General features: G+C 71.1%; 427 protein-coding genes, 4 tRNA genes and 16 pseudogenes (1 of these 447 cut by a window edge). 202 read left to right on the top strand and 245 right to left on the bottom strand.

Annotated features, from left to right (window positions below):
• The 4 genes from O7621_RS17000 to O7621_RS16985 form a co-directional block, all read right to left on the bottom strand.
• On the bottom strand, nt 1-171 hold the 5' portion of the coding sequence (locus tag O7621_RS17000) for a hypothetical protein (RefSeq protein WP_282230163.1). 306 nt of this gene lie to the left of the window's left edge; 171 of the gene's 477 nt are visible here — the first part of the coding sequence; it begins with the start codon at nt 169-171; its stop codon lies off the left edge, out of view.
• A gap of 153 nt (nt 172-324) precedes the next feature.
• Nucleotides 325-954 carry a helix-turn-helix transcriptional regulator gene (locus O7621_RS16995; protein ID WP_282230162.1) on the bottom strand — a complete coding sequence of 210 codons (630 nt, stop codon included), beginning with the start codon at nt 952-954 and terminating at the stop codon, nt 325-327.
• The gene (locus tag O7621_RS16990) at nt 951-1,130 is read right to left on the bottom strand and encodes a hypothetical protein (protein ID WP_282230161.1); all 180 of its coding nucleotides are present in this window, start codon (nt 1,128-1,130) and stop codon (nt 951-953) included. Before O7621_RS16990 ends, O7621_RS16995 begins: the two co-directional genes overlap by 4 nt.
• A 609-nt stretch (nt 1,131-1,739) precedes the next feature.
• Nucleotides 1,740-2,966: a helix-turn-helix transcriptional regulator gene (locus O7621_RS16985; protein ID WP_282230160.1), complete on the bottom strand. Its 1,227-nt coding sequence runs from the start codon at nt 2,964-2,966 to the stop codon at nt 1,740-1,742.
• A 392-nt stretch (nt 2,967-3,358) separates the two neighbouring features.
• Between O7621_RS16985 and O7621_RS16980 the strand changes: the two genes are divergently transcribed.
• Nucleotides 3,359-5,479 (top strand): DEAD/DEAH box helicase, encoded by a 2,121-nt coding sequence (locus O7621_RS16980; RefSeq protein WP_282230159.1) that lies wholly within the window; start codon nt 3,359-3,361, stop codon nt 5,477-5,479.
• Nucleotides 5,480-5,556: 77 nt separating this feature from the next.
• The gene (locus tag O7621_RS16975) at nt 5,557-6,228 is read left to right on the top strand and encodes a hypothetical protein (protein ID WP_282230158.1); all 672 of its coding nucleotides are present in this window, start codon (nt 5,557-5,559) and stop codon (nt 6,226-6,228) included.
• A gap of 67 nt (nt 6,229-6,295) precedes the next feature.
• On the opposite strand, the gene O7621_RS16970 is transcribed toward O7621_RS16975, so the two are convergent.
• Nucleotides 6,296-6,430 (bottom strand): hypothetical protein, encoded by a 135-nt coding sequence (locus O7621_RS16970; RefSeq protein ID WP_282230157.1) that lies wholly within the window; start codon nt 6,428-6,430, stop codon nt 6,296-6,298.
• Between the two features lie 264 nt (nt 6,431-6,694).
• Here O7621_RS16970 and O7621_RS16965 point away from each other — a divergent pair, with 264 nt between their 5' ends.
• Nucleotides 6,695-7,066, top strand: a complete 372-nt coding sequence (locus tag O7621_RS16965; protein WP_281554221.1) for a DUF805 domain-containing protein — start codon at nt 6,695-6,697, stop codon at nt 7,064-7,066.
• An 83-nt stretch (nt 7,067-7,149) separates the two neighbouring features.
• Here O7621_RS16965 and O7621_RS16960 read toward each other — a convergent pair whose 3' ends face one another.
• Genes O7621_RS16960 through O7621_RS16920 form a run of 9 tightly spaced genes read right to left on the bottom strand, consistent with a single transcriptional unit; the run spans nt 7,150 to nt 17,790 of the window.
• The gene (locus O7621_RS16960) at nt 7,150-8,373 is read right to left on the bottom strand and encodes an MFS transporter (RefSeq protein WP_282230156.1); all 1,224 of its coding nucleotides are present in this window, start codon (nt 8,371-8,373) and stop codon (nt 7,150-7,152) included.
• A 44-nt stretch (nt 8,374-8,417) separates the two neighbouring features.
• Complete coding sequence (locus O7621_RS16955; protein ID WP_282230155.1) at nt 8,418-9,551, bottom strand: sugar kinase; 1,134 nt, start codon at nt 9,549-9,551, stop codon at nt 8,418-8,420.
• Nucleotides 9,548-10,309, bottom strand: coding sequence for a hypothetical protein (locus tag O7621_RS16950; RefSeq protein ID WP_282230154.1), 762 nt, complete (start codon nt 10,307-10,309; stop codon nt 9,548-9,550). Before O7621_RS16950 ends, O7621_RS16955 begins: the two co-directional genes overlap by 4 nt.
• Complete coding sequence (locus O7621_RS16945) at nt 10,297-12,348, bottom strand: heparinase II/III family protein (protein WP_282230153.1); 2,052 nt, start codon at nt 12,346-12,348, stop codon at nt 10,297-10,299. The genes O7621_RS16950 and O7621_RS16945 overlap by 13 nt, the downstream gene beginning before the upstream one ends.
• A complete protein-coding gene (locus O7621_RS16940) occupies nt 12,348-13,922 on the bottom strand; it encodes a heparinase II/III family protein (protein ID WP_282230152.1) in 1,575 nt (524 codons plus the stop codon). The genes O7621_RS16945 and O7621_RS16940 overlap by 1 nt, the downstream gene beginning before the upstream one ends.
• Nucleotides 13,919-14,686: an SDR family oxidoreductase gene (locus O7621_RS16935; protein ID WP_282230151.1), complete on the bottom strand. Its 768-nt coding sequence runs from the start codon at nt 14,684-14,686 to the stop codon at nt 13,919-13,921. The genes O7621_RS16940 and O7621_RS16935 overlap by 4 nt, the downstream gene beginning before the upstream one ends.
• 12 nt (nt 14,687-14,698) lie before the next feature.
• Nucleotides 14,699-15,562 carry a carbohydrate ABC transporter permease gene (locus O7621_RS16930; RefSeq protein ID WP_281554214.1) on the bottom strand — a complete coding sequence of 288 codons (864 nt, stop codon included), beginning with the start codon at nt 15,560-15,562 and terminating at the stop codon, nt 14,699-14,701.
• Nucleotides 15,552-16,481, bottom strand: a complete 930-nt coding sequence (locus tag O7621_RS16925) for a sugar ABC transporter permease (RefSeq protein WP_282230150.1) — start codon at nt 16,479-16,481, stop codon at nt 15,552-15,554. The genes O7621_RS16930 and O7621_RS16925 overlap by 11 nt, the downstream gene beginning before the upstream one ends.
• A 22-nt stretch (nt 16,482-16,503) precedes the next feature.
• Nucleotides 16,504-17,790, bottom strand: coding sequence for an ABC transporter substrate-binding protein (locus tag O7621_RS16920; RefSeq protein WP_282230149.1), 1,287 nt, complete (start codon nt 17,788-17,790; stop codon nt 16,504-16,506).
• Nucleotides 17,791-18,045: 255 nt separating this feature from the next.
• Here O7621_RS16920 and O7621_RS16915 point away from each other — a divergent pair, with 255 nt between their 5' ends.
• The 3 genes from O7621_RS16915 to O7621_RS16905 all read left to right on the top strand — a co-directional run bounded on the left by O7621_RS16915 (nt 18,046) and on the right by O7621_RS16905 (nt 21,130).
• Nucleotides 18,046-19,107, top strand: coding sequence for a LacI family DNA-binding transcriptional regulator (locus O7621_RS16915; RefSeq protein ID WP_282230148.1), 1,062 nt, complete (start codon nt 18,046-18,048; stop codon nt 19,105-19,107).
• Nucleotides 19,108-19,117: 10 nt separating this feature from the next.
• Entirely contained in the window at nt 19,118-19,870 is a 753-nt protein-coding gene (locus O7621_RS16910) for a helix-turn-helix domain-containing protein (RefSeq protein WP_282230147.1), read from the top strand.
• A 141-nt stretch (nt 19,871-20,011) separates the two neighbouring features.
• A complete protein-coding gene (locus tag O7621_RS16905) occupies nt 20,012-21,130 on the top strand; it encodes a polysaccharide lyase family 7 protein (protein WP_282230146.1) in 1,119 nt (372 codons plus the stop codon).
• Nucleotides 21,131-21,269: 139 nt separating this feature from the next.
• Here the strand turns inward: O7621_RS16905 and O7621_RS16900 are convergent, their stop codons facing one another.
• The 3 genes from O7621_RS16900 to O7621_RS16890 all read right to left on the bottom strand — a co-directional run bounded on the left by O7621_RS16900 (nt 21,270) and on the right by O7621_RS16890 (nt 23,019).
• Nucleotides 21,270-22,121, bottom strand: coding sequence for a fumarylacetoacetate hydrolase family protein (locus tag O7621_RS16900; protein WP_282230145.1), 852 nt, complete (start codon nt 22,119-22,121; stop codon nt 21,270-21,272).
• Between the two features lie 364 nt (nt 22,122-22,485).
• Nucleotides 22,486-22,560 (bottom strand) — tRNA-Val (locus O7621_RS16895).
• Between the two features lie 60 nt (nt 22,561-22,620).
• Nucleotides 22,621-23,019 carry a TIGR02611 family protein gene (locus O7621_RS16890; RefSeq protein WP_282234630.1) on the bottom strand — a complete coding sequence of 133 codons (399 nt, stop codon included), beginning with the start codon at nt 23,017-23,019 and terminating at the stop codon, nt 22,621-22,623.
• A gap of 471 nt (nt 23,020-23,490) precedes the next feature.
• On the opposite strand from O7621_RS16890, the gene O7621_RS16885 reads away from it, so the two are divergent.
• The 5 genes from O7621_RS16885 to O7621_RS16865 all read left to right on the top strand — a co-directional run bounded on the left by O7621_RS16885 (nt 23,491) and on the right by O7621_RS16865 (nt 26,410).
• Nucleotides 23,491-23,922, top strand: coding sequence for an SsgA family sporulation/cell division regulator (locus O7621_RS16885; protein ID WP_282230144.1), 432 nt, complete (start codon nt 23,491-23,493; stop codon nt 23,920-23,922).
• A gap of 191 nt (nt 23,923-24,113) precedes the next feature.
• Nucleotides 24,114-25,100: an AraC family transcriptional regulator gene (locus O7621_RS16880; RefSeq protein WP_282230143.1), complete on the top strand. Its 987-nt coding sequence runs from the start codon at nt 24,114-24,116 to the stop codon at nt 25,098-25,100.
• Nucleotides 25,055-25,510: an Rrf2 family transcriptional regulator gene (locus tag O7621_RS16875; RefSeq protein ID WP_123600883.1), complete on the top strand. Its 456-nt coding sequence runs from the start codon at nt 25,055-25,057 to the stop codon at nt 25,508-25,510. The genes O7621_RS16880 and O7621_RS16875 overlap by 46 nt, the downstream gene beginning before the upstream one ends.
• Nucleotides 25,511-25,599: 89 nt before the next feature.
• The gene (locus tag O7621_RS16870) at nt 25,600-25,779 is read left to right on the top strand and encodes a DUF4236 domain-containing protein (RefSeq protein WP_278168316.1); all 180 of its coding nucleotides are present in this window, start codon (nt 25,600-25,602) and stop codon (nt 25,777-25,779) included.
• 79 nt (nt 25,780-25,858) lie between these two features.
• Nucleotides 25,859-26,410, top strand: a complete 552-nt coding sequence (locus O7621_RS16865; protein ID WP_282230142.1) for a potassium channel family protein — start codon at nt 25,859-25,861, stop codon at nt 26,408-26,410.
• Here O7621_RS16865 and O7621_RS16860 read toward each other — a convergent pair.
• Both O7621_RS16860 and O7621_RS16855 read right to left on the bottom strand, forming a co-directional pair.
• Nucleotides 26,361-27,326, bottom strand: coding sequence for a hypothetical protein (locus tag O7621_RS16860; RefSeq protein WP_282230141.1), 966 nt, complete (start codon nt 27,324-27,326; stop codon nt 26,361-26,363). The two genes, O7621_RS16865 and O7621_RS16860, sit on opposite strands and share 50 nt — an antisense overlap.
• 92 nt (nt 27,327-27,418) lie before the next feature.
• Nucleotides 27,419-27,940: a VOC family protein gene (locus O7621_RS16855; RefSeq protein WP_282230140.1), complete on the bottom strand. Its 522-nt coding sequence runs from the start codon at nt 27,938-27,940 to the stop codon at nt 27,419-27,421.
• Between the two features lie 59 nt (nt 27,941-27,999).
• Here O7621_RS16855 and O7621_RS16850 point away from each other — a divergent pair, with 59 nt between their 5' ends.
• Both O7621_RS16850 and O7621_RS16845 read left to right on the top strand, forming a co-directional pair.
• A complete protein-coding gene (locus tag O7621_RS16850; protein WP_282230139.1) occupies nt 28,000-28,464 on the top strand; it encodes a MarR family transcriptional regulator in 465 nt (154 codons plus the stop codon).
• Between the two features lie 58 nt (nt 28,465-28,522).
• Nucleotides 28,523-29,215, top strand: a pseudogene (locus O7621_RS16845) (tetratricopeptide repeat protein); the annotation flags it as partial.
• Between the two features lie 1,876 nt (nt 29,216-31,091).
• Here O7621_RS16845 and O7621_RS16840 read toward each other — a convergent pair.
• Together O7621_RS16840 and O7621_RS16835 are read right to left on the bottom strand one after the other, a co-directional pair.
• A complete protein-coding gene (locus tag O7621_RS16840) occupies nt 31,092-32,507 on the bottom strand; it encodes an ATP-binding protein (RefSeq protein WP_282234629.1) in 1,416 nt (471 codons plus the stop codon).
• Between the two features lie 47 nt (nt 32,508-32,554).
• The gene (locus O7621_RS16835; protein WP_282230138.1) at nt 32,555-33,211 is read right to left on the bottom strand and encodes a response regulator transcription factor; all 657 of its coding nucleotides are present in this window, start codon (nt 33,209-33,211) and stop codon (nt 32,555-32,557) included.
• A 136-nt stretch (nt 33,212-33,347) separates the two neighbouring features.
• On the opposite strand from O7621_RS16835, the gene O7621_RS16830 reads away from it, so the two are divergent.
• The 3 genes from O7621_RS16830 (at nt 33,348) to O7621_RS16820 (ending at nt 36,772) form a co-directional block, all read left to right on the top strand.
• Complete coding sequence (locus O7621_RS16830; RefSeq protein ID WP_282230137.1) at nt 33,348-34,559, top strand: hypothetical protein; 1,212 nt, start codon at nt 33,348-33,350, stop codon at nt 34,557-34,559.
• A 257-nt stretch (nt 34,560-34,816) separates the two neighbouring features.
• Complete coding sequence (locus tag O7621_RS16825; RefSeq protein ID WP_282230136.1) at nt 34,817-36,196, top strand: cellulase family glycosylhydrolase; 1,380 nt, start codon at nt 34,817-34,819, stop codon at nt 36,194-36,196.
• A gap of 135 nt (nt 36,197-36,331) precedes the next feature.
• Nucleotides 36,332-36,772, top strand: a complete 441-nt coding sequence (locus O7621_RS16820; protein ID WP_281554199.1) for an NUDIX domain-containing protein — start codon at nt 36,332-36,334, stop codon at nt 36,770-36,772.
• A 31-nt stretch (nt 36,773-36,803) separates the two neighbouring features.
• Here the strand turns inward: O7621_RS16820 and O7621_RS16815 are convergent, their stop codons facing one another.
• From O7621_RS16815 to O7621_RS16800, 4 genes are all read right to left on the bottom strand, one after another.
• Nucleotides 36,804-37,502 carry a DedA family protein gene (locus tag O7621_RS16815; RefSeq protein WP_282230135.1) on the bottom strand — a complete coding sequence of 233 codons (699 nt, stop codon included), beginning with the start codon at nt 37,500-37,502 and terminating at the stop codon, nt 36,804-36,806.
• Nucleotides 37,503-37,643: 141 nt separating this feature from the next.
• On the bottom strand, nt 37,644-39,182 hold the full coding sequence (locus tag O7621_RS16810) for an alpha-N-arabinofuranosidase (RefSeq protein WP_282230134.1): 1,539 nt from the start codon (nt 39,180-39,182) through the stop codon (nt 37,644-37,646).
• An 18-nt stretch (nt 39,183-39,200) separates the two neighbouring features.
• Entirely contained in the window at nt 39,201-40,028 is an 828-nt protein-coding gene (locus O7621_RS16805) for an SAM-dependent methyltransferase (protein WP_282230133.1), read from the bottom strand.
• 297 nt (nt 40,029-40,325) lie between these two features.
• Nucleotides 40,326-40,538, bottom strand: coding sequence for a hypothetical protein (locus O7621_RS16800; RefSeq protein WP_282230132.1), 213 nt, complete (start codon nt 40,536-40,538; stop codon nt 40,326-40,328).
• Between the two features lie 238 nt (nt 40,539-40,776).
• On the opposite strand from O7621_RS16800, the gene O7621_RS16795 reads away from it, so the two are divergent.
• From O7621_RS16795 to O7621_RS16785, 3 genes and pseudogenes are all read left to right on the top strand, one after another.
• Entirely contained in the window at nt 40,777-41,538 is a 762-nt protein-coding gene (locus O7621_RS16795; protein ID WP_282230131.1) for a Clp protease N-terminal domain-containing protein, read from the top strand.
• A gap of 200 nt (nt 41,539-41,738) precedes the next feature.
• Nucleotides 41,739-42,266 (top strand): annotated as a pseudogene (locus O7621_RS16790) (asparaginase domain-containing protein); the annotation flags it as partial.
• Nucleotides 42,266-42,547 carry a hypothetical protein gene (locus O7621_RS16785; RefSeq protein ID WP_282230130.1) on the top strand — a complete coding sequence of 94 codons (282 nt, stop codon included), beginning with the start codon at nt 42,266-42,268 and terminating at the stop codon, nt 42,545-42,547. The pseudogene O7621_RS16790 and the gene O7621_RS16785, both read left to right, overlap by 1 nt.
• Before the next feature lie 116 nt (nt 42,548-42,663).
• Here O7621_RS16785 and O7621_RS16780 read toward each other — a convergent pair whose 3' ends face one another.
• The gene (locus O7621_RS16780; protein WP_282230129.1) at nt 42,664-43,329 is read right to left on the bottom strand and encodes an HAD family phosphatase; all 666 of its coding nucleotides are present in this window, start codon (nt 43,327-43,329) and stop codon (nt 42,664-42,666) included.
• Nucleotides 43,330-43,472: 143 nt separating this feature from the next.
• Here O7621_RS16780 and O7621_RS16775 point away from each other — a divergent pair, with 143 nt between their 5' ends.
• From O7621_RS16775 to O7621_RS16745, 7 genes and pseudogenes are all read left to right on the top strand, one after another.
• The gene (locus tag O7621_RS16775) at nt 43,473-44,333 is read left to right on the top strand and encodes a universal stress protein (RefSeq protein ID WP_282230128.1); all 861 of its coding nucleotides are present in this window, start codon (nt 43,473-43,475) and stop codon (nt 44,331-44,333) included.
• A 315-nt stretch (nt 44,334-44,648) separates the two neighbouring features.
• Nucleotides 44,649-44,939, top strand: a pseudogene (locus tag O7621_RS16770) (winged helix-turn-helix domain-containing protein); the annotation flags it as partial.
• 200 nt (nt 44,940-45,139) lie between these two features.
• Nucleotides 45,140-45,589, top strand: a complete 450-nt coding sequence (locus O7621_RS16765) for a universal stress protein (RefSeq protein ID WP_282230127.1) — start codon at nt 45,140-45,142, stop codon at nt 45,587-45,589.
• A 203-nt stretch (nt 45,590-45,792) separates the two neighbouring features.
• Nucleotides 45,793-46,074: a hypothetical protein gene (locus tag O7621_RS29215; protein WP_348775245.1), complete on the top strand. Its 282-nt coding sequence runs from the start codon at nt 45,793-45,795 to the stop codon at nt 46,072-46,074.
• A 2-nt stretch (nt 46,075-46,076) separates the two neighbouring features.
• Nucleotides 46,077-46,661: pseudogene (locus tag O7621_RS16755) on the top strand (pyruvate formate lyase family protein); the annotation flags it as partial.
• 140 nt (nt 46,662-46,801) lie between these two features.
• Nucleotides 46,802-46,897, top strand: a pseudogene (locus O7621_RS29210) (glycine radical domain-containing protein); the annotation flags it as partial.
• Between the two features lie 62 nt (nt 46,898-46,959).
• Nucleotides 46,960-47,718: a radical SAM protein gene (locus tag O7621_RS16745; protein WP_348775244.1), complete on the top strand. Its 759-nt coding sequence runs from the start codon at nt 46,960-46,962 to the stop codon at nt 47,716-47,718.
• Here the strand turns inward: O7621_RS16745 and O7621_RS16740 are convergent.
• A complete protein-coding gene (locus O7621_RS16740) occupies nt 47,600-48,910 on the bottom strand; it encodes an FAD-dependent oxidoreductase (protein ID WP_282230126.1) in 1,311 nt (436 codons plus the stop codon). The two genes, O7621_RS16745 and O7621_RS16740, sit on opposite strands and share 119 nt — an antisense overlap.
• 597 nt (nt 48,911-49,507) lie before the next feature.
• Here O7621_RS16740 and O7621_RS16735 point away from each other — a divergent pair.
• The 4 genes from O7621_RS16735 (at nt 49,508) to O7621_RS16720 (ending at nt 54,816) form a co-directional block, all read left to right on the top strand.
• Nucleotides 49,508-50,902, top strand: a complete 1,395-nt coding sequence (locus tag O7621_RS16735) for a hypothetical protein (RefSeq protein WP_282230125.1) — start codon at nt 49,508-49,510, stop codon at nt 50,900-50,902.
• Between the two features lie 153 nt (nt 50,903-51,055).
• Nucleotides 51,056-52,144 (top strand): nitroreductase, encoded by a 1,089-nt coding sequence (locus O7621_RS16730; RefSeq protein WP_282230124.1) that lies wholly within the window; start codon nt 51,056-51,058, stop codon nt 52,142-52,144.
• Complete coding sequence (locus O7621_RS16725) at nt 52,141-53,019, top strand: universal stress protein (protein ID WP_282230123.1); 879 nt, start codon at nt 52,141-52,143, stop codon at nt 53,017-53,019. The genes O7621_RS16730 and O7621_RS16725 overlap by 4 nt, the downstream gene beginning before the upstream one ends.
• A 165-nt stretch (nt 53,020-53,184) precedes the next feature.
• Nucleotides 53,185-54,816 (top strand): GAF domain-containing protein, encoded by a 1,632-nt coding sequence (locus tag O7621_RS16720; protein ID WP_282234627.1) that lies wholly within the window; start codon nt 53,185-53,187, stop codon nt 54,814-54,816.
• A 74-nt stretch (nt 54,817-54,890) separates the two neighbouring features.
• Here the strand turns inward: O7621_RS16720 and O7621_RS16715 are convergent, their stop codons facing one another.
• Nucleotides 54,891-55,529 (bottom strand): response regulator transcription factor, encoded by a 639-nt coding sequence (locus tag O7621_RS16715; RefSeq protein ID WP_123600861.1) that lies wholly within the window; start codon nt 55,527-55,529, stop codon nt 54,891-54,893.
• A gap of 189 nt (nt 55,530-55,718) precedes the next feature.
• Between O7621_RS16715 and O7621_RS16710 the strand changes: the two genes are divergently transcribed.
• Both O7621_RS16710 and O7621_RS16705 read left to right on the top strand, forming a co-directional pair.
• Nucleotides 55,719-56,693 (top strand): nitroreductase family protein, encoded by a 975-nt coding sequence (locus tag O7621_RS16710; protein ID WP_282234626.1) that lies wholly within the window; start codon nt 55,719-55,721, stop codon nt 56,691-56,693.
• Nucleotides 56,690-57,565, top strand: a complete 876-nt coding sequence (locus O7621_RS16705) for a universal stress protein (protein ID WP_282230122.1) — start codon at nt 56,690-56,692, stop codon at nt 57,563-57,565. Before O7621_RS16710 ends, O7621_RS16705 begins: the two co-directional genes overlap by 4 nt.
• Before the next feature lie 38 nt (nt 57,566-57,603).
• On the opposite strand, the gene O7621_RS16700 is transcribed toward O7621_RS16705, so the two are convergent.
• The 3 genes from O7621_RS16700 to O7621_RS16690 form a co-directional block, all read right to left on the bottom strand.
• Nucleotides 57,604-58,695 (bottom strand): Vms1/Ankzf1 family peptidyl-tRNA hydrolase, encoded by a 1,092-nt coding sequence (locus O7621_RS16700; RefSeq protein ID WP_282230121.1) that lies wholly within the window; start codon nt 58,693-58,695, stop codon nt 57,604-57,606.
• A gap of 140 nt (nt 58,696-58,835) precedes the next feature.
• The gene (locus O7621_RS16695; protein ID WP_282234625.1) at nt 58,836-60,833 is read right to left on the bottom strand and encodes a glycogen debranching N-terminal domain-containing protein; all 1,998 of its coding nucleotides are present in this window, start codon (nt 60,831-60,833) and stop codon (nt 58,836-58,838) included.
• A gap of 32 nt (nt 60,834-60,865) precedes the next feature.
• Nucleotides 60,866-61,240, bottom strand: coding sequence for an SCP2 sterol-binding domain-containing protein (locus O7621_RS16690; RefSeq protein WP_282230120.1), 375 nt, complete (start codon nt 61,238-61,240; stop codon nt 60,866-60,868).
• Nucleotides 61,241-61,528: 288 nt separating this feature from the next.
• Here O7621_RS16690 and O7621_RS16685 point away from each other — a divergent pair, with 288 nt between their 5' ends.
• From O7621_RS16685 to O7621_RS16645, 9 genes are all read left to right on the top strand, one after another.
• Nucleotides 61,529-62,923, top strand: coding sequence for an RICIN domain-containing protein (locus O7621_RS16685; RefSeq protein ID WP_282234624.1), 1,395 nt, complete (start codon nt 61,529-61,531; stop codon nt 62,921-62,923).
• Between the two features lie 294 nt (nt 62,924-63,217).
• Nucleotides 63,218-64,303 (top strand): lytic polysaccharide monooxygenase, encoded by a 1,086-nt coding sequence (locus O7621_RS16680; RefSeq protein ID WP_282230119.1) that lies wholly within the window; start codon nt 63,218-63,220, stop codon nt 64,301-64,303.
• Between the two features lie 286 nt (nt 64,304-64,589).
• The gene (locus O7621_RS16675) at nt 64,590-65,432 is read left to right on the top strand and encodes a nitrilase-related carbon-nitrogen hydrolase (RefSeq protein WP_278168285.1); all 843 of its coding nucleotides are present in this window, start codon (nt 64,590-64,592) and stop codon (nt 65,430-65,432) included.
• Nucleotides 65,433-65,464: 32 nt separating this feature from the next.
• Nucleotides 65,465-66,871: a dihydropyrimidinase gene (gene hydA / locus O7621_RS16670; protein WP_282230118.1), complete on the top strand. Its 1,407-nt coding sequence runs from the start codon at nt 65,465-65,467 to the stop codon at nt 66,869-66,871.
• 14 nt (nt 66,872-66,885) lie between these two features.
• Nucleotides 66,886-67,899, top strand: coding sequence for a TIGR03842 family LLM class F420-dependent oxidoreductase (locus tag O7621_RS16665; protein ID WP_282230117.1), 1,014 nt, complete (start codon nt 66,886-66,888; stop codon nt 67,897-67,899).
• Nucleotides 67,896-68,789: an ABC transporter permease subunit gene (locus O7621_RS16660; RefSeq protein ID WP_282230116.1), complete on the top strand. Its 894-nt coding sequence runs from the start codon at nt 67,896-67,898 to the stop codon at nt 68,787-68,789. Before O7621_RS16665 ends, O7621_RS16660 begins: the two co-directional genes overlap by 4 nt.
• Complete coding sequence (locus tag O7621_RS16655) at nt 68,786-69,586, top strand: ABC transporter ATP-binding protein (RefSeq protein ID WP_282230115.1); 801 nt, start codon at nt 68,786-68,788, stop codon at nt 69,584-69,586. Before O7621_RS16660 ends, O7621_RS16655 begins: the two co-directional genes overlap by 4 nt.
• Nucleotides 69,583-70,347, top strand: a complete 765-nt coding sequence (locus O7621_RS16650) for an ABC transporter permease (protein ID WP_282230114.1) — start codon at nt 69,583-69,585, stop codon at nt 70,345-70,347. The genes O7621_RS16655 and O7621_RS16650 overlap by 4 nt, the downstream gene beginning before the upstream one ends.
• 76 nt (nt 70,348-70,423) lie before the next feature.
• Nucleotides 70,424-71,563 (top strand): ABC transporter substrate-binding protein, encoded by a 1,140-nt coding sequence (locus O7621_RS16645; protein ID WP_282230113.1) that lies wholly within the window; start codon nt 70,424-70,426, stop codon nt 71,561-71,563.
• Between the two features lie 144 nt (nt 71,564-71,707).
• Here O7621_RS16645 and O7621_RS16640 read toward each other — a convergent pair whose 3' ends face one another.
• Both O7621_RS16640 and O7621_RS16635 read right to left on the bottom strand, forming a co-directional pair.
• Nucleotides 71,708-72,037, bottom strand: coding sequence for a helix-turn-helix transcriptional regulator (locus tag O7621_RS16640; protein ID WP_282230112.1), 330 nt, complete (start codon nt 72,035-72,037; stop codon nt 71,708-71,710).
• Nucleotides 72,034-72,261, bottom strand: coding sequence for a type II toxin-antitoxin system RelE/ParE family toxin (locus O7621_RS16635; RefSeq protein WP_282230111.1), 228 nt, complete (start codon nt 72,259-72,261; stop codon nt 72,034-72,036). The genes O7621_RS16640 and O7621_RS16635 overlap by 4 nt, the downstream gene beginning before the upstream one ends.
• A gap of 161 nt (nt 72,262-72,422) precedes the next feature.
• On the opposite strand from O7621_RS16635, the gene O7621_RS16630 reads away from it, so the two are divergent.
• Nucleotides 72,423-72,854, top strand: coding sequence for a hypothetical protein (locus O7621_RS16630; RefSeq protein WP_282230110.1), 432 nt, complete (start codon nt 72,423-72,425; stop codon nt 72,852-72,854).
• Between the two features lie 355 nt (nt 72,855-73,209).
• Here the strand turns inward: O7621_RS16630 and O7621_RS16625 are convergent, their stop codons facing one another.
• Complete coding sequence (locus O7621_RS16625; protein WP_282230109.1) at nt 73,210-73,494, bottom strand: hypothetical protein; 285 nt, start codon at nt 73,492-73,494, stop codon at nt 73,210-73,212.
• Nucleotides 73,494-73,808 carry a hypothetical protein gene (locus O7621_RS16620; protein ID WP_282230108.1) on the bottom strand — a complete coding sequence of 105 codons (315 nt, stop codon included), beginning with the start codon at nt 73,806-73,808 and terminating at the stop codon, nt 73,494-73,496. The genes O7621_RS16625 and O7621_RS16620 overlap by 1 nt, the downstream gene beginning before the upstream one ends.
• 285 nt (nt 73,809-74,093) lie before the next feature.
• On the opposite strand from O7621_RS16620, the gene O7621_RS16615 reads away from it, so the two are divergent.
• The 3 genes from O7621_RS16615 (at nt 74,094) to O7621_RS16605 (ending at nt 76,045) form a co-directional block, all read left to right on the top strand.
• Nucleotides 74,094-74,816 (top strand): XRE family transcriptional regulator, encoded by a 723-nt coding sequence (locus O7621_RS16615; RefSeq protein ID WP_282230107.1) that lies wholly within the window; start codon nt 74,094-74,096, stop codon nt 74,814-74,816.
• Nucleotides 74,817-75,215: 399 nt separating this feature from the next.
• Nucleotides 75,216-75,506 (top strand): hypothetical protein, encoded by a 291-nt coding sequence (locus O7621_RS16610; RefSeq protein ID WP_282230106.1) that lies wholly within the window; start codon nt 75,216-75,218, stop codon nt 75,504-75,506.
• Nucleotides 75,503-76,045, top strand: coding sequence for a UTRA domain-containing protein (locus O7621_RS16605; RefSeq protein WP_282230105.1), 543 nt, complete (start codon nt 75,503-75,505; stop codon nt 76,043-76,045). The genes O7621_RS16610 and O7621_RS16605 overlap by 4 nt, the downstream gene beginning before the upstream one ends.
• Before the next feature lie 80 nt (nt 76,046-76,125).
• On the opposite strand, the gene O7621_RS16600 is transcribed toward O7621_RS16605, so the two are convergent.
• Nucleotides 76,126-76,638, bottom strand: a complete 513-nt coding sequence (locus tag O7621_RS16600; RefSeq protein ID WP_282230104.1) for a GNAT family N-acetyltransferase — start codon at nt 76,636-76,638, stop codon at nt 76,126-76,128.
• A gap of 55 nt (nt 76,639-76,693) precedes the next feature.
• Between O7621_RS16600 and cpt the strand changes: the two genes are divergently transcribed.
• Nucleotides 76,694-77,224, top strand: a complete 531-nt coding sequence (gene cpt, locus O7621_RS16595) for a chloramphenicol phosphotransferase CPT (protein ID WP_282230103.1) — start codon at nt 76,694-76,696, stop codon at nt 77,222-77,224.
• Between the two features lie 5 nt (nt 77,225-77,229).
• Here cpt and O7621_RS16590 read toward each other — a convergent pair whose 3' ends face one another.
• Nucleotides 77,230-78,474 carry an erythromycin esterase family protein gene (locus tag O7621_RS16590; protein WP_282230102.1) on the bottom strand — a complete coding sequence of 415 codons (1,245 nt, stop codon included), beginning with the start codon at nt 78,472-78,474 and terminating at the stop codon, nt 77,230-77,232.
• Complete coding sequence (locus O7621_RS16585) at nt 78,471-79,067, bottom strand: NAD(P)H-dependent oxidoreductase (RefSeq protein ID WP_282230101.1); 597 nt, start codon at nt 79,065-79,067, stop codon at nt 78,471-78,473. Before O7621_RS16585 ends, O7621_RS16590 begins: the two co-directional genes overlap by 4 nt.
• A 53-nt stretch (nt 79,068-79,120) precedes the next feature.
• On the opposite strand from O7621_RS16585, the gene O7621_RS16580 reads away from it, so the two are divergent.
• Complete coding sequence (locus O7621_RS16580) at nt 79,121-79,510, top strand: MerR family DNA-binding transcriptional regulator (RefSeq protein ID WP_282230100.1); 390 nt, start codon at nt 79,121-79,123, stop codon at nt 79,508-79,510.
• A gap of 13 nt (nt 79,511-79,523) precedes the next feature.
• Here O7621_RS16580 and O7621_RS16575 read toward each other — a convergent pair whose 3' ends face one another.
• Complete coding sequence (locus tag O7621_RS16575; protein ID WP_282230099.1) at nt 79,524-80,039, bottom strand: winged helix-turn-helix domain-containing protein; 516 nt, start codon at nt 80,037-80,039, stop codon at nt 79,524-79,526.
• 201 nt (nt 80,040-80,240) lie between these two features.
• Between O7621_RS16575 and O7621_RS16570 the strand changes: the two genes are divergently transcribed.
• Both O7621_RS16570 and O7621_RS16565 read left to right on the top strand, forming a co-directional pair.
• Nucleotides 80,241-84,242, top strand: coding sequence for a S8 family serine peptidase (locus O7621_RS16570; protein WP_282230098.1), 4,002 nt, complete (start codon nt 80,241-80,243; stop codon nt 84,240-84,242).
• 176 nt (nt 84,243-84,418) lie between these two features.
• Nucleotides 84,419-85,351: pseudogene (locus O7621_RS16565) on the top strand (acyltransferase); the annotation flags it as partial.
• Here O7621_RS16565 and O7621_RS16560 read toward each other — a convergent pair.
• The gene (locus tag O7621_RS16560; RefSeq protein ID WP_348775243.1) at nt 85,351-86,451 is read right to left on the bottom strand and encodes a helix-turn-helix domain-containing protein; all 1,101 of its coding nucleotides are present in this window, start codon (nt 86,449-86,451) and stop codon (nt 85,351-85,353) included. The pseudogene O7621_RS16565 and the gene O7621_RS16560 overlap by 1 nt on opposite strands.
• Before the next feature lie 93 nt (nt 86,452-86,544).
• Between O7621_RS16560 and O7621_RS16555 the strand changes: the two genes are divergently transcribed.
• Together O7621_RS16555 and O7621_RS16550 are read left to right on the top strand one after the other, a co-directional pair.
• On the top strand, nt 86,545-87,066 hold the full coding sequence (locus O7621_RS16555; protein ID WP_282230096.1) for a hypothetical protein: 522 nt from the start codon (nt 86,545-86,547) through the stop codon (nt 87,064-87,066).
• 2 nt (nt 87,067-87,068) lie between these two features.
• The gene (locus tag O7621_RS16550; RefSeq protein WP_282230095.1) at nt 87,069-87,356 is read left to right on the top strand and encodes a DUF3817 domain-containing protein; all 288 of its coding nucleotides are present in this window, start codon (nt 87,069-87,071) and stop codon (nt 87,354-87,356) included.
• A gap of 15 nt (nt 87,357-87,371) precedes the next feature.
• On the opposite strand, the gene O7621_RS16545 is transcribed toward O7621_RS16550, so the two are convergent.
• Together O7621_RS16545 and O7621_RS16540 are read right to left on the bottom strand one after the other, a co-directional pair.
• Nucleotides 87,372-88,298 (bottom strand): acetamidase/formamidase family protein, encoded by a 927-nt coding sequence (locus O7621_RS16545; protein WP_282230094.1) that lies wholly within the window; start codon nt 88,296-88,298, stop codon nt 87,372-87,374.
• A 9-nt stretch (nt 88,299-88,307) separates the two neighbouring features.
• Entirely contained in the window at nt 88,308-89,027 is a 720-nt protein-coding gene (locus O7621_RS16540; RefSeq protein ID WP_282230093.1) for a hypothetical protein, read from the bottom strand.
• 125 nt (nt 89,028-89,152) lie between these two features.
• Here O7621_RS16540 and O7621_RS16535 point away from each other — a divergent pair, with 125 nt between their 5' ends.
• A complete protein-coding gene (locus O7621_RS16535) occupies nt 89,153-89,692 on the top strand; it encodes an NUDIX domain-containing protein (protein ID WP_282230092.1) in 540 nt (179 codons plus the stop codon).
• Nucleotides 89,689-90,288: a DUF1707 domain-containing protein gene (locus O7621_RS16530; protein WP_282230091.1), complete on the top strand. Its 600-nt coding sequence runs from the start codon at nt 89,689-89,691 to the stop codon at nt 90,286-90,288. The genes O7621_RS16535 and O7621_RS16530 overlap by 4 nt, the downstream gene beginning before the upstream one ends.
• Here the strand turns inward: O7621_RS16530 and O7621_RS16525 are convergent.
• The 3 genes from O7621_RS16525 to O7621_RS16515 are packed head-to-tail and all read right to left on the bottom strand — an operon-like array spanning nt 90,260 to nt 93,028.
• Nucleotides 90,260-90,949, bottom strand: a complete 690-nt coding sequence (locus tag O7621_RS16525; protein WP_282230090.1) for a 4'-phosphopantetheinyl transferase superfamily protein — start codon at nt 90,947-90,949, stop codon at nt 90,260-90,262. The two genes, O7621_RS16530 and O7621_RS16525, sit on opposite strands and share 29 nt — an antisense overlap.
• A gap of 42 nt (nt 90,950-90,991) precedes the next feature.
• Nucleotides 90,992-91,459 carry a DUF4878 domain-containing protein gene (locus O7621_RS16520; RefSeq protein ID WP_282230089.1) on the bottom strand — a complete coding sequence of 156 codons (468 nt, stop codon included), beginning with the start codon at nt 91,457-91,459 and terminating at the stop codon, nt 90,992-90,994.
• 45 nt (nt 91,460-91,504) lie between these two features.
• Complete coding sequence (locus O7621_RS16515) at nt 91,505-93,028, bottom strand: hypothetical protein (RefSeq protein WP_282230088.1); 1,524 nt, start codon at nt 93,026-93,028, stop codon at nt 91,505-91,507.
• A 226-nt stretch (nt 93,029-93,254) separates the two neighbouring features.
• Between O7621_RS16515 and O7621_RS16510 the strand changes: the two genes are divergently transcribed.
• The gene (locus tag O7621_RS16510) at nt 93,255-98,054 is read left to right on the top strand and encodes a family 43 glycosylhydrolase (protein ID WP_282230087.1); all 4,800 of its coding nucleotides are present in this window, start codon (nt 93,255-93,257) and stop codon (nt 98,052-98,054) included.
• 54 nt (nt 98,055-98,108) lie between these two features.
• Here O7621_RS16510 and O7621_RS16505 read toward each other — a convergent pair whose 3' ends face one another.
• Entirely contained in the window at nt 98,109-98,342 is a 234-nt protein-coding gene (locus tag O7621_RS16505) for a TM2 domain-containing protein (protein WP_281554144.1), read from the bottom strand.
• Between the two features lie 336 nt (nt 98,343-98,678).
• Between O7621_RS16505 and O7621_RS16500 the strand changes: the two genes are divergently transcribed.
• The 5 genes from O7621_RS16500 (at nt 98,679) to O7621_RS16480 (ending at nt 103,166) form a co-directional block, all read left to right on the top strand.
• Complete coding sequence (locus tag O7621_RS16500) at nt 98,679-99,662, top strand: zinc-binding alcohol dehydrogenase (RefSeq protein ID WP_282230086.1); 984 nt, start codon at nt 98,679-98,681, stop codon at nt 99,660-99,662.
• 3 nt (nt 99,663-99,665) lie between these two features.
• A complete protein-coding gene (locus O7621_RS16495; protein WP_282230085.1) occupies nt 99,666-100,064 on the top strand; it encodes a 6-carboxytetrahydropterin synthase in 399 nt (132 codons plus the stop codon).
• A 5-nt stretch (nt 100,065-100,069) separates the two neighbouring features.
• Nucleotides 100,070-101,137 carry a glycosyltransferase family 4 protein gene (locus O7621_RS16490; RefSeq protein WP_282230084.1) on the top strand — a complete coding sequence of 356 codons (1,068 nt, stop codon included), beginning with the start codon at nt 100,070-100,072 and terminating at the stop codon, nt 101,135-101,137.
• 47 nt (nt 101,138-101,184) lie between these two features.
• Nucleotides 101,185-102,012 (top strand): class I SAM-dependent methyltransferase, encoded by an 828-nt coding sequence (locus O7621_RS16485; protein WP_282230083.1) that lies wholly within the window; start codon nt 101,185-101,187, stop codon nt 102,010-102,012.
• Between the two features lie 146 nt (nt 102,013-102,158).
• A complete protein-coding gene (locus O7621_RS16480) occupies nt 102,159-103,166 on the top strand; it encodes a lysylphosphatidylglycerol synthase transmembrane domain-containing protein (RefSeq protein WP_282230082.1) in 1,008 nt (335 codons plus the stop codon).
• 35 nt (nt 103,167-103,201) lie between these two features.
• Here O7621_RS16480 and O7621_RS16475 read toward each other — a convergent pair whose 3' ends face one another.
• Entirely contained in the window at nt 103,202-103,894 is a 693-nt protein-coding gene (locus tag O7621_RS16475; RefSeq protein ID WP_282230081.1) for a dihydrofolate reductase family protein, read from the bottom strand.
• Between the two features lie 134 nt (nt 103,895-104,028).
• Here O7621_RS16475 and ribA point away from each other — a divergent pair, with 134 nt between their 5' ends.
• On the top strand, nt 104,029-104,736 hold the full coding sequence (ribA, locus tag O7621_RS16470) for a GTP cyclohydrolase II (protein WP_282230080.1): 708 nt from the start codon (nt 104,029-104,031) through the stop codon (nt 104,734-104,736).
• Nucleotides 104,737-104,787: 51 nt separating this feature from the next.
• Here ribA and O7621_RS16465 read toward each other — a convergent pair whose 3' ends face one another.
• Nucleotides 104,788-106,317 (bottom strand): family 43 glycosylhydrolase, encoded by a 1,530-nt coding sequence (locus tag O7621_RS16465; protein ID WP_282230079.1) that lies wholly within the window; start codon nt 106,315-106,317, stop codon nt 104,788-104,790.
• Between the two features lie 88 nt (nt 106,318-106,405).
• Nucleotides 106,406-107,959: a family 43 glycosylhydrolase gene (locus O7621_RS16460; protein ID WP_282230078.1), complete on the bottom strand. Its 1,554-nt coding sequence runs from the start codon at nt 107,957-107,959 to the stop codon at nt 106,406-106,408.
• A 521-nt stretch (nt 107,960-108,480) separates the two neighbouring features.
• Between O7621_RS16460 and O7621_RS16455 the strand changes: the two genes are divergently transcribed.
• Both O7621_RS16455 and O7621_RS16450 read left to right on the top strand, forming a co-directional pair.
• Nucleotides 108,481-108,765: a hypothetical protein gene (locus O7621_RS16455; protein ID WP_282230077.1), complete on the top strand. Its 285-nt coding sequence runs from the start codon at nt 108,481-108,483 to the stop codon at nt 108,763-108,765.
• Nucleotides 108,719-109,063: an AbfB domain-containing protein gene (locus O7621_RS16450; protein WP_348775320.1), complete on the top strand. Its 345-nt coding sequence runs from the start codon at nt 108,719-108,721 to the stop codon at nt 109,061-109,063. Before O7621_RS16455 ends, O7621_RS16450 begins: the two co-directional genes overlap by 47 nt.
• Before the next feature lie 65 nt (nt 109,064-109,128).
• Here the strand turns inward: O7621_RS16450 and O7621_RS16445 are convergent, their stop codons facing one another.
• Nucleotides 109,129-110,664: a PQQ-dependent sugar dehydrogenase gene (locus tag O7621_RS16445; protein WP_282230076.1), complete on the bottom strand. Its 1,536-nt coding sequence runs from the start codon at nt 110,662-110,664 to the stop codon at nt 109,129-109,131.
• A 106-nt stretch (nt 110,665-110,770) separates the two neighbouring features.
• Between O7621_RS16445 and O7621_RS16440 the strand changes: the two genes are divergently transcribed.
• Complete coding sequence (locus O7621_RS16440) at nt 110,771-110,950, top strand: hypothetical protein (protein ID WP_282230075.1); 180 nt, start codon at nt 110,771-110,773, stop codon at nt 110,948-110,950.
• A 7-nt stretch (nt 110,951-110,957) separates the two neighbouring features.
• On the opposite strand, the gene O7621_RS16435 is transcribed toward O7621_RS16440, so the two are convergent.
• The 6 genes from O7621_RS16435 to O7621_RS16410 form a co-directional block, all read right to left on the bottom strand.
• Nucleotides 110,958-112,157 (bottom strand): endonuclease/exonuclease/phosphatase family protein, encoded by a 1,200-nt coding sequence (locus tag O7621_RS16435; protein WP_282230074.1) that lies wholly within the window; start codon nt 112,155-112,157, stop codon nt 110,958-110,960.
• Entirely contained in the window at nt 112,154-113,200 is a 1,047-nt protein-coding gene (locus O7621_RS16430) for a glycosyltransferase family 2 protein (protein WP_282230073.1), read from the bottom strand. The genes O7621_RS16435 and O7621_RS16430 overlap by 4 nt, the downstream gene beginning before the upstream one ends.
• A 56-nt stretch (nt 113,201-113,256) precedes the next feature.
• Nucleotides 113,257-114,246: a decaprenyl-phosphate phosphoribosyltransferase gene (locus O7621_RS16425; RefSeq protein WP_282230072.1), complete on the bottom strand. Its 990-nt coding sequence runs from the start codon at nt 114,244-114,246 to the stop codon at nt 113,257-113,259.
• A 47-nt stretch (nt 114,247-114,293) separates the two neighbouring features.
• The gene (locus O7621_RS16420) at nt 114,294-115,352 is read right to left on the bottom strand and encodes an NAD-dependent epimerase/dehydratase family protein (protein ID WP_282230071.1); all 1,059 of its coding nucleotides are present in this window, start codon (nt 115,350-115,352) and stop codon (nt 114,294-114,296) included.
• On the bottom strand, nt 115,349-116,677 hold the full coding sequence (locus O7621_RS16415) for an aminotransferase class III-fold pyridoxal phosphate-dependent enzyme (RefSeq protein WP_282234622.1): 1,329 nt from the start codon (nt 116,675-116,677) through the stop codon (nt 115,349-115,351). Before O7621_RS16415 ends, O7621_RS16420 begins: the two co-directional genes overlap by 4 nt.
• A gap of 173 nt (nt 116,678-116,850) precedes the next feature.
• On the bottom strand, nt 116,851-117,885 hold the full coding sequence (locus O7621_RS16410) for a lysylphosphatidylglycerol synthase domain-containing protein (RefSeq protein WP_282230070.1): 1,035 nt from the start codon (nt 117,883-117,885) through the stop codon (nt 116,851-116,853).
• 552 nt (nt 117,886-118,437) lie between these two features.
• Here O7621_RS16410 and O7621_RS16405 point away from each other — a divergent pair.
• From O7621_RS16405 to O7621_RS16395, 3 genes are all read left to right on the top strand, one after another.
• Complete coding sequence (locus tag O7621_RS16405; protein WP_282230069.1) at nt 118,438-119,520, top strand: sensor histidine kinase; 1,083 nt, start codon at nt 118,438-118,440, stop codon at nt 119,518-119,520.
• Complete coding sequence (locus tag O7621_RS16400) at nt 119,517-120,194, top strand: response regulator transcription factor (protein ID WP_281554129.1); 678 nt, start codon at nt 119,517-119,519, stop codon at nt 120,192-120,194. Before O7621_RS16405 ends, O7621_RS16400 begins: the two co-directional genes overlap by 4 nt.
• 372 nt (nt 120,195-120,566) lie before the next feature.
• Complete coding sequence (locus O7621_RS16395) at nt 120,567-121,481, top strand: HNH endonuclease (protein WP_282230068.1); 915 nt, start codon at nt 120,567-120,569, stop codon at nt 121,479-121,481.
• A gap of 256 nt (nt 121,482-121,737) precedes the next feature.
• Here O7621_RS16395 and O7621_RS16390 read toward each other — a convergent pair whose 3' ends face one another.
• The 6 genes from O7621_RS16390 to O7621_RS16365 all read right to left on the bottom strand — a co-directional run bounded on the left by O7621_RS16390 (nt 121,738) and on the right by O7621_RS16365 (nt 124,294).
• Nucleotides 121,738-122,373 carry a PIG-L deacetylase family protein gene (locus tag O7621_RS16390; protein WP_282230067.1) on the bottom strand — a complete coding sequence of 212 codons (636 nt, stop codon included), beginning with the start codon at nt 122,371-122,373 and terminating at the stop codon, nt 121,738-121,740.
• Nucleotides 122,367-123,263, bottom strand: coding sequence for a 5'-3' exonuclease H3TH domain-containing protein (locus O7621_RS16385; protein WP_282230066.1), 897 nt, complete (start codon nt 123,261-123,263; stop codon nt 122,367-122,369). The genes O7621_RS16390 and O7621_RS16385 overlap by 7 nt, the downstream gene beginning before the upstream one ends.
• A complete protein-coding gene (locus O7621_RS16380; protein ID WP_282234621.1) occupies nt 123,263-123,772 on the bottom strand; it encodes a glycosyltransferase family 4 protein in 510 nt (169 codons plus the stop codon). Before O7621_RS16380 ends, O7621_RS16385 begins: the two co-directional genes overlap by 1 nt.
• A gap of 257 nt (nt 123,773-124,029) precedes the next feature.
• Nucleotides 124,030-124,104: transfer RNA gene (locus O7621_RS16375), tRNA-Val, on the bottom strand.
• An 11-nt stretch (nt 124,105-124,115) separates the two neighbouring features.
• Nucleotides 124,116-124,186 (bottom strand) — tRNA-Cys (locus tag O7621_RS16370).
• Between the two features lie 35 nt (nt 124,187-124,221).
• A tRNA-Gly gene (locus tag O7621_RS16365) sits at nt 124,222-124,294 on the bottom strand.
• Between the two features lie 256 nt (nt 124,295-124,550).
• Between O7621_RS16365 and O7621_RS16360 the strand changes: the two genes are divergently transcribed.
• The 6 genes from O7621_RS16360 to O7621_RS16335 all read left to right on the top strand — a co-directional run bounded on the left by O7621_RS16360 (nt 124,551) and on the right by O7621_RS16335 (nt 131,680).
• Complete coding sequence (locus tag O7621_RS16360; RefSeq protein ID WP_278168229.1) at nt 124,551-125,153, top strand: TetR/AcrR family transcriptional regulator; 603 nt, start codon at nt 124,551-124,553, stop codon at nt 125,151-125,153.
• Nucleotides 125,154-125,355: 202 nt separating this feature from the next.
• Complete coding sequence (locus O7621_RS16355) at nt 125,356-126,399, top strand: substrate-binding domain-containing protein (protein ID WP_282230065.1); 1,044 nt, start codon at nt 125,356-125,358, stop codon at nt 126,397-126,399.
• Nucleotides 126,400-126,449: 50 nt separating this feature from the next.
• The gene (locus O7621_RS16350) at nt 126,450-126,926 is read left to right on the top strand and encodes an L-rhamnose mutarotase (protein WP_282230064.1); all 477 of its coding nucleotides are present in this window, start codon (nt 126,450-126,452) and stop codon (nt 126,924-126,926) included.
• Complete coding sequence (gene rhaI / locus O7621_RS16345) at nt 126,923-128,083, top strand: L-rhamnose isomerase (protein WP_282230063.1); 1,161 nt, start codon at nt 126,923-126,925, stop codon at nt 128,081-128,083. Before O7621_RS16350 ends, rhaI begins: the two co-directional genes overlap by 4 nt.
• A gap of 1 nt (nt 128,084) precedes the next feature.
• Nucleotides 128,085-130,202: a bifunctional aldolase/short-chain dehydrogenase gene (locus tag O7621_RS16340; protein WP_282230062.1), complete on the top strand. Its 2,118-nt coding sequence runs from the start codon at nt 128,085-128,087 to the stop codon at nt 130,200-130,202.
• On the top strand, nt 130,199-131,680 hold the full coding sequence (locus tag O7621_RS16335) for a rhamnulokinase family protein (RefSeq protein ID WP_282230061.1): 1,482 nt from the start codon (nt 130,199-130,201) through the stop codon (nt 131,678-131,680). Before O7621_RS16340 ends, O7621_RS16335 begins: the two co-directional genes overlap by 4 nt.
• Here the strand turns inward: O7621_RS16335 and O7621_RS16330 are convergent.
• Nucleotides 131,603-132,556 (bottom strand): hypothetical protein, encoded by a 954-nt coding sequence (locus O7621_RS16330; RefSeq protein ID WP_282230060.1) that lies wholly within the window; start codon nt 132,554-132,556, stop codon nt 131,603-131,605. The genes O7621_RS16335 and O7621_RS16330 overlap by 78 nt on opposite strands.
• Nucleotides 132,557-132,722: 166 nt before the next feature.
• Between O7621_RS16330 and O7621_RS16325 the strand changes: the two genes are divergently transcribed.
• Both O7621_RS16325 and O7621_RS16320 read left to right on the top strand, forming a co-directional pair.
• Complete coding sequence (locus O7621_RS16325; RefSeq protein WP_282230059.1) at nt 132,723-133,415, top strand: 50S ribosomal protein L11 methyltransferase; 693 nt, start codon at nt 132,723-132,725, stop codon at nt 133,413-133,415.
• Nucleotides 133,416-133,419: 4 nt separating this feature from the next.
• Nucleotides 133,420-134,604: a cytochrome P450 gene (locus tag O7621_RS16320; RefSeq protein ID WP_282230058.1), complete on the top strand. Its 1,185-nt coding sequence runs from the start codon at nt 133,420-133,422 to the stop codon at nt 134,602-134,604.
• A gap of 54 nt (nt 134,605-134,658) precedes the next feature.
• Here O7621_RS16320 and bioD read toward each other — a convergent pair whose 3' ends face one another.
• The gene (bioD, locus tag O7621_RS16315) at nt 134,659-135,393 is read right to left on the bottom strand and encodes a dethiobiotin synthase (protein WP_282230057.1); all 735 of its coding nucleotides are present in this window, start codon (nt 135,391-135,393) and stop codon (nt 134,659-134,661) included.
• Nucleotides 135,381-136,520: an 8-amino-7-oxononanoate synthase gene (locus O7621_RS16310; RefSeq protein WP_282230056.1), complete on the bottom strand. Its 1,140-nt coding sequence runs from the start codon at nt 136,518-136,520 to the stop codon at nt 135,381-135,383. Before O7621_RS16310 ends, bioD begins: the two co-directional genes overlap by 13 nt.
• Before the next feature lie 41 nt (nt 136,521-136,561).
• Between O7621_RS16310 and bioB the strand changes: the two genes are divergently transcribed.
• Nucleotides 136,562-137,557, top strand: coding sequence for a biotin synthase BioB (bioB, locus tag O7621_RS16305; protein WP_282230055.1), 996 nt, complete (start codon nt 136,562-136,564; stop codon nt 137,555-137,557).
• A gap of 10 nt (nt 137,558-137,567) precedes the next feature.
• Nucleotides 137,568-137,756: a hypothetical protein gene (locus O7621_RS16300; RefSeq protein ID WP_282230054.1), complete on the top strand. Its 189-nt coding sequence runs from the start codon at nt 137,568-137,570 to the stop codon at nt 137,754-137,756.
• 61 nt (nt 137,757-137,817) lie between these two features.
• On the opposite strand, the gene O7621_RS16295 is transcribed toward O7621_RS16300, so the two are convergent.
• Nucleotides 137,818-141,993 (bottom strand): AAA family ATPase, encoded by a 4,176-nt coding sequence (locus O7621_RS16295; RefSeq protein ID WP_282230053.1) that lies wholly within the window; start codon nt 141,991-141,993, stop codon nt 137,818-137,820.
• A 305-nt stretch (nt 141,994-142,298) separates the two neighbouring features.
• On the opposite strand from O7621_RS16295, the gene O7621_RS16290 reads away from it, so the two are divergent.
• Both O7621_RS16290 and O7621_RS16285 read left to right on the top strand, forming a co-directional pair.
• Nucleotides 142,299-143,438: a S8 family peptidase gene (locus O7621_RS16290; RefSeq protein WP_348775319.1), complete on the top strand. Its 1,140-nt coding sequence runs from the start codon at nt 142,299-142,301 to the stop codon at nt 143,436-143,438.
• Nucleotides 143,439-143,468: 30 nt separating this feature from the next.
• On the top strand, nt 143,469-144,263 hold the full coding sequence (locus O7621_RS16285) for a lysozyme (RefSeq protein WP_282230051.1): 795 nt from the start codon (nt 143,469-143,471) through the stop codon (nt 144,261-144,263).
• A 389-nt stretch (nt 144,264-144,652) separates the two neighbouring features.
• Here the strand turns inward: O7621_RS16285 and O7621_RS16280 are convergent, their stop codons facing one another.
• From O7621_RS16280 to O7621_RS16240, 9 genes are all read right to left on the bottom strand, one after another.
• Nucleotides 144,653-147,019 (bottom strand): glycoside hydrolase family 9 protein, encoded by a 2,367-nt coding sequence (locus O7621_RS16280; protein ID WP_282234620.1) that lies wholly within the window; start codon nt 147,017-147,019, stop codon nt 144,653-144,655.
• Nucleotides 147,020-147,517: 498 nt separating this feature from the next.
• Nucleotides 147,518-148,585 (bottom strand): GNAT family N-acetyltransferase, encoded by a 1,068-nt coding sequence (locus O7621_RS16275; RefSeq protein WP_282230050.1) that lies wholly within the window; start codon nt 148,583-148,585, stop codon nt 147,518-147,520.
• A gap of 135 nt (nt 148,586-148,720) precedes the next feature.
• Nucleotides 148,721-149,575 (bottom strand): amino acid-binding protein, encoded by an 855-nt coding sequence (locus O7621_RS16270; RefSeq protein WP_278168208.1) that lies wholly within the window; start codon nt 149,573-149,575, stop codon nt 148,721-148,723.
• Between the two features lie 208 nt (nt 149,576-149,783).
• Entirely contained in the window at nt 149,784-150,830 is a 1,047-nt protein-coding gene (locus O7621_RS16265; protein ID WP_123600762.1) for a LacI family DNA-binding transcriptional regulator, read from the bottom strand.
• Between the two features lie 84 nt (nt 150,831-150,914).
• Complete coding sequence (locus O7621_RS16260) at nt 150,915-152,336, bottom strand: GH1 family beta-glucosidase (RefSeq protein ID WP_282230049.1); 1,422 nt, start codon at nt 152,334-152,336, stop codon at nt 150,915-150,917.
• Complete coding sequence (locus O7621_RS16255) at nt 152,333-153,232, bottom strand: carbohydrate ABC transporter permease (protein WP_278168206.1); 900 nt, start codon at nt 153,230-153,232, stop codon at nt 152,333-152,335. The genes O7621_RS16260 and O7621_RS16255 overlap by 4 nt, the downstream gene beginning before the upstream one ends.
• A 6-nt stretch (nt 153,233-153,238) precedes the next feature.
• The gene (locus O7621_RS16250; RefSeq protein ID WP_282230048.1) at nt 153,239-154,225 is read right to left on the bottom strand and encodes a sugar ABC transporter permease; all 987 of its coding nucleotides are present in this window, start codon (nt 154,223-154,225) and stop codon (nt 153,239-153,241) included.
• Between the two features lie 140 nt (nt 154,226-154,365).
• Nucleotides 154,366-155,667 carry an extracellular solute-binding protein gene (locus O7621_RS16245; protein ID WP_282230047.1) on the bottom strand — a complete coding sequence of 434 codons (1,302 nt, stop codon included), beginning with the start codon at nt 155,665-155,667 and terminating at the stop codon, nt 154,366-154,368.
• A 298-nt stretch (nt 155,668-155,965) separates the two neighbouring features.
• The gene (locus O7621_RS16240) at nt 155,966-156,511 is read right to left on the bottom strand and encodes a plasmid pRiA4b ORF-3 family protein (protein ID WP_282230046.1); all 546 of its coding nucleotides are present in this window, start codon (nt 156,509-156,511) and stop codon (nt 155,966-155,968) included.
• Between the two features lie 88 nt (nt 156,512-156,599).
• Between O7621_RS16240 and O7621_RS16235 the strand changes: the two genes are divergently transcribed.
• From O7621_RS16235 to O7621_RS16185, 11 genes are all read left to right on the top strand, one after another.
• Nucleotides 156,600-157,460, top strand: a complete 861-nt coding sequence (locus O7621_RS16235) for a pyrimidine reductase family protein (RefSeq protein WP_282230045.1) — start codon at nt 156,600-156,602, stop codon at nt 157,458-157,460.
• 167 nt (nt 157,461-157,627) lie between these two features.
• On the top strand, nt 157,628-159,379 hold the full coding sequence (locus O7621_RS16230; RefSeq protein WP_282234619.1) for an ATP-binding protein: 1,752 nt from the start codon (nt 157,628-157,630) through the stop codon (nt 159,377-159,379).
• A 43-nt stretch (nt 159,380-159,422) separates the two neighbouring features.
• A complete protein-coding gene (locus O7621_RS16225) occupies nt 159,423-160,580 on the top strand; it encodes an exonuclease SbcCD subunit D (RefSeq protein WP_282230044.1) in 1,158 nt (385 codons plus the stop codon).
• The gene (locus O7621_RS16220; RefSeq protein WP_282230043.1) at nt 160,577-163,066 is read left to right on the top strand and encodes an SMC family ATPase; all 2,490 of its coding nucleotides are present in this window, start codon (nt 160,577-160,579) and stop codon (nt 163,064-163,066) included. Before O7621_RS16225 ends, O7621_RS16220 begins: the two co-directional genes overlap by 4 nt.
• On the top strand, nt 163,063-164,082 hold the full coding sequence (locus O7621_RS16215) for a hypothetical protein (RefSeq protein ID WP_282230042.1): 1,020 nt from the start codon (nt 163,063-163,065) through the stop codon (nt 164,080-164,082). Before O7621_RS16220 ends, O7621_RS16215 begins: the two co-directional genes overlap by 4 nt.
• 16 nt (nt 164,083-164,098) lie before the next feature.
• Nucleotides 164,099-164,956 carry a fused MFS/spermidine synthase gene (locus tag O7621_RS16210; RefSeq protein WP_282230041.1) on the top strand — a complete coding sequence of 286 codons (858 nt, stop codon included), beginning with the start codon at nt 164,099-164,101 and terminating at the stop codon, nt 164,954-164,956.
• A 78-nt stretch (nt 164,957-165,034) separates the two neighbouring features.
• Nucleotides 165,035-165,730 (top strand): sigma-70 family RNA polymerase sigma factor, encoded by a 696-nt coding sequence (locus O7621_RS16205; RefSeq protein ID WP_282230040.1) that lies wholly within the window; start codon nt 165,035-165,037, stop codon nt 165,728-165,730.
• Nucleotides 165,727-166,596, top strand: coding sequence for a zf-HC2 domain-containing protein (locus tag O7621_RS16200; RefSeq protein WP_282230039.1), 870 nt, complete (start codon nt 165,727-165,729; stop codon nt 166,594-166,596). Before O7621_RS16205 ends, O7621_RS16200 begins: the two co-directional genes overlap by 4 nt.
• A 346-nt stretch (nt 166,597-166,942) precedes the next feature.
• A complete protein-coding gene (locus O7621_RS16195) occupies nt 166,943-167,638 on the top strand; it encodes a hypothetical protein (RefSeq protein ID WP_282230038.1) in 696 nt (231 codons plus the stop codon).
• A gap of 277 nt (nt 167,639-167,915) precedes the next feature.
• Nucleotides 167,916-168,818 carry a hypothetical protein gene (locus O7621_RS16190; RefSeq protein WP_282230037.1) on the top strand — a complete coding sequence of 301 codons (903 nt, stop codon included), beginning with the start codon at nt 167,916-167,918 and terminating at the stop codon, nt 168,816-168,818.
• Between the two features lie 118 nt (nt 168,819-168,936).
• The gene (locus O7621_RS16185; protein WP_282234618.1) at nt 168,937-169,896 is read left to right on the top strand and encodes a DNA-3-methyladenine glycosylase 2 family protein; all 960 of its coding nucleotides are present in this window, start codon (nt 168,937-168,939) and stop codon (nt 169,894-169,896) included.
• Between the two features lie 41 nt (nt 169,897-169,937).
• On the opposite strand, the gene O7621_RS16180 is transcribed toward O7621_RS16185, so the two are convergent.
• Nucleotides 169,938-170,468: a DUF1990 domain-containing protein gene (locus tag O7621_RS16180; RefSeq protein WP_282230036.1), complete on the bottom strand. Its 531-nt coding sequence runs from the start codon at nt 170,466-170,468 to the stop codon at nt 169,938-169,940.
• Nucleotides 170,469-170,610: 142 nt separating this feature from the next.
• On the opposite strand from O7621_RS16180, the gene O7621_RS16175 reads away from it, so the two are divergent.
• The 3 genes from O7621_RS16175 to O7621_RS16165 are packed head-to-tail and all read left to right on the top strand — an operon-like array spanning nt 170,611 to nt 174,322.
• A complete protein-coding gene (locus tag O7621_RS16175) occupies nt 170,611-171,624 on the top strand; it encodes a class I SAM-dependent methyltransferase (protein WP_282230035.1) in 1,014 nt (337 codons plus the stop codon).
• 59 nt (nt 171,625-171,683) lie between these two features.
• Nucleotides 171,684-172,769 (top strand): ATP-dependent DNA ligase, encoded by a 1,086-nt coding sequence (locus O7621_RS16170; protein ID WP_282230034.1) that lies wholly within the window; start codon nt 171,684-171,686, stop codon nt 172,767-172,769.
• Nucleotides 172,766-174,322, top strand: coding sequence for an alpha/beta hydrolase (locus tag O7621_RS16165; protein WP_282230033.1), 1,557 nt, complete (start codon nt 172,766-172,768; stop codon nt 174,320-174,322). The genes O7621_RS16170 and O7621_RS16165 overlap by 4 nt, the downstream gene beginning before the upstream one ends.
• Before the next feature lie 36 nt (nt 174,323-174,358).
• Here the strand turns inward: O7621_RS16165 and ligD are convergent, their stop codons facing one another.
• On the bottom strand, nt 174,359-175,396 hold the full coding sequence (gene ligD, locus O7621_RS16160; protein WP_282230032.1) for a non-homologous end-joining DNA ligase: 1,038 nt from the start codon (nt 175,394-175,396) through the stop codon (nt 174,359-174,361).
• Between the two features lie 69 nt (nt 175,397-175,465).
• Between ligD and msrB the strand changes: the two genes are divergently transcribed.
• The 3 genes from msrB (at nt 175,466) to O7621_RS16145 (ending at nt 176,780) form a co-directional block, all read left to right on the top strand.
• Nucleotides 175,466-175,888 carry a peptide-methionine (R)-S-oxide reductase MsrB gene (gene msrB, locus O7621_RS16155; protein ID WP_278168183.1) on the top strand — a complete coding sequence of 141 codons (423 nt, stop codon included), beginning with the start codon at nt 175,466-175,468 and terminating at the stop codon, nt 175,886-175,888.
• A gap of 122 nt (nt 175,889-176,010) precedes the next feature.
• Entirely contained in the window at nt 176,011-176,271 is a 261-nt protein-coding gene (locus O7621_RS16150) for a Prokaryotic metallothionein (protein WP_278168181.1), read from the top strand.
• A 38-nt stretch (nt 176,272-176,309) separates the two neighbouring features.
• Entirely contained in the window at nt 176,310-176,780 is a 471-nt protein-coding gene (locus tag O7621_RS16145) for a GNAT family N-acetyltransferase (RefSeq protein WP_282234617.1), read from the top strand.
• Nucleotides 176,781-176,886: 106 nt separating this feature from the next.
• Here the strand turns inward: O7621_RS16145 and O7621_RS16140 are convergent, their stop codons facing one another.
• From O7621_RS16140 to O7621_RS16120, 5 genes are all read right to left on the bottom strand, one after another.
• Nucleotides 176,887-177,267, bottom strand: coding sequence for a hypothetical protein (locus tag O7621_RS16140; protein ID WP_233605716.1), 381 nt, complete (start codon nt 177,265-177,267; stop codon nt 176,887-176,889).
• A gap of 117 nt (nt 177,268-177,384) precedes the next feature.
• Nucleotides 177,385-178,092: a hydrogen peroxide-dependent heme synthase gene (gene hemQ, locus O7621_RS16135; RefSeq protein ID WP_282230031.1), complete on the bottom strand. Its 708-nt coding sequence runs from the start codon at nt 178,090-178,092 to the stop codon at nt 177,385-177,387.
• Nucleotides 178,089-179,519, bottom strand: a complete 1,431-nt coding sequence (hemG, locus tag O7621_RS16130) for a protoporphyrinogen oxidase (protein WP_282230030.1) — start codon at nt 179,517-179,519, stop codon at nt 178,089-178,091. Before hemG ends, hemQ begins: the two co-directional genes overlap by 4 nt.
• A 63-nt stretch (nt 179,520-179,582) precedes the next feature.
• Entirely contained in the window at nt 179,583-180,689 is a 1,107-nt protein-coding gene (gene hemE, locus O7621_RS16125) for a uroporphyrinogen decarboxylase (protein WP_282230029.1), read from the bottom strand.
• On the bottom strand, nt 180,655-180,849 hold the full coding sequence (locus O7621_RS16120) for a hypothetical protein (RefSeq protein WP_282230028.1): 195 nt from the start codon (nt 180,847-180,849) through the stop codon (nt 180,655-180,657). The genes hemE and O7621_RS16120 overlap by 35 nt, the downstream gene beginning before the upstream one ends.
• 30 nt (nt 180,850-180,879) lie before the next feature.
• Between O7621_RS16120 and O7621_RS16115 the strand changes: the two genes are divergently transcribed.
• The gene (locus O7621_RS16115) at nt 180,880-181,455 is read left to right on the top strand and encodes a DUF3000 domain-containing protein (protein WP_282230027.1); all 576 of its coding nucleotides are present in this window, start codon (nt 180,880-180,882) and stop codon (nt 181,453-181,455) included.
• Between the two features lie 5 nt (nt 181,456-181,460).
• On the opposite strand, the gene O7621_RS16110 is transcribed toward O7621_RS16115, so the two are convergent.
• Nucleotides 181,461-182,519 carry a S1C family serine protease gene (locus O7621_RS16110; protein ID WP_282230026.1) on the bottom strand — a complete coding sequence of 353 codons (1,059 nt, stop codon included), beginning with the start codon at nt 182,517-182,519 and terminating at the stop codon, nt 181,461-181,463.
• A 230-nt stretch (nt 182,520-182,749) separates the two neighbouring features.
• Here O7621_RS16110 and O7621_RS16105 point away from each other — a divergent pair, with 230 nt between their 5' ends.
• A complete protein-coding gene (locus O7621_RS16105) occupies nt 182,750-184,072 on the top strand; it encodes an HRDC domain-containing protein (protein ID WP_282230025.1) in 1,323 nt (440 codons plus the stop codon).
• A gap of 66 nt (nt 184,073-184,138) precedes the next feature.
• On the opposite strand, the gene galE is transcribed toward O7621_RS16105, so the two are convergent.
• Nucleotides 184,139-185,140: a UDP-glucose 4-epimerase GalE gene (galE, locus tag O7621_RS16100; protein ID WP_282230024.1), complete on the bottom strand. Its 1,002-nt coding sequence runs from the start codon at nt 185,138-185,140 to the stop codon at nt 184,139-184,141.
• Nucleotides 185,141-185,402: 262 nt separating this feature from the next.
• On the opposite strand from galE, the gene O7621_RS16095 reads away from it, so the two are divergent.
• Both O7621_RS16095 and O7621_RS16090 read left to right on the top strand, forming a co-directional pair.
• Nucleotides 185,403-186,614 carry a thiolase family protein gene (locus O7621_RS16095; protein ID WP_282230023.1) on the top strand — a complete coding sequence of 404 codons (1,212 nt, stop codon included), beginning with the start codon at nt 185,403-185,405 and terminating at the stop codon, nt 186,612-186,614.
• Nucleotides 186,611-188,680 (top strand): 3-hydroxyacyl-CoA dehydrogenase NAD-binding domain-containing protein, encoded by a 2,070-nt coding sequence (locus O7621_RS16090; protein WP_282234616.1) that lies wholly within the window; start codon nt 186,611-186,613, stop codon nt 188,678-188,680. Before O7621_RS16095 ends, O7621_RS16090 begins: the two co-directional genes overlap by 4 nt.
• Nucleotides 188,681-188,776: 96 nt before the next feature.
• Here the strand turns inward: O7621_RS16090 and O7621_RS16085 are convergent, their stop codons facing one another.
• From O7621_RS16085 to O7621_RS16065, 5 genes and pseudogenes are all read right to left on the bottom strand, one after another.
• On the bottom strand, nt 188,777-189,079 hold the full coding sequence (locus tag O7621_RS16085; protein WP_282230022.1) for a DUF6342 family protein: 303 nt from the start codon (nt 189,077-189,079) through the stop codon (nt 188,777-188,779).
• A gap of 413 nt (nt 189,080-189,492) precedes the next feature.
• On the bottom strand, nt 189,493-190,671 hold the full coding sequence (locus tag O7621_RS16080) for a HAMP domain-containing sensor histidine kinase (RefSeq protein ID WP_282234615.1): 1,179 nt from the start codon (nt 190,669-190,671) through the stop codon (nt 189,493-189,495).
• A gap of 68 nt (nt 190,672-190,739) precedes the next feature.
• Nucleotides 190,740-191,426 (bottom strand): response regulator transcription factor, encoded by a 687-nt coding sequence (locus O7621_RS16075; RefSeq protein WP_282230021.1) that lies wholly within the window; start codon nt 191,424-191,426, stop codon nt 190,740-190,742.
• Nucleotides 191,344-191,775 (bottom strand): annotated as a pseudogene (locus O7621_RS16070) (substrate-binding domain-containing protein); the annotation flags it as partial. The gene O7621_RS16075 and the pseudogene O7621_RS16070, both read right to left, overlap by 83 nt.
• 214 nt (nt 191,776-191,989) lie before the next feature.
• Nucleotides 191,990-192,316 carry a LacI family DNA-binding transcriptional regulator gene (locus O7621_RS16065; RefSeq protein WP_282230020.1) on the bottom strand — a complete coding sequence of 109 codons (327 nt, stop codon included), beginning with the start codon at nt 192,314-192,316 and terminating at the stop codon, nt 191,990-191,992.
• Between the two features lie 1,055 nt (nt 192,317-193,371).
• Between O7621_RS16065 and O7621_RS16060 the strand changes: the two genes are divergently transcribed.
• Entirely contained in the window at nt 193,372-195,786 is a 2,415-nt protein-coding gene (locus O7621_RS16060; RefSeq protein ID WP_282230019.1) for a non-reducing end alpha-L-arabinofuranosidase family hydrolase, read from the top strand.
• A gap of 294 nt (nt 195,787-196,080) precedes the next feature.
• Here O7621_RS16060 and dxs read toward each other — a convergent pair whose 3' ends face one another.
• From dxs to O7621_RS16045, 3 genes are all read right to left on the bottom strand, one after another.
• On the bottom strand, nt 196,081-198,072 hold the full coding sequence (gene dxs / locus O7621_RS16055) for a 1-deoxy-D-xylulose-5-phosphate synthase (RefSeq protein WP_282230018.1): 1,992 nt from the start codon (nt 198,070-198,072) through the stop codon (nt 196,081-196,083).
• 205 nt (nt 198,073-198,277) lie between these two features.
• Nucleotides 198,278-199,591: a TRAM domain-containing protein gene (locus O7621_RS16050; protein WP_282230017.1), complete on the bottom strand. Its 1,314-nt coding sequence runs from the start codon at nt 199,589-199,591 to the stop codon at nt 198,278-198,280.
• 22 nt (nt 199,592-199,613) lie between these two features.
• The gene (locus tag O7621_RS16045; protein ID WP_282230016.1) at nt 199,614-201,740 is read right to left on the bottom strand and encodes an APC family permease; all 2,127 of its coding nucleotides are present in this window, start codon (nt 201,738-201,740) and stop codon (nt 199,614-199,616) included.
• Between the two features lie 175 nt (nt 201,741-201,915).
• Between O7621_RS16045 and O7621_RS16040 the strand changes: the two genes are divergently transcribed.
• Both O7621_RS16040 and O7621_RS16035 read left to right on the top strand, forming a co-directional pair.
• Nucleotides 201,916-202,581 carry a TrkA family potassium uptake protein gene (locus O7621_RS16040; RefSeq protein ID WP_278168158.1) on the top strand — a complete coding sequence of 222 codons (666 nt, stop codon included), beginning with the start codon at nt 201,916-201,918 and terminating at the stop codon, nt 202,579-202,581.
• On the top strand, nt 202,581-203,315 hold the full coding sequence (locus tag O7621_RS16035; RefSeq protein ID WP_282230015.1) for a TrkA family potassium uptake protein: 735 nt from the start codon (nt 202,581-202,583) through the stop codon (nt 203,313-203,315). Before O7621_RS16040 ends, O7621_RS16035 begins: the two co-directional genes overlap by 1 nt.
• A 29-nt stretch (nt 203,316-203,344) precedes the next feature.
• Here the strand turns inward: O7621_RS16035 and O7621_RS16030 are convergent, their stop codons facing one another.
• The 4 genes from O7621_RS16030 to dut all read right to left on the bottom strand — a co-directional run bounded on the left by O7621_RS16030 (nt 203,345) and on the right by dut (nt 205,797).
• Nucleotides 203,345-204,028: a DUF3159 domain-containing protein gene (locus O7621_RS16030; RefSeq protein ID WP_282230014.1), complete on the bottom strand. Its 684-nt coding sequence runs from the start codon at nt 204,026-204,028 to the stop codon at nt 203,345-203,347.
• A 49-nt stretch (nt 204,029-204,077) separates the two neighbouring features.
• Nucleotides 204,078-204,458: an OB-fold nucleic acid binding domain-containing protein gene (locus O7621_RS16025; RefSeq protein ID WP_278168155.1), complete on the bottom strand. Its 381-nt coding sequence runs from the start codon at nt 204,456-204,458 to the stop codon at nt 204,078-204,080.
• A gap of 171 nt (nt 204,459-204,629) precedes the next feature.
• On the bottom strand, nt 204,630-205,268 hold the full coding sequence (locus O7621_RS16020; protein ID WP_282230013.1) for a DUF3710 domain-containing protein: 639 nt from the start codon (nt 205,266-205,268) through the stop codon (nt 204,630-204,632).
• Between the two features lie 31 nt (nt 205,269-205,299).
• The gene (gene dut / locus O7621_RS16015; protein ID WP_278168153.1) at nt 205,300-205,797 is read right to left on the bottom strand and encodes a dUTP diphosphatase; all 498 of its coding nucleotides are present in this window, start codon (nt 205,795-205,797) and stop codon (nt 205,300-205,302) included.
• Between the two features lie 100 nt (nt 205,798-205,897).
• Here dut and O7621_RS16010 point away from each other — a divergent pair, with 100 nt between their 5' ends.
• The gene (locus tag O7621_RS16010; RefSeq protein WP_282230012.1) at nt 205,898-206,455 is read left to right on the top strand and encodes a DUF3093 domain-containing protein; all 558 of its coding nucleotides are present in this window, start codon (nt 205,898-205,900) and stop codon (nt 206,453-206,455) included.
• A 7-nt stretch (nt 206,456-206,462) separates the two neighbouring features.
• On the opposite strand, the gene O7621_RS16005 is transcribed toward O7621_RS16010, so the two are convergent.
• The gene (locus tag O7621_RS16005; protein ID WP_282230011.1) at nt 206,463-207,287 is read right to left on the bottom strand and encodes a hypothetical protein; all 825 of its coding nucleotides are present in this window, start codon (nt 207,285-207,287) and stop codon (nt 206,463-206,465) included.
• 95 nt (nt 207,288-207,382) lie between these two features.
• The gene (locus tag O7621_RS16000; protein ID WP_123600728.1) at nt 207,383-207,679 is read right to left on the bottom strand and encodes a DUF4193 domain-containing protein; all 297 of its coding nucleotides are present in this window, start codon (nt 207,677-207,679) and stop codon (nt 207,383-207,385) included.
• Nucleotides 207,680-208,099: 420 nt separating this feature from the next.
• Here O7621_RS16000 and O7621_RS15995 point away from each other — a divergent pair, with 420 nt between their 5' ends.
• Nucleotides 208,100-208,633 (top strand): LytR C-terminal domain-containing protein, encoded by a 534-nt coding sequence (locus O7621_RS15995; RefSeq protein WP_123604460.1) that lies wholly within the window; start codon nt 208,100-208,102, stop codon nt 208,631-208,633.
• A gap of 11 nt (nt 208,634-208,644) precedes the next feature.
• On the opposite strand, the gene O7621_RS15990 is transcribed toward O7621_RS15995, so the two are convergent.
• A complete protein-coding gene (locus tag O7621_RS15990; protein WP_282230010.1) occupies nt 208,645-209,457 on the bottom strand; it encodes an inositol monophosphatase family protein in 813 nt (270 codons plus the stop codon).
• A 362-nt stretch (nt 209,458-209,819) separates the two neighbouring features.
• On the opposite strand from O7621_RS15990, the gene O7621_RS15985 reads away from it, so the two are divergent.
• The 4 genes from O7621_RS15985 to O7621_RS15970 all read left to right on the top strand — a co-directional run bounded on the left by O7621_RS15985 (nt 209,820) and on the right by O7621_RS15970 (nt 213,035).
• Nucleotides 209,820-211,508 carry an RNA polymerase sigma factor gene (locus O7621_RS15985; protein WP_282230009.1) on the top strand — a complete coding sequence of 563 codons (1,689 nt, stop codon included), beginning with the start codon at nt 209,820-209,822 and terminating at the stop codon, nt 211,506-211,508.
• Between the two features lie 242 nt (nt 211,509-211,750).
• Nucleotides 211,751-211,981, top strand: a complete 231-nt coding sequence (locus O7621_RS15980; protein WP_123604458.1) for a hypothetical protein — start codon at nt 211,751-211,753, stop codon at nt 211,979-211,981.
• Nucleotides 211,982-212,148: 167 nt separating this feature from the next.
• Nucleotides 212,149-212,535: a metalloregulator ArsR/SmtB family transcription factor gene (locus tag O7621_RS15975; protein ID WP_282230008.1), complete on the top strand. Its 387-nt coding sequence runs from the start codon at nt 212,149-212,151 to the stop codon at nt 212,533-212,535.
• Nucleotides 212,532-213,035: an SRPBCC family protein gene (locus O7621_RS15970; protein WP_282230007.1), complete on the top strand. Its 504-nt coding sequence runs from the start codon at nt 212,532-212,534 to the stop codon at nt 213,033-213,035. The genes O7621_RS15975 and O7621_RS15970 overlap by 4 nt, the downstream gene beginning before the upstream one ends.
• Before the next feature lie 15 nt (nt 213,036-213,050).
• Here the strand turns inward: O7621_RS15970 and O7621_RS15965 are convergent, their stop codons facing one another.
• Both O7621_RS15965 and O7621_RS15960 read right to left on the bottom strand, forming a co-directional pair.
• Nucleotides 213,051-214,763 carry a DEAD/DEAH box helicase family protein gene (locus tag O7621_RS15965; RefSeq protein WP_282234613.1) on the bottom strand — a complete coding sequence of 571 codons (1,713 nt, stop codon included), beginning with the start codon at nt 214,761-214,763 and terminating at the stop codon, nt 213,051-213,053.
• A 163-nt stretch (nt 214,764-214,926) separates the two neighbouring features.
• A complete protein-coding gene (locus O7621_RS15960) occupies nt 214,927-215,151 on the bottom strand; it encodes a DUF3039 domain-containing protein (RefSeq protein ID WP_123600724.1) in 225 nt (74 codons plus the stop codon).
• A 90-nt stretch (nt 215,152-215,241) separates the two neighbouring features.
• On the opposite strand from O7621_RS15960, the gene O7621_RS15955 reads away from it, so the two are divergent.
• Nucleotides 215,242-216,243 (top strand): pseudouridine-5'-phosphate glycosidase, encoded by a 1,002-nt coding sequence (locus O7621_RS15955; protein WP_282230006.1) that lies wholly within the window; start codon nt 215,242-215,244, stop codon nt 216,241-216,243.
• Complete coding sequence (locus O7621_RS15950) at nt 216,240-217,202, top strand: carbohydrate kinase family protein (protein ID WP_282230005.1); 963 nt, start codon at nt 216,240-216,242, stop codon at nt 217,200-217,202. Before O7621_RS15955 ends, O7621_RS15950 begins: the two co-directional genes overlap by 4 nt.
• Here the strand turns inward: O7621_RS15950 and O7621_RS15945 are convergent.
• Both O7621_RS15945 and O7621_RS15940 read right to left on the bottom strand, forming a co-directional pair.
• Nucleotides 217,170-217,532, bottom strand: coding sequence for a DUF3099 domain-containing protein (locus O7621_RS15945; RefSeq protein WP_281554068.1), 363 nt, complete (start codon nt 217,530-217,532; stop codon nt 217,170-217,172). The genes O7621_RS15950 and O7621_RS15945 overlap by 33 nt on opposite strands.
• Before the next feature lie 94 nt (nt 217,533-217,626).
• The gene (locus O7621_RS15940) at nt 217,627-218,202 is read right to left on the bottom strand and encodes an HhH-GPD-type base excision DNA repair protein (RefSeq protein ID WP_282230004.1); all 576 of its coding nucleotides are present in this window, start codon (nt 218,200-218,202) and stop codon (nt 217,627-217,629) included.
• Between the two features lie 99 nt (nt 218,203-218,301).
• Here O7621_RS15940 and O7621_RS15935 point away from each other — a divergent pair, with 99 nt between their 5' ends.
• The 3 genes from O7621_RS15935 (at nt 218,302) to sigB (ending at nt 221,508) form a co-directional block, all read left to right on the top strand.
• A complete protein-coding gene (locus O7621_RS15935; protein ID WP_282230003.1) occupies nt 218,302-219,798 on the top strand; it encodes a methyltransferase in 1,497 nt (498 codons plus the stop codon).
• A 90-nt stretch (nt 219,799-219,888) separates the two neighbouring features.
• A complete protein-coding gene (dtd, locus tag O7621_RS15930) occupies nt 219,889-220,335 on the top strand; it encodes a D-aminoacyl-tRNA deacylase (RefSeq protein WP_282230002.1) in 447 nt (148 codons plus the stop codon).
• 195 nt (nt 220,336-220,530) lie between these two features.
• Nucleotides 220,531-221,508, top strand: a complete 978-nt coding sequence (sigB, locus tag O7621_RS15925) for an RNA polymerase sigma factor SigB (protein ID WP_282234612.1) — start codon at nt 220,531-220,533, stop codon at nt 221,506-221,508.
• Between the two features lie 132 nt (nt 221,509-221,640).
• Here the strand turns inward: sigB and O7621_RS15920 are convergent, their stop codons facing one another.
• Genes O7621_RS15920 through O7621_RS15910 form a run of 3 tightly spaced genes read right to left on the bottom strand, consistent with a single transcriptional unit; the run spans nt 221,641 to nt 226,341 of the window.
• A complete protein-coding gene (locus tag O7621_RS15920; protein ID WP_282230001.1) occupies nt 221,641-224,187 on the bottom strand; it encodes a bifunctional GNAT family N-acetyltransferase/acetate--CoA ligase family protein in 2,547 nt (848 codons plus the stop codon).
• 2 nt (nt 224,188-224,189) lie between these two features.
• Nucleotides 224,190-225,428 (bottom strand): acetoin utilization protein AcuC, encoded by a 1,239-nt coding sequence (locus O7621_RS15915; RefSeq protein ID WP_282230000.1) that lies wholly within the window; start codon nt 225,426-225,428, stop codon nt 224,190-224,192.
• A 55-nt stretch (nt 225,429-225,483) separates the two neighbouring features.
• Nucleotides 225,484-226,341 (bottom strand): sulfurtransferase, encoded by an 858-nt coding sequence (locus tag O7621_RS15910; protein WP_282229999.1) that lies wholly within the window; start codon nt 226,339-226,341, stop codon nt 225,484-225,486.
• Nucleotides 226,342-226,439: 98 nt separating this feature from the next.
• Between O7621_RS15910 and O7621_RS15905 the strand changes: the two genes are divergently transcribed.
• Nucleotides 226,440-227,171 (top strand): metal-dependent transcriptional regulator, encoded by a 732-nt coding sequence (locus O7621_RS15905; protein WP_282234611.1) that lies wholly within the window; start codon nt 226,440-226,442, stop codon nt 227,169-227,171.
• Between the two features lie 76 nt (nt 227,172-227,247).
• Here the strand turns inward: O7621_RS15905 and O7621_RS15900 are convergent, their stop codons facing one another.
• Together O7621_RS15900 and O7621_RS15895 are read right to left on the bottom strand one after the other, a co-directional pair.
• The gene (locus O7621_RS15900) at nt 227,248-227,859 is read right to left on the bottom strand and encodes a hypothetical protein (protein WP_282229998.1); all 612 of its coding nucleotides are present in this window, start codon (nt 227,857-227,859) and stop codon (nt 227,248-227,250) included.
• 124 nt (nt 227,860-227,983) lie between these two features.
• Nucleotides 227,984-228,232, bottom strand: a complete 249-nt coding sequence (locus O7621_RS15895; RefSeq protein WP_282229997.1) for a DUF5522 domain-containing protein — start codon at nt 228,230-228,232, stop codon at nt 227,984-227,986.
• A 92-nt stretch (nt 228,233-228,324) separates the two neighbouring features.
• Here O7621_RS15895 and O7621_RS15890 point away from each other — a divergent pair, with 92 nt between their 5' ends.
• From O7621_RS15890 to helR, 8 genes are all read left to right on the top strand, one after another.
• Nucleotides 228,325-229,422 carry an SAM-dependent methyltransferase gene (locus O7621_RS15890; protein ID WP_282229996.1) on the top strand — a complete coding sequence of 366 codons (1,098 nt, stop codon included), beginning with the start codon at nt 228,325-228,327 and terminating at the stop codon, nt 229,420-229,422.
• Nucleotides 229,423-229,690: 268 nt separating this feature from the next.
• Nucleotides 229,691-230,359: a class I SAM-dependent methyltransferase gene (locus tag O7621_RS15885; protein WP_282229995.1), complete on the top strand. Its 669-nt coding sequence runs from the start codon at nt 229,691-229,693 to the stop codon at nt 230,357-230,359.
• Nucleotides 230,344-231,846, top strand: a complete 1,503-nt coding sequence (locus O7621_RS15880; protein WP_282229994.1) for an AMP-binding protein — start codon at nt 230,344-230,346, stop codon at nt 231,844-231,846. The genes O7621_RS15885 and O7621_RS15880 overlap by 16 nt, the downstream gene beginning before the upstream one ends.
• Nucleotides 231,843-232,667, top strand: a complete 825-nt coding sequence (locus tag O7621_RS15875; protein ID WP_282229993.1) for an alpha/beta hydrolase — start codon at nt 231,843-231,845, stop codon at nt 232,665-232,667. Before O7621_RS15880 ends, O7621_RS15875 begins: the two co-directional genes overlap by 4 nt.
• 73 nt (nt 232,668-232,740) lie before the next feature.
• Nucleotides 232,741-233,766 carry a hypothetical protein gene (locus O7621_RS15870; protein ID WP_282229992.1) on the top strand — a complete coding sequence of 342 codons (1,026 nt, stop codon included), beginning with the start codon at nt 232,741-232,743 and terminating at the stop codon, nt 233,764-233,766.
• Complete coding sequence (locus O7621_RS15865) at nt 233,763-234,923, top strand: AMP-binding protein (RefSeq protein ID WP_282229991.1); 1,161 nt, start codon at nt 233,763-233,765, stop codon at nt 234,921-234,923. Before O7621_RS15870 ends, O7621_RS15865 begins: the two co-directional genes overlap by 4 nt.
• Nucleotides 234,924-234,928: 5 nt before the next feature.
• Nucleotides 234,929-236,332 carry a DHA2 family efflux MFS transporter permease subunit gene (locus O7621_RS15860; RefSeq protein ID WP_282229990.1) on the top strand — a complete coding sequence of 468 codons (1,404 nt, stop codon included), beginning with the start codon at nt 234,929-234,931 and terminating at the stop codon, nt 236,330-236,332.
• A 282-nt stretch (nt 236,333-236,614) separates the two neighbouring features.
• Nucleotides 236,615-238,873 carry an RNA polymerase recycling motor ATPase HelR gene (gene helR, locus O7621_RS15855; protein ID WP_282229989.1) on the top strand — a complete coding sequence of 753 codons (2,259 nt, stop codon included), beginning with the start codon at nt 236,615-236,617 and terminating at the stop codon, nt 238,871-238,873.
• 12 nt (nt 238,874-238,885) lie between these two features.
• On the opposite strand, the gene O7621_RS15850 is transcribed toward helR, so the two are convergent.
• On the bottom strand, nt 238,886-239,458 hold the full coding sequence (locus tag O7621_RS15850; RefSeq protein ID WP_282229988.1) for a TetR/AcrR family transcriptional regulator: 573 nt from the start codon (nt 239,456-239,458) through the stop codon (nt 238,886-238,888).
• 145 nt (nt 239,459-239,603) lie between these two features.
• Here O7621_RS15850 and O7621_RS15845 point away from each other — a divergent pair, with 145 nt between their 5' ends.
• Together O7621_RS15845 and O7621_RS15840 are read left to right on the top strand one after the other, a co-directional pair.
• Nucleotides 239,604-240,272, top strand: coding sequence for an NAD(P)-binding domain-containing protein (locus O7621_RS15845; protein ID WP_282229987.1), 669 nt, complete (start codon nt 239,604-239,606; stop codon nt 240,270-240,272).
• A 42-nt stretch (nt 240,273-240,314) separates the two neighbouring features.
• A complete protein-coding gene (locus O7621_RS15840; RefSeq protein WP_282229986.1) occupies nt 240,315-241,028 on the top strand; it encodes a DNA alkylation repair protein in 714 nt (237 codons plus the stop codon).
• 176 nt (nt 241,029-241,204) lie between these two features.
• Here the strand turns inward: O7621_RS15840 and O7621_RS15835 are convergent, their stop codons facing one another.
• The 5 genes and pseudogenes from O7621_RS15835 to O7621_RS15815 form a co-directional block, all read right to left on the bottom strand.
• Nucleotides 241,205-241,636, bottom strand: coding sequence for a hypothetical protein (locus O7621_RS15835; protein WP_282229985.1), 432 nt, complete (start codon nt 241,634-241,636; stop codon nt 241,205-241,207).
• Between the two features lie 20 nt (nt 241,637-241,656).
• The gene (locus O7621_RS15830) at nt 241,657-241,917 is read right to left on the bottom strand and encodes a hypothetical protein (RefSeq protein WP_282229984.1); all 261 of its coding nucleotides are present in this window, start codon (nt 241,915-241,917) and stop codon (nt 241,657-241,659) included.
• Nucleotides 241,914-242,294, bottom strand: coding sequence for a DUF2089 domain-containing protein (locus O7621_RS15825; RefSeq protein WP_282229983.1), 381 nt, complete (start codon nt 242,292-242,294; stop codon nt 241,914-241,916). Before O7621_RS15825 ends, O7621_RS15830 begins: the two co-directional genes overlap by 4 nt.
• A gap of 230 nt (nt 242,295-242,524) precedes the next feature.
• The gene (locus tag O7621_RS15820) at nt 242,525-242,851 is read right to left on the bottom strand and encodes a cellulose binding domain-containing protein (protein ID WP_282229982.1); all 327 of its coding nucleotides are present in this window, start codon (nt 242,849-242,851) and stop codon (nt 242,525-242,527) included.
• A gap of 215 nt (nt 242,852-243,066) precedes the next feature.
• Nucleotides 243,067-244,412 (bottom strand): annotated as a pseudogene (locus O7621_RS15815) (alpha-galactosidase); the annotation flags it as partial.
• A 254-nt stretch (nt 244,413-244,666) separates the two neighbouring features.
• Between O7621_RS15815 and O7621_RS15810 the strand changes: the two are divergent.
• Nucleotides 244,667-245,014, top strand: coding sequence for a hypothetical protein (locus tag O7621_RS15810; RefSeq protein WP_282229981.1), 348 nt, complete (start codon nt 244,667-244,669; stop codon nt 245,012-245,014).
• Here the strand turns inward: O7621_RS15810 and O7621_RS15805 are convergent.
• Together O7621_RS15805 and O7621_RS15800 are read right to left on the bottom strand one after the other, a co-directional pair.
• Nucleotides 245,011-245,343: a GPP34 family phosphoprotein gene (locus O7621_RS15805; protein WP_282229980.1), complete on the bottom strand. Its 333-nt coding sequence runs from the start codon at nt 245,341-245,343 to the stop codon at nt 245,011-245,013. The two genes, O7621_RS15810 and O7621_RS15805, sit on opposite strands and share 4 nt — an antisense overlap.
• Entirely contained in the window at nt 245,340-245,723 is a 384-nt protein-coding gene (locus O7621_RS15800; RefSeq protein WP_282229979.1) for a hypothetical protein, read from the bottom strand. The genes O7621_RS15805 and O7621_RS15800 overlap by 4 nt, the downstream gene beginning before the upstream one ends.
• Nucleotides 245,724-246,135: 412 nt before the next feature.
• Here O7621_RS15800 and O7621_RS15795 point away from each other — a divergent pair, with 412 nt between their 5' ends.
• Both O7621_RS15795 and O7621_RS15790 read left to right on the top strand, forming a co-directional pair.
• Nucleotides 246,136-247,410: a helix-turn-helix transcriptional regulator gene (locus O7621_RS15795; protein ID WP_282229978.1), complete on the top strand. Its 1,275-nt coding sequence runs from the start codon at nt 246,136-246,138 to the stop codon at nt 247,408-247,410.
• Nucleotides 247,411-247,412: 2 nt separating this feature from the next.
• A complete protein-coding gene (locus O7621_RS15790) occupies nt 247,413-247,937 on the top strand; it encodes a flavoprotein (RefSeq protein WP_282229977.1) in 525 nt (174 codons plus the stop codon).
• 306 nt (nt 247,938-248,243) lie between these two features.
• Here O7621_RS15790 and O7621_RS15785 read toward each other — a convergent pair whose 3' ends face one another.
• Nucleotides 248,244-249,089 (bottom strand): helix-turn-helix domain-containing protein, encoded by an 846-nt coding sequence (locus O7621_RS15785; RefSeq protein ID WP_282229976.1) that lies wholly within the window; start codon nt 249,087-249,089, stop codon nt 248,244-248,246.
• A 183-nt stretch (nt 249,090-249,272) separates the two neighbouring features.
• Here O7621_RS15785 and O7621_RS15780 point away from each other — a divergent pair, with 183 nt between their 5' ends.
• Nucleotides 249,273-250,124 (top strand): NAD(P)H-binding protein, encoded by an 852-nt coding sequence (locus O7621_RS15780; RefSeq protein WP_282229975.1) that lies wholly within the window; start codon nt 249,273-249,275, stop codon nt 250,122-250,124.
• 731 nt (nt 250,125-250,855) lie between these two features.
• A complete protein-coding gene (locus tag O7621_RS15775; protein WP_282229974.1) occupies nt 250,856-252,085 on the top strand; it encodes an MFS transporter in 1,230 nt (409 codons plus the stop codon).
• A 28-nt stretch (nt 252,086-252,113) separates the two neighbouring features.
• On the opposite strand, the gene O7621_RS15770 is transcribed toward O7621_RS15775, so the two are convergent.
• Nucleotides 252,114-252,617 carry a CGNR zinc finger domain-containing protein gene (locus O7621_RS15770; protein WP_282229973.1) on the bottom strand — a complete coding sequence of 168 codons (504 nt, stop codon included), beginning with the start codon at nt 252,615-252,617 and terminating at the stop codon, nt 252,114-252,116.
• A gap of 110 nt (nt 252,618-252,727) precedes the next feature.
• Between O7621_RS15770 and O7621_RS15765 the strand changes: the two genes are divergently transcribed.
• A complete protein-coding gene (locus O7621_RS15765; protein ID WP_282229972.1) occupies nt 252,728-253,642 on the top strand; it encodes an alpha/beta hydrolase in 915 nt (304 codons plus the stop codon).
• A gap of 24 nt (nt 253,643-253,666) precedes the next feature.
• Here O7621_RS15765 and O7621_RS15760 read toward each other — a convergent pair whose 3' ends face one another.
• The 7 genes and pseudogenes from O7621_RS15760 to nrdR form a co-directional block, all read right to left on the bottom strand.
• Nucleotides 253,667-254,605 carry a DUF2332 domain-containing protein gene (locus O7621_RS15760; RefSeq protein ID WP_282229971.1) on the bottom strand — a complete coding sequence of 313 codons (939 nt, stop codon included), beginning with the start codon at nt 254,603-254,605 and terminating at the stop codon, nt 253,667-253,669.
• A gap of 94 nt (nt 254,606-254,699) precedes the next feature.
• Nucleotides 254,700-255,953, bottom strand: a pseudogene (locus O7621_RS29205) (vitamin B12-dependent ribonucleotide reductase); the annotation flags it as partial.
• 351 nt (nt 255,954-256,304) lie between these two features.
• Nucleotides 256,305-256,805 (bottom strand): annotated as a pseudogene (locus O7621_RS29200) (LAGLIDADG family homing endonuclease); the annotation flags it as partial.
• Nucleotides 256,806-257,240: 435 nt separating this feature from the next.
• Nucleotides 257,241-258,419, bottom strand: a pseudogene (locus O7621_RS29195) (adenosylcobalamin-dependent ribonucleoside-diphosphate reductase); the annotation flags it as partial.
• Nucleotides 258,420-258,608: 189 nt separating this feature from the next.
• Nucleotides 258,609-258,884: pseudogene (locus O7621_RS29190) on the bottom strand (LAGLIDADG family homing endonuclease); the annotation flags it as partial.
• Nucleotides 258,885-259,490: 606 nt separating this feature from the next.
• A pseudogene (locus tag O7621_RS29185) lies at nt 259,491-259,904 on the bottom strand (vitamin B12-dependent ribonucleotide reductase); the annotation flags it as partial.
• Between the two features lie 276 nt (nt 259,905-260,180).
• Nucleotides 260,181-260,678, bottom strand: coding sequence for a transcriptional regulator NrdR (nrdR, locus tag O7621_RS15750; protein ID WP_282229970.1), 498 nt, complete (start codon nt 260,676-260,678; stop codon nt 260,181-260,183).
• 548 nt (nt 260,679-261,226) lie between these two features.
• On the opposite strand from nrdR, the gene lexA reads away from it, so the two are divergent.
• Nucleotides 261,227-261,904, top strand: a complete 678-nt coding sequence (gene lexA, locus O7621_RS15745) for a transcriptional repressor LexA (protein WP_282234609.1) — start codon at nt 261,227-261,229, stop codon at nt 261,902-261,904.
• A gap of 63 nt (nt 261,905-261,967) precedes the next feature.
• Here the strand turns inward: lexA and O7621_RS15740 are convergent, their stop codons facing one another.
• Together O7621_RS15740 and hflX are read right to left on the bottom strand one after the other, a co-directional pair.
• On the bottom strand, nt 261,968-263,791 hold the full coding sequence (locus O7621_RS15740; RefSeq protein WP_282229969.1) for a hypothetical protein: 1,824 nt from the start codon (nt 263,789-263,791) through the stop codon (nt 261,968-261,970).
• A 94-nt stretch (nt 263,792-263,885) separates the two neighbouring features.
• Entirely contained in the window at nt 263,886-265,289 is a 1,404-nt protein-coding gene (gene hflX, locus O7621_RS15735) for a GTPase HflX (RefSeq protein ID WP_282234608.1), read from the bottom strand.
• A gap of 403 nt (nt 265,290-265,692) precedes the next feature.
• Here hflX and O7621_RS15730 point away from each other — a divergent pair.
• Nucleotides 265,693-267,078: pseudogene (locus O7621_RS15730) on the top strand (NAD-dependent malic enzyme); the annotation flags it as partial.
• Nucleotides 267,079-267,259: 181 nt separating this feature from the next.
• Here the strand turns inward: O7621_RS15730 and miaA are convergent.
• The gene (miaA, locus tag O7621_RS15725) at nt 267,260-268,174 is read right to left on the bottom strand and encodes a tRNA (adenosine(37)-N6)-dimethylallyltransferase MiaA (protein WP_282234607.1); all 915 of its coding nucleotides are present in this window, start codon (nt 268,172-268,174) and stop codon (nt 267,260-267,262) included.
• Between the two features lie 47 nt (nt 268,175-268,221).
• Complete coding sequence (locus O7621_RS15720; protein ID WP_282229968.1) at nt 268,222-269,088, bottom strand: class III extradiol dioxygenase subunit B-like domain-containing protein; 867 nt, start codon at nt 269,086-269,088, stop codon at nt 268,222-268,224.
• A 265-nt stretch (nt 269,089-269,353) separates the two neighbouring features.
• Between O7621_RS15720 and O7621_RS15715 the strand changes: the two genes are divergently transcribed.
• Together O7621_RS15715 and O7621_RS15710 are read left to right on the top strand one after the other, a co-directional pair.
• Nucleotides 269,354-270,562, top strand: a complete 1,209-nt coding sequence (locus O7621_RS15715) for a DUF349 domain-containing protein (protein WP_282229967.1) — start codon at nt 269,354-269,356, stop codon at nt 270,560-270,562.
• A 381-nt stretch (nt 270,563-270,943) separates the two neighbouring features.
• Entirely contained in the window at nt 270,944-272,296 is a 1,353-nt protein-coding gene (locus O7621_RS15710; protein ID WP_282229966.1) for a cellulose binding domain-containing protein, read from the top strand.
• Nucleotides 272,297-272,396: 100 nt separating this feature from the next.
• On the opposite strand, the gene miaB is transcribed toward O7621_RS15710, so the two are convergent.
• Entirely contained in the window at nt 272,397-273,896 is a 1,500-nt protein-coding gene (gene miaB / locus O7621_RS15705; RefSeq protein ID WP_281554027.1) for a tRNA (N6-isopentenyl adenosine(37)-C2)-methylthiotransferase MiaB, read from the bottom strand.
• 37 nt (nt 273,897-273,933) lie between these two features.
• Entirely contained in the window at nt 273,934-274,431 is a 498-nt protein-coding gene (locus tag O7621_RS15700; RefSeq protein WP_281554026.1) for a hypothetical protein, read from the bottom strand.
• Nucleotides 274,432-274,594: 163 nt separating this feature from the next.
• On the opposite strand from O7621_RS15700, the gene O7621_RS15695 reads away from it, so the two are divergent.
• The 4 genes from O7621_RS15695 to O7621_RS15680 all read left to right on the top strand — a co-directional run bounded on the left by O7621_RS15695 (nt 274,595) and on the right by O7621_RS15680 (nt 278,210).
• Nucleotides 274,595-275,347 (top strand): amino acid ABC transporter ATP-binding protein, encoded by a 753-nt coding sequence (locus tag O7621_RS15695; protein WP_281554025.1) that lies wholly within the window; start codon nt 274,595-274,597, stop codon nt 275,345-275,347.
• An 84-nt stretch (nt 275,348-275,431) separates the two neighbouring features.
• The gene (locus tag O7621_RS15690) at nt 275,432-276,322 is read left to right on the top strand and encodes a glutamate ABC transporter substrate-binding protein (protein ID WP_282229965.1); all 891 of its coding nucleotides are present in this window, start codon (nt 275,432-275,434) and stop codon (nt 276,320-276,322) included.
• A gap of 99 nt (nt 276,323-276,421) precedes the next feature.
• Entirely contained in the window at nt 276,422-277,129 is a 708-nt protein-coding gene (locus O7621_RS15685; protein ID WP_282229964.1) for an amino acid ABC transporter permease, read from the top strand.
• 49 nt (nt 277,130-277,178) lie between these two features.
• Nucleotides 277,179-278,210, top strand: coding sequence for an amino acid ABC transporter permease (locus O7621_RS15680; RefSeq protein ID WP_281554022.1), 1,032 nt, complete (start codon nt 277,179-277,181; stop codon nt 278,208-278,210).
• Nucleotides 278,211-278,246: 36 nt separating this feature from the next.
• On the opposite strand, the gene rny is transcribed toward O7621_RS15680, so the two are convergent.
• The 7 genes from rny to O7621_RS15645 form a co-directional block, all read right to left on the bottom strand.
• Entirely contained in the window at nt 278,247-280,025 is a 1,779-nt protein-coding gene (rny, locus tag O7621_RS15675) for a ribonuclease Y (RefSeq protein WP_282229963.1), read from the bottom strand.
• Between the two features lie 499 nt (nt 280,026-280,524).
• Nucleotides 280,525-281,259, bottom strand: a complete 735-nt coding sequence (locus O7621_RS15670; RefSeq protein ID WP_282229962.1) for a regulatory protein RecX — start codon at nt 281,257-281,259, stop codon at nt 280,525-280,527.
• A 5-nt stretch (nt 281,260-281,264) separates the two neighbouring features.
• On the bottom strand, nt 281,265-282,311 hold the full coding sequence (gene recA / locus O7621_RS15665; RefSeq protein WP_278168039.1) for a recombinase RecA: 1,047 nt from the start codon (nt 282,309-282,311) through the stop codon (nt 281,265-281,267).
• A 482-nt stretch (nt 282,312-282,793) separates the two neighbouring features.
• Entirely contained in the window at nt 282,794-282,994 is a 201-nt protein-coding gene (locus tag O7621_RS15660) for a DUF3046 domain-containing protein (protein WP_281554019.1), read from the bottom strand.
• A 10-nt stretch (nt 282,995-283,004) separates the two neighbouring features.
• Nucleotides 283,005-284,321 carry an MFS transporter gene (locus O7621_RS15655; protein WP_282229961.1) on the bottom strand — a complete coding sequence of 439 codons (1,317 nt, stop codon included), beginning with the start codon at nt 284,319-284,321 and terminating at the stop codon, nt 283,005-283,007.
• Entirely contained in the window at nt 284,318-285,013 is a 696-nt protein-coding gene (locus O7621_RS15650) for a UdgX family uracil-DNA binding protein (protein WP_282229960.1), read from the bottom strand. Before O7621_RS15650 ends, O7621_RS15655 begins: the two co-directional genes overlap by 4 nt.
• Before the next feature lie 71 nt (nt 285,014-285,084).
• The gene (locus O7621_RS15645; protein WP_282229959.1) at nt 285,085-286,434 is read right to left on the bottom strand and encodes an aminotransferase class I/II-fold pyridoxal phosphate-dependent enzyme; all 1,350 of its coding nucleotides are present in this window, start codon (nt 286,432-286,434) and stop codon (nt 285,085-285,087) included.
• A 38-nt stretch (nt 286,435-286,472) separates the two neighbouring features.
• On the opposite strand from O7621_RS15645, the gene O7621_RS15640 reads away from it, so the two are divergent.
• Entirely contained in the window at nt 286,473-287,144 is a 672-nt protein-coding gene (locus O7621_RS15640) for a pyridoxamine 5'-phosphate oxidase family protein (protein ID WP_348775242.1), read from the top strand.
• Between the two features lie 2 nt (nt 287,145-287,146).
• Nucleotides 287,147-287,821 (top strand): leucine efflux protein LeuE, encoded by a 675-nt coding sequence (leuE, locus tag O7621_RS15635; RefSeq protein WP_282229958.1) that lies wholly within the window; start codon nt 287,147-287,149, stop codon nt 287,819-287,821.
• A gap of 67 nt (nt 287,822-287,888) precedes the next feature.
• Here leuE and O7621_RS15630 read toward each other — a convergent pair whose 3' ends face one another.
• The 10 genes from O7621_RS15630 to O7621_RS15585 all read right to left on the bottom strand — a co-directional run bounded on the left by O7621_RS15630 (nt 287,889) and on the right by O7621_RS15585 (nt 297,821).
• Nucleotides 287,889-288,953: a hemolysin family protein gene (locus O7621_RS15630; RefSeq protein WP_282229957.1), complete on the bottom strand. Its 1,065-nt coding sequence runs from the start codon at nt 288,951-288,953 to the stop codon at nt 287,889-287,891.
• The gene (locus O7621_RS15625) at nt 288,950-290,287 is read right to left on the bottom strand and encodes a hemolysin family protein (RefSeq protein ID WP_282229956.1); all 1,338 of its coding nucleotides are present in this window, start codon (nt 290,285-290,287) and stop codon (nt 288,950-288,952) included. Before O7621_RS15625 ends, O7621_RS15630 begins: the two co-directional genes overlap by 4 nt.
• Before the next feature lie 105 nt (nt 290,288-290,392).
• Complete coding sequence (mnhG, locus tag O7621_RS15620; RefSeq protein ID WP_282229955.1) at nt 290,393-290,776, bottom strand: monovalent cation/H(+) antiporter subunit G; 384 nt, start codon at nt 290,774-290,776, stop codon at nt 290,393-290,395.
• Nucleotides 290,773-291,063, bottom strand: coding sequence for a monovalent cation/H+ antiporter complex subunit F (locus O7621_RS15615; protein ID WP_123600656.1), 291 nt, complete (start codon nt 291,061-291,063; stop codon nt 290,773-290,775). The genes mnhG and O7621_RS15615 overlap by 4 nt, the downstream gene beginning before the upstream one ends.
• A complete protein-coding gene (locus O7621_RS15610) occupies nt 291,060-291,662 on the bottom strand; it encodes a Na+/H+ antiporter subunit E (protein WP_282229954.1) in 603 nt (200 codons plus the stop codon). The genes O7621_RS15615 and O7621_RS15610 overlap by 4 nt, the downstream gene beginning before the upstream one ends.
• The gene (locus tag O7621_RS15605; RefSeq protein ID WP_282229953.1) at nt 291,659-293,305 is read right to left on the bottom strand and encodes a Na+/H+ antiporter subunit D; all 1,647 of its coding nucleotides are present in this window, start codon (nt 293,303-293,305) and stop codon (nt 291,659-291,661) included. Before O7621_RS15605 ends, O7621_RS15610 begins: the two co-directional genes overlap by 4 nt.
• Nucleotides 293,302-293,787 carry a Na(+)/H(+) antiporter subunit C gene (locus O7621_RS15600; protein ID WP_282229952.1) on the bottom strand — a complete coding sequence of 162 codons (486 nt, stop codon included), beginning with the start codon at nt 293,785-293,787 and terminating at the stop codon, nt 293,302-293,304. The genes O7621_RS15605 and O7621_RS15600 overlap by 4 nt, the downstream gene beginning before the upstream one ends.
• A 1-nt stretch (nt 293,788) precedes the next feature.
• The gene (locus tag O7621_RS15595) at nt 293,789-296,686 is read right to left on the bottom strand and encodes a Na+/H+ antiporter subunit A (RefSeq protein ID WP_282229951.1); all 2,898 of its coding nucleotides are present in this window, start codon (nt 296,684-296,686) and stop codon (nt 293,789-293,791) included.
• A gap of 182 nt (nt 296,687-296,868) precedes the next feature.
• The gene (locus tag O7621_RS15590; protein WP_282229950.1) at nt 296,869-297,315 is read right to left on the bottom strand and encodes a hypothetical protein; all 447 of its coding nucleotides are present in this window, start codon (nt 297,313-297,315) and stop codon (nt 296,869-296,871) included.
• A gap of 164 nt (nt 297,316-297,479) precedes the next feature.
• Complete coding sequence (locus O7621_RS15585; RefSeq protein WP_282229949.1) at nt 297,480-297,821, bottom strand: hypothetical protein; 342 nt, start codon at nt 297,819-297,821, stop codon at nt 297,480-297,482.
• Nucleotides 297,822-298,008: 187 nt separating this feature from the next.
• On the opposite strand from O7621_RS15585, the gene O7621_RS15580 reads away from it, so the two are divergent.
• The 4 genes from O7621_RS15580 to O7621_RS15565 all read left to right on the top strand — a co-directional run bounded on the left by O7621_RS15580 (nt 298,009) and on the right by O7621_RS15565 (nt 305,036).
• A complete protein-coding gene (locus O7621_RS15580) occupies nt 298,009-302,622 on the top strand; it encodes an ATP-dependent helicase (protein ID WP_282229948.1) in 4,614 nt (1,537 codons plus the stop codon).
• Between the two features lie 137 nt (nt 302,623-302,759).
• A complete protein-coding gene (locus tag O7621_RS15575) occupies nt 302,760-302,999 on the top strand; it encodes a CPCC family cysteine-rich protein (RefSeq protein WP_282229947.1) in 240 nt (79 codons plus the stop codon).
• A 336-nt stretch (nt 303,000-303,335) separates the two neighbouring features.
• On the top strand, nt 303,336-304,067 hold the full coding sequence (locus O7621_RS15570) for a DUF4142 domain-containing protein (RefSeq protein ID WP_282229946.1): 732 nt from the start codon (nt 303,336-303,338) through the stop codon (nt 304,065-304,067).
• A gap of 123 nt (nt 304,068-304,190) precedes the next feature.
• Complete coding sequence (locus tag O7621_RS15565; protein ID WP_282229945.1) at nt 304,191-305,036, top strand: DNA-formamidopyrimidine glycosylase family protein; 846 nt, start codon at nt 304,191-304,193, stop codon at nt 305,034-305,036.
• Here the strand turns inward: O7621_RS15565 and O7621_RS15560 are convergent.
• The 7 genes from O7621_RS15560 to O7621_RS15530 all read right to left on the bottom strand — a co-directional run bounded on the left by O7621_RS15560 (nt 304,939) and on the right by O7621_RS15530 (nt 312,851).
• Nucleotides 304,939-305,724, bottom strand: coding sequence for a hypothetical protein (locus tag O7621_RS15560; protein ID WP_282229944.1), 786 nt, complete (start codon nt 305,722-305,724; stop codon nt 304,939-304,941). The two genes, O7621_RS15565 and O7621_RS15560, sit on opposite strands and share 98 nt — an antisense overlap.
• Nucleotides 305,725-305,756: 32 nt before the next feature.
• Nucleotides 305,757-306,638, bottom strand: a complete 882-nt coding sequence (locus tag O7621_RS15555; RefSeq protein ID WP_282229943.1) for a PspA/IM30 family protein — start codon at nt 306,636-306,638, stop codon at nt 305,757-305,759.
• A 232-nt stretch (nt 306,639-306,870) separates the two neighbouring features.
• On the bottom strand, nt 306,871-307,383 hold the full coding sequence (locus O7621_RS15550; protein ID WP_282229942.1) for a helix-turn-helix transcriptional regulator: 513 nt from the start codon (nt 307,381-307,383) through the stop codon (nt 306,871-306,873).
• A gap of 166 nt (nt 307,384-307,549) precedes the next feature.
• Entirely contained in the window at nt 307,550-308,047 is a 498-nt protein-coding gene (locus O7621_RS15545) for a CinA family protein (protein ID WP_278174422.1), read from the bottom strand.
• Nucleotides 308,048-308,127: 80 nt separating this feature from the next.
• Entirely contained in the window at nt 308,128-308,730 is a 603-nt protein-coding gene (pgsA, locus tag O7621_RS15540; RefSeq protein WP_282229941.1) for a CDP-diacylglycerol--glycerol-3-phosphate 3-phosphatidyltransferase, read from the bottom strand.
• Between the two features lie 4 nt (nt 308,731-308,734).
• Nucleotides 308,735-310,255, bottom strand: coding sequence for a 30S ribosomal protein S12 methylthiotransferase RimO (gene rimO, locus O7621_RS15535; protein ID WP_282229940.1), 1,521 nt, complete (start codon nt 310,253-310,255; stop codon nt 308,735-308,737).
• Between the two features lie 88 nt (nt 310,256-310,343).
• A complete protein-coding gene (locus O7621_RS15530; RefSeq protein ID WP_282229939.1) occupies nt 310,344-312,851 on the bottom strand; it encodes a DNA translocase FtsK in 2,508 nt (835 codons plus the stop codon).
• 236 nt (nt 312,852-313,087) lie between these two features.
• Here O7621_RS15530 and O7621_RS15525 point away from each other — a divergent pair, with 236 nt between their 5' ends.
• From O7621_RS15525 to O7621_RS15515, 3 genes are read left to right on the top strand one after another with little or no spacing between them, the layout of a single operon-like run.
• On the top strand, nt 313,088-313,558 hold the full coding sequence (locus O7621_RS15525) for a YbjN domain-containing protein (protein WP_282229938.1): 471 nt from the start codon (nt 313,088-313,090) through the stop codon (nt 313,556-313,558).
• 5 nt (nt 313,559-313,563) lie between these two features.
• On the top strand, nt 313,564-315,390 hold the full coding sequence (locus O7621_RS15520) for an HSP90 family protein (RefSeq protein WP_282229937.1): 1,827 nt from the start codon (nt 313,564-313,566) through the stop codon (nt 315,388-315,390).
• Nucleotides 315,387-316,961, top strand: coding sequence for a YbjN domain-containing protein (locus O7621_RS15515; protein WP_282229936.1), 1,575 nt, complete (start codon nt 315,387-315,389; stop codon nt 316,959-316,961). Before O7621_RS15520 ends, O7621_RS15515 begins: the two co-directional genes overlap by 4 nt.
• On the opposite strand, the gene O7621_RS15510 is transcribed toward O7621_RS15515, so the two are convergent.
• The 9 genes from O7621_RS15510 to O7621_RS15470 form a co-directional block, all read right to left on the bottom strand.
• Complete coding sequence (locus O7621_RS15510; protein ID WP_282229935.1) at nt 316,918-317,292, bottom strand: DUF2784 domain-containing protein; 375 nt, start codon at nt 317,290-317,292, stop codon at nt 316,918-316,920. The genes O7621_RS15515 and O7621_RS15510 overlap by 44 nt on opposite strands.
• Before the next feature lie 88 nt (nt 317,293-317,380).
• Nucleotides 317,381-318,964 carry a S1 family peptidase gene (locus O7621_RS15505; protein ID WP_282229934.1) on the bottom strand — a complete coding sequence of 528 codons (1,584 nt, stop codon included), beginning with the start codon at nt 318,962-318,964 and terminating at the stop codon, nt 317,381-317,383.
• A gap of 177 nt (nt 318,965-319,141) precedes the next feature.
• Nucleotides 319,142-319,339 carry a DUF397 domain-containing protein gene (locus O7621_RS15500; protein WP_282229933.1) on the bottom strand — a complete coding sequence of 66 codons (198 nt, stop codon included), beginning with the start codon at nt 319,337-319,339 and terminating at the stop codon, nt 319,142-319,144.
• A gap of 90 nt (nt 319,340-319,429) precedes the next feature.
• Nucleotides 319,430-320,347, bottom strand: a complete 918-nt coding sequence (locus O7621_RS15495) for a helix-turn-helix transcriptional regulator (RefSeq protein WP_282229932.1) — start codon at nt 320,345-320,347, stop codon at nt 319,430-319,432.
• Nucleotides 320,348-320,439: 92 nt separating this feature from the next.
• Nucleotides 320,440-322,128, bottom strand: coding sequence for a ribonuclease J (locus tag O7621_RS15490; protein ID WP_278168003.1), 1,689 nt, complete (start codon nt 322,126-322,128; stop codon nt 320,440-320,442).
• Nucleotides 322,125-323,048 (bottom strand): 4-hydroxy-tetrahydrodipicolinate synthase, encoded by a 924-nt coding sequence (gene dapA / locus O7621_RS15485; protein ID WP_282229931.1) that lies wholly within the window; start codon nt 323,046-323,048, stop codon nt 322,125-322,127. Before dapA ends, O7621_RS15490 begins: the two co-directional genes overlap by 4 nt.
• A 60-nt stretch (nt 323,049-323,108) precedes the next feature.
• Nucleotides 323,109-323,864, bottom strand: a complete 756-nt coding sequence (gene thyX / locus O7621_RS15480; protein ID WP_282229930.1) for an FAD-dependent thymidylate synthase — start codon at nt 323,862-323,864, stop codon at nt 323,109-323,111.
• A gap of 93 nt (nt 323,865-323,957) precedes the next feature.
• The gene (locus O7621_RS15475) at nt 323,958-324,536 is read right to left on the bottom strand and encodes a DUF2752 domain-containing protein (RefSeq protein ID WP_282229929.1); all 579 of its coding nucleotides are present in this window, start codon (nt 324,534-324,536) and stop codon (nt 323,958-323,960) included.
• An 89-nt stretch (nt 324,537-324,625) separates the two neighbouring features.
• Nucleotides 324,626-325,873: a crosslink repair DNA glycosylase YcaQ family protein gene (locus O7621_RS15470; RefSeq protein WP_282229928.1), complete on the bottom strand. Its 1,248-nt coding sequence runs from the start codon at nt 325,871-325,873 to the stop codon at nt 324,626-324,628.
• A gap of 173 nt (nt 325,874-326,046) precedes the next feature.
• Here O7621_RS15470 and O7621_RS15465 point away from each other — a divergent pair, with 173 nt between their 5' ends.
• A complete protein-coding gene (locus tag O7621_RS15465; RefSeq protein WP_282229927.1) occupies nt 326,047-326,325 on the top strand; it encodes a YggT family protein in 279 nt (92 codons plus the stop codon).
• A 7-nt stretch (nt 326,326-326,332) separates the two neighbouring features.
• Here the strand turns inward: O7621_RS15465 and O7621_RS15460 are convergent, their stop codons facing one another.
• Entirely contained in the window at nt 326,333-326,797 is a 465-nt protein-coding gene (locus tag O7621_RS15460; protein ID WP_282229926.1) for a MaoC family dehydratase, read from the bottom strand.
• A gap of 117 nt (nt 326,798-326,914) precedes the next feature.
• On the opposite strand from O7621_RS15460, the gene O7621_RS15455 reads away from it, so the two are divergent.
• Nucleotides 326,915-327,490 (top strand): GNAT family N-acetyltransferase, encoded by a 576-nt coding sequence (locus O7621_RS15455; RefSeq protein WP_282229925.1) that lies wholly within the window; start codon nt 326,915-326,917, stop codon nt 327,488-327,490.
• 25 nt (nt 327,491-327,515) lie between these two features.
• Here the strand turns inward: O7621_RS15455 and O7621_RS15450 are convergent, their stop codons facing one another.
• Nucleotides 327,516-328,763, bottom strand: coding sequence for a helix-turn-helix transcriptional regulator (locus tag O7621_RS15450; RefSeq protein ID WP_282229924.1), 1,248 nt, complete (start codon nt 328,761-328,763; stop codon nt 327,516-327,518).
• A 304-nt stretch (nt 328,764-329,067) separates the two neighbouring features.
• On the opposite strand from O7621_RS15450, the gene O7621_RS15445 reads away from it, so the two are divergent.
• Genes O7621_RS15445 through O7621_RS15435 form a run of 3 tightly spaced genes read left to right on the top strand, consistent with a single transcriptional unit; the run spans nt 329,068 to nt 330,871 of the window.
• A complete protein-coding gene (locus O7621_RS15445) occupies nt 329,068-329,454 on the top strand; it encodes a hypothetical protein (protein ID WP_282229923.1) in 387 nt (128 codons plus the stop codon).
• Entirely contained in the window at nt 329,451-330,227 is a 777-nt protein-coding gene (locus O7621_RS15440) for a GPP34 family phosphoprotein (protein WP_282229922.1), read from the top strand. The genes O7621_RS15445 and O7621_RS15440 overlap by 4 nt, the downstream gene beginning before the upstream one ends.
• Nucleotides 330,224-330,871, top strand: coding sequence for a GNAT family N-acetyltransferase (locus tag O7621_RS15435; protein WP_282229921.1), 648 nt, complete (start codon nt 330,224-330,226; stop codon nt 330,869-330,871). Before O7621_RS15440 ends, O7621_RS15435 begins: the two co-directional genes overlap by 4 nt.
• Nucleotides 330,872-330,935: 64 nt before the next feature.
• On the opposite strand, the gene O7621_RS15430 is transcribed toward O7621_RS15435, so the two are convergent.
• Entirely contained in the window at nt 330,936-332,180 is a 1,245-nt protein-coding gene (locus O7621_RS15430; RefSeq protein WP_348775318.1) for a glycosyltransferase 87 family protein, read from the bottom strand.
• Nucleotides 332,181-332,211: 31 nt separating this feature from the next.
• Here O7621_RS15430 and O7621_RS15425 point away from each other — a divergent pair, with 31 nt between their 5' ends.
• On the top strand, nt 332,212-332,790 hold the full coding sequence (locus tag O7621_RS15425; protein ID WP_282229920.1) for a GNAT family N-acetyltransferase: 579 nt from the start codon (nt 332,212-332,214) through the stop codon (nt 332,788-332,790).
• Nucleotides 332,791-332,839: 49 nt separating this feature from the next.
• Here the strand turns inward: O7621_RS15425 and dapB are convergent, their stop codons facing one another.
• The 16 genes and pseudogenes from dapB to rimP form a co-directional block, all read right to left on the bottom strand.
• Nucleotides 332,840-333,604, bottom strand: coding sequence for a 4-hydroxy-tetrahydrodipicolinate reductase (gene dapB, locus O7621_RS15420; RefSeq protein WP_282234606.1), 765 nt, complete (start codon nt 333,602-333,604; stop codon nt 332,840-332,842).
• 93 nt (nt 333,605-333,697) lie between these two features.
• On the bottom strand, nt 333,698-335,065 hold the full coding sequence (locus O7621_RS15415) for a pitrilysin family protein (protein WP_282229919.1): 1,368 nt from the start codon (nt 335,063-335,065) through the stop codon (nt 333,698-333,700).
• 11 nt (nt 335,066-335,076) lie between these two features.
• On the bottom strand, nt 335,077-337,407 hold the full coding sequence (locus O7621_RS15410; RefSeq protein WP_282229918.1) for a polyribonucleotide nucleotidyltransferase: 2,331 nt from the start codon (nt 337,405-337,407) through the stop codon (nt 335,077-335,079).
• Between the two features lie 240 nt (nt 337,408-337,647).
• Nucleotides 337,648-337,917, bottom strand: a complete 270-nt coding sequence (gene rpsO / locus O7621_RS15405) for a 30S ribosomal protein S15 (protein WP_123600601.1) — start codon at nt 337,915-337,917, stop codon at nt 337,648-337,650.
• A 228-nt stretch (nt 337,918-338,145) separates the two neighbouring features.
• The gene (locus O7621_RS15400; RefSeq protein ID WP_282229917.1) at nt 338,146-339,108 is read right to left on the bottom strand and encodes a bifunctional riboflavin kinase/FAD synthetase; all 963 of its coding nucleotides are present in this window, start codon (nt 339,106-339,108) and stop codon (nt 338,146-338,148) included.
• 62 nt (nt 339,109-339,170) lie between these two features.
• Complete coding sequence (gene truB / locus O7621_RS15395) at nt 339,171-340,055, bottom strand: tRNA pseudouridine(55) synthase TruB (RefSeq protein ID WP_282229916.1); 885 nt, start codon at nt 340,053-340,055, stop codon at nt 339,171-339,173.
• Nucleotides 340,056-340,123: 68 nt separating this feature from the next.
• A pseudogene (locus O7621_RS15390) lies at nt 340,124-341,488 on the bottom strand (MATE family efflux transporter).
• A gap of 434 nt (nt 341,489-341,922) precedes the next feature.
• Nucleotides 341,923-342,141, bottom strand: a complete 219-nt coding sequence (locus O7621_RS15385; RefSeq protein ID WP_282229915.1) for a DUF6186 family protein — start codon at nt 342,139-342,141, stop codon at nt 341,923-341,925.
• Nucleotides 342,138-342,545, bottom strand: coding sequence for a hypothetical protein (locus O7621_RS15380; protein ID WP_282229914.1), 408 nt, complete (start codon nt 342,543-342,545; stop codon nt 342,138-342,140). Before O7621_RS15380 ends, O7621_RS15385 begins: the two co-directional genes overlap by 4 nt.
• A 119-nt stretch (nt 342,546-342,664) precedes the next feature.
• The gene (locus O7621_RS15375; protein WP_282229913.1) at nt 342,665-343,699 is read right to left on the bottom strand and encodes a bifunctional oligoribonuclease/PAP phosphatase NrnA; all 1,035 of its coding nucleotides are present in this window, start codon (nt 343,697-343,699) and stop codon (nt 342,665-342,667) included.
• Nucleotides 343,696-344,229 (bottom strand): 30S ribosome-binding factor RbfA, encoded by a 534-nt coding sequence (gene rbfA / locus O7621_RS15370; RefSeq protein WP_282229912.1) that lies wholly within the window; start codon nt 344,227-344,229, stop codon nt 343,696-343,698. Before rbfA ends, O7621_RS15375 begins: the two co-directional genes overlap by 4 nt.
• A 100-nt stretch (nt 344,230-344,329) precedes the next feature.
• A complete protein-coding gene (locus O7621_RS15365) occupies nt 344,330-344,623 on the bottom strand; it encodes a DUF503 domain-containing protein (RefSeq protein WP_278167956.1) in 294 nt (97 codons plus the stop codon).
• Between the two features lie 151 nt (nt 344,624-344,774).
• Nucleotides 344,775-347,738 (bottom strand): translation initiation factor IF-2, encoded by a 2,964-nt coding sequence (gene infB / locus O7621_RS15360; protein ID WP_282229911.1) that lies wholly within the window; start codon nt 347,736-347,738, stop codon nt 344,775-344,777.
• A gap of 93 nt (nt 347,739-347,831) precedes the next feature.
• Nucleotides 347,832-348,131, bottom strand: a complete 300-nt coding sequence (locus O7621_RS15355) for a YlxR family protein (protein ID WP_278174420.1) — start codon at nt 348,129-348,131, stop codon at nt 347,832-347,834.
• Between the two features lie 42 nt (nt 348,132-348,173).
• Nucleotides 348,174-349,211 carry a transcription termination factor NusA gene (nusA, locus tag O7621_RS15350; RefSeq protein WP_282229910.1) on the bottom strand — a complete coding sequence of 346 codons (1,038 nt, stop codon included), beginning with the start codon at nt 349,209-349,211 and terminating at the stop codon, nt 348,174-348,176.
• Nucleotides 349,208-349,855, bottom strand: a complete 648-nt coding sequence (rimP, locus tag O7621_RS15345; RefSeq protein ID WP_282229909.1) for a ribosome maturation factor RimP — start codon at nt 349,853-349,855, stop codon at nt 349,208-349,210. Before rimP ends, nusA begins: the two co-directional genes overlap by 4 nt.
• Before the next feature lie 307 nt (nt 349,856-350,162).
• Here rimP and O7621_RS15340 point away from each other — a divergent pair, with 307 nt between their 5' ends.
• The 3 genes from O7621_RS15340 (at nt 350,163) to O7621_RS15330 (ending at nt 351,876) form a co-directional block, all read left to right on the top strand.
• A complete protein-coding gene (locus O7621_RS15340) occupies nt 350,163-350,771 on the top strand; it encodes a hypothetical protein (RefSeq protein ID WP_282229908.1) in 609 nt (202 codons plus the stop codon).
• Between the two features lie 33 nt (nt 350,772-350,804).
• Nucleotides 350,805-351,218 carry a ferritin-like domain-containing protein gene (locus O7621_RS15335; protein ID WP_282229907.1) on the top strand — a complete coding sequence of 138 codons (414 nt, stop codon included), beginning with the start codon at nt 350,805-350,807 and terminating at the stop codon, nt 351,216-351,218.
• Between the two features lie 130 nt (nt 351,219-351,348).
• Nucleotides 351,349-351,876 carry a PadR family transcriptional regulator gene (locus O7621_RS15330; protein ID WP_282229906.1) on the top strand — a complete coding sequence of 176 codons (528 nt, stop codon included), beginning with the start codon at nt 351,349-351,351 and terminating at the stop codon, nt 351,874-351,876.
• Here the strand turns inward: O7621_RS15330 and map are convergent.
• On the bottom strand, nt 351,863-352,723 hold the full coding sequence (map, locus tag O7621_RS15325) for a type I methionyl aminopeptidase (RefSeq protein WP_282229905.1): 861 nt from the start codon (nt 352,721-352,723) through the stop codon (nt 351,863-351,865). The two genes, O7621_RS15330 and map, sit on opposite strands and share 14 nt — an antisense overlap.
• A gap of 128 nt (nt 352,724-352,851) precedes the next feature.
• On the opposite strand from map, the gene O7621_RS15320 reads away from it, so the two are divergent.
• Nucleotides 352,852-353,238 carry an STAS domain-containing protein gene (locus O7621_RS15320; RefSeq protein ID WP_282229904.1) on the top strand — a complete coding sequence of 129 codons (387 nt, stop codon included), beginning with the start codon at nt 352,852-352,854 and terminating at the stop codon, nt 353,236-353,238.
• Here O7621_RS15320 and O7621_RS15315 read toward each other — a convergent pair.
• Nucleotides 353,195-356,899, bottom strand: a complete 3,705-nt coding sequence (locus O7621_RS15315; protein ID WP_282229903.1) for a SpoIIE family protein phosphatase — start codon at nt 356,897-356,899, stop codon at nt 353,195-353,197. The two genes, O7621_RS15320 and O7621_RS15315, sit on opposite strands and share 44 nt — an antisense overlap.
• A 161-nt stretch (nt 356,900-357,060) precedes the next feature.
• Nucleotides 357,061-357,387: a pyridoxamine 5'-phosphate oxidase family protein gene (locus tag O7621_RS15310; protein WP_282229902.1), complete on the bottom strand. Its 327-nt coding sequence runs from the start codon at nt 357,385-357,387 to the stop codon at nt 357,061-357,063.
• A 202-nt stretch (nt 357,388-357,589) separates the two neighbouring features.
• Between O7621_RS15310 and O7621_RS15305 the strand changes: the two genes are divergently transcribed.
• Together O7621_RS15305 and O7621_RS15300 are read left to right on the top strand one after the other, a co-directional pair.
• Nucleotides 357,590-358,558 carry a hypothetical protein gene (locus tag O7621_RS15305; RefSeq protein ID WP_282229901.1) on the top strand — a complete coding sequence of 323 codons (969 nt, stop codon included), beginning with the start codon at nt 357,590-357,592 and terminating at the stop codon, nt 358,556-358,558.
• Nucleotides 358,559-358,593: 35 nt separating this feature from the next.
• Complete coding sequence (locus O7621_RS15300) at nt 358,594-359,112, top strand: DUF309 domain-containing protein (protein ID WP_282229900.1); 519 nt, start codon at nt 358,594-358,596, stop codon at nt 359,110-359,112.
• On the opposite strand, the gene O7621_RS15295 is transcribed toward O7621_RS15300, so the two are convergent.
• The 7 genes from O7621_RS15295 to O7621_RS15265 all read right to left on the bottom strand — a co-directional run bounded on the left by O7621_RS15295 (nt 359,063) and on the right by O7621_RS15265 (nt 366,937).
• The gene (locus tag O7621_RS15295; protein ID WP_282229899.1) at nt 359,063-361,225 is read right to left on the bottom strand and encodes an EAL domain-containing protein; all 2,163 of its coding nucleotides are present in this window, start codon (nt 361,223-361,225) and stop codon (nt 359,063-359,065) included. The genes O7621_RS15300 and O7621_RS15295 overlap by 50 nt on opposite strands.
• 2 nt (nt 361,226-361,227) lie before the next feature.
• A complete protein-coding gene (locus O7621_RS15290; RefSeq protein WP_282229898.1) occupies nt 361,228-362,049 on the bottom strand; it encodes an SAM-dependent methyltransferase in 822 nt (273 codons plus the stop codon).
• Between the two features lie 186 nt (nt 362,050-362,235).
• Nucleotides 362,236-363,441, bottom strand: coding sequence for a 3-oxoadipyl-CoA thiolase (gene pcaF / locus O7621_RS15285; RefSeq protein ID WP_282229897.1), 1,206 nt, complete (start codon nt 363,439-363,441; stop codon nt 362,236-362,238).
• Nucleotides 363,442-363,469: 28 nt separating this feature from the next.
• Nucleotides 363,470-364,267: an ABC transporter ATP-binding protein gene (locus O7621_RS15280; protein WP_282229896.1), complete on the bottom strand. Its 798-nt coding sequence runs from the start codon at nt 364,265-364,267 to the stop codon at nt 363,470-363,472.
• A 62-nt stretch (nt 364,268-364,329) separates the two neighbouring features.
• Nucleotides 364,330-365,112, bottom strand: a complete 783-nt coding sequence (locus O7621_RS15275) for an ABC transporter permease (protein ID WP_282229895.1) — start codon at nt 365,110-365,112, stop codon at nt 364,330-364,332.
• Nucleotides 365,109-365,978 (bottom strand): ABC transporter permease, encoded by an 870-nt coding sequence (locus O7621_RS15270; protein ID WP_282229894.1) that lies wholly within the window; start codon nt 365,976-365,978, stop codon nt 365,109-365,111. Before O7621_RS15270 ends, O7621_RS15275 begins: the two co-directional genes overlap by 4 nt.
• On the bottom strand, nt 365,975-366,937 hold the full coding sequence (locus tag O7621_RS15265) for an ABC transporter substrate-binding protein (RefSeq protein ID WP_282229893.1): 963 nt from the start codon (nt 366,935-366,937) through the stop codon (nt 365,975-365,977). Before O7621_RS15265 ends, O7621_RS15270 begins: the two co-directional genes overlap by 4 nt.
• Nucleotides 366,938-367,091: 154 nt before the next feature.
• On the opposite strand from O7621_RS15265, the gene O7621_RS15260 reads away from it, so the two are divergent.
• From O7621_RS15260 to O7621_RS15210, 11 genes are read left to right on the top strand one after another with little or no spacing between them, the layout of a single operon-like run.
• Nucleotides 367,092-368,315: a 4-hydroxybenzoate 3-monooxygenase gene (locus tag O7621_RS15260; protein WP_282229892.1), complete on the top strand. Its 1,224-nt coding sequence runs from the start codon at nt 367,092-367,094 to the stop codon at nt 368,313-368,315.
• Nucleotides 368,316-368,351: 36 nt separating this feature from the next.
• Nucleotides 368,352-369,191 carry a CoA transferase subunit A gene (locus tag O7621_RS15255; RefSeq protein ID WP_282229891.1) on the top strand — a complete coding sequence of 280 codons (840 nt, stop codon included), beginning with the start codon at nt 368,352-368,354 and terminating at the stop codon, nt 369,189-369,191.
• Nucleotides 369,188-369,955: a CoA-transferase gene (locus O7621_RS15250; RefSeq protein ID WP_282229890.1), complete on the top strand. Its 768-nt coding sequence runs from the start codon at nt 369,188-369,190 to the stop codon at nt 369,953-369,955. The genes O7621_RS15255 and O7621_RS15250 overlap by 4 nt, the downstream gene beginning before the upstream one ends.
• Nucleotides 369,956-369,990: 35 nt before the next feature.
• Nucleotides 369,991-370,737 carry a protocatechuate 3,4-dioxygenase subunit beta gene (pcaH, locus tag O7621_RS15245; RefSeq protein ID WP_282229889.1) on the top strand — a complete coding sequence of 249 codons (747 nt, stop codon included), beginning with the start codon at nt 369,991-369,993 and terminating at the stop codon, nt 370,735-370,737.
• Nucleotides 370,734-371,321 carry a protocatechuate 3,4-dioxygenase subunit alpha gene (gene pcaG / locus O7621_RS15240; protein WP_282229888.1) on the top strand — a complete coding sequence of 196 codons (588 nt, stop codon included), beginning with the start codon at nt 370,734-370,736 and terminating at the stop codon, nt 371,319-371,321. The genes pcaH and pcaG overlap by 4 nt, the downstream gene beginning before the upstream one ends.
• Nucleotides 371,296-372,687 carry a 3-carboxy-cis,cis-muconate cycloisomerase gene (pcaB, locus tag O7621_RS15235; RefSeq protein WP_282229887.1) on the top strand — a complete coding sequence of 464 codons (1,392 nt, stop codon included), beginning with the start codon at nt 371,296-371,298 and terminating at the stop codon, nt 372,685-372,687. The genes pcaG and pcaB overlap by 26 nt, the downstream gene beginning before the upstream one ends.
• Nucleotides 372,687-373,505, top strand: coding sequence for a 3-oxoadipate enol-lactonase (gene pcaD / locus O7621_RS15230; protein WP_282229886.1), 819 nt, complete (start codon nt 372,687-372,689; stop codon nt 373,503-373,505). The genes pcaB and pcaD overlap by 1 nt, the downstream gene beginning before the upstream one ends.
• Nucleotides 373,483-373,989: a 4-carboxymuconolactone decarboxylase gene (gene pcaC / locus O7621_RS15225; protein WP_282229885.1), complete on the top strand. Its 507-nt coding sequence runs from the start codon at nt 373,483-373,485 to the stop codon at nt 373,987-373,989. The genes pcaD and pcaC overlap by 23 nt, the downstream gene beginning before the upstream one ends.
• 29 nt (nt 373,990-374,018) lie before the next feature.
• Complete coding sequence (locus tag O7621_RS15220) at nt 374,019-374,825, top strand: IclR family transcriptional regulator C-terminal domain-containing protein (RefSeq protein WP_282229884.1); 807 nt, start codon at nt 374,019-374,021, stop codon at nt 374,823-374,825.
• 54 nt (nt 374,826-374,879) lie between these two features.
• Nucleotides 374,880-375,377 carry a ribonuclease HI gene (gene rnhA / locus O7621_RS15215; RefSeq protein WP_282229883.1) on the top strand — a complete coding sequence of 166 codons (498 nt, stop codon included), beginning with the start codon at nt 374,880-374,882 and terminating at the stop codon, nt 375,375-375,377.
• Nucleotides 375,378-375,384: 7 nt separating this feature from the next.
• Complete coding sequence (locus O7621_RS15210; protein ID WP_282229882.1) at nt 375,385-375,987, top strand: GNAT family N-acetyltransferase; 603 nt, start codon at nt 375,385-375,387, stop codon at nt 375,985-375,987.
• A gap of 128 nt (nt 375,988-376,115) precedes the next feature.
• Here the strand turns inward: O7621_RS15210 and O7621_RS15205 are convergent, their stop codons facing one another.
• Entirely contained in the window at nt 376,116-377,534 is a 1,419-nt protein-coding gene (locus O7621_RS15205; RefSeq protein WP_282229881.1) for an MFS transporter, read from the bottom strand.
• An 80-nt stretch (nt 377,535-377,614) separates the two neighbouring features.
• On the opposite strand from O7621_RS15205, the gene O7621_RS15200 reads away from it, so the two are divergent.
• Nucleotides 377,615-378,277: a TetR/AcrR family transcriptional regulator gene (locus O7621_RS15200; protein WP_282229880.1), complete on the top strand. Its 663-nt coding sequence runs from the start codon at nt 377,615-377,617 to the stop codon at nt 378,275-378,277.
• A gap of 40 nt (nt 378,278-378,317) precedes the next feature.
• On the opposite strand, the gene O7621_RS15195 is transcribed toward O7621_RS15200, so the two are convergent.
• The 4 genes from O7621_RS15195 to O7621_RS15180 form a co-directional block, all read right to left on the bottom strand.
• Nucleotides 378,318-378,701, bottom strand: coding sequence for a PIN domain-containing protein (locus O7621_RS15195; protein WP_282229879.1), 384 nt, complete (start codon nt 378,699-378,701; stop codon nt 378,318-378,320).
• A complete protein-coding gene (locus O7621_RS15190) occupies nt 378,698-378,946 on the bottom strand; it encodes a type II toxin-antitoxin system prevent-host-death family antitoxin (protein WP_282229878.1) in 249 nt (82 codons plus the stop codon). The genes O7621_RS15195 and O7621_RS15190 overlap by 4 nt, the downstream gene beginning before the upstream one ends.
• A 344-nt stretch (nt 378,947-379,290) precedes the next feature.
• Nucleotides 379,291-379,473, bottom strand: a complete 183-nt coding sequence (locus O7621_RS15185) for a DUF397 domain-containing protein (protein WP_282229877.1) — start codon at nt 379,471-379,473, stop codon at nt 379,291-379,293.
• The gene (locus O7621_RS15180) at nt 379,470-380,273 is read right to left on the bottom strand and encodes a Scr1 family TA system antitoxin-like transcriptional regulator (RefSeq protein WP_282229876.1); all 804 of its coding nucleotides are present in this window, start codon (nt 380,271-380,273) and stop codon (nt 379,470-379,472) included. The genes O7621_RS15185 and O7621_RS15180 overlap by 4 nt, the downstream gene beginning before the upstream one ends.
• 141 nt (nt 380,274-380,414) lie before the next feature.
• On the opposite strand from O7621_RS15180, the gene O7621_RS15175 reads away from it, so the two are divergent.
• Genes O7621_RS15175 through O7621_RS15165 form a run of 3 tightly spaced genes read left to right on the top strand, consistent with a single transcriptional unit; the run spans nt 380,415 to nt 381,766 of the window.
• Entirely contained in the window at nt 380,415-380,732 is a 318-nt protein-coding gene (locus tag O7621_RS15175) for a hypothetical protein (protein ID WP_281553933.1), read from the top strand.
• Nucleotides 380,719-381,036 (top strand): hypothetical protein, encoded by a 318-nt coding sequence (locus O7621_RS15170; protein ID WP_282229875.1) that lies wholly within the window; start codon nt 380,719-380,721, stop codon nt 381,034-381,036. The genes O7621_RS15175 and O7621_RS15170 overlap by 14 nt, the downstream gene beginning before the upstream one ends.
• A 43-nt stretch (nt 381,037-381,079) precedes the next feature.
• Nucleotides 381,080-381,766, top strand: a complete 687-nt coding sequence (locus O7621_RS15165) for a DUF998 domain-containing protein (protein WP_282229874.1) — start codon at nt 381,080-381,082, stop codon at nt 381,764-381,766.
• Here O7621_RS15165 and O7621_RS15160 read toward each other — a convergent pair.
• From O7621_RS15160 to O7621_RS15150, 3 genes are read right to left on the bottom strand one after another with little or no spacing between them, the layout of a single operon-like run.
• The gene (locus tag O7621_RS15160; protein ID WP_282229873.1) at nt 381,663-382,538 is read right to left on the bottom strand and encodes a glycosyltransferase family 2 protein; all 876 of its coding nucleotides are present in this window, start codon (nt 382,536-382,538) and stop codon (nt 381,663-381,665) included. The two genes, O7621_RS15165 and O7621_RS15160, sit on opposite strands and share 104 nt — an antisense overlap.
• On the bottom strand, nt 382,535-383,362 hold the full coding sequence (locus O7621_RS15155) for a sugar phosphate isomerase/epimerase family protein (RefSeq protein ID WP_282229872.1): 828 nt from the start codon (nt 383,360-383,362) through the stop codon (nt 382,535-382,537). Before O7621_RS15155 ends, O7621_RS15160 begins: the two co-directional genes overlap by 4 nt.
• On the bottom strand, nt 383,362-384,180 hold the full coding sequence (locus O7621_RS15150; RefSeq protein ID WP_282229871.1) for a hypothetical protein: 819 nt from the start codon (nt 384,178-384,180) through the stop codon (nt 383,362-383,364). Before O7621_RS15150 ends, O7621_RS15155 begins: the two co-directional genes overlap by 1 nt.
• A 55-nt stretch (nt 384,181-384,235) precedes the next feature.
• Here O7621_RS15150 and O7621_RS15145 point away from each other — a divergent pair, with 55 nt between their 5' ends.
• The 3 genes from O7621_RS15145 to O7621_RS15135 are packed head-to-tail and all read left to right on the top strand — an operon-like array spanning nt 384,236 to nt 388,076.
• Nucleotides 384,236-385,381 carry an FAD-dependent oxidoreductase gene (locus O7621_RS15145; protein ID WP_282229870.1) on the top strand — a complete coding sequence of 382 codons (1,146 nt, stop codon included), beginning with the start codon at nt 384,236-384,238 and terminating at the stop codon, nt 385,379-385,381.
• Nucleotides 385,360-386,427, top strand: a complete 1,068-nt coding sequence (locus O7621_RS15140) for a glycosyltransferase (RefSeq protein ID WP_282229869.1) — start codon at nt 385,360-385,362, stop codon at nt 386,425-386,427. Before O7621_RS15145 ends, O7621_RS15140 begins: the two co-directional genes overlap by 22 nt.
• Nucleotides 386,424-388,076 (top strand): hypothetical protein, encoded by a 1,653-nt coding sequence (locus O7621_RS15135; protein WP_282229868.1) that lies wholly within the window; start codon nt 386,424-386,426, stop codon nt 388,074-388,076. Before O7621_RS15140 ends, O7621_RS15135 begins: the two co-directional genes overlap by 4 nt.
• Here O7621_RS15135 and O7621_RS15130 read toward each other — a convergent pair.
• From O7621_RS15130 to O7621_RS15105, 6 genes are all read right to left on the bottom strand, one after another.
• Nucleotides 388,065-388,844: an alpha/beta hydrolase gene (locus O7621_RS15130; protein ID WP_282234605.1), complete on the bottom strand. Its 780-nt coding sequence runs from the start codon at nt 388,842-388,844 to the stop codon at nt 388,065-388,067. The two genes, O7621_RS15135 and O7621_RS15130, sit on opposite strands and share 12 nt — an antisense overlap.
• 60 nt (nt 388,845-388,904) lie before the next feature.
• Nucleotides 388,905-389,744 carry a DUF4081 domain-containing GNAT family N-acetyltransferase gene (locus O7621_RS15125; protein ID WP_282229867.1) on the bottom strand — a complete coding sequence of 280 codons (840 nt, stop codon included), beginning with the start codon at nt 389,742-389,744 and terminating at the stop codon, nt 388,905-388,907.
• Between the two features lie 81 nt (nt 389,745-389,825).
• Nucleotides 389,826-390,854, bottom strand: coding sequence for a LacI family DNA-binding transcriptional regulator (locus O7621_RS15120; RefSeq protein WP_282229866.1), 1,029 nt, complete (start codon nt 390,852-390,854; stop codon nt 389,826-389,828).
• A 16-nt stretch (nt 390,855-390,870) separates the two neighbouring features.
• Complete coding sequence (locus O7621_RS15115; protein ID WP_282229865.1) at nt 390,871-391,755, bottom strand: carbohydrate ABC transporter permease; 885 nt, start codon at nt 391,753-391,755, stop codon at nt 390,871-390,873.
• Complete coding sequence (locus O7621_RS15110; RefSeq protein ID WP_282229864.1) at nt 391,755-392,726, bottom strand: sugar ABC transporter permease; 972 nt, start codon at nt 392,724-392,726, stop codon at nt 391,755-391,757. Before O7621_RS15110 ends, O7621_RS15115 begins: the two co-directional genes overlap by 1 nt.
• A 7-nt stretch (nt 392,727-392,733) precedes the next feature.
• Nucleotides 392,734-394,032, bottom strand: a complete 1,299-nt coding sequence (locus O7621_RS15105; protein WP_282229863.1) for an extracellular solute-binding protein — start codon at nt 394,030-394,032, stop codon at nt 392,734-392,736.
• A gap of 181 nt (nt 394,033-394,213) precedes the next feature.
• On the opposite strand from O7621_RS15105, the gene O7621_RS15100 reads away from it, so the two are divergent.
• The 3 genes from O7621_RS15100 to O7621_RS15090 all read left to right on the top strand — a co-directional run bounded on the left by O7621_RS15100 (nt 394,214) and on the right by O7621_RS15090 (nt 399,661).
• Nucleotides 394,214-396,298, top strand: a complete 2,085-nt coding sequence (locus O7621_RS15100; protein ID WP_282229862.1) for a beta-galactosidase — start codon at nt 394,214-394,216, stop codon at nt 396,296-396,298.
• A gap of 157 nt (nt 396,299-396,455) precedes the next feature.
• The gene (locus O7621_RS15095) at nt 396,456-398,054 is read left to right on the top strand and encodes a glycosyl hydrolase 53 family protein (protein WP_282229861.1); all 1,599 of its coding nucleotides are present in this window, start codon (nt 396,456-396,458) and stop codon (nt 398,052-398,054) included.
• Complete coding sequence (locus tag O7621_RS15090) at nt 398,051-399,661, top strand: glycosyl hydrolase 53 family protein (protein WP_282229860.1); 1,611 nt, start codon at nt 398,051-398,053, stop codon at nt 399,659-399,661. The genes O7621_RS15095 and O7621_RS15090 overlap by 4 nt, the downstream gene beginning before the upstream one ends.
• Before the next feature lie 101 nt (nt 399,662-399,762).
• On the opposite strand, the gene O7621_RS15085 is transcribed toward O7621_RS15090, so the two are convergent.
• The gene (locus O7621_RS15085; RefSeq protein WP_282229859.1) at nt 399,763-400,647 is read right to left on the bottom strand and encodes a PaaX family transcriptional regulator C-terminal domain-containing protein; all 885 of its coding nucleotides are present in this window, start codon (nt 400,645-400,647) and stop codon (nt 399,763-399,765) included.
• 206 nt (nt 400,648-400,853) lie between these two features.
• Between O7621_RS15085 and O7621_RS15080 the strand changes: the two genes are divergently transcribed.
• On the top strand, nt 400,854-401,900 hold the full coding sequence (locus O7621_RS15080) for a cellulose binding domain-containing protein (protein WP_282229858.1): 1,047 nt from the start codon (nt 400,854-400,856) through the stop codon (nt 401,898-401,900).
• Between the two features lie 391 nt (nt 401,901-402,291).
• Nucleotides 402,292-402,726, top strand: coding sequence for a hypothetical protein (locus O7621_RS15075; protein ID WP_282229857.1), 435 nt, complete (start codon nt 402,292-402,294; stop codon nt 402,724-402,726).
• Here O7621_RS15075 and tnpB read toward each other — a convergent pair.
• Nucleotides 402,710-404,083, bottom strand: a complete 1,374-nt coding sequence (gene tnpB / locus O7621_RS15070) for an IS607 family element RNA-guided endonuclease TnpB (RefSeq protein WP_282229856.1) — start codon at nt 404,081-404,083, stop codon at nt 402,710-402,712. The genes O7621_RS15075 and tnpB overlap by 17 nt on opposite strands.
• Nucleotides 404,080-404,661 (bottom strand): IS607 family transposase, encoded by a 582-nt coding sequence (locus O7621_RS15065; protein ID WP_282229855.1) that lies wholly within the window; start codon nt 404,659-404,661, stop codon nt 404,080-404,082. Before O7621_RS15065 ends, tnpB begins: the two co-directional genes overlap by 4 nt.
• A 33-nt stretch (nt 404,662-404,694) precedes the next feature.
• On the opposite strand from O7621_RS15065, the gene O7621_RS15060 reads away from it, so the two are divergent.
• A complete protein-coding gene (locus O7621_RS15060; protein WP_282229854.1) occupies nt 404,695-405,435 on the top strand; it encodes a hypothetical protein in 741 nt (246 codons plus the stop codon).
• A gap of 97 nt (nt 405,436-405,532) precedes the next feature.
• On the opposite strand, the gene O7621_RS15055 is transcribed toward O7621_RS15060, so the two are convergent.
• Nucleotides 405,533-405,886, bottom strand: coding sequence for a beta/gamma crystallin domain-containing protein (locus O7621_RS15055; RefSeq protein ID WP_282229853.1), 354 nt, complete (start codon nt 405,884-405,886; stop codon nt 405,533-405,535).
• Between the two features lie 388 nt (nt 405,887-406,274).
• Here O7621_RS15055 and O7621_RS15050 point away from each other — a divergent pair, with 388 nt between their 5' ends.
• Together O7621_RS15050 and O7621_RS15045 are read left to right on the top strand one after the other, a co-directional pair.
• Complete coding sequence (locus O7621_RS15050; protein ID WP_282229852.1) at nt 406,275-406,646, top strand: hypothetical protein; 372 nt, start codon at nt 406,275-406,277, stop codon at nt 406,644-406,646.
• Nucleotides 406,643-408,118 carry a hypothetical protein gene (locus tag O7621_RS15045; RefSeq protein ID WP_282229851.1) on the top strand — a complete coding sequence of 492 codons (1,476 nt, stop codon included), beginning with the start codon at nt 406,643-406,645 and terminating at the stop codon, nt 408,116-408,118. Before O7621_RS15050 ends, O7621_RS15045 begins: the two co-directional genes overlap by 4 nt.
• On the opposite strand, the gene O7621_RS15040 is transcribed toward O7621_RS15045, so the two are convergent.
• Entirely contained in the window at nt 408,097-409,566 is a 1,470-nt protein-coding gene (locus O7621_RS15040; RefSeq protein WP_282229850.1) for an SDR family NAD(P)-dependent oxidoreductase, read from the bottom strand. The genes O7621_RS15045 and O7621_RS15040 overlap by 22 nt on opposite strands.
• Nucleotides 409,567-409,761: 195 nt before the next feature.
• Here O7621_RS15040 and O7621_RS15035 point away from each other — a divergent pair, with 195 nt between their 5' ends.
• The 5 genes from O7621_RS15035 (at nt 409,762) to O7621_RS15015 (ending at nt 414,033) form a co-directional block, all read left to right on the top strand.
• On the top strand, nt 409,762-410,313 hold the full coding sequence (locus tag O7621_RS15035) for an RNA polymerase sigma factor (protein ID WP_282229849.1): 552 nt from the start codon (nt 409,762-409,764) through the stop codon (nt 410,311-410,313).
• Entirely contained in the window at nt 410,310-411,119 is an 810-nt protein-coding gene (locus O7621_RS15030) for a zf-HC2 domain-containing protein (RefSeq protein ID WP_282229848.1), read from the top strand. The genes O7621_RS15035 and O7621_RS15030 overlap by 4 nt, the downstream gene beginning before the upstream one ends.
• A gap of 108 nt (nt 411,120-411,227) precedes the next feature.
• On the top strand, nt 411,228-412,028 hold the full coding sequence (locus O7621_RS15025) for an ABC transporter ATP-binding protein (protein WP_282234604.1): 801 nt from the start codon (nt 411,228-411,230) through the stop codon (nt 412,026-412,028).
• A complete protein-coding gene (locus O7621_RS15020; RefSeq protein WP_282229847.1) occupies nt 412,025-413,422 on the top strand; it encodes a hypothetical protein in 1,398 nt (465 codons plus the stop codon). The genes O7621_RS15025 and O7621_RS15020 overlap by 4 nt, the downstream gene beginning before the upstream one ends.
• Complete coding sequence (locus tag O7621_RS15015; protein WP_282229846.1) at nt 413,419-414,033, top strand: hypothetical protein; 615 nt, start codon at nt 413,419-413,421, stop codon at nt 414,031-414,033. The genes O7621_RS15020 and O7621_RS15015 overlap by 4 nt, the downstream gene beginning before the upstream one ends.
• Nucleotides 414,034-414,068: 35 nt before the next feature.
• On the opposite strand, the gene O7621_RS15010 is transcribed toward O7621_RS15015, so the two are convergent.
• Both O7621_RS15010 and O7621_RS15005 read right to left on the bottom strand, forming a co-directional pair.
• The gene (locus O7621_RS15010; protein WP_282229845.1) at nt 414,069-414,470 is read right to left on the bottom strand and encodes a hypothetical protein; all 402 of its coding nucleotides are present in this window, start codon (nt 414,468-414,470) and stop codon (nt 414,069-414,071) included.
• 108 nt (nt 414,471-414,578) lie between these two features.
• Nucleotides 414,579-414,992, bottom strand: a complete 414-nt coding sequence (locus tag O7621_RS15005; protein ID WP_278167820.1) for a hypothetical protein — start codon at nt 414,990-414,992, stop codon at nt 414,579-414,581.
• Between the two features lie 390 nt (nt 414,993-415,382).
• Here O7621_RS15005 and O7621_RS15000 point away from each other — a divergent pair, with 390 nt between their 5' ends.
• From O7621_RS15000 to O7621_RS14990, 3 genes are all read left to right on the top strand, one after another.
• Nucleotides 415,383-415,724 carry a DUF4212 domain-containing protein gene (locus O7621_RS15000; RefSeq protein ID WP_282229844.1) on the top strand — a complete coding sequence of 114 codons (342 nt, stop codon included), beginning with the start codon at nt 415,383-415,385 and terminating at the stop codon, nt 415,722-415,724.
• Entirely contained in the window at nt 415,721-417,406 is a 1,686-nt protein-coding gene (locus O7621_RS14995; protein WP_282229843.1) for a sodium:solute symporter family protein, read from the top strand. The genes O7621_RS15000 and O7621_RS14995 overlap by 4 nt, the downstream gene beginning before the upstream one ends.
• A 194-nt stretch (nt 417,407-417,600) precedes the next feature.
• Nucleotides 417,601-420,072 carry a low temperature requirement protein A gene (locus O7621_RS14990; RefSeq protein ID WP_282229842.1) on the top strand — a complete coding sequence of 824 codons (2,472 nt, stop codon included), beginning with the start codon at nt 417,601-417,603 and terminating at the stop codon, nt 420,070-420,072.
• A gap of 48 nt (nt 420,073-420,120) precedes the next feature.
• On the opposite strand, the gene O7621_RS14985 is transcribed toward O7621_RS14990, so the two are convergent.
• Nucleotides 420,121-420,657 carry a DinB family protein gene (locus tag O7621_RS14985; RefSeq protein ID WP_282229841.1) on the bottom strand — a complete coding sequence of 179 codons (537 nt, stop codon included), beginning with the start codon at nt 420,655-420,657 and terminating at the stop codon, nt 420,121-420,123.
• Nucleotides 420,658-420,744: 87 nt separating this feature from the next.
• Between O7621_RS14985 and O7621_RS14980 the strand changes: the two genes are divergently transcribed.
• Complete coding sequence (locus tag O7621_RS14980) at nt 420,745-421,266, top strand: MerR family transcriptional regulator (protein ID WP_282229840.1); 522 nt, start codon at nt 420,745-420,747, stop codon at nt 421,264-421,266.
• Between the two features lie 155 nt (nt 421,267-421,421).
• Here O7621_RS14980 and O7621_RS14975 read toward each other — a convergent pair whose 3' ends face one another.
• From O7621_RS14975 to O7621_RS14955, 5 genes are all read right to left on the bottom strand, one after another.
• Complete coding sequence (locus tag O7621_RS14975) at nt 421,422-423,566, bottom strand: cellulase family glycosylhydrolase (protein WP_282229839.1); 2,145 nt, start codon at nt 423,564-423,566, stop codon at nt 421,422-421,424.
• A 285-nt stretch (nt 423,567-423,851) separates the two neighbouring features.
• On the bottom strand, nt 423,852-425,024 hold the full coding sequence (gene ispG, locus O7621_RS14970) for a flavodoxin-dependent (E)-4-hydroxy-3-methylbut-2-enyl-diphosphate synthase (protein ID WP_282229838.1): 1,173 nt from the start codon (nt 425,022-425,024) through the stop codon (nt 423,852-423,854).
• Nucleotides 425,025-425,031: 7 nt separating this feature from the next.
• On the bottom strand, nt 425,032-426,279 hold the full coding sequence (locus O7621_RS14965) for a site-2 protease family protein (RefSeq protein WP_282229837.1): 1,248 nt from the start codon (nt 426,277-426,279) through the stop codon (nt 425,032-425,034).
• On the bottom strand, nt 426,279-427,472 hold the full coding sequence (gene dxr / locus O7621_RS14960; RefSeq protein WP_282234603.1) for a 1-deoxy-D-xylulose-5-phosphate reductoisomerase: 1,194 nt from the start codon (nt 427,470-427,472) through the stop codon (nt 426,279-426,281). Before dxr ends, O7621_RS14965 begins: the two co-directional genes overlap by 1 nt.
• A gap of 91 nt (nt 427,473-427,563) precedes the next feature.
• Nucleotides 427,564-428,199 carry a Uma2 family endonuclease gene (locus O7621_RS14955; RefSeq protein ID WP_282229836.1) on the bottom strand — a complete coding sequence of 212 codons (636 nt, stop codon included), beginning with the start codon at nt 428,197-428,199 and terminating at the stop codon, nt 427,564-427,566.
• A gap of 171 nt (nt 428,200-428,370) precedes the next feature.
• Here O7621_RS14955 and O7621_RS14950 point away from each other — a divergent pair.
• Nucleotides 428,371-429,177, top strand: a pseudogene (locus O7621_RS14950) (YhjD/YihY/BrkB family envelope integrity protein); the annotation flags it as partial.
• Here the strand turns inward: O7621_RS14950 and O7621_RS14945 are convergent.
• Nucleotides 429,164-431,359: an MMPL family transporter gene (locus O7621_RS14945; RefSeq protein WP_282229835.1), complete on the bottom strand. Its 2,196-nt coding sequence runs from the start codon at nt 431,357-431,359 to the stop codon at nt 429,164-429,166. The pseudogene O7621_RS14950 and the gene O7621_RS14945 overlap by 14 nt on opposite strands.
• Nucleotides 431,360-431,413: 54 nt before the next feature.
• Here O7621_RS14945 and O7621_RS14940 point away from each other — a divergent pair, with 54 nt between their 5' ends.
• Nucleotides 431,414-433,024 carry an NAD(P)/FAD-dependent oxidoreductase gene (locus tag O7621_RS14940; protein ID WP_282229834.1) on the top strand — a complete coding sequence of 537 codons (1,611 nt, stop codon included), beginning with the start codon at nt 431,414-431,416 and terminating at the stop codon, nt 433,022-433,024.
• A gap of 37 nt (nt 433,025-433,061) precedes the next feature.
• On the opposite strand, the gene O7621_RS14935 is transcribed toward O7621_RS14940, so the two are convergent.
• Complete coding sequence (locus tag O7621_RS14935; protein WP_282229833.1) at nt 433,062-434,654, bottom strand: Rieske 2Fe-2S domain-containing protein; 1,593 nt, start codon at nt 434,652-434,654, stop codon at nt 433,062-433,064.
• Nucleotides 434,655-434,904: 250 nt separating this feature from the next.
• On the opposite strand from O7621_RS14935, the gene O7621_RS14930 reads away from it, so the two are divergent.
• Nucleotides 434,905-435,126 carry a DUF2631 domain-containing protein gene (locus O7621_RS14930; protein ID WP_282229832.1) on the top strand — a complete coding sequence of 74 codons (222 nt, stop codon included), beginning with the start codon at nt 434,905-434,907 and terminating at the stop codon, nt 435,124-435,126.
• A 56-nt stretch (nt 435,127-435,182) separates the two neighbouring features.
• Here the strand turns inward: O7621_RS14930 and O7621_RS14925 are convergent, their stop codons facing one another.
• From O7621_RS14925 to O7621_RS14890, 8 genes are all read right to left on the bottom strand, one after another.
• Nucleotides 435,183-436,322, bottom strand: a complete 1,140-nt coding sequence (locus tag O7621_RS14925) for a DivIVA domain-containing protein (protein WP_282229831.1) — start codon at nt 436,320-436,322, stop codon at nt 435,183-435,185.
• A gap of 37 nt (nt 436,323-436,359) precedes the next feature.
• Complete coding sequence (gene rlmN, locus O7621_RS14920) at nt 436,360-437,487, bottom strand: 23S rRNA (adenine(2503)-C(2))-methyltransferase RlmN (protein WP_282229830.1); 1,128 nt, start codon at nt 437,485-437,487, stop codon at nt 436,360-436,362.
• Between the two features lie 83 nt (nt 437,488-437,570).
• Nucleotides 437,571-438,962, bottom strand: a complete 1,392-nt coding sequence (locus O7621_RS14915) for a phosphatidate cytidylyltransferase (RefSeq protein WP_282229829.1) — start codon at nt 438,960-438,962, stop codon at nt 437,571-437,573.
• A complete protein-coding gene (gene frr / locus O7621_RS14910) occupies nt 438,962-439,519 on the bottom strand; it encodes a ribosome recycling factor (protein ID WP_123604413.1) in 558 nt (185 codons plus the stop codon). The genes O7621_RS14915 and frr overlap by 1 nt, the downstream gene beginning before the upstream one ends.
• 79 nt (nt 439,520-439,598) lie before the next feature.
• Nucleotides 439,599-440,354 (bottom strand): UMP kinase, encoded by a 756-nt coding sequence (pyrH, locus tag O7621_RS14905; RefSeq protein ID WP_123600510.1) that lies wholly within the window; start codon nt 440,352-440,354, stop codon nt 439,599-439,601.
• A 207-nt stretch (nt 440,355-440,561) separates the two neighbouring features.
• Complete coding sequence (gene tsf / locus O7621_RS14900; protein ID WP_282229828.1) at nt 440,562-441,392, bottom strand: translation elongation factor Ts; 831 nt, start codon at nt 441,390-441,392, stop codon at nt 440,562-440,564.
• 39 nt (nt 441,393-441,431) lie between these two features.
• The gene (gene rpsB, locus O7621_RS14895) at nt 441,432-442,280 is read right to left on the bottom strand and encodes a 30S ribosomal protein S2 (protein WP_281553893.1); all 849 of its coding nucleotides are present in this window, start codon (nt 442,278-442,280) and stop codon (nt 441,432-441,434) included.
• Between the two features lie 223 nt (nt 442,281-442,503).
• Nucleotides 442,504-443,397, bottom strand: a complete 894-nt coding sequence (locus tag O7621_RS14890; RefSeq protein WP_282229827.1) for a hypothetical protein — start codon at nt 443,395-443,397, stop codon at nt 442,504-442,506.
• Between the two features lie 205 nt (nt 443,398-443,602).
• On the opposite strand from O7621_RS14890, the gene O7621_RS14885 reads away from it, so the two are divergent.
• The 5 genes from O7621_RS14885 to O7621_RS14865 all read left to right on the top strand — a co-directional run bounded on the left by O7621_RS14885 (nt 443,603) and on the right by O7621_RS14865 (nt 449,262).
• Nucleotides 443,603-443,965, top strand: coding sequence for a YraN family protein (locus tag O7621_RS14885; RefSeq protein ID WP_282229826.1), 363 nt, complete (start codon nt 443,603-443,605; stop codon nt 443,963-443,965).
• 235 nt (nt 443,966-444,200) lie between these two features.
• The gene (locus O7621_RS14880) at nt 444,201-445,718 is read left to right on the top strand and encodes a YifB family Mg chelatase-like AAA ATPase (protein ID WP_282229825.1); all 1,518 of its coding nucleotides are present in this window, start codon (nt 444,201-444,203) and stop codon (nt 445,716-445,718) included.
• Nucleotides 445,718-446,974 carry a DNA-processing protein DprA gene (dprA, locus tag O7621_RS14875; protein ID WP_282229824.1) on the top strand — a complete coding sequence of 419 codons (1,257 nt, stop codon included), beginning with the start codon at nt 445,718-445,720 and terminating at the stop codon, nt 446,972-446,974. The genes O7621_RS14880 and dprA overlap by 1 nt, the downstream gene beginning before the upstream one ends.
• A complete protein-coding gene (locus O7621_RS14870) occupies nt 446,971-447,972 on the top strand; it encodes a tyrosine recombinase XerC (protein WP_282229823.1) in 1,002 nt (333 codons plus the stop codon). Before dprA ends, O7621_RS14870 begins: the two co-directional genes overlap by 4 nt.
• Before the next feature lie 87 nt (nt 447,973-448,059).
• The gene (locus O7621_RS14865; protein ID WP_282229822.1) at nt 448,060-449,262 is read left to right on the top strand and encodes an aminotransferase class V-fold PLP-dependent enzyme; all 1,203 of its coding nucleotides are present in this window, start codon (nt 448,060-448,062) and stop codon (nt 449,260-449,262) included.
• On the opposite strand, the gene O7621_RS14860 is transcribed toward O7621_RS14865, so the two are convergent.
• From O7621_RS14860 to ffh, 15 genes are all read right to left on the bottom strand, one after another.
• Complete coding sequence (locus tag O7621_RS14860; RefSeq protein WP_282229821.1) at nt 449,245-449,802, bottom strand: M23 family metallopeptidase; 558 nt, start codon at nt 449,800-449,802, stop codon at nt 449,245-449,247. The two genes, O7621_RS14865 and O7621_RS14860, sit on opposite strands and share 18 nt — an antisense overlap.
• Nucleotides 449,803-449,927: 125 nt before the next feature.
• Nucleotides 449,928-450,251 (bottom strand): DUF2469 domain-containing protein, encoded by a 324-nt coding sequence (locus tag O7621_RS14855; RefSeq protein ID WP_123604412.1) that lies wholly within the window; start codon nt 450,249-450,251, stop codon nt 449,928-449,930.
• Nucleotides 450,248-451,120: a ribonuclease HII gene (locus O7621_RS14850; RefSeq protein WP_282229820.1), complete on the bottom strand. Its 873-nt coding sequence runs from the start codon at nt 451,118-451,120 to the stop codon at nt 450,248-450,250. Before O7621_RS14850 ends, O7621_RS14855 begins: the two co-directional genes overlap by 4 nt.
• Nucleotides 451,114-451,614: an NUDIX domain-containing protein gene (locus O7621_RS14845; RefSeq protein ID WP_282229819.1), complete on the bottom strand. Its 501-nt coding sequence runs from the start codon at nt 451,612-451,614 to the stop codon at nt 451,114-451,116. Before O7621_RS14845 ends, O7621_RS14850 begins: the two co-directional genes overlap by 7 nt.
• 91 nt (nt 451,615-451,705) lie before the next feature.
• Nucleotides 451,706-452,344 (bottom strand): signal peptidase I, encoded by a 639-nt coding sequence (lepB, locus tag O7621_RS14840; protein WP_282229818.1) that lies wholly within the window; start codon nt 452,342-452,344, stop codon nt 451,706-451,708.
• A complete protein-coding gene (gene lepB / locus O7621_RS14835) occupies nt 452,341-453,189 on the bottom strand; it encodes a signal peptidase I (RefSeq protein WP_282234602.1) in 849 nt (282 codons plus the stop codon). Before lepB (O7621_RS14835) ends, lepB (O7621_RS14840) begins: the two co-directional genes overlap by 4 nt.
• Before the next feature lie 320 nt (nt 453,190-453,509).
• Complete coding sequence (gene rplS / locus O7621_RS14830) at nt 453,510-453,866, bottom strand: 50S ribosomal protein L19 (RefSeq protein WP_278167775.1); 357 nt, start codon at nt 453,864-453,866, stop codon at nt 453,510-453,512.
• Between the two features lie 170 nt (nt 453,867-454,036).
• Entirely contained in the window at nt 454,037-454,810 is a 774-nt protein-coding gene (gene trmD, locus O7621_RS14825) for a tRNA (guanosine(37)-N1)-methyltransferase TrmD (protein WP_282234601.1), read from the bottom strand.
• A 29-nt stretch (nt 454,811-454,839) separates the two neighbouring features.
• On the bottom strand, nt 454,840-455,406 hold the full coding sequence (rimM, locus tag O7621_RS14820) for a ribosome maturation factor RimM (protein WP_282234600.1): 567 nt from the start codon (nt 455,404-455,406) through the stop codon (nt 454,840-454,842).
• Nucleotides 455,407-455,408: 2 nt separating this feature from the next.
• Nucleotides 455,409-455,669 carry an RNA-binding protein gene (locus O7621_RS14815; protein WP_199757474.1) on the bottom strand — a complete coding sequence of 87 codons (261 nt, stop codon included), beginning with the start codon at nt 455,667-455,669 and terminating at the stop codon, nt 455,409-455,411.
• Entirely contained in the window at nt 455,644-456,141 is a 498-nt protein-coding gene (gene rpsP / locus O7621_RS14810) for a 30S ribosomal protein S16 (RefSeq protein ID WP_282229817.1), read from the bottom strand. Before rpsP ends, O7621_RS14815 begins: the two co-directional genes overlap by 26 nt.
• A 230-nt stretch (nt 456,142-456,371) precedes the next feature.
• Nucleotides 456,372-457,022, bottom strand: a complete 651-nt coding sequence (locus tag O7621_RS14805; protein ID WP_282229816.1) for a DUF402 domain-containing protein — start codon at nt 457,020-457,022, stop codon at nt 456,372-456,374.
• A 112-nt stretch (nt 457,023-457,134) separates the two neighbouring features.
• Entirely contained in the window at nt 457,135-458,541 is a 1,407-nt protein-coding gene (proS, locus tag O7621_RS14800; RefSeq protein WP_282229815.1) for a proline--tRNA ligase, read from the bottom strand.
• Nucleotides 458,542-458,646: 105 nt separating this feature from the next.
• Nucleotides 458,647-459,726 (bottom strand): amidohydrolase family protein, encoded by a 1,080-nt coding sequence (locus tag O7621_RS14795; RefSeq protein ID WP_282229814.1) that lies wholly within the window; start codon nt 459,724-459,726, stop codon nt 458,647-458,649.
• Nucleotides 459,727-459,746: 20 nt separating this feature from the next.
• Nucleotides 459,747-461,306, bottom strand: coding sequence for a signal recognition particle protein (ffh, locus tag O7621_RS14790; protein ID WP_282229813.1), 1,560 nt, complete (start codon nt 461,304-461,306; stop codon nt 459,747-459,749).
• Nucleotides 461,307-461,373 lie beyond the last annotated feature (67 nt).

Below are 461,373 nucleotides of genomic sequence, written 5' to 3'. Positions count from 1 at the left end.
CACCACCCGAGCCAGCTCGACCGCCGTCGACCCGAAACCGCTCCGCTGGTGGTCGTGGCCGTCGCCGACCCGGTCAGCGACGTCTCCGGCCTGGCCGGTCAGCTCCCGCACGGCGGCGCCGCCGCATTCGGCGGCGGCCAACGCGGCCTGCAGCAGCAGCGTGCCGTACACCGTCAGCCGGACCGACAGGGTCGAGTCGGTGCGCGGCGGCGGCCGTCGTCGACATCGCCAACCTGCCCTGGCCCACCGCCCGCAGCGTCTGCCCCAGCGGCACCGCCGCCGTCGCCGCCGCCAGCAGCGGATCACCGGCGGTCGACGCGACCGTCATCGCCCGGTCGGCCGCCAACCAGGCCAGATCGGTTCGTCGAGCTTGACCAGCACCGACGACGCGACCCGGTACACCTGCACCAGCGGCGGCGCGCCGCCGGCAGGGTCGGCCGCGTGCAGTCGCCGCGCGGCGGTGAGCAGGTTGGGCAGCATCCGCAGCAGCTGCGGGTAGTGGGCGTGCCGGTACGCCAGCCAGGCGTGCTCGGCCTGCCGGGTCACCGCCTCTCTGGCCGGCGGCACGATGCCCGCGTCGGCGCCCGCGTCGACGCCCGCGTCGACGCCCGCGTCGGTCTCGGCGCATCCGTCGAGGATGTCGAAGCAGGCGAGGGCAGCGCGTACCGCCGACACGCCGGGCACCGCCGGACCGGTCCCCACCGGAGTGGTCGACCCGGCCGCGCCGACCAGCTCGGCCGGGTCGACCCGCAGCACCTGAGCGATCTGGTGGATCACCGAGAACCTGTCCAGCCTGCGGACACCGCGTTCGACCTTGTCGACCCAGCTCTTCGACTTGCCGATCCGGTCGGCGAGCACCTGCTGGGTCATCCGCCGCCGGGCCCGCCACTGCGCCACCCGGCGACCGATCGGCAGGTCGGCGCGGAACCGAACGGCACCACCGTCGACCGTCATTGCCGCTTCACCTCGGGTGCCGGTGCGGCCGCGCCGACGAACGTCCACGAGACGAACCGTTCGTGCAGCTCCGCCGGGTCGACGATGCCGGTCTCGTCGGCAACGCGCGGGAGCATCGCCGCCAGGTCGGCCGCCAGACCGATCGGATCAACGGCGTACGCCTCGGTCAACTGCACCCGCGCCGGGGAACACGGCCACGGCGTGCCGTCCGGGCACACCGTGCAGGTCCATGCGGGCCGGCACGGTTCGTGCGCCGGCTCACCCGACCCGAGTGGTCGCGGTGGCTCCGACTGTCGGGAAGCCTCCGGCCCGGTCACGGCAGGTAGTGCCGGCCAGCGTTACCACCCCGCCGCGACGCCCGATCAGTACGGGTCGCCGGCCGCCGATCCACCGGCGGCACCGTACAGTCGGCGAAACGCCGTCGGCCCGGCACCGGATACACCACATCCACCGGCGCGTCCGCACGCTGAAACCACTTCCCGAACACGATGCCCCCTCGGCGAGAGTTGGAAGGGCGGCGACCCCGAGGTGGCTCTCCACGACAACCCCGAAGCCGCCGCCGCAGGCGGGCCCGACGCACGGAAAGGGCGATCACGGGATGCGACGCCGGGCCCAGATGAAGCGGACGGCGGGCCGGGCGGTGTTCCGCGTGTGTGATGGTGCGGGACCCGGCACCGCCGTCCTACATAGAAGGATGCCGAGTTGATCACCGAGAGTGAATGCAAGGGTGGTGCCCGTTGTGCGGCAGACCCCGAAACCGGTACTTCCGGTGCTGGTTGTGCAGGTCAGGCCGCCTGGCCGTCCATCAGTGCGGCGAGCTTCGCCAGCTCCTGGCCCATCGCCCGCCGCCGACTGGTTGTGATCATGCGGACGGTGTCGCGGGCGTAGCGTTGATGCCGCAGCCACACTGGAGCGTCAGCGGCCAGCTCACTGAGCACCGCTGTCGCCTCCGACCAATCCCGCAGCTCGGCGTGCGCGCGGGCGACGTCGAGCCGGTGCCGCCGCCAGGAGGTGATCGGCGCACCGCCCCGGCGGACGTTGGCCGCCAGATCGAGCGCGCGACGCGGCTCGCCAGCGACTACCGCCGCCTCGACCCGCGTCATGTCGACCCTGCTCGACCGCATCCCACCGACGACGAGCAGATGGTCGGGACTGACTGGTCGGGTGCCCAGCCGGGCCGTCGCGGCCGCCGCCACGTCGAGCTGGGCGGCCGCGTCGTCCGGCCGGTTGTCCCGGGCGGAAGCGGCGGCTGCACTCACCATCAGCCAGCCCCACACCGCCAGCTCATCCGGAGTGGCCCGGGAGATCCGGGGCTCGACGCTGTCAGCGGTGGCGATCGCCAGCCGCTCCGCGTCGGTCAGCCGGCCCTGGCGTAGCAATAGCCAGGTCATGCGCTTGACCGTCACCGCGCTGAGCAGCTCGTCCCCGGCGGACGCGGCAGCGTCCAACGCCGAAGTCACCGCCTGGTAGGCGAGGTCGACCGCCCGTACCTGGATCAACAGGCTGCCGGCCACCTCGTAGGCGCGGGCCAAGGTCCGGTAGGCGGCCGGCCTGTTGGCGTCGTCGGCGTGCTCGGCGGCGTGTCGGGCTCCGGCGATCAGCGGCGGCAGCACGGCCAACGCGGCGGCGTAGTCGCCCCGGTGGTAGGCACGGTCCGCCTCGGCCAGCCGACCCGGCACGCCCGCCGCCGGCAACGCCGGCACCTCGTCAGCAACGTACCCGGCCGGCCCTCGCGCCGGGATCAACACCCGACGCAGATCGAGCAACGCCAACGGACGATGACCGGGCTCCCGGCGCGCCGCACCCGTGCTCACATCCCCGAGCAAGGTCGTCGTCGGTACGCCCAACGCCCGCGCGATCGCATGCAGTGTCGCGATCCGGGGCGTCGTGCGCTGATTCGTCTCCAGCTTGCGGATCGTCTCCGTGCTGACCCCGGCGGCCGCCGCGAGCTGCTCCTGAGTGATCGACTGCCGGCGTCTGACCTGCGCGATGTTGTCGCCGATGGTGGCCATGGAGAATCCTCCCCGCTGCAACGGTTACCGGGCAGCAGCATGCCGTGCGCAGAGCCAGGCATGCCGCCAGATAAGACGGTACTCGCTTACCTGTCCGGTACCGGAACCTGTGGATGGCTGCGGCTTGGCCCTCTCAGGCCCTGGACTCATCGTCCTTGTGGGATATTCTCCAGATCCTGCGGTGCTCCGTCGTGGGGGAGCCGGCATGGGGTGATTGGATCATCTCCGTCGGTCACCGGGTGGAGTCCGAAATGGCGAGGCTTCACGGCTCGGTCATCGAGGCGCAGCGGGTCGCAGCCGAAGCGCTATCGGTGCTACCCGAAGAGGACCAGTTGTGGGGAGTAACCAGATCGACATGACAAACCAATCCCTATCGATGCAAGGCGTTCTGCATGCGTGAACTCACCGCCACGGAGCGGCTCACGCTGCATCAACTGCGGCTGCGGGACTTCTGGACGGCCCGCCTGCCGGTTGCCGAACCCGACGTGACGGCAGAGCCCACTGTGCCAGTGGCCGACCTGCCCCACCACTGGAATCTGACCCAGCAGATCACGCTCGCGCCCTGGCAGCTCGAGGCCGTAGATGCTTGGTTCACCGCAGGCCGGCGGGGAACGGTCAAGGTTGTCACCGGGGCTGGGAAGACCATCCTCGCGCTCGCCATAGCGGAAAAACTCCAGCGAGAGGAACCGGACCTTCGAGTCGTCGTCATCGTCCCGACGATCGTCCTGATGCAGCAGTGGTACGACGTGCTCGCACAGCGCTCGAACCTGCCAACGGCGGCGATCGGCCGGCTGGGCGGCGGCTACTCCGACGAGTTCGACGGTCAGCGACGGGTGCTGGTAGCAGTCCTGGCGTCGGCACGCAAGACGTTGCCGGACATGGTGCGCAAGTCCGGAGTCGGCGACCGGTTGCTGTTCATCGCCGACGAGTGTCACCGGCTCCGAGCCCGGGAGATGTCGGCGGTTCTGGAGACTCCACGACGCCATAGCCTCGGCTTGTCCGCCACGCCCGAACGCGACGATGACCAGGACCTGCCGGAAGCAGTTGACAACGCGGCAGCTGACCGGGAGATCGGCCGCGTGGTTTACGAGATGACGTTTGCGCAGGCAATCGAGTCCGGTGTGCTGCCGCCGTTCGAGGTACATCACTTCGGCCTGTCGCTGAACCCGGACGAGGCCCAGCAGTACCAGGCGCTGACTCGCTCCATCAACGAAGCGCGCCGTGAGCTGTCTGTCGCGGCACCGCCCGCACAACGGCAGAGCTTGCTGTCGTGGGCCCGGCGGGCCTCCCAGAAGCGGTCTGGGAGCATCGCAGAGGTCGCGGCGCGGTTTGTCGCCGAAACCCGCCGCCGCAAGCAGCTCATCTACCGGACGGGCAGCCGGCTCGACGTGGCCCAGGCTCTCGTGGTCAATGCGTTGGCGGAGCGGCCGGACACTCGGATCGTCCTGTTCCACGAGAGCATTGACGAGGTCGCCGCCCTGTTTGACCGTCTGGAATCTGCCGGCGTACCGGTCGTCATGGAGAACAGCGAACTTGCACCCGAACTGCGCGATCGGAGTCTGGAGCTGTTCCGGCGAGGCGATGCCAAAGTCATCGTTTCCGCCCGATCGCTGATCGAGGGCTTCAACGTCCCCGAAGCCGACCTGGGGATCATCGTCGCCTCGTCCAGTTCACCTCGCCAGCGAATCCAGAGCATCGGCCGAGTGCTGCGACGACACCGCGACGACAGCGGCTCCGAGAAGGCGTCGCGGGTCTGCGTCCTGTTCGTGCGCGATTCGGTCGACGAAACCATCTACGAGCGGGAGGACTGGGGAAAGCTCATCGGGGTCGAGCGCAATCGCTACTTCAGGTGGGATTTCCCAACTTCGCCGGTCGAACTGCCCGGTCCCCCACGCTCGCCATTGCCCGACGACACCGAGATCGACCTCGGCCAGCTCAACATCGGCGACGTCTATCCCGGACGTTACGAAGGTGACGAATATTCAGTGGACTCAGCCGGCAACGTGAGCGACGCCGACGGGCGGATCGTGACCAATCCGCAGGGTGTGCCCGCGGCCGTGTCCCGGCTCAAGGGCCAGCCGGGCCGGTTTCGGGTAACGCGCAACGCCCGCGCGGTTCTGGTCCTGTCCCGAGATGACGGCGACTGGGTTACCCTTTACGGAGGCATCCTCGCCTCGCCATTCCGTCCGCGCACGCCGTTACAGCACGACGCCGAAGTGGACGCTTCCCTGCTGAAACCAGGGGATGTCTACCCGGGACCGGTCGAGCCGGCGGTCGAGTTCCGGTTCCGGCAACGCGGCGGCGGCGTCATCGCCAAACGCGTTTCCCGTGGCGAGCTGTTCGCTAACGGACCCGCCGCCGAGCACCTGACCGCCCAGATCCGGCGACTGTCCCGGGCAGGTGGTTCCGTCACCCGGATCCTCGTCAACGAACTACGGCACGCCTTCTGGTTCGAGGGCGGTCAGCCCAGATTCATCACCGAGTTGCCGGGGGACCTCACCTTTCCCGCGTAGCAGCTCAGCCCGTACGAAGTTTCGCCGCACCGCCCCCGCATCACCCCCGTAGCCGTACCCGAGGAGGACGCCCCGCCATGAGCATCGCATTCGCGCCGTTCCACGGCAATTGCCCGAAGAACGTCTCCAAAGATGCCAAGTACGCAATCCGGACTGGAGCGCGCGGACCGGTGGTCGCCCTGACCTACCACAGTTCCAACCAGGAGCGGTGGCTGGCAACCACCGAAGACCACCCGGACCTCGTAAAGATGGTCAACGCCGTTAAGGTCAACGTAGGCGCCGCCCCAAATGGACCCTTCTACATCAATGAATACAGTCAGGTCATCGTACCGGTCGGCCCGAACGCCACCTACTACCTGGCGGGCGACTACGACCTTGCCTTGGAGTTCGAGTTCGAGGGTACGATCCTAAGCGGGGTGGCGAACGAGTCGCTAAAGCCGCGCGATCCGTGGACCGGACCCCACCCAGGAATTCCATACGTTCTCAAGGCCGGGGATCTGGACATCTACTACACCGCGCAACCCCGCCCGAACGTGGAACGGAAGGTGTTCCTGAGCGAACATGTCGGCAAGGACCGTGCGCGCCCCGTCGCCGACCGCGTCCGCGCTCTCAAGGGCTGGAACGGTGGCCGATTCTACATCAACGAGTGGCGCGAGATGTTCGCGCCTGTAAGTAGCGCCAACGGCCTGCAGTACGAGTACATCGGCTACCTCGACGAAGGCGATCCATGGTTTCCCAAGCCGATCTGAGCTTGTGACTCAACCGCGTCTCCCCTGCCGGCCACAGTACGCATCACCCGGTGGATGCAGTGTCACATCACCGGGTCAGCCTGAGCGTCGCGGCCATCCCGGCAGCCGGCGGTGCGCACCGGGCGACCTCGGCGACCACCGTACGGGCGGACGGGCGTAGCCGGACCTCGGCGGACGCGACCCGGGCGGTGTCGACCAGCAAACGGCCCGCCGCGCAAGAACGTTTGGTACAGCGGAGTACGGAGAAGGTGGACAAGCTATCAGCACCAGCAGACGGCGAGGCGGTGTTCCCAGCATCCAGGTGAACACCTTCGAGATCGACGCTGCGACCGAAGGGACCGAGGGCTCGATGTGCGGGGAGATCATCCCGGACAGGGTTTGACGGATCAGACGCCAGAGCGCGGCGGACGCTCGCGTACCCTGATGCCGCACCGCTGCTCATATGTCCACAATGCTGGAGCATCGTATGTCGTTCACCGAAGCTGTCCGTTCGGCCCTGACCCGGTACGTAGGGTTCAGCGGCCGGGCTCGCCGCGCCGAGTACTGGTGGTTCGTCCTGTTCTCGACCGCCGTCGCCATCGTGGGGTCGATCCTCGACCTCCTGCTGGGGACCGGTCTGGACGGAGGCAACCTCGGCATTCTCTATGTGGTTGCCCTCCTGGCGCTCGCACTGCCCTCGCTGGCGGTCGCCGTCCGCCGCCTGCACGACACCGAACGATCCGGCTGGTGGGTGCTGATCTCGCCGATCCCGCTGATCGGCCCCCTCGTGATGCTGATCTTCACCGTGCAGGACGGCACCCCCGGCCCGAACCGCTTCGGTCCCAGCCCGAAGTACTAGTCGGCGTACGGCTGCACCCGGTCCGGACCGTCGGGGTGCAGGAGCGTCGGTGCGGCCGGCCAGGTGGGCCGCCGCATCGACGCTCAATCGCTCCTGACTGGTGTCGACGGTCGGAGCACCAACAGGTAAGCGACCGCAGCCGCCGCGCCCCAGCCGGCGAACACCGTCCACGGTAGCCAACTCCCGGTGTCGTCGCCGAGGTCGAGCAGCCACCCGCCGCCCAGGTTGCCGATCAGTCCACCGAGGGACAGCACCAGTCCGTTCGCACCGAAGTACGACGCGACCGCGCCCGGCGGGGCCAGCCGCGAAACGGTGCCGTTGACCGTCGGTAGCAGCAGGACCTGCCCGAGCGTGAAGACGACGACACCGGTGACCACTCCAGCCGGTCCCGGCAGCACACCCAGCAGCAACAGACCGACGGAGAGCATGACCGTGGCCACGGCGAGCGTCCGGCCGGTCGTCAGATACCGCTCGGCAAGACGGGTCGACGGGACGGTCGCCACGACCATGACGACCGCCGCGACGGTGTAGACCAGGCCCAGCGACGTCGCTCCCGGCAGAACCTGACCGACCCGCACCGGCACGGCGAGGTAGAGCTGACTGAACAGCGCCCATGCGAAAGCACTGACCACAACGAACCGTCGAAACCCGCGATCTCGGGCAACGGTCCGCAACCGGTGCAGGGAGGACATCCGTACCGACGTTTCGGCGGTAGGAGGGTCGGGTCGCAGTCCGATCCAGGTGATCGCACCGGCGAGCAGAAACAGGCTGGACGCGACGATGCACAGTGCCGGGAAGTTGGTGGCCGCGAGGAGGCCACCGAGTGCGGGCCCGAGGACGAAGGACGCGTTACTGGCCATCTCCCGCACGGCGTAGGCACGGGTACGCAACGGCGCCGGTGTCAGCTCGGCGTACAGGGCATAGCTGGCCGGGTGAAAGAGGGATCCGCCCAGGCCGGCCAGGACCGAGGCGACCGCAAGTCCCGGTACGGCGTCCACGACACCGAACGCGGCGAAGCCGGCGGCACGCAGCAGCACACCCACGCAGATCGCCCGACGGTGACCGAACCGGTCGGCCAGCATCCCCGACCAGAGCATCATGCCCTGCTGACTGGCCGACCGTACCCCGGCGAGCAACCCGGTGAGCGCGATGGTGAGCCCCAGGTCGTTCAGGAGGTGGTACGCCAGCAGCGGGACCAGGGCGTAGAAGCCGAGCCCCATGAGGAACGTGTCGGCGACCATGATCCGCAGGCCGGACGACCACCGCATGCGCCGGCGGCCGGCCGGCGCGTCCCCCGAGGAGGACACCGGCTGCCCTCGCCCCGGGACGACACTCGTACGACGGGTGGTACTCAGCGGAGTGCCCGGGCGTTGGATCCGGCGGCCAATGCCTCGACCTCCGCCAGAGCGGCCATCGATGCGTCCCCCGGCGTGGTCATCGCCAACGCGCCGTACGCCGCACCGAGCTCGACACCGATGCGCAGGTCGCCGAGCCGCAGCAGGCCGTAGACAAGGCCAGCGGCGAAGCCGTCGCCGCCGCCGACCCGGTCCAGAAGCTCCAGACCCGGTCGGTACCGGGCTGCGACGGGGCCGGCGTCAGCGGACCAGGCGACGGCCCCCCAGTCGTTGACCGAGGCGGACCGCACGGTGCGCAACGTCGCCGCCACGATCGACAGACCGGGGTAGCTCCGGGCTACCTGCTCCAGCGACGTCTGGACATCGCCCAGGTCGGGACGGACCCGGTCGCCGGGCACCTCCCACCGGCCTTCGCAATGGTCCACGCCGGAGTCCGATCGGCCGGCGCCGAGAACGGTACGGAAGTGTTCGTCGTTGCCGATCAGCACGTCGACCGTCCGGGCGATGCGGTGGTTGACGAGTCGGGCCCGGTCCTGGCCGCCGATGTCGCGCCACAGGCTCGACCGGTAGTTCAGGTCGTACGAGACAACTGTGCCGTGCCGGCGGGCGGCGGCGGTGGCGGTGGATGCGGTCTCAGCGGCGGCATCGGACAGGCCCGCGTAAATGCCACCGGTGTGCAGCCAACGGACCCCGAGGGTGCCGAACAGGTGGTCCCAGTCGATCTGGTCGGAGCCGAGTTGACTGACCGCGGTGTGGCCGCGGTCCGAGGTGCCAACCGCGGCGCGCACACCCTCGCCACGTTCGGTGAAGTTGAGCCCGTTACGGACGGTACGGCCGACTCCGTCGTAGGGCACCCACCGGATCAACGAGGTGTCCACTCCCCCTTGACGTACCAGGTCCTCGACGAGCCGGCCGATCTCGTTGTCGGCCAGAGCAGTGACGACGGCGGTTCGCAGGCCGAAGGCCCGGCGTAGCCCACGTGCGACGTTGTACTCGCCACCGCCCTCCGAGACGGCGAAGGTGCGTGCGGTCCGTACCCGGCCCGCACCGGGATCGAGACGAAGCATCACCTCACCGAGAGAGACCAGATCGAACTGACACTCGGCGGCGGGACGGATCGTCAGGGTCATCGAACCCGCTCCCTGGGTCTACCGTTACGCTCCGTCGCCCTCGCGGCAGCCGCATCGGACCGGTCGCCGGTCGTACCGACCCACGCCGTGACGGTGCCTCGTCGTCGTGTGCTGTCCGCGAGCCGCAGGCCGAGTAGCAGCGGCAGAGTGGCACCGAGCAGCAACGGCCCGAAGGCGAGCGGCGCGGTGACGAGCGGCACCGCGACAGCAGCCGCGAGCAGGGCCAACCCACGTCGGGGAGCGGCGAAGGCGAACAGCAGCGCGGCACGTCCCCAGCGACCGGCTTCCCCGTCGGGGTCACCGGCGGCGGTGACGGCCAGTGCCAGGTGGTACGGCACCAGTGCCAGGATCAGCCCGATCTGCAGGGCCAGCAGGGCTGCGGCGTAGGCACCTGAACGGGTGGCCAGGAAGACGATGTTGGCGGCCAACAGCGCAGCGGCGACCGTGGACAGGATCGAGTGCCGCCACAGCCGCCGCCAGTAGTGCCCGAACATGGCCAGCGCACCGACGAACGGCCGGGCCCGTCCATCCGTACGCCACTGCTGCAGCGCGTGTGCCGTGGCGGCCAGCGCCGCAAGCCAGGTGACGACGCCCAGACTCAACAGGAGCAGGGCACAGCCCGCCAGCGCCGGGTAGGCGACGAACTCCAGCACCCGCAACGTGGTGGCCGCCCAGCCGCCTTGGGCGGCCGCCACCTCGCTTCGACGCCGGGCCGTCCCCCGTCCGGTGGCGGACGGCGCGGCGCTCAGGCCGGCCACGGCAGCACCCCGGTCACCGGCTCGTCGCTGCGTACCAGATCGCGACCAGCGACGTCCACGTGGGTCGCCGCGACCACCCCCACCTGTGCCGGGCGGTCGGCGGAGCCAGGCAGCAGGATCACCGCGGCGGCGGCGGCCCGCACGTCGGCGCCGTCGATCCGACGGTCGGCCGGCGCCAGCAGCACCGTCTCGCCGTCGGTCCCGAACCGCACCCCGACTCCTTCGGCACAGCCCACCGGCTCGGCGACGGCCGCGCGCGGGGCCAGCGCGCAGGTCGGTTCGACGCTGGTGAGGATCCGGGTACGGACGACCGGCGCCACCTGGACCCGAACGGTGTGCAGGGTGCGGACGATCCGCAGACTCGGCGTACTGCCGGTGGGGTTGGCCTCGATCTCCGTCGTCGCCTGACTGACGGTGGCGGCGTCCGGGACGACCTGGCGGACGTACGCCTGCGCCGGTCCGGACCGGAGCACGATGTCGCCGCCGACGAGCTCGGCCGGCCAGTCCGAATGCAGCAGAAAGGTCCACTCGCGTGGCTGGTCGGCGGCGAGGAGGTCGAGCACGACCAGCCGGCCGGCCGGGGTGAAGACAAGTGTCCGGTCGACGCGCCGGACGCCGAGCGCCGGATCGAACATCGCGGCAGACTCGGCCGTCGCGTGCACCAGCCCGTCCCCGGTGAGCACGTCCCGCAGGCGGGCCTGGCGCTCGTGGGGCAGGTCCTGGTAGACCTGGTAGCGGTCCTCGCCGGCCCAACCCTGCCCGTCGACCAGGACGAGGTTGTGGTAGGCGGCCCGCTTACGGTTGCAGTACCCGTCGTCGACGGCGAGGAACTCGCCGTGCGCGCCGAACACGAACGCCCCGGCGTCGGGGTGGTGGTGACCGGCGTTGAGGGTCTGCCAGCCCTTGTCCCGGCGGAACCGCTCGGCGGTGTCCCATGCGGTGTGTCCCCCGCCGGGGGCCGCCTTGAAGCTGACGAAGGCCGCGCCCGACTGCCAGCTGGTACGGGCGGTCACCTGTCCGAGGTCGGGAAAATGAGCGGAGGTCGGCACCGTGTCGGCGGGATCCACGGCCGGCACCTGCGGGTCGTACCAGAGCAGTTCGTAGCCGGCCTCCGGCATCACGCCCGGTCTGACGCCGGAGGCGTACGCCTCCCGCCAGAAGTGCCGATCGGCGACGTGGTCGGCGAGCCAGCGGGCGCGGCCGTCGCGGTACGCGGCGGCGAGCTTGTAGTAGAGCGCGACGCTGTGCCCGGACCGGCGGTCGTGGCAGTCCCCGTGGTCGATGTTCTCCTCGAAGCCGGGAGCGCACTGGTGCAGCCGCCATTCGAAGGTGCGACTCAGAAAGTCGCCGCGCCGCCACCAGTCGATGCCTTCAGCGTGTTGCAGCAGGTCGAGGTGGATGGCCAGCCAGGGCACGCCGTACCGCCAGTAGACGACACCCTCGGAGTCCGATCCGTCGCCCGGCATCAGGTCCAGCACCGTCGCGAGGTTCTCCCGTGCCCGGTCGCTCCACCGTGGTTCGTCGAGGACGTATCCGGCGGCGGCCAGGCCGGCGTAGCAGATCCAGTTGTGGTTCTGCCAGTAGCTCGACGACCACCAGGAGCCTTCGGTCTCGACGGCGAAGGCGTACAGGCGCTCACCCTGCAGGGCGAGCTTCGCCCGCAGCGCCGCCGCCTCGTCGTCGGGCAGGTCGTCGCGCAGCCAGGAGTACGCCAGGGACAGCCCGTGCAGCAGCCAACCCGCGTCGAGGTCGTGGTCGGGCATCTTCGCCTTGCCCCAGCGCGGGTAGGACACGGCGGTACCGATCCAGCGGCGGGCTTCGAGCAGGTAGCCGGGCTGGCCGGTGAGGCGGTAGGCGAGGGCCAGGTTCATCGCGGCCGGGCCGAGGTAGGTGATGCTCGCGGTCGGATGCTCGGCGGGCGGACTCTGTCCGCGGTACCAGGCACATTGCTCGTACAGCCGCCGCCACTGGGCGGCGTGGGTGGTGGTGAGCGCCGCGCGCAGTTGCCCGAGGCGGTCACCGATGAGCAGGGGTTGCATCAGCTCTCCATCCGGTAGATCGATCGGAACGTCACTGTGGTCGCGTCGCTCGCGGTCCAGTCGACCCAGCGGCGGACACGCTGCGGGTCGTCCGCCGGTCCGGGTCCGGGACGGCAGACGACGTCGGCGTCGACCGAGACGGTGTGCCGGCCGTGCAGGGTCTGCCGGCCGGGCCAGACCGTTTCCAGGGTGCGGTCGGCGGTAGCCCGAATTGCCAGGTCGACATCCGGTCTGAGCTGCGCGCTGATCCGGCGGGGCCGGTCGGTCTCCACCCGCAGCTCGTCGACCAGCACACCGCCGCGCAGGGTCAGGTGGCGCCGGGCGGTCACCCCGGGATACGCGGTGTCACAGCCGATGGCGACCGAGCTGCTGTCGTACCCGATCAGATGCCCGGTGCACTCCGCCTGCTCGAGCCCGTCGACTGCGAAGGTGGGATGGGCGGCGGTCGAGGCGTAGTGGTGCCGCCAGCCACGGTGGCCGTACGGCACCTGACCCGGGTCGGGCTGCCAGGGAGTGTCGGCACCGTACAGGTACAGGGCCAGCTTGTCGCGGTGCCCGTGCGGGCCACCGTGCGGGCCGAAGTCGGCGACAGCGTGCAGCCCCGATCCACGCAGCACCACATAGCCCCCGTCGGGAAAGATCGTCACCGGCTGCGGCTCCGTCGGCCCCCGGTCCAGCAGGGGCAGCAGTTCCCGGAGTTCGTCCAGCTCGTACCGGGCCGGTGGCCGGTCGTACGGGCCGTCGTGCAGGGCTGGTAGCAGACCTCCGTCGGTGGCCAGGGTCTCGAGCACCGTGGCCATGGCGGCGAGTCGGCTCTGCGTCTGCGGTGGCACCGGAGTCTGCGGCAGTGACTGCAGCGTCAACAGGTACGCCCGCAGGACGAAGCCGTGGTAGTAGGTGGCTGCCTCCCACTCCCACCCGTCCGGACGAATCGCCGTCGAGACGTGGTCACACAGCCCGTGCCGACCGGTCAGCCAGTCGGGGCGGCCCGAGCAGACCGCGCCGGCGGCAATCAGCCACGCGGTGTAGTTGGACTCGAACTTGCCGGCGTCGACCAGCGCCTGGCGGGCCTGCCCGGCCGCCTCGACGAGGGCTTGGAGCAACTCGTTCACCTCCTTGGGCAGTGGTTCACCGCCCGCCCGCAGCGCTGCGGCGGCCTGGCCGATGGTCACCGCCCAGATCGCCTCGGTCAGCGCCTGATGGAACAGCCGACCACGCAGCATCCAGCCGGCGGCTCCGTCGTGCGGTGCCGCGCCGAGTGCCGCGTACTGGCGGGCGTACGCGGTCAGCAGGTCGACAGCCGTGCGGCGGTCGTCGTCCCGGGGTGACCGGGCGAGCAACCGGATGCGCCGGGCACTCGCCTGATGCGCCAGGACGGTCCAACCACCCCGCACCGACGGATCGTCGATCCGGCAGCCGTGGCGGCACCGCGCGCCGGCGTCCGGGAACTCACCGTCGAGCAGCCGGTCGTGATCGAGTTCCACGCCGTGCGCGGGGCAGACGTACGCGTGCCACCAACCGCCCCGCTCGGGCGGGAGTACCGGCGGACGCAGGGTCGGCGTCGGCACGGTCACCGGAACCAGGCTCCACCGTCGATGTCGATCGTCGCCCCGGTGACGTAGGAGGCCGCCTCGGAGGCGAGCCACACGACTGCGCCGGCGACGTCCTCGGACCGGCCGCCACGACCGAGCGGCACCCCGGCGATGATCGTTTCCTGGGTCTGTGCCGGGGTGAACGTCTCGTGGAAGGCGGTGCCGCCGATGAATCCCGGGGCGACGGCGTTCACCGTGGTCCCGGTCGTCGCCAACTCCTTGGCGAGCCCCTTGGTCAGGCCCCGCACCCCCGCCTTCGCCGCCGCGTAGACCGCTGATCCGGCACCGCCACCGTTGTGCGCAGCCAACGACGACATGGTGATCACCCGCCCCGCCGTACCGGCGGCCCGCAGGTGCGGGATCGCGGCCCGCACCGTTCGGAAGGTGGCGCCCAGGTTGAGATCAACGACCTGGGCGTAGTGCTCGTCGGTCATCTCCGCCACCGGGCTGCGGCCGACCATTCCACCCGCGTTGCAGACCAGGATCTCCAGGCCGCCGAGAAAGCTGGTGGCCTCCCCGACAAGATCGGCCACCTCGCTGGTCCGGGTGAGGTCGGCCTGCCGGACGACGGTCTTGCGACCCAGCGTCTCGATGGCCGAGGCCACTTCGGCGGCCGGACCGGCGGAGTGTCCGTGGTGGACGGCCACGTCCGCCCCGGCCCGGGCGAGTGCTACGGCGATAGCGGCTCCGATACCGTGGCCGGCACCCGTGACCAGGGCCCGACGCCCAGCTAGATCGATTTTCATCGAGATACCCCTTTACTTGATTCCGGCGGTGGCAAAGCCCTGCACGAAGTACCGCTGGGCGAACAGGAACAGCACGATCATCGGTACGGTGGCCAGCGTCGATCCGGCCATCAGGTAGGACCATTCGGTCCGCTCGGCCTGTTGAAAGGCCGCCAGACCGACCTGGATCACCCGCAGGTCGTCACGGGTGGTGACCAGCAGCGGCCAGAGGAAGTTGTTCCAGCTGTTCTCGAAGGTGACCAGGGCGACCGTCGCGACGGCTGGTTTCACCAACGGGGTCATCACCCGGGCGAAGATCCCGAACTCCCCCATTCCATCTATTCGGGCGGCCTCCTCCAGCTCACGGGGCAGAGAGAGGTAGAACTGCCGGAACAGAAAGATCGCGAACGGGGTGAGCGCGCCCGGAACGATCAGGACCCACCACGAGTCGAGCCAGCCGTAGCCGCCCCGGCCGAGGTGGTCGTTGCCGCCGAAGAACGGCATCCCCTTGGCGATCAGATACTGCGGGACGATCTTCGTGTAGGTCGGGATCATCATCATCGCGAGGATGGCCATGAACAGCACGGTCCGACCCCGGAACGAAACCCGGGCCAGCGCGTAGCCAGCCATCGTTGCCAGCATCAGGTTGATCACCGTGTGCCCGATGGCGATCAGCAGGCTGTTGCGGAAGTACGTCCCGAACGGGGCGTAGTCCAGTGCTGCCTGGTAGTTGCTCCACACCCATTCGGTCGGCAGCAGTTGGGGCGGGTAGGCGGCGATGTCGGCGCGGCTCTTGAGCGACGTCAGGATCATCCAGACGAACGGAACGACCATGATGAGTCCGCCGAGGCCAAGCAGTAGGTGCAGCACCCAGCGGGCGTCGAACTTACGCTTCATCGCCGTCCTTCCCGGTCAGTCGGCGCCCGATCACCGTCAGGACGAGCAGGAAGGCGAAGAGCACCACGCTCTGCGCACAGGCCGCCGAGATGTCGAACTCGCCGAACGCCGTCCGGTAGATCTCGTACGTCATGACGGTCGTCGAGTTCGCCGGGCCGCCGTCTGGAGTCAGCACGTACACCTGGTCGAAGACCTGGAACGCGTCGATCATGGAGACGATGAAGACGAAGAACGTGGCGGGTTTCAGCAACGGCAGGGTGATCGCGAAGAACTTGCGGGGGCCGGAGGCACCGTCGAGATTCGCCGCCTCGTACAGGTCGTGCGGAATGTTCTGCAGCGCTGCCAGGTAGATGAGCATCTTCAGGCCGATGCCTTTCCAGATGCTGACGAGGATGACCGCCGGCATCGCCCAGTCAGGGTCCGACAGCCAGGCCGGCCCGTTGACCCCGATCCAGCCCAGCAGCAGATTGAACAGTCCCAGGTTGGGCTCGAACATCCACATCCAGACCAGTGCGATCGCGACGGTGGCGGTGATGTGCGGCATGAAGAACGCCGCGCGGTACCAGGCCAGCGCCTTGATCCGCTGGTTGAGCAGCACCGCGATGACCACCGCGATCGCCATCGCCACCGGAACGGTGAAGAAGGTGAAGACGACGGTGTGCCAGATCGACAGGTTCCAGATGTCGTCGGCGAAGATCTGGCGGAAGTTGTCCAGGCCGGCCCACTCGACGGTGCCGGCGATGATGTCGTAGTCGGTGAAGGCCAGGCCGAACGTGGCCACCACGGGTAGGCCGATCCACCAGACCAGGTGGATGACCGACGGGGCCAGCATCAGGTACGCCGCGCGACGACGTTCGGCACCCAGCCTTCGGCGACGGCGGGGCGGGCGTGGCGCCCGACTCGCGGACGCCACGCTCACGGTCTCGAGGGTGCTGGTCATGTCAGCCCTTGGCGATCGCTGCCTGGGCCTTGGCCACCAGCTCGTCGAGTGCCTGCTGCGGGTCCTTCTGGCCCAGCAGGACGGACTCGATGGCCGCTTTGAAGTCGCCCCGGATCTCCAACCAGGCCGGCACACCGCCTTCGGAGTAGGCGGCGTCGAGGTTCGCCATGGCGAACTGCGCGGCCGGGTTGCCCTGTACGTAATCGGAGTCGGACAGGCTGTTGAGGGCCGGCACGTTACCCCGCTGCTCGTTCGCGGCGAGCGACGCCTGTTCGTCGGTGAGGAAGCTGACCAGCGCCTTGGCCGCCGCCGGACGCTGCGACTTGGCCGAGACCGTTGCCAGCGTCCCACCCTGGAACATCGCGGGACGCTCGTTGCTGATCATGAAGAAGCCGATCTTGTCTTCCTCGATCAGCTCCGGTGCCTGTTCCTCGATCGCCAGCAGGTGGTTGTTGTGCCCCACCATCATCGCCGCCCGCCCCTGGGCCAGCGGCAGGCCGGTGGCACCGGGCTGAGTGAAACCGAAGTCCTCGCTCTTGTCGGTGAGGATGATGTCGGCCATCAGTTGCAACGCCCCGACCGCCTCCGGGCTGTTGAAGGCCGGTTGCCCATCCGAGGTCCACAGCTCGCCGCCGTTGGCCCACATCAGCGGGAGGAACGTCTGGCGCAGATCGTTGGAGAGGATGTCCACGCCGGCGCGGGTGAGCTTGCCGCTTGCGTCTCGCACGGTCAGCTGGCGCCCGATCTCCCGCAGCTCGGCGAAGTTGCTCGGCGGGGCGGCGATGCCCGCCTCGGCGAAGATGTCCTTGCGGTACAGACCGAACCGGGTGTCCAACATGATCGGCAGGCCGTACACCTTGCCCTGGTAGATGCCAGGCTCGACGACCCGCTCGTTGTACCGTTCGGCGAGCTCCTGCTGGTTCTCGTCCAACTCGGCCAGGGCGCCCTTGGCTGCGAACGGCGGGATCCAACCGACCCCCATGAGCATCACGTCGTACGGCCGACCGCCTGCGATCGACGTGGTGAGCTTCTCGTTCAGCTTGCCGTACGAGGTGTAGTCGACCTCGACGGTGATGTCCGGGTACTCCTCCTTGAACGCGTCGAGCTGCTCCTCCAGCACGGTCTTGCCGTCGGCGCCCTCAAAGATCGGCGTCAACAGCCGGATCGTGCCGCTGGTCTGGTCGTCGCCCTCCGTTGTGCCCGCCGGTCCGCCGCACGCGGTGGCGAGCAGCGCGGCGACGAGCACCATCGTCACCGCACGGGTCCGACTCCCCCGGGTTCTGGTCATCCTGGCCTTCTCTCCCGCGGCGCGCTCCGCCGCTTCTGGGTAGCTGCGACACCACGATCTAGCTCGTGGCAGGAAGGACTTTGCATCGATTTACTGGTGGATCGTTGCAGCAAGGCTAGGAGCGAGGTACAGACATGTCAATGGCTAGACACGGCACCGAAACACCGGCTTTACTGGTAGGCCCAAGGGCGGTCACGAGCTGGTAAACCTCTACACTCAGCTGGTTCAGATCGCCAACAAGGGGGAGCACGCGACGTGAGCGGTGTGACGATCTACCAGGTAGCCCGCGAGGCGGGCGTCTCGCCCAGCACCGTGTCGAACTTCCTCAATGGACGCCCCGGCCGCATGCTCCCCCAGACCCGCATCCGGGTGGCCGCCGCGATCGACCGGCTCGGCTACCGGCCAAACCGGGCGGCCCGGCAACTGCGCACCGGCCGGATCCAGGTGATCGGGCTTGTCGTACCGTCGGTCGCCAATCCGTTCTGGGGCAGCTTCGCCCGCTACCTCGAACGGGCCGCGTTGAGCGACGGCTACCACGTCCTGCTCTGCAACAGCGAACGGGAACCCGACCGGGAACGGCGCTACCTCGAAGAGCTCTGGGCCGACGGCATCCGGGGCGTCGTCCTCTGCTCCTCGCTGCCCTCGCTGGATCACGTACTGCCACTCGTCGAGACCGGGCTCAGCCTGGTCGCGTTCGACCGTACCGCTCAGGCCGGTGACCCGGGGACCTTGGTCAACATCAGCGTCGACAACGTGGTGGGCGCCCACCTGGCCACCGCCCACCTGCTACAGCTCGGCCACCGACGCATCGCCTTCGTCTCGGGGTCGCTGCGCAGCGTGAACCGCCGGGAACGGTTCCGGGGTTTCACCGACGCACTCGAGCAGGCCGGCCTGAACCCGGCCGATACGATCGTCTGGTCCGGTGGCGCAGAGCAGGAGCCCTACGGAGATCTCGACGCCGCCGGGCTCGGTCGCACCGCCGCGAACGCGCTGCTGCGGACCTCGGACCGCCCCACCGCCATCGTCGCCATCAACGACATGTGCGCCCTCGGAATCAGCGCCGGCATCCGGGACGCCGGGCTCCGGGTAGGCCAGGACATCTCAGTCGTCGGCTTCGACGACATCGTGCTCGCCGACCTCGCCGCACCACCACTGACGACCGTACGTCAGCCGGTCGCGGAGATGGCGGCAGCCGCGTTCCGGCACCTGCGGGACCGGATCGACAACACCGAATCCGGCCCGAGCCAGTCGCTGCTGCTCCGCCCAGAGCTGGTGGTCCGCACCTCGACGGGCCCGGTACCGGAAGTGAGGAAGTAGGGGTACCACGATGACGACAGGCGGCGTCCCCCGGGTCAAATCGGCAGACCGCACCGTCGAGCTGCTGGAGCTACTCGCCGCCACCGCGGACCGGCGCACCCTCGTGGAACTCGCCCGCGCCCTGGGTATCCCCAAGAGCAGCATGCACGGACTGCTCCACACCCTCGTGCAGCGCGGCTGGGTCGAGACTGACACCGCAGGGTCCCGCTACGGGCTGGGCGTCCAAGCACTGCGGACCGGTGCAGCTTACCTGCGTACCGACCGCGCGGTCCGCCGGCTCACCCCGGTCGTGGACCTGTTGCACCGCCGGCTCAAGACCACCGTGCAACTGGGCCGGCTGGTCGGTGGCCACATGGTCGCCCTGCTGACGCGGGAAGAGGTCGACGTGGCACCGATGCTTCGGACGGGCTGGCCGGCCCCGGCGTACGCCACGGCGATCGGCCGCGTCGTACTGGCCCGAGTGGCCGACGACGACGAGTCACTGACACGGATGCTGTCCGCCTCACCAACCCTGCCTCCCGACGCTCTCGCAGCGCTCCGCGAAGAGCTCCGGCGGGTGATCGAGCGTGGACATGCTGTCGACCAGGTGCCGGCCAACCCGAACGGCGGCCGCGGCGTGGCGGTCGCCGCCCCGGCCAAGCTCGGCCCGCACGACGCGATCGGCGTCTGCGTCACCGACGGCGAGCTGACCGAGGCGCACGCCAGTGAACTCGCGGACGCAATCCGGGCAGCGACCACCGCCGGCCTGACGGGTCGGATCTGACAACTTCGAAATACGCCGTTGACCATCCAGTCATTTTCTTCTATGGTCACTCGGCACTAGTGCGATGTAGTTCACATATAGGAACTCTCACTACTGAGGACCCTAATGAGACGTATCGCAATCCTCGCGCTGCCCTTAGCCGTGGTCGTCGCCAGCTCCGCACTGACCACACTGTCCGTGCACGCCACGACCGGCCTGCCCGTTACGGCAGCGACTGCCAGCTCCCACGACGGCAACGTGCCAGCCAACGCCATTGACGGAAGCCTCTCCACTCGCTGGTCCGCCCAGGGCGACGGCTCCTGGCTCCGACTCGACCTCGGTGTCAACCAGCAGATCGGATCGGTCGGCATCGCCTGGTACAAAGGCGACCAACGCCGGGCCACCTACACCGTTCAGACCTCAACCGACGCCAGTTCGTGGATCACTGTCGTCCCCCAGCGACAGAGCAGCGGCAGCACCTTACAGGTCGAGGACCACGACTTCACCGACCGGTCGGCCCGGTACGTACGCGTCGTTGGCTACGGCAACACGGCCAACAGCTGGAACAGCATCACCGAGATACAGGTCTACGGCGCCGACGGTGGCGGTGGCGACTGCACCGTCCCGGCAGACGTGCTCGACCTGACCAATTGGAAGATCACGCTGCCGACCGGCTCCTCCGGCAGCCCGACCGAGATCAAGCAACCCGCCCTGAACGACTTTCAGATCTCCCCCTATTTCGTCGCTGCGGACTCGTGCCAGTCGGTCCAGTTCCGCTCCCCCGTCAACGGAGTGACCACAGGCGGCTCCAGCTACGCTCGGTCGGAGCTGCGTGAGATGGCGAACAACGGAGCCGCCCACGCGAGCTGGTCGTCGACCTCCGGCACACACACGATGGTCGTGGACGCCGCGTTCGACAGGCTTCCATCGACGAAGCCACATGTGGTCGTGGCCCAGATCCACGATTCGGACGACGACGTCACGGTCTTCCGATTGGAGGGCACCAGCCTTTACGTCACCAATGACAATGACACCCATCACAAGCTGGTTACCAGCAACTACCAGCTGGGCACCCGCTTCGAGGCCAAGTTCGTGGTCAGTGGCGGGCAGGTGAGGGCGTACTACAACGGCGTCCTGCAGACCACCATCGCCAGAAACTTCTCCGGCGCCTACTTCAAAGCCGGCGCCTACACTCAGGCCAACTGCTCAAACTCTTCGCCGTGCAGCGGCGACAACTACGGGCAAACCCGAATTTTCGATATCACCGTTACCCACTCCTGAAGCCGGCCGCCGCCCGGGGGCTCACACCCCGGGCGGCGCGGCGTCCTCGCGTCGCTTCCAACCCCGGCGCCGCAGGTCAGAGCGGGCGTATTTGCAGAGCGCCCAGCGTCGGCTCCGATAACCGGCACCGACGGCGGAGTCAATCGGCGGCGCGACAGACTTGGCGCTGCTCGCCCAGTCCTTCGATGCCGACCCGCACCACATCCCCCACGCGCAGATAGGGAAACTGGCCAGACAACGCGACACCCTCCGGCGTACCGGTGTTGACGACGTCACCTGGCTCAAGCACCAGATACTGGCTCAGATACCAGATCAGGTGACGCACATCAAAAATCATGTCCTGTGTGGTGGAATGCTGACGAGGCTGGTCGTTCACGAAACTGCGCAGGGTGAGGCGTTGCGGATCATCAAGTTCATCGGCAGTGACCAGCCATGGTCCCAGCGGGTTGAACGACTCGCAACTCTTGCCCCTGACCCACTGGCCACCGGCATCACCCATCTGGTAGTCCCGCTCGGACAGATCATTGGACACGGCGTACCCCGCTATGACGTCGCCCGCCTCGGTGGGTGACGCGAGGTAACGTGCCCGCCGGCCGATGACGACCGCCAACTCCACCTCCCAGTCGGTCTTCACCGCACCCCTCGGGATCACGATGTCATCGTAGGGCCCGACCACGGTGTTCGAAGCCTTGAGGAAGACGACCGGCTCGGCCGGCGGAGCGGTGCCGGACTCCGCAGCATGCCGGGAGTAGTTCAGCCCGATGCAGGCCACCGTGCCCGGCCTGGCGATCGGCGCACCGACGCGGGCACCCCGGACATCGACCTCCGGAAGACCCCCGGCGGCCATGGCAGCGCGTACCCGGTTCATGCCGTCACCGCCGAGAAAGGCCGAGTCGATGTCGGCGGTGACGCTGGTCAGGTCGAAGTGACGGCCCCCGACGAGGAGTACCGGTCGCTCGCTGCCCTCTGGGCCGACCCGCATGAGCTTCATCATCAATTCCCTTCGGAGAAGGACAAGTCGCCGCAGACCGGGACGGCGTCATCGGCATCAGCCAGGCCCGTGCGTAGTAAATCGATACACTCGACAGTGTCGTCAACGCCCGCGTGGTCTGTCAATCGACGACGCACACCCTCGAAGCAGCCTGTGACTGATCAGCCGGGCGGGCAGGGTGGTCGCCACCCGTGCGACACTGTGCCGCTGGCCCGTCAGTCAGCGCGGATGGGCCGGGACACCGGTCCGGCGGCGGAGCACCGCCGGACCGGGAACCGGCTCGCCATACGTCGAATCGAGCGGACCGCCCGTACGCGGATTTTGCATGACAAGGCCGCCACTGCGGGCCCGCTCGCTTTGCATGTGGTGGGCGATACTGGGATCGAACCAGTGACCTCTTCGGTGTGAACGAAGCGCTCTCCCGCTGAGCTAATCGCCCTCAGCGCGGATGACTGTACCCGATCGTCCCGCCCGGGCGCACATCCGGGTGGCGGTCGGCTCAGGTGGTGGCGAGGTAGCGCAGGAAGCTGGCGATCACGTCGACGCCGAGGCCGACCTTCAGCGAGAAGATCACCACGACCGCGACGAAGACGAGGCCCACCCCGGCAATGCCGAGCCGCACCGGCCAGCTCTGCCGGGTGACCCACCGGGTCCATCCCTGTACGTGCCGTCGAGCGAAGGCGAGCAGCCGCTTGGCCCAATGGAACTCCACGCCCCAGACCGCCAGTCCGCCGAAGACGATCAGCCAGCCGGGCCCGGGTAGCGGGATCAGCACCAGGCCGAGGACCACGATCACGGCACCGAGCAGGCCGACGCCGACTTTCAAGGCGATCCGGCCAGTGGGATTGGAGCGGATCAGGGCGAGGGTCACCCGAATCCGTTGGCGCAGCCCGGACAACGTTCGCGGTGCCTCCGGTTCGGGACGATCGGTGACGGCGACCGGAGCGCCGCGCCCACCCTGACGTCCGATCGGGTCACTGCCCACCTGGTCTCCCCCCGACTCGGCGTGTCCGACAGTCTCATCCGCCGGGTCGTACGGCGCATGACCCGGTGTTGAATTCTCGGTCATCCGCTTGGCGGAGGAGGGTTTTATGGCCATTTTGCCCCTCATTGTCGCCCGCCCCGTCACCCCAGGGCACCACTGGACGTTACCGGAGTGAGTCGACGTCTGAACCACCCGACGCCGGGCACGTCCCAGCACCCAAGCAGATCCGGACAAGCCACCTAAAAAGGACTTTTTCAGTGCATGCCGGAACCGCTTCCCTCTACTGGGTGAGATCAGTGATAGACGGAGCGTAGTCAAATGCAAGGCCGGAGTATGGGGAAAGCGGGGCGGGCGTCCCGCAGCGGTGCCGGGGGGAGAACGTCCATGAGTGTCATCCGACCAACGACCGTCGAGGTCGAGACGTCACTACGGCTCATCGCGCCTGACGCTACCGCGCTGCCGGTACGAGCCAGCCTGCGTTACGAACCAACTGATCCGTACGCGGTCCACGTGCTCTTCCACGCGGAGTCGGCCGGCGGTGAAGCGGTCAGCTGGTCGTTCGCCCGAGAGCTTCTGGTGACCGGTCTCGACGAACCGGCCGGGATCGGGGACGTCCGGGTCTGGCCCTGGGCGACCCCCCGGGGCGATTTCGTGGCGCTCGCGCTGAGCTCCCCGGACGGCAACGCACTGTTCGAGGTACCGCGCAGCGTGCTGGTCCGCTTTCTGCGCCGCACTTACGTGGTGGTGCCCCGCGGCCGCGAATCCGACCACCTGGACGTGGACACCGCGGTGAACCGGCTGCTGGCCGGGCGCTGATCGGAACGGCCCGACTCCGCCCGACCCGGCGGAGACTGCGGCTGTTTCGCGTGACGGGAGTACGGCGATGCGCCGTACTCCCGCCGCTGGTGCCGCCGCCGGTGCGCCCCGGCACCTCCACTGGGACGACGCGACGATCCGCCCGTTGGTCGGGATGCGGTTGCGGCGCGCTGCGGTTACCGTCGAGAACGATGGTTCAGCCCGATCAGCTCGCTCGCCGGATGTCCGACCCGGATCCCCTCGGGCCAGCGATCAGCGCGACTACTCTCAGTGACATCCTGACTGCTGATGCATCACCCCGGCCACGGCTGCTCCCCCACGACGAACTGCTACTGGTCACCGCCGGTCACGGCAGCCACGAGATCGACTTTGTCGCGTACCCGTGCCGACCCGGCACGCTGCTGTGGGCCCGCACCGGGCAGGTGGTCCGAGCCGGCGGGCAGCACGGTCTGGACGCGATCCTGGTGAGGTGGACCGCGGCACCAGGCATGCCGGACCGGCCCACCTCCCGCGCCCACTGGCAGCTCACCGGTGAGGACGCCGACGCCATCATCAACGAGATCAGTCAACTCGTCGTGGACAGCCAGCGGCCCCGGCGGACGGCGCTCGTCGACGAACTCCTCCGCCATGAACTGCGGGTCCTGCTGCTGCGGATCGCCCTGCTGCCGTACGACTCCCCGCCGGCGCTCGACGCCGCCACCGAAGATGACCGTCCCGGTAGCGATCCCGCATCGGCGGACGAGGCCACCGGGGCCGGTTCGTCGAGGTGGGACACCTTCCGGCGGTTCCGGGCCGAGGTGGAGCGGGACCACGCGCGTAGCCGACGGGTCGAGGAGTACGCCGAACGGCTGTCCTGCGCGGTCCGGACCCTTACCCGGGCCAGTCTGACCGTGGCCGGGCGGACCGCCAAACAGGTGATCGACGACCGGGTGGCCCTGCAGGCCAAGCGGTTACTCGCGGCGACCGACCTGCCGGTGGCCCAGATCGGTGCGCGGCTCGGCTTCCCCGAGCCGACGAACTTCGGCCGGTTCTTCCAACGCGAGGTGGGGTGCAGCCCGGGTAGCTTCCGCGCCGACCTGCGGGAACGCCCACCGGTGACCGGCCGGGTCGCGGCAACCGGCATGATGGTGACGTGCAGATCTCCGCGCGCGGCGACTACGCGGTACGAGCAGCGCTGATCCTGGCTGCCGCGTACCCGACGCTGATGTCCACCCAGGCGATCGCCGCCGAGCAGGACATGCCGCGCAAATTCCTCGAGGCGGTGCTGGCCGACCTGCGCCGCGGCGGGGTGGTCCGGGCGCAGCGCGGCGCGGAGGGTGGCTACACGCTGAGCCAGCCGCCCGGGGACGTCACCATCGGCATGATCCTGCGCGCGGTGGACGGGCCGCTGGCCGGGGTGCGCGGGCTGCGTCCGGAGGAGACCCGGTACGCCGGTGCCGCGGAGAACCTGCCCCGGCTCTGGATCGCGGTACGCGCCGCGTTGCGCGAGGTGGTCGACGAGGTCAGCCTCGCCGAGGTACTCACCGGCCGGATGCCGGCGCACGTACGCAAATTGACGCTGAAGCCGGATGCCTGGGAGTCCCGCTAGTCAGGCATGTGGACAGTGGGGTTTGCCGATCGATGTGACAGGGAACTGACCAGCCCACCTGCTGACGGCCGATGGAGGGAGCGCAAGCGATGGGCGTCATGTTCCGCAAGCGGAAGCGGTTCGGCCCGCTCCAGTTGAACTTTACCGAGAACGGGTTCTCGTCCTGGACCATCCGGATCGGCCGATGGTCGTGGAACTCGCGCGCCAGGAGGCACCGGTACGACCTGCCTGGCCCGTTCTCGTGGAAGCAGGACAAGTCGCGTAGCTGAGCGGCGCAGGCGCAGGCGAACGATCGAAGGCTCGGCAGGATCACCCGCCGGGCCTTCGATCTGTAGGAATAATGACCCTATGTCCGATATAGCTGGAGATGATGCTCTGTCCCGTACTCGGAATCCCCGCCGGGCCGAGGTACGGCGCACCACTGCCATCTGCCTGCTGATGATCCTGCTCTACTACCTGGTCCCGGTGGAGCCGGGGGTGACGGGGGTGCATCTCGCGGTCCGCGCCGTGGTCACCGTCGTCGGCGTGGCTCTGGTGGCTGCGCTGGTGCTACAGCAGATCCGCGACCAGATCACCGCCGATCCGTCCGACGTACGCCTCACCCGACTAGCGATCACGCTGGTCGGCGGAGTGGTCGTGTTCGCGCTGGCCGACCTGGTCATCTCGTTCAGCGACCCGGACCAGTTCGTCGACATGACGACGAAGACCGACGCGCTCTACTTCGCGATCGGCACGCTCACCACTGTCGGGTACGGCGACGTGCACGCCGAGGGCCAACTCGCCCGCGCGGCGGTCTGCGTCCAGATGGTGTTCAGCGTCGGAGTGCTCGCCACCGGAGCGTCGCTGCTGGTCAGGCAGTGGACGGAGTACGCCCGCCGGCAGCCGGGGCGGTCGGGGTAATCTCCACGTCGCCGGCCAACCGTCCGTCCGCCGGCCAGCGCCGCACCTGGTCGGCGGCGAGCAGACCGGCCAGCGCCCGGTTGGCGTCGGCGGCCCGGTGGACCGTCCCGGTCACCGTGAAACTGCGCAGCTCGGCGACGGTCCGAGAGCCGCACTCGACGAGGTGGGCGTACAGCCGGTCGCACAGCGCGGCGAGCCCGTGGTCCGGCTCCTGCCCGGGGACGGCCGTGTCCGGCTCAGCACCGGCGATGGCCGTCGCCTGCGGATCGGCGGCGGCACGCAGCCCCCACCCCGCCGGGCCGACCTCCCAGAGCGCCTCCTTGAACGCCTCGATGCGTTTGCCGGACCCGGTGGCGAAGGCGACCGGGTACGACGTACCACCGTCGACCTGCCCGGCCGCCCCGGCCGGCACCAGCTCGACGACGCTGACCAGCGGAAAACCGGCTGCGGTCAACGCCGGGCGCAGTTCAGCTGATGAAACCGCTCCGACCACCAGCAACTCGGCCGGGCGGCCGGCCGTCGACGCACGCCACACGGCGGGTCCGGGCAACGCCCCACCGGCCAGGTCGAGGTGGCACAACAGCGGCGCGTTGGCAGCTGCGGCGGCGGTCACGGCCACCGGGAGCAGCTCCGGACCGCCGGGAAGCAGATGGGCCGTCACCGCCGCCGGCAACCCGGTCGGGTCCGCCTGGGCACCGGAGGACGTGACGGTGACGACCGTCAGATGCCGGCCGGTGACCAGTTCCGGGTGGTCGGCGACGGCACGCAGCGCAGCGTCCGCGGTGGCCCCCGGCGGGCCCTGGTACGCCTGAACGAAGGTGGCGCGCCGGGCGTGGCGCAGCGCGGCGGGAACCCAGGTGCTCAGGTGGCGGAGCAACAGGTCACGCGGGACCCGGCCCGCCGGCTCGGCTGTCATGGCGTCCGTTCTACCGGCCCGGGTCACGGCCCGCACGGGCGGGGCCGACCGACCCGTTGGCGGGCCGCCGTCGGCCCGGCGGGGCCACGGGGTCAGCCCGGCACCGAGACGCCGACGCCCCCGCGGGTCCGGGCGCCGTACCGCTGCTTCTCGCGGGCCAGGTCGAGCGGCAGGATCCGCTTGCGGGCGACGAGCGTCTGCTCGTCGAGGCGGTCGGCGGGAACCAGCCAGACAACCTCGAACTCCAGCCCGTCCGGGTCCCGGCCGTACAAACTCTTGGTGGTCCCGTGGTCGGAGGTCCCGACCAGGGCGCCAGCGGCGGCGAGCCGGGTGGCGAGCACCTCGAGCTCGTCGAGCGTGTCCACCTCCCAGGCCAGGTGGTAGAGCCCGACGGCGCCGCGACCGGCGCCGGACGGCGCGGCGTGCCCACCGATCTCGAACAGGCCGAGGTCGTGATCGTTGGTGGAGCCGGGGGCCTGCAGGAAGGCGACGCCGGAGAAGCCGTCGGGGGTCATCGGCACGACGGAGAACCCGAGCACGTCCCGGTAGAAGGTCAGGCTCCGGTCGAGGCTCGAGATGTACAGCACGGCGTGGTTGAGACGGTGGATTCCCATGTCGTGAAGGTTAGCGCGAGTTAGTTGAACGCTCAACAACTGCCGGTATGGTGGTGGTCATGACCCGCTGGCTCGACGACGACGAACAGCGCACCTGGCGCGCGTACCTCTACGCCACCAGGACGCTGGCCGCGACCCTGGACCGTGAACTGCAGGCGAGCGCTGGGATACCGCACGCGTACTACGAGATCCTGGTCCGGCTCTCCGAGGCCCCCCAGCGCACCCTGCGGATGAGCGAGCTCGCCGGCGCCACCGACTCCTCCCGCAGCCGGTTGTCGCACGCCGTGTCCCGGTTGGAACAGATCGGCTGGGTCCGCCGCGAGGAGTGTCCGACCGACCGGCGCGGGCAGTTCGCGGTGCTCACCGAGCCCGGCTTCACTGCCCTCACCGCCGCCGCGCCCGGCCACGTCGACGCGGTTCGGCGACACCTGTTCGACCAGCTGACCCCGGAACAGGTCAATCAACTACGGATCATCAGCGAAGCGTTAGTCAAGCATCTGGCCGGTAACAATCCGCCATCATGAGCGAACTGTCCCACATCAGACCCTTGTACAGACCGTCGTCGGACACGCACGATGGGACGTGTCTCTCGGCCTGGGCGAAATCACCACGCAGGCGCACGGCCTGATCAGCGTCGGCGACCTGCCGGGCGCGCGCGATTTGCTGGCCACGGCGTTGGCCGACACCGACCCGCGTCCCGCACATGCCAGCACCGAGCAGGCGGAGGCCGCCGGACTACTCGCCCGGGTGACGGTCGCGCTCGGCGAGGCACCGGCGGCGCGGGCGTGGGCGGCGTACGCGTACTCGGCGAACCAGCGGCTGCATGGAACGGCGGACGAGCGGACCATCGGGGCCGCCGCCACCCTCGCCGCCGTACTGCACCGGGTGGGCAGCGACGCCCGCGCCGCGCACCTGTACCGCGAGGTGATCGACGAGCTCTGCGCCATCGACGGCCCCGAGTCGCTCCGGGTCCTGGCCGCCCACGCGGACCTCGCCACCGTCGAATTCGCTCGCGGCGAATGCGACGTCGCCCGGGACCGTCTGGAGGATGCCTGGGAACTGCACCGCGAGGTGTACGGCGAGGGGCATCCGGCCGGGATCAAGATGCTGGCCCGGCTCGGCGCGATGCAGCGCGACTGCGGCCGGCTCACCGAGTCCGACGTCAGCCTGTCGCTCGCCATCGACCTGTGCCGCACCCGCCTGCCGGCCGACCATCCGCTGGTCAGGCAGGTCGCCGCGCTGGCCGAGGCGTCCGCTGATCCGGCGCACCGCTGTGGTGGGCAGGGGCCGGTCGACGACGGGCCGGACGACACCGGCGGCCCGGATCCCGACCGCAGTCCGGACGACACCGGCGACCCAGGCCCGAATCTTCGGCCGGACGACAACGGCGGCCCAGACCACGACGGCGGCTTGGACCACGGCGGCTGGCCGCCCGGCACCAGGCCGGCCAGTGGGCCAGCGGCTCCGGCTGCTCCGGCGGGCGATCCCGCCGGGCGCGACCGGCTCCCCGGTCCGGCCTGGGCCGAGCCCGGCTGGATCGAGCCGGAACCACCGGTCACAGAGGTAGCCGACCCCCGCTGGTCGGCGGCGTTCTGGACGGAACCGAACGCGCCGTCGGCGACGCCGACCACCGGTCGGTCAAGCGACGACGAGACGGACGGCCATCGGGACGGACGGCACCGGGCCGACCCGCCCTGGCTCGACCCGCTGGACCAGCCGGTGGACCAATCGGTGCCCGACCCGGCGGCTGAGCTGGAAAGCGACCGGCCGTGGGCCCAGCACGGCTGGATCGAACGGGAACCGGCGAGCAGCGACGCCGACGACCCGCTCTGGTCGCCCAGCGGTTGGCTGACCGACGACCCCACCCCTGCCCGGCGGAACACGAACGGGCAGGAGCAGGGAGGCGACCAGTATCAACCGGACGAACCCGATCCGACCGACGGCCGGCCGGCAACCATCCCACCGCCCCGGGTGCCGGTCGATCTGCCGCCGTCCGGCTCCACCAACCATGACGGGTCACCCGGCATCTGGCTCTTCGACGAACCGTGGTGGCCGCCCGAGCAGTCCGGTGCCGGCGACGGCTCCGATCCGGCCGCTGCGGATCGCCTGGACGGACCGGATCGCCCGGACGCACGAGAGCACCCGGACGCACCAGAGCGGCCGGACGTCTCGGACGCCGCCGGCCCGGTCAGCCCGTTCGGGCCGGTCCGGTTCCGGCAGGCGACCGGCCCGTCAGCGGCCGACACTCCGACGGCCGGCAGTTCCATGAGCGACCCGGCGGCCGTGCCCGGCGAGCCGGTGCCGCCGGAGACCCCTGCCTTCGTACCCAACCCACGGGTGCCCGACAGGGCAGGCGCTCGACCGGAACCGGCGCCACCGGTGAGCGACGAAGATCTCGCGGGCCCGGACGCCTCGGTCGATGCCGACTCCGCCGTCCGCCACGCCGAGGTCACGGACGGGCCGGGTACCGGAGCCACGGACGGACCGGCCGCGAGCGTCGCAGCCGGTGGAGCCGGCGCGACCGTCGGAACCGGCGCCACCGGCACGGGCCGGAGCACCGGGACGCTGTCCCGACTGCCACGACGTGAACTCAGCCGGATACCCGACCGCCGCAGGAATCTTCCGGTCCGGCGGCAGCGAGGACAGTTGGTGCCGGTATCCAAGCCGGCGGCGACCGCTGCCCGCCCACGCGGGCCGATGCTGGTGTTCACCGGCGTGGTGGTGGTGCTGCTCGGCGCTGCGGCGGTGGTGGCCGGCGTCAGCCTGGTCGACGATACGCCCTCCGGGCCGACCGGGGCACCAGCCGAGGTCACCCCCCCGACCAGGACGCCGACCAGCGCTGCGCCGCCGGCCGCACCGGGTACCGCGCCGGGCGGCGTGGGTCTGCGCGACAACCGGGACAGCGTGACGTTGACCTGGACCTATCCGGCGGGTGCCGAGGGACAGGTGCTGATCTCCGGAGGAAGCAGCGATCAGCAGCCCCGGGCCTTCATGACGTTGCCGGCGGGTGCGGACAGCTTCGTCGCGTACGGGCTGGACGAGTCGATCGACTACTGCTTCACGGTCGCCGTAATCTACTCGGCCGACGTGGTCGGGCAGGCCGACCCGGTCTGCACGGACCGGGCAGCGAACGCCCGGTGACCTGTCCGAGCTATGCCGGGCCGGGCTCGTCGTCCACCGGGTCCGCCGGGAGCCGGACCCGGACCTGAAGTCCGGTACGGGCACCGTCGGGCCCTGCCGCATCGGCCAGCTCGACAGTGCCGCCGTGCCGACGGACCAGCTGCGCGACGATGGCCAGTCCGAGCCCGGCGCCCCCGGCGTCGCGGGCCCGGGCGTCGTCGAGCCGGGTGAACCGGTCGAAGACCCGTTGCCGGTCGGCTGGTGGGACGCCCGGACCGTCATCGGTGACCAGGAGCTCATGCCAGTCCGGCCCGTCCGGTCGGGCGGTCACCAGCACCTCGGATCGGGCGTGTCGGACCGCGTTGTCCAGCAGGTTGGCCAACACCCGGACCAGCGCGTCCGGGTCGCCGGCGATCCACAGCGGCTGGTCCGGCGGCACCACCCGCACCGGCGGCCGTGGATACCGGGCGGCCACCGTGGCGGCCAGCTCGCCCAGTTCCACCGGACCGACCGGGCCGAGCACCACACCGGACTGGCCAGCCTGCTGGTCGGCGCGGGCCAGCAGCAGCAGGTCGTCGACCAGTCGGCTGAGCCGTTGACTGTCCGCCAGCAGGTCGTCGGCGACCGCCAGCCAGTCCGTGCGGCTACCGAATCGCTGCGCCACCTCAAGCTGCGTACGCAGACTGGTCAGCGGACTGCGCAGCTCGTGGGCGGCGTCGGCGACGAACGCGCGTTGCCGGGCCCGCGCGGCCTCCAACCGGTCGAGCATGTCGTTGAGAGTGACCGCCAGCCGGTGAATCTCGTCGCCACCACCCGGTACCGGCAGGTGGCCTGCCTGGTCGCCACCGGTGATCTCCGCCGCGCCGGCCCGCAGTTTCTCCACCGGCCGCAGCGTCGCCCCGACGGCCCGCCAGACGATAACCGTGACCGCTGCCACCAACAGTGGGAACGTCATCAGCAGAATCACCCGGACCAGCGCGAGGCTGCGGTTGATGTCGGCCATCGACCGGGCGACCAGCACGGTACGCGGCTGCGCCGGCCCGCCGGCCGGTTGGGCGATCACCCGAACCGGGCCGCGCAGACCGAGCCGGGCACCCGGTACGGTGACCGCTCCGGTCGGTTCGGCGGCGAGCTGTTCCCGCTCGCCCGCGTAGAGCATCGGGACGAGTCGGTCGGCGCCAATGGACGCGGCGCGTATCCGTCCCCGCTCGTCGACGATCTGCACCCGTACGTCGTTGCCGGCCACCGGCAACGGGTCAGGCACCGCGTCGGCGGCCACCAGCTGGGCGATCGCGTCGGCGGTGGTCCGGGCATCGGCGTCGGCGCTGCGTTCCAACGCCAGCGCAAGGACGACGGTGAGCCCGATCGCCCCAGCGGCCAGGCCGGTGGCGAGACCCAGCACGCTGATCGCGGTCAGCCGGGTGCGCAGGCTGAGCCGGACCCGCAGGTACGCCCGCCACCGACCGGGATGAGCCACCGAAGACCGTCGGCCGGTCACGGGACCAGCCGGTAGCCGGCACCCCGGACGGTCTCCAGCCGATCCCGGCCGACCTTGCGGCGCAGGTAGCCGATGTACACCTCGACGGCGTTCGGCGCAGTGTCGACGCTGGCGTCCCAGACGTGGTCGAGCAGTTCGATCTTGGAGACCACCTCGCCGGCGCGCCGCATCAGGTACTCCAGCAGGGCGTACTCACGGGCGGTGAGCGCCACCTCGGCGTCGGCCCGGGTGACCCGCCGCCGGGCCGGGTCGAGGCTCAGATCACCGGCGGTGAGCACGGCCGGCCGCTGCGGCGCGCCGCGCCGCAGCAGCGCGCGCAGCCGGGCCAGCAGCACCACGTACGAGAAGGGCTTGGTCAGGTAGTCGTCGGCACCGCAGTCGAGGCCGTCCGCCTGGTCGTACTCGCCGTCCTTCGCGGACAGGATCAGCACCGGAAGCCAGTTCTGCTCGGCGCGCAGCTGGCGCACCACCCGGTAGCCGGACAGGCCGGGCAGCATCACGTCGAGGATCATCGCGTCGTACCCGCCGTGCCGGGCCAGTTCCAGCCCGGCCGGCCCGCTCGCGGCGACGTCCACGACGAAGCCTTCCTCCTGCAGGCCGCGCCGCAGGGCGTCGGCCAACCGGACCTCGTCCTCCACCACCAGCACCCGCACCGGTCAAGGGTGCCATCATGGGTGGGCAACCGGGTCACCCGTGACCGTCGTCGCTGAGCGTGTTCTCAGCTTGGCCACCGGCTCTCAGCAACGTCTCAGTACACCCGACGCACGATGGGTGGCAGGAGGTACGAAGATGTCGGTTTTCACATCCCGGCCGGCGATGCGCTGGCTGGTCCCCGCCGCATCGGCGGCGGTGCTCGTCGGCGGCGGCGTTGCCGTGGGGGCGCTCGCCGCCTCCGCAGACCCGGTCCTGCCGCCGCGCAGCGCCGAGCAGTTGCTGGTCGATCTGCAGACCGCCGAGGTCGACGGCATGTCCGGAACTGTCGTGCACCGCGCCGAGCTGGGCCTGCCGGCGGCGCTCAACCTGGCCGGTCAGATCGGTGCCGGCAACGGGCTCGGCTCGCTGATCAACGGTACGCAGACCTTGCGCGTCTGGTACGCCGGTCCGGACCAGGCCCGGTTGGCGATGGTCCGCACGCTGGGCGAGACCGACGTCATCCGCAACGGACGGGACGTCTGGATCTGGTCCAGCCAGCAGCAGCAGGCCACCCACTTCGAGTTGCCGGCCGAGGGCGATCACGCCGACGCGGCGGGCGAGCGGGCCGGAACCGATCCAACACCGGAGCTGCCCATCACCCCGCAGGCGGCAGCCGACGAGGTGCTGGAGGCAATTGACCCGAGCACCGAGGTGTCGGTGGGCCGCTCGGCGGAGCTCGCTGGGCGGACCGCGTACGAGCTGGTGCTCACCCCGCGCGACGAGGACTCGCTGGTCGAGGAGATCCGGATCGCGATCGACTCGGTGGAGTACGTGCCGCTGCGGTTCGCGGTCTATCCGGTCGGCGCCGACCGGGCCGCCATCGAGACGGCGTTCACCCAGGTCAGCTTCGACACACCGGATGAGGAGCAGTTCGTCTTCAACCCGCCGCCGGGCACCGAGGTGATCGAGGCGGGCGAGGACGGTATCGCGGTGCCGGGTGACGGTTCCCGGGGTCCGGACCAGTTGCCGGGCGACGCCGAGACCGACGGCATGCTGGAGGAGCTGGCGCGGGGTTGGGCGGACAGCGAGGACGCGGTCCGCACGGTCGGCAGCGGCTGGGGCACCGTCCTGGTAGTCACGCCGCCGGCCGAGGCGGCGACTGCGGCCGAGGAGCACGCCGGTGAGTCCGCCGAGGGCGCCCAGGTCATGCAGATGCTGGGTGATCTGCCGGCGGTCGACGGGCCGTGGGGCAGCGGCCGGCTGTTCTCCAGTGCGCTGTTCACCGCGTTGATCGCCGACGACGGCCGGCTGTTCGCCGGCGCGGTGACGCCGGAGCGGCTGTACGAGGTGGCTACCGAGACCCGCTGACTTGACCGGTCCACTACCGGCGTCGACCCCGGATCACCGGGCGTCGACGCCGGTAGCGGCGTTTGCAGGGCTCGATCAGCCAACAGTGCAGACCGACACCAGGGGCGGACCAACTTAACCGGTTGCGTAGCGGGATCGCGCCGGTCTACTCTGATGCCTGCGCGAAGGGCCGGGTAGTCGCCGACACCGAGCTGGCCAGGTCAGCCGGTGTCTTCCGTCCCCGTGGGTCACCCACGGGTCGCTACCCGAGGTAGGTCATGAAGACACGTCTGAGCGTCGCGGCCGCGGCGCTGCTCGCCCTGGTCACCTCCGTCGTGGTGCTGGCCCAGCCCGCGCACGCCGCCGTCGGCCTGCACGTCAGCGGCGGCCAGTTGGTGGAGGCAAACGGCACTCCGTTCGTCCTGCGCGGGGTCAACCACGCACACACCTGGTACACCAGCCAGACCAGTTCCTTCGCCAACATCAAGTCCCTGGGCGCGAACGCTGTGCGGGTGGTGCTCAGCAACGGCCACCGGTGGACCCGCAACGATGCCAGCGACGTCGCCAACGTCATCTCGCTGTGCAAGGCCAACCGGCTGATCTGCGTCCTGGAGGTGCACGACACCACCGGGTACGGCGAGGAGGGCGCCGCAGCCACCCTGGCGTCCGCCGCCGACTACTGGATCGGCCTGGCCAGCGTGCTGCGCGGCCAGGAGAACTACGTCATCATCAACATCGGCAACGAGCCGTTCGGCAACAGCGGATACCAGAACTGGGCCAGTCACACCACGAGCGCCGTGCAGCGGCTGCGCGCCGCCGGTTTCGAGCACGCGATCATGGTCGACGCACCGAACTGGGGACAGGACTGGACCTTCACGATGCGCGACAACGCGCAGTCGGTGTGGAACGCCGACCCGGCCCGCAACCTGATCTTCTCGATCCACATGTACGGCGTGTTCGACACCGCCGCCGAGATCAGCGACTACCTCGGGCGGTTCCGCTCGGCCGGGCTGCCGATCGCGGTCGGCGAGTTCGGGCACGACCATTCCGACGGCAACCCGGACGAGGATTCGATCCTGTCCTACACCCGGCAGCACGGCATCGGCTGGCTCGGATGGTCGTGGAGCGGCAACAGCGGCGGCGTCGAATACCTCGACATGGTGAACAACTTCAACGTCAACAGCCTCACCTCGTGGGGCCAACGGCTGTTCAACGGCACCAACGGGATTCGGGAGACCGCACGGGAGGCGACCGTCTACAGCGGCGGGACGCCACCGCCGACCACCGCGCCCCCGACCACCGCGCCGCCCACCACCGCGCCCCCGACCACCCCGCCCCCGACCACCGCGCCGCCGGCAGGGGCGTGCACTGCGGCATACGCGGTGATCGGTCAGTGGCAGGGCGGTTTCCAGGGTGAGGTACGGGTGACCGCCGGCGGTTCGGCGCTCAGCGGCTGGCGGGTGAGCTGGACGTTCGCCAGCGGTCAGTCGGTCAACCAGGCGTGGAACGCCACCGTCACCAGCACCGGGGCGAGTGTCTCGGCGACCAACGTCAGCTACAACGGCAACCTCGGCGCCGGGCAGAGCACGACCTTCGGCTTCATCGGTAGTTGGACCGGCAGCAACCCGGTGCCGACGCTGTCCTGCGCCGCGCGGTAGCCGCAGCCGCCACCACAGGTGTGACCGGTGGCCGGGCGGGTATCCGTCCGGCCACCGGCACACCCGGCGTCGTTCACCTCAGACGGCCGGCGGCTGGTGTGGCACTGGCAAGTCGCTACGAGCTGGAGGTTTACGGTGAGCGAAGGTCCTCGTATACGGGTGGGCGCGTACGCGGTGATCGTCCGGGACTCGGCGGTGCTGCTGAGCCGGTTGTCCGAGGCGTCCCCGGTGTTCGAGCCGGGTGCCTGGCATCTGCCGGGAGGTGGTCTCGATCCGGGCGAGCAGCCCGGCGAGGCGCTCACCCGAGAGTTGCAGGAGGAGGCCGGCCTGGAGGTGATGTCGTCGCGGTTGCTGGACGTGCGGTCGTACCTGGCGCACCGCAACGGCACCGACTGGCACGTGGTCGGGCTGCTGCACAGCGCACGGGTGGGGCCGGGCGAGCCGGTGGTCACCGAGGTCGGCGGCAGTGCGGACGCCATCCGGTGGGTGCCGATCGACGAGATCGACCGGTTGCCGCTGTCGCCGCCCACCGCGGACGGGCTGCGGATGGCGGAGCTGCTGCCGGTGCCGGCGTAGGAGTTCGTCGCCGGGCGTGGCTGGTTGGTCGTCAGGCATGGTCACCGGACCGGTCGCAGCCGCCTCGGCCTCGGCCGGGCCGGTGACGACCGGATGTCGGCTGGCCGGTCGCCGCGTCGGGTGCACATTCGCGGCGGGCGGCCCGTAGCCGCCAGACGACAAGCGCCCCGAGCGCCAGCACCGCGACCACGACGGCGGCCGCCCGGCCGGCGACCTCCTCGATCGCGGCGTACGAGCTGCCGGCCAGGTAGCCGATCAGCACCGTGCCGATCCCCCAGACCAACGCACCCGCGACGTTGTAGAGGAAGAACCGCCGGTACGGCATGTGTGCCGCGCCGGCCAGGGCGGGCATCACCGCGTGGAAGAAGGTCACGAACCGGCCGACGAAGACCGCGGTGCCGCCCCGTACCGCCAACTGGTGCTGCGCCCGCCGCACCCAGGACTGCCGCTTGCGCAGGAAGCGCATCCGCAGCAGCCGGGGCCCCAGGGCCCGGCCGATCAGATAGCTGGTGGTATCGCCGGCCACGGCAGCACTGACCACGACCGCGGTGATTCCGGGCAGCGAGATGGTGCCGAGGCTGGCGGCGACACCGCCGAGCACCGCAGCGGTCTCGCCGGGGAACACGAAGCCGACGAACAGCGCGTCCTCGGCGAACACCAACAGCCCGACCAGCAGGTAGATCAACGCACTGTCCATCGACAGCAACGGCTGCAGCCAGTCGCTCAGCACAGCACCCCCCGCTCGCGGGGGGCTGCGGAGCCGACGTTAGCAGTTGCGGGACGGTGCCCGTGACGGTCCGACGGATGCCGCGCCGAGGCGTCACGGGCGTACTCCCCACCACAGAGGTGTCACCCGGACCCAGTCGGCGGATCAGTCTGACGTCGCCAGACGCACCATCGTCCAGGAGACCGACGGCAGCATCACCGACAGCCGCCCCTGGTCGACCGCCGGGCCGGGAAGGGTCTGGGGACGGACCCGGTCCGGCTGCGCCGACGTGTTGGCGGCCCGCACGTCCGGGTCGGTCAGCACGCACTGCTCGACGACCCGGTAGCCGGGGAATGCCCGCAGGTCGATGTCGAGCACGAGGGGCTCTCGCTGCCCACGGTTGACAGCGAAGATCACCAACTGATCCGCGTCGTCGTCGTGGGTGGCCACGACATCCAGCAGCGGCACCTCGCCGTACCGCGCAGTCTCCACGACCGGCCCGCTGCCACACTCGACCCGCAGCACCGTCCCTCGGGCGTGGCGGGCGGTGTACGCGAACGGGTAGAAGATCGTCTGCCGCCAGGCCGGACCGCCCGGCTCCGCCCGGATGGCGGCGATCGTGTTGACCAGCTGGGCCTGGCAGGCGGCGGTCACCCGGTCGCTGTTGCGCAACAGGGTGATCAGCGAGGAGCCCACCACCACGGCGTCGGCGACGGTGTAGTCGTCCTCGCTGAGCGACGGCGCCCGCACCCACTCGGTTGGCACCCCCTCGGCAAGGAACCGGCGCATGTACCAGACGTTCCACTCGTCGAACGAGATCTGCATCCGCTTGCTGCTCCGGGTCCTGGCCCGGACGTGGTCACAGGTGGCCACGATGTCCCCGATGAATCGGTCCATCTCCACCGACGACGCCAGGAAACTGGCCAGGTCCCCGTCCTGCTCCTCGAAGTAGAGGTGGGCGGAGACGTAGTCGACCTGGTCGTAGGTGTGTTCCAGGACGGTCGCCTCCCAGGCCGCGAAGGTCGGCATGGCGGGACCGGAGCTGCCACAGACGACCAGCTCCAGATCGGGGTCAATCATCCGCATCCCCCGGGCCGTCTCGGCGGCCCTTCGCCCGTACTCCTCGGCGGTCTGATGACCCAGCTGCCACGGCCCGTCCATCTCGTTGCCGAGACACCACATCCGGATGTCGTACGGGGCCTGCCGGCCGTGCACCCGGCGCAGATCGGACAACTGCGTGCCGCCCGGATGGTTGGCGTACTCCAGCAGGTCCATCGCCTCGCGGGGACCCCGGGTGCCAAGGTTGACGGCCAACATCGGCTCGACACCGGCGGACCGCGCCCAGCTGACGAACTCGTCCAGCCCGAAATCGTTGGTCTCGATGCTGTGCCAGGCCGGGTCGAGCCGGGTGGGACGCTGGTCCCTGGGCCCCACCCCGTCCTCCCAGCGGTAGCCCGAGACGAAGTTGCCACCGGGGTAGCGGACCACCGAAACGCCCTGTTCCCGGACCAGGTCGAGCACGTCACGGCGCAGTCCACGCTCGTCGGCGGTCGGATGGTCAGGCTCGTAGAGCCCGGTGTACACGCACCGGCCCATGTGTTCGACGAAGGATCCGAAGGTACGGCGCCGGACCGGTGCGACCACGAACGCCGGATCGATGTGCACCGTCACCGGGCGGGGCGCTGCCGGGTCGACCATCGTCATCGGGGCGTACGCGGCGGGTCAGGGTTTGCGGGCGACGCCGCCGACGAAGGTGTAGTAGGTGTCGGTCTGCTCCGACGGCTCGTCGTCAGGGTCCGGACGCCACTGCGCAAGGGGCACCAGGCCCGGTTCGAGCATCTCGAAGTCGCCGAAGTACCCAAGGATCTCGTCGCGCTGGCGCCACCGACCGGTACCCAACGTCTGGTTGAAGATCTTCTCGACCACGAACGCCTTGCGGGCGGCCTCCGGCTGGCTGTCACCTGGGTTGTGGAAGTGGGACAGGGCCAGGTAGCTCCCACTCGGGACCGCGTCCCGATAGACCGTCGCCACCCCGGCTGGATCCTCGTCGTCACCGAGGTGATGCAGGATGCCGAGCATAAGCAGACCGACCGGCTGATCCATGTCGATCATCGACTGTACGTCTGGGTTGGCGAGAATCTGCCCCGGGTCGCGGGTGTCCGCCTGGACCACAGTGGTCATCGGAGAGCTGTCGAGCAGCGCCCGACCATGTGCCAGCACCATCGGATCACTGTCCACGTACACCACCCGCACCTGCGGGTCGACCTGGTGGGCGATCTCGTGCACGTTGCCCTGCGTCGGCAGACCCGAGCCGATGTCGAGGAACTGCCGCACGCCGGCCTCGGCGACCAGGTGCCGCACCGCGCGGCGTAGGAAGCCGCGGTTGGCCCGGGCGGCCAGCGGACCGTCGGGGGTGACCTGCAGCGCCATCTGGCCGGCCTGGCGGTCCACCGCGAAGTTGTCCTTGCCGCCGAGCATGTAGTCGTACACTCGGGCGACGCTGGGACGGGTGGTGTCGACCCCGACCGGGGCTCGTTCCTCAGTGCTCACGGCGGAGACCTCCGGGGGTGCGGCCGACCAGGAGTCCGTGATCGGCTGGGAGCGCTGCCTTGGTGGAGTCTAGAGGATGCCGACCACCTCCTACGGTTGACGCACTGTCGACGGTTAGCCGCCGGCCGGCCGTGGGTTCTCAGCGCAGCTGATTCGTTCTCACTGAACCTGATCCGTACCTGATCCGTTCTCACGGAACTTGATCCGCCCGTGTCCTGACTTGCGCGACCCGGCCCGCCGTCGACCTGAACAGCGTTGCGGACTCCACCGCGTTGGGCTCGACGGACCCCGGCCGCGCTACCCCTGACACGCCGAGCTGAACAAGGCCGCCCGCCAACACCGGTCGAACTCCCACGCCACCAGCTCCGCCACGAAGTACGCCTCGCTGCTGGGGCCGCCGCGAACGAGGACCACTTCGTTGACCGGATCCGCGCGTCCGGCCTGCTCCTTCGGCAACGCCTCGGTCGCCTCGACGAGGTCACCGGATACGCGGTCGGGATGCCCGACCACCACGCCGCCGCTGGCGGCACGATCTGGTACGGCGGTGGCCGACTCGCACCCGACCTGGCCCTACCCAAGCTGCGTCATCGCTGGAGGGCAGCGCACCCCGCAAATCGTCGAACCAGGACCGCGGCCTGGACTCCATCCACGACCCCGTACGCCGGAAACACATCCTAGACGGATAACCCCACCGGGGGTATACAAGGGTTATGCTGTTCCGGGTGGCGTGCGCGAGGGGGTTCCAGTGATGCCGAAGATCAACGTCTACCTGCCCGACGAGCTGGCCGAAGCGGTTAAGGAGGCCGGCGTGCCCGTCTCCGCCATCTGCCAGCGGGCGCTGGAACAGGCGGTGCGACGGGTCACCGCGATCCGGGAAACGACTCTGGGTGATCTGGACGACGCGGACCTGGCCGCGAGGCTGCCGCACTTCACGGCGCGGACCCGTGCGGCGCTCAAGCTCGGCATCGAGCAAGCGCAAGCGGCAGAGGCGCCGACGGTGGGCAGTGGGCATCTGCTCGGTGGCCTGCTGACCGAAGGCGGCAACCTGGCCCTACACGTCCTACGGGCGGTGGAGATCGAACCCGACCGAGTCGGCCGTGAGCTTGCCCGCCAGCCGTTGACAGAAGCTGGCGTCGCCGCGGAAGACGCGTCGCGGCGCTTCAGCGGTCCGGCGTCCAACGCGCTGGAGTTGGCCGTCACGGAGGCGACCGCGTTCGGACACAACTATGTCGGTTGCGAACACCTGCTGCTGGGGCTGATCGCCGAGCCCGACGGCACCGGCGGGCAGGTCCTGCGGTCGTTGGGTGCGGAACTGCGATTGACCCGCCGCGCGGTGGCGGCAGCCCTCGCTGGCTACGTGCACCTGCGGGCCCAGACCCCGCAAGCCGCCGCCAGCGGGACGACGGAGACGGCGGCGGCGTTGGCCGCCGTGGTCCGCAAGGAACTGCAGCCCATCGTGCAACGAATCGAACGGCTGGAGGAGCGGGCCGGTGTGGTCACCGAGAGCTGAAACCGGCCTCGACCACCCACCCGGCTCGTCGCGGGGCCGGCCCGGTAACCAGCCGGCCGCCGGCCCGAACCGCACGACTGGAAGGCGCCCAGACGCGCGTGCCGCCCTGGCCGCAATCGCCGCGACGGCAATGTTCCTGCTGCTTCTGCTGCCGTTGCTAGCCGCAACCCCGTAACGCCCCGACCGGACAGGACGTACTCGCCGAACCGAGCTGGGACATATCACCAGCCACGATGCTGACACTGGCCCGCCGGGCCCGCGCCGCCATCCTCGACGACAGCTTCGACGGCGTCGTGATCACCCACGGCACCGACACCCTGCAGGACACTGCCTTCCTCATCGACATACAAGCCGGACCGGCCGCCCTACGCGGCGGGATCGTTCTGACCGGAGCGATGCGCCACCTGGACGACCTGTCCACCGACGGCCCACGCGACCTCGCCTCAGCCATCACCGCCGCGGCAGACCGCTCCCTCGCCGGAGTTGGCGTCGTGGCCTGCCTCAACGACGAACTGCACGCCGCCCGCTGGGTCACCAAGGTCGACGCCACCAGCGTGGCCGCAATCTCCTCGCGCCACATCCGCCGGTGGGCCGTGTGGTCGGCACCGGGGTCGAGAAGCTGGCAACCCCGCCACCGAGGCCACCCGAGTCGCAGGGCGAGCCGGAATCCGACGTCGCCCTCATCAAGACCTACCCCGGCATCGATCCAGTTCTACTCACCGCAGTAGTGGACGACGGTGCGCGCGGGATCGTGCTGGTGGGCACCGGCATGTTCAACGTCCCGGTCAGTCTCCTTACCACCATCAGCGACCTGACCGAATGGGACATCCCCGTGGTCATTGCCTCCCGATGCCGGACCCGCGACATCGACCTGGCGGAACTGCCCCTGGGCAGCGGCCTCGCCGCCAGAGTCGGTGCGATCGGAGCCCGCAGCCTCGCCCCCCGGCAAGGCACGCAGCGCCCTGATGGTCGCCCTCGGCCCAGACGGCGGAGTCAAAGGCGCACGTGACTGGTTCCACGCGGTCAGCCTCGGACCACTTCGTTGAGACAGGACAGCCCGACTGCGTGCCGCGTCCGGGGCCGTCGCTAGGGGCCTGACGCACCCCGCACGTAATGCCACGCGACCTAACGCACCTCGTCGTCGAGGGCGAGCACGCGGTCGACCGTGAGCTCGTCGAGGCGGTCGACGACCAGCGTCGCGCCGGCCAGGGCGTCGGCCGCCGGCGGATACGCGGGGTGCGGCACCGCGACCGCCACCAGACCGGCGGCCACGGCGGACCGCAGCCCGTTGCTCGAATCCTCCACCGCCAGGCACCGCCCCGGCGGTACGCCGAGCAGCCGCGCCGCCACCTGGTAGACCTCGGGGTCCGGCTTGCCGGCCGCGCACTCCTCGGTCGACACGGTCGCCCGGAACGCCTCGGTGAGCCCGGCCGTGGCCAGCACCTGTTCGATCAGGCGGCGGGGGGAGGAGCTGGCCAGCGCGAGCGGGAACCGCCCGGCAAGGTCGCGGACCACCTCGATCGCGCCCGGGATCAGCGGCAGCTCGGCCCGGTACCGCGCCGCCATGGCGTCGATCACCTCGTCGGCGACCCGGTCGGCGCCGCGCCCGACGCCGAGGTCCGCGTCCAGGTAGCCGGCCCACTCCGGGGTACTCATCCCCATCAGCCGCTGCTGGGCGTCCGGCAGCCACCGACCGCCGGCGCCGGCCACGTAGTCGCGCCGGACCTGCTCCCAGACCGGCTCGGTGTCGATGAGTACGCCGTCCATGTCGAACACCACTGCCGAGATCATGACCCCATCCTGCCCGGTCGACCGGAATCGACCCGGAGCGGGGTCACTGAGCGCTATCCTCGCAGGTGAGCTCCCCTTTCTCGATCCGAGCCGGGTCGCTGCAGCGGCCCACGCACCGGACAGAAGCGGTGAAAGGAGTTGCGATGTCGGAGCACGCCGCACCGGCCCGCGACCGGATCGTGGCCGGCCTCCACGACTCGGCATCCAGCTGGGCCGCCGTCGCCCTGGCCGCTCGGGAAGCCGCCACAGCGCACCGGCCGCTGCGACTGGTGCACGCACTCAACTGGATCCCGGACGACCTGTCCGGCGGCGACGAACCCCAGCCGGACGCCTACCACCTCGTCGAACGTGCTGTGGAGGTCGCCACCCGGACGGCCCCCGGAATCGACGTCACCACCGAGGTGTCCGAGAACGCTCCGGCCACCGCGCTGCTCCGGGAGTCCCGGATGGCGTCGTTGATCGTGATCGGCGACGGGGACCTGGCCCGGTGGACCTGCCTGCCGCTGGACGCACTCGCCGTACAGATCGCCGCCCGCGCCGACTGCTCGGTGCTGGTCGCCCGGGCCGGCTCCGAGCCGGCCCCCGAACCGGCCGCGCCGGTGCTGGTCGGCGTGGACGGCTCAGCCGGCTCGGAACGGGCGCTCGGCTTCGCCTTCGACGCCGCCGCGCAACGGGGCGGCGACTTGATCGTCGTGCGCAGTTGGGAGAGCGAGTCGAGCTGGGCTGACGCCTCGGCGGCGACCGCCGACGAACTCGCCGCAGCGGTGACCCCGTGGCAGGAGAAGCATCCCGACGTCGCGGTCCACCAGCAGGTGGTGAACGGCCCGCCGGCCCGGGTGCTGATCGAGCGTTCCACCCATGCCGGGCTGGTGGTCGTCGGAGCCCGTGGCGACCATCCGCTGCGGGTTCCGCTCGGCGCGGTCAGCCAGGCGGTGCTGCACCATGCCGGGTGCGCGACGGCGATCGTCCGCGAAGGTGGTCCCCGGCCGCCCGCCGGCGACTGACCAGCGGGCGGGTCACCGTCGACCGGTAACTGATCCGATGCCCAGGCCACCTCCCGGGACCTATGTCCCGGGAGGTGGCCCGCCCGACCCTGCCCCGCCTGTACCCGCCGCTGCTACCAGGCGATCGGGTCAGCTTCAAAGGGTTGCCCGATCCGGCGCCCACGGGTCGTCACCGACAACCGTCGTCCCCTGGTGGGCCCGGCTGCTGGGGGCCCGAAGGTTGAGTCGGTGAGCCGGCCCGCGCGGTCGGGACACGGTCAGGACACGGCAGCCATGTGGACGATGTTCACGTATTGGTACTCATATGATTACGCTGTGACAACCCCCGACACGTGGCGCCTTCCGCCCTGGACCCTGCTCAGCAACCACGGACACGTCCTGCTCGCCATCGCCCGCGACCCACGGGCCCGGCTGCGGGACGTGGCGGCGCGGGTCGGGATAACCGAACGCGCGGCGCACACCATCGTCGCCGACCTGGAGGAAGCCGGATACCTCGCCCGGCACCGGGTCGGCCGGCGCAACGAGTACACGGTCAATCCGCACGTGCCGTTCCGGCATCCGGCCGAATGCGACCACCTGGTCGGCGAACTGCTCGCGCTGTTCACCGGCGGCCAGCCGGCATCGGCCGGACCGCCGACGCCGCCCGTACCGCCGCCGCCCGGGCCACATCCAACGCCGGCCGGGCCGCCGACGTCGGCCGGTCGACCGACGGGACCCCAGTCCCGCAACGGCGGGTCCTTCGCACCTGTCCCCCAGCCGTCGACGGAGGTGGACTGTAGTCAGATGCAACTGAAGGAGTGAGGACCATGAGCGCCAGTCACCTGATCGTCGTCGGTGTCGACGGCTCCCAGGGCAGCCGCCGGTCTCTCGACTGGGCCGCCAGGGAAGCCGCCGAGCGGGGCGGCGCGCTGCGCGCCGTCGTCGCCTGGCGGTGGGACGGTGGAACCACGGTCAGCCCCACCGAGGAGCGGCAACGCGCCAGCGAACTGCTGGACCAGGAGATCACCGCCCTGACCACCCGGGTCGGATCGGCGTCGCCGGTCGTCGGCGAGGTGGTCGAGGGCCGCGCCGCCGACGTGCTGACCACCGCCGCCCGCAGCGCGGACCTGTTGGTCCTGGGCAGCCACGGGCACGGCCGCCTGCAGCACACCGTGCTCGGCTCGGTCAGCGAGGAGTGCATCCGCAAGGCCACCTGCCCGGTCGTGGTGATCCCCGTTCCCGCGCTGGTCTCCTCGGCCGCCGACCCCACGAGCTGAGCCGGAGGTGATCGCCGTGATCAGGCCGATCGTCGTCGGGTACGACGGCTCGTCCAGCGCCGACGCCAAGGTCAGCTGGGCGGTCGCCGAAGCCGTCCGGACCGCCACCCCGGTGGTTCTCGCGTACGCGTTCGAGTCACCGACCGGGACCGGGCGGATCATCAGTGACTATCGGCGGGTCGCCCGGTACGGGGTGGACCGGTTTGATCGCCGACCGCCGGGCGCAGCGCGAGGCGCTGGACCTGGGCCCGTCCACCGACGACGTGATCCGCGACCGGGCAGAGCTGGCCGAGCAGATCCGGGCACTCGGTGAGCTGGTCGAGATGGCCGCCGCGTACGGCTACGACGTGAGCCGGCCCGCCGCCAACGGTGACCGAGTCCCTCGGCGGGACCGGCACCGACGGACGGACCCTGGTCACCCGGACCACGTTCCGCTACCTGCAGACGCTCTACAACCTGGGACCGGAGCCGGAGCCGAACCCTGACCGTGCTCTGGTCGCCCGCGCTGCCCGACGGGTTCAAGAAGTTCTGCGCCCAGGTGTCGCTGGACACCAGCGCCATCCAGTACGAGAACGACGACACGCTGCGGTCCTGGTGCGACGACGACACCGCGATCGCCTGCTGTGTGTCGGCGATGCGCCTCGGCCGGGACATGCAGCTTCTTGGGGCTAGGGCGAACCTGGCCAAGGCTCTGCTGTACGCGATCAACGGCGGCCGCGACGAGGTCACCGGCGAGCAGATCGCCCCGGTGAGTCAGCCGGTCGGCGGGGAGATCCTCGACTACGACGAGGTCCTCGCGGCGTTCGACCGGACGTTGGACTGGCTGGCCGCCACCTACGTCGCCGCGCTCAACATCGTCCACCACCTGCACGACCGGTACGCGTACGAACGGTTGCAGATGGCTCCGCACAACTACCCGGTGCACCGGTTCCCGGCCTGCGGGATCGCCGGCCTGTCGGTGGCCGCCGACAGCCTGTCGGCGATCCGGTACGCCCGGGTCGAGGTGCTGCGTGACGAGACCGGACTGGCGGTCGACTACGTGGTCGACGGCGACTACCCGGCCTTCGGCAACAGCGACGACCGGGTGGACGGAATTGCGGTCTGGCTGGTGGAGACGTCCATGGCGAAGCTGCCGTACGACTGCGCCCGCTACGGCATCTCGCTGACCACCACCGTGACCCTGCGGGCCTGGGGCGCACCCCGGCGGAACGGGTGGCGAACCTGGTCGGTGTGCTCGACGGCTACACCGACGCCGGCGGCTTCCACCTCAACGTCAACGTGTTGGACCGGGCCATGCTGGAGGACGCGATGGCGTACCCGGAGCGGTACCCGCAGCTGACCATCCGGGTCAGCGGGTACGCGGTGACTTCGTGCGGCTCTCACTGCCGAGCAGCAGCGCGACGTCATCTCCCGGACGTTCCACGGAGGGCTGTGGGGTTATCATCGGGGCGGTCCACTCGTACGACGTGTCGATCGGGGTGGACGGCCCCGGTACGCGGTTCGTCGCCTTCCTCGCCGGCTGTCCGTTGCGCTGCCAGTTCTGCCACAGCCCGGACACCTGGTTCCGGCGGGCCGGCACCCCGACCGCCGACGACGCACTGGTCGCGCAGGTACTGCGCTACCAGCGGTTCATCTCGGTCGCCGGTGGCGGGGTGACGCTCAGCGGCGGGGAGCCGCTGACGCAGCCGGACTTCGTCCGCGCGGTGCTGCGCCGGTGCCACGACACCGGACTGCACACCGCGCTGGACACCTCCGGGTTCCCCGGCGCCCGCGCTGACGACGCGCTGCTGGACGCCACGGACCTGGTGCTGCTGGACATCAAGTCGTCCGATCCGCTGACCTACCGCCGGGTGACCCGCACCGGGCGGCTCGACCCTACGCTGCGGTTCGCCCGGCGGCTGGCCGGGCACAAGTACGCCGAGCTGGATGTGGAGTTTCCGCTGGCGGCGACGGCACCGCTGGACGACGCACTGCTGGACCGGGTCCGGGGGCAGTTCCGCGACCACGGGCTCACCGGCTACCGACCTGGTCGCCGTAGGCCGCGGCGACCGGGCGGTCGGCCCGCCACGCCGGCGACCAGCGGAACCGGTGGGTGCCGCCACGCCAGCCGCCGCCGGCCACCGACCTGACTGGTGCGGCGGCCAGTTCGGCGGCGATCTGCCGGACCTGGCGGTACCCGGTAGCCATCAGGAAGGCCGACGCCCGGCCGTAGCTCTTGATGCCGACGACGAAGTAGCCCGGCTCGGGATGGCGCAGCTCGTCGATTCCGGGTGCCGGCGCTGACCAACCCCGGGCCGGCCCGGGGTCGAGCAGGGTGGCCAGGCCACGGCTGGTACCGAGCACCGGGTCCAGGTCGAGGCGGAGCTCGCTGGCGAGCCGGTGGTCGGCACGGAACCCGGTGGCGACCACCACCCGGTCGGCGACGACGGTCCGCCCGTCGCGGCTGGACAGCCGGACCGGGCCGAGGTCGGACAGCTGCTCCACCCGGTGCGTGACGAATCCGGTCTCCAGGGCGATCCGACCGACGTCGACCAGTTGGCGCAGCCGGGTGCCGATCGCCCCGCGTGCCGGCAACGCGTCGGCGGCACCCGGGGCGAAGATCGGATCGGCGGTGACCCGACGGACCGCCCAGGTGATCCGGGTGCCAGGCTGCTGGTCGGCCAGCTCGATCAGGTCGAGCAGGGTGTTGGCCGCCGAGTGTCCGGCGCCCACCACGACGGTGTGCCGGCCGGCATGTGCCGCCCGGTCGACGCCGAGCACATCGGGCAGGGCAAAGTCGAGATGTGCGGCTGCGGCCGGCTCGCCGAGCGCCGGCAGGCCCTCGCCACCCAGATGGTTGGGGGTGTCCCAGGTCCCCGACGCGTCAACGACGGCGCGGGCGAGCTGTTCGGTGCCATCGGCCAGGCGGGCCACGAACGGCGCGTCGACGCGTCCGGGGCCGCGCAGCCGGTCGACGCCGAGCCGGGTGATCCCGGTGACCCGGGTGCCGTAGCGGATCCGGTCGGCCAGCACTGGCAGCTTCGCCAGCGGCAGCAGGTACTCCTCGATCAGTTCGGCCCCGGTCGGGTGGTGCCCGGGTTCGGGTACCGACCAGCCGGCGGCGTCGAGCAGTCGGCCGGCAACCGGGTCGATGTTGTCCCGCCAGCTGCTGAACAGCCGTACGTGCTGCCAGTTGCGGATCGCGGCACCGGCGGCGGCGCCCGCTTCCAGCACCAGCGACGGGACCCGGTGCCCGGCGAGGTGGGCGGCGGCGGCCAGTCCCACCGGGCCGGCGCCGATCACGACCACGGGCAGTTGCCGGGCGGCGTACTCGATGCTCATCTGTCTCCTGTCGACGTGGTGGCGGCCAGCCGCGACGGCAGCACGCAGCGGGGACGTCCGTGAGCCGGCCCGTCACCCATCAGCTGAATCGATGCCTGTCGAGACAACGCATCATGCTGTACCGCGCCCCGAGCTCCGGCTAGGCGGACACGCTTCCAACGACCACCCCACCGCAGGCGTTCGCACACCGGGTCCGATTACCGACCGGTCACTTCGTCGCGACCATCACCCGTCGCGGTCAGCACAGCCACGACCAGCCCAGCCCGCTCCCGGCCGCAACCGTCTCGATGTCGATCTCGCCACGGCCCGGCACCGGGAAAGTTCAACGCCACCTGCCCGCTGTGCCGGACCCGGGGCGCCTGGTACGACAGCCGCTCCAGCCAGGGCCGGGGTAGGTCGGCCAGCAACGGGTGGGCGTCGAGCAGATCGATGGTCCGCCCTGGGCGACAGGGTCGGAGGTCCCGCCCGGGCGGGACGCAGGGCCCGTCGGGGTGCGGCGCAACGCCCCTGCCCAGGCGGACCGATCCGGACGAGAGTGGAACCGGGCGAGAGTGCAACCGAGTAAGGCACGACGTGCGGAAAGGGTGGTGGGCGACGATGAACGCCGGATGGGTCGGGAACGGGCGGCCCGGTCCGCTGATGGCGGCCTGTCTGGAGGCCGCCACCGCGGCACCATCGGTGCACGACACCCAGCCGTGGCGGTTCCGACCGCACCCGACCGGCGTCGAGGTCCTCGCCGACCGGCGCCGACAGGTCGGCCTGGTTGACCCGGCCGGCCGGGAGTTGACCATCAGCGTCGGCGCCGCCGTGCTCAACCTGCGGGTGGCGATGCTGGCCCACGGTCGGGTACCGGTGATGCGGTTGCTGCCCGAACCCGACGACCCGGACCTGCTTGCCCGGATCGCGGTCGGACCGCCGATCGAGACGGACAAGACGGTGCGGCTGCTCGCCCGGGCGGTAGCGCACCGGCGCACCAACCGACGCCCGTTCGCCGACCTGGCGGTACCCGGCGAGGTGCTCGGCGAACTCGTCGCCGCCGCCGGGACCGAGCACGGTCGGCTGGCCGTCGTCGACCCGACGATGCGCTCGTCGGTTCTGACGCTGATCGGCACCGCCGAGGACCGCCGCCGGGTCGACCCGGCGTACTGGGCGGAGCTGGAACGGTGGACCCGGGACCGACCGGGCCGGCTCGACGGCGTACCGCCGCAGGCCTTCGGGCCCTGGCCGGTCCCCCGCACCGTGCCGGTGCGCGACTTCGGACTGGTCTGGCCGGCCCCACGACGGCGGGTCGCCGCGTTCGAGGAGGACCCGGTCCTCGCCGTGCTGTACACCGTCGGCGACAGTCCGCAGGACCGGTTGCGGGCCGGGCAGGCGCTGCAGCGGGTGCTGCTCACCGCGACGGTACGCGGCCTGGCGCCCAGGCGGTCGACGCGGTGGGGGTGGCCGGTGCCGGTTGACACGCGACCGATTGTCACCACGGTCGCCGAGTACACCGTGGACGGGGTCGGCTACCGGCCGACCGGGGCGGATCGTCCACCACAGCGCCGACGGTGTGCCGGTCCGTGTCGCCCCGGACGACCTTCGGCAGCTGGCCCGGGCCGGGCTGCTGCGCAACGACGCGGAGCTGACCGCGCCGGACCGGGACGGCGACGCCGCAGACCGCGGCACGCGGCACGCCGGCCTGCTCACCGAGGTGCTCACCACCGGCGCCTTGATCACAGCGGTCACCCTGGCGACCGGTGTCGCCGCATACCACGCGGGTCGGCCTGGCAGGCGATGGTGTTTCGTCACCCTCGGGCCGACCAGTTGGGCGTCGCGCTCGCGGTCCGGGCCCACCCGGGGCACGGCGACGGAAGGCATCCAACGGGGTGCGGCGGCGGCCGGCGGACCCGGCGTTGGTTATCGCGGTGGCCGGGGCGGGTCTGCTGCAACTCGCCGGGGTCTACCTCGGCCCGCTGCGCACGCTGCTCGGCACCGAGCCGCTGGCGCTGACCGAGTTGGCGGCATGTGCCGCTGTCGCCTGCGCTGCCCGCACTGGTGTTACATCTGTCCCGGAGCGGGAACGGACGTGGTTCGGGTCCGGATTCCCCGCGTCCCGTCGGTCGTGATCCGGCGGCGTAGCAGACCCTGACCAGGAGGCAGCAGATGGACGAGGCGACCACCAAGGGGACCAGCACCGGGACCGGCGTCGACACGGCGGTGACCGACGCCGCGACCGTCGCCCGGCCGTTGGCCGCCGTACTGGCCGAGGCCGCGGCAGCCGCCGGCTACGCGCCGTCGGTGCACAACACCCAGCCCTGGCACTGGCGGGTTCGGCCGGACAGTCTGGAGTTGCGCGCTGCCCGGGATCGGCAGTTGCCGGCCACCGATCCGGACCGCCGGTTGCTGATCCTCAGCTGCGGTGCCGCGCTGCACCACGCGAGGATCGCACTCGCCGCCCAGGGTTGGACGGCCCAGGTGCAGCGGTTGCCGGACCCGGCCGAGGAGGATCTGCTGGCGGTACTGCGACCCACCGAACGGATCGCGATCCAGCCCGACAGCGTCCGGATGTTCCAGGCGATGCGGGTGCGCCACACCGACCGCCGGCCGGTCAGCGACGAGCCGCTGCCCGTCGCGGCGGTCACCGCGATCACCGCCGCCGCCGGAGCCGGCGTCCAACTGCAGATCCTCTCCTCCGACCAGGTGATGCTGCTCGCCGCAGCGGCCAGCCGGGCAGAGGAGGTCGAGTCGGAGGATCCGCAGATCCGCAGCGAGCTCGACTACTGGACCGGGCTGGGCACCCCGCCCGGCACCGGACTGCCCGACGAGGTCCTGCCGGAACGCGCCGCGCAGACCACGGTGCCCGGACGCGACTTCGGCCGGTCCGGCACCCTGCCGGTCGGCGGCGGGCACGACCGGGCTGCCGTCTACGCCCTGCTCTTCGGTGCCGACGACGAACCGACGTCCTGGCTGGCCGCCGGTGAGGCGCTCTCGTCGGCCTGGCTGACCGCGACCGAGCTGGGCATTTCGATGGTGCCGCTGAGCGGGGCGGTCGAGGTGGCCGCCACCCGGCAGACCTTGCGGCACATCCTCGCCGGGCTCGGCTACCCGTACCTGGTGCTCCGGCTCGGCATCGCCAGCCCGGACCACGCCGGCCCACCGCACCCGCCGAGGATGCCGGCGGCTCAGCTGGTGGACACCAGTGCGGTGGACACCGCGAGACCCGACGCCACCGACCCCGAGGAGGGCCGATGAATCCCGACGGACCCGTACTGGTCGGTGTCGACGGTTCCGAGGCCGCAGCGCAGGCCGCCCGGCTGGCCGCCCGGGAGGCCGCGATGCGACGGCGCCCGCTGCGGATCGTGCATGCCTTCGTCTGGCCGGCGCTGCAGGCACCGATGGCGTTGGCACCAGCGGTGCCGCCGGAGGGCGAAGTCGAACGGTACACCCGGGAGATCGTTGACGAGGCCGCCCGGGCGGCGGCCGACGAAGCGCCGCAGCTCGAGATCGCCACCCAGGTGGTCGACGGGGCCGCCACCGTGGTCCTGCTCGCCGAGGCCCGCTCCGCCGCGCTGGTCGTCCTCGGCGACCACGGGTTCGGACCGATCTCCGGTGCGCTGATCGGCTCGGTCGCCTCCCAGGTTGCGACCCACGCCGACGGTCCGGTGCTGGTGGCCCGGGGCGACGGTGACCGCAACGGTCCGGTGATCGTCGGGGTGGACGGCTCCGAGCTGTCCGCACAGGCCGTCGAGTTCGCCGCCGAGGCGGCCGACCTGCGCGGGACGGAGCTGCTCGCGGTCCACACCTGGACCCATCCGCCGTCGATCGGACCGGGTGACATGCAACCGCTGGTCTACGACGCGGCGGCCCTGCAGGCAGAGGAGGAGGCGCTGCTCGCCGAGTCGATGGCCGGGGTCCGCGAGCGGCATCCCGACCTGACCGTACGGCAGTTGTCGGTCCAGGGCCGGGCGACCAAGGTGCTGACCGAGGAGTCGGCCCGGGGTCAGCTGCTGGTGGTCGGCGCCCGTGGGCGGGGCGGCTTCACCGGGCTGCTGCTCGGCTCGGTGAGCAACGCCCTGCTGTACCGCAGTCAGTGTCCGCTGGTCGTGGTCAGGCCGGCCCGGCATTGAGTGTGGGCCGGCCCGGCGGACGGCGAGCCGAGCCGGGCCGGCGACGGGCCGGTTAGCATCGTCGCTGTGAGCGCCGCGAACCCCCCGCCGGACGAGCATCGCGACGCGCCGTCGCTCGGGCTGACCCCACTGTCCCGGGTCCGACTGGACCAGCTGCTACACGAGATGCTCGACCGGGTCGGCGAGGTCGTCACCAGTCGGGAGCGGCTCCGTGCGTTGCTCGACGCGGTGGTCGGCATCGGCACCGACCTGGAGCTGCACAGCACCCTGCGGCGCATCGTCGAGGCGGCGTGCGGGTTGGCCGGAGCCCGGTACGGCGCCCTCGGGGTGATCGGCCCGGACCGCCAGCTGATCGACTTCGTCACCCACGGCATCGACCCGCAAACGCACGCGGCGATCGGTGACCTGCCGCACGGTCGGGGCGTTCTCGGCCTGCTCATCGACGATCCGGCACCGGTGCGGATGCCGGACATCACCAGGCACCCCCGGTCGTACGGGTTTCCGCCGCACCATCCACCGATGCACAGCTTCCTCGGGGTGCCGCTGCGCATCCGTGACCAGGTGTTCGGCAACCTGTACCTGGCCGAGAAGCAGGGTGCGGCCGAGTTCACCGAGGACGACGAGGAGATCGTGACGGCGCTGGCCGCCGCCGCCGGCGTGGCGATCGAGAACGCCCGGCTGTACGAGTTGGCCAACCGACGCGAACGTTGGCTGGCCGCCACCGCGGAGATCACCGGCGTACTGCTCGGCACGGTGCGCCGCACCGACGCGCTGACCCTGGTCGCCCGGCGGGCGCGTGAAGTGGCCGAGGCGGAGATGGTTCTGGTCCTGGTCAACGACGACGAGGCGGCACAGTTCACGGTCGAGGTGGTGGACGTACCGCAGGGGTCGACCTCCGGGCTGGTCGGCGCGGTGCTGCCGGCTGGTGAGACCAGCTTCGCCGGCGCGATCACCAGCGGTGAGCCGATCATGGTGGAGAGCCTGGCGAAGGCGGCACCGTGGCCGGTGCCGGTCACCGCCGGGCCGGCGGTGATCTCTCCGCTGACGGTCGCGGAGACACTGCACGGCGTGCTGGTGGTGGCGCACCGCGCGGACGCTGCCGGGCCGACAGACGGGGACGCGCCGCTGCTGGCCAGCTTCGCCGGCCAGGCGGCGCTGGCCATCGAGCGGGCCCGGGCGCAGGAGGAACGCGAGCTGCTGGTGGTGCTGGAGGACCGGGAACGGATCGCCCGCGACCTGCATGACGTGGTGATCCAGCGGCTGTTCGCCACCGGGCTGCAGTTGCAGAGCGCGATGCCGCTGTGCAGTGGCCGGCCGGAGATCGAAAAACGGATCAACACCGCCGTCGACGATCTGGACTCCACCATCCGGGACATCCGCCGGGCGATCTTCGAGCTGCGTACCCCGATGAGCGCGGCACTGCGTACCGAGTTGCGCGAGGCTGTCGACCTGGCCGCCGACGGGTTGGGCTTCCGGCCCGCCCTGCAGCTGGACGGGCCGGTGGACAGCGCCGTGCCGGACCAGGTCCGTCCGGACCTGCTGGCGGTGCTGCGAGAGGCGCTGTCCAACGTGGTACGGCATGCCCGGGCGAGTCAGGTGGCGGTACGGGTGTCGGCACTCGAAGGTGAACTCGCGCTGACGGTGACCGATGACGGGATCGGGGTGGACCCGGCCGCCGCCCGGGGTGGGCTGGTCAACATGCGAGAACGTGCCGAGCAGCGCGGCGGAGCCTTCTCGGTGGCCGCCGGGGATCCCCGCGGCACCATCCTTGCCTGGAAGGTCCCGTTGCGGGACTGATCTGACTCGGCATGGTCCGTTGCGGGACTGATCTGACTCGGCATGGTCCGTTGCGGGACTGATCTGACCGAGGGTCAGTGACGCGGGCCGAGCAGCCGGGTGGCCAGCACCGCCGCCTGGGTCCGCCGTTCCAGGCCGAGCTTGGCGAGCAGGCTGGAGACGTAGTTCTTGACGGTCTTCTCGGCGAGGAACATCTTGCCGGCGATCTCCCGGTTGGTCAGCCCTTCGGCGACGTACTCCAGGATCCGGCGTTCCTGCTCGGTGAGCGACTTCAGCTCGTGCGGCTCCTCGACGCCGCTGCGGATCCGCTCCAGCACCCGGCGAGTCACCGCCGGGTCGAGCAGCGACTGGCCGGCCGCCACCCGGCGCACCGCATCGACCAGGTCGGTGCCCCGGATCTGTTTGAGCACGTAGCCTGCGGCACCGGCCATGATCGCCGCGAAGAGCGCTTCGTCGTCCTCGTACGAGGTGAGGATGAGCCCGTTGATGGACGAGTCGACGGCCCGCACGTCGCGGCAGACGTCGATGCCGTTGCCGTCCGGCAGCCGAGCGTCGAGAATCGCCACGTCCGGTCGCAGCGCCGGGATGCGCCGGGCCGCCTCCTGCGCGGACCCGGACTCGCCGATCACCTCGATGTCGCCGCTGCTCTGCAGCAGGTCGGCGAGGCCACGGCGGACGACCTCATGGTCGTCGAGCAGGAAGACGCGGATCATCCCCTGTTTTTACCCTGTCGCGGGACGCGACGGCCAGGGACCAAAGTCCCGGGCACCGGGGCCGGCCGGGCCGGCCGGACCGGGTGCCGGTGGGGCGCGGCGGGCGGGACGGACGGGCCCGGTGCCCGGGAGGATCCGTGACGTACGACCCTGCCGGTGCCGGCCCGGACCGGGCACCGTGTAATCATGCTGACCACCACGTTCACCATGGCCCAGCTGCGTACCGCAGTGACCGCGGCGGTCCGCGCCCCGTCGCTGCACAACAGCCAGCCGTGGCGATTCCGGCTGGTCGAGGGCGCGATCGAGCTCCGGCTCGACCCGGACCGGCTGCTCACCTCCTGCGATCCGACCGGCTGGGCCGCCCGGATCGGCTGCGGGGCCGCCCTGTTCAACCTGCGGCTCGCCCTGGTCGCCGCCGGTACACCGGCCGAGGTCCGGCTCCGCCCCGAGCCGGCCGACCCGTGGCTGCTGGCCCGGCTGGTGCCCGGACCGCCGCGGCCGGTCACGCCGGCCGAGTCCCGGCTGTACGCCGCGGTACCACGCCGGCACAGCAACCGGCTGCCGTTGCGGCCGGACCCGGTGCCGCCGCCGGTGCGGCGGCGGCTGATCGAGGCGGCCCAGGCCGAGGGCGGCTGGCTGGAGCTGGTGGTCGGCTCAACCGCCGTCACCGCCGTCGCGGAGATCGCCACCAGCGCCAACCGGGTGCTCGACCGGGATCCCGGGTACCGGGCGGAAGTAGCGCGGTGGACCCGGCACTTCCCGGCACCGGACGGGGTGCCGGCGGCCGCCGGTGGACCGGTCGCGGAGCCGCACGACCTGCTTCCCCGGCGACCGTTCGGCGGTGCCCGTCGCACCCCTGGCCGCGATTTCGAGTCCGAACCGCTGGTGGCGGTGCTCGGCGCGACCGGCAACACGCCGAGCGACCAGCTGACCGCCGGGCAGGCGCTGCAGCGGGTGCTGTTGGCAGCCACCGACGCTGGCCTGGCGGCATCGATGCTGTCCCAGCCGATCGAGGTCGCCCAGGCCCGCGAGCAGCTCCGGCTGGCGCTCGGGCGGTTCGGAACACCACAAATGGTCATCAGGATCGGATACGGTCAGCCCGGCCGACCGACGCCACGTCGGAATCCGGCCGACGTGATCGACACGGTCCGGGAGGAACGATGAGTGACCCGATCGTCGCAGGGGTGGACGGATCACCGGCCAGCCTGTGCGCCGCCCGACACGCCGCCGAGGCCGCGGTCCGGCACGGCGCGCCGTTGGTGCTGGTCCACGGCTATCTGCACGCCTTCGGGTACGGCATCCCGATCAATCCGTACGACGGCGAACTGCCCGGGCCGAACGAGGAAGGTGAGCGGATGCTCGCCGAGACCGCCGCGCAGTTGCGCGCCGAGCGGCCCGGCATCACGGTGCAGACCCGGCAGGTGGCGGCCGGCGGGGCACCGACGTTGATTGAGGAGTCCCGGCACGCGGAGCTCGTGGTGGTCGGCAGTCGGGGCCTCGGCGGTTTCACCGGACTACTGCTCGGCTCGGTCAGTTCACAGGTGGCCGGGCACGCGCACTCCCCGGTGCTGGTGGTCCGACCACCGGACGCGCCGGTCGAGGCGGACGGTCCGGTGCTGGTCGGCGTCGACGGGTCGGCGCACGCGGAGCAGGCCCTGCACGCCGCAGCCGACGAAGCCGCCGCGCGCCAGGTCGGGCTGGCTGTACTCCACGTGTGGTGGCCGAGTCCGATGCGGGACAGCACCGAAGTCGCGGCGCCGGCCGACAGTGCCCGCCGGGAGGCCGACGAACTGCTCGACGCCGCGGTCGCCGCCGTCCGTCAACGCCATCCGGACCTGCCCATCGAGCAGCGGCCGTTGGAAGGGGTCGAGGCGGACGCGGTGATGGTCGAGGCGAGCCGCAAGGCAGGTCTGGTGGTGGTCGGTTCCCGCGGTCGGGGTGGCTTCACCGGGCTGCTGCTCGGCTCGGTCAGCCAGACGCTGGTGCACCACGCGCACTGCCCGGTGCTGGTGGCCCGCCCGCATTCGCACCGCTGACCGGCCCGCCAACCGGGGCGGATGTCCCGGGCGCCCGGTCACACGGTGTAACGCAGGATCGCACCGATGCCGTCGGGCACCTGGTCGGCGAGCTTGTCCGGCACCACCACCAGCCGGGCGCCGCCGGCGAGGGCGGCCCGCACGGCGGCGTCACCCAGCGGCACCTCGACGGGGTCCGTCACTCCGAAGACGGCCACCGCGCCGGCCGTGGCACCCACCTGGTCGGGCTGCGGACCGGCGTACGCCGAACGGGTCGTCAGCTGCGGACCGTCGACCAGCAGCAGCGTGTCGACCTGGCGGCGGGCCAGCGTCGCGAGGGTGTCCGACGCCCCACCGGCGGCCCGGTCGGCCTGGCCGATCTCCCGCCGGTACGCCGCCACGGCGGCGGCCACGTCCGCGTCGGCAAGGTCTTCCACCACGTCGACGGCCTGCTCGACCGCCGCGTCGGTGGTGTCGTAGGCGCCCTGCACCTCGTGCAGCAGTTCGGCGACCCGGGTCGGTGACTTGTCCCGCAGGAACTGCACCGCCCGGACGTCCCCGGTGACCACGACCGCCCGGGGGCGGACCTCGTCGACCAGTTCGGTGAGCCGCTCGGCCACCAGCGTCGCGTTGGCCTCCCACCGGTCCTCGGCCCGCTGCTGGTACCGCCGCTGGGACCAGCCACCCGGATGCGACCGGGTGATGTGCAACGTCTCCCCGGCGACCGACTCGGTCACCTCCACACCGTCCGGCTGCAGGGCGACGATCTCGGCGCCGACCCGGTCGGTCGCCACCACCAGCACGGGCAACTGCCGCTGCTCCCAGCGCAGCAGCGGCAGCAGGTGCGCGACCGGACCGTAGCTGGCGATTTCCCGCTCCGGTGGTTCCGGCAGTTGGCGTACCAGCCGCACCCGGTCGGCGTCGGCGACCACCACCAGGGTGTCGCCGTCGGGATGGGCCCGCCCGGTCAGCCCACCGATCACGTCGAGCAGGTGGTCGGGCGCGCCTGCCTCGGCCAACCGCCGACGGGCCGCCCGCCACCGCAGTTGCACCTGCTCGGGGGTGTCTGGGGCCCGGCCGCTGGTGTCCAGGTAGAGCGACACGAACGGGCCGGGGGCGGTGGCCAGGTCGGCAAGGGCGGTATGGGTCATGGTCGAAGTCACCGTTGGTCCTTCCCTTCGTCGTACGGGTCGGTCAGGTCGTGACTTCGCGGTACCCGGTCGCCGGCCCGGCTACTCCCCCGCCGCGCCGCCGGCGACCGTGAGTGACCGACGGGTCAGTGCCCGCGGGGTCAGTGCCCGCGGCCGAACACATCGACCAGACCCCAGCGGCCGGAAATGTCCAGCACCTCGATCCGGCCGATGTCGCGCGGTAGGTGCGGGCGGACGATCAGGTGTTCACCCTTGGGGTCCAGGCCGAGCATCGAGCGCAGGAACATCAGTACCGCCCCGGCCGACCAGGCGTGCGGGCTGCAGGCAGCTGGAAACTGCACCGGGTACTTGGTCAACGCCCGGTCGTATCCGGTGAACGCGCCGGGCAGCCGGCCGTCGAAGAACTGTGCGGCCTCGATCATGGCTCCGGCGACCTTGGCCGCCTCCTCGTCGAAGCCGTAGCGACGCATCCCGCATGCGATGAGCGCGTTGTCGAACGGCCAGATCGTGCCGTTGTGGTAGCCGACCGGGCTGTACCGCCCGTCGCCCTCGGCGAGGGTACGAATGCCCCAACCGGAGAACAATCGCCGGCTCATCAGGTGGTCGACGACGTGCCGGGCCTTGTCCCGATCGGCGATGCCGCTCCACAGCAGGTGCCCCATGTTCGAGGCGCAGGCGTCGATCAGGTTGCCGTCGGCGTCCATGCCGAGCGCGTAGTACCTGCCGTCGGGAATCCAGAATTCCTGGTTGAATCGACGCTTGAGCTCGGCTGCCTCGCGTTCCAGTCGGTCGGCGTACGCCGCGTCGCCCCAGAACCGGCGGGCCAGCCGGGCGCCGCGCCGTTTCGCGTCGTAGGCGTAGCCCTGCAGTTCGCAGGTTGCCCGGGGGCCGACCGGCAGCCGGCCGTCGCTGTAGGAGATGGCGTCGGCAGAGTCCTTCCACCCCTGGTTCTGCACCCCGAGGCGTTCGTTGCGGCAGGCGTACCAGATGTATCCGTCGCCCATGATGTCGCCGTACGCGTCGATCCAGTCCAGGGCGAGCCGGGTGTGGAACTCGAGTTCCCGGACCAGGTCCGTGTCGCCGGTCCACCGTTCGTACTCGTCGAGCAGGACCACGAACAGCGGGGTGGTGTCGGCGCCGCCGTAGTAGGGGCAGGCGGCGATTTCCTCGTAGCCGGCGCGTTCGCCGTACCGGAACTCCTGCAGAATCTTGCCTGGTTCCTCCTCGGCGAAGTCGTCGAGCCGGCTGCCCTGCGCGTCGGCGAGGGTGTGCAGCACACCGGGAGTGAGCTGCGGGGCGAAGGGCAGTGCCTGCAGACAGGTGATCAGCCCGTCCCGGCCGAAGTTGCCCATCAGCCAGGGCAGCCCGGCGGCGAAGATCATCTCGCCACGGGTGTTGCCCCGGAACCGCAGTGCGGCAAGGTCGGTGAGGCTACGGCGGTACGCCTGGTCGAGGCTCGCCGAGTCGCAGGTGAGGGTCGGCGCGTCGGCCAGCCATTCGTCGAGCGCCTTGCCCAGCTCCACCTTGGCAGGGGTGTCATAGGTGGGCACCGCCTCCCGGATGTCCCGTCCTTCGGCTCCCCGGCTCCAGAGCACCACCTGGAAGGTGGTGTTCCAGGCGTCGTGCGGCCCCACCTGGATGTCGAAGGTCATGCCGTGATCGTCGATGGCGGCGTCGGCGCTGCTGGAGATCACGACCTCACGTCGCTGGTTGTCCCGCTGGTAGAGCAGACGCAGCGTGCCTTCCTCGACCGCGGCCGAGATCTTGCCCTTCTTCCGGACGTCGGCGATCTCGGTGATGTCTGCGAAGTCGGTGCCGATGTCGAGACGAATCCGTAGGTCTACCGGCACTTCCTGGTGGTTGAGGACGGTGAGCTGTTCCAGGAACAGGCCGCCGCCGACCGACCGCTGTCGGATCACCGAAAGGTTGGCGTCCACGTAGTGGGTCGGTTCGCCGGGTACCAGGAAGTACCGCGACTCGAAGTACTGCAGGTCGTCGACCGACAGGGCGGTCAGCCCTTCGCCGTTGACGGTGAGGTCCCAGGTGGAGAGGACCCGCGTGTCGAACGCGAAGAGTCCGGTCGGCAGTTCAGCCGACGGCAGGATGTCCCCCCGACCGTCGCTGATCATGAACATCATGCCGTCGAGGATGCTGGTGTAGCTCAGGTTCCTCACCGCGCTCTCCCCCAGCCCTCGGCCAACTGCCGGGGGTGACGGGCGCCGACCGTGTCGGGCAGCAGCCACTCGAAGGCCGGCACCTTGGTGAAATCGCCTTCGATGATGAACGCGAACCGGACGAACGCCGCAGCGAGCCGGTCCTCGCCGCGCAGCAGCCGCTCGAACAGTGCGCCGTCGATGACGGCGACGCAGTCCGCGTCGGCACCGGACTGTTCGGCCTGTACGCCGCCGGCGGCGAAGCGCAGCAGCCACTGCTCGGTGTGGTCGCGGTACCGCACGTCGAACCGCAGCGTGCCGTCGATAGTCGGCGGTATCCGGGGAGCGCGTTCGTCGAGACCGGCGAAGAAGGCCTCCGTGGTCGCTGACAATCCGCCACCTCCGTCGTCCGCTACTAAGCGAGCTTCCCGGCTGGGCCGCCGGGGTGCAGGCGGTTGCGCTGGGATTCACCCGGCCGGGTGCCGGACCGAGATCACCGCAGTCTGTTCGGGTCCGGGTTCCGGCCGGCGGACATGTTGACTTGATCGGCGCATATCAATATCCTGCGAGGAAAGCGCTTTCTCCTGCCACGGCAGACCTGCCGTGGTCCGTCCCCGGAGGTATCGCACAAGATGACCAGAAGCACCGCCGCCCCCGGCGGTATCCGCCAACGCCGACGGATGGCGATCCTCGCCGGCGCCACCGCCGCGATCACCGCCGCCGCCATCGGCGCGATCGGCGTCACCACCGCGTCGGCGGCCACCGTCGACACCAACGCCACCTACGTCTTCGTCAACCGGCACAGCAACAAGGCGATGGACGTCTACAACTGGGCCACCAACGACGGCGCCGAGATCCGCCAGTGGACCCGCAACGACCTTGCCGTCCAACAATGGCGGTTCGTCGACGCCGGCAGCGGTTACTACAAGATCCGCTCCGTGCACAGCGGCAAGTACCTCGAACTACCCGACGCCAACGACGGCACCCGGCTGGTGCAGAACTCCGACAACGGCACCACCCGCCAGCACTTCCGTCTCGCAGACTCCGACAGCGGATACGTCCGCTTCGTCAACCGGCACAGCAACAAGGTGATCGACGTCTGGGAGTGGTCCACCGCCGACGGCGGCTACCTCGCCGGGTACAGCGACCTCAACGGCTGGAACCAGCAGTGGCAGCTGAACACCGTCGGCGGCGGCAACCCGCCGCCCGGACCGGCGCCGACCGGCATGATCGGTTGGGCCACCCAGAACGGCGGCACCACCGGCGGCGGCAGCGCCAGCCCAGTCACCGTCACCAGTTCCTCGGCGTTGTCGTCGGCGATCAGCGGATCCGGTTCGGCCGTCATCCGGGTGTCCGGGACGATCAGTTGCTCCGGCATGCTCACCGTCGGTTCCAACAAGAGCATCCTCGGGGTCGGTTCCTCGGCCACCATCTCCGGCTGCGGCTTCAACCTGAACGGAAGCGACAACGTCATCATCCGCAACATCAACTTCCGCAACTGGAACGATGACGCGATCAACGTCCAGGAATCCGCCACCAACATCTGGGTCGACCACAACAGCTTCACCAACGGCTACGACGGTGCCGTCGACATCAAGCGCGGCTCCGACTTCATCACCGTCTCCTGGAACCGTATCTTTGGCCACGACAAGTCCATGCTGCTCGGCCACTCGGACAGCAACGCCGGGCAGGACGTCGGCCACCTGCGGGTCACGTACCACAACAACTGGTTTGACGGCTCGGGTACCCGGCACCCGCGAGTCCGGTTCGGCAACCCGGTACATGTGTTCAACAACTACTACTACAACAACGAGTACGGCGTCGCCTCCACCATGAACGCCGGTGTCCTCGTCGAGGGCAACTACTTTGAGAACGTCGACGGCCCCACGTACGTCGGCTACGCAGCCTCCGACCCGGGCACGCTGGTCCAGCGCAACAACTACTTCGTCAACTCTGGAACCCCGGAGTCGGCCGGTAGCGTGGCGAGTATCCCCTACTCCTACTCGCTGACCACCGCCAGCCAGGTCAAGTCAGTCGTCACCAACGGCGCCGGCACCGGCCGGATCGGCCTCTGACCGTTCGGCGGCAGGGACAGGCGGTCCGCACCACCGCCCGCCCCTGCCGCCGACGGCGACCATCCGGCACCCGGACGTCCGGTACACCAACAAGAACCCATGCCATTGACAGAAGTCGATCACGATGGCAGTCTCGAGACATCGCTTCGGAGCCTGACGTGCGCGCGGGGAGCAGGGCAACTCTCCATGGACGCGGCACGCGACGAGGGCCACGCGCACCTTCCGGGCAACACGTGCACGCAACCCCAGGTCACGCCGTCCACCGGCGCGTACCAACCACAGTTGGAGTTCGTCATGTCCCTATCCACCACCGCCGGTCGCCGACCGCTGGGGCTGTACGCCCTGGTCGTCGCCGTCGCCGCCGGGCTGCTGCTGACCACCGCACTGGCCAATGTCGCCTCGGCCCATGGATCAGTGCTCGATCCGGCCTCCCGCAACTACGGATGTCTCGACCGCTGGGGCGGGAACCACATGGCACCGGAGATGGCCACCGAGGATCCCATGTGCTATCAGGCATGGCAGGCCAACGCTGCCGCCATGTGGAACTGGAACGGCCTCTACCGCGAAGGCGTCGGCGGCAACCACCAGGGCGCCATCCCGAACGGCCAGCTCTGCAGCGGTGGACGCACCGAGGGCGGCCGCTACAACGCCATGGACGCCGTCGGCAACTGGCGGGCCAAGTCAATCAGCAACTCGTTCAGCGTCCGGCTGTTCGATCAAGCCAGCCACGGTGCCGACTACATCCGGGTGTACGTGACCCGGCAGGGCTTCAACCCGATCACCCAGGCACTGGGCTGGGGCAATCTGGAGCTCGTCGCCCAGATTGGCAACACGCCGGCGTCGCAGTGGCAGAGCGTGCCCAGCGGGGTGCAGATCGACATCCCGGCGACCGCGCCGGGGCGCACCGGCCGGCACATGGTTTACACCATCTGGCAGGCCAGCCATATGGACCAGTCCTACTACTTCTGCAGCGACGTGAACTTCGGCGGCACCAACCCGCCGCCGACCACCGCACCTCCGACCACGCCGCCGACGACCACCGCCCCGCCGACGAGCCCACCGCCGACCACGCCGCCGCCCAGTTCGGCCGGCTGCACCGCCACCTACAGCGTCGCCTCGACCTGGTCCGGTGGCTTCCAGGGCGACGTACGGGTGACCGCCGGCTCGTCGGCGATCAGTGGCTGGACGGTGACGCTGAACTACCCCAGTGGGCAGACCGTGCAGCAGGCGTGGAACGCCACCGTCTCGGCCAGCGGCTCGACGGTGACCGCCCGCAACGTCAGCTACAACGGCAGCCTCGCCGCCGGAGCCAGCACCAACTTCGGCTTCATCGGCTCGACCGCCGGCGGCACCCCGTCGGTGACCTGCGCGGCCTCCTGACCTGACGGTCAAACTGGCGACGGCGGTGTGGTGTCGCGGATCCGCGACACCACACCGCCGTCGCCGCATTCCCGGCAAGATCGACATCGGTCGAGGGAGGTTGACCACATTACACGTTGGAAACAGTAGGTAACACGGGCATGATTGTCTGCGACCGTCGGCGTCGATACAGTCGTAGCTTCCCGAGGCCGGGAAGCACCAGGTCACCGCCGGTCATCCGGACCAGCCATGTGCTCCGGAGTGGACCCGACCGCGCCGGAAGCCGGTAGCGCAGGGAGGATCAGCCATGCCAGGAGTCGTCCGCGCCGCCATCGTCCAGACCACCTGGACAGGCGACAAGGAATCCATGATCAAAGCGCACGAGGAGTACGTCCGGCAGGCCGCCGCCCAGGGCGCGAAGGTGATCTGCTTCCAGGAGTTGTTCTACGGGCCGTACTTCTGCCAGGTGCAGGAGAGCGAGTACTACGCCTACGCCGAGTCGATCCCCGGGCCGACCACCGAACGGTTCGCCGCCCTCGCCGCCGAGCACAACATGGTGATGGTGCTGCCGATGTACGAACGCGAGCAGGCCGGGCTCCTCTACAACACCGCCGCTGTGATCGATGCTGACGGCAGCTACCTGGGCAAGTTCCGCAAGACCCACATCCCCAACGTCAAGGGCTTCTGGGAGAAGTTCTACTTCCGCCCCGGCAACCTCGGCTACCCGGTCTTCGACACCGCCGTCGGGCGCATCGGCGTCTACATCTGCTACGACCGGCACTTCCCGGAAGGCTGGCGGGCGCTGGGCCTGGCCGGCGCGCAGATCGTGTTCAACCCGTCTGCGACCAGCCGCAGCCTGTCGTCGTACCTGTGGAAGCTGGAGCAGCCGGCGGCGGCCGTGGCCAACGAGTACTTCATCGCCGCGATCAACCGGGTCGGCGTCGAGGCCGACTACGGCGACAACGACTTCTACGGCACCTCCTACTTCGTCGACCCGGAAGGCAAGTTCGTCGGCGACACCGGGGACCCGTACCAGCCGGAGCTGATCGTCCGCGACCTCGACCTCGACCTGATCGAGACGGTCCGCAACCGGTGGGCCTTCTACCGCGACCGCCGCCCGGACGCCTACGGCGACCTGGTCCAGCCCTGACCGGCCCTGATCCGGCGGAAGGAACCACTCAGATGGCACTGCTGATCACCGGCGGCACCGTCGTCGGACCCACCGGTCCGTACGCCGCCGACGTGCTCGTCGACGGCGAGACGATCGCCGCGATCTTCGCCCCCGGCACCGGGCCGGCCGACGGCGTCGACGTCCTCGACGCCGGTGGCAAGTACGTCATCCCCGGCGGCGTCGATGTGCACACGCACATGGAACTGCCGTTCGGCGGCACGTTCGCCAGTGACACCTTCGACACCGGTACGAAGGCCGCCGCCTTCGGCGGCACCACCACGATCATCGACTTCGCGGTGCAGCGCGCCGGTGAGGTGGTCGGCGACGGACTGGCCGCCTGGCACGCCAAGGCGCAGGGCAACTGCCACATCGACTACGGCTTCCACATGATCATCGGCGGGGTGGACGACGAGTCACTCAAGGCGATGGACTCCCTGGTCGCCACCGAGGGGATCACCAGCTTCAAGCTGTTCATGGCGTACCCGGGGGTGTTCTACAGCGACGACGGGCAGATCCTGCGCGCGATGCAGAAGGCCCGCGACAACGGCGCCATGATCATGATGCACGCGGAGAACGGCATCGCGATCGACGTGCTGATCGGGCAGGCCCTGGCCCGGGGTGAGACCGACCCGATCCACCACGGGCTGACCCGCCCGGCCGCGTTGGAAGCCGAGGCGACCAGCCGGGCCATCGCGCTGGCCGGGGTCGCCGCCGACTGCCCGCTCTACATCGTGCACCTGTCCGCCAGCGAAGCCCTCGCCGCCGTCGCGTCCGCCCGCGACGCCGGCCGCAACGTCTTCGCCGAGACCTGCCCGCAGTACCTCTACCTGACCCTGGAGGACCAGCTCGGCGCGCCCGGCTTCGAAGGCGCCAAGTGGGTCTGCTCCACGCCGCTGCGCAGCAAGCACGAACCCCACCGCGCCGACCTGTGGCGTGGCCTGCGCACCAACGACCTGGCGGTGGTCTCCACCGACCACTGCCCGTTCTGCTTCAAGGACCAGAAGGAGCTCGGCCTCGGCGACTTCTCCAAGATCCCTAACGGGATCGGCGGCGTCGAACACCGGGTCGACCTGGTCTACCAGGGCGTCGTCGACGGCAAGCTGTCCCTGGCCCGCTGGGTGGAGACGATCGCCACCACCCCGGCCCGGATGTTCGGTCTCTACCCGCGCAAGGGCGTCATCGCCCCCGGATCCGACGCCGACATCGTCGTCTACGACCCGGCCGGGCGGACCACCATCTCGGCGGCCACCCACCACATGAACATGGACCACTCGGCGTACGAAGGGTTCGAGATCACCGGCAAGGTCGACACCGTGCTGTCGCGCGGCACCGTCCTGGTCAGCGGCGACGGCGCCTACCACGGCCGGGCCGGCCACGGCCGCTACCTGCGCCGCGGCCTGTCGGACTACCTGATCTGAAGGGGGTACGCCAGATGGACTTCGGCGTCGTGTTCCAGTGTGACCCGCCCGGCCGGGAGCTGGTGTCGCTGGCCCAGCAGGCCGAGCAGGCCGGCTTCAGCCATGTGTGGACGTTCGACTCACACGTGCTGTGGCAGGAGCCGTTCGTCATCTACAGCCAGATCCTCGCCGCCACCTCGTCGGTGACGGTCGGGCCGATGGTGACCAACCCCAGCACCCGGGACTGGACCGTCACCGCGTCGACGTTCGCCACCCTCAACGAGATGTACGGCAACCGTACGGTCTGCGGCATCGGCCGGGGCGACTCGGCGGTCCGGGTCCTCGGTGCCCGCCCCACCACGCTCGGCGAACTGCGCGAATGCGTCACCGTCATCCGTGACCTGGCCGCCGGGCGGACCGTACGCTACCGCGACCGGGACATCACCCTGCCGTGGGTCGACGACGGTGTGCTGGAGGTGTGGGTCGCCGCGTACGGGCCGAAGGCGCTCGCCCTGGCCGGCGAGGTCGGCGACGGCTACATCCTGCAGCTCGCCGACCCGGACATCGCCGCCTGGATGATCGGCGCGGTCCGGGCCGCCGCGCAACGCGCCGGCCGCGACCCGGACGCGGTCACCTTCTGCGTCGCCGCCCCCGCCTACGTCGGCGACGACCTGGCCCACCAGCGGGAGCAGACCCGCTGGTTCGGCGGCATGGTCGGCAACCACATCGCCGACATCGTCGCCCGCTACGGCGGCGACGGCAGCGCGGTGCCGAAGGTGCTCACCGACTACATCGCCGGCCGGCAGGGCTACGACTACGCCGAACACGGCCGGGCCGGCAACACCCACACCGACTTCGTACCCGACGAGATCGTCGACCGGTTCTGCCTGCTCGGCCCGGCCGACGAGCACCTGCGGCGGCTCGCCGAGCTGCGGGAGCTCGGCGTCAACCAGTTCGCCGTCTACCTGCAACACGACGCCAAGCAGGAGACCCTGGCCGCGTACGGCGAGCAGATCATCCCCGCGTACCGCCGGGTGGTCGCGTCTTGACCAGCGGTCCGACCAGCGGCTGGGCCCGCCGGGCCGGCGTCGCCGGGGCCGCGCTGGGCGCGCTCGCCCTGGCCGCCGCAGTCTGGGAGGGCTACAAACTGGTCGGCGACCCCGACGGTACGGACCTGTTCGGCGTACCGCTGCTGCCGCGCGCCGACGACGCCGCCATGCCGCACCTGGCCGACGTGGTCGCCGGCCTCGGCGACGTCGACATCGCCGCCGGGCAGCCGGTGTGGCGGGTCGTCGTCGACGCCTGCCTGTTCACCCTCGGGGTGACCGGCGTCGGGTTCGCCGCCGGCACCCTGGTCGGGCTGATCCTGGCGGTGGCGATGCAGCGGCTGCGGATCGTCGAGCGGGGACTGCTGCCGTACGTGGTGCTGTCGCAGACCGTACCGCTGGTCGCCCTCGCCCCGGTGATCGCCGGCTGGGGCGGGCGGCTGTCGATCGGCACCTACCCGTGGCAGCCGTGGATGTCGGTCGCGGTGATCGCCGCGTACCTGGCGTTCTTCCCGGTCGCCGTCGGCATGCTGCGCGGCCTGCAGTCGCCGCCGGCCGCCGGGGTGGAGCTGATGCGCAGCTACGCGGCCGGCTGGTGGCGCACCCTGTGGAAGCTGCGGGCCCCGGCGGCGCTGCCGTACCTGTTCCCGGCGTTGCGGCTGGCCGGGGCGGCGGCCGTGGTCGGCGCGGTCGTCGGGGAGATCTCCACCGGCACCCGGGGCGGCATCGGCCGGCTGATCCTGGAATATTCGCGGCAGGCGACCAGCGCCCCGGCGAAGGTGTACGCGGCGATCCTCGGTGCCGCCGCGCTCGGCCTGGTCGTGGCCGCCACGGTGACCCTGCTGGAGGTCGGGCTGACCCGGCATCAGCGACGGGTGGCGGTGACCGGATGAGCAAGGAATCCGCTGTCGAGATCACCGGGGTCGACAAGGTCTTCAACGCCGGCCGAGCCGACGCGGTCACCGCGTTGACCGGGGTGGAGCTGACCATCGGCCGGGGCGAGTTCGTGTCGCTGATCGGGCCGTCCGGCTGCGGCAAGAGCACCCTGCTGCGGCTGATCGCCGACCTGATCACGCCGACCGCCGGCACGGTCACCGTCAACGGCAAACCCGCCCGGCAGGCCAGACTGGACCAGGAGTACGGCATCGCCTTCCAGCAGGCCGGGCTCTTCGACTGGCGGACCGTGCGGCGCAACGTGGAGCTGCCGTTGGAGCTGCGCGGGGTGCGGCGGGTACAGCGGCGGAACCGGGTCGACGAGATGCTGGCCCTGGTCGGGCTGGCCGACTTCGCCGGCCACTACCCGGCCCAGCTGTCCGGCGGCATGCAGCAGCGGGTGGCGATCGCGCGGGCGCTCGCCGTACACCCGCCGTTGCTGTTGATGGACGAACCGTTCGGTGCCCTCGACGAGATGACCCGCGAACGCCTGCAGGACGAACTGCTCGGCATCTGCGCCCGCACCGCGACCAGCACCGTCTTCGTCACCCATTCGATCTCTGAGGCGGTGTACCTGTCCGACCGGGTGGTGGTGATGTCGGCCCGGCCGGGTCGGATCACCGCCATCGTCGACGTCGCCCTCGGCGAGCGCACCGAGCAAACCCGGCAGTCGGCGGAGTTCTTCGCCGCCGTCACCGAGGTCCGCCGGGCGCTGCGCGGCACCGGCGCGCCGGCTGCGGATGCGGCGGTGTCGTGACGGTGTTGCGGGCGGCCGGGCCGCCGGTCGCCGTCGGGCTCGCCGGGCTGGCGCTGTGGGAGGCGACGGTACGGCTGGGCCGGGTCGCCTCGTACGTGCTGCCGTCGCCGTCGGCGATCGCCGAACAGTTCTGGGTCAACCGTACGGTGGTGCTGACCGCCGGGTTGGCCAGCGGCACCAACGCTCTGATCGGCCTGCTCGCCGGGGCGACGCTCGGGGTGCTGGTGGCGTTGGCGGTGAGCCGGCTGCGGCTGCTCAGCGAGGTGTCGGTGCCGCTGGCGGCGCTGGTCAACGCGCTGCCGATCATCGCGCTCGCCCCGGTGCTGAACAACATGTTCGACGCGGCCAGCAGCGTGCCCCGGCGGATCGTCGTCGGCCTGGTCGCGTTCTTCCCGGTCTTCGTCAACACGCTGCGCGGGCTGCGCCAGGTGCAGCCGATCCACCGGGAGCTGATGGACAGCTACGCCGCCAGCGGATGGACGTTCGCCCGGGTGGTCCGGCTGCCCGGCGCGCTGCCGTTCGTCTTCACCGGGCTGCGGCAGGCGTCGTCGCTGGCGGTGATCGCGGCCGTGGTCGCCGAGTACTTCGGCGGGCTGCAGGACGGGCTGGGGGCGCGGATCACCTCGGCGGCGTCACTCACCGCGTACCCCCGGGCCTGGGCCTTCGTGGTCGGCGCCTGCCTGCTCGGCCTGGTCTTCTACCTGGCGACCCTGCTGCTGGAACGCCTCGCGATGCCATGGCGCACCGGCCAGACCCCGTGACCTCTGCCTCCCCTGGCGCTCCCGTCCGCGCGCCGCAGTCCCCCGCTCCATCATCGCGACCAGGAGGAACACGAAGATGAGAAGACTGTTGGCCGCCGCGGCGGCGTTGACGGGTGCCGCGCTGCTGATCAGCGCCTGCGGTACGGCGGACGAGGAATTGGATGCCGGTGGTGGTGCCACCGACGGCACCACCACGGTGAAGGTGCAGTTGCAGTGGTTCTTCCAGGCCCAGTTCGCCGGCTACATCGCGGCCGTCGAAAAGGGCTTCTATGCGGAGGAAGGGCTCGACGTCGAGCTGCTCGAAGGCGGGGTGGACATCGTCCCGCAGACGGTGCTCGCTCAGGGGCAGGCCGACTACGCGATCGCCTGGGTGCCGAAGGCGCTCGCGTCGCGGGAACAGGGTGCTGAGATCACCGACGTGGGGCAGATCTTCGCCCGCTCCGGCACCTACCAGGTGGCGTTCGCCGACTCCGGCATCAGCGTGCCGGCGGATCTGCGCGGCAAGAAGGTCGGCAACTGGGGCTTCGGCAACGAGTTCGAACTGTTCGCCGCGATGACCCAGGCCGGGCTGGACCCGGGGTCGGATGTGACCCTGGTGCAGCAGCAGTTCGACATGCAGGCGCTGCTGCGCGGCGACATCGACGCCGCCCAGGCGATGAGCTACAACGAGTACGCGCAGTTGCTGGAGGCGGAGAACCCGGACACCGGTGAGCTGTACACGCCGGACGACTTCACCGTGCTCGACTGGAACGAGGTCGGGACCGCGATGCTGCAGGATGCCATCTGGGCCGACACCACCAAGCTCGACGAGCCGGCGTACCAGGAGCAGACGGTCAAGTTTCTCACCGGCACCATCAAGGGCTGGGCGTTCTGCCGGGACAACCCGGAGGAGTGCCGGGATCTCTCCGTCGCGGCCGGGTCGACGCTGGGCGCCAGCCACCAGTTGTGGCAGGTCAACGAGGTCAACAAGCTGATCTGGCCGTCGACCGGCGGGATCGGGCTGATCGACGAGGCGGACTGGGCCCGTACGGTCGAGTTGTCGCTGGCCACGAAGAACCAGGACGGCCAGACGGTGCTGACCGCCGAGCCGGAGGGGTTGGCCTACACCAACGACTACATCGAACAGGCGCTCGAAGCGGCGAAGGCCGACGGCGTCGACGTCACCGGGGCCGACTTCACCCCGCTGACCGTGACCCTCAACCCCGGCGGCGCCTGAGCGCCCACGACCTGCGGAGTTGACGAGAACGTAGGCGCCCATCAGTACGGTGAACGGGCCGGTGGCGACCGCCATCGGCCCGGCCGTCGATCCCGTAGGCGTCCTCCGTCGAGGCAGGGTGGTGGTGCCACCCGGGTTTCTGGACTACGCGACGTCCAAGCGGACGTTCCCGATTCGCGCAACTATGTCGAGGTGCCCGCCAAGGCCCGTGACGTAGGCTCTCAGTGACTCGAGGTTCGTGGCCTCACCGTTCTCGATCTGGCTGATGCGCGCTTGCGACAGACCCGCAGCCTCGGCCAGCTGCACCTGGGTGAGGCCCAGCTGCTTTCGGATCTCGGCGAGCTGGGCACCGCTCACGGAAGCCAGCATCTGCTGACGCATCGCGGCGCGTTGGGCAACGCGGTCAGGGCTGTCCCACTCAGGGTCGGCCGCCCGCGCCTTGGCTTTGACGTCTCGCCAGTTCGTCGGACTCACTCGTCCTCCTTGAGTAGCCTCAGGTGCTCGTCGAACCTCGCATCGGCCAGCGGGATCGCCGTCTCGTACCAGTCCTGCCACCGGCCAGATTTATCGCCCGCGACGAGAAACACCGCCTCCCGAAACGGATCGAAAGCGAAGATCATCCGGATCTCCGAACCGCCAGTCGATCCCGGTCGAAGCTCCTTCATGTTGTGGAACAGGCTGCCTTTGAGGCGATCCACAAGCGGTCTCCCAGAGCCGGACCGTGCTCGGCCAACAGGTCCACGGCTTCCGCCACCCGGTCGGCGGTGACCGGGTCGGTCCGGCAGAGTTCGATGAACCATGCTCAACTTCGGGATGTAACGACACCTCCCACACGACGTGATTATAAGCCAAGCTTATTGTGACACGTCCGCCGAGTCCGGCCGCCCGGGCGGCCGCGATGGCGACGTTCGGGTTGTGCTGCGGCATCGCAGTGGTAGTGCCCTGGCTGGCCGGCCAGGCTCGGGTCGTGACCCCGATCGCTGCCATGGCGATCGGGCTGGTCACGGTCTTCGACAGCCTCACCAATCGGATGGGCGCGGCGGACGCCACCTTCAACACCGCGGTGCTGGTGATGGCGGTGACCGTCGCAGCCGGCCGCTTCCACGACCTGAGCCCGGACACCGGTCCGACACCGCCCCCGGAATGGAGCTTGCTCCTCACCGGCACCGCCCTTGTGGTGATCGCCATCTGGGGCGCCCGGTACGCCGTGTCACCGGCGATACGTTGGACGCAGGCCCTCACCGGACTCGCCGGCGCACTGGCCGGCCTCGGCGCATTCGCCGGCCTCTGAGCACGACGACCGAGCGCCGATCGCTTGCCCGCCAACGCCCCATGATCAGTTGACGAGAAACCAGGCGACACGCCGGCCCCGTCCTGGTTATTCATCAACTGATCTTGCTAGCCAAGCTCTGGCCAGCACCGGTTCAGTGGGGCAGTTGAGTGGTGGTCAGTTCGCCGCAGCGGGGGCACCAGCGACTCTTCACCTTGAACGAGAACAGCCCGGCGAGGTAGCCAAGCAATACGGCACTGGTCAGGGCACAATAGTCCACGGTCAGCTACTTTCCACTGGGGTTTGGAATGGGGTCGGGCTGGTGGTTGCCGCCACCGGCCCGACTCCGGCTCGCAGAAACGGCGGACGGGTCTCTTTACGGATGCGCGGCCGGGCAGGGGTTGGCACCGTTGGGCGGCCGGTGGCGTTGCAGCACACCGGGGCGGGTCAACGCCGACTTGTAGACGCCGATCGCAACCATCCGCCCGTCCCGACCCGCCAACATGATCGTCGCGAGGATGCCGACCACTGGTGATTCGGCGTCGTCCAGGCCGTACCGGATGTCCGAGACCCGGACCGTCATCGACCGATCGCCGAACACCCAGTCGGCCTTGCCAAGATGCAGCGTGTCACCGACCCGCAGAAGATCACCGTCGGCCATCAGTCGTCCCGCCCGTCCTCTACGTACCCGTCCGGCCACAACCCGGCGTACTGCAACACCGCCCGCACCCGACGCGCCTTGACCTGATCCCACCGGTCCAGCACGGCCAACGCGCTCGTGAACGGCGGGCAGAACGCCGCCACATCACACACCCGGCACTCAGCCAACCGACTCGGCATGTGCTCGGCCACCGTTTCCCGAGCACGGTCCAACACGTCCGCGCCTGGCCGGTTCCGCATCGCCGCCGCCACCTCATCCAGCACCGCCTGCTCGGCGTCAACAGCCGGCCGCTCGGCATCCGGCGCAGACGCCACCCCACGCGCGGCCAGCAGCCGGAAACGCGGATGACTCCCAATGTCCGTCTGCCCCGGCGTCCGGCGCGGCAACGGCGGCCGGTTCAGCGTCGGACCTTCATTGCGAACGACGTACGGCAACCCGCCATACCTACTGCGAGGGCTCTGGTTCCTGGTCAAGAGCTTCTCCTTCGTGGGGAGGACTGTTGAAGGATCTGTTGTGGACTCTTCCTGTGTGGAGGGGATGCCGGGACCTCTGCGTCAGGTAACTAGGGACGTTCATAAACGTCCCAGGAGTGATCAACCATGAACACAGCGCTGCACGTGGCGATGAGCCGGACCGGCATGACACCGGCGACCCTGGCCGGCAAGGTCGGCGTCGACCCCAAGACCGTCGCCCGGTGGATCGGCGGTCGCGTCCCTCACCCCCGCCACCGGTCGCAGGTCGCCCAAGTGTTGAGAGAAGATGAAGACGTGATCTGGTCTGGCTTGGTCAAACGCGGATACGACCGGGAGATCCGCGCCGCATGGCCGACACGCTCAGCCGTCCCCCGGGAACTGTGGAACGATCTCGTCCACCGCGCCACGTCCCGCATCTGGTGCGCCGGCTACACCTCCTACTTCCTCTGGACCGAGGTCCCCGGCATCACACCCACCCTGCGCAACAAGGCCGTATCCGGGCTCGACCTGCGCTTCCTCCTCGGCCGCAAGGACTCACCCGTCACCCGAGACCGCGAACGCGTCGAGGACGCCGCCCTGTCGATCTCCACCCGCATCGACATCACCACCGCCGAACTGGCCAAGATCGAACCCACCCCACAGGTACGCCACACCGACCGCCACATCAGCCTGTCCGTCTGGATCTTCGACGACGAAGCCCTCGTCAGCACCCACCTCGCCGACCAACTCGGACACGCCTCCCCCACTCTGCACATCCGCCGCCGCAGCCCAGGCGGCCTCTTCGACCAGTACGCCAACCACGTCGAACACCTCTGGGAAGCCGCGACCTCACCGGCGACGACCGCCTGACGGCAGGGGTGAGCGAGCCACATGAGCTTCAGCGCCTACGCCCGGCACGTACGCGATCCAGCACTACCCCATCGACGCCGCGTCTCAGCGCTCCGATCCTGCGTACAGCTGTACCGACCGATCGGCTTCCACGCGACCCTGGGCTTCCTCCGACTCGCGGCCGGGCCATACGAGCAGGACGAAGCGGCTCTGCTCCGCGCCCTTGACCTACTCAGCGCCAGCCGAGCGGGCTGGCATGCCGAGCTCCGCGAGTACGCCACCCAGCGTCGCGCTGCCAAGATGAAGGGGCAGCGGAGCCCGAAGCCAAAAGATCCGAATCCGAACCACGGCTCCCGACACTGGTACGGCGCACCACAGCAAGCAGCCCTACACGCCTTGACGTTCTGGAAACGCAGGCACATGCCCACACTGCTGGCCTGGCAAGATCCGATCGCCGCAGAAGTCGACTCCGCCGTCACCGCCTGCCTCGCAGCAGAAGGAACACTCACACCTGCCGAACACCAGCGGCTCATCAGCGCCATCGATGCGCTTCAACAACGCGTTGCGACACACCAGTGGCATGACGACCCTGTTGCCTACTTCCGGACACGAAACCTGCTCACGGTCGCACAGTTCGTCGAGACAGCCGCCTATCCGTCTCAGCGTCAATCAGCACCAGAATCGGAGGAAGCGACCGGGAGGCAACCATGACAGAACCAGGCTGGACCAGCAGCTCAGACCCGTACCTCGTCGCGCAGCAGCACGACGCGTGGTCCGTCGAGGCCGCCGGCCGGGGACGGGTCGGCACCCAACAGCTACTCGGCGTCGAGACCGTCAACGCGGACACACAGGTCAGACGCGCACTCGGACTCGCCGCCGGCGAACGAGCCGTCGTCCGCCGCCGACTCATCCTCGAAGACGACCGGCCCGTCGAACTCGCCGACTCCTACTACCCGGAACCCATCGCCGCCGGCACCCCACTCGCCGACAACCGCAAGATCAAAGGCGGCGCGGTACAGGTCCTCGCCGGCCTCGGACTCACACCCCACCAGGTCAGCGAACACGTCACCGCACGACGGCCGACCGATCACGAACAGGAACTACTCGACATCGCCGCCGACGAACCGGTCCTGGTCCTCACCCGCATCAGCCGCGCCGCCACCGGCCAACCCGTCGAGTACGCCGTCATGCGCACGGTGACCAGCCGCTCCACCGGCCACACCTACCAGATGCAGGTCCCCACCGCATGACCGACGAACCCGACAACCCTGCCGTTGCAGGGCAGCAAGAGTCAGCACCATGATCGAGGGCGGTCCGGCGCGTCCAACAGTCAGTCGACCAGGTCGGCGCGGGGGTCGATCACCCAGTGGTGCGACCGGATGACACGGTCGGCGAACGGCACGCTGGTCTCGCCGAGCAGGGTAAAACCGAGGCTACGGCAGACGCCGTTCGACGCGGCGTTGGTCACCGCCGGATAGGCGTGCACGGTGCCCCAACGGCCGTCTGCGGCAGCCCGGCGCAGCAGCGCACGCGCCGCCCACCTGGCCAGCCCTCGGCCCTGGAACTCGGGCAGCACCATCCACCCGATCTCGGACACCGGCCCGTCGTCGAGGTCATGGGTCCACAGAGCCACCGAACCGGCGACCATGGCCGGGTCGGCCGCGTCCGGCACGATCATCTTGATCCACTGGGTGTCGGCGGCCGCCGACTGGACATCCCGCTTGACCTTGGCCGCGATGCCGTCGACCGGCAGCGGCCCGCCGAGGTCGGCCATCATCACCGGGTCACAGCGCATCCGGACGTACGCGTCGACGTCGTCTGGCCGTACGTCGCGCAGTAGCACGCTGACTCCCCTACTTGTCGAGCACCGCCTTCAGGCTCGCACACCGTACGCAATCATGGCGACGCAGGTCATCGTGCTCAACGGCGGGTCCAGCGCCGGCAAGTCCGGGATCGTCCGATGTCTCAAACACCTGTTGCCTGACCCGTGGATCAGCTTCGGCATCGACGACCTGATCGATCGGCTGCCGCCGACCATGGTGACGTTCGGCGCACAGGGCGAGGTCATCCTCGGCGACGGCTTCGACGAGCTGCAGCACGCCTGGCGGGTGGGCGTCGCGGCGATGGCGAAAGCCGGGGCGCACATCATCATCGACGAGGTCTTCCTCGGCGGCGGTGCCTCCCAGGAGCAGGCCCGTCAGTATCTGGACGGTCTGTCCGTGCTGTGGGTCGGGGTGCGGTGCGCTGCGGACATCGCGGCGGCGCGGGAGATCGCCCGTGGTGACCGGGTCATCGGGATGGCTTCAGCACAGGCCGAGATCGTCCATCAGGGAGTCGAGTACGACATCGAGGTGGACACCAGCCACCTGGAGTCGCTGGACTGTGCCCAGATGATCGCCGCGCGGGTGATCGCCACGCCGGATGGCTGACCGGCTCAGCCCTTCGGCTCTGGAGGTTCGACGTACCTGACCTGGCTGATCTGCGGCAGGTGCAGGAGGACGTCAACGGATCGACCGAGGTCGTCGAGCGCGAAGTAGTGCCGCTCGTCCTCGTCGGGGCGGTACATGCCGGAGATGACCCGTACGGCGTGCCGGCCGGCCAGCCATCGCCCGACCGCGTCGGGTTTCGGCGCTACGGTCAGGTTGACCGCGTACCCCGCGCCCAGCCTGGCCGCGACGTGGTCGAGGGTCTGGTCCAGGCTGCCGTAGCGGGGTGTCGGCAGGTGGATGTCCCGGATGCGGCCGGAGCCGAAGGTGGTCAGCACGCAGCGGTAACCCGTCCCGAGGCGCTCGCGGAGTCGGGAGCCGAAGCTGGTCCCCCGGGCGGCCAGGTGACCGATCCCGTCCCAGACGACGGCTCGCCGTCCGGTGGCCCGCAGGTGTTCGACGAGCTGGTCTGCGGCGGCCGTCTCTTCGTCGTCGCCGCTGCGGCCTCGGCTGAGTGGGGCGGCATGGAATCGCACGATGCGGTCCAGCGCCGCGAGTGCACGGGTCGCGGCGTCGGAGCCGGGGTCGAGCACGGCCGCCGTCGCGGTACGGGCCTGCCGGGCCAGGTCGACGAAGGGCTCGCCGGTCCACCTGCCATGGGCGCGTTCGACGTGTTCGCCGCCGTCGTGCGCGACCCGGATCGTCGCCAGCAGCGCCGATATCCGCTCGTGGTCGCGGGTGCCCGCCGTCAGAGCGAGGACCCGGTCGTAGTCGGCGAGCTCCGCCGTGGGACGGGTGATGCCGCGGATCTCCACCTGGTCTGCCGGGTGGGTGGCGTTGTGGGCACGCAACCAGATCAGTGCGCGGCGCAGCGACTCGGTGCGCCACGGCCCCCAGGCGTCGGCGAGGATCGCCTCGGGGCCGTTCGTCGACCGGTCTCTGGCCCTGGCCCAGTGATCGAGCCGCTCGCCGATCTCGGTGGTGTCCTGCAGGACGACGGTACGCACGCCCCGGGTCACCAACGCCTGGAGCAGGTCGACCTGCAGCTCGCTGACCTCGACGCTTTCGCGGGTCGTCGGCGCGAGTCCGATGACCGTCGGCGTATCGGCCGCCTCGTGGTCTGCCCGGTGCGGCAGCAGGCCGTCGGCGATGTCGGTCACGACGTCCCGCCACGGGGTGTCGCCGTACGGCCGCATTGGTCGGACCTGTGCGGACAGCCAGTCGACGACCGCCGCCAGTGCCCCGACGCTCATCGGAGGCTCCCCTCGGCGGCGGGGGTGCGCCCGACGCTGAGTGCCCCGGCCAACTCGGCCAGCATCCGGGCGCGGGACTCGACATCGCCAGCCCTGGCCGCGTACCGGCCGTCAGCGACCTGCTGCGGGGAGAGGTGCAGCGACGTTCCCACTGGCCGCATTCGCAGCTCCTCGGTTACCTGGCGCAGCTGCGCCACGGCGCGGCCGCCGCCGGACATCCCGTAGCCGACGAAGGCCACCGGCTTGTCGGCCCACTCGGCGTACAGGTGGTCGAGGGCGTTCTTCAGCACGCCGGGGAAGGAGGCGTTGTACTCGGGGACAACCATGACGTACGCGTGGTAGCTGGCGATCGCGGCGGCCCAGCGGCGGGTGGTCTCGTGTTCGTAGCTGCCGAAGACGGCGGCGAGCGGCTCGCCCAGCATTGGCAGGTCGAAGCCGGCCAGGTCGACCACCTCCAGGCGGAGCTCCGGCTGGCTGCGGTCCGATGCCACCCATTGGGCGATGGCGGGCGACCGCCGGGTGGGGCGGGTGCTGCCGGCGATCACGCCGACCCGCAGCGGTCCGCTCGGCACGGTGACGTTGTCCGTTTCCATGCCATCGACGCTAAAACTTGAACATTGGTTGAAGTCAAGCGACGATGCGTCCCATGTCCAACGCCATCACTTCCCCTGCGACGCTGACCGTGGGTGAGGTCGCGGCTGCCAGCGGAGTCGCCACCTCGGCCATCCGGTTCTACGAACGCCAGGGACTGCTCACCTCGGTCCGCACCAGCGGCAACCAGCGCCGTTACGACGAGTTCGCCCCTTGCCTGGTGCGGATCTGCCGGGTGGCCCAACGGGTCGGGCTCAGCGTGCAGGAGATCGTCGCCCTGTTCGCCGCCCTGCCGGCCAGCCCGACCGACGCCGACTGGCAGCAGCTCACGCGGGCGCTCGTCGCCGAGGCGGAGCGACGCATCGCCGAACTGCACGACGCGCTCGACGACATCGCCTCCGGCGAACCGCTCTGCAAGCTACCGGCGGGCGGACGCGCGCGCTGAATCCACGAGCCGGTTACCCGGGCACCAGGTGGTAGCCGACGCCTCGGACGGTGCGAACCCGTGGCCCGTTCGGCAGCGCTGCGAGCTTGCGCCGCAGTCGCTTCACCGTGGCATGCAGCGCGGCCCGGTCGCCCAGATAGGCCCCGCCCCAGACCGCCTCGAACAGCTGCCGGTACGTCCACAGCCGCAGCGGTGGACCGGCCAGCCGTAGCAGCGTCTCCCGCTCCAACGGGGTGAGCGCCAGTGCCTCGCCGCGCCAGGTGACCTCGGTGGAGACCGGGTCGAGCAGCAGGTCACCGAGACGGGTCAGCCCGGTCCGCGACGGACCGACAGCAGACGGACCGGCCGCCGCCGGCAACCCGTCGGCCGCTGGAGACGCATCAGCCGCTGACAGCAGCATGGTCCGCAGCTCGGTCAGAGTGTTGACGACCAGCACCGCACCGAGGTCGTCGACGCGGGACACCAGCCGCTCGCGTACCGCCGGGTCCGTCGACACGCACACCACCAACGGCACCTCGCCACCCGTCACCGCGTCTCCCCCAGTGTGTCCCCGCAGGTCAGCCAACCGGGTGGACCGGCCCACGTCAACGTCCCCGTGGGAGCCCTCCCAGCGGCGGGCGCTGTCCCGGTATTGCCCGACGATTGCCCATCTTGGTGCTTTCACCTGGTCATCGGCGCACCGAGCATGGCCGGCAGGCGAGATCCGCCTGTCACCACTGTGAGGAGAACGATGATCCATCCACCTGGACGGACCGGCCCGCCACCAGCGGGTACTCGGTACGCCACCGCGATGCTGGCGATCGTGCTCGCCGTCACCACGGCAGCCGCCCCTGCCGCGTCGGCGGCCCCGATCGGCGGCAACGGCGACGCCCCGGCGGCGGTCAGTGCCGAACTGCTGGCCGACCTGGCCGCCGACGGCACCACCAGCTTCATGGTCTACCTGCGGGAGACTGCCACCCTGGACGCCGCAGCCCGGATCAGCGACCGGACCCGGCGCTCCACTGTCGCGTACGAGCAGTTGACCGAGGTTGCCGAGCGCAGCCAACAGGGGCTGACCGCCGACCTGACCCGGCGCAAGGTGCCGCACACCAGCTTCTGGATCGCCAACGCGGTGCAGGTCACCGGGGACCGGGCGCTGGTCGACGCGATCGCCGCCCGGCCGGAGGTGGCGCGGGTGGAGCCGGTGCGCAGCCATGAGCTGATCGAGCCGGTCACGCAGCCGGCCGCCGCCGACGATCCGCAGACCCCGTGGGGGGTGGAGCAGATCGGTGCGCCCCGGGTCTGGTCGGAGTTCGGCGTACGCGGCGAGACCGTGGTGATCGCCAGCATCGACACCGGAGTCCAGTTCGACCATCCGGCGCTGGCCGCCAGCTACCGGGGGAACCTCGGTGACGGCGCATTCGACCACGACTACAACTGGTTCGACCCGTCCGGGGTGTGCCCGGACGCGACGCCCTGCGACAACCAGGGGCACGGCAGCCACACCGTGGGCACGATGGTCGGTGACGACGGCGCCGGCGCCCGGATCGGGGTGGCGCCGGGGGCACGGTGGATCGCGGCGAAGGGCTGCGAGTCCCGCAACTGCTCCGACCCGGCGCTGCTGGCCGCCGGCCAGTGGGTGCTGGCGCCGACCGACCGCAACGGCGAGAACCCGCGCCCCGACCTGCGGCCGGACATCGTGAACAACTCGTGGGGCGGCGGCCAGGCCGACCCCTGGTACGAGCAGGTGATCACCGCGTGGCGGGCGGCCGGGATCTTCCCGGTCTTCTCCGCCGGCAACGAGGGTCCGGCGTGCAACACCGCCAGCTCCCCCGGCGACTATCCGAGCGTCTACACCGTCGGCGCGCACGACGTCGACGACACGATCGCCGGCTTCTCCAGCCGGGGCGCGTCCGGGGTGGATGGCCACATCACGCCGGACATCGCCGCTCCCGGCGTCGGCACCGTTTCGGCGCTGCCGGGCAGCCAGTACGGCACCGCCGACGGCACGTCGATGGCGGCGCCGCACGTCGCCGGCACGATCGCGTTGCTGTGGTCGGCCGCGCCGGCGCTGCGCAACGACTACGACGCGACGGTCGCGTCGCTGGACCGTACCGCGATCGACGTCGACGCTACCGAATGCGGTGGCACCGTGGCGGACAACAACCTGGCCGGCGAGGGTCGGCTGGACGCGTACCAGGTGGTGGCGCAGTCACCGCGCGCGCAGACCGGCCGGCTGACCGGCACGGTGACCGACGCGGCGGACGGCTCCCCGGTCGCCGGGGCGACCGTGACGGTCGCCGGGCGCAGTGTGCAGACCGGACCGACCGGCGGGTACGCGACGTACCTGGCGGCCGGCACCCATACCGTGACCGTCTCCGGGTTCGGCTGGGCCACCCGGACGCTGACGGTGACCGTCGGCACCGTACCGGTGGTCCTGGATGTCGCCCTCGACGCGGTGCCGCTGGTCACCCTCTCCGGTCGGGTCACCGACGGCTCCGGGCAGGGCTGGCCGCTGTACGCGCGGATCGAGATCGCCGGCCGGCCGGGCCACCCGGTCTTCACCGACCCGACCAGCGGCCGGTACGCCGTCCAGGTGCCCCGGCACGGCACGTACCAGTTGACGGTGACCGCGCTGTACCCCGGCTACCGGACGGTGACCACCGAGGTGGCGGTCGGCGGCCAGGCCCGGAGGGCGAACCTGGTGGTGGCGGCGCACATCGCCTGCACCGCCCCCGGCTACACGGCCGACACCGGCGCCACGGTCTTCGCCACCGACTTCGCCACCGAGCCGGCCGGCTGGACGGTCGTGGACCGCACCGACGGCGGCGGCTGGACCTTCACCGACCTCCACCAGCGGGGCAACCTGACCGGTGGTGCCGGCGGGTTCGCCATCGTCGACAGCGACGGCCACGGCGTCGGCCGCAGCCAGGACACCCTGCTGCACACGCCGATGATCGACATCTCGCAGATCGCGGCACCGGTGCTGCGGTTCCGCACCGACGCGTGGATCGCCGGCAACGGCGACGTCGCCGCGGTCGACGTCTCCACCAACGGCACCGAATGGGTCAACGTCTCCCAGGTGACCGAGAGCGTACGCGGGCCGCGTCTGGTGGAGATCCCGCTGGCACCGGTGGCCGGTGCCGACCAGGTGCAGGTCCGGTTCCGCTACCGGGGCGGGTACAGCTGGTGGTGGCAGGTCGACGACGTGGCGATCGTCGACCGCACCTGCACGCCGGTCGACGGCGGGCTGATCGCCGGGTTCACCAGCGATGCGAACACCGGGACGCCGGTGGTCGGGGCGCGGGTCGCCGACCCGCAGCGCCCGGACGAGTACGGGACGTCGGTGGCCACCCCGGCCGATGAATCGGTGCCGGACGGGTTCTACTGGTTCTTCGCCGGCGGGGCCGGGCAGCAGCGGTCGTTCGTCGCCGAGGCCGCCCCGTACCAGCAGCGGAAGCGGACCGCGTCGGTGATCGCCGGCGGTGCCCGGCGGGTCGACTTCGACCTGCGCAGCGGGCAGTTGGCGGTCTCCGGCACACCGGTCGCGGCGGAACTGACAGCCGGCGGCAGCGGCAGCGCCGAGTTCACCGTCCGTAACACCGGGACCGCGCCGGTGACGGTGCAGGTGCTGGATCGGCCCGCGCTGGCGGCCACGCCGCCGCTGTCCGGGCAGCCGCCGTGGCAGCGGTTGGCCGACGCCCCGGCCGGGCTGTCCGACAACGCCGCCGTGGTGCTCGACGGCACGGTCTACTCGATCGGCGGCGGCACCCACCTGGGCACCACCCGGCAGGCGTGGGCCTACGACCTGGTTGCCGACAGCTGGCAGCGGCTGCCGGACCTGCCCCGGGACCGGGGCAAACCGGCGGTGGCGGCGGTCGACGGCAAGGTGTACGTGTTCGGCGGCTGGGACACCGAGTTCCGGCCACAGTCGGCGGTCGACGTGTTCGACCCGGCGACCGGGGCGTGGCAGACCCTCGCTGGGGTGACCAACCCGGTGCCCCGGGCGGCGGCCGCGGCGGTGGTCGTCGAAGGGCTGATCTACCTGATCGGCGGCTGCCGCGACGACCTGTGCCGGGCGTCGGCCGACGTGCTGGCGTTCGACCCGACGACCGGCACGTTCCGGGCCCGCGCCGACTACCCGCACGAGGTGGCGTGGCATGCCTGCGGGGCGATCAACCTGCGGATCTACTGCGCGGGCGGGTACAGCCACGACGGCGACTACGCCGACACCCTCGCCTACGACCCGGACACCGACCGCTGGTCGGCCCGCGCGGCCATGCCGGAGCACGTGACCAGCATGGCGTACTCGGTGGCCGCCGGCCGCCTGGTGCTGGCCGGCGGCATGCTCTCCGGCGGGGAGATCACCGATCACACCATCGGGTACGACCCGGTGGCCGACGTCTGGCAGGAGCTGGCCCCGACCGGGCAGGCCGCGTCCCGGGGTGCCGGGGCCTGCGGTGGGCTGGCGATCGGCGGCATGTCGCCGCAGTGGGCGGCCCTGCCGTCGATCTCCCGATGGTCCGCGGCGGACGGTTGCGCGCCGCCGGCCGAGGTGCCCTGGCTGCGGGTACGCCCGGCCAGCTTCACGCTGGCGCCGGGTGCGTCGAAGGCCGTCACGGTGCGGTTCACCGCTGACGCCGCGACCGGGGTCGACGGGCCCGGCCGGTACACCGCCACGCTGGCGCTGCGGGCGCAGACCCCGTACCCGGTGTTGACGGTGCCCGTGGGCTTGACGGTGCGGCAGCGGTAGGTCGTACCCGGTGAGTTGTCCGGGGTAGCTGGTGCGGGGCGGCGATCCATCGACGCCGCCCCGCACCGCCGGTTGTCGGTACGGCACGAGACGCCACCGGCCATTAACCAGCTCGTTGCTGCACCGCAACCGTACGTTGCGGGAACACCCAGCTACCCCGGATAGTTTCGGCCTCCATGCGTGTCAGCCCGCCCCTGCGTAACAGCGAGCAGGAGGCGCCTACCCAGGCGGCCTCGCCGCGCCCGACACGCGAGCGCAGCCCGTACATCGATGCGCTGCGGGCGTTGGCGATCGTGCGGGTCTACCTGCTGCACACCCTGTGGCTGACCTGGCTGCCGCTGGCGTTCCCGGCGATGCCGGTGATGTTCGCGCTGGCCGGCTACCTCACGGCCGTGTCGCTGGACCGAGGTACGCCGCTGCGGGTGGTCGGCTCGCGGCTGCGCCGGCTGCTGCCACCGCTGTGGGCGCTCGCCGCGGTCGCCGTACCGCTGATGGTCCTGGTTGGTTGGCGGCCCAGCCTGCTGGACGTCACCTGGTGGGTGGCGCCGCTGCGCAACCCGCCGTCCAGCGAGTGGGGCGGGCCGTTCTCCCTCGGGCTGTGGTACATCCGCGCCTACCTGTGGCTGGTGCTGTTCTCCCCGCTGTTGTGGTGGGCGTTCCGCCGGTGGCCGGTCGGCACACTACTGACCCTGCCCGCACTCGCCGTACTGCTCTCCTCCCCGCTGGTCGACCTGCAGATGAACCCGGTCACCGACGTGTTCTGGTCCACCGCCGCTTACGGCACCTGCTGGCTGATCGGCTACGCCCGGCACACCGGACTGCTGGACCGGGTCCCGCTGCGGTGGTACGCGCTCGGCGTCGGCGCGCTGGCGCTCGTCGCGATGATGTGGCTGGCCGAGCGGGGCGAGGACGACCGGCTCGGCGCGCTGGTGTGGGGCTGGGCAGCGGTGCTGTTGCTGATGCGGGCCCGGCCCCGGTTGGACTGGCTGGCGCAGGTGCCGTGGCTGGCCCGGCTGTTCCGCATGATCAACGCCCGCGCGGTGACCGTCTACGTCTGGCATCTGCCGGTGCTGTACGCCGCCAGCGGGCTCCTCACTCTGACCGGTCTCTACGCCGGTAAGGCGGCCATCCTCGGCGTCGGCACCGTGCTGCTGGTCGGCGTGGTGCTGGCTTTCGGCTGGGTCGAGGACCTGGCCGCCCGCCGCCGCCCGTCACTGCTACCACCCAGTTGACGCCGCGCACCAGTCGGCTGACTCCGTTCGTCGCCGGGCCGGCGGAATGCGCCCCGGTAGGCGTACGGGCTGGTGCCGACGATCCGTTTGAAGCTGTCCCGGAACGCCGTCGGTGAGCCGAAGCCGACCCGACGGCTGATCTGTTCGACCCCGTCGTCGGTGGCTTCCAGCAGGTGCTGGGCCTGCCGGATCCGGGCCTCCTGCAGCCAGCGCAGCGGCGCGACTCCGGTGTGTTCGCGGAAGCGTCGGTGCAGGGTCCGTGGGCTCATCCCGGCCCGGTCGGCGATCCGGGCCAGCGTCAACGGTTCGGCCGCCTGCTCACGCAGCCAGTTCAGTAGCGGCTCGATCGCCGGCTCGGGCGGGCCCGGTGGTGACTGGGCGGGGATGAACTGGGCCTGCCCGCCGCTGCGTTCCAACGGCATCACCGACAGCCGGGCGGCGTCGGCGGCCGCCGCTGAGCCGTGGTCGCGCCGGACCAGATGCAGACACAGGTCGAGGCCGGCGGCGGCCCCGGCGGAGGTGAGGATCTGCCCGTCGTCGACGTAGAGCACGTCCGGGTCGACCCGTACGGCCGGGTAGCGGACGGCCAGGTCGGCGGCGGCACGCCAGTGGGTGGTGGCCGGTCGGCCGTCGAGCAGTCCGGCGGCGGCCAGGACGAACGCGCCGGAGCAGATCGAGGCGATCCGGGTGCCGGCGTCGGCGGTGGCACGCAGCGCGGCCTGCACCGGCTGCGGCACCGGGGCCGACAAATCGGCGCAGCCGGGGACAATCACCGTGTCGGCGGTGGCCAGCGCGGTCAGGTCGGCGGCGGGTCGCAGGGTGAACGCGCCGGCGTCCACCTCGGCGGTGGCCGCGCAGACCACCACCTGGTACGCGGCCCGGCCGTCGGGCAGCCGCAGCCGGCCGAACACCTCGATCGGGGTGGACAGGTCGAACGGGATGACCCCGTCGAGGGCGAGGATCGCGATCCGGTGCACGTCGACGACGGTACGCCGACTGTGGCGAGAATCCGTTGACCTGTGTCCTTCCTGCCACTCCTCGCGTCACGAAACCACCCATACCGTCGCGTCGTGACGAAATTTCTGCTCTCCGTACATGTGCTCGCAGCGATCGTGGCGATCGGCCCGGTGACCGTCGCAGCCAGCATGTTCCCGGCCGCCGCCCGGCGGGCGATCGCCGACCCGCGCGACGCCGCCGCCCACACGACCCTGCGCACGCTGCACCGGATCTGCCGGGTGTACGCCGCCGTCGGGATCGTCGTGCCGGTCTTCGGCCTGGCCACCGCCACCAGCCTCGGGGTGCTCACCGACACCTGGCTGCTCGTGTCGATCGCGCTCACCGCGATCGCCGCCGCGCTGCTGGTGCTACGGGTCCTGCCCCGCCAGCAGATGCTGCTGACCGGGATCGACGCTCCCGGCACCCAGCCGGAGCCGACGGCGACCGCAACAGGGGCAGCGACAGGGGCAGCGACCGCGAGTACACCGACCACCGCGCCACAGCGGCTGGCGGCGTACACCGGGGTGTTCAACCTGCTCTGGGCGACGGTCACGGTGCTGATGATCGTCCGTCCCGGCTCGACGACCGGGGTGTGAGGATGTCGGGCAGTCTGCGGCTGTTGCGGATCGCCGCCGGAGTCGAGATCACCACTCTGATCGTGATGCTGGCCAACCTGGCCACGGTGCACTGGTCGGCCGTGTCGTCGCTGCTCGGCCCGACCCACGGGGCGGCGTACCTGCTGGTGGTCGTCGCCACCGCGCAGCAGCCGGCCGCGCCGGCATCGACCCGGCTACTCAGCCTGCTGCCCGGCGTCGGCGGCCTGCTGACGCTGCGGGCACTGGCCGCGCACCGTCGACCGGCACCGGACGCACCGGCGCGGAGTTGAACGGCACCGGCCCCGTCAGCGGAGTGCGTCGTCGGCGAGCCGGGCGTGCACGCCGACGACGCCGTTGACGATCTGCGTCACCCGCACGTCGACGACGACGCTGGCCAGGGCGACCGCGTCGCCCCGGGACAGCCCGTGCCGGCGGGACAACAGGGTTATCATCGCGTCGAGCGCGTCGGCCGCCGCAGCGTCGAGGGTGTCGCCCAGGCCGAGGGTCAGCCAGGCGCCGTCGACCCGGGCCACCGGTCCGGTCAGCGGCTGGTCGTCGATCAGATCGAAGGTGAGCTGGACCCGGTCCATCGGGCATTCGATCGCCGTACCGCAGATCTCGCCGTCGCCCTGGGCAGCGTGGCCGTCGCCGACGGAGAACAGCGCACCGTCGACGGTGACCGGCAGCAGCAGGGTGCTGCCGGCGACCAGGTCCTTGCAGTCCAGGTTGCCGCCGCAGCGCCGGGGCGGGATCGTCGAATGCTCGCCGGGCTGCGCGGGCGGCATGCCGAGCACCCCGAGGAACGGCCGCAACGTCACGGTGTGACCGAGCTGGTTACGGCCGGTGCCGGCGGCCGGATCCAGCTGCCAGGTGTGCACCGTCTCGGTGCCGGCGATGCCGTACCGCTCACTGTGTGGGGTCAACGCGCTGCCGGCCAGGGTGGTGCCCCACTCGGCCGGCAGTACCTCGTCGATCCGTACCGACAGGGTCGTCCCGGGCCGGGCGCCGCGCACCGCGATCGGCCCGACCAGCGCATGACCGAACCCCGGCCGGTACGCCGCGTGCCGGGGCCGCTGGTCGTGCGGCCCGCCGGCGTACGGACCGGCCGACCACCAGCAGTCCAGGGTACGGAGGGTGACCGTGTCGCCGGGGTCGATGGTGAGCACCGGCGGAAAGTCGGGTGAGAAGTAGCCGTGCAGGGTCCGGGTGTTCGGCTCCAGGGTGTGCCGCATCGCCGCAGGTTACCGTCGCCGGTCCAGGTAACGCAGCGACCAGCGCAGGTAGCTGCGCGGGTTGGTGTCCAGATGCCGGGCCCAGCGGGGCGGCAGGTCGTCGCGCAGCCAGGCGTACCGGCCCAGCGCGTAGCCGTACATCGGCTCGGTGAGATAGCCGAGCCGGCTCGACTGCCAGCCGCCGGCTCGGCCCCGGTAGTCGACGGCGGCGTTGGCGGTGAAGATGCCGAGTCCGAAAAAGACAGTGGTGAGGTCGGTGAGCGGCTCGTGGTCGGCGGCGTCGGGGCGGTGCCGACCCTCGCCGATCAGGCGTTCGTGGGCCAGCTCGTGGGCGATGGTGGCGACCAGCGCCATCGGCTGGCGGGCCTGCGCCCCGGCGATGGTGATCACGCCCCGGCCGCCCCGACGTACGTAGTGCCCGGCCTCGCCGGAAGCGGCCTGCGCGTACGCCGGCAGGCTGGCCAGGAGCGCGGCTTCGGTGTCGTCGGCCGGCTCGAAGACCAGTTCGACCCGGTCCGGGTCGACGGCCATGTGTCGCGCGACGCGGTGCAGCACCGCCGCCACGTCGGCCCGGCTGCCGTGGTAGGCACCGGGGAAGAACTTGTCGGTGGGCAGTACCACCGGTTCGCGCAGCGCCGGCTCGCCGAACTCGCGGATCAGCCAGGACAGTGACTCGTCGATCCAGTCCCGCTCGGTCTCCCGGACCGGGCACGCCGCGCTGAACAGCATCGGCCCACCTCCCCGTACGGTTCGCTGCCGTCAGAATCCCCGACCAGGTGCGGCGGCGGGTGCCCGGCACCGGTCGGATAGGCGACAGCGGGCGGGGCCCGGTGACCGGCGTATCGTCGGGCGCTGTGACTGGCGTGCCCTACTCGTTCTGCTCGTCCTGCGGTACCCGCTACCCGGCCGACGCCGGCTGGCCCCGGTCCTGTGGCCACTGTGGGCAGCAGATCTGGCGTAATCCGACGCCGGTGGCGGTCGCCGTGGTGCCGGTGACGACTCCACAGGGGATCGGCGTGGTGGTGCAGCGCCGCGGCATCGAGCCGGCCCGTGGCGAGCTGGCGTTGCCGGGCGGTTTCATCGAGTACGGCGAGGACTGGCGCACCGCGGTGGTCCGCGAGCTGCGCGAGGAGACCGGGCTGGCCGGGCAGGCCGACCAGGTGCGACTGTACGCCGTACGCAGCGTGCCCACCGGCGCGAGCCTGCTGATCTTCGGGTTGCTGCCGCCCCGACCGGCGCAGGCGCTGCCGGTGTCGGTGGCGACCGAGGAAGCCACCGAGTGGCTGGTGGTGACCGAGCCGGTCACGCTCGCGTTCCCGTTGCACACCGAGGTGCTGGCCCACTACCTGACCGATCCGACGGACCCGGCGACGCTCGGTACCCTGTGGGCGTGAGCGACCTTCCTGACCGGCTGCCACCTGACGGGCTGCGGGCCTCCGACGCCGACCGCGAGCAGGTGGCGGAGGTGCTGCGGGCCGCGGCCGCCGAGGGCCGGATCGATCTGCCCGAGTTGGACGAACGACTCGGCCGGGTGTACGCCGCCCGGACGTACGCGGAGTTGGAGCCGCTGACCCGGGACATTCCCCGTGCGGTGTCCGACGCGGTGGCCCGGCGCGGCGAGCACGGTCTGGCGCCGTCGCGGCCGTCGCGGTGGGCGGTCGCGGTGATGAGCGGTTTCGACCGGCGTGGCCGGTGGGTGGCACCGGGCGTTCTGCGGGCGATCGCCTTCTGGGGCGGCGGCCGGATCGATTTGCGGGAGGCGCGGCTCGACGCGGACGCGATCCGGATCCGGGCCTGGGCGATCATGGGCGGGATCGAGATCGTGGTGCCGGACGATGCCGAGGTGTCGATCTCCGGTATCGGCCTGATGGGCGACTTCGGTCAGCGGGCCGCCGGGCTGGGCAGCCCCGGTGGGCCAAGGATCCACATCAACGGGCTGGCGTTCTGGGGCGGTGTGTCGGTCAGACGTCGGGGCCGGCCGGGACGCTGATCGCGGCGACGATCAGGCCGTTGCGGGCCAGCCACCGGCCGGTGAACCCGGTCAGCGGCGTGCCGTCGGGCAGCGCCGGGCCGGGCACCAGCAGCCGGGCGGTGAAGTCCCCGTCGGTGGCAGCGCCACCGGGGCCGGGGGTCGCCTCGACGTACGCCTGCTCGAAGCCGAGCCAGCGTTCCGCCAGCGGATACCACGCCTTGTAGACGGCCTCCTTGGCGCAGAACAGCAGCCGGTCCCAGTGCACCTGCGGGTGGGTGTCCCGACGGGCGGCCAGCCAGGTGAGTTCGTCGGGCACGGTGATGCTGTTCAACACCCCGGAGGGCAGCGGCTCGTGCGGTTCGGCGTCGATGCCGACCGTGGTGAGGTCGACCGACCGGGCCACCACCGCCGCGCGGTAGCCGGCGCAGTGGGTGATGCTGCCGACCACCCCGTCCGGCCAGCGAGGTTCGCGGCGCGGGCCGGAGGGCACCGGTACGCCGGGGAAGCCCAGCTCGGCGAGGGCTTCGTGGGCGCAGCGGCGGGCGGTGCCGAACTCGCGGCGGCGCTTGTCCACCGCGTTGCCGACCACGGCTGTCTCCTCGGGGAACAGGGTGACCGGGATGCTGTCGTCGAACGCCTCGCGGGCGACCGCCGTGGCCGGCAGCAGTGCCTCAATCATCCCGGTCCGCCCTCCGTCACGGTCGTGGCAGGTGGTCGGGTGTCACTGGCAGACCCGCCATCCGCCGTCTTCCTGAACCAGTGTGACGATCTCCTGGCGCTGCCCGCCACCGTCGTAGGTGACCTCGACGGTGACGACGCCGGAGGTACGCCCGTTGGCGGTGGACACGTTGACGCCGACGATGTCGTACCCGGCGATCTGTTCGGCGGCGGTTTCCCGCTCGACGTACTCCGCCTCGGACAGGGTGTCCCGCCGGTCCTGGCACAGCCGCTGGTAGGCGGTGACGTAATCGCCCGAGATGAGGGCGTCGAAGTGAACGGTGGTGGCGTCGCGGGCCGGCCCGGTGGCCGCAGCAACGGTCCGGTACAGCCAGAAGCCACCCCCGGCGACGCCGACGCAGCAGAGCAGGACGACGGCGAGCACGACCGCGACGATGATCACGGTGGTCCGCCGACCACGACTGGGCCCGCCGGCGGGCGGTGGCGGTGTCCCGGGCGGTTGGTAACTCATGACCGGGATGCTAGAGGCCGCCCGCCACCTGCCGGACGGGGACGGCTACCCCGCATGGGACCGGGCGAGACGCCGGTGCGACGGGTCGTCGGTACGCCGGGCGAGCGCCCGCAGCTCGGCGGGACCGCTCTGCGGCTGGTGGGCGCACCAGGCGGTCAGCAGCCGGTCGGCGCTGTCCGGATCGCTGTCGGCGGCGACCGCCACCACCACCTCGGCGGTCTCGTCCAGCAGGTCCGCGACGGTCGGCACCACCACGCCCTGTTCGCGCAGGCGGTGCCCGACCAGCACGGCACCGAGCGGCGTCAGACTGATCCTGTCGTCGTCGGTGAGCCGGGCGGCGCCGAGGTCGGCCAGCTGCGCGAAGAGCCGGTCGGCGTCGTTGTGGGCGGACTGGCGCCAGGCCAGCTGCTGCTCCTCGGTGCCGCCGTACGGCACCAGCATCGACTCCTCCAGCGCATGGTGCAGCAGCTCGCGCAGGGCCGGGACCGGCAGCGGTTCGGCGGACGAGTAGATGGTCAGTGCCGTGATGACGACGGCGTCGTCGAACCGCCAACGCATCAACGACTCACGCCAGCCGCTGCCGCACACCGCCGCCCCGATCTCGGGCAGCGTCGCGTACAGCCGGTGGGCCAGGGCGAGCGGGTCGGTCAGCAGCTTCGCCGCGCTCTTGACCGGCACGAGCCGTCCCTTGACCATCCGGACCACGCGAGCGGCCCGGGCCCAGGCGACGACCACCGAGAGTCCGTACAGCTCCTCGCTGCTGCGGGTCTTGAACACCCGGTCACCGATGGCCGGGTCGATCACGTCTGCGGTGTCGAGCAGCGGGACCAGTTCCCGGGCGTCGGCCAGCCGCAGGTTGCCGTTCGGGGTCAGGGTTCGGCCCGGTCCCACCCAGGCCACGAACTGCCGGACCCGGTGCAGGATCGTCGACGCTTCGGCTGCCGGGCGCAGCTCGGCGTCGTCCGGGACGGCCACCAGCGGCAGGGTCGGTGGACGTTGCGCATTGTCGGATGCCGCCCGGTTGTTGGCCATGATCTGGTTGAGCAGGTCCTGGTCGACGGAGATCCGGCCGGCGTGCACGTCGGCAATGAACGCCTGGGCGGCCGCGTTGTCGGTCGGATCGACGCCTTCGCGCATCATCCGGGTCGTCCAGTATTTTGCCGGACCGTAGCGCCGCTCGTCGGCCAGCGCCTCGGCGACCGGTCCGGCCAGCTCGTCGAGCGTGGTGTGCAGCAGGTCCCGGTCGGCGCAGTGCCGGTCGGCGATCCCTTCGTCGAACAGGAAGTCGACGAATCCCCGTACGCTCGGCACGACGGCGTCCCAGTCATCCGGATGCATGGTGACGTGCCTGGGGAACCCCTCGAGCAGCGCGGCAGTGAGGTCGTCAGGGTGCCACCGGCCGAGCAGACCGTCACCGTGACTCCACCGGTACTCCAGCAGTGTCTCGATCACGAACGGGTCGAGCCCGGTGCGCCGCTGCCGACGCGCCCACTTGCCGACCCGGCCGACCAGCCGTTGCCGGGCGGGGTGGAAGGTGTCGGGGTCCGCCGACGTGTAGACCGTCCTCATGCGGCGCGACCCTACCGTCCGCCGCTGCCCCGAGGCGGAGGGCCAAGCCGATGGGCATCTTGACGGCGGGGTACGAGCCGGTTAACACTCTCGCAACCGCCGTGTCACGGCGGCGAATCGGGCGAACTCTGACCCGGTCACCGTACACCACGTGTTGTTAACGCTAACAACTGCTGATACCGACCTCAGACCCACAGATCCGGACGCCTCCCAGGAGGAGACACTCATGCCGCAGCGGGATCGACCGCGTACCGCCGGACCTCGACGAACAACCCTGGCCTCGCTCGCCGCCCTCGCCCTCACCACCGGTCTGCTGGCCGCCGGGCCGACCACCGCCACCGCGGCCGGGCCGACCGACGGCCTCGTCCTCTGGTACGAACTGGACGCCACCGCCGGAACCGTCGCCACCGACACATCCGGCAACGACCGGCACGGCACCGTGCACGGTGCCGCCGACTGGTCCGGCACCGGAGGGCTCGGCCTCAACGGCAGTGACACGTACGTGGACCTGCCCGACGACGTGCTGCGCGACCTCGACTCGGTCACCGTTGCGCTGGACGTGTTCATCGACCCGGCCCAGGTCACCCCATACTTCATCTTCGGAATGGGCAACACCAGCGGCGGCACCGGCGACGGATACCTGTTCGCCACCGGCGACCAGTTCCGCGCCGCCATCGCCAGCGGCAACTGGTCCACCGAGCAGAACACCCGACCAAACCCGTCCCGCAACCTCGCCCGGGGCGTCTGGAAACACCTCACCTACACCCAGACCGACAACACCGCAGTGCTCTACGAAGACGGCGTCGAGGTCGGCCGCAACACCGCGGTCACCATCACCCCGGCGTCGATCGGAGACGGCACCACCACCGCCAACTACATCGGACGCTCGGTCTACACCGGCGACCGCCACCTCACCGGCCGGGTGCGTGACTTCCGCATCTACGACCGGGCGGTCACCGCCGACGAGGCCGCCCAGCTCGGTGAACGCGCGGCCGCCGCGGTCGTCGCCCACGACGCGGCCGCGTTGGACCTCGGCGACACCAGCCGGATCACCGCCGACCTCACCCTGCCGGCCACCGGGCCGGGCGGCTCGGGCATCGACTGGACCTCCAGCGACCCGTCGGTGGTCACCACCGACGGTACGGTGACCCGACCGGCCGTCGGCGAACCAGACGCCCAGGCCACGCTCACCGCCACCCTGCGCCGGGGCACCGTCACCGACACCAGGAGCTTCGAGGTGACCGTACTGGCTGAATTCGACGACGCGCGGATCGTCGCCGACGCTGCCGCGGCGCTGACCGTGCACGACGTCGACGACGTACGCGGAAACCTGACCCTGCCCACAACGGGCACCGACGGCACCACAGTGGTCTGGGCGTCGGACGACCCGGCGGTGATCGCCACCGACGGCGTGGTCAACCGACCAGCACCCGGCGCCGCCGGCACCACCGTGACCCTGACCGCCACCGTCACCCGCAACGCGGCCAGCGCCACCCGCGAGTTCACCGCCACCGTGCCGGCGCTGCCGGCACCGGCCGACCGCACCGGCTACCTGTTCAGCTACTTCACCGGCGAGGGCACCGCCACCGGCGAGCAGGTCTACTTCGCCCTCAGCCAGGGCAACGACCCGCTGCGCTGGCAGCCGCTCAACGACGGCCGCCCGGTGCTCACCTCGACGCTCGGCGAGCAGGGCCTGCGGGACCCGTTCATCATCCGTTCCCCCGAGGGCGACAAGTTCTACCAGATCGCCACCGACCTGCGGATCCACGGCAATGGCGACTGGGACGGCGCGCAGCGCCACGGCAGCAAGTCGGTCATGGTGTGGGAGTCCACCGACCTGGTCAACTGGACCGACCAGCGCCTCGTCCAGGTCGCCCCGGACACCGCCGGCAACACGTGGGCGCCGGAGGCGTACTACGACCCGACGATCGGCGCGTACGTCGTCTTCTGGGCCTCGAAGCTCTACGCGGCCGACGACCCGGACCACACCGGGAACACGTACAACAAGATGCTGTACGCCACCACCCGCGACTTCCACACCTTCTCCGAACCGCAGGTGTGGGTCGACCCCGGCTACTCGGTCATCGACTCGACGGTAATCGACCACGACGGCGTCTACTACCGGTTCACCAAGGACGAACGCAACAACTCGTCGTCGACGCCGTGCAGCAAGTTCATCCTCGCCGAGACATCGACGTCACTGCGCGACACCAGCTGGGGCTTCCTGGCCGACTGCATCGGCCGGGGCGCGATGTCCCAGGGTGAAGGACCCACCATCTTCAAATCGAACACCGAGGAGAAGTGGTACCTGTTCATCGACGAGTTCGGCGGGCGCGGCTACCTACCGTTCGAGACCACCGACCTCGCCTCCGGGGTGTGGACGCCGTCGAGCGACTACGCGCTGCCGACCAGCCCCCGGCACGGCACCGTACTGCCGGTCACCCAGACCGAGTACGACGCGCTGCTCGCCGCCTACGGCCCGGATCCCGGGCCGGAGCCGCCGGCCGACGGGCTGCTGCTGCACTACCAGTTCGACGAGACCGGCGGCAGCGTCGCCACCGACTCGTCCGGGCAGGGCCGGCACGGCCGCTACGAGCGGACCCCCGCGTTCGGCACCGGCGTCGACGGCGGCTCGTTCAAGATGAGCGGCGGCGGCAGCGGCTCGACCACCGCGCCGTACGTGACGATCCCCAACGGGGTGTACGCCGGCGTCTCCAGCACCACCGTGGCGACCTGGGTCAAGTGGGACGCCTCCAGCACCGTCAACCAGTGGATCTACGGGCTCGGCCCGGACAGCAACCGCTACCTGTTCGCCAGCCCGCGCAACGGCGGCGGGGTGCTGTTCTCGGCGATCACCACCGGCAGTTGGCAGGCCGAGAAGCAGCTGCGGGCGTCGTCGGCGCTGACCGGCGGTGGGTGGAGACACCTCGCGGTGACCGTCGACTCGACCACCCGTACCGCCGTGATGTATCTCGACGGGGTCGAGATCGCCCGGGCCACCGACGTAGCGGTCCGCCCGTCGGACCTGCACGACCCGACCCGCGACCACGCTGGCTACATCGGACGCTCGCTGTACGGCGCGGACCCGTACTTCGCAGGGGAGGTGGACGACTTCCGGATCTACAACCGGGCGTTGACCGCCGACGAGGTGTACGCCCTGGGCGGCGACCCGGCGGCGATCACCAGCGCCACCGTGGCGCAGCTCAAGGTGGACGCCATCATCGACGCCGACACCCGACGGATCATCCTGCCGGTCCACCCGGACGCCGACCTGACCGCCCTGGCACCGGAGTTCACCCTGGCCACCGGCGCCACCGTCGCGCCGGAGTCGGGCACCGTCCGGGACCTGAGCACACCGGTGACGTACACGGTCACCGGAGCCGACGGTGCCACCGCGACCTGGACCGTCGAGGCCCGGCTGATGCGCTCGCCGGTGCTGCCCGGCCTGTACGCCGACCCGAACATCGCGGTCTTCGGCGACCGGTTCTACCTCTACGCCACCACCGACGGGTTCGCCGGCTGGAGCGGCACGCAATTCTCCGTGTTCTCCTCGGCGGACCTGGTGAACTGGACCGACCACGGGGTCATCCTGGACCTGGCTACCGACGTCGACTGGGCGGACAACAGCGCCTGGGCGCCGACCGTCGCCGAACGCGACGGCAAGTGGTACTTCTACTTCAGCGGCGGGAAGGCCACCGGCGACACCGGTAAGCACCTCGGGGTCGCCGTCGCCGACTCGCCGACCGGGCCGTTCCGCGACGCGCTCGGCGAGCCGCTGGTGCCGGCCGGGACGTACCCCGGCCAGATGATCGACCCAGCGGTGTTCACCGACGACGACGGCCGGTCCTATCTGTACTGGGGCAACGGCTACGCCTACCAGGTCGAACTCAACGACGACATGGTGTCGTTCGACCCGGCGGAGGTGACCTCTCACCGGCCGGCCGGATACAACGAGGGTGCCTTCGTGATCAAGCGCGACGGTCGCTACTACTTCATGTGGTCGGAGAACGACACCCGCAGCGAGGACTACCAGGTGGCGTACGCCGTCGGTGACTCGCCGCTCGGGCCGTGGAGCGAGCGGCGCGGCACCATCCTGCGTAAGGACCTGTCGTTGGGGATCAAGGGCACCGGCCACCACTCGGTGGTGCGTGTCCCCGGCACCGACGACTGGTACGTGGCGTACCACCGGTTCGCCGTCCCGGACGGCGACGGCACCCACCGGGAGACGACCATCGACCGACTGGAGTTCGCCGACGACGGCTCCATCGTCCCGGTGGTGCCGACCTTGGAAAGCGTCGCGCCGATCCGGCCGGTCAACACCGCTCCGGTGGTGATCGCGGTCACCGGTCCGGCCGGTCCGGTCGCGGCCGGCACCGAGGTCAGCGTCACCGCGACCTTCACCGACTCCGGCACGGACGACACGCACCGCTGCGTGGTGGTCTGGGGCGACGACACCGTGGACGCCGGCACGATCGACGGGTCCGCCTGCGTCGCGGCGCACACCTACGCCGAACCGGGGGTGTACCGACCGACGGTCACGGTGATCGACGACCGGGCTGCCGCGCACACCCTGACCGGTGGCTATCTGGCGGTACACCGGGCCGGCGGCGGGTACGTCGCCGGCTCCGGCTGGGTCATCTCACCGGCCGGGGCGTACGTTGCCGACGAGGAGCAGGCCGGGCGGGCCGAGTTCGGGTTCGTCGCGGCCACCGGGCCGGAAACGACCGGGCCGGGACCGGCGGCACTGCGGCTACGCCTCGGCGAGTGGGAGTTCGCCGCCACCAGCCACCGCGGGTACGTCGTCGACGGCCCACAGGTACGGTTCAACGGCCGGGGCACGGTCAACGGCACCGGCGACTACGAGTACCTGGTCGGGTTGAACGACGAGGCGCTGCGGGAGCAGGGCAAGGACCGGTTCTGGATCCGGATCCGGGAGGCGGGCACCGAGACCGTGGTCTACGACAGCCGGATCAACGCCGACACCACCGCGCTCGGCGGCGGAGCGGTCGTCGTCGACGTCTCGTGACGCGGCTGGGGCGCTACCCGTCCGGGTAGCGCCCCAGCCTGCGCGTTTCGCCGATCACTTGGCCAGCGGCTGGCCCTGCTTGTCGGTGAACTTGCCGATCAGGATGACGATGAAGTCGATCAGCGCCCAGAGGCCCAGTCCACCGAAGGTGACCAGCATCAGAACGCCGGTCCCGATCTTGCCAACGTAGAACCGGTGCGCTCCGAACCCGCCGAGGAAGAAGCTGAGCAGCAGCGCGACGAGCCAGGACTTCTGCTCGGTGGCCGGTACGGCCGTGGTCTGCGACATCGTATACCTTCCGAAATAGACGATCGGCACGCGGTCCCCCGTGGCCGATGTGGTGGTTCGTCGTCCAGGACCGGTCGGTCTGAACAGCGACACGGCACATTACCGCAGAACGGGACGCGGGGGTGACCGGTCCACCAGCGCTCAGCGTCGATTCGGTGGTACACCCTAGCCGCAGTGCGGGCCAATCGACCGGCCCGGCAGTTCTACCCCGGCTACGGACCACCGGCGCGCGGACTCACCAGGGCGGCCGGTCACCAGCTGTCATGATCCGCACCCGGCTATCGTTACCCAGGCCAGCAAGGCGAGGCACCGACGAGAGACGAGGGGAGCGGATAGATGACGCTGCGCGATCATGCGTTCTGGCTGCGTACCCCGGGCACCGGCGAGATCCGGCCGGTCGAGGTCGAGCCGCCCGGCCCCGGCGAGGTCCTGGTGCGGACCCGGTTCACCGGGCTCAGCCGGGGCACCGAGACGCTGGTATTCCGGGGCGAGGTGCCGCCCAGCCAGTACGCCGAGATGCGCGCCCCGTACCAGGACGGCGACTTCCCCGCCCCGGTCAAGTACGGCTACCTCAACGTCGGACAGGTCGAGCAGGGCCCGGCCGAGCTCGTCGGGCGTACCGTCTTCTGTCTCTACCCGCACCAGACCCGCTACGTCGTGCCGGCCGACGCGGTCACCGTGGTCCCGAACACCGTGCCGCCCCGCCGCGCCGTGCTCGCCGGCACGGTGGAGACCGCGGTCAACGCCCTGTGGGACGCCGCTCCCCTGCTCGGCGACCGGATCGCCGTTGTCGGCGCCGGCATGGTCGGCGCCACCGTCGCCGCGCTCGCCGCCCGGTTCCCCGGCGTACGGGTCGAACTGGTCGACATCGACCCCGCACGGGCCGTGACCGCCGCCGCGCTGGGCGTCGACTTCGCCCACCCGGACACCGCCACCGACGGGTGCGACCTGGTGTTCCACGCCAGCGCCACGTCGGCCGGGCTGGCCCGGTCGCTGGAGTTGCTCGCCGTCGAGGGCACGGTGGTCGACCTCAGCTGGTACGGCGACCGCCCGGTCACCGTGCCGCTCGGCGAACACTTCCACTCCCGCCGGTTGACCGTGCGCAGCAGCCAGGTCGGCCGGGTCGCCCCGGCCCGGCGCGACCGGCACGGGTACGCCGGACGGCTGGCTCTCGCCCTGGAGCTGCTCGCCGACGAGAGGTTCGACGCGCTGCTGACCGGTGAGAGCGACTTCACCGACCTGCCCGAGATGCTGCCCCGGCTCGCGGCCGGCGCATTGCCGGCGTTGTGCCACGTGATCCGTTACCCGACTGGAGGATGAGAAATGTTCAGCGTCACCGTCCGTGACCACATCATGGTCGCCCACAGCTTCACCGGTGACGTCTTCGGACCGGCGCAGCGGCTGCACGGTGCCACCTTCGTCGTCGACGCCACCTTCAAGCGCACCGACCTCGACAGCGACAACATCGTCGTCGACATCGGCCTGGCCAGCGGGCAGCTCAAGGCCGTACTGGCCGAGTTGAACTACCGCAACCTCGACAACGAGCCGGCGTTCGCCGGCGTCAACACCTCCACTGAATGGCTGGCCAGGTTGATCGCCGACCGGCTGGCCGACCGGGTGCACGCGGGCGATCTCGGTGCCGGTGCCCGTGGTCTGACCGGAATCGGCGTCACCCTGCACGAGTCGCACATCGCCTGGGCGAGCTACGAGCGGGCGCTCTGACGTCGATGGTCGTCGTGGTGCTGCCCGGCAACGTGGACGATCCGACCGCCCCCAGCGGCGGCAACGCCTACGACCGGCAGGTCTGCACCGGTCTGGCCGCGACCGGACGACCGGTACGCGAAATCGCTGTCCCCGGTGCCTGGCCGCGCCCGGACCGGACCAGCCGGGCCACGCTCGCTGACCTGCTCGCCGCCCTGGCCGACGGCACGGTGGTGCTGATCGACGGTCTGGTCGCCTGCGGGGTGCCCGAGGTGGTCGGACCGCACGCCGACCGGCTACGGCTGGCCGTGCTGGTCCACCTGCCACTGGCCGACGAGACCGGGCTGGACCCGGCCGAGGCGGCCGCCCTGGACCTGGCCGAACGCACGGTACTCGGCGCGGCGGCGGCGGTGATCGCCACCAGCGACGCGACGGCCGGCCAACTCGCCACCCGCCACGGTCTGGCCGCCGACCGGATCCGGGTGGCGGTCCCCGGTGTCGCACCGGCGCCCCTGGCGAACCGGGACCCGACCGGCCGACGGCTGCTCTGCGTCGCGTCGGTCACCCCCCGTAAGGGCCACGACGTACTCGTCGAGGCGCTCGCCACCGTCACCGACCTGGACTGGGAATGTCTCTGCGTGGGAGCGCTCAACGCCGCCGCGTACGTCGACCGGGTCCGGCAGCGGATCGCGTACCACCGGATCGGGGACCGTGTCACGCTGGCCGGGCCCCGCGCGGCGGCGACGTTGGCCGGCACGTACGCCGACGCCGATCTGCTGATCCTGCCGTCGCACGCCGAGACGTACGGCATGGTCATCACCGAGGCGCTGGCCTGCGGCATCCCGGTGCTGGCCAGCGACGTCGGCGGGGTGCCGCAGGCACTGGGTCGCACCGACGCTGGTGAGCGACCGGGCCGGCTGGTGCCGCCCGCCGACCCGGAGGCGCTCGGTGCGGCGGTACGTCGCTGGCTGACCGACGGCGGCGAGCGGGAGCGGTTGCGGGCGGCCGCCGTCGCGCGCCGGGCCGGGCTGCCCGACTGGGCGGACACGGCCGCCGCAGTTGGTGCGGTACTACACGAACTGCGTCGGCGCTGACGGCGGCGCGCCGGATCGGCGTCGCCGGCGAGCGGAGGGAGACTTTCATGGAGACGATCGAGTCGGCCGGGTACAGCCCGGCGTGGTTGGGACTACGGGAGCCCGCAGACGCGCAGGCGCGCTCGGCGGAACTGGTCGCCGAGGTACGCCGGCTGCTGACCGGGGCCGCCCGCACCGAGATACACGACCTCGGCTGCGGCACCGGTTCGATGGGCCGGTGGCTGGCCCCGCAGCTGCCCGGTGCCCAGCACTGGGTGCTGCACGACCGCGACCACGAACTGCTGCGCCATGCCGAGGCCCGGATGGCCCCGGCGGCGTCCGACGGCGCACCGGTCACCGCGACGGTACGCCGCGACGATGTCACCGCGCTCACCGTCGACGACCTCGTCGGCGCCGACCTGGTCACCGCCTCGGCGCTGCTGGACCTGCTCACCGCCGACGAGGTGGACCGGCTGGCGGCGACCGTTCGGGCGGTCGCCTGTCCGGCGTTGCTGACCCTGACCGTGGTCGGTGACGTACGGTTCGATCCCGCCGACCCGCTCGACGGTGAGCTGACGGCCGCGTTCAACGACCACCAGCGGCGGCACACCGCGGGTCGTCCGCTACTCGGCCCGTCCGCGGTGGAGGCGGCGACCGAGGCGTTCACCCGGCACGGGGCCACCGTGCTGGTGCGGCCCAGTCCGTGGCTGCTCGGCCCCGATCGGGCCGAGCTGACCGAACGGTGGCTGGACGGCTGGATCGCGGCGGCGTACGAGCAGCGGCCGGAGCTGGCCGCCCAACCGGGGGGCTACCGGCGCCGCCGGCTCGCCGCTGCCGCCGCCGGTGAACTGGGGGTCACCGTTGAACACCGGGACATCTTGGTCGTGCCCGGCTGAGCTCTGCACAGCGTATTTCCGGTGCCGGGCAGGTGAACCGGAGGCGGCACCGCCGCGTATCTGTCGGCGGAGGCTCATCGAGGGGGGCACGTAATGCACAGGGCGAAGAGCCCGTTGCGCACGGCCGGCACCGGCCGTGACGCACAGTGAAGGGCAAGGTCTGGGGCTGGCTGCGACTGACCGGTGGGGTGACCATCCTGGGGCTGCTGGTCTGGCGGCTCGGCACCAACGCGTTCCTGGACGGGATACGGGTGATCGACGCGCGGGTGCTGCTGCTGGCGGTCGGGATCGGGCTGTTGACCACGGTCTGCAGCGCTTGGCGGTGGTGTCTGGTCGCCCGGGGGATGGGGCTGGCGCTGCCGCTGGCCGGGGCGGTCGCTGACTACTACCGGGCGATTTTCCTCAACGCCGCGCTGCCCGGTGGGGTGCTGGGTGACGTGCACCGCGCGGTCCGGCACGGCCGTGAGGTGGCCGACGTGGGCCGGGGGGTACGCGCGGTGGTGCTGGAGCGGACCGCCGGTCAGCTGGTGCTGTTCGCGGTCGCCGCAGGGGTGCTGCTGACGCTGCCGGTGCCGGCACCCGCGCGGCTGGTCACCGCGGCTCAGGTCGCGGCGGCCATGGTCGCGGCGGCGGCGCTGGTGGTGACGCTGTTCGTGGCGGTACGCCGCCGTCGGCCACGGGTCCGTCGAACGGCAGCCGCCGGGTCCGGCGGGTCCTGGTGGACCCGCGCGGTCGGGCGGACCGTTGCCGACCTGCGCAGCGGTCTGCTGGCCCGACGGACCTGGCCGGGGGTGGCATTGCTGTCGGTAGCCGCGCTGGCCGGTCACCTCGCCACCTTCCTGGTCGCGGCCCGCGCCGCCGGGTCGACGGCGCCGCTACACCAGCTGGCACCGTTGATGGTGCTGGCGTTGTTGGCGATGGCGGTGCCGTTGAATGTCGGCGGCTGGGGACCGCGGGAAGGGGTGACCGCGTGGGCGTTCGGTGCGGCCGGGCTCGGCGCGGGCCTCGGGTTGACCGTCGCGGTGGTGTACGGCCTGCTGGCGTTGACGGCGAGCCTGCCGGGTGCCGGTGTGCTGGCGGTCCGCTGGGTACGTCGGCTGCCGGCGGTCCGGCAGCGGCCGCCGTTGCGGCTGCGACCACGTCCGGCGACGTGACGGCCAGCAACGTGACGGCGGGACGGGCTGGTCGGCTACTGCTCGCCGAACCGGGACGACAGGGCGTAGCGCAGCAGGGCCACGTCGCCGATCTGGCGGACCTCGACCAGCGTCGCCCGCCGGTCGGCGTGCCACGGGAAGCTGCCGTCGCCGACGAACCGGGGTGCCCGGGAGTCGCCGACGAAGATCGGGGCGACCACCAGGTGCAGTTCGTCGGCCAGGCCGGCGGTGAGGAACTGGGTGTGCACCCGTCCGCCGCCTTCGACCATCAACCGGCCGACGCCCCGGACGTGCAGGTCACCGACGACCCGTCGCAGGTCGACCGGGTCACCGCAGTCGACGACGGTGGCGAGCCCGGCGAGCCGGCTGCGGGCGCTGTCCAGGCTCCCCGTGGCGCAGTACACGACCTTGTCGACGTCGCCGACGGTGAAGAACCGCGCCTGCGGGTCGAGGTCGGCGCTGCCGGTGACGGTGACCTTCATCGGGGTGGGTGGGTGGCCGGCGGCCACCCGCCGACGCCGGCGGTCCGCCGACCGGACCAGCAACCGAGGGTCGTCGCGGCGCACCGTGCCGGCCCCGACCAGGATCGCGTCGCAGTCGGCGCGTACCGCGTCGACCCGGTCGAAGTCGGCGTCGTTGGACAGCAGCAGACGCCGCCCGCTCGCGTTGTCCAGATACCCGTCGATCGACATGCCGCAGCTGAGCAGGACGTACGGTCGCTCAACCACTGATGGCACCTCCTCGACGACCGAAAGATAGCCTGCATGCGAGGCCGGCACACATTCTCCCGTACGGCTCATGTGTCGGTGCCGGCCGGACCGGTGCCGACGCTCTGTGCAGCACATCACCGATAGGACGTACGATGCTTGAACCGCCGCCCCACGCTCCGGTCAACGGTAAGCTCGCCGCCACCAACGGGACGGGTCCCGCGCCGACGGCGACGGTCCGCCGACAGGTCACGGTGCCGCTGCGGTTCCCCGACGGCTACACCGCCAGCGCCCGGGTCTTCACCTTCGACGGTCTGGCCGACCGCCGCGAGCACGTGGCGCTGGGCCTGGGCGACTGGGACCGGGCACTGGAACCGGCCGACGACGGCGGTGACCCACCGCTGGTACGCCCGCACAGTGAGTGCCTGACCGGCGACGTGTTCGGCAGCCAACGGTGCGATTGCGGCCCGCAGCTGCGCGAGGCGGTGGAGCGGATCGCCGCCCGCGGCGGCTTCCTGCTCTACCTGCGGCAGGAAGGGCGGGGCATCGGGCTGTACGCCAAGCTCGACGCCTACGCGCTGCAGGACGCCGGGTTGGACACGTTCGAGGCGAACGTGGCGCTGGGCCGGGGTGAGGACGAACGCGACTACACGGTCGCGGCGCAGATGTTGCTCGCGCTCGGCGTGCACCGGGTGGCCCTGCTCAGCAACAATCCGGACAAGGCGGCGCAGCTCACCGGGCTCGGGGTCACGGTGACCGAACAGATCCGCACCGGTGTGCACGTCTCGGCGGCGAACATGCGCTACCTGGCCGCCAAGGCGAACCACGCCGCACACACCATCGATCTGTCGGTGACCGACTGACGGAGCCGGTCACCGGCAGATCGACAGCTCATCGGCCCGGTGCGGCGGCGGTCACTCGCCCGACGGAGCGGGCAGGGTGACGCCGAGCCGGACCGGGGTGCCGAAGTTCGGCGTACCGTCGGCGTTCCAGGTGAACTTCTGGGCCCGGGTGGACCGGTTCATGTCGCAGCCGCCGGACGCCGAGTCGTTGCCGTGGTAGACGATCCAGTCCTCGGTGCCGTCCGGTGAGGTGAAGAAGCCGTTGTGGCCCGGCGCGTAGACGCCGTTGGCGTCGCTGCGCTGGAACACCGGGGTGGGATGCTTGGTCCACGACGACGCACTCAGCGGGTTGCTCCCGGTCAGAGTGAGCATGCCGAGCTTGTAGTCGGGGCCCCAGCAGGCGCTCGCCGAATAGATGATCATTGTACGGCCGTTGTGGTAGAGCGGCTCCGGGCCCTCGGTCACCGGATGGGTCTGCCGCTCCCAGCTCAAGGTGGGCGAGGTGAGCCGGACCCGGGAGCCGCTGAGCGTCCAGGGGTTGCTCATCGGGGTGATGAACAGGCTCTGCCCGTTGCTGCCAGCGTTGTAGGTGCCGAGCAGGTAGAGGTTGTTGTTGACCCGCAGCACACTGGCGTCGAGTTGCCAGTCGCTGCCGAGATCGGCCTTGAAGGTGTACGGCCCCATCGGGTCGGTGCCGGCGCTCTCCAGTACGTGCAGCCGCTGGGTCGGGTTGAAGTCGGCGACATTCTGCCCGGCCACGTAGTACAGATACCAGCGCGGCCCGTTGGGCCCGTCGATCAGGTGGAACTCCGGCGCCCACATGTTGCAGCAGCCGTTGGGCCGCCCGGCGAGGTTGAACACCACCTGGTCCGGTGCGCTGGACAGCCCGGCGAGCGTGGCCGAGCGACGCATGGTGATCGTCGAGTTCCAGGTGGTGGTGGCCAGGTAGTAGTACCCGGCGTGGTACTGCAGCCAGGGGTCCGGGCCGTTGCGCTTGATCGGGTTGGTGAAGGTCCCGGCCGGCGGCGTGCCGGCCGTGTCGACCGGAACCATCTGCCACTGCTGGTTGTAGCCGTCGAGGTCCTGGTACTGCGACACCATCGCGCCATCCGCTGTGGACCACTCCCACACGTCGACGGCCTTGGCGGAGTGCCGGTTGATCAGTCGCACGTAGCCGCCGGCCGAGTCGGCCAGCCGGAAGTGCTGCCGGGTGTCGCCCCGGTCGGCGTTCTGAATCAGCTGGATGCCGTCGTTGGCGTTGGGCAGTTCGAGGACCTTGCCGCTGTGCCGCGACTGCACCCGGTAGTAGCCGTTGCCGGCGTCGAGGAACCGCCACTGCTGCCAGGCGCCGTCGTTGCGGGCGTACTGGTTGATTGCCGCGCCGTCGTGGGTGGCCAGGTCGTACACATCGAGTGCCTTGCCGCTGTGCCGGTTGACCAGCACGTAGTAGATGTTCGGGTCGGCGGTCGCCGCCACGGCGGCGGGTGCGGCCACCGCCGTCACCGCGGCGGCCACCGCCAGTACGACGGCGCCGGCGGTACCGGCCCGCCAGGGCCGGCGGCGCCGGCTCCGGACAGGCCACGGTTGGGGGATGGGTCTCATCGGTACTCCTTCGCGTGGTCGGGGTCGGCACCGGTGCGTGCGCCGACAGCGAACGCCCGCAGGTCGGGGCGGCGGTAGGCGTGGGCGGTCAGTACAGGTAGGGCCAGCCGGCCGCGTCGTAGCCGATCCGGTTGATGCCGAGCAACGCGGCACCGTTGTTCGCGTAGTAGTGGTAGACGAGGTAGTCGCCGTCGGCGTCGGCGAGCACCGCCTGGTGGCCCGGTCCGTTGACACCGCCGTGGCCAGCCAGGATCTGGGTGCCGCCGCCCGCAGTGAGCAGGTTGCCGGACCGGTCGGTGAAGGGACCGGTCACGCTGGTCGACCGGCCGACCATCACGCGGTACGTGCTGGCCGCCCCCTGGCAGCACCGGTCGAAGGAGACGTACAGGTAGTAGTAGCTGCCGCGCTTGACCAGCGTCGGTGCCTCGATCGCGCCGCCGCCGCGACCCGCGAGGTTGTGCATGGCCGAACCGGACCGCCGGCCGGTACCGGGGTCGATGGCGATCATCTTGATGCCGGACCAGAACGACCCGAAGCTCAGCCACCAACGGCCCTGGTCGTCGACGATCAGGTTCGGGTCGATGGCGTTGAAGTTGTCCGAGCTCTGTGACTCGACGATCAGCCCCTGGTCGGTCCAGCTGCCGGAGGTGCCGGTGGAGCTGGTGGCCAGGAAGATAGCGGACCGGTTCGAACCGAATGTCGACGCCGAGTAGTACAGGTAGTACCGGTTGTTGTGGAACGACAGGTCCGGTGCCCACAGGTTGCGGCTGCCACCGGTGTACGGGGTGGTCCACGGCGCGCCACCGGGGAAGACCGACCCGGCGTTGCGGAAGCTGATCCGATCGGTGGACGTCTTCAGCGCCACGTCGTTGCCGGTGTGGGCCATCAGGTAGCCGCCGGTGGGCCGGCGGATCATGCTCGGATCGTGCACCCCGGTGTCCCCGGTGACCCGCATGGGGTCCGGGTAGGAGCCGGGTGGGTTGCCGGGGGTGGGGGTCGGCGCCGAGGTGGGCGGATTGGTCGTCGGTGTGCCGGGGGCGTTGACGCGGACCAGCTGCCACTGCTGGTTGGCGCCGTTCCAGTCGGTCCACTGGCTGATCCGGGCACCGTCGGCGGTCGAGCGTTCCCACACATCGAGAGCCTTGCCACTGTTGCGGTTGATCAGGCGTACGTAACCGGCGTCGGAGTCGGCGAGCCGCCACTGCTGGCTGGTCCGGCCGACATCGGTCCACTGGACCACGTCCGCGCCGTCGGCGGTCGACGAGTCGCGAAGGTCGAGGACCTTGCCGCTGTGCCGGGACCTGAGCCGGTAGTAGCCGTTGCCGGCGTCGACGAACTGCCACTGCTGCCAGGCGCCGTCGTTGCGCGACCACTGCACGATCTGCGCGCCGTCGCCGGTGGCCCGCTCGTACACGTCGAGGGCCTTGCCGCTGTGCCGGGCCACGAGCACGTACCAGGCGGTGGTGTCGACGGTGGCGGCGGAGGCGACCGGCGGCGCGGCGGCGATCGCGCCGCCGGCCAGCAGGACGCCGGCGACCAGCCCGACGGCGAGCAGCGGGGGCCGCCTGCGCCGGATGGACGTGCGACGTCGCCGGGCTGTGGTCGGCACCGGAGCTGCCGGGGGTGCGGGAAGTGTGGACATGACCAGGTTCCTTCCGTCGGGCCGTCGCGACCCCGACAGGCTCGACGAGGTCGCGACAGGCCGCGCGACCGGAGGACGGACCGGTCGCGCGCGCGAGGGGTGCCACCCGCGCCGACCGGCTGGACCGCTGGCGGCCCCGGCGACGGGTGTGGCGTCTTGCCCGGACGTATCGATGATGTTTGCGATAACAACCATGGATGTCAAGAGATCCGGCAGAGCAACCACCACCAGATCAAGGAAGCTTTACCAAGCTCTTATGCAAATTCTCTGCAACACCAGCCACGAGAAGCTCTTGACCGATGTCAATGTTAACGACAACATTCGGCAACGCACCCTGCTAGTACCGGCCAATGTAGAGCGTGTCGGCCCCACCGCTGGGACGCACGGCCTGCGAGACCCGTTCGTCATGCGCAGGCAGGACGGCACGTTCGCGGTGATCGCGACCGACCTCAACGGCAAGGACTTCACCCAGCAGCCTCTGGGACTCGGCCGACCTGCGCAGCTTCACCGGGTACCGACGGGTGCGCATGCACTCCATGACCACCCACACCTGGGCACCCGAGGCGTTCCGGGATGCCGGCCGCGACCAGTACGGCATCGTCTACTCGGCCCGCAGCGGCAACCGGGACTCGTTCTTCGTGAACTACACCAGCAGAGTAGTCAACGGCGGACCGTACACCTGGCGCAGCGGCAACGTCGGCAGCAACAGCTGGTCGGCGCCGAACAAGGCCCAGTACATCCAGCCGTTGAACGCCGAACATCTCACCATCGCCCCGATCACCGCACGGATCAGACCAATCTGCTAGCCCGCTGGGTGCACCCGGCTGGAACCGGATCAAGTCCTACAACTTAGCCGACAGGTACCTACGACACGCCGACTACGAGCTGGTGCTGGCCGTCGACGACGGCTCGTCGCTGTTCGCCGCGGACGCGACCTTCCACCGTACGCCCGGTCTGGCCGACGGGGCCTGGACCTCGTTCCGGTCCCACAACCTGCCCGACCGCTACGTCCGGCACGCCAACTACGTCCTGCGCCTCGACCCGATCTCCAGCGGCTCGTCGGCCGTCGACCGCCAAGACGCGACGTTCCACGTCGGCCACTGAGCCGGCCGGCGCCGGCCGGGGTGGGCGGGAACCCCACCACGGCCGGACGCCGGTCCCGAACCTGTTCAGCCGACCTGACACGCGGTCCCGTCGAGCCGGAAGTCGGTCGGGCTGGGGTTGCTGCCGCTGTAGGTGGCCTGGAAGCCGAAACTGACCGTGCCGTTGGTCGGCAGATTGCCGTTCCACGCCGCGTTGCGGGCGGTCACCGCCTGACCGGACTGGCTGATCTGGCTGTTCCATCCGTTGGTGATCTGCTGGTTGCCGGCGAAGGTCCAGGTCAGTGTCCAGCCGTTGCGCGACGCGCCGCGGTTGGTGATCCGTACGTCCGCAGTGAACCCGCTCCCCCACTGGTTGACCTGGTAGGAGACCTGGCAGCTACCGCTCGGCGGCGGGGTGGTCGGCGGGGCCGTGGTCGGCGGCGGTGGCGTGGTCGGAGGTGCGGTCGTAGGGGGTGCGGTCGTCGGAGGGGCGGTGGTGGGTGGCGGGGTCACGGCGTCGAGGGGCGGGAAGCGCAGAATCCGGTCGTCGTCGGCGGCTGGCTGCCCCCGACCGTCCCGGTTGCTGGTGGTCACCCAGAGCCAGCCGTCCGGTCCGTACTCCACGGTACGTAGCCGCCCGTAACTGCCGAGCAGTTCGGCGCTCGGGGTGCCGACGCCGCCGGACCCGTCGAGCGGCACGTTCCACAGCCGGTTGCCGCGCAGCGTGGCGACGTACAGCCGGTTCCCCACGATCGCGGCGCCGCTCGGCGAGGCCTCGGCGGGGGTCCAGACCAGCAGCGGGTCGCGGAACCGGGGATCGTTGGCCCGACCTTCGACGATCGGCCAGCCGTAGTTGCCACCGGCGACGATCAGGTTGATCTCGTCCCAGGCGTTCTGTCCGAACTCGGTGGCGTAGAGCCGGCCCTGTGCGTCCCAGGCCAGCCCTTGGACGTGCCGATGGCCGAGGCTGTAGACGAGCGACCCCGGGAAGGGGTTGTCGGCCGGAGCGCCGCCGTCCGGGCGCATCCGCAGGATCTTGCCGTTGCGGCTCTGCTGGTTCTGCGCGTGCGAGGTCTGCCCGGCGTCACCGACACCAGCGTAGAGCATGCCATCGGGGCCGAACGCGATCCGGCCGCCGTTGTGGATGGCCGACCGGGCCAGCCCGGTGAGGATCGGCTGCCGGTTCTGCGGTGCGGTGAGCCGGAACCGGGCGATCCGGTTGTCGGTCGTGGTGGTGTAGTAGACGTAGACGTAGTCGTCCTGCGCGAACGTCGGCGAGACCGCGAGCCCGAGCAGACCGCCCTCACTGACCGGGGTCGCGTCGGGGATCGTGACCACCGGCTGCGGCTGCTGGCCGGGCCGCACCCGGACCACCTGGCCGGTGCCGCGCTGGGCTATCAGCGCGCTGCCGTCGGGCAGGAAGTCCATCCCCCACGGCACCTGGAGTCCGGTCGCGGCCACCGAAGGGCGGGAGAAGTCGAAGTCGCCGAGGGCGTTCGCGCCGATCGGGTCGGCTGCCCGGTCACCGGCGGCCGGAGCGGCGCCGGCCGCCGCGGCGACGCCGACACCTGTCACGGCGAGGCCGGCGGCGAGTACGGCCCCCAGCACGGTTCTGAGCTTCATGGGCACACACACCTCTCAATTGATCGATGCATGCGAATATACCAATCAGTTCGCCCTCACCGCCTGCCCTCACCGCCTGCCCTCACCGCCGGACTTCACCCGGTCCTTGGTCCGGTCGACGATCCGGACGTACGCCCTGGGTCGTGCCGAGCTCGCACGCGGGGACCGGGACGCGGCCGGCAGGCTGCTCGGCGAAGCTCGCCGGTTGTTGGAGCGGTGCGGCATGGTCGCCCGGACACCCGAGGTGGACAGCCAGCTGGCGGCAGCCGGCATCGCGGCCAGCTGACATCCGCTCAGCTCACCGAGACGGTGACGAGCTGTCCCCGGTGGTCGCTCATCCCCCGGCCCGGCACCATCCGATAGTCGTGGACCCGGACCGGACCGGCGGTGAACGCCCAGTCCAACCGCCACAGCGGGATGTTCCCGTCCGGCCAGGAGACCGGGTGGATCTGCTGGCTGGCGGGGAGCGCGTCCCGCAGCCGGCGGCCGAGGGCACGCAACTCGCCCATCGCCGCTGTCGCGTTGAAGTCGCCGGCCAGCAGCACCGGTGCCGGGTTGCCGGCGAGGTCGGCCACCACCGCCCGGTGATGGGCCTGCCGACGGATCTCCTGCGCCCGCATGAAGGCGGTGAACTCGGGCCGTCGCGGGTCCATCGAGACGTCCAGCTGCACCGGGACGTGCACGTTGTACGCTGAGAACACGGTCCCACCCACCAGCAGGTCGGTCCGCAGGATCTTGTGCCGGTAGTAGTCGGCGAAATCGGAGCCGGGCGGCGGACCGCCCAGCCGTCGGTCGGTCAGGTAAGGCGTGGCGTCCAGCGCGTGGTGACGTACCACCGGGTACCGGGACATCGTCAGCAGCTCGCCGACCGCGACGATCTGGTAGTCGGGGAACCGTTCGCGCAGTTCGGCGCGGTGGTCGACGCGGACCGGACGGTGCCCGGCGAGATCCCAGCCGACGTGCTCGCTGAGCAGGTAGACGTCGGCCCGCTGATCGGCCAGGTAGGCGTAGAACCGCTCCGGGTCGTCGCCGTCGTGCCAGTACTCGGTGTTCCAGGCGAACACCCGAACCGCGTCGGCGGGGACGGGCGCAGCGGTGTCGCGTCCGCCCGGCAGGGCGTGCACGTTCAGCCCGGCCAGGTCGGCGCCGAGCACCAGACAACCGACGAGAACCAGGGCGAGCCGGGCGCGGACCGGGCGGGCCAGCAGCGTCAGCGGTGCCAGCAGCAGCGGCACCGCGACGAACAGCAGCGGCGGCATCAGCTCGAACGGACGCCACCACCACTGCGTACCGGTGAGGGTCAGGAACACCGCGAGGAACAGGCTCCAGCCAGCGACGGTGGCGAACACCAGCCGGGTACGCGGTGGCCAACGTCGACGCCGGTGGCCGCCGGGACCGCGGCCCGCCGTACCGCCCGCCGGTCCGTCCCCTGGGGCCGCTGGCGGCGCGGCGGTCCGGGCCGCGCCGCCAGCGGCGGCGAGCAGGTGGCTCATGCCGGTGTCCCGGTCGCCGTCGGAGCGGCCGGCACGGCGGTGGACGGCCACTGTGCGTCGTACAACCGGCGGAACCGGCCCGACACCAGCCACTGCAGGACGCCGACCGCGATGCCGGTGGAGATGGCCACGTTGGTCGCGAACGCGACGGCGGTGAAAACCGTCAGGAAGCCCGCGCCGCGCCGGCGCAGCACGTAGCGGTACATCGCGGCGTCACCGGCGAGCATCCCCGCGAGCAGCGCCCCGGTGGCCAGCAACGCCCACGGGCTCAGCACGACCAGTGGCAGACTGGCCAGCACACCGAGCGCGGCGAGCGCGGCGAGCGAACGTGAGGCGCTCTCGAAGCCCTTGGCGAAGCGCCGACGCCGGGCGAACAGCGGCACCCGCAGCCGCGCCCGGCGGAACAGCTTGCGCATCAGCGGCAGCAGCTTGTCGTCGTCGTCGTGCCAGCCCCGGACCGCGTCGGTGACCCGGATCTGGTAGCGGGTGGACATCCGCTGCCCGTAGTCGACCTCCTCGGTCTGGCGCAGCCGGGGATTGAACGGGCCGACTTCGTCGAACACCCGCCGGGGGATCGCGGTCAGCGACGAGAACAGGAAACTGACCTCGCCGAGCGATGCCATCCGCCAGCAGTACGCCTGCAGCACCCGGCACTGCTCCACCACGCTGTCGCGGATCAGCGGCTCATCTTCGTAGATGCCGCAGACCGCACCGTACTCGGGATGCGCACGCAGTTCGGCGACCGCCGTCTCGATAGCGTCCGGCCGCAGCGCCACGTCCGAGTCGACGAAGAACAGGATCTCGCCACGGGCCGCGGCGGCCCCCATGTTGCGGGCCACCGCGACGCCGCTGTTGCGGGCGGTCCGCAACACCGTGACGGCCCGCTGCCGGGCGATCGCCAGTGAGTCGTCGGTGCTGTGGTCGTCGACAACGATGACCTCGATCGGACGGTACGTCTGGTCCAGCGCCGCGTCGACGCACCGGCCGATGGAGTTGCCGTAGTTGTAGTTCGGGATGATGACGGACACGAGCGGGTCGGCCATTGCTGCTCCTTGTCGGGTTGGGGCGGTAGTCGGCTGAGGGTGGGCCCGCCCGTCGGTCAGCGCAGCCGGGCGGTGAGATCGAGCGGCACGGCGTAGTGCGCGGCGAGCAGCGTGCCGGCCAGCAGCACGCCCCACAGCAGGGCGTTGACGACCATGACCCGGTCGCGCAGCAGAATCCGGGTCGGTTCCCCGCCGTCCCCGTCGACCACCAGGACCTGCAGGTACCGGGCGACAGCGAAGAACGCGAACGGGACCGAGCCGAGCAGGGCCAGACCGGTGTACGGGTCGGCCACCGTCTCCTGCAGGGAGTACAGGAAGGCGACCACGGTCAGCACCGCGCAGAAGACGATGAGGTGATCGAGGTACTGGACCGAGTACCCGCGCAGCGACGGCCGGTGGTCACTGCCGGAGACGGTCACCTCGTGCCGCCGCTTGCCGAGGATGAACAGCAGGCACAGGGCGAAGACCGCGACCAGCAACCACCGGCCGACCGGTGCGCCGACGGCCAGCTGACCCTGGACGACCCGCAGCACGAAGCCGACCGCGACCACGCACACGTCGACCAGTGGCAGGTGCTTCAGGCCACAGCTGTAGGCCAGGTTGAGTACCAGGTAGCCGGCGATCGGCCACCAGGCGATGGTCGGCCCGAGCAGCACCGCGGCGGCCAGCAGCAGCGCCAGGGCAAGACCGACGGCGTACGCCACCGCGACACTGATCCGACCGGCGGCGATCGGCCGGTGGCGTTTGGTGGGATGGGCCCGGTCCCGGTGCCGGTCGTAGACGTCGTTGCCGACGTACACCAGGGACGAGGCGAGGGTGAACAGTACGACCGCCCAGCCGATCCGGGCCAGCGGTCCCGGCCCCAACGCCGGTGCGTCGATCAGGGCGAGCGGAACTACCAGCAGATTCTTCGCCCACTGGTGCGGACGGATCAGACTGATCAGGTCGGTCAGCAGGCCGGGCCGGCGGGCGCCGGCCGGCGGTGGGGTCGGGTTGGGCCCGGCGGTGGGACCGGTGCCGATGGGCTGGTCGATGGCGATGGTCACGACGAGCTCCGGTGGGTGTGGAGGCGTGGGGTGAGCTACCGGACGGTTCAGAAGACGGCCTTGGCCAGGCTCAGGACGCCCTGTTTCCACGGATCCCGGCTGGTCCGACCGGCCGACGGGCCGCCAGCGGGTGCGGCGGCGCGGTTGGTTCGCCACCAGTGGTACGTACGCAGGATCGCGTCGCGGTTGGAGTACTGCGGCCGCCAGCCGAGGACCTCGCCGGCCTTGTCGATGCTGACGTACGAGTCGTTGCACAGCTTGTGGACGAGCCGCCCGTACACCGGCGACAGCCGCAGCCGTTCGAGCAGTCGCAGAACGGCGACGGCGGGGCGCGCCGGGATCGACACCACCCGCCCGCCGTGCCCGGCCGCGTCGAGCACCGCCTGGAAGTCCTCGCGCAGTGTGCCGAATTCGGCCGCGCCCAGGTTGAACGTGTCGTTGGCGTGGTCGGCGGGAGCGTGCAGGACGACCCGGACCGCGTCGACCAGGTCTTCCACGGCGAACATCTGGATCCGCACGTCGCCCCGGCCGAGCACCGGAAAGCTCCGGCCCTCCTCGGCCCATTCGAACAGCATCGCGAACAGGCCCATCCGGCCAGGGCCGAGGAAGGTCTTCGGTCGCAGCATCGGCACGCACATCCCGCTGGCCCGCGAGCGCTCACCGACCTCCTCGGCGGCGGCCTTCGCCCGGCTGTACGGATCGACCGGGCAGCGCGGGTGGTCCTCGGTGGTCGGTACCTGCCTGGGCAGCCCGTACACGGCGGTGGTCGAGATGTGCACGACCCGGTCGGCGCCGACCGCCCGGGCGGCGTCGAGCACGTTGCGGGTGCCGTCCACGATGATCGAACGGATCTCGGGTTCCGGGTAGCTGGGCAGCGCTGCGGCGGTGTGCACCACCACGTCCGTACCGCGCAGCGCCGCGTGGACCCGGGCTGCGTCCCGGACGTCGGCGGTCAGGTAGTCGACGCCGGGCACCGGTTCGGCGGGTGGCCGCAGGTCGACGCTGCGTACCTGCCATCCGTCGCCGGCCAGGGACCGCACCAGGTTGCCACCGAGCATGCCGCTGCCGCCGGTCACGGTCACCGTCCCGGCCGCAGCCCCACTCACCACAGCGACGACACCTTCTCGGCCACGAAGCGGGCCAGCAGCCGGGTCATGCCGAGTGAGAGAGTTCGGTCCAGGCAGTCGAGGAAGTGCTCGACCTCGGCGGTTTCGACGACCAGTGGTGGCCCCACCACCAGCGGGTTTCTGCCGTTGAGTGTGTAGTAGCTGTAGATGTCGTGGTCGCGGTAGAGGGCGTTGATCACCGCACAGGTGACGAGCTTGGTGCCGAACTGCGGATCCTTGGCGAGCCCGCCCGGTGCGACCCTGGCCGCCAGGTCCAGCGAGCGGGCGCTGTTCAGGAAGACGCCCCAGAGCGCACCGGCACCCCGTACCTCGGTCACCACGTCGGGATGTTCCTTGGCGATCCTGGCGAGTCCCGGCGCGAGCACCCGCTCGATGGCCCGTGCCCGGGCCGGGAAGTCCTCGTCGACCGCCACGTTGATCGCCTCGATCGCGGTCGCGGTCTCCTCACCGAAGCCGTAGTAGGTGGTGCTGGTGCTCTGCAACAGCGCGTCGTTGAGGCTGCCGTACGCCTTGGTGAAGATCCGCCGCCGGGCCACGTACGCCGAGATCGACGACTTTCCCCCGCCGAAGGACTTCGAGGTGGTCACCACGTCGGGGATGAGCCCGGGGTAGCGCATGAAGTGGAACATGGTCCCGGTCTTGCCCCATCCGGTGTAGATCTCGTCGAAGATCAACACGATGTCCTCGCGGGTGCACAGCTCACGCAGGCCACGCAGGAACTCCTCCGAGCACCACCGCATCGTCGAGGCGCTGAACGGCTCGATGAGGATGGCGTACACGTCGCTGCGGCCCTTGCGGTCGCGGCTGGCCTCCACCGCCGCCCGTACGGCGGCCAGGTCGTCGTAGTCGAACGACACCACCCCGGGGATGCCGGGGAAGGCGAAGTGGTTCTGGGTGCTGCCGGTGAGGCTGCCGGAGCCGAGCAGCTTGCCGTGGAAGCTGATGTCGCTGCGCAGGATCGTGTTGCGCCGCCCGCCGTGGTACTTGTACGCCAGCTTCACCGCGCCCTCGACGGCCTCCGCGCCGGAGTTCGGCAGGAACGACATGTCGAGGTCGCCGGGCAGGACGGCGGCCAGGTTGTGTGACAGCGCGGCGAGGTACGGCGAGAAGTAGGTCTTGTGCACCTCCATCCGCTGCCGCTCGGCGAACCGGCGTCGGGCAGCCACGATGCGCGGATGGTTGTGGCCGTGGTTGAGCACCCCGACGCCGCCGGTGAAGTCGAGGATCCGCCGGCCGTCGCGGGTGTGGATGTAGGCGCCTTCGGCCCGGTCGGCGAGTTCCCGGCCGAACCCGAACGAGGTCATCAGGCTGACCTGGCCCTTGTTCACGTGCCGGCGGTACAGGTCGTGCACCTGATCGACGCTGAGATGTTCAGCATCGTCGATGGACAACAGTGGTGGCATCTCGCTGGGTCCTTCTTTCTCCGATCGCGGCGAGCAGGTGCCCGCCGTGGTGGACGGTGGCGTGCGGTAGCGGGTCAGAACGAAGCCTGTGCCGGGGACCGTTCCGCCGAGGTGTCCGCCGACGTGGCGGCCGCCCGCGCGGCACGCCGGTCGCGCAGCGCGGTCACGAGCAGGGCGGCCCCGGCGGTGAGGACCTCGGCGAGCGTGCAGAGCACCCGGCTGGCGATGGCGGTGGTGACCGCCGCCGGCAGCGCTAGCACGACGGTGAGGGCGGCGATCAGCAGGACGTCGCGCACCCCGACGCCGTCCGGGACGAACAGGGCCAGGGTGCCGGCCACGCTGGCGATCGCGAAGGAGCCCAGGGCCACTGGCAGCGCCTCGACCGGTGCGGCGCCCAGCAGGGTGGCGACCAGCCAGACGTGCACCCCGAACAGCACCCACGAGGCCGTCTGCCAGCCGATCGACCGCCGCAGGTGCTCCGGCCGGGCCAGCCGGGCCGGCTGCGGGCGACGAGCCAGCCGGGCCGCCACGGCCACCACCCGGTCGACCAGCGCAGGCCGGACGAGCAGCAGCCCGAGCAGCGCGCCGAGGGCCGGGAAGAGCCAGAGGGCGTGGGCGCCGAGCAGGACCGGCGCGACCAGCAGACTGACGGCCCCACCGCTGAGCAGCACCACCACCACGTTCACCAGGTAGATTCCGGCCATTCTGGAATGGCTCACCCCGGCCCGCTCGCCGAGCTTGAGCAGGGCGAGTAGTCCCCAGACCCGGCCGGGCAGGAACTTGCCGAGGAAGCCGACGAAGAACATCCGGACACCGGCGGTGCCCGGCACCGGCGCGCCGGTCGCCGAGATCGTCAGCAGCCAGGCGCGGGCGGCGCAGAGCAGGCCGCCCGAGGTGACCGCGAGCGCCGCGGCCAGCGCCGGTACCGTCTGCGGGCGAGTCAGCTGGCCGAGCGTCGACCAGTCCTGGCCACGTAGTGCGAGCGCGATGGCGACGCAGACGCCGACCACGAACGCCCCGACGACCAGCCGCCCGACGAGCCGGCGACCACGCCGGAGAGGGCCGGGTGCCGGCTCTCGGCCGGCGGGTGCCGGCGCGTCTGTGGCCATGTCGGCCTGCTCCCTTCGTCGTGTCGGATGGTTTGTCGGCGGGCCGCCCGCGCAGGGCCGGTCGTGGGCCGATCAGGCTCACCACCACGACATTCGTCAATGGACTGACGGTAGGGGCCGGCCCTTGGGCCGGCCAAGGTGGCAGAGCCCCATTCGCCGACAAACTCCATGAAGGTGGCGACACCGGCTACGACGAAGGACGCGCGACGCCTCGACCAACGACGCGTACGGATGCAGCCGGGACGCACGTGCACCGCCGGTCGGACGACGCGCGAACAGGCGGAACGCAGGCTGTCGGACGAGGTTTCGCCACCCACCCCGGAAGCACGACAAACAGGCCGGCAAAGTCCGACCGGTTAGGATTCCAGTTGATTTATATCGGTAAATTACCGAAGCAACACTTATGGCCTGCATGAATCGCAACCAGAGGCTACATACAAGCGGCCCGGGCAGGGATAATCCAATCCCGACACTCAGACCCTGCAAGGGGTGGATGTTCCAGTCGGGAGCGCTATCATAAGTCTCCGTGACAGGAGTCGACGGGGAGGCCTCTTGACAACTGGGCGTGACGCGGACGCGGCCCGAAGCCCGGACACCACGGGGATCCTCGACGAGATCCTCAGCGCGTTCACCAGGGCCCTGCGGCGGCAGGGCAGCCAGTTGATCAGCCGGCCCGAGGTCGTCGACCAGCTCGCCGGCCAGGTCGCGTCGGTCCTCGACGACGTGGCGGCTCAGCTCGAACTGCCGGACGCACCCCGGGTAGCGCTGACCGGCGAGGCTCGACTGTCTAGTGTCGAAATAGGTGTGCAGCGGGCCGAGCACGGCATCCATCCGGTGGAGTCGCTACGCGCCGCCATCACGTTGTTCGAGGTAGGCCTGCCGATCATCAATCGCGAGTTCGCGCCCTCCGACAACATCAGCGCGACCCGGATCAGCAGACTGTTCCATAAGGCGATCATGGCGCGGGTCGCCGTCGGATCCCTGTCCTACGTGACGTTCCTGATGACAAAGCTGCAGGAGTCCCGGCAGGAGGAACGGCGACGGATAGCTCGGGAGTTGCACGACCGGGTGCTGCACGGCATGAGCTTGACGCTGCACCGACTGGATCTGAACCGGCACTACGCCGATCACGACCAGGCGCGTGCGCGGGCCCATCTCGACAGCGCGGTCGAATACCTCGGCGAGGCGGTGCGCACCGTGCAGCAGCTCTCCGCTGAGCTGCGCCGTTGTGTCGGCGAGGAGGGCCTGGCGAGCGCGCTGCGCGACCACCTGAAGGTGACGACACCACCATCGGTACGGGCCTCGCTGCGCGTCGCCGGCGATGTCAAGGCCCTGCCGCCGGACACCACCGAGGAGCTCTACCTGATCCTGCGCGAGGCGGTCCGCAACGCGCTACGCCACGCCGCACCACGCCGACTGGACGTCACCGTCGACGTAGCTGCCACCGAGGTGCGCGCCGTGGTCTCCGACGACGGGCAGGGCTTCGACCCGGGTGGCCCGGACCGGGTCGGCGGCGGACTACCGTCGATGCGGGAGCGGGCAGTGCTGCTACGGGGCCGACTCGCCATCGCCAGCGAGCCAGGTGAGGGCACCCGCGTCGAGGTACGGGTCCCGCTGATGGAGAGCGGGCTTTGACCGCCCCGGACCGGCCGCAGATCCGGGTCTGTCTCGCCGACGACCACACGCTGATGCGCGACGGCATCCGCGAGATGCTCTGCACCGATGCCGGATTCACGGTCGTCGGCGAGGCGTCGACCGGGCCGGAGGCGGTAGCGGTGTGCGTCCGGTTACGACCAGACGTCCTGCTGCTGGACGTGGAGATGCCGGGCCTCGGCGCCGCCGCCGTCGTCCGTCAGGTCGGCCGGGCCGCTCCACAGACCCGGGTCGTCGTGGTGACCATGCACGACGACCCCGACCTCGTGTCCGAACTGCTGGCGGCCGGCGCGGTCGCGTACCTGCTCAAGACGATCCTGCGGGACGAACTCGTCGCTGCTGTCCGGTCGGTGGTGCGCCGGCCCATGCAGAACGTCCTGCTGGCGGTGTCCCGCGCGACCGTGGAACGGCTCGACCGGCAGCGACCGCGCACCACGACGCCGTTGACCGAACGCGAGTTGGAGGTGCTGCGGTTGACCGCCGAGGCGCTGAGCAACGCCCAGATCGCCGGGCGGCTGTGCATCACGGAGGCCACCGTGAAACGGCATCTGACAAACATCTACGCGAAGCTGCGCGCGGTGTCGCGAGTCGACGCGGTCCGCAAGGCCACCGCGGCGCGGCTGATCAAGCCGGTGCCGCAGGCACCGGTCAGCTGACCGGGCTCGCCCGCCTCGCCGGGTTTCGGCGCTCGGCGACGCCGGGCCGATCGGACGCCCGGCGATCGGGACAGTTTCCGTACTGACTCAGCCGGGCTTCAACGACGGACCGGGGCGGCCGTTCACAGCTCGTCAGCCCGATGGGGCCAGATGTAGACATCGGCCGGGGCAACCGAACTGAGGCCGCGACGCGGGCAGAGATCCAGCCGTTGGCGCTGAACCACCGCTCGGCCTCCTGGGCCGTAAACCAGTGCTTCGACCACTCCCCTGCCGACGCTCTGGCGTATCGGATCCGCACCCTTCGCGGCGAGAGACCCGTGCGCGCGGTTATCCTGGTTGCCGGCCAGCCCGCAAAGGCGCACCATGACTGACGTGGACAAACGCCTGCGCTGGTTCAACGAAGGCGCTCCCATGCTGCGGCTGGTCCTCGATCGCCTCAGCCATGGCGACAAGCTCCCCGTCGGCGAGGACTACTACGCCTGCCCGTGCTGCCTGACGGCCTACTCCCGTGAAGCCATCGCCGCCGGCGTCCTCACCGTGGAGCACGTACCTCCTCAAGGGCTCGGCGGACGCGGTCTGCTGCTGACGTGCAGCAAGTGCAACAACAGCTCCGGCACCCACTTCGACTCCCACGCCATCCGCCGAGCCGATGCCGAGGACTTCATGCGGGGCAAAGTCACCGGCCGTACTCTGCCAGCGACCTTCCGCATCGATGGCATACCCCTGCGCGGTACGGCCCAGTGGACTGAGGAGGGCATCCAGATCTTCGGCGTTCCCAAGCGGAACGACAGAAGAGTCCAGGACGCCCACTTCGCGGCGCTCGACGCCTACGCCGAAAGCGGCAACACCAGCCCCAACGCCTCGTTCACCGTCCACGCCCGCTTCGACGAAGCCCGCGCCCGGCTGTCGTGGATACGCGCCGCCTACCTGGCTGCCTTCGCCGCCATCGGGTACGTCTACATCTGGCGGGAAGTCATGTACCCCGTCCGGGAGCAGCTCAAGAACCCGGACGCCCGCATCCTCCCCACGTACATGTTCCGGCGGCCGGAGGCTGCACCGGACGAACGGCGCATCTTGCTGGTCGACGAACCGGACGAGCTGCGCTGCGTCGCCGTCTCCATGGGCGAGCACACCGTCTTCCTGCCGGGCCTTTGGCGCACGCAGACATGGGACCAGTTGGGCGAGGCGTTCGGCCGACATCGGACGGAAGGGGACCGACTCAGCCTGAACCTGAACGGCAAGGAGATGCCGTGGCCGAGGTGGCCGACGTATTTCTTGGACAGGTAGGCATCGATTCCGACGCCCAGATCTGCACGGCAGCCACGCAGCGACGAGGAGGGGAAGCGGCGCGGTGGGAATCTTGAAGTCGCGGTATCTCGCGCACGGGTCAATGTCTCGTACGGCGCAGATCGAGCCGCCGCCATTTCGGGGAGACAAACCCCCTCGCCGCTTGGCACAACCCATAGGGACACCCCCAGAGCCGGCTCGTTCGTGTCGCTCGGGTTGGCATAGTCCCTGTCGCCGATGAGGCTGGGGTAAGGGGTTAGGTACCTAATAGGGCGAGTGGGGTGGTGGGGAGCCTGCCGAGCACGGGTACGGGTGCGAAGGCTTCGGCGTACCGGACACCGACGCGTCCGCCGTGGAGGCGGGCCAGGGTTACGGCCATTGGCCCGAAGTGTTCGGTGATGGGTTGGGACTGGTGCACGGCGAGCGCGGTGGTCTTGGTGCGCCAGCCGTGGGTGATGTCGATGATGGTGGGCAGATGGAGTGGGTGTCCGTTCCGGTCGAGGTTGTGGTAGCTGTCGCAGGTGTAGACGGCGTGGGGTCTGCCGGTGCTGATCACAACATCGGGTAGCGCGGTGAGCAGCGTCTGCGCTGCGTGTTGATGGTCGGGGTGGATGTCGTCGGGGTTGTGAGTGATGACGACCTCGGGCTGAATGCCGACGAGAAGTTCCCGCACCGCGTCTACGGTGATGGCGTCCAGCAGGTGCGGTGTCGCACCGAGGATTCGAGCGCCAGCGACGGCTTCCCGACGCCGTGTCACGTTGATGCTGGGGACCGCGATAGTGACGGGTACGCCGGTGGCGGCGTGTACGGCGAGGGTTCCGCCGGCCCAGAGTTCGGCGTCGTCGGGGTGGGCCATGACGGTGAGGATTCCGCCGGTGGGGGTGGCTACCACAGCCCGAGTTCCTCAACGATGTCGGCTGGTCGGGGCAGGGCAGGACTGGGTGTGCCGGTCGGGTGGTGGGGCAGGTCGAGGGTGGTGGTGAGTCGGATGAGGTCGCGCCATTTGAGGGCGAGGTCGTACTGCTCGGCGACGGTTCGGCCGCGGCCGTTGGCGAGCCGGCCAGAGCCGGGAAGGTCTTCCAGGTGAAGTCCGCCGTCGAGGAGCCGCACGGCGGTCTTGGCACCGATGCCGTGAACGCCAGGTATCTCGTCGGCGGGGTCGCCGGCCAGGGCGCGGAAGTCGGTCCACTGGTCGGGGGTGACCTGGTGGCGGGCGTACACCTCGCCGGGGGTGACGAGCCGGTGGCCGGCGCGGAAGCGGGTGTTGAGGACGTGTACGCGGTCGGTGACGAGTTGGTAGTAGTCCCGGTCACGGGACATGACGATCACGGATCGCGGCGCAGGCGTGGCGTGGACGAGGGTGGCGATGACGTCGTCGGCTTCGGCGTGTTCGAGCTCGATCCAAGGTATGCCACAGCTGTCGAGGCCCCGCTTGACGTCGGGCAGGAACCGCAGCGGCAGGAGGGCTTCGTCGTCGGTGGGCCGGCTGGCCTTGTACCCGTCGTGTTCCTGCTGGCGTGCCCGCGAGCCGTGTTCGCCGTCCCAGACGACGATGACTTCAGGGCTGCTGCCGGGGATCTCGTTGCGGATCGCGACCCGTAGCAGGGCGAAGAAGGCGAACAGCCCGGTGAGCAGACGGGTCTTGTCGCGGGAGTAGATCGGTGCGGGGAAGCCGAAGGTGGCTCCCCACAGGAGGTTGTGTCCGTCGACGAGCAGCAGCGGCGGGACGGCTGCGGTGTCGGCGGGGATTGGGAGCGTTGGCTGCATGGGGCGACCGCCCATCAGCTCACCACCTTCAGGAGTTGGCCAGCGATGTGGGCGGGTCGATAGTCCCGCGCGCGGTAGTAGCCGACCCTGGAGATGCGTTCGTAGCGTACCGGGTCGTGCAGGAGCTGGTCGGCGGCGCGCCACAGCCCGGCGTGGCCGCTGGCCTGCTCGACGATGACTCCTCCGTCGCCGATGAGCGTCGGGAGGTGGTCGACGTCGAGGGCGATGACGGGGGTGCCGACGGACATTGCTTCGAGGGCGACCAGGCCGAATGTCTCGGCCAGGGAAGGCACGATGCAGACGCTGGCGGCGGCGAGCCAGGCGGGCACCTCGGCCCATCGCAGACCTGGCCGGAGCTGCACTCCGGCTCCGACGGCGAGACGCCGCGATTCACCAAGTAGCTGATCTTGGCCCCCGGTGGAGGTCTCGAACCCGGCCGCGGCCAGGGCGATCTCGACGGCGTACCCGGACGGGCGATCACTCGCAAGAGCGAGCAACCGCGTGACACCCTTCTCCGGCCCCAGGCGGGCCGCGTCCAGTCCGGGACCCGAGGTCAGCCGTACTCAAGACCAGTAGCCTGCTGTGGGCGGCGCGGGACCATGTCGATCTCCCGCAAGAGTCGACCGCGCCGCCCATCACCCGAGCAGGACACCGGTCATCGGAAGCTGTGACTCCCGGAGGGCGGTCCCGCTCCCCCTGTGGACCGACCCAGGTAAGGGCCGGGACAGCAGCATGCCCGTTACCGGAATCCGGTAACGGGCATGTGATGTGCTCGTACAGCTGGTGGGCGATACTGGGTTTGAACCAGTGACCTCTTCCGTGTCAAGGAAGCGCGCTCCCACTGCGCCAATCGCCCTCGTTGTGACGAGGTGGAGACGGGATTTGAACCCGTGTACACGGCTTTGCAGGCCGTTGCCTCGCCTCTCGGCCACTCCACCGAGGTTGCCCCCGACGTGCTGTGGTGGCATCTCCGAGCGGACGACGGGACTCGAACCCGCGACCCTCACCTTGGCAAGGTGATGCGCTACCAACTGCGCTACGTCCGCTTGTCTCAGCTGGCCTTCCCGCCCTCGGGCGTTCCTGCCAACGGATGGAAACTTTAGCCCAGCCGTCGCGAGAGTGCCAACTCGGGGGGGTGGCCGGGCGCGCCCGAGGCACGACACCCGACAAAGTTCACATATCCCGCCACCAGCCTCCTGGCTCCGTGAAATCGATTCGCCTTACCTGATCCCGGCCTCTTCCTGAGTCAGGAAATTGACTGGTAACTCATCGTATCGATGATAGTGCGTTACCGTGTTCGCCGTGACAAGACGTTCGGCCGAAGTACGCCTTGACTCGCTGCTGCGCACTGCCTGTGAGGTGATCGTGGAGCGTGGCCTGGCCAACACCCGCACCGCAGACGTGGCGGAAGCCGCCGGGGTGAGTCAGGCGCTGGTCTTCTACCATTTCTCCACCAAGGACCGGCTGCTCGCCGAGGCGTTCGCGTACGCCGCCGAGCAGGACCTGGCCCGACTCGACACAGTCGTCCGGTCGTCCGCCGAGCCGCTGGAGAAACTGAAGAAGATCATTCGGCTGTACGCCCCGACTGGCAAGTCCAAGGCGTGGACGCTATGGATTGACGGTTGGTCGGAGTCGCTGCGTACCCCTGCCTTGAACCGGGTGTGCCGCAACCTCGACCTGCGCTGGAAAGAGGCACTGATCAAGGTGATCGCCACCGGGTGTGCCGACGGCACCTTCCAGTGCCCGGACCCGAAGGGCGCGGCTTGGCGGATCAACGCACTGATCGACGGTCTGGCGGTGCAGGCCGCGATGCACGACCGGGTGGTTTCCCGCCGGCAGCTCACCGAGTGGATCCGGTTGGCCGTGGCGCGCGAGATCGGCCGCAAGCCGGAGGAGCTGGCCTGATCGTCGCCGCGTCGAAACGGTTCAAACCGCCGCTTGACCCGCTGGGCGGGCGACTCGGCCTGCTCGGGAGCGGTGGTTACGGCAACCGGCGTCCGGCCGACCTGCCACTGTCCGGCGACGACCGGTAGGCGGATAATCGCCCCGGGAGCGGCCCGGAGCTACCACCGGTGACCGCGCGCCGCCCGCGGAGAAGGAGGCCTGGGTGCCGGGAGCAGGGATCAGCATCCGGGACGTCGCCTCGCGGGCCGGCGTCTCCGTCGGCACCGTGTCGAACGTGCTCAACCGGCCGGACATCGTCGCGGCCGGTACCCGGTCCCGGGTGCTCGCCGCGATCAACGAACTCGGCTTCGTCCCCAACGACGCGGCCCGACAACTACGCCGGGGCCGGGGCCGCACGTTGGGCCTGGTGGTACTGGACGTGGCCAACCCGTTCTTCACCGACGTGGCCCGGGGCGTCGAGGACGCCACCAGCGGCGCCGGCATGCCGGTGATCTTCTGCAACAGCGACGGCGACGCCGGCAAGGAGAGCGCCTACCTGGACCTGCTGGAGGAGCAGCGGGTGCAGGGGGTGCTGATCACCCCGGTCGACGACGCCAACGACCGGCTGCTGCGGCTGCGCGATCGCGGCGTACTGGTGATTCTGCTGGACCGGCGGTCCCGCCGGCCGGACCTCTGTTCGGTCTCGGTCGACGACCGGCTCGGCGGCGAGCTGGCGCTGCGCCATCTGATCGACGCCGGGCACCGACGGATCGCGTACGTCGGCGGGCCCGGGCATCTGGAACAGGTCCGGGACCGGTACGCCGGGGCGGTCCGGGCGCTTACCGAGGCCGGACTCGACGAACGGCAGCTGCGCCGGTTCGACACGCCGAGCCTGACGGTGGCCGCCGGTCGGGACGCCGCCGCACGGATGCTCGGTGTGCCCCGCACCTCCCGGGTGAGCGCCGTTTTCTGCGCCAACGACCTGCTGGCCCTCGGGGTCCTGCAGGGACTGACTCGTCAGCAGGTACGGGTACCCGAGGACATCGCGCTGGTCGGCTACGACGACATCGAGTTCGCGGCCGCGGCGGCGGTGCCGCTGTCCTCGGTGCGCCAGCCTCGGCAGCGGCTCGGGCAGACCGCAGCGGCGCTGCTGCTGGAGGAGGCGACCAGCCCGGACTCGCACCGCCACCGGCAGGTGGTCTTCGAGCCGGAGCTGGTGGTCCGCGAGTCCAGTCAGGATACTCGCGGCACCCGGTTGGACGGCTGATCCACGACCTTGACAGCCCGGTTTGGTCGCTCGTATGTTTGGGTCGGCTGTTGAAACGGTTCATCCGGGAGGTGCCGGTGCGGCGGTACTGCTTCGTGCTGCGGGTCCGACCGGATCGACTGGCTGAGTACCGGGCCCGGCACGCGGCCGTCTGGCCGGAGATGCTGCGTGCGCTGCGTGCCGCCGGCTGGCATGACTACGCGCTCTTCCTGCACCCCGATGGCCTGCTGGTCGGCCATGTCCGGGCTGACGATCTGGCCGCCGCACAGGCGGCGATGGCCCGCACCGAGGTCAACGCCCGATGGCAGGCCGAGATGGCACCGTTCTTCACCGAACTGGACGGCCGGCTCCCCGACGAGGGTTTCGTCCTGCTCGAGGAGATCTTCGACCTCGACGAGCAACTCGCCGCGCTCGACGACCCGCACCCCGGCGATGCCTGGTCGTGGCGGCTGGACCGGCCGCCGCTGCCGGCCCAGCCGCCACGACCGGCAGAAAACCCGACTTCGTACCAGAAACGAGTGCTATGACCCGCCGGATCAAGGACGCGCTTCGGGAACAGCGAATCGAGGTCCCGTCCTGGGCGTACGGCAACTCGGGCACCCGGTTCAAGGTGTTCGGCCAGCCCGGGGTCCCCCGTACCCCCGAGGAGAAGATCGCCGACGCGGCCCAGGTGCACGCGGTCACCGGCATCGCCCCCACGGTCTCACTGCACATCCCGTGGGACCGGGTCGACGACTACGCCCAGCTCGCCCGGCACGCCGCCGACCTGGGGGTACGGATCGGCACCATCAACGCCAACGTCTTCTCCGACGACGACTACCGCCTCGGCAGCGTCACCAATCCCGACCCCCGGATCCGGCGCAAGGCCGTCGCTCACCTGCTCGACTGTGTCGACGTGATGGATGCCACCGGGTCGACCGACCTGAAGCTGTGGTTCGCCGACGGCACCAACTACCCCGGCCAGGACAACATTCGTGTCCGGCAGGACCGGCTCGCCGAGGCGCTCGACGTCACCTACGCCCGGCTCGGCGAGCATCAGCGGCTGCTGCTGGAGTACAAGCTGTTCGAACCGGCCTTCTACACCACCGACGTGCCGGACTGGGGCACCGCGTACGCGCACTGCCTGCGACTCGGCGAGCGGGCCCAGGTGGTGATAGACACCGGCCACCACGCCCCGGGCACCAACATCGAGTTCATCGTGGCGTTCCTGCTACGGGCCGGGCGGCTCGGCGCCTTCGACTTCAACTCCCGGTTCTACGCCGACGACGACCTGATGGTCGGTGCCGCCGACCCGTTCCAGCTCTTCCGGATCATGTTCGAGATCGTCTCGGCGGACGCGCTGCAGCAGGCCAGCGGCATCAACTTCATGCTCGACCAGTGCCACAACATCGAGCCGAAGATCCCCGGCCAGATCCGGTCCGTCCTCAACGTCCAGGAGGCCACCGCCAAGGCGCTGCTGGTCGACACGGCGGCACTGGCCGCCGCGCAGTCCACCGGGGACGTGCTGGGCGCCAACGCCGTGCTGATGGACGCCTATCACACCGACGTACGTCCGTTGCTCCGCGAGCTGCGCGCCGAGCAGGGCCTGGACCCGGATCCGATGGCTGCCTATGCCCGCAGCGGGTACGCCGAACGGATCGTCGTCGAGCGGGCCGACGGCCAGCCGGCTGGTTGGGGTGCCTGACATGGCCGGAAAGCCGCAGACCGACCGACAGCCACAAACCGACCGACACCCGCAGACCGCCGGGCATCCCGAGGTCGCCGCGCTGCTGGCCCGCGGCCATCGGCTGGGCGCTGACCGGCGGACCACGAACTACGGTGGCGGCAACATCTCCGTCAAGGCCACCGCCGACGACCCGGTCACCGGCGACCCGGTCGAGCTGATGTGGGTGAAGGGTTCCGGCGGCGACATCGGTACGTTGACCGACGCCGGGCTGGCGGTACTGCGGGTCGACCGCCTACACGAGCTGGCCGGACGCTACCTGGGCCGGCGACGCGGCGAACCGGTCGGGCCGCGACGTGAGGACGAGATGGTGCCGGCGCTCGACTACTGCCTGCACGGTCGGGGCGGCGCGGCCCCGTCGATCGACACCGCGATGCACGGCCTGATCGGCGCCGCCCACGTCGACCATCTGCACCCGGAGGCCGGGCTGGCCTTCGCCACGGCGGCCGACGGGCCCGAGCTGACCCGGCGCTGCTTCGGCGACCGGGTGCTGTGGGTGCCGTGGCGAAGGCCCGGCTTCCAGTTGGGCGTCGACATCGCCGCACTGGCCCAAGACAATCCGCAGGCGATCGGCGTGATCCTCGGCGGGCACGGGATCACCGCGTGGGGGGCGACCAGCGACGAGTGCGAAGCCCGGTCAATGGAGATCATCTCCGGCATCAACCGGTTCCTGGCCGAACACGGCCGTCCGGAGCCGTTCGGGCCGGTCCGGGACGGGTACGCGGCGCTCGCCGCCGACCAGCGGGCCGCCCGCGCCGCCGCGCTCGCCCCGCTGATCCGTGGCCTGGTCAGCACCGACGGCCGGCAGGTCGGCCAGTTCAGCGACGATTCGGCGGTGCTGGACTTCCTGTCCCGTACGGCGCTCCCCCGGCTGGCCGAGCTCGGCACCTCCTGCCCCGACCACTTCCTGCGGACCCGGGTCCGGCCCCTGCTGCTGGACCTGCCGGCGGACACCCCGCTGGCCGAGGTCCGCGACCGGCTCGGTGAGCTGCACCAGTGGTACAGGGACGCGTACCGGGCCTACTACCAGCGGCACGCCGGACCGGACTCGCCGCCGATGCGCGGCGCCGATCCGACGATCGTGCTGGTGCCGGGGGTCGGCATGTTCAGCTACGGGCGGGACGCCGCGACGGCCCGGATTGCCGGCGAGTACTACCGCAACGCGATCGAGGCGATGCGCGGCGCCGAGGCGGTATCGACGTACACGCCGATTGACGAGGCGGAGAAGTTCCGCATCGAATACTGGGCGTTGGAAGAGGCGAAGCTGCGCCGGCTGCCGCCACCTCGACCGTTGGCCGGACGGGTCGCGCTGATCACCGGCGGCGGGTCGGGCATCGGTGCGGCCACCGCCCGTCGGTTGGCCGGCGAGGGCGCCAGCGTGGTCGTCGCCGACCGCGACGGCGCGGCCGCCGCCGAGGTGGCCGGCGGGATCGGCGGGCCGGACCGGGCGGTCGCGGTCACCGTGGACGTCACCGACGCCAATGCGGTCGAGGCGGCACTGGCCCGTGCCGCGCTGGCCTTCGGCGGGGTCGACCTGGTCGTGAACAACGCCGGGTTGTCGCTGTCCCGGCCGCTGCTGGAAACCACCGACGACGACTGGGACCGGCAGCACCGGGTGATGGCACGCGGGTCGTTCCTGGTGTCCCGGGCCGCCGCCGGGATCATGGTCGACCAGGGTCTCGGCGGCGACATCATCTACGTGGTCAGCAAGAACTCGGTGTTCGCCGGGCCGGAGAACGTCGCGTACGGCGCGGCAAAGGCGGATCAGGCGCACCAGGTGCGGCTGCTCGCCGCCGAGCTGGGCGCACACGGCATCCGGGTGAACGGCGTCAACCCGGACGGCGTGGTCCGCGGCTCGGGGATCTTCGCCGCCGGCTGGGGTGCCCAGCGGGCCGCCGTGTACGGCGTACCCGAGGCGGAGCTGGGCGCGTTCTACGCCCGCCGCACGCTGTTGAAGCGTGAGGTGCTGCCGGAGCACGTGGCGAACGCCGTCTTCGTGCTGGCCACCGACGACCTCTCCCACACCACCGGCACCCACCTGCCGGTCGACGCCGGCGTACCCGCGGCCTTCCTCCGGTGACCACCGACCGGGCGGCGCTGGCCGCCGTCGATCTCGGCGCGGCCAGCGGCCGGGTGATGCTCGGCGAGGTCGACCCGGACGGTGTCAAGCTGACCGAGGTGCACCGGTTCGACAACGACGCGGTGCAGGTGGCCGGCACCCTGTACTGGGACGTACTGCGGCTGTACTCGCAGACCGTGACCGGGTTGCGGGCGGCGGTGGCCCACCGGGCCGATCTGATGAGTATCGGCGTCGACTCGTGGGCGGTCGACTACGGGCTGTTGGACAGCGGGGGTGATCTGCTCGCCAACCCGGTGCACTACCGCGACCGGCGCACCGACGGGGTCGCCGACCGGGTGGTCGCCCGGCTCGGCGCCGACCGGCTCTACCGGACCACCGGCGTGCAGCAACTGCCGTTCAACACGCTGTTCCAGCTGGTCGCGGCCGCTGACACGCCGACGCTGGCGGCCGCCGACCGACTGCTGATGATCCCCGACCTGCTCGCCTACTGGCTGACCGGGCTGGCCGGCACCGAGGTCACCAACGCCTCCACCACCCAGCTGCTCGACGTGCACACCCACCGCTGGGCGACAGACGTGATCGCCGACGCCGGCATCCCGCAGCGGCTCTTCGGCCCGCTACGCCGGCCGGGTGAGCCGGCCGGCGAACTGCGTCGTCAGGTACGGTCCGCGATCGGCGCCGACCGGCCGGTGCCGGTGACCACGGTCGGCTCGCACGACACCGCGTCGGCGGTGGTCGCCGTACCGGCGGTGGACGGATCGTTCGCGTTCATCTCGTGCGGCACCTGGTCGCTGGTCGGGCTCGAACTGGCCGCACCGGTGCTGTCGACGGCCAGCCGGGCGGCGAACTTCAGCAACGAGGCCGGCGTCGACGGCACCGTACGGTATCTGCGTAACGTGATGGGTCTCTGGCTGCTGCAGGAATGCCTACGGCACTGGCGGGAGCGGGGCCGGCCGGTGGAACTGGCGGCGGTACTCACACAGGCCGCCCGCCAGCCGCCGCTCGCCGCGGTGGTCAACCCGGACGACCCGGTGTTCCTGCCCCCCGGTGACATGCCGGCCCGGCTGGCCCGGGCGTGCGCGGACACCGGTCAGCCGGTGCCGGACTCGCCCGCCGCCGTGGTCCGCTGCGTCGTCGACAGCCTCGCCCTCGCCCACCGGTCGGCGGTACGTCAGGCGGCCGAACTCGCCGACCACGAGGTGACCGTGGTGCATCTGGTCGGCGGCGGGACCCGCAACGAACTGCTCTGCCAGCTCACCGCAGACGCCTGCCGGCTGCCGGTGGTCGCCGGCCCGGTCGAGGCGACCGCGCTCGGCAACGTCGTGGTGCAGGCCCGAGCCGCCGGCACCGTACGGGGCGGGCTCGCCGAGCTGCGGGCGGTGATTCGACGCGGTCGCCGGTTACGGACGTATCTGCCCACGGCGGCCGGCGCCGAAGCTTGGTCGGCGGCGGCCGCCCGGGTCGGCCTGCGGCCCTGAGCCGAAGCGACCGGTCCGGTCGGCCCGACTCGACGGGCTCCAGCCGCCGAACGGCGGTACACGGGCACCGGCACCGGCACCGGCCGGCACCGCGTCGTCGGGGTCGGCGAGGCCGCGCATCAGCCGGGCCCGGACCCGCAGCAGCAGACCGAAGCCGACGAAGACCATCGCGCCGCCGGCGACGAACCAGGCGACCGGGATACCGGAGGCGTCACCGGCCGGGATCGCGTCCACCGGCTGCGGGCCACCACCACCGGACCCGGCCGGTGCGTCGCCGTCCGGCACCGCAGCCTCGGGCTGGCTGTCCACCGGCTCCTCGGACGGCTCGGGATCCGAGCCACCAGGCTCGCCGACCACCGGCAGGGTCGCCGCAGTGTCGGCCAGCAACTGCGTGTTCTCGTCGTACGCCTCGACGGTAAAGGTCACCTTGCCCTCGGCGTCGTCGGCGAAGCTGAACTGGTACTGCGCGGTGACCGTACGGTCGGCGCAGAGGATGCCGGGATCGAGCTGCACGTCGGTCAGCCGCGCGTCGTCACCGTCGGTCTGCACGTCGACCGCGAACGCCGCGCCCTGCTCGACCCGGGCCGCCCGGATCTCGTCGAGACCGACACCGTCCGAGCGCAGCACCAACGACCAGCGGACCTTTTCGCACTCGCCGCCGAGGCTCCGACTGACCACCACGGTCATCTCGACCGGCCCGGCACCGGCGACCGCCTCGTCCGGCAACTCGGTGACCTGCGCCCGGTAGCCGCCCTGGGCGAACGCCGGTGTCGCCGCGGTCAGCACCAGTCCGGCCGCTGCGGCCAGCCCGACCCCGACCCGGGCCGCGATTCGCCCCACCCAGCTCACCACCTTCTCCGGGTTGCCACCCGGCATCCGTCGCCGTGTCCACTGGCCACGGTACGGCCGTACCCGTGGACCGGACAGGGTCCGTTCTTCTCACCCAGTGCGAACTGAAACGGGTTAATTCACCACCTGTGGTGAACCGGTAACCGCTGGCCGCGACCGGCACTCGCTGGGCCGGCCGGGCACAATCCGGATGGTGACCACTGATCTGTCGAGCGCCGAACTGTCGACCTTCGTCCGCGCCCATGCCCGGCTCGCCCCGGTGGCCCATGTGCCGGAGCTGCGGCTATACCAGGCGGCCGAGCCGATCGGCCTGTGGGAGCTGACCGAGGGTGAGTTCCGCAGCGAACAACCGCCGCCGTTCTGGGCGTTCCCCTGGGCCGGCGGTCAGGCGTTGGCCCGGTTCCTGCTGGACCACCCGCAGACCGTCGCCGGTCTGCGGGTGCTGGATCTGGCCTGCGGCTCCGGATTGGTCGCGATCGCGGCGGCCAGGGCCGCGGCGGCGACGGTACGCGCGGTCGACGTGGATCCGGTGGCCGGCGCCGCCGCCGGGCTCAACGCCGCCGCGAACCGGGTACGGCTGGACGTCACCGTCGCCGACCTGCTCGACGGCGACCACGGCGACGCGCAGGTGGTGCTGGCCGGTGACGTGTTCTACAGCGAGGCGATGGCCGCGCGGATGCTGCGCTTCCTGCTGGGCGCCGCCGCCGACGGGGCCCGGGTGCTGGTCGGTGACCCGGACCGGGCGTACCTGCCCCGGGAGCGGTTCACCGAGCTGGCCGACTACCAGGTGCCGGTGCCGCCGGCGTTGGAGAGCGTGCGGGTCCGGCGTACCCGGGTCTGGCAGCTGCGCCCGCCGGTGCGCCGGCCGGCGCGGGCGCTAGCGTGACCGGGTGCTGTTCCGCAACTGGGAGAGGGTCGACGACCGGTGGCCGCCGGTGGTCCGGGTCGCCGACCACACCGGTGCCCCGCATCTGCTGGTGACCCGGCACGGCCTGGTCCGTCAGGTGCTCGCCGATCCGGTGACCTTCCGGCCGGACAACGCCCTGGACGCGGTCACGCCGGTGCCGGTCGCCGCGTTGCGGGTGCTGGCCTCGTACGGGTTCCGGCTGCCGCCGACGCTGGCGAACAACGGTACCGCGAGTCACCCGGCGATCCGGGCGGTGGTCGCCGAGGCGCTGCACCCGACCCGGGTCGCCGCCCAGCGGGACTGGCTGGCCGGGCTGGTCCGCGAGCGGGTGGCAGGGCTGGCGGCGACGCTGGCCGGCGGCGGCCGGGTCGACCTGTACGCCGGGCTGGCCGCCGACCTGCCGCTGCTGGTGCTGGCCCGGCTGGTGCAGTTGCCGCCGGCCGCGACCGACACGGTGAAGCGGTTCGCCCGCGCCGCGCTGGAGCTGTTCTGGGCCCCGGTCGACGCCGGCCGGCAGCACGAGCTGGCCCACACGGTGGGCCGGTTCCATACCGTGCTGCGCGACTTCGCGGCGACCGGCGGCGGGCTGGCGAAGTCGCTGCGCGACGCCGGGCAGTCCGCCGACTCGGTGGTCGGGGCGCTGTTCTTCCTGCTGGTCGCCGGGCAGGAGACCACCTCGCAGTTCCTGACGCTGCTGCTGCACCGGCTGGCCGGCGAGCCGGCGGTGCTCGCCGGGCTCGCCGACGGTTCGGTCGACGTCGATGACGTGGTCGAGGAAGGGCTGCGTCTGGTGCCGCCGATCGTCACCTGGCGGCGGCGGGCGGCGCTCGACACGGCGGTGGCTGACGAGCCGGTGCCCGCCGGGTCCAGCATCGTGCTCTGGCTGGCCGCAGCCGGCCGGGATCCGGCCGTGGTGGCGCAGACCGACCAGTTCGTCCCCGGTCAGCGGGGTTCCCGTCGGCATCTGGCCTTCGGTGCGGGGGCGCACCGCTGCGTGGGGGCGCAGCTGGCCAGGATGGAGACGGCGGTGGTGGTCGAGCAGGCGGTGCCGCTGCTCACCGGCGCAGAGGTGGTCCGGGCGCCGTGGTCACCGGACAACCTGTCGTTCCGGATGCCGGACGCGCTGGTGATCCGACGACCGCCGTCGGACACCGCCCCGGCCGGCTGACGCTGACCTGCCCCGGCCGGCTGACGGCTGACCATCCGGCCCTGGCCCGGGTGGTCAGCTGGTCTCGTCGGCCCACGCCCGCCAGTCGTCCAGTACGCCGTACAGCGCCGGGGTCAGCCAGCCGGGCGCGGAACGGCGGAACACCCCCGGTTCGAGGGTGCCGGCGCCGTCGGGCACCGCGCCGACCATGGTCGGCACCAGTTCGCTCAGGTTCGCCCAGTGCACCAGTTCGGGCTCGGCCGGCCAGGCGCCGAGCATCACGCCGGCGGGAACCGCCCGGCGCTCCAGCGCCTCCAGGGTCAACGCGGTGTGGTTGAGGGTGCCCAGCCCGGCCCGGGACACCACCACCGCCGGCGCGCCGAGCGACACCGCCAGGTCGGCGATGGTCCACGGCTCGCCGGACGGTCGCAGCCCCATCGGCACCAGCAACCCGCCGGCCCCTTCGACGAGCACCAGGTCGTGCTTGTCCGCCTCCTCGCGTACCGCGTCGACGGCTGCGTACAGCTCCAGCGGCTCGGCCGCGGCGACCCGGGCGGCGGCCAGCGGGGCCAGCGGTTCGGGATAGCTGGCGATGGTGCGTACGGTGGCGGGATCGGCCAGCCGGGTCACCACGTCGGCGTCCGACGGCTCGCCGGTCGCCGTGCCGGTCTGACCTGGTTTGACCATCGCCACCCGCAGGCCGGCGGCCTGGGCGGCGGCGGCGATCGCCGCGGTCACCACGGTCTTGCCGACACCGGTGTCGGTGCCGGTGACGACCACCGCGCCGTGCCAGCCGGTCACGGCGCGCACTCCACGATCACGTCGAGCGCCCGGTCGAAGTCGGCCCGGGGGATCCCGGCGTTGACGGTGATCCGCAGCCGGGCCCGCTGGTCGGGGGTGGACGGTGGCCGGAAGCAGCCGACCGCGACCCCCCGGTCGCGGCAGTCCCGGGCCCAGGCGAGCGCGGTCTCCGGCCCGGGAGCGCCGATCGAGACCACCCCGCCGGCCGGTGGCCCGCCGACGTCGAGGCCGGCACCGGTGAACCGGCCCACGGCGGCGGCGACCCGGGCGGTCAGCTCGGCCCGCAGCCGCGTGCCGTCGCGGGCCAGCGTCAGCGCGGCGTGCGCCCCGGCGGCGACCGCCGGGGCGAGCGCGGTGTCGAAGATGAAGGTACGCCCGGTGTCGATCACGTGCCGGATCAGCGGCTGCGGCCCGGCCAGCACTCCCCCGGCCCCGCCGAGCGCCTTGGACAGGGTGGCGGTGACCACCACGTCGGGTTGGCCGGCGAGTCGGGCGGCGGCGACGCCGCCGGCACCGGCCGGCCCGATGACACCGAGCGCGTGCGCGTCGTCGACCAGCAGCAGCGCACCGTGCCGGCGGACGACCGCGTGCAGCGCGGCCAGCGGCGCCAGGTCGCCGTCGACGGAGAAGACCGACTCGGTGACGACCAACGCCGGCTGTCCGGGGTGGGCGGTCAGCACCGCGTCCACCGCGGCCGGGTCAGCGTGCGCGACGACCTCGGTCTGCGCGCCGGCGAGCCGGCCGCCATCGATCAGCGAGGCGTGGTTGTGCGCGTCGCAGACCAGCAGGGTACGGGGCCGGACCAGCGCTCGAACCGCGCCGAGGTTGGCCAGGTAGCCGGAGGAGAAGACCAACGCCCGGTCGGCGCCGAGCCAGTCGGCCAGGTCGGTCTCCAGAGCGGCGTGCGCGTCGGTGGAGCCCCGGACCAGCCGTGAGCCGGTGGCGCCGAGGCCGTAGCGCCGCAGGGCGTCCGCCGCCGCCGCGACCACCTCGACGCGGGTGGCCAGCCCGAGGTAGTCGTTGCCGGCCAGGTCGGTCAGCGGGTCGTCGGCGGTACGGGGGCGCAGCTCGCGGGTCAGCCCGGCTTTGGCCCGCAGCTCGGCCCGCCGCCGTAGGCCGTCCAACCAGTCCGCCACGGGTCCCCCTCGTCGTCTACGCCGCCTTGTAGGGTACGACCATGTCCGACATCCTCGATCTAGCCCGCGCCCAAGTCCTGGAGCGTGGCGTCGGCCTGGACGAGGCCGGGGTCCTCGCCGTGCTACGGCTGCCCGACGAGCAGGTTCCGGCTGCGCTGCAACTCGCCCACGAGGTGCGGATGCGCTGGTGCGGGCCGGAGGTCGAGGTGGAGGGCATCGTCTCGCTCAAGACCGGCGGCTGTCCGGAGGACTGCCACTTCTGCTCCCAGTCCGGCCTGTTCGCTTCACCGGTACGGGCGGTGTGGCTGGACATCCCGTCACTGGTCGAGGCGGCGAAGCAGACGGCGGCGACCGGGGCCACCGAGTTCTGTATCGTGGCGGCGGTGCGGGGGCCGGACGCCCGGCTGATGCGGCAGATGCGCGAGGGTGTCGCCGCGATCCGGGCCGAGGTGGACATCCAGGTCGCTGCATCACTCGGGATGCTGACCCAGGAGCAGGTCGACGAACTGGTCGACATGGGGGTGCACCGGTACAACCACAACCTGGAGACCTGCCGCTCCTACTTTCCGAACGTGGTGACGACGCACAGTTTCGAGGAGCGGTGGGAGACGCTGCGGATGGTGCGCGACTCCGGCATGGAGGTGTGTTGTGGCGGCATCCTCGGGCTGGGTGAGACGATCGAGCAGCGGGCCGAGTTCGCCGCGCAACTGGCCGCCCTCGACCCGCACGAGGTGCCGCTCAACTTCCTCAACCCACGGCCCGGCACGCCGCTGGGCGACCGTCCGGTGGTCGAGGCCCGTGACGCGTTACGCGCCATCGCCGGCTTCCGGCTGGCGATGCCACGAACGATTCTGCGGTACGCCGGCGGCCGGGAAATCACTCTCGGTGATCTGGGCACCCGGGACGGGCTGCTCGGCGGCATCAACGCGGTGATCGTCGGCAACTATCTGACCACTCTGGGGCGCCCGGCGACGGAGGACCTGGCGCTGCTGGACGACCTGAAGATGCCGGTCAAGGCGCTGTCGGCGACGATCTGAGGGGCCGGGCGTGGAGGCGATCTGGTGCGACCGGTGCGGTGCGGGGACCAGCGCCGGCAACCACGACGGCTGCGCTGCGGCGCGGGCCTGGGAGCCGCCCCGCTTCTGTACCAGGTGCCGACGGCGGATGAAGGTGCAGGTGCTGCCGGCCGGTTGGTCAGCGTGCTGCGTCGAGCACGGCGAGGTCCGGCCGAGCTGACCCGCCCGGCTGTGCCAGTGCCACCCGGCCGGCCTGGCCGGCGGCGGCCTGGCCGCACCTGTCAACGGCACCGATGCGGCGGCTCGTCGCCGACCGCCCGGGCGGCTGGCGTCGCCACGTCGCAGAGCCGGGCCACGACCCGGTCCGGGTCGAGGTCCCACACCTGGGCCGAGGTGTCGGTCGAACCGCTGACCAGCAGCCCGTCGCGGGTGAACGCGATCGCGTTGACGTTGTCGACGTGTCCGACGAGCACCGCCGTCAACTCGCCGCTGTCGACTTTCCACACCCGCACCAGGTCGTCGCTGACGGCGGTGGTGACCAGCCGCTCGCCGTCCGGACTGAAGGACACCGCGGACAGTCTGGTGGTGGGTGTGGCCACTGTGCCGACCAGGTCCAGTCCGGCGACGGTGCGCAGCTCGACCTGACCGTTGCTGCGGGCGACCGCGACCAGGTTTCCGTCCGGGCTGACCGCGACATCGGTGAGTTGACGGTCCGCGATGACTGCCCGGTCCCTGCCGGACAGGTCGGCGGTGCGCCATGACCTGACCTCGGCCCGCACCACCGTCTCCGCGCCGCTCACCACACCCTGGTTGGCGGTCGCCAACAGCGTGGTCCCGTCGGTGCCGAAGCCCAGTGCGCTCACCACGCCACCCGTCGGCAGGAAGGTCGGTTCCGCGTCCCGGTCGAGCCGCCAGACCAGCACCCCGTCGTCCTCGCCGGCCGGGTCGAGCACGGCGACGGCAAGCAGCCCGCCGTCCGGGGAGTACGCCGGGTGTCTGGTCGTCCAGCCGTCCCGCCCGGCGGCGGTGTCGTGCGAGACCAGCTCGCCGGCGACGGTGTAGCGCAGTACGCCGCTGCCGGTGGTGCTGACGGCGAAGGTGCCGTCACCGGCGACCGCGACCCCGGTGACGGTGTCCGACGCATGGACGGTGGCCCGCACCGCGCGGGCGGCCAGATCCCAGATCCGCACCACGTCGTCGCCGGCAGCGGTGACGACCCGGTCCGCCGCCGGGTCGACCGCGACGAACTGGACCGACTGCGGATGCCGCAGCAGCACGCCGGTGCGCCGGAACAGCACGGTCGGGGCGTCCGGTCCGGTGACCGCGACGGTCCGGCCGTCGGCGGCCACCGCCACGTCGGCGACGACCCGGCCGACGTAGCCGGTGTGGGCCGAGGAAACCACCCCGGTGGTCAACGCCCAGCTGTCGATCCGACCGGTACGCCACCCGCCGGTGGTCAGCAGCGAGCCGTCCGGGGTGACGGCGAGCGGCACCGCAGCGCGAAACGGCCCGGCCGGCAGGGCGGTGCGCTCGCCGGTGGACACCGACCAGCTGTGCAACGTCCCGTCGGTTCCGCTGGTCACCAGCACGTCGTCCGGGCCGAAGGCCACCTGTTGGGCGGCGGGCAGGCTGCGGAGCAGGGTCTGGTCGGTCAACTGCCAGACCTGGACGTCACCGTCGGTGGGGTTGGCGACGGCCAGCAGCGTACCGTCGGCATTGACATCCAGGTCGTAACCGAGCATCCCGGTCGGCAGCGACCACTGCAGGTCGCCAGTGATCGCCGACCAGCCGCCGACCTGCAGCTCGGGCGACAGGTCGGCGCCGAGTCGACCGGCGACGACCGTGGCGCCGGTGGGCAGCCAGCCGAGCGCGCCGACCGCCGGCAGGGTGTGCCGCAGCTGACCGGTCGACACGTCCCAGATCCGGACACCGTCCCGGCTGAACGAGCCGGAGGCAAGGAAGCGGCCGTCCGGTGAGAACGCCAGCGTCACCACGCCGGCGTCGGTGGCGTGCCGCAGCTCGACGTCGCGCTGGCGCAGGGTGGCGACGTCCCAGAGCCGGACCAGACCGTCCTGGTGTCCCACCGCCACCGCCGTGCCGTCCGGGCTGACGGCGGCGGACAGCCCGCCGGGCGCGGTGCCCAGCGGCCCGATCGTTCCCGCCGCCTGCGCCGACAGCAGCGCACCGTACGCCTCGACGGTAGGCGCCTGGTCCCAGGCGTCCAGCGCCCGGCCGACGGCGAGCAGGTCGTCGTCGGCGGCCGCGGCGATCTGCGACTCGGCGGCCAGCTGTCGGGAAATCGCCTGCCGGCGTTGGTCCTCGGCGGCCGCCTGCTGGTACACCGCGACCAGCCCGCCGGCGACGGCGAGCAGCAGCGCCGCCGCGAGGCCCACGGTCAGCCGGCGCAGCCGCCGTACGCCGCGCAGCCGGGCCAGTTCGGCGGCTTCGGCGGCGGCCACGCTCGCGGACAGGAAGTCCACCTCCGTCGCGGACAGGTCGTTTCGGTCCACCTGGTCACGCACCAGCGCCAGCCGGGTGCCGCGCAACAGCAGGTCGGGGTCGCGGCCGGCGGTCTGCCAGTCCCCGGCGGCGACGGTCAGCCGCTGCCGCCGGATCAGCTCGTCCCGTGCCTCGGCGAGCCAGCTGTCCAGGCGCGGCCAGTTGGTCAGCAGCGCCTCGTGGCTGATCTCGACGGTGTCGGCGGCGACGGTGACCAGCCGGGCCCGGACCAGCCGGGACAGCAGGTCGGCGTCGAACAGCCGGCTGGCACCGCGACGGCGGGCCACCGCCCCGGTGTCGGTGACGGTGACCAGTCGCAGCATCGCGGTCCGCAGCGCGACGCGGCCGGCGGGGTCCAGGGCGAGGTGGATCCGCTCGGCCGACTCGGCGACGGCGCGACGGATCCCGCCGGTGTCCCGGTAGCCGGCCACGGTCAGCCGCCGCCCGTCGCGCCGCTGCCAGGTCGCCCGCAGGGCGTGCCCGAGCAGCGGCAGCGCCCCTGGGTCGTAGCCGGCGGGTGCCGTCGCGTTCAGGTCGGCGAGCAGCAACTCGACCAGCCCGGGTTCGATCTCCAGACCGGCCCGCGCCGCCGGCTCGGTCACCGCGCGACGCAGTTGGTCGGTGTCCATCCGACCGAGGACCAGATGCCCGGCGGCCAGCGCATGCGCCAGCGGCGGCAGTTCGGCGCAGTCGGCGTAGAAGTCGGCGCGGACCGCGATCACCACGACGGCCGGCGCAGCGGCGGCCAGCGCGGTCACGAAGGCCAGCCGGTGGGCCGGGTCGGCGCACTCGGTGAACAGCTCCTCGAACTGGTCCACCACGATCACCAGCCGACCGTCGGCGGGCGCGGCCCGGGCGGCGAGCGCACCGAACAGCTCCGGGGCCGCGTGCACCCGCGCCGCCGGCAAATCCGCGGCGTCCGCTCCGGCGGCGACGAGCGTACGGTCGACGAGCTCGTCCAGCGGCCGGGCGCCCGGGGTCATCAGCAGCCACGGCCACCGGTCCGCCGGGCCGAGCGCACCGGCGGCGATCGCTGGCAGCACCCCGGCGCGCAGTACCGACGACTTGCCGACCCCGGAGACCCCGGTGACGATCAGCGGTGGACCGCCCACCGCCTGCTCGGCGAGGCGGCTGAGCACCTGCGCGGTCTGCTTCTGCCGGCCGTGGAACCAGGGCGCGTCCTCCGGTTCGAAGGCGGCCAGGCCGGGAAACGGGCACACCGGGTCGTCGGTCGCGGCCGAGCCGGGCTCTGGCCGGTCCGGGTCGACCTGCGGTTCGGCGGGTGCCTGCACCCGGCTGCTCAGCTGGGTGATGGTGAGCAGTTGCCGGCGTACCCGGTCCATCTCGACGCGCTGCTCATGGCTGCGTATCGCCAGTTCGCGGCGGACCTCCCCGAGCACGCGGTGGACGTCGGTCAGCATCCACCGCAGCGCGCCGACGTCGTGGCCGAGGGCCTGGAACGTGGCGGCGAGGTCGTCGCGCAGCCGCGCGTCGGTCTCGGCCGCGGCGGCCAGCGCCACCTCGACCGCGTCGATGCCCCGCAGCAGCTCACCGAGTTCGGCGCGGATCGCCTGGGACTGTTCCCCTTCGTCGACAAGTCGGGCCAGCAGTTCCTCGGCCAGCGCGTCCCGCCACTGTGCCTCGGTTGCCCGCCGGCCGCGCATCCGGTCGGCGGTGTCGACCAGCGCGTCGGTCAGGTAACCGCCGCCGATCTGGCCGAGTTGTTCGACCGCGGCGGTGAGCAGCCCGCCGGAGCCGATCCCGGCGGCGATCGGGGCCAGCGCCGAGGCGGTGAGGAAGGCGAGGATGCCGTACGGGGTGGCGTCGCTCAGTCGTGCCCCGGAACGCCGTGCGGCGGCGCGGACCCAGTCGCGGACTCCCCGCCGGGCCCGCGCGGTGGTGTCGCCGTCCCGTCCGACATCGGCGGAGCCCGCAGCGGCACCGTCCTGATCGGCCATGCCCGCCCTCCTCGCCCGATGCGTCGCTACACAGTGAACAGCAGCCGGACCGGCGGACGGCGAAGACGCGCCGCAGCGCGGCTGCCGCCGGCCCGGCCCGCCGCGCCACGCACCCGGACGGCACCATAACGTCAACTAGATATCCATGATAATGGGTATCTAGACGGCTACTCCTAGCAAGAGAGTAGGGGGTGAAGCTCGGCCCACCCGACGTCGACGCGGGTGGGGCGGGCCAGACCTGTCGAAGGGGACGTCCTGTGACCATTTCCGCAACCCGGAAAACTCTCACCGCCGGGCTGACCGCGCTGCTGGCGCTGGTCAGTTGGCCGGCGGCGGCCCAGGCCGCCGGACCACTCGGCGAGATCCGCCGGGCCGGTGGCACCACCGCCATCCCGGACAGCTACATCGTGGTGCTGGACGACGACGCGGCCACCGCGTCGACGACCCGGCGGCTCGCCGGCCGGTACGGCGCCACAGTGCAGCACGTGTTCGACACCGCCATCGAGGGCTTCACCGCCCGGATGAGCGCCACCGCCGCCCGCCGGCTGGCTGCCCACCCGGCCGTCGCCTACGTCGAGCAGGACCACACCGTCACGCCGTTGACCGCCGGCGTACAGCTGAACCCGCCGTCCTGGGGACTGGACCGGATCGACCAGCGCAACCTGCCGCTGGACAACCGCTACGCCTACCCCACCACTGCGCCCAACGTCCACGCCTACGTCATCGACACCGGGATCCACCGGACGCACAGCGACTTCTCCGGTCGGGTCAGTACCGGTTTCGACGTGATCGACGGTGGCCCGGCCGACGACTGCAACGGCCACGGCACGCACGTCGCGGGAACGATCGGCGGCAGGGCTTACGGCGTCGCGAAGGCGGTCCAGCTGGTGCCGGTACGGGTACTCAGCTGCAGCGGCTCGGGGTCGATCTCCGGGGTGATCGCCGGAATCGACTGGGTGACCGCCAACGCGATCAAGCCCGCCGTCGCCAACATGTCGATCGGCGGCGGTGCCAGCAGCACGCTGGACGCCGCGGTCGTCAACTCGATCCGGTCCGGCGTCACCTACGCGGTGGCCGCCGGCGGCTCCAACACCAGTGCCTGCAACACCTCACCGGCCCGGGTGCCGGAGGCACTGACCGTCGCCGGCACGACGATCACCGACGCCAGGATGAGTTCGGCCAGCTACGGCCCCTGCCTGGACCTGTTCGCGCCCGGGATGAGCATCACCTCGACCTGGCACACCGACAACTCCGCGGTCCGGGTGCTCAGCGGCAGCTCGATGGCGACCGCCCACGTCACCGGCTGTGCGGCCCTGGTCGCCGCCAGGAACCCGTCGTGGAGTGCGGCGCAGGTCGGTAACTACCTGATCCGCAACGCCACCACCGGCGTCGTCACCAACCCCGGGGCGGGCAGCCCGAACCGCCTCGTCTACTGCGCCGGCTGACCGCCGGCCCGACCGCCGAGGAGTTCAACGATGGCAACGACCGTCAGCGCGCACCCGCCCACCCGTACCGGCAACGCCACCGGCCGCGGCGGCACCCCCCGCCGGCTGCTGGCCACCGGCCTGACGCTGATCCTGACCACCGCCGCACTGGTCGCCGGCACCGCGGCGCCGGCGCAGGCGGCAACCACCCCGGGCATCGACGTCTCGCACTGGCAGGGCTCGATCAACTGGACCAGCGTGCGCAACAGCGGCATCGAGTTCGCCTACATCAAGGCCACCGAGGGCACCAGCTACAAGGATCCCCGGTTCAACACCAACTACGTCGCCGCGTACAACGCCGGGGTGATCCGGGGTGCGTACCACTTCGCGTTGCCGGACCGGTCCTCCGGCTCGGTCCAGGCCAACTACCTGGCCAGCAACGGCGGCGCCTGGTCGGCGGACAGCCGGACCCTGCCGGCCGCGCTGGACATCGAGCACAACCCGTACGGCGCGATGTGCTACGGGCTGAGCCAGTCGGCGATGCGCAACTGGATCAGCAGCTTCCTGAACACCTACCGGTCGCGCACCGGACGGTACGCCGTCATCTACACCACCACCAGTTGGTGGAGCAGCTGCACCGGCAACTGGACCGGACCGTGGAGCAACCACCCGTTGTGGCTGGCCAGGTGGGCGAGCAGCCCTGGCACCCTGCCGGCCGGCGCACCGTACTGGTCGTTCTGGCAGTACACGGCCAGCGGCAGCGTCCCCGGCGTCTCCGGCGCGGTCGACCGCAACCACTGGAACGGCACCCGCGCCCGGCTGGTGGCGCTGGCCAACAACACCTGACCCTGGTCGCTCGGCGCCCCGGCCGGACCATGCGGGCCGGCCGGGGCCGGCGACACGCCCTGCTGGTAGCGCCGCCGTCATCAGCAGCACGCCGAACATGATCGCGACCGTGACCATCCTGATGGACCGACTCTGCGGGTTGTAGAGATCGGTGACCAGGGTGGTCACCACCCGTACCCACCAGATGGCGAGCAGCAGGATCGCCGCCTCGACAACGCCCAGCACACTCAGCCGCCGGGCGAGGGTCTCCGACAGCAGGGCGAGTGCGACCACGAAGGCCAGGTCGACGACAGCTCAAGGTGGCGCGCCGTGGTGCCAGCTCGCCACGGAGTAGGCCGCGCGGGTCGGCGGCCGCCGTCACGACCTCACCGCAGGTCAATCAGCCGAAATCAACCGGCCGTACAGGCCAGGCCGTTCACCGTGAACGAGGTCGGCCGGGGGTTGCTGCCGGAGTGGGTGCCGTTGAAGCCGATGCTGGTGCTCGCGCCGGGCGCCAGCCTGCCGTTCCAGGCGGCGTTGCCGGCGCTGACCTGGTTGCCGCTCTGCGACCAACTGGCCGACCAGCCCTGGGTCACCTGCTGGCTGCCCGGGAACGTGAACCGCAGCGTCCACCCGTCGATCGTCGACGCACCGGTGTTGGTGATCGTCACCGATCCGGTGAACCCGGTGGACCAGTCGTTGGTGGTGTAGTCGACCCGGCAGCCCAGCACCGGCGGGCCGCCGGTCGGAGTCGGCGACGGTGACCCGGTCGGGGGCGGAGTCGGTGTTGGTGTCGGTGTCGGGGAGACTGACGGCGACGGGGTGGGCGATACCGACGGCGACGGGGTCGGGGTGGGGGTGGGCGAGACCGACGGCGTGGGGGTGGGCGACGGTGGTGGGCCATCCGGCTCCTGTCCCCAGATGAGGGTGCCCGCCTCGTAGAGCGGGACCGCTCGGTTCGGCCCGGCGGCCGCCTGGTAGGACGGGTCATTCGCCGGATTCCAGCTGCCGCCCTCAGCGACCCCGATCTTCAACTGCACCTCCATCCGGTGCGCCGACTGACCGGCCGGCGCGATCGTGTGGCCGGAGCAGTCGACCTCGACGTACCACAGGTCGCCCGAATGCTGCCGGGCCTCGGTGGGTTTCGGACACCCCTGGCTGTACGGGCTGCTCACCTGCAGCGCACCCGCACCGTCGCGGACGAAGTAGTACCGGAACGTCGCGGCGGTCAACGCCCGGGCGGGGAAGGCCGACTTGTTGTAGATCATCACCTTGACCCCGGTCGACCGGGTCTCGTTCTGCATGACGGTCGTCTCGATGGAGATCTCGTCGATGTCCGGCGTCTCCGGTTGCGGGAAGTCGGGCAGCGGCGTACCGCCGTACTCCTGATGCAGCCGGACCAGCGCGGAGGTGAAGCCGGCGTTGTAGTCGGTGGCGACTTCGTTCATCACGTAGTCGTCGCGGCGGTCGGTGTACGCGTCGTCCGGCGCGGACGGACCGCCGACCAACGCCCCGTACAGCACGTGCCGGGTCTCCTCGGGCACCTGCATGCTGTCCCACCAGGAGCCGTGCGCGGTGCGGTGGTGCGGGTTGCGCGGCGAATTCGCCCCGAACCCGATGACGTAGCTGGAGTTGCGCGGATTGTCGCCGAGCGCGTAGTCGATCTGCCGGACGGCGAAGTCGTGGTAGCGGGTCCGGCGGGTCGGGTCGGTGACGTTGTCGCTGTAGACGAGCGCGGCGAAGGCGGTGTTGGCGGCGTAGCGCAGCGCCCCCCAGGTGTCGAGGACCGCCATCCCGCCCGGTGAGGTACGCACCTTCTCTCCGTTGACGCCGACGGTCCAGTAGTCCAGCCACCGGTTGGCGTCGTCGACGTACTTCTGCTTGCCGGTCAGGTTGGCCAGCAGCACGTACGCGCCGAACTGCTTGTTGTCCCAGGCGAGGGTCCACTTGTAGGCCCGGGTGTCGGTCTGCGGTTCGGTGCCCAGGTCGTCGTACTCGGCTTCGGCCTTGGCCAGGTAGGACGCCTCCCCGGTGGCCCGGTGCAGCCAGATGGCGCCCCAGACCAGTTCATCCTGGTATCCGCTCCATGACCGGTAGAAGCTGGTCGCGTCGGTGATGCACTCGTGGTACGCCCTGCGCACGGTGTCGGCGAAGGTATAGAGCTGCCGGGCGTGGCTGACCAGGGTGTCGGCGTACGCCGGGTCGGTCGACCGGAAGACCATCGACGACGCGGCCATCGCGGCCGCCGTCTCGGCCGCCAGGTCCGAGCCACCGCAGGTCGCGTCGATGCGGTACGCCGGACGCGCCATCGGCATCACCTCGGCCGGACCCCACCACTTGTGGTCGTCGTCGCCCCTGCCGACCTGGCCGTAGAGCACGTTGGGCGACGGATGCGCCTTGATGAAGTAGTCGTTGACGAACCGCAGGTTGTTCAACAGGTGCGGCAGCTGCCCGGAGCTGGCGTAGCCGGCCCGGTACTCGACCGCACCCCAGGCCAGCATGGTGGTGGTGAAGGCCATCGGGAATCCGAACTTGACATGGTCCCCGGCGTCGTACCAGCCGCCGGTGAGGTCGAGGCCGACGTCCGCCCCGTCGTCGAGTGCCGAGTCCGCCCGCCAGGAGACCCGGTTCCACTGCGGCAGCGGGCCGGACTGCTGCGCCTCGTAGAACAGCAGTGACTTCTGCAGCGCCTCCCCGTAGTTGAACGGTGGCGCCGCTGCGGCACCTGGTCGCGGGACCGCGGCTGTCGCGGCTGCGGCGGTGAGCAGGATGGCCATGCCGGTGGCCGCCAGCCTGCGCCGCCAACGGGTCCGGCCGGCCAGCCGATCGTCTGCGCGCACTACACTCGCTCCTGTCCGTGGAGCCGCGCGCGGCAACGCGTCGTGGAGGACACCGAGGGGCGGATGTGGGCGCATCCGCCCCTCGCCTCATGCCGGTCGCGCTGTCGCGGCGGTCAGCGGCCGGCCCGTCTGTGGGGTGCGGGGCCAGCCGGTAGATGGCGGTTGATGGTTCTCGGCTGTTGGCTCACGGAGTCACGGTGCCAGCCGGCACCGACGCATGGGAGCGCTCCCATCGACAGGGGGCGATCGTCACGCGTACCGATGATTTAACCGCCTCGGCCCGGCTTTGGGAAGCCCGTAACCGCGACCAACCTGCCAGGCAAAGGGGCGGGGTCTCCTCCTGCCGTCCTACAGGAGGAGACCCCGCCGTGCCACCCGGGACCTCGCGTCCAACGCACCGGACCCGCACCAGGACCGGGACGTCGGGGCAACCGCCTAGGTCGTGGTGGCGGGAGTCGGTGCCGAGATGTCGACCGGCCGATCGACCAACGGCACCGTGACGCTCATCATTTCCCCGTCGCGCTCGACCGGACCCGGCCGCTGCAGCCGGGCCAGGGTACGCAGCATGCCAAGATCGTCCGCGGCGACGTGTGCCACCAACGCCGCCTGCCCGGTCCGACCGGCGTGGCCGGCCAGCCTGCGCAGCAGCGCCGTACCGACCCCACGTCGGCGCCACCCGTCCTCGACCAGCAGTCCGACCTCGCCGAGGGCACCCTCGACGATCAACTGCCCGGCACCGACGATCCGGTCCGCCGCCGCGCTGGAGTCGACCGCGACAAGCAGCACCCCTCGGGGCTGTTCCAGCATCCGCCGCAGCCGGGCGGCGATGACCTCGGACGGTCGGCCGAGAAGACCGGGCGTGCGGCTCTCCGGCGAGCACCGGACCACCATCGCGTGCAGCGCGTTGAGATCGTCGGAGACCGCCGGCCGCAGTAGCAACTCGGCACCGTCCGGCATCATTAGCGTCACCTGATCGCCGGTCCGTCGGTTGACCGCCGCCGCCAACTCGACCAGGGCCTGCGCTCGGGCGAACTCGGCAGGGGTGAAGGTCGGCTCCCGCCGGACGACGTCGTAGCAGCCGCCAGCCGGATCCGGTAGCCGCATCGTGTCCGTCGACCGGGCAGCCACCTGCGAAGCTGGTGCCGGCCGCCAGGTCACCGAGCCGGCACCGAGCAGGGTTCGCAGCACGTCACCGAGCGCCTCCGGATCGCGGACCAGCCGGTTGGCCAGGGCAAGCGCCCGGGTGGGCTGGTCGGCCAGCCCTCGGGCCTCGGCCCGAGTGGCCCAGGCGTCCCGGCCCCGGCCACGCTCCACTGCCGCGACGAGATCCTTTTCGGTCATCGAGTCGGGCGCGTCAACGAGAAAGTCGTCGACCGCCCCGGCCTCGGTGGTGTGCACCTGGACGGCGAGGATGTTGACCGCGCGCAAGGCCAGGCTGGCGGTCAGCACGGCCAGGTAGCCCGGCCGGTCGTCGACCGTCGCTCTGATCCGCCACAGCGCCATGGCTGCTCCTCTCCCCAGGTGCTCGGTGCCCGCTTGGTCAGCGCCGCACTGCGCCCGCTTCCTACCTTGCCGCCGCGCTGTTTCCCTCAGGTTGCCCGGCGGTGACTTCTCGCGGTGCCGTCTGCGACCTGCGTCTCACCGCCTGGCGGCGACCGGATCGGCGGTCACCAGATCCAACCGGTCGCCCAGGATCACCGTCGCCGCCCGGACCAGCTGCGCTATCCGGTCCACCTCGGTGACGTGGAACGCGGCTGCCGGCAAACCGTCCCCGTCGACCCGGGACACGATCAGCACCAGGCCGGCCCGGCCGAACGGCACCGAGGCGTACCGCACCCCGTCCGGGCCGTCCATCGGCCGGGCGCGCAGCGGCGTGACCTCAGGCAGTCGCAGCGGCACCGGCGCGCGCCAACTCGCGTAGGCGACGGCCGGTTCGCCGCCCGTAGGAGATTCGTCCACCGGCACGGTCAGGCCGGTCATGAAGTCGTCGTCGGGCAGTTGACCTCCGTCGAACCGCGACTCCGCGCCGGGCGTCGGAGCCGGCCCGGCCAGCCCGGCGGACTGCGCCGTGGCGGCACCGGCCGGCGGCCGGGACGCGCTGCGGATCGCCCAGTCGGCCGGCACCACGGCTGCGGCCGCCCAGTCGGCTGCCAGCAGCCCCGGCACCGCGTCGACCAGCGTGGCCAGGCCGTCGACCGGGTTGGCGGCGACCTGGGCGAGCAGTTCGGCGTCCTGACCTCCGGTCACCGGAGTGCCGATCGCCCGCCAGACGCCGTCGACCTGGACACCGGGAATCGCGGCCAGTCCAGCGAGCAGCCGGTCGACCCGGGCGGCACCCGGCCACACCACGGTGAAGTCGTCCACCGCCCGACCGCCCAGCCGTTCCAGGACGGTCACCTGGACGATGTCGGCGCCCGCGACGCCGAGTGTGCGGGCCACCTGGCCGAGTGCACCGGGCCGGTCCGGCAGGGTCACGCGAACCCTCAGCAACATGTCAGTCCTCCCGTAACGCAGGCCGGCCCCTCCCCCGGTCGACAACCAGCCTGCCCGATGACCATTTCATCCCTGTTGCGATGACATGACTCGGCAGGAAAACCCCTGGAGAACAGGGTTGGACATGCTGCGCCATCACCCGTTTGGATGATCTTCACCGGCCGGCCGACACACGGTCAGGCCGACACACGGTCAGGCCGACACACGGTCAGGCCGAGTCGCGGGCGACCATGTGGGTCTCCAGCAGGACGTACGGGACCTGCAGCTCATCGTGCCGGATCCGGGACAGCAGCAGTCGGGCCATCTGCCGTCCCATCTCCTCCACCGGCTGGAAGACGGTGGTCAACGGCGGATCGGACTGCCGGGCGATCGGGGCGTCCTCGAACCCGACCACGGCCACGTCGTCGGGCACCCGGCGGCCTGCCTCGCGCAACGCCCGCAGGGCGCCGCAGGCCATCAGGTCGGACGCGACGAACACCGCGTCCAGGTCGGGATGACGCTCCAGCAGCTGGCGCATTGCCGCAGTGCCGCTGCCCTCGCTGAAGTCGCCGTACGCCACCAGGGATTCGCCACCCGGCGGGCCGCTGTGCCGAATCGCCTCGTGGTAGCCGGTCAACCGGGCGACGCCGACCCCCATGTCCTGCGGGCCGGCGATGGTGGCGACTCGCCGCCGGCCGCCGGCTAGCAGGTACTCGACCGCCAGCCGGGCGCCCCCGGCGTTGTCGACGTCGACGAAGTAGGCCGGACGCGCGTCCGGATGCAGCATCCGGGCCGGCCGCCCGCCCAGGACGCTGGGCAGGCCGCGCTGTTCGAGCAGGGTCGGCAGCGGGTCCGCGTCGTGCAGCGACAACAGCAGTACGCCGTCGACATGCTGGTTGGTCAGATGGTGCTCGACCCGCTCCCGTTCGGCGGGTGACTGGGCCATCGCCAGCCAGAGCTGCATCGGGGTGTCGAGCAGCCCGGAGCTGATGCCCCGGACGATCCCGGCGAAGAAGGGTTCGCCGAAGACCCGCTCCTCCGATTCGGAGACGACCAGCGCGACCGAGTCGGTCCGTTGGGTGACCAGCGCCCGGGCTGCCCGGTTCGGCACGTACCCTAGCTCGGCGATCGCCTGCTGGACCGCTGCCCGCGCCTCGGGGCTGACCTGTGGCGACCCGTTGACGACACGGGAGACCGTGCCCCGGCCGACCCCGGCACGCGCGGCAACCGCGTCGAGGGTGGGCCGCCCGAGTGACCGGGTGCGCTGGGTTGTCATCGTCTGTTCCTCCGACCCTTGGGCCGCCGGCGCCGGTTGCAGGGAACCGGCGCCGCACGGCCCGTTATTGCTGGCTGACCACGCCTATTGTGCGGCCAGACCGTTACGTCGGATCACATCGGCGTACCACCTGGCGCTCGACTTGGGGATCCGAAGCTGGGTGTCGTAGTCGATGTGGATCATGCCGAAGCGCTTCGAATAGCCCCAGGCCCATTCGAAATTATCCATCAAAGACCATGCGAAGTAGCCCCGTACCGGCACTCCATGCGAGATTGCCTCGTGACAGGCGCGCAGGTGAGCGTCGAAATAGGCCAACCTGTCCGGATCATCGACTTTGTCGTTGACGACGTCGTCGACGTAGGCCGAGCCGTTCTCGGTGATGTAGATCGGCACCTCGGGGTACTCGTCGTTGACCCGGCGCAGCACCTCCACCAGGCCGGGGGCGTCGACCTCCCACCCCATGTCGGTCACCGGGAGCCCGCGGGTGACAAATCGGATCCGCTCGCTACCCGGCCAGCAGGACGGTTCGTCCGCCGCGTCCGGAGCCGGCGCGCCGCTGACCACGTGCCGGCTGTAGTAGTTGATGCCGAGCATGTTCAGCGGAGTGGCGATGACGTCCAGGTCACCCTCACGGACGTGGGCCAGATCGGTCACCGGCTGCAGGTCCGCCACCACGTCCTGCGGGTACCGCCCGAGCAGGATCGGGTCCAGGAAGATCCGGTTGGCCAGACCGTCGATGCGCCGGGCCGCGTCGACGTCGACCGCCGAGTCCGTCTCCGGCGACACCGCGTACAGGTTGAGCGTGACGCCGAAGTCGTGGTCCGGCCGGGCCGCACGCATCGCCTGCACCGCCAGGCCGTGGCCGAGCATCAGGTGATGCGCGGCCCGGACCGAGTCGGCGCCGTCGGTGATCCCGGGGGCGTGCACGCCCGAGCCGTAGCCCAGGAAGGACGAGCACCAGGGCTCGTTGAGCGTGGTCCAGTACCGCACCCGGTCACCCAGCGCCCCGTGCACCAGCTCCGCGTAGTCGGCGAACCGGGCCGCGGTGTCCCGGGCCGGCCACCCGCCGGCGTCCTCCAGCGGCTGCGGCAGATCCCAGTGGTAAAGGGTCAGCCACGGCTCGATGCCCTGGGCCAGCAGCTCGTCCACCAGCCGACGGTAGAAGTCCAGCCCGGCCTGGTTGGCCCCGCCGGATCCGTCGGGCTGCACCCGCGGCCAGGACACCGAGAACCGGTACGACTTGAGGCCGAGCTCGGCCATCAACCCGACGTCCTCGCGGTAACGGTGGTAGTGGTCGCAGGCCACGTCCCCACTGTCCCCGCCGAGCACCTTGCCCGGAGTGTGACTGAAGGTGTCCCAGATGGACGGCTTGCGGCCGTCGATGTTCGCTGCGCCCTCGATCTGGTACGCCGCGGTGGCGGCACCCCAGAGGAACCCGGGTGGGAAGAGTAGCTGCCCGGAGCCTTCGCGGAACTCGGCGGTCTGCGGAGTTGCTGCTTTGGTCACGACTTGACGGCGCCTTCCATGATGCCACCGATGATCTGGCGGCCGAAGAGGATGAAAACAACGAATAGCGGGAGCGTCGCGATCAGCGTTCCCGCGAAAATCTGGGAATTGTCGGCGAAGTACGCCGAGTTCAGGCTGCGCAGGGAGATCTGCACCGTCGGGTTGGTCGGGTCGGCGAGGACCACGAACGGCCAGAAGAACTGGTTCCACTGCTCCATGAAGGTCAGCAAACCGAGCACCGCCGCCGCCGGGCGCAGCGCCGGCACGACCACGTGCCAGAAGATCCGCCAGGTGGAGCAGCCGTCCACCCGGGCTGCCTCGATCAACTCGTTGGGCACCGCCTGTTCGGCGTACTGCCGCATCATGAAGATCCCGAAACCGCCGATCAGGAACGGCACGATCACCGACGGCATGCGGTTCAGCCAGCCGAGCTCGGACATCAGAATGTAGAGCGGGAGCACGCCAAGCTGGATCGGGATCATCATCGAGGCGAGCACGATGAGCAGCAGCGCGTTCTTGCCCCGGAAACGCAGTTTGGCGAAGGCGAAGCCGGCGAGTGAGCCGAAGAAGACCGTCGCCACGGTGATGGTGCCGGACACCAGGACCGAGTTCATCAGCCCCTTGAGAATGTTGGCATCCTGGTTGGCCAGCACTCGGCCGATGTTCTCACCAAGGTTGCCGCCGGGCAGGAACGGCGGCGGCCAGGCGTTGGCGGCGTCGTTGGTCCGCGACGCGATGACGATCATCCAGTAGAACGGGAAGAACGACAGGAGCACGCCCAGGATCAGGCCGAACCAGGTCAACGGGCTTGCCTTGAACAGCCGCTCCGAGGTCGACGACGGGCCCTTGCCGCGCTTGGGCTTGTTGGCCACGGGTTGCAGGGTTGCGGTGGTCATCGCGCCTCACTTGTCCGAGCTGATCCGGCGGGCCAGCAGATAGTTGACCAGCGACATGAACGCGATGAGCAGGAAGAGCAGCAGCGACACGGCGCCTGCGTAGCCCCACTGGAACCGCTGGTTCATGACGTCGAGCAGGTACATGGTGATTGTCTGGAACTGACCCTGGGAACCGCCGGAAATGCCGCCGGGTCCGCTGGTGAACAGCAGCGGCTCGGTGAACAGCTGCAGTCCGCCGATCGTCGAGATGATCAGGGTGAAGATGATGGTGGGTCGCAGCTGCGGCACGGTGATCGACCAGAACTGGCGGGTCCGCGACGCACCGTCGAGGGCGGCGGCCTCGTACATGTCCTTTGAGATCGCCTGCATCGCGGCCAGGTAGATCAGCGCGTTGTAGCCGATCCACCGCCAGTCGACCATGGTGGAGATGGCGAACCAGGACCCGAGCTTGCTTGCCCGAAAGTCGATCGGCTCGACGCCGAACAGCGACAGCAGCCAGTTGACCAGGCCGAAGTCCCGCGCGTAGATCATCGAGAAGATCAAGGCGACGACCGCGGTCGAGGTGATGATCGGCATGGCGATGGCCAGCCGGAAAAACGTCTGTCCCTTGATCCGCCGGTTCAGCGCGTTGGCCAGCATCAGCGCGATCAGCAGCTGCGGGACGGTGGACATCAGGAATATGCCGAACGTGTTGTAGACGGCGTTCCAGAACTGCGGGTCTTCGGTGATCAGCCGGACGAAGTTGTCCAGGCCGACGAAGCTGATCTCGGCGTTGAGCGGCGACCGGTCGGTCAGCGCAATCCAGACGGTGTAGACGATCGGATAGACGCCGAAGATCGCGAAGATCACGAAGAACGGCAGGACGTAGAGGTAGGGGGAGAGTTTGAGGTCCAGTCGGGTCAGCGAGCGGCGCCGGGCCGCCCCACCGCCGGCCGGACCCGCCCGGTGGCCGCGTGGCTGCGCCGACGCGGGGGTGTCTAGCTCCAGGCTCATCGGGAAAGTCCTTCAGTTGTACGGCGGCCGGCCGACGTCGGCCAGGGAGGTCAACGCGCCGCTGGCACCGCGACGCGGCGGGAGAGATGGCGCCGGCAGGTCCTGCCGGCGCCATCTCTCACCCGGGTTGTGACACCGCGTTACCGGCCGGCGGCCGTGCCGTTCGTGATGGCGTCCTGCCACCCCTCTTGCGGCGACTGGCCCTGCTCGACCGCCCGCAGCGCGTTCTCCACCGCGGTACGGACCGCCTGGTTCTTGGGGCCGAGGTAGACCGGCTTGAGCTCACTGGCACCGGCGGCGAAGATCTCGCCGGTCGGGGCGTCGGAGAAGTACTCGTTGACCGCCTCGGCGACCTTCGGGTCGGCCAGCGCCTGCGGCGACGACGGCAGGTTGCCGACCGCCTCGAAGGCTGCGACGTGGCCCTCCGGGCTGGTCAGGTACTTGACCAACTCGGCGGCGGCGGCCTGGTACTTGCTGGAGGTCGGCACCGCCAGGAACGAACCGCCCCAGTTCCCGCCGTTGCCCGGCGCCTTGGCGATGTCCCACTTGCCGGCGGCCTCCGGGCCGGCCTGGCCCTCGATGACACCGGTCATCCAGGCCGGGCAGGCGATGGTGGCGAAGGTGGCGTTCTTGAAGCCGGCGTTCCACTCGTTGGAGAACGACTGCAGGTTGTTCGACAGCCCGGCCTCGATCATGTCGGTGGTGAGGTCGAAGGCGGCCTTCACGTCCGGGTTGCTCTCCATGACGAACTGGTTCTCAGTGTCGTAGTAGGTGTACCCGGTGCCCTCGCCAGCGATCTGGCTCAGCACCAGGTTGTAGAAGCTGGTCGCCGAGTCGACGAACGCCTTGTCCGGCGTGGCCTCCTTGAACTCCTGGCCGACCGCGATGAAGTCGTCCCAGCTCGACCAGAGCGCGCCGACCTCATCCCGGTCGGTCGGCAGACCCGCCGCCTCGAACAGGTCCGAGCGGTAGCACAGGGCCATCCCGCCGACGTCGGTGCCGAGCCCGAGCACCTTGCCGTCGGGCAGCACGCCGGCTTCCCACTTCCACGGCAGGAAGTTGCCCTCGAGTTCGTTGGCGCCGTGCTCACCGAGGTCGACGAACTTGTCGGCCTGGGCGAAGAACTGCGACATCGTGCCCTCTTCGATCGCCACCACGTCCCCGGCACCGGAGCCGGCGGTGATCTGCTGGGTGAGTCGGGTGTTGTAGTCGCCGAGGCCGAGGCCGATGCCTCGCTGCTGAACGGTGACGTTTGGGTTGTCGGCCTCGTACTGCTCGATCAACTCGTCGTATCCGAAGCCTGCGTCGCCGAAGATGTCGACGACCAGGGTGATCGGGCCGTCCGGATCTGAATCGGCGTCGTCGGAGCCGCAGGCCGTGGCCGTCAACATGACAGCGGAGGCGAGTGCGACCGCGGCGTACCGCCGGAGCGTGACGCTCATCCTGACCCCTCTCAAGGTCGCTTTCTGTGGTGGGGGGTAACCGTGTGGTGTCCGCCGCGACAACGGGAACTGCGTTGGCGAAAGGGGTCCGTCGCCGGGAGCGGGCACTGCACGACCGCACTCCGCGGTTGGTCAAGCAAGTGACGTGGATCTCACTCACCCCGGCCGGGAGCGCTCCCATGAGATTGCCGGGAGGTTTCGGAGGTGTCAAGAGGCCGATGGGAGCGTTCCCATTTCGTTACTGCCAAATTCCGGGTGCTCCCGGGTCAGATTCAGGTCGGCCCGGCCAGCCGGGTGGTCAGGTCAGCCGACGCAGCAAGGTGGTGACCCGCGCCGGGTCGAACCCGAACCGATCGAACGTCGCGCTCACCAAGTCGGCCATCTCGGCGTGACGCGGATGCGCCGGATCGGCGATCGCGGCCTGGAACTCGGTGTACCCGAAGGCACCACCGACGTCCTCTGGAGGACACGCCTGGTCCCCGTCGGCACAGAGCGGATAGCGCACGTCCGGCTCGGGCGCGGTGACGTCCTCGACGACGACGTCGTGCTCCCACCAGTCACCGAAGTCGTAGGTGTAGCGGAACCGGGCCCCCTTGGTGGCCACGGCGTCCAACCGGGTGTCCAGTTCGTCACGCAGCAGCAGTTCCCCGGCCGGATCCGGCTCGCCGTACTGCGCTCCGTTGATCTCGAACGAGTGCAGGTGGCAGTCGCGCCAGCCCATCGCGTGCTGAATCACCCGGTGCAGCCGGTCGAGCGTGTACCCACCCGGCACCTGGACGCGGCGCCACACCGGCGGCGCGATGTCGGACAGAGTGACCAGCAGGTGGAAGATCTGACGGGGCATGGCCGCCCTTTCTCTGACCTAGGCTCGAACCCATGATCTGCACTGCGTGCCGGAGAGGCCAGCACGATGGGTGTCGGGGTGGTAACTGGTGCGACTGTCAGCACCGTACCCCCGCTCCGGCTCCACCGGTCACCGGTCCGGCCGGCGAATGACCGACCATGCACCGGCCCCGGACAGGCCGGCCCCGGACCCACCGGTCCGCCGGTTCGGGCCGCAGCCGGCCGGGTCCGTGCTGGACGACCCGGCCCTGATCGAGGCGTATGCCGTCGCGCCTCACGACCAGCTCAGGGTGAACTTCGTGACCAGCGTGGACGGGGCGGTCGCGGTGGCCGGCCGGTCCGCCGGACTGTCCGGGCACGCGGACAAACGGGTCTTCGGCGTCCTGCGGATGCTCTGCGACGCGCTGCTGGTCGGCGCCGGCACCCTGCGCCAGGAGCAGTACCGGGCGTTGCGGCTGGACGACCGGCGCCGCCGCTGGCGTCGGCAGCACGGCCTACCCACCCATCCGACCCTGGTCGTCGTCTCCGCCTCGCTCGATCTCGACCCGGACCAACCGGCCCTGGCCGACGCACCGACGCGGCCGATCGTGCTCACCACGACCGACGCGCCGGCCGAACGTCGACGTCGACTGGCCCGGGTCGCGGAGATCGTCCCGGCCGGCGAGCGCACCCTCGATTTGACCGCCGGGCTGAGCCAGCTGCGCGCCCGTGGTCACCGTCGACTGCTCTGCGAGGGTGGTCCGATGCTGCTCGGTTCGCTGACCGCCGCCGACCTGGTCGACGAACTCTGCCTGACGGTCTCTCCACTGCTCGCCGGTGCCGGTGCCGGCCGGATCAGCGCGGGTCCGGCCAGCCCGGTGCGGCAGCTACGGCTGGGCCAGGTGCTGGCCGCCGACGACGGCACGCTGCTGCTGCGCTACACCCGGCCCGACCCGACGCACACAGGGTAGTTACTTTTAGTCAAGTAATGATTACCTGACGGCAACGGGTCGGGTGGACCGAAACCCACCGTCGGCGAATTCGGCCGGCCGCGCCGAGTCGGATGCCGCACTCGTCGTACAGGTGGGGCAGGATGCAACCCGTGGGCACGACGCAACCGGACTTCAGCAACCAGTCCATCACCACGAGTGACACAACACCGGAGGGTGCGCCGGTGGGCCGGGTGCTGGGTACCGCCGACGCCACCCCACTGCAGTTCTGGACCGCGGTCGGCCCCGGCAGCTATCTGCAACTGGACGACGTCGTGGTGACCCGCCGCGAGCTGCCGGGCACCGAGCCGGTGACCATCGCCGGGGTGGTCACCCAGGTCCGGGCCCGCCACGAAGGGGCGCAGTTCGACTCCGACGTGTTCGCCATCGCCGACGGCACCCTGCCCGCCCAGGTGCAGGAGGCTGCCGAGATCACCGCCACCCGGGTCGATCCGGAGATCTACGTACCGCCGGAGCCGGGCGCCCCGGTGTGGCGGGCCGAAGGCGACGCCCGCGCCCGCGCCCTGCACTTCGACCGGATGGAGCGCCGGATCCCGATGGGCACCGGCCGCGACGGGGTGCCGGTCTACCTGAACGCCGACTTCCTCGACGGCCAGCGCGGCGCACACGTGTCCATCTCCGGCATCTCCGGCGTCGCGACCAAGACCAGCTTCGCGACGTTTCTGCTCTACTCGGTGTTCCGCTCCGGCACTCTCGGCGGCGACGCGGTCAACGCCAAGGCGCTGATCTTCAACGTCAAGGGCGAGGACCTGCTCTTCCTCGACCATCCCAACGTCCGGCTCGACGAGGCGACGACCGCCGCGTACGCCAAGCTCGGCCTGCCCGCCGGCGCCTTCCCGGATGTGCGGGTGCACGCCCCGCCGCGCGCCGGCGACGCCTCCGGCACCCCTGACGTGACAAGCCGGCTCACCGGCGTGGACAGCTTCTACTGGACGGTCGCCGAGTTCTGCGACCAGCGGCTGCTGCCGTACGTGTTCGCCGACGCCGACGACGAACGTCAGCAGTACACGATGGTGGTGCACGCGGTCACCGCGTACCTGCATCGGCACGCGCAGCCGGCCGACGGGGGCATCAGCATCGACGGCCGACGGATCGGCTCGTACGGGGATCTGGTCGACCACATCGTCGACCAGCTCGGCGACGAGGAGACCCGGGCGGCGTGGGCCGGCTCGGCGGTCGGCATGGGTACGGTGAACGCATTCGCCCGCCGGCTGATCAGTAGCAAACGCGACCTGGCCCGGCTGATTCGCGGCGATCTGGCCGCCCGCCGCCCGCACCAGATCAACACCGCCGAGAGCGCCCAGGTCACCGTCGTCGACCTGCACAACCTGCCGGACCGGGCACAGCGCTTCGTGGTCGGCGTGACCCTCAAGGGCGAGTTCGAGCGCAAGGAGCGGGCCGGCACCGCCAAGCCGCTGCTGTTCGTCGTGCTCGACGAGCTCAACAAGTACGCACCCCGGGACGGGTCGTCACCGATCAAGGAGGTGCTGCTCGACATCGCCGAGCGGGGCCGCTCGCTCGGGGTGATCCTGATCGGTGCCCAGCAGACCGCCAGCGAGGTGGAGCGGCGGATCGTCACCAACTCGGCGGTCCGGGTGGTCGGTCGGCTCGACCCGGCCGAGGCGTCCCGGCCGGAGTACGGCTTCCTGCCGGCGGTGCAGCGACAGCGGGTGCTGCTGGCCAAGCCGGGCACGATGTTCGTCAACCAGCCGGACATCCCGGTCCCACTGTGTCTGGAGTTCCCGTTCCCGGCCTGGGCCACCCGCTCGTCGGAGGCCGGTGGTGCGCCGTCGGGCACACTGCGCTCAATCGTGCAGGCCGCCGATCCGTTCGCGGTGGTCGGCGGTCGGTCCACCGCCGACGACGACATCCCGTTCTAACCGTTCTGCCCGTTCTGACCCTGAGGTCGAGGAGGTTCCCCGGATGCGGGTCCTGCACACCTCCGACTGGCACGTCGGCAAGGTCCTCAAGGGACAGGCCCGGTTGCCCGAGCAGATCCAGGTACTCGCCCGGGTGGTCGAGATCGCCCGTGCCGAACGCCCGGACCTGGTGATCGTCGCCGGTGACCTGTACGACACCTCCGCTCCCGGACCGGACGCCACCCGGGTGGTCACCCGGGCGTTGACCGCGTTGCGCGGCACCGGCGCCGACGTGGTGGCGATCGGCGGCAACCACGACAACGGGGCCGCGCTGGACGCGCTGCGGCCGTGGGCCGACGCCGCCGGGATCACCCTGCGCGGCGCCGTCCGGGACGACCCGGACGAGCACGTAATCACCGGCACCACCGGCGACGGCGAACGGTGGCGGCTGGTCGCGCTGCCGTTCCTGTCCCAGCGGTACGCCGTCCGGGCCACCGAGATGTACCAACTGACCGCGGCCGAGGCCAACCAGACGTACGCCGACCACATCGGGCGGGTGCTGGCCCGGCTCACCGCAGGGTTCGGTGAGCCAGGTGTGGTCGATCTGATCACCGCTCACCTGACCGTGGTCGGTGGGCGGTCCGGCGGCGGCGAGCGGGAGGTGCACACCGTCCTCGGGTACGCCGTACCGGCCACCGTCTTCCCGACCGGGGCGCACTACGTGGCGCTCGGTCACCTGCACCGCGCCCAGCAGCTCGAGGCGCCCTGCCCGGTGCGCTACAGCGGCAGTCCGCTGCCCATCGACTTCGGCGAGGAGGACAACGTCGGGTCGGTCAGCATCGTCGACGTCACCACCGGCACCGCCGCCCGGGTACGCGAGGTGCCGGTGGACGCCGCGACCCCGCTGCGTACCGTCCGCGGCACCCTCGACGAACTGGCCGCCGGCGAGTACGGCGACGCCTGGCTACGGGTGTTCATCCGGGAGACACCCCGGGCCGGGCTGCGCGAAGAGGTGCAGGCGCTGCTGCCCCGGGCGTTGGACGTGCGCATCGACCCGGAGTTCACCCGGTCCGCGTCCGCCGCCGGTACGACGCGCACCCCGCAGCGGGCCGGCCGGGCACCCGGGCAACTGTTCGCCGACTACCTGGACGCGCGCGGGCACGGCGATGACGACGTACGGACCCTGTTCGACACGCTGTACGAGGAGGTGACCTCGTCGTGAGGCCGCTGCGGCTGGACCTGGCCGGATTCACCGTGTTCCGGGAGGAGACCACGGTCGACTTCACCGACGCCGACTTCTTCGCCCTCGTCGGGCCGACCGGGTCGGGCAAGTCCAGCATCCTCGACGCGATCTGTTTCGCCCTGTACGGCGTGGTGCCGCGCTGGGGCAGCAGCCGGGGGATCGCCTCCGCGCTGGCACCGTCGGCCACCGAGGCCCGGGTGCGGCTGGTGTTCGAGAGCGCCGGCAGCCGCTACGTCGCCACCCGGGTGATCCGCCGCGACTCGCGGGGCGCGGTCAAGACCGGCAACGCCGGCCTGCAGTTGATGCCGCCCGGGTTCGACGTGACCCGGCTGGACACCGGGATGAGCCCGGACGACCTCGGCGAGGTGCTGGCCGGCACGCCTGCCGAGATGGAGCAGGCCGTGCTGGACGCGGTCGGGCTGCCGTACGAGCAGTTCACCACCTGCGTGCTGCTGCCGCAGGGCCGGTTCGCCGACTTCCTGCACGCCAAGCCGGCCACCCGCCAGCAGATCCTGGTCAACCTGCTCGGGCTGCACGTCTACGAACGGGTCCGGGAGCGGGCCACTGCCCGGGCGGGGGCCGCCGAGGCCGCGGTCGCGGCGGTCGACCAGTTGCTCGGTGGTCTCGCCGACGCCGATGAGGCGGCGGTGGCGGCTGCGGCGCGTCAGGTCGACGCGATGCGGGCGTTGGCGACCGCGGTCGACGCGGCGCTGCCTCGGTTGACGCAGGCCCAGCAGGCGGTGGCGAGCGCGGCCGACCAGGTGACGGCCCTGGACGACGAGGTCGGGCTGCTGGCCGGCGTCGCCGCACCGGCGGCCGCCGCCCGGCTGGCTGATCAGGCGGCGGCCGCCCGAGTCGCCGCCACCGACGCGGACCGGGCCGTCGCCGACGCCGAGGAACGGGAGGAGAAGGTCCGCGCCGAACTGGCCGCCATCGGTGACCCGGCCGACCGGCGGCTGCTGCTGCAGACACACGCCGAACGGGACCGGGTCGCCGCCGAAGCGGCCGAGCTGGCTCCGGCGCTCGCCGCCGCGCAGGCCGAACAGGTCGCCAGCCAGGCGGCACTGCGGTCGGCCCGGTCCGCCGCCGAGGCGGCGGACCACGAGTTGGACCGCGCCCGGCAGACGTACCAGGAGGCGCAGTCCGCCGACCTGGCCGCCGCGTTACGCCACGAGCTCGTCGCCGGGGCGGACTGTCCGGTCTGCGCGCAGCCGGTGAGCACGGTGCCGCCGGTGCCGGCCGGGTCCCGGGTCGCCGAGGCGAAGTCCGCCGGTCAGGCAGCGCGGGCCGCCGCCGACCAGGCCCGCCAGGCGGTCACCGAGGCCGAGCAGTCGCTGCGCGCGGTGGAGCGGGCCGTCGACCGGGCCAGGGTACGGGCAGAGCAGCTGACCGCCCGGCTGGCGCAACTCGACGCCCGGTTGTCCGACTCGCCCGGCGCCGACGCGTTGCGCACCGATCTGTCCACGGTCGACCGGTTACAGCGCGCCCTCGACGACGCCGGTGGCCAGGTCCGCCGGGCCCGGGAGGCGGCCCGTCAGGCGCAGCGCGCCGCCGTGACCGGCGAACAGCGGCTGCAGGCCGGCTGGCGGGAGTTCGACGCCGGCCGGGACGCCGTCGCCCGGCTGGCGCCGCCGGCCGCCGACCGCAGCGATCTGGCCGCAGCGTGGACGCTACTGACCGACTGGGCGCACCAGTTGCTCGCCGAACGCCGCACGGCGCGGGCGGAGGCGGACGCTCGACTGGCTTCGGCCCGGTCAGCGGCCAGCGGCGTCGCCGCCGACATCGACGCACTGTTCGTCGCTGCCGAGCTGGCACCGCCGGCCGGTGCCGATCCGGCCGGCTACCGGCAGGCGGCCGCGCTGGCGGTCCAGCGGGCGCAGACCGACCACGAACGGATCACCGAACGGTTCGCCCAGGCAGGTGAGCTGCGTGGCCGGCGGGCCGACCAGGAGCGGCAGGCCCAGCTGGCCCGGACGTTGGCCGGCCACCTGCGGGCCAACAACTTCGAGCGGTGGCTGCTGGTCGAGGCGCTGGACCTGCTGGTCGACGGCGCGTCGCGGATCCTGCGGGAGCTCTCCAGCGGTCAGTACGAGCTGGTGCACGACGCCGGTGAGTTCTTCGTCGTCGACCACCACGACGCCGGACTGCGGCGCGGGGTACGCACCCTGTCCGGCGGGGAGACCTTCCAGGCGTCGCTGGCGCTCGCCCTGTCGTTGTCGGAACAACTGGCCGGGATGTCGGCCAGCGCCGCCAGTCTGGAGTCGATCGTGCTGGACGAGGGCTTCGGCTCACTGGACGCGGCCACCTTGGACACCGTCGCCGCGACCCTGGAAGGGCTCGCCGCCCGAGGTGACCGGATGGTCGGCCTGGTGACTCACGTCCCGGCGCTGGCCGAGCGGGTACCGGTCCGGTTCGAGGTCAGCAAGGACGCCCGTACGGCCCGGGTCCGGCGGAGCGGGCTGTGACCGCGACCGTGACGGGCCGGCCGGTTACCGGGGTCCGCTGGTTCGTCGAGGGCTGGCAACCCGGCTACGGCACGTCGTTCGAGGCCGCCGACCCGGGTGGCCCCGGCGCCGCCGACGACGGTCAGGACGCCGCCGATCTCGCCGTGGAGCTGGATTCGGCGGCGTGGCGACCGTTGCGCCAGCCGGCCGATGTACGCGCACCGGACGTGGTGCTGCTGGTCGACGGGGTGCGTCGGATCGACGCCTCGTTGTGGAGCGAGGAGCCAGACGGAGTCTCGTACCCGGCGCTGGCCGCCTCGTACGCCGCCGGTGTGGTGCGCTGTGACCTGCGGCGCGGGGCCGCCCGGTTGGCCGGAGCCCGAACCGAGCGGGGCCTGTTCACGCCGAGCACCGCCGCCACCGACCTGGTCGTCGGGCGGGTGCGCTATCCGGCGCGGCGGGTCGACGACGCCGATCCGGCCGTACTGCCGCAGGCGGTGCAGCCGGCGCTGGCCGCGCTGGAGATCGCCGTCTCCGAGCAGGCCCGCGTCGACGGCGCGGACGACCCGGCGGATCTGCTGGTGGTGGATGGTCCACTGCGCGGGCGCCGGCTGCCGAACACGGTCGGCTACGTCAAGTCGCAGCGCCAGCCGTACCTGCCGGCGAGTCTGATCCCGGTGGTGACCGCGCTGCAACCGGCGGAACGCAGCCCGGTGTTCCTGCGCGGCACCCGGTGGCGCAGCTACTCGTGGTATCTGCGGCTGCCCGGGCCGCGGGGCGCGCCGTGGGCGGGCATCGTCCGGGTGGAGTGCCGGCCAGACCTGACGCCGCAGGCGGCGATCGCGCTGGCCGACCTCTCGCTGGCGACGCTGCCCCGGTTCGCCTCGGCTCCGTACAAGGACCCCCGGGCACCGCAGAACCTGGTGCCGATCGCCGGGCTGGAGCGACGGCTGCGGGCGATGCTCGGCGATGCCCGGCTGCTGCACCGGGCGCTCAGTCTCTCGGCGGCCGGGCAGGAGAGTCCGGCGTGGCGGTGACCGGCATACTGTGCCGATGGGCCGTACCCGCAGGACAGCGCCGCCCGCGGTCCAGGTAGACACGGGCACCGCGCGGCTCGTCCGGGACCCGGACCGGCGGCGGGCGTACACCCTGCTGTTGGACGGCACCCAGCAGTCCCACGTCGATCTCGACGATCCGACACACCTGGAGTTCGAGTACGTCCGCCGGATCGCCGCGGCGATCGACCTGGCCGCCCCGGCCGGTGCCCCACTGCGGGTGCTGCACCTGGGCGGCGGTGGGCTGACCCTGCCTCGCTACCTGGCCGCCACCCGTCCCGGGTCGAGCCAGCGGGTGGTGGAAATCGACGCCGCGTTGACCGAGCTGGTCCGCCGCGAACTGCCCTGGCCGGCCGACCGCAATCTGCGGGTCCGGGTCGGTGACGCACGGTCCGCCGTCGAGCAGGCTCGCACGGACAGCTACGACCTGGTGATCGCGGACGTGTTCGCCGGTGCCCGCACTCCGGCACGGCTGAGCTCGGTCGAGTTCGTCACCGAGGTCGCCCGGGTACTCGCACCCGGCGGCCAGCTGCTGTCCAACGTGGCGGACGGCCCGCCGCTGGGCTGGGCCCGCCAGCATCTGGCGTCGGTACGGCAGGTGCTGCCCGGCATCTGCCTGATCGCCGACGCGGCGGTGCTGCGTCAGCGCCGGTACGGCAATCTGGTGGTGGTCGCCGGACGCGCCGAGCCGGACGTCGGAGAGCTGACCCGGCGGGCCGCCGGTGACTGGTTTCCCAGCCGGGTGCTGCACGCTGCGGCGCTGGACCGGTTGATCGGGACGGCGTCGCCGATCGCCGACGCGAGCGCGCAGCCGTCGCCGCCCCCACCGGACGGAATTTTTCCGGGCGGACGTTGATCCATCCGCCGGGCGGCTCCGTACCTCGGGGTGGGCCCCCAGCCGCGGGCCATGTCGACGTCGGATGGAGGTCCTGCGATGTACGCGGTCGCCAGCGGCTGGCAGGCGGAGAGGATCCGGCCGGGCGTGACCGGCAACGGTTCGGCCACGGCCCGCAGCACGCAACGTTGGCAGAGCATCGACGGGAGGGCGGCCGAGCGCGATGATGAGCCGGTGACGCCACGGACCGCAGGGAGCCGGCAGCAGGCCGGGACAGCGGAATCCAGCCACGGGGACGATCTCGTCCGCACACTGTACGCAGAGCACGCCCGGCCGCTGCTGGGATTCGTGTTACGGCTCACCGGGGGGGACCGGCAACGGGCCGAGGACATCGTCCAGGAGACACTGCTGCGGGCGTGGCGCAACGCCCACCGGCTCGGCGCGCAGGGCCAGGCGTCGCTGCGACCGTGGCTGGTGACCGTCGCCCGACGCATCGCGATCGACGACCACCGCAGCGAGAAGGCTCGCCCGACCGAGGAGTACGACCGGGATCTGGAGAGCTTCGCCGAGTCCGACGGTACCGATCAGGTGCTGCGACAGATGACCGTCGCCGACGCGTTGCGCACGCTCAGCCAGCCGCACCGGGAGATCCTGGTCGAGACGTACTTCCGCGGCCGAACGGTCCCGGAGGCGGCCGCGGAGCTGGGGCTGCCACTGGGTACCGCCAAGTCGCGGGTCTACTACGCGCTACGAGCGCTGCGGACGGCGCTGCAACAGCGGGGGGTTACAGAATGACACGGTCCGCCCACTGGGATGTCGGAGCGTACGCGCTCGGCGCACTCGATGCCGACGACGTCGAGCGGTTCGAGGAGCATCTCGCCGGCTGCTGGGCCTGCGCGGCAGAGTTGGAGTCACTCATTCCGATCGTCGGGTTGATGTCCACCGTAGACATCGACCAGTTGGAGGACAGCCCCGTCCTCCCTCAGTCCGGCCCCACCGGTGTGAACCGGGCTGGTGGGGCGGACGGCGGCGACGGCGGCGCGCCGGTGCCGATCCGGCCGACCTTGCGGCCCGACGCCGACCAGCGTCGCGACCACGGTCAGGTCCGGCCGCTCGGCCACGCCGGTAGGCCCCGACGGCTGTTCGCGGGCCGCCCGCTACAGATCGCCGCCGGGTTCGTGCTGCTGGCGACGCTCACCGGTTTCTCGTTCTTCGCCGGGTCGGTCTGGTCAGATGGTTCGGCGACACCGCAGGCCGTGCCGCAGACGTCGGTCTCGGCCAGCCCGTCACCGGTCGATCCGCAGTCCGGGGTCGGTGGTCCGGAGGTCACCGGCGAAAAGTTCAACGCGGTCGACCCCACCACCGGGGTGGAGGCGGACGTGGTGCTGGAGGAAGCCGCGTGGGGCACCCAGGTGTCGTTCGCGCTACGCCGGGTGCCGGGTCCGATGCAGTGCCGGATCGTGGTGCTGCGGGCTTCCGGGACCGCCGAGGTGCTCTCCACCTGGACGGTGCCCGAGGCCGGGTACGGCACCGCAGAGCAACCCGCGCCGTTGCTGCTGAGCACATCGACGGCCGCACCCCGGGACGATATCGAACGGATTCAGTTCCAGGCGGTCGACCAGTCCGGGGTCGCCACCGCGATCGTTACCGTACCGGTCTGAACAGTACCGGTCTGAACGGAGGGTCGACGTCCATTCCTGACGTACGCCGCGAACGGGCGTCGCGATATCTGCGCCAGCAGATCCGACGTACGTGCAGCCCGTGGGTGTCCGAATTAACGGATACCCACGGGCTGTTCTGTCTCTGGTCGTCGTCACGCGTTTGGCGCCAACCCGTGACCGGCGCATTCTGCTCCTGATCGGCATGACGGCGGCCGGCTGCACGTAGGACACGACGACCCGGTTCAACGACGGGCTGTGAAATTGTGCACTCGGCATTACCGATCCAAACCGGGATGCGCTGCGTACTCCTTGATGAAGCCCGATGTGGACGAATGAGGGAGGGCACGTGGCACTGGGAAAGCGGACCGTCATAGTCGCAGGCGCGCTGGCGGCACTCGTGTTGCCGGGTTGCGCCCCGGCAGGTTACAACCCGGACGACTTTGGCGGCGCTCAGGCCCAGCCAGTCGTCAACGCGGCAAACGCGGCATCGGCCGCGCCCGAGCCGGTGGAAACCGAGGACATCGCGGTCGAGGTCGCCGACGAGGACCTCACCAAGGAGCTGGTCGGCAAGGCCGTCGACAAGATGGGTGACGTCGTCACCGACGAGGACGGCTGGCTGCTCTACCGCTTCGAGGAGGACTCCAACGACCCGGCGACCTCGAACTGTGAGGGTGACTGTGCCAAGATCTGGCCGCCGGCGCTGACCGACGGCGACCCCATTTTGTCCGGGGTGGACGAGGATCTGGTCGGCACGGTCAACCGGCCGGACGGCACCCGGCAACTGACCATCGACGGCTGGCCGATCTACTACTACGCCGGTGACGAGAAGCCCGGTGACTGGAAGGGCCAGGGTGTCGGCGGCACCTGGTACGTCGTGCAGCCGGACGGCACGAAGAACCTGGAGTGCCTGCCGGAGGGCACCCCGAAGCCGATTGCGGTGCCGGACGGTGACGGCCGAGACAACATCAAGGGCCTCGACGACAGCAAGGACTCGGACAGCTTCGACAGTGACTCTGAGGACTCGGGCGACTACGACTACTGACTCTTCCAAGGCGCCCCGTGAATCGCGGCGGCCGGTCGTTGCCAGGGAGGGCGCGGCCGGCCGTCGCCACGTTATACGGTGGATCCGCCACCGGCACCTCGAGCCGGTTCTTGAAGCCCGCATTAAGTGCCTCCTAAGTGTTTCGTAGTTGCTCCAAGGATTGTTGACTGTTGTGGAGTGACATCCATACGGTCGACGGCAGTGGCGAACCACAGCCATCACCAACTGCGTTGCACCCGGACGACCAATTGGCGTTCGACGAAAGAGGTGGCACCACGTGAACAGCTCACAGCGCCGCAGGCGTACCGGCGACCAGCCAACACGCCGGGGCAGATCGGCGGGCAGCACCCGCAACCGCGTCATCGCGGTGACGACGATGTTGGCGGTCTTCGGCGGCGTGGTGGCGGTGACCCAGATCTCGTCTGCCGGAACCCGCAGCGACCGGGACCGAGACCGTGGTCGCGACCGGGCCGCCGCGGTCTGTGTAAGCCCGAGCGCGTCGGTCGATCCGGCGGACACCGGGACCACCGTGGACAGCAACGGCGTACGGCACCACTGGGGTGACGGCCAGCGCGGCCCGGACCAGTGCCAGGACTCCCCCGCACCCGGCGATCCGACCGACGCGCCGGCCGGGTTGGAGATTCTCGGCGACGACTGCACCGACAGTTCGCTGGCCCCGCACGAGGGTTTCCAGGACGGTGAGCGGTGTGTCAGTACGGCGTTCGGCGAGGTCGGCGACGCGGACACCAACCCGCAGCTGATGATCATCTCGTCGCCGAGGCGGGTACGCGCGAACCAACCGTTCACCCTGCGGATCAGCACCCGAAACCTGGTACGCGACCGGTTCCTGCCGGCCGGGCAGGGCGGCTACTACCTGGAGAGCTCGTTCCTGACCGAGGACGGCCTGACCCGCGGGCACTTCCACACCGCGTGCCGGATGCTGACCAGCAACCGCACCGCTCCCGAACCTGGCCCGGTACCGGCGTTCTTCGTAGCGACAGAGGACGGTCAGGGTGGCGCCGGCGCCGACGAGGTGACCGTCGAGGTGCCCGGCCTGCCCGGCCCCGGTATCGCCCAGTGCGCGTCGTGGGCCGGCGACGGCTCGCACCGGGTGCCGATGATGCAGCGGGCCAATCAGATTCCCGCCTTCGACGTGGTCCGGGTTGTCGTCACCCGATGAGGTCGGCCGGCACCGGCGGTGACCGCCGGTGACCCGGGTCCAGCGAACCGACGCCGGGACGAGCCTGCTGCTCGTCCCGGCGTCGATGCTGTCCGCCGCTGCTGGCACAGTGGCCGGCATGGTCGTGGAAAGACGGACGTCCGGGGGCACGCCGGAGCCGGCTGGGGCCGATCCGGCGCGGGTCCGGGTGCTGCGGCCGCCGGACGGCTACCAGCTGGCCGGCTCGGTACGGACGCTGGTGATGGGCCGACACGACCCGTGCGCCCGATGGCTGGCGGGCACCTTCTGGTGGACCGCCCGTACCCCGGCCGGGCCGGCGACCCTGGCGCTGCACCGACACGGCGGCGACCTCGTCGCCGCCGGCTACGGACCCGGCGCCAGCCAGATCTGCGACATCGCCGATGCGGTCTCCGGGCTCCGCGACGACGTGTCCGATTTCCTGCCCATGGCCCGCCGGCATCCGGTCGTCGCGGCGGTGGTCCGCCGCTACGCCGGCGTCCGGCTCCCGGCCACCGGGCAGGTGTTCCCCCGGTTGCTGCGGGCCGTGCTGGAGCAGAAGGTCACCGGTGCGGAGGCGTACCGCGGGTACGCGGCGGCGGTCCGCCAATTCGGCGCACCAGCTCCCGGCCCGATCGCTGGCCTCTGGGTCGCGCCAGAGCCGGCGACCCTCGCCGCCGCGCCGTACTGGGCGCTGCATCCGCTGGGCATCGAGCAACGACGGGCGCAGGCCCTGTGCGGCGCGGCGGCGGTCGCCGACCGGCTGTCGGACAGCGCCGACCCGCAGACGGCCATCCGGCGGTTGACCGCGCTGCCCGGGATCGGCCCGTGGACCGCCGCCGAGGTGGTCCGGGTGGCGTTCGGCGCGGCCGACGCGGTGAGCGTCGGCGACTACCACCTGCCGAACACGGTGGCCTGGGCGCTGGCCGGCGAGGCCCGCGCGACCGACACCCGGATGCTCGAACTACTGGAACCGTTCCGGGGACACCGCGGTCGGGTCTGTCTGCTGCTGGAGCTGGCCGGGGTACGGGCGCCCCGGTTCGGGCCCCGGGCCCCGGTCCGCTCCTTTGCCGCCTACTGACCCGCTCTCACCGGGCTGGCTCCGAACCGGGTTGCCGGCGGTCAGCGGGTGAGCCGGCGCAGCGCGGTGCCCAGCCGGTGGGCGTAGGCCCGCTGCGCCAGCGCACCCAGTGGTCCGGCCAGCCGCATGAGCGGCGCCACCGGCCGGCTGAACGCCACCACCGACAGCCACACCCGGTCGCCGTCGCGGTGCACCAGGAACGCCTCCTCGCCACTGGCCGGGTGGCCGGGCAGAGTGCCGTACGCGAATCCGGCAAGGTCCGGCTCGTCAACCGCCCACACCACCGCGCATGGCGCGGCGATCCGCAGCGGCCCCACGCCGAGACCGACCGTCACCAGCACACCGGCCTCGGCCCGGGGAGCCGACGCCGTGACCCGGGCACCGGCGGCCCGGTGCATCCGCCAGGTGAGCACCGCCTCGGCCGCCGCCGGGAAGCTGCCGGGCCGTAGCCGGCTACGGGACCGCAGATGGCGGTAGCCCGCCGGCAGCGGCGGTACGGCCTGCCGGACCGATCCGGCCTGGTGGCGCAGCACGGCGGTGGCGCCGGTCTGCGGGTAGGTGAAGCTGGGCATGCGATCCGCCTTTCCCTTACGGTCGCCGGGACGGCGCCGACGAGCGGAGCAGGACACCGGCCAGGACAGCCGGTCCGGTCACCTGGATTGTCCTCCGATCGACCGTTTGTCGCTGCGGTAATCAGCGGTATGGTCGGCCACCATGACAGCGTTCACACCAGTCCTGCCCGAGCGGACCGCCGGCTACCTGCGGGCCGGTCTGCACCAGGTCAAGGGCTGGCTGAACGTCTCAACCGCCGTGTACCTCAGTGGCGTGGAGGCCGCCCAGCGCGGGGCGGGGGTGAGCGGCGACGTGGCCGAGATCGGCATTCACCACGGCAAGTCGTTCCTGTGCCTCGCCCTGGATCTGCCAGCGGATCAGCGGGCGGTCGCCATCGACGTCTTCGACGACCAGACTGCCAACCTCGACCAGTCCGGACGCGGTGACCGGGACATTTTCGAGCAGAACCTCGCGACCTACGGCGCCGGCGACAACGTCGACATCGTGCAGTCGTCGAGTCTCGACCTGGAGCAGGCCGGCTTCGTCGCCGCCGGGCGCCGCTTCCGGATCTTCTCCATCGACGGTGGCCACACCGACCAGATCACGGTGAACGACCTGCGAATCGCCGAGCGGACCGTAGTCGACCACGGGCTGGTGGTACTCGACGACGTACTCAACCGGCACTGGCTCGGCGTGATCACCGGCCTGTTCAGCTACCTCGGCGACGGCGGCAGCCTGGTGCCCGCCGTGTTGGTGCCCAACAAGCTGATCCTGGCCACCTCGGCCGACCAGGCGAAACACTGCCGGGCGATGTTCGCCGAGCAGTTCCCGGACGGGCTGGAGAAGGCCGACGTACCGCTGGCCGGCCATCAGATCGACGTCTACGGCGACCGCCCCTGGCTGGTACGCGGCGAGGACGGCCGCAGCGAACCGGTCACCGGTCACGAGTTGATGGCGACGATCACCGCAGCCCGGCTCGGCGAGCTTGAACAGCAATTGCGCTCCGCCCGGGCGGAGCTCGACACGACACGCCGCCAGCTCGACGCGACCCGCCAGCAGCTGCGGACGGCGGCCCAGCCGTTGTACCGGCGCGCGGCACGCCGGCTGCCGTGGCTGGTCCGCCCGGTCCGGCCGGTGTTGCGCCGGGTCCGTGCCGTGGTCCGGCGGCCCCGTTAGTCGTCTTCCGCCGGCCGGCGGTCCGGCGGATCGTCGGACCGGGATGGTTCACTGGGTGGGTGACTTTCCCGATCGCCCTACCGATCGAGCCGATGCTGGCGAAACCGGTCGCGACGCTGCCGGTCGCCGCCGGGATGAGCTACGAGCCCAAGTGGGACGGCTACCGCTGTGTCATCTTCCGTGACGGTGATCAGGTCGAGCTGGCCAGTCGCGGCGGAAAGACGCTGACCAGGTATTTTCCCGAGGTCATCGAGCAGGCCCGGCAGCAGTTGCCGCCCCGGATCGTGGTGGACGGCGAGTTGGTGGTGATCCGGCCGGAGACCGGGCGGTCCCGGCTCGACTTCGACCTGCTCGGCCAGCGGATCCATCCGGCGGCCTCCCGGGTGCGGCTGCTCGCCGAGCAGACCCCGGCCTCCTTCGTCGCCTTCGACCTGCTGGCGCTGGGCGACGAGGTGCTGCTCGACGAGCCGTTCACCACCCGCCGGGCCCGGCTGACCGACACGCTGGCGGCAGTCACCGCACCGGTGCATCTGACCCCGGTGACCACCGACCCGGACACCGCCCGCCGCTGGTTCGAGCTCTTCGAAGGCGCCGGCCTCGACGGCGTCATCGCCAAGCCGGCCGAGCTGCGCTACGAGCCCGGGAAGAGGACGATGTTCAAGGTCAAGCACGGGCGGACCGCCGACGTGGTCGTCGCCGGCTTCCGCTGGCACAAGTCCGGCCCGGTGGTCGGGTCACTGCTACTCGGGCTCTTCGACGACGCCGGGGTGCTGCACCACGTCGGCGTGTGTGCGTCGTTCACCGCCGCCCGGCGCGCGGAGCTCGTCGACGAGCTGGCGCCGTTGCGCGCCACTGCCGCGGACCACCCGTGGGGGTCGGGTGACGACGGCTCCGGCCAGCGGATCCCGGGCGCGCCGAGCCGGTGGAGCGGCGGCAAGAACCTCGAGTGGCAGCCGCTGCGGCCCGAACTGGTCGCCGAGGTCGCCTACGACGCGATGGAGGGCGACCGGTTCCGGCACACCGCACGGTTCAAACGCTGGCGTACCGACCGGGAGCCGGCCTCCTGCCGGTACGACCAGCTGGACCGGCCGGTCCGGTTCGACGTGGACCGGGTGCTGGCCGGCGACCCGACCAGCCAGCAGTGAGCCGGCGCCGCTGGCTGCCCACGAGCCGGCGCCGCTGGCTGCCTGCCGTCGCGGCCGTCGTGGTCGGTTCGCTGGTCGGCCTGACCGGGTGCACGGCGGCGCGGCCCGACCCCGGGGCGGCCGGCGGGCCCGACCCACCGCCGCACTGGCAGCCCTGCCCGGAGTCGACCACGCATCGGTACGGCCCACCACCCGACGGGCTGCGCTATGCCTGCGCCACGATCGACGTACCGGTCGACTGGGCCGCCGGTCCCACCGCCGGCACCCTTTCGGTCGCGCTGATCCGGGCCCGGTCGGCCCGGCAGCAGGACCGCATCGGCACGTTGGTGGTCAACCCGGGCGGGCCCGGTGTCTCCGGGGTGGACGCCGCCGCCCGGTTGGCGCTGGGCGAACGGTTCGGCGGCCTACCGGAGACGGTGCTGCGCCGGTTCGACCTGGTCGGCTTCGACCCGCGCGGGGCCGGCCGCTCCGACCCTGTCGACTGCGTCGACGACAGCGACTGGGACGCCACCTTCGGGGCGGACCCGGACCCCCGTGAGCCGGCCGCCTTCGCCGAGGCCGCCGCGCTCGGTCAACGGATCGCGGCCGGCTGCGCGGCACGCTACGGCGAGCGCCTCACCGCGTACTCCACCCAGCAGACTGCCCGGGACCTGGACGCCGTGCGAGCGGCGGTCGGCGACGAGCAGCTGACCTTCCTCGGCTACTCGTACGGGAGCCTGCTGGGAGCCACCTACGCGCACCTGTTCCCGCACCGGGTCCGCGCGCTGGTGCTCGACGGCGCGGTCGACCCGGGGCAGGACCCGGTCGCCGGGTCGCTGGGTCAGGCCGCCGGCTTCGAACGGGCGTTCGCCGCCTTCGGGCGGTGGTGTTCCGGCGCACCGGCGGCCTGCCCGATCAGCGCCGACCCGGCCGGCACGCTGGCCGAGGCGATGGACCGGGCCCGGCAGGGCCCGGTCACCGGGGCGGACGGCCGGGCGGCCACTGCGGGCTGGATCTTCTACGCCGTGGTTGCCTCGCTGTACGACCGCAGCGGCTGGCCACGGCTGGGCCGGGCGCTGGCCGAGCTGGGCGACGGCGACCCGGGCCCGGTTTTCGACCTCGCCGACGGCTACACCGGTCGCGGCGACGACGGCCGGTACGGCAACCTGTTCGCCGCCAACCTGGCGGTCAACTGCGCCGACGCCGAGGTGCCGCTGGGCGTCGACGAGATTCGGCAGCTGCAGCAGCAGTGGCGCCGGCAGCATCCGACGTTCGGTCCGCCGCTCGCCGTCGGCCTGCTGGCCTGCGTCAACTGGCCGGTCGCGACCGACCCGTACCCGGTCGGGCCGGCGGTCGGTGCCGCGCCGATCCTCGTGGTCGGCACCACCGGTGATCCGGCCACCCCGTACGAGCAGGCACCACGGCTGGCCGAGTCGCTCGGCACCGGCGTGCTGGTGATCCACGAGGGCGACGGGCACACGGCGTACCCGCACGTGGCTTGCGTGGCCGACGTGGTGGACGCGTACCTGATCGATCTGACGGTGCCCGATGACGGCCTGACCTGCTCGTCCTGACCTCGGACCCGGGCGGACGGCGCCGGGCCTGGGCGGTCAGTCGCCGGGCACCGGGCGGGCCCGGGACGGCTGCACCCGCATCGGTTCTCCGGGCATCTTCGGATGGTCCGGTGGGTACGGCATGTCACCGGCGCCGTCGCGGTCGTCTCGGTCGGCCCACTCCAGCAGCGGGGTGATGTCCCACGGCGTGTCGTCGATCCCGGCGTGCGGGTCGCCGACGGCGGCCAGCCGGGGCGGTACGGTGCGCAGGTCGAAGTCGTCCGGCTCGACCCGGGTCAACTCGTCCCAGGTGACCGGGGTGGAGACGGTGGCGCGGGCGTTCGCCCGCAGCGAGTATGCACAGGCGATGGTCCGGTCCCGGGCCATCTGGTTGTAGTCGATGAAGACCTTCCGCCCCCGCTCCTCCTTCCACCAGGATGTGGTGACCAGGTCGGGCCGGCGGCGCTGCACCTCGCGGGCGATCGCGATCACCGCCCGACGGACCTCGGTGAACAGCCAGCGCGGCTGGATCCGCAGGTAGATGTGCACCCCGCGGCCGCCAGAAGTCTTCGGGTAACCGATGGCGCCGAGCTCGTCGAGGATCGCCCGGACCTCGCCCGCCGCCGCCACCGCGTCGGCGAAGTCGGTGCCCGGCTGCGGGTCCAGGTCGATCCGCAGCTCGTCCGGTCGGTCCACGTCAGCGGCCCGCACCGGCCAGGGATGGAACACCACGGTGCCCATCTGCGCGGCCCAGGCGACGTGGGCCAGGTCCGCCGGGCAGAGTTCGTCGGCGGTACGACCACTGGGAAACTTGATCTCGGCGGTACGCAGCCACGGCGGCACGCCCCGGGCCGGCACGCGCTTCTGGAAGAACATCTCGCCGTCGACGCCGTCCGGGAACCGCTGCAGCGTGGTGGGGCGGTCGCGCAGCGCGCGCAGGATGCCGTCGCCGACGGCCAGGTAGTAGTCGAACACGTCCCGCTTGGTGTAACCCGGCACGGGGAAGCACACCCGGTCCGGGCTGCTCAGCCGCACCTGGTGGCCGGCCACTTCGACGGTGGTCGCGGCCCGGGAACTCCGGCTCTGCCCTGTCACCCCTCGACCTTAGGCCAGCCGGCCGGTGATCGGCGGCCGGCGCTGCCATACCGCCGTACCGTAGTGACCATGACAGACGAGATGACGTCCCTGCCCCGTACCGACGAGCAGTGGCGGGCGCGGCTCAACCCCGAGGAGTTCCGGGTGCTGCGTCAGTCCGGCACCGAGGCGCCCTGGTCCGGCGAGTACGTCGAGACCACGACGGTCGGCACGTACCACTGCCGGGCCTGCGACACGCCGCTGTTCACCAGTGACACCAAGTTCGACTCGCACTGTGGCTGGCCGAGCTTCGACGAGGCGCTACCCGGGTCGGTGCGCTACATCGAGGACCGTTCACACGGCATGGTCCGCACCGAGGTGCGCTGCGCCACCTGCGACTCGCACCTCGGGCACCGGTTCGACGGTGAGCGGTACACCCCCCGCAACGCCCGCTACTGCATGAACTCGGTAGCGCTGCGGCTGGAGCCGGCAACTGACGCCACCCGGAGCTGACCGCCCACCCCCGCTTCTCGCGCATTTCCCAGCAGTTCGGTCCCAGCATTTCAGCGATTCGCCGGTTCCGGGCCTCCCCGATGCCGCACCCTGCGAATGAGGCTGACGTTGGGAGAAGCACGATGGCGACCTGTGAGGTCTGCGGCAACGACTACTGGCTGGCGTTCGACATCCGGACGGTCAGCGGGGACACCTACACCTTCGACTCGTTCGAGTGCGCGATCCAACTGCTCGCGCCGATCTGCGAGCACTGCCAGTGCAAGATCGTCGGGCACGGGGTCGAGGTGTCCGGACGGTTCTTCTGCTGCGCACACTGTGCCCGGGCAGTCGACCAGGAGCAGGGTGCCGAGGTCCGCGACGCGGTCGGCAGCCGGCCGGGCTGAGCCGCGTATCATCCGTCGGCGTGCCTCCCCAGACTGGCCTGACGCAGCACGTCGCACACACCGCCGAACTGCCGCCGTTGGTGCTGTACCAGCTGCTCAAACTACGGGTCGACGTGTTCGTGGTGGAGCAGCGATGCGCGTACCCGGAGCTGGACGGCCGCGACGTCGAGCCGGACGCCCGCCAACTGTGGCTGTCCCGGGGTGACACGGTGGTGGCCTGCCTACGGCTGCTTGACGAACCGGGCGGCGGCGCGGAGTCCACGGCCAGGATCGGCCGGGTGGCCGTCGCCGCGACCGAACGCGGCCGGGGTCACGCCGGCCGGCTCGTCGAGGCGGCGCTGCGACTCGCCGCGGGACGGCCCTGCGTGCTCGACGCCCAGGCCCACCTGACCGGGCTGTACGCACGGTACGGGTTCGTCGTCGTCGGACCGGAGTACCTCGAGGACGGCATCTGGCACGCGCCGATGCGCCGTCCGGCAGATCCGGTAGGTGCATCCGGCGGAACCTGACCGACCGGGCGGTCCGCGCGAGAGACCGGCGACCGGATGGACGTGTCCATCGCGGCCGCCGGCCCGGTCCGCCGTACCCGTCACCGGGTCGGCGGCGCTTCGCAGGTCAGCGCTGTCGCTCACCCGAGTTCCGCCAGGCGCTGCCGGCCTTGGCCAGTCCTCGGCTGACCACGTAACCGATGGTCAGCAGCGCGACGTACAACCATGCGGTGCTGGCCGGGAAGGGGTCCCCGCCACCAGCGGTACCCTGTACGCCGTCGATGTCCGGGTTGATCACCTGGGAGGCCAGCAGGACGCCGGCGACCGCGATCAGGTAGACGTAGAACTCGGTGCTGCGGAACGCCGACTTCGTCTCGGTGCCCGGGGTGATCGCCGGGCGCATCCCGGCGTTCATGTCCATCTGGTGTGCCTGGCCGTCGGCCATCGGCTGTCCGGCCATCGGCCGGTTCACGGCGGTGGTGTTGCGGGTCGGAGCTTGCGTACTCATCACACCCTCCTCCGGATCAGATGAGTGGTCCTTCTCCGGTCCGGTCGATCCGGTCGGGCTGACCGGTCAACCTCGGGGGGCAGTGGGTGGGTACCCGGGCCGGCACCTGCGGAAACGTCAGGGCAGATTTGCGACCAGGTCGGCGACGGTGCGATTCCGTCCGGTGAAGAACGGCACCTCCGCACGGACGTGCCGCCGCGCCGACGAGGCCCGCAGGTCGCGCATCAAATCGACGATCCGGTGCAGTTCGTCGGCTTCGAAGGCGAGCATCCACTCGTAGTCGCCGAGTGCGAAGGATGCGACGGTGTTCGCCCGGACGTCCGGATACGGCCGGGCCATCTGCCCGTGCTCGGCCAACATCGCCCGCCGCTCCGTCTCCGGCAGCAGGTACCACTCGTACGAGCGGACGAACGGGTACACGCAGATGTACGCCCGGGCCGGCTCACCAGCCAGGAACGCCGGCACATGGCTCTTGTTGAACTCGGCCGGGCGGTGCAGCGCCAGCTGGGACCAGACCGGGGCGAGGTGACGGCCCAACGCCGTACGGCGCAACCGCCCGTACGCGTCCTGCAGCTCGTCGCTGTCCGCCGCGTGCCACCAGATCATGATGTCGGCGTCAGCCCGCAGTCCGGCGACGTCGTAGGTGCCCCGGACCGTGACGTCCTTGGTGGCCAGCTCGCCGATCAGCGACTCGACCTCACCGATCATGTCGTCACGCAGCGCCGGCAGCCGCTCGGCGACCCGGAAAACCGACCACATGGTGTACCGGATCGTCGAGTTCAGCTCACGCAACCGTGCCGCGTTGGTCTGCTCGTCGCCGCTCATCGGCGTACCCCTTCCAGTTTTGTCAGGATCTCATCGGCGGCGTTCTCGCCGGAGCGCACGCACACCGGGATGCCGATACCGTCGTAGGCCGCGCCGGCCAACGCCAGCCGCCGCCCGGCGGCCCGCAGCGACCGACGGGCCGCCGCCACCCGGCTCAGGTGCCCCGGCGGGTACTGCGGCAGCGCGCCACCCCACCGCTGCACGTGCGACTGCACGGCGGCCGGTTGTCGGACACCGGTGAGCCGGGTCAGCTCCGCACGCACGGCGTCGATCAGTTCGTCGTCGGAGCGTTGCAGTAGCCGCTCGTCGCCGTGACGGCCGACCGAGGCACGGACCACGGCCAGCCCGTCCGACCGTCGCAGCTGGGCCCACTTGGTGCTGAACAGGGTGACAGCCTTGGTCATGGTCCGCTCGGTCGCCGGCACCAGGAAGCCGGAGATCTCCGGTAGCTGCGGCTGCGGCACCGCCAGGGTGACCAGGGCGATGCTGGCGTACTCGAGCGCGCCGACCCGGACCGCCGCAGCGGCGTCCACCGCGGCGAGCAGCCGGGCTGCCGGTCTGGCCGGCACCGCCAGCACCACCGCGTCGACGTCCACCCGCTCGGCGCCGCGGGTCGGACCGACCGTCAACCGCCAGCCGGCTGCCGAGGCGGCCAACTCCCGCACCACCGCCGAGGTCCGCAACCGGACCTCGGCTGCCCCGTCGGCGGCCGACAACGCGGCCCGGACCGCCGCCACCAGCCGGCTCAGCCCGCCGTCGACGGTGGCGAACACCGGCACGCCGGCGGCCGGCGGCCGCGCGGCCAGCGCCGCCCGGACCGCCGCGACCAGGGTGTGTTCCGTGCGGGCCGCCGTCGCCAGCCCTGGGATGGTGGTGGCCAACGACAAGGTGTCGGCCCGACCCGCGTACACCCCGCCGAGCATCGGGTCGACCAGTTGCTCGACGACCTCGTCACCCAGCCGCCGACGAACCAGCTCACCGACGGCGACGTCCTCGTCCGGCTGCAGCAACGGCCGGCCCTGGTCGGCGTCGCGCTCCGGTTCGGCGCGGGCCACCCGGGCCACCGCCGCGAGGTCGCCGGGCACGCCGATCAGCGTCCCGGCGGGTAGCGGGACGAACTGTCCGTCCCGGGCCAGCGCCGCCTGGCCGACCGCCGGGTGCCGCAAAAGGTCGCCGAGGCCGACTCGACGGGCCAGCGCAACCGCCGCGGAGTCGCCGCCGGCCGGATCCCGCATCAGGAACGCCTCGGCGCCGCGTTCCACCGGCAGCCCGGCGAATTCCCTGGTACGCAGCTTGCCGCCCAGTTCGTCGGACTGCTCGTAGACCGTGATCCGGGTCCCTGCGGGTGCCCGGTCGCGCAGCCGCAACGCCGCGGCCAGCCCGGCGATCCCGCCACCCACCACGGCGATCCGCCACGGTTGCTGCATACCGTCACCTTGCCACCCGGGCGGTCGGGCCGGCCGGCCGGGCCTACCCGGTTGTGACGCGGGTCAGCGCTGCGACGTCTCGTGCACCAGGTCGACGACCCTGGTCAGCACGTCGGGGTCGGTCTCCGGCAGCACCCCGTGACCGAGGTTGAACACGTGTCCGGGGGCGGCGAGCCCGTCGGCCAGTACCCGCCGGACCTCGGTGCGCACCACCGGCCACGGCGCGAGCAGCAGACACGGGTCTAGGTTGCCCTGCACGGCACGGTCCGGACCGATCCGCGCGGTCGCGGCATCCAGCGGAGTACGCCAGTCCACCCCGACGACGTCCGCGCCGGCCTCGCCCATCGCTTCGAGCAGTTCGGCGGTCCCCACTCCGAAATGGATCCGGGGTACTCCGGCGTCGGCCAGGCCGTGCAGCACCGCCGCGGAGTGCGGCAGGACGTGCCGACGGTAGTCGGCCTCGGAGAGCGTCCCGGCCCAGGAGTCGAACAGCTGGACCGCAGCGACGCCCGCCGCGACCTGCACCCGGAGAAACTCCAGGGTGATCTCGGCGAGCCGGGCGCAGAGCGCGTGCCAGGTCTGCGGATCGCCGTACATCAGGGCCTTGGTCCGCCCGTGGGTACGTGACGGTCCGCCTTCGACCAGGTAGCTGGCCAGCGTGAACGGCGCACCCGCGAACCCGATCAGCGGAGTCGCACCGAGCGCGGCGACGAGCAGCCGAACCGCCTCGTCGACGAAGCCGACGTCGTCCGGGGTGATCCGACGAAGCCGACCGACGTCGGCAGCGCTGCGGACCGGTTCGGCGATGACCGGCCCGGTGCCGGCGACGATGTCCAACTCGACGCCGGCCGCCGCCACCGGGACGACGATGTCGCTGAACAGGATCGCGGCGTCCACGCCGTGCCGCCGTACTGGCTGCATGGTGATCTCGGCGACCAGGTCCGGTCGCCGGCAGGACTCCAGCATGCCGATGCCGCTGCGCAGCTGGCGGTACTCGGGCAGCGAACGACCGGCCTGGCGCATGAACCACACCGGCGTGTGCGGCACCGGTTCCCGCCGGCAGGCCCGGACGAAGGCGGAGGTGGCCAGCGGTCCCACCGGGGCCGTGGCCCGCGCGGGTGTGTCGGGTGTCGCGTCATGGGCGGCGTTGCCCGGCGTCGTAGTGGTCATCGGCGCCCATGGTGTCACGGCTGCCCGGCTGGTCGGCAGCCGCCGCTCCGATCCGGTCCGGCTGCCCCGGTCGGTACCGGGCCGCCCCGGTCCGGTCCTTGGCCGGCGAAGCGCCGTCGCCGCGGTCACCGCCACTGGGCCCCGGCGCGCCGATCCCCATCCGGTGGGAGTGCGGCCTAGGCTTCTGGCCATGGCCCCCCTTACCGCGTTGCCCGAGGCGTTCCACCGCGCCGTCGCCGGACTGCGCGCGGTGACCCCCCGGGAGGAGATCCAGATCGAGGAGGTCGGCGCCCCCCAGCGGCTGGCCCCCTACGCGTTCGCGTTGAGCGCCACGGTGCTGCGTGGCTCGGACGAGGTGGCCACCGGGCGGTTGGTCCTGCTGCACGACCCGGACGGACACGACGCCTGGCAGGGCACCCTGCGCCTGGTGACCTACGTCACCGCCGACCTGGAGGTTGACCTGGTCGCGGATCCGCTGCTGCCGACCGTCGGCTGGACCTGGTTGACCGATGCGTTGGAGGTGCACGGGGCCGCCTACGGCGCGCTGGGCGGCACGGTGACCCAGACCTGCTCCACCCGGTTCGGCGAGCTGGCCGGCCCGCCCGCGGGTGGCGACATCGAGATCCGCGCCTCGTGGACGCCGTCGACCACCGGGCTCGACGCCCATCTGAGGGCCTGGTGTGACCTACTGTCGTCGACCGCCGGTCTGCCGCCGCCGGGGGTGACGGTGCTGCCGGGCCGGCGGCGGTCGACCGGCACGGCCTGACCCGGTCAGCAGATCTCGAACACGTCGCAGGCGGTACGGATCGGCACAGCCAGCCCGATCCCCTCGGCGTCGCGGGCCTTCGCGGTGGCGATGCCCACCACCTGCTTGCCGCTGTTGATCACCGGCCCGCCCGAGTTGCCGGGATTGATCGGAGCGTCGAACTGGATGACCGGGCCGGTGCTGTCGTCGGCGTCCCGCAACGCGCTGACCACCCCGGTGGTCACCGAGTCGACGAGCCCGAGCGGGGCCCCGACGACCACGACCTGCTGACCGGACTTGACCTCGTCGGGAGCTGGCGGCAGGCCGGGGAAGAATCGGTCGGCCCGCAGCTGCGCCACGTCGCTGTCCTCGTCCACCGCGACGACCGCGGCCTCGATCCGTTCACCGTCGCGCTCCAGGAAGACGCGCCGGTTGCCGGCCAGATAACTGGGCTCGACGACGTGGTAGTTGGTCAGCAGATTGGTGCCGCCGTCGGCTGACTCGCCCACCGCGAAGGCCGTGCCGGTGAACCGCCCGGCACTGACCCGGAAGACGCTGGGCAGCACCGCCGCGGCGATCTCCTCAGGGTCGAAGGCCGCGCCGACCTGCCGTTCCAGCTCGGCGGCGCGCGCCTCGACCAACTCGAAGCGGTCGGCGTCGGCTCCCTGCGCCCGGGCCAGCCGCTGGTCGACCTCGGCGAGTCGGGTGGTCAACTGACGGATCTGGTGCGTCTGGTAACCCGCCAGGCCGGCCAGGAGCAGGACCAGCAGCAGCGCGGTCACCCCTGGCCATCCCCGCCGGACCGGGGTGACCCGGCGGAGCTGGTCGGCCGGCGGCGCCAACGAGCCTGGGCGGTCCGAGGTCGCGCCGGCCGGCGACCAAGACGTGGACGCCTCGGGAGCAGCGGGCGGCTCGCCGGCGGCATGAGCCTTCTCGGCGGCGTAGGCATCCTCGACAGTGTGCGCCGCCGGCAGCGTATGCGCCTCTGGCGCGGCATGTCGCGGGCCCGCGATGTCGGGTACAGCGACGGAGCGTGGATCGTCGTACCCATTGGTGGAGCAGGGATCGTCGTACCCACTGGTCATATCGTGGCAGCCTCTCCTTCAACGCGGCAGCCGGCCCACCTGCCGCTGAGCGGCGATACGACCGTACCGGGCAGTACGGTGTTTGTCGTCACCTCTCGCCCGGTGATCACACGATCGCCACCCGTTGGACACATCACCGGGGTGTCGCCGGTCAACTCGGCCCGGCTCGGAGCCGACGCGCCGGTGACACCTCGTGCGGCCGGCGGCAGGCCGGGCACTAGGGTTGCCAGGTGACCGACGAATCCCCCCTGCGCCGTCGGACCGCGCAACGCCCAGCAGGGAGCGAGCCGCACCACCCGCTGGCGCAGCCGTCGGCGTCCGATGTCGTGGGGTCCGGCTCCTCGCCCGGCGGGCCCGTTGCGCTGACCGCTCCCCGCGACGGCACCCCTGCACCGGTGGCCGACGACGACGCTCTCGCCGAGGCCGTTGCCCGGTTCGCTGCCGGCTCCGGTCCGGTCGCCATCGACGCCGAACGCGCCTCCGGATATCGCTACACCCAACGTGCCTATCTGGTGCAGCTACGCCGGGCGGGTGCAGGTACGGCGCTGATCGACCCGCTGCCGCTGCCTGACCTGGGCGCGCTCGACGCCGCGATCGCCGATGCCGAATGGGTGCTGCACGCCGCCAGCCAGGATCTGCCCTGCCTGGCCGATGTCGGGCTGCGCCCACGCCGGTTGTTCGACACCGAGTTGGCCGCCCGGCTGGCCGGCTACGAGCGGGTGGGGCTGGCCGCGCTGACCGAGGCGCTGCTCGGCTTCTCGCTGGAGAAGCATCACTCCGCCGCCGACTGGTCGACCCGCCCGCTACCGGAGTCGTGGCTGACCTACGCGGCGCTCGACGTCGAACTGCTGGTCGAGCTACGGGACGTGCTTGCCCTGGAGTTGGAACGCCAGGGCAAGCAGCAGTGGGCGGCCGAGGAGTTCGCCGCTCTGGTCGCCTGGGGCAGCCAGCCGACCCGGGTGCGGCCGGAGCCGTGGCGGCGGACCTCCGGCATCCACCGGGTACGCGGAGCGCGGGCCCAGGCCCGGGTACGCGCGTTGTGGCAGGCCCGGGACGACGTCGCCGCCCGCCGCGATTCGGCACCGGGCCGGGTGCTGCCGGATTCGGCGATCATCGCGGCGGCCGAACTCGACCCCCGGGACGAGCGGGCCCTGCTGGCGTTGCCTGGTTTCAACGGCCGCTCGGTCCGGCGGCTGGCGCGGATCTGGCTGGACGCGCTGGACGTCGCCCGCGCCCTGCCCAACGACGCCCTGCCGACCACGCCTGCGGTCGACGGCCCTCCCCCGCCGCACCGCTGGGCGGAACGGGATCCGGCGGCCGCGGCACGGCTGGCCCGTTGCCGGGAGGTGGTGATCCGGATGGCCGCGGCGAACCTGCTACCGCCGGAGAACCTGATCGCGCCGGACTCGGTCCGCCGGCTCGCCTGGACTCCGCCGGAGGAGATCAGCGACGAGTCGGTGGCGGCGACGTTGCAGGGGCTCGGTGCCCGCAACTGGCAGGTGTCGCTGATCGTGACGGAGCTGAGCGCCGCGCTGCGCGACCCGCCGCAGTAGGCCGCCGCGGCGGGTCGCCAGGAACGTCACGATGAAGGTCACCGTCGACGCGGCCGGACGCCGCGCTCAGTCGTCGAGCACCTGGTCCCGCCGCGCCGACCAGGCCAGCGAATGCCGGATGCCGTCGGCGATGGACAGCTCGGGCTTCCAGTCGAGCAGCCGACGCGCCCGCACGCTGCGGGTGTACGAGCCGGCGGCGTCGCCGGGGCGGGGCCCGGTCTCCCGGACCCGCAGCGGCTGGTCGACCACTGAGCGGAAGGCCTCGACGAACTCACGCACCGTGGTGCCGTCGCCGGTGCCGAGGTTGAGCACCTCGTAGCGGCGGTCGGCGCCGACCGGCAGAATCTCGTCGAAGTGGCGCAGCGCCTGCACGTGCGCCCGGGCCAAGTCCCAGACGTGGATGTAGTCGCGGATTCCCGAGCCGTCGCGGGTGGGCCAGTCGACCCCGGTGATGGTGAACTCGGCCCCGGTCTGCGCGGCGGTGATCAGCTTGCCGAGGACGTGGGTGGGCTGGCGGATCTGCAGGCCGGTGCGCAGCTGCGGGTCGGCGCCGATCGGGTTGAAGTAGCGCAGCGACAGCGCCCGCAGCGGCATGGCGGCGGCGCAGTCGGCGAGCAGCATCTCCATCACCGCCTTGGTCCGCGCGTACGGACTGGTCGGCTCGAGCGGCGAGGACTCGTCGACGGAGAAGTCCTCACCCGGCCGGTAGATCGACGCCGAGGAGCTGAACAGGTACCGCTCGGCTCCGTTGCGGGCCACATGGTCGATGAAGTCGATCGACTTCGCGACGTTCTCCCGGTAGTAGCGCAGCGGTTCGGCGACCGATTCGGGCACCACGATCAGCGCCGCGGCGTGCACCACCGCGCTGATGTCCGGGTGTTCGGCGAAGATCCGGTCGATCAGGGCACCGTCGGCGATGTCGCCCTGGTAGAAGATCCGGTCGCGGGTGAACTCGATTCGCCCGGTGACCAGATTGTCCAGCACCACCGGCTCGATGCCGTCGTCGAGGCATGCGGAGGCGATCGTACTGCCGATGAAGCCCGCGCCTCCGGCGATCAGAACCTTCACCGTGTCTCCTCTGTTGGATTGTCGTCCGTCTGGGGTTGGTCGTCGGTCGCCCGTCCGGCGGGTCGCGAATGTCCGGTGCGGGCGGTGGCGCACGATTGACATCACGGTACCGGAGCCGGGTCGAGCGCTCCGCCGGAGGCGACCCCCGACCGGTGGCCCGGGTGTGGCCCGGGCCACACCCGGGCCACCGGTCGACGATTGTTACCGACAAGTAGCATGAAGGTCTGCCCCCGCGTACCCAGGCCGGCAAGGAGGCCCCATCGTGCCGCGTGAAGTCCGGGACGTCGTCTTCGTCGACGGCGTCCGTACCCCGTTCGGCAAGGCCGGCGGGATGTACGCCCACACCCGCGCCGACGACCTCGTCATCCGCTGCATCCGCGAACTGCTGCGGCGCAACCCGCAACTACCCCCCGACCGGGTCGAGGAGGTAGCCATCGCGGCAACCACCCAGACCGGCGACCAGGGGCTGACCATCGGTCGCACCGCCGCACTGCTGGCCGGGCTGCCCAAGACGGTGCCCGGCTTCGCCATCGACCGGATGTGCGCCGGCGCGATGACCGCGGTCACCTCGGTGGCCGGCGGCATCGCGATGGGCGCCTACGACGTGGCGATCGCCGGCGGCGTCGAACACATGGGCCGGCATCCGATGGGCGAAGGCGTCGACCCCAACCCGCGCATCCTCGCCGAGAAGCTGGTCGACCCGTCCGCGCTGATCATGGGCGCGACCGCAGAGAACCTGCACGACCGGCTGCCCGGCGTCACCAAGGCGCGCGCCGACGCCTTTGCCCTCGCCTCCCAGGTCAAGACCGCCAAGGCGTACGCCAACGGCAAGCTGCAGCCGGACCTGGTCCCGGTGGCGGTCCGCGACCCGGAGGCCGGCTGGGGGCTGGCAGTCGTCGACGAGGCACCCCGGGAGACGTCGCTGGAGAAGCTGGCCACCCTCAAGACCCCGTTCCGGCCGCACGGCCGGGTCACCGCCGGCAACGCCGCCGGGCTCAACGACGGTGCGACCGCCAGCGTGATCGCCGCCGAGGACGTGGCCCGCGAGCTGGGGCTACCGGTGGCGATGCGGCTGGTCTCGTACGGCTTCGTCGGCGTCGAACCGGAGGTGATGGGTGTCGGCCCGATCCCGGCGACCGAAAAGGCTCTGCGGCTTGCCGGGCTGGGCATCGACGACATCGGCCTGTTCGAGCTGAACGAGGCCTTCGCCGTCCAGGTGCTGGCCTTCCTCGACCACTTCGGCGTCGACGCCGACGACCCGCGGGTCAACCCGTGGGGTGGCGCCATCGCCATCGGGCACCCGCTGGCCTCCTCCGGCGTACGACTGATGACCCAGCTGGCCCGGCAGTTCGCCGAACATCCCGAGGTGCGCTACGGGCTGACCGCGATGTGTATCGGCATCGGCATGGGCGGCTCGGTCATCTGGGAGAACCCGGCCTGGACCGGCCCGGCACAGCAGGGAGACGAGAACTGATGCTGCACAACCCCGACGAGGTGGTCACCCGGGCGCTGGTCCGGCAGGTGAACGTACCCGGACTGGACCGGCCCGCCGCGCTGATCACCCTGGACAACGGCCTGGACCACCGCAAACCGAACACCCTCGGGCCGGCCGGGCTGGCCGGCCTGGACGCGGCGATCACCGAGGCGCTGGCCGGCGAGCCGGCCTTCGTGGCGGTCACCGGCAAGCCGTACGTCTTCTGCGTCGGCGCCGACCTCACCGCGATGCCGCAGCTCGTCGACCGTGAGCAGGCGCTGGAAATCGGCCGGACGGGCCACCGGATCTTCGCCCGGCTACGCGACAGCGCGGTGCCGACCTTCGCGTTCGTAAACGGTGCCGCGATGGGTGGCGGGCTGGAACTCGCCCTGCACTGCCACTACCGGACACTGTCCGGCGGAGCCGGTCCGCTGGCCCTGCCGGAGGTGTCCCTCGGTCTGGTGCCGGGCTGGGGAGGCACCCAGTTGCTGCCGAACCTGATCGGCATCCCGGCCGCCGCGCAGGTGATCATCCAAAACCCGTTGACCCAGAACAAGATGCTCAAGCCAAAACAGGCCGCGGAGATGGGCATCACCGACATCCTGCTCGAACCGGCCGATTTCCTGGAGCGGTCCCTGCAGTGGGCGGCTGGCGTGGTCACCGGCGAGGTCACCGTCGACCGCCCGGAGGTCGACCGGGACATGTGGGACGGGGTGCTCTACTTCGCCCGCCAGCTGCTCGACCAGCGGCTGCACGGCGCGGTACCGGCCGCCTACCGGGCCCTCGACCTGCTCGCGCTGGCCAAGGACACCCCGTTCACCGACGGCACGGCCGCCGAGGACGAGGCCCTCGCCGACCTGATCCTGTCCGAGGAGCTGCGCAGCGGGCTGTACGCGTTCGACCTGGTCCAGCGACGCGCCAAGCGGCCCGCCGGCGCCCCCTCGGCGGACCTGGCCCGGCCGGTCACCAAAGTCGGCGTCGTCGGGGCCGGGCTGATGGCTTCCCAGCTGGCGCTGCTGTTCGCCCGCCGACTGCAGGTGCCGGTGGTGCTCACCGATCTGGACCAGGCCCGGGTGGACGCCGGTCTGAGCTACGTGCACTCCGAGATCGAGAAGCAGGTCGGCAAGGGCCGGATGGACACCGGTACGGCGGCGAAGCTGCTGGCGCAGGTGACCGGGTCGGTCGACAAGAGCGCCTTCGCCGACGCCGATTTCGTCATCGAGGCCGTCTTCGAGGACCTCAAGGTCAAGAAGCAGGTGTGGGCCGAGATCGAGGCGATCGTCGGCCCCGAGACGATCCTGGCCACCAACACCTCGTCGCTGTCCGTCTCCGACATGGCCGCCGACCTGGCTCACCCCGAACGGGTGGTCGGCTTCCACTTCTTCAACCCGGTCGCCGTCCTGCCCCTGCTGGAGATCGTCCGCGGGGAGCGGACCGACGACGCGACCCTGGCCACCGCGTTCGCCGTCGGCAAGCAGCTGCGCAAGTCCTGCGTGCTGGTGTCGGACGCCCCGGCGTTCGTGGTCAATCGGCTGCTCACCCGGTTCCTCGGCGAGATCTTCGCGGCAGTGGACGCCGGCACCCCGCCGGAGGTCGCCGACGCCGCGCTGGACCCGCTCGGCCTGCCGATGCGGCCGCTGGCCCTGCTGCAACTGGTCGGCCCGCCGGTGGCCCACCATGTCGGCGGTACGTTGCACGCCGCGTACCCGGACCGGTTCGCGGTCAGCGACAATCTGCGGCGGATCGCCGAGTCCGGGCTGCCACTGATGGTGGACGACGAGTTCAACCCCGAGATCGGCAAGCTGCTGGAAGTCGGGTCGCACCCGTTGACCGCCGAGCAGGTCCGGCAACGGGCCCTCGACGCGTTGGCGCAGGAGGCCCGGCTGATGCTCGACGAGGGCGTGGTCGCCGAACCACAGGACATCGACCTGTGCATGATCCTCGGCGCGGGGTGGCCGTTCCACCTCGGCGGGATCACTCCGTACCTGGACCGGACCGGCACCGCGCAGCGGGTAACCGGCCGGCGGTTCCTACCCGCCGGGGTGGCCAGCAGTCCGGCCGATTGACCGGACGAAACGGAACGGGATGTCGAGGCCGCTACCTCAGCCTCGACATCCCGTTTTGCCGTCTGAGCTGGCCTACCTGCAGGACAAATTCCAGACCTACCTGTAGGACAAGTTTGTCTGACCCTCGATCACCCGGCCGGCGATGTACAGATCACCATTCGAGTCGAGAACCGCAATGATCTTTTTTTGGCTCCCGTAATGGGTCGTGAAGTAGATCTTGTCCGCTTCCTGCGAGGTCGAGTAGTTCGTGTTGACCGAAAGCTCGATACTGACCGGCGAACTGATCAGGACGTCCTTCTTGGGCGAGCTCTCGTAGACCTGGTTCTGCCGGAGCCGGATGCGTCCGTGAGTGTCACCCTCGTCCCAGTCCGTTGCGAGTCCAAGATCGACGTCGGGCATCGGATCTCCTTTCGTTTGCCCGGAATCCCTCCGGTAGGTCGACTCCCCTGGACGACCGAATCGGAGTCGATGCACCTCAACCATCGACACGGCCTATTTCTCCCACCCGATCCGGCGCCAATTCAATGGTAGGACAGCCCCAACCACCTTGGCTAGCCACAAAATCTGTCAGCAAAGCTGACCAAATCTTCACCTCGATGCAATTTCCACGACGCCCGACCCCACCAACCGACCATTTCGCCCCAAATGACTGACCGGCACCGCAACACCTGTTAATTCGAGAAGATGATTCACATAGCCGGTTCCGACAAAACATATTCATCGAACCCAAAGTCAAACCGATGGAGTGAAGTGAAACATTGCTGACACCGGTCCTCGGCAAGCGGGCCGCAGGGTCAGGGCGCGGTGGCAGGTCAGTTCCGACGTACCGGCGAGGCAGCCACGGGCAGTGGCGTGTCAGCAGCCGGCAACATCAAGGTGACTTCAAGGCCGCCCCCGGGCTGGGCCACCGCGGACACCGTGCCGCCGTGCGCGTCGGCCACTGCCCGCACAATCGACAGACCCAGGCCGGACCCGCGCGCTCCGGTCCGTTCCCGGCCGCCCCGGCGGAACGGCTCGAACAGGCCCGGCACGTCGGCCTGGTCCACCTCGAAGCCGGTGTTGCCGACCAGCAGGTAGACGACGTGCGAGCCGTGGCTACCGGTACGCACCCACAGCCGGCCGTGCAGGTGGTTGTAGCGCACCGCGTTCTCGATCAGGTTGCCGGCCAACCGGTCCAGCAGGCTCGGGTCACCCACCACCACTGCCGGATCCAGGGCGGTACGCACGTCCAACTTCAACCGGCGGGTCTCAGCCTGGACGGCCGACAACGCCGCGCAGACCCCCTCGGCCAAGTCCCGAGGCACTTTACGGACCAGCCGCCGGCCGGACTGCGCCTCGCTGCTGGCCAGCACCAGCAACGCGTCGAACAGCCCGTTGGCCCGCTCCGATGCGTCCCGGACCACCGTCGCCATCCGCTTGTACTCGGCAAGGTCAGCGGTGTCGTCGGCCATCGTCACATCGATCTCGGTGCGCATCACCGCCAGTGGGGTACGCAGCTCGTGGGAGGCGTTGGCGACGAACCGCTTCTGGGCCTCGAACGACGCGCTGAGCCGGTCCAGCATGTCGTCGAAGGTCGCGGCAAGCTCGGCCACCTCGTCACCGGTGCCGGAGTAGCCGATCCGTTGGTCCAGAGTCTGTTCGCCGAGCCGCCGGGCGGTCGACGTCACTTGCTGCAGTGGACGCAGCGCCCGACCGACGACGGCGTACGCACCTACTACCCCGACCACGCTGATCGCCAGCAGCGCGACCAACGCCTTGACCAGCAGCTCACGGGACGCCTGCTCGACGACCCCGTCCTGCCAGGCGGCCGCGTCCAGCTCGCGACCGTCGGCGAGCACCACGGTGGTCCCGGGGACGAGCTGGTCCGCCGGGCGCAGCGCGTCGGTGACCAGCAGCCAGGCGAGCAGCACGAAGACGGCCAACGAACCGACCAGCAGGACGGCGTTGAACAGGGTGAGCCGTAGCCGCAGGGTCGGCCGGGGGGTGCGCAGCGTCGGCCAGCGTCGACCCGGCGAACCCGCCGTTGACGCCGCCGGGGCGGCGGATCCGGGCAGCCGGTTCACTGGTACGCCTCGTCGGGCAGCTCCGGTCCGGCGACCCGGTACCCGGCACCGACCACGGTCTCGATCAGCGGAGGTTCCCCGAGCTTGCGGCGCAGCGTCATAACCGTCACCCGTACGGTGGTGGTGAACGGATCAGTGTTGGCGTCCCAGACCCGCTCCAGCAGCTCCTCGCTGGAGACCACCGCGCCGCGCGCCTTGACCAGCTCCTCCAACACGCCGAACTCCTTGCGGGTGAGGTCGACCGGCTGGCCGTCCCGGGTGGCCACCCGGCGGGCGGGGTCGACGGTCAGGTCTGCGATGGTCAGCACCGGCGGGGCCGCCGGGGTGGCCCGCCGGCCGAGGGCCTGCACCCGAGCGACGAGCTCGGTGAACGCGAACGGCTTCGGCAGGTAGTCGTCGGCGCCCAACTGCAGACCTTCGACTCGGTCGGCGACGGTGCCGCTGGCGGTCAGCATCAGCACCCGGGTGAGAGCGCCGGAGCTGACCAGGTCCGCGCAGATCTGGTCACCGTGCACGCCGGGCAGGTCGCGGTCGAGCACCACCACGTCGTATCGGGTCACGAAGGCCATCTCGTGACCGGCGGAGCCGTCGTACGCCACATCAACCGCCATGCCCTGCCGACGCAGCCCACGGACGATCGCGTCGGCGAGGTTCCGCTCGTCCTCGACCACCAGTACCCGCACCGCGACCTCCTGTACCCGTCCGGTCCCACCCTGCGCAGGCCGACGTTAAGCCTGTGTGAAGCAGCTGGGATGAATCACAAACTAGTCGAATCGTGCCCGTCAACAGTGGGCACCCGTGGCGGACGCATGGACAGCACCGGTGCCGGCGGTGCGGTACTCTGCCGTACCGGCAGGGTCGTCGCCAGCTCCAACCCAATTTGCCCGGTCTTCTCGCGAGAGCCAACTCGGTGGCGGTGGTGGCCATCTCGACCAGCGGTTGGTGGATGGTGGTCAGCGGAGGATCCACCAGCTCAGCCAATGGTAGATCGTCGAAACCCACCACGCTGCGGTCCGATGGGATGCGCAGGCCGGGCAGACCGCCGGCCCAGTTCGTCGCTGCGACGAACGGTACGTCGTCGGGCAGCGCGGTGGTGGGGTCGAGCACCACGAACGGAACTCCCGGGCCCGTAGCTGGCTGCGCTGTCCCTCGTCCAGTTGGGCCAGCCTGACCAGGCAGTCCCGGCGGCGAGCGAGAGTGCCGTCGATCCAGTATCGGATCGCGTTGCGCTCCGGGCCGAACCCGGTCAGGACGACACCGACGCGCTGTTGCCGGGCCGCCCGTTCGACGCCGCGCGGATGATCTGCAGCCCTGACTCGTCCTCGATCTGATCGGAGACGAGTTCCATCGTGTTGCTCCGGGTGACCGGCGATGGCCGGCGGTATCCGTACTGGCTGTTCAATGCCTCGACCCGGTTCCGGGGGTCCGCCGCGACGCTGGACCGACCATTGATGACCTTGCAGACGGTCAGGATCGACACCCCCGCCGCCTCGGCGATCGTCACCGGTCGCGCTGGGTAGCCGAGCAGTTGGCCCAGTTCGGTGACCGGTTCGCCCGACTCGACGTCTGCCAATCTGGCCCCTCCTGCCAACCCGGGCGGTCACCGCCCGAGCCATCGAGGCCGTCGGACACCACGCTCGGATCAGGAACCTCACCACCATGTTGTGGGACGCGGGTTCCTTCCTGCACCGTCCCGAGCCGCAGGACGCTCACCCTCAACCGCAACGGGCTCTCGTCCGGCTGGTTGGACTCGGTCGCCAAGTGGCAGATCAGCATCATCTCGCAATTCCCATTGAGTTCCACAGTGACCAACTCACCACGATGGAGGCCGAGTATGCCGACGCAGTCTCGCCGGGCCGGCCAACGGCCCAGCACCCACGGCTGACCGGTCGCTACGGGCACACTGTCCGCAACATTTCCGGTAACTCAAGCCGTTTCCGAGGTCCGACGGGGTCGCACGGCGAAGGCCGCCGGCAACGTGCCCACGAGAAGGCAGAGCCGCGCGGCACCTCGGCTGCCTCCGCCGGCACCCTCAACAACCACTTGTATCCACTGTGGTCGATAAAAAAGGTCCAGCTCAGGAGGAAGCACACCCAGGCCACCGATCCGATCCAGGAGGCCCCGGGAGGGCACCATGGGCCGACAGGCCGGGCAACGCGGTCAACACCCACGAGCCGTCATGGCCGAAATCTACCGCTTGCCAACTCCGGAAGTTTCTGAAAATCTAGATACATCGATCAGCATGTTAACGCTAACATCGAGCCGGCTTTGGAGGACATGTTCGAAACAGCAGATTTGACCGAGTCACCCGCATGGTGCTTCAGCACCGAGGCACCCGAACACCCACCACCGGCTCCCCCAACTTGCCCAGGTGCCCGACGCCGGCGGCAGTCGGCACTCTCCGCGCCACCTGTGTGGTTGGCCGCCCGCTTAGCGTCACCAACCGTCCCCCGCCGGCCACGGACACGCATCGCCGCTGGCCAGCCCTCACCTGAAGAGTGACACATCGTCCTACTTCGCTGTCGGAGGATCCGCATGATCTCCCAGACCCGTCCTGCCCGGCGTCGGTTCCGAACGCTTTGGGCATCCACCATCGCCACGCTTGTCATGGTCCTGACCGTGTCGTTGATGCCGAATCTCGCCAGCGCGGCCGAAAGCACTTTGGGGGCGGCCGCTGCCCAGTCCGGCCGCTACTTCGGCACCGCCGTCGCCGCCAACAAGCTCAGCGACTCGACCTACGTGAACATCCTCAACCGGGAGTTCAACAGCGTCACCGCCGAGAACGAGATGAAGCTCGACGCCACCGAGCCGCAACAGAACCAGTTCAACTTCACCAACGGCGACCGCATCGTCAACCACGCCATCTCCCGCGGCATGACCGTCCGCGGCCACACCCTCGCCTGGCACTCCCAGCAACCCGGCTGGATGCAACAGATGGAAGGCAACCCCCTCCGCCAGGCCATGCTCAACCACGTCACCCGCGTCGCCTCCTACTACCGAGGCAAGATCCACACCTGGGACGTCGTCAACGAAGCCTTCGAAGACGGCAACTCCGGCGCCCGCCGCAACTCCAACCTCCAACGCACCGGCAACGACTGGATCGAAGCCGCCTTCCGCGCCGCCCGCGCCGCCGACCCCGACGCCAAACTCTGCTACAACGACTACAACATCGACAACTGGTCCTGGGCCAAGACCCAGGCCGCCTACAACCTCGTCCGCGACTTCAAACAACGCGGCGTACCCATCGACTGCGTCGGCCTGCAGTCACACTTCAACTCCCAGTCCCCCTACCCCTCGAACTACCGCACCACCCTGTCCAGCTTCGCCGCCCTCGGCGTCGACGTACAGATCACCGAACTCGACATCGAAGGCTCCGGCAGCAGCCAGGCCAACGCCTTCCGCGGCGTCGTCAACGACTGCCTCGCCATCACCCGCTGCACCGGCATCACCGTCTGGGGCATCCGCGACAGCGACTCCTGGCGCAGCTACGGCACCCCACTACTGTTCGACAACAACGGCAACAAAAAGCAGGCGTACGACGCGACCCTCGCCGCGCTCAACGCCGGCGGCACCCCGGCGCCCACCACCGCACCGCCGACCACCGCACCGCCGACCACGCCACCACCGAACGGACCGATCGACCCGAGTGCGTACTACGAGGTGGTGAACCGCAACAGCGGCAAGGCGCTGGACGTCTGTGGGGTGTCTACCGCTGACAACGCCTGTATCCAGCAGTACGCCAGGTCGGGTGGGAACAACCAGCAGTGGCAGTTCGTCGACTCCGGCGGCGGCTACTACCGGCTACGTGCCCGGCATTCGGGCAAGGTGCTCGACGTCTACAACTGGTCCACCGCCAACGGCGGGGCCATCGTGCAGTGGAGCGACCTCAACGGCACCAACCAGCAGTGGCGGGTGGCCGACTCCGATGGCGGCTACATCCGGCTGATCAGCCGGCACAGCAACAAGGCCCTCGAAGTCCAGGGCGCGTCGACCGCCGACGGTGGCGCCGTCGTGCAGTACGACGACTGGGGCGGCGCCAACCAGCAGTGGCAGTTGATCCGGGTCGGCGGCAATCCGAACCCCAACCCGACCACCGCGCCGCCGACGACCGCGCCGCCGACCACCGCACCACCGACCTGCAACCTGCCGTCGACGTACCGCTGGACCTCCACCGGCGCACTCGCCCAACCCCGCTCCGGCTGGGTGTCGTTGAAGGACTTCACCCACGCCCCCTACAACGGCCAACACCTCGTCTACGCCACCAACCACGACCACGGCACCAGCTGGGGCTCAATGAACTTCGGCCTGTTCAACAACTGGAACCAGATGGGCTCCGCCAGCCAGAACGCCATGCCCTTCGCCGCCGTCGCACCCAGCCTGTTCTACTTCGCCCCCCGCAACATCTGGATCCTCGCCTACCAATGGGGCGGCCCCGCCTTCTCCTACCGCACCTCCACCAACCCCACCAACGTCAACAGCTGGTCCGCCCACCAAACCCTCTTCACCGGCAACATCAGCAACTCCGGCACCGGACCCATCGACCAGGCACTCATCGGCGACGACCAGAACATGTACCTCTTCTTCGCCGGCGACAACGGCCGCATCTACCGCGCCAGCATGCCCATCGGCAACTTCCCCGGCAACTTCGGCTCCAACTACACCACCATCATGACCGACACCACCAACAACCTCTTCGAAGGCGTCCAGGTCTACAAACTCCAAGGCCAACAGCGCTACCTCATGATCGTCGAAGCCATCGGCTCCCAGGGCCGCTACTTCCGCTCCTTCACCACCACCAACCTCAGCGGCACCTGGACCCCGAACGCCACCAGCGAGAACAACCCCTTCGCCGGCAAAGCCAACAGCGGCGCCACCTGGACCAACGACATCAGCCACGGCGAACTCATCCGCACCAACGCCGACCAGACCATGACCATCGACCCCTGCAACCTCCAAATGCTCTACCAAGGACGCGACCCCAACTCCGGCGGCGACTACGGCCTCCTGCCCTACCGCCCCGGCGTCCTCACCCTGCAACGCTGACCCACCCCCACAGCACGACGGCGGGCCCGGCACCACGCCGGGCCCGCCCGTCATGCCGCACGGTGAGGCGTGATCGGATGCGGCCCAGCCGACTCAGTGTCGGCGTGTCGAGTCGATGAGGCGAAGTGGATCAACCCCGAACGACAGCCGTTCGCTGGGATCCCCAGGCGCGGCTGTCCAGCGAACCCGCATGACCGTCATACCGGCCGGGTGAGGGTCATGCGGGTTCCCACGCCGTCAGGCTTCGTCAGACTGAGCTTGCGGGAACCGGCGCGCGAGCGACTGACTCGACGCTCAGCTGCGCCGGCCGGCACCACGTCGGGTGGTGGACCGTTCGCCGGAAACGTCACCGACAAATCCCGTGCCTGCCGGCGGGTCGTTGTCCGGGTCGTCCAGCCCGGAGATCCAGCCGGTCACGTCGCGCGCCACGTCCTGCGCGGTCAGCCGCAGATCGGCGAGGATCTGCGTCCGGCTGCCGTGCGGATGCCAGTCGGCCGGTACGCCGAGATCACGCAGCGGCACCGGCACGTCGGCATCGCGCAGCGCCTTGGCAACGGCGTCCCCGACACCGCCGGTACGTACCCCGTCCTCGACGGTGACCACCAGCCGGTGCGCGGCGGCGAGCTCGACCAGCTCGGCGGCGACCGGACGGACCCAGCGCGGGTCGACCACGGTCACCCCGTAGCCCTGCTCGGCGACCCGGGCCGCCACGTCGACGCCGAGGTGTCCGAACGCGCCGACGGCGACCAGCAGCACGTCGCGCCGGTCGGACTCGGCCAGCACGTCGACCCCGCCAACCCGACGTAGCGCCGGCAGGTCGGCGGCGACCGAACCGGTCGGGAAGCGCACCAGGGTCGGGCCGTCGTCGACCGCCACCGCCTCGCGTAGCTCCTCACGCAGGGTCGCCGCGTCCCGAGGAGCGGCGATCCGCAGCCCTGGCACCACCCCGAAGACCGACATGTCCCAGATGCCGTAGTGGCTGGGCCCGTCCGGACCGGTCACTCCGGCCCGGTCCAGCACGAAGGTCACCGGCAGCTTGTGCATCGCCACGTCCAGCAGGACCTGGTCGAAGGCCCGGTTGAGGAACGTCGCGTAGACCGCGACGACCGGGTGCAGCCCGCCCATCGCCAGCCCGGCGGCCGAGGTGGTGGCGTGCTGCTCGGCGATACCGACGTCGTACACCCGGTGCGGGTACTTGCGGGCCAGCGACGCGATGCCGGTCGGTTCGGCCATCGCCGCGGTGATCCCGACGACGTCGGGCCGCTCGTCGGCGACCGCCACCAACTCGTCGGCGAAGACGTGGGTCCACTTCACCGCCGGCGCGGCCAGCAGCTTGCCGGTCTCCACGTCGAAAGCGCTGCTCGGACCATGCAGGCAGTCGGCCTCGTCCTCCTCGGCCGGCCGGTAGCCGTACCCCTTGCGGGTCACCACGTGCACGATGACCGGCCCGCCGAAACCCTTGGCCCGCTGCAACGCCGACTCGACGGCGGCCAGCTCGTGCCCGTCGATCGGGCCGACGTACTTGATACCGAGATCCTCGAACATGGTCTGCGGCGCGACCGCGTCCTTGATGCCCTTCTTGACCGCGTGCAGCACCTCGTACATCGGCCGGCCGACCATCGGGGTGGCGCCGAGGGTGTCCTTGACCAGGTCGAGGACCTTCTCGTAGCCGGGGTTCAGCCGCAGCGCCGCCAGATGGTCGGCCAGACCGCCGATGGTCGGCGCGTACGAGCGGCCGTTGTCGTTGACCACGATGACCAGCGGATTGCGGGCACCGGCGATGTTGTTCAGCGCCTCCCAGCACATGCCGCCGGTCAGCGCCCCGTCACCGACGACGGCGACCACGCTGCGCGCCTCGCCGCGCAACGCGTACGCCTTGGCCAGACCATCCGCATAGGACAATGCGGTGGAGGCGTGCGAGTTCTCGATCAGGTCGTGCTCGCTCTCGGCCTGGCTCGGATAGCCGGACAGGCCACCGCGCTGGCGGAGCTGGTCGAAGGCGGCCTGCCGGCCGGTCAGGATCTTGTGCACGTACGCCTGGTGACCGGTGTCGAACAGGAACCGGTCCCGGGGTGAGTCGAAGACCCGGTGCATGGCGATGGTCAGCTCCACCACACCGAGGTTGGGTCCCAGGTGCCCGCCGGTGCGGGACACCTTGGCGACCAGGAAGTCACGGATCTCGGCGGACAGCACCGCCAACTCGTCGGCGGAGAGCCGCTTGACGTCCTGAGGTGTGCGGACGGTGGCCAGCAAGCGGCCGTCGGATCCTGCCTCTACCTGGCTCAATTTCGCTCCCAACTGCCCGGCGCACGCCGATGTGCGGCGCTGGGCGGCTACCCGGCGGCGGCGTACGCTCCGGCCCGCGTACGGCGTCCGCCCATGACCGCAGAGTCTATCGGGATCGCGCCGCTGCGCAGCGCCGCCGACCAGTCGACGTGCGGCCCGCCGACGGGCCGATGCGTGGCCTGCCGGCGGAGCCGTCCGACCGGGGTCATCGACCGGCGGCCGGAGTGAGCAGGGCGACACACTCGACGTGCCGGGTCATCGGGAAGCAGTCGTAGCCGTGCAACGCCGTCAGCGACCAGCCGAGGTCGCGGAAGGTGCGCACGTCCCGGGCGAGCGCGGCCGGGTCGCAGGCAACGTAGGCGATGGCCCGCCGGGTGGCCGCTGCGATCCCGGCGACCACCCGGGCGCCCGCACCGGCCCGGGGTGGATCGAGCACCACCAGGTCGACCGGTCCGGTGATCCGGCGGCGGGTCAGCGCCGTCTCCACCCGGGCCCCGACCACCTCGATCCGGGGCAGGTCGGCCAGGTTGAGCCGGGCCGCAGCCACCCCGGCGGCCGACGATTCGACCATCGTGACCCGCCCGTGCGGCCCCGTCCGGCCGGCCACCGCGGCGGCGAACAGACCGGCACCGCCGAACAGGTCCCACGCCGACTCACCGGGACGGGGACGCAGCAGGTCCAGCACCGAGGTGACCAGGGTATCGGCGGCCGCCGGGTGCACCTGCCAGAACGCCCCGGCCGGCAACTGCCAGCGGCGGCCGGCGGCGGATTCGGTGATCTGCGTCACCGGACCGGACAGCGTGTGGGACGCCGCACCGGGCAGCTCCGACTGCGCACCGGACCCAGCGCCGGACGTCCCCGCCGACCGGGACGCCTGTGCCGACCCGCCGACCGGGGTGACGACGACCTCGCCGGCGGCCGAGGCGACCACCTCGACCGCGTCGACACCCGGCCACCGACGTCCGCTGGCCGGCACCACGGGTGCCGCCTGCACGGTCGGGTGGGCGATCAGGCAGCGGTCCACCGGTACCACCTCGTGTGACCGGTGCTTGAGCAGGCCGGCCCGGTCCGCGGCGTCGACGGTGTAGCGCACCCGGGTCCGCCAGCCGAGCGGTCCGCCCGGCAGCGGCCGGACCTGCGGCGCCAACCTGTCGACCTCGGCCTCGGTCAGCCCACCGAGCCGTCGCAGCTGCTCCCGGACCACCGCCTCCTTCCAGGCCAGCTGACCGGCCACGGTGACATGCTGCAGGTCGCAGCCCCCGCAGCGGCCGGGGCCGGCGTACCGGCAGGGCGGCTCGACCCGGTCCGGGGCCGGTTCGTGCACGGTCACCGCGTCACCGCGCAGGTAGCCCCGGTGCGTCTCGGTGATCTCGATGGTGACCAGTTCGCCCGGCAGGGCGTGCCGGACGAATACCACCTGGCCGTCGACCCGGGCGACGCAGTGCCCGCCGTGTGCCACAGCGCCCACCCGTACCGTCGTCCGATCGCCTTCCGCCAGGTCGGCCCGTGCTGAGCTCACGGCCTCTGCTGAACTCACCACGTCACCGGTCACCGCGCACCTGCCCCTCCGATGCCGGCCGCTGGCCGCCCGACGCGGTGGGATTCGCCGGCACCGTCGGCCCGGCCGGATCGGACGCGACAGCCAGATCGTCCGGGTCGACCGGGTCGACCGGATCAGTGGGCATCGGGCGCGGACCGCGCGCCGGGCCGCGACTGAGCGACTCGTCGTACCGGCTCAGGTCCCGGCCGACGCTCGACGCCAACTGCCATGGGACGCTGGTCACCATCACCCCCGGTTCGAACAGCAGCCGGCCCTTGAGCCGCAGCGCGCTCTGGTTGTGCAGCAGGTTCTCCCACCAGTGGCCGACCACGTACTCGGGGATGAACACGGTGACCACGTCGCGCGGTGCGTCGCGACGCACCGACTTGACGTAGTCGATGATCGGCCGGGTGATCTCCCGGTACGGCGAGTCGACCACGGTCAGCGGCACCGGCAGCTCACGGCGGTCCCACTCGGCCTGCACCGCGCGGGTGTCCGCGTCGTCGACCCGTACGGTGAGCGCGGCCAGCGAGTCCGGGCGGGTGGCCTGGGCGTACGCGACCGCCCGCAGCGTCGGCAGGTGGACCTTGCTGACCAGCACCACGGCGTGGTTGCGGGCGGGCAGCACCGGCCGACCCTCGGCCGGGGTGAGTTCCCGGGCCACCGTGTCGTAGTGCCGGCGGATGCCCAGCATCAGCGCGTACACGCCGGCCATCGCGGCGATCGCGATCCACGCGCCGAGGGCGAACTTGGTGACCAGCACGACGACCAGGACGGCGCCGGTCAGCGTCATGCCGAACCCGTTGATCGCCCGCGCCCGGTGCATCCGACGACGTACCGCCGGGTCCCGCTCGGTACGCAGTCGCCGGTTCCAGTGCCGCAGCATGCCGGCCTGGGACAGGGTGAACGAGACGAACACTCCGACGATGTAGAGCTGAATCAGCCGGGTCACCTCGGCCTGAAGCACCACGGTCAGCACGATCGCGAAGCCGGCGAGGAACAGGATGCCGTTGCTGAACGCCAGCCGGTCGCCCCGGGTGTGCAGCTGGCGGGGCAGGTACCGGTCCTGGGCGAGGATCGAGCCGAGCACCGGGAATCCGCTGAACGCGGTGTTCGCGGCGAGGAACAGGATCAGCGCGGTCACCCCGGCGGCGACGAAGAGCAGCACACCGGAGCCGAAGACGGTCTCGGCCAGCTGGGCCACCACCGTCTTCTGCACGTAGCCGTCCGGGCCGGACTCGATCTGCAGCGCCGGGTTCTCCACGAACTGCAGCCCGGTGAGCTGGGCCAGCCAGATGATCCCGGCGATCATGGCCACCGACAGCGCGCCGAGCAGCACCAGGGTGGTGGCCGCGTTGCGGCTCTTCGGTGGGCGAAACGCCGGCACGCCGTTGGAGATCGCCTCCACCCCGGTCAACGCCGCGCAGCCCGACGAGAAGGCCCGCAGCAGCAGGAACGCCATCGCGAAGCCGGTCAGGTCGACCCACTCGGCGGCGATGACCAGGTCCGCGCTGGGCGCGCGCAGGTCGTGTCCGAGGATGAAGATCCGGATCAGGCCGGTGGCGATCACCGCGGTGATCACGATGACGAAGCCGTACGTCGGTACGGCGAACATCCGCCCGGATTCCCGCACCCCGCGCAGGTTGAGGGCGGTGAGCGCCACGATGGCCGCCACCGCCACCGGCACCTTGTGCTCGGCCACGAACGGCAACACCGAGCCGAGGTTGGCCACCCCGGAGGCGACCGAGACGGCGACAGTGAGTACGTAGTCGATCAGCAGGGCGCTGGCCACCCCGACGCCGAACCGAGGACCGAGGTTGACGCTGGCCACCTCGTAGTCGCCGCCGCCCGACGGGTAGGCGTGCACGTTCTGCCGGTAGCTGGCGACCACGGTGACCATCACCACCGCCACCGCCAGAGTGACCCACGGCGAGTAGACGAACGCGGCCGCCCCGGCGATGGACAGGGTCAGCAGGATCTCGTCCGGCGCGTACGCCACCGAGGAGAGCGCGTCGGACGAGAAGACCGGCAGCGCCACCCGCTTGGGCAGCAGGGTGTGCTGGAGCCGGTCGGACCGGAACGGCCGGCCCAGCAGCAGCCGTTTGATCAGGGAGGTCGGACTGGCCACAAGCGCTAAGGGTACGGCCGTCCGGCTCCCGACGAATCCGGGTGGCTGATCACGCGGCCGGCCCGCCGGCACGGTACGGTCGGCGCGTCATCCGGCCGCCGCGTGGCAGGCTGGCAGGTGAGCGTGGCGACCGTACCGGCACGCGTCCGACGGATCGCCCAGCGGGAGGGCTCAGGTGCACGTGGTGATCATGGGTTGCGGCCGGGTCGGCTCGACCCTGGCACACAACCTGGAGGACCGCGGCCACTCGGTCGCGGTGATCGACAAGGACGCCAACGCGTTCCGTCGGCTGCCCAACGACTTCGCCGGCACCCGGGTCACCGGCTCCGGCTACGACCGCGACGTGCTGCAGTCCGCCGGGATCGAGCAGGCCGACGCGTTCGCGGCGGTCTCCAGCGGCGACAACTCCAACATCATCTCGGCCCGGCTGGCCCGCGAGACGTTCGGCGTGTCCCGGGTCGCCGCCCGCATCTACGACCAGCGGCGGGCCGAGGTCTACGAACGGCTCGGCATCCCGACGGTGGCGACCGTACGGTGGACCGCCGACCGGATGCTGCGGCACCTGGTACCCGAAGGACACGTGGAGATCTTCCGGGACCCGACCAGCACGGTGTCGATCGTCGAGGTGCCGCTGCACCGGGAGTGGATCGGGCGGCCGCTGCAGGCGCTGGAGCGGGCGGCCGGCACCCGGGCGGCGTACCTGATGCGGTTCGGAATCGGCACGCTGCCGACCCCGTCCACCGTGCTGCAGGAGGGTGACCAGGTCTTCATGCTGGTCACCGACGACATCGCCGACGCCGTCACGTTGACCGCCAGCAGCCTGCCGGAAGGAGCACGGTGATGCGGGTGGCCATCGCGGGTGCCGGCAACGTCGGCCGGTCCATCGCCCAGGAGTTGATCGGCAACGGCCATCAGGTGACCCTCGTCGAACGTAATCCCGCACTGTTCCTGCCGGACCGGGTGCCGGAGGCCGACTGGGTGTTGGCCGACGCGTGCGAGGTGGCCAGCTTGGAGGACGTCGAGCTGAGCACGTACGACGTGGTCGTCGCGGCCACCGGCGACGACAAGGTGAACCTGGTGGTCTCGCTGCTGGCCAAGACGGAGTTCAGCGTCCCCCGGGTGGTGGCACGGGTGAACCGGGCCGAGAACGAATGGCTGTTCACCGAGCAGTGGGGCGTCGACGTGGCGGTCAGCAAGCCACGGGTGATGGCGGCGCTGGTCGAGGAGGCGGTGACGGTTGGCGACCTGGTTCGGCTGATGACCTTCCGACAGGGTGAGGCGAACCTGGTGGAGATCACCCTGCCGACCGACGCCCCGTACGTCGGACATGCCGTCCGCACCGTGCCGCTGCCCCGCGACTCCGCCCTGGTGGCGATCGTCCGTGGCAAGCGGGTACTGACCCCCGGCCCGGACGACCCGCTCGAACCCGGTGACGAACTCGTCTTCGTCTGCACCGCTGAGGTGGAGGACGACGTCCGGGCGGTGGTCCTCGGGGCGGACAGCGTGGCCCGCACCCGGCGCGGCGAGCAGCCGCCAGCGCCGGTCCGCGACGAGCAACCCCCACCGCAGGACTGAACCCCGGCCAGCCAGCGGACGGGCGGCCGTCAGTTCGAGGCGGCCAGCACCGGTCCGGAGTCGTGGCGCTCACGGTTGACCCGACGGACCACCCAGATGGTGATCGCCAGCAGCACCGCGTACGGCGGATAGCCGAGCAGCAGCCGGGAGACGCCCAGCGCGGTCTCCATCGACGCGACGTAGAAGCCGGCCTGTACACCGACTTTGAGCAGCCAGACGACGCCCCAGAGCACGGTCAGCCGGTTGAAGGTGCGGATCAGCACGGGGTCGGCGCGCCACTCGGCGCGGCCACCTGCCGCGAGCACCGACCAGATCCAGCCGACCAGCGGTTGGCGGATCACCACCGAGCCGAGCAGAGCCAGTCCGTAGCCGATGCCGTACAGGATGCCGGGCAGGTAGAAGTCGCGTTCCTCGCCGGTCCGCCAGGCGAGCAGGGCACCGATGCCGATGCCGAACAGCCCGTTGACCGCGTGCCGGATCGGACGGCGCTGCAGCAGCCGGACCACCGCGATACCGACCGCGACACTCACCGCGGCGATCAGCGCCACCGACAGGTCCCAGATGACGTTGCAGACCACGAAGACGGCGATCGGCACGCTCGACTCGACGAGCCCACGCCAGCCGCCGAGCTGCTCGGCCATCTGCTCGGTGATGCTCGGCAGGCGTTCCTCGTCGTCATTGCCGGCTGCCGGGGGGTGCTGTCCAGAGGTCATTGGCACCGCCTTCCTTCGTTGGTGGCGGCGCCGGACGTGACCGGCCGGCTCACCGGGGGGATTCCAACTCGTAGTGCGGGTTGTAAATCACCTTACGGTCGTCGCGAACCGCGACCCGACCGCGGGCGGTGAGCTGGCGGCCTGGTTCGATACCGGCGATCCGTCGCCGGCCCAGCCAGACCAGGGTGACGACGTCGCTACCATCGTAGAGGTCGGCCTCCAGGCTCGGCAGGTTGGTCCGAGGGCAGTAGACCACGGTACGGAGCCGACCGGAGACCGAGACAACCTCGCCGCGGTGGCACTGCCCGGCGGGGGTAGCTCCGCACTCGGCGCTCTCCCGCTGTAGCTGTTCGGCGTCCAGCTCGGCTTCGGTGGCGGCGAGCCGGCGCAGGAACCGGCGCAGCGACGGACGGCGTTCATCGATCGCCATGACCGTCTGCCTCTCCTCGACGTCGCCGGTGCGGCGCGGACCCACGTCGGGTGCGGACCGCCCCACCAGGGTACGCCGCGACCGGCACCGGCCAACTGACCGGTGCGCCCGGCCGATCGGTGGGCCCGGCCCGCCGGTGCCGCCACGGCGGGCGGCGGGGGCGGCGGCGCGCTACGGCGTGGCCGGCGGCGACTGCCGCGCCTGCTCGGCGAGCTCGCGGGGCAGTCGCAGCGGCAACGGTTCGCGTACCGGCTTGGCCTCCTGGCCGCGGTTGACGACCAGACCGTGCAGCACCTCGGTCAGCGTCGCGGCGGCCGCCGGGTCGACGGCGGCCGGGCCCTGGAACAGCGCCCGTACCATCCAGCGTGGTCCGTCGATGCCAACGAACCGCAAATCAGTGCCGCCGTCGGGGGTACGCACCTGGGCCAGCAGCTCAGGTCCGTACTCGCCGACGGCCTCCCGGACAGTCGCCCCGTCGCGGCGCAGCGATTCGGTGATCTCGACGCGCACCTCGTCCCAGATGCCCTCGGTACGCGGTGCGGCGAAGACCCCGAGCTGCAGGGCGCTGCCCCGGTTGGCGAGGACCACCTGCTGGATCGCCCCGTCCGGGTTGGCCTGGACCCGGACCTCGACCCCTTCGATCGCGGGGACCTGCAGGCTGCCCAGATCGAGCCGGCGGACGCCGGTCGGGGCCTCAGTCACGTCGTACGGGCCCTGCGTCGGGTTGCCGGGCGCCAGGTCGTCGGTCTCGGGACCGACGGGTCCGTCCTGGGCGTGCCGGCCGCGCCCGCGGCCGCGGGAGAAGACCACGATGCCAACCTTCCGTATGTGCTGTCGTCGGTCAGCGGGCTGCCGGTTCGGCCGGGGTCGGCTGGGCCACGACGGACAGGCCGGCATGGCCGCCGGTCGAGCCGTGCCCGGCGGAACCTCGCGCCGAGTCGGGCAACTCGTCAACGACAGAGAACTCTGCTGTTTCGACGCGTTGTATCACAAGTTGCGCTATCCGGTCACCTCGACAGATCCGTGCCGGCCGGGAGAGATCGTGGTTGATCAGGTTCACCAGGATCTCACCGCGGTAGCCCGCGTCGACCGTACCGGGGGCGTTCAGCACGGTGACGCCCAGCCGCGCGGCGAGGCCGGAGCGAGGGTGGACCAGCCCGACATACCCGGCCGGCAACGCGACCGCCACCCCGGTACGCACCAGCGCCCGCGCGCCGGGCGCCAACTCGGCGTCCTCGGCGGCGTACAGATCGGCTCCGGCGTCGCCGGGATGGGCGTAGCCCGGCACCGGCAGACCCGGATCGAGTCGGCGTACCGCCACCCGCACCGTGTCAGACATGAACCCCCACCCTCTCCGCCGCCACCACCGACCGGGACGACTCCTGCGGACCACAGGCCGCCGAACACACCCCGCTGCCGGGCCCGTACCCTCGGATGACGTGGCATCCGCTTCCGCCGAACCCGACACACCGTACCGGGCCGTCGTGCACTACCGGGAGCGACTCCGCCTGCCGTGGTGGCTCTGGGTGGGCGGGTCGACGCTCGCCGCCTTCCTGGCGGCCGAGATCTGGATGGGTACCTCCGGGGTCCGGGCCTGGCTGCCGTTCAGCGTGCTGCTGCCGTCGACCGTCGCCGGTTTGTGGTGGCTGGGGCGAATCCCGATCCGGGTCACCTCGGACGAGCTCCAGGTCGACGACGCCCGACTTCCCCTGCGGTACGTGGCCGAGGTCGTCGCCCTGGACGGGGATGGGCGCCGGGAACTGCTCGGAGTAGGCGCCGACCCGCTGGCGTTCGTCATCCAACGGCCGTGGATCGCCGGCGCCGTACAGGTCGTGCTGAACGATCCGGCGGACCCCACGCCGTACTGGGTGGTGAGCACCCGGGATCCGGTCCGGTTGGCCGACGAGATCCGCGCCGCCCGGCAGAGCCAGGCAGCCGACGCGACCGGAGACCGCCCGACGGCTGGCGGCGCCACCGGCGAGCCGCCGGCACGCTGAGGCCGGATCATTCGGGCTGTGGGCGCACCCCCCCGATCGCCGGTGGAGCCGGCGGATGCATCAGACCGAGCGCCCGCCGCTGGCTACGCAGGTCGGCGCGGACGCGGTCGGCGAGTGCCCGGGTCGCCCGACGGTTGAGGTAGCTGGCCACCGCCGCGCCGGTCAGGAACGGCCCGAGGGTGGTGAGGTTGCGGCCGAACCGGCGAAGCAGCAGCTCACCCAGCTCGCGACGGGCCGCGGTGCCGAGCACCGCGCCCACTCCGACACCGGGCACCATCGGGTTGACGCCCCGTTGGTTGGCCCAGGCGTGGATCATGTTGACGGCGCGCTCCGCGCCGACGCCGGGCACCGGTACGCCGTACACCTGGTGCAGCTCGCCGACCAGTTTGAGCTCCACGGCCACGACGGCGACAGTCTCGGCCGCCAGCAGTACCGGCGCGGACAGCAGGGTCGGGGTGACGGTCCACTGGACCGCCGAGACACCGCCACCCGCCGCGCCGATCCCGGCGCTGACCCGGCTGGCGTTGCGGATCAACCGCTCGGCCAGCTCCTCGTCGTCGAGGTCCGGATGGTGCCGGCGCAACGTGGCCAGGTCGCGGACCGGAAGGTACGGGGCGACGTCGGCCACCGCCTGGACCAGCCACCGGCCCGCCGCCGCCGGCTTGAACAGCTCAGTCACGCCGCGCCGACGCAGTTGTTCCACGAGCCGTCCGAGCAGGCGTCGCCGGTCGACCGGCGGAGTCGCGTCCCCGGTCAGTTCCGCCACTGTGGCGGCGAGCCGGTCGGTCCCGGCCCGGTCGCCGTCCGGCGCGGAACGGTCAGGATCGGTCATGCTGCCTCCAGAGCCGACGGCCGGACGCGGTCACGGCGACTGCGGCGACCTCGTGTCGAGGTCGCCGCGTGTCCCCCTCTTCCCCCCGTTTGCCGTCAGGTGCACTCGCGACAGATCAGCTCGTTGTTGCGCTCGACGGCGAGTTGGCTGCGGTGGTGGACCAGGAAGCAGCGCGCGCAGCGGAACTCGTCCGACTGCATCGGCAGCACCTTCACCGTCAGTTCCTCGTCCGCCAGGTCGGCACCGGGCAGCTCGAAGCTCTCGGCCACCTCGGCTTCGTCCACATCGACGGCGCCCGACTGTGAGTCGACGCGCCGTGCCTTGAGCTCCTCCAGGCTGTCCTCGCCGAGGTCGACCTCGTCGCGACGCGGAGCGTCGTAGTCGGTGGCCATCGGTTCACTCTCCCGTATCGTTCAGTCGCTTCCGGTGATAACGCCGGACGACGGTATTTCGGTTCCCATGCGAGCCTTGGTGGGACCACGTCCCGGCGAAACGTCCCGTTTTGCGCCGTTTTGCGGTTGCCGCAGGAAACTCCCCCCGCGAGCGCGGTACCTTACCCCTCTCTGGCCGACGCATGTATACCGCCCTTGTGGGACTGATGTACGCCCAGACACCGGAAGTTGTTCCCAGTGTGACTCAGGCGACACGAAGATAGGGGTACCCGCCGGCCGATCGGCGCCGGCACGCCGGCCGGACGGCGAGCTGTTTACCGTGCCGTCCGGACAACCGCTAACCTCGGCGGGCATACTCGGTACTCGCCAGTGCGGCGGGCCGACACCCGGCACCGTCACACCTCGCAGGGGGCCAGATCCATGAGCTTTGCGCGCGTACGAGCGCTCGTCGTCATCGGCGGACTTGTCGTGTTCGCCCTGGTCTTCGTCATCGTCGCGATGGTCCGCGACAGCCAGGGTGGCGAGGCTACCGCGACCACCTGCCCGGACGGCTGGGCCCTGGCCGACGTCCAGCTACGGGAGGCCAAGGACGTCCGACTCAATGTCTACAATGCGACCGACACCAGCGGGCTCGCCACCAACATCGCCGACGATCTGAGCAACCGCAACTTCCAGATCGAGGAGGCGGCCAACGACCCGGAGGGCCGGCGGATCGACGACGTGGCCGTTCTGCGGTACGGCCCCGAGGCGGTCGGCTCCGCCCACCTGATGCGCGCGTACTTCCTCGACCAGGCCAGGACCGAGTACGACCCGGCCCGCGAGGACGACATCGTGGACGTGGTCATCGGCAACGCGTTCCGGCAACTGGCGACCACCACCGAGGTGAACCAGTCACTGGCGGCACTGGGCAAGCCGGTGCTGCCGCCGCAGACCTGCGCCGCGCCCGAGGACTGACCGCCCGGCCCTCACGGCCCGCCGGCGGCGTCCAGCCGGATCAGGTGCCCCTGCAGCGCCGGGAACAGCACCGGTGGGGCGGCCACCACCATCTGTGGGCCGACCGGAGCCCCGGCCAGTCCAGCGACCAGCAGACCCGCCTCCGCCGCCACCAGACCCCCCGCCGCGTGGTCCCAGAGGTTGAGCCCCTTTTCGAAGTACGCGTCGACCTGGCCCTCGGCGGCCAGGCACAGGTCGATCGCCGCCGCGCCGAACCGGCGGATGTCCCGCACGTGCGGTATCAGGCCGACGAGCACCTGCGCCTGGTGTACCCGACGCGCCGAGTCGTAGCCGAATCCGGTGGCGACCAGCGCCTGAGCCAACTCCGACTGATCGGAGCCGGTCAGCCGCCGCCCGTCGCGGTAGGCACCGCCGCCCCGCACGGCGGTCCACTCGGCCCCGGTGGCGGCGTTGTGGACCACTCCGGCGACCACTTCGCCGTCCACCTCAGCGGCGAGCGACACGGCGTAGTTCGGTAGCCCGTACAGGTAGTTCACCGTGCCGTCGATCGGGTCGAGGATCCACCGCACCCGCCCCCCGGCCGGAGCGGAGTCTCCGTACTCCTCGCCCAGCACGGAGTCGGTCGGGCGCCGCTCGCGCAGCGCCGCGACGGCCTGCCGTTCGACCGCCCGGTCCGCGGCGGTGACCACGTCGGTCGCGGTGCTCTTGGTGGCCAGCCCGGATACCCCGGCCCGGCGCATCTCGGCCGCGGTACGCGCCGCCGCCCGCGCGACGTCGACCGCGATCTCCAACAGGTGGTCCGGTTCGGGTGTCCGCTCCGCCATCGTCTCCCCTCCTCCGCCGTACGCCCGGTCGCCGACCCCGCTGACGGACCCGCGAAGGGCCAGCCGGGGACCGGGTGGCCGCCTCGGCCGGGTGGTCAGCGACAATCACCCGTACGGCAGGGGTAACATCCTGTCAAAGTCCACGTTCGTTCCATGTCGGTGGCCCCCGACCGGCGGCTGGCTCGCGCGTGGCGGGATGATCCCCACAAACGGCGTTACAATTCACGCCTGCCCTCGTGTCACGGTCAGCCGGTCCGGCCGGTGGAGCGGTCGCGGGGGGGACACAATCACAACCGGCACGTCGCTCCGCGCTGCGGTGGCCGGTCCGGCCGTGCTCGTTCATCGCCTCCGGAAGGTCATTCGTGACAGAACTCCGCCACACCGGCGCCGACGTACGCTCGCTAACCGACACCCTGATCGCCCATGCCGAACAGGCCGGTGGTCAGCTAACGTCGGCCGAGGTCGCACGGACGGTTGAGTCCGCCGAAGTGACTCCGGCCCAAGCCAAGAAGATTCTCCGCGCGCTCGCCGACGCCGGCGTCACGGTCGTGGTGGACGGCTCGGCCAGCACTCGGCGCCGGGTCGCCGCGGCCCGGTCCGCCACCCCGGCGTCCAAGGCCACCACGGCCAAGACCACCCGTCGGGCCCCGACCGCCCCGAAACAGGCGCCGGGTCCCGACGAGCCGGCCCCGGCCGTGGCCGTACCGGCGAAGAAGGCCACCACCCGCAAGGCCACCACGGCTGCGGTGCCGGCCGCGGCGCAGAACGGCACCCCGGCCGAGGAGCCGGCCGCCAAGCCAGCCGCGAAGCCCGCGCCGAAGGGCACCCGGACCCGGGCCGCCAAGGCAGCCGGTGGTGCCGCCCCGGCCAAGGCCGCCGGTGCCACGCCGGCCGGCAAGGCCCCGGCCAAGGCGGGCAAGGCCACCGCAAAGGACGGCAGCAAACCGGACACGCCGGACGAGGAGATCGATCCGGAGACACTGGCGGCAGAGATCGAGGACGTCGTGGTGGAGGAGCCGGCCGAGCTCGCCCAGGCTGCCGAGGCCGACGCCACCCGGGACAACGACTTCGAGTGGGACGACGAGGAGTCCGAGGCGCTCAAGCAGGCCCGCCGGGACGCCGAGCTGACCGCCTCGGCCGACTCGGTCCGGGCGTACCTGAAGCAGATCGGCAAGGTGCCGCTGCTCAACGCCGAGCAGGAAGTCGAGCTGGCCAAGCGGATCGAGGCCGGGCTGTACGCGGCGGAGCGGCTGCGGGCCGCCGACGAGAGCGACCAGAAGATGCCCACCCAGCTGACCCGGGACCTGGGCTGGATCTCCCGGGACGGGGAGCGGGCCAAGAACCACCTGCTGGAGGCGAACCTGCGGCTGGTGGTCTCGCTGGCCAAGCGGTACACCGGTCGGGGGATGGCCTTCCTCGACCTGATCCAGGAGGGCAACCTCGGCCTGATCCGGGCCGTCGAGAAGTTCGACTACACCAAGGGCTACAAGTTCTCCACCTACGCCACCTGGTGGATCCGCCAGGCCATCACCCGTGCCATGGCCGACCAGGCCCGCACCATCCGCATCCCGGTGCACATGGTCGAGGTGATCAACAAGCTGGGTCGTATCCAACGCGAGCTGCTGCAGGACCTGGGCCGTGAGCCCACGCCGGAGGAGCTGGCCAAGGAGATGGACATCACACCGGAGAAGGTGCTGGAGATTCAGCAGTACGCCCGGGAGCCCATCTCGCTGGACCAGACCATCGGCGACGAGGGCGACAGCCAGCTCGGTGACTTCATCGAGGACTCCGAAGCCGTGGTGGCGGTGGACGCGGTCTCCTTCTCGTTGCTGCAGGACCAGCTGCAGCAGGTGCTGCAGACCCTGTCGGAACGCGAGGCCGGGGTGGTCAGGTTGCGGTTCGGTCTCACCGACGGGCAGCCGCGGACGCTGGACGAGATCGGACAGGTCTACGGGGTCACCCGGGAACGGATCCGCCAGATCGAGTCCAAGACGATGTCCAAGTTGCGACACCCGTCACGTTCACAGGTGCTCCGGGACTACTTGGACTGACCGATTCAGGACAACCCAATGTGTAACTTTGGTCACTTGGTGTCTATCAAGCCCAGGTCATCACGACGTTACCCGGCGGTGATCGTTGACGTGGCACCCTTGGTTCACGGCACACTGTGCCTACCAGGTGTGAGCCCGGTCCCCCGGGGGCACATCGGGAAGGCGGGGACCCCCGCCGGTGTTGGACGATGGGTGACAGACCGAAGAGTGTGTTCATCGGTGACGACCAGAGGAGGAAGGCGATGACCCCGACTCTCACGCCTCCGGAGACGGTGGATGCCCTAGGCGCCGATGAACGGTGCGACCGGTGCAACGCGGCCGGCAAACTACGGGTGACCCTGGCGGGCGGCAGCGAGTTGGTGTTCTGCGGACACCACGCCAACAAGTACGCCGACGATCTCGTCAAGATCGCGGTGCAGTTCAAGGCCGACCCTGAGTTCACTTGGCGTGGCGCCGATCTGATGGCCAACTGACACGACGAGACCACCTGGACAGCGACGACGGCTGGGCCCCACCGGATGGTGGGGCCCAGCCCTTTTCGACCGCGCCCAGCTGCTTATTCAACCAAGTTGTTGCGAAGCTGCCTGGGATCAGCATAACCTCTTGTTCAACCAAAAGGTTGAACAAGAGGGAGGTGCCGGTGAGCGAGGACCGGTTGTCACTGGTGTTCGCGGCGCTGGCCGATCCGACCCGCCGGGACATCGTCACCCGGCTGACCGACGGCGACGCCACCGTCAACCAACTGGCCGCGCCCTACGACATCTCCGTGCAGGCGGTCTCCCGGCACATCAAGGTGCTTGAGGACGCCGGCCTGGTCAGTCGCAGCCAGGACGCCCAGCGGCGGCCCTGCCACCTGGAAGCCGAGGTCTTCGACCTGGTGTCCCGGTGGCTCGACCGGTACCGCCAACGCGCGGAGGAGCGGTTCAGCCGGCTGGACGCCGTACTGGCCGCGCTGGACGACGACCAGCCGACCACCGACCGGCACAGCACCCACGGGATCGACCCCGAACAGCAAGGAGCAGCGTGAGAGCCACGACCACAACCGACGACCCGACCGCCCGTACCCGCATCGAGGCGCACCCCGACCTGCCCTGGATCCGGATCATCCGCGACTTCGCCGCGCCCCGGGCCCGGGTGTTCCGCGCCTGGATCGACCCCGACCTGGTCACCCAGTGGCTCGGCCCGAAGGACCTGGAACTGCGGATCGAACACTGGGACGGCCGCACCGGCGGCAGCTACCGCTACACGAACTGGCGCGACGGCGAACAGATCGCCGGATTCTACGGCTCCTTCCACGAGGTACGCCCCGACGACCGGCTGGTGCAGACCTTCACCTACGACGGGGTGCCCGACGGGGTCAGCCTGGACACCGCCACCTTCGAGGACCTGCCGCACGGCGGCACCCGGGTCACCGTACTGTCGCTGGTCGAGAACCTGGTCGCCCGCGACCAGATGCTGGCCAGCGGGATGGAGCACGGCGTCCGCGAGGGGTACGAGAAGCTCGATCACCTGCTGCTGACCGGCTGACCGGCACCTGCCCGGTCACAGCGTCTGCACCATCGCGATCCGCTCCTCCAGCTGCTCGATGGTGGCCTGCGCGCTCGGCGGACCGCCGCACCGCCGCCGCAACTCGGCGTGGATCTTGCCGTGCGGCAGCCCGGTGCGATGGTGGTGCGCGGCGACCAGGGCGTTCAGCTGACGGCGCAGGGTGATCCGCCGCTCCCCGGCGGTCGGTGGCCGTTCCGCCGGCCGGACGGCAGGTACCGGTTGCTCCGTCGACCGGGCCCGCCGCTGCGCCGCGACCTGCTCGGCCTGCCTACGGTTCAGCAGCACCGTGACCTGATCGGGGGTGAGCAGGCCGGGCAGGCCGAGGTACTCCTCCTCCTCGAGGGTGCCGGCCTGGGCCCCGGTGCCGAACGAGGCGCCGTCGAAGATCACCTGGTCCAGCTCGGCGGTGGCCGACAACGCCTCGAACCGCTTCTCCAACTCCCCGCTGGCCTGCTCGTTGCGCTGGGCACGCTCCAGCAGGTCGTCGTCGAAGCCCTCCCGTTTCTTGGCCGCCCCGATCACATGGTCCCGCTCGGCCTCCATCTCACTGGCCAGCCCGAGCAGGTGCGGGACGCTCGGCAGGAACACCGTCGCCGACTCCCCCGGCCGGCGGGCCCGGACGAACCGGCCGATCGCCTGGGCGAAGTACAGCGGCGTCGAGGCGCTGGTCGCGTACACGCCAACAGCCAGCCGGGGGATGTCCACCCCTTCGGAGACCATCCGGACCGCCACCATCCAGCGCTGCTCGGACCGGGCGAACGTGGCGATCCGGGCCGACGCGCCGGCGTCGTCGGAGAGCACCACCGCAGCCTTCTCCCCGGTCAGTCGCTCCAGCAGGCGGGCGTACGAGCGGGCCGCCGCCTGATCGCTGGCGATGACCAGACCACCGGCGTCGGACATGCCGCCGTCTCGCAGGAAGGTGAGCCGGGCGTCGGCCGCGCGCAGCACCGCCGGCATCCAGTCGCCAGCCGGATCCAGCGCGGTCCGCCAGGCCTGGGCGATGAGGTCCTGGGTCATCGGCTCGCCCAGCCGGGCGGCGAGTTCGTCCCCGGCGCTGGTCCGCCACCGGGTCTCCCCCGAATAGGCCAGGAACAGCACCGGCCGGACCACCCCGTCGCGTAGCGCGTCGGAGTAGCCGTAGATGCTGTCCGCCCGGGACCTCGGCAGGCCGTCGCCGCCCGCTTCGTAACGCACGAACGGGATCGGGTTGTCGTCCGAGCGGAACGGCGTACCGGTGAGCATCAGCCGGCGGACGGCCGGCTCGAACGCGGCCTTGACTCCGTCGCCCCAGGACCGGGAATCACCGGCGTGGTGAATCTCGTCGAGGATGACCAGCGTCCGCCGGGTCATCGTGCGCCGCCGATGCACCTGGGGAGCCATCCCGACCTGGGCATAGGTGACCACCGCGCCGTGAAAGTCGGCGGCCGAGTGCAGGTCGGCGTTGCGGAACGCGGCGTCGAGCTGAATGCCGACCCGGCCGGCCGCCGCCGCCCACTGGGTCTTCAGGTGCTCGGTCGGTGCGACCACGGTGACCGCATCGACGGTGCCGTCGGCCAGCAACTCGGCCGCGATCCGCAGCGCGAACGTGGTCTTACCGGCACCCGGCGTGGCGACGGCGAGGAAGTCCTCGCTGCGCCGGCGCAGATACTCCACCAGTGCCCGGCGCTGCCAACCGCGCAGCGCCGGGAACGTGTCGACCGTCGGCATGGTGGTCGGCACGCGAACCCCTTTCCCCCGTGATCGGGTCCGGACCAGCCGGCGATCACGGAACCGTCTACCCGCTCGTCCGGCGGCCGTGACCGGAAGTGCGGTCGACGGCCACGAAAAGGCCCTCGCGGCCGGTGGACGCGAAGGCCGATCGGAGTCCGGCTCAGCCGGTCATCGACTCGTAGATCTCCTTGCACCGGGGACAGACGGGTGATCCGGGTTTCGGCGTACGGGTCACCGGGAAGCGTTCGCCGCACAGTGCGATCACGAAGGTGCCCATGACGGCGCTCTCGGCGATCTTGTCCTTGCGGACGTAGTGGAACATCTCCGGGCCGTTGTCGGCGTCGGCATCCTTGACCTCGGGACGCTCAAGAACCTCGGTAGTCACGTCGTCTCCCACCTCCAGGCTGAGAGTTTGGCAGTTTGTGGCGTACGGGTCCAACGTCCGGCGCGACCCCCGCCCCGTACCGTGGTGATCATGGCAGAATCCGCAGGCCGCACCGGGCCGTTGCACTACGACATCCAGTACGGCGCCGAGGTGGCCGACGCCCGCCGGGACGGGCGGGCCATCGTCGCCCTGGAAAGCACCATCATCGCACACGGCCTGCCCCGACCCGACAATCTGCGGGTCGCCCGCGAGATCGAGGCCGCGGTACGGGCCACCGGCGCGGTGCCGGCCACCATCGGCATGCTCGGCGGGCGGCTGGTGGTCGGGCTGGACGACGCCGAGCTCACCCGGCTGGCCGGCTCCGACACCGTCGCCAAGCTCTCCGCCCGGGACCTGGCGCTGGCTGCGGCGAGCGGCGTGGACGGGGCGACGACGGTCGCCGCCACCAGCGTGGTAGCGGCGGCGGCCGGGATCGGCGTGTTCGCCACCGGCGGGCTCGGCGGGGTGCACCGGGAGGCGGCGCAGACCTTCGACGAGTCGGCAGACCTGGTCACCCTGGCCGGTACGCCGATCACCGTGGTCTGCGCCGGGGTGAAATCGATCCTGGACGTGGCGGCCACCCTGGAGCGGCTGGAGACCCTCGGCGTGGCGGTCGCCGGCTACCGCAGCCGGCGGTTCCCCGGCTTCTTCGTCACCGACAGCGGCCACGACCTGCACTGGTCGCTCGACTCACCGGAGCACGTCGCCGAGGTGATCCGCGCCCGGCGCCGGCACGGCTTCGGCGGGGGCGCGCTGGTGGTGGCGAATCCACTGCCGCCGCAGGAGCAACTGGATCCGGGCCTGCACGACACCACCCTGGCCACCGGGCTGGCCCGGATGGCCGAGGCGGGCGTCACCGGCAAGGAGGTCACCCCGTTCCTACTGGCGCACTTCCACTCGGCCACCGCGGGCGCCAGCCTGGCGGTGAACATCCGGATCATCCTGCGCAACGCCGAGCTCGCCGGGCGGATCGCCGTGGCGGTGGCGGAGGCGGAGGCCGCCCACGCGGCGGAGTTCGCCGGCACCGCAGAGCCGACCGGCACGGCGGAGTGACCGGCCGCAGGCTGACCGGCGACGGCCCGGCCACTGGTCGGCCGCGCCCCGGCCGGGTCCTGGTCGTCGGCGACCTGGTCACCGACGTGGTGGCCGTGCTCACCGCTCCGTTGGCGGCCGGCACGGACACGGCGGGCGGGATCCGGTTCACCGGCGGCGGCCAGGCCGCCAACACCGCGGCCTGGCTGGCCGCGCAGGGCGTACCGGTGACGTTGGTGGCGGCGGCGGGCGACGACGACCTCGGGGACATCCGGCTGGCCGAGCTGGCCGCAGCCGGGGTCGACCTGGCGGTACGGCGCTGCCCGGGCACGGCAACCGGCACGGTGATCGTGCTGGCCCACGGTGAGCAGCGGTCGATGGTCGCCGACCGAGGTGCCAACCTGTCGCTGCGGGCCGGTGACGTCGACGACGCCGTGGCGCTGTTTCCCGACACGACACACCTGCACCTGTCCGGCTACCCACTGCTGCACCCGGGCAGCCGGGAGGCGGGCCGCCACGCGCTGGTGGCCGCCCGGTCGCGCGGCATGTCGACCAGCGTCGACGCGGCGTCGGCGGCTCCGCTGCTGGCCGCCGGACCGGCGAGGTTCCTCGACTGGGTACGCGGGACCGACCTGCTGCTGGCCAACCTCGACGAGGCCACGGCCCTGGGGCTGGCCGACGGACTGCCGACCCCGGCGCCGGTCCGGCGGCTGGTGGTCAAGCGGGGCTCCGACGGAGCCGTCTGGCACGAGCCGGCGACGGTGGTGTCGGCGGCGGCTGCGACCGTGCCGGTGGTCGACCCGACCGGCGCCGGTGACGCCTTCGCCGCAGGGCTACTCGCCGCCTGGCTAGCCGGCGATGACCCGGTGACCGCGCTGGCCGCCGGCGGGCGGGCGGGCGCGACGGCGGTCGGGGTGGTCGGTGCCCGGCCGGTTCGCCGCGTCGGGTCAGGGCTCGACGTCGATGACGCGGGCCGGTGACGGCGTGGTCGGCACCGCGCCGACCTGCGCCGGGCCGCCCCGTGGAGTGGGTTGGCGCCGCTGGTTGCGCATCCGGTGCCGGTCCTTCGGCGGCCGGTCGTTGGCAAGCAGCACGGCCAGCCACGGCACCAGGATCATACCGACCGCGCAGATCGGCAGCCACAGCCAGAGCAGCGGCGCCTCGCTGGTCACCAGGACCGCGCCGACGATCAGACAGATGCCCCGGATCGACATCATCAGCACGTACCGACGCTGCCGGCCGCGCAGTTGGTCTCCCGGGCTCGGTTCGGCGTCGGTGATCACGGTCGGTTGCCCAGCGGTCCGTCGCACCGTGCCTCCTCGTGTCGCGTACCGCCATCGTCGCACCTGCCGGCGCACGTCGCCGAACGCCCAGCTGCGGACGTGACCGGCGAGACGCGGCTGCTCAGCCCTTGGCCGCCTTCGCCGCCGCCTTCATCTGCTGCTTGTGTTCGCGTACCCGGACCAGGGAGTCCTCGTCGACGATGTCGGCCACCGAGACGTGCACCCCGTCCCGGCCGAACTCGCCGGCAGCCTCCCGCCAGCCCGCCGGCTGTACGCCGTACCGTTTGCCGAGCAGCGCCAGGAAGATCTGCGCCTTCTGCTTGCCGAAGCCGGGCAGCTCGCTGATCCGGGCCAACGCGGTCGCCCCGTCCGGGGCGTCGGTCCAGATCCGGGCCGGGTCGTTGTCGTACCGGTCGACGACGATCCGGCAGACCTGCTGCACCCGGGCGGCCATTGCCTTCGGGAACCGGTGCAGCGCCGGCCGCTGGGCGAAGACCGCGATCAGCTCCTCGGGGTCGTACTCGGCGAGTTCGCGGGCGTCCGGCTGGTGCCCCAGCCGCAGACCCAGGTCGTACGGCGCGGAGAAGGCGCGCTCCAGCGGCACCTGCTGATCCAGGACCATCGCGACGACCAGCGCCAGTGGGCTGCGCCGCAGCAACTCGTTGGCGTCCGCGTCGATGGGCAGCGAAAGGCTCATCCGCGTATCCTGCCGGATCGGAGCAGATCGCCCGGCGACGACCCGCCCCGCCGGGCAGGATGGGCCAGGATTAGTCAGGCGACCGGGCAGGATGACAACGTGACCGACGACACGACCGACTATCCCGCGCTGCTCGACGCGGCCGGGATCGACCAGTTGCGGACCGCACTGACCGCGGCCCGGTTCACCTCGACCGGGATCGCCGAACGGCTGGGGCCGCAGGCCACCTCCGCCGTGGCCCGCAACGACCACCGGGAAGCGCTGCGGCGCACCGCCGACAGTGATCCGCTCGCCACCCTGATCCGCCTGTTCGTCTGCGCCCAGACCGAGCCGGCCGACACGGTCGCCGCCGCACTGGCGCCGCTGTCGCTGGCCGACGCGCTCGCCGCCGGACTGGTGGAGCAGTCACCGGACGGACCCGGGCTGCGGCAGGGCGTCGACCTGGAACCGTACGGCGACGCCTGGTGGGTGATCTCGGACGTGCCGTCGCACCTGCGGGCGGGCCAGCCACTCGCCGCCGATCACGTCCTCGGCATCGGGGGCTCGTCGACCACCCTGGCCGGTGCGGTGCACCGGCGGCCGGTCGGCACGGCGCTGGATCTCGGCACCGGCTGCGGCGTACAGGCGCTGCACCTGGCCGGCCACGCCGACCGCGTCACCGCGACCGACCTGTCGGCCCGGGCGCTGCGGTTCGCCGCCACCACCGCCGCGCTCAACGGCCAACGGTGGGAGCTGCTGCACGGTGACCTGACCGCGCCGGTCGCCGGTCGCCGGTTCGACCTCGTGGTCAGCAACCCGCCGTTCGTGGTGGGGCCGGGCACCGCCACCCACACCTACCGTGACTCGGGCCGGATCGGCGACGGAATCTGTGCCGAGCTCGCGGCCGCCGCCCCGGATCTGCTCACCGACGGCGGTACGATGCACTACCTGGCGAACTGGATGCACGTCGCCGGGGAGGACTGGATCGAACGGGTTGCGGGCTGGCTGGCCGGCACCGGGCTGGACGGCTGGGTGATCCAGCGGGAGGTGGCCGACCCGGTCTCCTACGTCAATCTCTGGCTGGCCGACGCCAGCGAGGGCCCGGACGCGCACCGGGCCGCCGCCTGGCTCGACTGGTTCGACGCGCAGAAGGTCGAGGCGGTCGGCTTCGGCCTGGTCACCCTGCGCCGCAGCGGACACGCCGACCCGGTGGTCCGGGTCGAGGAGCTGCGCCAGCAGGTGGCACCGCCGCTGGGCGACCGGGTCGACGAGTGGTTCACCCGGCAGGACTGGCTGCGCGCCCGTGACGCCGCCGGTCTGCTCGACGCCCGCTACCGGGCTGCCGACGGGCTGCGGCTGCAGCAGGAGGCCGGCATCGGCGACGACGGCTGGGCGGTCGACCGGCAGACCGTCACGTTGACCGATGGGCTGCGCTGGACCGAGGAGATCGATCCGCTGGTGCTGGCGGTGGTCGGCGGGTGCGACGGCCGGTTGCCGATGCGCGAGCAGTTGTCGCTGCTGGCACTCGCGCACGACGTGCCCGAGCACGAGCTTGCCGAGGCCGCCGTGCCGGTCCTGGCCCGGCTGGTCGAACGCGGCATCCTGCTGCCGGGGTGACCGGCGGCGGTGTGACCGGCTGACCAGCCGGCTGACGCGGCGGGCTGACGCGGCCGGCTGACAACCGGCCGGTGTGGCAGGCTGGCCGGTATGCGGGCGGTGGTGCAGACGGTCGGTCGGGCCTCGGTGACGGTCGACGGCGAAGTGGTCGCGGCGATCGGCCCCGGTCTGCTGGTGCTGCTCGGGGTGACCCACACCGACACGGTCACGACCGCCGCCGAGCTGGCCCGCAAGGTCTACGAGCTGCGGATCTTCCCGCCGGATCCGGCCGGCGAGGACTCCGCCGAGCGTTCCGCCGCGCAGCTGGCCGCGCCGATCCTGGTGGTCAGCCAGTTCACCCTGTACGGCGACGTGCGCCGGGGGCGACGGCCGAGCTGGTCCGCCGCCGCCCCGGCGGAACTGGCCGAGCCGCTGGTGACGGCAGTGGTCGAGGCGCTGGCCGCGCGCGGCGCGACGGTACGCACCGGACGGTTCCGGACGCACATGCAGGTGGAAAGCGTCAACATCGGACCGCAGACCATCCTTCTGGAACTGTAACGTCACTGTCAGCAACCGCCATGCGGTGTGCGGCAACGGTCAGGTCCCGAATTCATGCCACCTGGCCCCCGGCTAACCGTGACTTCACGCCCTACCCGGCAAGCTGGTTGTCACCAGCGGCACTCCGCTGCTGGCTTACCACTTGTCGACGCGGGGAGGCGACTGAGAGTGGTCACGCGTACCATCGAAGACGACATCGACACCACCGTCCAGGTCACCACCGACGGTCAGCACGACCTTGACGCCACCGACGACCGCGGCGCTTCGGCCGATCTGGTCCGCGCATACCTGAACGGGATCGGACGCACCAAGTTGCTCACCGCCGTCCAGGAGGTGCTGCTGGCCAAGCGGATCGAGGCCGGGCTGTTCGCCGAGGAGAAGCTCGCCGGGCCCGACCGGCTGTCCGCGCAGCTGCGCGCCGACCTGGCCGTCGTCGCCGCCGAGGGCCGCGCCGCCAAGGACCACCTGCTGGAGGCGAACCTGCGGCTGGTGGTCAGCATCGCGAAGCGGTACACCGGTCGGGGGATGGCCTTCCTCGACCTGATCCAGGAGGGCAACCTCGGCCTGATCCGGGCCGTCGAGAAGTTCGACTACGCCAAGGGCTACAAGTTCTCCACCTACGCCACCTGGTGGATCCGCCAGGCCATCACCCGTGCCATGGCCGACCAGGCCCGCACCATCCGGATCCCGGTGCACATGGTCGAGCAGGTCAACCGGATGGTCCGGGCCCGCCGTGACCTGTCGGCGACGCTGGGGCGGGAGCCGACGATCGGCGAGATCGCCGCCGCCATGTCGGTGCCCGAGTTCCAGGTGATCGAGCTCATCTCCTACGACCGGGAGCCGGTCAGCTTGGACCAGACCGTCGGCGAGGACGGCGAGAGCGCCCTCGGCGACTTCGTCGCCGCTGTCGACCCGCGCGAACAGGGCGGGGAATCCGCGTCCGAGGGCAAGCTGCGCAACGAGGTGGAGATCGTCCTGTCCACCCTGTCCCAGCGGGAGCAGGCGGTGATCCGGCTGCGGTTCGGGCTGGACGACGGCCGGCAGCGCACCCTCGACGAGGTGGGCCGGGAGTTCGGCCTGTCCCGGGAGCGGATCCGACAGATCGAGAAGGTCACGCTGCTCAAGCTGCGGCATCCGTCGCGGGCGCAGCGGCTGGAGACGTACGCCGGCTGACCGGGGGGACAGCCGGCGCATCGGGGGCGGCGGCCGGTCGGAGCAGTGGCTCCGACCGGCCGCGCGACGTCAAGACGGTCACCGCCGGCGCGGCCGTTAGATACGGTCACCGCCGGCAGCCGTCTGGTGCGGTCACAACCGGCGCGGGCCGGTGTCCGGGCGGGCGTCCGGCGGACCGACCACGACGCTGGCGTGCAGTACCGCCAGCCCGTCCGGCCGGGCCAGCACCGGGTTGAGCCGTAACCGGTGGACCTGCGGCTGCTCGTCGGCGAGCCGCCCCACCCGCAGCAGCAGATCGACCAGGGCAGCCCGGTCCACCGGGCTGGCTCCCCGATAGCCGGACAGCAGCGGTGCCGCCCGGGGTTCGTCGACCAGCCCGGCCGCGTCCCGGTCGGTCAGCGGCGCGGCCCGCCAGGCCCGGTCACCCAGCAGATCGGTCGCTACGCCGCCCAGCCCGAAACCGACCACCGGGCCGAAGGTGGGGTCGGTGGTCGACTCGACCACGCAGGCAACGCCGGGTGACACCATCCGTTGGATCAGCACCTGCGCGCCGAACTGGGCCGCGACGTCACGGTACGCCCGTTGCACCGCGTCCACGCTGGCCAGATCGAGTCGTACCGCGCCGAGGTCCAACCGGTGTCGCAGTCCGTCCGCGGCGGCCTTGAGCACGACCGGCAGGCCCAGCCGCCGCGCGGCGGCCGCCGCCTGGTCGACCGAGGCGGCCGGGATCGAGTCGACCACCTCGATGCCGTACCCGGCGAGCAGCCCGACCGGGTCGACCGGGTCGACGGTCAGCGCGGCACCGGCCGCAGCCGGGTCGATCCCGGCCAGGTCCGGCACCGTACCGGGCGGCTCGCGCAGCCAGTCGGCGTAGTCGGCGACCCGGGCCAGCGCCCGGACCGACTCCTCCACTGACGGGTAGGTCGGCACCCCGGCCGGCGGCTGGCCGACCAGCAGTGTCGCGACCGTCGGCTTGTCGCCGGCGAGTGCGACGCTGGCCAACGCCGAGGTGAAGTCGGCGTCCTCGTCCGCCAACTGGTTGGGCAGCGGCGGTGCGAACACCACCACCAGGGCGTCCACGGCGGCATCGACGGCGGCATCGGCGAGCGCGTCGGCGAACTCGTGCGCGCCGGCTTCGGGCGCGACGGTACGCGGGTAGTCGGCCGCCACGGCGAGCCGCTGTGCCCGGCAGGCCGCCGCGGCTAGCATGGTCAACGCCGACGAGTTGCCGACCACGGCCACCCGCCGGCCGACCGGCAGCGGCTGGTTGGCCAGCAGGGTACCGACGTCGAACATCTCCGCGACCGTGTCGACCCGGATCACCCCGGACCGGGCGAACAGCCGGGTCACCGCGGCGGCGTCCGGGCCCTGCTCGACGGGTGCCGCCGGGCCGGCGCCGGAGGCCAACGCCACCACCGGCTTGGTGCGCCCGATCCGGCGGGTCAGCCGGGCGAACTTGCGGGGATTGCCGAACGTCTCCAGGTACAGCAGGATCACGTCGGTGCCGGGGTCGTCCTGCCAGTACTGCAGCAGGTCGTTGCCGGAGACGTCGGCCCGGTTGCCGGCCGACACGAACGTCGACAACCCGAGCCCACGGCGGTCCGCCTCGGCGAGTAACGCCACGCCGAACGCACCGGACTGGCTGAAGAAGCCGACCCGGCCGGCCGGCGGAAGCTGCGGCGCCAGCGTCGCATTGAGCCGGATCCGAGGGTCGGTGTTGGCCACGCCGAGACAGTTCGGTCCGACCACCCGCAGCCCGGCCACGTGCGCCGTACGGATCAGTTCCCGCTGGGCGGCGGCGCCGGCCGGGCCGGACTCGGCGAACCCGGCCGAGATGACCACGACGCCGTGGGCGCCGGCGGCGGCGGCGTCGGCGACCACGGCCGGCACCGCGTCCGGCGCCACCGCGACGACCGCCAGGTCGACCGGGTGGCCGGCGTCGGCCGCCCGACGGTGGGCGGGCAGCCCGCCGATGCGGTCCACCGCCGGATGCACCGGGACCACGTCCCCGGTGAACCCGCCGTCGCGCAGGTGACCGAGGACGGCCGCGCCGATCCCCTGGCCGGTGGCGCTGGCACCGTAGACGGCGACTCCCCGTGGGGTCAGCAGCCGGGCGATCGACCGGGCCTCGGCGCTGTGTTCCCGGCTCCACTGCACCTGCAGGGACGCCTCCGTCGGGGCGATCGGAAAGCTCAGGTGGACCACGCCGTCGGCGTACCGGCGGCGGACCTGGAAGCCGGCGTCGGCGAAGACCCGCAGCATCGGCGCGTTGACCGGCAGCACCTCGGCGACGAACGAGGTGACGCCTTCGGATCGGGCGGCGGCGGCGAGATGTTCCAACAGCACCGAACCGACGCCCCGGCCCTGGTGGGCGTCCTCGACGACGAAGGCGACCTCGGCTTCGGGCGAGCCCGGGCCCATCCGGTCGTAGCGGCCGACCGCGAAGATCCGGTCACCGGAGACCACCACGAACGCCTCCCGGTCGTGGTGGTCGACGTTGACGAAGCGCGCCAGGTCGCGGTCGGGAATCCGCGGGTACGGGGAGAAGTACCGCAGGTAGCGGGTGCGGTCGGAGAACCGGGCGTGCATCGCGACGATCGCGTCGGCGTCGTCCGGGCGGATCTGCCGCAGATGGACGGTGGTGCCGTCGCGCAGCAGCACGTCAGCCGATCGGTCCATGGTCAGTCCCGGGGGTCGTGCGGATCGAGTCCGTGCAGGGGGAAGACCGCCCGGCGGGTCGCCATGATCGCCCGGTCGACCGGGTCCGGGTCACCGGCCGGCTGCCACGGCTGAAAGTCCAGGTCGGCCCCGTCGGTCATCCGCAGCGGGACCTGTCGGCCCGGGCAGCGGGCGGCGGCCATCTCCCGCCACCGGGACGGGGTCAGCGTGGCCGGGTCGATCGGCGCGCCGGTGGCGATCGCCAGCAGATGGGTCCAGGCCCGGGGCACCACCTCGACCAGGGCGTACCCGCCGCCGCCGGTGGCGACCCAGCGGCCACCGCAGTGCTCGTCGGCGAGGGCCCGCAGCGCCAGGTACGCGGCCCGCTGGCCATCGACGCTCAGCCCCAGGTCGGCCAGCGGGTCGAGCCGGTGCGCGTCCGCCCCGCACTGGGTGACGAGCAGCTGCGGCCGGAAGGCGCGCAGCAGCGACGGCACCACGGCGTGGAACGCGCGCAGCCAGCCCCGGTCGGCGGTGCCGGACGGCAACGCGACGTTCACCGCGCTGCCCTGCGCCCCGGGGCCACCCACCTCGTCGGGGAAACCGGTGCCGGGGAACAGCGCCAGCGGCGTCTCGTGCAGGCTGACGGTGAGCACCTGCGGGTCGTCGTAGAACATCTCCTGCACCCCGTCGCCGTGGTGCACGTCGATGTCGACGTACGCGATCCGTTCGGCACCGAGGTCGAGCAGCCGGGCGATCGCCACCGCCGGGTCGTTGTAGACGCAGAACCCGGCGGCCCGACCGGGCATCGCGTGGTGCAGCCCGCCGGAGACGTTGACCGCCCGCCGTACGTCGCCGCGCCAGACCGCCTCGGCGGCGGCCATCGTGGCGCCGGCTACCAGCGCGCTGGCGTCGTGCATCCCGGCGAACGTCGGATTGTCCGGGGTGCCGAGGCCGTACCCGGAAAAGAACGGATCGTCGTGGGCGACCCGGACGGCGTCGAGGTAGTCGGCCCGGTGCACCCGGGTGAGCGCCACGTCGTCGGCCGGCTCCGGGGCGAGCAGCCGCACCCCGGGGCGGTCCAGCAGGCCGTACTCGCGGGCCAACGCGATGGTCAGCTCGACCCGTACCGGGTCCAGCGGATGGTCACCGAGGTCGTACGCCAGCAGGTGTTCGTCCCAGACCACCAGCGTCGCGTCGGTACCGCCCGCCGCCCGTGTCTGGTTCGTCCCGTCCGGCAGCTGACTCGTCCCGTCCGACATCTGGCCATCGTCGCACGCACCTGCCGACCCCGTGCCCGGCCGGCAGCAGACCGGGTCAGCCGGGGTCCGCGCCGGTGGCGACCGGTCGGGCCGGGTCGGTGATCCACTCGCTCCACGATCCGGGATACAGTGCCGCGTCGGTGCGGCCGACGCGGTGCAGGGCGAGCACCGTGTGCGCGGCGGTCACCCCCGACCCGCAGTACGCCCCGACCGGGGCCTGCGGGCGCAGTCCGGCACCGGTGAACCGGTCCCGCAGCGTCCCGGCGTCACGCAGCAGCCCGGCGTCGTCGAGGTGCAGCGTGGTCGGCAGGTTGACCGCGCCGGGGATGTGCCCGGCCACCGGGTCGACCGGCTCATGCTCGCCCCGGTACCGGGCGTCGGCGCGGACGTCGATCAGCAGCCCACCCTGCCGGGGTAGCCGGCCGGCGGCGGCGGCGTCGAGCACCGGCATACCTCCCGGGCGTACGGTCACGTTACCGGGCGGCGGTGCCGGCACGTCGGCGGTAACCGGTCGGCCGGCTGCCAGCCAGGCGGGGTAGCCGCCGTCGAGCACCCAGGTCGGCCGGTGCCCGGCCCAGCGCAGCGTCCACCAGGCGCGGGCGGCGGCGAGACCGTCGCCACCGTCGTAGACGACGACCGGCCACCCGGTGCGCACCCCGGCCCGGCGCAACGTCCGCTGCAGCGGTGCCGGGTCGGGCAGCGGGTGCCGGCCGCCGGCGCCCGGTGTGCCGCACAGGTCGGCGTCCAGGTCGACGAAGACCGCGCCGGGCAGGTGGGCTGCGACGTAGTCGTCGCGGCCCGGCGGGCCGACGAGCCGCCAGCGCACGTCCAGCAGGGTCGGCGGTCGCCCACCGGCCAGCGCGGCGGCGAGCCCGGTGACGGCGACGGTAGGGTCTGCGGTATCGAACACCATCCCAGTCAACACCATGCGGGGCTACGCCTGTCCCTTGCCGATCGTCCGTTCCGGCTGGTTATCGGTGCTGCAAGGTAGGATTGAACACTGGAGGGCAGCTGACCGTGAATGATCTTGTCGATACCACAGAGATGTATCTGCGCACCATACTTGAGCTCGAGGAAGAGTCGGTGCCACCGCTGCGTGCCAGGATCGCCGAGCGGCTGCACCAGAGCGGCCCCACCGTCAGCCAGACGGTCGCCCGGATGGAGCGCGACGGGCTGCTCACCATCGAGGACGACCGTAACCTGCGACTCACCGAGCTGGGCCGGGCCCAAGCGGTCTCGGTGATGCGCAAGCACCGGCTCGCCGAGCTGCTGCTGGTCAACGTCATCGGCATGCCCTACGAGGAGGCCCACGAGGAGGCCTGCCGTTGGGAGCACGTGATGAGCGACGCGGTCGAGAAGAAGGTCTACGACCTGCTCAACCGGCCGACCCGGTCGCCGTACGGCAACCCGATCCCCGGCCTGGAAGCGCTGGGTGACGGACCGGCGGAGCTGGCGAATCCGGACATCAGCCCGGACACCGAGCGCAACCTGGCGTTCCCCGGCCTGACCGGCACGGTCGTGGTCCGTCGGATCTGCGAGAGCGTGCAGACCAACGCCGACGTGCTCCGCCAGTTGCACGCCGCCGGGGTGGACCCGGGGGCGACGGTCACCGTCGCGCAGGAACGCGACGGGGTGACCATCGACCGGTCCGGCGACAAGATCCACCTGCCGCGCGAGGTCGCGTCCCGGGTGTTCGTCGCGGCCGCCGACCACGGACGGTCGCTGGCCGGCGCGGCCGCCTGAGTCACCGGCGCTCCGCCGGTCGGCGCGACCGCCCTGGACGCGACCCGGCCGGCGGTGCCCCGGCAGGGCCGGCCGGTCACTTCTTGCGGTTGTCGTGCACCACCCGGGCCAGCTCGACCATCTTGGGCGCCAGCTCCACGGCGGACAGTTCGTCGTCACCGGGGGCGAACGTCCAGCGCAGGCTGATCAGCTTCGGGTCCCCGGTGATCCAGTTGACCTCCAGCGCCGCCCCGTACCCAGTGTCCGGGTCCGGCTTGACCGGAATCCAGTAGGCGGCCTTGCCGAGATCCTTGATCTCCTTGGCACCGACCGGGGCGACGTCGTCGGCGAAGACCGACGCGCTCGCCTTGGTGTCCGAGATGGAGACCATCAGGTCGGGCAGTGGCTCCTCGGCCGGCCGCAGCACACACGACTGCGTCTTGTCGTGCTTGTTGGCCGCCGCCACCTCGAACCGGAACCCGACGGTCTGCTCGACCACGTCGAAGTCGAACACCCGGCATGCCCCACCGGACTCGGCGGCCGGCGGACGGGGCACCTCCGGGTACGGCTCAACCGGGCTCGGCGACGGACTGGCCTGGACCGGGTCGTCCGGGGCGGGGTTCTCGGTGGCCACCGCCCGGTCGGAGCAGCCGGCGGCGAACAGCAGCAGGATCAGCCCGGCGCCGGACAGGCGCAACCGAACGCCCACAGTGACCTCCCACGGTCAGGCCGGCCGAAAAAGGCGGATTGTTCGTCGCACACCGTACGGGTTCCGCCGCCGCCGCGAAAGCCCGCCACCCGCACCGACCGCGCCGCGTAGGAAATCCCCGGAATCACCCCAGATACGGGCAGTGCCGGCAACCCTGGTCACAGCAGGTACCCCGGTGGGCAAGGAACGCCGCGGTCAGCACGAACAGCCCGGTGCCCGGGTCCAGGTAGCCGGCCTCGCCGGCGTCGAGCGCCGCCGCGTGCGCGGCCAGCACCGCCGCCCGGTGCGGGTGGTCGGCCGGCAGCCGCGCCGGATGCGGTTCGGTGAGCGGGCGGTCCGCCAGCGGCAGACGCCGCCCCCGCTGCCGTGCCATGCCGGTGACCTTACGCAGGCCGCCGGTGTGGTAACACTCGTGGGTCCCACCGCGCCGCGACGGCGCGACCCACCGACCCGAACGGACCGCCGATGACCGCGTACGCCCTGCTGATCCACCCGTCGGCGAACCGGGTGTACGCCGAGTCGGCGGTCGGGCTGGCCGCCGCCGAGCTGGCTGTCTTCGCCGACCGGGCCCTCGGCGGCCGGGTGGACGACGTCGCGGTCACCACGATCGGCGGGCTGCCGTACGTCACCTTCACCGGTGTCGATCTGACCGACCGGGAGCTGTCCGTGCTGGCGAACCTCTCCGCGCGGTACGCGTTCTTCGCCCGCGACGGCGACCTGCTACGGCCACTGGAGGTGACCGGCCGGGACCGTTTCGACAGCGATCTGATCACCATCCCGAAGTACGCCGGCAAGACCAACGAGCAGTTCACCAAACTGCTGTTGAACGTGACCGCGCTGGCCACGACCGGCCGGGCCGGTGGCGCTGGCGCTGGGACCAGCGGGACCGCCGTTACCGTCGGAGCGGCGGCCGGCCCGTTCGGCCCGGACTCGCCGCCGCTGCGGGTCCTCGACCCGATGTGCGGCCGCGGCACCACGCTCAACCAGGCGACGATGTACGGCTGGCACGCCGCCGGGGTGGAGATCGACGGCAAGGACTTCGAGGTGTACGCCAACTTTATCCGTACCTGGTTGAAGCACAAGCGGCTCAAGCACTCGGCCGAGATCGCCCCGGTGCGGCGCAACCGGGCCGTGCTGGGCCGGCGGCTGGCGGTCACCCTGGCGGCCAGCAAGGACGACCACCGGGCCGGGCGGATCGTCGACCTGACGATGGTGCACGCCGACACCCGCCGCAGCCGGGAGGTGTTCCGGGCCGGCAGCTTCGACGCGATCGTCACCGACGCGCCGTACGGGGTGCAGCACGGCACCCGCGGTCAGGCGGACCGGTTGACCCGCGATCCGTTGGGCCTGCTGGCTGAGGCGTTACCGGGGTGGGTGGCGCTGCTGCGCCCCGGCGGGGCGCTCGGTATCTCCTGGAACACCCTGGTCGCCGCCCGCGACGATCTGGCCGCGCTGCTGGTCGAGGCGGGCCTGGAAGTGGCCGACGGTCCGGGGTACGGCGGCTTCGTCCACCGGGTCGACCAGGCGATCGTCCGGGACCTGATCGTGGCCCAAAGAGTCTGACAATCGCCAATTACTGACACGATCGACAGTTCGTCAAAAACGGACAACACGATCGGCAATGTGACCAGCATCACACTCCGATATTGACCGCTCTCTTCATTGCCCTGCCGCTGCTTGATACTTTCTGAATAGCGCATGCCGGCAAGCAGATGCGTGCACCACAGTAATCACCATCCGACAATGCGTCGACTCGGCAAGACCACCGTTTGTCCAGCATCCGACGCCAGTGCAACAAAAGCGCAGACTGGTGACCCACGGGGGGATTATCGTGACCTTCGAGCTGTGGAATCCCGCTACCTACGATGCACTGCGGCGTCAACTCATTCCGTCGTTCGACCTGTTGTACGGCAGCGCGTCCAGCGCGGTGCAGATGTCGGTGCCGAGCCACCCACGGATCCTGGATCTGGGCGCAGGGACCGGGCTGCTCAGCGCTGCGCTGATCGCCCGCATCCCCGAAGCAACGATCACTCTAGTCGACCATTCCGAACGGATGCTTGCCCAGGCAAAGCAACGGTTCGACAGTGCCCATCGGGTTAGTTTTGCCGTTCAGGGACTGATGGATCCGTTGCCGGCGGGGCCGTACGACGCAGTTGTTTCCGGCCTAGCTATCCACCACCTTGAGCATCACGAGAAACAAACGCTGTTCGGTCGCCTACCCGAGATTCTGCGGCCGGGTGGGATCTTCGTCAACGTCGAGCAGGTCCTCGCGCCCACACCGCGGCTGGAGGAGATGTACGACCGGCAGCACGAAGGCCACGTACACGCCGCCGGAACGCCTGCCGACGAATGGGCGGCCGGCCGCGAACGGATGAAGCACGACATCTGCGTCGACGTCGAAACTCAACTCGGCTGGCTCCGCGCCGCCGGCTTCGACACCGTGGACTGCCTGGCCAAGGACTGGCGGTTCGCCACCTACGCCGGGTGGCTGGCGTCGTGACCGCTGCCGGGCTCTACCAGGCCGTCCGCGAGGTGGCCGGCCGTCGACCCGACGCCGTGGCGGTACGCACGACCGACGGTGCGTCAGTGACGTACCGCGAACTCGTCGACACGACCGACCGGGTCGCCGCCGGCCTCCCCGCGCACGGCGTCATGGCTGGCGACACCGTCGCCGTGGTGCTGCGCAACAGCATCGGGTACGTCTGCCTGATCCTGGCGGTGGCCCGGCTCGGTGCCCGCTACGTACCGCTGATGGCGAACTTCGACGACGCCGGGGTGCGGACCGCTCTCGACCGGGCACGCCCCACCCTGCTGGTCACCGACGGGCACCGCCGGATCCCCGCCGACGGCCCGGCCGCTGTCGGCCTCGACACGCTGACCGCTTCGACGCCCCGGTCAGAGCCCACCGCGCAGCGCACCGCGGACTCCACCGCCTCGACGGCCACTGCCATCTTCCGGCTCCTGTGGACCTCCGGTTCGACCGGCTTTCCGAAGATGATGGCCTGGCGGCAGGACCGCTTCGTCACCGAACGACGCCGCTGGCTGGCCGACACCGGGATCCGCCCCGACGACGTCTTCTTCTGCCGCCACACCCTCGACGTGGCACACGCCACCGACCTGCACGTGTTCGCGGCACTGCTGTCCGGCGCGCAACTGGTGCTCGCCGACCCGCACACGCCGGCCGGCACGCTGCTGACCCAACTAGCCGCCCACCAGGCGACCGTGACCAGCGCCCTGCCACAGCACTACGCCGACCTGGTCGCCGCCGCCCGGCGCCAGGGCCGGTTCCCGCTGCCGGCGCTGCGCCGCCCGCTGTGCGGTGGCGCCTATCTCAGCCCGACGATCATCCGGGACGCCGCCGACGTGCTCGGCGTACACATCCGGCAGATCTACGGCTCGACCGAGTTCGGCCTGGCGCTGGGCAACATGGACGACGTACCGCAGACCGACACCGCCATGGTCCCGGTCCGTGGCGTCGGCACCCGGCTGGAAGCCTTCGTGCCCGGCCACCCCGACGTCGGGGAACTGGTCCTCTACTCGGACTGCACCAGCGAGGGGTACGTCGACGCACCGCAAGCCAACGCCCGTACCTTCCGCCGGCCCGAGTTCTGGACCGGGGACGTTGCCGAACGCAACCCACAGGGCGGCTACCGGATCCTGGGCCGGGTGTCCGAGACGCTGGCCACCCCCGCCGGGCCGCTGCCGGCGCCAGTGCTCGACACCGAACTCGGCGCGGCCGAGGCAGTGGCACAGGCCGTCAGTCTGGCCGTGCACCCCGGCGACTACCGCGACGCGGTCGCCGTGGCCGTCGCCCCGGCAGACGGGCACTCCGACGACGAGGCCGTCAAGGCTGTCGAGGAACTGCTCGCCCGGCACGGGCTGACCGGTTCAGTGCACCTCGTCGCCGCGATGCCCCGTACCCCGGTCGGCAAGATCGACAAACCGTTGCTCCGCACGCGACTCGGGTTGGCCGGGGGCAGCCAATGACCCGGCACCCGGACCGCGATCACGGACCGGCCCTGGTCACGCGCGGTCACGGACCGGCCCTGGTCATTGTGCCCGGGCTGGCCGCCACCGCCGCGTTCTTCGCCGAGGCGGTGGCCCGGCTCGCCACCCGGCACCGGGTGGTCGTCGTCGAACTGCCCGGACACGGCGACAACGCCACAGCCGACCGGCCGGCCAGCCTCACCCGCGCCGCCGAGGACCTGCACACCACCATCGAAGAGCTTGACCTGACCGAGGTCACCCTGCTGGGCTGGTCGCTCGGCGCGACCGTGGCCTACGGCTACCTGGAGCAGTTCGGGGCTGCCCGGATCCGGGCCCTGGTGTCGGTCGAGCAGACCCCACGGCTGCTGCGCGACCATGACTGGCCGTACGCCGCCTTCGGCAACCTCGACGCCGCCGGGGCCGACGCCGTCCTGGCCAGCGTGACCGACGACTACCCCGCCTTCGCAGCCGGGCTGGTCCGCGGCTCGTTCGCCGCCGGCACCGACCCCGACCCGACGACGCTGGCCGGCCTCATCGACGAGACCCGCCGGTGCGGCCCGGACGCCGTACGGGCGCTGCTCGCCGAGGCACTCACCGTGGACTGGCGTGACCGGCTGCGCCGGATCAGCGTACCGACGCTGCTCGTCCACGGAGCGCACAGCCAGGTCTACCCCGGCGACGTCGGCGGGTGGCTGCGCTCGGCGATACCGGCGTCCCGGCTGGAGGTGTTCACCGGCAGCGGCCATCTGCCGTTCGTCGAGGAACCTGACCGGTTCGCGGAACTCGTGTCGACCTTCGTCGACCACCCGGTGGCCACCTGAGCCATCCGCCCGGGACCCAGCCGACGCGGACCCACCGGCCGAGGACCCGCACCACACCGCAAGGGAGAGGGCATTGACCGATCGCACGGCCGCGCCCAGTACGGCGCGGCGCCTCAGCTGGATCTACCCCGACCGGGGCACCGCCTGGCTACGGCAGGCCGAGCAGGACGCGGTCTGGGGGCCGTACCAGGAAATCGCCGCCGACCTGGGCCTGGAGTTCACGGTGAACAAGCCCGAGGAGGTCGCGGTCGACGCGACCGACCCGGGCCAGCCCAGAGTCTGGCTCAACGGTGAGCCGGTCACCCCGGCCGACACCATCTTCGTCACCTCGCTTTACTCCCTGCCGCACCAGACCCAGGACGTGTGCAACCAGGTGTTCCTGTTCACCATCCTGGAACGGCTCGGCTTCTACCTGCCGATCCCACCAGCACTGTCCTACATCGGCGAGGACAAGCTGGCCAGCGTGGTGCACCTGGCCGGCAGTCCGATCCCGCTGCTGCCGACGATCCGGGTGGGCAGTGGTCGAGAGGCGATGGTCGGCCGCAGCGACGCCGCGCTCGCCGCGCTGCCGTTCCCGTTGATCGTCAAACCCGCCTACTGGGGCATGGGCCTGGGCATCTCGGTAGTACACAACATGAACGACCTGAAAGGTCTTATCGGACTCGCCGGTGGCTCGGACACCGCGTTGGTCGCCCAGCCCTACCTCAAGGTGGTACGCGAACAGCGGGTGTATGTCGTCGACGGGCAGGCACACACCGTGCTGTACGGCTACAAGGACGGCTACTGCCTGGCCGTCACCAAGGCCAGCGGCGGCCGGCACGAACGCGGCTACTCGGCTCTGCCGCCGGAGCTCGCCGGCACCGTCGCCTACGTCGCCGGACGGCTACCCACGCCGTACTTCACTCTGGACTTTCTCTTCGACGGCGAGCGGCACTGGGTGTCGGAGATCGAACTCGACGGCGCGGTCGCGTTCAACGGCATTCCCGAGCAGGACGCCGCCGCCCGGGCGATCGTGCGGGCCCGGTTCGAGGCGTACCTGGCCGGATTCGCCCGGTGGCACGCCGCTGGTGACGACCAGCCGCGTCGGCGGCCGGGATGATCGGCGCGGTGCCCTGGGACGCGCTGCGCGACCAGGCCCGACGTAACGCCGCCGCCGGTGCCCCGGCCGTGCCGGACACCGCCGCCGGACTCGCCGACCTACCGGTCACCGGACCGGACGAGATCTTCGCCGTCTCGCACGCGGTGACCCGGCGGACCGGTGCGCTACTGCTGTCCAGCGGCGGCACCACCGGGCAGCCCAAGCTCACCTACGTGGCGTACCACCAGGCCATCGACCGGCTGCTGCAGCAGTGGCGACCGCTGGTCGGCGGTGACCTCCTGCTCAACCTGTTCACCCCCGGCCGGCTGTGGGCGTCGCACTACTACATGCAGGAGCTGGCCGGACGGTGCGGCGCCGACGTGGCACCGTTCGGTCCGATCACCCCCGAGGAGGTCGACGGCTGGCTGCCGACCCTGCGTCGGCTCGGCGTCAACGCGGTCGCCGGCACCCCGACGGCCCTGGCCGACCTGGCCCGGGGCGTACTCGACGCGGGCGCGGCCACCCCGATCGCAAAAATCATCTGGATGGCCGAGCCGTGGACCGAGGAGAAGGCGACCATCGTGCGGAAGGCGTTCCCGCAGGTCCAGCTATGGGGCAACTACGGCTCGGTCGAAACGTACGTCATCGCCACGAACACCCCGGCCTGCGACCCCTCGGTGCTGCACCTGATGCCCGACCAGGTGCTCGAGCTCGACGACGCCGGCGCCCTGCTGTCCAGAGTGGGTGGCGGCTGGACGGTGCCGACCGTGCGGTACCGGCTCGGCGACCGGGTCGCGGCGGCGGCCTGCGGCTGCGGCCGGCCGGACGCGCTGCGGGTGCTGGGCCGCGCCGACGACGCCATCAAGCTGCACGGCGCGCTGGTCGGCATCGGTACGGTGCTGGACATCGTCCGCGCCGCACCAGGGGTACGCGACGCACAGCTGCTGCTGCGGCGGGCCGTCGGCGAGCGCCACTCGGTCAGCGCGGTGACCGTGCACTACACCGGAGACGCCGACCCGGCGGCGGTACGCACCCGGCTGCTGCACCAGTTCTACGATCTGGGCGTCGTCGCCCGGCACCATCCCACAGCGGTCGCTGTCGAGCAGGTGCCGCGGCTGCGCCGGGTGGACCGCACCAACAAGATCCCCCCGATGATCTGGCTGGAGCCGACCGGATGACGACCGTGAGCGAGCCAAAGCTGCTGGCCAGACTGCGCGGCAACCCGTGGGCGGTGCTGGCCGTCCTGTCGTTGGCGTACTTCCTCACCCAGCTCGACGTGGCGGTGCTCGCCGTCGCGGTGCCGAGCATCATGGCCGATCTCGACGCGTCGGCCGACCAGGTGGTGTGGTCGCTGAGCGCCTACATCTTCCTGCTGGCGATGGCCCTGATCACCGCCGGCCGGCTCGGTGACCTCTACGGTCGGCGGCGGATCTTCCTGCTCGGGGTCGCCGTCTTCACCGTCGCCAGTGTCGCGGCGGGCCTGGCCCAGGGGCCCGGCCAGCTGATCGCTGCCCGTGCGGTGCAGGGCCTCGGCGCGGCGCTACTCACCCCGCAGACCCTCGCCCTGCTGATGGAGGCGTTTCCCCCGGACCGCCGGGGCACGGCGTTCGGCATCCGGGGGGCGGTCGGCGGGATCGCCGCGATCAGCGGACCGGCCGCCGGCGGGGTGCTGGTCAGCACCCTCGACTGGCGGTGGATCTTCTGGCTGAATCTGCCGCTCGGGTTGCTGATGCTCGTGGTCGGCCGGCTCGTGCTGCCCGAGGTCGCGCAACGCGTCCGCCGCCGGCTCGACGTGCCCGGGGTGGTGCTGGCCTCGGCGGCGTTGTTCTGCCTGGCGTTCGGCATCAGCCAGGGCGAACGGTACGGCTGGAACGCCGGCATCTGGACGACGCTCGGCGTGTCCGGGCTGTTCGTGGTGGCCTTCCTCGCCCAGCAGCGCCGCCGCCAGGACCGGGAGCCGCTGGTGCCGTTCGCGCTGTTCCGGCGGCGCAACTTCCCGCTGATGAACGGCTTCTCGCTGACCACCTCCGGCACCGTCATCGGCCTGGTGCTGGTGCTGTCGCTGTACTTCCAGCAGGTGCTCGGCCTCGACGCGTGGGCCGCCGGGCTGATGATCGTGCCGGCGTCACTGTTCTCCACCCTGCTCGACCCGGTGGCCGGCAAACTCGCCGACCGGGTCCAGGGCCGCTACCTGCTGCTGGTCGGGGCGGCGGCCACTGTCGCCGGCATGGCGTGGGCGGCGATCGAGATGCGCGACGGTGCGACGTGGACGGCGTTCGTCGCCCCGATGTGCGTCATCGGTGTCGGCAACGCGTTCCTGTTCACCCCGCTGGCGGTCGTCGCGTTGTCCGACGTCGAACAGCAGCAGGCCGGCGCCGCGTCCGGGGTGCTGATCACCTCGTTGCAGATCGGTTCGATGCTGGGTGCCGCAGCCGTCGGCACCCTGCTGCACAGTCAGATCGGCGAGGTCGTCACCGTCGGGGCGGCCCGCGCGGCGATGCTGCTGCTGGCCGGGGTGGCCGTGCTGGGCGGCATCGCCTGCCTGGTCGCCGGCCCGAACCTGACCAGGACGACATCGCAACCGTGACGGCGGTCGCCCCCCGACGTTGGCGGTTCGACCCGCTGGCCGGCCAGCGGCGGGGATCAGCTCGAGGGAACCGTCATTGTCGTCATATCGGCCCCGAGACAACCATGTGGGTTCCCTCGGCAGCGAAACACTGACTGGCGCCCCCCATCTCCCGCCACTATCAACATATAGCGCATAGGGGGTCTTGCGGCAAGACCCGGGTCGTCGCGCACAATCGCGTTCCTACGCCAGTTCTCCGGCATTCGCCAATCGCTGGGCGCTGCGCTTTCCGCCGACCCGAGAATGGAGTTGATCGAGGTGCGCCCGCTGACCACCAGCGCGTTCGATCTCCCCGACCGGCTGCACGCCAAGGCCGACCCGAAACTGATTGCCGACGACGAGCGGCATTTCTCGGCCGTCGCGCACCGCCTCGACCAACTGGCCACCGACCTTTCGGAGCGGCTAGACGCGGCCCGTAAGGCACCGGCCGGCGGGGGCCGGCGGGCGGTGGACCGCGACCAGGAGGTCCGTCGGCTCACCGTACGGCTGGGGGCGCTGCGCCGGTTCGGCCTCGACCTGTGCCTCGGCCGGATGGTCCCCGACGCCGGTGGCGGCACCGACGGCGGCGACAGCGACAGCGGCGGGCCGGTGTACGTCGGACGGCAGGGCCTGACCGACGACGCCGGCCGCCAACTGCTGCTCGACTGGCGCTCCCCCGCCGCCGAACCGTTCTTCGGCGCCACCCACGCCGACCCGATGGGCCTGGTCAGCCGCCGCCGCTACCGGTGGACGATGGGCCGGGTCAGCGACTACTGGGACGAGGTGTTCGTCGCCGACGCGCTCGACGGACACGCCGCCCTCGACGACCAGTCCGCCTTCATCGCCAGCCTCGGCGGGCACCGGTCGGACCGGATGCGCGACGTGCTGGCCACCATCGCCGCCGACCAGGACGCCATCATCCGCGCCGGCTCGTCGGGTGCCCTCGTCGTCGACGGCGGACCCGGCACCGGCAAGACCGTCGTCGCCCTGCACCGCACCGCGTACCTGCGCTACCACGACCCCCGACTCGGCCAGCGTCGCGGCGGGGTGCTGTTCGTCGGACCGCACCAGCCCTATCTGGCGTACGTCGCCGACGTGCTGCCCAACCTCGGCGAGGACGACGTGCAGACCTGCACCCTGACCGACCTGGTCGCCGAGGGTGCAGGCGCAGCGGCCGAACCGGATCCCGAGGTGGCCCGGATCAAGTCGTCGGCACGGTGGGAGGCGGCGGTCGAGGCGGCCGTCCGGTTCTACGAAGAGCCACCGCCCACCGCGACGACGGTGGCCACCGGTTGGACCGAGCTGACCCTCACCCCCGGAGACTGGGCGGACGCGTTCGCCGCACCCGGGCCGGGTGTGCCGCACAACGAGGCCCGCGAGCAGATCATGGACGAACTGCTGACCATCCTGGTCGGCCGCTACGACGGCGACGAACTGGACGACCAGGTGCGCGCCGCACTGGAACAGAACCGGTCGCTGCGTACGGCGGTCAACCGGGCCTGGCCGCTGCTCGACCCGGCCGACATCGTCGCCGACCTGTGGTCGGTCCCGGCCTACCTGCGCCGGTGCACGCCGTGGCTCGACCCGGCCGAGATCCGTACGCTGCAACGCGCCGACCCTCGGGCCTGGACGGTCGAAGACCTGCCGCTGCTGGACGCGGCCCGGCTGCGTCTCGGCGACGCGCGGGCGTCCGACCGCGAGCGGCGGCACCGGGCGGCGGTGGCCGTCGAACGGGTCCACCGGGCCCGGGTGATCGACGACCTGCTCGACGCGCACAGCTACGACGACGGCGAAGGTGTCCTGGCGATGCTGCGCCACCAGGATCTGCAGGAGACGCTGATCGACGAGACGGGTGGGCCGGACGCCGACCCGGACGCGTTGGCCGGCCCGTTCGCGCACATCGTGGTCGACGAGGCGCAGGAGTTGACCGACGCGCAGTGGCAGATGCTGTTGCGCCGCTGCCCGTCGCGCAGTTTCACCATCGTCGGTGACCGCGCCCAGGCCCGGCACGGCTTCACCGAGTCGTGGCCGGACCGGCTCGCCCGGGTCGGCCTGGACCGGGTCGACGTCGCCACGTTGACGGTCAACTACCGGACGCCGGCCGAGATCATGGCGTACGCCGAACCGGTGATCCGCGCCGCGCTGCCGGATGCCAACGTGCCGACCTCGGTCCGGCACGGTGGCGTCCCGGTCATGCAGCGGGCGGTCGCCGACCTGCGGCAGATCCTGGACGGCTGGCTGGCCGACCACGTCGACGGCACGGTCTGCGTGATCGGCGTACCGCCGGTCGATGTCGCCGCCCTGCCGGCGACGCCCCGGGTCCGGTCGCTGACTCCGGAGCTGGCCAAGGGGCTCGAGTTCGACCTGGTGATGGTGGTCGATCCGGCATCGTTCGGCGACGGCGTCACCGGCGCGGTCGACCGGTATGTGGCGATGACCCGCGCCACCGGTCAGCTGGTCGTGCTGGCCGACCAGGGACCGGATGCTCCCGGCCGCCCGGCGGTGGCGGTGCGCCGGAAGTGAGCGCGCCGGAGGTCAGGTCCGGGCTCTGATGCCGTCCAGGGCCATGGTCAGGACCCGGTCGCGCTGGGCCTCCTGCACGAAGTTGGCTCCGCTGACGCCGTTGACCAGGAACAGCACATCGTCGAAGGTGACGTCGGCGCGGGCCGCTCCGGCGCGCTGCGCGCGTTCGAGCAGCGGACGCCCGGCGGCGTGGATGAGCTCCCGACCGGCGACGAACATCGCCTCGTTGTGGGCGATCGCGTCGTACACAGCCTTCTTGGTCGTGGCGTAGCTGACGAACTGGCGCAGCCAGCTTTCCAGCGCCGCCCAGGGGTCGAGGTGGTCGAGATCGGCGGCGATCCGGGCCAGGGTCTGCACCTCGTCGAGGTACGCGGCCTCGAACAGGTGCCGGCGGGTCGGGAAGTTGCGGTAGAGGGTGGCGATGTTGACGCCGGCACGCCGGGCGATGCCCTCCAGCGAGGCCCCGGAGCCGTCGGCGGCGAACGCCTCGCGGGCGGCCACCAGGAGGGCGTCGAAGTTGCGACGTGCGTCGGCCCGCTGCGGCCGGCGCACGGTCATGCGCGGCTCGGACCCGGTGGCGGCCATCACAGTCCTTTCGGCGGTAAGCGCTTGCTAAGCGCAGGCACTCCTGCACTAAAGTCAAGGAGCCCCTTCGGTACATGGGGCCGTTCCCACTCTAGCCAGCGGTGGTCACCCGACCCCGCTGCTGCCCGACACGTCAGGAGCCACGATGGGCACGATCGGTTTCATCGGCAGCGGCAAGATCGGCGGCACGCTCGCCCGGCTCGCCGTGGACGCCGGGCACGACGTCGTCCTCAGCAACAGCCGGGGACCGGACACCCTGCGGGACCTGGTCGCCCAGCTCGGACCGCAGGCGCGCGCCGCGACGCCCGGCGAGGCCGCCCGAGCGGGCGACGTCGTCATGGTGACGATCCCACTCAAGGCCTACCGCAACGTCCCCGTCACGCCACTACGCGGCACGGTCGTCATCGACACCATGAACTACTACCCGCAGCGCGACGGCAGCTTCGCCGAGCTCGACGCCGACCGCACCACCGTCGGCGAACTACTCCAGGCGCACCTGCCCGAGTCGTTCGTGGTGAAGGCGTTCAGCAACATCTTCTTCAAACACCTGGCCACGCTCGGCCGGCCCGCCGGCGCCGCCGACCGCAGCGCCATCGCGATCGCCGGTGACGACCCCACCGCGAAGGCCACCGTCGCCGCCCTCATCGACACCCTCGGCTACGACGTCCACGACGCGGGCGCCCTCGCCGACAGCCGCCGGTTCGGCCCCGGTACGCCGGCCCACCACGCCTACCTCGACCCGGACGGCAAGTTCGCCGCCCCCGGCCGGGCGGCCAGCGCGGCCCGGCTCGCCGAACTCCTCGGCAGCGACTGATCGGCCGCACCCGTACCGAACGCATCGGTACATTGTCGGTCGATGGCCACCTGTGACGATGTTCGCCGGACACTCGCCGACCTCGCCGACCCGCGTCGAGCCGAGCAGGCACACCGGTTCCTGCAGATGCAACCCGGCGGGTACGGCGAGGGCGACCGGGCGCTCGGCGTACCGGTGCCGGACCAGCGTCGGGTGGCCGGTCGATACTGGCGTGACCTGTCACTGGCCGAGACGACGCGGCTGCTGACCGGCGAGGTGCACGAGGAACGGCTGACCGCGATCTTCATCCTGGTGCGCAGGTTCACCAGGGGCGACGAGCGGGAACGGGCCGCCATCTTCGACACCGTGCTGGCCCACACCGGCCGGATCGACAACTGGGACCTGGTCGATTCGTGCGCCCCGTACATCGTCGGCCCGTGGCTGCTCGACACCGACGACCGGACGGTGCTGGACCGGCTGGCCGCCTCGGAGCTGGTGTGGGACCGGCGGATAGCGATCATGGCGACGTTCGCCTTCATCCGGGCCGGGGACTTCGACTGGACGTTGCGGCTGGCCGAGCGGCTGCTGCACGACCCGCACGACCTGATCCACAAGGCGGTCGGCTGGATGCTGCGCGAGGTCGGCAACCGCGACCGTACGGTCGCCGAGGCGTTCCTGACCCGGCACCAACGCGACATGCCGAGGGTGATGCTGCGGTACGCCATTGAGAAGTTCGAGCCGCAGCGCCGCGCGGCGTACCTCGCCGGCACGGCCTGACCGGTCGCGTCCGCCTCCCTGCCCGACGGAGCGTCCGATCGCGCCGAGGTGAGGCGCACGCACCTCACACCGCAGGGATGACGTGCGTAGCCCTCACCTCGACGCGGTTCACACCGATCATGGCTGCCCGCCCGGCCCCGTGGTCCGGGCGGGCAGCCGACGCGGTCGCAGCGACGTCATTCGCAGAAGACCTTCACCTTGGCGTCGGGCTGGTCGACGTCGACGGTGAGGTCGTCGAGCTGCTCGACGAGATCCTCGATGTGCTGCGGCTTGAGCTGGGTGAGGTCGATCGGCACCCCCGACTTGCCCAGCTCGGCGTTGACGTGGGCGAGCGCCTGCGGCGGGATCAGGCTGGTCAGCCGGACGCCGGCACGCAGCAGCTGCAACGGGACCCGGACGTTGATCCGGGCCGGTCCCTCACCACCGGAGCCGTCGGCCGAGTCTACGACGACCCGCAGGTACTTCGGTCGGGCCTTCGGGCGGGGTGGGCCGCTGGCTGCCGGCTCGGGCTGCTCCCAGTCGAGGGCGTCCATCAGCTGCTCGGCCTCGGCCGCGGTAAGTTTCCCTTCGGCCAGCATCTCCAGGATCTGGCGGCGTTGTTCGTTCATCTCAGGCTTCTCCTTCGCTGTCATCTGACAATCACGAGCAGGGCCGTGCGGCCCTGCGCGAGCTCGACGCGGGCGCCGGGCAGCGCCCACAGCAGACATCCGGCGGCGCGCAGCGCACCGGTCGGGCTGATCCGGTAGACCAGGCAGGCGACCAGGCCGCCAGCCAGGGCGATCGCCAGCAGTGGCGACAGCATCAGCAGCACCGGCAGGACCGGGATCCACAGCCGCCGTCGGCGACCGTCGCCTTGACGCCAGCGCACCGTCACCAGCTGCGGGATCATCGGGGACCGTCCAGCTCGGCCAGCGCCTGCCGGACGGTGATCTCGCCCCGGCGCAGCCGGTCGACGACCTCGGCGCTGGCCGGTGTCGGGCCGGTGTCGGCGATGTCGAGCTGCTCGACGAAATCGAGCTGCTCGACGATCCGGTTGAGCCGGGACTTGACCGTCGGGTAGCTCACCCCGAAGATCCGCTCCATTTCCTTGATCGACCCGTGCGACCGGACGAACGCGGCGACGAAGACCTGGTCGTCGGCGCTGAGCTGCGCCAGCTGCGGCGGCTCGAACTGGCCCTCGACGGCGACGCCGCTGTCGGCCAGCCGCACCCGCTCGACCACGAACGGCTGTCCGCGCGTCAGGTCGGTCAACTCCTGCCAGTCCACTGCTCGGCTCCCCTGCTCTCGGCGATGTGCCCGCCACTCATTTGTACCTCACTTTTGCCATCCGTACCACATCTTGATCTTGATTTTCCTGATGTTGATCTTGAATTTTCTTATTCTCCCAGCTGGGCAGCCCACACATGCCACTGGCGGCGGATCCACCCGCCCGTCGGACGCGCGGGACGCGTCGACAGGTGAGGGATCCGCCGCCAGTCGCGGGCAGCGGGTTGCGGTTACGGGCTGACGCAGCTCACCGTCGGGCTCGACGGTGAGTCGGTGCCGAGGAACCCGGAGGTCGCCGTACCGCCGGCCGGCAGTTGGCCGTTGTAGTCGACGTTCCGGACGGTGACGGTCGACCCGCTGACGCTCAGCGCACCGTTCCAACTCTGGCTGATGCCCTGACCACCGGCGAGGGTCCACCAGGTGGTCCAGCCATTGATCGCCGAGCTGCCGGCCCGGACGGGTGACCTCACCCTGGAACCCGCCGGCCGGGAACCGATGGTCTGGTACGTCGCGGTGCACGCACCGGTCGCGGGCGGCGGAGTCGTCGGGCTTGGCATCGGACGCGGCGGTGTCGGCCGTGCTCGTGCCGACCGGCCTCATGCGTCGGCGGCGAATGCGGTCCTGCCGAGCGCGGCGCCCACCGTGGTGGCGGTGAGCGCCGCGACCAGCAGCGCCGCGACCCCGATCGATCGGGAAGTAGGTCTGGGTTTACGCATCACGGATCTCCCCGTGACGCGGTGAGTGGACACGGACGCGTCGGCTACGCACGGGCCCATCGCTGGCTGGGGTTGCCGTGGCAGTCCCAGATCAGCGCGCCGGTGCCGTTGGCGGTGTCGGAGTTGTCGAGGGGTCGAGGCAGCGGCCGGACGACTCGCTGCGCAGCCCGAACGTGGTAGAGGTCGGCGGGTCGACGGTGCCGCCGCCACTGACCCGGTAGACCACCGTGCCGTGCGCCGGGACACTCGCCGAGATGTTGCCGGAGGTGGTCGAGGTGCCGTTGGTCCAGGCGTCGAGCAGGGTGAACGAGGAGCCGGTCTTGCCGATCGCCGCCGCCGTGGTGGAGACCGTCGTGGTCGAGTTGCCCTGGTTGAACAGGGCGACCGCGACGTCGCCGTTGGCCAGGCGCTTGGCCAGCACCCGGCGGGTGCCGTCGTGGGAGATCTGGACCGCCTGCAGCCCGAGGGAGTCCTGGTTGATGGCGATCAGATTCTGGTTACGCAGGATGTTCAGTGTCGCCGTGCTGGCTGAGCGCAGGTCGTTGCCCATCATCAGCGGCGCGGCCATGATCGCCCAGAGCGCGAAGTGGCTGCGCATCTCGGTATCGGTCATGCCGCCGTTACCGATCTCCATCATGTCCGGGTCGTTGAACCCGCCGGGTCCGGCGTAGCCGGCCAGTGGCACGTTGACGTCAACGATGTTCTTGACGCCCATCGGGTAGCCGTTCGCCTGGCCGCTGTCCCACGTGTTGGTGATGTCCTCGGTGGTACGCCAGAGGTTGGCGACGTCGCTCCAGTTGCGCTGCGGCCCGGTCTTCTCGTGGATGCTGTTCGAGTTGATGCTGTAGACGATCGGCCGGCCGGTGGACGCGAGGGCGTCGCGCATGATGCTGAACCGGGCCACCTGGTCGGTGACGGTGCCGGTCGGCGAGCACCAGTCGTACTTCAGGTAGTCGACGCCCCAGGCTGCGAACTGCCGGGCGTCCTGATACTCGTGGTTGAGGCTGCCGGTGGCCCCGGGGAACGAGCCGAAGTACTGGGCGCAGGTCCGGTCCAACGGCACCTGGTAAATGCCGAACAGCAGGCCACGGGAGTGCAGGTAGTCGCCGAGAGCCTTCATGCCGCTGGGGAACCGCTCCGGGTGGGCCTGCAGGTTGCCCTGCGCGTCCCGGTTCGGGTTGAACCAGCAGTCATCGACAACGACATACTTGTAGCCGAGGTCGCGCAGCCCGTGGTTGACGATGGCGTCGGCCATCTGGCGGATCAGCGTCTCGTTGATGTTGCAGCCGAAGGTGTTCCAGGTGTTCCACCCCATCGGCGGCGTACGGGCGACCCCGTTGTCCAGCGCCTGTGCCGGCGTGGGGGCCATGCCTTCACTCGCCACGGCCGTCGCGAGCGTCATCGCGAGCACGCCCAGGACCGCAGTCAGCCACTTTATTGGGTTTCCACACGTATGTCTCCTTGTCTACCGGCGTTCGGCCGGTGGTGCCGCCGGTGACCTGCAGGCCGTCCCGTCGGGGCGGGTCCGGTCGGCTCCCGTGGTACGGATGCCGGGCGACGTCACGAAGGTGTCAGCAATGCTAACGCTTACATCGGTACAAGTAAATGAATTGTCGCCGCCGACGTTGTTCCGAACCGATTCGCGCCTTTGCCACGATGACCGATGATCAGGCGGTGATGAACCCCACCGCGTCGTCGGCGAGCCCGACGCCGTACATGTTGACCACCCCACCGCTGTTCGCCGCGCTGTCCCCGGCCCGCAACGTCCTGATCGCCGGTGCCGGCGGCGGTTTCGACGTGTACGCCGGACTACCGCTGGCCTTCGCGCTGTGGCGGTCTACTTCACCGTCGGCCTCGACGAGGTTGCCACCCGCATCCCTCGCGCGTACCCGCACTGAACGCGCTGCCCGCGCCGCCCGCGCGGACCAGGTGCGGGCGTCGGTCTGGCTGGTCGGTGGCACCGGTCGGGCAAGAAGTCTTGGCTGGTGCCGAACAGCGAGTTAGTGCGGCGCGTCGGTGTCGATCCAGCGCAGCACCGTGCGGCCCCACGGGTCGACGGCACCCGGCGCGGCCGTGCCGGTGACGACCATGCCGGTCGCGGCGACCGTGACCGCGCCGACGTAGGCCAGGTCGGCGAGGATCGCGGCGGCCAGCCCACGCCCGACAACCCTGGTCGGCACGCGCGGCTTGCCGGTGACGTCGTCGTGGGCGATGAGGAACAGTTCGTCGGCGAGCCGACCGGTCGGCGGCAGTGGTACGGCCGGCTCCGCCAACGGTGCCGCTGCGGGTGTCGTGGTGGACCAGTCGCGGGTGCAGGTGCGGTAGACGGTCACCGGCCGGCCCGCCTCGTCCAGGCCAGGAACCGGGTGAACAGCTCTCCCGGCGTCGCCTCCTCGGGCAGGTCGGCGATCGCCTCGACCATCCGCTCGGCCGCGTACATGCTGCGGGAGATCGGGTCCAGGTTCGCGGTCAACTCGGCCCGCGCGTACCCGCAGGGCCAGTCGACCTGCGGCCCGCACCCCGAGCAGGACCAGACCGGCCGTACGGGCACATGCAGCACGTCGTCCAGCCCGGTCACCGGTGCTGCACCCCGGCCTGATTGCGCCACCGCCGCCCGCCCGGGCCCGACTGCGGCGGAGCCGGTGGCGGCCTGGTGCCCCAGGTCCGGTCGATCGGGGCGGCGCAGTCCCGGCAGGTCAACGTCTGCCCGCACACCGGGCACCACCGGTGCCGACACCGACACGACACGAACCCACCAACCAGGCCAACGAGCCCGACCAGCACGCCGACCACTGTTGTGAGGAGGAGGCACAAGACGTTCTCCAATCTCCGTACGGGTTTGGGGCTTGCCGCCGCCAGCGACGGGGACACCGACGGCGGCAAGCGGTTCGTGGCGCTGGGCGGACGCCGATCGAACCGTAAATACAGTGGACGTCGCGGTTGTCCCGGCAGAAGCGGTAAGGGAGGGGAACTGATACGCGTTCCCGGGAAGAGAATTGGGAAGAGGGATTCCCACCCGGGTCATGAGCCTCGGTCAGGTCGAAGTGCGCTCGGCTGGCCGTGACGGATCGAGTCAATGCCTCTACGCTGGGCCGTGGGCCGATCGTCCGGACGGGGGTACTCCGATGAACGAGTTGTTCCGCGCCGCGAGGGAACGGCAAGGGCTGTCGCGCCGGGAGCTTGCCGATGCCGTCAACGTTGTTCGGCACGGCGATCCTGAGCGGGCCGCTCGGGCGGCCTTCAACGCCGACCATGTGGGAAAGATCGAGACCGGCAAGGTGCGTTACCCGGACGACGACCTGAGACGCGCTTTGCGGAGCGTACTCAAGGTCAACAGTGACGAGGAGCTGGGCTTTCGCCCGCACCGCCGATTGCAGAACAGTGACAGCACATCGGCAGGGCGATCGCGTGGCCCGGCAGCGTCCTCCACATCCATCAGCCAGCTGGCAGCTGAGCTGCGACGGCGACAGATGTTCACCCCCGCTGAAGCGGCGGGTAGCGGCGGAGTTGATCTTGTGCAGTTGCGGAACGCTGTCGGTGCGGCGCACCTGGCCTATCAACGGGCAGAGTATGCCGACCTGGTGAGACTGCTGCCTGATCTCGTTTACCGGACGGACGGTGCCGCCCGGCGTGGTGCGGAGCAGCACCGCGCACTCGGCATCCTCGGGGCAGCCCATCTGGCGGTGTCCAAGCTGGCCCTCAAGCTCGGTGATCCCGCCCTCGCCTGGGTAGCGGCCGACCGGGCGCTACGCAGTGCGCAACAGGCCGGTGCCGACAACCTCGCAGCAGCCGCCGCCTATTCGGTGGCGTGCGCTCTGCTGGCCTCCCCCGGGCACGTCGCGGACGCAGCAGACGCAGCGGCTGAGGGACTCGCCCGGATACCTGAGCAGTCCAGTCCTGCCGCCCTGTCGGTCAGCGGATCATTGACGTTACTACTGGCGCTCATCGCCGCACGGCGCGGCAAGGCGAAGATCGCGCTCGGTCACCTGGACGACGCAGCAGTTCTGGCCGACCGACTCGGGAAGGACCGCAACTACTTCTGGACCGGTTTTGGCCCGACGAACGTGCTGATCCACCGGGTCACCACCGCCGTCAACGTTCGCCAGTTCAACACTGCGGTCGAGCTCGGTGAACGCATCGACACGTCGACCCTGCCGCCATCACTGGTGAGCCGGCGAGCTCAGGTCCAGCTGGACCTGGCTGCGGCGTTCACCGCGCAGCCGGGCGGCGACCCGTCAGCGCTGCTGCACCTTCTGGCGGCCGAGCGCACCGCACCTCAGATCTTCCAGGTGCACGATCAGACCCGCACGCTGGTCACCGCCATGCTGGCCCGGGAACGTCGCGCCGCCACACCCGGCCTGCGCGCCTTGGCGGTGCGCGCCAGGATCAATGCCAACTGATCATGACTGGCACCGGCAAACCGACGCTGTACCTGGTTTCCTCCGCCGCTCCGCCGATTCGCAACATCGACGAGTGCGTCGCCCTGTTGCAGGCCGACGGATGGTCGGTGTGCCTGATCGTCACGCCTACTGCGGCGACCTGGATCGACACGGACAGGCTCGCATCCCAGACCGGGTTTCCGGTCGCGTCCCGACTTCGCGCCCCTGACGAGCCCGGAACACTGCCGCGCGCCGACGCCGTCGTGGTGGCACCGGCGTCCTTCAACACGATCAACAAGTGGGCCAGCGGAATCAGCGACAACCTGGCGCTGGGTGTACTCAACGAGGCCCTTGGCACCGGGCTTCCGATAGTCGTCTCACCGTACGCAAAGCCGGCCCTCACCCAGCATCCCGCCTACCGAGCATCCGTCCGGACCCTGTCATACGTCGGCGTCCAGTTCACCGAGGACGAAGCTCTCAAACCCACGCTTGGAAGCGACAGATTTCGATGGGGTGTAGTTGCCGAAGCGTTCCGCGCCACCGATTGATCACGCCTCCGCTGAACAGCCACCAGGACAACGCCTCCGCATTCAACAGTTGATCAACGGACCGCCGCCCACGTCGACCGGACGTGTTCCAACCCGCCAACCGATCCAGCGGTAGAGAGACTGTGGCCGCACACCTAACCGAAGTTCAAGAGCAGATGACGTAAATACTGGCGTGCACCGGCGTGTCGTACGGTTCTACGTCATCTGATCTTGAGTCGGCTTCCCGTCTGCATAGGCTGGTCCAGAATCCGTCGATCAGCACGATGGTGTCGGGTGCCACGCCAGATGTCCTGTAGTGGGAGCACATCAGTGGCGACGGGTCATGGTCTCGGTGCCGAGGACGGTCAGCAGTCGCAGCTTGTCGGCCGCTTCGCTGCCAGGTGCCGCCGTGTAGACGACGATGCGCAGGTCGGCACCGTGCGCCGACAGCACATCGCAGTCGAGTTCGACTTCGCCGACGTGCGGATTGTCGACGGTCTTTCGTTCGCTCCTGCGGTGCGCGACGGCGGAGCCTTCCCACAGTCGCGCGAATTCGGGGCTCGATGCCCGCAGCGTGCCGATCATGTCCTTCAGTTCGCGGTCGGCAGGGTAACGCGTCGCCACGTCGCGCAGGTCGGCCACGAGCGACGCCTTGTGCGCCTGCGGATCCGGATGCCGCACGCGTCCCGTGTCATCGTGGAAGGTTCGCCACACGATGTTCGCCGACCGGAGGTCGCGGCCGTGCCAGTCGTCGCCGGTCAGCGCGGCCCACACATCGTTGTGCTGGATGAGGGTCCAGGCCGCGTCGAAGACGGCGATCGGGGTGTCGGCGAGACGGTCGAGCACGCGCTGCACGCTGGGGCCGATGTGCCGGGGCACCAGTCCGCCCGGTTGGGGCGCGTGCCCCGCCAGGCGGCAGGCCAGTTCGTACTCGGCGTCGGACAGGCGCAGCGTGCGTGCTAGCGCGCGCACGATGGCGACGCTGGGATGCGCGCGGCCCTGTTCGAGGCGTTTGACGTAGTCCGGTGAGATGCCAGCAAGCCAGGCGACCTCCTCGCGGCGCAATCCTGCCGTCCTGCGCGTGCCTGACCTGAAGGGCAGGCCCACGTCTGCCGGCTGCAGGCGGGTGCGCCAGGAGCGGAGCACCGCCGCGAAGTTGGGTACGTCGTGCATCACTCCATTGTCGGCCTTCTGCCCGGCCTTCGATCGATGCGTGGGTGGCCCGAAGTGGGCCAGGCTGCCGCCCGGAACCGGTGCCAAGGTCGATTCCTGGCACACCTGACGGCCCCAGCGGCACCTTCGCCGATCGCGACGGCGAACTGCCCTGGTGATCACACCACCACGGAAGGAGCGGACATGTATCTCATCACCGGAGCGACAGGCAACGTCGGCAACCCGCTTGCACGGCAGCTGCACGAACAGGGTCACCCGGTCCGAGTCCTGGTGCGCGACCCTGCCCGGGCAGCCGACCTGCCGGCCGAGATCGAGCGCGCCGTCGGCGATCTCGACAACCCCGACGACGTGGCCAACGCCGTCAAGGGCGTGGACGCCGTCTTCCTCATGCAGGTGGGCAGCGGAACCGACCAGACCAAGGTCATGATCGATGCCGTACGCAACGCCGGCAACACCAGGATTGTCCTGCTGTCCTCGGTCGGTGCACGGCTGATGCCGATCAGCGACAACCCCGTCATCGGCGGAGCCCTCGCGGCGCGCGAGGACCTGATGCGCGAGTCCGGGCTGGGCGTCACCTACCTGCGCCCCAACGGCTTCGCATCCAATGCCCTGTGGTGGCTGGACGGCATCCGCGCTGGCAAGGTCGTCGACCCCACCGGAGAGGGCCGTCTGGCGGTCATCGACCCCGAGGACGTGGCCCGCTGCGCCGCCATCGTGCTCACCGAAGACGGGCACGTCGGCAAGGGCTACACCCTGACCGGGCCAGAAGCACTGACTTCTCGTGAGCAGGTGGCGACAATCGCCGCGGTGACCGGTCAGATGATCGACTTCCAGGAAGTCACTCCTCGCGAGTTTGCCCGGGCGCAGATCGCCAAGGGTGTGCCCGCCGAGCAGGCGCAGGCATTGGAATATCTGAACACGGTGTTCCGTAAGGGTCGCGCCGCCTACGTGACCGACGATGTGCGGAACCTCACGGGCCGGGCGCCAGGGACGTTCCGCGAGTGGTGCGAACGCAGCGCCGACGCATTGCGCTGATGCAAGACCCAGTGCGACCGGGCTCCCGGACACCACTCAGCATTCTTCCCGACGCCACCAGGCCCGCAGGAACGTCAGCCGCGACTCCACACCTATCAGGTCATCGCTCCGCTCGTCGTGGCCCGTCGCAGGTATGACGGGGTACGGACACGAAAACTCATCATCAGGGAGCCGACCGCGGCCGCAAGATCAGCTGACGAGATCGCGGGAGTTCCTCGGCGTGTCACCCGAGTTTACGTCATCTGATCCTGGCGGTCCGCTGGCATCGGCACCGGAGCAACCGTGTGCGCGTAGCGCTTGCCCGGCCAGCGCGACGGGCGGTCAGATCGGTTTCTGCGGACAGGCGGCGGTGCCCCGGCGGGACTGGGGCGTCTGATAGTCCCGGCAGGCGCGCTGGCGGCTTCGTCCTGACCTGCGACGGCGACGTCGTCGGTCTGTCCAACCTGTTCGCCGCTGACAGCGGCGAACAGTCCGATGTCCGGGCGACCGCCATCACCGAGGCAGCCGTCCACATTCCAGGGCTGCCGCTGGTCGGCTATGAGCAGGGCGACGACCTCGCGCGCGCCCGAGCACACGGCTTCGCCCCGGTCGGCGCCCTGCGGGTCTGGCTGCACCAGCCCGGCCAGCCATGATCACTTGATGAAAAACCGGCCGACACGCCGACACGATCCCAGCAGAGCATCAAATGATCTTGGTTGTGCCTAACCTCAGCCGGTTGCCAGACTGGCCCGGTGCCGGTCTCCCTCTGGCGAAACCGTGACTTCCTCCTACTGTGGAGCGGCCAGGTCGTATCGACGCTCGGCACCCGGATCAGCGGCCTCGCGTACCCGCTGCTCGTGCTGGCTGTCACCGGCTCACCGGCGCAGGCCGGTCTGGTGGCGGCCACACAGGCGGCCCCGTTCCTGATCTGGTTCCTGCCGGCGGGTGCCCTGGTCGACCGCTGGCCCCGCAAGCGGATCATGCTCGTCGCCGACGCAGGTCGAGCGGTGGCCCTGGCATCGGTCGCGGTGGCCGTCGCGCTCGGACGGATCACGATCGGACACCTCATGGTCGTGGCCTTCGTCGAGGGGACGCTGTACGTCTTCTTCCTGCTCGCCGAGACCGCCGCCCTGCCACACGTGGTGCCCAAACCCCAACTACCGACGGCGATCGCCCAGAACCAGGCTCGCGACCAGGGTGCCGACCTGGCCGGCCAGCCGTTGGGCGGCCTGCTGTTCGGGCTGGGCCACGCGGTGCCGTTCGCCGCCGACGCCGTGTCGTACGTGGTGGGCGTCGCTCTGGTCGCCCCGATCCGGCAGGACCTGGAGGAGAAGCGGGTGGCGCAGCGTCGCCCCCTGCTGGCCGAGATCGCCGAGGGTGTCCGCTGGCTGTGGCGTCAGCATCTCCTGCGCGCCCTCGTGGCGATCGCGTCGGCTGGCAACCTGGCCTTCAGCGCCCTCAGCCTGGCCGTCATCGTGCGCGCCACTGACCTCGGCGCGTCCCCGACCCGCGTTGGTGTGCTGCTCGGGCTCTTCGGCGTGGGCGCGATCGCCGGTGCCCTGGTGGCCCCGCCGGTACAACGCCTCGTCTCCCCGAACGTGATCCTGATCGGCGCGCTCTGGTGGTGGGTCGCGCAGATGGCGGCGTTGGCCCTGGCCCCGACCGTGTTCACGCTGGGGGCGGTCTACACGGTCGGCGCACTGATGGGCCCGATCTTCAACACCACCACCGCCGCCTACCGGTACGCCCTGACCCCCGACCGCCTCCAGGGCCGGGTCAACGGCGCCTCCCGAATGATCGGCTGGGGTGCCCGCCCCGTGGGCGCCCTCCTCGGCGGCATAGCGCTGGAGACCCTGGGCGCGGTGCCGACCTTCGCCGCCCTGGCGGCGTGGCTGGCCGTCGTCGCGACGGCATCGACGACGAGCCGCCAGATCAGGTGCGCCCCCAGGCTGGAAACGCTGGGCGAACGAACCGGATCCTGAGTTCGTGCGGTGGACCGTGCTGCCCTGTTCAGGGTGCCGGCTCCCGGCGGGTGCGTTGTTGGTGTCGGCGCGCCTTCAGCCGGTTGCCGCAGGTCTTCATCGAGCACCAGCGGGCGGTGTTGGCACGGCTGCGGTCCAGGTGGAACAGGCGGCACTCGGTGTTGTCGCAGGGCCGCAGTCGGCCGGGTAACCGGGCCTGTACGTCGAACCAGGCGAGCACCAACTGCACGGCGAGCATCCGGTCGGGGGGCCCACACAGGCGCCAGCGCAGGCCCGACGCGTCGACCTCGGGCAGTTGCTGGACGCCGGCGAGGATCCGCCGCAGGTCCGCTTCGGGCACGGCACCGCGGGTGGCGGCCTGCAGCGCGTCTCTGGCGGTCCGCAGCCAGGTGGTCGTTGCCGGGTCGCCGGAGCCTCCGTGCCGGTGTGCCCACTGCCGCAGTGCGGTGTCGTCGGCCCACCGGTCCTGTGGCCGGCCGTCCACCACGGGTGTGCTGTTCAGCGCCTCGATCAGCGCCTGCTCGTCGAGCACGGTGACCTCACCACCCTCGCCACTAACCCTCTCGCCGCGCTTGACAGGTTATCGCAGATCGGGTCCACTTGAATCCAGATAACCACCACGAAGTTCCGAGAGGGTTAGAGATGGTCGAAGTTCACCACCGGTACGCCACCGTGCGAGGGCACCGCGTCTTCTACCGACAGGCCGGCCCCCACGACGCGCCGACGCTGCTGCTCCTGCACGGATACCCCACCAGCTCACGTATGTTCCGCCGGCTGATCCCGCGACTCGCCGACCGGTTCCACGTCATCGCCCCCGACCACATCGGCTTCGGCCACTCCGACGCCCCGCCCGCCGACGCGTTCCCGTACACGTTCGACGCGCTCACCGACGTCACCGAAGCGTTCCTGGCCGAGCTCGGCGTCACCCGCTGCGCCATCTACGTGCAGGACTACGGCGCTCCGATCGGATGGCGACTCGCCCTCCGCGCCCCCGAGATGATCACTGCGGTCATCAGCCAGAACGGCAACGGGTACGACGACGGCTTCGTCCCCGACTTCTGGACACCCGTGTGGGCGTACGCCGACGATCCGGGACCGGACACGGAGCCTGCGGTGCGCACCGCCCTCGCTCTGGACGCCATCCGCTGGCAGTACGTGCACGGCGTGGACCGCCCCGACCTGGTCGACCCCGACACCTGGACGTACGACCACCGCGACATCAGCCGCCCCGGCAACGACCTGGCACAGCTGGCGCTTTTCCGCGACTACGCCACCAACCCTCCGCTGTACCCGAAGCTGCACGCGTATTTTCGGCGCAGTCAGGTGCCGCTACTGGCCGTTTGGGGGGCCGAGGATCTGATCTTCGGGCCGGACGGGGCGCGTGCCTTCGCGCGGGACCTCCCGGACGCCGAGATCCACCTGGTGCCCGGCGGCGGTCACTTCCTGCTGGAAAGTCACCTGGACACCGTGGTCGGCCACATCCGGGACTTCCTGTCCCGCGCGCTGCCGACAACCCCGCCTGCGACAGCCCGCGACGCGCGAACCACCCACCTGTGAAACGGCCGCCGCCCGGGTCGGCGGTCAACCGAACCAGGTCATCCCCTGGCCGTGTGGTCGGGTCCAGGCCAGTGGCCGGCCGTCCAGGGCGAGCACGTTGTGCAGGGTGTCGTCCGGTGGCGGCGGCAGCGCGCCGTGGCGCAGGATGTCCGGCCCCTCGTTCGCCACCCAGTGACCCGGCAGGCCGCGTACCAGGTCGACGAAGACCGACCGGCGCGGAGCCGGCACGTGGTAGAGCACTGCGGTGTGGAACACCACCAGCGTCGCCTCCGGCGGCGCCGACGCGGCCAGCGCCGGCAGGTCGTCGACCAGATCACCCCGGACCAGCAGCGGCGGATCGGCCGCCGCGACGCCCGCCGCAGCCGCCAGCCGGGCCCGCCGATGCTCCTGCTCGGGCCAGACCAACGCGTCCAGCCAGGCGACGTCGTCGGCGTCGGTGACGTCCAGCGGAGTCAGGTCCAGCCCGGCCCGCCACACCACCTCCGGCCGGGTACGCGGCGGCGTCAACCCTGCTGTCGCGCAGTCGAGCACCGGCTCGCCCTGCCCCACGATCGGGCCGCCGTCGTAGCGGTAGGCGTACCGGTCCGGGTAGAGACACAGGCCCGCCGACGCGCCGACTTCCAGAAGCGCCAGCGGCTGCGGCAACGCCGCCAGCACCGGCAGCAGTACGGCGCACCGTCCGGCCTCGTTGGTCTGGGTGAGCCGGCGACGCATCTGCGCCTCGACCGCTGGCCAGTACGCCATGGTGAAGTCGTGGAATGCGGCCGGGTCGTCGACCGGCCCGCCGAGCAGCCGGACCACCCCGAACAGCAGATTCGGCTGCCGGGTCGGCGGCGGCAGCGAGTCGAGCAGCGCCAAGAGATCGTCGTCGCGGGCAACCGCGTACGCCAGCTGTTCGTAGCTGGGCGACACCCCGGACGCCTGCCGGCGGGCGAAGTCGGCGTACACCTCAGCGGTGGTCATCGCTAGATGATCACCCTGCCCGGGCGGTGCCGTCATCAGCCCAACCGCGAACGGGGAGCCGGATCACATCCGGCTCCCCGTGGCACGTGTTCGATCAGCTGCAGCCGGAGGTGGAACCGCAGCCCTCACAGACGTAGCAGCTGCCGGCCGGGCGCATCTTCGTGCCGCAGGTGAAGCAGAGCGGCGCGTCGGCCGCCTTGCCGATCACCGCCTCCAGCAGCTCCGTCGACGAGTGCACCGACGAAGGTGCCGGCGTGCTCGCGGCGGCCGGCTCGGTCGCCGTACCGCTGCCGGAGTCGGCCGACGACGGTGCCTTCGCCTCCGGAAGCTTCGGCTCGACCGGCGCGGACACCGCCATATCCGACAGCTCCGACGCCGCGTTCTCCGCCTCCGCCTCGGCCCGCATCTGCGCGGTCCGCTCGGCGGCGGTGAAGATGCCCAGCTCGGCCCGGCGGTCGTACGGCAGGAAGTCCAACGCCAGACGACGGAAGATGTAGTCCATCACCGACGCGGCCATCCGCACGTCCGGGTCGTCGGTCATGCCGGCCGGTTCGAAGCGCATGTTGGTGAACTTCGCGACGAACGTCTCCAGCGGTACGCCGTACTGCAGGCCGATCGAGATCGCCACCGAGAAGGCGTCCATCACCCCGGCGAGCGTCGAGCCCTGCTTCGACATCTTGAGAAAGACCTCGCCGAGGCCGTCGTCCGGGTACGACGAGGCGGTCAGGTAGCCCTCGGCACCGCCGACCGAGAACGACACCGTCTCCGACGGGCGCTTCTTCGGCAGCCGCTTACGCACCGGGCGGTACTCGACGACCTTTTCGACGACCTTCTCGATCACTTTGGCCTGCTCGGCGGCGGCGGTCTCCTTGGCCTTGTCCGACTTGGCCGCCGACAGCGGCTGGCCCACCTTGCAGTTGTCCCGGTAGATCGCCAGCGCCTTGAGGCCCAGTTTCCAGCCCTCGAAGTAGATCCGCTCGACGTCGGCGACGGTCGCCGCCTCCGGCATGTTGACCGTCTTGGAGATCGCCCCGGAGATGAACGGCTGCACCGCCGCCATCATCCGCACGTGCCCCATCGGCGCGATCGACCGCTCCCCCATCGCGCAGTCGAACACCGGGTAGTGCTCAGTGCGCAGGCTCGGCGCGTCGACCACGTGCCCGTGGTCGGCGATGTGCTCGACGATCGCCTCGACCTGCTCCTCCGGGTAGCCGAGGCTGCGCAGCGCGCGCGGCACCGTCTGGTTGACGATCTGCATCGAGCCACCGCCGACCAGTTTCTTGAATTTGACCAGCGCCAGATCGGGCTCCACCCCGGTGGTGTCGCAGTCCATCATCAGACCGATGGTGTTGTGACTGACGAACCCGCCGGCGACGTAGGTGACGTTGGCCGGCACCGACAGGTCGTACGTCGGCTGCACGCCACCGTCCTCGTTCGCCGCCACTGTCTCGTAGAGGTAGCCGAGCGCGTGCCCGAGGCGGTCGTCCAGCACCTCGCCGTAGATCTCGCCGGCCAGCGTCCGCGACACGCCGCCGGTCTTCGCCAGCGACTGCACGACCGCACCGCGCATCGGGTGTCCGGCCGGCACCAGCAGATCCCACAGCTCACGCGGCAGGTGGATTCGGTCCCGGTTGCCGGTCTGCTGCGGCGCGGCGACGATCTGCTCCGCCTTGCGGGCGCCGATGAAGCCGATCGTCTCCTCGTACCGGATCGCGTGGTCGGTATTGCGCAGCCGCACCTGCCAGATGTCGCTGCCCATGCCGCTGCGGGTCCGCCGGGTGGTGGTCGCCATCCCGAGGGTCAGCAGCAGGGTACGGATCTCCGTGGCGAACGACTCGGCGGACGTCGACACGGACGGCACTCCCTCGATCACCGTCCCGTCGGCCTCGAACAGGCCGCGCAGGAACGCGATGTAGACGGTGACGTCGTTGGTCTCCAGGATCGCCGACGGCACCCGGGGCGACCAGCCCTTGCCGGTGTGTTCCGGGTGCGGCAGCGTCTTGGCGAACCCGGCTGCCTGCCACCAGCGGGCCAGCCGCACCGAGGAGAAGACGACCTCCTGGTAGCCGGTGCGCGCCGCGACCTCCGGTTCCAGCCCGAACAGGCCCTTGCCGAGCACCCGCAACCGTTCCACCACGTCGAGGTCGGTGTCGGCTACGGCGAACCGCAGCCCCTTGGCGTGCAGGCTGCCGTCACCCATGAAGTAGCCGACCAGTTCGGCCAGCTCGGCGTCGACCGCGTCCGGCACGTACAGTCGCCGGTCGCCGGCGTAGTATGCCTGGTCGAGCACCGGCAGCGGCACCCGACGTGGCTCGCCGACCAGGGTGCCGAGCTGCACCGGTACCAGGTCGCCGGGGGCAACCTCGGCCATCCGCTTCCAGACCCATTCGCCGGTCGCCGGTTCCACCACCTTGACCCGGTGGGCCAGGGTGCCCTGGATCTGGTAGCCGCCGTTGGTGACCACCCGGCGAGTGGGCTCCTCACCGTTGACGAAGAACTTCGTCGCCTGGCGGGCTCCCTCGTCGGTCGACACCATCATGTCGAGGTCCTGCCAGCGGTCGCCGTAGACATCGCCGATCTCACCGAGTCGCATCAGCCCGCGGTCGGTGGTCACCATTGTGTCCGCGGTGAGGCAACCAGTGGGCGCGAGTACACTTGCCTGAGAATTGCGCCAGCCGTTTTTTTCGCCGATCTTGTTGCCGATTTCCCATTGCCGGGCGGCTTCCCGGGCCAGGGCGGTGGCGGTCGGGCCGGTCGGGCGGATCTCATCGCTGGCAGCGGCGTGCTTGCGCATCACCCGCTTGTGGCCCTCGGCGTTGCGGGCGTAGCCGTCGTAGGCGCCGACCACGCCGGCCAGTTCCGCCGAACGGCGGTACGCCGTACCGGTCATCACCGAGGTGATGGCGGCGGCGTAGGACCGGCCGGCTTCCGAGTCGTACGGCAGGCCGGACGCCATCAGCAGCGCACCGAGGTTGGCGTAGCCGATGCCAAGCTGCCGGTACGCCCGGGTGGTCTCGCCGATCTTCTGCGTCGGGAAGTCGGCGAAGCAGATGGAGATGTCCATCGCGGTGATAATGAACTCGACGGAGTGGACGAACTTTTCCAGCTCGAAGCCGCCGTCGGCCCGCAGGAATTTCATCAGATTGAGCGACGCAAGATTGCACGACGAATTATCTAGATGGACATATTCACTGCATGGGTTAGATGCGGTGATACGTCCGGTTTCCGGGCAGGTGTGCCAGTCGTTGATCGTGTCGTCGTACTGCAGACCCGGGTCGGCGCATTCCCAGGCGGCCTGTGCGATGGTGCCGAACAGCTTCTTGGCGTCGACGGTGTCGATCACCGAGCCGTCGAGCCGGGCCCGCAGGTCGAAGTTGCCCCCGTCCTCGTACGCCCGCATGAACTCGTCGGAGACCCGGACCGAGTTGTTGGCGTTCTGGTACTGGACACTGACGATGTCGGCACCGCCGAGGTCCATGTCGAACCCGGCGTCGCGCAGCGCCCGGATCTTGTCCTCCTCGCGGGCCTTGGTCTGCACGAACTCCTCGATGTCGGGGTGGTCCACGTCGAGGATGACCATCTTGGCGGCCCGGCGGGTGGCGCCGCCGGACTTGATGGTGCCGGCCGAGGCGTCGGCGCCGCGCATGAAGCTGACCGGGCCGGAGGCGGTGCCACCGCTGGACAGCAGCTCCTTGGAGGAGCGGATCCGGGACAGGTTCACCCCGGACCCGGAGCCGCCCTTGAAGATCAGCCCTTCCTCTTTGTACCAATCGAGGATGGAATCCATCGAGTCGTCGACGGCGAGGATGAAGCAGTTGTGCACTCGCAGGTTGTCGGAGAGGTACTCCCCCGACTCGGTCTGGATGTCGTAGACCTCCATCGCCCCGAGCGGTTCGACCCGGTCGATGACGAGGCGTTTCGTCGCCTTGGCGGACCGGCCCACCTTGGCGAAGCTCTCCTCCAGCTTGCCGGACTTGCGGGCGTCGACGAACCCGATTTCTGCGGCGAAGGTGTCCCGGTCGCCGTGGTTCTGGATGCGCAACGACCAGGTGCCGTGCCGGTTCGGTCGCGGGTCGGCCGTGAACCCGACCCGGGCGAAGATCCCGAAGCGCAGCAGCAGCCGCTGCAGCCCGCGAATCAACCGCTCACCGATCATGTCCACGCCGACCAAGGTGGACGCCTCACGCTCCGAGACATAGCCCTCTGCCTGGAAGATGCTCTTCAGATAGGCGGCGACGACCGGCAGCGGCGCGGTGAACAGCGTTGCCGGCACCTCCATCTCGGTGCCCCGGGCAAGCAGGCCCCACTTGTCGATGAACGGGCGCAGATTCTCCCCGTACAACCGGGTCCGCCGGCAGTCGAGGGTGACGTCCTTAGTGACGACGCGGCGTTCATGGCGGTGCGCGCCAGGGAAGACCTGGTCGATCGCGGCGACGACCCAGCTGAGTTCGTCGTCGTTGACGGTCATCGCCTCGATTGTCAGCGACCGGTTGGTGCCCTGATCGTACTGGCCGACGAAGCCGTCTGACTGCAGCCAACCGGCCAGCGCGGCCTCGTGGACGTCGCCGGGGTGGAACTCCGCCTCGCCGTCGCTACCCCGCCGGTGCCATTCGAGAGTGTCGCCAGCGACCAAGGTGCCGGCTTCGACGAACCGACCGGTGCCCTCGCCGGTCGATTTCCAGACCAGGTGGTCCGCGGTTACGTCCAGGGTGTAGCCGGCTTTGGTGTGCAGGCGCAATACGTCCTTGATGCCGTTGGCCTGGACCGCGAGAATTCGGGTCAGCCCGTGTGCGTCGTAGACCTTGGCTCCGACGGCGTCCTCCTCGACCAGCTTGCCGATCGGGACGAGGCCGGCCGGCGTGCTCACGAGCGAGTGGTACGGCTGGCACGCTGATACCTGCTGTGGGGAGGCGGTGCCGACGTTGAACCAGACCGGCGAGTTGAAGCTGAACACCTGGTGCAGCAGCATCCAGGTCAGCTCGTGCTCGAAGATCTCGGCGTCGGCGCCGGTGGCGAAGTAGCCGTGCTGCTCCCCCGCCGCCCGGTAGGTCTTCACCACCCGGTCGATCAGCTGCTTGAGCGACCATTCCCGCTGCGGGGTCCCCACCGCCCCACGGAAGTACTTGGTGGTGACGATGTTGGCCGCGTTGACGCTCCACGACTCCGGGAACTCCACGCCGCGCTGCTCGAAGTTGACCGTGCCGTCGCGCCAGTTGGTCATCACCACGTCGCGGCGCTGCCAGGTCACCTCGTCGTACGGGTGCACACCCTCGCTGGTCCACACCCGCTCGACGGTCAGGCCGCCCGCGCCGGCCTTGGCCCGTACCCGCGCGTTGGAGCCCGCGGCCGATCCGGCCTTGCCGTTGGCCTTGGCCGTGCCGCCGCTACCGCTACCGCCTGTCTTCGCGGTCACACCTTCCCCCGCCATCTGATCGCCCCCTCAGGCTCTCGCGCAGCGTCGTGCCACGCGGTCGTTTCCGTCTTTGCCGTTCAGCTTTTTTCTCGGCCGTACCCGCCCCGCCGGGACCGGCGGTCGGCCGTACGCCTTGCTGTTCCAGGTTTGCTGCGGGGCCGGTCAGCCGGGCCCGGGCCCGGCCGCCACCGGGGTCGTCGCGGCCTCCCGCGCCCCGGCGGCGGCCCGCAGCGTCTCGATCTCGCGTTCGAAGTCGTCCAGCGAGTCAAAGGACCGGTAGACGCTGGCGAACCGCAGGTACGCCACCTCGTCCAACTCGCGCAGCGGCCCGAGGATCGCCAGCCCGACATCGTGACTGGGGATCTCGGCCGCGCCCTTGGCCCGTACGGTCTCCTCGACCTTCTGGGCCAGCAGGGCGATGGCGTCGTCGTCCACCGGTCGGCCCTGGCAGGCCTTGCGCACCCCGCCCATGATCTTGGATCGGCTGAACGGCTCGGTGACGCCGCTGCGTTTGACCACGGCGAGCACCGCCTCCTCGACGGTGGTGAACCGCTTGCCGCATTCCGGGCAGGACCGGCGGCGGCGGATGAGCTGGCCGTCGTCGGCTTCCCGCGAGTCGACCACGCGCGAGTCGGCGTGCCGGCAGTACGGGCAGCGCATGCCGATGTCCCTTCCGTCGAGCCGCGGGGTCGAAATGGGCGCGCAGTGGTCACCGCAGGGTCACGCGGGTACGCGGGGCCGGCCTGCTGGAGACGTTGCTCTCAGTCAGGAGACCCAACCTGTGGACAACTTACGCCCTTGTAACTACTAGATGTTGGGGTCGACGGTAGGCCGCAACCGGGGTCCGGTCAAGTTGACCGGCGCACTTCGGCGCGTCGTCACTCTGCCAACACCGATCCCTGTCCGAGGGTTACCGCCCATGCCGCCCCCAGATTCAGTCGAACGTGCGTACGATAAACTACTGCCAGGACGACACGCACCGACATCTCGTACAGATGTTTGAACCTGACCGGATCTCTGGTTACCGTCTTGGTCGACACCGATGGTGCCGATCAGGACGCGATCTGACGGCCGGGGAGAGGACGGATGTGTCGAGCGACGACAGAGCGGGCCCACCCCAGCAGGGTGGAGGCAACGGCGGCGCGACGACGGTCAACGTCGGCGCGTCGGTACGTGGACGGCGGGGCAGCCGTTCCGGCGAATCCCGGTTGCGCGCCGTGACACCGGTGGTGAGCGCCTTCCCCGAGCCGGTCAACAACGGCGAGCTGACCGCCCGGCAGCGCCGGATCCTGGAGTTCATCCGCTCCTGGGTGGACCGGCATGGCTACCCGCCGAGCGTGCGGGAGATCGGCGAGGCGGTCGGCCTGGTCTCCCCGTCCAGCGTCGCCTACCAGCTCAAGGAACTGGAGCGCAAGGGCTTCCTCCGCCGGGATCCGAACCGCCCCCGGGCGGTCGACGTGCGTCCGCCGCACGACGCCGCCGACGACGAGGCCGAGCGGGCGCTGCGGCCAGCTCCGGCGTACGTGCCGATGCTGGGTCGGATCGCCGCCGGTGGGCCGATCCTGGCTGAGCAGGCGGTGGAGGACGTCTTCCCGCTGCCCCGCGAGCTGGTCGGCGAGGGTGAGGTGTTCATGCTGCAGGTCAAGGGCGATTCGATGATCGACGCGGCGATCTGCGACGGCGACTGGGTGGTGGTACGTCAGCAGCCGACCGCCGACTCCGGGGAGATCGTCGCCGCGATGATCGACGGCGAGGCCACGGTGAAGACCTACCGGCGGCGCGACGGGCACGTCTGGTTGATGCCGCACAACGCCGCGTTTGACCCGATCCCCGGTGACGAGGCCACCATCATGGGCCGGGTGGTGGCGGTACTGCGCCGGGTGTGACCCGGTACGGGTGCCCGGCCTCGGCGGGCGGGGTGTCAGTCGCAGCGGGTCAGCTGCAGGGTCTCAGCCGCGCCATTCGTCCGGGTGCTCGGAGGCGGACCGGCCGTAGACGCCGGGTTCCCGCTCGACGTGCCCGGCCGGTGGCCGCGGCCCGCCGGCTCGTGGCTGGTCGTAGCGGTCGGCCGGGTAGCCGTCGCCCGGATAGTCGCCGCCGAGGTCCCAGGATCCGCCGGAGTCGCGTGCGTCCCCGGGGTTGCGCGACCGACCGGAGTGCCCGGCGCCGCCGTAGACGCCGCCGCCGCTGGGCCGGGCCGGAGGAGCCGGCTTCGCCGCCCCGTACACCGCTCCGGAGTCGACGCCGCCGGCCGGACGGTAGCCGCCGGTGTCCGGCCGTGGCGCGGCAGCGCCGTACACGCCGGCCCGGCCACCGGTGGCGGGCTTGGCTGCGCCGTAGGTCCCGCCGCCGGCGGGCGGTCGTGCCGCTGCCCCGCCGTAGACGCCACCACCGCCTGGACCGGTCGGGGCGGCCGGGGCAGCCGACCCGGCGGCGGGTTTCGCCGCGCCGTAGACACCGCCGGCCTTACGGCCGGCCGGGGCCGGTCCGCCACCGGGCAACGCGCCGCTGCCCAGCGCCCCGCTGGCGTAGGCACCGCTGCCCAGCGAATCGCTCGCGTAGGCCGCAGCGCGGTCGCGGTCCCCCGGCTCGCGGTCGGACCGGTCCGGGTCGCGGTCGGCCCGGCCCCCGCCGCGTCCACCGATCGCCGCCGACCGTGCCGTCCGCCGGGCCCGGACGATACCGAAGATGCCGAGCCCGACCAGCAGCGCGCCGAGCACACCGACCGCCGCGATCAGCAGGTTGATCTCCTGCAGGCTGATCCGGTTGAGCCAGGACGGTCCGTCCCGGTCGCCCCCGCCGCCGGTGTCGTCGGCCTCGGCCGCGACCTCGGTGCTCGGGGTGTAACGCAGGATCTCCACCGGGGTTTCCTCGTCGAGGGTGGCGACGTCGGAGACGGTGAGGAAGGCGGCGCCGTCCGGGGAGTAGGCGATCGACTCGCCGAACGGGTCGGTGAGCGGGGTGGCCCGGGGGCGTTCGGTGGTGAGCGTCTTGACGATGTCGCCGTCGGCCGGCAGGTCCCACTCGAAGGCGTCGGCGTAGGTGCGCAGGGCGATCCGGCTGCCGTCCGGGGACCGGGCCGCGCCGGTGACGGTGAGCCGGCCGGCGGCGGCGAACAGGTTCGGGGTGCTGGTGGTGGGCAGTTCGAGTTCACCGACCCGCTCCATCGGCACCGGGTCGTCGTTGTCGCTGCGAAGTTGTTCGACCGGGCGGTACAGGCCGGACGGGCCGGTCTCCTTGGTGATGATCAGCGGGGTGCCGTCGTTGGCGATCAGCAACGCCTCGGCGTCGTGCGGGCCGTCCGGGTAGCTCACCCGGTGGATGACCGGTTGGGCGGAGCCGTCAGCCGGCAGGGACCACAGCGCGATTCGTTCGCGACGCTCGTCGGCGGTCGGATTGTCCCCCACGTCGGCGATCCAGAGCGTCTGCCCGTCCGGGGAAATCGCCAGGTCCTCGGGGTCCAGCGGCGGCGTCGGGTACTGGACAGCGTTGGCGACCTCGCAGGACGAGTCGAGGAAGAACACCCGCTCGTTACTGTCGATCTCGGTGCTGTCGTTGACCACGACGTAGCCGTCAGCGGTGGCGACGAGACCGGAGACCTCCCGCAGCCGCTCGTCGGTGATCTCGCAGACCGGCTCGCCCGGTGTCACCTGCTGGGCAGCTGGCGGGGAGGGGTCCTGGGCGGGCAGGGCCATGGCCGGGCCGGCCGGAGCCAGGAGGTGAATCGTGAATAGTCCGACGGCGATCGCGGCCGGGGTCAGGAGCCGACGCATCCGACGAGTGTCGCACGCCGGCCTGAGTCCGACTGTTACACCGTGATCAATCACGTGAAGTCTTCGGCGGATCACTGAGTCTGCGGAAAGAATGTCACTCGCCCGGAGTCAGGAACGGTTGGAGTTCGGCGGCGAGTGCCTCGTCGACACGCGCCTGCAGCAGGGTACCGGCGGCGGTGTGCCGGGTGCCGAGGACCTCACCCCGGTGGTGCACCCGGGACACCAGGTCACCCCGGTGGTACGGCAGCATCACGCTGACCTGGATGGCCGGTCGTGGCAGGCGTTGCTCGATCGCGGCGCGCAGGTCGTCGATGCCCCGGGCCTGCCGGGCGGAGACGAAGACAGCGTCGGGCCAGAGCCGCTTGAGCCGCAGCAGGTCCTCCTCGCTGGCCGCGTCGATCTTGTTGACGACCAGCAACTCGGGGCGACGGTCGGCACCTACCTCGGCGAGCACCTCGCGGACCGCGCGAACCTGTTCCTCCGGATCAGGATGGGCACCGTCGACCACATGCACCACCAGGTCGGCCTCGGCGACCTCCTCCAGAGTAGAGCGGAACGCTTCGACGATCTGGTGCGGCAGGTGCCGGACGAAACCGACGGTGTCCGACAGGGTGTAGACCCGGCCGTCGGCGGCATGCGCCCGGCGGGTGGTCGGGTCGAGGGTGGCGAACAACGCGTCCTCGACCAGCACCCCGGCACCGGTGATCCGGTTCAGCAGGCTGGACTTGCCGGCGTTGGTGTAGCCGGCGATCGCCACCGCCGGCACCGCGTTGCGGGTACGGCGGGCGCGTTTCGTCTCGCGTACCGTCCGCATGCCTTTGATCTCCCGCCGCAGGCGGGCGATCCGGGTACGGATCCGGCGCCGGTCGGTTTCCAGTTTGGTCTCACCGGGTCCGCGCAGGCCGACGCCGCCCCCGGCGCCGCCACCACGGCCGCTGCCGCCGGTCTGCCGGGACAGCGTTTCGCCCCAGCCGCGCAGCCGGGGCAGCAGGTACTCCAGCTGGGCCAACTCGACCTGGGCCTTGCCCTCTTTGCTCTTGGCGTGCTGGGCGAAGATGTCAAGGATCAGCGCGGTCCGGTCGATGACCTTGACCTTGACCTTCTGCTCCAGGTTGCGCAGCTGCGACGGGGAGAGCTCGCCGTCACAGATCACCGTGTCCGCGCCGGAAGCGAGCACCACGTCGCCGAGCTCGCCGACCTTGCCCCGGCCGACGTAGGTGGCCGGGTCGGGCCGGTCGCGGCGTTGGATCAGGCCCTCCAGCACCTGGGACCCGGCGGTCTCGGCGAGCGCAGCGAGCTCGGTGAGCGAGTTCTCCGCGTCAATCACCGTCCCGCTCTCCCACACTCCCACCAGCACCACGCGCTCCAGCCGCAGCTGGCGGTACTCGACCTCGGTGATGTCGGCGAGTTCGGTGGAGAGCCCGGCGACGCGGCGCAGCGCGTGCCGGTCGGCCAGCTCCAGGTCGCCGACGGTGGTGTCGTCGTCCGTCGGCTCGATCGGACCGTCCGGCCCGGTTTGACCATGGGTCCCGGTTTGACCATGGGGTCCGGTTGGGCCGTCCGGGTCGGCGGCGGTCGACAGGTGGAACGGCGGGTGAACCGTCTCCTCGGTACGATAGGTACGCAAAAGCTGCCTCCTCAGGATTCGATCGTGACACGCCGACGGCCGCGCCGCACCTACATATCAGGACGCGGGCTGCCCGCACGGCCGGTACCCGGTCGGGTCGCCGCCGCGCGCCGGTCCGTTCGCAGCCGACGCCGAGTCGGGTGGCCGCGCCGCGACCTGCGGCTGAACGGCTACGGCACGCCGTACGCGGGGCGGATCGGGCACGGTGCGGATCACGCGCAAGAATGGTGCAGCGGCCCGGTCCGGCCGCCCCCACCAACGACGGAGGGATCCCGTGGCGACCACCCGCCTGCCCAGTGCCGGCTTCTCCATCACCATCCGGATCAGTATTCCCGCCGACGCGTCCGCGATCGGCCGGTTGACCACCTGTGTCGGCGATGCTGGTGCCATCGTCACCGCGCTCGACGTGGTCGACTCCGACCCGGTCAGCGTGGTGGTCGACCTGACGTGCGACACGGCCGACGCGGCGCACGCCGACGACGTGGTCAAGGAGCTCGAGGCGCTCGACGGCGTCGAGGTCCGCAAGGTGTCGGACCGGACGTTCCTGCTGCATCTGGGCGGCAAGATCGAGGTGGCCCCGAAGGTGTCGCTACGGAACCGGGACGAACTGTCCCGGGCGTACACGCCGGGGGTGGCGCGGGTGTGCCTGGCGATCGCCGACAATCCGGCCGACGCGCGCCGGCTGACCATAAAGCGCAACACCGTGGCGGTGGTGACCGACGGTTCGGCAGTGCTCGGGCTGGGCAATCTCGGTCCGGCGGCCGCGCTGCCGGTGATGGAGGGCAAGGCGGCGCTGTTCAAGCGGTTCGGCGACGTCGACGCCTGGCCGGTGGTGCTGGACACCCAGGATCCGGACGACATCGTGTCGATCGTACGGGCGATCGCGCCCGGCTACGGCGGGATCAACCTGGAGGACATCGCCGCGCCGCGCTGCTTCGAGATCGAGTCGAAGCTGCGGGAGCTGCTCGACATCCCGGTCTTCCACGACGACCAGCACGGCACGGCGATCTGCGTGCTGGCCGCGCTGACCAACGCGCTGCGGGTGGTCGGCAAGCAGCTCAGCGACGTACGGGTGGTGGTCTCCGGGGCAGGCGCGGCCGGCACCGCCATCATCAAGCTGCTGCTGCGCCAGGGCGTCGGCGACGTCATCGCCTACGACCGACCAGGGGCGCTGCACCGAGGGCTGAGCGGGTTGAACCCCACCTGGCGATGGCTGGCCGAGCACACCAACTCGACCGGGTACGCCGGGAATCTGCCCGGCGCGCTGCGCGGCGCGGACGTGTTCATCGGGGTGAGCGCGCCGAACCTGCTGACCGGCGACGACATCGCCGCCATGGCGCCGGATTCGATCGTGTTCGCGTTGGCGAACCCGGACCCCGAGGTGGATCCGCGCGAGGCCCGCCGGCACGCGGCGGTGGTCGCGACGGGGCGTTCCGACCAGCCGAACCAGATCAACAACGTACTGGCGTTTCCGGGCGTGTTCCGGGGCATGCTCGACGCCCACGCGGAGTCGTTCACCGACGACATGGCGTTGGCGGCGGCGCGGGCCATCGCCGATGTGGTGGGCGAGGATCGGATCAACCCGACGGTGATCGTGCCGAGCGTGTTCGATCCCCGGGTGGCACCGGCGGTGGCCGCTGCGGTCCGAGCCGCTGCGCAGGCCTCGGACGTGGCCGCGCAGCCGACCGTCGTCGCGCAGCCGGCCGTGGCCACCGCCCCGGCCGGTGTGCCCGCCATCCAGCAACGGTCAGCGGCAGCCGACACCTGACCCCGGGCGGCTGGCGGTACCCGGACCGGGTTTCGGCGCGGTCCCCGGACCGGGTCGGCACCAGCCGCGCCGCTCAGCGCCGCAGAGCGCGCAACGCGGCGTGCGCCGACCGGACCAGGTCGGGGTCGGCGCCGTCGAGCCAGCACACCCGGGCGTCGCGGCGGAACCAGGAACGTTGCCGGCGGACGAACCGGCGGGTCGCCCGTACTGTTTCCGCTCGGGCCTGTTCGTCGTCGTACTCGCCGTCGAGCATCCGCAGCACCTGCTGGTAGCCGAGCGCCCGACTGGCGGTACGGCCGTCCCGCAGGCCCTGCCCGAGCAGCGCGCGGACCTCGTCCACCAGGCCCTGCTCCCACATCCGGTCCACCCGGCGGGCGATCCGCTCGTCGAGTGGACCGGTGGGCAGATCGATTCCCAGTTGTACGGCGTCGTAGTACGGCACCGGTTCCGGCAACGCGGCGGTGAACGGCCGCCCGGTCAGCTCGATCACCTCCAGCGCCCGGACGATCCGCCGCCCGTTGCCGGGCAGGATCGCGGCGGCGGCCGCCGGGTCGACGGCGGACAGCCGGGCGTGCAGCGGACCCGGGCCGGTCTCGGCGAGTTCGGCTTCGAGCCGGTCGCGCAGCGCCGGGTCGGTGCCGGGAAAGTCGAATTTCTCCAGCACCGCCCGCACATACAGGCCGGAGCCGCCGACCAGCAGCGGCAGTCGCCCCCGGCGCAGGATGTCGTCGATGGCGGCGCGGGCCAGCCGCTGGTACTCCGCGACGCTGGCTGGCGCGGTGACCGGCCAGATGTCGAGCAGGTGGTGCGGTACGCCGGCCCGTTCGTCGACGGTGAGCTTGGCGGTGCCGATGTCCAGCCCTTGGTACAGCTGCATCGAGTCGGCGTTGACCACCTCGGCGCCGAGTTGCTGGGCGAGCGTGATGCTCAGCGCGGACTTGCCGGCCGCGGTCGGGCCGATCACCGCCACCACGCGGTCCGGGCGGATCGGGCGGATCGGCGCGGGTCGGCGCGGCCCGGTGCCGCGGCCGTTGGTCAGTTCCGGTGCCACGAGGCGACAAAGTACGCGACGCCGTACGGTGCGGCGTAGTAGGTGAGCCGGCCGGTCCAGTCGGTCACGTCGCCGGCCGCCGCACCGGCGGCATCAGCGTCAGCGGCCGCCGCACCGGCACCAGCAGTCGCCGCACTGGCGGCCACCTGCCAGGCGGCCCGGCCGGCGACCCGCAGCGCGCCGGCCAGACCCGGGTCCAGGCGGGCGAGTCTCCGGTGGTCGGCGGTAGCGAGGGCGGCGGCGACCTCGTCGTCGAAGGGTTCCGCCCGGTCGTCCTGGTAGCCGGGTGAGGAGAGACCCCGGCAGGCGGAGCCGTCCCCCATCACCAGGGCCGCCCACGGTCGGGCGGCGGTCCGGAGTCCCGCCGCTGCGGACCCGGCGAGCACCCGCCCGCGCCGTAGGCACTGGTCGGGTGGCGTACCGGCGGGGACCGCGACCATCTCGACCGCCGTACGAGCGGGGTCGACGTCGGCGCGGGCGAGCAACCACGCCGCGACGGTCAGGCTCAGCGGCAGGCGGCGGCCGGCACCGGTCGACGTGGTGCCGGGGGCCGGTGTGGCGTCCGGTGCGGCACCGGGCAGCGCCGCGCCCAAGGGTACGTCGACCGCCACCCCCCAGGGCCGGAAGCTGGCGGACAACGGTGGCCGCCAGACCCGCTCCGTCGGATCGGGATCGGTGGACGGATCGTCGGTGCCGATGACCACGATTCGTTCGGCGGGGCAGTCGACCAGTGACCGGACGGCGTCGGTGGCGGCGCGCCGCAGTTCGTCGAGCTCGGCGGCGGCCCCGCCGGCCAGTTCGGGAACGATCACCGGCGGGTGTGGGCAGAAGGCGACGCGCAGCGGGGGCACGGCTTCCACGGTAACCCGTAGCCCTGTTGCGCCACGCAGTCAACCAATCACCTTCAGTGTAGAAATCTGGCCCCTTTGGCACCGACTCGTGGGCCAACCACCGACAAGGACACCGTATGGTCACGGTCGGCGACAGGCGCTCGACGCCGGCAGGGTTGGACCTGTGACAATGCGCGGGGGAAACTTACCCGCAACCTAACTGCGCCGTGGCGGCGTCCATCGGGACATCTCGATCCTGCGACGCCGGGAGAACGAGGATGGGCACATGAGCGACTGGACTTCCTTCGGACGGGTTGATGCGGACGGCACGGTCTACGTCAAGACTGCCGAAGGAGAGCGCGCGGTCGGGTCCTGGCAGGCTGGAGCGCCGGAGGAAGGCCTGGCACACTTCGCCCGCCGGTTCGCCGACCTGGTCACCGAGGTCGATCTGACGGAGGCCCGGTTGCAGTCCGGTGCCGCCGACGCGACGCATTCGCTCAATACGATCCGACGACTGCGCGGGTCACTGGCCGAGGCCCATGTGGTCGGCGATCTCGATTCGCTGGCCGACCGGCTGGACAAGCTGGCGGCCCTCGCCGAGGAGAAAGCGGCGCAGGCCAGAGCGGCCCGCGACGCTGCCCGCGCCGCCGCACTGGCCCGCAAGACCGAGCTGGTGGTCGAGGCCGAGCAGCTCGCGGCCGAGTCCACCGGGTGGAAGAGCACCGGCGACCGGTTCCGGGAGATTCTCGACGAGTGGAAGACGATCCGCGGCGTCGACAAGAAGACCGACGGGGAGCTGTGGAAGCGGTTCGCCGCCGCCCGGGACGGCTTCACCCGCCGACGGGGCGCGCACTTCGCCACCCTCGACGCGCAGCGCAAGCAGGCTCAGTCGGCCAAGAACGAGCTGGTCGCCGAGGCCGAGGCGCTGGCCGAGTCGACCGACTGGGCCAGCACCGCGAGCCGGCTCAAGGAGCTGATGGCCGAGTGGAAGGCTGCCCCACGCGCCTCGAAGGAGGCGGAGCAGAAGCTGTGGGAACGGTTCCGTTCGGCGCAGGACACCTTCTTCACCCGCCGCAGCGAGGTCTTTTCGGCCCGCGACGCCGAGCAGCGCGCCAATCTGGAGCGCAAGCAGGCGCTGCTGACCGAGCTGGAGGCCGTCGACATCGACGCGGATCCGCGTACCGCGCAGGCGAAGCTGCGTGAGGTGCAGGGCCAGTGGCATGACATCGGCCGGGTGCCACGCGAGTCGGCGACGGGGCTGGACCGTCGACTGCGAGCGGTCGAGGACCGGGTACGGGAAACGATGGACTCGGCGTGGCGGCGCACCGAGCCGTCGGCCAATCCCCTGTTGACTCAGATGCGCGAGCAGGTCGCCGAGGCCGAGCAGCGGCTGGAGCGGGCGCGGGCGGCCGGTGACGCCAAACGGATCCGCGAGGCGGAGAAGGCGCTCGCCGGCAAGCGGCAGTTCCTGGCACTCGCGGAGCAGGCCAAGTAGCGCCAACCGGGTAGCCGACCGAAGAGCACTGACAAGACACCGGCGGCATCCGACCGCGAACTCGACGGCGGATGCCCCTAAGTCCCGCCGGCCGCCAGCAACTGTCAGCGGCCGGCGGCCCGATGCCGCCTGCGAGCTCTGGCGGGTCCGGCAACCCGGTCGCTCTCGTGGCTGAGAGGCGCCCTACGACCTGCTCATGACACACCTTTTGACATCGCCATCCTTCTATGTTTTGCTAAGGAAAGCGCTTCCCCGCCCGTCCAGCGGGATCCGTCCTGTCATACCTGCGGCGTGGTGCACCGCCAGCACTCCGCACCTGCGAGCCAACCGGGCTGGCTCTCCCACCGGCGACGCACCCCGCCATGCCGTAAGGAGATCTCAATGCACGCAGCACGGCGCCGCACGGCGCTGGCCACCACTGCGGTCGCTGCCGTCGCCCTGACCGGTGCCACGGTCGTCAGCGCAAGCACCGCCCACGCCGCTACCGGCTGCCGAGTCGACTACTCGGTCGCCTCCCAGTGGCCGGGCGGTTTCACCGGCAACGTCGTCCTCACCAACCTCGGCGACGCGATGTCGTCCTGGTCCCTGCAGTGGACCTTTGGCGCCGGCCAAGAGGTCGTTCAGGCGTGGAACGCCGACATCTCGCAGAGCGGGAGCTCCGTCACCGCTCGCAATGTGAGCTACAACGGCAACCTCGGTTCGAACGCGAGCGTCTCGTTCGGCTTCAACGGGTCGTGGAACAACTCGTCCAACCCGGCACCGAGCAGTTTCAGCCTGAACGGCGTGGCCTGCACCGGTGGCACCAACCCGACCACACCGCCACCGAACCCGACCACACCACCACCCAACCCGACCACACCGCCACCCGGCCAGACGCCGACCGGCCTGGTCGGCTGGGCCACCCAGAACGGCGGCACCACCGGTGGCGGCAACGCCTCCCCGACCACCGTCAGCAACTCCTCGGCGCTGTCCTCGGCGATCAGCGGATCCGGCTCCGCCGTCATCCGGGTGTCCGGGACCATCTCCTGCTCAGGCATGCTGAACGTCGGTAGCAACAAGACGATCGTCGGCATCGGCTCCTCGGCCACGATCTCCGGCTGCGGATTCAACATCAGCAACCAGCGAAACGTGATCATCCGCAACATCAACTTCCGCAACTGGAATGACGACGCCATCAACGTCCAGACCGAGTCCACCAACGTCTGGGTCGACCACAACAGCTTCACCAACGGGTACGACGGAGCCGTGGACATCAAGCGCGGTTCCGACTACATCACGGTGTCGTGGAACCGCGTCTTCAACCACAGCAAGTCGATGCTGCTCGGCCACTCGGACAACAACGCCAGCCAGGACCGCGGTCACCTACGGGTCACCTACCACCACAACTGGTTCGACGGCTCCGGTTCCCGGCATCCGCGGGTCCGGTTCGGCAACCCGGTGCATGTGTTCAACAACTACTACTACGACAACGACTACGGTGTCGCCTCCACCATGGACGCCGGCGTTCTCGTCGAGGGCAACTACTTCGAGAACGTCGACGACCCGACGCACGTCGGCTACGCCGCGTCGGACCCGGGCACCCTCGTCGCCCGCAACAACCACTTCGTGAACTCCGGCACTCCGGAAACCGCCGGCGGGGTCGCGAGCATCCCGTACTCCTACTCGTTGACCACCGCCAGCCAGGTGAAGTCCGTCGTCACGAACGGCGCCGGCACCGGCAAGATCGGCCTCTGACCCGATGACGTCCGTCTCCCGGCCGCGCGGTGCGGCCGGGAGACGGCGCGGTGCCGGATCAGCAGCTGACGGCACCCGGGTCAGACGCGGCTGACAGGGTTCAGCGGTCGCAGGCCGAGGTGGCCAGTGTCGCCGGGGGTGGTGCACCCACCGTCGGCAGCCCCAGCAGCACCCCGCCGGTACGCGGTGTCCGCCCTGCCTCGTACGCGTCGCCGGCCCGGGTCCGACGGTGGGCGACCGGCTCGCCGTCGGCGTTGAGGTGGTGCGGAGCCGCGTAGCTGACCACCACCTCGACGAGGTCACCGGGACGGATGCGCCCGGCGAGCGGGCCGGCGTCGAAGTGCACCAGCCGGCCGTCCCGGGCCCGGCCGGACAGCCGCCCGGTCCGCCCGTCCTTGCGGCCCTCGCCGACCGCGACCAGCACCTCGACCGTCCGGCCGAGCAGCCGACGGTTCTCCGCCCAGGTGATCTCCTCCAGACAGGCGATCAGCCGGTCGTAGCGCTCCTGCACCACCGGCTTCGGCAACTGGCCGGGCATCTCGGCGGCCGGGGTGCCGGGGCGTTTCGAGTACTGGAAGGTGAACGCCGAGGAGAACCGGGCGGCCCGTACCACGTCGAGGGTGCGTTCGAAGTCGGCGTCGGTCTCACCGGGGAAACCGACGATGATGTCGGTGGTGATCGCCGCGTCCGGCATCGCCGCCCGCACCTTGTCGATGATGCCGAGGTAGCGGTCGGCGCGGTAGGAGCGGCGCATCGCCCGCAGCACGGCGTCCGAACCGGACTGCAGCGGCATGTGCAGCGAGTGGCAGACGTTGTCGGTCTCGGCCATCGCGGCGATCACGTCGTCGGTGAAGTCCTTCGGGTGCGGGCTGGTGAACCGGACCCGTTCCAGCCCGTCGATCCCGCCGCAGGCGCGTAGCAGTTTGCCGAACGCGAACCGGTCACCGAACTCGACACCGTAGGAGTTGACGTTCTGGCCGAGCAGGGTCACCTCCAGCACACCCTCGTCGACCAGTGCCCGTACCTCGGCGAGGACGTCGCCGGGCCGACGGTCCTTCTCCCGGCCGCGCAGCGACGGCACGATGCAGAAGGTGCAGGTGTTGTTGCAGCCGACGGAGATCGACACCCAGCCGGCGTAGGTCGACTCCCGCCGGGTCGGCAGAGTGGAGGGGAAGACCTCCAGCGACTCGAGGATCTCCACCTCGGCGGCGGAGTTGTGCCGGGCCCGGTCCAGCAGGGTCGGCAGCGCACCGATGTTGTGCGTGCCGAAGACGACGTCGACCCAGGGGGCCCGGCGGACGATCTCGCCCCGGTCCTTCTGCGCCAGGCAGCCGCCGACCGCGATCTGCATCTGCGGCCGCTTCTCCTTGACCGGTCGCAGGTGACCGAGGTTGCCGTACAGCCGGTTGTCGGCGTTCTCCCGCACCGCGCAGGTGTTGAAGACGACGACGTCCGGATCGTCGGACTCCCCCGCCCGGACGTAGCCTGCCGATTCCAGCAGGCCGGAGATCCGTTCGGAGTCGTGCACGTTCATCTGGCAGCCGTAGGTGCGCACCTGGTAGGTACGTGGGTGGCGGGCGTGTGCTGCGCTGGTAGTCATGACATCAGACAGCGTAGCCGGCCGCCCGCCGCCGGGATCACGCGGCGAGTGTCGGAGCCACCGAGTCGGGCCCCCACCGCGAGCCGCCGCAGAACAACCCGGCCCGGCAGCCGGGGTCGGTCAGGCTGCACAGCCGCAGGTTGGTACGGCGGTCACCGACGCTGGTCGGTTCGATGTCCAGGTGCACCGGACGGACCGTGCCATCCGGGGACACCAGCAGGTGGCGGGTCGCGTCCAGCGTGTCGTCGGCGAGTACGCAGCGACGTCCGGTCCGGCGGGCGAAGGCGGCGAGGACCCGGTGCTCGGGCGGGTCGACCGGTGCGGCGTAGCAGTCGACGTTCACCGGGAAGTCCCCGGCCCCGTCCCAGACGTCGCAGAGCACCACGCCGTCGGGGAACCGCTCCGCCGAAGCCCCACCCAGCGACACCACCGGGCGACCGATGATGGCCGCGAGGGTGGCTCGGATCTGACCTGGGGCGAGCGGTCCGTCGACGGACCAGTTCCACAGCGTGGTGCAGAACGGTGCAATCGCCATACGATCATGTTGCCCGGACAGCAGCCGGCACGTGGGCTGTGTTACCGCTCCGTGACCATTTGAGTTGCCTTCCGACACATCACGCCGCCTAAAGTGGCGGGACCACGTGAGGTGACCTCGACCGATCGTGACGACGAGGACGGTGCATGGACAGGGACGGTGCATGACGGTGACAACCAGTGAGCCGCTGATCGTGCTGAGCGGAGTCAACAAGTGGTTCGGTCCACTGCACGTGCTCCAGGATGTCGACCTCTCGGTCGACCGTGGTGAAGTGGTGGTGGTGATCGGGCCGTCCGGCTCCGGCAAGTCCACTCTGTGCCGCGCGATCAACCGTCTGGAGCCGATCAGCTCCGGGACCATCCTGTTCGACGGCCGACCACTGCCGGCGGAGGGCCGGGCCCTGGCCCGGCTGCGCAGCGAGGTCGGCATGGTGTTCCAGTCGTTCAACCTGTTCGCGCACCGGACGATCCTGGACAACGTCACGCTCGGCCCGATGAAGGTACGCCGGGAGAAGGCGTCGGTGGTCCGCGAGCGGGCACTGCAACTGCTCGACCGGGTCGGCATCGCCAACCAGGCGGACAAGTTCCCGGCCCAGCTCTCCGGCGGTCAGCAGCAGCGGGCGGCGATCGCCCGGGCGTTGGCGATGCAGCCCAAGGCGATGCTGTTCGACGAGCCGACCAGCGCGCTCGACCCGGAAATGGTCGGCGAGGTGCTGGACGTGATGACCTCGCTGGCAGCCGAGGGGATGACGATGGTCGTCGTCACCCATGAGATGGGCTTCGCCCGGCACGCCGCGAACCGGGTCATCTTCATGGCCGACGGGCAGCTGGTCGAGGACGCCCCGCCCACCGAGTTCTTCACCAACCCGCGCAGCGACCGGGCGAAGGACTTCCTGTCCAAGATCCTCACCCACTGACATCCCGCTCGAGGACGAGTTTCATCCAACGTGGAGTCGGCCGCGACCCGGCGGGCTTCCCATCGTGAAGGAGAGAACTGAGCAATGCGTATGTCACGTATGGCGGCGGTAGCCGCAACGGCCGCGTTGGCGGTGTCCATGGCGGCCTGCGGCGACAGCGGCGGGGACGACTCCGGCAGTGAGAACCCCGACGTGGCGACGCCGAGCTTCGAGGCCGGTACCACGATGGCCGAGCTGAGCGAGGCCGGCACCATGACCGTCGGCACCAAGTTCGACCAGCCCGGCTTCGGCTTGCTGGGCCTCGACGGCGAGCCGGCCGGCTTCGACGTCGAGATCGCCAAGCTGATCGCGGCCGAGCTGGGCATCGCCGCCGACGACATCGAGTACGTCGAGGCGCCGTCCGCGGTCCGCGAGGAGCTGCTGGAGCAGGACCGGGTCGACATCGTGGTGGCCACCTACACGATCAACGACGCCCGCAAGGAGCGGATCGACTTCGCCGGCCCGTACTACGTCGCCGGCCAGCACATCATGGTCCGCGCCGACGACGAGTCGATCACCGGGCCGGAGTCGTTCGAGGCCGGGGACAAGAAGGTCTGCTCGGTGCAGGGTTCGACGCCGGCGGAGAACATCCAGGAGTACCTGGCGGACGCCGGCGAGCAGCTGGTGCTGTTCGACGTCTACGAGAAGTGTGTGGACGCGCTGCGCGGCGGTCAGGTCGACGCGGTCACCACGGACAACGTGATCCTGCTCGGCTTCATCGCCGAGAACGAGGGCGACTTCAAGCTGGCTGGTGAGCAGTTCACCGAGGAGCCGTACGGCATCGGGGTGAAGAAGGGCGACGACGCGTTCCGCGACTTCATCAACGACACCCTGGAGAAGATCTACGACGACGGCTCGTACGCCGCGGCGTGGGAGTCCACCGCAGGTACCTTCGACGACAACACCCCGACCGGTCCCGCGGTCGACCGCTACTGACCGTCGAAGGTCGCCCCTGATCGATCCCGGCCGGCCCGGCGCAGTCAGCTCCGGGCCGGCCGGTCGCCCAGGTGGACGGTTCGCAGAAGGGTCTTTCGTGTGAGAGTGCTCGTCGACCACTTCGACGTCTTCGTCGGAGGTTTCTGGCTCACCCTGCAGCTGTGTCTGCTGTCCGCGACCGGCGCGCTGCTGATCGGCACGCTCGTCGCGATCCTGCGGATCTCACCGGTGCCGCCGCTACGCTGGCTCGGCGGGGCGTACGTGACGGTGCTGCGCAACGTGCCGCTGACCGTCGTGATGTTCTTCTCGGCCTTCGGGTTGCCCGCACTCGGGTCCAACGCCGACTTCCTGCGGATCCCCGGGCTGAGCATCGTGTTCAGCCGGCTCGGCATCGACCTGCCGTACTTCCGGTTCGCGATCATCGCGCTGAGCGTCTACACCGGTGCGTTCGTCTGCGAGGCGATCCGCAGCGGGATCAACGCGGTGCCGCCCGGTCAGGCGGAGGCCGCCCGCGCGATCGGCCTGACCTTCACCCAGAACCTGCGGCACGTGGTACTCCCCCAGGCGTGGAAGGCCGCGATCGTCCCGCTGGGCAGCGTCATCATCGCCATGATCAAGAATTCGGCGCTGGCCGGCTTCTTCGGGGTGGTCGGTGACCTGTCCAACTCGGCGCAGAACCTGACCAGCGCCCTCGGCGAGCCGATCATCCCGGTCTTCGTCGGCATCTCGATCGGCTTCCTGATCATGACCGTGCCGCTCGGGCTGCTGCTCGACCGGGTCGAGGCCCGCCGGGCGGTGGCCAGATGACCGCCCCGTCCCCCGCGAGCGCCGCAGCCGTCACCGGAGGAACCACGCCATGAGCCAGCAGCAGAGCGTGTTGTACGACGCCCCCGGACCACGGGCCCGACGGGTCACGCTGATCGTCAGCGTGCTGTCGGCCCTCGCCGCCGTCACCGCCGGGTACTTCCTGGTCTACCGGCCGCTGGCCGAACGCGAACAGTTCACCATGGAGAAGTGGGGTCCACTGATCGACCCCGGCAACGAGGTGTTCGGTCAGGTCTGGACACTGCTCGGCGAGGGGGTCACCGCCACGCTGACCGCCGCCGGCCTGGCGATCGCGCTGTCGTTGCTGTTCGGCACCGCGCTGGCGGTGCTGCGGATCCAGCTGAAGGCGCTGCTGCGCCGCCGGTTCACCGGGCTCGCCACCTCGTTCGCGCTGGCGTTGCGGGCGCTGAGCTGGCTGTTGAACCTGGTGACCCGGTTCTGCGTCGAGGTGTTCCGCGGCCTGCCGGTGGTGATCACCATCTTCTTCGTCGCCCGGGGCCTGCCGGACCTCGGCCTGGAGATCGTCCTCCCGTTCGGCCACGAGATGCTGCCGTACCTGGTGCTGGGCCTGACCATCTACAACGGCGTGGTGATCGCCGAGATCCTGCGCTCCGGGATGGAGGGTCTGCCGTCGGGGCAGCGCGAGTCGGCCGCCGCGATCGGGCTGACGTCGTTCCAGACCACCCGGATGATCCTGCTGCCGCAGGCGTTCCGGATCATGCTGCCGGCTCTGATCAGCCAGCTGATCGTGGTGCTCAAGGACACCTCGTTGGGCTTCATCATCGGCTACCAGGAGACGCTGCTGGTCGGCCGGACGATCATCCAGAACCTGCGTAACCCGATCCAGGTGTATCTGGTGATCGGGGTGCTGTTCATCGCGGTCAACTACGCGCTGTCCAAGCTCGCCGAGTCGGTGCAGCGGCGGCTGGCTCAGGGCCGGCGGACCAGCGCCACACCCCAGCCGCCGGCGGCACCGGCGTCGACGGTGGCCGGCCAACAGACTGCGGCCGGCACCGGCGGCAGCGCCACCACCGGCGGCACGGCTACGTCAGGCAGCAGCTGACCGGACGGCCCGCCCGTTGACCGGCCGTCCGGCCGGTCAACGGGCGATCTCGGTGACCCGGGACTCGCGGACCACGGTCACCCGGATCTGCCCCGGGTAAGTCAGCTCCTCCTCGATCTGCTTGGCCACGTCGCGGGCCAGCACCGCGGCGCCGATGTCGTCCACGTCGTCCGGCTTGACCATCACCCGGATCTCCCGGCCGGCCTGCATGGCGAAGACCTTCTCCACGCCGATCTTGCCGGCGGCGATCTCCTCGATGCGCTCCAGCCGCTTGACGTACGCCTCCAGGCTTTCTCGCCGCGCGCCGGGACGACCACCGGAGCACGCGTCGGAGGCCTGGGTGAGCACCGCCTCGACGGTCTGCGGCGGCACCTCGTTGTGGTGCGCCTCGATGGCGTGCACCACCTCCTCGGATTCGCCGTACTTGCGGGCCAGGTCGGCGCCGATCAGCGCATGACTGCCCTCGACCTCGTGGGTGAGCGCCTTGCCGATGTCGTGCAGGAACGCGCACCGCTTGATCAGCGGGACGTCCAGACGCAGCTCGGCGGCCATCACCCCGGCGATGTGCGCGGTCTCCACCAGATGCTTGAGCACGTTCTGGCCGTACGAGGTCCGGTAGCGCAGCCGGCCCAGCAGGGTGGCCAGCTCAGGGTGGATCTCGGTGATGCCGACGTCGACGAGCGCCTCCTCGGCAGCCCGGTGGCACAGCTGCTCCACCTCCTGCCGGGCGGTCTCGAAGACCTCCTCGATCCGGTGCGGATGAATCCGACCGTCGAGCACCAGTTTCTCCAGGGTGAGCCGTCCGGTCTCCCGGCGTACCGGGTCGAAGCAGGACAGCAGGACCGCCTCGGGTGTGTCGTCGATGATCAGGTTGACCCCGGTGACGGACTCGAACGCCCGGATGTTGCGGCCTTCGCGCCCGATGATCCGGCCCTTCATCTCGTCGCCGGGCAGATGCAGGACGCTGACCACGCTCTCCGCGGTCTGTTCGCTGGCGACCCGCTGGATGGCGTCCACCACGATGTGCCGGGCCCGCTGGTCGGCGGTGTTGCGGGCGTCGGCCTCGATGTCGCGGACCAGGATCGCCGCCTCCCGTTTGGCCTGGCCCTCGATCGCTTCGACGAGCTCACCGCGGGCCGCCTCGGCGGTCAGCCCGGCGACCCGTTCCAGCTCGCGCTGCCAGCGCTCCTCGGCGGCCGCCAGGTCCGCCTCCCGGGCGGCCAGGGCTGCCTTGCGCTCGGCGAGTTCGGCGGCGGTGGCGGTCAACCGGCGGTCCCGCTCGGCGACCCGGTCGGCTTCCTCGGCGTGCTGACGTTCCCGCTCGTCCATCCGCTGGCCGCGCCGGTCCAGCTCGGCGGACTGCTCCTTGACGGTCCGGGAGAGCATCGCGATCTCCCGCTCGCCGCTGCGCCGGGCCGCTGCCCGAACCTGCTCGGCTTCGGTCTCGGCCTGCCGGTGGGCCCGCTCCAGGATGGTGTCCGCCTCGGCCCGGGCGGCGTCGAGCACCCGACGGGCCTCGGCCCGGGCGGCGGTCGCTTCGGCCTTGGCGGCGGCAGCGTCGGTACGGGCCGCAGCGGCGGCCGCCTTGGCCTGCTCGACGGCGGAGGATGCCTCGTCGGCCGCGGTACGCAGCGCGGCGAGGGAGCGTTCCTGCCGGTCGCGGGCGGCGACGAAAGCCGGGTCCTCCTCGACCGGCGTCGCGGCCGCCGGTGTGGTGAGCCGGCGCAGCGCGTGGGTGCCGAGCGCGAGGCCGGCGAGCACCAGACCGGCGAGTACGACGACCGCGGCGAAGAGCATCCACTCCAGCCCGGTCATGCCGACCCTCCGGGCCTACCGACACTCGCGTGTCCCGCCGGCTTCCTGCGCTGCGCCACGACCGCCTCCAGTCCGCCGTCGGCATTCCCGGAGGCTTCTCGCTCCGGGCGGCCACGGCTATGGGAACGCCCGACCGTGGCGGCTGACCAACGACCAGACAGCACCCACGTGGGTGCGGACACGACCACGGCGAAACGGCCGTTGTGCGTGCTGTCGCCACCGGACCGGCCTGTCCGGTTGCGGCATGTCTGGCTACTGAACTGCTGCTGCGAAGTGATGCCGTACTGTTATGCGATCTATGTTGTGCGGTTAGCCTGCGACGGGTCGGTTGTTCGTCTGTAACGCGAGGCTAGGTCGCGAGGGGCCGTTCGGTCAAGAAGTCATGATCAGACCGACAACGGAACGTAGGGCATCGGCGCGCTCACAGGAAGCTTATCGCGCTCAGGACGCGTCGGGATGAGTCGGAAATTTGGCACATCCCGCAGGGGATGGCGTCCCGTCAGGTGGACCAGGGCTGCTCAGCATCCGGGTCGGGAACCTCGCCGATCAGTGCCTCGGCATCCACCGTGTCGGTGAACTCGGCCGCCTCGGCGGACCGGGCGGCCAACGCCTCCCGGACCACCGGCACGGCCACCCCCGCCGAGTAACCCTTGCGGGCAAGCATCGCGACCAGCCGCCGGAACACCACGTCCGGAGCACCCCGGGCGGTACGCAGCTTGCGCTCGACGAGCTCCGCCGCGGTGGCCCGCTCGGTCGACTCGTCCAGCCCGTCCAGCGCGGCCCGGGCGGTCTGCGGATCCACGCCGCGCTGACGCAACTCGGCGGCGAGGTTACGCCGGGCCAACCCTCGGCCGTGGTGCCGGCTGGTCACCCATGCCTGGGCGAACGCCGCGTCGTCGATCATCCCGACCTCGTCGTACCGGTCGAGGACCGAATCGGCCGTGGCCTCGGAAATGCCTCGTCGCCGCAGCACGGCGGCGAGCTCCGCCCGGGTCCGAGGACGGACGGCGAGCTGTCGCAGACAGATGTCGCGTGCCTGCTGCGCCTCGTCCACCGGCTGCCCACCGCCGACCGCGGCGGACCCGGTGGTGCGGCCGTCGCGCTCAGCGGTGGGGTCGGCGAACCCGGCGGTGGGGTCGGCCGGCCGGCTGCGGCCGGCACGGGAGGCTCGGGGACGGGGCGGAGCCGCATCCCAGCCCCGGCCCGTCCGTGCGCCGCGTCGTCGCCCAGCCATCCGGATCAGAAGTCGACCGGCGGCAGCTCAGGCCCGCCGGCCTCGTCGGCACCGAGCGCACCGACGCCGAGCTTCTCCAGGATCTTCTTCTCGATCTCAGCCGCCACGTCCGGGTTCTCCCGGAGGAACTCCCGAGCCTTCTCCTTGCCCTGACCGAGCTGGTCGCCCTCGTAGGTGTACCAGGCGCCGGACTTGCGGATGATCGACTGCTCGACGCCGACGTCGATCAGCGAACCCTCCCGGGAAATGCCCTTGCCGTACATGATGTCGAACTCGGCCTGCTTGAACGGCGCAGAGACCTTGTTCTTGACGACCTTGACCCGGGTCCGGTTGCCGACCACGTCGGTGCCGTCCTTGAGGCTCTCGATCCGCCGCACGTCGAGCCGCACCGAGGCGTAGAACTTCAGCGCCCGACCACCGGTGGTGGTCTCCGGCGAGCCGAACATCACGCCGATCTTCTCCCGCAGCTGGTTGATGAAGATCGCGGTGGTGCCGGTGCTGTTCAGCACACCGGTGATCTTGCGCAGCGCCTGGCTCATCAGCCGGGCCTGCAGACCGACGTGGCTGTCCCCCATCTCGCCCTCGATCTCGGCACGGGGCACCAGGGCCGCGACCGAGTCGATCACGATGATGTCCAGCGCGCCGGAGCGGATCAGCATGTCGGCGATCTCCAGCGCCTGCTCACCGGTGTCCGGCTGGGAGACCAGCATGGCGTCGGTGTCCACGCCGAGCGCCCTGGCGTAGTCCGGGTCGAGCGCGTGCTCGGCGTCGATGAACGCCGCGATGCCGCCGGAACGCTGGGCGTTGGCCACCGCGTGCAGGGCGACCGTGGTCTTACCGCTGCTCTCCGGGCCGTAGACCTCGACCACCCGACCCCGGGGCAGGCCGCCGACGCCGAGTGCCACGTCGAGTGCGATGGAGCCGGTGGGGATCACCGCGGTCTGGATCACCGGCCGCTCGCCCAGCCGCATCACCGAGCCCTTGCCGAACTGTTTGTCGATCTGAGCCAGCGCCAGATCGAGCGCCTTTTCCTTGTCAGGCACTGCCGCCATTGCTGCCACCCCTACGTTCGCCGACTTCCCAGGCGTCCTGGCCGAGCTTCTCGTCACCCGGGTCACGCTAGGCGCTGGGTCCGACAGAAAACAGCCGACGGGCCGCAACCTGTGGATGAGCACCTAGCTGTGGACAATAGCCGAACAGATGTACGAGTGGAAAACCAGACACGCCCACGAGTTTCACCACTCAAAGCAGCCATTCGACCGCACAGAGTAGATGCAGCTACGCGGACCCACGCCCGTCGAGCGGAGGTACGACCGCAAGTAGAGGTACGACCAAGCGGAGGTACGACCGGCCGGCAAGCGACGCACTCAGGCCGACTCCCGGACACCCGAGATGCTTTCCAGGTTTGATGCCACAGACGCATCTTGATGCACCTGTGGCATCAAACCGAACCAGCGCCCGGAACCAGTACGGTTACACGATGCACATCGACTGAGGCTTTCCGTAATCGACAGATCGAGGATCCCAGCGGGAGTCAGCGCAACCGGCCGGGAACCCGGTCGGGGTACGCGGCGCAGACCGCCCGCCAGACCACCGCCGTCTCCTCACCGGCCGCGAGCGCCTGCGCGATGGTGCGCCCACCCAGCTGGGCCAGCACCTGATCGGTGGCGATGCTGCGGGCGTACGCCGGCCCGAACGCCTCATCCAACCGGCCCCAGAAGTCCGTCAACCGCATCCCTGCCTCCTTACTGCCTTGACCGGGCCGGCACCGGGCGCAGCACCAACCCCAGCAGCGGCACCGTGGCCAGCGCCGACAGCAACGTCAGGACGCCGTAACCGGACAGCCCGACGATGATTCCGCTGACCGCACCGGCGGACGCGCCGGCCAGACCCATCACCAGGTCCGACAGGCCCTGGACCGACGGACGGACGTCAACCGGCACCGACTCCGACAGCAGGGTCGAGCCGGCGACCATGGTGCCCGACCAGCCGAGCCCGAGCAGCACCAGCCCGATCACCAGGCGTACCGGATCGTGGCCGGCGGTGCCCGCCACGGCGCACGCGGCCAGCAGCAGCCCGACCCCACCGAGGATCACCGGCCGGCGACCGGCCCGGTCGGTGAGCCAACCTACCACCGGCGACAGCGCGTACATCCCGGCGATGTGCAGGCTCAGCACCAGCCCGACGGTGCGCAGCAGGTCACCACCGGAGTGCCCCATCCCGATGTGGACCGGCGTCATCGCCATCACCCCCACCATCACCAGGTGGCCGACGGCGACGGCGCAGACCCCGAGCCGCGCGGCGGGTCGGGCCATGACCACCGCGAACGCCGCACGCAGGCCTCGGCCGGACCCGGCCCGCAGACCCCGGCCGGACCGCACCGGGGCGGTCGCCGCAGCGGGGCCGGCGATCCGCCGGGCGGTCAGCAACGGATCCGGTCGCAGCAACACCAGCACCAGCAGCGCGGCCAGCAGGAACGCCAGCGTGCTGACGGCGAACGGACCGGCCAGCGGCGGCAGCCCGACTCCGCTGGCCGACCGGTCGGCCAGCCCGGCGAGGTTGGGGGCGGTCACCGCGCCGACCGTGGTCGCCCAGACCACCAGCGACAGTTGCCGGCCCCGACGACGCGGCTCGGCGAGGTCGACCGCCGCGTACCGGGCCTGGAGCCCAGCGGTCGTCGCGCCGCCGAACAGGACCATGCCGACGAACAGCAGCGGCACCCAGCGCACCGCTGCGGCGGCCACCACCAGCACCGCCCCGCTCGCACCCGTCAGGTACGCGAAGACCAGGCCGGGTCGGCGGCCGTGCCCGTTCATGATCCGGACCACGGGTACGGCGAGCAGCGCCCCGCCGACCACCGCGGCGCTCTGCGCCAGGCCGGAGACGGTCACCCCGCCAAGCTCGGCGGCGAGCAGGCCACCGACCGAGATCCCGATGGTGACGCCTACGCCGCCGATCATCTGAGTACCGGCGAGCAGCCGCAGCGTACGGCGTTGGATGCGGGTGACGTCACCAGGTAGCGGCGGATCGGTCACCGACGGCGGTGTGGTGAGTGCGGTCATCGGCGTACCGCCGGGGTCGGGCTGCCCCGACCGGCGAGCAGTCCGCGGACTACGCCGAGGTCGGTGACCAGCCCTCGGTAGGCGATCTGCTGGTCGTCGGCGCGCAGCACCGCCGAGGGATGGATGGTGGCCACCAGCTGCGCCGGGCCCACCGGGAACTCCTCGGGCCGCTCGGCCGAGGCCGGCCACGGCAGCGGTACGCCCCGCGATCGGGTCACCCGGAACGCCGGGCCGAGCAGCGCCCGGGCCGCGGTCGCGCCGAGCACCACGACGACGTCCGGGCGCAGCGTCGCGAACTCGGCGACCAGCCAGGGCCGGCAGGCCACGATGTGCACCCGGTCCGGGGTCTGGTGGATCCGTCGACCGCCGCGCGACACGAAGCGGAAGTGCTTCACCGCGTTGGTCAGATAGATCTGATCGACCGGGATCCCGGCGTCGTCCACCGCCCGGCGCAGCAGCCGGCCGGCCGGGCCGACGAACGGCAGACCCTGGCGGTCCTCGACGTCCCCGGGCTGCTCGCCGACCATCACCACCCGGGCATCGGGGTCGCCCCGACCGAAGACCACCTGGCTGGCAGGCTGATGCAGCTCACATCCCTGGCAACCGGGGGCGGCAGCGCGCAGGTCGGCGAGGCTACGGGCACCGGTGGGGACGTACCCATCGGCTCCGACGGTGGTTTCGTGCGCGGTCACGGCTCCTTCCTACCCGGTTGCGAGTTGACCGGTGCGCCTGGGGCGACCGGTCCGGGTACGGCCCGCGTACCTCACCTGCCGACGCCGGCAGGTCCCGCTGGACGCAGCGCGTCGCGTACCGCCGCAGCGAGCTCGCCGGCCCGGTCCTCGTCGAGACCGCTGACGGTGATCCTGATACCCGGCGCGCTGCGTAGCCGGTGGCGGGCTCCGGCCGAGACGGTGAATCCGGCTCTCTGCAGCGCGGTCACTACGTGGGTCTCGTCCGTCACCGGCACCCAGACGTTGAGCCCGCTGCCGCCGTGGCTGGCCACGCCGTGGCCGGCGAGCGCGGTCCGCAGCGCCTCGCGGCGGCGCTGGTAGACCTGGCCGGCCTCGGTCACCGAGGCAGTGACCGAGGGGTCGCGCCACAACTCTCCGAGCAGCCGCTGCAGGACCGTGGAGACCCAGCCGGAACCGATACGCATTCGACCGGCAACCCGGCTCAATGTGATCTCGTCGCCGGTCAACAGCGCTATCCGCAGGTCCGGGCCGTACGGCTTGCTGGCGGAGCGGACGAACGCCCATCGGGATGTCGTGCCGGCCAGCACGTGCGGTGGGCCGTTGGAGAGCTCGGCAGCGTGGTCGTCCTCGATGAGCAGCACGTCGTCGGTCTCGCGCAGCAGCCGTCGCAGCCGGTCGGCCCGGTCAGCGCCCAGGGCGGCGCCGGTCGGGTTCTGCGCCCGGGTGGTGACCACGATGGCGGACACACCGGCCGACAGCGCCGCCCGCAGGCCGGGTTCGGTAGGGCCACGGCCGTCCACCGGCATCGGCACCGGGGTGAGGCCCAGTGCCGCGATCAGGTCCAGCAGGTTGGCCCAGCCGGGGTCCTCCACCGCGACCCGGTCACCAGGGCGCAGATTGCTGGTGAGCAGACGTTCGATCCCGTCCAGCGCGCCACTGGTGACGGTCAGACCGGCAGCCGGCAGGCCGTCGTCGGCCAATCGGACCGCAGCGAGCGCGGCGAGGTCGGGCAGCAGGCCGTCGTCGGCGTAACCCTGCCCGGACGAGGTGTCGGCCAACTGCCGGGCGACCGCAGCGAGATGTGTCGCCAGCGGCGGCAGCAGCCGTGGATCCGGCTCGCCGGTGGACAGGTCCAGGGTGCCTGGCGGGGCCGGCGCGGACGGACCGGGCCGGGTCACGGCGACCGGTGGGCGGGCGCGGACCCGGGTGCCCCGCCGACCGTCGGTGTCGACAATTCCCCGCTGGCGCAGCGCCTGGTACGCCTTGGCGACGGTGGCCGGGCTGACCTCGAGTGCGTCGGCGAGCGCACGCACCGCCGGCAGCAGGGCGCCAGGTGCCAACGCACCGGTGCGGACACCGGTCTCGACGCTGGCCGAGATCTCGGTCGCGGTCGCACCGGTCGGCTGATATTGTTCTGACACAATAAACGAATTGTACTAGCACAATCTCGGGAGATCAAATGTACCCCGCCACCGCCCGCACCACCGCCGCACGACGCCTCAGCCGAGTCACCTACCAGCGCACCGAGGCACACCGCATCCTCGACGAGGCGTACCACTGCTGCCTGGCGTTCGTCGCCGACGGCGCGCCCCGGGCACTGCCCACCCTGCATGTACGCGTCGACGAAACCCTGTACCTGCACGGCTCCACCGCGAGCACCCCCCTGTTGGCCGCCCGCGACCGGGAAGGGCTCGCCGTCTGTGTGGCCGTCACCCTGCTCGACGGCCTGGTCTACGCCCGCGCCCAGGCGCACCACAGCGCCAACTACCGGTCAGTCGTCGTGCACGGCACCGCCCGGCTGGTCAGCGACCCGGCCGACAAGCGGCGGGCACTCGACGCCCTGATCGACAAGGCGGCACCGGGCCGGGCCGCGGACAGCCGGCCACCGACGAGCCGGGAACTCGCGCAGACAGCGGTGCTCGCCGTCGCTCTCGACGAGGTGTCGGTCAAGGCCCGCGCCGGTGAGCCTGTCGACGAGCAGGCCGACCTCACGCTGCCGTACTGGGCCGGGGTGCTGCCGTTGCGCACCGTCGCCGACCCGCCGCAATCCGCTGCCGGAGTCACCCGGGCGGTGCCGAGCTACCTCACCACCAGCGAAATTTCTCTCGCCAGCGGACCGGCGGACAGGTGAGGATGTCCCCCATGCTGGGCATCACCGACATCTGGACGTACGTCCTGGGCACCGTGGCGATCGTCCTGCTGCCCGGGCCGAACTCGTTGTTCGTCCTGTCCACCGCCGCCCGACGCGGCGTGCGGCACGGCTACCGGGCCGCCGGCGGCGTCTTCCTCGGCGACACGGTGCTGATGGTGCTCTCCGCAGCCGGGGTCGCCTCCCTGCTCAAGACCCATCCGGCGATGTTCACCGTGATCAAGTACGCCGGGGCGGTGTACCTCGGCTATGTCGGTGTCACCATGTTCCGTGGTGCCTGGCGGCGCTGGCGGCGGCGCGACGACCCGGCCGCGCCCCGGTTGGTGGACGCCGCCGAGCCGGCGGCGGTGCGCCACCCGTTCCGGCGGGCGACGGTGATCAGCCTGCTGAACCCGAAGGCGATCCTGTTCTTCGTGTCGTTCTTCATCCAGTTCGTCGACCCGGCGTACCCGTACCCGGCGCTGTCGTTCCTGCTGCTCGGCGCGATCGCTCAGCTGTTCAGCGTCATCTACCTGACCGTGCTGATCTTCACCGGGACGTACCTGGCGATGCAGTTCCGGCAGCGGCGCCGGCTCGCCGCGACGGTCACCAGCGGGGTGGGCGCTCTGTTCCTCGGCTTCGGAGTCAAGCTCGCCACCGCCAGCGCCGGAGCAGCCTGACCGCCGGAGCATGACCGTAGGAACAGCCTGGCCGCCGGGCGGCCAACCGCCACCGTCGGCACGCAGGTCAGCGCATCCGCCGTCCCCTCGGTACGGTGTCCGTCTCGTCGTCGAACTCGCCGATGACCTCCTCCAGCAGGTCCTCCAACGCCACGAAACCGATCGGCTGGTCGGCCCCGGAACCGTTGGTGACCAGCGCCAGCTGGACCTGGTCGGCGCGCATCGCCGCCACCGCCTCGGTGACGGTGGCCGTCGCCGGCAGCAGGAACGGCCGGCTCATCAGCGATTCTGCAGTCGGAGCGCCGTCGCAGGTGTTTGCCCGCACCGCGTCGCGTACGTGCACGATGCCGATCAGATCGCCGGCCTCCCCGCAGACCACCAGACGGGACCGGCCGCTGCCCCGGGACAGCTCCTCCACCCGCTCGGCGGTGTCCGTCCGGGCCACCGCGACGACCTGGTCCACCGGCTGCATCACGTCCCGGACGGTGGTGCGCTCCAGCTGGAGCATCTTGGCCAGCAGCTCGTGCTGGTCCGGCGGCAGCAGGCCGTGCTCCCGCGACTGTTCCAGCAGGATGCGCAGCTCGTCCGGGCCGTGCACCTGGGCCAGCTGGTCCTGCGGTTCGACCCGGAACGCCCGCAGCACGGCATTGGCGATCGCGTTCAACCCGGACAGGACCGGCCGGGAAACCCGGGCGAACGCCCGGAACGGCAACGCCAGCAGCAGCGCCGACCGCTCCGGGTGGGTGATCGCCCACGACTTCGGTGCCATCTCGCCGACCACCAGGTGCAGGAAGACCACCAGGGCGAGGGCGAACAGGAACGCGACCAGATGACTGGCCGCGTACGGCAGACCGGCCCGTTCCAACAGTGGCGCCATCAGCCGCTCCACCGCGGGCTCGGCCAACGCGCCCAGGCCGAGGGTGCAGACGGTGATGCCCAACTGCGCCCCGGCGAGCATCAGCGACAGCTCGCGGGAGCCGTCCAGCGCCGCCCGGGCCGCACGCGAGCCGCCCGCCGCGGCCTGTTCCAGGCGGTACCGCTTGCTCGCCACCAGGGCGAACTCCGCAGCCACGAAGAACCCGTTCAGAGCGAGCAGCACCAGTGAGGTCAGCAACGCCCACCCGGTGCTCACCCGATCACCTCCAGCCGTACCGAGTCGGGCACGTGCCGGTCGACGGAGATCACGTGCAGTACGGCCTGCCGGGCCGGATGGTGGCCGTTGCCGGCGGTCATCTCGTCCAGGCTGATCGAGATCTGGTCGCCGACCTCGGGCACCCGGCCCAGTTCCCGCATGACCAGGCCGGAGAGGGTGTCGTACTCGGGGGCGGTCGGCAGCTCGACACCGGTGGTGTCGGCGACCTCGTCGATTCGCCAGCGGGCCGGCACCAGCCAGGAGCCGTCCGGCTGGCGGGCCGGGGCTGGCTCCGGCGGGTCGTCCTCGTCCCGGATCGGGCCGACCAGCTCCTCGGCGATGTCCTCCAGGGTGATCACCCCGGCGAAGCCCCCGTACTCGTCGACCACGCAGGCCAGCTGCCGGTGCCCCTTACGCAGCCGGTCCAGCACCGCCGGCAGCGGCAGGGTCTCCGGCACCAGCAGCGGGGGGACCATCACCGCCGCGACCGTCGTCACCGCCCGTCGCGACGGCGGTACGGTGAGCACGTCTGCGATGCTGGCGATGCCGACCAGGTCGTCGACGCCGTCCGAGCCGTGCACCGGGAACCGGGAGTGCCCGGTGTCCAGCAGCTCCACCAGCCCGGTCAGCGGCGCGTCGACCCGTACCGTGTGCACGTCGACCCGCGGCACCATCGCCTCGCCGGCGGTCAGCTGCCGGAAGTGCAGCCCTCGGTCGAGCAGCGTGGACATCGCCGAGTCGAGGTGCCCCTCCTGGCGGGACTCGGCGATGATCTGGCCGAGGTCCTCGGCGGTGGCGCCGCTGGGCAGCTCCTCGATCGGCTCGATGCCGACCCGCCGCAGCAACCGGTTCGCCGCGATGTCGAACATCCGGATCAGCGGCCCGGCGACGGCCAGGTAGATCAGGGTCGACCGGCTGAGCGCCCGGGCCAGCACCTCGGCCCGGGCGAGGGCGAGGTTCTTGGGGGCCAGCTCACCGAGGACCATCTGCACCACGGTCGAGATGATCAGCGCCAGCCCGACCGAGATGGTCAGACTGGCGGCCGGCGGAACCCCGACCCCGCCGAGCAGCTCGGACAGTCCGGCGCCGAGGTACGGCTCGGCGACGTAGCCGACCAGCAACGCGGTGACCGTGATCCCCAGCTGGGCGCCGGAGAGCATGAACGACAGCCGGCTGGTCACCCGCAGCGCGCGGGCGGCAGCCGGGTCACCCCGGTCGGCCAGGGTCCGCAGCCGACCCCGGTCGACGGCGACGTAGCCGAACTCCTGGGCGACGAAGTACCCGGTCGCGACCGTCAACACGGTGATCAGAAACAGACCGAAGACGATCAGCACCGGGGGCTCAGCGCTCCGGCGACCGGCGGCCGGAATGTCGGCAGCCGGGTGCTACCCGGCTGGCTACTGCTGCCCTCCTGGGCAGGAGCGTCGGTCATGGCCGGATTATATAGTGACCCGCCGCTGCCCACCGGTTCCGTCGCCGCCGGTGCCGTCGACCGCCATCGCGTCCGCCTCGTCGGTGACCAGCAGGTCGCGTCGGACCAGATCGGCCCGGTAGGCGGCCCGGCCGATGATGTGGGCCGCGACCGGCGCGGTCGCCATCTGGAAGACCGCCACCATCAGCAGAGTGGCCAGTTCGGTGCCGCTCTGTAGCCGCAGCGCCAGCCCACTGAGGACCAGTAGCAGGCCGAGAACCTGCGGCTTGGTCGCCGCGTGTATCCGGGCGGCGACGTCGGGGAAGCGCAGCAGACCGATGCTGGCCGCCAGGCTGAGCAGCGCGCCGCCGATCAGCAGCGTGCCGGACAGTACGGTCAGCACCCCGGTCACCGTTGCTCCCGTTCGGCGGCGGCTACCGCGGGCGGGCGGGCGGCGACGAACCGGACGATGCTGACCGAGCCCACGAACCCGAGCAGGGACAGCACCACGAGCACCGGCAGGGTGGTGGCGTGCCGGTTGACCGCCGCCTCGGCGGCGAGCCCACCGACGATGATGGCGATCAGCACCTCGGCGGCCACCACCCGGTCGAGCAGTGTCGGACCACGGATGATCCGCCCGACGGTCAGCAGGGCCGCCACGGCCAGCAGTACGGTCACCACAACGGCTACGAAGGTCATCGATTCTCTCCGTTCCCTGGGCGGGGATCGTTTCCAGAAAGGGGATGGTCGGCCGGGCGAGGATCGTCGAGATGCCGTACGTCGTCCGCCGAGCCGACGGCGCGGACGATCCGCTCCTCCAACGCCAGCACCTTCCGCCGGGCCCGCTCGACGTCACGGTGATCGACGACGTCGAGCACGTGAACGTAGAGGGTGCCGCTGGCCGGGTCGGCCTCGACGATGAGGCTGCCCGGGATCAACGACAACGCCTCCGCGGTGAGGGTCAGGTTCAGGTCCGTCCGGACCCGTAGCCGCACCGCGATGACCGCGCTGCGCGGCGTGTGCCCGAACCGGACGGCGGTCCAGGCCACCTGCGCACTCGCGGTGAACAGGTCGACGACGAACCGGGCGAGGAAGCGCAGCACAGCCAGCGGCCGGATCCGGCCCTCGAAGGCGACCGGCGGCAGTGGGAAGACGGTGACCACCACCAGCGCGACGACCGTCCCGCCGAGCAGGTTACCGACGGAGAACCGCCCGTAGAACAGGTTCCACAGCACCACCAGAGCGGCGACCGCGACGATCTGGGTACGCCAGTGCGCGGCCCTGGACACCGGACTCATCGGGCTGCTCCCGGCGGGAAGACCGCGTCGACGTACGGCGTCCGGCTCACCAGGTTGGCCGCCGCCTCGGTGCCGATCTGGAACAACGGTCCGGCCAGCACGGTCAGTGCCAGTCCGAGCAGCACCAGTGCGGTGGTCGCGCCGACCAGCAGGGGCGGCATCGGTTCCACCGAACCCGGGCCGTCGGCGGCGAGCGGGGTGGATGCCGAGTCGGTGGACGGTACCCGCACACCGGAAACCGCCCGGGTCGCGGACGGCGTCGTCGCCGGCTGGGTGGCCGAGGCAGTCGCCGGTACCGTCGCCGGACCGCCCGCTGTGGCCTGCGGGGCGGTCTTGCGCCAGAAGGCGAGATTCCACACCCGGGTCACCGTGTACAGGGTGAGCAGGCTGGTCAGCACGGCACCGGCGACGACCGCCCGGGCCAGCGGGCCGCCGTCGGCGACTCCGGCCTGCAGCAACCCGAGCTTGCCGAGGAATCCGGAGAACGGTGGTATGCCGGCCAGGTTCAACGCCGGCAGAAAGAACAGCGCGGCGAGCAGCGGCGCGGCCCGGGCCAACCCGCCGAGACGCTCCAGGTTGGTGCTGCCGCCCCGGCGCTCCACCAGTCCGGTCGCCAGGAACAGCGTGGTCTGGACGGTGATGTGGTGCACCACGTAGAAGATCGCCGCCGCCAGTCCGGCAGCGGTGCCGAGCGCGATCCCGAACAGCATGTAGCCGATGTGACTGACCAGGGTGAACGAGAGCAGCCGCTTGATGTCCGACTGCGCGACCGCACCGAGGATGCCGACCACCATGGTCAGCAACGCGACCACCAGCAGCAGGTCGCGGGTGCGTCCGCCGGGGAACAGCAACGTCTCGGTACGGATGATCGCGTAGACGCCGACCTTGGTCAGCAGACCGGCGAAGACGGCGGTGACCGGAGCCGGCGCGGTCGGGTAGCTGTCCGGCAGCCAGGCCGACAGCGGGAAGACGGCGGCCTTGATGCCGAACGCGAGAAGCAGCATCAGCTGCAGTACCAGCCGCAGGTCGTCGGGGAGTCCATCGAGCCGGTCGGCCAGCTGCGCCAGGTTCACCGTGCCGGTGGCGGCGTAGATCAGCCCGATGGCGGTGAGGAAGATGACCGAGGAGAGGATGCTGACCACGACGTAGGTCGTGCCGGCCCGGATCCGTACCTCGGTGCCGCCCAGGGTGAGCAGCACGTAGCTGGCGCCGAGCAGGATCTCGAACCCGACGTACAGGTTGAACAGGTCCCCGGAGAGGAACGCGTTGGTCACTCCAGCGGTGAGAATCAGGTACGTCGGGTGGTAGATCGCCACCGGTGTGCTCTCCCGGCCGTCAGCGCGGCCTTCACCGATCGAATACAGCAGTACGCATAGCGTCACCGCGGTGGAGACCACCAGCATCAGGGTGGCGAGTTGGTCGGCGACCAGCACGATGCCCAGCGGCACCGGCCAGCCGCCCACCCGTACCACCTGGGGTCCCTCGATGTGGGCGGTGATCAACAGGGCGAGCGCGACGCCGAAGGTGACGGTGAGGGCGGCGACGCTGGTGGTCCGCTGGGCACGCGGATGCCGGGCCAGCACCAGGGTGATCCCCGCGCCGAGCAGCGGCACGATCACCGGCAACGGCACCAGGAAACTCACGGGTCGCTCCGATCGAGATCGCCAGCGCGGGCCGGGGCGGTACGGGGGGCGCCGATCGCGTCGATCGGGTCGGTGTCGTGGTCGTCGCTGTCCTCGGCGTCGTCCTCGGCGTCAGGTCCCTGGTCGGCGAGGGCGCGCTGCACGATGAGCCGGTCCTCCAGGTCGTCCTGGACCTCGTCGTGACCAAAGAGCAGCCAGCTGCGGTACGCCATGGCGAGCAGGAACGCGGTGAGCCCGAGCGTGATGACGATCGCGGTGAGGATGAGCGCCTGCGGCAGCGGGTCGCTCATCTCCTCGGCGGCGGTCACCTCGGCGATGGGTGCCCCGCCGGGCCGCCCACCGAGCAGGATCAGCAGGTTCGCCCCGTTGCCGAGCAGGACCACCCCGAGCACCACCCGGGTGAGACTGCGTTCCAGCAACAGGGTGACGCCGGCGGCGAAGAGCACCCCGACGGTCAGGACGAGCACGACGTTGGGCGGCATGTCAGCTCCTTTCTCCGGCGACCCGGTCGAGCCTGCCCTGCGGGGTGTCGTCCACCTCGACGTCCGGCTCGGCGGACCGCGCGATCTGCCGGTCGACCTCGGCACCGAGGCTGCGCAGGATGTCCAGGACCAGACCCACCACGATCAGGTAGACGCCCACGTCGAAGAAGAGCGAGGTGACCAGGTGGACGTCACCGATCACCGGCAGGTGCAGGTCAACGATGGCGCTCTGCAGCACGTCGGCGCCGACCAGGATCGGACTCAGCCCGGCCCCGATCGCCAGGAACAGACCAACGCCGAGCACCAGCCCGGCGTCCACCGGTGCCGCCTCGTTGAGTTCGTGGCGGCCACCGGCGAGATAGCGCACCGCCAGCGCCAGCCCGGCCACCAGCCCGCCGGCGAACCCGCCACCGGGCGCGTTGTGGCCGGAGAAGAGCAGGAATATCGAGTAGACCAGGATGGCGTGGAACAGCAGCCGGGTGACGACCTCGAAGATGATCGACCGGCCCCGCGGGGTCTGGGTCGCGCCGCCCCGTAGCCAGATCCGCTGGCGCCGGGACCGGGCCGGCGGGAACGGGCCGCCCGGCCGACCACCGTGGCCGGCTGCGGTCGCGGCGCCGACCCGGCGTGGACCCGGACCGGTACGCGGCCGCAGGAACACCAGGCTGGCCACGCCGGTCGCTGTGACGACCAGCACCGAAATCTCCCCCATGGTGTCCCAGGCCCGGATGTCGACCAGCGTCACGTTCACCACGTTGCGCCCGCCGCCGTACTCCACCGCCTGTTCGGGGTAGGCCGCTGAGACGGGTGCCGCGTCCCGGTTGCCGACCGCCGCCATCGCCATGCCGGACATCACCACGCCGACAACGACACCGAGGGCGATCCGCGCGTATCTGCTGGAACGCAGTGGACGTTCCGAAAAGTAGATCGGTAGCCGACGAACCACCAGGACGAACACCACGATGGTGATCGTCTCGACGAGGAACTGGGTGAGCGCCAGGTCGGGTGCACCGTGCAGGACGAACAACAACGCGGTGCAGTACCCGGTCACTCCGGCCAGGATGACTGCCTTCAGTCGGCGTTGCGCCCGGACCGTGGCGATCGCGGCGACCACCAGGACCGCTGCCACCGCGATCTGCACCGGCGTGTCGTACCAGCGCCACTGCCCGGTCCACGGCCGGGTCACCAGCAGCGCTCCACCCGGCACGGTGACCAGCACCAGCAGGATGATGCCGAGATACTGCGGCAGCGATCCGCGCTGGGTGGCGCCGGTGACCTCCACCGAGATCCGGTCCAGCAGGTGGGTCGCCTGGGCGTAACTGGTCGCCCCGTCGGTCGGGGCCCGCAGCCGCCGCTGCACGGCGGCCACCCGTTCCCGGGCCAGGAACAGCACGGCGCCGCCGACGAGCGCGACCAGGGACAGCACCAGCGCGGGGGTGAACCCGTGCCACAGCGCCAGGTGGTAGTCACCCGGACCGAACAGCCCGGCGTACGGGGTGAGCACCGTGTCGACGACGCCGGCCGCCGGCCCGAGCAGCAGACCGAGCAGCGCCAGTACGCCGACCGGCAGCACGAACACCGGGCCGACCGGCGCGGCGGCGGTCGGCTCCCGACCGGGCTTGCCGGCGAACGCGCCCCAGATGAACCGGGCGCTGTACGCGGTGGTGAGCACCGAGCCGAGGACGATCAGCGCCAACACGACCGGGTCCGGCGCGAACGCCTCCAGCACCGCCTCCTTGCCGACGAAGCCGAGCAGCGGAGGCACCCCGGCCATCGACGCGGCGGCGAGTGTGGCGGCCACGGCGACCGCCGGCATCCGTCGACCCAGCCCGCTCAGCTCGGTGAGGTCGCGGGTGCCGGCGCACCGGTCGACGATGCCGACCACCAGGAACAGGGTCGCCTTGAACAGGGCGTGGGCGAGCAGCATCGTCGCACCGGCCAGCGCCGGGCCGCGTTCACCCGCGCCGGTCACCACCACCAGCAGACCGAGCTGGCTCACGGTCCCGTACGCCAGCAGCAGCTTGAGGTCGGTCTGGCGCAGCGCCGCCCAGCCGCCGACCAGCATGGTGGCGGTGCCGGTGGTGACGATCAACCAGTACCACCAGGGGTTGCCCGCGTACACCGGTGACAGAAGGGCGACCAGGTAGATGCCGGCCTTCACCATGGCGGCGGCGTGCAGGTAGGCGCTGACCGGGGTGGGCGCGGCCATCGCCGAGGGCAGCCAGAAGCTGAACGGGAAGATCGCCGACTTGGCCAGCGCGCCGACGAGGACCAGCACCAGCGCGACGGCCAGGTAGCCGCCTGCCGGCTGCGGGCCGGCCGCGATCTGCGACCAACGGTAGGTGCCGGCCTGCTCACCGAGCATGATGAACCCGACGAGCATGGCCAGGCCGCCCAGGGTGGTCACGATCAGCGCCTGGGCGGCGGCCCGGCGGCTGGCCCGCTTCTCCGGATGGTGGCCGATCAGCAGGTAGGAAAAGACGGTGGTCAGCTCCCAGAAGACGTAGAGCAGGATCAGGTCGTCGGCGAGGACCAGACCGAGCATGGCTCCGGCGAATCCGACGAAGTTCGCGGTGAACCGGCCGAGGCCGGGCTCACCCGACGCGAAGTAGCGGGCGCAGTAGGTCAGGACCAGGGCTCCGACGCCGCCGACCAGCAGCACCATCAGCCAGGACAGGGTGCCGACCCGAAACGCCAGGTCGAGGCCGAGCTGTGGCACCCACCGGTACGTCTCGTCGAGCGTGGCACCGTCGCGTACCGCACCGGTGCTGGCCAGTGCCCAGCCGGCGGCGGCGCCGGGCGCGGCGGCCAGCAGGTAGCAGGCACGCGGACCCCACCAGCGGACCAGCACCGGCGCCACGAGCGCCGTCACCAGGTGGACGATGAGCAATACCAGCACGTACGGCTCCAGGTAGGTGTCGTCGCGGGCCCACGCGTCGGCACGGGTCCGTTGCCGGGCTTGCCCGCCCGGCGGGAGAGGAACGCCGGACGGCGCGTCGCGGCCGTGGCGGAGGGGGTGACGTGGCGGTGGCGAAGGCTCGGGACGGCCGGCCCCGGACTCCGCCGGTTCGGTGGCCCGGTTCAGTCGAAAATGGGCAGGTGTGCGGCCGCGGTGGTCAGCTGCGCCGCCAGCTGGTCGGGTGGTGCCCGGCTGGAGCAGGGCCGGGTGCCGCGGCGCAGGAGCGGACCGGCGGCCGACGACCGGGCCGCCTGGCCGGTGACAGATGGCGCGGCGGACCAGGTTGGCGTGGTGACGGTGCCGGTCGGAGTGCCGTGGTCGTCACCGGCTGGGCCGGGCCGGGCCGACACGCTCTGCTGCTGCCGGTGGTCGGCGTCGTCGACGCAGTTGCGACCACCGGGCGAGACGGTCTGGTGCAGCAGCGCGGCTCCGATGGAGGCCGGCCCGGCGGCGACGGCGACGGCCGGTACGGCGACCGAGGCGGCACCGTGCACAGCGGTGACGGCGAGCAGGACGAGCAGCACGACGGCGATCCTGCGCGGAGCCGGGAGGTGGCGCAGCTGTGCCATCCGTGCCCCCTCCGCTGTCGATCACCGCCAGCCTACCGGTCTCCCGGTGCCGGCCGCCTGGCTGGCCGGCCCGCCGGGCGGTGGCCGGGCCTGGACGTCGCCGGTTGCCGGAGCTTGGATGGTAAGCGATCAAAACAGATTCGGTGATTACCGTACGGTTACCGTCATGTGCCGGCTGGTTCGGTGGGGGCCGTCGCCGTCGCGGCGGGCATCGTCGGGCGGGCCGGTGTCGCGGGTCCGGCGGGTGCGGGCACGTCGGCGAGCGGCAGCAGACCTCGTCGGCTGGCCAGCAGCATGTGGTAGTGCACGGTGGCGCGTACCCGCGCCCGGTCGGCGGCGCTCGCCGATCCGCTGTCGACGACCAGGGCCCGCAGGGTGTCAGCGAACCGGTCCACCGCTGCCGGGTCGAGCCGGTGGTGCCGTAGCCGCAGCAGGGCCACCAGGCCGTCCACCTTCCGGAGTAGAACCTCCGTGTCGTGGTGGAGGCCGCGCTCGGCAACGGGCATGGAGGTACTCCTTGAGAGATCGGACGATGACGGAAAGTTACTCCATAACTACTAAGTCGGGCAAGCCAGACCTGCCGGTTCCACTCGAATTTGTGGATCCGGGTCGCCCGGGCGGCCCAGCTTCGTCGTACCCGGCGGGCAGGATGGTTCACGCCGGCAGCCGGATGTACCGATGGAGGGACCAGCGATGACCGCGGTGTTGGAGCGCTTCGGGGCGGCCACCCGGGAGTGGTTCTCCGCCGCCTTCGCCGCCCCGACCGCGGCGCAGACCGGCGCGTGGGAGGCGATCAGCGACGGCCGGCACGCCCTGGTGGTGGCACCCACCGGATCCGGCAAGACGCTCGCCGCGTTCCTCTGGTCGCTGGACCAGCTGACCCGCTCGCCCGCTCCCGACGATCCGCGGCTGCGGTGCCGGGTGCTCTACCTGAGCCCGCTCAAGGCACTCGCGGTCGACGTCGACCGCAACCTGCGTACCCCGCTGGTCGGCATCGACCAGGCCGCCGCCCGCATCGGTGCGCCGGCGCCGCAGGTGACCGTCGGCATCCGCACCGGCGACACCCCGGCCGATCAGCGACGCGCCTTCCTCCGGCAACCGCCGGACATCCTCATCACCACTCCCGAGTCGCTGTTCCTGCTGCTCACCTCGGCCGCCCGGGAGTCGCTGCGCGGCGTGCGTACGGTCATCGTCGACGAGGTGCACGCGGTCGCCGGCACCAAACGCGGCGCGCACCTGGCGTTGTCGCTGGAGCGGTTGGACGCGCTGCTGCCGGCGCCCGCCCAGCGGATCGGCCTGTCCGCCACGGTCCGGCCGATCGAGGAGACCGCCCAGTTCCTCGGTGGCCGTCAGCCCGTGCAGGTGGTCGCCCCGGCCACGACCAAGACCATCGAGGTCAGCGTCCAGGTGCCGGTGCCGGATCTCGACCAGCTGGACGAACGCGAGTCGGCGCAGGAGGACCCCGATGGTCCGCCGCCGGCCGGCCGGTCGATCTGGCCGGCGGTCGAGGAACGCGTCTTCGACCTGATCCGGCGGCACCGGTCGACCATCGTGTTCACCAACTCCCGACGCTCCGCGGAACGGCTCTGCGCCCGGCTCAACGAACTCGCCGCAGGCCGGGCGGACGGCACGGACCAGCAGTCCGGCCCGCACGGCGGCGACCGCGGCGGCGACCGGCGGTCCGGTACCCGGATGCCGGCGGAGATCATGGCCCAGTCGGACACCGCGCACGGCGCCCCGGCAGTGATCGCCCGCGCCCACCACGGCAGCGTGTCGCGCTCCGAACGGCAGCAGATCGAAGAGGCGTTGAAGTCCGGCCACCTGCCGGCGGTGATCGCCACCTCCAGCCTGGAGCTCGGCATCGACATGGGTGCGGTCGACCTCGTCGTGCAGATCGAGGCACCGCCGAGTGTCGCCGCCGGCCTGCAGCGGATCGGCCGGGCCGGGCACCAGGTGGGCGCGCTGTCGCACGGGGTGATCCTGCCCAAGCACCGTGGTGACCTGCTGGCCTGTGCGGTGGTCAGCGAGCGGATGGCCCACGGCGCGATCGAGCAGCTGCGGTACCCGCGCAACCCACTCGACGTCCTGGCCCAGCAGATCGTCGCGATGGTGTCGCTCGATCCCTGGCCGGTGGACGCGCTGGCGACCCTGGTACGCGGCGCGGCCCCGTACGCCGACCTGCCCGACTCGGCGCTGCACGCGGTGCTGGACATGCTCTCCGGCCGGTACCCGTCGACCGCTTTCGCCGAGCTGCGGCCCCGGCTGATCTGGGACCGCGACGCCGACCTGCTCACCGGGCGGCCGGGCGCGCAGCGGCTGGCCGTCACCAGTGGCGGCACGATCCCGGACCGTGGCCTGTTCGGTGTCTTCCTCGCCGGGGCCGAACGGCCGGTGCGGGTCGGCGAGCTCGACGAGGAGATGGTCTACGAGTCCCGGGTCGGCGACGTCTTCCTGCTCGGTGCGACGTCGTGGCGGATCGAGGAGATCACCCCGGACCGGGTGCTGGTCACCCCCGCCCCGGGCCAGGCAGCCCGGATGCCGTTCTGGAAAGGCGACCAACCTGGTCGCCCGGTCGAGCTGGGCCGGGCGCTGGGCGCCCGGCTGCGCCAGGTCAGCCGGGAGGACCCGACCGCCGCCCGCGCCGGGCTGTTGTCGTCCGGTCTGGACGACTGGGCCGCCGACAACCTGCTGCGTTACCTCGACGACCAACGCACCGCCGTCCGGAGCCTGCCGGACGACCGGACGGTCGTCGTCGAACGGTTCCACGACGAGCTCGGCGACTGGCGGCTGATCGTGCACAGCGTCTTCGGTGCCCAGGTGAACGCGCCGTGGGCACTGGCGATCGGCCAGCGACTGACCGAGCGGTACGGCGTCGACGCCCAGGTGCTGCCCGCCGACGACGGCATCGTCATCCGGCTACCCGAGATGGCCGACACCCCACCCGGTGCCGATCTGGTCGCCTTCGACAGCGACGAGATCAGCCAGCTCGTCGAAACAGCCGTCGGCGGGTCGGCCCTGTTCGCCGCCCGGTTCCGGGAATGCGCCGCCCGGGCGCTGCTGCTGCCCCGCCGGGATCCGCGACGCCGGCAGCCGCTGTGGCAGCAGCGGCAACGCGCCGCCCAGCTGCTCGACGTGGCGCGCGAGTTCACCGACTTCCCGATCACCCTTGAGGCGGCACGGGAATGCCTGCGGGACGTCTTCGACATGCCGGCGTTGGCCGGGCTGATGGGCGACCTGGCGGCACGGCGGCTGCGGCTGGTGGAGGTCGAGACACCCCGGCCGTCGCCGTTCGCCCGGTCCCTGCTGTTCGGCTACGTCGGAGCGTTCCTCTACGAAGGGGACCTGCCGCTGGCCGAGCGCCGGGCCACCGCGCTGAGCCTCGACTCGACGTTGCTCGGTGAGCTGCTCGGCCGGGTCGAGCTGCGGGAACTGCTCGACCCAGCGGTACTCGACGAAACTCACCGGCAGCTGCAATGGCTGGACGGGCACCGCCGGTTACGCGACGCCGAGGACCTGACCGAGCTGCTGCGGGTCGTCGGCGACCTGTCCGACACCGAGTTGCGGGCCCGACGGATCGACCCGGGCTGGCCGGCCGAGCTGGCCCGGGCCCGGCGCGCGCTGCGGGTACGGATCGCCGGGCAGGATCGGTGGATCGCAGTGGAGGACGCCGGCCGGATGCGCGACGCGCTCGGTGTCGCGCTGCCGGTAGGCGTCGCCGCGGCGTACCTCGCCCCGGTGGTCGACCCACTCGGCGACCTGGTCGCCCGCTACGCCCGTACCCGGGGGCCGTTCGACACCGCCGGGTGCGCCGCCCGGTTCGGGTTGGGCACCTTCGTCGTCGAACAGACCCTGCGGCGGCTCGCCGCGACCGGGCGGATCGTGGCCGGCGAGTTCACCCCGGACCGGGCCGGCACCGAGTGGTGCGACGCCGACGTGCTGCGGCTACTGCGGCGCCGCTCGCTCGCGGCGCTGCGCCGCGAGATCGAGCCGGTGCCGGCCACCGCCCTGGTCCGGTTCCTTCCCCGGTGGCAGCAGGTCGCCGGCCCGGGTCGCGGGGTGGACGGGGTGGCGGCCGCCGTCGAGCAACTACAGGGAGCGGCTCTGCCGGCCGGCGCGGTGGAACGGCTGATCCTGCCCGCCCGGGTGGCCGACTACTCCCCCGCGTACCTGGACGAGCTCTGCGCTTCCGGCGAGGTCACCTGGTCCGGTGCCGGCGCGGTCGGCTCGGGTGACGGCTGGATCCGGTTGGTGTTCACGGAGACCGCGCCGCTGCTGCTACCGCCGCCGGACCCGGCGCTCACGCTGACCCCGGTGCACGAGGCGGTGCTCGCCGCCCTCGCCGACCAGCAGGCGTTGTTCTTCCGGCAACTGGCCGACCGGGTCGACGCGGCGCTCGCCGGCACCGCTGGCGTTGCGCCCGCCGACACTGCCGATCCGGCCGGGCGGATCGAGACGGCGATCTGGGATCTGGTGTGGGCCGGCTGGCTGACCAACGACACACTGGCTCCACTGCGGGCCGTACTCGGCCCACGCCCGACACAACGGGTCCGCACCGCCGCCGGGGCACGGGGTCGGGCCCGGCGGGTCGGTCGGGAATTCGTCGCCCGTACCGCCGCACCGCAGCTGGCCGGTCGGTGGTCACTGCTGCCATCCCGCGACCCCGACCCGACCCGGCGGGCGGCGCTCACCGCCGACGTGCTGCTCGAACGGCACGGGGTGGTGACCCGGGGGGCGGTCGCCGCCGAGGGGCAGCCGGGTGGGTTCGCCGCCGTGTACCCGGTGCTGGCCGCGTTGGAGGAACGCGGCGCGGCCCGCCGGGGCTACTTCGTCGACGGACTCGGTGCAGCCCAGTTCGCCGTACCGGGTGCGGTGGACCGGCTGCGGGAACTCGCCAGTTCCGATCCAACGCACCGCCGGCAGCCGGAGGCGGTGGTGCTGGCGGCAGCCGATCCGGCGAACCCGTACGGCGCGGCACTGCCCTGGCCGGAGCGACCGGTGGACAGCGCCGACGAGTCGAACGCGGGGCACCGACCCGGGCGCAAGGCCGGGGCGCTGGTGGTCCTGGTCGACGCGGAGGCGGCGCTCTACGTCGAACGCGGCGGTCGCAGTCTGCTCTGCTTCACTCAGGACGGACAGCGGCTCGAGGCGGCGGCCCGGGCGCTGGCCGACGCGGTGAGCTCCGGGGCACTCGGCACCATCTCGGTCGAACGCGCCGACGGGGAGCGGGTGCACAGCTCCCCGCTGCGGACGGCGCTGGCCGCCGCCGGCTTCCGGGTCACCCCACGTGGACTGCGGTTACGCGGCTGATCGTGAACGTCGGCCGGGGCACCGCCGCCACGGCGAGGTCCGCCGGGTGTCACCGCTGTCGGCGGTGCGCTACCGGCGGTCCGTCGACGGGGTACCTCAGGCACATGCCCGAAACGTTCCTGTGGAAGGCTTAGCGGGTGGTCCCGTACTCCGTCGACAGATGCCCCTGCTGTGGTTACCGGACCGGATGCACCACCTGCCCCGTCTGCTTCTGGACCGACGACGGCCAGGGCGATGACGACGCCGAGGTGGTGCGTGGCGGGCCGAACGGCGACTTGAGCCTGTCCCATGCCCGGCTCAACTTTGCGATCTACGGTGCCAGTCATCTGCGGTACGCCGACATCGTCCGGCCGCCGCGTCCTGACGAGTCACCGTAGCGATTCCAGTGATCCGCCGGGTCAGGAATGGGCCGACATTCTGCTACGGTGTCGGCACCCTGTTACCGCGACGCCACAAACCGCACTCCCGCCACGTGATGTCAATCGGCCAGATTCGCACTGGGTGAACAACCCCTCGGCCGCGATGTTGAACCGGGGACATCAGCCGAACGGCCGATGCCGACGAGTTGAGTCAGATTAGCCACAGGAAACGATTAAATGCTTCTTTTTTCTGCGGATTTCGAGCCAGCGGCATTGACGCGCGGGCCGTATTCGACCTAACGTTCTGATCGATCATCAACCGCTCTGTCGACCCCACTCGGAGGTTGAGACACTATGGCCCGGGCACGATCTGCGGCACACACCCCGCGCCGGTTGGCAGCAGTCCTGGTGGGTCTCGTCGCCGGGCTGCTCGCACTGCCTGGCGTCGCGCTCGCGCAGCCCTCTGGAGCGACCCAGCTCGCCGCCACCGACATCCAGTTGCTCAACGGCGTCCGGCTCGCCGGACTGTGGGAGATCCCGGCTGGTGTGCTGGCCGCAGAGAAGGGCAGCACGCAGAGGGTCCGCGAGGTCGGCGCCGAGATCGCCGACCAGCACATCGAGCTCGACCTGTTGGTGGTCGAAGCGGCGAACGAGCTCGGCGTGGAGCTGCCCACCGACCCGACCCCCACCCAGCAGGGCTGGGTCGACGAGATGAAGGTCGCGGAGGGTGCCCGGTTCGACCGGATCTTCGTCGAGCGGCTCCGCGCCGCCCACGGCAACATCTTCCCGGTCATCGGTGCGATCCGGGCGAGTACCCGTAACGACGTCGTCCGGCAGCTTGCGCAGGACGCCAACGGCTTCGTCCAGACCCACATGTCACTGCTGGAGAGCACCGGTCTGGTGCGGTACGGCGAACTTCCCCCGGTTCCTCTGCCGGCGCCGCCGGACGACAGCCTCCTCGCTGCGGTCCAGGCCAACGCGGAGATCAACAACGGTGTCAACTCGACAGCGATCTGGGTGGTGCTGATCGGCGCGCTGGCGTTGGGCACCGCCGCCACCTTCGCCGTCTTCCGACGACGGTACTGAGAGTTATCGTCACCCTGACTGCCCGGGCCGGAGACATCTGGCCCGGGCAGTCGGCTGTCCGGCCTGAGGCAGTCGGCCGGCTATCCGGCCCGCCCGGTCGCGATCTGCGGCAGGATTGTCGTCGTGCCTGAAGGCGACACCGTCTGGAACACTGCCCACCGGCTGCGCGAAGTGCTGGCCGGCCGGCGGCTCACCGGCAGCGACTTCCGGATCCCCCGGCTCGCGACCACCGACCTGTCCGGCTGGACGGTGCTGGACTGCGTGAGCCGGGGCAAGCACCTGCTGCTGCGGCTCGCGGCACCCGACGACCGGCGGTACACCCTGCACTCGCACCTACGGATGGACGGCAGTTGGCGGATCTACCGGGTCGGTCATCGCTGGGCGGCCCGGCCGGCACACCTGATCCGTGTGGTACTGCGCACCGATGAGTTTTGCGCCGTCGGCTACCACCTGCACGAACTTGCCCTGGTGAGGGCGGATCGGGAGCCGGAACTCACCGCCGGGCTGGGGCCGGATCTGCTCGGTGCCGACTGGGACCCCGCCGAAGCGGTCCGCCGGCTCGCCGCCCGACCCGAGACGCCTGTCGTCGAGGCGCTGCTCGACCAACGCAATCTCGCCGGGATCGGCAACGTCTACGCCTGCGAGTTGCTGTTCCTGCGCGGTGTCGCCCCCGGTACACCGGTCCGCGAGGTGCCGGACCTGGCCGCCGTCGTCGACCTGGCACGCCGGCTGCTGGTCGCCAACCGGGGGCAGGCCAGCCGCAGCATCACCGGCCTACCTGGGGAGGCCACCTACGTGTACGGCCGCTGGCGGCGGCCGTGCCGCCGCTGCGGCACGGCAGTGCGTCGCGTCGAGCCGGCGGTAGGGCGGGTCACCTACTGGTGCCCGACGTGCCAGCCGGGTCTGGTGGCTGGCGCAGCTCCGCCAGCCCGGCGGCAACCCCCCGCAGCAGGTCACCGGCCTCGGTGAGCCGGCTCACCGACGGGTGCTGCCCGACCGCACGACCGTCCTCGGCGACGTAGTTGGCGGCCGCCGCGACGAGACCTTCGTAAGCGACGGTGCCGGCTTCCAGTTGCTCGACGAGCACCCGATGCGAGTCGGCCAGCCCGGCATCGGCCGGAGCCAGCCGTACCGCCTTTTCCACGCTGGCCACCCGGTACGCCAGGTCGCGCAGCGACTGCTCGGCCACCGCAGCTTCGAGCTGCGCCGACTCGCCCGGCCCGGTCAACTGCGGCGCCAGCCCGGCGAGGGTACGCGCGGCCCGGTCCAGCCGGGTCCAGATGTCGGCCGCCGCCGTTCCGCGCAACGCCAGCAGCGCCTGCTGTCGGCGTACCTCACCGATGGCGGCCCGGCCGAGCGGAATCCGCTCGACGGTGGCGACCAGCTTGAGCCGGGCCTGCTCGGCGGCGATGGCCGGATCCGGCGCGGGGGGCGGCGGTTGCGCGGTCAGCGCCCGCAGATCGGACCAGCGCCAGAAGGCCAACGCCGTGCTGGCGCCGGCCGCCGCCGCCCATACCGCGTCGACCGGGCTGACCCCCGCGTGTGGCAGCAGCACCGCCGCCGCGCCGCCGAAGCCGCCAGCAAGCACGGTCCACCGGCGGGCACCCCGACGCAGGCGACGCAGCCTGCGGAAGTAGCGAGTCCGTGGATCCACCACCGTTGCTCCTTCCCGCCCCCCTGGCCCGATGGTCAGCCGGCGGCGGAGGCGTCACCGGTGTTCTTGTCCTTCGCCATCGAGGCACGGAGCTGGTCAAGGCGGGCGACACTGGCGCCGTCCGCGCCGGCCGTGCTGTCCGCACCCGCCGGGGTCTGCTCGACCGCCGGCCCTGGCTGTGCCCCGGCGAGCCTCTCTCCCGCCATGCTGGCCCGGATCTGGTCGAGCCGCGACGAACCAGCCATGTCGAGGGTGGACTTCTGCACCTCGAGCATCCGCCCCTCGACGGAGTTGCCGGCCAGCTCGGCCCGGCCCATCGCGGTGGCGTAGCGCTGCTCGATCTTGTCCCGCACCTCGTCGAGCGACGGCGTGTTCTTCGGCGCGGCGAGCGCCGACATCGACTCCAGCGACGACGCCACGGTCTCCTGCATCTTGGCCTGCTCGAGCTGGCTCAGCAACTTGGTCCGCTCGGCCAGCTTCTGCTGCAGGATCATCTGATTGTTCTCCACCGCCTGACGGGCCTGAGCAGCGGCGGCCAACGACTGGTCATGCAGGGTCTTGAGGTCCTCCATCGACTGCTCGCCGGCAACCAACTGGGTGGCGAGAGTCTGGGCGGTCTGCTCGTACTTGTTCGCCTCCGCCTCGTCGCCCTCGGCGCGGGCCTTGTCGGCCAGCACCAGCGCCTGCCGGGCCATCCCCTGCAGTCGCTCGACCTCGCTCATCTGCCGGGAGAGTTTCATTTCCAGCTGTCGCTGGTTGCCGATCACCGCGGCGGCCTGCTGAACCAGTGCCTGGTGCTGGCGCTGGGCGTCCTCGATCGCCTGCTGGATCTGCACCTTGGGGTCGGCGTGCTCATCTATCTTGGCGCCGAACAGCGCCATCAGGTAGCGCCAACCCTTGACGAACGGGTTCGCCATCTCTGCGGTATCCCCTCACTATCGGCGCGAACGGTCAGGCGGTCACGGCGGCCCGACCCGGGCGGTACGGTGCGCCGGCACCCCTACCATCGTCCCAGGCCGTCGCCACCGCGTAAGCCGCCATCGGTGGGATCCGGCAGGGTGGGCCGGTTGAGGGTCAACCTTAGTGTCCCGGATCCAGCGGTGGCGAGCCCAGGATCCGGCAGCCCGCTGCCGCTCGATCGGCCGCGGCTCAGGCGGCGCAGACGACGTCACGGTCCCGACCGCCGGTGTTCGGCACCCGCCGGGAGGCCCGCAGCGTCGTCTTGAGCGGCGAGTCGCTGCGGACCGAGACGGTCACCCCGCCCTCGGAGGCGACCTGGTGCGCCGAAGCGTCGCCCCGCTCGGTCGTACCGACGGCGCCGTCCGGGGCGGAGCGCAGAACCTCGCTGTGGCTCGGCCGCTCCTCCAGGGGCCGCTCGGACGACGTCGGGGACTGCTCGGGAAACGGAACCAGCAGGCCCTGCCGCTGCTCAGCGACGGCGACGGTGTGGCTCACGTCACGCAGCACCTCGGACAGCTGGGCACCCAAGGCGTCGCAGATCGCAGCGAGCAGCTCACTCGAGGCTTCCTTCTGGCCGCGCTCGATCTCGGAGAGGTAGCCGAGGCTGACGTTCGCGGCGGTGGAAACCTCGCGCAGAGTCCGGCGCTGACCCTGCCGGCGGGCACGCAGCGCGTCACCGATAACGCGGCGTAGCAGGACCATCGCACCTCCCCCTGTCCGGGACCGGCCGGCGAGTGCCGGAGGCTTCCCGCAACCTTATCCGTTCGCCACCCGATCGACACCCCACCCGAGAGCACGAATCGGGCCCGACAGGGCGATCAGAGTCAGATGTCAGTTATATCCGCTCGGCGTCCCGGGTGTCCCCCGCTCAGGGCCGCGTGGCGTGTAGTTGCGTCGTCAGCAGCCGCAGGGCAGCGGTCACGCTCGACCTGCGTACCGCATCCCGACCGCCGCCGAGGTCCAACCGCCGGACCTGATGCACGCCAGCCGGACCGGCCAGGGCAACGTAGACTCGCCCGACCGGCTTGCCGCCCTGCGGCTGTGGGCCGGCCACCCCGGTGGTCGCCAGCGCCCACTCGGCGGCGCACCGGACCCGGGCACCACGGGCCATGGCGACCGCGACGTCCGGGTCGACCGGTCCGCGGTCGGCGAGCAACCGCTCCGGCACGCCGGCCAGGGTGCGCTTCAGGTCGGTGGCGTACACGACCAGCCCACCGCGGAAGACCAGGCTCGCCCCGGCGACCTCGACCAGGGCGGACGCCAGCAAGCCACCAGTGAGCGACTCGACGACCGCCAGCGTCTCGCCCCGCTCGGCCAGGGCGTGCACGACCGCCGCCGCCGGGCTACCGCTGGCCGACCGCCCCATGCCGAGATCGCCACCGTCCGGCGCCGGCCGCCCGCCCGCTGACGCGCCGGCCGGAGGCACCCGGTCCGACCCGGCCGAGGTCACCGGTCCGGCCCGGTACGGCGCAGCCGCAGCGCGCGGACCAGGTAGTCCAGCCCGGTCGCCACGGTGACCAGCAGCGCGGCCGCCATGATCCACGGAGCGACTGCGGCGAGCACCGACGGCAGCGGCAGCAGGTACCAGACGATCGCCGTGATCTGCAGTGCCGTCTTCGCCTTGCCGCCCCGGCTCGCCGCGATCACCCCGTGCCGCAGCACCCAGAACCGGATCAGCGTGATCCCCCACTCACGCACCAGGATCAGCCCGGTCACCCACCAGGGCACCAGGTCGTACCAGGACAGCAGTACCAGCGCGGTGCCGGTCAGCGCCTTGTCGGCGATCGGGTCCGCGACCTTGCCGAACGACGTCACCAAGGCGTACCGGCGGGCGATCCAGCCGTCGATCAGGTCGGTCGCCGACGCGACGACGAACGTCAGGCAGGCGGCGATCCGCCAGCCCGGATGGGTCATCTCGGAGAGAACCACGAACACCACGAAGACCGGCACCAGCACCATGCGTAGCCCGGTGAGCGCGTTGGCCGCGTTGACCACCGGCACCGCAGCGACGGCGGTACGCGGACCGGCGGAGGCACCCGGCTCGGTCATCGGCTCACCTGACCGCGGTGGAGATCGGCCGGTCGGCCGTACCGGACGAGAGCACGTCACCCGGCACTGCCACCAGGTCGACCCCTTCGGTCCCGGTCACCGTCGCCCGGACCAGGTCGCCGGGGCGCAGCGTGGCGAGGTCGACCCCGGCTCCGGTGGCGCCGGCAGCGCCGGCAGCGCCGGCCACCAACGTCGTCGAACCGTCCACCTCCGGTGCCTGGTGCGCGGCCCGACCCTCCACCAGCCCGTCGTCGACGCTGTCGACCAGCACCTCCACCGTCGTGCCGACCCGTTCCTCGGCCCGCTGCGCGCACAACTCGTCGGCCAGCGCACAGATCCGGTCATAGCGCCGCTTCACCGTGGCGGCCCGTACCTTGTCGGGCAGACCGGCGGCCTCGGTGCCGTCCTCGTCGCTGTAGTCGAACACCCCGATCGCGTCCAACCGGGCCGCAGACAGGAACCGGACCAGTTCGTCGACGTCCGACCGGGTCTCGCCGGGGAACCCGACGATGAAGTTGCTTCGCGCGCCGGCCTGCGGCGCCAGCGACCGGGCCGAGGCCAGCAGGTCGAGGAACCGCCCGGTGGAGCCAAAGCGCCGCATCCGGCGCAGCACCGGCTCACTGGAGTGTTGGAAGGACAGGTCGAAGTACGGTGCCACGCCGGCCGTGGTGGCGATCGTCTCGATCAGGCCCGGACGGGTCTCGGCCGGCTGCAGGTAGCTGACCCGCACCCGGACGATGCCGTCGACGGCGGCCAGCTGTGGCAGCAGCTTCTCCAGCAGTCGCGGATCCCCCAGGTCCTTGCCGTACGAGGTCGAGTTCTCGCTCACCAGCACAAGTTCCCGAACTCCGGTGCCGGCCAGCCACTCGGCCTCGGCCAGCAGCTCCTCGGGAACGCGGGAGACGAACGCTCCCCGGAACGCCGGGATGGCGCAGAAGGCGCACCGGCGGTCACAGCCGCTGGCCAGTTTCAGCGACGCCACCGGGCCGCTGGCCAGCCGACGCCGCAGGACCGCGCGAAGGTGCGCGGGGGTGTGCTCGTCGACCGTCGCGTGACCGGGCACGACGACACCGGAGCGCTGCCGGGAAACCGGGGTCAACGGCAGCATCGTGCGGCGGTCCCGGGGCGCGTGCGCGGGCAGCTGCTCGCCGGCCAGCACCGCCCGCAGCCGGCCGGAGATATCCGGGTAGTCGTCGAACCCGAGGACGGCCTGCGCCTCCGGCAGGTGCTCGGCGAGCTCCCGGCCGTACCGTTCGGCCATGCAGCCGGCAGCCACCACCTTGGCCCCGCCGTCCGCGGCGTCGAGCAGCGTCTGCACCGAGTCCTGCTTGGCTTTCTCGACGAAGCCGCAGGTGTTGACGAGCACCACGTCGGCACCGTCGGAGTCGGTGGTCACCTGCCAGCCGTCGGCGTCCAGCCGGGCGGCCAACTCCTCCGAGTCGACCTCGTTGCGGGCGCACCCCAGGGTGAGCAGGGCGACGCGCCGGCCGGACGGTTGGGCGGGAGGCGGGGGAAAAGCAGACACCTGACGAGGGTACCGGGCCATTGGCGTACGGCGGCCGGGCGGCGCGGTGCCGGACGATCCGACCGGTCAGCCGACCGGACCAGTGCGGTCAGCCCGCCTCGACGGCCCGCAGACTCGCCAGCGCGTCCTCCAGCTCGTCCGGCTTGACCAGCACGTCGCGTGCCTTGGAACCCTCGGACGGCCCGACGATGCCCCGGGTCTCCATCAGATCCATCAACCGGCCCGCTTTGGCGAACCCGACCCGCAGTTTGCGCTGCAGCATCGAGGTCGACCCGAACTGCGAGGTCACCACCAGCTCGATCGCCTGGACCAGCAGGTCGAGGTCGTCACCGACGTCCTCGTCGATCTTCTTCTTGTTCTCCTGGGCGGTGGTGAGCACGTCGGGGCGGAATTCCGGCTCGCGCTGCTTCTTGCAGAAGGCGACGATCTCGTCAATCTCCTTCTCACTGACCCAGGCACCCTGGATGCGCAGCGGTTTCGACGCCCCCATCGGCAGGAACAGGCCGTCGCCCCGGCCGATCAGCTTCTCGGCGCCCGGCTGGTCCAGGATGACCCGCGAATCGGACAGCGACGACGTGGCGAAGGCCAGCCGGGACGGCACGTTCGCCTTGATGAGGCCGGTCACCACGTCCACCGACGGCCGCTGGGTGGCCAGCACCAGGTGGATGCCGGCGGCCCGGGCGAGCTGGGTGATCCGGACGACCGAGTCCTCCACGTCCCGGGGGGCGACCATCATCAGGTCGGCCAGCTCGTCGACGATCACCAGCAGGTACGGGTACGGCCGGATCTCCCGCTCGCTGCCGGGGGGAGCGGTGATCTCCCCGGCCCGTACCTTGCGGTTGTAGTCGTCGATGTGCCGGACGCCGTTCGCGGCCAGGTCGTCGTAGCGCATGTCCATCTCGCGTACCACCCACTCCAGCGACTCGGCCGCCTTCTTGGGGTTGGTCACGATCGGGGTCACCAGGTGCGGGATGCCTTCGTACCCGGTCATCTCGACCCGTTTGGGGTCGATCAGCAGCAGCCGTACCTCGTCCGGGGTGGCCCGGCTGAGGATCGAGATGAGCAGCGAGTTCAGGCAGGACGACTTGCCGGCGCCGGTCGCCCCGGCGATCAGGATGTGCGGCATCTTCGCCAGGTTGGCCACCACGAAGCCGCCCTCGATGTCCTTGCCGAGCGCCACCAGCATCGGGTGGTGGTCGGCGCTGGCGGCCCGGGAGCGCAGCACGTCACCGAGCGACACGTCCTCCCGGTCGGTGTTCGGAATCTCCACGCCGACCGCGCTCTTGCCCGGGATCGGGCTGAGGATCCGCACGTCCGGTGACTTCACCGCGTACGCGATGTTGCGGGAGAGCTGGGTGATCCGCTCCACCTTGACCCCGTGGCCGAGCTCCACCTCGTAGCGGGTCACCGTCGGGCCACGGGTGAACCCGGTGACCGCCGCGTCGACGTCGAACTGCTCGAACACCCCCTGCAGCGCGGCGATCACCTCGTCGTTGGCCTTGCTGCGGGTCTTCGCCGGCGGCCCGGTCCGCAGCAGTTTGGCCGGCGGCAGGCGATAATCCCCGGACAGCCCGGTGATTGCCAGCTGCTCGGCGCGGGTCGGGGTCGGGGAGTGCTCCGGCGGCTCCGGCGGGGTGCGGGTGGTCGGCACCTTCGCCGCCGGGCGGCGCGGCAGCTCCATCGTCTCCTGCAGATCGAGCGGCTCGGCCGGGGCACCGTCGTCACCGGCCGACGGTGCCGGCGGGGCGTCGGCCGTCCGGCTGGCCTGCCGGCGGCGCGGCGGTCGGCGGCGGGCCCGCTCGTCGCCAGCGGTCTCGTCGTCAGCGGTGTCGGCGTCGGCCGAGGTCGGATCGGACTCCGGCCCTCGCCCGGTCACGACCCCGGCGAGCAGCCCGAGCCGCTCGGGAATTCGATTGATCGGCGTGGCGGTGACGACCAGCAGACCGAAGATCAGCAGCAGGATCAGCAACGGTACGCCGACCCAGTAGCTGACCGTGCGCTCCAGTACCGTGCCGACGCCGAGCCCGATCAGCCCGCCAGCGTAGTCACGCTGCAGGTCGTCGTCGGGGCGTTGGCCGATGTGCAGCAGCCCCGCCGTGGCGACCAGCATCGCCGACCAGCCGACCAGCCCGCGGCCCCGGGGTTCCGGCTCCTCCGGTGGGTCACGCATCAGCCGGACCGCGCCGATCAGCAGCAGCAACGGCACGGCGACCGCGATCGCGCCGACGAACAGCCGCATCATGTCCGCGACGCGGACCCCGAACGGACCGGCCGCGCCGAACCAGATCGCCATCGAGGTGAGGATGGCCAGGCCGAGTACGAACAGCCCGGCACCGTCACGCCGGTGCTCCGGGCTCAGCTCGCGCGCAGTGGCCGCCCGGCGACCGGCGGTACGCACCGCCCAGCCGACGCCGTGCGCCAACCCCATCCAGGTGGCGCCGACCGCGCGACCGACCAGGACTGCAGGCGAGTTGCGGGCCGGGCGCCGCCGGGCCGTCGGGCGCTTGCGGGCCGGGGTCCGGACACGGCCGGTCGCGGCGCCGCGGCTGGTCGACCCGCCGCGCCGCCGATTCGCCTGGGAGGTTCGGCCGGCCATAGGGTCCCACGGTAACCCCGCCGGCATACAAACCCTCGCTTTTCCGGGTCGTGTCCGAACCACGCGGGGCGGCGCGGCTGTGCCACCATTCCGAACGGCCCCTACTGTCCCCCGGGCCACGACGACGCCGTCCATCGCCGGACCCCCGTCCGGACATCGCCGGCCCGTCCGCGCGCCGGCTCCCGACCGGAGCGCGAGGCCCGCCGTCCGACGTGCCGTACCGAAAGGACCACCGTATGCCCCCGCCGGACCCAGACGACCTGCCCGACGCGCCCTCCGGCGGTGGTGCGATGCAGGTGCTGCGGCCGCTGACCACCGCGATGATCGCCGAGACCCTCACCGCGCGCGGCTACCACTTCCAGGCCGACTCCGACGGCGACCTGATCGGCCGGTGGAACGACAACCTGATCGTGTTCTCCCGGCTCGGACCCAACGGCGAGGTGCTGCGGGTCCGGACCATCGCGTCGACCCTGTTCACCGTGGACGACGTGCCCGCGCTGTACGCCTTCTGCAACGAGTGGAACCACGACCGGCTGTGGCCCAAGGCCTTCGTCCACGTTGACGACGACGGCACCGCCCGGGTCTGCGGGGAGCTGATCACCGCGTTGGAACGTGGAGTCAGCTCACCGCAGCTCGACCACCTGCTCGACTGCGGGATCGCCACCGGCTGCCAGGTCTGCGACGCCGTCGCCGAGTTGGCGGGCTGACCCGGATGGAACGCCGTTTCCAGGTCGACCTGCGCGGCATCGTCGACCTGCTCAGCCACCACCTGTACGCCAGCCCTAGGGTGTTCGCCCGCGAGCTGGTGCAGAACGCTACCGACGCGATCACCGCCCGGCGCGAGGCCGAGCCCGACTGGGCCGGCGGTACCGTCCGGATCGAGCCCACCGCCGACGGTGGCCTGCGGGTGCACGACGATGGCATCGGCCTGACCGAACCGCAGGTACACACCTTCCTGGCCAGCGTCGGGCGTACCTCCAAGCGGGACGACCTGGGCTTCGCCCGGCAGGACTTCCTCGGCCAGTTCGGCATCGGCCTGCTGTCGTGCTTCATGGTCGCCGACACCGTCGAGGTGGTGACCCGGTCGGCCCGGGGCGGACCGGCGGTACGCTGGATCGGGTACGCCGACGGGCGCTACACCACCGAGGTCGACGACGCCGCACGCGGACCGGTCGGCACCACCGTCACGCTGCGTCCCCGCGCCGACGCCGGGCACTGGCTGGCCGCCGACCAGGTCCGTGACCTGGTCGGCGACTACGCCCGGCTGCTGGACGTCCCGGTGCTGTTCTGCCCGCCCGCAGGCGAGCCGGTCCGGCTGACGGAGCCACAGGCCCCGTGGGAGGTGGTCCACGCCGACCCGGCGGCCCGCCGGGAGGCGCTGCTGGACTACGGCGCGACGCTGCTCGGTGCCCGACCGATGGACGTGATCGACCTGCGGTTGCCGGAAGCCGGGCTGGTCGGCGTCGGCTTCGTGCTGCCGTCGGCGTCGACGGTCGGCCAGGGCGGGCACCGGGTCTACCTGAAACGGATGCTGCTCAGCGACGACGCCAGCAAACTGCTGCCTGAGTGGGCGTTCTTCGTCCGCTGTGTGGTCGACACCTCGATGCTGCGCCCCACCGCCAGCCGCGAGGCGCTCTACGAGGACGACCTGCTCGGTGCGGTCCGCGACGGGCTCGGCGAGCAGATCCGCAGCTGGCTGCTTGAGCTGTCGGTAAGCCAGCCGGAACGGCTCGCCGCTTTTCTGCGGGTGCACCACCTCGGGGTCAAGGCGCTCGCCGTCCGCGACGACGAGATGCTGCGGCTGGTCGACTCGTGGCTGCCGTTCGAGACCAGCCGGGGGATGATGCCGCTGCGGCTGTTCCGCCAGCATCTGGCGATGATCCGGTACGTGGAGACGGTCGACGAGTTCCGGTCACTGGCCGCGATCGCGTCCGCCGCCGGTACGCCGATCGTCAACGCCGGCTACGCCTACGACGCGGAGATCCTGCAGCGCCTGCCCCGGCTGGACCCGGCGATCCGCACCCGCCGGCTGGACCCCGGCGAGCTGGCCGCCCGGTTGGAGACCCTCTCGCCGGGGCAGCTGGCGGTGGCGGAGACCTTCCTGTCCACCGCCCGCACGGTGCTGGCCGAGCTGGACTGCGTACCGCAGCTGCGGCAGTTCGACCCGGTCACGGTGCCGGCCCTGTACGTCCTCGGCCAGGCCGCCCGCGAGCAGGACAGTGTGCGCCGTGCGGTGGCCGGCTCCGACGAGCTGTGGTCGGAGGTGCTGTCCGCGTTCGCCGAGGTCGACGTCGACCACCGTCCGGAGCTGGTCTTCAACTGGCGGCACCCGCTGATCCGCCGGCTCGCCGGGCAACCGGCGGGAGCGGCGCTGCGCAACGCCGTCGAGGCGCTGTACGGTCAGGCGCTGCTCGCCGGTCACCATCCGTTGCGGGCGGTGGACAGCGCCGCGCTCAACCGGTCCTTCCTGGCCCTGCTGGACCGGGCCTTCACCGATCCGGCCGCCGGGCCGGGCACCCCCACCGAGGAGACACCGTGACCGCCGAGGAGCTGGTCCAGGCGCTGGACGAGGCCACCGACCTGCCTGACGGAGACGGCAAGATCGCTGAGCTGGAACGGATCGCCGCGCACGCCGACGCGGCCGGGCAGGCACGGATCGGCTTCGACGCGCGGATGGCGCTGATCGAGACGTACAACCACCACACCGAACGCTGGCGGATGCTGCCGGCGTTCGGCTGGTGTCTGAGCACCTTCGACCGTTATCCGGAGTTGTTCGAGCCGTGGGACGCCGAACTGCTGCGCTGGTACCACAAGTGGGCGGTCGCCACGCTGCGCGGCACGCCCCGGGTGGGTCTGGCGCAGACCCGGGCCGCGCTGGACGACATGGAGCGCCGGTTCACCGCCAGTGGGCAGAGTCTGCAGGCGGTGTACAACCTGCGCTGCAAGATCGCCGACCATGTCGGCGACCAGGCTCAGGCCCGGCAGTGGCTGGACCGGTGGCGCACGGCCCCACGGGACGAGAACAGCGACTGCGCCGGCTGCGACCCGTCCCGCCAGGCCGAGCTGCTTGCCGGCTGGGGTGAGTGGGAGGCGGCGCTGACGATCGTCGAACCGGTGCTCAGCGGTGCGGTCGGCTGCACCGAGCAGCCGGAGAAGGCGCTGGTCGCGGTGATCCTGCCGTACCTGCGGTTGGACCGGTACGCCGACGCGGCGCAGGCGCACGTGCGGGCGTACCGGCGGCACCGGCACGAACGTGATGCCTTCCCGTACCTGGCCGAGCATCTGCGGTTCTGCGCGTTGGTCAGTCAGCACCAGCGTGGCCTGGCGATCCTCGCCGAGCATCTGGAGTGGCTCGACCGGCCGTACGACGAGTCCTCGGCGATGGAGTTCGCCGCTGCTGGTGCCCTGGTCTGCCGGCTCGCGGCCGCCGCCGGCCACGGCGACGAGACGATCCACCGGCCGGAGTACGGCGACCGGCCGGCCGCTGACCTGCCGGTGGCCACGCTCGGCGCGCAGCTGGCCGCCACCGCCGCCGAGCTGGCGGGCCGGTTCGACGCCCGCAACGGCACCGACCACCAGTCGCGGCGGATCGCCGACTGGCTGGCCGCCGAGCCGCTGACCGACGCCGTCGAGCTGCCGGCCGATCAGCCGCCGCCCGCCGGCGGCGAGGTCGGCGTACCGCCGGCGGGCGGCACCCCGGACGTGGTCTCGCCGTTGACCCTGGAGGGCATCACGGCGGCGCTCAACGAACGCGGCGACCGGTACTTCGTCGACGACAACGGGGTGGTCGGCGGCAAGTGGGGGCACGCGGTAATCCACTTCGAGCGGCTCGGCGAGCAGCAGCGGGTGCTGCACAGCCGGGTGCTGGCCGACCGGCGGCTGCCGGCGGACCGGCTGGCCGAGGCGTACCGGTTCTGCAACTCGTGGAACCACGACCGGCTGCTGCCGAAGGCCTATGTGCACGACACCGGGTCCGGCGAGCTGATCCTGGCCGGCGACGTGAGCACCGACCTGGCGTACGGGGTCAGCGGGGCGCAGCTCGCCGCGCTGGTGAACGCGGCGGTGATCACCGGGGCGCAGTTCGCCGACGCCGTCGCCGAACTGCCCTGAGCATCCCGGCCCAGCTGACCACGACGACCGTGGCGAGCACCAGCCGGGCCGCCCAGGCGTACTGGTCGGGGTAGATCACCCCGGTCAGGTAGCGCTCGACGAACCCTTCGTCGAAGCCGACCTGGCCGGCCCGGCGGCGGGACCAGTGCTCGGCGACGGTGAGCGGGCAGCTCAGGTTCGCCGCCACCACCAGCACTCCCCAGCCCGCCGCGGTCAGATGCAGCCAGATCGTCCGCGGCCACCGCCAGGCCAGGAACCCGCCGACCGCCAGGTAGGCGAGGAACCCGAAGTGTGCCGTCAGGATGACGACGGTCAGCAGCTCGTAGCCCATGGTGACCTCCCCGCAGGTCAGGCTACGAGCGCCGGGTAGCGGCCCGACAGGGTACGCGTACTCAACGGCGGGACGTGGGTGTGGGCGGTCAGTTCACCGAGAACCCGAGGAGGTAGCCACCCACGCCTTGACCGGACTGCACCCGGTACCGGTAGGCACCGGCGGGTCCGGAGAAACTCAACCGGGTCACCGTGGCACCGGCGCGGTCGCCCCGGGCGACCGTACGCCAGCCGTCGGCGGTGAAGCGTTGCAGCGCAAGCCGGAAGGCCGCGCCGGCCGGTGCCTGCAGGCAGGCGCTGTGCCGGCCGGCACCGGCCCGGAAGAACCTTCCGTCGGGCTGGGTCTGCCGGCTACCGACCCGGTTCAGCTCGCCGTCACGCAGCACCGGGTGGTCGGCGCAGGGACTCTGCGGCGGGTCCGCCGGCTGGGTCGGCGCGACCGTCGGTACGGCGGTCGGCACGCCGCTCGGCGGGGTCGCACCGTCCTCGGTGGTGACCAGGGTCAGGTTGTTGACCTGCAGGATCTCGGCCAGCGGCTGGAAGAATGTGACGCCACCGGTGCGGCAGTCGCCGGAGCCGCCCGAGGTGACGCCCTGCGCCTGGTCGCCGGAGAGCCAGGCACCGCCGGAGTCGCCGGGTTCGGCGCAGACGTCGGTACGGGTCAGCCCGCTGACCGCGCCCTCCGGGTAGTTGACCGTGACGTCCTTGGCCCGGATCACGCCGCACCGGGTCCCGGTGGTCGACCCGGAGCGGCAGATGCTGGCCCCGACCGGCGCTTCCACGCTGCCGGCGACCGGCAGGTTGTTGCCGTTGAAGTCGTTGACCACCGGCTGCGGCGTCCAGTCGTCGTCGACCGCGACGAACGCCCAGTCGTCGCCGGGGAACGACGACGCCTGGAACACGCCCTGCGCCTGCCGGTTGAACCCGGTGGTGGTGTCGCCGGGGCGGCCGCAGTGCCCGGCGGTGACGAAGCCGCCGATTACGGAGAAGCCGACCGAGCACCGTCCACCGGCACCGATGAAGTACGGGTCGCCGCCGCGTACGTCGAACAGCGGCACCGGCGCCTCGTCGGAGGCGTCCACCCGGACCGCGTCGGCCGGCACTCCGGCGGCGGCGGCGAAGTCCAGGGCAGCGGGCTGGGCTCCGGGCCGGGCGAGCAGCACCACGGTGTTGTCGGTCAGGTCGACGTACCAGCCGGCCAGGTCGGGGCTGGCGGCGTCGCCCACCCGGTCCAGGCTCTCCTTCACGCCGGTCAACTGCTGCTGGCTGCGGGCCACCAGGCGGGCCTCGGCACCGGCGGCGCGGACCCGGTCCAGCTGTGCGGGATCGGTCACCGCGACGACGAGGTCGGCGCCGTCGCGGCTTATCCACGCGCCCGCGTACGCCGCGTCGAGGTCGGCCCGCAGAACGTCGACGGTACGGGTGGCCCAGCGTTCGGTGGCCAGCCGGGTCCGGGCGTCCGCCGCGCTGACGCCGAGGTCGCGACGCAGCGCGGCGACGAGGTCGTCGTGCGCGGCGGCCGGCTGGTCGTCGGTGCCGGCCGGCTGGCCGGTGGCGGTGCCGGGGTCGCCGTCGGTCGGGTCGTCGCCGGCAACGGCCGGCAGGGTCACTGCGGCGAGCAGCCCGACCGTGGCCACGGTGATTCCGGCGGTGACGATCCGTCGGCGTCGCATCCGTACCTCCTCTGCGGCTGGCGTCGAATGGACGCCGGCAGGTGGTACGGAGGACGCCGGTCGATGGATCGACCCGTACGGATGCCGAATGTCACAGCCGGGTTGGTGAACCGCCCCGGGGCCGGGCCGCGTAGGAACCCTTGGCCGAGTCGGTGGGAGGCGGCCTCCACCCGCCTCCTACCGGCCGGCGAAGTCGCCTCGGTTGACCCCGCGCAGGAACCGTCGCCACTGCTGCCGGTCGACGTCCAGCCAGGGCCCGTCCGGCTCGGCCGAGTCGCGCAGCGCCACGTCGCCGGAGGCGGTCACGGTGGCTTCGAGGCACGCGTTGGTGTCGCACCGGCTGCTCCGCCACCAGCCGCGATATGTCCGCATCATAGCTTTTTCTCCGATTCAGGCTTTATGCCGATTATTCGGCATTTGCCTGTTGTAACGCTGCAGCTGGCCCGGCCGATACGCGACCGGAGCTCACCCACCGACGGACGGGGCCTGCGCGACCGGCAGCTCGGCGGTCAATGCCGCCGTCCGCTCGGTGATCAACCGGGCCGAGGCCGCCTCGTCGTGGGCCGAGTCCCAGATGTGCGCGAAGTAGTCGCGGTGCCGTCCGATCCGCTGCGCCGCGTGGACGATCTCGTCCAGCAGTATGCCCTCGCGGTAGAGCAGCGCGTTCTCTTCGTCACCGAAGTCGAGCAACGTGAACGGTGCCAGCATCGCCATGATCGCCGCGTCGGCGAACGGCACGATCCGCACCCGCACGTTCGGTCGCCGCGCGACCCGTAGCAGGGCGGCGAACTGCCCGGCCATCACCCGCGGCCCGCCGATCGTGCGCCACAGCACCGACTCGTCCAGCACCAGGTGGAACTCCGGCGGATCGGGTCGGTCCAGCACCTGGTCACGACGACGCAACCGGGCCTCGAGCCGCAGCGCTCGGTCGGCCTCCGGCAGCTCGCTACGCCAGAAGTTCAACACGAACTCGCCGTACTCGCGGGTCTGCAGCATCCCCGGGATCAACGTCGGCTGGAACACCCGGATGGCGCTGGCCTCGCTCTCCAACTGCAGCAGTTGCAGCATCGCCGGAGTCAGGTGCTCCCGGTAGCGCGGCTCGTCCCACCAGCCCCGCAACCGGGAGGTACGGGCGTCGCGCAGCAGCCGCTCGGCCCGGTCGGCGTCCACCACACCGTACAGCTCCAACAACGCCCGCAGATCGGTGGTCGAGACCGAGACGCTGCCCTTCTCGATTCGGTTGACCTTGGAGACCGACCAGTCGAGGGCGTCCGCCACCTTGCCCTGAGTCAGCCCGGCCGACTCCCGGGCGCGACGCAAGGCGAGTCGGAGCCTGCGCCGCGCCGCCGCAGGGGACTCGCCGGACCCGGAATCGCCTGGCACGCCAGCCTTCTCGTCACGACAGTGGGTACCTGTCCGACCAGTATGCCCGTCGGCCGGCCTCCCGGTCAGCCCCGGCGGGCCTCAGGACGTCTTCAAACCTCCACCACGGTCGGTACGATCATCGGCCGGCGGCGGTACGCGTCGTTGACCCAGCGGCCGACGATCCGCCGGACCACCTGCTGCAGCTGGTGCGGATCGGTGATGCCGTCGGCGGCGGCCCGACCCAACGCCTCGGTGATCAACGGGACGACCGCGTTGAACGCCTCCGGATCCTCGGAGAATCCCTTCGCCGACACGGTCGGCCCACCGACCACCTTGCCGGTCACGGAGTCGACCACCACGGTCGCCGCGATGAACCCGCCGTCGCCGAGGATCCGCCGCTCGGTCAGCAGCGACTCGCCGACGTCGCCGACCGCGAGACCGTCGACGTAGACGTACCGGCTCTTGACGTGCCCGACCAGGGTGGCGTGCCCGTCCACCAGATCGACGACGTCGCCGTCCTCGCAGAGCACCACCCGCTGCGGGTCGAGACCGGACTCGATGCCGAGCCGGGCGTGCGCCCGCAGGTGCCGCCACTCGCCGTGCACCGGCAGCAGGTTGCTCGGCCGCACCACGTTGAGCAGGTAGAGCAACTCCCCCGCCGGCGCGTGACCGGAGACGTGCACCTTGGCGGTCTCCTTGTGGATCACGGTCGCCCCGGCCCGGGCCAGCTGGTTGATCACCCGGTAGACCGAGGTCTCGTTGCCCGGCACCAGCGAACTGGCCAGCACCACGGTGTCGCCGGGCGCGACGGTGATGTGCCGGTGGTCACCGGTCGCCATCCGGCCCAACGCGCTCATCGGCTCGCCCTGCGACCCGGTGGACATCAGCACGATCCGGTCCGGCGGCAGTGCCGTCGCCTCGTCCAGCCCGACCACCAGGCCGGCCGGGATCCGCAGCAGGCCGAGGTCCCGGGCGATGCCCATGTTGCGCACCATCGACCGGCCGATCAGCGCGACCTTGCGGTCGTACTCGTACGCCGAGTCGATCACCTGCTGCACCCGGTGCACGTGGGAGGCGAAGCTCGCCACGATGATCCGGCCGGTGGCCTTGCCGAAGATCGAGTCGAGTACCGGCCCGATGTCGCGTTCCGGGGTGACGAAGCCGGGGGTCTCGGCGTTGGTCGAGTCGGACAGCAGCAGGTCGACGCCTTCGGCACCGAGCCGGGCGAAGCCGGCCAGATCGGTGATCCGCCCGTCCAGCGGCAGCTGGTCCATCTTGAAGTCACCGGTGTGCAGCACCAGGCCGGCCGGGGTGCGGATCGCCACCGCGAGCGCGTCCGGGATCGAGTGGTTCACCGCGAGGAACTCGCACTCGAACGGCCCGATCCGCTCCCGCTGACCCTCGCGTACGGTCAACGTGTAGGGCTCGATTCGCCGCTCGGCCAGCTTCGCCTCGACCAGCGCCAGGGTGAACTGGGAGCCCACCAACGGAATGTCCGGTTTGTGGGCGAGCAGGTACGGCACCGCGCCGATGTGGTCCTCGTGGCCGTGGGTCAGCACGATCGCCTGGACGTCGGCGAGCCGGTCCAGGATCGGGGCGAAGTCCGGCAGGATCAGGTCGACGCCGGGCTGCTCCACATCCGGGAAGAGCACCCCGCAGTCCACCACCAGCAGTTTGCCGTCGAACTCGAATACCGTCATGTTGCGACCGATCGCGCCGAGACCGCCCAGCGGGATCACCCGCAGCCCGCCCGGCGGCAGCTGCGGCGGCAGGTCCAACTCCACGTGTGCCTGGCTCACGGCAGCTCCAGTCCGGCGTCGGCGCAGTCGGCCCGCAGCTGGTCCAGCTCGGCGTCGGTGGCCTCGACCAGTGGCGAGCGCACCGGACCGGCGGGCAGGTCGAGCACCCCGAGCGCCGCCTTGACCAGGATCGTGCCGGGGCTGCGGAAGATGCCGGTGAACAGCGGCAGCAATCGGCGGTGCAGGGCCAGCGCGGCGGCGTGCTCGCCGGCGACGTACGCCTCGATCATCTGCTTGGTCAACGCACCGGTCAGGTGGGTCGAGGTGCCGACCAGCCCGACGCCGCCGATCGCCAGCGTCGGCAGGGTGAGCGCGTCGTCGCCGCAGTAGAACGCCAGGTCGGTGCGGCCGGTCACCCAGGAGGTGGCGGCCAGGTCACCCTTGGCGTCCTTGACCGCGACGATCCGCTCGTGCTCGCCGAGCCGCGCCAGGGTCTCACTGCTCATCGCGATGCCGGTGCGGTGCGGGATGTCGTACGCCATCATCGGCAGCCCGGTCGCGTCGGCGACCTCGGTGAAGTGCCGGACCACCCCGGCCTGCGGCGGCTTGTTGTAGTAGGGCGCGACCACCAGCAGCCCGTGCGCGCCGACCTTTTCGGCGGCGACCGCCAGCTCGACCGTGTGCCGGGTGTCGTTGGTGCCGACACCGGCGACCACCCGGGCCCGGTCCCCGACCGCGTCGATGACGACCCGGAGCAGCTGCTCCTTCTCGGCGTCGGTGGTGGTCGGCGACTCGCCGGTGGTGCCACTGATCACCAGGGCGTCGTTGGCCTGCTCGTCGACCAGGTAGCTGGCCAGCCGGGCGGCACCGTCGAGGTCGAGCGAGCCGTCGTCGTTCATCGGGGTGACCATGGCGGTCAGGAGTCGCCCGAACGGGGTCGGTGTCCCCGCCCCGGGACCGGCTAGGTGGTGCTGCGTCATACGGACAACCTATCGGACGGCCGCATCGCGTTCTCAGCGCTGGTGGTGCGGGCCGGCGGCCTACTCCCCCTGCCGGGTGTACGGGCTCGCGGCGACCTCGCTGCCGTCCGGCAACCGGCTGATCTCGAAGTCGGCGAAGACGCTCGGCGCCACCCGCTGCAACTGCCGCAGGCACTCTACCGCCAGGTCGCGGATCTCCACGTCGGCATGTTCGGTGGCCCGCATCCCGATGAAGTGCCGCCACGCCCGGTAGTTGCCGGTGACCACGATCCGGGTCTCGGTGGCGTTCGGCAACACCGCCCGGGCCGCCTGGCGGGCCTGCTTACGGCGCAGCGTCGGGTTGGGTTCGTCGACGAACCGCTTCTCCAGACCCTCCAGCAGCTCGGTGTAGGCCCGCACGCTCGCCTCGGCGGCGGCGACGAACTGCCGGTGCAGCTCGGGATCCTCGGCGATCACCGCCGGCTCGATCATGGCCGCGTCGCGCTCCGGCACGTACCGCTGGGACAGCTGGGAGTAGGAGAAGTGCCGGTGCCGGATCAGCTCATGGGTCAGCGACCGGGAGATCCCGGTCAGGTAAAAGGTGACACTGCCATGCTCCAGCACCGACAGGTGCCCGCTGTCCAGGATGTGCCGCAGGTAGCCGGCGTTGGTGGCGGTCGCCGGGTTGGGCTTGCGCCACGACTGGTAGCAGGCCCGGCCGGCGAACTCGGCCAGGGCCTGACCGCCGTCGGCGTCGGTTGACCAGTCGACGTCGGCGGGCGGCTGGAACTGGGTCCAGGCGATCAGCGTGACCTGCGGAGACACGATTTCCGGCATTTCTCGGACTCTAGTTGCCGGCCGGTATCACGGGCAAACACGGCGTCCATCGGGCGGGCCGACCACCGGCCGCCCGCAGGGCGGCCGCAGTGGTCAGACGTAGAACCAGCTGAACGGCTCCCACGGCAGGTTGCGCAGCACCGAGAACGCCAGCCAGACGCCCAGCGACCAGCCGACCGCCGTCGGGCTGAGCGACAGCTGCGGCAGCCGCCAGCGGAACAGCTGCTGGCCGACCCAGGCCAGGTAGACGTAGAGCAGGAACGGAACGGCGAAGACCACCAGCAGGTGGTGCCGGGCGGCAGCGCCGAGATCACCGTTGAGCAGATACCAGACCGCCCGCGTCCCGCCGCAGCCCGGGCAGTCCAGCCCGGTGGTCAGCTTCAGCAGACAGCTGGGCGCCGCCTCCGCGTTGCTGGTCGTCGGATCGGTGATCACCGTGTAACCGGCGGCCGCGCCGATACAGCCGAGCACCGCCAGCGGGGCCAGCCAGCGCGGCGATCGGACCCAGAGCCGGTTGACCAGGCGGGTGAACCGGTCCGGTTGGGCTTGCGGCTGGTACGCGTACTGCTGGTGATAGTGCGAGTGATCGTCCGGGTAGGGACCGGCGTCGCCGGGCGGTGTCGGACCGTCACCGACGGGCCGTTGCACCGCCACGCCGTCTGGACCCGCCATCCGTCACGCCTCCCTTGATGCCGATCGTCCCACCGTACACCGGCCGGTCCCGCCGGCTCAGCCAACGACCAGGCCGCGCACCCGCCCGGTCAGCCAACGGCCACGCCGCGCGAACCGGCGGCGGGCAACGCCCGGGTCAGCGGGCCGGCCAGGTCGCCGGCGGCCGGTGCCGCGACCTGCGACAGGCCGAGCCAGCCGGCCAGCCGGATCAGCTCGCCGGCCAGGGCAGTCGCGGTCTGCTCCGGATCGGTGGTGGCACCCGGCACCGGCCAGGCGGCCGGCACCCGCAGCACCCCGGCGGCCCGGTCCGCCTTGAGGTCGACCAGCGCGGTCAGCCGGTCGCCTTCGAGAAACGGCAGTACGTAGTAGCCGTGCACCCGCTGCGCGGCCGGCACGTAGATCTCGATCCGGTACCGCAGCCCGAACAGCCGCTCGGTGCGGGCCCGCTCCCAGACCACCGGATCGAACGGGCTGAGCAGCGTGGCGGCCCGAATCCAGCGCGGCAACCGGGCCTGGTGGTGCAGGTAGGCGGGCTGCGACCAGCCCTGCACCCGGACCGGGCGCAGGATGCCGTCGGCGACCAGGTCGGCGACGACCGGCCGGACCGCCGCCGCCGACAGCCGGAAGTAGTCACGCAGCTCCGGCTCGGCGGCCACGCCGAGGCAACGGGCGGCGATCTCGACCAGCTGCCGGTGCGCCTGCGCCTCGGTCGGCGTCGGCGCGGCGACAACCCGGGGCGGCAGCACCCGCTCCGGCACGTCGTAGCGGCGGGCGAAGGTGCTGGTCCGCCCGGCGGAGCTGATCTCCCCGGCCCAGAACAGGTACTCCAGGGCGGTCTTGACCGCCGACCAGTTCCACCCCCAGTTGCCGCTCGGCCGTGTCGTGTCCAGCTCGAGCTGCGCGGCGGTCACCGGGCCGCGCGCGCGAACCTCGGCGAGCACCCGGTCGACCAGCTCCGGCTGTTCGACGGCGATACGTCGGATGCCGCCCCAGGCGTCGTCGCGGGCGCGGGCCATCCGCCAGCGCAGCGCCGGCTGCAGATCGACCGGGATCAACGACGCCTCGTGGCCCCAGTACTCGAACAGCTCCCGGGGGGCGTGCCCGGCGGCCCGGTCCAGCAGGTCGGTCGGGTACGGACCGAGCCGGCTGTACAGCGGCAGGTAGTGGGCGCGCTGTAGGACGTTGACCGAGTCGATCTGGATCAGGCCGACCCGGTCCAGCACCCGGCGCAGGTGCCGACGGTTCGCCACCCCAACCGGCACGGGGTCGGTGAAGCCCTGAGCGGCGAGCGCGATCCGGCGGGCCTGGGCGATCGAGAGACTGTCTGGTAAGGGCATCGCCAGGCAAGTTACCGCCCGGGTACGACATTGACGGCGGCACCGGAGGACCCGGCAGCCGGGCGCGGCCGATCTTCGCCGATCGGACCCGTCCGCCGCGGCGATTCTCAGCGACCACACACGATCGCCAGGCATAGTGGAACGCTCACCGGTCGTCCTGGAGGTCTGCCCCGATGGGTCCCCTGCTCGCACTTCTGAGTCTGCTGCTCCTGGTCTTCCAGTTGCTGCTCATCGCCCGCGCGATCCTCGACTGGAGCACCGTGCTGGCCGGGCCGAGCCCGCGTGACTCGCTCCGCTCCCGCGCCACCGCCGCTTTGCACACGGTGACCGAGCCGGTGCTGGCCCCGGTCCGGCGGGTGCTGCCGCCGTTGCGCGTCGGCGGCGCCGCCATCGACCTCTCCTTCATCGTCGTCTTCGTCGCCATCGTGCTGATCCGGGCGCTGCTGCCGTGACCGGTGGTCAGCGCGGTGCAGTCACCAGCAGCCGGCTGATGGTCTCGGCGACGCAGACCGGCCGGTCGCCGGAGTCGGCGGTGAGGGTCACCGCCATGACCGCCTGTACACCGCCGACGACCGGCTCCACCGAGGCGATGGCGGCCTCGGCCCGTACGGCGGAACCGGTACGCAACGGAGCCGGGAACCGAACCCTGTCGAGCCCGTAGTTGATCCTCGCCCGTACCCCGTCCACCCGGTACAGCCGGCGCATCAGTGCCGGAATGAGGGAGACGGTGAGAAACCCGTGGGCGACCGTGCCGCCGTACGGGCCGTCGGCCGCCCGCTGCGGGTCGGTGTGGATCCACTGATGGTCGTCGGTGGCCTCGGCGAACCTGTCGACCCGGTGCTGGTCGACCGGCAACCAGTCGCCTGGTCCCAGCGACTCGCCCACAGCCCTGGCCAGATCGTCGACGGAGGCGAAGATTCTCATCCCGTCAGTTTCCCAACCGGTTCGCACACGCTCGACGCGCAGCGGGGCCGGCCGGTCCACTCGACACCCGGCCGGCGCTGCTGGACGCCGGTTGTGAATCAGGATAGAAATGCCTATATGCCAGAAGTCAGGCAGGAGACCACGCAGGACGCCGAGGCGATCGCCGGGGTCCACGTCCGCGCGTGGCAGGCCGGCTACGCGGGCTTGATCCCCGCCGACGTACTCGACCGGCTCAACGTCGCCGCTTGGGCGCAGCGCCGCCGCGACGTCGGCACCGCCGACCCGGAGCACCCGTTCCGCACCCTGGTCGCCACCGAAGGCGAGCAGATCGTCGGGTTCAGCACCTTCGGCCCGTACCGGATCGACCAGGACCGGGACCAGCTCGATCCGACGTACGGCGAGATCGTCAGCATGTACGTCGACCCCGTCCACTGGGGCACCGGGGTCGGCCGGCTCCTGTTCACCGCATCGATCGCCGGGCTGACCGGGCAGGGCTGGCGCACGATGCGGCTGTGGGTGCTCGACGGCAACCAGCGGGCCCGACGGTTCTACCAGGCGGCCGGGCTGCGCCCGGACGGGGAACGCAGCGTCTACCAGGTGCCCCGCTTACCGGGGCAGACCCCGGTCGGGCTCGACGAGGTGCGCTACCTGGCCCGGATCGCCGGCGACCGGATCCTCACCCTGGCCGGCTGACATGTGATCGGAAGTTCAATCCGAGCTACGTGACTTCAGCGAAGGCACGGATTTCGGCTCGCAATTGTTCGGCCTTACAAGTGCCGGCAAATCGCTTGGTTCCGAGTATCTCGGCCATGCGTCCGACACGTTTGTGGATCCACGAGATGCGGCGCTCTGGTGGAAGATCGAGTACTGGGCGAACAGCGGCCGCTGCCTCGTCCAGCTTACCGACCTTCAGGTAGGCGGTGCCCTGATAAACGCGCGCCAGCGCTTCGTCGTCTAGCGATCGACCCTCCTCCGGACCGTTCTCCCACAGCCGAATCGCCTCCGACGCTTCTCGGGCTGCCCGATCTGCGTCTGAGGCTTCATCCAGCCAGATCAGGCTGCTGCCGGCATAATAGTGCTGTTTGGCCTCACTGAAGTCGAATATCCCGCGCTCCGAGGCTCTTGGGATCAACTTCTCCCGCTCATGTTGCACTTGGTCGAGGGCCCGGTTGCTGCCTGCCGAGTCCCCAAGGTTCGCCTTGCACTGGGCGTACCCACATATCAGGCGAAGTCTGCTCGCACTGGTAGCTGAGTGCGCGAGCCCATCCGTGACGGACGCGAGAGCTTGGCTATAGTTGCCGTCGAATCTGGCTATGAGACTCTGGGTTCCCCGCACCCAGGCTCGGAGCTCACGATCACCTGAATTTTCGGCACAGACCAGCGCCGCATCTGCATGCGTCATCGCTACCGCCGAGTCCCCCAAATCGAGAGCGGCGTACGCAAGCACCCCTTGAAGGCGGCCAGCTATCTGATACAGGTCGGCCAACTCATTCGGCCGGTACTGGCGGCTTCGTAGGCGGCGCAGGACGTCGCCTCGTAACTCTACAGCGGAATGCAGCATCGGCGCAGGAGCGGTGCCGAGGTATGCAGTCGAGAGCCGGGTCGTAGCTTGCTCCAGATCGGTCAGATCCATGGAATCTTCCACGGCTGCAATCATCTTTAGCGAGTCTTTGGTTGAGGCGGTCAGCATCCGCCCCGTCGCCAGAGCCTTTCGTCGCTGCTCCGCTGCGTCTCGCCATGCCGCCACCAGGAAACCATTAGCACCTAGTGCCCGGTCGGCAAGTTCGGCGAACTGTCGTTCAGGAAACTTGTCACCCTGTTCCACCTTTCCGATGTAGCCGCGATTGAATCGTATTCGTTCGCCAAGATCCCGAAGCGACCACTCGCGACCGACCCGACGTGCTCGCAGCACACCACCGAAGTGAGGCGGGTTGCCCTCATCGGCAACTCCTGGCTGTGATGTCATCGCGGCCTCCCCGCTGTCGCCCATCGCTGCCTACAGCCGTCAGGCGACAGGTTACCCCTACAGGTTCAGGTCGGCATCGTCCAGTGTGGGTTTGGCATAGGCGGATGACCATGTCGTTGATCAATAATCTCTACATTCGACGCCGTGACGCTCGCTCGTGCTGTACGTGCAATCGCTGTGCTGAAGTCGATCAAGTGGCCGTTGGAGGAGCGTTGTGGATTTTCTTTGCGACCGTGGCCGGTTTTCTCGTTGGCGTGGTGGGTGGGTTCGTGTTGTGCCGGTGTCGGCACCGGTGGTGTCCGGTGTGCGGGCAGACGTTGACCTGCCGGGACTGCACCGCGCCGATCGAGCGGACCTGGGGCACCACCACGCCACCACCACCGCTGTCGCAGTCGGGCCGACGCGGGCGGCGGTGGCGCAACCAGGCCGGGGTGCAGCACCGGTGACCCGGCTGGACGACGTGCTGCACGTGCCCGTACGGCCGGTCTGGTCCTGCTCCGGTTGCGGGCCGCAGGTCGACTGGCCCTGCGGGTACGCGCGGGCCGAGTTGACCGCGAACCTGGACCCGATCTCCCGCAGCATGTACGCGGCCGAGCGGATGGTCGAGGCCATCGCCGACCTGCCCGAGGAGGCGACACCAGGGGAACTGTTCACCCGGTTCCTGGCCTGGACGAGGCGGGCCGCCCGGTGACCGTCTACCGCACCTGCACCCGCGACTGGTCCACCACGACACCCGCAGCGGCACCGTTGGCGGAGCCGGCCGTACCACTGCCGCCGACCGGTCGGCTGGCCGACGAACTGTTCCTCATCGCCCACGACGACGTCACCGGCAAGCCGCGCGTGCCGACCAGGGTTGTCGGGCGTGGGCTGGCCGCCGCGATCCTCGCCGACCTGGCCTACGTCGGCGCGGTCACGGTCGCCGCGACCGGCAAGGTCGTCACCGGCACGGCTGCGCCGGGTGCCGTCGACCCGTGGGGCCGCACGGTGCTGCGCTGGATCGACACCGACACACCGCACCCGCCGGCCGCCTGGATCGACCGGCTCGCCGGGCACGCGTACCGCAGCGTCGCCGACCGGCTCACCGTCGCCGGGCTGGTCCGGCCGCGCACGGCCCGCCGCTGGTGGTGGCGTCGGGACACCGCATACCCGCCGGTGGACACGAACGTCGCCGCCTGGCCGTGGGCGCGGCTGACGATGCGGGTACGCCGCCACGCCCGCCTCAGCGCGCACGACAGCACGCTGGCCCGACTCTGTATGGCAACCGGACTCGACGGCCACATCCTCGGAGCCGACACGTTGACCGCCCGACGGCAACTACGGCAACTGCTCACCCCCGTACCGCCGGGGGTCGATCAGCTGGTGCGACACCTGGCCGCCACCGACCGACGAAGCCGGCACAGCCAGCACGACCGACAGAGCCAGTACGAACGACGAAGCCGGCACGGCCGACAGGGCCGGCGGTGACCGCGACCGCCGGCCCCGCCGGCACGGTGCGGGTGCGGCGCGCCGGGGTGCACGACGTGCCACGCCTGGCCCGGGTGCTGGTTGACGCGTTCGTCGACACCCCCGACGCCCGCTGGCTGATCCCCGACCCGGCACGGCGGCGCGACGTCTACCAGCGGCTCAGCCCCGGACTCCTGACCCAGGCGATGACCTCCGGCACCGTCCACACCACCGTCGACCGGGTCGCAGCGGCGCTGTGGCTGCCGTACCCGATCGCCCACACCACCACCGACCGGCAGACCGCCCGGCTACGACGCATCACCGGCCGCCACGCCGACCGGTTCCTCCGACTCGCCGCCCTGCTCCACACCCACGCCCCGCGCCAACCACACACCTACCTGGCGTACCTCGGGGTGGCACCGCACCGGCAGCGCAATGGCATCGGCGGCGCGCTACTACGTCACCGACACCGGATCTGCGATACCGCCGGCATCGCCAGCTACCTCGTCGCCACCAGCCCCGCCGCCCGCGACCTCTACCTACGCCACGGCTACCGACCCACCACCCGACACCCGCTGGCGTTACCCGACAACGGCCCGCCGCTGTGGCCGATGTGGCGGCAGCCGCAGCCGGCCAGCCCAACCACCGGCACCGCCGCACGATGACCCGGCATCCGGCGTCGAGGTGAGGCTGACGCACGTAAAGACGCAAAGATGACGTGCGTCAGCCTCACCTCGACGTGATCGGTCGACCGGCGGCCGGTGCCGGCCAGCGGGCGGACGGGTCCAGCTGGCGCACCGGCAGGAACAGCAGGAGGCCGAGGCTCACCCACACGTACGCGTTGCTGCCGACGAAGCCGGCCACGTTCGCGGCGTCGGATTCGCGCCAGATCCACACCAGCCGGCTGATCAGCAGCAGATAGCCGACCACGGCGAAGCCGAGCAACGCCCGGCGCCGCCGACTGCCCCGCGCCGCGGCCAGCCCGTTGTCCACCAGCAGGATCAGCGCCGGCAGCAACCACACCAGATGGTGCACCCAGGTGACCGGGCTGACCAGGCAGCCGACCACGCCGGTCAACGCCAGCCCGGTCGCCTCGTCGCCGGCGGCGACCGCGCGGCGGCACCGCCACGCCCACCAGATCAACGTGACCAGCACCAGCACCAGCCAGGCGACGGTGCTCGGATGCAGCGGATCGATCCGGGCGACGACCCCGCGCAGCGACTGGTTGGAGACGAAGTCCAGCGCGCCGACCCGGTCGGTGTTCCACAACGCCTGCGTCCAGAACTCCCGGGACGCGTCCGGGGCGACCGCCGCCGCGACCAGGGTCGCCACGGTCGCCGTACCGGCGGCGGTGACCGCCGCCCGCCACCGCCGGGTGACCAACAGGTAGACGATGAAGATGCCCGGGGTCAGCTTGATCGCCGTCGCCAGACCGACCCCGACCCCGGCGAACCGGCGCCAGCGCGGCGACACCGGCGAACCGGCCGCGACCAGCCACAGCAGGTCGGCCGCGACCAGGACCAGCAGCAGCGTGTTGACCTGGCCGAAGTTCACCGTTTCACGCATCGGCTCGTACGCGGCCACCAGGCAGGCGGCGACCGCGAAGGCGAACCAGCGGGTCCAGCCCGCACGGCGGGAGATCGGGTCGACCAGCCACCACAGCGCCAGTGCGCTGGTCACCACGGCGAGCGTCACGCTCACCACGATCGCCAGATGCCACGGCAGCACCGCCATCGGCGACATCACCAGCGCGGCGAACGGCGGGTAGGTGAACCCGTACTGGCTGAACGGCTTCATGTGGTCGTAGAGTTCGCCGCCGTCGCGCAGCCAGTGGCGCATCGCCCCGTAGTAGACCTTGAGGTCGAAGAAGCCGTGCCGTTCGGCGGCGACGGCGAGGAAGGCCGCGACGACGACCGCGAGTGCCGCGACGATCGCCACCCGCCGACCGGTGCCCCCGGCGGCCCGCTGCGGCATGGCCACCCCCCTGTCCGTACGCTGACCACTCATGGCGCTCGGATATGTCCGTCCTGCCCGACCGGGCGACGCTGGTGAGATCGCCCGCATCCAGTTGACCACCTGGCGGGTCGCCTACCGGCGGCTGCTGCCCCGCCAGGTGCTCGACGAGGTGGACGAGGACTGGCTGGCGCAGCGGTGGGACGCCGCGATCAACGATCCGCCGTCGCAGCGGCACCGGGTGCTGGTCGCCGTCGAGCAGGCCGAGCAATCCTATCTGGTGGGCTTCACCGCGTCCGGCCCGGCCGACGAGCAGGCCCTGGCCCCCGAGGAACCGGCCGAGGCGCTCGGTGACCGGGTCGCCGCCGTCACCGATCTGCTGGTCGAGCCGCGCTGGGGCCGGCGGGGACACGGCAGCCGACTACTCGCCGCCGCCGTGGACCTGTGGCGCACCGACGACTTCGACACCGCGCTCGCCTGGGCGTACGAACGGGACCCGGCGACCCGCAAGTTCCTCGGCTCGGCCGGCTGGGAGCCGGATGGGGCGACGCGGGCGTTGGATGTGGCCGACATGCTGGTGCCGCAGCTACGGCTGCACGTGGCGGTTCCACCGGCGGCCGAGGAGCAGTGACCTGGCCAGCCGGGAGCAGTGACCTGGCCAGCCGGGGACCAGGTAGGGCTCAGTCGAGCAGGCTGTCCAGCCCGACGGTCAGCCCGGGACGGCGCGTCACGGCCCGTACCGCCAGCAGCACCCCCGGCATGAACGACGCCCGGTCGTAGGAGTCGTGCCGGATCGTCAGGGTCTCCCCCGCCGTGCCGAACAGCACCTCCTGGTGTGCGACCAGGCCGGCCGCCCGCACCGAGTGCACCCGGATCCCGTCGATGTCCGCGCCCCGCGCGCCCGGCACCTCGGCGGTGGTGGCGTCCGGCATCGCGGCCGACCCGGCGGCGGCCCGGGCCGCCGCGATCACCCGCGCGGTATGTCCTGCGGTGCCGCTGGGCGCGTCCACCTTGGCCGGGTGGTGCTGCTCGATGATCTCGACGGACTCGAAGTGCCGTGCCGCCTTCGCCGCGAACTGCATCATAAGCACCGCACCGATGCCGAAGTTGGGGGCGATCACCACGCCGACCTCGGGCTTGTCGGACAGCCAGGAGCGGACCAGGTCGAGGCGCTGATCGGTGAACCCGCTGGTTCCGACGACCACGTTGATCCCCTGGTCGATGCACCAGCGCAAGTTGTCCAGCACCGCGTCGGGGTTGGTGAAGTCGACGACCACCTCTGCGGCGGCGTCCGAGGCGTCGGACAACCGGTCACCCTCGTCGATCGTGGCCACGAGTGCGAGACCGTCGGCCCCCTCGACCGCTCTGCAGACCTGCACGCCCATCCGGCCGCGGGCTCCGAGCACGCCGACCCGGACCGGCCCGTCGGACGACCGGGCGGCCACTGCGGAGCCGCCCGGAGGGACTGTCACATTCGTACCGTCTTCGCTCACCGGCACAACCTATCCCACCGGCGGGGACAACGGTCCGGCCAGCGCCTACCCCACCGGCGGAGACTGCGCGCCGGCCAGCATCGTGGACTCCACCGGTCCGATCACCGCCAGGGACATCGGCCGGGTGAGCAGCTCGGCGGCGACCGCGCCGACCTGTTCGAGGGTCACCGCCGCCACCTGACCCAGCAGCTGGTCCACGGTCAACTGCTCGCCGTAGAGCAGCTCCCCCTTGGCCAGCCGGCCCATCCGCGACCCGGTGTCCTCCAGGCCCAGCACATACCCGCCCCGGCTCATGCCCTTGCCCCGGGCCAGCTCGTCAGAGCTCAGCCCGTGCTCCACGACCGCCGCCAGCTCCGCCCGGACCAGCTCCAGCACCTCCTCGACCCGGCTCGGCGCACAACCGGCGTAGACGGCGAACGTCCCGCCGTCGGCGTACTGGCTGGCGTACGAGTAGACCGAGTATGCGAGCCCTCGGCGTTCCCGCACCTCCTGGAACAGCCGGCTGGACATCCCGCCGCCGAGGACGTTGTTCAGCACGCCGAGCGCGAACCGACGGTCGTCGCCGCGGCTGATACCCGGGCCGCCGAGCACCAGATGGGCCTGCTCGGTCTCTTTATGGCGCACCATCACTCGGGGCCGACGGGCGCGCACCGCCGGGGTGGCCGGGCGCAGCGGCGCCGGAGCACCGGGCCGTTCGGCGTCCAACGGGCTGCCCCGCAGCGCGGCCCGTACCTGGCGGACCACCGCCCGATGGTCGAGGTTGCCGGCGGCAGCGATCACCATCGCCCCGGGCGTGTAGCGGCGCCGGTAGAAGTCGTGGATCTGCCGGCGGGTCAACGCCGAGATCGTCGCCTCGGTGCCGGAGATCAGCCGGCCGAGCGGATGCGGGCCGAAGACGGCCTCGGCGAGCAGGTCGTGGACCTCGTCGTCGGGCTCGTCGTCGTGCATGGCGATCTCTTCGAGGATCACGCCACGTTCGGTCTCCACGTCGGCCGGGTCGATCACCGAGTTGGCCACCAGGTCACAGACGACATCGACGGCCAGCGGCAGGTCCTCGTCGAGCACCCGGGCGTAGTAGCAGGTGTACTCCTTGGTGGTGAACGCGTTGGTCTCGCCGCCCACGGCCTCGATCTGCGACGAGATATCCCACGCGGTACGTCGCTTCGTCCCCTTGAACAGCAGGTGTTCCAGGAAGTGCGACGCACCGGATCGGGCCGGGGTCTCGTCGCGCGAGCCGACCCCGACCCACACGCCGAACGACACGCTGCGCATCGCCGGAATCGCCTCGGTGATCACCCGCAGCCCGTTGGGCAGCACGGTACGGCGTACCGTGCCGCCCAACGGGTCGGCGGTGAGTGTCCGGGTCACCGGCCGGGACGGGCCCCGGCCGGTGACCGGTTCGGTCCGGGCCATCTCGGCCTACGTCAGCTGTGCCGGTTACGTCGACGGCGCTCGCCGCCCTCGCCACCGTCGCCCCGGCTGGGGCCCCGGTCGCCACGGTCACGCGGCCCGCGGTCGCCACGGTCGCGGCCACCGGGACGCTCGCCGCCGTCGGACGCGGCCGGTGCCTCGGCGCCCTCCGGACGGACCTTGTCCAGGTAGATCTTGCCGCGGGCGTCGATGTCGGCGATCTGCACCTCGACCTTGTCGCCGACGTTGAGGTGGTCCTCGACCCGTTCGACCCGCTTGCCGTCGCCCACCTTGGAGATGTGCAGCAGTCCGTCGCGGCCGGGCAGCAGCGAGATGAACGCGCCGAACGCGGCGGTCTTGACGACCGTGCCGAGGAACTTGTCGCCGACCTTCGGCAGCGTCGGGTTGGCGATCGCGTTGATCCGCTCGACGGCGGCCTCGGCGGCCGGCCCGTTGGTGGCACCGACGTAGATGGTGCCGTCGTCCTCGATCGAGATGTCCGCGCCGGTCTCGTCCTGGATCGCGTTGATGGTCTGGCCCTTCGGACCGATCACCATACCGATCTTGTCGACCGGGATCTTCACCGTGGTCACCCGGGGGGCGTGCTCACTCATCGCAGCCGGGCCCTCGATCGCCTGGCGCATCACCTCAAGGATGGTCATCCGGGCCTCGCGGGCCTGCTGCAGGGCGCCGGCGAGCACGTCCGACGGGATGCCGTCGAGCTTGGTGTCCAACTGCAGCGCGGTGACGAACTCGGGGGTGCCGGCCACCTTGAAGTCCATGTCACCGAACGCATCCTCGGCGCCGAGGATGTCGGTCAGCGTGACGTACCGGGTCTGCCCGTCGACCTCGTCGGAGATCAGGCCCATCGCGATCCCGGCCACCGGAGCCTTCAGCGGCACCCCGGCCGACAGCAGCGACAGCGTGGAGGCGCAGACCGAGCCCATGCTCGTCGACCCGTTGGAGCCGAGCGCCTCAGAGACCTGCCGGATCGCGTACGGGAACTCCTCGCGGGTCGGCAGCACCGGCACCAGGGCCCGCTCGGCGAGCGCACCGTGGCCGATCTCCCGCCGCTTCGGTGAACCGACCCGACCGGTCTCGCCGGTGGAGTACGGCGGGAAGTTGTAGTTGTGCATGTAGCGCTTGGACTTCTCCGGGGAAAGGGTGTCCAGCGTCTGCTCCAGCCGGAGCATGTTGAGCGTGCTGACCCCGAGGATCTGCGTCTCGCCGCGCTCGAACAGCGCCGAGCCGTGCACCCGGGGCAGCACCCCGACCTCGGCGGTGAGTGGGCGGATGTCCCGCGGGCCACGGCCGTCGATGCGTACCTGCTCGCGCAGCACCCGGGACCGGACCTCCGACTTGGTCAGCGACCGGAAGGCCGCACCGACCTCCTTCTCCCGGCCCTCGAACTGCTCGCCGAGCTCGCCGGCGACCTTGTCCTTGATCCGGTCCAGCGCGTCCTCACGCTCCGCCTTGGAGGCGATCTTCAACGCCTCGGCGACCTCGTCGCGGCCGGCGGCCACGACCGCGTCGTAGACATCGTCACCATAGTCAAGGAAGACCGGGAAGTCGGCGATCGGCTTCGCCGCCACCTCGGCCAGCTCGCTCTGCGCCCGGCACAGCTCGCGAATGGTCGGCTTGGCCGCCTCCAGCCCGCTGGCCACCACGTCCTCGGTGGGGGCGGTGGCGCCACCGGCGATCAGCCCGACCGCGTGCGGAGTGGCCTCGGCCTCGACCATCATGATCGCCACGTCGCCGTCCGGCAGTGCCCGGCCGGCGACCACCATGTCGAAGGTGGCCCGGGACAGCTCGTCCAGGGTCGGGAAGGCCACCCACGCGCCGTCGACGTGGGCGACGCGGGTCGCCCCGATCGGGCCGGAGAACGGCAGGCCAGACAGCTTGGTGGACATCGACGCCGCGTTGATCGCGATCACGTCGTACGGGTGGGCCGGGTCCAGCGCCAGCACGGTGGCCACCACCTGGACCTCGTTGCGCAGGCCCTTTGCGAAGGTCGGGCGCAGCGGCCGGTCGGTCAGCCGGCAGGTGAGGATCGCCTCCTCGCTGGGCCGGCCCTCGCGGCGGAAGAACGATCCGGGGATCCGCCCGGCGGCGTACATCCGCTCCTCGACGTCGACGGTGAGCGGGAAGAAGTCGAGGTGCTCACGCGGCTGCTTGCTGGCGGTGGTCGCGGATAGCACCACGGTGTCGCCCAGCTGGGCGATCACCGAGCCGGCGGCCTGGCGGGCCAACCGCCCGGCGGAGAAGGTGACCTCGCGGGTGCCGAAGGCTCCGTTGTCGATCACGGCGGTGCTGCGTTGGGTGCCGAGATTGTGCTGCTCGGTCATGGTGATGTCGCGCTCCTTTACGCGTCGTGGGGTCACGACCTCGGGGAGCTGCTCAACCGGCCGGTCATCGATCGAAGCGCCCGGGGGAGCCGGCGTGGTGGCCGGCTGGCCCGGGGGCCACTACCGAGGACCGGTACGTTGACCGGCTCCCTTCGACGGGTGGGGTCGTGGTGCCCGGTGTGTCGAATGGTGGTGGTGCGGCGCGGCGGGGTCGCGGACGACCGCCGCCGCGCCGCTACGTCACCGCCGCAGGCCGAGCCGCTCGATGAGCGACCGGTAGCGGTTGATGTCCTTCTTCTGCAGGTAGTTGAGCAGCCGGCGGCGCCGGCCGACCAGCAGCAGCAGACCACGACGGCTGTGGTGGTCCTGCTTGTGCACCTTGAGGTGCCCGGTGAGGTCGGCGATCCGCTTGGTGAGCACCGCGACCTGGACCTCGGGCGAACCGGTGTCCGCGTCGGCGGTGGCGTACTCTTCGCGGATCTTGCGCTTGGCTTCCTGATCGAGCGCCATGGTCTCCCTGAATCTGTGTGGGGTCGTCCCTCGTCTCGGCACCCGCGGCGTCGTGCAGGCAGACGAGACGAATCGTCGGTGGTCCGACGCTGCCTTCAGGCTACCAGCCAGTCGGCACGGGGGCCGGCAAGGCCACGGTGCGTCGTATCGCCACTGCCCACCGGGGTCGCCGACGCCGAGTCACGCCCCGCTCGTCGGCCGGGACACAGCCCCGCTCGTCGGCTCGGGTCAGGCGCCGAGCACCGTACGGACCTGGGCGACGTCCTCGTTCATCTGGGCGACCAACGGACCGACCCCGTCGAACCGGCGGGTCTCCCGCAGCCGGGCGACGAAGTCGATTGCCACCTGCTCGCCGTAGATGTCCCGGTCGAAGTCGAGGACGTACGCCTCCACCCGGCGGTCGCGGCCGGCGAAGGTGGGGTTGGTGCCGATGGAGGCGGCAGCCGGCAGTCCGGGGCCTCCTCCGCTGAGCCCGTCCGGACGGACCGGGCCGTCCGAGCGCACCAGCCGGGCCGCGTAGATGCCGTCCGCCGGCACCGCCGCGTATCGCGGGGTGAGCAGGTTCGCGGTGGGGAAGCCGATCTCCCGGCCGCGACGGTCGCCGCGGACCACCACCCCTTCGAGGCGGTGCGGCCGGCCGAGTGCGGCGGCGGCGGCGGTCACGTCCCCGGCGTCGATACAAGCTCGGATGTACGTCGACGAGAAGACAGTGCCACTGTCGGTGATCAGGCTGGCGTCCTCCACGGCGAACCCGAACCGGCGGCCGAGCCGCGCCAGCAGCGCGACGTCGCCGGTGGCCCGGTGCCCGAACCGGAAGTTCTCCCCCACCACCACCACGGCGGCGTGCAGGTGCTCGACCAGCAGGTCGTGAACGAACTGCTCGGCGGTCAGCCGGGAGAACTCGACGGTGAACGGCAGCACGCAGAGCACGTCCACGCCGAGCGATTCGATCAGCTCGGCCTTGCGGGCCGGCCCGGTGAGTACCGCCGGATGGCTACCGGGCCGCACCACCTCCGCCGGATGCGGGTCGAAGGTCACCACCACGGACTGGATACCGAGGTCACGGGCCCGCTTGACGGCGTGCCCGATGGTTGCCTGATGCCCGCGGTGGATGCCGTCGAACACCCCGATGGTGACCACCGCGCGGCCCCAGCCGCCACCGGCCGCCTCCACTCCCCGCCACCGCTGCATGATGCCTCCCGCCTGTGCCGCCAAGGTTTGCCCAACCGGGTGACCGGCCGGGTTCGATGCTGTCACGCCGGCGCGAGCACGATCTCCGCGCGGGCCCGGCCGTCGCGTTCCGACACCACCGCGAGCAGTTCGCCGTCCGGGGCGTAGACCGCGTACGGCCCGGGCCGGCCGACCGGCGTTATCGGGCCACCGTGGCCGAGCACCCGGGCCTCCTCCGCGCCGACCTCTCGGCTGGTGAGGAGCCGACCGGCGGCGGCCGCCAGGGGCAACTGCACCACCTCCGGTGCCCGCTGCTCAAGCTCGGCCAGGGTGGCGGCTTCGGCCGCCGTGAACCCGCCGACCGCGGTCCGGCGCAGCGCGGTGAGGTGCCCACCGACGCCCAGCGCGGCTCCCAGGTCCCGGGCGATGGCCCGGATGTACGTGCCGGACGAGCAGGCCACCTCGACGTCGACGTCGACGCTGCCGTCGGTCGGCGGGTGAACGGCGACCGCGTCGAGGTGGGAGATGGTCACCCGGCGGGCGGCCAGCTCGACCTGCTCGCCGGAGCGGACCCGCCGGTACGCCCGCTGCCCGTTGATCTTGATTGCGCTCACGGCGCTGGGCACCTGGTCGATCTCCCCGGTCAGCGCGGCCAGGCCGGCCCGGATCCGTTCCTCGGTGACACCGTCCACCGGCGACCGGTCGGTGACCTCCCCCTCGGCGTCGTCGGTCACCGTCGACACGCCGAGCCGGATGGTGGCCGTGTAGGTCTTGCCGACGCCGATCACGTAGGTGAGCAGCCGGGTGGCCCGGTTCACCGCGACCACCAGCACGCCGGTCGCCATCGGATCCAGGGTGCCACCGTGGCCCACCCGCCGAGTGCCGGCCAGCCGCCGGATCCGGGCGACGACGTCGTGCGAGGTCATCCCGGCCGGCTTGTCGACCACGATCAGTCCGTGCGTACTCACGACTGCCAAGCCTGCCAGATTCCGATGCGCCGTGGCGATCAGGTCCGGCCCGCTGACGGACGCGGCGATCAGGTCCGGCCGGCCGGCACGCCAAGCACCGTCCACCGCGGCGACTTCAGCCGGTGGACCAGCCCGACCAGCCGGACCAGCATGAACACCGCCAGCCCGGCCCAGATGCCGGCCAGACCGAGGTCGAGCAGGTAGCCGGCCCAGATAACCGGCAGGAATCCGCCGAGCGCGCCACCGATCGTGAGGTCACGCAGGTAACGCAGATCACCCGCCCCGATGAAGACCCCGTCCAGAGCGAAGACCACCCCGGCCACCGGCTGCAACGCCACGAACTACGGCCAGATGACCATCGCCTGGTCATGCACCCCGGGGTCGGGACTGAACCAGCCGGGAATCACCGGGGCACCGACGGCGAACAGCACCGCGAACCCGACGCCGGCAACGGCGCCGGACAGCACCAGCCGGCGGGCGAGCAGCCGGGCGCCCGCCGCGTCTCCGGCGCCCAGCGCCGCGCCGACCAGCGACTGCCCGGCGATCGCCAGCGCGTCCATCGCCAGCGCGGTGAAGAACCACAACTGGATGGCGATCTGGTGGGCACCGACCTGGATGGTGCCGTACCGGGCCGCGACTGCGGTGGCGGACAGGAAGCTCACCTGGAACGCGGCGCCTCGGATCAGCAGGTCACGTCCGACGGTGAGGTGGGTCAGCAGGAGGTGCGGCCGGGGGTGCAGCGGTGCCCCTGCCGTCACCAACGCCCGGACGAAGAGCAGACCGCCCAGGGTCTGCGCGACGACGTTGGCCACCGCCGAGCCGGTCAGCCCCAGACCCAGCGGATAGACCAGCACCGGGCAGAGCACAGCGGAGACGATGTTGGCCGCCAGCACGTACCGCACCGGACGGCGGGTCTCCTGCACCCCGCGCATCCAGCCGTTGCCGGCGGCGGCCAGCAGCAGACCCGGCGCACCCCAGGCAGCGATCCGCAGCCACTGCTCGGCGGCGTCGGCGACCGGGCTGTGCTGCCCGGCGAGCCCAGCGGTGATCGGACCGGCCAGGATCTGCAGCGCCATGGCGAGCAGCAGTCCGGTGAACGCCCCGAGCCAGGACGCCTGGACTCCCTCGGCCAGGGCGGCGGTCCGGTCACCGGCGCCGTATCGGCGGGCGGCGCGGCCGGTGGTGCCGTACGCCGTGACGGTGCCGAGCCAGGCGGCCACCGACATCACGGTGCCGCCCACCGCGACGGCAGCGAGGGCCACCGGCCCGAGACGGCCGACGACGGCGGTGTCGACGAGGACGTAGATCGGCTCGGCCGCCAGCACGACGAGAGCGGGCAGTGCCAGGCGCACGATCCGTCGGGCGGACGCCGACTGTGGTTCGGGCCCCGGGCCTGACGGTGGAGATGGGGGCGCCGTGCGGAAGGTGGCCATCGAGGTACAGCCTGACAGCCGATTGGTAAGGAGTGCTATTGACTGGGTCACTTACCCAGGCGGATCACCGCGCACCGAGGCGACAGCACCGACCCAGGCACCGACCCAGGCCGCGCGGCTTCGGTGCGACGACGCGGCCAGCGGCGACCCCACAGACGTTACTGGCGGGTATCCATCGACATCTGCAATGCCCGCCGGGCCTGCTCGCGCGCTTCGTCGGCGGATTCGGGCTTGGGCTTGCTGGGCATGACGCCACGACCTTCCCACAGGTTGACACCGGATTGCCGACGACGACACTTCCGGGATCACCGGGGCCGCGACCAGGCGGACAAGCAGCGGGCAGGTGTGGCCCGCACCACACCCAAGTTATCGTTCAGGTCCATATCCTGTGCACTGTTCCCAGAATGCGAGAGGATTGTATTTGGCTATGTCGATCACCGCGCGAAGAAGTGCCACCCGACCCACCACCAGAAACCAAAGACCCCGATTCGACCAACCGGTACCCTGCCCACCTCGTACTGCATCACGTACGCGCAGACGTCACCGAACGTCGGAATTCGCGAACCCGACCGCCGGGCGAGCAGCTCCAGCACCCCGAACAGCGCCAGCGCGACGACGAATCCGCCGATCACCGACACCCGAACGGCGCTCATCGCCGCACCAGCACCCAGAACGCGGCCAGCCAGCCGAAGTACGCCGCCGACCGGGCCAGCTGACCGTCCAGCACCGGATCGGCCAGCTTGGAGAAGGTCGGGAAGTCGTCGGTCGAGCCCATCGCGAACGTGGCACCCTCGACGACGGTGAACATCGCGACCGGCACGATCCACCACACCGCACCGTCGCCGAGTCGACGGGGGGTCGGCCGCCGTGGCACCCGGTGCGACAGACCGAACCAGATCAGCGCCCCGCCGGTGCCGATGGCGTACAGGTTCGCCGCCGTCGAGAACGACGGCAACTGCCCGCCCACCAGCGACAGCACGGCAATGACCGGGATCGAGACGACCGGTCGGTCCCAGGCCCGCGGCACCTCCGCGGTGAGCTCAGACGACTGCTCCATCACTCGATTGTCCCTGGTCGGTGACGACGAGTGAAGTGTCTACGCAGGCGGTCGGGCTCGGTTGGCGAGATCCGGCATCCGTGGACGCCGGCCCGCGCCCGGGTCAGCGTCGAGGTCACTCAGCCAAGCTGGGCGCGGATGGCGGCGATGACCTCGTCGGCACTGCCGACGCCGGTGAAGCCGGCGGCGAGCCGATGCCCACCACCGCCGAGCGCCACCGCCACCGCACTCACGTCGACGCCGCCCTTGCTGCGCATCGAGACCGCCCAGCCGGTCTCGGTCACCTGCTTGAGCACGCAGCTCACGTCCGCCTCGACCGTGCACCGGACCGAGTCGATCAACGCCTCAAGCACGTACGGCGGCTGGTCGAAACGTTCCAGATCGGCCAGGGTGGCATAAGTCCAGACAAGACCCTGGCCGCCGGCTGCCGCCGGCTCCAGGACGCTCCGTTGCAGCACCGCGCCGAAGAGCTGGACCGCCCCGAAGGGTCGGCTGTCGAAGACCCGCCGGGAGACCTCGGCCGGGCTGATGCCGGTGGCCAGCAACCGGGCGGCGAACTGGTGCACCGCCGGGGTGGTCATGTCGAACCGGAACGAACCGGTGTCGGTGACCAGCGCAATGTAGAGGCACTCGGCGATGTCGCGGTCCAGCGGTACGCCGAGCCGGCCGAGCAACTGGTCGACCACCACCGAGGTGGCCGCCGCGGTCGGGTCCACGAGATGGATACCCCCGAACCGGGTGTTGGAGGCATGATGGTCGACCACGATCGCCGTCCGGGCCGTCATGCGATCGGCGAGGGTGCCCAGCCGGGACGCGCTCGCGACGTCGAAGCAGAGCGCCAGATCCGGATCGGCCCACGCCTCGTCCGGCTGAACCAGCAGGTGGGAGCCGGGCATTCCGCGCAGGGACGGCGGCAGCTCCTGATTGCCGGGAAACGCGGCCTGCACCGCGCAGCCGCCGAGCCGGGTCAGGCCCAGCCCGAAGCCGAGCATGCTGCCGAGCGCGTCACCGTCGGGATTGACGTGGCACAGCAGCAGGACCCTCCCGCCGGGCGGGACCGCACGGACCGCGGCGACCGCGGCCGCCCACTCGTCCCCGGTCGGCCCGGTCGGCTGGTCGGCGACCGGGCCGACCGGGGACGGAACGCTGATCATCGAGGTCGCCCGTCCGGATGGGGCTGGCCGGACCCGGCTGCCTCGGCGGTCGCCGCGCCCTTCGGGGCCCCCTCCACCGGGTCCTCGTCGTCCGCTGCGTCCTCGTCGTCGTCCGACTCGGCCCGGTAGGGCTGGGCGTCACCGGCGTACTCGGCGTTCGCTGCCAGCCGCTGCACCTCGGCGTCGGCGCTGCGGGCGGCGGCGAGCAGATCGTCGATGTGTTTGGCGTGCTCCTGCACGTTGTCGAGGACGAAGGTGAGCGTCGGTGAGTGGCGCAGCCCGAGCGCCTTGCCGACCGTGCTGCGCAGCAGCCCGTTCGCACTGTCCAACGCCGCCTTGGTGCCGGCCTGGGCGGCGGCGTCACCGAGGACCGTGTAGAAGACCGTCGCGTCGCGCAGATCAGCGGTAATCCGCGCGTCGGTGATGGTGATCATGCCGAGTCTGGGGTCCTTGATCTGGGTACGCACCACCGAAGCCACCAGCTCGCGCACGCGCTCCGCGTGCCTGCGCACCCGCGCCGGGTCCGTCATCTCTACCTCCGCGGTGTCCGGTCAACGTGTCGACCCTACCTGTGCGCCGTACGCCGGACCGGTCGGTGCGCCTGCGTGCCGGGCCGGTCGGTGTCGTAGATCAGTCGTCGGCACCGTAGAGCCGGCGCCGGACGGAGAGCAGCTCGATCTCGGGCCGACCGGCCACCGTCCGTTCACAGTTGTCCAGCACTTCACGTACGTGCGCCGCGTCGGCCGCGACCACGGCCACCGCGATCTCCGCCCGGCCGTGCCGGTCGAGCGCCCCGACCTCGGCGGCGGAGACCTCGAATCGGCGCAGCGCGGCGACGATCGGGCGTACGTAGGAGCGTTTCGCCTTCAGCGACTGGGAGTCGCCCGGCAGCAGCATGTCGAAGGTGGCGGTTCCGGTGAACATCGTCCCGAAGGATACGCGGTGACCGGCGGACTCGGCCGGCACCCGACGCCGGCCGGCAGGCGGCACCCCACGCCGACAGGCGGCCGGCAACCGGTGAGCTGCACCGGTCGCGGCCGCCTGTCGGCGTACTGCGAGTCCTACACCGCGCGGATCAGGTACGTACCTTCTCCCGCATCTCGAAGGTCTCGATGATGTCGCCCACCTGGATGTTGTTGTAGTTCCCCAGGGTCAGACCGCATTCGAAGCCCTCCCGGACCTCGGTCGCGTCGTCCTTGAAGCGCTTGAGCGAGCTGATGGTGACGTTGTCCGCCACCACCGCGCCGTCGCGCAGCAACCGGGCCTTGGCGTTGCGTCGGATGATGCCCGACCGGACCATGCAGCCGGCGATGTTGCCGATCTTGGACGAGCGGAACACGTCGCGGATCTCCGCGCTGCCCAGCTCGACCTCCTCGAACTCCGGCTTGAGCAGGCCCTTGAGCGCCGCGTCGATTTCCTCGATGGCCTGGTAGATGACGGTGTAGTACCGGATCTCCACGCCTTCGCGGTCGGCGATCTCCCGGACCTTGTTGGAGGCCCGGACGTTGAAGCCGATGATCGTCGCCGCCTCGGCGGACGCGCTCGCGAGCATCACGTTGCTCTCGGTGATCGCACCCACACCCCGGTCCAGGATCCGCAGCTGGACCTCGTCCGGGATGTCGAGCTTGAACAGCGCGTCCTCCAACGCCTCGACCGAGCCGGAGACATCGCCCTTGAGGATCAGGTTGAGCGAGGTCTTCTCGCCCTCCTTGATCTGCTCCATGAGCGTCTCCAGGGTGGCCCGGCCGCGCGAGTTGGCGAAGCTCGCCGCCCGCCGTCGGGCCTGCCGCTGCTCGGCGATCTGCCGCACCGTCCGGTCGTCCTGCGCGGCGAGGAAGGTGTCGCCGGCGCTGGGAACCGCAGTGAGGCCGAGCACCAGCACCGGTCGGGCCGGGCCCGCCTCGGCGACCTGCTTGCCGTTCTCGTCGAGCATGGCCCGGACCCGGCCATGCGCGCCGCCCGCCACGATCGAGTCGCCGGTACGCAGGGTGCCCTTCTGCACCAGTACGGTCGCCACCGCACCCCGGCCCTTGTCCAGGTGCGCCTCGATCGCGATGCCCTGCGCCGGGCCGTCGACCGGAGCGGTGAGCTCGAGCGCCGCGTCGGCGGTCAGCAGCACCGCCTCCAGCAGTTGATCGATGCCGGTGCCGGGCTTGGCCGCCACGTTGACGAACATGGTCTCGCCGCCGTACTCCTCGGCGACCAGACCGTACTCGGTCAACTGCTGGCGAACCTTGTCCGGGTTGGCCTCCGGCTTGTCGATCTTGTTGACCGCGACCACGATCGGCACGTCGGCCGCCTTGGCGTGGTTCAGCGCCTCGATGGTCTGCGGCATGACTCCATCGTCGGCCGCGACCACCAGCACCACGATGTCGGTGACCTGCGCACCACGGGCACGCATGGCGGTGAACGCCTCGTGACCCGGGGTGTCGATGAAGGTCAACGCGCGGTCCACCCCGTCGTGCGGCACGTGCACCTGGTAGGCACCGATGTGCTGGGTGATGCCGCCGGCCTCGCCCTCGACCAGGTTGGTCTGCCGGATCGCGTCGAGCAGCTTGGTCTTACCGTGGTCGACGTGACCCATGACGGTCACCACCGGCGGGCGAGTGACCAGCCGGTCGGAGTCCACCTCGGCGTCGAGGTCGATGTTGAACTGCGCGAGCAGTTCGCGGTCCTCATCCTCCGGGCTGACGATCTGTACGTTGAACCCGAGGTGCTCACCCAGCAACTGCAACGTCTCGTCCGAGCAGGACTGGGTGGCGGTGACCATCTCGCCCAGGTTGAACATCTCCTGGACCAGCGACCCCGGATTGGCGTTGATCTTGTCAGCGAAGTCCGACAGCGACGCCCCACGCGACAGCCGTACCGCCTGGCCCTGGCCGCGCGGCGCGCCGGAACTCATCGTCGGCGCGGAGAGGTTGTCGAATTCCTGTCTGCGCTGCTTCTTGGACTTGCGGCCCCTGGTCGGGCGCCCACCCGGCCGCCCGAAGGCACCTGCGGTGCCGCCACCACGGCCACGGCCGCCACCACCGGGCCGACCCCCGCCGCCGGCAGGGGCACCACCACGGAAGCCGCCGCCGCCACCGGGACCGCCACGGTAACCACCGCCACCGCCGCCGCCGGGACCGCCACGGTAACCGCCGCCACCGCCGCCACCGGGACCGCCACGGTAACCGCCGCCACCGCCGCCGCCACCACGGCCGCCGCCACCGGGACCACCGGGGCGACCTGCGCCGCCGGGACCACCCGGGCGACCCGGGCGTTGCGACGGCATCGAGGCCGGACTCGGCCGCGGTGGCATCGAGGCCGGACTCGGCCGCGGTGGCATCGACGCCGGGTTGGGCCGCTGCCCGCCACCGGCGGCGGGTCGTTGCCCGCCACCCTGGCTGATGCCGAACGGATTGTTGCCGCCCCGCGCCGGCGGGCGGGCACCCGGCCGACCAGGTGCCCCAGGCGACGGCGCACCGGGCGTCGCCGGCCGACCACCGGCCGAGCGACCGGCTGCCGGGCTACCCGGACGCGGCGGCACCGACCCCGGCCCAGGCTTGGGTCGGGGACCGCCGTCCGCCGGGGGCTCCCGCCGGCCGGTGTCCCGCTGCTTCGCCGCCTGCTGAGCGGCCTTGACGTTGGCCTCCTGCTCGGCCTTGAGCGCTGCCGCCCGCGCTTCGGCGGCGGCCACCTCGATGTCGTGCGCACTCGCTGGCTTGGCCACCGGGGCCGCCGACGGCGGCGGACCGGGCACCGGACCCTTGGGGCGCATCGACGACGGCGCCGCCGGCCGGCGCGGTGGCGCCGGCTTGGCGGAGACTCTCGGCTCGGTGCTGTTCGTCGGCGACGCGGCCGGTCGGGCCGGTGCCGACGGTGACGACGACTGGGACGCCGCCGCGAACGCACCACGGAGGCGCCGGGCGACGGGGGCTTCCACCGTGCTCGACGCGGATTTCACGAACTCGCCCATCTCCTTGAGCTTGGCGAGAACGGTCTTGCTTTCGACCCCGAGCTCCTTGGCGAGCTCGTGTACGCGGGCCTTGCCTGCCACTGCACTCCTCACTCCGAGGTCGTGCGGGCAGCACCCGCAGCGACCTCACTCGTGCACTAGAAGCCTGCTCATTGCTGGGACTTCATCGTGTGCTCATGTCGGTCGTCCTACCTTGCTGTGCGACCCTCGTCCGGCCGGATGACCGGACGTAGCGGTTGACGTGCTGATGTACTCGGCCAGCTCGCCGGTGTCGACGACACCGGACACTCGCAGCGCCCGCCCGAAGGCGCGACGCCGCTGCGCCAGCTCCAGACATGCCGGATCGGGATGCAGGTGCGCACCCCGCCCCGGCAGACCACGGATCGGATCAGGTCGCAGGCGCGACACGTCCTCGCCTCCAACTACGACAACCCGTAGCAGCTCGTGAACCGGTGCACGTCGTCGGCAGCCCACACAGGTGCGCACCGGCAACGCACGTCGTACCACGAGAAAAGTCTACCCCGACGCGCCAGAGACCGCGCCGCCCGGTTCCGGGGCCGGATCCCGACCGGCGGAACCGGCCTCGGTGTCCGGCCGGATGTCGATCCGCCAGCCGGTCAGTCGGGCAGCAAGCCGGGCATTCTGCCCTTCCCTGCCGATGGCCAGCGAGAGCTGGAAGTCCGGCACCGTCACCCGGGCGGTACGGGTGGCCGCGTCGACCACCTCGACCCGCAACGCCTTCGCCGGCGACAGCGCGTTGCCCACGAAGGCGGCCGGGTCGTCGGACCAGTCGATGATGTCGATCTTCTCGCCGTGCAGTTCGCTCATCACCGCCCGCACCCGCTGGCCCATTGGACCGATGCAGGCGCCCTTGGCGTTGACCCCGGAAGCGGTCGACCGTACCGCGATCTTGGTCCGGTGGCCCGCTTCCCGGGCGATCGCCGCGATCTCCACGGTGCCGTCGGCGATCTCCGGGACCTCCAGCGCGAACAGCCGCTTGACCAGATTGGGGTGGGACCGGGAAAGGGTGATCTGCGGCCCTCGGAACCCCTTGGCCACGTGCACCACCACGCACCGGATCCGCTGGCCGTGCGGGTAGGTCTCGCCCGGCACCTGCTCAGCGGCCGGCAGCACCGCTTCCAGCTTGCCCAGGTCGACGGTGACGATCCCCTTCTCGGTACGGGCCTCATGGGCCTGGATCACTCCGGTGACGAGGTCACCGTCGCGCCCGGCGTACTCCCCGAAGTGAACTTCGTCGGTCGCTTCCCGCAGCCGCTGCAGAATCACCTGTTTGGCGGTCATCGCGGCGATCCGCCCGAAATCATGCGGTGTGTCGTCCCACTCGCGCAGCACCGTGCCCTCGGCGTCGAGATCCTGGGCGTAGACCAGCGCCATCCCGCTGCGCCGGTCGATCTCGACCCGGGCATGGGTCTGTGCACCCTCGGTGTGCCGGTATGCGGTCAGCAACGCGGCCTCGATCGCCGCGAGAATCGTGTCGAACGGGATCTCCCGCTCGCGCTCCAGTGCGCGCAGCGCCGCGAGGTCGATGTTCACCTCTCCTCGTCCTCCACTTCGTCGTCGTCGGACGGGTCGTCGACATCCGCCGGGTCGTCGTCGACGACCTCGTCGAGGCGGTTGAACTCCACCTGGACCCGCCCGGGGCCGAGGTCGTCGTAGGGCCACCGTTGGACGCCACCATCGACGTCCAACTGCACCGATTCGTCGTCAGCGGTGACGATCCGGCCGGTCACCGGGCGCTGGGCCGCAGTCACCCGCACCAGCCGGCCGGCGTTGCGGCGCCAGTGCCGGGGCAACCGCAGCGGTCGGTCCACGCCGGGCGAGCTGACCTCGAGCTGGTACTCGCCGACGATCAGGTCCGCACCGGCCACCGACTCGGCCTCGTCCAGGGCAGCCGAGACCGCACGGGACACCTCGGCCACCGAGTCGAGCCCGACACCGCCGTCGGCGTCGACGATCACCCGGACCAGGTGTCGACGACCCACCCGGGAGACCGAGACGTCCTCCAGATCGAAGCCGGCCGCTCGGACCACCGGCTCGACGATCGCCCGCAACCGGTCGCGCCGGGCCGCAGCTGCGGCCTGGGGCCGTTGGGCGCCGTCCGGACGGGGCCGTGGGGTGGCGGCCCGGTGGGCGCGGGAACCGGGTGACCTGCCACCGGCACGGTCACGCTGTGTCATCTCCGCACCCTTCCACCGTTATCTTCTTCGTTGGCCGCTCGAGTTCGTTGGCCGCTCGAGGCGACACCAGCAGTGCCGTCGGATGTTACTCCGACGCGACTGGGCAGAGCGTAACGCGCGGCCGAGGCGATCGACCCCCCGGCGCACCGAGGGAAATTGGACACCCGACCGCAAGCCGACACGGGTAGCCACCGGGACAGCGACGACCACACAGAGTCGCTCCTGCAGAACTTTCCGGATAGGTTCTCGCGGACCGATCCCCGGGAGGCGCGGACCGATTGCGGCGCCGATGGTGTTGACTGGTCCGGTGTTCGCGAACCAACCAGGCCGGCGGGCGATCGGCAGCACCGCGCATCCGGCCACTTCTGCGGCCGGCCGCTGCAGCCGACGCGGAGTGATCCGGGGTGCCGTCGGTGCCGCGGTCGCCGTCGCCGTCCCGGCCGGGCTCGCCGGATGCGGCCTGCTCGGCGGTGAGCCGGAGCCCGCACCGGAGCCGGATCCACTCGCCGGACTACTCGCCGCCACGCTGGACCTGGTGGCGCGGTACGACGCCGCGATGACCACGACAGCCGAGCTCGGCCCGCTGCTGGCCCCGATCGTCGCCACCCACCGGACGCACGCCGAGGAGCTCAGCCGGCTGACCGGGATCGCCCTACCGGCCCCGACGACGACCGCCGACCCGGGCGGCCAGCCCAGCGCCCCGAGCTCCGCCGTACCCTCGGGCACGGCCACACCGGGGACCGGCACCTCGGCCCCGCCAGTCGACCCTGCCGCCGCGCTCACCGCGTTGCGGTCCGCAGAGGAGGCCGCCGCGGCCGAGGCCGCCGCGGCGTGCCACACCGCGGCAGCCGACCGGGCCGCGCTACTGGGCTCGATCGCCGCAGCCCGCGCCTGCCACCTCGAGGTGCTCCGCTAAGCGTGGACCACCGGATTGCAAGGAGCACCGACCGTGACTGACGGATGGGAGCAGGCGCTCGCCGCCGAGTACGCGGCGATCTTTGCCTACGGAGTCCTCGGGGTCCAGCTCGACGGCGATGCCGCTGCCCGGGCCCGGGACGCCGAGGCCGCCCACCGGGACCGGCGCGACCAGCTGATCCTGCGGATCGGTGCCGCCGCGCCGCCGGTCGAACCGGCCTATCAGCTGCCGTTCCCGGTCACCGATGCGACCAGCGCCCTGCGGCTGGCCGCCGAGGTGGAGGAGCGGGTCGCTGCCGTCTGGCGGGCGATGCTGCCGGTCACCTCGGGCACGGACCGCGAGGCGGCGCTCACCGTCCTGATCGAGTACGCGGTCCGCGCGACCCGCTGGCGACAGGCGGCCGGCGTCACACCGGCTGTGCCGACCTGGCCGGGCCGGCCCGGCTGAACGCGACCTGGCCGGGCCGTCCCCGACGCAAGCGCGACCTGGCCGGGCCGTCCCCGACGCAAGCGTGACCGGAACTGCGATTCATGATCCCGGTTGCCGCCCACCTACCCGGTATGCATACTCAGCTGGCATGTCGATCCGCCACGGACTGCTCGCGCTGCTCGACCGGGGCCCGACGCACGGGTACCAGCTCCGGGCGGCCTTCGAGGAGGCCACCGGTGGGGCGTGGCCGCTCAACATCGGACAGGTGTACACCACGCTCGCCAGGCTGGAACGCGACGGGCTGGTGCGTGCGTTGGCGGGCAACGCGGCCGGGCAGCGACCGTTCGCCATCACCGCCGCCGGCCGGGCCGCGCTGGCCACCTGGTTCAGCAGCCCGGTCGGCCGCGTCGGTCAAGGCCGTGACGAACTGACGGTGAAGATCGCTCTCGCGCTGAGCACGCCAGGGGCGGACGTCCGCGGGGTGGTCGCGGCGCAACGGGCGGCAGCCCTGGACGCGGTACGGGAGCTGACCCGCGCCAGAGCGAGGTCGGTCGACGTCGACCGCGTCGGCCAGCTGGTGCTCGACGCGATGCTGTTCCGGGCTGAGGCGGAGATCCGCTGGCTCGACCACTGTGAGACCAGTCTGCTGGGCCCTGGTCCGGTCAGGGCAGGGTGAGGATCTCGAAGCCGTCCTCGGTGACCACGATCGTGTGCTCGAACTGGGCGGTCCACCGGCGGTCCTTGGTGACCACCGTCCAGCCGTCCCGCCACATGTCGTACTCGTGCGTGCCGAGCGTGATCATCGGCTCGACGGTGAACGTCATCCCCGGTTCCATCACGTCCGTGGGTCGTGGACTGTCGTAGTGCGGAACGTACAGCCCGCTGTGGAACGCCTCGCCGATGCCGTGGCCGGTGAAGTCGCGTACCACGCCGTAGCCGAACCGCCGGGCGTAGGACTCGATCACCCGGCCGATCACGTTGATCTGCCGTCCCGGGGCCACCGCCCGGATGCCCCGCATCATCGCCTCATGGGTCCGCTCGACCAGCAGCTGGGCCTCCTGCGAAACCTCGCCGACGCAGAAGGTCGCGTCGGTGTCGCCGTGCACCCCGCCGATGTAGGCGGTCACGTCGACGTTGACGATGTCGCCGTCGGCCAGCACCGTGGAGTCGGGGATGCCATGGCAGACGACCTCGTTGAGGCTGGTGCAGCAGGATTTGGGGAACCCCTTGTAGCCCAGGGTCGACGGGTAGGCGCCGTTGTCACAGAGGTAGTCGTGCACCACCGCGTCGATCTCGTCGGTGGTCACCCCCGGTTTGCAGTGCTCACCGGCGAGCTGTACGGCCCGGGCGGCGAGCCGACCCGCCACCCGCATCCGCTCGATCGTCTCCGGGGGCTGGACGTGCGAGCCGCGCCAGGGCGCGGGCTGCTTGCGTCCGACGTACTCCGGACGGGTGATGTGCGCCGGCACCGGCCGCCACGGCGAGATCTTTCCAGGGGTCAGCGGAGCGCGGACGGAGGTCATGCGTCCAGCCTAGCGCCGTCGGTGCCGACCCGACCGGCCGGCGACCGAGCCACCGCGAACACGCTGAGCGACCGACCGTTTACCGCCGAATCTTGCTGGATCCACACGGTTGTGCCATCTTTACGTTCGTGGATCAGCAGGATCCGGAGCAGCTCTTCTCCGCCACCAGTGACCTGGACGGTGACCACCTGACCGTCACTGTCAACGGCGAGGTGGACATGGGTACCGCCGAGCACATGTACCAGGCCGCGATCCACGGGGACGCCGGAAAGGTGACCCTCGATCTGCGTACGGTCTCGTTCTTCGATTCGGCGGCCATCCACGCGCTGCTCCAGCTCACCGACCGCTACCCACAGGCGCTGACGGTGCTGCCGTCCCGGCAGGTCCGCCGGGTCCTGGAGATCTCCGGCCTCGGCGGGCAGCCGTGGCTGGCCGCCGAGGCGACCCCGGCCGGCAGCCCGACCCGGGTGGTCAGACCGGATCCGGTCGGGGAGCCAGTCGACGACGCAACGTGACCTCGCTGCCCTGCCCGTCCCGGTCGATCCGCAGTTCGGCCAAGGCGGCGATCAACGCCAGTCCCCGACCGCGGAACCCGGTGTCGGAGGCCGCCCGCCAACCGCCGCTGTCCCGCACGCTTGCGACCAGGTCGTCCCCGTCGATACCGACCTCGAGCCAGATGTCCGGCTGTGCGGGGGTGACCGGATGCTCGATCGCATTGGCCGCCGCCTCGGAGATCGCCACGGTCAGGTCGAACTGGTCAGTGTCGCCGATCCGGTGTGCGGCAAAGAAGTCCGCCAGCCGTCGACGCAGCAGCGCCAGTGCCCGCGCCTGCGCCGGCAGCCGCATCCTGAGGCGGTCCAGGTCGGTCGCCTCCAGCACCAGCACCGCGACGTCGTCACGACGGGGCCGGCGGGCTACCCGGCGCAGCAGCCGGTCGGCGAGCTCCTCGACGTGGTCACCGCCGGCTCTGGCGTCGGCCCGGACCTGGTCCAGACCGGCGTCGATGCCCACGGTGCGGTCCTCGATCAGCCCGTCCGTGTAGCAGATCAGTCGGCTGCCGACGTCGAGCCGGTCGGTCGACGTGTCGTAGCGGCTGCCCCGGATCGCCCCGATCGGTGGGCCGAGCGCCCGGTCGTGCAGCAGCTCCACCGTTGCGCCGTCGGCCACCACCGGTGGCGGATGGCCAGCGCTGGCGTAGCGCAGCACACCGCTCGACGGTTCGAACCACAGACAGACCACGGTGGCGAGGGAGCGCCGGCCCATCGTCGTGACCAGCCGGTTCAGCCGGGTGAGGGCGTCACCGGGCGAGAACCCCTCCAGCAGGTACGCCCGCAGCGCATTGCGCAGCTGACCCATGGTGGCCGCCGCGTTCACACCCTTGCCGACCACGTCGCCGATCACCAGGACCAGCCTGCCTCCGCCGACCTCCACCACGTCGTACCAGTCACCGCCGACCTCTGCCTCGGCGTTGCCGGGCAGGTAGCGGCTGGCGATCAGCGCGCCGGGCACCCGGGGCAGCGTCTGGGGCAGCAGGCTGTGCTGCAGGGTGCTGGCGATGCGGTGTTCCGCCTCGTACAGCCGGGCGTTGCCCAGCCGCAGCCCGACCATCCGGGCGAATTCCGCCAGCGCCGCCTCGTCGGGGTCCGGGGCGGCGCCGGCGCCGTCGAAGGGCCAGACCGACAACTCGCCCAGCCGTTCCCCGTCGGCACCGATGAACGGGGTGACCGTCGCCGGGTCGGCACAGGGCTGGCCGCCACCGTCCGCCTCGTAGCGGGCACCCGGGGCGGTGGCGACCACCTTCGACGCCCGGACCAGCTGCTGAACGTGCTCGACCGCGACCCGCAGCACCTCGCTGGTGGTCTGCGCGGTGTTGACCGCGACGGCTGCGTCGGCGAGCGCCCGCAGCTGGTGGATGATCCGGCCGCGCAGCTGACCCAGTTCGACGTTGGCCCGCACCCTGGCGACGAGTTCCTGCGCCGCGAACGGCTTGACCAGGTAGTCGTCGGCACCGGCGGACAGGCCCTGCACGGCGGCCTCAGGCCCGGCCCGGGCGGAGAGCACGACGATCGGCACATGCCGGGTCCGCCGGTCCGCACGCAACGCCGTGACCAGGCCGAAACCGTCCAGTTCCGGCATCATCACGTCGGTCAGGATCAAATCGAAGGGGGTACGGGTGGCGAGGGCCAGCGCCGCGGCACCGTCGGCCGCGGCGACCACCTGCCAGTGCGGTGCCAGCAACCGGGTCACGTGGTCCCGCAGGTCTGCGTTGTCGTCGGCCACCAGGACCCGTCCGACGGGCTGGTCGACCCGTGGTTGCTCGATCACCTCCCGCGCCGGCCCGACGCTCCACCGCTGCGTCTCGGCCAGGTACAGCTGCCTCGTGTCGCCGACCTCGTCGCGCCCGGCTGGGCGTTCAGAGTCCTGGCCGGCTGGCGGGGTCGGCCCGGTTCCGACCGGGATCTCGACGGTGAAGACACTGCCCTGACCGGGTTCGCTGCGGACCGTGACGGTCCCGCCGTGCAGTTGGACGAGTTCACGGACCAGCGCCAGCCCGATCCCGGTGCCTTCGTGGCTGCGGGCCCGGGTGCCGGCTACCCGATGAAACCGTTCGAACAGGTGCGGCAGGTCAGCGGCGGGAATACCGACCCCGGTGTCGGCGACGGTGAGCTCGACCGACGTGTCGAGCGCCCGCAACTGCACGGTGATGGTGCCGTCGAAGGTGAACTTCACCGCGTTGGACAGCAGGTTCAGGACGATCTTCTCCCACAGATCCGGGTCCACCTGCACGGTCCCGGACAGCGGCGGGCAATGCACGACCAGGTCCAGCCCGGCCCGCTGGGCAGCCGACCGGAACGTGCTGGCCAACCGGTTCGTCAAGTCGGCCAGGTCGACCGGCTGCAGCGCCGCCCGCGCCCGACCGGATTCCAGCCGGGAGAAATCCAGCACGGTGTTGACCAGCTTGAGCAGGCGCAGGGCGTTGCGGTGCATCATCTCGGCCCGCTCGCGGTGTGCCGCCGGCAGGTCCGCATCGGCGAGCTGGTCCTCGATCGGGCCGAGCAGCAACGTCAGCGGGGTCCGGAACTCGTGACTGACGTTGGCGAAGAAGTCCGTCTTGGCCTGGTCGATCACGGCGAGTTCGGCGGCCCGGGCCCGCTCGTGCAGATAGGCCCGCTGGCTGGTCACCGCACTGGAGATCTGGGTGGTGAGCAGGTCGAAGAAGTCGCGGTAGTCACTGGTGAACGGCAGGTGCCGGCTGCGGCCGAGGACGAGGGCACCGACCGGTTCGGTCGCCGCGCTGATCGGCAGGACGAGCACCTCCGGCGCCGCCGTGTCCGGTGGTACGGCGACGAAGTCCGCCACCCGGGCGGTCTGCGCGGTACCGCTGTGCAAGGCGTCCAGCAGCGCGGACGGGGCATCGCCCGGGCTCGGCTGCGTCGGCGCGGTGACGGTCTGCGCCGCGACGCCGGTGCAGCCGGCCAGCCGTGCGGAGTCCGCGTCCGATCCGAGGTAGAGCAGAGCGAACGGGATGTCGCCGCGGCAGGTGTCGAGCACCTCCAGTACGCCACGGCGCAGGTCGGCCTGGCTCTGCAGGTCGGACAACCGGCTGCCCAGCCCCGCCAGGGTACGGATCCGGCGCTCGCCGAGCACCCGCCCGGTGGTCTCGCTGACGATGCAGAAGACACCCCCTACGCTGCCGTCCTCGATCCACAGCGGGTCGTAGGAGACGTCGAAGTAGGTCTGCTCGAGGAAGCCGTGCCGTTCGAGCAGGAACGGATGGTCGGTGCCACGGTAGGCAGCCCCGCTCTCGACCACCCCGGCGAACAGCGGCTCCAGCACGTCCCACAGCTCCGACCAGTGCTCGGCGGCGGGTTCACCCAGGGCGGCCGGATGCTTCGCGCCGATGGTGGGCAGGTAGGCGTCGTTGTAGAAGGCACGCAGCTGCGGCCCCCAGTAGAGCACGATCTGGGCCTGCGACGAGAGCATCATGCCGACCGCCTGGCACAGACTGGCCGGCCAACTGTCCAGCGCGCCGAGTGGGCTGCGGCTCCAGTCACGCTCCCGGATCAGCCGGTTGGTCTCGCCAGCCCGGTCGAGGGCGGCGGCGAGCAAGGCGGGGACGGCCGGTCGCGGAACCGGCACCGTCGGGGCGCCGACCGGCCGCTCACCCTCTGTCATCGCTGGCCACCCTCGCTCATCGAACCCGTCACCCGGCCCCCGCCACCGCGTCCATTCGCGGAGTCCCGCAACGTCCGCCGGCCGGGGCGGGCCCGGTCGTGCGGCGTGGGTCGCCTCCTACCCCGGCGCCGCGTGAACGTAACGTGTGGTCGACTGGGCGGTCAGGAAAGGCGGGCAGATCGTCGATGCTGGCCGCGTTGCGACGCCGTGCAACCGGGCGCGACCAGGGGCGGACCGACGAAGGCGCGGAACGTCACCGTGTTACGGCCGTTGCCCAGCAGATGTGCCACAGTTTCGACACCGCCGCCGTGGTGGTCGAGGTACCCGACCTGGTGCTCACCGAACACCGCGGACGCGCCCCGCATCCCCTCGGGCGACACGTTGACGTGCCCGTCCCCGCCGGAGGGCGCGGTGGCCACGAAGAACATCGGTTGAGCTTCGATGAATTCGCGCAGCCGACCGTCGATCCCGACGTGCAGTCTGCCCATGCCACCAGTCGTCGCACGTCGGAACCGGCCGTTGACGTGGCGTGTGCTCGAGGCGATAGCGCACCGCCGATGGCTGGAGGCGGTCCGGCGCGGTCTGTCACCGGACCGCCCGGCCGGGACGTCATGCCGGGTACGGGCGCCGAACCGGCGCCGGCGGACATAGCCAGCGGCACCGGAGAGGGCGGTCACCGTGGCAGGTGAGATGAGGCGACTGCTGGAACAGGAGCTGGCCGCGCGGCCGGCCCCACCAATCGGGGATCTGGTCGCCGAGTCGGTGCGCCTGGGGCGGCGGCGCCGCCGCAACCGCCGGGCCGTCGGCGTCGGTATCGCCGCCGCCCTGGCGACGGGTGCCGTACTGCTGGTTCCGACGTTGGTGGGGGTCGGGCTGCCGGTGCCGGGCGGTGGACCGCCCGACGTCGGTGTGCCGGGCGTCGGTCAGCCGGCGGCACCGGCCGGATCGGTCACCCCCGACGCGAAATCGGCCGAGGCGACGAGCATCGCCCCTGTGCCGCCGGCCCCCGGCGAGCCGACGGTCCGGTCGGGATGTGACGTCAACGGCGGCACGGCCACGGTCACCGCGCTGCCGGCCGCGCCCACCGAGGTGGCCAACTGTCCGGTCGCCGTGTGGGACCTCGACATCCCGCCGGTCGCCATCGGCGACACCGCACCGGTCACCGCAGAGGGTGCGCTGGAACTGCTCACCCGGCTGCTGCCGGCCGGCCGAATCAGCGGGTACGCCAAGGGCGACCCGGCCGGGTCGGCTGGCGTGGCCGTGCAGCTCCAGCTGGACCGGGGCGACGGACCCTTGCTGATCCGGTTCTCGGTGTCGGCCGACCAGTTGCCGGACGACGCGCTGGCGGCGGGCTGCGCCGCCAGCCAGATCTGCTATCCACTGGCCGATGGCGGCACGGTGATTTTCGATGATGTCTCCGACGCCTGCCTCGGTGGCCGCTCGGTGCGGTACCACCGAACCGACGGCACCCTGATCCGGCTGGATCTGGACCGATGCCGCGGTGGCCCGGCCCGGAGCACTCCGCTACCGACGGCTTTGACCGGCCAGGAGGCCCTCGCCGTCGTCCTCGATCCACGCTGGGGTGGCCGGCTGTCAGCGGATTTGGTACGCGAAGGCGGCGCCAGATTCGGCGAACTGCCCGTCGCCGGCACCCGCTGACCTGCCGACCCCGTCGCCCGCACTACTGTTGACCGATGGCCCGTCTGTCGCCAGGTGACCACCGTCCAGAGCGGGACCGTGACCCAGCGGGTCGGCCACGCAACGCCCGGCCGCGCGACGAGCTGGGTCGGCCGTTGCCGCCGGGCGCGTCGGGCGTACCGACCATGCCCGACGACCTGGCACTCACCCCGCACGAGGCGCTCGACGAGGCGCAGCGGCTGCTCGACGCCGGCCGGCCGTTCCACGCCCACGAGGTGCTGGAGTCGGCCTGGAAGGCGGCGCCGCCGGTGGAGCGTGAGTTCTGGCGCGGGCTGGCGCAGTTGGCGGTCGGGCTCACCCACGCGCGGCGGGGCAACCTGGCCGGCGCGGCGCGGCTGCTGGCCAGGTCCGCGGATCGGATCGCACCGTACGCCGGGCAGCGGCCGTACGGCGTACCCGTGCCGGATCTGGTGCGGTTCGGCCGGGACACGGCCGACCGGCTCGCCCACGACGCGGCCGTCGACCTCACGGTCCGGTTGCGGGTCGGTCCGGGCCACCCGACAACCGCTCGGTGATCTCCCCGGCCGGCACCGGGCGGCCGAAATGCCAGCCCTGGGCCTGGTCGCAGCCGAGGGCCACCAACCGGTCCGCCTGTTCACCGGTCTCCACCGCCTCGGCGGTGACCGTCAGGTTGAGCGCGTGTGCCAGCCGGACCAGCGCGTCGACGATTCGCTCGTCGCGGTCGCCCTCCGGACCGGCCACCCGCATCCCTTCCACGAAGGGGCCGGCGAGTTTGAGCACGTGGATCGGCATCCGCCGCAGGTAGGCGAGGTTGGAGTAGCCGGTACCGAAGTCGTCGATGGCCAACCGCACACCGAGCCCGGCCAGCCTGCGCAGCGCCGGCAGCGGCTCGCCGCCGGTGGCCATCACCGCGCTCTCGGTCAGCTCCAGCTGCAGCAGCTCCGGTGGCAGACCGGTCCGGGTGAGTACCCCGGCCACCTCCCCGACGAGCTGCGGATCACTGACCTGGCGGGCGGAGATGTTGACGCTGACCACGATCGGCGCCTGCGGGTGCTCGGCCCGCCATCGGCTCGCCTGCCGGCACGCCTGTTCCAGCACCCACCGGCCGAGCCGGACGATCAGCCCGGTCTCCTCGGCGAGGGTGACGAACCGGTCCGGCCCGAGCCGGCCGAGCTGCGGATGCTGCCAACGGACCAGCGCCTCGACGGCGGACACCGTCCGGTCGGACAGTCGGGTGATCGGCTGGTACTCGACGACGAACTCGCCACGGTCCAGCGCGGCCGGCAGCGCGGCGGCGAGCGCCGAGCGGGTGACGTCACGCGCGCCGCGTACCGGGTCGAAGACCGCCCACCGGCCCCGCCCGTCGGCCTTGGCCCAGTACAGCGTCGTATCGGCGGCCTTCATCACCTCGGTGGGGGTCGTGCCGGCCGTCGACGACGCCACGACGCCGATGCTCGCCGACACGGTCAGCTGGTGCCCCTCGACCTGGACCGGAGCGGCCAGCGCGGCCAGGGCGGCCTGGGCGACACCGACCAGTTGCGGCGTACCGGTGCAGCGGGTCACCAGGATCACGAACTCGTCGCCGCCCATCCGGGCGACCAGGTGCCCGGAGTCGGCGGTGCTGTCGGCGAGCCGCCGCGCCACCACGGCGAGCAGTTGGTCGCCGACGTCGTGGCCGAGCCCGTCGTTGATCGACTTGAAGCCGTCGAGATCCAGGAAGCAGACGCCGACCTGACCGGCCGGGTCGGCCAGCGCCAGGGCGAGCCGGTCGAAGAAGAGCACCCGGTTGGGCAGCCCGGTCAGCGGGTCGTGCTCGGCCTGGAAACGCAACCGCTCCTGCAGCTCGTAGCGGTCGGTGATGTCCTCGACCATCGCGACGGTGAACCGGGGTCGGCCGTCGTCGTGGCGGATCAGCGACACCGCGAGGTCCGTCCAGATCGGTGCGCCGTCCTTGCGGTAGTAGCGCTTCTCCACCCGGGCGCGGTCGTGCTTGCCCTCGATAAGTTCAAGATAGAACTGGTACATGCCGGGCGCGTCGTCCGGATGGAACAGCTGCCCGACGTTGATTTCCCGCAGTTCCGCGATGGTGTAGCCGAGCATGTCGGCGAACGCCTGATTGACGTCGATGATTCGCCCGTCGAGGTCGGCCAGCCCGATGCCGATCGCCGCGCCGGTGAAGACCGCCCGGAACCGCACTTCGCTGTCCCGCAGCGCCTGCTCGGCCGCGTCCCGGGCGGACCAGGCCGCCTGCCGGATGCTGGACTGCTGTGCGAAGGTCCGGTTGCGCAATGCCCGGGCGTACTCCTCGGCGAGCCCGCCCTGCAGGTGGCTGATCCGTTCCCGGGCCGGTGCCGACGTCGCCAGCTGCGGCAGCACCAGCGGCAGGAAGCCCTGGCCGAGGGCCTGGACGATCCAGCCCAGCACGGCCGGTTCGGTCAGGTGGCCCTCCACCAGCCAGCGCCCGACGTCCCGGCCGGCCTGGCCGTCGAACGTCCCGGCCAGCACCGCCGCGGCCAGCCGCAGAGTGTGCCCGTGCAGGATGTCGGCGGTCTCGGCGTGGCTCAACGGCAGATAGCCGAGCCCGGCGGCGGCGGTCGCCCAGTCCCGGGCGAAGCGTCGCGCGCCCTCGGGATCGGCACCGCCATCGCCCGTCGCGGACGTCGCCATGGTCAGACCGCGGCGGCGTCCAGGCGGGCGACGCCGCCGAAGGCGCCGAACCGCTCCGGGTGTGCGTCCAGTTCGGCGTCCGGGTCCGGCCGCCACAGTGGCAGATGGACCACTCCCGGGTCGACGATGGTGAAGTCACCGAACATCGCGGTCACCTCGGCTCGCGAGCGCAGCGTGATCTCGGTATCGGTCCGGGCCGACAACCGCTGCGCGGCCAGCACTTCCGGCGGCTGGTCCTCGTAGGTGGCGTGGGAGATCACCAGGTAGCTGCCGACCGCAGCCGCCGACCGCAGCCGCCGCAGGATGCCCTGCGGATCGTCGGCGTCGGGCACGAAGTGCGCCACCCCGGCGAGCAGGATGCCGACCGGCCGGGCGAAGTCGATCAGGCCGGTCGCGGCGGCCTGGGCGCAGATCGCCTCCGGTTCGCGCAGATCGGCCTGCAGGACGGCGGCCCGGCCCACTTCAGCCAGGATGCTCCGACTGTGCGCCACGGCCACCGGGTCGATGTCCACGTAGACCACGGTGGCCGCCGGGTTGACCGCGTGGGCCACCTCGTGGACGTTGCCCACCGTCGGGATTCCGGAGCCGATGTCCAGGAACTGGTCGACGCCGTCGGCGAGCAGCGTCCGCACGGCGCGGCGTAGGAACGCCCGACCGGCCCGCATGGTCTCCGCCAGGTGCGGCGTCATCGCGGCGATCTGCTCGGCGAGTTGACGGTCGACCTCGAAGTTGTGGGCCCCGCCGAGGAAGAAGTCGTAGACCCGGGCGGCGCTGGGACGACTCAGGTCGACTCCGGCCGGGACTCCACTGGCCTGCTCCGCCATCCTGCCTCCAGCTCGTTCGCGACGTCCACGTCGGCCCAGGCGTGACGGGCGGGTCGGCACGGGCACCAGCCGTCCGCACCGGGCGCCGGCCAATGCTAACGCCGCGACGGTGGAATGTGCACCGTTGGCAGGTTCACGACATTGCCCTCATCCGGCCCGAGATCCGCCCACCGAATCGACACCGTCTCAGCTGGCCGACTCGAGCAGCAGCGAGATACCCTGCCCGACCCCGATGCACATCGTGCAGAGCGCCCGGTCTGCGTCGCGGGCCCCCAGCTCCAGCGCTGCGGTCAGGGCCAGCCGCGCCCCGCTGGCCCCGAGCGGGTGCCCGAGGGCGATCGCCCCACCGTTCGGGTTGACATGCTCCGCGTCGGCCGGCAAACCGAGCTCCCGCAGTACCGCCACCGCTTGCGCGGCGAACGCCTCGTTGAGCTCCACGACATCCACTTCGGACATTTTGACACCCTGTCGACCGAGCAACCGACGGGTGGCCGGTACCGGCCCGATGCCCATCACCCGGGGCTCGACGCCGGCGGTGGCGGCGCCGGCCACCCGGGCCAGCGGGGTGAGACCGTACCGCCGGACGGCCGCGTCACTGGCCACCAGCAGCGCGACCGCGCCGTCGTTGACCCCGGAGGAGTTGCCGGCGGTCACCGTGCCGCCGGAGCGGAACGGCGTCGGCAGGGCGGCCAGCTTCTCCAGCGACGTCTGGCGGGGGTGTTCGTCGACCGAAACGGTCAGCGTGCCCTTACGGCCCTGCGGCACCTCGATCGGCACGATCTCGGTGGCCAACCGGCCGCTCGCCTGGGCCTGGGCGGCCCGCTGCTGGGACCGCAGCGCGAAGGCGTCCTGCGCGGCCCGGTCCACGCCGTACTCGGCGGCCACGTTCTCCGCCGTCTCCGGCATCGAGTCGGTGCCCCAGCCGGCCTGCATCAGCGGGTTGACCAGCCGCCAGCCGATGGTGGTGTCGTGGATCTCCGCGGTGCGCGCGTACGGCGTGGCTGCCTTCGGCAGCACGAACGGCGCCCGGCTCATGCTCTCCACCCCGCCGGCGACGACCAGGTCCGCCTCGCCGGCGACCACCGAGCGGGCGGCGATCGCCACCGCGTCCAGCCCGGAACCGCAGAGCCGGTTCACCGTGGTGCCGCTGGTCCGGGTCGGCAGGCCGGCCAGCAGCGCCGCCATCCGGGCCACGTTGCGGTTGTCCTCGCCGGCCTGGTTGGCGCAGCCGAGCACCACGTCGTCGACGGCGTCCCAGTCGACCGAGGGGTGCCGGGCGACGAGTTCGCGGATCACGTGGGCGGCCAGGTCGTCCGGACGCACCGGGGCGAGCGCCCCGGCGTAGCGGCCGAACGGAGTACGCACCCCGGCGACGAGATAGGCGACGGGCATCTCGGTCCTCCTCGGAAGGGCGGAAGGGTCAGGGCCGGCCGGCCTGGGCGGGCGGTCGCTGCCCCCGCTTGGCCGCCTGGATCTGCTCGTAGACGTGCCCGCGCAGTTGGGTGAAGCGCGGCTCGGCGCGGGTGTGCAGCTGGTCTCGGCCGTCCGGCAGGTCGATCCGCAGGCTCTCCTGCACCACGGTCGGCGACGAGGACAGGATCAGCACCCGCTGCCCCAGATACACCGCCTCGTCGATGTCGTGGGTGACGAACAGGATGGTCACCCCGAGCCGCTGCCACAGCTGGCGGATCAGGTCCTCCAGGTCCGCGCGGGTCTGGGCGTCGACCGCCGCGAACGGCTCGTCCATCAACAGCACGTCCGGCTGGTACGCGACCGCGCGGGCGATCGCCACCCGCTGCTGCATGCCGCCGGACAGCTGCCACGGATAGGCGTTGTGGGTGTCGGCCAGACCGACGGCGGCCAGCGCCTCGGCGACCAGTTCCCGGCGCTTGCTCCGGGCGATGCGCTTCTGCCGCAGCGGCAGCTCGACGTTGTCCCGCACGCTCATCCACGGGAACAGGCTGCGCCCGTACTCCTGGAAGACGACCGCCATGCCGGGCGGCGGCCCGGTGATCGGCCTGCCGTGCAGCCGGACCTCGCCGGAGCTCGGCGGCAGCAGCCCGGCCATGCACTTGAGCAGGGTGGTCTTGCCGCAGCCGGAGGGGCCGACCAGGCAGACCAGGTCGCCGTCGTCGATGGTGAAGGTGAGGTCGCGCACCGCCTCGACCTGGCGCTGCCGCCCGTCGTAGACCTTGCGCAGGCCCTGGACATCGAGCATGGGCTCGTTACCTCTCTATCGTTTCCGGCGCGGCCGCCGGTGCGACCGCGCCGGGCAGCGGATCAGGAGCTGCGCTGTGCCTGGCGCAGGCCGTGGTACCAGGCCAACACCCGCATCTCGACGAAGCGAAAGAGCACCGACAGGGCGAAGCCGAGCAGGCCGAGCAGCAGGATGCCGGTCCACATCTGCGGGATCGCGAAGGTGCGCTGGAACTGCACGATGGTGAATCCGAGACCGTTGCTGGCCGCGAACATCTCGCTGATCACCATCAGGATGATGCCGATCGACAGTGCCTGGCGCATGCCGGCGGCGATCTGCGGGCTGGCCGCCGGCAGCACCAGGTGCCGCAGCCGGGCCGGGCCGGTAAGGCCGTAGGAGCGGGCCGTGTCGGAGAGCACCTCGTCGGTGGCGCGCACGCCCTCGACGGTGTTGAGCAGGATCGGCCAGACGCAGCCGGCCGCGATCACCACGATCTTCATGGTGTTCTCGATGCCGGCGAAGAGCATGATGATCGGCACCAGCACCGGCGGCGGGATGGCCCGGAAGAACTCCAGCACCGGTTCCAGCGTGGCCCGCACGGTGCGGCTGCTGCCGATCAGTACGCCGAGCGCGACGCCGACGAACACCGCCACCGCGTAACCGGCGGCCAGCCGCAGCAGGCTGGGCAGCACGTCGGCCCGCAGGCGCTCGACGGTCCAGGTCTCGGCGAAGGAGCCGAGGATCCTGCTCAGCGGCGGCGCGTAGAAGCTGGTGCTACCGGCGCTGCTGAACCACCAGACGGCGAGCAGTACGGCCGGCAGCGCGACGACCAGCCCGGCCCGCTTCAGCACCCCGGCCGCCCTCACACGATCACCTCGCCGCGCATCGACTGGTGCCAGGACAGTGCCCGCCGCTCGACGGCCCGGGCGATCAGGTTGATCCCGACGCCGAGCAGTCCGGTGACCACCACCAGGGCGTACATCAGGTCGACGGCGCCGGAGGTCTGCGCGACGGCGATCCGGTTGCCCAGCCCAGGTGCGCCGATAACCAGCTCCGCGGTGATCGCCAGCACCAGGGCGACGGCGGCGGCGAGCCGCACGCCGGTCATCACATACGGCAACGAGGTCGGCCAGATGACGTGGCGAATCCGGGCCCAGCGGCCGAGGCCGTAGCTGCGGGCGGTCTCGTCAGCGACCGGGTCGACGTCCTGTACGCCGTACAGGACCTGGACCAGCACCTGCCAGAACGCCGCGTAGACGACCAGGAGCAGGGTCGATTCGAGGCCGGTGCCGTAGAGCAGCACGGCCAGCGGGATCAGCGCGACCGACGGGATCGGCCGCAGGAACTCGATCGTCGAGGCGGTGACCGCGCGCAGCGCCGGCACCGAACCGATCAGCACGCCGAGGACGATGCCGGCGCTGACCGCGATGGCCAGGCCGATCGCCCAGCCGGTCAGCGTGTCACGGAGCGCCGACCAGAAGGCACCCTCGCCGAGCAGCTCGACCAGGGCGGCGAGGATCTCGGTGGCCGGCGGCAGGTAGCGCGCCGAGACGAGCGGGGTCGACGGGAGGACCTGCACCAGGACCAGCAGGCCGGCCAGGCCGGCGACGCCGAGCAGCGCTGTCGGTGGTCGGCGTCGCCAGCTGGGTGCGGCCCGGCGGGCTGCTGCTGACGTGCCCCGGTCGGGGCCGGCGGAGCCGGCCCCGACCGGGGTGTTGTCGACCGCTGTCACGGCAGCAGCGCGTCCAGATCGGGCTCGGACTCGAAGACACCGTCGGCGAGGCCGAGCTCGGCGACCCGCTCGATCGACGCCCGGTTGATTTCGGCCGGCCACATCGGCAGCGTCATCGCGTCCAGGATCGCCTGGTCGATGTCGGTGTAGCTGCGCAGCACGGTGCGCACCTCGTCGGGGTGCGCGTTGGCGTAGGACAGCGACTCGGCCATCGCCTCCTGGAAGTTCTCGACCAGTTCGGGGTTTTCCTGGGCGAGCTTGGTGCTGGTGAAGTAGACCGCGACGGTCAGGTTCGGGGCGGTGTCGACGAAGTTCCAGGCGACGACCCGGCCACCGGCGTCCTTGGCGATGGCGAGCGACGGCTCGACCATCCAGGCGGCGTCGACCTGGCCGCCCTCGACGGCGGCCGGCATCTGCGGGAACGCCATCTCGACGAACTCGATGTCGTCCGGGTTGCCGCCGGCCTTGCGCACCGACTCGCGGACGCTGGTGTCGCCGATGTTCTTCAACGTGTTCACCGCGACCTTCTTGCCGGCCAGGTCGGCGGCGGTCTGGATCGGGCTGTCCTCGCGGACCACCACGCCACCGAAGTCGGCCTCGGGGTTGCCGGTGGAGGCCACGCCGTTGGCGACGATCTGCACCGGCACGTCGGCGGTCTGCGCGGTGAGCAGGGAGGTCACGTTGCTGAAGCCGAACTGGAACTGCTCGCTGACCACGCCGGGGACGATCGCGGCACCACCTTGACCGCTCTCCATGGTCAGGTTGATGCCGCGCTTGGCGAAGAAGCCTTTCTCCTCACCGAGGTAGATCGGTGCGACGTCGACGATCGGGATGATGCCGACAGTGACGTCGGTGACGTCGTCGGTGCCGCCGGCCTCGTCGGTGGACGAGTCGGAACCACAGGCGGCGGTGACCAGCAGCGCGGCAGCCAGGGTGAGGGCGACGAGGGGCCGTCGCATGGGACCTCCAGGGGATGGGTTCGAGGTTGAGTCGGTCAGGGGTGTTCGCTGACCGAACGGTGGTTCTTATGATGAACGTACGGCCCAACGAGGGCCCGCGTCAATGTCACATATCGGAAAAGTCCCTGCCAACCCGGCAGGTGGAGGGAGCGTCGTGCGAACCCAGGTTGGCATCATCGGAGCGGGACCAGCGGGTTTGATGCTCGCCCACCTGCTGCATCTCGAGGGTATCGACTCGGTCGTGCTGGAGACCCGCGGGCGGGCGTACGTGGAGAGCCGGGTCCGGGCCGGGGTGCTCGAACACGACACGGCGCAACTGCTCGCCGACACCGGCGTCGGCGCCCGGATGCGCCGCGAAGGACTCGTGCACACCGGCCTTGAGCTGCGCTTCGAAGGCGTCAGCCGGCGGATCGACCTGGCCGCGCTGACCAGCGGTCGAGGGATCACCGTCTACGGTCAGCAGGAGGTGGTGAAGGACCTGATCGCCGCCCGGCTGGCAGCCGGCGGCGAGATCCTGTTCGATGTCACCGACGTCGAGCTGGCCGGGATCGACAGCGATGCCCCGGTCATCCGGTTCGCGCACGAGGGCACGATACGCGAACTGAACTGCCTGGTGGTTGCCGGATGTGACGGTTTCCACGGGGTCTCCCGGGGCAGCATCCCCGCCTCGGCCCGACGCACCGTCGAGCACACCTACCCGTTCAGCTGGCTCGGGGTGCTGGCCCAGGCCGCCCCCTCGGCGCACGAGCTGATCTACGCCCAGCACGAACGCGGGTTCGCCCTGCACAGCATGCGCAGTCCCGAGGTGACCCGGCTCTACCTCCAGGTGCCCAACGGGACCGAATCGAGCGACTGGCCGACCGCGCGAATCTGGGACGAGCTGCACACCCGGCTGGCGACCAACGACGGCTTCACCCTGAAGGAGGGCCCGATCCTGGAGCAGGGGGTGACCCCGATGCGAAGCTTCGTTACCGAACCGATGCGCTACGGCCAGCTGTTCCTGGCCGGCGACGCGGCGCACATCGTGCCGCCGACCGGCGCGAAAGGGCTGAACCTGGCGATCGCCGACGTCCGCTTCCTGGCCGAGGCGCTGACCACCTGGTTCCGTCAGGGACGCGGGACCGGGCTGGACGAGTACTCGGCCCGGTGCCTACGCCGGATCTGGCGGGTCCAGCACTTCTCCTCCTGGATGACCGGGCTGCTGCACCGGCCCGCCGACGCCGACGAGTTCAGTCACCGGCTCCAGGTGGCCCAGTTGGAGTACGTGACGACCTCCACCGCGGCGGCGACCACCCTGGCGGAGAACTACGTGGGGCTGCCGCTGGACTGGAGCAGCCGCGTTGACACGCCGGTAACCCCGACCGTACCGTTCGCCTAGCGAACTTTTGTTCATCACACGCACCGGGGATGATGCATGGCTGAAATTTCCTCGCTGGCGGACGGTGTCGCCGACCTGGTCCACGACGGCGACAGCGTCGCCCTGGAGGGATTCACCCACCTGATCCCGACCGCGGCCGGGCAGGAGATCATCCGGCAGGGCCGACGCGACCTCACGCTGATCCGGATGACCCCGGACGTCGTATACGACCAGCTGATCGGCGCCGGCTGCGCCAAAAAGCTGATCTTCAGCTGGGCCGGCAACCCCGGGGTCGGTTCGCTGCACCGGTTCCGCGACGCGGTACAGCGCGGCTGGCCCCGTCCGCTGGAGATCGAGGAGCACAGCCACGCCGGGATGGCCAACCGGTACGTCGCCGGCGCCGCCGGCCTGCCGTTCGCCGTACTCCGCGGCTACGTCGGCACCGACCTCGCCGACCGCACCCCGACCATCGCGCCCATCACCTGTCCGTTCACCGGCGAAGTGCTCACCGCCGTACCGGCGCTCAACCCCGACGTCGGCATCGTGCACGCCCAACGCGCCGACCGGCACGGCAACGTGCAGATCTGGGGCATCACCGGGGTCCACAAGGAGGTCGTACTGGCGTCCGCACGGTCCCTGGTCACCGTCGAGGAGATCGTCGACGAGCTGACCCCCCGACCCGGCGCCGTGGTGCTGCCCGGCTGGGCGGTCACCCGGGTCGCCGAGGTGCCCGGCGGGGCGCACCCGTCGTACGCGATGGACTACAGCGACCGGGCCAACGACTACTACCAGCAGTGGGACGAGATCAGCCGGGACCGGGACACCTTCACCCGCTGGCTCGACGAACACGTCCTGGCCGCAGCGGGGACCGACGCGACGTACGGTGGTGCGGAATGAACGAGCCGCAAGCCGTCGAGGGGTTCACCCGCGACGAGATGATGACCGTCGCCGCCGCCCGGGCGCTGCGCGACGACGCCCGCTGCTTCGTCGGCATCGGCCGGCCCAGCACCGCAGCCAACTTGGCCCGGCGGACCCACTCCCCCGACCTGGTGCTGGTCTACGAGTCCGGCACCATCGGCGCCAAGCCCGGCCGGCTGCCGCTGTCCATCGGCGACGGGGTGCTCGCCGAGACCGCCGACACGGTCGTGTCGGTGCCGGAGATCTTCAACTACTGGCTGCAGCCCGGCCGGATCGACGTCGGCTTCCTCGGTGCCGCGCAGATAGACCGGTACGCCAACATCAACACCACGGTGATCGGCGACGACTACACCGACCCGAAGGTACGGCTGCCCGGCGCGGGCGGAGCACCGGAAATCGCCGCCTCGTGCGGCGAGGTGATCGTCATCGTGCCGCAGAGTCGGCGTACGTTCGTCGACCGGGTCGACTTCGTCACCTCGGTCGGCTTCGGCGCGGGCCCTGGCGACCGGCAACGCCTCGGCCTGCGCGGCCGGGGTCCCACCCTGGTCATCACCGACCTCGGCATGCTGCGCCCGGACCCGGACACCTGCGAGCTGACCCTCACCCAGCTGCACCCCGGAGTGGGTGTCGAGCAGGCCGTGGCGGCCACCGGCTGGCCGCTGAAGGTCGCCGCCGACCTGACGACCACCGACGAACCCACCCCGCAGGAGCTGGCCGCCCTGCGCCAGCTGCTGAACCCCTGACCCCGGCGGGGACAGCTGACCAAGGAGGCACCGCCATGCCCGACACCACGCCCGTACGGGCCGACCGCCCCGGCGGGCTGCTCCTGCCGCGCTACCGGCGCGACGACACCGCCGTACACCCGCCGCTGCTCTCCCCCGACTACAAGTCCACGGTGCTGCGCGCCCCGGCCGAGTCGCCGGTGCTGCTCCCGCAGACGCTCACCGAGATCACCGGCCCGCTGCTCGGCGAGGGCCGGGTCACCGCAGCCGACGCGGACCTGAGCCGCAGCGGCGACGGCGAAGCCCAGGGGCAGCGGATCGTCGTGCACGGCCAGGTCCGCGACAGCGACGGCCGGCCGGTGCCGGACACCCTGGTGGAGGTCTGGCAGGCCAATGCCGGCGGGCGCTACCTGCACAAGCTCGATCAGCACGACGTACCGCTCGATCCGCACTTCACCGGCGTCGGCCGGGCGATGACCGACTCGATGGGCCGCTACCGGTTCGTCACCATCAAGCCCGGCGCCTACCCGTGGCGCAACCACTTCAACGCGTGGCGGCCGGCGCACATCCACTTCTCGTTGTTCGGCCGGGCCTTCACCCAGCGGCTGGTGACCCAGATGTACTTCCCCGACGACCCGCTGTTCGCCTACGACCCGGTCTTCAACTCGATCCCCGACCCGGCCGCCCGGCAACGGCTGATCGCCAGCTTCGACCTGGCCAACACGGTCGAGGAATGGGCGCTCGGCTTCCGGTTCGACATCGTGCTGCGCGGCACCGAGGCGACCCCGATGGAGGAATCGTGACCATCAGCGTGACCGCGTCGGACTGGGACCAGCAGACCGGGCCGACCCCGGCGCAGACCGTCGGACCGTACCTGGGGATCGGCCTGCCCTGGCCGGACGGGCCGTTCGTGGTCGACGAGACCGACCCGGCGGCGATCTGGCTGCGTGGTCGGCTCCTCGACGGCGCCGGCGACCCGGTGCCGGACGGTCTGATCGAGACCTGGCAGGCCGACCCGCAGGGCCGGTTCGACCACCCGGACGATCCGCGCGGCGCGGTGGCCGGGTTCCGCGGCTTCGGCCGCTGCCCCACCGACGAGACAGGCGGGTGGGCGGTACGCACCCGCAAGCCGGGCCCGGTGCCCGGCCCGGACGGGCGGCCGCAGGCCCCACACGTCGCCGTGTCGGTGTTCGCCCGAGGGCTGCTGCACCGCGTCGTCACCCGGATCTACTTTCCGGACGAAGTCGACGCGAACGCCGCCGACCCGGTGCTGGCCGGGCTGCCGCAGGCCCGACGCGGCACGTTGATCGCGACCGCCGAGCCGGACGGCTACCGGTTCGACATCCGGCTACAGGGCGAGCATGAAACCATTTTCTTCGCCGTCTGAACCGGAGTCCACCATCGACGATCCCGAGCCGGTCGGTCTGTTCGACCCGCTGCTGGCCGCCGGCGCGGTCCGGGCCGCCGTCGACGACCGGGCCTGGCTGCGAGCCATGCTCGACGCCGAGGCGGCGCTGGCCCGCGCCCAGGCGGCCTGCGGAACGGTGCCGCCGGCCGCCGCCGCGACAATCACCGCCACCGCCCGCGACCACCGGTTCGACCCGGCGGCGATCGGCGCGGGTGCGACCAGCGCCGGTAACCCGGTGGTACCGCTGGTCGCCGCGTTGCGCGCCGCCGTCGGACCGGACATCGCCCGGTACGTCCACGCCGGGGCCACCAGCCAGGACATCCTGGACACCGCCGCCATGCTGGTGGTCCGCCGGGCGCTGGGGCCGATGCTGGACGACGTACGGCGGACCGCCTCGGCCGCCGCCCGGCTGGCCGCCACACACCGGGACACCCTGCTGCCCGCCCGGACCCTGCTGCAGCAGGCACTGCCGACCACCTTCGGACTGGTCGCCGCCGGCTGGCTGACCGCGTTGGACACCGCCGCCCGCCGGCTGGGCACCGTCCGGGACGAGGTCCCCGCCGTTCAGCTCGGCGGCGCCGCAGGCACCCTCGCCGCGTTCGGCACCGACGGCCCGGCTCTGGTCGATCGGCTCGCCGTCGAGCTCGACCTGGCCGCCCCGCAGCTGCCCTGGCACACCGACCGGAGCCGGCTGGCCGAGCTGGCTGGCGTGCTCGGCGGCACCGCCGGCAGCATCAGCAAGATCGCCCGCGACGTCACGCTGCACGCCCAGACCGAGGTCGCCGAGCTGGCCGAGGAACGCCCCGGCGGATCGTCGACCCTGCCGCACAAACGCAACCCGGTCGCGGCCGTCACCGCCGTCGCCTGCGCCGACCAGGCGCCCGGCCTGGTCGCCACCCTGCTTGCCGCGATGGCCCAGGAGCACCAACGGGCGGCCGGCGGCTGGCACGCCGAGTGGCGGGCGCTGCGCAGCCTGCTGGAGTCGGTCGGCTCGGCCGCCTACTGGCTACGTACCTGCCTGGAAGGGTTACGGGTCGATGCCGTGCGGATGCGGGCCAACCTCGACCTGACCGGCGGTGGGCTGCTCGCCGAACGGGTCAGCGGCGCACTCGCCGGGCAGCTCGGCCGGCACCGGGCCAACGAGATCGTCAAGGTAGCGGTCACCGGCGGTCCCGCCGCCGGGCTGGCCGAACGGCTGGCCGCCGACTCACAGGTCAGCGCGGTGCTCACCCGGGCCCAGCTGGACGAGTTGCTCGACCCGGCCGGCTACCTCGGTGCGTACCGCGAACTGATCGACCGGGCGCTGCGCGCCCACCGCAGCCGACTGACTCAGGAGGACCGCTGATGACCACCGACCGCCACCCGGTGGAGGTCGACCACGAGATCGTCGGACCCGACGGCGCGCCGGTGGTGCTGCTGGCCAACTCGCTGGGCAGCACCCGGGCGATGTGGGATCCGCAGGTGCCGGTACTCACCGGTGCCGGGCTGCGGGTGCTGCGCTACGACACCCGGGGGCACGGCCGCTCCCCCGTACCGCCCGGTCCGTACAGTCTGGACGATCTCGGGGCCGACGTGCTCGCCCTGCTCGACCGGCTGGAGCTGGACCGGGTCCACGTGGCCGGGGTGTCCCTCGGCGGGATGACCGGGATGTGGCTGGCCGGACACGCCGCCGCCCGGGTCGACCGGCTGGTGCTCTGCTGTACCTCGGCGCTGCTCGGCCCGGCCCAGGCATGGGCCGACCGGGCGGCCACGGTGCGGGCCGAGGGCACCGGCGTGGTGGCCGACACGGTCGCGGCCCGCTGGTTCACCCCCGGCTTCGCCGCCCGGCGACCCGACGTCTTCGCCGCCGCCCGCGCGATGATCGCGGCCACCCCGGCCGAGGGGTACGCCGGCTGCTGTGTCGCTATCGGGCAGATGGATCTGACCGGGCTGCTGCCGAGGATCACCGCGCCGACCCTGGTGATCGCCGGCGCCGACGACCCGGCCACCCCGCCGTCGCACAGCGAGACGATCGTCGCCGGCATCCCCGACGCCACTTTGCGGATCGTCGCCGACGCCGCGCACCTGGCCAGCGTCGAGCAGGCCGATCAGGTGTCCGAGCTGATCCTGACGCATCTCACCGGACAGGAGGTGACCGGCGATGCCGACCGATCCGCCGGTTGACGCCACGACTCCGTCGCCCGGCCCTCGGGCCGTACCGTCGTCGTCGGATCCGAGGTATGACGCCGGGATGGCGGTACGCCGGGCGGTCCTCGGCGACGCGCACGTGGACCGGGCGGTGGCCAACACGACCGAGTTCACCGCCGACTTTCAGGACTTCATCACCCGGTACGCGTGGGGCAGCGTCTGGACCCGCGACGGGCTGGACCGGCGGACCCGCAGCTGCGTCACGCTCGCCGTACTGACCGCCCTGCACTGCACCGACGAGCTGGCGATGCACGTGCGGGCCGCGCTGCGCAACGGGTTGACCGCGCAGGAGATCAACGAGGTGCTGCTGCACACGGCGGTCTACGCGGGTGTGCCGGCCGCGAACAGCGCGTACGCGGTGGCACAGCGGGTGCTGGCCGAGAGCCCGGGACCGGATGGTCGGATCTCCGACAGCGAAGCAAGATCATCGGCGGATCCGGGCACCGTGGAACCCGGTTAGGGTTCGGCGACCATCACCACAGGAGAGTTATGAGCGAGCACGGGCGGGAAACTCATTTCGTGCAGTCGTTGGAGCGCGGCCTCGCCGTGATCCGCGCATTCGACGCCCAGCATCCTGAGTTGACACTCAGCGAGGTGGCCCGGATCTGCGACCTGACCCGCGCCGCCGCCCGCCGGTTCCTGCTCACCCTGGTCGACCTCGGCTACGTCCGCACCGACGGACGGATGTTCTCGCTCACTCCCCGGGTGCTGGAGCTGGGCTACGCCTACCTGTCCAGCATCTCGCTGCCCGAGGTCGCCGAGCCGCACCTGGAACGGCTGGTCGCCCAGGTGCACGAGTCGTCGTCGGTGTGCGTGCTGGACGGCGACTCCATCGTCTACGTGTCCCGGGTGCCGACCTCGCGGATCATGACAGTGTCGATCAACGTCGGGACCAGGTTCCCGGCGTACGCCACCTCCGTCGGCCGGGTGCTGCTGGCGCACCTGCCCGAGGGAGAGGCGGTCGCCCGGCTGGAGCGCAGCCGGCTGGACCGGCTCACCTCCCGTACCGCCCACACAATGGCGGCATTGCGGGCGGAGCTGGACCGGGTCCGCGCCCAGGGCTACGCCATCGTCGACCAGGAGTTGGAGGAAGGTCTGCGGTCGGTGGCGGCACCGATCCGGGACCGGGCCGGCAAAGTGGTCGCTGCGGTGAACATCTCGGTGCACGCCAGCCGCAACACCGTCGAGTCGATCCGCCGCGAACTGCTGCCGCACCTGCTGGCCACCGCCGCCAAGATCGAGGCCGATCTGCGGATCGCCGCGCCGGGTCGGGCCACCCGGCTGCCCGGCGCCTGACCGCGCCGCACCCGCCAGTAGGTTGTCCGGGTGGCGGGACTGAGGACGACACGGGTGCAGATCTGGACCGACGGCGCGTGCAGCGGCAACCCGGGGCCGGGCGGTTGGGGTGCCCTGCTGCGCTACGGCGAGGCCGAGAAGGAGCTGTGCGGCGGTGAGGCCGGCGCGACGACGAACAACCGGATGGAGCTCACCGCCCCGATCCGGGCGCTGGCCGCGCTGACCCGGGCGTCCACCGTCGACCTTTACACCGACAGCACGTACGTCCGCAACGGTGTCATGTCGTGGATGGCGAACTGGAAACGCAACGGCTGGCGGACGAAGGCGGGTGAGCCGGTCAAGAACGAGGACCTGTGGCGGGAACTCGACGCCGCCGTCGCCCGCCACCACGAGGTCGTCTGGCACTGGGTGAAGGGCCACGCCGGCCATGTGGAGAACGAACGCGCCGACCGGCTCGCCGCGCGCGGTCAACGGGAGGCGCTGGAGGCCGCCGGCCTCCCGGTGCCGCCGGTGCCGCAGCCACGCCGCCGAGCCGCAACGGGCCGTAGCTGACCGCCGAGTGTCGGTGGACGGTGGCAGGGTAGGCGTCATGGCGATCGAAGTCCGCCCTGCGACGGTGTTCGAGGACGTCGCGACTGCCGTCGGCCCGAAGCGACCGGATGCGAACGTGTGCTGGTGCCTGAGCTACCGCATCGGCTCGAAGGAAAACCTGCTGCTGCGCGGGCCGATGCGCGGTGAGCGGGTGCGCGAACTCGTCGGGCTCGATCCACCTCCCGGAGTACTCGCCTACGACGGCGACGAGGTCGTCGGCTGGGCGGCGGTGCACCCGCGAGCCGCAACGAGCTTCGCGCGCAACAGGCGGATCCCGCACATCGACGATCTCGGTGTGTGGAGCGTGTGGTGCTTCCGGGTTCGACCGGGCCACCGCAGGCGGGGTGTCGTGCACCACCTGCTCGCCGGTGCCGTCGCCTTCGCCCGCGAGCGCGGCGCGCCAGCGATCGAGGGTTACCCCGTCGACAACAGTGGCGAAAAGGTGGACCTCACGATGGCCTATGTCGGTACCCGCGCGGTCTTCGAGCACGCCGGCTTCGTGAAGGCAGCCGACACCACCTCGGTACTCGCCGGGTTCCCTCGGGTGCTCATGCGGCTCGATCTGCGGTGACGTCGACCACCGGGCGTACGGCTCAGGCCGCCGGCGAAGTGTTCATGCCGGCTTCCGGGGACCCGGGGTGCGTCCGATGACGTGACGCCACAGGTCCGCTACCGCCGAGCGCGGGCGAGGCGCGGAGGTCATTGTCGATCACGCCGGGTGGGCAGGGCCAGCGCAACGACCGCCACGGCAACCATGATCACGGCGATCGCGGAGAACGCGCGGTTGTAGGCGTCGAGCTGTGCGGCCGGGCCGGTGCCGGGCCCGGTCGCGACAGTGACCAGAACCGCCAGCCCCAGCGCGCCGCCGACCTGTTTGGTGGTGTTCATCAACCCGGACGCCGCACCTGCGTCCGGTGTCGGCACACCGGAGGTGACCGCGGTGGTGATCGGGGTGTTCAGCAGTCCACTGCCAATGCTGAACACGACGGCCGGGCCGAGGATCCCCGCAAGGTAGCTGCTCTGCACCGCCAGGTGGGACTGCCACCAGAACCCAGCTGCCGCCAGCAACGACCCCACCGCGATGAGGATCCGCCCGTCGACGTGGCGCATCAGCCACGGCGTCGCGAGAGCGCCCACCACGACCGTCACCACCGTGTGCGGCAGGAACGCCAGTCCGGTCCGCGCCGGGCTGTAGGCGAGCGCGTTCTGCATGGACAGCGTGAGGAAGAACCACATCGGGTTGAGGCACGCCCCCGCCAGCAGCATTGCCACGTTGCCCACCGACACCGAGCGGATGGTGAACAACCGCAACGGGATCAACGGCGACGCCGCCCAGCGTGCCTCGACCGCCGCGAACGCCGCCAACAGCACCGAGCCGATCATCAGGCCGGCAACCGCCGACGGCGCGGACCACCCAGCGTCCGCCGCCTCGGCGACTCCGAACGCCAACCCTCCCAATCCTGCTGTGGCCAGCACCGCCCCGGTCACGTCCAGTCGTGGACGTACGGCCCCGGGGCGGTCGGCGACCACATGACGCACCGTCAGAACGGCCACCACCGCCCCGATCGGCACGTTGATCAGCAACGTCGCCCGCCACGACAGGTACTCCGTCAGCGCGCCGCCGGCAAGGTTGCCTGCCGTCCCGCCGGCGACACCGACGGCGGTCCACATCGCCAACGCCTGCGTCCGCGCCCGCCCTTCGGAGAAAGACGTAGTCAGAATCGTCAGCGTCGCCGGCGCCAGCACCGCCGCCCCCAGGCCCTGCGCGGCGCGGGCGACGACCAGCAGCGTCGCCGAGCCGGCCAGACCCCCGACGAGACTCGCGCCAGAGAACAGCACCAGCCCGGTCAGGAAGATCCGACGGTGCCCGAACGAGTCGGCCAGCCGCCCGCCGAGGAGCAGGAATCCGGCGAACGTCAACGCGTAGGCGTTGACCACCCACTGCTGGCTGGTTTCGTCGAAGCGCAGCGCGTCACGCAGCGACGGCAACGCGATGTTCACCACCGAGATGTCGAGCACCACCATGAACTGCGCGGCACACGCCACCGCCAGCACGGTCTTCGCCGCTGCCCCGCTGAGACCGGCACCGACAGCACCGGCAACGCCGTTCTGCGCCATGCCCCTCCCGTAGTGATACAACCGTATCAACAAGAGGTCAACATAGGGTAGTCAGACGCAACACAACGAGAGGGACCGCGGTGCCCAAGACCACCGACCACACCGTTCGGCGGGCCCAGATCGCCGACGCCCTCGTCCGGCTCGCCGGCCGGGAAGGCCTGCACGCCGTGACCATGCGCTCGGTCGCTGCCGAGGCGGGCGTGTCACTCCGGCTCGTGCAGTACTACTTCCAGAACAAGGAACACCTGTTGATCGGTGCCCTGCGGCATCTGGAAGGGCAGAGCCACCACCGGTGGGCGCAGCGCCTGGCCGGACTCCCCGACCCACCACCGCCGCGAGCGGTCATCGAAGCATTCCTACTCGAAGCCCTGCCGACCGACGAACCCAGCCGCGTCTTCCACCTGGTCGGCACGTCCTACGCCGTTCTGGCGATGACCGACCCCCAAGTCGCCGAACAACCCTTCATCCGGGGCGTCGACCGCCTGGAGCAACAACTCGCCGACACCCTGACCCGCGCGCGTGCCGCCGGCACCCTGGCCCCGGACGCGGACCCCGCTCTCGAAGCGAGCCGGCTGATCGCCCTGGCCAATGGTCTCGGCACCGGTCTCCTGGTCGGCCAACGCACCCCGGAAGAGGCCACCGCAGTGCTGCACTACCACCTCGATCACCTGTTCGATCCTGACGATGGGCGGGCAGCGGTGGCGGAGAATCGCACGTACGGCTCCTCCGGCCACACTTCCTGATCCTGATCGGAACACCCACGGGCTGGTGGCCGCGTTCGCGTCAGATCGTGTGGATCGTGATGAGGTCTTCGAGCCCAGCGAGGTCGTCGGCGTTGCGGGTGTAGACGGCGGCGTCATGGGCGTGTGCGGTTGCCGCGATGAGCAGGTCCATAACCCTGGCTCGCGGCTGGCGGCCGGTCTCGACGACACGTGCGGCCAGCCGTGCGTAGCTGTCGGCGATCGCATCGTCGACGGGAAGCGGATCGAACCGGCGCTGAATGGCGCTCAACCGCGCCAACCGCAGCGCCCTGGCCTCGGCGGTCTTCGCGACCAGGACACCGAACTGGAGTTCGGCGAGGCTGGCGACGCTGATGGCCAGTTCGCCAGGGATCGGGGTCACATCTGTGGCGATGAGGACACTGGTGTCGAGGATGCCACGGCTCACCGCTCGGCCCACGGATCGGTGACGGCGTCGTCGAGCAGGTCCCGGTCATCCGCCCACCCTGGGTCGGTGGGCTGACCGAACACGCCAGCGAGGTCGTCCCACTCGCGCCAGGTACGAGGACTGACCGGGCCGAGTACGGCTGCCGGTCGCCCAGCGACGGTGATCGTCACCCGTTCGCCGCCCTGCGCCCGACGTACCAGGTCGCTGGCGTTCTGCCGCATCTCCCGCAGCCCGACCTCATGCATACTCCGACCGTAGCACATGTGCTACGGATGGCTGGTGGAGGCACACTGACCGCTGACGGACGCTCATCGGCACGTCGGGCGGTCCGCCTTGCGGCAGCCCAGCTGCGATCGGCGAGTTGCCGGGTTGGATGATGATGAATGGGTGAATTGCGCCGTCCAGTCAGCTCCCGGGTGCTTGCGGTGGTTCTCGCCACGTCGCTGGGTGGACTCGGCTGTTATCTGGTGAGCCTGCAGTTCGCTGCCGGCGTTCCGGTGTCCGGTCGGCTCACCGCCTGGTGTACCGGGCCGACGAGAAGGAAGTGAAGATCATTAAGGCGCGGTACCACTACAGCGACTGATGCGGCTCAGCGTTTGACGGTGGAGACGAAGGCGGACCAGGCGGGCGGGTCGAAGGCCAGGGTGCCGCCGGCGCGGTCCTTGGAGTCGCGGACCAGCACCCGGCCGGGCAGGTTGTCGGCGACCTCGACACAGTTGCCGCCGGAGGCGTTCGAGCGGCGGGACGTGCGCCACATCGGCTCGGTGGTCATAGCTCCCTCACCATCTGCCGGATCAGATCCCGGGACTGGGCCGCGTTCAGGGCGAGCGCGTTGACAGTGTGCCACGCCCGATCGAGCCCGGTCACCCGCGCCGGCTCGGTGACAAGCCAGCCCTCGAAAATATCCTCCATGTATCCAGCGAGTGCACCGTTGTCGAGCGAGGCGAGCACGAACGACACCGACCGGCCGATGTGCATGCCGACCCCGTCCGGCACCACGTGCACGAAGGTCCGGTGGCGCTCCGACTCGGCCAACAGCCGCTCCAACTGCGCCTTGGCCATCGCCGGGTGCGCCGAGCGCAGCGCCGCCATGTCCATCATGAACACGCAGATCGCCGGATCCTCGCGGCCCAGCACGACGGACTGGCGCTCCATCCGGACGGCGAGCAGTTCGTCGACCTCGCGCTGACTGCGCAGGCCGCTGTCCAGCACCGATCGGGCGTACTCCTCGGTCTGCAGCAGGCCAGGGACGAGAGACGCTTCGTAGTACCGCAGGGCGGTGGCGGACTCCTCCAGCTGGCCCCACGGGCGGAACCAGACCGCCTGGGCCATCCGGCGCCGCTCCCGCTCCAGCTCACGGGCCTCGGCTGCCTCGGCCGCCGACTTGCGGACCCGGTCGCCCGAGCCGAAGAACTCGTCCAGCCGCGCGGCGGTGTCCGGTTGCGGGACCAGCCGGCCCTGCTCGAAGGCGGCGATCAGCGAACCGGAGACCAGGATCGCCTCACCGACCTGATCCTGGGTGACGGAGCGCTCGCTGCGCAGCTGACGGAGGATTTCCGGAAGTGTATTCACGGTGCACACCTTTCGGATACAGGTGATTGTCCGGTAGATGGGTGCGGATTGCCGCTGACCTATCTTCCGCTGACTGGGTTGAGAAGTCCAGGGTGGAGTGGAGGGAAATTCGACTCGACACTCCACCCGGGAGGGTGAACGATGCCGAGAAACGACGGGATCGGCGGACTACCGCGACAACTACGCCGGCTGCCCACCAACGCGGGCCCGCAGCACACCACCGCACACGACGACGTGATCACCCACGCCCGACGGCTGGTCACCCGGCACATGCCCCGCCGCAACGACGGCTGCCTGCCGTGCGGGCAGGTGTACTGCCGGCCGTTCCGCAAGGCGCTGGCCTACCTCGACCGGCACCGGGATCCGGCGGCCAGAAGAGTCCGTGCGGTACTCCAGCTACACGGCCTGCAGCCACCGGAAATGGTGCCGGAAAGGATGGACGACAATGAGCAACAGTGATCTTCCGGTCGAGGTCGGCGACGTGATCAAGATGTCGGAGACCGATTACCGGTACGGCATCGGCGCGCTCCGACTGCGGGTGCAGCACGTGGGCGACGTTTCGATCGAAGACGGGATCCGATGGGTGCAACTGATCGGCGCACAGATCAACTTCGACGGCCGGGACGGCGTCACCCGACACGTCCAGGCCCGGCTGGTGGCGCTGCTGCGGCCGGAGGCGGTGATCCGACCGGTCCGGCACCACCGGCCGGCACCACCGACACATCCGGCGGGCAGCCACGCCGATCCGGACCGGCCGGTCTGACACCGCAACCACGTGAGCCGGGACCACGTGACACCGTAGGCGGGTGAGGCGTACCAGGTGGTGGGCGGTCGGGGCGGCGGTCGGCGCGGTCGGCGGGGCGGTGACCGTGACGGTCACGGTGGTCGCCGGCCCCGGTCCGGGACTGCGCGGGTACGTCAGCGAGTCCGGGGTCGGCGACGGCGGCTACGTACTGGCGTACCAGTCGGGGCTGCTCGCCCTGGCGGTGAGCCTGCTGCTGCTCGCCGGGGCGCTGCGCCCGGTCCGCGCCGCCGCCGGGCTGCTGGTCGCGGCGGCCGGTGCGACGACGGTCTCGGCGACCGTCTCCTGCCGGGACGGCTGCCCGCTGCCGCCGCACGACCCGGTCACCGCGACCGACCTGGTGCACGGCGGGGCCAGCATCGTCGCCGTCGCCTGCTGCGTCTTCGCGATGATCGCCGTGTTCTGGTCGCCGGTGTCGACCTGCCCGCTGCGTCGGCTGGCGCTGCTCGGGGCCGCCGCCGCGCTGCCGCTGTCCGCCGCGGTCGGGCTGGGCATGCTGCTGGTCGGCGGTGGGCTGCTGGTCGGCACGCTGGAGCGGCTGCTGTTACTGCTGATCGTGGTGTGGTGCGTGGTGACGGCAGGACAGGTCATCCGCGACCCCGTCGCGCTCGCCAAGGAGCGGGGTCGTAGCGGCCGGTGGCGGCGCGGGCGGCGACGGCCAGCAGGTTCAGGTTGCCGGACCAGCCTTTGATCTTGGTCGGCACCGCTCCCGCCGGGTAGGCGCGGGTCACCGGCACCTCGCAGACCCGCAGCCCCAGCCGGGCCGCCCGCACCGGCAGGTACGCCAGCAGCTCGTACGCATCGAACACATCCCGGAACACCCCCACTCGAGGATCTGCGAGCAGCCGGGCCGAGTGGCCCCGGAAACCGTTGGTCGTGTCGGTGTACCAGGTCCGCGCGCCGGCCGACAGCATCGGTGCGTGCAGCAGCCGGATGCCGAGGTACCGGGACCAGGGCGTGTTGACCGCCACGCCGCCCGGGACGAAGCGGGAACCCTGCACGTAGTCGTACCCGGCGTCCAGCCGGTCCCGGAACCGGCCGATCGCCTCGACGCCGTCCTTGCCGTTGCCGTCCACGGTGACCACCCCGTGGTAGCCGTCGTCCAGGGCTGCGGCGAAGGCCATCCGCAGTTGCGCGCTGAGCCGGCCCGGACCGCGTTTGACCAGCACCGACCGTACGCCGTTGGCGGCCAGGAAATCGTCGGCGAGGGAGCCGTCCGTACTGCCCCCATCGGCGATCAGCACGTCCAGGCCGTGACCGTGGTCGTGCATCCGGCGCAGCTGCGCCCGCAGCCGGTCACCCTCGTTGATCACCGGAACCACCACCGCGTACCGGCTGCGCCGGGGGGCGAAGTCGCGCCGGTCGTGGCTCGGGATCCGCCGGTCGTGGTCTCGGGCCAGCGGTGGAACCTGGTCGCATGGGACCTGATCGCCTGGGGGGTCGAGTTGTCGGGTGCCGGTCAAGGCCGCTCACCGCACAGTGCCACGGCGTACCGGGCGGCGCGATCGACGGCGGCGACTGGATCGCCGTCCGACGGGCGCATCTCGACACTCAGGTACCGGTCGTAGCCGACGGCCCGCAGCGCGGCGACGAAGTCGGCGTGGGCGCGGTCCGGGGTGCCGACCGCCGCCAGGTCGGGCTCGCTGAGATGGGCGTGACGCAGCAGCGGAGCGAAACGGTCGGCGCAGGCCGCCGCGTCGTCGCCGGCCAGCGCCATGCAGGCGGTGTCCAGGTGCAGTCGCAGCCCCGGCGAGTCGACCGCCGCCACCAGCCTCGCCGCCTCCTCCGCCCGGACCAGGTAGTCGGCGCCGTACTCGGCGGGGTTGGCCTCCAGGCACAGGCTCGTCCCGGCGGCGTGTGCCCGGCGGGCCAGTCGGCCGAAGACGTCGGCGGCGATCCGGTCCGCCATCTCGTCCGGCAGGCCGTTGCGGCGGCGGTTGCGCGGGCTGCCGAAGACCAGCGCGGTGGCGCCCATCGCGGCACACAGGTCGATCACCCGGCACAGGTACGCGACCAGATCCTCTCGGCGCGGCCCGAACACCGTCAGCTCGGGGCGTCCGTACAGCAGCGACTGGGCGGCGACCACCGGCAGCCCGGCGCGGGCCCAGGTCCGCCCGTACGCGCGTGCCTGGTCGAGGGAGACCTCGGTCAGGTCCGGCCAAATCTTCGTGGGCGCCACCTCGACGCCGGCGACTCCCGCGTGGCGCAGCAGGTCGGCGACCTTCTCGTCGTCGGCTGGCTGCCAGGCGATGTTGCTCACCGCCACTTTGATGGTCGGCTCGGACATCAGACCGCCACCCGCTCTCCGACCGGACGCACGCCTTCTCCGGCCGGGCGCGCACCTGCCGCCCGGTCCTCGGCGAACTCCCGCAGCCGGGTGATCGTCTCGTCGCGACCGCTGACGTATGGCCCGTCGGCACCGAACACGGCGGCATGCCGGGTACGCATGTCGTAGTCGACCCGGGCCACCGTGTCGCAGGTCAGGGTGCGTCCGAAGACCTGCTGTGCCACGGTCTGCGCGGCGATCGGCTCGGTCGCCAGGTTGACCACGCTCAGTCCGGCGGCGACGGCCCGGTCCAGGTCGGCGGTGAGTCGCCGCAGGTCGTAGAACTGGAACGTCGAGTCGCGGTGGCAGAACTCCTCGGTCCGCCCGGTCGCCAGGTCGTAGACGAGGTTCTTGCGCAGGTCCGGCCCGAACAGGGCCGGCAACCGGACCACCAGGCTGCGCGGGTAGTGCCACTGGACGAACTGTTCCAGCCGGATCCGGTTGCGGCCGTACGCCTGCGGGTGGTCGGCCGGTTCGACGGACGTCGCCTCGTCGACGCCCTGCGGCTGCTGATAGACGTCGATGGTGGAGATGAGGACGGCTTCGTCGGCCGTCGTGGTGCGCAGGTGGCTGGTCAGGGCGTCGATCGCGGCGCGGTCGGCGTCCGGGTCGGCGTTCGCCCGCCATTTGACGCCGGGGGCGGCGCTGATCACCAGCCGGGTGAACCGCTGCCCGTCGATGGCCGCGACGGTGGCCCGGTTGACCTTGAGATCGTAGGCGCGTTGTCGGGCCAGGTTGCCGCCGACGAAGCCGGTGTGGCCGACCAAACCTGCGAGCATGACTCACCTCTCACTTAGCGACAAATCGGGATAAGATGGATGCTAGCTTTCTGCCGTGGGTAGAGGGGGCATTTCTGTTGATACGCTCATATTCGGCGCAGGAGTCTTCGGGCTGTGGGCCGCCCGGCGGCAACTCGCCGACGGCGGGTCCGTCGCGGTGGTCGACATCGACCGGCGCCCGCTGGTGCGGGCAAGCCTGATCAACCAGGCCCGCGGCCACAACGGCTACCACTACCCGCGCAGCGTGTACACGGCGCTGCGGTCGGCCAGCTACTACGAACGGTTCCTGCGCGACTTCCCCACCGCGGTCAACCACCGGTTCCGCAGCGTGTACGCGATCGCGGCGGAGGGTTCCTTCGTGGACGCCGCCTACTTCGAGAAGTTCTGCGCCACCGTCGGAGTGCCGGCCAGCCGGATCGACCCGGCCGAGTTCTTCCTGGCCGGCACCGTCGAGGCGGCGTACGAGACCGACGAGTTCAGCTTCGACGCACCGGCGCTGCGCACCGCACTGCTGGCCCGCCTCGACGCCCACGCGGACCGGCTGCGGTGGTTCCTCGGCGACACCGTGGTCGAGGCCGGACGCGACGGTACGGTCTGGCGGGCGACCCTGCGGTCCGGCACCCGGGTGGAAGCCGGCGTGGTCGTCAACGCGACCTACGCCGGCACCAACGCCCTGCTCGCCACGTTCGGCCTGCCGCCGGTGCGGCTCAAGTACGAACTGTGCGAGATGGTGCTGGTCGACGCCCCGGCCCACCGGGACGCGGCGGTCACCGTACTGGACGGTCCGTTCTTCTCGTTGATGCCGTTCGGGCACACCCCCTGGCACAGCCTCAGCGCGGTGGCCTACACCCCCCGGCTGACCAGCACCGACACCCTACCGACCTTTCCCTGCCAGCGCCGGACGCCGGGCTGCGCGCCGGGCGCCCTGGCCAACTGCGGGACCTGCCCCGCCCGGCCGGCCAGCGGCTACCCGTACATGCACACCCTGACCCGTCGGTTCCTGCCGACAGCCGGACAGCTACGCCAGGTCGAGAGCCTGTGCACGGTCAAGACCGTGCTGCGGACGGCGGAGGTCGACGACTCCCGTCCGACCCTGATCCGGACCGAGAGCGTGCACCCTCCGTTCATCACGTTGTTCAGCGGGAAAGTCAACACGATCTACGACCTGGATGAGGCGCTGTGCCGTACCAGACCTTCGTGAGCTTCGTGCTCTACTGCCGCGACGACCCGGATCTGGACCGCTTCCTGGCGCAGCTGGGGCCTTGGCTCAGCGAGCACTTCGACCTGCACGAACTGGTGGTGGTCGACGACAACTCCACCGTCGACCCCACCCCGTTGGTGCGCGAGTACGCGGACCGGTACCAGCTCAACGCGGTGATGGTCCGGCTGGCCCGACGGCACGGCGTGGAGGCCGGGATGAAGGCCGGGCTGGACCGGGCGATGGGCGACTGGGTCTTCGAACTGGAAAGCCCGACAGTGGACTTCCCGTTGAACGTCCTCGCCCGGATGTACGAACGCGCCACCACCGGCGGCTGCGACATCGTCACCGCCAGCGGCGACGACGGGCCGCTGCGCAGCCGGATGTTCTACCGCCTGGTCAACCGGTACAGCGACCTCGACACCCCGCTGCGTACCGAGCGTCTGAGACTGACCTCCCGACGCACGCTGGCCGCGATGCTCGCCATGCGGGAGAAGGTCCGCTACCGCAAGGCCCTGTACGCGATCCTCGGGCACCGGCACGAACACCTGCGGTACACCCGGACCACGGTGGACACCGCCGCACGCCGGCGGCTGGACCGGGAGACGTCGAGCCTGGCCTTCGACATTCTGCTGTCGTTCTCCGACTTCGGGCCACGGGTGGCACACCGGCTGTCCCTGACGTTCGGCGCCCTGTCGCTCGCCGGCATCGCGTACGCGGTCGCGGTGTTCCTCGTCAAGTCCGACCCCATCGAAGGGTGGACCACCCTGGCGATCCTGGTGTCCGGCGGATTCACCGGTCTGTTCCTGATCCTCGGGGTGCTCGGTGAGTACCTGGCCCGGATCCTGGTCGAGGTACGGGCCCGGCCGATGTACGCGGTCCGCGACGTGGTGGTCTGCCAACCGGCCGAGGCACCAGGGCGTACCGCCGGACCACCAGGGCCGTACCTGCACGATCAGGTGACCGGCGCACCGGACGACCGCCCGGCCGCATCGGCCCGTCCGGCCACATCGGACGACCCTGCGGCGACGATCGGGGCGGGGGCGTGAGCACGCTCACCCGGCTCACCGGGCGACCGACCGAGGACCCGACCAGCGACCCGGTCGACGCCCGGCGGACCCTGTCGGTGCCCGGCTGGCTGCCCGCCGCCGGCTGGGCGACGCTCGTCGGCGTACTGGCCGTCCTGCTGCTCTACTACTGGGACGGCCCGCCGTACAACCCGGACTCGTGGCGCTACTACGAGCTGTCCCAGACCCTCGGCGGCGACTTCTTCCGGATCGCCTCCCGGCACAGCTACCAGTCGCCCGAGCCGTACTCGATGGGCTGTGGTCCGCTCTGGCCGATTCTGGTCGGGGTCACCGCCGCGCTGAGCGGCACCGGCCCGCAGGCCGGGCTGCTGGCCGCCGCAGGCTGCGTGCTGGCCATGGCGGCGGTGCTGTCGGTGATCGGCCGACGCGTCGGCGTACCCGGACTCGGGCCGGTCGTCACCGTGGGCCTGCTCGGCTTCGTGCCGTTCCTCGACGAGATGCTCACCGCGCGGACCTTCCCGCTGGCCGGGCTGCTGCTCAGCCTCTTGCTCCTCGCGCTGGTCAGCACCGATCGGCGAGCGGCGCTGGCCTGGCCGGCGGCCGGGGCCGCCGGCGGCGGCCTGGTGCTCACCCGACCGGACACCCTGCCGGCTGTGTTGCTCCTGGCGGTGCTGCTGGTCGTGATCCGCCGCCGGGACTGGCGCTGGCTGCTGCCGGCCGGCCTGGTCTTCACCCTCGTGATGTCGCCGTGGGCGGTCTACGGGCTGGTTCACTTCGGTACGCCGTTCCCGGCGGACAACCGCATCATCGCGCTGGCCGTGCCGCAGCTGTACGTCACCGACGTGATCGACGTCGACCAGCTTCCGACCGCCGCCGACGACCCGATCGGCTGGCTGGCCCGGCTCGCCGGCAACGCGCCGGCGGCTGTCCTGCAGGCGGCCAAGGCCGCGGTCTGGGCACCCACCGTCGTGACCACCACCGTCGCCGCCGGCCTGCTGCTCCGCCGCGGCCGCAGACTGCAGCTTCGCTGCGGCCGCATCCCGCTGCGCCATGGGCCGCGATGGCTGCTGGTCGGCCTGGCCGCGCTGGCCACATTCACCGCACAGGTCGCCTTCTCCGAGCTCAGCACCGGCTACCTGAGCCGACGCTATCTCAGCCTGGCCGTGCTGCTGACGCTGCTGACCGCAGTCGTGCTGATCCTGCGGGCCCCGGTCCCGGCCCGGCTGACCGGGCGGCGGACCGGGCACGTCGTCGGCGTGCTGCTGCTGACGCTGCCGGCCGGCTGGGCGCTCGGACACCAGCTCACCACCGTGCCGGCGGACCCGGAAAGCCTCACCGGCGGCGTCGTCGAACAGGAGCTGCGGCGCTGCCGCAGCGACGGGACGCTGACCATCGTCACCAGCACGGAGGTCGGCCGGCACAGCGCCCTGACCGGCCGGCGGACGGCGTTCTTCCCGGACAACTTCGCCGACATCCCGGTCGCGCAACGGCGCGACTGGATCGCCACCTGGGGAGTCGACCAGCTCTACCTGCTGCCGCTGCCGGCGGACGCCGATCCGCGGACCGTCCGGCGACACGACGAGCCACGCTCGTTGCTCGCCACCGCCGCCCGGGTGACCCCGGATCCGTGTGCCACGGCGGGCCGGCTCTACCGGGTGTCACTCGGCTAGGAACGTGGACCTGGCTTGTCGTGTGGTCGCGCCGTTGATCGACAGAGGCAGCAGGTGCCAGCCGCTGGGGACCAGATGCAGGGTGGCCTGCGGGATGGTCGTGGCGGCGTGGCGGGCGTGGGCCGGGTCGGCGTCGCCGTCGTGGGTGCCGTGCAGGATCAGGGTCGGACAGGTGATGCCGGCGGTGGTTGAGTCGTCCAGCCTGGCCCATTGCCGAAGGTCGTTGTCCAGCCCGGCGGCGCGGTCCTCGAACGGGGTGAGCGCCGCCATGACGGCTTTGGCGTATGCCAGACGCTGGTCGTCGGCGAGGATCCAGTCGACGGTCGCGCGGCGGGCCTGCCGGTCGAGGGTGGACTCCTGGCGGACGAAGTCGTGCAGGGCTGCGCGGGGGAGGCGTTGGACGAGTTGGGCGGTCAGCCAGGTGCCGAGCGGGCTCAGATAGATCGTCTTGGCGATGGGCGATATGGCGGGGGCGTAGTGACGGGTGACGGCGGATTCGAGGATGAGCGCCTCGGCCCGTTCCGGATAGCGGCGGGCGAATTCGATGGCGATCGGTCCGCCACCGCTGATGCCGTAGACGACGACTGATGGACCTGCCTGGCTGGTTGGCTGGCCGGCACCAGCCGGTACGCGCGTGCGCTGCGCCGCCCAGACCGGACACCCCGGCCCGCTCCGCCTCCCCCAACCTTGTTGGGCGTTCGTCCTGGACGAACGCCCAACAAAGTACCACCGCTGTCGGACGCGGTTCCGTGGCCGCTGGACGGGCAGGCGTGGCTGGCTGGACGAGTAGGAGTGGCTGGACCGTGCCGACGCCGCGGACGGCAGGGCTCAGAAGAGCACGGTGGCGAAGGAGCCGACCCGGCGGAAACCGCACCGGTCGTAGACCCGACGGGCCGCGGTGTTGTAATCGTTGACGTACAGACTGACGGTCGGCGCGACCCGGCGCAGCGCGTCGCGGACCACCGCCGCCATCGCCGGGGTGGCCAGCCCCCGGCCGCGCCACATCGGATCGACCCAGACCCCTTGGACCTGCGCGGTGTGCCGGGTGACGACGGCCAGTTCGGCCTTGAAGACCACCGTGCCGTCGACGATCCGGGCGTACGTGCGACGGGCCCGGACCAGCTCGCCGACCCGCCGCCGGTAGCCGCGCCCGGCGTCCTCGGCGACCGGGGAGACGCCGACCTCCTCGGTGTACATGGCCACCGCCGCCGGGAAGAGCAGGTCGATCTCGTCGGGCCGGACCAGGCGTACCCCCGGGTCAGCTGGCACCGCCGGCGGCCGGTCGGCGATCAGCAGCGGCTGGTCGGCGCGGATCTCCCGGGCCGGACCCCACTGCCCGCCGATTCGCTCCCACAGCCCGAGTACGGCGTCGGCCCGACCGACGATCGACGAGCAGACCCGTTCCTCGATGGCGAGCCGGTCGGCAAACGCCGCGACCGCAGCCGGCGAGGCGTGCACCGGGGTCAGATGCCCGCCGAGCCAGCACAGCGACTCGAGTTGGCGGCGCGGCCCGTAGCCGAAGACCCGCCCGTCCGAGCGCCACCAGGCCAGTCCGCGCGCGGCGATCCGCTCCGCGACCTGCGGCGCGGCATAGGGGTCGAGGTCGAGGATTCGCTCCACCGCCCCACGCTCGGTCTCCCCGAGCTGCCGCACCGGTACCGTCAGCACAGTTACCAGCCTGCCAGATCCGATGCCGCCCGGCAGACCCGATCCGGGCACGGATGGTCAGGCGCTGCCGGGCACCGGGGGTCAGGCGCTGCCGCGCACCACCAGTTCGGTCGGCAGGATCACTGCGGCGTGTGAGTCGCCGGCCAGGTGGCCGAGCAGCAGCCGGACCATTTCGGCGCTGATCCGCCCCAGCGGCTGGCGGATGGTGGTCAGCGGCGGCAGCGACGCGGTGGCCACCTCGGAGTCGTCGAAGCCGCCGACCGCGACGTCCTGCGGCACCCGACGGCCGGCCCGGTGCAGCGCGGCGATCGCCCCGGCGGCCATCAGGTCGGAGCTGACGAAGACGGCGTCGAGGTCGGGGGCCTGGCGCAGCAACTGCTCCATCGCCGCCTCTCCCCCGGACCGGGTGTAGTCGCCGGTGACCACCAGCCGCGGGTCGGTGTCACCGAGCACGTCGTGGTAGCCGGCGAGGCGCTCGACCCCACCCGGGGTGTCCAGCGGGCCGGTGATGGTGGCGATCGTCCGGTGCCCCCGGGAGCGCAGATAGGAAACCATCTGCCGGGCGCCGTCGCGGTCGTCGGCGGCGACGTAGCTGACGTCGCGGCCGTGACCGAGCGGTTTGCCGCAGACCACGAACGGCAGGCCCCGCCCCTTCAGTTCGTCGATCAGCAGGCTGCCGGCGTGGGTGGAGACCAGTAGTGCGCCGTCGACGTGGCCGGCGGTGACGTAGCGGCCGACCCGTTTGCGGTCCTCGGAGGTGCCGGCGATCGTCAGCAGCAGGGTGATGTCCCGCTCGGCCAGCGCCTGGGTGCAGCCGCGCAGCAGGGCGTTGAAGTTCGGGTCCTCGAAGAGCCGGTCCTGCGGCTCGGACAGGATGAACGCCACCGAGTCGGACCGCTGGGTGACCAGGCTGCGGGCGTGCTGGTTGACCACGTACCCGGTCTTGCGGATGGCCCGTTCGACGGCCTCGGCAGCCGGGCCGCTGACGTTGTGCCCGCCGTTGAGCCACCGTGACACGGTGCCCCGGGACACCCCGGCGACCGCGGCGACGTCGTCCATGGTGGGGCGGGCCCGCTCGGGGCGGGCCCGGTTACGCTCGGTTCCGGCCACGGTCACATTGTCTTCCTTAGGCCTTGATCGATCCGGACAGCAGGTCGATCCGCCAGTACCGCTGCAGGGAGAGGAAGAGCGCCACCAACGGGATGATCGACAACAGCGATCCGGTGATCACCAGACTGTACAGGGCCGGGGTGGTCGAACCCTGGTTCAGCAGGGTGTACAGGCCGAGGGTGACGGGAAACTTGTCGTCGTCGGCCAGCATGATGAACGGCAGCAGGAAGTTGTTCCAGATCGCCACGAACTGGAAGAGGAACACCGTGATCAGGCCGGGGACCATCATCGGCACCGCCACCTGGCGGAAGATCCGGAACTCGCCGGCGCCGTCGGTGCGGGCCGCCTCGATCACCGTGTCGGGCACCGCCGCCGCCGCGTAGATCCGGGCCAGGTAGATGCCGTACGGGCTGATGATGCTGGGCAGCAGGACCGACCAGTAGGTGTCGGCCAGGCCGACCTTGGCCAGCAGCAGGTACTGCGGCACGGCGAGGATCACCCCGGGCACCAGCACCCCGGCGAGCAGCATGTTGAAGATCGCCGACCGGCCGACGAAGTCGTACTTGGCCAGCGTGTAGCCGCTGAGCCCGGACAGCGCCGCCGAGGCCGCCGCGCCGACCCCGGCGTACAGCGCGGTGTTGGCCACCCAGCGCCAGAACTGCCCACCCCGGTACGCCGACAGCTCAGCGATGTTGGCGAACAGCGCGTCACCGGGGGCGAAGGTGAACGTGCTGAACAGGCTCGATCCGCTCTTGGTGGCGGCGACCAGCACCCAGGCCACCGGCAGCAGGCAGTAGACCGCGCCGACCAGCAGCACGATCGTCGGCACCAGTTGCGGTCGGGGCCGGTGTGGTCGGCGGCGGCCGGCGGCCGCCGCCGGTTGCGGACGGGCGGTCGCCATCACCGCTCCGGTCCGAACGCCCGCCGCTGCACCAGCCGCAGGAACCCGAACGACAGGACCAGCGTGGCCAGGGCGACGATCACCGAGGTCGCGGCAGCGGCGTACCGGTCGTCGGTGGCGAACGCGTCCCGGTAGATCTTCATCAGCGGGGTCCAGGTCGACGAGATCGAGTTGGTCAGTGGGCGCAGCGTCATCGGCTCGCTGAACACCTGCAAGGTGGCGATCATGGTGAAGACGGTGGTCATCACCAGCGCCGGGGTGAGCAGCGGAATTTTGATCCGCCAGGCGATCTGCAGCTCCGAGCAGCCGTCGATGCGGGCCGACTCGTACAGCTCCGGCGGGATGGCCCGCAGGGCGGTGAACAGCACGATCATGTTGAACCCGACGCCACCCCAGAGCGCGATGTTGACGACCGCGTAGAAGACCGTGCCGGTGCCGAGCAGGTCGGGCTGCGGCCCGCCGAGCCAGTCGAGCATGTCGTTGAGCGGGCTGGTGGCGGGCAGGTAGAGGAACCCCCAGAGCAGGCTGGCAATCACCGCCGGGACGGCGTACGGCAGGAAGATCGCGACCCTGCTGAAGCGTTGCAGGCCGATCCGGGGGCGGTCCAGCAGCAGGGCGAACAGCAGCGCCAGGCCGAGCATCACCGGCACCAGCAGCGCGCCGTAGCCGAGGACCCGCAACGCCCCGGTCAGCAGCGTCGGGTCCGCCAGCGCGGCGCGGTAGTTCGCCAGGCCGGCGAAGACCTCGGTACGCGAGCCCCGGCCCAGACCGAGACCGGAGACCTGCACCTTGTGCAGGCTCAGGTGGACGGCGTACCCGATGGGCAGCAGGAAGGTCAGCACGAACAGCGTCACCGCCGGGGTGAGGAAGACGTACGGCACCGCCGTACGTCTTCCCCGGCGGCCGCCGCGACGGGCGGCCAGCGGCGCACCGCTGCGGGCGCGGGTGGCCAATGGCGTCACTGCACTCATTCGGCGCTCATTCGGCGATCGTGAAGCCGTTGTCGCGCATGTCGTCGACGGTGGCGGTCTGCATCGCGGCGACCGCGTCGACGAACGGCGTCCCGTCGGTGATCGCCGCCGCGAACGAGTCCATGTACGTCTGGTAGGTGACGTTGACGTTCGGCCCCCAGGTGAACCCGGCGGCGGTGTCGGCGATCTCCTGGGCGAGGGGGTAGAAGTCGGGCTGGTTGGCGAAGAACGCCGGCGGGTCGGCCAGCGCCGGGCCGGTCTGGGCGTCGCGGGCGGCCGGGTAGATGGCGGATTCGCGGACCAGCAGCTCGGTGGCGGCCGGGTCGGTGTTCATCCAGGTGGCGAACTCGACGGCGGCTTCCCGGTGCGGGGATGCCTCGGTGACGCCGGTGGACGAACCGCCCCAGTTGCCGGTGACGTCGGCCCCTTCGGTCCACTGTGGCAGCGGGGCCATCTCCCACAGGCCCTCGGTGTCGGCGGCGTTGCCGGCCAGCACACCCGGCCCCCAGATGGCGCTCGGCCAGGCCAGCAGGGTGCCGTCGTTGAGCGCCTGGTTCCACTCCGGGGTGTACATCGGCTGGTCGTCGACCACATCCTCGTCGACCAGGCCACCCCAGAACTCGGCGACCTGCCGGGTGGCGGCGTCGTCGACGCTGACCCGCCACGCCTCGCCGTCGATCGCCCACCAGGCTGCACCGGCCTGCTGGGCCAGCCCGGCGAACCAGCCGGGGTCGTTGGCCGAGAACGTGGCCAGGTAGTGGTCGGTGGTCCGCGTCCGCAGGTCCCGCGCGGTGCGGGCGAACTCGTCCCAGGTGGCCGGGACGGTCAGGCCGAACTGCTCGAACAGGTCGGCGCGGTAGTAGAGCATCATCGGCCCGGCGTCCTGCGGGATGGCGTAGACGGCGTCGGTGCCGAGAGTGACCTGCTGCCAGACGCCGTCGGCGAACGCGCTCTGCGCGTCGCCGGCCAGCTCGGCGATGTCGGCGAGCACGTCGTTGCTGACCAGGGTGGGCAGCGACTGATACTCGACCTGGGCGAGGTCCGGCGGGTTGCCGGCCTGGTTGGCGGTGAGCAGCTTGGTGACGATGTCGCCGCCGCCAGCCTGCTTGCTCAACGTGACCTGGATCTCCGGGTGGTCGGCGTTCCAGGCGTCAACGACCTTCTCGATGTTCGGAGCCCAGGACCAGAAGGTCAACTCGACCGGGCCGTCGTCACCGGAGTCGGCACCGCAGGCCGCGAGCATGCTGGCGGCAAGGCCGGCGGCAAGTGTCGTGACCACTGTCTTCGCGCCGAGTGAGCGTCTCATCTCCACCTCTCATCTTTCGCCCGTCATCGGTTGGTGATCAGGGGGAAACAGCTGGGAGCGCTCACAGTGTTGGTGCCCTACGTAGCTGTGTCAAGAGCCACATCGGGGCTGACTTCGCTGCTGTGGCATGTGGGATCATGCCGATGTTGTGTTGGGAGCGCGTACAGTTTCGGAGCGTCACATGGTGCAGAGACCACCGATCCCCCGGCTGGACCGGCTGGCGTACGGCGGGGACTACAACCCCGAGCAGTGGCCGGCCGAGGTCTGGGCCGAGGACGTGGCACTGATGCGCACCGCCGGGGTCAACCTGGTCAGCGTCGGGATCTTCTCCTGGGCGCTGCTGGAGCCGGCCCCCGGCGAGTTCGACTTCGGTTGGCTGGACGAGGTGCTGGACCTGCTGCACGACGGCGGGATCGCCGTCGACCTGGCCACCCCGACCGCCGTACCGCCGGCCTGGCTGCGTCGCGCGCACCCGGACACCCGGCTGGTCGACCGCACCGGCACGGTGCTCGGCGGCGGTGCCAGGCAGTCGTTCTGCCCCAGCTCACCGGCGTACGCGCAGGCCGCGACCCGGATCACCGAAGCGGTCGCCGCCCGGTACGCCGCCCACCCGGCGCTGGTGCTGTGGCACGTGCACAACGAGTACGGCGGTGCCAACGCCCTCTGCTACTGCGCCGGCTCCACTCAGGCGTTCCGCGACTGGCTGCGGAAGCGCTACAGCGACGACCTGGTTGCGCTGAACACCGCGTGGGGCACCAGCTTCTGGGGGCAGCGCTACGGCGACTGGGCAGAGGTCGAGGCACCGACCGCCGCGCCGACCGCCGTCAACCCGGCCCAGCAGCTGGACTTCCTGCGGTTCTCCTCCGACGCGCACCTGACCAACTTCCGCCGCGAGCGCGACATCCTGCGCCGGCACACCCCCGACGTGCCGGTAACCACCAACTTCATGCTGGCCAACTGCAAGACGTTGGACTACTGGCGGTGGGCCGACGAGGTCGACGTGGTCGCCAACGACCACTATCTGCAGGCCGAGCGGGCCGACAACGCGGTCGAGCTGGCAATGTGCGCCGACCTGACCCGATCGGTGGCCGGCGGTCGGCCGTGGCTGCTGATGGAGCACTCCACCTCGGCGGTCAACTGGCAGCCCCGCAACATCGCCAAACGCCCCGGCGAGCTGGCCCGCAACAGCCTCGCCCACCTGGCGCGCGGCGCCGAGTCGGTGCTGTTCTTCCAGTGGCGGGCCGCCCGGTTCGGGGCGGAGAAGTTTCACTCGGCGATGGTGCCGCACGGCGGCACCGGCACCCGGATCTGGCGTGAGGTGGTCGCGCTCGGCACCGAGGTGCTGCCCCGCCTCGACGAGCTGCGCGGCACGACGGTGGTCGCCGACGCGGCGATCCTGTGGGACTGGCAGTCCTGGTGGGCCGTGGAGCTGGAGTGGCGTCCCTCGGTCGACCTGGACTTCCGGGAACGGGTCGAGGCCTGTTACGAGCGGCTGTGGCGCGACCGGTTGACCGTCGACTTCGCCCACCCCGAGGCTGCGTTGGACGAGTACCCGCTGGTGGTGGCGCCGAGCCTGTACCTGACCACCCCGGCGGCGGCGGAGAACCTGCGCCGCTACGTCGCCGACGGCGGGACTCTGCTGGTGTCGTACTTCTCCGGCATCGTGGACGCCACCGACACCGTCCACCCGGGCGCGTACCCGGGGGCGTTGCGGGACCTGCTCGGGTTGACCGTGGACGAGTTCCTGCCGCTGCGCGCCGACGAGTCGGTCGAGCTGGGTGAGGGCCTGACCGGGCAGGAGCAGGGCCGGACCGGACCGGACGGCCGGTTGACCGGTGATGTGTGGGCCGAGGCGGTGGAGCTGGCCGGGGCCGAGGCGGTGCTGCGCTACACCGACGGTCCGGCGGCCGGGGGTCCGGCGGTCACCCGGCACTCCTACGGCGCCGGCACCGCCTGGTACGTCTCCACCCGCCTCGACACCGCCACGCTCGCCCCGGTCATGACCCAGGTGTACGCCGACGCGGGCATCGCACCGCCGCCCGGCGTCCCCGACGGCGTGGAGCTGGTCCGCCGGACCGGGCCGGCGGCCGACTACCTGATCGCGATCAACCACTCCGCCACCGACGCCAGGGTGCCGCTCCCAGCGGAGCTGCCGGGCACCGGGGCGGAGCTGCCGGCTACCGGGGCGGAGCTGATCACCGGCGCGAACTGCGCCGGGACGGTGACGGTGCCGGCCGGACAGGTGCGGGTGGTACGCCGGGGGTGACGACACCTCTTGACAGGGATCGGCGGTGATGATTCTGTGAGCGCTCCCAGTATTACATCGTTGTGACGGGCTCACATCGGGCGCATTACCACTCCACAGCGGACCGGTACCGCCGTAAGCGCTCCCAGAGCTTGTCCCTGTCGAGGAGGGCGCAGACATGCGCATCCGCAGAACCCTGGCCGCCGCGGTCGCCCTGGCGACCGCCATAGTCATCATCACGCCGGGCACGTCCACCGCCGGCCGCCCGTCACCAGCACTCGTCAACCCGGGCTTCGAGGACACCACCGACCTGGCCGCCCCGGTCGGCTGGACCGAGACCGGTGACCGCGACGCCTCCTACGTGGAGCCCGGCGGACGCACCGGCGACCAGCGGCTCAGCCACTGGTCCGAGACCGACTACCGGGTACGGACCCGGCAACGGTTGACCGGGCTGGCCGGAGGCACCTACACGTTGCGGGCGGCGGTGCGCTCCAGCGGCGGCCAACGCTCGGCGTACCTCGAACTGGCCGGCTGCGGCCGCGGCTCGGCGCAGCGCGTCGATCTGCCGCGCACCGGCGACGAGTGGTGGGTGGAGCTGGCACTCAGCGTCACGGTCACCGCCGGCCGCTGCGCCGTCAGCGTCGTCTCGGACGCCGCCGCCGGCCAGTGGGTCAACGTCGACGACGTCACCTTCACCCGCTCCGACGGCAGTGCAGGCCTGCCGGTGGCGATCGGCGGCGCCGACGTGTCGCACCTGACCAAGAACGAGGCGAACGGTGCCGTCTACCGCGACGGCCGGGGCCGGCCGCGTGACGCGCTGCGAATCCTGGCCGACAACGGCGTCAACTACGCCCGGCTGAAGGTGTGGGTCGACCCGGCCGACGGGTTCAGCGACAAAGCTGACGTGCTCGCCAAGGCGAAACGGGCCCGAGCGCAGGGCATGCAGCTACTGATCGACTTCCACTACTCCGACACCTGGGCCGATCCCGGCAAGCAGTTCAAGCCGGCCGCCTGGGAAGGGCTGGCCTTCGACGAGCTGCGGCAGGCCGTCTACGACCACACCTACGACGTGGTCGCCGCGCTGCGCCGGCAGGGCACCGCGCCGGCGATGGTGCAGGTCGGCAACGAGATCAACGGCGGCATGCTGTGGCCGGACGGTCGCTGGGACAACTGGGACGGCCTCGCCGCCCTGCTGACGGCCGGTTCCACGGCGGTCACCGACGCCTCACCCCGTACCAGAGTGGCGCTGCACCTGGCCGAGGGCGGCGACAACGACGGACACCGCTGGTGGTTCGACAACGCCGTCGCGTACGGCGTGCCGTTCGACGTCATCGCGGTGTCGCACTACACCTACTGGCACGGGCCGCTGGGTTACCTGCAGGCCAACCTGTTCGACCTGACCGCCCGCTACGACCGGCCGGTCATGGTGGTGGAGACCGCGTACGGCTTCACTCTGGACGAGTACGACCACGAGACAAACATCTTCAACTCCTCGCTCGCCTCGGCCGGCGGCTACCCGGCCACCCCGCAGGGCCAGGCCGACGCGCTGCGCGACATCACCAACGTGGTCGCCGCCGTACCAGGCGGCCGAGGGCTGGGCGTCTTCTACTGGGAACCGACCTGGACCGCGGTCGACGGTGCCGGCTGGGATCCGGCCGACCCGACCTCCGGCGACGGCTGGGAGAACCAGGCACTGTTCGACTACTCCGGCAGGGCGCTGCCCGGGCTACGAGTCTTCGCCGACGTCGTGGTACGTGACAAGGGAGGCAAGCGATGACCATCCGTACCCGTGGACTTCTGGGACGCGCGGCGCTCGCGCTGCTCACGGTGGCCGCGACCAGCGCGGCCGCGTTCGGTGTCGGCCTGGCCGGCGGTACGCACGGAGCCGCGCACGCCGCCACGACGCTGACCAACGGCGGATTCGAGGCGGGCGGTGGCACCCAGACCCCGTCCGGCTGGGGCGAGTACTCGTCGACCGGGCACACCGCCGCAAGCTACACCGAATGGGGCGGACGCTCCGGCAACTACCGGCTGTCGCACTGGGCGTCGGGTGCCTACCAGGTGGAGACGTACCAGTACCTGTCCGGGCTGGCCAACGGCACCTACACGGCACGGGCCTGGGTCCGCTCCGGCGGCGGGCAGGTCGAGGCGTTCATGGCGCTGCGCAACTGCGGCGGCACCGAGGCCCGGGTCGCCATCCCGACCACCGGCAACTGGACGCAGATCTCGGTCTCCACGACGGTCACCAGCGGGCAGTGCACGGTCAGCTTCGTCTCCAACGCCCGCGCCGGGAACTGGATCAACGTGGACGATGTGGAGTTCACCGGCGGGTCGACCGGCGGTCCCGGCGTACCGGCTGGTTTCATGGTCGGCGCCGACTTTTCCACACTGGCCAAGAACGAGGACCGGGGCGCGGTCTACCGCGACGCCGCCGGCGGCCAGCGGGACGCGGTGCAGTTGCTGCGCGCCAGCGGCGTCAACTACGCCCGGCTGAAGGTGTGGGTGAACCCGACCGACGGCTACAACAACAAGGCTCGGCTGCTGACCATGGCCGCGCGGGCGAAGGCGCAGGGCATGCGGCTGCTGGTCGACTTCCACTACTCCGACACCTGGGCCGACCCGGGCAAGCAGTACAAGCCGCGGGCCTGGGAGAACTATGGAGTCAGCCAGCTGCGCGACGCGGTCTACAGCCACACGTACGACGTGTTGAGTTCGCTGAAGGCGCAGGGCACCACGGCAGACATGGTGCAGGTCGGCAACGAGATCAACGACGGCATGCTGTGGCCGGAGGGGCGCAGCAACAACTGGGCCAACCTGGCGACGTTGCTGACCGCCGGGGCGCAGGCGGTCAAGGCGGTGGACAGCTCCACGCAGGTGATGTTGCACCTGGCCGAGGGTGGCAACAACAGCCAGCACCGCTGGTGGTTCGACCAGGCCACCTCGCGCGGGGTGCCGTTCGACGTGATCGGGGTGTCGCACTACCTCTACTGGCACGGCTCGATCAACAGCCTGCGCAGCAACCTCAACGACCTGGCGTCGCGCTATCAGCGGCCGGTCGTGGTGGTGGAGACCGCGTACGGGTTCACCACCGCGCAGCACGACCACGAGCCGAACATCTTCAACGCCTCGCTGGCCTCGGCCGGCGGATACCCGGCGACCCCGCAGGGCCAGGCCGACGCGCTGCGGGCCGTCTTCGACGCGGTGAAGGCGGTGCCGAACGGGCGCGGGCTGGGCGTCTTCTACTGGGAGCCGGCCTGGACGGCGGTATCTGGTGCCGGTTGGGATCCGGACGACCCGTCGTCGGGCAACGGCTGGGAGAATCAGGCGGTGTTCGACTACTCCGGTCGGGCGCTGCCGGCACTGGCCGTCTTCGGTCAGGTCTGACCCGCACCGGTCCGACTGTTTCGTCGGGCCGACGGCGCCGCACCGGTCCGGGTCCCGGCCGTTCGACTGTCCGGGACCCGGACCGCCGAGCGCCGTGAACGCTACGACGCTTCCTGGCTGATCCGTTCCCACTCGCGGATCGCCGCGGGTTCCCATCTGCCGTGCCGATCGTGGAACAACCGCACGGCGCGTTCGCCGATCCACGGTGCGGGCAGCAGTTCCGCCGGCAGCACCGGATCGATCAGCGGCAGCCGACGCCAGGTGTGCACGAGCCGGGTGAACCGCACGATCGGGTCGTCCGCCGGCGGGTCGGTGAACTCGTCGATGAACGCCTGATAGGCCCGTTCGACGCCGGCGAGGTCCCACGACTGGCGGACCAGAGCCGGCAGGTCGCCGCCGCCGAGATGCTCGGAGAGAAAGATCTGCGCCTGCTGGTAGGCACCGGCCTCGTGTAGGAGGAGCTCGACCTCCTTGACCCGCCCGGTGTGCGTACTGATCCACGCCCCGGGTGCGGGCCGTCCGAAGCCCAGCCAGCCGAGCCTGGTGTGCAACAGGTGCCGCACCGGCCGGTCGCCCTCTGGTACTCGGGCCAGCAGGAGCAGCCAGCGGCGGTCCCAGTCCTCCTGGGCACCGGTGAAGCCGAGGATCCGGCCGGCACCGATGTCGAGGAACCGCGCGAACGCCGGGCTGAGCCGCCACCAGGTGTACCGGCCATCGCGGTGAGAGATCAGCCAACCGTCCGCCGCCGCCCGCACCAGCGACTGCCGGCAGGCGGCTTCGGCGACGCCGAGCCGACCCAGCACGTCGATGAAGGCCGACGTCGGTGCGGCGTGCCGGGTCGGGCGGATGTAGTCGCCGAGCACGGTGATCAGCAGTCCCCGGACCCCACCGGTGCCGGCGGCGTACCGGCGGGAGAGCACGAACCGTTCCCGGGACGCGCTGCCGAACGGACTGGGTGTGGCGTCGTCCGCTGCCGGTTCAGTCATGCCTGAATCGTGATCCGCTGATCCAGCGGCCGCCGACAGCGCTTCGCATCGGGCGATTGTATGGCCGGCCCGGTCGGGCCGGCTGGGCGGCCGCACCGGCACCGCCCCAACCCGGCGTCATTCGACAAAGCCATTGACCTACGGCATTAATCTGTCACATGCTTACATCGACAGACTTCCATTGTTCGAGCTCCAGGAGGCCAGCTGTGCGTTCGCACCCCCACAAAGCAGGAGTCCGCCCGTTTGTCGCGGTCACCATGTCCATAGCGGTCACCGCCGCCGTCAGCGCGGCCGTGGCGGCACCGGCAGCTGCCGCCCCCGGCTGCCGCGTCACCTACTCCGTCAGCTCACAGTGGCCCGGCGGCTTCACCGGAAACGTCAACCTCACCAACATCGGCGACCCGCTGAGCAGCTGGACCTTGACCTGGTCGTTCGGCGCCAGCCAGCAGGTGACCCAGGCCTGGAACTCCACCATCACCCAGATCGGGTCGCAGGTGACCGCTCGCAACGTCAGCTGGAACGGCAGCCTCGCCACCAACGCCAGCACGAGTTTCGGCTTCAACGGCTCGTGGAACGGCAGCAATCCAGCGCCGACCAACTTCACGCTCAACGGGACCGCATGCAACGGCACGGCCCAGCCGTCCCCGACCATCAGCCCCACGTCCGGGCCGTCCCCGGGCCCGAGTGTCAGCCCGACGACCAGCCCCACGCCCGGACCGCAACCTGCCCGATCGATGGGCTTCATCGGCTGTTCGATGGCCGAGAACGTCGCCCAGGGCTACGTCGCGATCGGCGGCCAACGCATGTGGGGGCCCTACGGCACCGGCGGAGCGGTCGTCCAGTCCTGGACCAACACCAACTCCAGCTCGTGGCAGGCCTTCGACCGGCAAGCCGCCCAGTACGGCCGGCCGACCGCCGTATGGGTGCAGATCTGCATCTTCGCCCAGAATGGAGCGACCTACAACGAGGTCCGGCAGCTCATCGCCAACGCCCGGCAGCACGCCGCACCGGGCGCGACCATCTACATCTCCGGCCAGCCGCTCTACGACCCCGGCCAGACCTGCTTCCTGGCCGGCGCCAACGGCCCCGAGCTGACTGACAGCCTGGCCCGCCAGGCCGCCGCCGACGCCACGCAGAACGTGATCTACCCCGGGACCTTCCACCTGCGCAGCAACGAGGTCTCCGACGGCTGCCACGCCAACACCGCCGGCCAGCAGTCCCTCGGCCGGCAGGCACTGGCGTACTGGGGTTAGTCGGCGCCCAGGCGACTGGCCCGGTCGCGCGAGCCAGCGGTTGCACAGCGGTGCCTCGGCCCACCTCCCGGTGCCGAGGCACCGCCTCTCGGTAGTCCGCAGTAACAGAGCGTCATCCGGATCGACCGGCAGGGCCACCGCGCCGAGCGCGCCGAGCAACGCCGCCACCTGGCAGCCGCCAGTGGCACGGGAGCAGGTGGTCTCACCCAGTCTCCACAGACGTCGCTGGGGCGGTGACGACGGCGCACGCAACGGCGACGCCAGAGTGGCCAGTACGGCGGGTGCCGGTTTCAGCCAGCGGCAAGCCCCGCTTCGCCTACCGGACACCCACGACGTCGGCCCGATCCAATACATTTACGGACATTGATCACCGCTCGGCAGGGGAGCGCACATGTCCAGTCCCGACACCCGCCACGGTCACCTCGTCGGTAGCCATGTCGACCACATCGCCCTCCGGCCCGTCCGTCGGGCCGTCCGAGGTCTCGCCGCGGCCATGCTCATTCCGACCGTCGCCGCCCTCACGGCAACGGCGACCGCCACCCCGGCTGCCGCTGTGGTCAGCCGGGCCGAGCTCGCCTTCCGCTGGGCGCCCATCCATCACCAGGATGTCGACGTCACCGGCAGCCACGCCCTCGGTGGACGCTCCGACTACATCACCCGGGTGGACTTCGACGCTGACCTCAACGGGCGCAACAACTGGGAGAACGCCGCCCGGTCCGGGGTGTCGTTCGACGCGTACGCCTACTACAGCGTGCTGGAGACAGCCAGCCACTGGTTCCGTCACCTATTTCTTCTTCCACCGTTACCTCTCAGTGGGCTTTGGTGAGCGCACGGTTGGTAGTCCTGCCTTGCGGTAGGACGGTCCCGGTCTGATCCGCTTGAGCGGTGCCGGGTTCACGCTTCACGGCCACCTGCCCGCGTGTGCGGGTCTTCTGGTCGGCTCCACGTGCTGCCACCGGGCCACTCCCGGCGGTTGCCGCCGCAAGGGCGGCCAGGTTCACAGCGGCGTTGCGGTCACGGTCGATGACTAGACCGCACGCCTCACACCGGTATTCACGCTCGGACAGGGCCAGCTTGGTTTTCACCGTGCCACAGCCCGAGCAGGTCTTGCTGGACGGGTACCAGCGGTCGGCCACCACAAGCCGGCCGCCGTTCCATCCGGTCTTGTACGCCAACTGGCGGCGGATCTCCGCGAATCCGGCGTCGGCGACGTGCCGAGCCAACCGCCGGTTGCGCAGCATGCCGGTGACGTTGAGGTCTTCCACCACAACGGTGCCGTACGTCGTGGCGAGTCGGGTAGTGAGCTTGTGCAGCCCGTCACGGCGCAGATGAGCGACCCGGGCGTGAGCGCGACCGAGCCGGCTCGCGGCCCGTTCCCAGCGCTTCGAGGGACGTCGTCCGGTACGCCGGTCCGGGCCCTGCTCGCGCGACAGCGTCCGGCCGAGCGCATGCATCCGTTGCCGCGCGGCCACGAGGTGGCGCGGGTTGTCGACCAACTCGCCGGTGGACAGCACCGCGAGATGCCGGATACCGACGTCCACACCAACCACCGAGCCGGGTCGGGCCGGGCTGCGTTCGGCGCGTTCGACCTCGACGGTGAACGACACATGCCACCGTCCGCCATCACGACGCACTGTCGCGGACATGATCCGGGCGGTGCCGGCTTCAATACGGCGGGCGAGCTTGCGGGCGGACTCGTGCAACTGCAACCGGCCCAGCCGGGGTAGCACCACGTGCATCCGGTCCGGTTCGACCCGGATCGCCCCGGTGGTGAACCGGACGCTGGGCGTGGTACGGCGGCGGGACTTGAACCGGGGGAAACCCGACAACCGACCGGCGCGTTTCCCGCTGCGGGAGTCAGTCCAGCTCTTCAACCCGCGAGCGAGCGCGTCGAGGCCGGTGTTGAACGCCTCCTTCGACACCTCACCCCACCACGGCGCGACTTCGGGCTTCGCGGCGTTCCACGCCTTCCGAAGACCGGCCAGCGACCAGGACAGTGATGGCGTCAGCAACTCGTCTGGTACGCCGTAGGAGCGTTCGGCGACGCGCTGGTCCATGACCGCCTTGACCTTCGCGAGCGCCCAGTTGTGGGCGAGCCGGGCGGCCCCAGCGTGTGCAAGGACGTCGCGTTCCTGGCGCGAGGTGAGGTCGAGGGCGAACCGGTACCCCTGGATCGTTTTCACGCCGGGCCACTCTCGGTGGCGGCTTCGACCGCCCGGCGGGCACGGTTCGCGGCAGCGCGACGCCCGTACAGGCGGGCGCACAACGACGTCAGGATCTCCGTCACGTCGCGGACCAGATCATCGTCGACCTCAGCCGGGTCGACCACCAGCAGTCGGCGGCCCTGCGCGGCCAGCGCCGCCTCAACGTACTCGGCCCCGAACCGGGCGAACCGGTCCCGACGCTCAACCACGATCGTCGCCACCTTCGGGTCGCGCAGCAGCGCGAGGAACTTCTCGCGGTGCCCGTTCAACGCGGATCCAACCTCGGTCACCACCCGGTCGACGCCGAGTTTCTGCCCGGTGGCCCACACGGTGACCCGGGCGACTTGCCGGTCCAGGTCGGGTTTCTGATCGGCTGAGGACACCCGGGCGTACACCACGGTCTGCCCCGTCTCGGCCGACGTGCCGGTGACCGGCTCACCGACCATGATCAGTCGACCGATCCGGTAGGTGGGAACAGGCAGCGTCCCGGCTGCGTACTGTCGCCGAGCGGTGATGTACGCGATGCCGGTCGACGCTGCCCACTCCTTGAGGTTCACGCGAGCATCATAGTAGCTTCAAGAGCGCCATCGATGCCCGGAGCGCCAACAGTCAGCTACCCCCGGGACTGGACGGACCACCCGTTCTTCGAGACCGAACACGAGAACGACGGCGAAGGGATGCTGCTCGCCATCGAACGGGACGGGTCGACGTACGGGATCCTGCGGGCGGCGGTCACCGTCGCGCACAGCGACCACTTCTCGTACATCCCGGCTGGCAGCACCTGGTCGACGGGGCGCGAGTCGATCGACGGGACGCTGCGGTTGCAGTCGTCACCGCACGACCCGTTCCTGCGACCGGTGACCGCTCAGGAGGCGAAAGGCCACGGGTTCAAGGCCCACCCGCAGTACCAGATTGTCGGCGACGGGGTGACCTACTACCCGTCGTCCAGCGTGGCCGAGACCCCGGAGCACCCGAACGACCGGGATGTACGTTACCGGCTGATCGACCTGTTCGAGCCGGGTGGCCTGTGGGCCCAGCGTGACAACCCACAGCTCTTCGCCCATCTGGGCACCTTTGCTGGAGACGCGTCCGGCGACTGCGGGCGGGGCACCTGGGCCTGCTCGACGAACTCGGCGAACGCCCCTTGGGGCTGGGACGACGGCGACGACCTGCCGGGCCGCGGCGAGATAGCCACTGATCCGGCGAAGCTGTCGGCCGAGTACTTCACCGTCCCCGGTGGGCTGGCCCGCGCCTACACCCACAACCCGTACGCCAGCGCGGCGGCCGCCCTGGCCGAGGCGACCCGGACCGCCCCACCGGTCACTGACTGATCCGTCGAGACCGCCCGGGACGCTCGCCGTGGGGCCCGCCCGCCGCTGGACGACAGGACGCGGCAGGGCAGGCCGACGGCAGGTGGTCAGTCGCCGATCACCAGATCCGTACCTCGTACACCCGGACCCGGGCACCCGCGAAATCGGTACCCCACCACTTCTCCAGAGTCGTGCTGTAGTAGCGGCCATCCCGCTCGTAGTTGACGGTCGCCTTGTTGTTGCCGCTGTCGAACCGGTAGACGCCGCTGATGTTCGTCCCGGTCGCTCCTGCGTTCGCGAAGCATCGAACCAATCGGTAGCCACCACCGAGATCGATGTGCAGCTTCAGGAAGTCGTTACGGTCGCCACAGGAGACCTGGTTGATGGCGAACGCTGGGCTCGCCGGCAGGCCCAACGTCAGGGCGGCGACCGCCGTCAGCCCGACGGCGACCTTCTTGAAGCGCGTCATCATCCGACTTGTCCTTTCCGTCCGCACCGTGGCGATCGCGCAGGCGGCACCTGCCGTCCGATACACCGGTGTCCAGGTGTCGACGGCACCAGCTCTGCGTTGGTTCGCCGGCAAGCGTCGAATCTAGGGAAATTTGCCGAAACGCTTGCCAACGACCCGACCGGCACGACGGGGCCGACCGAGAGCCACCAGGCCGCAGCGCGCGCACCCGGAAACGTTGATTTGTCCAACTGCTGTCCCTCTGTCGAGGGATCATTACCGCGACGAGGCACCTGGGAGCCGGCGTCCACCGACGATCACTCAGCTGCCTCCGGACGGAGTGTCGGCCTGCCACAATTCGGAGAGAACGGGATCAGCAGTGCACGTCCGCGGGACAGGTCCACGACGCTACGTGGCACAGATTCTGGTGATCGCGCTCGGCCTCACCTCCGCCGGCCTGGCCGTCCAGGGTGCCGTCGATGCCGGGACCACCGGCTTCGGTTATGTCAGGGCGCCGCAGGACCTGGCGTCGCAGCGTCGCCTGCACCGCGACTTCGAAGCCGCCCGCGCCACGTTCGTAGCGACTGTCCCACCGGGCAGTCGGGTGGTTATCGATCCACCGCTGCGACACCTGTGGCACCAACGACTCGCCGAGTTCACCGCGTTGACCGGCGGCACCCTGGTCGTCGATCACCAGCAGGCCGACTACCAGGTGCGCCTGATCGAACGCCATACGTCCACCGGCACGCGGTACCACGTCGAGTTCAACGAGATCAACCGATGATCGGCACCTGTCTCCTCACGACGGCACTCGTCATGGCCGGCAGCCTGCCGCTGTCGTACGCGATCGTCCGTACCCCGCTCGTGGCATTACTGCTGGCACCGTTGGTCACCGCGCTCATCAGCACGGCGGCTGTCGTCCTCATGGTGACGATCGGCCTGCCGTTCAGGTTCTGGCTGGCATCGACATACCTCGTCGGCTGGGCTGCTGCCGGTTGGTGGCTGACGCGACCACGGATCGCCACCATGTCGATGTCGTGGCGGGCCGCGGTCGCCACCATCGCCGTGCTGGCAGCACCCTTCCTACCGATTCTCCACCCACCGACCGCATGGGACGCGCACTCGATCTGGTGGTTGCATGCGGGCTATTTCCTGTTCGACGGGCAGGTCGCCCGGACCGCGATGGCAGACCCCGGGTTCGCGTTCTCCCACACGGACTACCCGCCACTGGCTTCCGCCCCGGTCGCCGCGGTCTGGAGTCTCCTCGGCCAGGGTTACCGCACCGCTCAGCTTGTGTCGGCGCTGACGACGTTCTCGGCGATTGCGATGGCGGTCGTCGCCGTCCGCACCGCATTCGCCCGCACCCGGCCGGTACTCGCCTGGTCGGCGGGGCTGGCGGTGGGACTCTCCACGTGGGCGACCGGCGGTGAGTACGTCGCCGCCGGCTACGCCGACGCGTTGTGGTCCGTCAGCCTGCTCGGCGCCGCAGCCCTGCTCCTGCTCTCACCCGACCCGCTGCGGCAGCCCGCCCTGGCCCTGATCCTGCTCGCCGCCGCGGTCCTCACCAAGAACGAGGGTCTGGTAGGCGGGGGCATCCTGGCTGTCCTGGTGACGCTGCGGGAAAGGCACCGCATCAGCAGGGTGTGGATGGTGTGGGTCCCCGTCGCAGCCGGAGGCGCCTGGGTGGTGCTGTCACGGCTGGTGGGTTCGACGTCGGACATCCAGGAGTCCGGGCCCCTCGGCAACCTGTCCCGGGGCGGCGCGCACCTCAACGCCCGGCTGCAGCCGACCCTCGACGCGTTCTGGGGAAACGTCGGTCCGCTGGCGGCCACCGCAGTCATCTGTTCCGTCGCCGGCACCCTTCTCCTACGGCATCGGCGCACGGAACTCGGCGTCGGTTCGGACTGTTGGCTCTGGCTGCTCAACTTCGGCTACACGGCTACCTTGGTCCTCATCTACGTCACCGGCAGATCGGACATCACCTGGTGGCTGGGCGCGTCAGCGGACCGGGTCACGCTGCCGACCGCGATGCTGGCCTGCCTCAGCGCGGTGGGATGGCTCCTGGTCGCCACGAGCGGTCCCAGCGGAGCAGATGGCACACGGCCACCAGCGGTCGAACCGGCGAGCCCAGCGGCCGACGGTGGCAGTGGGTCGGCCGCCACCGGTCGCACCGCACCGGTCGCACCGGTCTCGTACCGCGCCCGGCAGCCGCGGAAGGATCACGTTGCCCCGACCTACCAGGCGGCCGGTGCGTAGTCCTTCAGGAAGCAGCCGAACAGGTCCTCGCCCTGCTCACCACGGACGATCGGGTCGTACACCCGGGCCGCGCCGTCGACCAGGTCCAGCGGTGCGTGGAAGCCCTCGTCGGCCAGCCGCATCTTCGTCGGGTGCGGCCGTTCGTCGGTGATCCAGCCGGTGTCGACGGCGGTCATCAGGATGCCGTCGGTCAGCATCTCCCGCGCGCTGGTGCGGGTCAGCATGTTCAGCGCGGCCTTGGCCATGTTGGTGTGCGGGTGACCGGGCCCTTTGTAGCCGCGGCTGAACACTCCCTCCATCGCCGACACGTTCACCACGTACTTGCGCCGGGCAGCCGCAGCGGCCATCGCCGGTCGCAACCGGCTGATCAGGATGAACGGGGCGACGGAGTTGCACAGCTGCACCTCCAGCAGCTCCACCGCGTCGACCTCGTGCACCCGCTGCACCCAGCTGTTCACCGGGTCGAGGTCCGGCACCAGCCCACCGGCGTCGATCGCGGTGGCCAGTGCGATCCGGTCCGGGGTGGCCGAGCCACTGGTCAACGCCAACGCGGTGAGCGCCTGTGGGGTGACCGCCGACGGCTGCGACGGCCCGGCGACCGCCGTCGCGGCGGTGCCCCGGCCACCGACCGAGGCGAAGCTGACGATCTCCGGCAGCGGCCCGTCGGGCAGCGGCGCCGACTCCGCGGCGACCAGCTGGGCGTACGCGCCGGAGCTGCGCCGGACGGTCTGCGCCGCGTTGTTGATCAGGATGTCCAGCGGACCCTGCGCGGCCACCGCATCGGCGACCGCGATCACCTGGGCCGGGTCGCGCAGGTCGACGCCGACGATCCGCAGCCGGTGCAGCCACTGGTCGCTGTCGTCCATGGCGGCGAACCGGCGGGCGGCGTCCTGCGGGAACCGGGTGGTGATCGTGGTGTGCGCGCCGTCGCGCAGCAGGCGCAGCGCGATGTACATGCCGATCTTGGCCCGGCCGCCGGTGAGCAGCGCCCGGCGGCCGGTCAGGTCGGTACGGGCGGCACGGCGCTCGTGGTTGAGCTTGGCGCACGGCGGGCAGAGCTGGTGGTAGAACGCGTCCACCTCCCGGTAGCGCTCCTTGCAGATGTAGCAGGCGCGGGGCTGGCGCAGGATGCCGGCGGTGGCGCCGACGGTCGACGACACCAGCGGGATGCCCTTGGTCTCGTCGTCGATGCGCCCAGGTGCCCCGGTGGCGGTCGCGGCGGTGACGGCCCGGTCGGCGGACAGGACGGCGTCGCGTCGCTCGGCCCGCCGCTGGCGCTTCACCGACTTGTACAGCTTCGCGGTGGCCCGCTGCACCCGTACCACGTCCGGATGGTCGGACGGCAGCGCCGACAGCGCCTCGATGACGTCGAGGCAGACCGCCAGCTGCGCCGGGTCGACCCCGGCCGGGGGCGACTCATCAAGCGGCCGTACGTCGTCCACCGTCATGCCCATACTCGTCTCGTCCCGGGATCGTCACCGATGCGACCTGAAACTCTACGCACCGGGCCACATCGGCCGCGAGAGCGCTGCATCGGTGCCGGCGGCCGTCCCCGGAGCCGTTCGGTCCAGCGATGACCAGAACGTGACCCAGGTCACTCAAGTTGGAAAACCATCGTGGCAGCGCGGATCGTCTTGCCTGGTGTGAGACGGAGCTTGGACGCACTCGACGAGGGTGAGCTGCTGCGCCGCATCGCCCGGGGCGATCGGCGGGCCTTCGACGAGCTGTACCGCCGGACGTCGCCCTGGTTGACCGCGCGGCTACGCCGCAGGTGCGCCGACGACGACATGGTCGCCGAGGTGCTGCAGGACACCTACCTGGCGGTATGGCGCTCGGCCGGCAGCCAGGCTCAGGACGCGGCGAAGGGCAGCGCGGTCGGCTGGCTGTGGACCATCGCCGCCCGCCGGCTGGTCGACGCGTTCCGTGCCCGGGCCCGCCGGGAACGGGTCCCGACGGTGCAGACCGCCGCTACCGTCGCCCCGGCCGCTGAGGACGAGGCGCTGGCCGGGCGGATGAACGCCGATCTGGAGCAGGCGCTCCTGGCGTTGCCGGCCAACCTGCGGCAGGTACTGCGCGCCATGGTGCTCGACGGTCTGACCACCCGGGAGACATCGGTGCTGCTCGGCATGCCGGAAGGAACCGTGAAGACGTACGCGCGGCGGGCCCGGATCGCGCTACGGGAGGCGTTGTCATGACCACCCACCCCACCCCGAACCTGATCTCCCGCTACGCGTCCGGTGACCCCCGGGTCGACGACGCGACCGTCTGGGCAGTCGAAGCCCACCTGGAGTCCTGCGCACCCTGCCGGATGCAGCTGTCCGACAGCGTCGGCCCGGTCGACCGGCAACTGCTCGACCGGGTGGCCGTCGGCGTCGCAGCCGGGATCGAGGCCGGCCCGGCACCGGTACGCCGTCGCCGGCTGCGGCGTTCCGGGGTCGCCGCCCGGATCCTCCCCTGGCTGGCAACGGCGGTCGCGTTGATGCTGATCGCGGTCCTGTTCGAGACCACCTTCGCCAGCCTGCCCTCGCTGGTGCTGCTGGTCGCTCCGGTGGCTCCCCTGCTGCCGGTGGCCGCTGCGTGGAGCCGCCGTACCGACCCGGCCTGGGAGCTGATGGCGACGATGCCCCGGACCGGGTTGCCGTTGCTGCTGCGCCGCACCCTCGCGGTGTTGACCGTGGTCGTGCCGGTGCTCGCGGCGGCCGGCTGGTCGACCGGGCAGTCCCCCGCGCTGTGGCTGCTGCCCGGTCTGGCCTTCACCGCCGGCGCGCTGGCACTGGGCGGGCTGGTCGGAGTGGACCGGGCCGCGCTCGGCCTGACGGTCCTCTGGTCGGTAGGTGTGATCCTGCCCAGTCTGGTCGGCCGGCAACTTCCGGTCATCCTGGAGTCCGACAGCTGGCCCGGCTGGGCACTGGCCACCGTGGCGTTGGTGGCCGTGACGGCCGTACGGGCCCGCGACCACAACCGGCTACGCCTCGACCGGATCTCTTCCGACCGGTCCTGACTCCACCCCCCGACCGGGCCGTACGCACGTACGGCCGATCGATTCACGTTTCCCACCTGGCGGTGATCCGCCAGGCACCAGGAGTGTCCACTTAAGGAGAGATTGATGATGCGTGCGGTCAGCGCGGCAGAGACCGCACCCTCCACGTACGCGTGGGCGGTGCACGCCGAGCGCCTGGTCGTCCGGGCCGGCCGGCACCTCGCCGTCAACGGGCTGGACCTGGCGCTCGGCACTGGCGTACACGGCCTGCTCGGCCCGAACGGCGCCGGGAAGACGACCCTGATGCGGGCGCTCGCGACGGTGCTGAAGCCAACCGGTGGCCGGCTGGCCCTGCTCGGCGAGGACGTGACCGGCCGGGCCGATCTGCGCCGGGTCCGCCAGCGCCTGGGTTACCTGCCACAGCATTTCGGCTTCTATCCGCGCTTCACGGTGCGGGAGTTCGTCGAGTACATGGCCTGGCTCAAGGAGATGCCGAAGGCCACCGTTCCCGGTGCTGTGCAGCGCGCCGTCGACCGGGTCGGTCTGACCAGCCGGGCTGACTCCAAGTTGAAGACGCTCTCCGGTGGGATGCTGCGTCGGGCCGGAATCGCCCAGGCGATCGTCAACGATCCGGAGGTGCTGCTGCTCGACGAGCCGACCGTCGGCCTGGACCCGGAGCAGCGGCTGGACTTCCGGGAGCTGCTGCGCGAGATCGGCTCGGACAGCTGCGTGCTGGTCTCCACCCACCTGGTCGAGGACGTCGCCGCGGCCTGCACCGATGTGGTGCTGGTCAACGAGGGCCAGCTGGTCTGGCAGGGAACCCCGGCGCAGCTGGCCGAGCAGGGCAGCGCCGGGGACGCCGGGGACAGCGCCACCGAACGTGGCTACTCGGCGCTGCTGCGCGCGTACCGGGGGAAGGTTCCGGCATGACCGGGCGGATCATGCAGACCGAGGTACGCCGGTCGGCGGTACCCGCCCTTGCCGGACTGCTCGTGGTAGTCGGCACGTCCGTCAATCTCACGTGGGTTCAGTCCTTCGCCGGCCGGTGGACGCAGCTGGCCATGTACGGACGGGCTTCGCTGCTGCTGTTGTTCCCGCTGGCCCTGGCCGGCGGCGCGTGGCTGGGCCGGCGAGACCGGCAGCACCGGGTCGGCGAGTTGTTCGCCACCTCCGTACGGCCGCGCTGGCAACGGACCCTACCGCTCACCGTCGGGTACGCCGCCGCCATGATCGCGGTGTACCTGCTGGTCCTCGCCGTCGGGGCGTTCTGGGTGGCACCGACAGCCAGCTACTTCTCCGGCACCGTCCTCGGCATCACCGCGGTCGGCGCGCTGGCGATGGTCGCCGCCAGCTGGTTGGGCCTGGCCGCCGGCCGGGCCGTGCCCCGGGTCGTCACCGCGCCGGTCCTCGCGGTCGTCGGGTTCGCCGTGGTCGGTCTGATCCCGGACTTCGTCACGATGTCCGGCTTCGACGAAAACTTCGTCAAGACCCGGCCGGACCCGTCGGCGCTGCTGCTCATCCCGGCGGCGCCCAACGGAATCGACGATTTCCAGACCATCCCGACCTCGGTCAGTCTGCTGCAGGCGATGTGGTTGACGGCGCTCGCCGGCACCGCGCTGCTGCTGATCGGCGCGGTGCGCCGTGGTGTGCTCGCCCTGGCGGTGCTGCCCACCGTCCTCGGTGCCGCCGTGGCGATACCGCTGCTGCCCCCCAACGGATACACCGGGGCTGCTGTCGTCGACCCCGCCGCCGTCGAGCTGGTCTGCGATGACGACGGCCCGCAGGTGTGTGTCCGCAGGGTGCACGCGGCGGTGCTGCCCGACGTCGTCGGACCGGTCCGGGAGACGCTCGCGGCGCTGGGGGCCAAACTGCCGGATCCGCCGACGCGTGCGGTGGAGAGCGACCAGCTGGCCGCCTGGGCCGCACCCGAGCAGACGGCGGTCCGCAACGACTCGGACGTGCTGGTCTTCGATACCCCGGACATCAGCCGGACGGGCCGGGCCGATCTGTCCAGCGGGTACTTTCAGGCGGAGCTGCTGCGGTCCGCGTGGTCACAGGAGTGTGCGGGCGACGAGCCCCACCTGGTGTTCAAGGTGGCCCCGTACCTGGCCCAGGAGGTCGCGGTGGCCTGGTTGGTCGGCGAGCCGCCGCAACCGCAGAGCTGGTGGCGTCCGGAGGACCGGCAGTTGGCCGACGCGTCGTACCGGGCGTTGACCGGTCTGCCGGCCGAGCAGCAGCGACAGGTCGTCGGGCAGGCCCGCGAGGCGGCTCTCGACTGCGACTTCGACCGGATCGAGGACCTGTTGCTGGCAGGTGACCAATGAGGTGGCTGGGCCTGCACCTACGCGCCCGTCGAGTGCCGATGGCCGCCGCCGTCGTAGTCGGTGTCATCGCGCTGACCTGGGTCAGCTGGCCCGTCTTCTCCGACGGGCAGACCATCAACACCCGGATGATCAGTGTCACCGTGATGCTCGCGGTCGTCGCGACCGGCACCACGCTCAGCGGCGCCGACGACGCCCTCGACCACACCGCGTCGGTCAGCTGGCCGACCCGCCGGGCCGCACATCTGCTGCTCTGCGCCGCCGCGGTGATCGGGCTGCTGCTGGTCACCACGCTCACCGACGCCCGGTTCGAGCCGCTCGGTGTCGTCGCCCGCAACACTGCCGGGCTGCTCGGGCTTACCGCACTCGGTGCCGTGCTGCTCGGTGCCACGCTCTCCTGGATCGCTCCGCTGGTCTGGACCATCGTCGCGATCATGCCGTGGATGGGGCCCAGCGGACAGTTGCGAATGCAGCTCGGTGCGTGGCTGATTCAGCCGGCCGGGACCTCCGCCGCCACGGTCTGCGCGACACTGCTGGCGGTGGCCGGGCTGGTGGCGTACACGGTGCGTGGCTGCCCGCTGCGGCCCGCAGCGGAGACGCTGCCGCACAGCTGAGCGGTGACTGACCGGCGGCGGTCTCCCGCCGCCGGTCAGCGGTGGCCGGACAGCAGCCGCGAGTTGTACCTCTCGGTCGCCCGCAGCGCCAGGACCGGGCCGGCCACCAGATAGGCCACCCAGGTCATCGGCAGGGTGATCCAGCCGATGACGATGAACGTGAGCAGAACGTTGATCCAGAAGAACATCCAGAACGAGACCATCAGCACGATGCCGGTCGCCATCTTGCCGGCGTAGATGTTGCCGATGCCGAAGATCCCGAACAGGCCGGGCACCAGTTCCAGAGCCACCGCCGCGCCGGCGGACTTCGGCACCGCTGGGCCCTGGCCCGGGACCGGGGTGTAGCCGCCCGGCTGGTACGGCTGTCCCTGGTACGGCTGCGCCGAGGTGGGCATCGGCTGCTGCGGCCCCGGTTGGTATGGGTTCTGGTAGGTCACGGGCTCAGTCTCCCAGCTCCGGCGGAGCTCAACACCGTACGTTCGGTCGCCCGCCGCCGGTCTTCCGTCGCTGGTGGGCGGCCGGCCGGTGGCCGCTCGTCCGGGCCGTCAGCGGATCGAGATCAGCCGGATCGCGGTACGCAGCAGCACGACCGCGGCACCGGCGACCATGACCATCCCGATGCCGGGCATCAACTGCCCCCAACTGCCCGTGGTCGAGCTGAGGTAGACCAGCCGGGCGGCCTGCCAGCCGATGATGACGGCGACCGCCAGCCCGGGTAGCAGGGCGTGTGCGATGGCCACCTTGCGGTACGGCAGCAGCGCGCCGGCGACGGCGATGAATCCGGCGGACAGCGTCCACAGGCCGGGCCCGGCGGTGCCGGAGAGTGACCCGAACGGGGTGATCACCCAGGGAAGCAGCGAGCCGACCAGCGCGAGCAGACCGCCGATGATCATACCGAGGCTGCCGGCGTGCAGGATGCGCCGACGGGCGGGGGCGGCGGTGGATGCGGTGTCAGCCATGACCGGATGCTAGGCCGGGATCCCTGGTGTGCCCCAGCCGGCAATCGGTGAGTGGTCGGGCGGGGCCGCTGGACGGCCAGATAGTCACCCCAAAACGCGCGAACCGGGCGGCGCTTCCCCGCTCGTCCACGACCGCCGACCGCTCACAGGCCCGGTTAGACCGTTCACCGCCCCAACCCGGCGTAAGGCAGATCAACTATTGCCTGTCCGGGCCGGGTCACGTTCTCTTCCCAGATTAAGGGTGTGACCGACCGCACAAGCCGTCGGGCGGTCCCGACTGACCAGCGGAGGTGCGGATCGGACAGCGGCACAGTCGCGGCACGGTGGCCTGCCGGTCGCCGCGCCACGGCCCGTCACCTGCCGTTCCCATAACGACTAGGAGGCCCCACAGTGACTGACGTAACCCCCGATAAGAACGCCGGTGGCGGGGAACCGCCACCGGCAACGTCGCCACCGGACAACGGCTGGCGCCAGGAGTACTGGCGCAAGAACCTGCGCCTCATGGTCATCCTGCTCGCCATCTGGTTCGTCGTCTCGTTCGTCTTCGGAATCCTGCTGATCCAGCCGTTGAACAACATCGAGATCTTCGGTTTCCCACTGGGCTTCTGGTTCGCCCAGCAGGGATCCATCTACACCTTTGTGATTCTGATTCTGGTCTACGCGAAGATGATGGACCGGATGGACGACCAGTTCGGTGTCAGTGAGCGACCGGCGGAAGGGGGAGAAAAGTGACCCAGATCCAGGGCTGGACGCTCGGCTTCATCATCATCACCTTCGCCCTCTACCTCGGGATCGCCTGGCGCAGCCGGGTGAAGGAAACGACCGGGTTCTACGTGGCCGGTCAGGGAATCCCCACCGTCGCCAACGGTGCGGCAGTCGCCGCCGACTGGATGTCGGCCGCGTCGTTCATCTCGATGGCCGGCCTGATCGCCTTCCTCGGTTCCGACGGCTCCATCTACCTGATGGGCTGGACCGGAGGCTACGTACTGTTGGCCCTGCTCATCGCTCCGTACCTGCGTAAGTGGGGCAAGTTCACGGTGCCGGAGTTCGTCGGCGACCGCTACTCGGAAACCGTCCGGACGATCGCTGCCGTGGCCGCGATCATCATCTCCTTCACGTACGTCGTCGGACAGATGCGCGGCGGCGGCATCGTGTTCAGCCGGTTCCTCGGGCTGGACATCACCGGTGGAGTCATCGTCGCAGCGCTGATCATCTTCGCGTACGCGGTGCTCGGCGGTATGAAGGGCATCACCTGGACCCAGGTGTCGCAGTACACGGTGCTCATCATCGCCTACCTGATCCCGGCGATCGCGGTGGCACAGCAGATGACCGGACTGCCGATCCCGCAGGTCACCTTCGGGCAGATCCTCGGAGAACTCAACGCGCTCAGCACCCAGATGGGGCTGAGTCAGTTCACCGAGGCGTTCTCCGCCCGACCGCAGATCGACGTGTTCCTGGTGACGATGTCGCTGATGATCGGTACGGCCGGTCTGCCGCACGTCATCATCCGGTTCTACACCACGAAGACGGTCCGGGGCGCCCGCTACTCGGCGTTCTGGGCGCTGTTCTTCATCGCGCTGCTCTACACCACCGCACCGGCGGTGGGCGCGTTCACCAAGCTGAACCTGCTGCAGGACGTCAACGGCGTGGCGGCGGACTCGCTGCCCAGATGGATCGAGAACTGGGCGGCGACCGGGCTGGTCACGGTCAACGAGAACGCGCAGACGATCCAGACGGTCAGCAACAGCTCCACGTCCGGGGCGGACCTGATCGTCAACAACGACATCCTGGTGTTGGCCAGTCCGGAGATCGCCGGCCTGCCGGCACCGATCGTCGGCCTGGTGGCCGCCGGCGGTATGGCGGCCGCGATGTCGACCGCCGCCGGTCTGCTGCTGGTCATCTCCTCGTCGTTCTCGCACGACCTGTACTTCCGTCGGGTGAAGCGGGACTCGACCGACCAGCAGCGGCTGCTCGCCGGACGGATCGCCATGGGTCTGGCGGTACTGATCTCGGTGTACGCCGGCATCAACCCGCCGGCGTTCGTGGCCCAGGTGGTGGCGTTCGCATTCGGTCTCGCCGCTTCGACCTTCTTCCCCGTCATCGTGCTCGGGATCTTCTGGAAGCGATGTAATGCGGTCGGCGCGGCATCCGGCATGATCGCCGGTCTCGTCTTCACCGCCAGCTACATGATCTACACCCTGGAGGTATTCGGCACCTCGGCGAATCCGCACATCTTCGACATCAGCCCGGAGGCCATCGGCACCATCGGTGCGATCGTCAACTTCATCGTCACGATCGTCGTGTCGAAGATGACGGCACCGCCACCGGAGGAAATCTCCGAGATGGTGGAGAGCATCCGTTACCCGGCTGCCCGCCGTGCCGTGCCGGCGGGCTCCGCCGGCGACGCGGCCTGACCCGGACCGTCATTCACCCCTGACAGCCCCGGAGGGCGGGCCCCGACAACGACGTCGGGGCCCGCCCTCCGGCCGCTCCGGGTTTCGCTGACCCGACCGTCGCCCTCGGCTGCCCTGACCGGACGGCCCCGTCCGGGCAGCCGAGGATTCAGCGATCCGCTCCGGTCCGGGGCGATGGTTGCCAGAGTTGGGGTGTGCACGACGACAGCCCGCACCCGCATCCGACCGCTGGCGGCCTCCGCCTGGTGCGCCGGAATCCGCTGGTCACCGGCGACGTCAGCTGGATGGAACTGTTCGTCGACCTGTTTTTCGTGTTCGCTTTCCTGAAGATCACCACCCTGATGGCGGCCGATCTGACCGCAGTCGGCATGCTCCACGGGGTCTTGGTGATCCTGCTTCTGTGGCACTGCTGGACCCCGGTCGTCTGGCTCGGCAACGTGGTCCACCTGGACCGGGGCGGCATGCCGCTGATGATGGCCGGCATCGCCACCATCCTGCTGGTGATCGGCGTCTCCGTGCCCGAGACGTTCGTCGACACGCCAGGCAGACTGCCGGGGCCGGTCATCGTGGTGGTCGGCTACCTGGCGATCCGGGTCGGCGTACTCACAGTCCTCACCCGGTCCCGCTGGTCGGAAGGTCCGGCCGGCCGCCGGCCGGCCGCGATCGCCTGGTTGACGCTCGCCGCGTCGGCCTCGGTCCTGCTGGCCGCCGCACTGCTGCCGCCGCACCTGCCGGCCCGGTTCGACGCCGAACTGGTACGGCTGGTGCTGTTCGCCTTGGCGCTGGCCATCGACTTCGTGGTGCTGACCGCGGTCGGCCGGGGCAGCTGGCAGATCGTCTCTCCATGGCACCTGGCCGAGCGGCACGCGCTGATCGTCCTGATCGCACTGGGCGAGACGATCATCTCGATCGGCACCGGCGGCGGACTCGGCACCGGCGCTTCGGTCACCTGGCCGTTGCTCGCCGCCGCCACGCTCGGCCTTTGCGTCGTCTCCGCACTGTGGTGGACCTACTTCGATCTGGCCAAGATCCTCGCCGAACACGCCCTGTCGCGCCGCTCCGGCGTCGACCAGACCCGGATGGCCCGGGACGTGTACAGCGGCCTGCACCTGCCGATGATCGGTGGGCTGATCTTCTTCGCTCTCGGACTCAAACACGCGATCGCCACCATCGCCGGCGGCCCCGGACATCGCTGGACCCCCACCAGCTCCGAGCACCACTGGGACACCGTCGACGTGGTCATCCTGTTCGGCGGGGTACTGCTCTATCTGCTGGCGCTGGTCGCCTTCGAATGGCTGTCCGGACGCCTGCTCGGTCGCAGCCCGATCCTCGGCATCGCTCTGCTGCTGGGTCTGCTCCCGGTGGCCACCCGGGTCCCGGCGTTGGGCGCGTTGGCGCTACTGGCCGTCTGCGTCGTGGCGATGGTGATCGCCGACCGGACCGTATTCCACCGCCGGCATACCCAACTGCACCGGCTGGCCGAATCCGAGACGTCCCGGCTGCACGGGGTCACCCCCCGGGAACTCTTTCTCGATCTGGTCTTCGTCTTCGCGTTCATCCAGGTCACCACCCTGATGACCCGCAACGCCTCGGCCCTGGGCATCGTCCGGGGGCTGACCCTGCTGGCGCTACTGTGGTGGGCTTGGACCTCCTTTTCCTGGCTCACCAACGCGGTCCGCACCGACACGGTCCTGGTCCGGATCACCACGATCGGTATCGCCGCCTCGATCCTGGTGATCGGCATCGCCACCCCCCAGGCCTTCGAGCCGGCCCCGGGAAGTCTGCCCGGTTCGCTGATCATCGTCGCCAGTTATCTCGCCACCCAGCTCATGCAGACCGTGCTGATCCTGCAGGCATCGCGTACCGAGCCGGTGCTGGGGGCGCTCGCGCGGCAGAACGCCGTACCGTCGACGGCCACGCTGCTGCTGCTCGCCGGGTTCGCGGTGGTCGAGCTGGCGTCACCCGACCGGCTGGCCGCGAACCCGGCCGTCACGCTGCTCTGGGTCGCGGCGCTCACCATTCAACTCGCCGGCAGCTACCCGACCGGGGTGAAATCCTGGCGGCCCCGGTCCACCCGGCACTGGGTGGACCGGTACGCGCTGATCATGCTCATCGCGTTCGGCGAGGCAATCATCTCGGTCGGTCTGGCCGTCGCGGACCAGCCGGTCTCCGTCAGTGTCATGGTCATCGTCGTCACGGCGGCAGTCGCCGTCGGGGCCCTCTGGTGGCCGTACTTCACCACGATCGACTCGGCCCGCCTCGCCTTGGAGGCGCAGACCGGCGTCGACCGGGCCAGACTCGCCCGCGACTCGTTCACCTACCTGCACCTGCCGATGGTCGCCTGCATCGTCCTGATCGCGTACGGTCTGCACCAAGCTGCGGTGCCGCACGACGATACCGGTATCCGGTTCGGCCACTACGCCTTCTACTGGGGAGTGGGGTTCTACCTGCTCGCCAACCAGGTGTACTGGTGGCGGACCTGGCACGCACTCAGCTGGTACCGGATCGCCAGCGGTGGTGCGGTCATCGTGCTGGCGTTTCCGACCGCCGCGCTGCCCGCCGTGATCACGCTGCCGGCGCTCACCGTGTTCGGGCTGATCTCCGCAGCTGTCGAGTTCCTGCGGGTCGGCGATCTGCGGACTCAACCACCTCAGCCGACCCGCTGACGCTCGACGGATCGGCCGGCGGGCTGCCAGCGGTGGACCGGCCGAGTCTTACTGGCCGACCGCCCCGTCGATGCATTCCCGCAACAGGTCGGCGTGGCCGTTGTGTCGGGCGTACTCCTCGATCATGTGGGTCAACACCCAGCGCAGCGAAATCGGGCCGCGCCGGTCGGAGCCGGTGACGTCCAGTCCGGCGGCGTCTGCGACGAAGCGTTCGGCGTACTGAACCTCCTCCCGCCACGCCTTCCACGCCTGGGTGACGGCAGCCGGGTCGGCGACGGAACCGTCGAAGTCGTCATTGGGTGCGGTCTGGGAGTAGAAACGTGGCGGGGCGTCCTCGCCGGCCATCACCTGCCGGAACCAGTACCGTTCCACGTCGGCGAGGTGCCGCACCAGCCCGAGCAGCGACAGCGCCGACGGCTGCACCGACCGGCGGGCCAACTGCTGCGGGTCGAGTCCGCCGCACTTGAGCTCCAGGGTCCGACGGTGCCAGTCGAGAAACCCGGCAAGGGTGGCCCGCTCGTCGCCGAGCCGGGGCGGGATGGCACGCGGATCGGCGTCCGGGTCGGTAAACATGTCGATCGTCATGTCGGCCATCATCGACGGGTCGCTCCGGCACGGCCAGCAGATTTCGGCTTGACCCTGGAGCGCACTCCGAGGTTCACCGTCGTCGTCATGACCACGGGCACCAGAGTCGAGATTCTCGACCGCACCAGCTGCACTGCCGGGGCGGGCGACGCCTCCGGGAGTGGGTCCGGGACCGACACATTCGAGACGGCTGTTGAGCGGCCCGGCCTGCGGGTCGCCGCCCTCGCCGCCGCCGTCGGCGTGTCGCCGGACACCGTCCGCTACTACGAACGAGCCGGGCTGCTGCACCCAGCGGAGCGGACCCCCACCGGTTACCGGGTGTACGGCACCGCGGCGGTCGATCGGCTCCGGTTCATCCGGGGCTGTCAGCGGCTCGGGCTCCGGCTGCGGGAGATCGCCGATCTGCTCGCCGTCCGCGACACCGGTGTTTGCCCGTGTGAGCCGGCGGAGCAGCTACTACGCCGCCGGATCGCCGAGGTCGACGTGGAGCTGGCCCGGCTGACCGCGCTACGGGCGGAGATGGCCGAGATGGCCGAGAAGCTGCCGACGGCGGCCTGCCCGCCGCCGGAACCGGGGCGATGGTGCCCACCGGATGGGGACAGGAGGTGATCACGATGCTGGAGCTGACCACGCGCTGCGACTGCGGGCCGGACTGCTGCGGGCCGGACTGCTGCTGACCGGTCGGCCCTCAGGGCCTGGGTGGGTACCGGGCCGGTGGGTGCCGCCGGGTGTGTCGGCGGCACCCACCGGGAGCCGGGAGGAGGTTACGAGGTGGTGCCGGTCACCGACGACCCGTTACGTACGACGGTGTAGGTGATCGTCGTGCCGCTCCAGAAGTGGAAGGTGAGCGTCACCGGGGAGGCGTCGTTGACCTCAGCAAAGAAGTCTGACGTCAGGGTGATGGTGTTCGCGGAGTAGTTCGGTCGGAAGGTGACGTCGAACTCCTTGTACGACGTCCAGTTGTGCGGGCCGGCGTTGGTTCCGTCCGCGTACCGCGCCTCCATGGTGGCCAACTGGTCACCGCGGAAGGTCGTCGGGATGTTGAACGACGAGGTGGTACCGCTCGCATTGGCCAGTACCGGCGGATCCGACGAGATGATGTTGATTCGCCACGGTACGCCGGACGAGAAGCGGGCGTGCAGGGTGGCGTTCACCCCGTACGCCCGGTTGCCGACCAGGCGGGTGACGGTGGACGCGGGCAGCGACAATTGATTGCCGCTGACCGTGTAGTCGGTCCCCCGGACAAGGTCGGTGCTACCCTGCCGCAGTCCCTGGAAGGTCAGCCCGTTGAGGTTCAGCGCGAGGGTCTTGGCGGTGACGCTGCCGGTACGCGGCACGAAGATCATGTCGCTGGCGGCGGTGCCGGAGCGGGTGGTCCAGGCCGACTTGATCTGGGCGATCAGCTCCGGGTCGCTCCACTGGAAGCTGGTCCGGCCGAGGTGCTGGCCGTTGTCCCACAGTTGGGTGGCGATGCCGCGGGTCCGGGTGTGGTAGCCGAAGAACTCGAAAAACTTCAGTTTCTCACCCTGCTGGATGGTGCCGGTGTGCCGGTCGAAGCCGAGCAGGCCGAACTCGCCGATGACGACCGGGATGCCCCGGGAGACGAAGGTGTTCTGCACCCGGTTGAGCGAGTCGATGACGTCCTGCTGGGCGGTGGCGTCGAAACGGTAGCCGCCGGCGACGTTGACGCTGAACGGCCAGTAGCCGTAGTAGTGCACCGTGGCGATCAGATTGGGGTCGTTCAGCGCGGTGAAGGTGCTGGCGAGCTCGTCGAGCCGGGCCTGGTCGGACGAGGTGTGCAGGGTCGGCAGGATGAGCAGCCGGGTGGCGTTGTTGCCGCCGGAGTTGCGGACGATCTGGTGGAACCTGCGGTTCAGCTCGTCGAGCAACTGGGCGTTCTGGGCATCGCCGGAGCTGTTGCTGAACTGCGGCTCGTTGACGCTCTCGAAGTGCAACTTTGGCGACGAGTCGCGGAAGGTGTTCGCCAGCTGGGTCCACAGCGCCGAGTAGCGATCCAGGACGCCGGTGCGGTTGCTGGGCATCGTGTTGATCCACTGCCACGAGTCGTGGTGCAGGTTGATCATCACGTACAGGTCCTCGGCGAGGGCCCAGTCGACGATCTGCTTCACCCGGGCGAGCCGGGTGGGGTCGATCGTGTAGTTGGGCGCGCCGCCGTGGTGGTGCGTCCAGGTCGTCGGGATCCGGATGCTGTTGAAGCCCTGCGACTTGATGGTGCGGATCAGGTCCCGGGTGACCAGCGGGTTGCCCCATGAGGTCTCACCGCTGCCGCCGACGTTGTCGCCGGTCGCGTCGAGGGTGTTGCCCAGGTTCCAGCCGGGCTGCATGGCGTCGACGACGTCCTGCGGGTTGCCCGGCGGACGCGGGGTCGCGGTCGGTGTCGGGGACGGCGGCGCGGTGGTCGGCGGCACCGTCGGCGACGGCGTGCCGGTCGGCGGCGGCGTGGTGGGACCCACGCTGCCGGTGCAGGTGACACCGTTGAGCGCGAACGACGTCGGGGCGGTGTTGCTACCCGACCATGAGCCGTTGAAACCGAACGAGACGGTCGCGTTGGTGCCGAGGTTGGCGTTGTAGCTGACGTTGGTCGCGGTGACCTGGCTTCCCGAGCTGGTGATGGTGGCGTTCCAGGCCTGGGTGACCTGCTGTCCCGACGGGAAGGCCCAGGTCAGCTGCCAGCCGTTGAGCGGATCGCCCAGGTTGGTGACGCTGACGTTGGCGGTGAAGCCGCCAGGCCACTGGGCGGGCGCCGAGTAGACCACCCGGCAGCCGGCGGCCGCGTGCGCGCTGGCCGCGACGGCGACGCTACCGCCGACCAGTGCGGCGGTCACACCGCCGGCGACCAGGCCGGCGCGCCACCGTCTGCCGCGAGCCGTCGTTGTCTGTTGAGTCATGTCGCTCCTCGCCGTGGGGTGCCTGCGGGTCAGGCACGGAGGGACGGGCACCGGCGGTCGCAACGAGCAGCCAGCACCAGCGAAGTGGCCGCAGACTAAGTCGGGAGCCTAAACTTTGTCAATCGGCAAATGCCGATGTAGACAGCGGGCGGAGGCGTGCCCCGGTCGACCCACCGCTGCCCGCGAACGCACCCTGACCGGCACAAAGACGATCCCGTTGGCGGACCGACGTCCGCCAACGGGATCAGAAACGACAGCCGGCCCCGGGCCGGCGCGCGTCACGCCTCAGTGCACCGTGACCTTCGGCCCGGGAAGAAGCTCACGCATCTCCGCCGGCAACTCGGCGCCCATCTCGTCGGCGATCCGCAGCGCCTCCTCCACCAGGGTCTCCACGATCTGCGACTCCGGCACCGTCTTGATCACTTCGCCCTTGACGAAGATCTGGCCCTTGCCGTTGCCGGACGCCACCCCGAGATCGGCCTCCCGGGCCTCGCCCGGCCCGTTCACCACGCAGCCCATCACCGCCACCCGCAGCGGCGCCGGAAACCCGTCCAGCGCAGCGGTCACCTGGTCGGCCAAGGTGTACACGTCCACCTGCGCCCGCCCGCAGGACGGGCAGGAAACGATTTCCAGGCCCCGCTCACGCAACCCGAGCGACTCCAGGATCGCCGTACCGACCTTGATCTCCTCCACCGGCGGCGCGGACAGGGACACCCGGATGGTGTCGCCGATCCCTTCGGCCAGCAGCGCCCCGAACGCCACCGCCGACTTGACCGTGCCCTGGAACGCCGGGCCGGCCTCGGTCACCCCGAGGTGCAGCGGATAGTCGCACTGCTCGGCCAGCAGCCGGTACGCCCGGATCATCACCACCGGGTCGTTGTGCTTGACCGAGATCTTGATGTCCCGGAAGTCGTGCTCCTCGAACAGCGAGCACTCCCACAACGCCGACTCCACCAACGCCTCGGCGGTCGCCCTGCCGTGCTTGGCCAGCAACCGCTTGTCCAGCGAACCGGCGTTGACACCGATCCGGATCGGGGTCCGGGCCGCCGACGCCGCCTTGGCGATCTCCGCCACCTTGTCGTCGAACTGCCGAATGTTGCCCGGGTTGACCCGTACCGCCGCGCAGCCGGCGTCGATCGCCGCGAAGACGTACTTCGGCTGGAAGTGGATGTCGGCGATCACCGGGATCTGGGACTTGCGGGCAATCGTCGGCAACGCGTCCGCGTCGTCCTGCGACGGCACGGCGACCCGCACGATCTGGCAGCCGGACGCGGTCAGCTCGGCGATCTGCTGCAGGGTGGCGTTGATATCCGAGGTCACCGTGGTGGTCATCGACTGTACGGAGACCGGCGCACCCCCACCCACCGGCACCGGACCGACCATGATCTGCCGGCTGGCCCGGCGCGGCGCCAACGGTGGCGGCGGTACCGCGGGCATGCCCAGACTGACTGCGGTCACTTTAAACTCACCTCGAGAACAGCGTGATCGGGTTGACCACGTCCGCGGTGATGGTCAGCAGCGTGAACGCGCCACCGATCAGCAGAACCGCGTACGTGAGTGGCATCAGTTTGAAATAGTCGACCCGGCCCGGATCGGGCCGGCCGAGCACCGCGTACAGCCAGGCCCTGGCCTTTTCAAACCAGGCGATCGCGATGTGCCCGCCGTCCAGCGGCAGCAGCGGCAGCAGATTGAACACCCCGACGAAGAAATTCAGCGAGATGAACAGCAGCACGAACAACTCCCAGGCGTCGTTGGCCACCGCCTCCCCGCCGAGCCGGCTGGCACCGACCACGCTGATCGGGGTGTCGATGTCGCGCTCCGCGCCAGTGATCGACGCCCACAGCGCCGGGATCTTCTCCGGGATCCGCATCATCGCCTCGACGGTGCCGACCGCCATCTGGCGCAGGTAGTCGCCGGTCGCGCCAAATGCCTCGATCGGCCCGTACGTCACCATGCCCGGCTTCTCGATCCGCAGCCCGACGCCGAGCGCGGCGACCGTGCTCAGCGGGCCTTCGTCGGTGCCCAGCTCGGGGCGCTGCACTGCGGCGAGTTCCGCCTCGACCGTGCCGGTCGTCCCGTCCCGCTCGTACCGGACGGTCGCCGGCCCCGGATCGGCACCCCGGATCGCCTCCAGCATGTCACCCCAGGTGTCGACCGGGGTGCCGCTCACCGCGAGGATCCGGTCGCCGTCGCGCAGGCCCGCCTGCGCGGCCGGGCTGGCCGGGTCGCCGGCCTCGCAGGCACGGGCCACGTACTCGACGACCACACAGTCGGTGACCGCGACCACCGCCGGCTCCTGACGGGCCTGCTCCTCGGTGGCGGGGAAATCCGGGTTCGGCAGGCCCATGAAGACCGCAGCCAGCCAGAGCGCGACGATCGCCAGCCCGAAATGGGTCACCGACCCGGCGGACATCACGACGGTCCGCTTCCACACCGGGTAGCGCCACATCACCCGGGACTCGTCGGCGGGTGCCACGTCGTCGTCCTGCGGGGTCATGCCGACGATCTTGCAGAAGCCACCCAGCGGGATGGCCTTGAGGCCATACTCGGTCTCGCCGCGCCGGAACGACCAGATGGTGGGGCCGAAACCGACGAAGTACCGGGTCACCTTCATCCCGAACTTCTTCGCGGTCACCATGTGACCGGCCTCGTGCAGGCTGACCGAGATGAGAATCGCGAGGGCGAAGAGAACCACCCCGAGCAGGTACGCCATCAAGCTCCCTCCGCCGATGCACCGATCAGTTCATGCGCCCGGGTTCGCGCCCAGGATTCCGCAGTGAGCACATCGTCGACCGTACCCGGTTCGCCGAAGTCCGGTGCCGACTGCAGCACCCGCTCCACCGTGTCGACGATGCCGAGGAACGGTAGCCTGCCGGCGACGAACGCCGCCACGCACTCCTCGTTCGCCGCGTTGTAGACCGCCGGCCGGCAACGGCCGTCCGAGCCGGCCTGCTTGGCCAGCGCCACAGCCGGGAACGCCGTCTCGTCGAGCGGGGCGAACTCCCAGCTGTGCGCCCGGGTCCAGTCGACCGGGGCGGCCGCCGCAGGCACCCGGGCCGGCCAGCCCAGGGCCAGCGCGATCGGCAGGCGCATGTCCGGCGGACTGGCCTGGGCCACCGTCGAACCATCCACGAACTCCACCATCGAGTGGATCACCGACTGTGGGTGGACCACCACCTCGATGCGGGGGTACGGGATGCCGAACAGTTCGTGCGCCTCGATGATCTCCAGGCCCTTGTTCACCAACGTCGCCGAGTTGATCGTGATGACCGGGCCCATGTCCCAGGTCGGGTGGGCCATCGCCTGCTCCGGGGTGACCTCGGTCAGCTCGGCACGCGGCCGCCCCCGGAACGGACCGCCGCTCGCCGTCACCACCAGTTTGCGAACCTCGTCGGCGGTGCCCGAGCGCAGGCACTGGGCGAGCGCTGAATGCTCGGAGTCCACCGGCACGATCTGGTCCGGGCGCTGAATCGCGGCCCGCACGATCGGACCGCCGGCGATCAGCGACTCCTTGTTGGCCAGCGCCAGAGTCCGGCCGGCCCGCAGCGCCGCCAACGTCGGGGCCAGCCCTCGGGAGCCGTCCACCCCGTTGAGCACCACGTCGCACGGCCACTCGGCGAGTTCGGCCATCGCCGACGGGCCGGCCAGGATCTTCGGGATCCGGAACCCACCGGTCGGGTAGCCGCGCCGGGACGCCTCGGCGTAGAAGGCGAGCTGCAGGTCCTGCGCCGCCGAGGCCCGGGCCACCGCCACCACCTCGACCTGCAACTGCAGTGCCTGTACGGCGAGCAACTCGACGTTGCCGCCGCCGGCGCCGAGCCCGACGATGCGGAACCGGTCAGGGTTGCGGGTCACGATGTCGACCGCCTGGGTGCCGATCGAGCCGGTGGAGCCGAGCAGGACGATATCCCGTGGGGAGGAAGTCACCGACCCATTGTCCCGCAGCGCCGCAGCCGACCGGCCGCCGGGCGCGCCGCCGAGTCACCGGGACATCGCGTCACCGTGCGCCGTCGTCGGCCTCGTCGAGCAGATCGGCCGGATCGATGGTGAACTCGAACGGCTCCTTCATCACGAACGTGGTCCCGGCCGCGGCCGCCGCCACCGGCCGGTACTCCCCGTCGCTCAGCTCGTGCAACGCCAGCGCCGGCACCCGGTTCCGGAGATCCACCCGGAGGAACCAGGCAACGCCGGCTGCGGCGTACTGCCGGGGCCGGTCGATCACGTCCTTGCGCCGGTTGCCGCGCGACACGATCTCGCCCAGCAGTACGGCGTCCGCCACGTCAACGGTCGTCCTGCCGCCACCAGACGTCCGCAGCACGACCAGGTCGGGTATGAACAGGTCAGCCCCGGAAACCACGTTGATCTCCGGATAGGCCCATAAGCCGGCTCTGCGCGCAGCCCGATGCAGCAGGTAGGAAAGCTCCCGCTCGACCGACTGGTGGTCAACTCCGGCATGTGGTGTCACGATCACGCTCCCGCTGAGGACCTCGACCTTGGGACCATTGGTCTCTGGCAACAGGTCAAGGGCGAGCTGCGCGGTCCACGGCTCGTCGAAATCGCCGAGTACGTCGAACGACGGCTCACGCGGCGGCTCCGGATCGGGCACGAATGCCGGCTGTGCCAACGTGCTCACCCCTTTCCGCGGGACATGATGCACCGACCAGACTAGCCGCGCCGCCCCGCCACGGCGGCGCACCGGGCCATGTCGGCTAGCCGACCGTCAAGCCGGACCGTACGGGCCACCCCACGCCGGGCCACCGCCGTACGGGAGTGGTGACCGCCCCGGTGGGGAAAGCTAGGGGACATGGTCTCCCGAGGGCGCCGGCTGGTCCGGGCAGCGTTCCGGCCGCTGCGCGGGCAGGACCTGTCGTTGCACGCCGCCTCGATCACCTTCTTCGGCGCGATCGCGGTCGTCCCGGTGGTGCTGCTGGCGATCTGGCTGACCGGGCTGTTCGCCGGTGCGGGCCGGATCCGCCGGCTCACCGACCCGGCGATCGACACCCTGCCCGGACAGCTCGGCGCCGACCGGGCCGCCGCCGCCCTGATCGACGCCGGCCTGCACCTCACCCCGGTGCTGGCGCTGGCCGCGCTGCTGCCCGCATCGCTGTACGGCGAAGGGCTGCGCCGGGCGTTCGTGTCGGTGGCGCCACCACCGGAGCCAGCCGAGTCGATGGTCGGCTGGCGGGGCCGGGTGCTACTGCTGCCGCTGCTCGGCGCGGCACCGGCGCTGATGCTGCTGGTGCTGCTGGCCCTACCGTCGGCCGCCGGGCTGTTCGCCCGGGGCGGCTGGGCCGGCGCGCTCGGGGTCGTGGTGTCGTTCCTGGCCGTCTGGCTGGGGCTGAGCCCGGTGCTGGTATGGGTGTTCCGGGTGGTCGGGCCGGGCAAGCCGGACTGGCTGGCCACGGTCGCGGTCGGCTCGTTCACCGCCGCCAACCTGTCCGGTTTCCTGCACGGGTTCATCCTGTTCTGCTCGCTGCCGCTGGACCTCGGGGTGCCGTTCGGCGGGCTCGACCAGGTCGGCGCGGCGGTCGCGGTGCTGCTCTGGCTCTACCTGCTGCACGTGATCGTGCTGGCCGGCTACTCCGCCACGCTGGCGTTCAGCCGGTGGCGCCGTCGGCACCGGGGCCGGAGCCGACCGACGCCAACTGCGGCTGCGCCGGGGTCTCGTGCAGCCCGAACCGGCGGTACAGCCGACCCAACGGACCCGGCGCCCACCAGTTCCACCGACCCAGCAGCCGCATCGTCGCCGGCACCAGCAGCACCCGCACCAGGGTCGCGTCGACGACGATCGCGACGATCATCCCGACCCCGATCAGCTTGATGAACGAGATGCCGCCGGCGGCGAAACCGGCCACCACCACGATCAGCAGCAGCGCGGCGGCGGTGATGATCCGCCCGGTGTGCTGCAGCCCGGCGGCGACCGACGCGGTGTTGTCGCCGGTGCGGTCCCACTCCTCCCGCACCCGTGACAGCAGGAACACCTCGTAGTCGGTGGCCAGACCGAACAGCACCGCCAACATCAGGATCGGGTTGGTCGGATCGATGAACCCGGTCGGGGTGAAGCCGAGCCAGTCGGCGAAGTGCCCGTCCTGGAACACCCAGACCACCACGCCGAACGAGGCACCGATCGACACCAGGTTCATCAGTACCGCCTTGACCGGCAGCACCACCGAGCCGAACGCCAGGAACAGCAGCACCATGGTGGCGGTGGCCATCAGCAGTGCCATCCACGGCAGGTAGCTGCCGAGGCTGTCCAGCATGTCGATGTCGGCGGCGGTGCGGCCGCCGACGAGGACCTCGGCCCCGGCCGGGGGCGGCAGGTCGCGGATGGCCCGCACCAGTGCTTCGGCCTCGTCGCCGGTCGGCTCGCCGACGTAGCTGACCCGGATCAACGCCGAGGCGTCGCGTACCGCCGCGATCTGGGCACCGGTGGCGCCCGGCAGCCCGGCGATGTCCTCGGCGAAGGCTTGCGCCAGGTCGGGGCCGGCGCCGGAGACCAGAACTTCGACCGGGCCGATGCTGGCGCCGTCGGGGAACTCCTCGGCGATCGTCTCGGCCACCACCCGCGACTGCGCACCGGCCGGCAACACCCGCTCGTCGAAGCCGCCGAACTCGGCCCGCAGGAACGGGGTGGCCAGCAGCAGCAGCCCGACCACCACCACGGTGACGTAGCGCACCGGACGCCGCATCACGCTGCGGGCGATCCGGGCCCAGGCGCCGGCCCGGGCGGCCTCCCCCGGCGGTGGCGGCACCGACCGGCGCCGCCACGGCAACGGTACGGTGAGCGCGTTGATCCGCGGGCCGAGCACCGCCAACAGGGCGGGCAGCGCGGTCACCGAGGCGAGCATGGCGACCAGCACCGCTGCCATCCCGCCGAAGCCGATCCCGGTCAGGAACGGCTGCGGAAAGATCAGCAGGCTGATCAGCGAGGTGCCGATGATCAGACCGGAGACCGCGACGGTACGCCCGGCGGTGGCGACCGTGCGCACCAGCGCTTCCGGGGTCGGGTGGCCGGCGGCCAACTCCTCCCGGAACCGGCTGACCACGAACAGCGCGTAGTCGATCGCCATGCCCAGCCCGATCAGGGTGATCACGTTGATCGCGAACACCGAGACCTCGGTGACCAGGGTCAGCGCCCGGACCGCGACGAACGCACCGAGGATGGCGAGCACGCCGACCAGCAGCGGCATCGACGCCGCGACCAGCCCACCGAAGATCAGCACCAGCAGCACCAGCAGGATCGGCAGGGCGATCAGCTCGGCCCGGGTGATGTCCCGGATGGTCTGCTCGTTGGCCTGGTCGAGGAACGGCACGGCACCGCCGGCCCGGGTGACCAGCCCCGGTGCGTCCAGCAGCGGCCGGATCTGCTCGAAGGCGGCGGTCTTGGCGTCCTCGTCGTCGCCGGCTAGCTGGACCAGGGCGTAGGTGGCCCGCCGGTCGGTGGCGACCAGCGCCGGTGACTCGGTGTCGTAGTAGCTGGTGACACTGGTCACCTCCGGCCGGGTGGCCAGCGACTCCAGGGTCTGGGTGACCGGCTCGCGGAACGCCGGGTCGTCGACGGTGGCCGCGTCGCTGCGGTACAGCACCAGCACGTCGACGTCCTGGTTGCCCAGCTCGGCGTTGATCCGCTCTCGGGCCTGCGTCGACTCGGCCGCCGGGTCGGCGAAACCGCCACCGGAGACCGCCCCGAACAGGCCGGTCCCCCAGGTCACTCCGACGACGACCAGCAACGCGGCTGCGGCCAGCACCACCCATCGCAACCGGACCACGGTCCGTCCCCACCATGCGAACACGTCTCGACTATCGCAGGCCCATCTTGGACGCCGCACGGCGACTAGGGTCGGGACATGGGTACGTCACACTCTCTGCCGGCCCGGGCCGACGTGGTCGTCATCGGGTCCGGGCACAACGGTCTGGTCGCGGCGGTCCTGCTGGCCCGGGCCGGGCTGAACGTGCTGGTGCTGGAGGCGGCCGAGGTGATCGGCGGCGCCACCCGCACCGAGCAGCCGTTCACCCGGGTGCCAGGGCTGCGCCACTCGACCGGCTCGTACCTGCTCGGGCTGATGCCGCCGGAACTGCTGGCCACCCTCGACGTGACCATCCCGGTGCTGCGCCGCGATCCGCACTACTTCCTGCCCACTCCAGGCGGGCCGGGGTCACCGTACCTGTTGTTCGGCACCGACCGGGCCGCGACCCGGGCGCAGATGGCGGCGACATTCTCCGCCGCCGACGTGGCCGCCGACGACGCCATGCAGGCCGAACTGGCGGCGCTACGTGACGACCTGGCGCCGGCCTGGCTGGCCGAGCCGCTGCCGGTCGAGCAGACCGCGCAGCGCTACGTCCGCCCGGCGCTGCGGCAGGTCTTCGTCGACCTGGTCCGCGGCTCGGTCGCCGACTACCTGGCCCGCTTCGAGTTCCGCTCCGAGCTGCTGGTCGCCATGTACGCCGTCACCGACGGGCTGAGCGGGCTGACCGCCGGGCCGGACGACCCGGGCACCGGCCACAACTTCCTGGCCCACAACATGTGCCGGCTGCCCGGCTCGGACGGCACCTGGATGATCGCCGCCGGCGGGATGGGCACCGTGTCGCGGACCTTCGCCGACGCCGCCCGGGCCGCCGGGGCACGGATCGTCACCAACGCACCGGTCACCGGGATCACCGTGGACGCCGGCAACGCCAGCGGCGTCGTCGTCGCCGACGGGCGGTCGGTCGCCGCCGAGGTGGTGCTCGGCGCCTGCGACCCGTACCGGCTGCTGGAGCTGACTCCCGACGGCGCACTGCCGGCCGAGTTGACCGACCGGATGGCCGCCACCCGCCGGCCGGGCAGCACGTTGAAGGTCAACCTGGCGCTGACCGGGCTGCCCCGGTTCAGCTGCCTGCCGGACGCCGCACCCAGCCCGTTCGGGGCCACGATCCATCTGCTGCCCGGGTCGGCGTCGCTGCTGCCCGGCGGCGGCGAGTCGCCGATGACCGCGCTGCGGGCGATGTGGGCCGATGTGCGGGCCGGCCGGCTGCCGGTCGAGCCGACCATCGAGTGGTACCTGCACACCACCGTCGACCCGTCGCTGCGCGACGCCGCCGGGCACCACTCGTCGGCGCTGTTCGTCCAGTCGGTGCCGTGGCAGCCGGCGGGTTCGTCGTGGGCGACCGAGCTGCCCGGGTACGTCGAACAACTGCTGGCCGTCTGCGACCGGTACGCGCCGGGCACCAGCGCGCTGGTCGCCGACGCGGTGCCGCTCGCCCCACCCGGCATCGAGGCGCACTTCGGCATCACCGGCGGGCACATCCACCACGTGGACAACACCGCGTCGTTCACTGACCGGATGCCGTACGCCACCGGGCTGCCCGGCCTGTACGCGGGCAGCGCCGGCTGTCACCCGGCGGGCAGTGTGATCGGCGCCGCCGGGCACAACGCCGCCCGGCGGATCCTCACCGACCTGGGGCGTGGCGGACGTTAGGCGCGGCGGTCCCCAGGCCGCCGGCGCCAGACAGATGCTAGGCCTGCGCCGCCGGCTCGCCAACCGGGGCCTGGGACTCCGCCGGTGCCGGGGTGCCCGCCCGGCGGGCCCGGATCTCGTGCCCGACGCTGGTCAGGCACCGCCCGCTGGTCAGGTCGAACCGCCAGCCGTGCAGCTGGCAGGTGAGCTGGTCGCCGTCGATGATGCCGAACCGGGTCAGGTCGGCCTTCAGGTGCGGGCAGCGGCGCTGCACGATCCAGTCACCGATCTTGACGTCCTCGGCGTCCGGACGTTGCTCGGCGTACCAGCCCTCGGCGTACTGCAGCCGCTCCGTGGACAGGCACTTGAAGAAGGCGTAGACGAACTCGTTGTACTGGCCGATCCGCGCGGCGGAGAACCGGCAGGACAGGAAGAGCGAGTTGACCCAGTCGACCTCGCCGGTGTGCAGCAGGTGCTCCACCAGTGCCCGGTCGGTGCGGAACCGGTAGCGGACCTTCTCGTCGGCGTACGGCCGCACCTGCTTACCCGGGAAGTCCACCACGATCGACTCGACCGACTCGCCGTCGTAGTCGACCAGATCGAACCGGACCGGGCCGCCGACCCCTTTGGCCAGGTAGACCGACTCCTCCAGCAACGGCTCGATACGACGTTTCATCTCGCCCAGCACGTCGATCTCCGGGTGCCGCCAGGAGGCCTTCTCGGCCTCGATGACCGGACGCTTGCGCTCCCGCATCTCGACCAGGTGGGCCCGCTTGTTGGCAAAGAACTCGTCGACCGGCTGCGGGTGGGTGGTGCGGCAGTCGTCGGCGGTGACCTCGGCGACCGAACCGGGCAGCAGCACCACTCCATTGGTGCCGCCGACCTTGGCGTACTCGGACAGGAAGACCTGCTGGTCGGGGAAGATGTTGCCCTCGTCGCCGTGGATGTCGTTGAACTGCCACAGCGCGTCGTCGAGGAAGCAGGGCGGCCCGGCGATCGGGAAGACGTACGACGCCTTCAGATCGTCGATGTACCGCCAGGTGCGATCGAACTGGCGCTCCCGCTTCTGCTTGCCGAACGCGGTCTTGGCGTTGGTGGGCAGCTCGTAGACCATCGGGTACCAGATGGCGCCGGAGAACTGCAGCAGGTGGGCGTGCACGTGGCCGAGCGCGGCGAAGACCGACAGATCGGTGGGACGAGCGTCGTTCTGGTTGAGCAGTCGGATGCCATCGTGTTCGACCCACAACGACGAGTCACCGATCGGGCCGTCGGTCGGGCTGGTCAACGCCTGGATCATGACGTTGAGGCCGCCATCCAGCTCGACCACCTCGTTGGTCTTCGTCCGCAGGAAGCTGGTGAAGCCGAGCTCACGCAGCTCGTCCTCCAGCTCCGAGGTGGGGTACTCGGGCAGCAGCACGGTCGCCTTTTTCGACACGAAGCGCTTGAGGTGCGCCGCGTCGAAATGGTCCCGGTGCAGGTGGGAGACGTACAGATAGTCGACCTGTCCGAGGGATTCCCAGTCCAGCTGGGAGTTGTCCGGAAAGGGAAACCATGAGGCGAAGTAGGCCGGGTTGACCCACGGGTCGCACAGGATGCTGCCCGCAGCCGTGTCGATCCGCATACTGGCGTGCCCGGTTCCCGTCAGTCGCACCGTACAGACCCCCTCGGTCACAAGCGATGTGTACGCCGGAAACGCTACCGGAGGCGGCGGTCGCCCCGACTGGCGACGTCTGGATCCGCTGGCTCCGGCTCTGCCTGCCCGAGTGGCCCGGCACCGGCACGGATCCCCCGGCGGGGTCCCGATGCCGCGCCCGCCGGCACCATGCCAGACTGGGCGGGATCCATGCGAGTGACCGGGCTCCGTTCATCGGGACGGGCCGGTTCGAGAAGGAGGACCAGCCGTGGCCGGAACCGAGCCGGTGACCTCACCCGACCAGCACAAGCCGGGCCATCGCAAGTTGGGACGGATCGGTGCTGTCGTTTCGGCGTTGGTGTTGCTCTCCATGCTGATTGGCAACCATGAGGGCCGCGTCGAGGACATCTGGCTGGTCGGCCTGGCCGTTGGACTGTTGGCCATCGTTGTCGGCGACGCCGTGCTACGACGCAACGGCTTGCGTTCCTGACCGGACCCGGGCCGCATCGCTGGCGCTGATCCGGCCAGCGCAACCGCAGCCGGCGGTCACCGGCCGCGCTGCAGGATGTCCTGTACCTCCTTCAGTGCGGCGTCGACCTCGGCCTCGAAGTAGCCGCCGGTGACCAGCCCGAACTGCACCGTGTCGAGTTCCGCCGTGTCCACCGGCATCGGTCCCCGGCCGGCCATCGCGGTAAGGAGCTCCTCGAACAGCCGGTCCACCTGCGCCGGGTCGTAGCCGCTACCGAACCTGCGGACCTGGAAGGTCCGCCGGATCTGGTCCACCCGCTGCAGGCTGCCACCACCGGACGGTCCCGCCGGTCCGCCCGGCAGGTGGCCGGGGCTGCCCGGCCCACCCGGGTAGCCGGCGACGCCGGGCTGACCCGGCATCGCCGGGTGGCCGCCCGTCATGCCCTGGTGGCCACCGCCGGGAGGGCCGCCCATGCCGGGGTGGCCACCGCCGGGAGGGCCGGCCATGCCGGCATGGCCGGGGTGTCCGCCTGGCGGCGGACCGGACGGGCCAGATCGCCGATCCGGGAAGTAGATTTCGGCCGTCATGTCGGCCTTGCCGTGCCGGCCCTGTTCGAAGCCGTCGAACCGACCGTCCGGGCCAGGGCCGAAGCCGCGGTGCGGCCCGCCCGGTGCCGGGACCGGCGGGCCGCCTGCCGGAGCGCCCGGCGGGTAGCTGCCCCGGGGGTCCTCGTAGCGGCCGTAACTTCCGGTCGGCTGGTCGGCATAGTGGCCGTACGGATCGGGGGCCGGACCCGGCTGACCGGACATCGGCCCCAGCTGACCGGGCGGCCGCGGCGGCAGCGCGGCGGCGGCCGACGGCACGGGACGATCGTCACGCATCGGACGATCGTCACGCCCGGCCGGGGTCAGCCGGTCGGGGCGGCCGGCAAGGGTGTCCGCGCCACGACCGGCTGGACCACGACCGGCTGGGCCACGCTCCTCCAACTCGGTCAGCTGTCGTTCCACCCGGTCCAGGTGCAGGTCGACCTGCCATTCGTCGTAGCCGTTGAACCGGACTCTGAATACGACATCGTGCACTTCCTGTGCGGAAACCGGTGATCCCACCGGCTCGCCGGCGAGTGTGGCCTCGACACGGTCGAGGAAGGCATCCACTTCGTCGACCTTGTAGCCCCGACGAAGCGCCCGGCGCCGAAAGCGCTGTCCCTGACTCGCCACTACGTCTCCTGATTCACTCGCTGATCACACCGGTAGCTCATGAGGCCGTCTCAGCGGCCGCAAGCTGCCCGCATGCTCCGTCGATCTCCCGGCCCCGGGTGTCGCGGACGGTCACCGCGACACCGGCTGTACGCAACCGACGAACGAATTCCCGCTCGATCGGCTTGGGACTGGCGTCCCAACGACTGCCCGGAGTCGGATTGAGCGGAATAAGATTCACATGGGCCATGCGACCAGCCAGCAATCGACCCAGCAGATCGGCTCGCCATGGCTGGTCGTTCACATCCCGGATCATCGCGTACTCGATGGACACCCGCCGACCCGTACGGTCCGCGTACTCCCACGCGGCGTCCAGGACTTCGGCGACCTTCCACCGTTGGTTGACTGGCACGAGTTCGTCGCGCAGATCATCATCGGGCGCATGCAACGACAGCGCAAGAGTCACCGATAGGTCTTCCCCGGCGAGACGGCGCATCGCCGGCACCAGTCCGACCGTCGAGACGGTCACATGCCGCTGCGACAGGCCCAGCCCTTCCGGTGGTGGCGCGCAGAGCCGGCGGACGGCGGCGATCACCCGGCCGTAGTTGGCCAACGGTTCGCCCATCCCCATGAAGACGACGTGCGACAGCCGGGGCGGTGACCCCGTGACGCCACCCGCTGCGGCCACTTCCGCGAGGTGGACGACCTGGTCGATGATCTCCGCGGTGGACAGGTTTCGGGTCAGCCCGGCCTGACCGGTGGCACAGAACGGACAGGCCATCCCGCACCCGGCCTGGCTGGACACGCAGACGGTCACCCGGTCCGGGTAGCCCATCAACACGCTCTCCACCAGGGCTCCGTCGTGCAACCGCCAGAGCGCCTTGCGGGTGGCACCGCTGTCACACGCGTCCTCGCGCACCGGAGTGAGCAGGGTCGGCAACAGCCGCTCGGCGACTCCGGCCCGGACGGCGGCCGGTAGATCCGTCATCGCCTGCGGGTCCCGGGTCAGCCGGCCGAAGTAGTGCGTCGAGACCTGCTTCGCCCGGTACGCGGGCTGGCCGAGCCCGGTCAGCAGCGTCTGCCGCTGGCCGAGATCGAGATCGGCCAGGTGCTGGGGTGGCAGGGCGGGGCGACCGTCGGAGGCGACGGTCACCGGACGGCTCGGGGTCAGCGGCAGGCTTCTCATGGCAGGACCAGTCTCCCACGATCCCGCCGAGGCCGGCTCGCCACGGTGGGCGGATCGACCGGCCATCCCTTCTGAACGACCGATCAGCCGGCCAACGCGATCAACGACAGCACGAGGTAGGAGACCGGCAACGCGAACAGGATCGAGTCGAGCCGGTCCATCAGCCCGCCGTGTCCGGGTAGCAGGTTGCTCATGTCCTTGACCCCGAGATCCCGCTTGAGCATGGACTCGCCGAGGTCCCCCAGCACAGCCGCGACCGACACCGCCACGCCGAACAGTGCTCCCCACAGCGGCATGACGTCGAGCAACAGAAACAGCAGCACCGCGCTGCCGATCCCGGCGGCGGCCACCGACCCGGCGAAGCCTTCCCAGGACTTCTTCGGGCTGATCGTCGGTGCCATCCGGTGCCTGCCGTAGAAGACGCCAGCGGCATAGCCACCGGTATCGGAGAGGATCACCGCAGCCAGGGTGACCAGAATCTGCAGGTCGCCGTCCGGCCGACTGGCCAGCAACGCGGCGAAACCGCCCAGAAACGGGACGTAGACCGCGATCAGCGTGGCCGTGGCCGCGTCCCGCTGATACCCGGACGGTCCGTCGCCCAGCCGCCAGATCAGCATCGCCAGGACCGTCACCAGCAGCCCGAGCGCCAGCGCATCCGGGCCGACCCGCCAGGCCAGCACGGACATCAGCGCGCCACCGGCGAGCAACGGGGTCGTCGGCGGGCGGGCGCCGCTGCTGCGCACCGCTCGGATCATCTCCCAGGTGCCCAGGCCGACAGCGGCCAGCAGGACGATCAGGAAGGCTGGCCGCCACAGAAACAACGAACCGAGCACCACGACGACCAGCCCGAGGCCGACGCCGATGGCGGCCGGCAGATTTCGACCGGCTGACGGCCGACGGTCGGCAGCCGGCGATGCGTTCCCGGCCGCGCCGGGCGGATCCTGACCGGCCCGACGAGAGCCGGTCGGCTCCGGCAGCGGCTGATCCGGGTCGGAGCGCTCGGTCGCCGGCCGGGCCGGACCGGCCCGGCCGGATCGACGGCGTCTCGCGCCGGCCCGCCGACGCGCTGCCGATCTGTCGGGCCCGGCCTGCGGGTCCGGGTCCGTAGACGGCTCTGCCGGCTCACCGTCCCGGTACCCGGTCGACCAGTGACCGTTGCCGGTCGACGCGCCGGCCTGGGGCAGACCGCCGTTGCCGAGGTGGGAACCGGCGTACGGGAATTCCCCGGTACCGGTGTACGGCCCGGTGGGGACGGGACCGCCATGGGCTGCACCCCCGTACGCGGCGCCACCGTAATCGGCGGTGCCATAACCGGCGGCGGGCACTCCGTTCGGGCCGCCGTACGGCTGGGACCGCTCAGCCAGCGGATGGCCGTTACGGGTCTCCGGAGCTGACGGTTTGGGCGCGGCGCCGGGGTGCCGCGCCCTTGTTCGAGCGTCCGGTTGATCGCCGCCAGCGGTCTCGGGGTATGACATCAGACCTCGAGCAGCTCGGTTTCCTTGTGTTTGACCAGATCGTCGACGCTGGACACGTACCGGTGAGTGAGATCGTCCAGTTCCTTCTCCGCCCGGCGTCCCTCGTCCTCGCCGGCCTCGCCGTCCTTGACGATGCGGTCGAGTTCTTCCTTGGCCTTACGACGGACGTTGCGGATGGCGACCTTGGCGTCCTCGCCCTTGCCGCGCGCCACCTTGATCATCTCTCGCCGACGGTCCTCGGTCATCTGCGGCAGCAGGATCCGGAGCTGGGTCCCCTCGTTGTTGGGGTTGACTCCGAGATCCGAGTCGCGGATCGCCTTCTCCATCGCGGCGAGCTGCGACATGTCGTACGGCTTGACAATGGCCATCCGCGGCTCGGGCACCCCGACGGATGCCATCTGGGTGATCGGCGTCGGGGTACCGTAGTAGTCGAGCACGATGCGGGAGAACATCGCCGGAGTGGCCCGACCGGTCCTGATCGCGCCCAGCTCCTCCTTGGCGTGCTCGACGGCGCGCTCCATCTTCTCCTCTGCTTCGAGCAGAGTCTCCTCGATCACCTGTTCCGTCGCCTCCTTCTGATGGTCCGGTGTCCCTGCTGGCACCTGCCGGTACGGATCCGCCGCGCGGTCCGGGCGGTCAGGTCGTGATCAAGGTACCGATGCGCTCGCCGGCGACTGCGCGCACGATCGTGTCGTCGCCCTGCGCGCCGAAGACCAACATCGGCAGGTCGTTGTCCATGCAGAGGCTGAACGCGGCGGCGTCGGCGACCCGCAGCCCGCGCCGTAGCGCCTCGGCGAAGGTCACCGTGTCGAGCTTGCTGGCGGTCGGGTCGGTCCGTGGATCGGCGGTGTACACCCCGTCCACGCCGTTCTTGCTCATCAGCACCACGTCTGCGTGGATCTCCAGGGCACGCTGCGCCGAGACGGTGTCGGTGGAGAAGTACGGCATACCGGCACCCGCGCCGAAGATCACCACACGGCCCTTTTCCAGGTGCCGGATCGCGCGCAGCGGGATGTACGGTTCCGCGACCTGGGCCATCGTGATGGCGCTCTGCACCCGGGTCTCGACGCCTTCCTTCTCGAGGAAGTCCTGCAGGGCCAGGCAGTTCATCACGGTGCCCAGCATGCCCATGTAGTCGGCTCGGGCCCGGTCCATGCCGCGCTTCTGCAGCTCGGCGCCGCGGAAGAAGTTGCCGCCGCCGACCACCACCGAAACCTGGACCCCGAGCCGGGAGACAGTGGCGATCTGCCGGGCTATGTCCTGCACCACATCTGGATCGACGCCGATCGCTCCGCCGCCGAATACCTCACCGGACAGTTTCAGCACCACCCGCCGGGACCGCCCGGGTGGGGGCGCGGTCGGGTCGTCCGCCGCCAGCGTGTGTCCACTCATTACCTGCGTCATCCGACCCGCCCTTCGCTAGCTGCCCTCAGCGCCGCCGTACTCACCCTCGTGCCCACACTACGGAACGAGGAGGCCGTGGTGCCTGTCACGTACACCAACGGCCTCCTCTGTCGATCGATCGTCTCGATCCTCACCGGGGACCTGTCTGCGTCGGCCGCCGACCGGCCGACGCGCCGGACACCGGCCCGGACCGAATCAGGCCTGGCCGACCTCGAACCGGACGAACCCGGTCACGTCGATACCGGCCTCGGCCAGCACCTTCTTGACCGTCTTCTTGTTGTCCGCCACCGACGCCTGCTCCAGCAGGACGAAGTCCTTGAAGAAGGCGTTCACCCGGCCCTCGATGATCTTGGGCATGGCCGCCTCCGGCTTGCCCTCCTCGCGAGCCGTCTGCTCGGCGATCCGGCGCTCCGACTCGACCGTCTCCGCCGGCACCTCCTCACGGGTGAGAAAGCGTGGCCGCATCGCGGCGATCTGCATCGCCACACCGCGGGCGTCTGCGTCGGCCGCCTCGTCCTCCTTGCCGGAGTACGCCACCAGGACACCCACCTGCGGCGGCAGGTCCTGCGCCTTGCGGTGCAGATAGACCGTGACGGTGCCGTCGAGCCGGGCGAACCGGTTGAGCACCAGCTTCTCGCCGATCTTGGCGGACTGTTCCTGGACCGCGTCGGCGACCGGCCGGCCGTCCGGCAGGGTGGAGCTGAGCAGCGCCTCCGCGTCAGTGGCCTTGATTTGCTCGCCGTGCTCGACCAGCAACTGCGCGAAGTCGATGAAGTCGGTGTTCTTCGCGACGAAGTCGGTCTCGCAGTTGAGCTCCAGCAGCGCCGACCCGGCGTGGGCCACCAGGCCGTTCGCGGCGGTGCGGCCGGCCCGCTTGCCGACGTCCTTGGCACCCTTGATCCGCAGGATCTCGACGGCCTTGTCGAAGTCGCCCTCGGCCTCCTGCAGCGCCTTCTTGCAGTCCATCATGCCGGCGCCGGTGAGGTCGCGGAGCTTCTTGACATCCGCGGCGGTGAAGTTGGACATGACTCTCTCTTCAGTCTCGTCGGACGGCTTGGGTGGTCGTCATTCCGCAGCGGCGGCAGCGGGCTCGTTCTCCTTGCTGGCCGAGGGCTCGTTCTCCTTGTTGGCCGGCCCCTCGAGCAGCTCGCGCTCCCACTCGGGCAGCGGCTCGTCGGTGGCCACGGCGCCCGGCTCCGGCTTCTCCTCGGCACCACGCGACTTACCGGAACGGGCGATCAGACCATCCGCCACGGCGGTGGCCACGACCCGGGTGAGCAGCTCGGCGGAGCGGATCGCGTCGTCGTTGCCCGGGATCGGGAAATCGACCTCGTCCGGGTCGCAGTTGGTGTCGAGCACCGCGATCACCGGAATGCCCAGCTTGCGGGCCTCGTCGACGGCGATGTGCTCCTTTTTCGTGTCGACGACCCAGATCGCCGCCGGCACCTTCTGCATGTCCCGCAGGCCGCCGAGCGTACGGCTGAGCTTGTCCTTCTCCCTGGACAGCTGCAGGGTCTCCTTCTTGGTGTAGCCCTGCGCGGTGCCGGTCAGGTCCAGCGCCTCCAGCTCCTTCATCCGCTGCAGTCGCTTGTACACCGTCTGGAAGTTGGTCAGCATGCCGCCGAGCCAGCGGTGGTTGACGTACGGCTGACCGACCCGGGTCGCCTGCTCGGCGATGGCCTCCTGCGCCTGCTTCTTGGTTCCGACGAACAGGATGTTGCCGCCGTCGGCCACCGTGTCACGGACAAAGGTGTACGCCTTCTCGATGTAGTCGAGGGTCTGGCGCAGGTCAATGATGTAAATGCCGTTACGCTCGGTGAAGATGAACCGCTTCATCTTCGGATTCCAGCGCCGGGTCTGGTGCCCGAAGTGCACACCGCTCTCCAGCAGCTGACGCATGGTCACCACGGCCATGGTGTCTTCTCCCTGTACGTCCCTGGTTGTCACGCCGGCCGGCGGCCGGGCGTCCTGGCGCCCGGTCGGCGGTCATGGTGGGCCTGAGTGATCAGGACCAGGGGACCGACGCCCCCACGGCTGTCGCCGGGGAGAAAGGCGCGCGAGGTCGACCGCGCGAGGCGGTCGCCGGTTGTCAAGTGTACGCCCTGCGCCGGGTCGCGACCCGGCCAGCCCGCATGGTTCAGCCCGCGAGTCCGGCCACCACGAACAGCAGCAGGCCGACCAGCAGATGCGCGGTCGGCGGACGCAGCCACGCCTCGACCGGGGAACCCACCTTGGTCGCCCCGGTAGCCAGCGCGTAGAGACCGATACCGAACGCGGGCAGTCCGATCATCAGCGCCGTACCGGCGACTACCGCGCCGACCTCGGCCGGATCGGCCAGCGCTCCGTCCAGCAACAGCCGCAACGCCGGCACCTCGAAGATCATCACCAGGACGGCGAACAGGATCCCCAGCGCAGGACGTCGACTGCGGTACACCCCGTCGCTGACTACGCTGCCCACCGGTGCCCGCCGGCCGCCGTACTCCCCCGTCGGCGGTGGATCACCGGCCGGACGGGGGGTGACCGGCGGCATGAGCCCGGTGGGAATGTCGACCGAACTGGCCGACTCGTCCGGCCGCGCCTGGTCGGACCGCCAACCGGGGTCGGACCGCCTTGCGGGGTCGGACCGCCTTGCGGGGTCGGACCGCCTTGCGGGGTCGGACCGCCGGCCGGCATCGACCGCCGGACCCGGCTCCGGCCGGGGCTCCGGGGTCGCAAAGGGTGGACCGCTCGCCGGCCCGGGAGGCGCCGACGACGGCGGAGCGAACGGCGGTGCCGACGAGGGCGGAGCGAACGGCGGTGCCGACGACGGTTCCGGCGCCGCGCGCCGCCGGCCACCTTCTGTCGTATCCGCCCGGGCGGCCCGCAGTTCACCGGTACCGTCGCCACTGGCGTACCGGCTGGTGCCGCCGAACGGGTCGGCACCGAACCGGTCGCTGCTCGACTCGGTGGATTGCCAGGACGAATCGACGTAGGTGCGCTCGGAGTACCACCGGGGATCGGGGTCGTCCGGATAGTTTCGGTTCGGGTCCACGGACAGGGACCGTATGTCACCGCAACCGCCGCCGCCACTCGGGTCCGCTCCACGGACGTCTCGGGCGATCTTGTACCGGTGCTGGTCAGACCGGCGCTAGCAGGTCGGCGGCCGGTGCCGTCGCGGCGTCCACAGCAAGCCCGCCGTCCACAACCACGGCGTACCGCACCGGGCATGAGCCATCGCCGCCGGGCACGTTGCGACCATGACCAACATCAGGCAGGCCGTCGGCGCCTACGGCGAACGCTGCGCCGTACGGCACCTCGTTGACGCCGGGCTCATCGTCGTCGAACGCAACTGGCGCTGTACGGCCGGCGAGATCGACATCATCGCCCGGCACGCCGACACCATCGTGTTCTGCGAAGTGAAGACCCGACGCGGTGGCCGCTACGGCGCGCCGGAGGAAGCGGTCACCGCAGCCAAGGCCCGGCGGATCCGCCGGCTGGCCGCTGGCTGGCTGGCCGCCAACCCGGGACATGGCCGGCGGCCGGTGCGATTCGATCTGATCTGCGTGACCGTCGGTCGGTCCGGCGCAGCCCAGGTCCGGCACCTGACGGCGGCCTTCTGACCAGCGTCGCCCGCCCCGTCGGCGTCGCCCGGCGGCCGCCTCCTAGCAGCCGGCGTCAACCGGTCGCCGCGTTGTCCACAGCGGGACCTTCGTCCACAGGCGCGCCTCTGTCCGGGCCGGCGGCCCGGGTCGCGGACAGCCACCGTCGTGCCATGAGAAACGACATCCACCGCCCGCCGCGCACCGACGACCGACCACCATCCACGGAGGATGGCCGACCGATGGAGACCGGACGATGAGCTACGCGAAGGTGCTCTGCGTCGGCCTGGTCGGCGTCACCGGGCATCTCGTGGAGGTGGAGGCCGACCTCGCCGCCGGGCTCCCCGCAGTGATCATCTCGGGGTTGCCGGACACCACCCTGCACGAGGCACGGGACCGGGTACGCGCCGCGATCGTCAACTCCGGGCAGCACTGGCCGAACCGGCGGATCACCGTCAACCTGCTACCGGCGACGCTGCCCAAGGTCGGTTCGGGGTTCGATCTCGCAGTGGCCACCGCGTTGCTCGGTGGCACCGGAGAGCTGCCACTCGCCCCGGTCGACGGTGTGGCGCTGCTCGGCGAGTTGGGCCTGGACGGCACCGTACGGCCGGTGCGCGGCCTGCTGCCCATGGTGGTGGCCGCGGCCCGGGCCGGGGTGACCCAGGTGGTGGTGCCGGCTGCGAACGCGGCCGAGGCGGCGGTGGTGCCGGGGGTGCGGGTCAAGGCCGTCGACACGCTGCACCGGCTGATCGCGTTCATCCGGGGCGCCGGCGAGCTGCTCGATCCCCCGCCACCGAAGCCGGGTGCCGTCCAGGCCGGCCCGGACCTCGCCGACGTCGCCGGGCAGGCGTTCGGCAAGCGGGCCCTGGAGATCGCCGCGGCCGGCGGCCACCACCTGGCGCTGATCGGACCGCCCGGTGCCGGCAAGACCATGCTGGCGGAACGGCTCCCCGGTCTGCTGCCGGCGTTGGACGACACGGCGGCGCTGGAGGTCTCCGCGCTGCACTCGATCGCCGGAGTGCTGCCACCGGGCAGCGCCCTGCTACGCCGACCGCCGTTCCAGGCCCCGCACCACTCGGCGACCGTCGCATCGCTGGTCGGCGGTGGTTCCGGGCTGGCCCGCCCCGGCGCGGTCTCACTGGCTCATCACGGTGTCCTGTTCCTCGACGAGGCACCCGAGTTCCACAGCCGGGTGCTGGATTCGTTACGGCAGCCACTGGAGAAGGGGCGAGTGCTGATCACCCGTGCCCTGGGGGTCACCGAGTACCCCGCCCGGTGCCAGCTCGTGCTCGCGGCCAATCCGTGCCCGTGCGCCCGGCCGGCGGGCGATCAGTTCTGCGAGTGCCCGCCCGTGGTACGGCGCCGCTACCGCAACCGGCTGTCCGGTCCCCTGATGGATCGCATCGACCTGCAGGTGAGCCTCACCGCGCTGCGGGCCGTCGACCTGATGACGAACCAGACGCCGGCGGAACCGACCGCGACGGTGGCCGCCCGGGTGGCCGCCGCACGCGAGGCCGCCCGGCAGCGCTGGGCCAACCAGGGGTGGCGGTCCAACTCGGTGGTCCCCGGGCCCGCGTTGCGACGCCCGCCGTGGCGGCTGCCCGCCGGTGAGACCGCCGCACTGCGCCGGCGGCTGGACGTCGGGGCGATCTCCGCCCGGGGCTTCGACCGCATTCTGCGACTCGCCTGGTCAATCGCGGACCTGGACGGACGGGCCCGGCCGGACTCGGCCGACATCGACGAAGCCATCCAGCTGCGGACGGGCGAGCTGTGATGCCGGGCACCGCAGCGGCCGGCAGCCGGCTCGCCCGGATCGCGTTGACCTGGCTCGCCGAGCCGGGAAACGAAGCCGTTCACCGGCTCGTGGCGGCGGTCGGCCCGGTCGAGGCGCTGGCCCGGCTACGCGGCGGGCGGAGTCCCGACGACCCGACCCGGACGGCGAGCTCCGCCCGGCTGGCAACCGCCGATCCGCTGCAGGTGGCCGCCGCCGCTCTCGACCGAGCGGCGCGGGTCGGCGCCCGGCTGGTGACGCCGGAGGATCCGGACTGGCCGCGCCAGGTCGAGGACCTGACCCGGCTGGCCCGTCGCCCTGACAGCGGGTCGGGCGGTGCCGATTCCGGAGGTTCCCGGGGCGGCGCGCCACCGCTGGCCATGTGGATCCGTGGGCCGTTGCCGCTCGCCGAGGCGCTGGCCAGGTCGGTCGCCGTGGTCGGTTCCCGGGCACCCAGCGAGTACGGACGTCACGTCAGCATGGAGTTCGGCCACGGCCTTGCCGAGCAGGGTTGGACAATCGTCTCCGGAGGTGCGTACGGCATCGACGCCTGCGCCCATCGCGGTGCGCTCGCCGCTGGCGGCTGCACGGTGGCGGTGCTGGCCTGCGGGATCGACCGGCCGTACCCCGCCGGCAACACCGCGATGTTCGACCAGATCGCCGAGTCCGGGCTGCTGGTCAGTGAGTGGCTGCCCGGCGCCGAGCCGCTGCGGCACCGGTTCCTCACCCGCAACCGGTTGATCGCCGCCGCGACGGCCGGGACCGTGCTGGTCGAGGCCGGTGCCCGGAGCGGGGCCGCCCAGACGGTCCGGCGTGCGTTGGCCCTGGGCCGGGCGACCATGGTGGTGCCGGGGCCGATCACCTCTGCCGTGTCGGTCGGCTGTCACGAGATTCTGCGCGACCACCCGCAGGCCCGGCTCGTCGCCGGGGTCGCCCACGTGCAGGAGGAGATCGGCCGGATCGGTATCGACCTCGCACCGCCACCACGCGGGCCCGAGCGCCCCCGTGACTCGCTCGACCCCCAGACTGCGCGGGTCCTGGAAGCGGTTCCCGGCCGCGGCTCGGTCGCCCTGGACGAGCTGGCCGGCCGGGCCGGCGTCGACATCCGCACCGCGATGCGGACGGTCTCCGCCCTGCAGGCCCGAGGCCTGCTCACCGGCGCGGATGGACGCTACCGGTTGCCGCCCCGGTCCGCCTCCGGGGTCGGTCGGCGTGGCGACTTGACCGATCAGGCCGCTGGGCCGACGGTCGGAGGGTGAGCGACAACGGCAGCTGGGGCACCGCCGCGCGGCACGCCGAGTTGCCGTCCGGCCTGCGCGAGGCCGTGGACGCCTTCGCGCGGCACCTCGCCCTGGTCGACAACCGCTCTGCCCACACCGTACGGGCGTACGTCGGTGACGTCGTGTCGCTACTCGACCACGCCGCCCGGATGGGGGTCCACTCACCCGCCGGACTCGACATCACGGTGTTGCGCAGCTGGCTGGCCCGGCAACGGACGTTCGGCGCCGCCCGGGCCACGCTGGCCCGGCGGGCGGCGGCCGCCCGCGCCTTCAGCGGCTGGGCGTACCGAACTGGGTTGACCAGCGCCGATCCCGGTGCGGCACTGGCCAGCCCTCGACCGCACCGGACGCTGCCGGCGGTGCTGCGGGTCGAGCAGGCCGCGCAGCTGATGCCGGACGGCGACGGCACCGACTCGGAGGCTCAGCTGGCCGGGGAACAGACCCGGGAACCGACCGGCACCGGTCCGGACGGCCCGCTGCGGCTGCGCGACCGGCTGGTCCTGGAGCTGCTGTACGCGACCGGGGTCCGGGTGAGCGAACTCTGCGGGCTCGACCTCGCCGACCTCGACCCGGGCCGACGGGTACTCCGGGTGCTGGGCAAGGGCGGCCGGGAGCGGACCGTGCCGTACGGGGTGCCGGCCGGGGCGGCGATCCACGACTGGCTGGCCCGGGGGCGACCGGCGCTCGCGTCGCCCCGCTCCGGCGAGGCGCTACTGCTCGGCGCGAAGGGTGGCCGGCTCCAGGCCACGGTGGTGCGCCGGATCGTCGCCGCGGCTGCCCGCGACGCGGGCGTGCCCCGTGTCACCCCGCACGGGCTGCGGCACTCGGCGGCCACCCACCTGTTGGAGGGTGGCGCCGACCTGCGGTCGGTCCAGGAGTTGCTCGGGCACGCCTCGCTGGCCAGCACCCAGCTCTACACCCACGTGTCGGTGGAGCGGCTGCGGGCGGCGTACCGGCAGGCGCATCCGCGGGCCTGAGGCTGCCGGCCGGCCCGGCGGACGGGCCGCGCACCCGGGCGGGCCGCTCGACGGACCAGGCCGAGACGGCTCGCCTACGATATGCCGATGAGCGGCGGCCTGGTCCCACCCGAACCGCTACCCGGGGCACGGATGCTGTTCTCCCTCGACCCGGCGGTCGCCCACCTCAACCACGGCGCGTTCGGCGCGGTCCCGGTCTCGGTGCAGCGGGTGCAGCAGCGGCTACGCGACGAGATGGAGGCCGACCCGCAGCGGTTCTTCACCCAGGGTCTGCTGGACCGGATCGGCCACACCCGCCGCCATCTGGCCGCTTTCCTCGGTGCCGACCCGGAGTGCGCCGCACTGGTCGACAACGTCACCGTCGCTGCCGCGACCGTGCTGCAGACGCTGCGGCTGGGCAGCGGTGACGAGGTGCTGTTGACCGATCACGGGTACGGCGCGGTCGCGCTCTCGGTCGAGCGGGAGTGCCGGCGCACTGGGGCGACGGTACGAGTCGTAGCGGTGCCGCTGGGGGCGCCGGCCGAGGAGGTCGTCGAGCGGCTGCGCGCCGCGCTCCGGCCGGGCCGGACCCGGCTGCTGGTGGTCGACCAGGTCACCTCGCCGACCGCGCAGGTGTTCCCAGTCGCCGAGCTGGTCCCGGTAGCCCGTGACGCCGGCGTACCGGTCCTGGTCGACGCCGCCCACGTACCGGGGATGCTGGCGGTCGAGATTGACCGGATCGGCGCCGACTTCTGGGTGGGCAACCTGCACAAGTGGGCGTTCGCGCCGCGCGGCACGGCGCTGCTGGCGGTCGCGCCCCGATGGCGGGAACGGCTTGAGCCGCTGGGGGTTTCCTGGGAGCAGGAATCCGGGTTCCCGGCGCGGGTGGAGTGGCAGGGCACCCGCGACTACACCGCGTGGCTGGCCGCGCCGGCTGGCCTGTACGCGTTGCGCAGCCTTGGCCTGGACCGGGTCCGAGCGCACAACGCCGCACTGGTCGGTTACGGCCAGCGGACCATTGCCGACGCGCTGGGGATCCCACCGCAGCGGCTGCCGGTACCCGATCCGCGCCGGCCAGAGTCGGCCCACCTGGCCATGCGGCTGGTCCCGCTACCAGCCGGCGTGGCCGACAGCGCTGTCGCAGCGGCCGCGCTGCGTCGTCGGATCGCCGACGACCTGGCCGCTGAGGTGTCGGTCGCCTGGTGGTCCGATCGGGCGTGGTTGCGAATCTGCGCTCAGGTGTACAACCGGGCAGCAGACTACGAACGGCTCGCGGAGCTGCTGCCAGCGCTGCTACGCCGGGCCGGCTGACCCGAGCGCCAGCAGGCGGACACGTCCGTTGCCGAGCAACAGCAACGGGTCGAGGTAACTGCCGTCCGTCAGCCGCAGGCCCCAGTGCAGGCACGCGTCGGCAGGACAACCCGGGTGGCCTTCGGTGACGGTGCCGATCGGACGGCCGGCGCTGACCGCGGTGCCGACGGCGAGCCAGCCGTCCACGGGTTCGTAGGTGGTCCTGAACCCACCCGGGTGGCTGATGCTGACCACGCCCCGGTCGACGATCCGACCGGAGTAGCTGACCGTGCCGGCTCCAGCGGTGTACACGGTGGCACCGACGTCAGCGGTGAGATCGACGCCCCGGTGTCCGCGCCCCCAGGGCACCGGGGGCGGGTCGAATCGGCGGCTCAGCGTGACGGTGCCGGCCAGTGGCGGGTGAAAACGCGGGTCTGCGGCTGGGCGCGCGAACCCGGTCGGTTGTGGTCCGGGGGCGGCGACCGACATCGTGGCCGGGACTGCGGGCGCAGTGCTGAACAGGATCGCCGCGACCAGCATCGGCAGGAGCAGGAATCTCATTCCGACAGGCTGGCACCCGACCGGGGTACGGCCTCGACGGGCGGACGACAGGCTGTGGATGCTGGCTCAGCTGTGGAAAACGGAATTTCGCCGCAGTCGATCTGCTATGGAGGGGCCATTTGAAGTCAGCCGCTGAACCCGGAGTCTGCCGGTAGTGAGATTTCCGGCTTGTCCAACTCTTCCACATTTACATCCTTGAACGTCATTACTCTGACGTTCTTCACGAAACGGGCAGGACGGTACATGTCCCACACCCAGGCATCGTGCATCTCGACCTCGAAGTACACCTCGCCGTCAGAATTGCGCACGTGCAGGTCGACCTGGTTCGCCAGGTAGAAGCGACGCTCGGTCTCGACGACGTACGAAAACTGGCGGACGATGTCGCGGTACTCCCGGTAGAGCTGCAGCTCCATCTCTGTCTCGTACTTCTCGAGATCCTCGGCGCTCATCGCCATCCGCCTTCCATGACCACATCTTCCCCCAGTAGCGCCGGTTGGCGAAGCTGCTCGTCCAACGCCACGCCGACGGTACCCCGGATGGGGTCCGGACGCCCCATCGGCTCACGGATGCCGATGTCGGCCGAGCCGGCCCCGACCGTCGGGTCGGCTTTCGCGACGTCAGTCCGGCCAGCTTCGGCGGCCGGTCGGCGGGAGCGGGGCGGACTCGCGGACCGGCCCGAGGCGGCCGCCACGTTGACGTACGAGAACCGGTGCTCGACACACGGCCCCTGCCGACTCAGTGCGGCCTGATGCTCGGCGGTGGCGTAGCCCTTGTGCTCGGCGAAGCCGTAACCCGGGAACCGCCCGTCGAGCTCGACCATCAGCCGGTCCCGAGTTACCTTTGCGAGCACGCTGGCAGCCGCCACGCAAGCCGCCACCCGGTCGCCCTTCCACACCGCGAGCCCGGGCGCACCGAGTCCGTCAACGCCGAACCCGTCGGTCAGCACGTACTCAGGTGCGGGGCTGAGCCCGGCCAGTGCCCGGCGCATCGCGGCGAGATTGCACACGTGCAGACCCCGACGGTCGATCTCGTCGGCTGGAACCACCACGACCCGGTGGGCGAGGGCCCGGTCACGGACCGAGGCGTAGACCCGCTCCCGCGCCGCCGAGGTGAGCAGCTTCGAATCGGCCAGTCCGTGAATCTCGCCCCGCCGACCCGGCGCGAGCACCACCGCAGCCGCCACCAGCGGCCCGGCACACGCACCCCGGCCGGCCTCGTCAGCGCCGGCCACGTGGGCGAAGCCGCGCCGCCGCAGGGCCTGCTCCAACGCGTAGAGCCCGGCGTCGCGGCGCACCACGGTACGCGGTGGAGTCAGCACGGTTCGGCCTCTCCCGTCAGCCGGCGCAGCAGGGTCGGCAGCTCCGGCGGATAGACCCGTTCCGGGGTGGTCGCGAGCTCACCGACCGGCCACCACCGGTGGGCGTCGATCGTACGGCGTTCGATGTCGTCGAACCCGCTCGTGTCGACCTGCCAGTTGGGCACCCGCAGCAGGAAGAAGTGCTGTTCCTGGCGGTACCACCGGCCGTCGAACGGGAACTCGACGGTTTCCCGCCAGACCGGCGCGCCCAACTCGGTAGGTGTCACGCGCAGGCCGGTCTCCTCAGCCAACTCGCGGACCGCGCCGTCGACCGGGGTCTCGCCGGACTCCAGTCCACCGCCGGGAGTGAACCAGTACCGGTGCCCGGGACGGGCCGGGTCGTACCCGTGTAGCAGCAACACACGACCCGCAGAGTCGACGAGCAGGACCCGGGCCGCGCGCCGGTTGCGCGCCGGCTCCGGCGCGCGGTCCACCGTCAGCTCCGCGTCGGTCACCCGACCAGAGTAGGAGAACAAGCCGGCCGGCACGACAGGTGGGCCGCAGCCGCAGCCGAGCACACCGTCCGGGTTGGCGCGAACCGACCGGTCACGGTCCCGAACTCGGAACGGTTTCGAACGGCTCCGGCACGGTGAGCCAGGTGGCCCGGTCCAGTGGCCAGAAGACAGTGAACGCTCGGCCGACCACGGCGTCCTCGGAGATGGTCGCGTAGTCGATGTCGCCGCTGCGGTCCCAGTGCTCCAGCGAGTCGCCCGAGGCCGACCGATGGTCGCCCATCACCCAGAGCCGTCCTTCCGGCACGGTGATGTCGAACGGACCGACCGCGGTGGGATCGCTGATCCCGCCCTCGGAGTAGATGTACGGCTCGTCCAGCGGCTGGCCGTTGATGATCAACCGCTCCTCGGCGTCACAGCACTCGACCCGGTCTCCACCAACCCCGATGACCCGCTTGATGAAGTCCTCGCCGTCCGGGTTGCTGCTCCACTCCGGTGGCGCCCGGAACACGACGATCTCGCCGCGCTCGGGCGATCGGAAGTGGTAGACGACCTTGTTGACCAGCACCCGGTCGTTGATGTCGAGGGTGTGCTCCATCGACGGCGACGGGATGTAGAAGGTCTGCAGGACGAACGCCCGGACCAGGACCGCGACGAGGACCGCCACACCCAACAGGATCGGTAGTTCGCGCCAGAAGGAATTGGGCTTTTTCTCGGTCTGCTCGTCGATCACAACCGGAGCCTACGACGTCTGGCTGGCAACAGCGGCACGGAGCGCGAAGCAAAAAGTAGCGGAATCATCACTGGCAGCACGATCACCAGGTCACCGGAGGTGTCCGGAACGTCCGCCGGCTGGTCGACCGCCGCCGGAGTCGGAGCCGTCGGCGGCAGGCTATCGAAGGTGTCCGGCACGGACAGTCCGTCCCAGCGGTCCTGGGGCCAGACGACCACAAAGGCCCGGCCGATGACGTTGTCGATCGGCACTGGGCCCTGGCAGCGGGAGTCCTGTGAGACCAGTCGATGGTCGCCCATCACGAAGAGGTGTCCAGGCTCGACCACGACCTCAGCGAACTGCCGGGATCGGCACTCACCTGGGCTCGGTGGGACGTCCAGCGGCGAGTCCTCCAGGACGTAGCCGGCCTCGTCCAACGGCTGGTCGTTGACGGTCAACCGGCCCTGGTCGTCGCAGCAACGAATCCGGTCACCCGGCACGCCGATGACCCGCTTGATGAAGTCTTTCTCACCCGGTCGACCAACCCCGACCAGGTCGCCGACGGTGCGGCCGAGCTTGGCGACGAAGCCGAGGTCCGGGTCGTCGGTGTGCTCCGGTGCCCAGTCGTTGGTGCCCCGGAAGACGATGACCTCGCCGCGCACCGGATCCCGGACGTCGTAAACAACCTTGTTGACCAACACCCGGTCACCGACCAGCAGCGTGTCCTCCATGGAGCCGGACGGGATGAAGAAAGCCTGCAGCAGGAAGGAGCGGATCAACACCGCCAGACAGAAGGCCACCACCAGCAGCAGCGGCAACTCCTGCCACAGTGGCATCTGCCGACGCCGGCGTTGCACCATCTGCATGCCGGACCGGCCCGACCGACGTGGGCGTGCCACCGACCGGCCATCCCGCCGGGTGCGCTGCGAGCGCGCGCCCGACGCGGCGCGCCGCTGCCACTGATCCTGGTCTCCTTGTGGATACACGCTACGCATCTCCCCGGTCCCGAGACACGGCGCTACCGCCCACGGCGCCTCTCGTCAGGCGCCACGAGCGGTAGCACAATTGACTCCCGCCGCCGCGACGATCGCCGCGGACGTAGCGCTCCCCATCGGTCACTACCGCAAGGGTAGTTGGCGAAAGCTCCCAGCGGCAGTCCTGGGATCGGGAACCGGGCTCAGCGGGCTCAGCTGACCTGCTTCTCCCGCTTTTCCTTGATCTTGGCGGCCTTGCCACGGAGTTCCCGCAGGTAGTACAGCTTGGCGCGACGGACGTCACCACGGGTCACCATCTCGATCCGGTCGATGGCCGGGCTGTTGACCGGGTAGGTCCGCTCGACTCCGACACCGAAGCTGACCTTGCGGACGGTGAAGGTCTCCCGCAGGCCGGCACCCTGCCTGCGGATTACCACGCCCTGGAAGACCTGCACCCGGGAACGGTTACCTTCGACGACCCGGGCGTGCACCTTGAGCGTGTCACCGGCGCGGAAGTCCGGAAGGTCGGTCCGCTGCGACTGGGCGTCGAGCGCGTCCAGCGTGTTCATCGCTGCATCCTTGGCTACTCAAGGCGCACCGTCTCGCGGTGCGCGGATGGATGATACTGATCCCGAGCCGGAACACTCGACGCCGCAGCATTCGATGCCTCAACGTTCGACGCCTTCCCGCTGGCGGGATCCTCGCAGCCGGACACGCATGCCCGTCTGCGGCAACCCCACTACTCTGCCACATCACCGGCCGGCAGTTGAAATCCGGCCGCCACCAGCAGCGCAATGTCTTTTTTGTCGAGTTTCCCGGCGGGCAGTCCGGCGATCAGATCCGGCCGACGCGACGCCGTACGGAGCAGCGCCTGATCTCGCCGCCACCGGGCGATCCGGCCGTGATCGCCCGATCGTAGTATCTCCGGCACCTCGCGTCCCCGCCACTGCGGCGGCTTGGTGTAGACCGGCCCCTCCAGCAACCCGTCCGAGTGAGACTCCTCGACGAGCGACCCGGCGTTGCCGAGCACTCCGGGAATCAACCGGGTCACCGCCTCCAGGATGGCCAGCACGGCGACCTCGCCGCCGAAGATGACGAAATCGCCGAGGGACACCTCGGTCACCGGCAGCGCTGCCGCCGCCTCGTCGATCACCCGCTGGTCGATCCCCTCGTAGCGGCCACAGGCGAAGATCAGTCGGGGCTCGGCGGCCAACCGCTGCGCCATCGCCTGGTCGAACCGCTCCCCCACCGGGGTCGGCACCACCAGCCGCGCGGGCGGCCGTCCGGCAGCGGTCAACTCGTCCAACGCCGCGCCCCACGGTTCCGGGCGCATCACCATTCCGGCGCCACCGCCGTACGGAGTGTCGTCCACCGTCCGATGCACGTCGTGCGTCCAGCGGCGCAGGTCGTGCACCTCGACACTGAGCAGGCCGGCCCGGCGCGCCCGGCCGATCAGCGACAGGTCCAGCGGCGCCAGATAGTCCGGAAAGATGGTGACGACGTCCACCTGCAGCGCCGCCGCGCCGGACGGCATCGGGGCGCTCACAGGTCGAGCAGGCCGGGTGGGGCGTCGACGACCACCCGTCCACCGGCGAGATCCACTTCCGGCACGATCGCCCGGACGAACGGCACCAGGGCGGACCCGCCGCCGGGCCGGCGGAGCACCAGCAGATCGGATGCGGGCGCATGGTCGATCCGGGCCACCTCGCCGAGAGCGTCACCGGACGGCGTGACCGCCGACAGGCCGACCAGCTGGTGATCGTGGTACTCGTCCGGATCCTCCGGGGTGGCGATGTCGCTGCTGTCCACGCAGAGCAGCACGCCTCGCAACGCCTCGGCGAGGTCGCGGTCGACAACCCCGGCGAACTGCACCAACGGTCGGCCCTGATGCCAGCGGACCGCCTCGATGGTCAACCGGTCAGGGACGCGGACCAGGGTCGCGCCGGGCGGTGGCGGCTGCTGCGGTTCGCGGGCGGCCGGCACCGCCGCCGGATCGGTGATCAACACCGATCCGGCGGCGAACCGGATCTCCGGTTCGTCGGTCCGGACCTCGACCGTGACCTCGCCACGGATTCCGTGTGGTCGGCCGATCCGACCGACGATCAACAGCATCAGTACGAGTCGACGATGTCGACCCGCACACCACGCCCGCCGATCGAACCGATCACCTGACGCAGCGCCTTGGCGGTGCGCCCGCCGCGACCGATCACGGTGCCGAGGTCCTCCGGGTGCACCCGTACCTCCAGGCGCTTGCCCCGGCGCGAGTCGACCAGCCGGACCCGTACGTCGTCGGGGTGGGTGACGATCCCCTTGACCAGGTGCTCCAGCGCGGGCCGGAGGACCATGTCAGGCCTGCTCGCCGGAGCCGGCACCGGTGGGCTCCTCGGTCTTGGCCGGCGCTTCGGCAGCCGCCGGCTCGGACTTCGCTTCGGCCTTCGTCTCAGATTTCGCTTCGGACTTCTTCTCGGCCTTCTTCGCCGGCTTGGTCGGCGTGTCCGCGACGCCCGCAGCGGCCTTGGCCTCCGCCTCGTACGCCGCCTTTCGGTCGGCCCGCTCGGGCGCGACCAGCAGCGGCGGCGGGGCGGGCAGGCCCTTGAACTTCTGCCAGTCGCCGGTCTTCTCCAACAGGCGCTGGACGGCCTCGCTCGGCTGGGCGCCGACCGAGAGCCAGTACTGGACACGGTCCGAGGTCACCTCGATGACCGACGGATCTTCCTTCGGGTGGTAGATCCCGACGAACTCGATCGCCCGCCCGTCGCGCTTGGTACGCGAGTCGGCGACGACGATGCGGTACTGCGGGTTGCGGATCTTGCCCATCCGCAGAAGCCGGATCTTTACGGCCACGGTTTGTTCGCTCCTGTTGCGATCTTCACCGGCCCCCGAGGGCGGTGCGCGGGTGAACGCCGACCGGCACAGTGGGGTTGGGCCAGAGGCAGCTCGGGTGGACTGGCGACGTGCCCGGGTAGAGGGCGCCGAACACGTACCGGATACCAACACGCTATTGTGCCAGACCCGCGGCGTACCGCCACACCCGGTGGCCCCGGTGGGTCGCCGGCCAGTCCGGTGCCCGGCGGTCAGCCGGCTGCCGGCGGGCGGTCCCAGCCGGGCGGCAGCTCGGCCGGCGGCGCCCAGGCCGGGTCCGGCCGGAAGTCGCACCAGGTGCCGTCGAACGGAAAGTCACCCGACTCGGCGATCTTGATCACCCGCCGCCCCTCGGCCCGTACCGCCGCCTCGTCACGCACCCAGTAGTGCTCCGGGAAAGCGAGCCGCTCGGCGAACTCCTCCTCGTCCTTCCAGACCCAACTGCGGTCCGGGCGGACCACCACGTCCAGGTCCTGGTCGACCACGTCCACCCCGGCGAGGTCGCCGTCGGCCCAGCGCACGCCGGGCTCTTCGAGGTTGACGTACCAGTTGAGGAAGTTCCCGGCGTCGTCGCGGAACCACCACACCGAGTGGGCGGCCCCGGCGGGCAGGAACTTCAGCACCGGGGGGCCGAGCCAGCGGCCGTGCTTGATCCGGTACGACCGGGTGATCCACTCGGTGAACGGCATCGCCCGCATGCCACGGCCGTCGTCGGCCACCTCGTTGACTACCGGCGAACCCCGGTCGACCCAGACCAGCAGGCCCCGCTCGTCGTCGACGACGACCCGGGCCGGACGGACCCAGCCGAGACGCCCGCGCCGCACATTCCGATGCATGATCAACTGACCGGGCTGAAACCGCATGCTCATCTCCCTCGTTCACCATGCCCAACGACAGCGACACCGCCCACGAACGGCCCGACGGCGACACCGCCCGCGAACGGGCGGCGCCGCTCACCGACGGCAGGGCAGGGCGTCAGTACGAGCGGGCCAGCACCGCGACCAGGTCGGGCTCGTCGTCGGAGTCGGGCACCGAGCCGTCCGGACGCAGCAGGCAGCGTACGGTGACGCCCTGCGCGTTGACCTCGGCCTCACCTGCCGGACCGACCACCGACCACGGCACCCGGGCCCATCCGGTCGCCGCAGCGGCGACGGCGTCGGCGAGGGTGCAGACCTCGACGGTACGCGTCTGACGCAGCGCCAGCGCCTGGTCGTAGAGCCGCTGCTGGTCGGCGTCGAGGGCGTTGCGGACCGCGCCGACCACGTCGGCGACCGGTACCGGGGTCTTCGACCCGTCGGTACGCCGGACCAGCACCGCATTGCCGGCGGCCAGGTCGCGCGGGCCGACCTCGACGCGTACCGGATATCCCTTGAGCTCGGCGTCGACGGCCCGGCGGCCGAACGCCGTGTCCACCCGGTCGTCCAGGCCGACCCGTACGCCGGCGTCACGCAACGCGTCGCGCAGCTTGGCCGCCGCCTCGGCGACCCCGTCGCCGGCCTTGACCACCATGACGTGCGCCTGGACCGGGGCCAGCCGCGGCGGCACCCGCAGCCCGTTGTCGTCGCCGTGCACCATGATCAGCCCGCCCAGCATCCGGGTGGAGACCCCCCAGGAGGTGGTCCAGGCGTGTTCGACGGCCCGCTCTGCGGAGGTGTAGGTGATGTCGAACGCGCGGGCGAAGTTCTGCCCGAGCTCGTGCGAAGTGCCCAGTTGCAGCGCCTTGCCGTCGGCCATCATCCCTTCGAGGGTGTACGTGCTGGTGGCTCCGGCGAAGCGCTCCCGGGCGGTCTTACGCCCGACCAGCACCGGGATGCCGAGCACGTTGACCATGAAGTCTTCGTAGACCTCGTGCAGGATTCGTCGGGCGTACGCCCGTGCGTCGGCTTCGTCGGCGTGCGCGGTGTGCCCCTCCTGCCAGAGGAACTCGCTGGTCCGCAGGAACACCCGGGGGCGCAGCTCCCAGCGCACCACGTTGGCCCACTGGTTGAGCAGCAGCGGCAGGTCCCGGTAGGAGTCGACCCACTTGGCCATGAACTCGCCGATCACCGTCTCGCTGGTCGGCCGGACCACCACCGGCTCGGCGAGTTGCTTGCCGCCGCCGTGGGTGACCACCGCGAGCTCCGGTGAGAAGCCCTCGACGTGCTCGGCCTCGCGGCGCAGGTAGCTCTCCGGGATGAACAGCGGGAAGTACGCGTTCTCCGCACCAGCTGCCTTGATCCGGTTGTCCATCTCGGACTGCATTCGCTCCCAGATGGCGTACCCGGCCGGCCGGATCACCATGGTGCCACGCACCGGTCCGTTGTCGGCGAGCTGCGCCTTGGCGATCAGATCCTGGTACCAGCGGGGGAAGTCCTCCGCACGAGGTGTGAGCACGCGGGCCATGACCGGACATCCTATGCGCCGGCGGTGGCGGCTGCGCGACGCACCCGCCGTCGACGGGTCGGCGCAGCACCGGCGGTCACGGTCAGCGCAAGACCGGCGGCCAGCTCAGCGCAGCACCCGCCCACGCAGGATGATCCGCTCAGGTGCGCGGACCACCCGCAGGTCGGTACGCGGGTCCGCCGGATACACGACCAGGTCGGCGAGCCCGCCCTCGACCAGACCAGGGAAGCCGAGCCAGTCCCGGGCACCCCAGGAGGCGGCGGCCAGCACCGCCTCGGCCGGCATGCCCGCCTCGGTGTGCAGGGTGAGCATCTCGTCGGCGGCTCGGCCGTGGGCGATGCCACCACCGGCGTCGGTGCCGACGAAGATCGGTACGCCGGCTTCGTGCGCGGCGCGTACCACCTGGGGGAACCCGTCCCGCAGGCTGATCATGTGGGCGGCGTACCGGGGGAACTTCTCCCGGGCCCGGTCGGCGATCCCGCCGAACGTCGCGATGTTGATCATCGTCGGGATCAGCGCGGTCCGCTGGCGGGCCATCTCGTCGATCAGGTCAGGGCTCAGCCCGGTGCCGTGCTCGACCGAGTCGACCCCGGCCCGGACCAGGATCCGTACCGCCTCCTCGTCGAAGGTGTGCGCGGCGACCCGGGCGTTGACCCGGTGCGCGGTGGCGATGGCGTCGGTCATCGCCTCCGCCGACCAGGCCGGGGCGAGGTCCCCTGCGGACCGCTCGATCCAATCGCCGACCAGCTTGACCCAGCCGTTGCCCGCCCTGGCCTGCTCGGCCACCGTGTCAGACAACCGCTCCGCCGGCACCTCCACGCCGATGTCGCGCAGATAGCGCCGGGGCGGCGCGACGTGCCGGCCGGCGCGGGCCAGCCGGGGCAGATCCGGTTCGTCGTCGAGTTGCGGATACGGGAACGGGGACCCGGCGTCGCGCAGCGCCAGTACGCCGGCGTCCCGGTCGACGCCGGCCAGCCGGCGGGCGTCGTCGAGCGAGCCGATCGGCGTCCCGCCCCGGGCGATGCCGATGTGGCAGTGCGCGTCAACCAGGCCGGGCAGGATGAAGCCGCCGTCGACCACGGTGGTCGCGCCGGGCACCGGGCGCAGCGTCACCCGGTCGCCGACCAGCCACAGGTCCCGGGTCCGGTCCTCGGGCAGCACGACCCCGCGGACGTGCAGCGGCACGGGCGCGGGGTGGGCGGCGCTCAGCCTTTCTCCCGCTTGTTCAGCTTGTTGAAGTCGATCTTGGGAAGCTTGAAGCCGGGCGGCAGACCGTCGCCGCCACCCAGCGCGTTCGGGTCGAGGCCGGGCGGCAGCTGCGGCATCCCGCCCGGGAAGCCGGCCGGCACCCCGCCGCCGCCCCGCTGCCGGGCACCGCCGCCACGGTTGCCGCCCTTGCTCCCCTTGCGCTTGTTCTTCGGCGATTTGGTCGCCTTGCGCCGCCCGCCACCGGGCAGACCCATCATCCCGCCCATCTGCTTCATCATCTTCTGCGCCTCGGCGAAGCGGTTGAGCAGCTGGTTGACGTCCATCACGGTGACCCCGGAGCCGTTGGCGATCCGGGCCCGGCGCGACCCGTTGATGATCTTCGGGTTGGTCCGCTCCCCGGGCGTCATCGAGCGGATGATCGCGGTGACCTTGTCGAAGTGCTTGTCGTCGACCTCGGCCAGCTGGTCCTTCATCTGCCCCATGCCGGGCATCATGGCCAGCACGTTGGCGATCGGCCCCATCCGGCGCACCGCGATGAGCTGGTCGAGGAAGTCCTCCAGGGTGAACTGCTCGCCGCCCATCAGCTTGGCGGTCATCTTTTCTTTCTGATCGGCGTCGAAGGCCTGCTCGGCCTGCTCGATCAGAGTGAGCACGTCGCCCATGCCGAGGATCCGGCTGGCCATCCGGTCCGGGTGGAAGACGTCGAAGTCGGACAGCTTCTCCCCGGTGGAGGCGAACAGGATCGGTTCGCCGGTGACCTGCCGAACGGACAGCGCCGCACCACCGCGCGCGTCGCCGTCGAGCTTGGACAGCACCACGCCGGTGATGCCGACGCCGTCGCGGAACGCCTCGGCGGTGCGGACCGCGTCCTGCCCGACCATCGCGTCGATGACGAAGATGACCTCGTCCGGGTCGACCGCGTCGCGGATCGCGGCCGCCTGGGCCATCATTTCGGCGTCGATGCCGAGCCGGCCGGCGGTGTCGACGATGACGACGTCGCGCGCCGACCGGCGGGCGTGCTCGATCGACGCCTTGGCGACGGCCACCGGGTCGCCGACCCCGTTGCCTGGCTCCGGGGCGAACACCTCGACCCCGGCCCGCCCGCCGAGGACCTGCAACTGGCCGACCGCGTTCGGGCGTTGCAGGTCGGCGGCGACCAGCAGCGGCTGGTGCCCCTGCGCCTTGAGCCAGTTGGACAGTTTGCCGGCGAGGGTGGTCTTGCCGGAACCCTGCAGCCCGGCCAGCATGATCACCGTTGGCGGCTGCTTGGCGAACCGGAGCCGGCGCTGCTCGCCGCCGAGGACCCCGACCAACTCCTCGTGCACGATCTTGATGACCTGCTGGGCCGGGTTGAGCGCCTGGGAGACCTCGGAGCCGCGGGCGCGCTCCTTGACCCGGCCGATGAACGCCTTCACCACCGGCAGCGCAACGTCCGCCTCCAGCAGCGCCAGCCGGATCTCCCGGGCGGTCGCGTCGATGTCGGCGTCGGTGAGCCGACCCTTGCCCCGGAGCTTGCCGAAGATCCCGGACAGTCGATCACTCAAAGTGTCAAACACGACGCAACATCCTGTATGTCGATCCGGCAGGGCAACTCACGGCGGTGTCGGGACGGGACTCCGCCCG

The sequence above is a fragment of the Solwaraspora sp. WMMD937 genome, from assembly GCF_029581175.1.
GTDB lineage: Bacteria > Actinomycetota > Actinomycetes > Mycobacteriales > Micromonosporaceae > Micromonospora_E.
This window is presented reverse-complemented; position numbering and strand designations above follow the sequence as displayed.

Coding starts and splice junctions, on each gene's coding strand:
- O7621_RS16995 (WP_282230162.1), bottom strand. CDS start 954: ATGACGGTCGACGGTGGTGCCGTTCGGTTCCGCGCCGACCTGCCGATC.
- O7621_RS16985 (WP_282230160.1), bottom strand. CDS start 2,966: ATGGCCACCATCGGCGACAACATCGCGCAGGTCAGACGCCGGCAGTCG.
- O7621_RS16980 (WP_282230159.1), top strand. CDS start 3,359: ATGCGTGAACTCACCGCCACGGAGCGGCTCACGCTGCATCAACTGCGG.
- O7621_RS16975 (WP_282230158.1), top strand. CDS start 5,557: ATGAGCATCGCATTCGCGCCGTTCCACGGCAATTGCCCGAAGAACGTC.
- O7621_RS16965 (WP_281554221.1), top strand. CDS start 6,695: ATGTCGTTCACCGAAGCTGTCCGTTCGGCCCTGACCCGGTACGTAGGG.
- O7621_RS16955 (WP_282230155.1), bottom strand. CDS start 9,551: ATGACCCTGACGATCCGTCCCGCCGCCGAGTGTCAGTTCGATCTGGTC.
- O7621_RS16945 (WP_282230153.1), bottom strand. CDS start 12,348: ATGCAACCCCTGCTCATCGGTGACCGCCTCGGGCAACTGCGCGCGGCG.
- O7621_RS16935 (WP_282230151.1), bottom strand. CDS start 14,686: ATGAAAATCGATCTAGCTGGGCGTCGGGCCCTGGTCACGGGTGCCGGC.
- O7621_RS16930 (WP_281554214.1), bottom strand. CDS start 15,562: ATGAAGCGTAAGTTCGACGCCCGCTGGGTGCTGCACCTACTGCTTGGC.
- O7621_RS16920 (WP_282230149.1), bottom strand. CDS start 17,790: ATGACCAGAACCCGGGGGAGTCGGACCCGTGCGGTGACGATGGTGCTC.
- O7621_RS16910 (WP_282230147.1), top strand. CDS start 19,118: ATGACGACAGGCGGCGTCCCCCGGGTCAAATCGGCAGACCGCACCGTC.
- O7621_RS16900 (WP_282230145.1), bottom strand. CDS start 22,121: ATGAAGCTCATGCGGGTCGGCCCAGAGGGCAGCGAGCGACCGGTACTC.
- O7621_RS16885 (WP_282230144.1), top strand. CDS start 23,491: ATGAGTGTCATCCGACCAACGACCGTCGAGGTCGAGACGTCACTACGG.
- O7621_RS16880 (WP_282230143.1), top strand. CDS start 24,114: ATGGTTCAGCCCGATCAGCTCGCTCGCCGGATGTCCGACCCGGATCCC.
- O7621_RS16870 (WP_278168316.1), top strand. CDS start 25,600: ATGGGCGTCATGTTCCGCAAGCGGAAGCGGTTCGGCCCGCTCCAGTTG.
- O7621_RS16865 (WP_282230142.1), top strand. CDS start 25,859: ATGTCCGATATAGCTGGAGATGATGCTCTGTCCCGTACTCGGAATCCC.
- O7621_RS16860 (WP_282230141.1), bottom strand. CDS start 27,326: ATGACAGCCGAGCCGGCGGGCCGGGTCCCGCGTGACCTGTTGCTCCGC.
- O7621_RS16855 (WP_282230140.1), bottom strand. CDS start 27,940: ATGGGAATCCACCGTCTCAACCACGCCGTGCTGTACATCTCGAGCCTC.
- O7621_RS16850 (WP_282230139.1), top strand. CDS start 28,000: ATGACCCGCTGGCTCGACGACGACGAACAGCGCACCTGGCGCGCGTAC.
- O7621_RS16830 (WP_282230137.1), top strand. CDS start 33,348: ATGTCGGTTTTCACATCCCGGCCGGCGATGCGCTGGCTGGTCCCCGCC.
- O7621_RS16825 (WP_282230136.1), top strand. CDS start 34,817: ATGAAGACACGTCTGAGCGTCGCGGCCGCGGCGCTGCTCGCCCTGGTC.
- O7621_RS16810 (WP_282230134.1), bottom strand. CDS start 39,182: ATGACGATGGTCGACCCGGCAGCGCCCCGCCCGGTGACGGTGCACATC.
- O7621_RS16795 (WP_282230131.1), top strand. CDS start 40,777: ATGCCGAAGATCAACGTCTACCTGCCCGACGAGCTGGCCGAAGCGGTT.
- O7621_RS16780 (WP_282230129.1), bottom strand. CDS start 43,329: ATGATCTCGGCAGTGGTGTTCGACATGGACGGCGTACTCATCGACACC.
- O7621_RS16775 (WP_282230128.1), top strand. CDS start 43,473: ATGTCGGAGCACGCCGCACCGGCCCGCGACCGGATCGTGGCCGGCCTC.
- O7621_RS16765 (WP_282230127.1), top strand. CDS start 45,140: ATGAGCGCCAGTCACCTGATCGTCGTCGGTGTCGACGGCTCCCAGGGC.
- O7621_RS16740 (WP_282230126.1), bottom strand. CDS start 48,910: ATGAGCATCGAGTACGCCGCCCGGCAACTGCCCGTGGTCGTGATCGGC.
- O7621_RS16735 (WP_282230125.1), top strand. CDS start 49,508: ATGAACGCCGGATGGGTCGGGAACGGGCGGCCCGGTCCGCTGATGGCG.
- O7621_RS16730 (WP_282230124.1), top strand. CDS start 51,056: ATGGACGAGGCGACCACCAAGGGGACCAGCACCGGGACCGGCGTCGAC.
- O7621_RS16725 (WP_282230123.1), top strand. CDS start 52,141: ATGAATCCCGACGGACCCGTACTGGTCGGTGTCGACGGTTCCGAGGCC.
- O7621_RS16720 (WP_282234627.1), top strand. CDS start 53,185: ATGCTCGACCGGGTCGGCGAGGTCGTCACCAGTCGGGAGCGGCTCCGT.
- O7621_RS16715 (WP_123600861.1), bottom strand. CDS start 55,529: ATGATCCGCGTCTTCCTGCTCGACGACCATGAGGTCGTCCGCCGTGGC.
- O7621_RS16705 (WP_282230122.1), top strand. CDS start 56,690: ATGAGTGACCCGATCGTCGCAGGGGTGGACGGATCACCGGCCAGCCTG.
- O7621_RS16700 (WP_282230121.1), bottom strand. CDS start 58,695: ATGACCCATACCGCCCTTGCCGACCTGGCCACCGCCCCCGGCCCGTTC.
- O7621_RS16695 (WP_282234625.1), bottom strand. CDS start 60,833: ATGATGTTCATGATCAGCGACGGTCGGGGGGACATCCTGCCGTCGGCT.
- O7621_RS16685 (WP_282234624.1), top strand. CDS start 61,529: ATGGCGATCCTCGCCGGCGCCACCGCCGCGATCACCGCCGCCGCCATC.
- O7621_RS16680 (WP_282230119.1), top strand. CDS start 63,218: ATGTCCCTATCCACCACCGCCGGTCGCCGACCGCTGGGGCTGTACGCC.
- O7621_RS16675 (WP_278168285.1), top strand. CDS start 64,590: ATGCCAGGAGTCGTCCGCGCCGCCATCGTCCAGACCACCTGGACAGGC.
- hydA (WP_282230118.1), top strand. CDS start 65,465: ATGGCACTGCTGATCACCGGCGGCACCGTCGTCGGACCCACCGGTCCG.
- O7621_RS16665 (WP_282230117.1), top strand. CDS start 66,886: ATGGACTTCGGCGTCGTGTTCCAGTGTGACCCGCCCGGCCGGGAGCTG.
- O7621_RS16655 (WP_282230115.1), top strand. CDS start 68,786: ATGAGCAAGGAATCCGCTGTCGAGATCACCGGGGTCGACAAGGTCTTC.
- O7621_RS16645 (WP_282230113.1), top strand. CDS start 70,424: ATGAGAAGACTGTTGGCCGCCGCGGCGGCGTTGACGGGTGCCGCGCTG.
- O7621_RS16625 (WP_282230109.1), bottom strand. CDS start 73,494: ATGGCCGACGGTGATCTTCTGCGGGTCGGTGACACGCTGCATCTTGGC.
- O7621_RS16615 (WP_282230107.1), top strand. CDS start 74,094: ATGAACACAGCGCTGCACGTGGCGATGAGCCGGACCGGCATGACACCG.
- O7621_RS16610 (WP_282230106.1), top strand. CDS start 75,216: ATGCCCACACTGCTGGCCTGGCAAGATCCGATCGCCGCAGAAGTCGAC.
- O7621_RS16605 (WP_282230105.1), top strand. CDS start 75,503: ATGACAGAACCAGGCTGGACCAGCAGCTCAGACCCGTACCTCGTCGCG.
- cpt (WP_282230103.1), top strand. CDS start 76,694: ATGGCGACGCAGGTCATCGTGCTCAACGGCGGGTCCAGCGCCGGCAAG.
- O7621_RS16590 (WP_282230102.1), bottom strand. CDS start 78,474: ATGAGCGTCGGGGCACTGGCGGCGGTCGTCGACTGGCTGTCCGCACAG.
- O7621_RS16585 (WP_282230101.1), bottom strand. CDS start 79,067: ATGGAAACGGACAACGTCACCGTGCCGAGCGGACCGCTGCGGGTCGGC.
- O7621_RS16580 (WP_282230100.1), top strand. CDS start 79,121: ATGTCCAACGCCATCACTTCCCCTGCGACGCTGACCGTGGGTGAGGTC.
- O7621_RS16570 (WP_282230098.1), top strand. CDS start 80,241: ATGATCCATCCACCTGGACGGACCGGCCCGCCACCAGCGGGTACTCGG.
- O7621_RS16550 (WP_282230095.1), top strand. CDS start 87,069: ATGTCGGGCAGTCTGCGGCTGTTGCGGATCGCCGCCGGAGTCGAGATC.
- O7621_RS16545 (WP_282230094.1), bottom strand. CDS start 88,298: ATGCGGCACACCCTGGAGCCGAACACCCGGACCCTGCACGGCTACTTC.
- O7621_RS16540 (WP_282230093.1), bottom strand. CDS start 89,027: ATGCTGTTCAGCGCGGCGTGCCCGGTCCGGGAGACCGAGCGGGACTGG.
- O7621_RS16525 (WP_282230090.1), bottom strand. CDS start 90,949: ATGATTGAGGCACTGCTGCCGGCCACGGCGGTCGCCCGCGAGGCGTTC.
- O7621_RS16520 (WP_282230089.1), bottom strand. CDS start 91,459: ATGAGTTACCAACCGCCCGGGACACCGCCACCGCCCGCCGGCGGGCCC.
- O7621_RS16515 (WP_282230088.1), bottom strand. CDS start 93,028: ATGAGGACGGTCTACACGTCGGCGGACCCCGACACCTTCCACCCCGCC.
- O7621_RS16510 (WP_282230087.1), top strand. CDS start 93,255: ATGCCGCAGCGGGATCGACCGCGTACCGCCGGACCTCGACGAACAACC.
- O7621_RS16505 (WP_281554144.1), bottom strand. CDS start 98,342: ATGTCGCAGACCACGGCCGTACCGGCCACCGAGCAGAAGTCCTGGCTC.
- O7621_RS16500 (WP_282230086.1), top strand. CDS start 98,679: ATGACGCTGCGCGATCATGCGTTCTGGCTGCGTACCCCGGGCACCGGC.
- O7621_RS16495 (WP_282230085.1), top strand. CDS start 99,666: ATGTTCAGCGTCACCGTCCGTGACCACATCATGGTCGCCCACAGCTTC.
- O7621_RS16490 (WP_282230084.1), top strand. CDS start 100,070: ATGGTCGTCGTGGTGCTGCCCGGCAACGTGGACGATCCGACCGCCCCC.
- O7621_RS16485 (WP_282230083.1), top strand. CDS start 101,185: ATGGAGACGATCGAGTCGGCCGGGTACAGCCCGGCGTGGTTGGGACTA.
- ribA (WP_282230080.1), top strand. CDS start 104,029: ATGCTTGAACCGCCGCCCCACGCTCCGGTCAACGGTAAGCTCGCCGCC.
- O7621_RS16465 (WP_282230079.1), bottom strand. CDS start 106,317: ATGAGACCCATCCCCCAACCGTGGCCTGTCCGGAGCCGGCGCCGCCGG.
- O7621_RS16460 (WP_282230078.1), bottom strand. CDS start 107,959: ATGTCCACACTTCCCGCACCCCCGGCAGCTCCGGTGCCGACCACAGCC.
- O7621_RS16445 (WP_282230076.1), bottom strand. CDS start 110,664: ATGAAGCTCAGAACCGTGCTGGGGGCCGTACTCGCCGCCGGCCTCGCC.
- O7621_RS16435 (WP_282230074.1), bottom strand. CDS start 112,157: ATGAGCCACCTGCTCGCCGCCGCTGGCGGCGCGGCCCGGACCGCCGCG.
- O7621_RS16430 (WP_282230073.1), bottom strand. CDS start 113,200: ATGGCCGACCCGCTCGTGTCCGTCATCATCCCGAACTACAACTACGGC.
- O7621_RS16415 (WP_282234622.1), bottom strand. CDS start 116,677: ATGACCTCGTTCGGGTTCGGCCGGGAACTCGCCGACCGGGCCGAAGGC.
- O7621_RS16410 (WP_282230070.1), bottom strand. CDS start 117,885: ATGGCCACAGACGCGCCGGCACCCGCCGGCCGAGAGCCGGCACCCGGC.
- O7621_RS16385 (WP_282230066.1), bottom strand. CDS start 123,263: ATGGGCGGTCGCCCCATGCAGCCAACGCTCCCAATCCCCGCCGACACC.
- rhaI (WP_282230063.1), top strand. CDS start 126,923: ATGACCCGCCGGATCAAGGACGCGCTTCGGGAACAGCGAATCGAGGTC.
- O7621_RS16340 (WP_282230062.1), top strand. CDS start 128,085: ATGGCCGGAAAGCCGCAGACCGACCGACAGCCACAAACCGACCGACAC.
- O7621_RS16330 (WP_282230060.1), bottom strand. CDS start 132,556: ATGCCGGGTGGCAACCCGGAGAAGGTGGTGAGCTGGGTGGGGCGAATC.
- bioB (WP_282230055.1), top strand. CDS start 136,562: ATGTCCGACATCCTCGATCTAGCCCGCGCCCAAGTCCTGGAGCGTGGC.
- O7621_RS16295 (WP_282230053.1), bottom strand. CDS start 141,993: ATGGCCGATCAGGACGGTGCCGCTGCGGGCTCCGCCGATGTCGGACGG.
- O7621_RS16285 (WP_282230051.1), top strand. CDS start 143,469: ATGGCAACGACCGTCAGCGCGCACCCGCCCACCCGTACCGGCAACGCC.
- O7621_RS16280 (WP_282234620.1), bottom strand. CDS start 147,019: ATGGCCATCCTGCTCACCGCCGCAGCCGCGACAGCCGCGGTCCCGCGA.
- O7621_RS16275 (WP_282230050.1), bottom strand. CDS start 148,585: ATGGCGCTGTGGCGGATCAGAGCGACGGTCGACGACCGGCCGGGCTAC.
- O7621_RS16270 (WP_278168208.1), bottom strand. CDS start 149,575: ATGTTGCTGAGGGTTCGCGTGACCCTGCCGGACCGGCCCGGTGCACTC.
- O7621_RS16265 (WP_123600762.1), bottom strand. CDS start 150,830: ATGACAACCCAGCGCACCCGGTCACTCGGGCGGCCCACCCTCGACGCG.
- O7621_RS16255 (WP_278168206.1), bottom strand. CDS start 153,232: ATGACCACCGCAACCCTGCAACCCGTGGCCAACAAGCCCAAGCGCGGC.
- O7621_RS16250 (WP_282230048.1), bottom strand. CDS start 154,225: ATGAGCCTGGAGCTAGACACCCCCGCGTCGGCGCAGCCACGCGGCCAC.
- O7621_RS16245 (WP_282230047.1), bottom strand. CDS start 155,667: ATGAGCGTCACGCTCCGGCGGTACGCCGCGGTCGCACTCGCCTCCGCT.
- O7621_RS16240 (WP_282230046.1), bottom strand. CDS start 156,511: ATGCCCCGTCAGATCTTCCACCTGCTGGTCACTCTGTCCGACATCGCG.
- O7621_RS16225 (WP_282230044.1), top strand. CDS start 159,423: ATGCGGGTCCTGCACACCTCCGACTGGCACGTCGGCAAGGTCCTCAAG.
- O7621_RS16210 (WP_282230041.1), top strand. CDS start 164,099: ATGGGCCGTACCCGCAGGACAGCGCCGCCCGCGGTCCAGGTAGACACG.
- O7621_RS16205 (WP_282230040.1), top strand. CDS start 165,035: ATGTACGCGGTCGCCAGCGGCTGGCAGGCGGAGAGGATCCGGCCGGGC.
- O7621_RS16200 (WP_282230039.1), top strand. CDS start 165,727: ATGACACGGTCCGCCCACTGGGATGTCGGAGCGTACGCGCTCGGCGCA.
- O7621_RS16185 (WP_282234618.1), top strand. CDS start 168,937: ATGGTCGTGGAAAGACGGACGTCCGGGGGCACGCCGGAGCCGGCTGGG.
- O7621_RS16180 (WP_282230036.1), bottom strand. CDS start 170,468: ATGCCCAGCTTCACCTACCCGCAGACCGGCGCCACCGCCGTGCTGCGC.
- O7621_RS16175 (WP_282230035.1), top strand. CDS start 170,611: ATGACAGCGTTCACACCAGTCCTGCCCGAGCGGACCGCCGGCTACCTG.
- msrB (WP_278168183.1), top strand. CDS start 175,466: ATGACAGACGAGATGACGTCCCTGCCCCGTACCGACGAGCAGTGGCGG.
- O7621_RS16150 (WP_278168181.1), top strand. CDS start 176,011: ATGGCGACCTGTGAGGTCTGCGGCAACGACTACTGGCTGGCGTTCGAC.
- O7621_RS16140 (WP_233605716.1), bottom strand. CDS start 177,267: ATGAGTACGCAAGCTCCGACCCGCAACACCACCGCCGTGAACCGGCCG.
- hemQ (WP_282230031.1), bottom strand. CDS start 178,092: ATGAGCGGCGACGAGCAGACCAACGCGGCACGGTTGCGTGAGCTGAAC.
- hemG (WP_282230030.1), bottom strand. CDS start 179,519: ATGCAGCAACCGTGGCGGATCGCCGTGGTGGGTGGCGGGATCGCCGGG.
- hemE (WP_282230029.1), bottom strand. CDS start 180,689: ATGACCACTACGACGCCGGGCAACGCCGCCCATGACGCGACACCCGAC.
- O7621_RS16120 (WP_282230028.1), bottom strand. CDS start 180,849: ATGGGGATCGGCGCGCCGGGGCCCAGTGGCGGTGACCGCGGCGACGGC.
- O7621_RS16115 (WP_282230027.1), top strand. CDS start 180,880: ATGGCCCCCCTTACCGCGTTGCCCGAGGCGTTCCACCGCGCCGTCGCC.
- O7621_RS16110 (WP_282230026.1), bottom strand. CDS start 182,519: ATGACCAGTGGGTACGACGATCCCTGCTCCACCAATGGGTACGACGAT.
- O7621_RS16085 (WP_282230022.1), bottom strand. CDS start 189,079: ATGCCCGACGTCGATCTTGGACTCGCAACGGACTGGGACGAGGGTGAC.
- O7621_RS16060 (WP_282230019.1), top strand. CDS start 193,372: ATGCCGAATCTCGCCAGCGCGGCCGAAAGCACTTTGGGGGCGGCCGCT.
- O7621_RS16035 (WP_282230015.1), top strand. CDS start 202,581: ATGCGGGTGGCCATCGCGGGTGCCGGCAACGTCGGCCGGTCCATCGCC.
- O7621_RS16030 (WP_282230014.1), bottom strand. CDS start 204,028: ATGACCTCTGGACAGCACCCCCCGGCAGCCGGCAATGACGACGAGGAA.
- O7621_RS16025 (WP_278168155.1), bottom strand. CDS start 204,458: ATGGCGATCGATGAACGCCGTCCGTCGCTGCGCCGGTTCCTGCGCCGG.
- dut (WP_278168153.1), bottom strand. CDS start 205,797: ATGTCTGACACGGTGCGGGTGGCGGTACGCCGACTCGATCCGGGTCTG.
- O7621_RS16005 (WP_282230011.1), bottom strand. CDS start 207,287: ATGACCGATCCTGACCGTTCCGCGCCGGACGGCGACCGGGCCGGGACC.
- O7621_RS16000 (WP_123600728.1), bottom strand. CDS start 207,679: ATGGCCACCGACTACGACGCTCCGCGTCGCGACGAGGTCGACCTCGGC.
- O7621_RS15995 (WP_123604460.1), top strand. CDS start 208,100: ATGAGCTTTGCGCGCGTACGAGCGCTCGTCGTCATCGGCGGACTTGTC.
- O7621_RS15990 (WP_282230010.1), bottom strand. CDS start 209,457: ATGGCGGAGCGGACACCCGAACCGGACCACCTGTTGGAGATCGCGGTC.
- O7621_RS15980 (WP_123604458.1), top strand. CDS start 211,751: ATGACCCCGACTCTCACGCCTCCGGAGACGGTGGATGCCCTAGGCGCC.
- O7621_RS15965 (WP_282234613.1), bottom strand. CDS start 214,763: ATGCCGACGGTCGACACGTTCCCGGCGCTGCGCGGTTGGCAGCGCCGG.
- O7621_RS15955 (WP_282230006.1), top strand. CDS start 215,242: ATGGCAGAATCCGCAGGCCGCACCGGGCCGTTGCACTACGACATCCAG.
- O7621_RS15940 (WP_282230004.1), bottom strand. CDS start 218,202: ATGAGCCTTTCGCTGCCCATCGACGCGGACGCCAACGAGTTGCTGCGG.
- dtd (WP_282230002.1), top strand. CDS start 219,889: ATGCGGGCGGTGGTGCAGACGGTCGGTCGGGCCTCGGTGACGGTCGAC.
- O7621_RS15920 (WP_282230001.1), bottom strand. CDS start 224,187: ATGGACCGATCGGCTGACGTGCTGCTGCGCGACGGCACCACCGTCCAT.
- O7621_RS15915 (WP_282230000.1), bottom strand. CDS start 225,428: ATGTCGGACGGGACGAGTCAGCTGCCGGACGGGACGAACCAGACACGG.
- O7621_RS15910 (WP_282229999.1), bottom strand. CDS start 226,341: ATGGTGTTCGATACCGCAGACCCTACCGTCGCCGTCACCGGGCTCGCC.
- O7621_RS15895 (WP_282229997.1), bottom strand. CDS start 228,232: ATGGCACGGCAGCGGGGGCGGCGTCTGCCGCTGGCGGACCGCCCGCTC.
- O7621_RS15890 (WP_282229996.1), top strand. CDS start 228,325: ATGACCGCGTACGCCCTGCTGATCCACCCGTCGGCGAACCGGGTGTAC.
- O7621_RS15875 (WP_282229993.1), top strand. CDS start 231,843: ATGACCCGGCACCCGGACCGCGATCACGGACCGGCCCTGGTCACGCGC.
- O7621_RS15865 (WP_282229991.1), top strand. CDS start 233,763: ATGATCGGCGCGGTGCCCTGGGACGCGCTGCGCGACCAGGCCCGACGT.
- helR (WP_282229989.1), top strand. CDS start 236,615: ATGGAGTTGATCGAGGTGCGCCCGCTGACCACCAGCGCGTTCGATCTC.
- O7621_RS15850 (WP_282229988.1), bottom strand. CDS start 239,458: ATGGCCGCCACCGGGTCCGAGCCGCGCATGACCGTGCGCCGGCCGCAG.
- O7621_RS15845 (WP_282229987.1), top strand. CDS start 239,604: ATGGGCACGATCGGTTTCATCGGCAGCGGCAAGATCGGCGGCACGCTC.
- O7621_RS15840 (WP_282229986.1), top strand. CDS start 240,315: ATGGCCACCTGTGACGATGTTCGCCGGACACTCGCCGACCTCGCCGAC.
- O7621_RS15835 (WP_282229985.1), bottom strand. CDS start 241,636: ATGAACGAACAACGCCGCCAGATCCTGGAGATGCTGGCCGAAGGGAAA.
- O7621_RS15830 (WP_282229984.1), bottom strand. CDS start 241,917: ATGATCCCGCAGCTGGTGACGGTGCGCTGGCGTCAAGGCGACGGTCGC.
- O7621_RS15820 (WP_282229982.1), bottom strand. CDS start 242,851: ATGCCAAGCCCGACGACTCCGCCGCCCGCGACCGGTGCGTGCACCGCG.
- O7621_RS15810 (WP_282229981.1), top strand. CDS start 244,667: ATGACCGATGATCAGGCGGTGATGAACCCCACCGCGTCGTCGGCGAGC.
- O7621_RS15795 (WP_282229978.1), top strand. CDS start 246,136: ATGAACGAGTTGTTCCGCGCCGCGAGGGAACGGCAAGGGCTGTCGCGC.
- O7621_RS15790 (WP_282229977.1), top strand. CDS start 247,413: ATGACTGGCACCGGCAAACCGACGCTGTACCTGGTTTCCTCCGCCGCT.
- O7621_RS15785 (WP_282229976.1), bottom strand. CDS start 249,089: ATGCACGACGTACCCAACTTCGCGGCGGTGCTCCGCTCCTGGCGCACC.
- O7621_RS15780 (WP_282229975.1), top strand. CDS start 249,273: ATGTATCTCATCACCGGAGCGACAGGCAACGTCGGCAACCCGCTTGCA.
- O7621_RS15765 (WP_282229972.1), top strand. CDS start 252,728: ATGGTCGAAGTTCACCACCGGTACGCCACCGTGCGAGGGCACCGCGTC.
- O7621_RS15760 (WP_282229971.1), bottom strand. CDS start 254,605: ATGACCACCGCTGAGGTGTACGCCGACTTCGCCCGCCGGCAGGCGTCC.
- nrdR (WP_282229970.1), bottom strand. CDS start 260,678: ATGCGCTGCCCGTACTGCCGGCACGCCGACTCGCGCGTGGTCGACTCG.
- O7621_RS15740 (WP_282229969.1), bottom strand. CDS start 263,791: ATGCGTCGGCTCCTGACCCCGGCCGCGATCGCCGTCGGACTATTCACG.
- O7621_RS15715 (WP_282229967.1), top strand. CDS start 269,354: ATGAGCGACTGGACTTCCTTCGGACGGGTTGATGCGGACGGCACGGTC.
- O7621_RS15710 (WP_282229966.1), top strand. CDS start 270,944: ATGCACGCAGCACGGCGCCGCACGGCGCTGGCCACCACTGCGGTCGCT.
- miaB (WP_281554027.1), bottom strand. CDS start 273,896: ATGACTACCAGCGCAGCACACGCCCGCCACCCACGTACCTACCAGGTG.
- O7621_RS15700 (WP_281554026.1), bottom strand. CDS start 274,431: ATGGCGATTGCACCGTTCTGCACCACGCTGTGGAACTGGTCCGTCGAC.
- O7621_RS15695 (WP_281554025.1), top strand. CDS start 274,595: ATGACGGTGACAACCAGTGAGCCGCTGATCGTGCTGAGCGGAGTCAAC.
- O7621_RS15690 (WP_282229965.1), top strand. CDS start 275,432: ATGCGTATGTCACGTATGGCGGCGGTAGCCGCAACGGCCGCGTTGGCG.
- O7621_RS15680 (WP_281554022.1), top strand. CDS start 277,179: ATGAGCCAGCAGCAGAGCGTGTTGTACGACGCCCCCGGACCACGGGCC.
- rny (WP_282229963.1), bottom strand. CDS start 280,025: ATGACCGGGCTGGAGTGGATGCTCTTCGCCGCGGTCGTCGTACTCGCC.
- O7621_RS15670 (WP_282229962.1), bottom strand. CDS start 281,259: ATGGCTGGGCGACGACGCGGCGCACGGACGGGCCGGGGCTGGGATGCG.
- recA (WP_278168039.1), bottom strand. CDS start 282,311: ATGGCGGCAGTGCCTGACAAGGAAAAGGCGCTCGATCTGGCGCTGGCT.
- O7621_RS15660 (WP_281554019.1), bottom strand. CDS start 282,994: ATGCGGTTGACGGACTTCTGGGGCCGGTTGGATGAGGCGTTCGGGCCG.
- O7621_RS15655 (WP_282229961.1), bottom strand. CDS start 284,321: ATGACCGCACTCACCACACCGCCGTCGGTGACCGATCCGCCGCTACCT.
- O7621_RS15640 (WP_348775242.1), top strand. CDS start 286,473: ATGTACCCCGCCACCGCCCGCACCACCGCCGCACGACGCCTCAGCCGA.
- leuE (WP_282229958.1), top strand. CDS start 287,147: ATGTCCCCCATGCTGGGCATCACCGACATCTGGACGTACGTCCTGGGC.
- O7621_RS15615 (WP_123600656.1), bottom strand. CDS start 291,063: ATGACCTTCGTAGCCGTTGTGGTGACCGTACTGCTGGCCGTGGCGGCC.
- O7621_RS15610 (WP_282229954.1), bottom strand. CDS start 291,662: ATGAGTCCGGTGTCCAGGGCCGCGCACTGGCGTACCCAGATCGTCGCG.
- O7621_RS15600 (WP_282229952.1), bottom strand. CDS start 293,787: ATGCCGCCCAACGTCGTGCTCGTCCTGACCGTCGGGGTGCTCTTCGCC.
- O7621_RS15590 (WP_282229950.1), bottom strand. CDS start 297,315: ATGGCACAGCTGCGCCACCTCCCGGCTCCGCGCAGGATCGCCGTCGTG.
- O7621_RS15585 (WP_282229949.1), bottom strand. CDS start 297,821: ATGCCCGTTGCCGAGCGCGGCCTCCACCACGACACGGAGGTTCTACTC.
- O7621_RS15580 (WP_282229948.1), top strand. CDS start 298,009: ATGACCGCGGTGTTGGAGCGCTTCGGGGCGGCCACCCGGGAGTGGTTC.
- O7621_RS15570 (WP_282229946.1), top strand. CDS start 303,336: ATGGCCCGGGCACGATCTGCGGCACACACCCCGCGCCGGTTGGCAGCA.
- O7621_RS15555 (WP_282229943.1), bottom strand. CDS start 306,638: ATGGCGAACCCGTTCGTCAAGGGTTGGCGCTACCTGATGGCGCTGTTC.
- O7621_RS15550 (WP_282229942.1), bottom strand. CDS start 307,383: ATGGTCCTGCTACGCCGCGTTATCGGTGACGCGCTGCGTGCCCGCCGG.
- O7621_RS15545 (WP_278174422.1), bottom strand. CDS start 308,047: ATGGGGCGGTCGGCCAGCGGTAGCCCGGCGGCGGCGGTCGTGCACGCC.
- pgsA (WP_282229941.1), bottom strand. CDS start 308,730: ATGACCGAGCCGGGTGCCTCCGCCGGTCCGCGTACCGCCGTCGCTGCG.
- O7621_RS15530 (WP_282229939.1), bottom strand. CDS start 312,851: ATGGCCGGCCGAACCTCCCAGGCGAATCGGCGGCGCGGCGGGTCGACC.
- O7621_RS15525 (WP_282229938.1), top strand. CDS start 313,088: ATGCCCCCGCCGGACCCAGACGACCTGCCCGACGCGCCCTCCGGCGGT.
- O7621_RS15520 (WP_282229937.1), top strand. CDS start 313,564: ATGGAACGCCGTTTCCAGGTCGACCTGCGCGGCATCGTCGACCTGCTC.
- O7621_RS15510 (WP_282229935.1), bottom strand. CDS start 317,292: ATGGGCTACGAGCTGCTGACCGTCGTCATCCTGACGGCACACTTCGGG.
- O7621_RS15505 (WP_282229934.1), bottom strand. CDS start 318,964: ATGCGACGCCGACGGATCGTCACCGCCGGAATCACCGTGGCCACGGTC.
- O7621_RS15500 (WP_282229933.1), bottom strand. CDS start 319,339: ATGATGCGGACATATCGCGGCTGGTGGCGGAGCAGCCGGTGCGACACC.
- dapA (WP_282229931.1), bottom strand. CDS start 323,048: ATGACGCAGCACCACCTAGCCGGTCCCGGGGCGGGGACACCGACCCCG.
- thyX (WP_282229930.1), bottom strand. CDS start 323,864: ATGCCGGAAATCGTGTCTCCGCAGGTCACGCTGATCGCCTGGACCCAG.
- O7621_RS15475 (WP_282229929.1), bottom strand. CDS start 324,536: ATGGCGGGTCCAGACGGCGTGGCGGTGCAACGGCCCGTCGGTGACGGT.
- O7621_RS15470 (WP_282229928.1), bottom strand. CDS start 325,873: ATGCCCTTACCAGACAGTCTCTCGATCGCCCAGGCCCGCCGGATCGCG.
- O7621_RS15465 (WP_282229927.1), top strand. CDS start 326,047: ATGGGTCCCCTGCTCGCACTTCTGAGTCTGCTGCTCCTGGTCTTCCAG.
- O7621_RS15460 (WP_282229926.1), bottom strand. CDS start 326,797: ATGAGAATCTTCGCCTCCGTCGACGATCTGGCCAGGGCTGTGGGCGAG.
- O7621_RS15455 (WP_282229925.1), top strand. CDS start 326,915: ATGCCAGAAGTCAGGCAGGAGACCACGCAGGACGCCGAGGCGATCGCC.
- O7621_RS15450 (WP_282229924.1), bottom strand. CDS start 328,763: ATGACATCACAGCCAGGAGTTGCCGATGAGGGCAACCCGCCTCACTTC.
- O7621_RS15430 (WP_348775318.1), bottom strand. CDS start 332,180: ATGCCGCAGCGGGCCGCCGGGGGCACCGGTCGGCGGGTGGCGATCGTC.
- O7621_RS15425 (WP_282229920.1), top strand. CDS start 332,212: ATGGCGCTCGGATATGTCCGTCCTGCCCGACCGGGCGACGCTGGTGAG.
- O7621_RS15415 (WP_282229919.1), bottom strand. CDS start 335,065: ATGGCCCGGACCGAACCGGTCACCGGCCGGGGCCCGTCCCGGCCGGTG.
- O7621_RS15410 (WP_282229918.1), bottom strand. CDS start 337,407: ATGACCGAGCAGCACAATCTCGGCACCCAACGCAGCACCGCCGTGATC.
- rpsO (WP_123600601.1), bottom strand. CDS start 337,917: ATGGCGCTCGATCAGGAAGCCAAGCGCAAGATCCGCGAAGAGTACGCC.
- O7621_RS15400 (WP_282229917.1), bottom strand. CDS start 339,108: ATGCAGCGGTGGCGGGGAGTGGAGGCGGCCGGTGGCGGCTGGGGCCGC.
- O7621_RS15385 (WP_282229915.1), bottom strand. CDS start 342,141: ATGAGCGCCGTTCGGGTGTCGGTGATCGGCGGATTCGTCGTCGCGCTG.
- O7621_RS15380 (WP_282229914.1), bottom strand. CDS start 342,545: ATGGAGCAGTCGTCTGAGCTCACCGCGGAGGTGCCGCGGGCCTGGGAC.
- O7621_RS15375 (WP_282229913.1), bottom strand. CDS start 343,699: ATGATCAGCGTTCCGTCCCCGGTCGGCCCGGTCGCCGACCAGCCGACC.
- rbfA (WP_282229912.1), bottom strand. CDS start 344,229: ATGACGGACCCGGCGCGGGTGCGCAGGCACGCGGAGCGCGTGCGCGAG.
- O7621_RS15365 (WP_278167956.1), bottom strand. CDS start 344,623: ATGTTCACCGGAACCGCCACCTTCGACATGCTGCTGCCGGGCGACTCC.
- rimP (WP_282229909.1), bottom strand. CDS start 349,855: ATGACACAGCGTGACCGTGCCGGTGGCAGGTCACCCGGTTCCCGCGCC.
- O7621_RS15330 (WP_282229906.1), top strand. CDS start 351,349: ATGTCGATCCGCCACGGACTGCTCGCGCTGCTCGACCGGGGCCCGACG.
- map (WP_282229905.1), bottom strand. CDS start 352,723: ATGACCTCCGTCCGCGCTCCGCTGACCCCTGGAAAGATCTCGCCGTGG.
- O7621_RS15315 (WP_282229903.1), bottom strand. CDS start 356,899: ATGACAGAGGGTGAGCGGCCGGTCGGCGCCCCGACGGTGCCGGTTCCG.
- O7621_RS15310 (WP_282229902.1), bottom strand. CDS start 357,387: ATGGGCAGACTGCACGTCGGGATCGACGGTCGGCTGCGCGAATTCATC.
- O7621_RS15305 (WP_282229901.1), top strand. CDS start 357,590: ATGAGGCGACTGCTGGAACAGGAGCTGGCCGCGCGGCCGGCCCCACCA.
- O7621_RS15300 (WP_282229900.1), top strand. CDS start 358,594: ATGGCCCGTCTGTCGCCAGGTGACCACCGTCCAGAGCGGGACCGTGAC.
- O7621_RS15295 (WP_282229899.1), bottom strand. CDS start 361,225: ATGGCGACGTCCGCGACGGGCGATGGCGGTGCCGATCCCGAGGGCGCG.
- O7621_RS15290 (WP_282229898.1), bottom strand. CDS start 362,049: ATGGCGGAGCAGGCCAGTGGAGTCCCGGCCGGAGTCGACCTGAGTCGT.
- pcaF (WP_282229897.1), bottom strand. CDS start 363,441: ATGCCCGTCGCCTATCTCGTCGCCGGGGTGCGTACTCCGTTCGGCCGC.
- O7621_RS15280 (WP_282229896.1), bottom strand. CDS start 364,267: ATGCTCGATGTCCAGGGCCTGCGCAAGGTCTACGACGGGCGGCAGCGC.
- O7621_RS15265 (WP_282229893.1), bottom strand. CDS start 366,937: ATGCGACGGCCCCTCGTCGCCCTCACCCTGGCTGCCGCGCTGCTGGTC.
- O7621_RS15255 (WP_282229891.1), top strand. CDS start 368,352: ATGGCTGAAATTTCCTCGCTGGCGGACGGTGTCGCCGACCTGGTCCAC.
- O7621_RS15250 (WP_282229890.1), top strand. CDS start 369,188: ATGAACGAGCCGCAAGCCGTCGAGGGGTTCACCCGCGACGAGATGATG.
- pcaH (WP_282229889.1), top strand. CDS start 369,991: ATGCCCGACACCACGCCCGTACGGGCCGACCGCCCCGGCGGGCTGCTC.
- pcaB (WP_282229887.1), top strand. CDS start 371,296: ATGAAACCATTTTCTTCGCCGTCTGAACCGGAGTCCACCATCGACGAT.
- pcaD (WP_282229886.1), top strand. CDS start 372,687: ATGACCACCGACCGCCACCCGGTGGAGGTCGACCACGAGATCGTCGGA.
- pcaC (WP_282229885.1), top strand. CDS start 373,483: ATGCCGACCGATCCGCCGGTTGACGCCACGACTCCGTCGCCCGGCCCT.
- O7621_RS15220 (WP_282229884.1), top strand. CDS start 374,019: ATGAGCGAGCACGGGCGGGAAACTCATTTCGTGCAGTCGTTGGAGCGC.
- O7621_RS15205 (WP_282229881.1), bottom strand. CDS start 377,534: ATGGCGCAGAACGGCGTTGCCGGTGCTGTCGGTGCCGGTCTCAGCGGG.
- O7621_RS15190 (WP_282229878.1), bottom strand. CDS start 378,946: ATGCATGAGGTCGGGCTGCGGGAGATGCGGCAGAACGCCAGCGACCTG.
- O7621_RS15185 (WP_282229877.1), bottom strand. CDS start 379,473: ATGACCACCGAGCCGATGTGGCGCACGTCCCGCCGCTCGAACGCCTCC.
- O7621_RS15175 (WP_281553933.1), top strand. CDS start 380,415: ATGCCGAGAAACGACGGGATCGGCGGACTACCGCGACAACTACGCCGG.
- O7621_RS15170 (WP_282229875.1), top strand. CDS start 380,719: ATGAGCAACAGTGATCTTCCGGTCGAGGTCGGCGACGTGATCAAGATG.
- O7621_RS15155 (WP_282229872.1), bottom strand. CDS start 383,362: ATGTCCGAGCCGACCATCAAAGTGGCGGTGAGCAACATCGCCTGGCAG.
- O7621_RS15150 (WP_282229871.1), bottom strand. CDS start 384,180: ATGCTCGCAGGTTTGGTCGGCCACACCGGCTTCGTCGGCGGCAACCTG.
- O7621_RS15115 (WP_282229865.1), bottom strand. CDS start 391,755: ATGGCGACCGCCCGTCCGCAACCGGCGGCGGCCGCCGGCCGCCGCCGA.
- O7621_RS15110 (WP_282229864.1), bottom strand. CDS start 392,726: ATGAGTGCAGTGACGCCATTGGCCACCCGCGCCCGCAGCGGTGCGCCG.
- O7621_RS15105 (WP_282229863.1), bottom strand. CDS start 394,032: ATGAGACGCTCACTCGGCGCGAAGACAGTGGTCACGACACTTGCCGCC.
- O7621_RS15100 (WP_282229862.1), top strand. CDS start 394,214: ATGGTGCAGAGACCACCGATCCCCCGGCTGGACCGGCTGGCGTACGGC.
- O7621_RS15095 (WP_282229861.1), top strand. CDS start 396,456: ATGCGCATCCGCAGAACCCTGGCCGCCGCGGTCGCCCTGGCGACCGCC.
- O7621_RS15090 (WP_282229860.1), top strand. CDS start 398,051: ATGACCATCCGTACCCGTGGACTTCTGGGACGCGCGGCGCTCGCGCTG.
- O7621_RS15085 (WP_282229859.1), bottom strand. CDS start 400,647: ATGACTGAACCGGCAGCGGACGACGCCACACCCAGTCCGTTCGGCAGC.
- O7621_RS15075 (WP_282229857.1), top strand. CDS start 402,292: ATGTCCAGTCCCGACACCCGCCACGGTCACCTCGTCGGTAGCCATGTC.
- O7621_RS15060 (WP_282229854.1), top strand. CDS start 404,695: ATGCCCGGAGCGCCAACAGTCAGCTACCCCCGGGACTGGACGGACCAC.
- O7621_RS15055 (WP_282229853.1), bottom strand. CDS start 405,886: ATGATGACGCGCTTCAAGAAGGTCGCCGTCGGGCTGACGGCGGTCGCC.
- O7621_RS15045 (WP_282229851.1), top strand. CDS start 406,643: ATGATCGGCACCTGTCTCCTCACGACGGCACTCGTCATGGCCGGCAGC.
- O7621_RS15040 (WP_282229850.1), bottom strand. CDS start 409,566: ATGACGGTGGACGACGTACGGCCGCTTGATGAGTCGCCCCCGGCCGGG.
- O7621_RS15030 (WP_282229848.1), top strand. CDS start 410,310: ATGACCACCCACCCCACCCCGAACCTGATCTCCCGCTACGCGTCCGGT.
- O7621_RS15025 (WP_282234604.1), top strand. CDS start 411,228: ATGCGTGCGGTCAGCGCGGCAGAGACCGCACCCTCCACGTACGCGTGG.
- O7621_RS15020 (WP_282229847.1), top strand. CDS start 412,025: ATGACCGGGCGGATCATGCAGACCGAGGTACGCCGGTCGGCGGTACCC.
- O7621_RS15015 (WP_282229846.1), top strand. CDS start 413,419: ATGAGGTGGCTGGGCCTGCACCTACGCGCCCGTCGAGTGCCGATGGCC.
- O7621_RS15005 (WP_278167820.1), bottom strand. CDS start 414,992: ATGGCTGACACCGCATCCACCGCCGCCCCCGCCCGTCGGCGCATCCTG.
- O7621_RS14985 (WP_282229841.1), bottom strand. CDS start 420,657: ATGACGATCGACATGTTTACCGACCCGGACGCCGATCCGCGTGCCATC.
- O7621_RS14980 (WP_282229840.1), top strand. CDS start 420,745: ATGACCACGGGCACCAGAGTCGAGATTCTCGACCGCACCAGCTGCACT.
- O7621_RS14975 (WP_282229839.1), bottom strand. CDS start 423,566: ATGACTCAACAGACAACGACGGCTCGCGGCAGACGGTGGCGCGCCGGC.
- O7621_RS14965 (WP_282229837.1), bottom strand. CDS start 426,279: ATGGCGTACCTGCTCGGGGTGGTTCTCTTCGCCCTCGCGATTCTCATC.
- O7621_RS14940 (WP_282229834.1), top strand. CDS start 431,414: ATGGGTACGTCACACTCTCTGCCGGCCCGGGCCGACGTGGTCGTCATC.
- rlmN (WP_282229830.1), bottom strand. CDS start 437,487: ATGAGAAGCCTGCCGCTGACCCCGAGCCGTCCGGTGACCGTCGCCTCC.
- O7621_RS14915 (WP_282229829.1), bottom strand. CDS start 438,962: ATGTCATACCCCGAGACCGCTGGCGGCGATCAACCGGACGCTCGAACA.
- pyrH (WP_123600510.1), bottom strand. CDS start 440,354: ATGAGTGGACACACGCTGGCGGCGGACGACCCGACCGCGCCCCCACCC.
- tsf (WP_282229828.1), bottom strand. CDS start 441,392: ATGTCCAACTTCACCGCCGCGGATGTCAAGAAGCTCCGCGACCTCACC.
- rpsB (WP_281553893.1), bottom strand. CDS start 442,280: ATGGCCGTGGTGACCATGCGTCAGCTGCTGGAGAGCGGTGTGCACTTC.
- O7621_RS14885 (WP_282229826.1), top strand. CDS start 443,603: ATGACCAACATCAGGCAGGCCGTCGGCGCCTACGGCGAACGCTGCGCC.
- O7621_RS14880 (WP_282229825.1), top strand. CDS start 444,201: ATGAGCTACGCGAAGGTGCTCTGCGTCGGCCTGGTCGGCGTCACCGGG.
- dprA (WP_282229824.1), top strand. CDS start 445,718: ATGCCGGGCACCGCAGCGGCCGGCAGCCGGCTCGCCCGGATCGCGTTG.
- O7621_RS14865 (WP_282229822.1), top strand. CDS start 448,060: ATGAGCGGCGGCCTGGTCCCACCCGAACCGCTACCCGGGGCACGGATG.
- O7621_RS14860 (WP_282229821.1), bottom strand. CDS start 449,802: ATGAGATTCCTGCTCCTGCCGATGCTGGTCGCGGCGATCCTGTTCAGC.
- O7621_RS14855 (WP_123604412.1), bottom strand. CDS start 450,251: ATGAGCGCCGAGGATCTCGAGAAGTACGAGACAGAGATGGAGCTGCAG.
- lepB (WP_282234602.1), bottom strand. CDS start 453,189: ATGCAGATGGTGCAACGCCGGCGTCGGCAGATGCCACTGTGGCAGGAG.
- rplS (WP_278167775.1), bottom strand. CDS start 453,866: ATGAACACGCTGGACGCGCTCGACGCCCAGTCGCAGCGGACCGACCTT.
- O7621_RS14805 (WP_282229816.1), bottom strand. CDS start 457,022: ATGCGGTTTCAGCCCGGTCAGTTGATCATGCATCGGAATGTGCGGCGC.
- proS (WP_282229815.1), bottom strand. CDS start 458,541: ATGGCCCGCGTGCTCACACCTCGTGCGGAGGACTTCCCCCGCTGGTAC.